This window comes from Agrobacterium sp. 5Ca39 (assembly GCF_055382365.1).
The window spans coordinates 226,794-670,719 of sequence record NZ_AP026436.1; the positions used below are offsets into that span (position 1 = coordinate 226,794).

At 60.4% G+C, this 443,926-nt stretch carries 428 protein-coding genes, 4 tRNA genes, 4 pseudogenes and 1 riboswitch (2 of these 437 only partly in view); of the genes and pseudogenes, 256 read left to right on the forward strand and 180 right to left on the reverse strand.

The window, feature by feature from the left end; all coding sequences use genetic code 11:
- On the forward strand, positions 1-766 hold the 3' portion of the coding sequence (locus ACZ47E_RS01110) for a bifunctional methylenetetrahydrofolate dehydrogenase/methenyltetrahydrofolate cyclohydrolase (RefSeq protein ID WP_153776645.1). It extends 134 nt beyond the left edge of the window; only the last 766 of its 900 coding nucleotides appear in the window; its start codon lies beyond the left edge, outside the window; its stop codon occupies positions 764-766.
- Positions 767-782: 16 nt separating this feature from the next.
- On the opposite strand, the gene ACZ47E_RS01115 is transcribed toward ACZ47E_RS01110, so the two are convergent.
- Positions 783-1,808, reverse strand: coding sequence for a LacI family DNA-binding transcriptional regulator (locus tag ACZ47E_RS01115; RefSeq protein ID WP_004440041.1), 1,026 nt, complete (start codon positions 1,806-1,808; stop codon positions 783-785).
- Positions 1,809-2,082: 274 nt separating this feature from the next.
- On the opposite strand from ACZ47E_RS01115, the gene ACZ47E_RS01120 reads away from it, so the two are divergent.
- The 6 genes from ACZ47E_RS01120 to ACZ47E_RS01145 all read left to right on the forward strand — a co-directional run bounded on the left by ACZ47E_RS01120 (position 2,083) and on the right by ACZ47E_RS01145 (position 9,121).
- Positions 2,083-3,444 carry an ABC transporter substrate-binding protein gene (locus tag ACZ47E_RS01120; RefSeq protein ID WP_278067228.1) on the forward strand — a complete coding sequence of 454 codons (1,362 nt, stop codon included), beginning with the start codon at positions 2,083-2,085 and terminating at the stop codon, positions 3,442-3,444.
- A 105-nt stretch (positions 3,445-3,549) separates the two neighbouring features.
- Complete coding sequence (locus tag ACZ47E_RS01125) at positions 3,550-4,563, forward strand: carbohydrate ABC transporter permease (protein WP_004440046.1); 1,014 nt, start codon at positions 3,550-3,552, stop codon at positions 4,561-4,563.
- A gap of 1 nt (position 4,564) precedes the next feature.
- Positions 4,565-5,725, forward strand: a complete 1,161-nt coding sequence (locus ACZ47E_RS01130) for a carbohydrate ABC transporter permease (protein WP_072493982.1) — start codon at positions 4,565-4,567, stop codon at positions 5,723-5,725.
- A gap of 37 nt (positions 5,726-5,762) precedes the next feature.
- Positions 5,763-7,418 carry a beta-galactosidase BglA gene (gene bglA / locus ACZ47E_RS01135; protein WP_464016990.1) on the forward strand — a complete coding sequence of 552 codons (1,656 nt, stop codon included), beginning with the start codon at positions 5,763-5,765 and terminating at the stop codon, positions 7,416-7,418.
- Between the two features lie 20 nt (positions 7,419-7,438).
- The gene (locus ACZ47E_RS01140; protein ID WP_004440053.1) at positions 7,439-8,527 is read left to right on the forward strand and encodes an ABC transporter ATP-binding protein; all 1,089 of its coding nucleotides are present in this window, start codon (positions 7,439-7,441) and stop codon (positions 8,525-8,527) included.
- Positions 8,528-8,764: 237 nt separating this feature from the next.
- Complete coding sequence (locus ACZ47E_RS01145; RefSeq protein ID WP_034496014.1) at positions 8,765-9,121, forward strand: hypothetical protein; 357 nt, start codon at positions 8,765-8,767, stop codon at positions 9,119-9,121.
- A gap of 20 nt (positions 9,122-9,141) precedes the next feature.
- Here the strand turns inward: ACZ47E_RS01145 and ACZ47E_RS01150 are convergent, their stop codons facing one another.
- The 6 genes from ACZ47E_RS01150 to ACZ47E_RS01175 form a co-directional block, all read right to left on the reverse strand.
- Entirely contained in the window at positions 9,142-10,506 is a 1,365-nt protein-coding gene (locus tag ACZ47E_RS01150) for a metallophosphoesterase (protein ID WP_278067229.1), read from the reverse strand.
- A 218-nt stretch (positions 10,507-10,724) separates the two neighbouring features.
- On the reverse strand, positions 10,725-12,545 hold the full coding sequence (gene edd, locus ACZ47E_RS01155; RefSeq protein ID WP_278067230.1) for a phosphogluconate dehydratase: 1,821 nt from the start codon (positions 12,543-12,545) through the stop codon (positions 10,725-10,727).
- Between the two features lie 124 nt (positions 12,546-12,669).
- Positions 12,670-13,368: a 6-phosphogluconolactonase gene (gene pgl / locus ACZ47E_RS01160; RefSeq protein WP_006698174.1), complete on the reverse strand. Its 699-nt coding sequence runs from the start codon at positions 13,366-13,368 to the stop codon at positions 12,670-12,672.
- A gap of 10 nt (positions 13,369-13,378) precedes the next feature.
- Positions 13,379-14,854, reverse strand: coding sequence for a glucose-6-phosphate dehydrogenase (gene zwf / locus ACZ47E_RS01165; protein ID WP_004440062.1), 1,476 nt, complete (start codon positions 14,852-14,854; stop codon positions 13,379-13,381).
- Between the two features lie 136 nt (positions 14,855-14,990).
- A complete protein-coding gene (locus ACZ47E_RS01170; protein ID WP_278067231.1) occupies positions 14,991-16,277 on the reverse strand; it encodes an NAD(P)/FAD-dependent oxidoreductase in 1,287 nt (428 codons plus the stop codon).
- 12 nt (positions 16,278-16,289) lie between these two features.
- Positions 16,290-17,729 (reverse strand): glutamine synthetase family protein, encoded by a 1,440-nt coding sequence (locus ACZ47E_RS01175; protein WP_022555640.1) that lies wholly within the window; start codon positions 17,727-17,729, stop codon positions 16,290-16,292.
- 123 nt (positions 17,730-17,852) lie between these two features.
- On the opposite strand from ACZ47E_RS01175, the gene ACZ47E_RS01180 reads away from it, so the two are divergent.
- Positions 17,853-19,037, forward strand: coding sequence for a BaiN/RdsA family NAD(P)/FAD-dependent oxidoreductase (locus ACZ47E_RS01180; RefSeq protein ID WP_278067232.1), 1,185 nt, complete (start codon positions 17,853-17,855; stop codon positions 19,035-19,037).
- A gap of 313 nt (positions 19,038-19,350) precedes the next feature.
- On the opposite strand, the gene ACZ47E_RS01185 is transcribed toward ACZ47E_RS01180, so the two are convergent.
- Positions 19,351-19,698, reverse strand: a complete 348-nt coding sequence (locus ACZ47E_RS01185) for a hypothetical protein (RefSeq protein ID WP_004440069.1) — start codon at positions 19,696-19,698, stop codon at positions 19,351-19,353.
- 87 nt (positions 19,699-19,785) lie between these two features.
- Between ACZ47E_RS01185 and ACZ47E_RS01190 the strand changes: the two genes are divergently transcribed.
- The gene (locus ACZ47E_RS01190; RefSeq protein WP_077986648.1) at positions 19,786-20,658 is read left to right on the forward strand and encodes a LysR family transcriptional regulator; all 873 of its coding nucleotides are present in this window, start codon (positions 19,786-19,788) and stop codon (positions 20,656-20,658) included.
- A gap of 12 nt (positions 20,659-20,670) precedes the next feature.
- On the opposite strand, the gene ACZ47E_RS01195 is transcribed toward ACZ47E_RS01190, so the two are convergent.
- Entirely contained in the window at positions 20,671-20,925 is a 255-nt protein-coding gene (locus ACZ47E_RS01195) for an SMc00767 family acetate metabolism repressor (protein ID WP_022555643.1), read from the reverse strand.
- 84 nt (positions 20,926-21,009) lie between these two features.
- On the reverse strand, positions 21,010-22,299 hold the full coding sequence (gene aceA, locus ACZ47E_RS01200; protein WP_278067233.1) for an isocitrate lyase: 1,290 nt from the start codon (positions 22,297-22,299) through the stop codon (positions 21,010-21,012).
- A 256-nt stretch (positions 22,300-22,555) separates the two neighbouring features.
- Between aceA and ACZ47E_RS01205 the strand changes: the two genes are divergently transcribed.
- The 5 genes from ACZ47E_RS01205 (at position 22,556) to ACZ47E_RS01225 (ending at position 28,250) form a co-directional block, all read left to right on the forward strand.
- Positions 22,556-23,971, forward strand: coding sequence for a helix-turn-helix domain-containing protein (locus ACZ47E_RS01205; protein ID WP_278067234.1), 1,416 nt, complete (start codon positions 22,556-22,558; stop codon positions 23,969-23,971).
- Between the two features lie 152 nt (positions 23,972-24,123).
- Entirely contained in the window at positions 24,124-25,221 is a 1,098-nt protein-coding gene (locus tag ACZ47E_RS01210) for a polyamine ABC transporter substrate-binding protein (RefSeq protein ID WP_174150670.1), read from the forward strand.
- 134 nt (positions 25,222-25,355) lie between these two features.
- Complete coding sequence (locus ACZ47E_RS01215) at positions 25,356-26,513, forward strand: ABC transporter ATP-binding protein (protein WP_278067235.1); 1,158 nt, start codon at positions 25,356-25,358, stop codon at positions 26,511-26,513.
- An 11-nt stretch (positions 26,514-26,524) separates the two neighbouring features.
- The gene (locus tag ACZ47E_RS01220; protein ID WP_004440081.1) at positions 26,525-27,433 is read left to right on the forward strand and encodes an ABC transporter permease subunit; all 909 of its coding nucleotides are present in this window, start codon (positions 26,525-26,527) and stop codon (positions 27,431-27,433) included.
- A gap of 4 nt (positions 27,434-27,437) precedes the next feature.
- Positions 27,438-28,250 carry an ABC transporter permease gene (locus ACZ47E_RS01225; RefSeq protein ID WP_004440083.1) on the forward strand — a complete coding sequence of 271 codons (813 nt, stop codon included), beginning with the start codon at positions 27,438-27,440 and terminating at the stop codon, positions 28,248-28,250.
- Between the two features lie 309 nt (positions 28,251-28,559).
- On the opposite strand, the gene ACZ47E_RS01230 is transcribed toward ACZ47E_RS01225, so the two are convergent.
- Positions 28,560-30,224 carry an ABC transporter permease gene (locus tag ACZ47E_RS01230; protein ID WP_278067236.1) on the reverse strand — a complete coding sequence of 555 codons (1,665 nt, stop codon included), beginning with the start codon at positions 30,222-30,224 and terminating at the stop codon, positions 28,560-28,562.
- Between the two features lie 79 nt (positions 30,225-30,303).
- Positions 30,304-34,038, reverse strand: a complete 3,735-nt coding sequence (locus ACZ47E_RS01235) for an ATP-binding protein (protein ID WP_464016887.1) — start codon at positions 34,036-34,038, stop codon at positions 30,304-30,306.
- 314 nt (positions 34,039-34,352) lie between these two features.
- Between ACZ47E_RS01235 and ACZ47E_RS01240 the strand changes: the two genes are divergently transcribed.
- The 3 genes from ACZ47E_RS01240 (at position 34,353) to ACZ47E_RS01250 (ending at position 37,009) form a co-directional block, all read left to right on the forward strand.
- Positions 34,353-34,429, forward strand: a tRNA-His gene (locus ACZ47E_RS01240).
- A 211-nt stretch (positions 34,430-34,640) separates the two neighbouring features.
- Positions 34,641-36,272, forward strand: coding sequence for a Ppx/GppA phosphatase family protein (locus tag ACZ47E_RS01245; RefSeq protein WP_278067238.1), 1,632 nt, complete (start codon positions 34,641-34,643; stop codon positions 36,270-36,272).
- Complete coding sequence (locus ACZ47E_RS01250) at positions 36,269-37,009, forward strand: RlmE family RNA methyltransferase (protein WP_035208953.1); 741 nt, start codon at positions 36,269-36,271, stop codon at positions 37,007-37,009. Before ACZ47E_RS01245 ends, ACZ47E_RS01250 begins: the two co-directional genes overlap by 4 nt.
- Here the strand turns inward: ACZ47E_RS01250 and ACZ47E_RS01255 are convergent, their stop codons facing one another.
- Positions 37,010-38,407 (reverse strand): MDR family MFS transporter, encoded by a 1,398-nt coding sequence (locus tag ACZ47E_RS01255; RefSeq protein WP_004440092.1) that lies wholly within the window; start codon positions 38,405-38,407, stop codon positions 37,010-37,012.
- Positions 38,408-38,616: 209 nt separating this feature from the next.
- Here ACZ47E_RS01255 and ACZ47E_RS01260 point away from each other — a divergent pair, with 209 nt between their 5' ends.
- The 5 genes from ACZ47E_RS01260 (at position 38,617) to ACZ47E_RS01280 (ending at position 43,990) form a co-directional block, all read left to right on the forward strand.
- Positions 38,617-39,618, forward strand: a complete 1,002-nt coding sequence (locus ACZ47E_RS01260; protein ID WP_035209068.1) for an MBL fold metallo-hydrolase — start codon at positions 38,617-38,619, stop codon at positions 39,616-39,618.
- Between the two features lie 179 nt (positions 39,619-39,797).
- Positions 39,798-41,303 (forward strand): IMP dehydrogenase, encoded by a 1,506-nt coding sequence (gene guaB, locus ACZ47E_RS01265; protein WP_037090860.1) that lies wholly within the window; start codon positions 39,798-39,800, stop codon positions 41,301-41,303.
- Positions 41,304-41,415: 112 nt separating this feature from the next.
- A complete protein-coding gene (locus tag ACZ47E_RS01270) occupies positions 41,416-41,817 on the forward strand; it encodes an MAPEG family protein (protein ID WP_034496309.1) in 402 nt (133 codons plus the stop codon).
- A gap of 150 nt (positions 41,818-41,967) precedes the next feature.
- Positions 41,968-42,996 carry an alcohol dehydrogenase AdhP gene (adhP, locus tag ACZ47E_RS01275; protein ID WP_035208951.1) on the forward strand — a complete coding sequence of 343 codons (1,029 nt, stop codon included), beginning with the start codon at positions 41,968-41,970 and terminating at the stop codon, positions 42,994-42,996.
- A gap of 118 nt (positions 42,997-43,114) precedes the next feature.
- Positions 43,115-43,990 (forward strand): dienelactone hydrolase family protein, encoded by an 876-nt coding sequence (locus ACZ47E_RS01280; RefSeq protein WP_278067239.1) that lies wholly within the window; start codon positions 43,115-43,117, stop codon positions 43,988-43,990.
- 287 nt (positions 43,991-44,277) lie between these two features.
- Here the strand turns inward: ACZ47E_RS01280 and moaB are convergent, their stop codons facing one another.
- The 4 genes from moaB to ACZ47E_RS01300 all read right to left on the reverse strand — a co-directional run bounded on the left by moaB (position 44,278) and on the right by ACZ47E_RS01300 (position 48,807).
- Complete coding sequence (moaB, locus tag ACZ47E_RS01285) at positions 44,278-44,823, reverse strand: molybdenum cofactor biosynthesis protein B (RefSeq protein ID WP_006699469.1); 546 nt, start codon at positions 44,821-44,823, stop codon at positions 44,278-44,280.
- A gap of 26 nt (positions 44,824-44,849) precedes the next feature.
- Complete coding sequence (locus tag ACZ47E_RS01290; protein ID WP_278067240.1) at positions 44,850-45,749, reverse strand: 4-(cytidine 5'-diphospho)-2-C-methyl-D-erythritol kinase; 900 nt, start codon at positions 45,747-45,749, stop codon at positions 44,850-44,852.
- 6 nt (positions 45,750-45,755) lie between these two features.
- Positions 45,756-47,648, reverse strand: coding sequence for a tetratricopeptide repeat protein (locus ACZ47E_RS01295; protein ID WP_037090857.1), 1,893 nt, complete (start codon positions 47,646-47,648; stop codon positions 45,756-45,758).
- Positions 47,649-47,790: 142 nt separating this feature from the next.
- Positions 47,791-48,807, reverse strand: a complete 1,017-nt coding sequence (locus ACZ47E_RS01300) for a polyprenyl synthetase family protein (RefSeq protein ID WP_004440110.1) — start codon at positions 48,805-48,807, stop codon at positions 47,791-47,793.
- A gap of 111 nt (positions 48,808-48,918) precedes the next feature.
- Here ACZ47E_RS01300 and ACZ47E_RS01305 point away from each other — a divergent pair, with 111 nt between their 5' ends.
- The 12 genes from ACZ47E_RS01305 to ACZ47E_RS01360 all read left to right on the forward strand — a co-directional run bounded on the left by ACZ47E_RS01305 (position 48,919) and on the right by ACZ47E_RS01360 (position 60,990).
- Positions 48,919-49,149, forward strand: coding sequence for a putative signal transducing protein (locus ACZ47E_RS01305; RefSeq protein ID WP_035208944.1), 231 nt, complete (start codon positions 48,919-48,921; stop codon positions 49,147-49,149).
- Positions 49,150-49,155: 6 nt separating this feature from the next.
- On the forward strand, positions 49,156-49,956 hold the full coding sequence (locus tag ACZ47E_RS01310; protein ID WP_004440112.1) for a tRNA1(Val) (adenine(37)-N6)-methyltransferase: 801 nt from the start codon (positions 49,156-49,158) through the stop codon (positions 49,954-49,956).
- Positions 49,957-50,046: 90 nt separating this feature from the next.
- On the forward strand, positions 50,047-50,913 hold the full coding sequence (locus ACZ47E_RS01315; RefSeq protein ID WP_416359128.1) for a S49 family peptidase: 867 nt from the start codon (positions 50,047-50,049) through the stop codon (positions 50,911-50,913).
- Positions 50,914-50,933: 20 nt separating this feature from the next.
- Positions 50,934-51,128: an NfeD family protein gene (locus tag ACZ47E_RS01320; protein WP_004440115.1), complete on the forward strand. Its 195-nt coding sequence runs from the start codon at positions 50,934-50,936 to the stop codon at positions 51,126-51,128.
- A 259-nt stretch (positions 51,129-51,387) separates the two neighbouring features.
- The gene (locus ACZ47E_RS01325; protein ID WP_246698715.1) at positions 51,388-52,314 is read left to right on the forward strand and encodes an acyltransferase family protein; all 927 of its coding nucleotides are present in this window, start codon (positions 51,388-51,390) and stop codon (positions 52,312-52,314) included.
- Between the two features lie 96 nt (positions 52,315-52,410).
- Positions 52,411-53,373: a glycine--tRNA ligase subunit alpha gene (locus ACZ47E_RS01330; protein ID WP_020813609.1), complete on the forward strand. Its 963-nt coding sequence runs from the start codon at positions 52,411-52,413 to the stop codon at positions 53,371-53,373.
- A 197-nt stretch (positions 53,374-53,570) separates the two neighbouring features.
- Complete coding sequence (locus ACZ47E_RS01335; protein WP_006699476.1) at positions 53,571-53,864, forward strand: hypothetical protein; 294 nt, start codon at positions 53,571-53,573, stop codon at positions 53,862-53,864.
- A gap of 119 nt (positions 53,865-53,983) precedes the next feature.
- Complete coding sequence (locus tag ACZ47E_RS01340) at positions 53,984-54,535, forward strand: LemA family protein (protein ID WP_006699477.1); 552 nt, start codon at positions 53,984-53,986, stop codon at positions 54,533-54,535.
- A gap of 74 nt (positions 54,536-54,609) precedes the next feature.
- Positions 54,610-55,887, forward strand: coding sequence for a 3-phosphoshikimate 1-carboxyvinyltransferase (aroA, locus tag ACZ47E_RS01345; protein ID WP_278067243.1), 1,278 nt, complete (start codon positions 54,610-54,612; stop codon positions 55,885-55,887).
- A 188-nt stretch (positions 55,888-56,075) separates the two neighbouring features.
- Positions 56,076-58,013, forward strand: a complete 1,938-nt coding sequence (locus tag ACZ47E_RS01350; RefSeq protein WP_278067244.1) for a DUF2207 domain-containing protein — start codon at positions 56,076-56,078, stop codon at positions 58,011-58,013.
- 97 nt (positions 58,014-58,110) lie between these two features.
- Positions 58,111-60,264 (forward strand): glycine--tRNA ligase subunit beta, encoded by a 2,154-nt coding sequence (gene glyS, locus ACZ47E_RS01355; RefSeq protein WP_113380951.1) that lies wholly within the window; start codon positions 58,111-58,113, stop codon positions 60,262-60,264.
- Positions 60,265-60,495: 231 nt separating this feature from the next.
- Positions 60,496-60,990: a 2-thiouracil desulfurase family protein gene (locus tag ACZ47E_RS01360; protein ID WP_045532689.1), complete on the forward strand. Its 495-nt coding sequence runs from the start codon at positions 60,496-60,498 to the stop codon at positions 60,988-60,990.
- Positions 60,991-61,045: 55 nt separating this feature from the next.
- On the opposite strand, the gene ACZ47E_RS01365 is transcribed toward ACZ47E_RS01360, so the two are convergent.
- The 3 genes from ACZ47E_RS01365 to purD all read right to left on the reverse strand — a co-directional run bounded on the left by ACZ47E_RS01365 (position 61,046) and on the right by purD (position 65,129).
- Positions 61,046-62,869: a methyl-accepting chemotaxis protein gene (locus ACZ47E_RS01365; protein ID WP_045532687.1), complete on the reverse strand. Its 1,824-nt coding sequence runs from the start codon at positions 62,867-62,869 to the stop codon at positions 61,046-61,048.
- 316 nt (positions 62,870-63,185) lie between these two features.
- The gene (locus tag ACZ47E_RS01370; RefSeq protein WP_174150692.1) at positions 63,186-63,701 is read right to left on the reverse strand and encodes a plant virulence effector HPE1-like domain-containing protein; all 516 of its coding nucleotides are present in this window, start codon (positions 63,699-63,701) and stop codon (positions 63,186-63,188) included.
- Positions 63,702-63,857: 156 nt separating this feature from the next.
- The gene (gene purD, locus ACZ47E_RS01375) at positions 63,858-65,129 is read right to left on the reverse strand and encodes a phosphoribosylamine--glycine ligase (protein ID WP_113380953.1); all 1,272 of its coding nucleotides are present in this window, start codon (positions 65,127-65,129) and stop codon (positions 63,858-63,860) included.
- A gap of 424 nt (positions 65,130-65,553) precedes the next feature.
- Between purD and ACZ47E_RS01380 the strand changes: the two genes are divergently transcribed.
- From ACZ47E_RS01380 to ubiA, 4 genes are all read left to right on the forward strand, one after another.
- The gene (locus tag ACZ47E_RS01380) at positions 65,554-67,878 is read left to right on the forward strand and encodes a Tex family protein (protein ID WP_278067245.1); all 2,325 of its coding nucleotides are present in this window, start codon (positions 65,554-65,556) and stop codon (positions 67,876-67,878) included.
- A 168-nt stretch (positions 67,879-68,046) separates the two neighbouring features.
- Positions 68,047-69,303: an SAM-dependent methyltransferase gene (locus ACZ47E_RS01385; RefSeq protein WP_278067246.1), complete on the forward strand. Its 1,257-nt coding sequence runs from the start codon at positions 68,047-68,049 to the stop codon at positions 69,301-69,303.
- Positions 69,304-69,585: 282 nt separating this feature from the next.
- A complete protein-coding gene (locus tag ACZ47E_RS01390; RefSeq protein WP_042936525.1) occupies positions 69,586-70,386 on the forward strand; it encodes a MipA/OmpV family protein in 801 nt (266 codons plus the stop codon).
- Positions 70,387-70,505: 119 nt separating this feature from the next.
- Positions 70,506-71,459, forward strand: a complete 954-nt coding sequence (gene ubiA / locus ACZ47E_RS01395) for a 4-hydroxybenzoate octaprenyltransferase (protein ID WP_006699487.1) — start codon at positions 70,506-70,508, stop codon at positions 71,457-71,459.
- Positions 71,460-71,531: 72 nt separating this feature from the next.
- Here the strand turns inward: ubiA and ACZ47E_RS01400 are convergent, their stop codons facing one another.
- On the reverse strand, positions 71,532-72,098 hold the full coding sequence (locus ACZ47E_RS01400; RefSeq protein WP_004440141.1) for a DUF6101 family protein: 567 nt from the start codon (positions 72,096-72,098) through the stop codon (positions 71,532-71,534).
- Between the two features lie 366 nt (positions 72,099-72,464).
- Between ACZ47E_RS01400 and ACZ47E_RS01405 the strand changes: the two genes are divergently transcribed.
- Positions 72,465-74,903, forward strand: coding sequence for a DUF1217 domain-containing protein (locus tag ACZ47E_RS01405; RefSeq protein ID WP_022555670.1), 2,439 nt, complete (start codon positions 72,465-72,467; stop codon positions 74,901-74,903).
- Positions 74,904-74,955: 52 nt separating this feature from the next.
- Here ACZ47E_RS01405 and ACZ47E_RS01410 read toward each other — a convergent pair whose 3' ends face one another.
- Positions 74,956-75,906 carry a LysR substrate-binding domain-containing protein gene (locus ACZ47E_RS01410; protein WP_004440144.1) on the reverse strand — a complete coding sequence of 317 codons (951 nt, stop codon included), beginning with the start codon at positions 75,904-75,906 and terminating at the stop codon, positions 74,956-74,958.
- A gap of 204 nt (positions 75,907-76,110) precedes the next feature.
- On the opposite strand from ACZ47E_RS01410, the gene ACZ47E_RS01415 reads away from it, so the two are divergent.
- The gene (locus tag ACZ47E_RS01415) at positions 76,111-76,392 is read left to right on the forward strand and encodes a YjiS-like domain-containing protein (RefSeq protein ID WP_107340502.1); all 282 of its coding nucleotides are present in this window, start codon (positions 76,111-76,113) and stop codon (positions 76,390-76,392) included.
- A gap of 179 nt (positions 76,393-76,571) precedes the next feature.
- Here ACZ47E_RS01415 and ACZ47E_RS01420 read toward each other — a convergent pair whose 3' ends face one another.
- The 7 genes from ACZ47E_RS01420 to ACZ47E_RS01450 form a co-directional block, all read right to left on the reverse strand.
- Positions 76,572-77,945, reverse strand: coding sequence for a glutamate--cysteine ligase (locus ACZ47E_RS01420; protein WP_107340503.1), 1,374 nt, complete (start codon positions 77,943-77,945; stop codon positions 76,572-76,574).
- 117 nt (positions 77,946-78,062) lie between these two features.
- Positions 78,063-78,800 carry a 16S rRNA (uracil(1498)-N(3))-methyltransferase gene (locus tag ACZ47E_RS01425; RefSeq protein WP_172874019.1) on the reverse strand — a complete coding sequence of 246 codons (738 nt, stop codon included), beginning with the start codon at positions 78,798-78,800 and terminating at the stop codon, positions 78,063-78,065.
- A gap of 14 nt (positions 78,801-78,814) precedes the next feature.
- Positions 78,815-80,320 carry an inorganic phosphate transporter gene (locus ACZ47E_RS01430; protein ID WP_107340504.1) on the reverse strand — a complete coding sequence of 502 codons (1,506 nt, stop codon included), beginning with the start codon at positions 80,318-80,320 and terminating at the stop codon, positions 78,815-78,817.
- A gap of 161 nt (positions 80,321-80,481) precedes the next feature.
- Positions 80,482-80,922: an NUDIX hydrolase gene (locus tag ACZ47E_RS01435; RefSeq protein WP_278067494.1), complete on the reverse strand. Its 441-nt coding sequence runs from the start codon at positions 80,920-80,922 to the stop codon at positions 80,482-80,484.
- A gap of 287 nt (positions 80,923-81,209) precedes the next feature.
- Positions 81,210-81,956: an HAD-IIB family hydrolase gene (locus ACZ47E_RS01440; RefSeq protein ID WP_278067247.1), complete on the reverse strand. Its 747-nt coding sequence runs from the start codon at positions 81,954-81,956 to the stop codon at positions 81,210-81,212.
- Positions 81,953-83,299, reverse strand: coding sequence for a glycosyltransferase family 4 protein (locus ACZ47E_RS01445; protein WP_278067248.1), 1,347 nt, complete (start codon positions 83,297-83,299; stop codon positions 81,953-81,955). Before ACZ47E_RS01445 ends, ACZ47E_RS01440 begins: the two co-directional genes overlap by 4 nt.
- 103 nt (positions 83,300-83,402) lie before the next feature.
- Positions 83,403-84,176, reverse strand: coding sequence for a FadR/GntR family transcriptional regulator (locus tag ACZ47E_RS01450; RefSeq protein WP_278067249.1), 774 nt, complete (start codon positions 84,174-84,176; stop codon positions 83,403-83,405).
- A gap of 332 nt (positions 84,177-84,508) precedes the next feature.
- Here ACZ47E_RS01450 and ACZ47E_RS01455 point away from each other — a divergent pair, with 332 nt between their 5' ends.
- The gene (locus ACZ47E_RS01455) at positions 84,509-85,738 is read left to right on the forward strand and encodes a DUF3422 domain-containing protein (protein WP_464016991.1); all 1,230 of its coding nucleotides are present in this window, start codon (positions 84,509-84,511) and stop codon (positions 85,736-85,738) included.
- Between the two features lie 3 nt (positions 85,739-85,741).
- On the opposite strand, the gene ACZ47E_RS01460 is transcribed toward ACZ47E_RS01455, so the two are convergent.
- Positions 85,742-86,641, reverse strand: a complete 900-nt coding sequence (locus ACZ47E_RS01460; RefSeq protein ID WP_004440165.1) for a LysR family transcriptional regulator — start codon at positions 86,639-86,641, stop codon at positions 85,742-85,744.
- Between the two features lie 105 nt (positions 86,642-86,746).
- Here ACZ47E_RS01460 and ACZ47E_RS01465 point away from each other — a divergent pair, with 105 nt between their 5' ends.
- From ACZ47E_RS01465 to glcF, 3 genes are all read left to right on the forward strand, one after another.
- Positions 86,747-88,180, forward strand: a complete 1,434-nt coding sequence (locus ACZ47E_RS01465; protein ID WP_278067251.1) for an FAD-linked oxidase C-terminal domain-containing protein — start codon at positions 86,747-86,749, stop codon at positions 88,178-88,180.
- Between the two features lie 202 nt (positions 88,181-88,382).
- On the forward strand, positions 88,383-89,597 hold the full coding sequence (glcE, locus tag ACZ47E_RS01470) for a glycolate oxidase subunit GlcE (RefSeq protein WP_278067252.1): 1,215 nt from the start codon (positions 88,383-88,385) through the stop codon (positions 89,595-89,597).
- A gap of 3 nt (positions 89,598-89,600) precedes the next feature.
- Positions 89,601-90,902, forward strand: coding sequence for a glycolate oxidase subunit GlcF (gene glcF, locus ACZ47E_RS01475; RefSeq protein ID WP_278067253.1), 1,302 nt, complete (start codon positions 89,601-89,603; stop codon positions 90,900-90,902).
- Positions 90,903-91,126: 224 nt separating this feature from the next.
- Here the strand turns inward: glcF and ACZ47E_RS01480 are convergent, their stop codons facing one another.
- Together ACZ47E_RS01480 and ACZ47E_RS01485 are read right to left on the reverse strand one after the other, a co-directional pair.
- Positions 91,127-91,786 (reverse strand): outer membrane beta-barrel protein, encoded by a 660-nt coding sequence (locus tag ACZ47E_RS01480; protein WP_278067254.1) that lies wholly within the window; start codon positions 91,784-91,786, stop codon positions 91,127-91,129.
- A 263-nt stretch (positions 91,787-92,049) separates the two neighbouring features.
- Positions 92,050-92,826, reverse strand: coding sequence for a L,D-transpeptidase (locus ACZ47E_RS01485; protein ID WP_004440174.1), 777 nt, complete (start codon positions 92,824-92,826; stop codon positions 92,050-92,052).
- Positions 92,827-93,060: 234 nt separating this feature from the next.
- Here ACZ47E_RS01485 and ACZ47E_RS01490 point away from each other — a divergent pair, with 234 nt between their 5' ends.
- Entirely contained in the window at positions 93,061-93,690 is a 630-nt protein-coding gene (locus tag ACZ47E_RS01490) for a DNA-3-methyladenine glycosylase I (RefSeq protein ID WP_004440176.1), read from the forward strand.
- Positions 93,687-94,130 carry a hypothetical protein gene (locus ACZ47E_RS01495; RefSeq protein ID WP_004440178.1) on the forward strand — a complete coding sequence of 148 codons (444 nt, stop codon included), beginning with the start codon at positions 93,687-93,689 and terminating at the stop codon, positions 94,128-94,130. The genes ACZ47E_RS01490 and ACZ47E_RS01495 overlap by 4 nt, the downstream gene beginning before the upstream one ends.
- A gap of 14 nt (positions 94,131-94,144) precedes the next feature.
- On the opposite strand, the gene ACZ47E_RS01500 is transcribed toward ACZ47E_RS01495, so the two are convergent.
- Positions 94,145-95,188 carry a YeiH family protein gene (locus ACZ47E_RS01500; protein WP_278067255.1) on the reverse strand — a complete coding sequence of 348 codons (1,044 nt, stop codon included), beginning with the start codon at positions 95,186-95,188 and terminating at the stop codon, positions 94,145-94,147.
- An 81-nt stretch (positions 95,189-95,269) separates the two neighbouring features.
- Here ACZ47E_RS01500 and ACZ47E_RS01505 point away from each other — a divergent pair, with 81 nt between their 5' ends.
- Entirely contained in the window at positions 95,270-96,187 is a 918-nt protein-coding gene (locus ACZ47E_RS01505) for a LysR substrate-binding domain-containing protein (RefSeq protein ID WP_004440182.1), read from the forward strand.
- A gap of 146 nt (positions 96,188-96,333) precedes the next feature.
- Here ACZ47E_RS01505 and copM read toward each other — a convergent pair whose 3' ends face one another.
- The 5 genes and pseudogenes from copM to relB all read right to left on the reverse strand — a co-directional run bounded on the left by copM (position 96,334) and on the right by relB (position 98,447).
- Positions 96,334-96,708: a CopM family metallochaperone gene (gene copM / locus ACZ47E_RS01510; RefSeq protein WP_004440183.1), complete on the reverse strand. Its 375-nt coding sequence runs from the start codon at positions 96,706-96,708 to the stop codon at positions 96,334-96,336.
- A gap of 57 nt (positions 96,709-96,765) precedes the next feature.
- Complete coding sequence (locus tag ACZ47E_RS01515; RefSeq protein WP_234899157.1) at positions 96,766-97,149, reverse strand: hypothetical protein; 384 nt, start codon at positions 97,147-97,149, stop codon at positions 96,766-96,768.
- Positions 97,150-97,190: 41 nt separating this feature from the next.
- On the reverse strand, positions 97,191-97,955 hold the full coding sequence (locus ACZ47E_RS01520; RefSeq protein ID WP_004440184.1) for a hypothetical protein: 765 nt from the start codon (positions 97,953-97,955) through the stop codon (positions 97,191-97,193).
- Positions 97,956-97,961: 6 nt separating this feature from the next.
- A pseudogene (locus ACZ47E_RS01525) lies at positions 97,962-98,230 on the reverse strand (type II toxin-antitoxin system RelE family toxin).
- Entirely contained in the window at positions 98,214-98,447 is a 234-nt protein-coding gene (gene relB, locus ACZ47E_RS01530; RefSeq protein WP_004440186.1) for a type II toxin-antitoxin system RelB family antitoxin, read from the reverse strand. The pseudogene ACZ47E_RS01525 and the gene relB overlap by 17 nt, the downstream one beginning before the upstream one ends.
- 234 nt (positions 98,448-98,681) lie before the next feature.
- Here relB and hisS point away from each other — a divergent pair, with 234 nt between their 5' ends.
- Genes hisS through hisG form a run of 4 tightly spaced genes read left to right on the forward strand, consistent with a single transcriptional unit; the run spans position 98,682 to position 102,408 of the window.
- On the forward strand, positions 98,682-100,205 hold the full coding sequence (hisS, locus tag ACZ47E_RS01535) for a histidine--tRNA ligase (protein WP_004440187.1): 1,524 nt from the start codon (positions 98,682-98,684) through the stop codon (positions 100,203-100,205).
- A 4-nt stretch (positions 100,206-100,209) separates the two neighbouring features.
- A complete protein-coding gene (locus tag ACZ47E_RS01540; protein ID WP_006699502.1) occupies positions 100,210-100,578 on the forward strand; it encodes a VOC family protein in 369 nt (122 codons plus the stop codon).
- A gap of 16 nt (positions 100,579-100,594) precedes the next feature.
- The gene (locus ACZ47E_RS01545) at positions 100,595-101,719 is read left to right on the forward strand and encodes an ATP phosphoribosyltransferase regulatory subunit (RefSeq protein ID WP_004440189.1); all 1,125 of its coding nucleotides are present in this window, start codon (positions 100,595-100,597) and stop codon (positions 101,717-101,719) included.
- Complete coding sequence (gene hisG, locus ACZ47E_RS01550) at positions 101,716-102,408, forward strand: ATP phosphoribosyltransferase (protein ID WP_004440190.1); 693 nt, start codon at positions 101,716-101,718, stop codon at positions 102,406-102,408. Before ACZ47E_RS01545 ends, hisG begins: the two co-directional genes overlap by 4 nt.
- Before the next feature lie 62 nt (positions 102,409-102,470).
- On the opposite strand, the gene ACZ47E_RS01555 is transcribed toward hisG, so the two are convergent.
- From ACZ47E_RS01555 to groES, 4 genes are all read right to left on the reverse strand, one after another.
- Positions 102,471-102,917 (reverse strand): DoxX family protein, encoded by a 447-nt coding sequence (locus ACZ47E_RS01555; RefSeq protein ID WP_004440191.1) that lies wholly within the window; start codon positions 102,915-102,917, stop codon positions 102,471-102,473.
- A gap of 147 nt (positions 102,918-103,064) precedes the next feature.
- A complete protein-coding gene (locus tag ACZ47E_RS01560) occupies positions 103,065-103,505 on the reverse strand; it encodes a hypothetical protein (RefSeq protein WP_037090831.1) in 441 nt (146 codons plus the stop codon).
- Positions 103,506-104,306: 801 nt separating this feature from the next.
- Positions 104,307-105,941, reverse strand: a complete 1,635-nt coding sequence (gene groL, locus ACZ47E_RS01565) for a chaperonin GroEL (RefSeq protein WP_004440194.1) — start codon at positions 105,939-105,941, stop codon at positions 104,307-104,309.
- A gap of 73 nt (positions 105,942-106,014) precedes the next feature.
- Positions 106,015-106,311: a co-chaperone GroES gene (gene groES, locus ACZ47E_RS01570; RefSeq protein WP_004440196.1), complete on the reverse strand. Its 297-nt coding sequence runs from the start codon at positions 106,309-106,311 to the stop codon at positions 106,015-106,017.
- A 457-nt stretch (positions 106,312-106,768) separates the two neighbouring features.
- Here groES and ACZ47E_RS01575 point away from each other — a divergent pair, with 457 nt between their 5' ends.
- From ACZ47E_RS01575 to ACZ47E_RS01590, 4 genes are all read left to right on the forward strand, one after another.
- Complete coding sequence (locus tag ACZ47E_RS01575; RefSeq protein ID WP_004440197.1) at positions 106,769-107,617, forward strand: TIGR01459 family HAD-type hydrolase; 849 nt, start codon at positions 106,769-106,771, stop codon at positions 107,615-107,617.
- A gap of 57 nt (positions 107,618-107,674) precedes the next feature.
- The gene (locus ACZ47E_RS01580; protein ID WP_004440200.1) at positions 107,675-108,655 is read left to right on the forward strand and encodes a bifunctional riboflavin kinase/FAD synthetase; all 981 of its coding nucleotides are present in this window, start codon (positions 107,675-107,677) and stop codon (positions 108,653-108,655) included.
- 280 nt (positions 108,656-108,935) lie between these two features.
- Positions 108,936-111,839, forward strand: coding sequence for an isoleucine--tRNA ligase (gene ileS / locus ACZ47E_RS01585; protein ID WP_034496298.1), 2,904 nt, complete (start codon positions 108,936-108,938; stop codon positions 111,837-111,839).
- A gap of 142 nt (positions 111,840-111,981) precedes the next feature.
- Complete coding sequence (locus ACZ47E_RS01590; protein WP_004440212.1) at positions 111,982-112,623, forward strand: hypothetical protein; 642 nt, start codon at positions 111,982-111,984, stop codon at positions 112,621-112,623.
- 50 nt (positions 112,624-112,673) lie between these two features.
- On the opposite strand, the gene ACZ47E_RS01595 is transcribed toward ACZ47E_RS01590, so the two are convergent.
- Positions 112,674-113,132, reverse strand: coding sequence for a nucleoside deaminase (locus tag ACZ47E_RS01595; RefSeq protein WP_004440213.1), 459 nt, complete (start codon positions 113,130-113,132; stop codon positions 112,674-112,676).
- A gap of 71 nt (positions 113,133-113,203) precedes the next feature.
- Here ACZ47E_RS01595 and ACZ47E_RS01600 point away from each other — a divergent pair, with 71 nt between their 5' ends.
- The 3 genes from ACZ47E_RS01600 to ACZ47E_RS01610 all read left to right on the forward strand — a co-directional run bounded on the left by ACZ47E_RS01600 (position 113,204) and on the right by ACZ47E_RS01610 (position 116,700).
- Positions 113,204-115,147, forward strand: a complete 1,944-nt coding sequence (locus tag ACZ47E_RS01600; RefSeq protein ID WP_153776678.1) for a pseudouridine synthase — start codon at positions 113,204-113,206, stop codon at positions 115,145-115,147.
- A complete protein-coding gene (rsmD, locus tag ACZ47E_RS01605) occupies positions 115,128-115,685 on the forward strand; it encodes a 16S rRNA (guanine(966)-N(2))-methyltransferase RsmD (RefSeq protein WP_004440217.1) in 558 nt (185 codons plus the stop codon). The genes ACZ47E_RS01600 and rsmD overlap by 20 nt, the downstream gene beginning before the upstream one ends.
- Before the next feature lie 88 nt (positions 115,686-115,773).
- A complete protein-coding gene (locus tag ACZ47E_RS01610; RefSeq protein ID WP_153776679.1) occupies positions 115,774-116,700 on the forward strand; it encodes a patatin-like phospholipase family protein in 927 nt (308 codons plus the stop codon).
- A gap of 207 nt (positions 116,701-116,907) precedes the next feature.
- Here ACZ47E_RS01610 and ACZ47E_RS01615 read toward each other — a convergent pair whose 3' ends face one another.
- The gene (locus ACZ47E_RS01615) at positions 116,908-118,737 is read right to left on the reverse strand and encodes a monovalent cation:proton antiporter-2 (CPA2) family protein (protein ID WP_004440219.1); all 1,830 of its coding nucleotides are present in this window, start codon (positions 118,735-118,737) and stop codon (positions 116,908-116,910) included.
- A 116-nt stretch (positions 118,738-118,853) separates the two neighbouring features.
- Here ACZ47E_RS01615 and ACZ47E_RS01620 point away from each other — a divergent pair, with 116 nt between their 5' ends.
- The 6 genes from ACZ47E_RS01620 (at position 118,854) to lpxK (ending at position 124,973) form a co-directional block, all read left to right on the forward strand.
- Positions 118,854-120,200, forward strand: coding sequence for a TldD/PmbA family protein (locus tag ACZ47E_RS01620; protein WP_006699509.1), 1,347 nt, complete (start codon positions 118,854-118,856; stop codon positions 120,198-120,200).
- Positions 120,201-120,291: 91 nt separating this feature from the next.
- Positions 120,292-121,098 carry a 3'(2'),5'-bisphosphate nucleotidase CysQ gene (locus ACZ47E_RS01625; protein WP_004440221.1) on the forward strand — a complete coding sequence of 269 codons (807 nt, stop codon included), beginning with the start codon at positions 120,292-120,294 and terminating at the stop codon, positions 121,096-121,098.
- Positions 121,099-121,158: 60 nt separating this feature from the next.
- On the forward strand, positions 121,159-121,398 hold the full coding sequence (locus ACZ47E_RS01630) for a DUF4170 domain-containing protein (RefSeq protein ID WP_004440223.1): 240 nt from the start codon (positions 121,159-121,161) through the stop codon (positions 121,396-121,398).
- Positions 121,399-121,613: 215 nt separating this feature from the next.
- Positions 121,614-122,936 (forward strand): lipid IV(A) 3-deoxy-D-manno-octulosonic acid transferase, encoded by a 1,323-nt coding sequence (gene waaA, locus ACZ47E_RS01635; protein ID WP_006699512.1) that lies wholly within the window; start codon positions 121,614-121,616, stop codon positions 122,934-122,936.
- Complete coding sequence (locus ACZ47E_RS01640; RefSeq protein ID WP_004440228.1) at positions 122,930-123,667, forward strand: HAD family hydrolase; 738 nt, start codon at positions 122,930-122,932, stop codon at positions 123,665-123,667. The genes waaA and ACZ47E_RS01640 overlap by 7 nt, the downstream gene beginning before the upstream one ends.
- Positions 123,668-123,926: 259 nt before the next feature.
- Entirely contained in the window at positions 123,927-124,973 is a 1,047-nt protein-coding gene (gene lpxK, locus ACZ47E_RS01645) for a tetraacyldisaccharide 4'-kinase (RefSeq protein ID WP_045532635.1), read from the forward strand.
- 108 nt (positions 124,974-125,081) lie between these two features.
- Here lpxK and ACZ47E_RS01650 read toward each other — a convergent pair whose 3' ends face one another.
- The gene (locus ACZ47E_RS01650) at positions 125,082-125,303 is read right to left on the reverse strand and encodes a DUF2093 domain-containing protein (protein ID WP_004440232.1); all 222 of its coding nucleotides are present in this window, start codon (positions 125,301-125,303) and stop codon (positions 125,082-125,084) included.
- 150 nt (positions 125,304-125,453) lie between these two features.
- On the reverse strand, positions 125,454-127,286 hold the full coding sequence (gene mutL / locus ACZ47E_RS01655; protein ID WP_278067495.1) for a DNA mismatch repair endonuclease MutL: 1,833 nt from the start codon (positions 127,284-127,286) through the stop codon (positions 125,454-125,456).
- 406 nt (positions 127,287-127,692) lie between these two features.
- On the opposite strand from mutL, the gene ACZ47E_RS01660 reads away from it, so the two are divergent.
- Together ACZ47E_RS01660 and ACZ47E_RS01665 are read left to right on the forward strand one after the other, a co-directional pair.
- The gene (locus ACZ47E_RS01660) at positions 127,693-129,312 is read left to right on the forward strand and encodes a response regulator (protein ID WP_345797549.1); all 1,620 of its coding nucleotides are present in this window, start codon (positions 127,693-127,695) and stop codon (positions 129,310-129,312) included.
- A 185-nt stretch (positions 129,313-129,497) separates the two neighbouring features.
- Positions 129,498-130,850 carry a putative bifunctional diguanylate cyclase/phosphodiesterase gene (locus ACZ47E_RS01665; protein WP_112553328.1) on the forward strand — a complete coding sequence of 451 codons (1,353 nt, stop codon included), beginning with the start codon at positions 129,498-129,500 and terminating at the stop codon, positions 130,848-130,850.
- A gap of 168 nt (positions 130,851-131,018) precedes the next feature.
- On the opposite strand, the gene ACZ47E_RS01670 is transcribed toward ACZ47E_RS01665, so the two are convergent.
- From ACZ47E_RS01670 to ACZ47E_RS01685, 4 genes are read right to left on the reverse strand one after another with little or no spacing between them, the layout of a single operon-like run.
- Positions 131,019-131,906: an SMP-30/gluconolactonase/LRE family protein gene (locus ACZ47E_RS01670; RefSeq protein ID WP_278067257.1), complete on the reverse strand. Its 888-nt coding sequence runs from the start codon at positions 131,904-131,906 to the stop codon at positions 131,019-131,021.
- A 4-nt stretch (positions 131,907-131,910) separates the two neighbouring features.
- A complete protein-coding gene (locus ACZ47E_RS01675; protein WP_278067258.1) occupies positions 131,911-132,540 on the reverse strand; it encodes a 2-dehydro-3-deoxy-6-phosphogalactonate aldolase in 630 nt (209 codons plus the stop codon).
- A 15-nt stretch (positions 132,541-132,555) separates the two neighbouring features.
- Positions 132,556-133,470 (reverse strand): 2-dehydro-3-deoxygalactonokinase, encoded by a 915-nt coding sequence (locus ACZ47E_RS01680; RefSeq protein WP_278067259.1) that lies wholly within the window; start codon positions 133,468-133,470, stop codon positions 132,556-132,558.
- A complete protein-coding gene (locus tag ACZ47E_RS01685; RefSeq protein WP_244405201.1) occupies positions 133,470-134,240 on the reverse strand; it encodes an SDR family NAD(P)-dependent oxidoreductase in 771 nt (256 codons plus the stop codon). The genes ACZ47E_RS01680 and ACZ47E_RS01685 overlap by 1 nt, the downstream gene beginning before the upstream one ends.
- Before the next feature lie 113 nt (positions 134,241-134,353).
- Between ACZ47E_RS01685 and ACZ47E_RS01690 the strand changes: the two genes are divergently transcribed.
- The 13 genes from ACZ47E_RS01690 (at position 134,354) to ACZ47E_RS01750 (ending at position 147,732) form a co-directional block, all read left to right on the forward strand.
- Positions 134,354-135,193: an IclR family transcriptional regulator gene (locus tag ACZ47E_RS01690; protein ID WP_113381022.1), complete on the forward strand. Its 840-nt coding sequence runs from the start codon at positions 134,354-134,356 to the stop codon at positions 135,191-135,193.
- Between the two features lie 208 nt (positions 135,194-135,401).
- Complete coding sequence (locus ACZ47E_RS01695; protein ID WP_278067260.1) at positions 135,402-136,142, forward strand: helix-turn-helix transcriptional regulator; 741 nt, start codon at positions 135,402-135,404, stop codon at positions 136,140-136,142.
- Positions 136,143-136,220: 78 nt separating this feature from the next.
- Positions 136,221-137,444 carry a CmpA/NrtA family ABC transporter substrate-binding protein gene (locus tag ACZ47E_RS01700; protein ID WP_174150715.1) on the forward strand — a complete coding sequence of 408 codons (1,224 nt, stop codon included), beginning with the start codon at positions 136,221-136,223 and terminating at the stop codon, positions 137,442-137,444.
- A 127-nt stretch (positions 137,445-137,571) separates the two neighbouring features.
- Positions 137,572-138,702, forward strand: coding sequence for an Mrp/NBP35 family ATP-binding protein (locus tag ACZ47E_RS01705; protein ID WP_077986690.1), 1,131 nt, complete (start codon positions 137,572-137,574; stop codon positions 138,700-138,702).
- Between the two features lie 334 nt (positions 138,703-139,036).
- A complete protein-coding gene (locus tag ACZ47E_RS01710) occupies positions 139,037-140,014 on the forward strand; it encodes a magnesium transporter CorA family protein (RefSeq protein WP_004440254.1) in 978 nt (325 codons plus the stop codon).
- Between the two features lie 15 nt (positions 140,015-140,029).
- Entirely contained in the window at positions 140,030-141,949 is a 1,920-nt protein-coding gene (locus ACZ47E_RS01715; protein WP_004440255.1) for a potassium transporter Kup, read from the forward strand.
- Positions 141,950-142,314: 365 nt separating this feature from the next.
- Positions 142,315-143,478, forward strand: coding sequence for a cell wall hydrolase (locus tag ACZ47E_RS01720; protein ID WP_035209376.1), 1,164 nt, complete (start codon positions 142,315-142,317; stop codon positions 143,476-143,478).
- 270 nt (positions 143,479-143,748) lie between these two features.
- Positions 143,749-144,114, forward strand: a complete 366-nt coding sequence (locus ACZ47E_RS01725; protein ID WP_022555707.1) for an AtpZ/AtpI family protein — start codon at positions 143,749-143,751, stop codon at positions 144,112-144,114.
- 61 nt (positions 144,115-144,175) lie between these two features.
- Positions 144,176-144,925 (forward strand): F0F1 ATP synthase subunit A, encoded by a 750-nt coding sequence (locus ACZ47E_RS01730; RefSeq protein WP_004440258.1) that lies wholly within the window; start codon positions 144,176-144,178, stop codon positions 144,923-144,925.
- A gap of 72 nt (positions 144,926-144,997) precedes the next feature.
- The gene (locus ACZ47E_RS01735; protein ID WP_003494147.1) at positions 144,998-145,225 is read left to right on the forward strand and encodes a F0F1 ATP synthase subunit C; all 228 of its coding nucleotides are present in this window, start codon (positions 144,998-145,000) and stop codon (positions 145,223-145,225) included.
- Between the two features lie 80 nt (positions 145,226-145,305).
- The gene (locus ACZ47E_RS01740; RefSeq protein ID WP_004440268.1) at positions 145,306-145,947 is read left to right on the forward strand and encodes a F0F1 ATP synthase subunit B; all 642 of its coding nucleotides are present in this window, start codon (positions 145,306-145,308) and stop codon (positions 145,945-145,947) included.
- Position 145,948: 1 nt separating this feature from the next.
- Positions 145,949-146,434: a F0F1 ATP synthase subunit B gene (locus tag ACZ47E_RS01745; RefSeq protein WP_004440269.1), complete on the forward strand. Its 486-nt coding sequence runs from the start codon at positions 145,949-145,951 to the stop codon at positions 146,432-146,434.
- A gap of 314 nt (positions 146,435-146,748) precedes the next feature.
- Positions 146,749-147,732: a ribose-phosphate diphosphokinase gene (locus tag ACZ47E_RS01750; RefSeq protein ID WP_107339081.1), complete on the forward strand. Its 984-nt coding sequence runs from the start codon at positions 146,749-146,751 to the stop codon at positions 147,730-147,732.
- 91 nt (positions 147,733-147,823) lie between these two features.
- Here ACZ47E_RS01750 and ACZ47E_RS01755 read toward each other — a convergent pair whose 3' ends face one another.
- Positions 147,824-148,477, reverse strand: coding sequence for a ribonuclease HII (locus tag ACZ47E_RS01755; protein WP_464016992.1), 654 nt, complete (start codon positions 148,475-148,477; stop codon positions 147,824-147,826).
- 444 nt (positions 148,478-148,921) lie between these two features.
- Positions 148,922-150,079 carry a PA0069 family radical SAM protein gene (locus tag ACZ47E_RS01760; RefSeq protein ID WP_022555710.1) on the reverse strand — a complete coding sequence of 386 codons (1,158 nt, stop codon included), beginning with the start codon at positions 150,077-150,079 and terminating at the stop codon, positions 148,922-148,924.
- 284 nt (positions 150,080-150,363) lie between these two features.
- Here ACZ47E_RS01760 and ACZ47E_RS01765 point away from each other — a divergent pair, with 284 nt between their 5' ends.
- Positions 150,364-150,882, forward strand: a complete 519-nt coding sequence (locus tag ACZ47E_RS01765) for a hypothetical protein (protein WP_004440279.1) — start codon at positions 150,364-150,366, stop codon at positions 150,880-150,882.
- Between the two features lie 11 nt (positions 150,883-150,893).
- Here the strand turns inward: ACZ47E_RS01765 and ACZ47E_RS01770 are convergent, their stop codons facing one another.
- The 3 genes from ACZ47E_RS01770 to ACZ47E_RS01780 all read right to left on the reverse strand — a co-directional run bounded on the left by ACZ47E_RS01770 (position 150,894) and on the right by ACZ47E_RS01780 (position 154,099).
- Positions 150,894-152,321: an FAD-binding oxidoreductase gene (locus tag ACZ47E_RS01770; RefSeq protein ID WP_278067261.1), complete on the reverse strand. Its 1,428-nt coding sequence runs from the start codon at positions 152,319-152,321 to the stop codon at positions 150,894-150,896.
- 48 nt (positions 152,322-152,369) lie between these two features.
- Positions 152,370-153,347, reverse strand: a complete 978-nt coding sequence (locus ACZ47E_RS01775) for an L-threonylcarbamoyladenylate synthase (RefSeq protein WP_464016993.1) — start codon at positions 153,345-153,347, stop codon at positions 152,370-152,372.
- Positions 153,348-153,490: 143 nt separating this feature from the next.
- The gene (locus tag ACZ47E_RS01780; RefSeq protein WP_004440288.1) at positions 153,491-154,099 is read right to left on the reverse strand and encodes a DUF6656 family protein; all 609 of its coding nucleotides are present in this window, start codon (positions 154,097-154,099) and stop codon (positions 153,491-153,493) included.
- A gap of 329 nt (positions 154,100-154,428) precedes the next feature.
- Between ACZ47E_RS01780 and ACZ47E_RS01785 the strand changes: the two genes are divergently transcribed.
- The 4 genes from ACZ47E_RS01785 to ACZ47E_RS01800 all read left to right on the forward strand — a co-directional run bounded on the left by ACZ47E_RS01785 (position 154,429) and on the right by ACZ47E_RS01800 (position 158,128).
- Positions 154,429-155,673 carry an aromatic ring-hydroxylating oxygenase subunit alpha gene (locus ACZ47E_RS01785; protein ID WP_278067262.1) on the forward strand — a complete coding sequence of 415 codons (1,245 nt, stop codon included), beginning with the start codon at positions 154,429-154,431 and terminating at the stop codon, positions 155,671-155,673.
- A gap of 8 nt (positions 155,674-155,681) precedes the next feature.
- Entirely contained in the window at positions 155,682-156,755 is a 1,074-nt protein-coding gene (locus tag ACZ47E_RS01790) for an FAD-binding oxidoreductase (RefSeq protein WP_173614480.1), read from the forward strand.
- A 178-nt stretch (positions 156,756-156,933) separates the two neighbouring features.
- Entirely contained in the window at positions 156,934-157,398 is a 465-nt protein-coding gene (locus ACZ47E_RS01795) for a BA14K family protein (protein WP_004440296.1), read from the forward strand.
- 214 nt (positions 157,399-157,612) lie between these two features.
- Positions 157,613-158,128 carry a BA14K family protein gene (locus ACZ47E_RS01800; RefSeq protein ID WP_004440298.1) on the forward strand — a complete coding sequence of 172 codons (516 nt, stop codon included), beginning with the start codon at positions 157,613-157,615 and terminating at the stop codon, positions 158,126-158,128.
- A 61-nt stretch (positions 158,129-158,189) separates the two neighbouring features.
- On the opposite strand, the gene ACZ47E_RS01805 is transcribed toward ACZ47E_RS01800, so the two are convergent.
- Positions 158,190-159,185 carry a transporter gene (locus ACZ47E_RS01805; RefSeq protein ID WP_004440300.1) on the reverse strand — a complete coding sequence of 332 codons (996 nt, stop codon included), beginning with the start codon at positions 159,183-159,185 and terminating at the stop codon, positions 158,190-158,192.
- A 221-nt stretch (positions 159,186-159,406) separates the two neighbouring features.
- Here ACZ47E_RS01805 and ACZ47E_RS01810 point away from each other — a divergent pair, with 221 nt between their 5' ends.
- The 3 genes from ACZ47E_RS01810 (at position 159,407) to ACZ47E_RS01820 (ending at position 162,367) form a co-directional block, all read left to right on the forward strand.
- Entirely contained in the window at positions 159,407-161,191 is a 1,785-nt protein-coding gene (locus ACZ47E_RS01810) for an acyl-CoA dehydrogenase (RefSeq protein WP_244405197.1), read from the forward strand.
- A gap of 10 nt (positions 161,192-161,201) precedes the next feature.
- Positions 161,202-161,960 carry a crotonase/enoyl-CoA hydratase family protein gene (locus ACZ47E_RS01815; RefSeq protein ID WP_072494031.1) on the forward strand — a complete coding sequence of 253 codons (759 nt, stop codon included), beginning with the start codon at positions 161,202-161,204 and terminating at the stop codon, positions 161,958-161,960.
- A gap of 89 nt (positions 161,961-162,049) precedes the next feature.
- Entirely contained in the window at positions 162,050-162,367 is a 318-nt protein-coding gene (locus ACZ47E_RS01820; protein ID WP_003503086.1) for a hypothetical protein, read from the forward strand.
- A gap of 125 nt (positions 162,368-162,492) precedes the next feature.
- Here the strand turns inward: ACZ47E_RS01820 and ACZ47E_RS01825 are convergent, their stop codons facing one another.
- Positions 162,493-163,743 carry a class I SAM-dependent RNA methyltransferase gene (locus ACZ47E_RS01825; RefSeq protein WP_037090804.1) on the reverse strand — a complete coding sequence of 417 codons (1,251 nt, stop codon included), beginning with the start codon at positions 163,741-163,743 and terminating at the stop codon, positions 162,493-162,495.
- Positions 163,740-164,492 carry a TlyA family RNA methyltransferase gene (locus ACZ47E_RS01830; protein ID WP_077986699.1) on the reverse strand — a complete coding sequence of 251 codons (753 nt, stop codon included), beginning with the start codon at positions 164,490-164,492 and terminating at the stop codon, positions 163,740-163,742. Before ACZ47E_RS01830 ends, ACZ47E_RS01825 begins: the two co-directional genes overlap by 4 nt.
- A gap of 272 nt (positions 164,493-164,764) precedes the next feature.
- On the opposite strand from ACZ47E_RS01830, the gene ACZ47E_RS01835 reads away from it, so the two are divergent.
- Complete coding sequence (locus tag ACZ47E_RS01835; RefSeq protein WP_022555718.1) at positions 164,765-166,786, forward strand: methyl-accepting chemotaxis protein; 2,022 nt, start codon at positions 164,765-164,767, stop codon at positions 166,784-166,786.
- 79 nt (positions 166,787-166,865) lie between these two features.
- Here ACZ47E_RS01835 and ACZ47E_RS01840 read toward each other — a convergent pair whose 3' ends face one another.
- On the reverse strand, positions 166,866-167,828 hold the full coding sequence (locus ACZ47E_RS01840) for a nucleoside recognition domain-containing protein (protein WP_077986700.1): 963 nt from the start codon (positions 167,826-167,828) through the stop codon (positions 166,866-166,868).
- Positions 167,829-167,949: 121 nt separating this feature from the next.
- On the opposite strand from ACZ47E_RS01840, the gene ACZ47E_RS01845 reads away from it, so the two are divergent.
- Both ACZ47E_RS01845 and ACZ47E_RS01850 read left to right on the forward strand, forming a co-directional pair.
- Positions 167,950-168,402 (forward strand): Lrp/AsnC family transcriptional regulator, encoded by a 453-nt coding sequence (locus ACZ47E_RS01845; protein WP_022555720.1) that lies wholly within the window; start codon positions 167,950-167,952, stop codon positions 168,400-168,402.
- An 87-nt stretch (positions 168,403-168,489) separates the two neighbouring features.
- Positions 168,490-168,873, forward strand: a complete 384-nt coding sequence (locus tag ACZ47E_RS01850) for an ACT domain-containing protein (RefSeq protein WP_113380997.1) — start codon at positions 168,490-168,492, stop codon at positions 168,871-168,873.
- On the opposite strand, the gene ACZ47E_RS01855 is transcribed toward ACZ47E_RS01850, so the two are convergent.
- On the reverse strand, positions 168,870-169,184 hold the full coding sequence (locus ACZ47E_RS01855) for a putative quinol monooxygenase (protein WP_035209397.1): 315 nt from the start codon (positions 169,182-169,184) through the stop codon (positions 168,870-168,872). The two genes, ACZ47E_RS01850 and ACZ47E_RS01855, sit on opposite strands and share 4 nt — an antisense overlap.
- 5 nt (positions 169,185-169,189) lie before the next feature.
- Positions 169,190-169,984 carry a helix-turn-helix domain-containing protein gene (locus ACZ47E_RS01860; protein ID WP_278067263.1) on the reverse strand — a complete coding sequence of 265 codons (795 nt, stop codon included), beginning with the start codon at positions 169,982-169,984 and terminating at the stop codon, positions 169,190-169,192.
- Positions 169,985-170,091: 107 nt separating this feature from the next.
- Here ACZ47E_RS01860 and ACZ47E_RS01865 point away from each other — a divergent pair, with 107 nt between their 5' ends.
- A complete protein-coding gene (locus ACZ47E_RS01865) occupies positions 170,092-170,454 on the forward strand; it encodes a nuclear transport factor 2 family protein (protein ID WP_153776691.1) in 363 nt (120 codons plus the stop codon).
- 42 nt (positions 170,455-170,496) lie between these two features.
- On the opposite strand, the gene dxs is transcribed toward ACZ47E_RS01865, so the two are convergent.
- The 7 genes from dxs to ACZ47E_RS01900 all read right to left on the reverse strand — a co-directional run bounded on the left by dxs (position 170,497) and on the right by ACZ47E_RS01900 (position 176,835).
- Positions 170,497-172,416 carry a 1-deoxy-D-xylulose-5-phosphate synthase gene (gene dxs, locus ACZ47E_RS01870; protein ID WP_464016888.1) on the reverse strand — a complete coding sequence of 640 codons (1,920 nt, stop codon included), beginning with the start codon at positions 172,414-172,416 and terminating at the stop codon, positions 170,497-170,499.
- Positions 172,417-172,517: 101 nt separating this feature from the next.
- Positions 172,518-173,441 carry a pirin family protein gene (locus ACZ47E_RS01875; protein WP_004440327.1) on the reverse strand — a complete coding sequence of 308 codons (924 nt, stop codon included), beginning with the start codon at positions 173,439-173,441 and terminating at the stop codon, positions 172,518-172,520.
- A 298-nt stretch (positions 173,442-173,739) separates the two neighbouring features.
- Positions 173,740-173,994, reverse strand: coding sequence for an exodeoxyribonuclease VII small subunit (locus ACZ47E_RS01880; protein ID WP_003503059.1), 255 nt, complete (start codon positions 173,992-173,994; stop codon positions 173,740-173,742).
- 2 nt (positions 173,995-173,996) lie between these two features.
- Positions 173,997-174,932, reverse strand: coding sequence for a histone deacetylase family protein (locus ACZ47E_RS01885; protein ID WP_006699885.1), 936 nt, complete (start codon positions 174,930-174,932; stop codon positions 173,997-173,999).
- Positions 174,933-174,957: 25 nt separating this feature from the next.
- Positions 174,958-175,521 carry a biotin transporter BioY gene (locus ACZ47E_RS01890; protein WP_107339384.1) on the reverse strand — a complete coding sequence of 188 codons (564 nt, stop codon included), beginning with the start codon at positions 175,519-175,521 and terminating at the stop codon, positions 174,958-174,960.
- A gap of 31 nt (positions 175,522-175,552) precedes the next feature.
- The gene (locus ACZ47E_RS01895; RefSeq protein WP_072494042.1) at positions 175,553-176,158 is read right to left on the reverse strand and encodes an energy-coupling factor transporter transmembrane component T family protein; all 606 of its coding nucleotides are present in this window, start codon (positions 176,156-176,158) and stop codon (positions 175,553-175,555) included.
- The gene (locus ACZ47E_RS01900) at positions 176,155-176,835 is read right to left on the reverse strand and encodes an energy-coupling factor ABC transporter ATP-binding protein (RefSeq protein ID WP_004440338.1); all 681 of its coding nucleotides are present in this window, start codon (positions 176,833-176,835) and stop codon (positions 176,155-176,157) included. The genes ACZ47E_RS01895 and ACZ47E_RS01900 overlap by 4 nt, the downstream gene beginning before the upstream one ends.
- Positions 176,836-176,947: 112 nt before the next feature.
- On the opposite strand from ACZ47E_RS01900, the gene ACZ47E_RS01905 reads away from it, so the two are divergent.
- A complete protein-coding gene (locus ACZ47E_RS01905; RefSeq protein WP_107339090.1) occupies positions 176,948-178,144 on the forward strand; it encodes a winged helix-turn-helix domain-containing protein in 1,197 nt (398 codons plus the stop codon).
- 269 nt (positions 178,145-178,413) lie between these two features.
- On the opposite strand, the gene ribB is transcribed toward ACZ47E_RS01905, so the two are convergent.
- From ribB to ACZ47E_RS01920, 3 genes are all read right to left on the reverse strand, one after another.
- The gene (ribB, locus tag ACZ47E_RS01910) at positions 178,414-179,514 is read right to left on the reverse strand and encodes a 3,4-dihydroxy-2-butanone-4-phosphate synthase (RefSeq protein ID WP_004440341.1); all 1,101 of its coding nucleotides are present in this window, start codon (positions 179,512-179,514) and stop codon (positions 178,414-178,416) included.
- Between the two features lie 12 nt (positions 179,515-179,526).
- Positions 179,527-180,624 (reverse strand): chorismate synthase, encoded by a 1,098-nt coding sequence (gene aroC, locus ACZ47E_RS01915; RefSeq protein WP_004440343.1) that lies wholly within the window; start codon positions 180,622-180,624, stop codon positions 179,527-179,529.
- 98 nt (positions 180,625-180,722) lie between these two features.
- Positions 180,723-181,019, reverse strand: coding sequence for a hypothetical protein (locus ACZ47E_RS01920; RefSeq protein WP_162484559.1), 297 nt, complete (start codon positions 181,017-181,019; stop codon positions 180,723-180,725).
- Positions 181,020-181,059: 40 nt separating this feature from the next.
- On the opposite strand from ACZ47E_RS01920, the gene ACZ47E_RS01925 reads away from it, so the two are divergent.
- Positions 181,060-181,320: a DUF1344 domain-containing protein gene (locus ACZ47E_RS01925; RefSeq protein WP_006699882.1), complete on the forward strand. Its 261-nt coding sequence runs from the start codon at positions 181,060-181,062 to the stop codon at positions 181,318-181,320.
- Positions 181,321-181,536: 216 nt separating this feature from the next.
- Here ACZ47E_RS01925 and ACZ47E_RS01930 read toward each other — a convergent pair whose 3' ends face one another.
- The 4 genes from ACZ47E_RS01930 to ACZ47E_RS01945 all read right to left on the reverse strand — a co-directional run bounded on the left by ACZ47E_RS01930 (position 181,537) and on the right by ACZ47E_RS01945 (position 184,893).
- On the reverse strand, positions 181,537-182,130 hold the full coding sequence (locus tag ACZ47E_RS01930) for a histidine phosphatase family protein (RefSeq protein ID WP_006699881.1): 594 nt from the start codon (positions 182,128-182,130) through the stop codon (positions 181,537-181,539).
- A gap of 35 nt (positions 182,131-182,165) precedes the next feature.
- A complete protein-coding gene (gene fabI / locus ACZ47E_RS01935) occupies positions 182,166-182,984 on the reverse strand; it encodes an enoyl-ACP reductase FabI (protein WP_004440350.1) in 819 nt (272 codons plus the stop codon).
- Between the two features lie 131 nt (positions 182,985-183,115).
- Positions 183,116-184,231 carry a DnaJ C-terminal domain-containing protein gene (locus ACZ47E_RS01940; RefSeq protein ID WP_045532593.1) on the reverse strand — a complete coding sequence of 372 codons (1,116 nt, stop codon included), beginning with the start codon at positions 184,229-184,231 and terminating at the stop codon, positions 183,116-183,118.
- A 212-nt stretch (positions 184,232-184,443) separates the two neighbouring features.
- The gene (locus ACZ47E_RS01945; protein ID WP_004440354.1) at positions 184,444-184,893 is read right to left on the reverse strand and encodes an RT0821/Lpp0805 family surface protein; all 450 of its coding nucleotides are present in this window, start codon (positions 184,891-184,893) and stop codon (positions 184,444-184,446) included.
- 56 nt (positions 184,894-184,949) lie between these two features.
- Between ACZ47E_RS01945 and pdxH the strand changes: the two genes are divergently transcribed.
- Both pdxH and ACZ47E_RS01955 read left to right on the forward strand, forming a co-directional pair.
- Complete coding sequence (gene pdxH / locus ACZ47E_RS01950) at positions 184,950-185,570, forward strand: pyridoxamine 5'-phosphate oxidase (RefSeq protein WP_006699879.1); 621 nt, start codon at positions 184,950-184,952, stop codon at positions 185,568-185,570.
- 168 nt (positions 185,571-185,738) lie between these two features.
- A complete protein-coding gene (locus ACZ47E_RS01955) occupies positions 185,739-186,044 on the forward strand; it encodes a pyrophosphohydrolase domain-containing protein (RefSeq protein ID WP_035209412.1) in 306 nt (101 codons plus the stop codon).
- Between the two features lie 50 nt (positions 186,045-186,094).
- Here ACZ47E_RS01955 and ACZ47E_RS01960 read toward each other — a convergent pair whose 3' ends face one another.
- From ACZ47E_RS01960 to ACZ47E_RS01980, 5 genes are all read right to left on the reverse strand, one after another.
- The gene (locus tag ACZ47E_RS01960; protein WP_278067264.1) at positions 186,095-186,472 is read right to left on the reverse strand and encodes a hypothetical protein; all 378 of its coding nucleotides are present in this window, start codon (positions 186,470-186,472) and stop codon (positions 186,095-186,097) included.
- Positions 186,473-186,611: 139 nt separating this feature from the next.
- Positions 186,612-187,277, reverse strand: a complete 666-nt coding sequence (locus ACZ47E_RS01965; protein WP_278067265.1) for an HAD family hydrolase — start codon at positions 187,275-187,277, stop codon at positions 186,612-186,614.
- Positions 187,278-187,280: 3 nt separating this feature from the next.
- Entirely contained in the window at positions 187,281-187,718 is a 438-nt protein-coding gene (locus tag ACZ47E_RS01970; protein WP_037090785.1) for a bleomycin resistance protein, read from the reverse strand.
- Between the two features lie 357 nt (positions 187,719-188,075).
- The gene (tldD, locus tag ACZ47E_RS01975; RefSeq protein ID WP_022555734.1) at positions 188,076-189,491 is read right to left on the reverse strand and encodes a metalloprotease TldD; all 1,416 of its coding nucleotides are present in this window, start codon (positions 189,489-189,491) and stop codon (positions 188,076-188,078) included.
- 80 nt (positions 189,492-189,571) lie between these two features.
- Positions 189,572-190,096 (reverse strand): invasion associated locus B family protein, encoded by a 525-nt coding sequence (locus tag ACZ47E_RS01980; protein ID WP_278067266.1) that lies wholly within the window; start codon positions 190,094-190,096, stop codon positions 189,572-189,574.
- 431 nt (positions 190,097-190,527) lie between these two features.
- Here ACZ47E_RS01980 and coxB point away from each other — a divergent pair, with 431 nt between their 5' ends.
- The 12 genes from coxB (at position 190,528) to ACZ47E_RS02040 (ending at position 200,622) form a co-directional block, all read left to right on the forward strand.
- Positions 190,528-191,391, forward strand: a complete 864-nt coding sequence (gene coxB, locus ACZ47E_RS01985) for a cytochrome c oxidase subunit II (protein ID WP_034496285.1) — start codon at positions 190,528-190,530, stop codon at positions 191,389-191,391.
- 16 nt (positions 191,392-191,407) lie between these two features.
- Entirely contained in the window at positions 191,408-193,123 is a 1,716-nt protein-coding gene (ctaD, locus tag ACZ47E_RS01990; protein WP_278067267.1) for a cytochrome c oxidase subunit I, read from the forward strand.
- 388 nt (positions 193,124-193,511) lie between these two features.
- Positions 193,512-194,465: a heme o synthase gene (locus ACZ47E_RS01995; RefSeq protein WP_004440366.1), complete on the forward strand. Its 954-nt coding sequence runs from the start codon at positions 193,512-193,514 to the stop codon at positions 194,463-194,465.
- Complete coding sequence (locus ACZ47E_RS02000; protein WP_003521105.1) at positions 194,465-194,596, forward strand: hypothetical protein; 132 nt, start codon at positions 194,465-194,467, stop codon at positions 194,594-194,596. The genes ACZ47E_RS01995 and ACZ47E_RS02000 overlap by 1 nt, the downstream gene beginning before the upstream one ends.
- Positions 194,597-194,625: 29 nt before the next feature.
- The gene (locus ACZ47E_RS02005) at positions 194,626-195,243 is read left to right on the forward strand and encodes a cytochrome c oxidase assembly protein (RefSeq protein WP_004440369.1); all 618 of its coding nucleotides are present in this window, start codon (positions 194,626-194,628) and stop codon (positions 195,241-195,243) included.
- Positions 195,244-195,302: 59 nt separating this feature from the next.
- On the forward strand, positions 195,303-196,178 hold the full coding sequence (locus ACZ47E_RS02010; RefSeq protein WP_004440371.1) for a cytochrome c oxidase subunit 3: 876 nt from the start codon (positions 195,303-195,305) through the stop codon (positions 196,176-196,178).
- A gap of 272 nt (positions 196,179-196,450) precedes the next feature.
- Positions 196,451-196,837, forward strand: coding sequence for a DUF983 domain-containing protein (locus ACZ47E_RS02015; protein WP_004440372.1), 387 nt, complete (start codon positions 196,451-196,453; stop codon positions 196,835-196,837).
- Complete coding sequence (locus ACZ47E_RS02020) at positions 196,806-197,582, forward strand: SURF1 family protein (RefSeq protein WP_427832843.1); 777 nt, start codon at positions 196,806-196,808, stop codon at positions 197,580-197,582. Before ACZ47E_RS02015 ends, ACZ47E_RS02020 begins: the two co-directional genes overlap by 32 nt.
- 62 nt (positions 197,583-197,644) lie before the next feature.
- Complete coding sequence (ispH, locus tag ACZ47E_RS02025) at positions 197,645-198,691, forward strand: 4-hydroxy-3-methylbut-2-enyl diphosphate reductase (RefSeq protein WP_004440375.1); 1,047 nt, start codon at positions 197,645-197,647, stop codon at positions 198,689-198,691.
- Positions 198,692-198,772: 81 nt separating this feature from the next.
- Positions 198,773-199,741: a homoserine kinase gene (locus ACZ47E_RS02030; protein ID WP_278067268.1), complete on the forward strand. Its 969-nt coding sequence runs from the start codon at positions 198,773-198,775 to the stop codon at positions 199,739-199,741.
- Entirely contained in the window at positions 199,738-200,178 is a 441-nt protein-coding gene (gene rnhA / locus ACZ47E_RS02035) for a ribonuclease HI (RefSeq protein ID WP_278067269.1), read from the forward strand. Before ACZ47E_RS02030 ends, rnhA begins: the two co-directional genes overlap by 4 nt.
- 135 nt (positions 200,179-200,313) lie before the next feature.
- Positions 200,314-200,622, forward strand: a complete 309-nt coding sequence (locus ACZ47E_RS02040; RefSeq protein WP_464016889.1) for a Dabb family protein — start codon at positions 200,314-200,316, stop codon at positions 200,620-200,622.
- Positions 200,623-200,761: 139 nt separating this feature from the next.
- Here the strand turns inward: ACZ47E_RS02040 and ACZ47E_RS02045 are convergent, their stop codons facing one another.
- Positions 200,762-201,247 carry a peroxiredoxin gene (locus ACZ47E_RS02045; protein WP_006699978.1) on the reverse strand — a complete coding sequence of 162 codons (486 nt, stop codon included), beginning with the start codon at positions 201,245-201,247 and terminating at the stop codon, positions 200,762-200,764.
- Between the two features lie 198 nt (positions 201,248-201,445).
- Positions 201,446-202,294 (reverse strand): protein-disulfide reductase DsbD domain-containing protein, encoded by an 849-nt coding sequence (locus ACZ47E_RS02050; RefSeq protein ID WP_004440386.1) that lies wholly within the window; start codon positions 202,292-202,294, stop codon positions 201,446-201,448.
- Positions 202,295-202,455: 161 nt separating this feature from the next.
- Here ACZ47E_RS02050 and ACZ47E_RS02055 point away from each other — a divergent pair, with 161 nt between their 5' ends.
- From ACZ47E_RS02055 to ACZ47E_RS02065, 3 genes are all read left to right on the forward strand, one after another.
- The gene (locus tag ACZ47E_RS02055) at positions 202,456-203,061 is read left to right on the forward strand and encodes a YqgE/AlgH family protein (RefSeq protein ID WP_004440387.1); all 606 of its coding nucleotides are present in this window, start codon (positions 202,456-202,458) and stop codon (positions 203,059-203,061) included.
- Positions 203,062-203,164: 103 nt separating this feature from the next.
- Positions 203,165-203,356: a CsbD family protein gene (locus ACZ47E_RS02060; RefSeq protein ID WP_004440389.1), complete on the forward strand. Its 192-nt coding sequence runs from the start codon at positions 203,165-203,167 to the stop codon at positions 203,354-203,356.
- Positions 203,357-203,526: 170 nt separating this feature from the next.
- Positions 203,527-204,630, forward strand: coding sequence for a zinc-binding metallopeptidase family protein (locus ACZ47E_RS02065; protein WP_037090776.1), 1,104 nt, complete (start codon positions 203,527-203,529; stop codon positions 204,628-204,630).
- A 171-nt stretch (positions 204,631-204,801) separates the two neighbouring features.
- Here the strand turns inward: ACZ47E_RS02065 and ACZ47E_RS02070 are convergent, their stop codons facing one another.
- The 4 genes from ACZ47E_RS02070 to thrC all read right to left on the reverse strand — a co-directional run bounded on the left by ACZ47E_RS02070 (position 204,802) and on the right by thrC (position 211,124).
- The gene (locus ACZ47E_RS02070) at positions 204,802-207,717 is read right to left on the reverse strand and encodes a sensor domain-containing phosphodiesterase (RefSeq protein ID WP_004440393.1); all 2,916 of its coding nucleotides are present in this window, start codon (positions 207,715-207,717) and stop codon (positions 204,802-204,804) included.
- Positions 207,714-208,313, reverse strand: a complete 600-nt coding sequence (locus ACZ47E_RS02075) for a GNAT family N-acetyltransferase (RefSeq protein WP_004440394.1) — start codon at positions 208,311-208,313, stop codon at positions 207,714-207,716. The genes ACZ47E_RS02070 and ACZ47E_RS02075 overlap by 4 nt, the downstream gene beginning before the upstream one ends.
- A 93-nt stretch (positions 208,314-208,406) precedes the next feature.
- Positions 208,407-209,705 carry a M16 family metallopeptidase gene (locus ACZ47E_RS02080; protein ID WP_037090775.1) on the reverse strand — a complete coding sequence of 433 codons (1,299 nt, stop codon included), beginning with the start codon at positions 209,703-209,705 and terminating at the stop codon, positions 208,407-208,409.
- A gap of 21 nt (positions 209,706-209,726) precedes the next feature.
- Positions 209,727-211,124, reverse strand: a complete 1,398-nt coding sequence (gene thrC / locus ACZ47E_RS02085; protein WP_278067270.1) for a threonine synthase — start codon at positions 211,122-211,124, stop codon at positions 209,727-209,729.
- 264 nt (positions 211,125-211,388) lie between these two features.
- Between thrC and ACZ47E_RS02090 the strand changes: the two genes are divergently transcribed.
- Complete coding sequence (locus tag ACZ47E_RS02090; protein WP_044458783.1) at positions 211,389-211,928, forward strand: hypothetical protein; 540 nt, start codon at positions 211,389-211,391, stop codon at positions 211,926-211,928.
- Positions 211,929-212,178: 250 nt separating this feature from the next.
- Here the strand turns inward: ACZ47E_RS02090 and ACZ47E_RS02095 are convergent.
- Positions 212,179-212,373 (reverse strand): annotated as a pseudogene (locus ACZ47E_RS02095) (BrnA antitoxin family protein); the annotation flags it as partial.
- A 10-nt stretch (positions 212,374-212,383) separates the two neighbouring features.
- Positions 212,384-213,073: an HAD family hydrolase gene (locus tag ACZ47E_RS02100; protein WP_003520496.1), complete on the reverse strand. Its 690-nt coding sequence runs from the start codon at positions 213,071-213,073 to the stop codon at positions 212,384-212,386.
- A gap of 214 nt (positions 213,074-213,287) precedes the next feature.
- Here ACZ47E_RS02100 and ACZ47E_RS02105 point away from each other — a divergent pair, with 214 nt between their 5' ends.
- Together ACZ47E_RS02105 and ACZ47E_RS02110 are read left to right on the forward strand one after the other, a co-directional pair.
- The gene (locus tag ACZ47E_RS02105) at positions 213,288-213,968 is read left to right on the forward strand and encodes a GntR family transcriptional regulator (protein WP_004440402.1); all 681 of its coding nucleotides are present in this window, start codon (positions 213,288-213,290) and stop codon (positions 213,966-213,968) included.
- A 40-nt stretch (positions 213,969-214,008) separates the two neighbouring features.
- Entirely contained in the window at positions 214,009-214,470 is a 462-nt protein-coding gene (locus tag ACZ47E_RS02110; RefSeq protein ID WP_072494876.1) for a DUF1284 domain-containing protein, read from the forward strand.
- On the opposite strand, the gene ACZ47E_RS02115 is transcribed toward ACZ47E_RS02110, so the two are convergent.
- On the reverse strand, positions 214,430-215,530 hold the full coding sequence (locus tag ACZ47E_RS02115; protein ID WP_278067271.1) for a hypothetical protein: 1,101 nt from the start codon (positions 215,528-215,530) through the stop codon (positions 214,430-214,432). The two genes, ACZ47E_RS02110 and ACZ47E_RS02115, sit on opposite strands and share 41 nt — an antisense overlap.
- A 236-nt stretch (positions 215,531-215,766) precedes the next feature.
- On the opposite strand from ACZ47E_RS02115, the gene ACZ47E_RS02120 reads away from it, so the two are divergent.
- The 3 genes from ACZ47E_RS02120 (at position 215,767) to ACZ47E_RS02130 (ending at position 217,830) form a co-directional block, all read left to right on the forward strand.
- Positions 215,767-216,912 carry a site-specific DNA-methyltransferase gene (locus ACZ47E_RS02120; protein WP_004440405.1) on the forward strand — a complete coding sequence of 382 codons (1,146 nt, stop codon included), beginning with the start codon at positions 215,767-215,769 and terminating at the stop codon, positions 216,910-216,912.
- 373 nt (positions 216,913-217,285) lie between these two features.
- Complete coding sequence (locus ACZ47E_RS02125) at positions 217,286-217,537, forward strand: type II toxin-antitoxin system ParD family antitoxin (RefSeq protein ID WP_022555750.1); 252 nt, start codon at positions 217,286-217,288, stop codon at positions 217,535-217,537.
- A 2-nt stretch (positions 217,538-217,539) separates the two neighbouring features.
- Positions 217,540-217,830, forward strand: a complete 291-nt coding sequence (locus tag ACZ47E_RS02130; protein ID WP_004440407.1) for a type II toxin-antitoxin system RelE/ParE family toxin — start codon at positions 217,540-217,542, stop codon at positions 217,828-217,830.
- Positions 217,831-217,861: 31 nt separating this feature from the next.
- Here ACZ47E_RS02130 and ACZ47E_RS02135 read toward each other — a convergent pair whose 3' ends face one another.
- Both ACZ47E_RS02135 and mutY read right to left on the reverse strand, forming a co-directional pair.
- The gene (locus tag ACZ47E_RS02135) at positions 217,862-218,473 is read right to left on the reverse strand and encodes an HAD family hydrolase (RefSeq protein WP_022555751.1); all 612 of its coding nucleotides are present in this window, start codon (positions 218,471-218,473) and stop codon (positions 217,862-217,864) included.
- A complete protein-coding gene (gene mutY, locus ACZ47E_RS02140; RefSeq protein WP_278067272.1) occupies positions 218,470-219,573 on the reverse strand; it encodes an A/G-specific adenine glycosylase in 1,104 nt (367 codons plus the stop codon). The genes ACZ47E_RS02135 and mutY overlap by 4 nt, the downstream gene beginning before the upstream one ends.
- Positions 219,574-219,670: 97 nt before the next feature.
- Here mutY and ACZ47E_RS02145 point away from each other — a divergent pair, with 97 nt between their 5' ends.
- The 3 genes from ACZ47E_RS02145 to ACZ47E_RS02155 all read left to right on the forward strand — a co-directional run bounded on the left by ACZ47E_RS02145 (position 219,671) and on the right by ACZ47E_RS02155 (position 224,559).
- Positions 219,671-220,198 (forward strand): DUF721 domain-containing protein, encoded by a 528-nt coding sequence (locus ACZ47E_RS02145; RefSeq protein ID WP_006699987.1) that lies wholly within the window; start codon positions 219,671-219,673, stop codon positions 220,196-220,198.
- A 128-nt stretch (positions 220,199-220,326) separates the two neighbouring features.
- Positions 220,327-221,007, forward strand: coding sequence for a DsbA family protein (locus tag ACZ47E_RS02150; RefSeq protein ID WP_006309853.1), 681 nt, complete (start codon positions 220,327-220,329; stop codon positions 221,005-221,007).
- An 84-nt stretch (positions 221,008-221,091) separates the two neighbouring features.
- Positions 221,092-224,559: a chromosome segregation SMC family protein gene (locus ACZ47E_RS02155; protein ID WP_278067273.1), complete on the forward strand. Its 3,468-nt coding sequence runs from the start codon at positions 221,092-221,094 to the stop codon at positions 224,557-224,559.
- 490 nt (positions 224,560-225,049) lie between these two features.
- Here ACZ47E_RS02155 and ACZ47E_RS02160 read toward each other — a convergent pair whose 3' ends face one another.
- Positions 225,050-226,024 carry a VOC family protein gene (locus tag ACZ47E_RS02160; RefSeq protein ID WP_112766508.1) on the reverse strand — a complete coding sequence of 325 codons (975 nt, stop codon included), beginning with the start codon at positions 226,022-226,024 and terminating at the stop codon, positions 225,050-225,052.
- Between the two features lie 228 nt (positions 226,025-226,252).
- Here ACZ47E_RS02160 and ppdK point away from each other — a divergent pair, with 228 nt between their 5' ends.
- On the forward strand, positions 226,253-228,979 hold the full coding sequence (gene ppdK, locus ACZ47E_RS02165; protein WP_278067274.1) for a pyruvate, phosphate dikinase: 2,727 nt from the start codon (positions 226,253-226,255) through the stop codon (positions 228,977-228,979).
- On the opposite strand, the gene ACZ47E_RS02170 is transcribed toward ppdK, so the two are convergent.
- The 3 genes from ACZ47E_RS02170 to ACZ47E_RS02180 form a co-directional block, all read right to left on the reverse strand.
- The gene (locus tag ACZ47E_RS02170; RefSeq protein ID WP_004440421.1) at positions 228,957-229,229 is read right to left on the reverse strand and encodes a hypothetical protein; all 273 of its coding nucleotides are present in this window, start codon (positions 229,227-229,229) and stop codon (positions 228,957-228,959) included. The two genes, ppdK and ACZ47E_RS02170, sit on opposite strands and share 23 nt — an antisense overlap.
- Positions 229,230-229,360: 131 nt before the next feature.
- Positions 229,361-229,759 carry a hypothetical protein gene (locus ACZ47E_RS02175; protein WP_184285299.1) on the reverse strand — a complete coding sequence of 133 codons (399 nt, stop codon included), beginning with the start codon at positions 229,757-229,759 and terminating at the stop codon, positions 229,361-229,363.
- Between the two features lie 148 nt (positions 229,760-229,907).
- Positions 229,908-231,272 (reverse strand): dicarboxylate/amino acid:cation symporter, encoded by a 1,365-nt coding sequence (locus ACZ47E_RS02180; protein ID WP_004440424.1) that lies wholly within the window; start codon positions 231,270-231,272, stop codon positions 229,908-229,910.
- Between the two features lie 582 nt (positions 231,273-231,854).
- Between ACZ47E_RS02180 and ACZ47E_RS02185 the strand changes: the two genes are divergently transcribed.
- A complete protein-coding gene (locus ACZ47E_RS02185; protein ID WP_184285300.1) occupies positions 231,855-232,775 on the forward strand; it encodes a DUF1499 domain-containing protein in 921 nt (306 codons plus the stop codon).
- 257 nt (positions 232,776-233,032) lie between these two features.
- Here the strand turns inward: ACZ47E_RS02185 and ACZ47E_RS02190 are convergent, their stop codons facing one another.
- On the reverse strand, positions 233,033-233,941 hold the full coding sequence (locus tag ACZ47E_RS02190) for an MBL fold metallo-hydrolase (protein WP_004440431.1): 909 nt from the start codon (positions 233,939-233,941) through the stop codon (positions 233,033-233,035).
- Positions 233,942-234,144: 203 nt separating this feature from the next.
- Here ACZ47E_RS02190 and ACZ47E_RS02195 point away from each other — a divergent pair.
- Positions 234,145-234,219 (forward strand) — tRNA-Gln (locus ACZ47E_RS02195).
- A 12-nt stretch (positions 234,220-234,231) separates the two neighbouring features.
- On the opposite strand, the pseudogene ACZ47E_RS02200 reads toward ACZ47E_RS02195, so the two are convergent.
- From ACZ47E_RS02200 to ACZ47E_RS02215, 4 genes and pseudogenes are all read right to left on the reverse strand, one after another.
- Positions 234,232-234,523, reverse strand: a pseudogene (locus tag ACZ47E_RS02200) (type II toxin-antitoxin system RelE/ParE family toxin).
- Positions 234,513-234,794, reverse strand: a complete 282-nt coding sequence (locus ACZ47E_RS02205; protein WP_278067275.1) for a type II toxin-antitoxin system ParD family antitoxin — start codon at positions 234,792-234,794, stop codon at positions 234,513-234,515. The pseudogene ACZ47E_RS02200 and the gene ACZ47E_RS02205 overlap by 11 nt, the downstream one beginning before the upstream one ends.
- A 142-nt stretch (positions 234,795-234,936) precedes the next feature.
- Positions 234,937-236,670 (reverse strand): malate dehydrogenase (quinone), encoded by a 1,734-nt coding sequence (gene mqo / locus ACZ47E_RS02210; RefSeq protein ID WP_278067276.1) that lies wholly within the window; start codon positions 236,668-236,670, stop codon positions 234,937-234,939.
- 380 nt (positions 236,671-237,050) lie between these two features.
- Positions 237,051-237,473 carry a hypothetical protein gene (locus ACZ47E_RS02215; protein ID WP_006699999.1) on the reverse strand — a complete coding sequence of 141 codons (423 nt, stop codon included), beginning with the start codon at positions 237,471-237,473 and terminating at the stop codon, positions 237,051-237,053.
- Between the two features lie 264 nt (positions 237,474-237,737).
- On the opposite strand from ACZ47E_RS02215, the gene ACZ47E_RS02220 reads away from it, so the two are divergent.
- A tRNA-Pro gene (locus tag ACZ47E_RS02220) sits at positions 237,738-237,814 on the forward strand.
- Between the two features lie 731 nt (positions 237,815-238,545).
- Here the strand turns inward: ACZ47E_RS02220 and cysN are convergent.
- Genes cysN through ACZ47E_RS02235 form a run of 3 tightly spaced genes read right to left on the reverse strand, consistent with a single transcriptional unit; the run spans position 238,546 to position 241,790 of the window.
- Positions 238,546-240,027, reverse strand: coding sequence for a sulfate adenylyltransferase subunit CysN (gene cysN / locus ACZ47E_RS02225; RefSeq protein WP_184285314.1), 1,482 nt, complete (start codon positions 240,025-240,027; stop codon positions 238,546-238,548).
- Entirely contained in the window at positions 240,027-240,980 is a 954-nt protein-coding gene (gene cysD, locus ACZ47E_RS02230) for a sulfate adenylyltransferase subunit CysD (RefSeq protein ID WP_004440441.1), read from the reverse strand. The genes cysN and cysD overlap by 1 nt, the downstream gene beginning before the upstream one ends.
- A gap of 27 nt (positions 240,981-241,007) precedes the next feature.
- On the reverse strand, positions 241,008-241,790 hold the full coding sequence (locus ACZ47E_RS02235) for a phosphoadenylyl-sulfate reductase (protein ID WP_278067277.1): 783 nt from the start codon (positions 241,788-241,790) through the stop codon (positions 241,008-241,010).
- Between the two features lie 204 nt (positions 241,791-241,994).
- Between ACZ47E_RS02235 and ACZ47E_RS02240 the strand changes: the two genes are divergently transcribed.
- The 5 genes from ACZ47E_RS02240 (at position 241,995) to ACZ47E_RS02260 (ending at position 246,680) form a co-directional block, all read left to right on the forward strand.
- On the forward strand, positions 241,995-242,435 hold the full coding sequence (locus ACZ47E_RS02240; protein WP_004440445.1) for an RrF2 family transcriptional regulator: 441 nt from the start codon (positions 241,995-241,997) through the stop codon (positions 242,433-242,435).
- Positions 242,436-242,680: 245 nt separating this feature from the next.
- Entirely contained in the window at positions 242,681-243,706 is a 1,026-nt protein-coding gene (locus ACZ47E_RS02245) for a sulfate ABC transporter substrate-binding protein (RefSeq protein WP_004440447.1), read from the forward strand.
- A gap of 199 nt (positions 243,707-243,905) precedes the next feature.
- On the forward strand, positions 243,906-244,763 hold the full coding sequence (cysT, locus tag ACZ47E_RS02250; protein WP_006700003.1) for a sulfate ABC transporter permease subunit CysT: 858 nt from the start codon (positions 243,906-243,908) through the stop codon (positions 244,761-244,763).
- Positions 244,756-245,628 carry a sulfate ABC transporter permease subunit CysW gene (gene cysW / locus ACZ47E_RS02255; RefSeq protein ID WP_022555771.1) on the forward strand — a complete coding sequence of 291 codons (873 nt, stop codon included), beginning with the start codon at positions 244,756-244,758 and terminating at the stop codon, positions 245,626-245,628. The genes cysT and cysW overlap by 8 nt, the downstream gene beginning before the upstream one ends.
- 11 nt (positions 245,629-245,639) lie before the next feature.
- Positions 245,640-246,680, forward strand: a complete 1,041-nt coding sequence (locus tag ACZ47E_RS02260) for a sulfate/molybdate ABC transporter ATP-binding protein (protein WP_006700005.1) — start codon at positions 245,640-245,642, stop codon at positions 246,678-246,680.
- Positions 246,681-247,346: 666 nt separating this feature from the next.
- Here ACZ47E_RS02260 and ACZ47E_RS02265 read toward each other — a convergent pair.
- From ACZ47E_RS02265 to ACZ47E_RS02275, 3 genes are all read right to left on the reverse strand, one after another.
- Positions 247,347-248,360 (reverse strand): NAD(P)H-quinone oxidoreductase, encoded by a 1,014-nt coding sequence (locus ACZ47E_RS02265; RefSeq protein ID WP_278067498.1) that lies wholly within the window; start codon positions 248,358-248,360, stop codon positions 247,347-247,349.
- Positions 248,361-248,447: 87 nt separating this feature from the next.
- Positions 248,448-250,250: a GGDEF domain-containing protein gene (locus ACZ47E_RS02270; protein ID WP_004440459.1), complete on the reverse strand. Its 1,803-nt coding sequence runs from the start codon at positions 250,248-250,250 to the stop codon at positions 248,448-248,450.
- 168 nt (positions 250,251-250,418) lie between these two features.
- The gene (locus ACZ47E_RS02275; RefSeq protein ID WP_278067278.1) at positions 250,419-250,655 is read right to left on the reverse strand and encodes a ribbon-helix-helix domain-containing protein; all 237 of its coding nucleotides are present in this window, start codon (positions 250,653-250,655) and stop codon (positions 250,419-250,421) included.
- A 370-nt stretch (positions 250,656-251,025) separates the two neighbouring features.
- On the opposite strand from ACZ47E_RS02275, the gene betI reads away from it, so the two are divergent.
- The 3 genes from betI to betA all read left to right on the forward strand — a co-directional run bounded on the left by betI (position 251,026) and on the right by betA (position 255,019).
- Positions 251,026-251,646 carry a transcriptional regulator BetI gene (betI, locus tag ACZ47E_RS02280; protein ID WP_006700007.1) on the forward strand — a complete coding sequence of 207 codons (621 nt, stop codon included), beginning with the start codon at positions 251,026-251,028 and terminating at the stop codon, positions 251,644-251,646.
- 11 nt (positions 251,647-251,657) lie between these two features.
- On the forward strand, positions 251,658-253,139 hold the full coding sequence (betB, locus tag ACZ47E_RS02285; protein ID WP_278067279.1) for a betaine-aldehyde dehydrogenase: 1,482 nt from the start codon (positions 251,658-251,660) through the stop codon (positions 253,137-253,139).
- A gap of 230 nt (positions 253,140-253,369) precedes the next feature.
- The gene (gene betA, locus ACZ47E_RS02290) at positions 253,370-255,019 is read left to right on the forward strand and encodes a choline dehydrogenase (RefSeq protein WP_107340975.1); all 1,650 of its coding nucleotides are present in this window, start codon (positions 253,370-253,372) and stop codon (positions 255,017-255,019) included.
- Positions 255,020-255,022: 3 nt separating this feature from the next.
- Here the strand turns inward: betA and ACZ47E_RS02295 are convergent, their stop codons facing one another.
- Positions 255,023-255,322, reverse strand: coding sequence for a type II toxin-antitoxin system RelE/ParE family toxin (locus ACZ47E_RS02295; protein ID WP_006700010.1), 300 nt, complete (start codon positions 255,320-255,322; stop codon positions 255,023-255,025).
- Positions 255,319-255,591 (reverse strand): YlcI/YnfO family protein, encoded by a 273-nt coding sequence (locus ACZ47E_RS02300; protein WP_035209457.1) that lies wholly within the window; start codon positions 255,589-255,591, stop codon positions 255,319-255,321. Before ACZ47E_RS02300 ends, ACZ47E_RS02295 begins: the two co-directional genes overlap by 4 nt.
- 146 nt (positions 255,592-255,737) lie before the next feature.
- On the opposite strand from ACZ47E_RS02300, the gene ACZ47E_RS02305 reads away from it, so the two are divergent.
- Positions 255,738-257,081, forward strand: a complete 1,344-nt coding sequence (locus ACZ47E_RS02305) for a chloride channel protein (protein WP_168247080.1) — start codon at positions 255,738-255,740, stop codon at positions 257,079-257,081.
- 4 nt (positions 257,082-257,085) lie between these two features.
- Here the strand turns inward: ACZ47E_RS02305 and ACZ47E_RS02310 are convergent, their stop codons facing one another.
- On the reverse strand, positions 257,086-257,838 hold the full coding sequence (locus ACZ47E_RS02310) for a DUF3750 domain-containing protein (protein WP_278067280.1): 753 nt from the start codon (positions 257,836-257,838) through the stop codon (positions 257,086-257,088).
- 73 nt (positions 257,839-257,911) lie between these two features.
- On the opposite strand from ACZ47E_RS02310, the gene ACZ47E_RS02315 reads away from it, so the two are divergent.
- Positions 257,912-258,910 (forward strand): asparaginase, encoded by a 999-nt coding sequence (locus ACZ47E_RS02315; RefSeq protein WP_278067281.1) that lies wholly within the window; start codon positions 257,912-257,914, stop codon positions 258,908-258,910.
- Positions 258,911-259,044: 134 nt separating this feature from the next.
- Positions 259,045-259,665 (forward strand): glutathione S-transferase family protein, encoded by a 621-nt coding sequence (locus tag ACZ47E_RS02320; RefSeq protein WP_072494130.1) that lies wholly within the window; start codon positions 259,045-259,047, stop codon positions 259,663-259,665.
- A gap of 150 nt (positions 259,666-259,815) precedes the next feature.
- On the opposite strand, the gene ACZ47E_RS02325 is transcribed toward ACZ47E_RS02320, so the two are convergent.
- Positions 259,816-260,475 carry a glutathione S-transferase family protein gene (locus tag ACZ47E_RS02325; RefSeq protein WP_004440482.1) on the reverse strand — a complete coding sequence of 220 codons (660 nt, stop codon included), beginning with the start codon at positions 260,473-260,475 and terminating at the stop codon, positions 259,816-259,818.
- A gap of 82 nt (positions 260,476-260,557) precedes the next feature.
- Entirely contained in the window at positions 260,558-261,073 is a 516-nt protein-coding gene (locus tag ACZ47E_RS02330) for a MarR family winged helix-turn-helix transcriptional regulator (protein ID WP_004440484.1), read from the reverse strand.
- A 141-nt stretch (positions 261,074-261,214) separates the two neighbouring features.
- Between ACZ47E_RS02330 and ACZ47E_RS02335 the strand changes: the two genes are divergently transcribed.
- The 4 genes from ACZ47E_RS02335 (at position 261,215) to ACZ47E_RS02350 (ending at position 266,783) form a co-directional block, all read left to right on the forward strand.
- A complete protein-coding gene (locus tag ACZ47E_RS02335; RefSeq protein ID WP_006700017.1) occupies positions 261,215-262,744 on the forward strand; it encodes an MDR family MFS transporter in 1,530 nt (509 codons plus the stop codon).
- Between the two features lie 264 nt (positions 262,745-263,008).
- On the forward strand, positions 263,009-264,019 hold the full coding sequence (locus ACZ47E_RS02340) for a ligase-associated DNA damage response exonuclease (protein ID WP_112553612.1): 1,011 nt from the start codon (positions 263,009-263,011) through the stop codon (positions 264,017-264,019).
- A 1-nt stretch (position 264,020) separates the two neighbouring features.
- Complete coding sequence (locus ACZ47E_RS02345) at positions 264,021-265,646, forward strand: cisplatin damage response ATP-dependent DNA ligase (protein WP_278067283.1); 1,626 nt, start codon at positions 264,021-264,023, stop codon at positions 265,644-265,646.
- Between the two features lie 171 nt (positions 265,647-265,817).
- A complete protein-coding gene (locus ACZ47E_RS02350) occupies positions 265,818-266,783 on the forward strand; it encodes an alpha/beta hydrolase family protein (protein ID WP_278067284.1) in 966 nt (321 codons plus the stop codon).
- Between the two features lie 35 nt (positions 266,784-266,818).
- Here ACZ47E_RS02350 and ACZ47E_RS02355 read toward each other — a convergent pair whose 3' ends face one another.
- Complete coding sequence (locus tag ACZ47E_RS02355) at positions 266,819-267,601, reverse strand: glycosyltransferase family 32 protein (protein WP_162719112.1); 783 nt, start codon at positions 267,599-267,601, stop codon at positions 266,819-266,821.
- A 153-nt stretch (positions 267,602-267,754) separates the two neighbouring features.
- Positions 267,755-270,505, reverse strand: coding sequence for a heavy metal translocating P-type ATPase (locus tag ACZ47E_RS02360; protein ID WP_278067285.1), 2,751 nt, complete (start codon positions 270,503-270,505; stop codon positions 267,755-267,757).
- 166 nt (positions 270,506-270,671) lie between these two features.
- Here ACZ47E_RS02360 and ACZ47E_RS02365 point away from each other — a divergent pair, with 166 nt between their 5' ends.
- Positions 270,672-271,586: a L,D-transpeptidase gene (locus ACZ47E_RS02365; RefSeq protein ID WP_004440506.1), complete on the forward strand. Its 915-nt coding sequence runs from the start codon at positions 270,672-270,674 to the stop codon at positions 271,584-271,586.
- Between the two features lie 155 nt (positions 271,587-271,741).
- A complete protein-coding gene (locus ACZ47E_RS02370; protein WP_004440507.1) occupies positions 271,742-272,467 on the forward strand; it encodes a L,D-transpeptidase in 726 nt (241 codons plus the stop codon).
- Between the two features lie 54 nt (positions 272,468-272,521).
- On the opposite strand, the gene ACZ47E_RS02375 is transcribed toward ACZ47E_RS02370, so the two are convergent.
- Positions 272,522-272,980: a MarR family winged helix-turn-helix transcriptional regulator gene (locus tag ACZ47E_RS02375; RefSeq protein WP_004440509.1), complete on the reverse strand. Its 459-nt coding sequence runs from the start codon at positions 272,978-272,980 to the stop codon at positions 272,522-272,524.
- A gap of 192 nt (positions 272,981-273,172) precedes the next feature.
- Here ACZ47E_RS02375 and ACZ47E_RS02380 point away from each other — a divergent pair, with 192 nt between their 5' ends.
- The 3 genes from ACZ47E_RS02380 (at position 273,173) to ACZ47E_RS02390 (ending at position 275,000) form a co-directional block, all read left to right on the forward strand.
- A complete protein-coding gene (locus ACZ47E_RS02380; protein WP_003509379.1) occupies positions 273,173-273,595 on the forward strand; it encodes an organic hydroperoxide resistance protein in 423 nt (140 codons plus the stop codon).
- A 300-nt stretch (positions 273,596-273,895) separates the two neighbouring features.
- Positions 273,896-274,279: an MbcA/ParS/Xre antitoxin family protein gene (locus tag ACZ47E_RS02385; protein WP_004440515.1), complete on the forward strand. Its 384-nt coding sequence runs from the start codon at positions 273,896-273,898 to the stop codon at positions 274,277-274,279.
- Positions 274,239-275,000: an RES family NAD+ phosphorylase gene (locus tag ACZ47E_RS02390; RefSeq protein ID WP_004440518.1), complete on the forward strand. Its 762-nt coding sequence runs from the start codon at positions 274,239-274,241 to the stop codon at positions 274,998-275,000. The genes ACZ47E_RS02385 and ACZ47E_RS02390 overlap by 41 nt, the downstream gene beginning before the upstream one ends.
- Before the next feature lie 40 nt (positions 275,001-275,040).
- Here ACZ47E_RS02390 and ACZ47E_RS02395 read toward each other — a convergent pair whose 3' ends face one another.
- The 3 genes from ACZ47E_RS02395 to ACZ47E_RS02405 all read right to left on the reverse strand — a co-directional run bounded on the left by ACZ47E_RS02395 (position 275,041) and on the right by ACZ47E_RS02405 (position 277,917).
- Complete coding sequence (locus ACZ47E_RS02395; RefSeq protein WP_077986734.1) at positions 275,041-276,555, reverse strand: ABC-F family ATP-binding cassette domain-containing protein; 1,515 nt, start codon at positions 276,553-276,555, stop codon at positions 275,041-275,043.
- Positions 276,556-276,960: 405 nt separating this feature from the next.
- Entirely contained in the window at positions 276,961-277,383 is a 423-nt protein-coding gene (locus ACZ47E_RS02400) for a YciI family protein (RefSeq protein WP_004440523.1), read from the reverse strand.
- An 87-nt stretch (positions 277,384-277,470) separates the two neighbouring features.
- A complete protein-coding gene (locus ACZ47E_RS02405) occupies positions 277,471-277,917 on the reverse strand; it encodes a MarR family winged helix-turn-helix transcriptional regulator (protein WP_006700023.1) in 447 nt (148 codons plus the stop codon).
- Between the two features lie 149 nt (positions 277,918-278,066).
- On the opposite strand from ACZ47E_RS02405, the gene ACZ47E_RS02410 reads away from it, so the two are divergent.
- The 3 genes from ACZ47E_RS02410 (at position 278,067) to ACZ47E_RS02420 (ending at position 280,186) form a co-directional block, all read left to right on the forward strand.
- The gene (locus tag ACZ47E_RS02410) at positions 278,067-278,795 is read left to right on the forward strand and encodes a DUF899 domain-containing protein (protein WP_004440526.1); all 729 of its coding nucleotides are present in this window, start codon (positions 278,067-278,069) and stop codon (positions 278,793-278,795) included.
- A gap of 29 nt (positions 278,796-278,824) precedes the next feature.
- Positions 278,825-279,313, forward strand: a complete 489-nt coding sequence (locus ACZ47E_RS02415) for a DUF1579 domain-containing protein (RefSeq protein WP_174150758.1) — start codon at positions 278,825-278,827, stop codon at positions 279,311-279,313.
- 93 nt (positions 279,314-279,406) lie between these two features.
- The gene (locus ACZ47E_RS02420; protein ID WP_278067286.1) at positions 279,407-280,186 is read left to right on the forward strand and encodes a VOC family protein; all 780 of its coding nucleotides are present in this window, start codon (positions 279,407-279,409) and stop codon (positions 280,184-280,186) included.
- Positions 280,187-280,225: 39 nt separating this feature from the next.
- On the opposite strand, the gene ACZ47E_RS02425 is transcribed toward ACZ47E_RS02420, so the two are convergent.
- On the reverse strand, positions 280,226-281,122 hold the full coding sequence (locus ACZ47E_RS02425; RefSeq protein ID WP_278067287.1) for a LysR family transcriptional regulator: 897 nt from the start codon (positions 281,120-281,122) through the stop codon (positions 280,226-280,228).
- 121 nt (positions 281,123-281,243) lie between these two features.
- Here ACZ47E_RS02425 and ACZ47E_RS02430 point away from each other — a divergent pair, with 121 nt between their 5' ends.
- The 3 genes from ACZ47E_RS02430 to ACZ47E_RS02440 are packed head-to-tail and all read left to right on the forward strand — an operon-like array spanning position 281,244 to position 282,800.
- On the forward strand, positions 281,244-281,966 hold the full coding sequence (locus ACZ47E_RS02430; RefSeq protein WP_037091684.1) for an SDR family oxidoreductase: 723 nt from the start codon (positions 281,244-281,246) through the stop codon (positions 281,964-281,966).
- A gap of 10 nt (positions 281,967-281,976) precedes the next feature.
- A complete protein-coding gene (locus tag ACZ47E_RS02435) occupies positions 281,977-282,453 on the forward strand; it encodes a carboxymuconolactone decarboxylase family protein (protein WP_207588800.1) in 477 nt (158 codons plus the stop codon).
- The gene (locus ACZ47E_RS02440; protein WP_004440535.1) at positions 282,450-282,800 is read left to right on the forward strand and encodes an Atu4866 domain-containing protein; all 351 of its coding nucleotides are present in this window, start codon (positions 282,450-282,452) and stop codon (positions 282,798-282,800) included. The genes ACZ47E_RS02435 and ACZ47E_RS02440 overlap by 4 nt, the downstream gene beginning before the upstream one ends.
- A 56-nt stretch (positions 282,801-282,856) precedes the next feature.
- Here the strand turns inward: ACZ47E_RS02440 and ACZ47E_RS02445 are convergent, their stop codons facing one another.
- On the reverse strand, positions 282,857-284,428 hold the full coding sequence (locus ACZ47E_RS02445; protein ID WP_278067288.1) for a helicase HerA-like C-terminal domain-containing protein: 1,572 nt from the start codon (positions 284,426-284,428) through the stop codon (positions 282,857-282,859).
- A gap of 312 nt (positions 284,429-284,740) precedes the next feature.
- Between ACZ47E_RS02445 and ACZ47E_RS02450 the strand changes: the two genes are divergently transcribed.
- The gene (locus tag ACZ47E_RS02450) at positions 284,741-285,133 is read left to right on the forward strand and encodes a hypothetical protein (RefSeq protein ID WP_004440538.1); all 393 of its coding nucleotides are present in this window, start codon (positions 284,741-284,743) and stop codon (positions 285,131-285,133) included.
- A gap of 6 nt (positions 285,134-285,139) precedes the next feature.
- On the opposite strand, the gene ACZ47E_RS02455 is transcribed toward ACZ47E_RS02450, so the two are convergent.
- The gene (locus ACZ47E_RS02455; RefSeq protein WP_006700031.1) at positions 285,140-285,571 is read right to left on the reverse strand and encodes a winged helix-turn-helix transcriptional regulator; all 432 of its coding nucleotides are present in this window, start codon (positions 285,569-285,571) and stop codon (positions 285,140-285,142) included.
- Between the two features lie 103 nt (positions 285,572-285,674).
- On the opposite strand from ACZ47E_RS02455, the gene ACZ47E_RS02460 reads away from it, so the two are divergent.
- The 3 genes from ACZ47E_RS02460 to ACZ47E_RS02470 all read left to right on the forward strand — a co-directional run bounded on the left by ACZ47E_RS02460 (position 285,675) and on the right by ACZ47E_RS02470 (position 288,141).
- The gene (locus ACZ47E_RS02460; protein WP_077986740.1) at positions 285,675-286,433 is read left to right on the forward strand and encodes an SDR family oxidoreductase; all 759 of its coding nucleotides are present in this window, start codon (positions 285,675-285,677) and stop codon (positions 286,431-286,433) included.
- 70 nt (positions 286,434-286,503) lie between these two features.
- Positions 286,504-287,343 carry a helix-turn-helix transcriptional regulator gene (locus tag ACZ47E_RS02465; RefSeq protein WP_278067289.1) on the forward strand — a complete coding sequence of 280 codons (840 nt, stop codon included), beginning with the start codon at positions 286,504-286,506 and terminating at the stop codon, positions 287,341-287,343.
- A gap of 186 nt (positions 287,344-287,529) precedes the next feature.
- Complete coding sequence (locus ACZ47E_RS02470; RefSeq protein ID WP_220330037.1) at positions 287,530-288,141, forward strand: LysE family translocator; 612 nt, start codon at positions 287,530-287,532, stop codon at positions 288,139-288,141.
- Between the two features lie 25 nt (positions 288,142-288,166).
- Here ACZ47E_RS02470 and ACZ47E_RS02475 read toward each other — a convergent pair whose 3' ends face one another.
- Both ACZ47E_RS02475 and ACZ47E_RS02480 read right to left on the reverse strand, forming a co-directional pair.
- Positions 288,167-288,994 carry an aldo/keto reductase gene (locus ACZ47E_RS02475; RefSeq protein ID WP_278067290.1) on the reverse strand — a complete coding sequence of 276 codons (828 nt, stop codon included), beginning with the start codon at positions 288,992-288,994 and terminating at the stop codon, positions 288,167-288,169.
- Between the two features lie 112 nt (positions 288,995-289,106).
- A complete protein-coding gene (locus ACZ47E_RS02480; RefSeq protein WP_278067291.1) occupies positions 289,107-290,030 on the reverse strand; it encodes a bestrophin family protein in 924 nt (307 codons plus the stop codon).
- 187 nt (positions 290,031-290,217) lie between these two features.
- On the opposite strand from ACZ47E_RS02480, the gene ACZ47E_RS02485 reads away from it, so the two are divergent.
- Together ACZ47E_RS02485 and ACZ47E_RS02490 are read left to right on the forward strand one after the other, a co-directional pair.
- Complete coding sequence (locus tag ACZ47E_RS02485; protein WP_060942517.1) at positions 290,218-290,925, forward strand: helix-turn-helix transcriptional regulator; 708 nt, start codon at positions 290,218-290,220, stop codon at positions 290,923-290,925.
- Between the two features lie 48 nt (positions 290,926-290,973).
- A complete protein-coding gene (locus tag ACZ47E_RS02490) occupies positions 290,974-291,342 on the forward strand; it encodes a VOC family protein (protein ID WP_004440552.1) in 369 nt (122 codons plus the stop codon).
- Positions 291,343-291,592: 250 nt separating this feature from the next.
- On the opposite strand, the gene tam is transcribed toward ACZ47E_RS02490, so the two are convergent.
- Complete coding sequence (gene tam, locus ACZ47E_RS02495; protein ID WP_004440553.1) at positions 291,593-292,363, reverse strand: trans-aconitate 2-methyltransferase; 771 nt, start codon at positions 292,361-292,363, stop codon at positions 291,593-291,595.
- 338 nt (positions 292,364-292,701) lie between these two features.
- Here tam and ACZ47E_RS02500 point away from each other — a divergent pair, with 338 nt between their 5' ends.
- Together ACZ47E_RS02500 and ACZ47E_RS02505 are read left to right on the forward strand one after the other, a co-directional pair.
- Entirely contained in the window at positions 292,702-293,583 is an 882-nt protein-coding gene (locus tag ACZ47E_RS02500; protein WP_004440555.1) for a branched-chain amino acid aminotransferase, read from the forward strand.
- Between the two features lie 166 nt (positions 293,584-293,749).
- Positions 293,750-296,098: a methyl-accepting chemotaxis protein gene (locus tag ACZ47E_RS02505; RefSeq protein WP_278067292.1), complete on the forward strand. Its 2,349-nt coding sequence runs from the start codon at positions 293,750-293,752 to the stop codon at positions 296,096-296,098.
- Positions 296,099-296,325: 227 nt separating this feature from the next.
- On the opposite strand, the gene ACZ47E_RS02510 is transcribed toward ACZ47E_RS02505, so the two are convergent.
- Positions 296,326-297,213, reverse strand: a complete 888-nt coding sequence (locus tag ACZ47E_RS02510) for a LysR family transcriptional regulator (protein WP_153776729.1) — start codon at positions 297,211-297,213, stop codon at positions 296,326-296,328.
- 96 nt (positions 297,214-297,309) lie between these two features.
- Here ACZ47E_RS02510 and ACZ47E_RS02515 point away from each other — a divergent pair, with 96 nt between their 5' ends.
- Positions 297,310-297,852, forward strand: a complete 543-nt coding sequence (locus tag ACZ47E_RS02515) for a GNAT family N-acetyltransferase (RefSeq protein ID WP_022555811.1) — start codon at positions 297,310-297,312, stop codon at positions 297,850-297,852.
- A 6-nt stretch (positions 297,853-297,858) separates the two neighbouring features.
- On the opposite strand, the gene ACZ47E_RS02520 is transcribed toward ACZ47E_RS02515, so the two are convergent.
- The gene (locus ACZ47E_RS02520) at positions 297,859-298,203 is read right to left on the reverse strand and encodes a hypothetical protein (RefSeq protein WP_004440563.1); all 345 of its coding nucleotides are present in this window, start codon (positions 298,201-298,203) and stop codon (positions 297,859-297,861) included.
- 221 nt (positions 298,204-298,424) lie between these two features.
- On the opposite strand from ACZ47E_RS02520, the gene ACZ47E_RS02525 reads away from it, so the two are divergent.
- Together ACZ47E_RS02525 and ACZ47E_RS02530 are read left to right on the forward strand one after the other, a co-directional pair.
- Positions 298,425-299,027 carry a superoxide dismutase gene (locus tag ACZ47E_RS02525; protein ID WP_006700042.1) on the forward strand — a complete coding sequence of 201 codons (603 nt, stop codon included), beginning with the start codon at positions 298,425-298,427 and terminating at the stop codon, positions 299,025-299,027.
- Positions 299,028-299,282: 255 nt separating this feature from the next.
- Positions 299,283-300,128 (forward strand): metallophosphoesterase, encoded by an 846-nt coding sequence (locus ACZ47E_RS02530; RefSeq protein WP_278067293.1) that lies wholly within the window; start codon positions 299,283-299,285, stop codon positions 300,126-300,128.
- Here the strand turns inward: ACZ47E_RS02530 and ACZ47E_RS02535 are convergent.
- Positions 300,117-300,827, reverse strand: coding sequence for a helix-turn-helix transcriptional regulator (locus tag ACZ47E_RS02535; protein ID WP_278067294.1), 711 nt, complete (start codon positions 300,825-300,827; stop codon positions 300,117-300,119). The two genes, ACZ47E_RS02530 and ACZ47E_RS02535, sit on opposite strands and share 12 nt — an antisense overlap.
- Positions 300,828-300,960: 133 nt before the next feature.
- Here ACZ47E_RS02535 and ACZ47E_RS02540 point away from each other — a divergent pair, with 133 nt between their 5' ends.
- From ACZ47E_RS02540 to ACZ47E_RS02565, 6 genes are all read left to right on the forward strand, one after another.
- Positions 300,961-301,590 (forward strand): LysE family translocator, encoded by a 630-nt coding sequence (locus ACZ47E_RS02540; RefSeq protein WP_278067295.1) that lies wholly within the window; start codon positions 300,961-300,963, stop codon positions 301,588-301,590.
- Positions 301,591-301,707: 117 nt separating this feature from the next.
- Positions 301,708-302,142 carry a c-type cytochrome gene (locus ACZ47E_RS02545; RefSeq protein ID WP_006700046.1) on the forward strand — a complete coding sequence of 145 codons (435 nt, stop codon included), beginning with the start codon at positions 301,708-301,710 and terminating at the stop codon, positions 302,140-302,142.
- 88 nt (positions 302,143-302,230) lie between these two features.
- Positions 302,231-303,151: a c-type cytochrome gene (locus ACZ47E_RS02550; protein ID WP_004440571.1), complete on the forward strand. Its 921-nt coding sequence runs from the start codon at positions 302,231-302,233 to the stop codon at positions 303,149-303,151.
- Positions 303,152-303,197: 46 nt separating this feature from the next.
- Positions 303,198-303,435, forward strand: a riboswitch (cobalamin riboswitch).
- A 159-nt stretch (positions 303,436-303,594) separates the two neighbouring features.
- Positions 303,595-303,777, forward strand: a complete 183-nt coding sequence (locus tag ACZ47E_RS02555) for a CbtB domain-containing protein (protein WP_004440573.1) — start codon at positions 303,595-303,597, stop codon at positions 303,775-303,777.
- A 10-nt stretch (positions 303,778-303,787) separates the two neighbouring features.
- Positions 303,788-304,501, forward strand: coding sequence for a CbtA family protein (locus tag ACZ47E_RS02560; protein WP_174150770.1), 714 nt, complete (start codon positions 303,788-303,790; stop codon positions 304,499-304,501).
- A 3-nt stretch (positions 304,502-304,504) separates the two neighbouring features.
- Positions 304,505-304,819 (forward strand): hypothetical protein, encoded by a 315-nt coding sequence (locus tag ACZ47E_RS02565; RefSeq protein WP_037091650.1) that lies wholly within the window; start codon positions 304,505-304,507, stop codon positions 304,817-304,819.
- A gap of 170 nt (positions 304,820-304,989) precedes the next feature.
- Here ACZ47E_RS02565 and ACZ47E_RS02570 read toward each other — a convergent pair whose 3' ends face one another.
- The 5 genes from ACZ47E_RS02570 to ACZ47E_RS02590 form a co-directional block, all read right to left on the reverse strand.
- Positions 304,990-305,556: a type 1 glutamine amidotransferase family protein gene (locus ACZ47E_RS02570; RefSeq protein WP_278067296.1), complete on the reverse strand. Its 567-nt coding sequence runs from the start codon at positions 305,554-305,556 to the stop codon at positions 304,990-304,992.
- A gap of 21 nt (positions 305,557-305,577) precedes the next feature.
- Positions 305,578-306,066, reverse strand: coding sequence for a GNAT family N-acetyltransferase (locus ACZ47E_RS02575; RefSeq protein WP_003509304.1), 489 nt, complete (start codon positions 306,064-306,066; stop codon positions 305,578-305,580).
- Between the two features lie 193 nt (positions 306,067-306,259).
- Positions 306,260-307,207, reverse strand: a complete 948-nt coding sequence (pip, locus tag ACZ47E_RS02580) for a prolyl aminopeptidase (protein ID WP_278067297.1) — start codon at positions 307,205-307,207, stop codon at positions 306,260-306,262.
- A gap of 76 nt (positions 307,208-307,283) precedes the next feature.
- Complete coding sequence (locus tag ACZ47E_RS02585; protein WP_004440587.1) at positions 307,284-307,697, reverse strand: MerR family transcriptional regulator; 414 nt, start codon at positions 307,695-307,697, stop codon at positions 307,284-307,286.
- A gap of 60 nt (positions 307,698-307,757) precedes the next feature.
- Positions 307,758-308,105, reverse strand: coding sequence for a hypothetical protein (locus tag ACZ47E_RS02590; RefSeq protein ID WP_004440589.1), 348 nt, complete (start codon positions 308,103-308,105; stop codon positions 307,758-307,760).
- A gap of 129 nt (positions 308,106-308,234) precedes the next feature.
- Between ACZ47E_RS02590 and dmeR the strand changes: the two genes are divergently transcribed.
- Together dmeR and dmeF are read left to right on the forward strand one after the other, a co-directional pair.
- A complete protein-coding gene (dmeR, locus tag ACZ47E_RS02595) occupies positions 308,235-308,507 on the forward strand; it encodes a Ni(II)/Co(II)-sensing transcriptional repressor DmeR (RefSeq protein ID WP_003509296.1) in 273 nt (90 codons plus the stop codon).
- A 20-nt stretch (positions 308,508-308,527) separates the two neighbouring features.
- Positions 308,528-309,547, forward strand: coding sequence for a CDF family Co(II)/Ni(II) efflux transporter DmeF (gene dmeF, locus ACZ47E_RS02600; RefSeq protein ID WP_278067298.1), 1,020 nt, complete (start codon positions 308,528-308,530; stop codon positions 309,545-309,547).
- A gap of 10 nt (positions 309,548-309,557) precedes the next feature.
- On the opposite strand, the gene ACZ47E_RS02605 is transcribed toward dmeF, so the two are convergent.
- The 5 genes from ACZ47E_RS02605 to ACZ47E_RS02625 all read right to left on the reverse strand — a co-directional run bounded on the left by ACZ47E_RS02605 (position 309,558) and on the right by ACZ47E_RS02625 (position 316,073).
- Entirely contained in the window at positions 309,558-309,845 is a 288-nt protein-coding gene (locus ACZ47E_RS02605) for a hypothetical protein (protein ID WP_278067299.1), read from the reverse strand.
- A 375-nt stretch (positions 309,846-310,220) separates the two neighbouring features.
- Complete coding sequence (locus tag ACZ47E_RS02610) at positions 310,221-311,324, reverse strand: quaternary amine ABC transporter ATP-binding protein (protein ID WP_278067300.1); 1,104 nt, start codon at positions 311,322-311,324, stop codon at positions 310,221-310,223.
- Entirely contained in the window at positions 311,317-312,225 is a 909-nt protein-coding gene (locus ACZ47E_RS02615; protein ID WP_278067301.1) for an ABC transporter permease, read from the reverse strand. The genes ACZ47E_RS02610 and ACZ47E_RS02615 overlap by 8 nt, the downstream gene beginning before the upstream one ends.
- Before the next feature lie 255 nt (positions 312,226-312,480).
- Positions 312,481-313,491, reverse strand: a complete 1,011-nt coding sequence (locus tag ACZ47E_RS02620; protein ID WP_004440603.1) for an ABC transporter substrate-binding protein — start codon at positions 313,489-313,491, stop codon at positions 312,481-312,483.
- A gap of 482 nt (positions 313,492-313,973) precedes the next feature.
- On the reverse strand, positions 313,974-316,073 hold the full coding sequence (locus ACZ47E_RS02625; RefSeq protein WP_278067302.1) for a S9 family peptidase: 2,100 nt from the start codon (positions 316,071-316,073) through the stop codon (positions 313,974-313,976).
- A gap of 223 nt (positions 316,074-316,296) precedes the next feature.
- On the opposite strand from ACZ47E_RS02625, the gene ACZ47E_RS02630 reads away from it, so the two are divergent.
- From ACZ47E_RS02630 to ACZ47E_RS02645, 4 genes are all read left to right on the forward strand, one after another.
- Positions 316,297-316,698 (forward strand): DUF930 domain-containing protein, encoded by a 402-nt coding sequence (locus tag ACZ47E_RS02630; protein WP_004440606.1) that lies wholly within the window; start codon positions 316,297-316,299, stop codon positions 316,696-316,698.
- 104 nt (positions 316,699-316,802) lie between these two features.
- Complete coding sequence (locus tag ACZ47E_RS02635; RefSeq protein ID WP_278067303.1) at positions 316,803-317,711, forward strand: dihydrodipicolinate synthase family protein; 909 nt, start codon at positions 316,803-316,805, stop codon at positions 317,709-317,711.
- A 61-nt stretch (positions 317,712-317,772) separates the two neighbouring features.
- Complete coding sequence (locus ACZ47E_RS02640) at positions 317,773-318,498, forward strand: polysaccharide deacetylase family protein (protein WP_137068465.1); 726 nt, start codon at positions 317,773-317,775, stop codon at positions 318,496-318,498.
- A gap of 259 nt (positions 318,499-318,757) precedes the next feature.
- Positions 318,758-319,843, forward strand: coding sequence for a bifunctional transcriptional activator/DNA repair enzyme AdaA (locus tag ACZ47E_RS02645; RefSeq protein ID WP_072494160.1), 1,086 nt, complete (start codon positions 318,758-318,760; stop codon positions 319,841-319,843).
- Positions 319,844-319,919: 76 nt separating this feature from the next.
- Here ACZ47E_RS02645 and ACZ47E_RS02650 read toward each other — a convergent pair whose 3' ends face one another.
- Positions 319,920-321,080 (reverse strand): AI-2E family transporter, encoded by a 1,161-nt coding sequence (locus tag ACZ47E_RS02650; protein WP_004440617.1) that lies wholly within the window; start codon positions 321,078-321,080, stop codon positions 319,920-319,922.
- Positions 321,081-321,165: 85 nt separating this feature from the next.
- Positions 321,166-322,026 carry a VOC family protein gene (locus ACZ47E_RS02655; RefSeq protein WP_107341003.1) on the reverse strand — a complete coding sequence of 287 codons (861 nt, stop codon included), beginning with the start codon at positions 322,024-322,026 and terminating at the stop codon, positions 321,166-321,168.
- Here ACZ47E_RS02655 and ACZ47E_RS02660 point away from each other — a divergent pair.
- The 5 genes from ACZ47E_RS02660 (at position 322,009) to ACZ47E_RS02680 (ending at position 324,744) form a co-directional block, all read left to right on the forward strand.
- Entirely contained in the window at positions 322,009-322,344 is a 336-nt protein-coding gene (locus ACZ47E_RS02660; protein ID WP_234797385.1) for a hypothetical protein, read from the forward strand. The two genes, ACZ47E_RS02655 and ACZ47E_RS02660, sit on opposite strands and share 18 nt — an antisense overlap.
- Positions 322,301-322,711 (forward strand): universal stress protein, encoded by a 411-nt coding sequence (locus ACZ47E_RS02665; RefSeq protein WP_004440622.1) that lies wholly within the window; start codon positions 322,301-322,303, stop codon positions 322,709-322,711. The genes ACZ47E_RS02660 and ACZ47E_RS02665 overlap by 44 nt, the downstream gene beginning before the upstream one ends.
- A 122-nt stretch (positions 322,712-322,833) precedes the next feature.
- Positions 322,834-323,154, forward strand: coding sequence for a TraR/DksA family transcriptional regulator (locus ACZ47E_RS02670; protein ID WP_004440625.1), 321 nt, complete (start codon positions 322,834-322,836; stop codon positions 323,152-323,154).
- Positions 323,155-323,474: 320 nt separating this feature from the next.
- Positions 323,475-324,143: a PAQR family membrane homeostasis protein TrhA gene (trhA, locus tag ACZ47E_RS02675; protein ID WP_004440627.1), complete on the forward strand. Its 669-nt coding sequence runs from the start codon at positions 323,475-323,477 to the stop codon at positions 324,141-324,143.
- A 103-nt stretch (positions 324,144-324,246) separates the two neighbouring features.
- Positions 324,247-324,744 (forward strand): GNAT family N-acetyltransferase, encoded by a 498-nt coding sequence (locus ACZ47E_RS02680; protein ID WP_035210812.1) that lies wholly within the window; start codon positions 324,247-324,249, stop codon positions 324,742-324,744.
- 180 nt (positions 324,745-324,924) lie between these two features.
- Here ACZ47E_RS02680 and msrB read toward each other — a convergent pair whose 3' ends face one another.
- Positions 324,925-325,332, reverse strand: coding sequence for a peptide-methionine (R)-S-oxide reductase MsrB (msrB, locus tag ACZ47E_RS02685; RefSeq protein WP_004440632.1), 408 nt, complete (start codon positions 325,330-325,332; stop codon positions 324,925-324,927).
- Between the two features lie 207 nt (positions 325,333-325,539).
- On the opposite strand from msrB, the gene ACZ47E_RS02690 reads away from it, so the two are divergent.
- From ACZ47E_RS02690 to ACZ47E_RS02735, 10 genes are all read left to right on the forward strand, one after another.
- Complete coding sequence (locus ACZ47E_RS02690; RefSeq protein ID WP_278067305.1) at positions 325,540-327,906, forward strand: putative monovalent cation/H+ antiporter subunit A; 2,367 nt, start codon at positions 325,540-325,542, stop codon at positions 327,904-327,906.
- Positions 327,903-328,322 carry a Na(+)/H(+) antiporter subunit B gene (locus ACZ47E_RS02695; RefSeq protein ID WP_004440637.1) on the forward strand — a complete coding sequence of 140 codons (420 nt, stop codon included), beginning with the start codon at positions 327,903-327,905 and terminating at the stop codon, positions 328,320-328,322. Before ACZ47E_RS02690 ends, ACZ47E_RS02695 begins: the two co-directional genes overlap by 4 nt.
- Entirely contained in the window at positions 328,322-328,699 is a 378-nt protein-coding gene (locus ACZ47E_RS02700) for a Na+/H+ antiporter subunit C (protein ID WP_004440640.1), read from the forward strand. The genes ACZ47E_RS02695 and ACZ47E_RS02700 overlap by 1 nt, the downstream gene beginning before the upstream one ends.
- Positions 328,700-328,718: 19 nt before the next feature.
- Complete coding sequence (locus ACZ47E_RS02705; protein ID WP_113382171.1) at positions 328,719-330,284, forward strand: Na+/H+ antiporter subunit D; 1,566 nt, start codon at positions 328,719-328,721, stop codon at positions 330,282-330,284.
- A complete protein-coding gene (locus tag ACZ47E_RS02710) occupies positions 330,281-330,760 on the forward strand; it encodes a Na+/H+ antiporter subunit E (RefSeq protein WP_004440647.1) in 480 nt (159 codons plus the stop codon). The genes ACZ47E_RS02705 and ACZ47E_RS02710 overlap by 4 nt, the downstream gene beginning before the upstream one ends.
- On the forward strand, positions 330,757-331,143 hold the full coding sequence (locus ACZ47E_RS02715) for a cation:proton antiporter (protein WP_004440650.1): 387 nt from the start codon (positions 330,757-330,759) through the stop codon (positions 331,141-331,143). The genes ACZ47E_RS02710 and ACZ47E_RS02715 overlap by 4 nt, the downstream gene beginning before the upstream one ends.
- Positions 331,143-331,472: a monovalent cation/H(+) antiporter subunit G gene (gene mnhG / locus ACZ47E_RS02720; protein WP_004440653.1), complete on the forward strand. Its 330-nt coding sequence runs from the start codon at positions 331,143-331,145 to the stop codon at positions 331,470-331,472. The genes ACZ47E_RS02715 and mnhG overlap by 1 nt, the downstream gene beginning before the upstream one ends.
- A 432-nt stretch (positions 331,473-331,904) precedes the next feature.
- Positions 331,905-332,333 (forward strand): MucR family transcriptional regulator Ros, encoded by a 429-nt coding sequence (gene ros, locus ACZ47E_RS02725; RefSeq protein ID WP_004440665.1) that lies wholly within the window; start codon positions 331,905-331,907, stop codon positions 332,331-332,333.
- 478 nt (positions 332,334-332,811) lie between these two features.
- Positions 332,812-333,234 carry a helix-turn-helix domain-containing protein gene (locus ACZ47E_RS02730; protein ID WP_004440668.1) on the forward strand — a complete coding sequence of 141 codons (423 nt, stop codon included), beginning with the start codon at positions 332,812-332,814 and terminating at the stop codon, positions 333,232-333,234.
- Complete coding sequence (locus ACZ47E_RS02735) at positions 333,227-334,054, forward strand: DUF6456 domain-containing protein (RefSeq protein WP_220359719.1); 828 nt, start codon at positions 333,227-333,229, stop codon at positions 334,052-334,054. Before ACZ47E_RS02730 ends, ACZ47E_RS02735 begins: the two co-directional genes overlap by 8 nt.
- Before the next feature lie 3 nt (positions 334,055-334,057).
- Here ACZ47E_RS02735 and ACZ47E_RS02740 read toward each other — a convergent pair whose 3' ends face one another.
- The gene (locus tag ACZ47E_RS02740) at positions 334,058-334,474 is read right to left on the reverse strand and encodes a SufE family protein (protein ID WP_037091598.1); all 417 of its coding nucleotides are present in this window, start codon (positions 334,472-334,474) and stop codon (positions 334,058-334,060) included.
- Positions 334,475-334,653: 179 nt separating this feature from the next.
- A complete protein-coding gene (locus ACZ47E_RS02745; RefSeq protein ID WP_004440675.1) occupies positions 334,654-335,079 on the reverse strand; it encodes a DUF5330 domain-containing protein in 426 nt (141 codons plus the stop codon).
- Between the two features lie 487 nt (positions 335,080-335,566).
- Here ACZ47E_RS02745 and ACZ47E_RS02750 point away from each other — a divergent pair, with 487 nt between their 5' ends.
- From ACZ47E_RS02750 to ACZ47E_RS02760, 3 genes are all read left to right on the forward strand, one after another.
- On the forward strand, positions 335,567-337,099 hold the full coding sequence (locus tag ACZ47E_RS02750) for a sensor histidine kinase (RefSeq protein ID WP_006700070.1): 1,533 nt from the start codon (positions 335,567-335,569) through the stop codon (positions 337,097-337,099).
- Positions 337,071-337,973: a peptidoglycan-binding domain-containing protein gene (locus ACZ47E_RS02755; protein WP_022555835.1), complete on the forward strand. Its 903-nt coding sequence runs from the start codon at positions 337,071-337,073 to the stop codon at positions 337,971-337,973. Before ACZ47E_RS02750 ends, ACZ47E_RS02755 begins: the two co-directional genes overlap by 29 nt.
- Before the next feature lie 272 nt (positions 337,974-338,245).
- Positions 338,246-338,602, forward strand: a complete 357-nt coding sequence (locus ACZ47E_RS02760; RefSeq protein WP_045532458.1) for a DUF1491 family protein — start codon at positions 338,246-338,248, stop codon at positions 338,600-338,602.
- A gap of 73 nt (positions 338,603-338,675) precedes the next feature.
- On the opposite strand, the gene ACZ47E_RS02765 is transcribed toward ACZ47E_RS02760, so the two are convergent.
- On the reverse strand, positions 338,676-339,611 hold the full coding sequence (locus ACZ47E_RS02765; RefSeq protein WP_278067499.1) for a DUF2336 domain-containing protein: 936 nt from the start codon (positions 339,609-339,611) through the stop codon (positions 338,676-338,678).
- A gap of 553 nt (positions 339,612-340,164) precedes the next feature.
- Here ACZ47E_RS02765 and ACZ47E_RS02770 point away from each other — a divergent pair.
- Entirely contained in the window at positions 340,165-340,353 is a 189-nt protein-coding gene (locus ACZ47E_RS02770; RefSeq protein WP_004440680.1) for a hypothetical protein, read from the forward strand.
- A gap of 19 nt (positions 340,354-340,372) precedes the next feature.
- Here ACZ47E_RS02770 and ACZ47E_RS02775 read toward each other — a convergent pair whose 3' ends face one another.
- The 3 genes from ACZ47E_RS02775 to ACZ47E_RS02785 all read right to left on the reverse strand — a co-directional run bounded on the left by ACZ47E_RS02775 (position 340,373) and on the right by ACZ47E_RS02785 (position 342,220).
- Complete coding sequence (locus tag ACZ47E_RS02775) at positions 340,373-340,921, reverse strand: DUF1254 domain-containing protein (protein ID WP_004440682.1); 549 nt, start codon at positions 340,919-340,921, stop codon at positions 340,373-340,375.
- Entirely contained in the window at positions 340,914-341,501 is a 588-nt protein-coding gene (locus ACZ47E_RS02780; RefSeq protein WP_004440683.1) for a DUF1214 domain-containing protein, read from the reverse strand. Before ACZ47E_RS02780 ends, ACZ47E_RS02775 begins: the two co-directional genes overlap by 8 nt.
- A gap of 110 nt (positions 341,502-341,611) precedes the next feature.
- Complete coding sequence (locus tag ACZ47E_RS02785; RefSeq protein ID WP_004440685.1) at positions 341,612-342,220, reverse strand: LysE/ArgO family amino acid transporter; 609 nt, start codon at positions 342,218-342,220, stop codon at positions 341,612-341,614.
- A 103-nt stretch (positions 342,221-342,323) separates the two neighbouring features.
- Between ACZ47E_RS02785 and ACZ47E_RS02790 the strand changes: the two genes are divergently transcribed.
- Complete coding sequence (locus ACZ47E_RS02790) at positions 342,324-343,223, forward strand: LysR family transcriptional regulator ArgP (protein WP_173614525.1); 900 nt, start codon at positions 342,324-342,326, stop codon at positions 343,221-343,223.
- Positions 343,224-343,467: 244 nt separating this feature from the next.
- On the opposite strand, the gene ACZ47E_RS02795 is transcribed toward ACZ47E_RS02790, so the two are convergent.
- The 3 genes from ACZ47E_RS02795 to ACZ47E_RS02805 form a co-directional block, all read right to left on the reverse strand.
- The gene (locus ACZ47E_RS02795) at positions 343,468-344,763 is read right to left on the reverse strand and encodes a serine hydrolase domain-containing protein (RefSeq protein ID WP_464016890.1); all 1,296 of its coding nucleotides are present in this window, start codon (positions 344,761-344,763) and stop codon (positions 343,468-343,470) included.
- A 25-nt stretch (positions 344,764-344,788) separates the two neighbouring features.
- Complete coding sequence (locus ACZ47E_RS02800) at positions 344,789-346,231, reverse strand: alginate export family protein (RefSeq protein ID WP_022555841.1); 1,443 nt, start codon at positions 346,229-346,231, stop codon at positions 344,789-344,791.
- Positions 346,232-346,573: 342 nt separating this feature from the next.
- Positions 346,574-348,766, reverse strand: coding sequence for a transglycosylase domain-containing protein (locus ACZ47E_RS02805; RefSeq protein ID WP_022555842.1), 2,193 nt, complete (start codon positions 348,764-348,766; stop codon positions 346,574-346,576).
- A gap of 253 nt (positions 348,767-349,019) precedes the next feature.
- Here ACZ47E_RS02805 and ACZ47E_RS02810 point away from each other — a divergent pair, with 253 nt between their 5' ends.
- The 8 genes from ACZ47E_RS02810 (at position 349,020) to ACZ47E_RS02845 (ending at position 355,276) form a co-directional block, all read left to right on the forward strand.
- On the forward strand, positions 349,020-349,499 hold the full coding sequence (locus ACZ47E_RS02810; RefSeq protein ID WP_003497144.1) for a YcgN family cysteine cluster protein: 480 nt from the start codon (positions 349,020-349,022) through the stop codon (positions 349,497-349,499).
- A gap of 170 nt (positions 349,500-349,669) precedes the next feature.
- Entirely contained in the window at positions 349,670-350,494 is an 825-nt protein-coding gene (gene blaOXA, locus ACZ47E_RS02815) for a class D beta-lactamase (protein ID WP_037091572.1), read from the forward strand.
- A 34-nt stretch (positions 350,495-350,528) separates the two neighbouring features.
- Positions 350,529-351,137: a class I SAM-dependent DNA methyltransferase gene (locus ACZ47E_RS02820; protein ID WP_022555844.1), complete on the forward strand. Its 609-nt coding sequence runs from the start codon at positions 350,529-350,531 to the stop codon at positions 351,135-351,137.
- A 67-nt stretch (positions 351,138-351,204) separates the two neighbouring features.
- Positions 351,205-351,585, forward strand: coding sequence for a YkvA family protein (locus ACZ47E_RS02825; RefSeq protein ID WP_004440697.1), 381 nt, complete (start codon positions 351,205-351,207; stop codon positions 351,583-351,585).
- A gap of 49 nt (positions 351,586-351,634) precedes the next feature.
- A complete protein-coding gene (locus tag ACZ47E_RS02830; protein ID WP_278067306.1) occupies positions 351,635-354,220 on the forward strand; it encodes a heavy metal translocating P-type ATPase in 2,586 nt (861 codons plus the stop codon).
- A complete protein-coding gene (gene cueR / locus ACZ47E_RS02835; RefSeq protein WP_004440702.1) occupies positions 354,217-354,639 on the forward strand; it encodes a Cu(I)-responsive transcriptional regulator in 423 nt (140 codons plus the stop codon). Before ACZ47E_RS02830 ends, cueR begins: the two co-directional genes overlap by 4 nt.
- A 46-nt stretch (positions 354,640-354,685) precedes the next feature.
- Positions 354,686-354,886, forward strand: a complete 201-nt coding sequence (locus ACZ47E_RS02840; RefSeq protein WP_278067307.1) for a heavy-metal-associated domain-containing protein — start codon at positions 354,686-354,688, stop codon at positions 354,884-354,886.
- 219 nt (positions 354,887-355,105) lie between these two features.
- Entirely contained in the window at positions 355,106-355,276 is a 171-nt protein-coding gene (locus tag ACZ47E_RS02845) for a type II toxin-antitoxin system RelE/ParE family toxin (protein WP_234704073.1), read from the forward strand.
- On the opposite strand, the gene ACZ47E_RS02850 is transcribed toward ACZ47E_RS02845, so the two are convergent.
- A complete protein-coding gene (locus ACZ47E_RS02850; protein WP_004440706.1) occupies positions 355,273-355,521 on the reverse strand; it encodes a hypothetical protein in 249 nt (82 codons plus the stop codon). The genes ACZ47E_RS02845 and ACZ47E_RS02850 overlap by 4 nt on opposite strands.
- A gap of 176 nt (positions 355,522-355,697) precedes the next feature.
- Between ACZ47E_RS02850 and ACZ47E_RS02855 the strand changes: the two genes are divergently transcribed.
- A complete protein-coding gene (locus ACZ47E_RS02855) occupies positions 355,698-357,083 on the forward strand; it encodes an MFS transporter (RefSeq protein ID WP_278067501.1) in 1,386 nt (461 codons plus the stop codon).
- A gap of 19 nt (positions 357,084-357,102) precedes the next feature.
- On the opposite strand, the gene ACZ47E_RS02860 is transcribed toward ACZ47E_RS02855, so the two are convergent.
- The gene (locus ACZ47E_RS02860; protein WP_004440709.1) at positions 357,103-357,276 is read right to left on the reverse strand and encodes a hypothetical protein; all 174 of its coding nucleotides are present in this window, start codon (positions 357,274-357,276) and stop codon (positions 357,103-357,105) included.
- A gap of 72 nt (positions 357,277-357,348) precedes the next feature.
- Positions 357,349-359,067, reverse strand: coding sequence for a glycoside hydrolase family 32 protein (locus ACZ47E_RS02865; protein WP_022555850.1), 1,719 nt, complete (start codon positions 359,065-359,067; stop codon positions 357,349-357,351).
- A 171-nt stretch (positions 359,068-359,238) separates the two neighbouring features.
- Here ACZ47E_RS02865 and ACZ47E_RS02870 point away from each other — a divergent pair, with 171 nt between their 5' ends.
- Positions 359,239-360,699 carry a protein adenylyltransferase SelO gene (locus tag ACZ47E_RS02870; RefSeq protein ID WP_278067502.1) on the forward strand — a complete coding sequence of 487 codons (1,461 nt, stop codon included), beginning with the start codon at positions 359,239-359,241 and terminating at the stop codon, positions 360,697-360,699.
- Between the two features lie 141 nt (positions 360,700-360,840).
- Here ACZ47E_RS02870 and ACZ47E_RS02875 read toward each other — a convergent pair whose 3' ends face one another.
- A complete protein-coding gene (locus ACZ47E_RS02875; RefSeq protein WP_278067308.1) occupies positions 360,841-361,941 on the reverse strand; it encodes a saccharopine dehydrogenase family protein in 1,101 nt (366 codons plus the stop codon).
- Between the two features lie 123 nt (positions 361,942-362,064).
- On the opposite strand from ACZ47E_RS02875, the gene ACZ47E_RS02880 reads away from it, so the two are divergent.
- Positions 362,065-362,496: an Lrp/AsnC family transcriptional regulator gene (locus ACZ47E_RS02880; RefSeq protein ID WP_278067309.1), complete on the forward strand. Its 432-nt coding sequence runs from the start codon at positions 362,065-362,067 to the stop codon at positions 362,494-362,496.
- 230 nt (positions 362,497-362,726) lie between these two features.
- On the opposite strand, the gene ACZ47E_RS02885 is transcribed toward ACZ47E_RS02880, so the two are convergent.
- Complete coding sequence (locus ACZ47E_RS02885) at positions 362,727-363,095, reverse strand: winged helix-turn-helix transcriptional regulator (RefSeq protein ID WP_004440721.1); 369 nt, start codon at positions 363,093-363,095, stop codon at positions 362,727-362,729.
- A 143-nt stretch (positions 363,096-363,238) separates the two neighbouring features.
- Between ACZ47E_RS02885 and ACZ47E_RS02890 the strand changes: the two genes are divergently transcribed.
- Positions 363,239-364,078, forward strand: a complete 840-nt coding sequence (locus ACZ47E_RS02890) for an SDR family oxidoreductase (RefSeq protein ID WP_184285349.1) — start codon at positions 363,239-363,241, stop codon at positions 364,076-364,078.
- A gap of 23 nt (positions 364,079-364,101) precedes the next feature.
- Here ACZ47E_RS02890 and ACZ47E_RS02895 read toward each other — a convergent pair whose 3' ends face one another.
- The gene (locus tag ACZ47E_RS02895; protein WP_278067503.1) at positions 364,102-365,742 is read right to left on the reverse strand and encodes an alpha/beta hydrolase; all 1,641 of its coding nucleotides are present in this window, start codon (positions 365,740-365,742) and stop codon (positions 364,102-364,104) included.
- A gap of 341 nt (positions 365,743-366,083) precedes the next feature.
- On the opposite strand from ACZ47E_RS02895, the gene ACZ47E_RS02900 reads away from it, so the two are divergent.
- From ACZ47E_RS02900 to ACZ47E_RS02950, 11 genes are all read left to right on the forward strand, one after another.
- A complete protein-coding gene (locus ACZ47E_RS02900; RefSeq protein WP_278067310.1) occupies positions 366,084-366,611 on the forward strand; it encodes a hypothetical protein in 528 nt (175 codons plus the stop codon).
- Positions 366,608-367,867, forward strand: coding sequence for a DNA-packaging protein (locus ACZ47E_RS02905; protein ID WP_072494175.1), 1,260 nt, complete (start codon positions 366,608-366,610; stop codon positions 367,865-367,867). Before ACZ47E_RS02900 ends, ACZ47E_RS02905 begins: the two co-directional genes overlap by 4 nt.
- A gap of 557 nt (positions 367,868-368,424) precedes the next feature.
- Positions 368,425-369,063, forward strand: coding sequence for a lysozyme family protein (locus tag ACZ47E_RS02910; protein WP_278067311.1), 639 nt, complete (start codon positions 368,425-368,427; stop codon positions 369,061-369,063).
- A gap of 58 nt (positions 369,064-369,121) precedes the next feature.
- Positions 369,122-369,430 carry a Dabb family protein gene (locus ACZ47E_RS02915; protein ID WP_034496266.1) on the forward strand — a complete coding sequence of 103 codons (309 nt, stop codon included), beginning with the start codon at positions 369,122-369,124 and terminating at the stop codon, positions 369,428-369,430.
- 238 nt (positions 369,431-369,668) lie between these two features.
- On the forward strand, positions 369,669-370,835 hold the full coding sequence (locus tag ACZ47E_RS02920) for a phage portal protein (protein WP_004440739.1): 1,167 nt from the start codon (positions 369,669-369,671) through the stop codon (positions 370,833-370,835).
- Between the two features lie 187 nt (positions 370,836-371,022).
- Complete coding sequence (locus ACZ47E_RS02925) at positions 371,023-371,343, forward strand: DUF6107 family protein (protein ID WP_003509186.1); 321 nt, start codon at positions 371,023-371,025, stop codon at positions 371,341-371,343.
- A gap of 28 nt (positions 371,344-371,371) precedes the next feature.
- On the forward strand, positions 371,372-371,962 hold the full coding sequence (locus ACZ47E_RS02930; RefSeq protein ID WP_004440741.1) for an HK97 family phage prohead protease: 591 nt from the start codon (positions 371,372-371,374) through the stop codon (positions 371,960-371,962).
- Between the two features lie 31 nt (positions 371,963-371,993).
- Positions 371,994-373,262 (forward strand): phage major capsid protein, encoded by a 1,269-nt coding sequence (locus ACZ47E_RS02935; protein ID WP_125270415.1) that lies wholly within the window; start codon positions 371,994-371,996, stop codon positions 373,260-373,262.
- 170 nt (positions 373,263-373,432) lie between these two features.
- The gene (locus ACZ47E_RS02940; protein WP_037091540.1) at positions 373,433-374,002 is read left to right on the forward strand and encodes a head-tail connector protein; all 570 of its coding nucleotides are present in this window, start codon (positions 373,433-373,435) and stop codon (positions 374,000-374,002) included.
- Between the two features lie 3 nt (positions 374,003-374,005).
- A complete protein-coding gene (locus ACZ47E_RS02945; protein ID WP_244405112.1) occupies positions 374,006-374,347 on the forward strand; it encodes a phage head closure protein in 342 nt (113 codons plus the stop codon).
- Complete coding sequence (locus ACZ47E_RS02950; protein WP_004440751.1) at positions 374,344-374,739, forward strand: DUF3168 domain-containing protein; 396 nt, start codon at positions 374,344-374,346, stop codon at positions 374,737-374,739. Before ACZ47E_RS02945 ends, ACZ47E_RS02950 begins: the two co-directional genes overlap by 4 nt.
- Positions 374,740-374,745: 6 nt before the next feature.
- Here the strand turns inward: ACZ47E_RS02950 and ACZ47E_RS02955 are convergent, their stop codons facing one another.
- Positions 374,746-375,945 (reverse strand): MFS transporter, encoded by a 1,200-nt coding sequence (locus tag ACZ47E_RS02955; protein ID WP_278067504.1) that lies wholly within the window; start codon positions 375,943-375,945, stop codon positions 374,746-374,748.
- A gap of 89 nt (positions 375,946-376,034) precedes the next feature.
- Between ACZ47E_RS02955 and ACZ47E_RS02960 the strand changes: the two genes are divergently transcribed.
- From ACZ47E_RS02960 to ACZ47E_RS03055, 20 genes are all read left to right on the forward strand, one after another.
- Positions 376,035-376,442: a phage major tail protein, TP901-1 family gene (locus ACZ47E_RS02960; protein WP_004440755.1), complete on the forward strand. Its 408-nt coding sequence runs from the start codon at positions 376,035-376,037 to the stop codon at positions 376,440-376,442.
- Complete coding sequence (locus tag ACZ47E_RS02965; protein WP_004440758.1) at positions 376,442-376,801, forward strand: gene transfer agent family protein; 360 nt, start codon at positions 376,442-376,444, stop codon at positions 376,799-376,801. The genes ACZ47E_RS02960 and ACZ47E_RS02965 overlap by 1 nt, the downstream gene beginning before the upstream one ends.
- A complete protein-coding gene (locus ACZ47E_RS02970) occupies positions 376,798-377,043 on the forward strand; it encodes a rcc01693 family protein (RefSeq protein WP_072494180.1) in 246 nt (81 codons plus the stop codon). The genes ACZ47E_RS02965 and ACZ47E_RS02970 overlap by 4 nt, the downstream gene beginning before the upstream one ends.
- 44 nt (positions 377,044-377,087) lie before the next feature.
- The gene (locus tag ACZ47E_RS02975; protein ID WP_004440761.1) at positions 377,088-377,669 is read left to right on the forward strand and encodes a phage tail tape measure protein; all 582 of its coding nucleotides are present in this window, start codon (positions 377,088-377,090) and stop codon (positions 377,667-377,669) included.
- Between the two features lie 113 nt (positions 377,670-377,782).
- Positions 377,783-378,421, forward strand: a complete 639-nt coding sequence (locus ACZ47E_RS02980) for a TIGR02217 family protein (RefSeq protein WP_037091534.1) — start codon at positions 377,783-377,785, stop codon at positions 378,419-378,421.
- Complete coding sequence (locus ACZ47E_RS02985) at positions 378,418-379,302, forward strand: DUF2163 domain-containing protein (protein ID WP_278067312.1); 885 nt, start codon at positions 378,418-378,420, stop codon at positions 379,300-379,302. The genes ACZ47E_RS02980 and ACZ47E_RS02985 overlap by 4 nt, the downstream gene beginning before the upstream one ends.
- Positions 379,299-379,733 carry an NlpC/P60 family protein gene (locus tag ACZ47E_RS02990; protein ID WP_174150801.1) on the forward strand — a complete coding sequence of 145 codons (435 nt, stop codon included), beginning with the start codon at positions 379,299-379,301 and terminating at the stop codon, positions 379,731-379,733. The genes ACZ47E_RS02985 and ACZ47E_RS02990 overlap by 4 nt, the downstream gene beginning before the upstream one ends.
- Before the next feature lie 17 nt (positions 379,734-379,750).
- Positions 379,751-383,554 (forward strand): baseplate multidomain protein megatron, encoded by a 3,804-nt coding sequence (locus tag ACZ47E_RS02995; protein WP_278067313.1) that lies wholly within the window; start codon positions 379,751-379,753, stop codon positions 383,552-383,554.
- Between the two features lie 30 nt (positions 383,555-383,584).
- Positions 383,585-383,791: a hypothetical protein gene (locus ACZ47E_RS03000; RefSeq protein ID WP_004440775.1), complete on the forward strand. Its 207-nt coding sequence runs from the start codon at positions 383,585-383,587 to the stop codon at positions 383,789-383,791.
- 140 nt (positions 383,792-383,931) lie between these two features.
- Complete coding sequence (locus ACZ47E_RS03005; protein WP_003497070.1) at positions 383,932-384,186, forward strand: hypothetical protein; 255 nt, start codon at positions 383,932-383,934, stop codon at positions 384,184-384,186.
- Between the two features lie 92 nt (positions 384,187-384,278).
- Complete coding sequence (locus ACZ47E_RS03010; RefSeq protein ID WP_003509815.1) at positions 384,279-384,950, forward strand: response regulator transcription factor; 672 nt, start codon at positions 384,279-384,281, stop codon at positions 384,948-384,950.
- Positions 384,940-386,340 (forward strand): sensor histidine kinase, encoded by a 1,401-nt coding sequence (locus tag ACZ47E_RS03015; RefSeq protein ID WP_004440792.1) that lies wholly within the window; start codon positions 384,940-384,942, stop codon positions 386,338-386,340. The genes ACZ47E_RS03010 and ACZ47E_RS03015 overlap by 11 nt, the downstream gene beginning before the upstream one ends.
- A gap of 104 nt (positions 386,341-386,444) precedes the next feature.
- Entirely contained in the window at positions 386,445-386,873 is a 429-nt protein-coding gene (locus ACZ47E_RS03020) for a membrane protein (RefSeq protein WP_035210211.1), read from the forward strand.
- 160 nt (positions 386,874-387,033) lie between these two features.
- A complete protein-coding gene (gene ccmI / locus ACZ47E_RS03025; RefSeq protein WP_278067314.1) occupies positions 387,034-388,197 on the forward strand; it encodes a c-type cytochrome biogenesis protein CcmI in 1,164 nt (387 codons plus the stop codon).
- A complete protein-coding gene (ccmE, locus tag ACZ47E_RS03030; RefSeq protein WP_004440798.1) occupies positions 388,194-388,706 on the forward strand; it encodes a cytochrome c maturation protein CcmE in 513 nt (170 codons plus the stop codon). Before ccmI ends, ccmE begins: the two co-directional genes overlap by 4 nt.
- Positions 388,703-390,694, forward strand: a complete 1,992-nt coding sequence (locus tag ACZ47E_RS03035; RefSeq protein ID WP_278067315.1) for a heme lyase CcmF/NrfE family subunit — start codon at positions 388,703-388,705, stop codon at positions 390,692-390,694. Before ccmE ends, ACZ47E_RS03035 begins: the two co-directional genes overlap by 4 nt.
- A 185-nt stretch (positions 390,695-390,879) precedes the next feature.
- A complete protein-coding gene (locus ACZ47E_RS03040; RefSeq protein WP_034495871.1) occupies positions 390,880-391,335 on the forward strand; it encodes a cytochrome c-type biogenesis protein in 456 nt (151 codons plus the stop codon).
- Positions 391,336-391,488: 153 nt separating this feature from the next.
- Positions 391,489-393,042 carry a Do family serine endopeptidase gene (locus ACZ47E_RS03045; RefSeq protein ID WP_112553537.1) on the forward strand — a complete coding sequence of 518 codons (1,554 nt, stop codon included), beginning with the start codon at positions 391,489-391,491 and terminating at the stop codon, positions 393,040-393,042.
- A gap of 271 nt (positions 393,043-393,313) precedes the next feature.
- Positions 393,314-394,072 carry a response regulator transcription factor gene (locus ACZ47E_RS03050; protein ID WP_004440811.1) on the forward strand — a complete coding sequence of 253 codons (759 nt, stop codon included), beginning with the start codon at positions 393,314-393,316 and terminating at the stop codon, positions 394,070-394,072.
- A gap of 9 nt (positions 394,073-394,081) precedes the next feature.
- Positions 394,082-395,491, forward strand: a complete 1,410-nt coding sequence (locus ACZ47E_RS03055) for a sensor histidine kinase (protein WP_037091522.1) — start codon at positions 394,082-394,084, stop codon at positions 395,489-395,491.
- Positions 395,492-395,551: 60 nt separating this feature from the next.
- Here the strand turns inward: ACZ47E_RS03055 and ACZ47E_RS03060 are convergent, their stop codons facing one another.
- Positions 395,552-396,415 carry a MipA/OmpV family protein gene (locus ACZ47E_RS03060; RefSeq protein ID WP_345797524.1) on the reverse strand — a complete coding sequence of 288 codons (864 nt, stop codon included), beginning with the start codon at positions 396,413-396,415 and terminating at the stop codon, positions 395,552-395,554.
- Positions 396,416-396,734: 319 nt separating this feature from the next.
- On the opposite strand from ACZ47E_RS03060, the gene ACZ47E_RS03065 reads away from it, so the two are divergent.
- Positions 396,735-399,701, forward strand: coding sequence for a bifunctional [glutamine synthetase] adenylyltransferase/[glutamine synthetase]-adenylyl-L-tyrosine phosphorylase (locus ACZ47E_RS03065; protein WP_278067317.1), 2,967 nt, complete (start codon positions 396,735-396,737; stop codon positions 399,699-399,701).
- A gap of 257 nt (positions 399,702-399,958) precedes the next feature.
- Here ACZ47E_RS03065 and ACZ47E_RS03070 read toward each other — a convergent pair whose 3' ends face one another.
- From ACZ47E_RS03070 to pepN, 3 genes are all read right to left on the reverse strand, one after another.
- Entirely contained in the window at positions 399,959-402,295 is a 2,337-nt protein-coding gene (locus ACZ47E_RS03070; protein WP_037091513.1) for a PAS domain-containing sensor histidine kinase, read from the reverse strand.
- Positions 402,296-402,531: 236 nt separating this feature from the next.
- Complete coding sequence (locus ACZ47E_RS03075; RefSeq protein ID WP_022555876.1) at positions 402,532-402,852, reverse strand: carboxymuconolactone decarboxylase family protein; 321 nt, start codon at positions 402,850-402,852, stop codon at positions 402,532-402,534.
- A 134-nt stretch (positions 402,853-402,986) separates the two neighbouring features.
- Positions 402,987-405,635, reverse strand: a complete 2,649-nt coding sequence (gene pepN, locus ACZ47E_RS03080; RefSeq protein WP_278067318.1) for an aminopeptidase N — start codon at positions 405,633-405,635, stop codon at positions 402,987-402,989.
- 438 nt (positions 405,636-406,073) lie between these two features.
- On the opposite strand from pepN, the gene ACZ47E_RS03085 reads away from it, so the two are divergent.
- Positions 406,074-407,009: a DMT family transporter gene (locus tag ACZ47E_RS03085; RefSeq protein ID WP_004440828.1), complete on the forward strand. Its 936-nt coding sequence runs from the start codon at positions 406,074-406,076 to the stop codon at positions 407,007-407,009.
- A gap of 252 nt (positions 407,010-407,261) precedes the next feature.
- Here the strand turns inward: ACZ47E_RS03085 and ACZ47E_RS03090 are convergent, their stop codons facing one another.
- The 3 genes from ACZ47E_RS03090 to ACZ47E_RS03100 form a co-directional block, all read right to left on the reverse strand.
- A complete protein-coding gene (locus tag ACZ47E_RS03090) occupies positions 407,262-407,453 on the reverse strand; it encodes a hypothetical protein (protein WP_004440829.1) in 192 nt (63 codons plus the stop codon).
- Between the two features lie 152 nt (positions 407,454-407,605).
- Positions 407,606-408,505 carry a uracil-DNA glycosylase gene (locus tag ACZ47E_RS03095; protein WP_006699367.1) on the reverse strand — a complete coding sequence of 300 codons (900 nt, stop codon included), beginning with the start codon at positions 408,503-408,505 and terminating at the stop codon, positions 407,606-407,608.
- A gap of 43 nt (positions 408,506-408,548) precedes the next feature.
- Positions 408,549-409,847: an Hsp70 family protein gene (locus ACZ47E_RS03100; protein WP_006699368.1), complete on the reverse strand. Its 1,299-nt coding sequence runs from the start codon at positions 409,845-409,847 to the stop codon at positions 408,549-408,551.
- A gap of 414 nt (positions 409,848-410,261) precedes the next feature.
- Here ACZ47E_RS03100 and ACZ47E_RS03105 point away from each other — a divergent pair, with 414 nt between their 5' ends.
- The gene (locus ACZ47E_RS03105; RefSeq protein WP_278067319.1) at positions 410,262-411,239 is read left to right on the forward strand and encodes a GGDEF domain-containing protein; all 978 of its coding nucleotides are present in this window, start codon (positions 410,262-410,264) and stop codon (positions 411,237-411,239) included.
- Positions 411,240-411,252: 13 nt separating this feature from the next.
- Here the strand turns inward: ACZ47E_RS03105 and ACZ47E_RS03110 are convergent, their stop codons facing one another.
- Positions 411,253-412,041, reverse strand: coding sequence for an SDR family oxidoreductase (locus tag ACZ47E_RS03110; protein ID WP_004440837.1), 789 nt, complete (start codon positions 412,039-412,041; stop codon positions 411,253-411,255).
- Positions 412,042-412,221: 180 nt separating this feature from the next.
- Between ACZ47E_RS03110 and ACZ47E_RS03115 the strand changes: the two genes are divergently transcribed.
- Positions 412,222-413,142: a cation diffusion facilitator family transporter gene (locus ACZ47E_RS03115; protein WP_004440840.1), complete on the forward strand. Its 921-nt coding sequence runs from the start codon at positions 412,222-412,224 to the stop codon at positions 413,140-413,142.
- Between the two features lie 76 nt (positions 413,143-413,218).
- On the opposite strand, the gene ACZ47E_RS03120 is transcribed toward ACZ47E_RS03115, so the two are convergent.
- Positions 413,219-413,344, reverse strand: coding sequence for a hypothetical protein (locus tag ACZ47E_RS03120; protein WP_004440843.1), 126 nt, complete (start codon positions 413,342-413,344; stop codon positions 413,219-413,221).
- A 453-nt stretch (positions 413,345-413,797) separates the two neighbouring features.
- Between ACZ47E_RS03120 and ACZ47E_RS03125 the strand changes: the two genes are divergently transcribed.
- Together ACZ47E_RS03125 and ACZ47E_RS03130 are read left to right on the forward strand one after the other, a co-directional pair.
- On the forward strand, positions 413,798-415,462 hold the full coding sequence (locus tag ACZ47E_RS03125; protein ID WP_006699372.1) for an electron transfer flavoprotein-ubiquinone oxidoreductase: 1,665 nt from the start codon (positions 413,798-413,800) through the stop codon (positions 415,460-415,462).
- A 351-nt stretch (positions 415,463-415,813) separates the two neighbouring features.
- Positions 415,814-416,554: a pentapeptide repeat-containing protein gene (locus ACZ47E_RS03130; RefSeq protein ID WP_004440847.1), complete on the forward strand. Its 741-nt coding sequence runs from the start codon at positions 415,814-415,816 to the stop codon at positions 416,552-416,554.
- A gap of 83 nt (positions 416,555-416,637) precedes the next feature.
- Here ACZ47E_RS03130 and ACZ47E_RS03135 read toward each other — a convergent pair whose 3' ends face one another.
- Positions 416,638-417,654 (reverse strand): zinc-binding alcohol dehydrogenase family protein, encoded by a 1,017-nt coding sequence (locus tag ACZ47E_RS03135; protein WP_278067320.1) that lies wholly within the window; start codon positions 417,652-417,654, stop codon positions 416,638-416,640.
- A 103-nt stretch (positions 417,655-417,757) separates the two neighbouring features.
- Here ACZ47E_RS03135 and ACZ47E_RS03140 point away from each other — a divergent pair, with 103 nt between their 5' ends.
- On the forward strand, positions 417,758-418,147 hold the full coding sequence (locus tag ACZ47E_RS03140) for a winged helix-turn-helix transcriptional regulator (protein ID WP_004440851.1): 390 nt from the start codon (positions 417,758-417,760) through the stop codon (positions 418,145-418,147).
- Between the two features lie 122 nt (positions 418,148-418,269).
- Positions 418,270-419,106, forward strand: a complete 837-nt coding sequence (locus ACZ47E_RS03145; protein ID WP_022555883.1) for an undecaprenyl-diphosphate phosphatase — start codon at positions 418,270-418,272, stop codon at positions 419,104-419,106.
- Between the two features lie 227 nt (positions 419,107-419,333).
- Here the strand turns inward: ACZ47E_RS03145 and mgtE are convergent, their stop codons facing one another.
- On the reverse strand, positions 419,334-420,707 hold the full coding sequence (gene mgtE / locus ACZ47E_RS03150; RefSeq protein ID WP_004440855.1) for a magnesium transporter: 1,374 nt from the start codon (positions 420,705-420,707) through the stop codon (positions 419,334-419,336).
- 247 nt (positions 420,708-420,954) lie between these two features.
- Positions 420,955-422,199 (reverse strand): MFS transporter, encoded by a 1,245-nt coding sequence (locus tag ACZ47E_RS03155; protein ID WP_278067321.1) that lies wholly within the window; start codon positions 422,197-422,199, stop codon positions 420,955-420,957.
- 238 nt (positions 422,200-422,437) lie between these two features.
- Between ACZ47E_RS03155 and ACZ47E_RS03160 the strand changes: the two genes are divergently transcribed.
- The 3 genes from ACZ47E_RS03160 to ACZ47E_RS03170 all read left to right on the forward strand — a co-directional run bounded on the left by ACZ47E_RS03160 (position 422,438) and on the right by ACZ47E_RS03170 (position 425,438).
- Positions 422,438-423,346 carry a diacylglycerol/lipid kinase family protein gene (locus ACZ47E_RS03160; protein WP_278067322.1) on the forward strand — a complete coding sequence of 303 codons (909 nt, stop codon included), beginning with the start codon at positions 422,438-422,440 and terminating at the stop codon, positions 423,344-423,346.
- Positions 423,347-423,532: 186 nt separating this feature from the next.
- Entirely contained in the window at positions 423,533-424,906 is a 1,374-nt protein-coding gene (locus ACZ47E_RS03165) for an aspartate aminotransferase family protein (RefSeq protein WP_045535373.1), read from the forward strand.
- 61 nt (positions 424,907-424,967) lie between these two features.
- A complete protein-coding gene (locus ACZ47E_RS03170) occupies positions 424,968-425,438 on the forward strand; it encodes an OsmC family protein (RefSeq protein WP_244405097.1) in 471 nt (156 codons plus the stop codon).
- Positions 425,439-425,441: 3 nt separating this feature from the next.
- Here the strand turns inward: ACZ47E_RS03170 and vapC are convergent, their stop codons facing one another.
- The 7 genes from vapC to ACZ47E_RS03205 form a co-directional block, all read right to left on the reverse strand.
- Positions 425,442-425,831, reverse strand: coding sequence for a type II toxin-antitoxin system VapC family toxin (gene vapC, locus ACZ47E_RS03175; protein ID WP_004440862.1), 390 nt, complete (start codon positions 425,829-425,831; stop codon positions 425,442-425,444).
- Positions 425,828-426,058: a type II toxin-antitoxin system VapB family antitoxin gene (locus tag ACZ47E_RS03180; RefSeq protein ID WP_004440864.1), complete on the reverse strand. Its 231-nt coding sequence runs from the start codon at positions 426,056-426,058 to the stop codon at positions 425,828-425,830. The genes vapC and ACZ47E_RS03180 overlap by 4 nt, the downstream gene beginning before the upstream one ends.
- A gap of 65 nt (positions 426,059-426,123) precedes the next feature.
- Positions 426,124-427,629, reverse strand: a complete 1,506-nt coding sequence (gene amn, locus ACZ47E_RS03185) for an AMP nucleosidase (RefSeq protein ID WP_207588903.1) — start codon at positions 427,627-427,629, stop codon at positions 426,124-426,126.
- A 103-nt stretch (positions 427,630-427,732) separates the two neighbouring features.
- A complete protein-coding gene (locus tag ACZ47E_RS03190; RefSeq protein ID WP_004440867.1) occupies positions 427,733-427,906 on the reverse strand; it encodes a hypothetical protein in 174 nt (57 codons plus the stop codon).
- A 10-nt stretch (positions 427,907-427,916) separates the two neighbouring features.
- Positions 427,917-428,099, reverse strand: coding sequence for a hypothetical protein (locus ACZ47E_RS03195; RefSeq protein WP_035210174.1), 183 nt, complete (start codon positions 428,097-428,099; stop codon positions 427,917-427,919).
- Between the two features lie 141 nt (positions 428,100-428,240).
- Positions 428,241-428,837, reverse strand: coding sequence for a hypothetical protein (locus ACZ47E_RS03200; RefSeq protein WP_278067505.1), 597 nt, complete (start codon positions 428,835-428,837; stop codon positions 428,241-428,243).
- Positions 428,838-428,996: 159 nt separating this feature from the next.
- Positions 428,997-429,335: a DUF2147 domain-containing protein gene (locus tag ACZ47E_RS03205; protein WP_004440872.1), complete on the reverse strand. Its 339-nt coding sequence runs from the start codon at positions 429,333-429,335 to the stop codon at positions 428,997-428,999.
- 599 nt (positions 429,336-429,934) lie between these two features.
- Between ACZ47E_RS03205 and ACZ47E_RS03210 the strand changes: the two genes are divergently transcribed.
- Positions 429,935-430,198, forward strand: coding sequence for an SEL1-like repeat protein (locus tag ACZ47E_RS03210; protein WP_004440874.1), 264 nt, complete (start codon positions 429,935-429,937; stop codon positions 430,196-430,198).
- Positions 430,199-430,506: 308 nt separating this feature from the next.
- Here the strand turns inward: ACZ47E_RS03210 and ACZ47E_RS03215 are convergent, their stop codons facing one another.
- Together ACZ47E_RS03215 and ACZ47E_RS03220 are read right to left on the reverse strand one after the other, a co-directional pair.
- The gene (locus tag ACZ47E_RS03215) at positions 430,507-431,619 is read right to left on the reverse strand and encodes a pyridoxal phosphate-dependent aminotransferase (protein ID WP_244405096.1); all 1,113 of its coding nucleotides are present in this window, start codon (positions 431,617-431,619) and stop codon (positions 430,507-430,509) included.
- A 160-nt stretch (positions 431,620-431,779) separates the two neighbouring features.
- Positions 431,780-432,127, reverse strand: coding sequence for a hypothetical protein (locus ACZ47E_RS03220; RefSeq protein WP_004440878.1), 348 nt, complete (start codon positions 432,125-432,127; stop codon positions 431,780-431,782).
- A gap of 323 nt (positions 432,128-432,450) precedes the next feature.
- Here ACZ47E_RS03220 and ACZ47E_RS03225 point away from each other — a divergent pair, with 323 nt between their 5' ends.
- Entirely contained in the window at positions 432,451-433,668 is a 1,218-nt protein-coding gene (locus ACZ47E_RS03225; RefSeq protein ID WP_278067323.1) for an NAD(P)/FAD-dependent oxidoreductase, read from the forward strand.
- Positions 433,669-433,675: 7 nt separating this feature from the next.
- Positions 433,676-434,476 carry an aldolase/citrate lyase family protein gene (locus ACZ47E_RS03230; protein WP_004440883.1) on the forward strand — a complete coding sequence of 267 codons (801 nt, stop codon included), beginning with the start codon at positions 433,676-433,678 and terminating at the stop codon, positions 434,474-434,476.
- Here ACZ47E_RS03230 and ACZ47E_RS03235 read toward each other — a convergent pair whose 3' ends face one another.
- The gene (locus ACZ47E_RS03235; RefSeq protein WP_004440886.1) at positions 434,477-434,653 is read right to left on the reverse strand and encodes a hypothetical protein; all 177 of its coding nucleotides are present in this window, start codon (positions 434,651-434,653) and stop codon (positions 434,477-434,479) included.
- Positions 434,654-434,742: 89 nt separating this feature from the next.
- Positions 434,743-435,084: a hypothetical protein gene (locus tag ACZ47E_RS03240; protein ID WP_004440887.1), complete on the reverse strand. Its 342-nt coding sequence runs from the start codon at positions 435,082-435,084 to the stop codon at positions 434,743-434,745.
- A 163-nt stretch (positions 435,085-435,247) separates the two neighbouring features.
- On the opposite strand from ACZ47E_RS03240, the gene ACZ47E_RS03245 reads away from it, so the two are divergent.
- The 5 genes and pseudogenes from ACZ47E_RS03245 (at position 435,248) to ACZ47E_RS03265 (ending at position 438,954) form a co-directional block, all read left to right on the forward strand.
- A tRNA-Ser gene (locus tag ACZ47E_RS03245) sits at positions 435,248-435,338 on the forward strand.
- Positions 435,339-435,598: 260 nt separating this feature from the next.
- A pseudogene (locus tag ACZ47E_RS03250) lies at positions 435,599-435,715 on the forward strand (phosphotransferase); the annotation flags it as partial.
- Positions 435,716-435,804: 89 nt separating this feature from the next.
- On the forward strand, positions 435,805-435,927 hold the full coding sequence (locus ACZ47E_RS03255; RefSeq protein WP_272936976.1) for a hypothetical protein: 123 nt from the start codon (positions 435,805-435,807) through the stop codon (positions 435,925-435,927).
- Positions 435,928-436,395: 468 nt separating this feature from the next.
- Positions 436,396-437,418 (forward strand): porin, encoded by a 1,023-nt coding sequence (locus tag ACZ47E_RS03260; protein ID WP_135856500.1) that lies wholly within the window; start codon positions 436,396-436,398, stop codon positions 437,416-437,418.
- A 513-nt stretch (positions 437,419-437,931) separates the two neighbouring features.
- Positions 437,932-438,954, forward strand: a complete 1,023-nt coding sequence (locus ACZ47E_RS03265) for a porin (protein WP_278067324.1) — start codon at positions 437,932-437,934, stop codon at positions 438,952-438,954.
- A 321-nt stretch (positions 438,955-439,275) separates the two neighbouring features.
- Here ACZ47E_RS03265 and ACZ47E_RS03270 read toward each other — a convergent pair whose 3' ends face one another.
- Positions 439,276-441,348: a lytic transglycosylase domain-containing protein gene (locus ACZ47E_RS03270; RefSeq protein WP_278067325.1), complete on the reverse strand. Its 2,073-nt coding sequence runs from the start codon at positions 441,346-441,348 to the stop codon at positions 439,276-439,278.
- Between the two features lie 363 nt (positions 441,349-441,711).
- On the opposite strand from ACZ47E_RS03270, the gene dapA reads away from it, so the two are divergent.
- Positions 441,712-442,596: a 4-hydroxy-tetrahydrodipicolinate synthase gene (dapA, locus tag ACZ47E_RS03275; RefSeq protein WP_004440897.1), complete on the forward strand. Its 885-nt coding sequence runs from the start codon at positions 441,712-441,714 to the stop codon at positions 442,594-442,596.
- A 161-nt stretch (positions 442,597-442,757) separates the two neighbouring features.
- Positions 442,758-443,240 (forward strand): SsrA-binding protein SmpB, encoded by a 483-nt coding sequence (smpB, locus tag ACZ47E_RS03280; protein ID WP_004440898.1) that lies wholly within the window; start codon positions 442,758-442,760, stop codon positions 443,238-443,240.
- A 168-nt stretch (positions 443,241-443,408) separates the two neighbouring features.
- Here the strand turns inward: smpB and ACZ47E_RS03285 are convergent, their stop codons facing one another.
- Positions 443,409-443,926 carry the 3' portion of a globin-coupled sensor protein gene (locus tag ACZ47E_RS03285; RefSeq protein WP_037088914.1) on the reverse strand. 982 nt of this gene lie beyond the right edge of the window, so only the last 518 of its 1,500 coding nucleotides appear in the window; the start codon falls outside the window, past its right edge — the gene reads right to left on this strand; it ends in the stop codon at positions 443,409-443,411.

Below are 443,926 nucleotides of genomic sequence, written 5' to 3' on the forward strand. Positions count from 1 at the left end.
CAGCCACGCTTATGTGAACTCCAAGAGCAAGATGGCCAAGCAATGCGGGTTCAATTCCATCCAGCACACGCTGCCGGAGGAAACCACACAGGCTGACCTCCTGGAGCTGGTCGGCGAATTGAACGCCGATGCCTCCATCCACGGCATTCTGGTTCAGCTGCCGCTGCCGAAACATTTCAATTCAGACGAGATAATCCAGTCGATCCTGCCTGAGAAGGACGTGGATGGCCTGAGCGTGCTGAATGCCGGCAAGCTCGCGACCGGCGATCTTGCCACCGGTCTCATTTCCTGCACGCCCGCAGGCGCCATGCTTCTGGTGCGCGGCATTCACGGAGACGACCTTTCCGGCCTGAACGCCGTTGTCATCGGCCGCTCCAACCTGTTCGGCAAGCCCATGGGCCAGCTTCTGCTCAATGCCAACGCCACTGTGACGATGGCGCATTCGCGCACCAAGGATCTGGCCGGCATCTGCAAGACGGCGGATATTCTGGTGGCGGCGGTTGGCCGCGCGGCGATGGTGAAGGGTGACTGGGTGAAATCCGGCGCGACCGTCATCGACGTCGGCATCAACCGCATTCCCGCACCCGAAAAGGGTGAAGGCAAGACGAAGCTGGTGGGCGACGTCGCCTATGATGAAGCAAGCGCCGTTGCCGCGGCCATCACCCCTGTTCCCGGTGGTGTCGGCCCGATGACGATCGCGATGCTGATGGCCAACACCGTCATCGCCGCTCATCGCGCCGAAGGCCTGGCGGCGCCGAAGTTCTAGGCGTTGAAACGGCCGGCTACGCTTTCGGAGCCGGCCCCGTCGAGGCGCGCACCACCAGTTCCGCCTTCCAGAGTTCCTGATACGGCTCCGTCTGGTCGTTCTTGATACGGTTGATCAGGCGCTGGCCGACGCGGACGCCTGCTGCCCTCAGCGACGAGCGCGTGGTGGTGAGCGGCACGGAAAAATTATCGGGTTTCAAAAGCGGCAGCACATCGTCATGGGCGATAAGGGAAATATCCTTGCCGGGTTTCAGGCCTCGCTGGTTGAGCGAGCGGATCGCGCCGAGTGCGAGCGCGGTACTGGCGCAGAGAATGGCGGTCGGTTTCTCCGGGCGTGAAAGCAGGGCCTCCATGCCGAGATAACCTTCCTCGTCGGTCATGCTGCCGTGTCTCTTATTGCTTGCGTGCAAGGCCAGGCCGTTTGCCGCCAGCGCCTTTTCCACCCCAAGACAGCGCCGGTAGGTGAAATCATAGCCTTCCGGACCGTTCAGCAGCCCGATGCGCGTATGGCCAAGCTGAAGCAGAAGCTGGGTCGCATCACGGAAGGCGCCTTCATTGTCCACGTCGAGATAGGGATAATCCTCCTCCACGCCGATGGAGCGGCCATGCACGAGGAAGGGCAGGGAAAGCGACTGCATCATGGCGATGCGTGGATCGTTATTCTTCATATAAGCGAGATAGATGCCGTCGACGCTGCCGCTAGCGGCGAGCCCGCGAAGGGCTTCGCGTTCCTTTTCCGGCTCGGTGGGCATGATAACGAGATGAAAGCCGCTGCGCGAGGCTTCCTCACCAAGACCGCTCAGGAATTCGCCGAAATGCACATCCGAACGGTGATGTTCGCCAATCGGCATCACGAGCCCAATGGAGCCGACCTTGCCGGTTGCCAGCCGCTGTGCCGCGGCATTGGGGCGATATCCCGTCTTCTCCGCGGCTTCCATGACGCGGCGGCGCGTTTCCGCGCTGACCTCGGGATAGCCGTTGAGCGCCCTGCTGATGGTCGTCTGCGAAATGCCCAGCAGTTGCGACAGCTGTTTCAGGTTCATGTCTGTCATTCCTCCATGCGCGCGCCCGGAAAAGGCCAAAAGCCACTCCTCATTTTCCCAAAGCGCTTTAGATTTTTAACAGCCCCATCCGCTTTTCTCAATCGAAAATGATAGCCGCCTTCCTAAATCAATATGACTATTTCGAAGGTTAGGCAGCGTTTCCGAATAAAGAGCCTCTTGACTCCATCTTGATGACAATGAGATGAATAGGCAGCCAAAGCGCTTTGATTGGAGAGGACGCTTTGAGCCTTTTATGTGATGGGAGGTAAATCACATGCGGAAGATCCTTTTGGCGACGGCTGCTTCAATCGTGCTGCTGTCGGGTTCGGCCTTTGCCGCCGAGCTGAAATTCGCGCCGGGCCAGGACGCCAAGTTCAACTGGAAAAGCTACGAAGACTTCAAAGCGGCCCATGCTGACCTTAAAGGCCAGACGCTGACGATTTTCGGCCCGTGGCGTGGTGAGGACGAGGCTTTGTTCCAGTCCGTACTCGCCTATTTTGCTGACGCGACGGGCGTGAATGTCCGTTATTCCTCGTCGGAAAACTACGAGCAGCAGATCGTCATCGACACGCAGGCCGGCTCGCCGCCCAATATTGCCATTTTGCCGCAGCCTGGCCTTCTCGCCGATCTCGCCGCCAAGGGTTTTCTTGTGCCGCTCGGCGACGACACGGCCAAATGGGTCGAGGAAAATTACGGCGCGGGTAAATCCTGGGTCGATCTCGGCAGTTATAAGGGCAAGGACGGCAACAAGGCCTATTTCGCTTTCCCCTTCAAGGCCGACGTGAAGTCGCTCGTCTGGTATGTGCCCGAGAATTTCGAGGAAGCGGGATATAAAGTTCCCGAGAGCATGGAAGACCTGCTCAAGCTCACCGATCAGATCGTCGCTGATGGCGGCACGCCCTGGTGCATTGGTCTCGGCTCCGGTGGTGCGACCGGGTGGCCGGCAACCGACTGGGTGGAAGACCTGATGCTGCGCACGCAGCCGCTGGATGTCTACCAGAAGTGGACGACTAACGAGGTTAAATTCACCGATCCGGCCGTGGTTGCCGCGATCAACGAATTCGGCAAATTCGCCAAGAACGAAAAATATGTGAGTGGCGGCGTTGCGGCCGTAGCCTCCACCGACTTCCGCGACAGCCCCAAGGGCCTCTTCGACATTCCGCCGAAGTGCTACCTGCACCATCAGGCATCGTTCATTCCCTCCTTCTTCCCTGAGGGCACCAAGGTCGGAACGGATGCGGATTTCTTCTACATGCCGACCTATGCCTCAAAGCCTGACCTCGGCAAGCCGGTTCTCGGTGCCGGCACGCTCGTCACCATCACTAAGGAAGCGCCCGCTGCTAAGGCATTCGTACAATTCCTGCAGACGCCGATCGCCCACGAAGTGTGGATGGCGCAGTCCAGCTTCCTGACGCCGTACAAGGGTGTGAATGTCGAAACCTATGCCAATGAGCAGATGAAGCGTCAGGGCGAAATCCTGACCACGGCGACGACCTTCGGTTTTGACGGTTCCGACCTGATGCCCGGCAAGATCGGCGCCGGCGCTTTCTGGACGGGCATGATCGATTTCGTCGGCGGCAAGTCCGCCGATCAGGTCGCCGCCGATATCCAGAAGGCCTGGGACGGCCTGAAGTAACACGGATTAAGACGAGGCCTGGCGGCTCGCTGCCGGGCCTCTTCCGCAGGAACGGCCCGACAGCTGCATAAATCAACGCGGCGCGGAGAGGATCAGGGAGGGAACATGGCTCAACAACTGGTGTCCGCCATCGGCGTTATGGTAGCGGGCGTTTTTGCCTGTGCTGCCTATTACTGGCTATCCGATAAGGCGTTGCAGGCAATCTTTCCCGTCCGCTCGGGAGACGTCATTCACGCATCCCGCAACTTAAACCGCCGCGCCGCCGTCCGGCCGTGGCTGTTCGTCGGCCCTGCGCTGATCCTGTTGCTTGTCTATCTGGTTTATCCCGTCATCGCGACGCTGATCCTCTCCTTTTACGACCGCACGGGCAGTGAATTCGTCGGTCTCGCCAATTATCGCTGGGCGTTTTTCGACGCCGGTTTCCGCCAGTCGATCTTTAACAACATTCTCTGGCTCGCCGTCGTGCCGGCCGCCTGCACCTTCTTTGGCCTCGTCATCGCCGTCATGACGGACCGCATCTGGTGGGGCAACATCGCCAAGTCCATCGTCTTCATGCCGATGGCGATCTCCTTCGTCGGCGCTTCCGTCATCTGGAAGTTCATCTATGAATACCGCGCCGAGGGTCAGGTGCAGATCGGCCTGCTGAACGCCATCGTCGAGTTTTTCGGTGGCAATCCGCAGGTCTGGATTTCCATGCCCTTCTGGAACAACTTCTTCCTGATGGTCATCCTCATCTGGATACAGACCGGTTTCGCCATGGTCATCCTGTCGGCGGCGTTGCGCGGTATTCCGGAAGAAACCATCGAGGCGGCTGTCATCGATGGCGCCAATGGCTGGCAGATCTTCTGGAAGATCATGGTTCCGCAGATCTGGGGCACTATCGCCGTCGTCTGGACGACCATCACCATTCTCGTGCTCAAGGTCTTCGACATCGTGCTGACCATGACCAACGGGCAATGGAACACCATGGTTCTGGCCAATCTCATGTTCGACTGGATGTTCCGCGGCGGCGGTGATAGCGGCCGAAGTGCTGTTATCGCGCTCATCATCATGGCGGCCGTCACCCCGATCATGGTCTGGAACATCCGCCAGGCAAACCGCGAGATGGAGGGCCGCTGAGATGGATATTGTCAAACGCCTCCGGCGCGTCGGCCTGCCGCGGCTCATCGTTCACGCCAGCGTTCTGATCGTCGTGCTGCTCTGGCTCTTGCCAACGCTCGGCATTCTCGTGAGTTCGCTGCGCGACAAGGATCAGATCACGGTGTCGGGCTGGTGGACCGCTTTTTCGAGCTCCGAACAAACGCAAGCCGTTCGTCTGGCCGATGCCTCGGCTCAGAAGCGGGATGGCAGCCGCTACGTCATATCAGGCAATGTCTTCGAAAACGGCCAGGGCGGAAAGGTTGCGGCCTTCGGCGTGCGCGTGCAGGAGCCGACAGCTTTCAAGGCAGGTGAAGCCGCTGACATCGGCGATGGCGAGACGCTGCTTATCAATGAAGACGGCACTTACGAATATAGCAAAGCCGCAAGCTTCGAGGGTTCGCGCGGCAAGCGCGTCTACATCTCTGTCGCAACGCCGCCCGTCTTTACTCTCGACAACTACCGTACGGTACTCACCTCGGAAGGCATCGGCCAGTCCTTCGTCAACTCGCTGACAGTTGCCGTGCCCGCAACCGTCATCCCCATCCTCATCGCCGCCTTTGCCGCCTATGCGCTATCATGGATGAACTTTTCCGGCCGCAATCTGCTGATCGCCATGGTGGTGGGCCTGATCGTCGTCCCGTTGCAGATGTCGCTGATCCCGCTTCTGAGACTGTACAATGAAATTGGCACTATCTTTGGCGTGCCGTCGAAGACCTATGCCGGTATCTGGCTGGCGCATACCGCCTTCGGCCTCCCGCTCGCCATTTACCTGCTGCGCAATTATATTTCCGGCCTGCCGAAAGAGATCATCGAAAGCGCCCGTGTCGATGGCGCCAGCGATTTCGAAATCTTCGTCAAGATCATCCTGCCGCTCTCTTTCCCGGCACTCGCTTCCTTCGCCATCTTCCAGTTCCTGTGGACCTGGAACGACCTGCTTGTCGCCATGGTGTTCCTCGGCACGCAGAAGGATGAGCTGGTGCTGACGGGTGCACTCAACGCGCTGCTCGGTTCGCGCGGCGGCAACTGGGAAATTCTCACTGCCTCGGCCTTCGTCACCATCGTCGTGCCGCTCGGCGTCTTCTTCGCTCTTCAACGTTATCTCGTGCGTGGCCTGCTGGCAGGCTCCGTCAAGGGAGGCTGATCATTCCATGAACGCCCATACCACACAGGACACTTCCATGACCGCTTCGGTGACTTCCGCTTTGACGCCCAACAAGGACTGGTGGCGCGGCGCTGTTATCTATCAGATCTATCCGCGCTCCTATCAGGACTCCAATGGCGACGGCATCGGCGATCTCAAGGGTATCACCGATCGCCTCCATCACATCGCAGGCCTCGGTGCCGATGCGATCTGGATTTCGCCCTTCTTCACCTCGCCGATGAAGGATTTTGGATACGACGTCTCGAATTATGTCGATGTCGACCCGATGTTCGGCACGCTTGCGGATTTTGACGGGCTGATTGCCGAAGCCCACCGTCTCGGCATCCGCGTCATGATCGATCTCGTTCTGTCGCACACCTCGGACCAGCATCCCTGGTTCGTGGAAAGCCGCGCCAGCCGCAACAACCCGAAAGCGGATTGGTATGTCTGGTCGGACGGCAAGCCGGATGGCACGCCGCCCAACAACTGGCTGTCGATTTTCGGCGGCTCGGGCTGGCAGTGGGATCCGACCCGCATGCAATATTACATGCACAACTTTCTGACCTCGCAGCCGGACCTCAACCTGCATAATCCGGAAGTGCAAGAAGAGCTGCTGAATATCACCCGCTTCTGGCTGAAGCGCGGCGTCGATGGTTTCCGCCTCGACACCATCAACTTCTATTTCCACGACCTTGAGCTGCGCGATAATCCCGCGCTGGCGCCGGAACGGCGCAATGCCTCCACCGCGCCTGCGGTCAATCCCTATAACTTCCAGGAGCATCTCTACGACAAGAACCGCCCGGAAAATATCGCCTTCCTGAAGCGCTTCCGCGCCGTACTGGACGAATTCCCTGATATCGCCGCCGTCGGCGAAGTGGGCGACAGCCAGCGTGGCCTCGAAATCGTCGGCGAATATACGTCCGGCGATGACAAGATGCAGATGTGCTACGCCTTTGAATTCCTCGCGCCCGATGCGCTGACCCCGCAGCGTGTTGCCGATGTACAGGCGGATTTTGCCAGAGCAGCACCGGAAGGCTGGGCCTGCTGGGCTTTCTCCAACCATGATGTCGTGCGCCATGTCAGCCGCTGGGGCGAGCATGTCGAGGACAAGGATGCTTTCGCGAAGGTGCTTTCGGCACTTCTCATGACCCAGCGCGGTTCTGTCTGCATCTATGAGGGCGAAGAACTCGGCCTCACCGAAGCCGATATCGCTTTCGAAGATTTGCAGGATCCTTACGGCATTCAGTTCTGGCCTGAATTCAAGGGCCGCGACGGTTGCCGTACGCCGATGGTATGGGACGCCGGCCATGCGCAGGCCGGGTTCTCGACGGCCGACAAGACGTGGCTGCCGATTCCGACCGAGCACAAGCAGCGCGCCGTGAGCGCCCAGCAGGGCAATGAGGCTTCGGTGCTGGAGCATTACCGCCGCTTCCTCGCGTTCCGCAGGCAGCATCCGGCTTTCGCAAAGGGCGGCATCGAATTTCAGCCCGTGCAGGGAGAGGTGTTGAGCTATACCCGCAAGCTGGGCAACGAAACCGTTCTTTGCGTCTTTAACTTATCAGCGACGCCAGCAGAGGCCACGCTGCCGGAAGGGAACTGGGAGGTTCTTGAAGGCCATGGCTTTGCAAGCGGACTAAAGGGCAGAAGCGTCGAACTTCCGGCATGGGGCGCTTTCTTCGCCCGTTACGCCTGACAGATGAGGGAGGAACACCCATGACAAGTCTCGTTCTCAAGGATATCCGTAAATCATACGGGCAGGTGAAGGTGCTGCACGGCATCGATCTCGATATCGAACAGGGCGAATTCATCGTTTTTGTTGGCCCCTCCGGCTGCGGAAAATCGACCCTGCTGCGCATGATCGCCGGGCTGGAGGAAATCACCGGCGGCGAGATGTATATTGACGGCCAGCTTGTCAACGAAATCCCGCCTTCGCGTCGGGGCATCGCCATGGTGTTCCAGTCCTATGCCCTTTATCCGCACATGACTGTCTACGACAACATGGCCTTCGGCATGAAGATTGCCAGGGAAAGCAAGCAGGAGATCGACCGCCGCGTTCGCGCCGCCGCCGAAATCCTGCAGCTCACGCAATATCTGGAGCGATTGCCAAAGGCGCTGTCCGGCGGCCAGCGTCAGCGTGTCGCCATCGGTCGCGCGATCTGCCGCAACCCCAAGGTCTTCCTGTTCGATGAGCCGCTTTCGAACCTCGATGCGGCTCTGCGTGTTGCCACGCGCATCGAAATCGCCAAGCTCAACGAGCAGATGGCCGATACAACGATGATCTACGTTACCCACGACCAGGTGGAGGCGATGACGCTCGCTGACCGCATCGTCGTTTTGAACGCGGGGCGGGTGGAGCAGGTCGGCGCGCCGCTCGAGCTTTATGAGAGGCCGGCCAATCTTTTCGTGGCGCGTTTCATCGGCTCGCCCGCCATGAATATTATCGGTGCGAAAGTGACCGGCACGGGTGAACGGACCTCCATCGAACTTGCCGGCGGCAAGACATTGGTCGTCGATGTTCCCACATCCGCATCTGAGCAGGGCAAGGCCGCAAGCTTTGGCGTTCGGCCGGAAGACCTGAGCATCGCGACGGGCGACGACTATCTATTCGAGGGAAAAGTCGCGATCGTGGAGGCCCTGGGTGAGGTGACCCTGCTTTATCTCGAAGCGCCCAAGGGCCAGGAGCCGATCATCGTAAAGGTGCCGGGCATTGTTTCCGTGGGTAAGGGTGAAACCCTGCGCTTTGCCGCCCTGCAGGAGAAGCTTCATCTTTTCGATGCGGAAGGCAAAGCCTACCGCAAGTAAACGGTGGCGATACTGAAACAAGCCCCGGAACTGTCCGTTCCGGGGCTTTTTACTGGTTATCGGCCGTGTGGAAAAACGTCGGAAATGTCCCGCTTCCGTCCTGTTTAAGCTGACGCTGATATGAATTGTTAAAGACTATGGCCTAGTCTCGTCCTATTGGTAAGCATTGGGAGTTCGGGCGTGCAGAGCGGTGCGGGTGTCATCAGAAATCATTATCTGAGCAAGGAAGAGTCCTTCATGTATGACCGCGAAAGCCGGTTCCGCATGGAAGACACCATGAACGCGGCGCGCATCGAATATACCGAAAAGGCCGTGATGCACATGGCGGCACGCCGCTGCGACGTCATTCGCATCTCCCAGACAGAGGCCGTGCTGGCGCTACTGACCAAATACAACCTGCCGAACCAGTTCTATCTCGATATCCCCGATGCCCGCATCACCAAGATCGGCTGCGTGATGTTGCGCGTCAACGCCAACAACACCATCCATGTCCGCTTCCTGCGTATGCTGACGCAGAAGGAGCTGGATCGAATTTTCGTATTCAGCACACACCCGGCCCACAAGGACCGCAAGCTGGATATCCGGTCGTTCTAAGACCCTGACGATTTGCGGCTTTAGGAAAGCCCGCCCAGAACGGTCTGCTTCAGCTTCACATCCGGCACTTCGATGAAGGCGAGATCGCTGCGGCCGAAATAGGATTTCTGGTTGGTAGCGGACCAGTCGTTGCAGACCAGTTTGTAACGGCCTTTCTTCTCCGGCTTTTCCGGCATGGCGTAGAGATAGTCGCCCGTGCGTGCGGCGAGCGGAATGTTGCTGTCCTGATTGCATCGCTTTAGGATTTGGACGAGCGTCTCGCTGTCCACTTCGGTCACCATCAGCTTGCCGTCGAAGCGCAGCGAGGCGTTGAAATCATAACGGCGAATATCGCCTGCAGGCAGTCCTGCGCCGAAAGAGGTGTGGCCGATGAAACCGACATCGGCGCCGGTCTTCGCGGCGATCAGATGCGCCACATGACGCCCCGCTTCGTCGACGGTCATCGCCTTGGCGGCCTTGCCGACAACTTCCCGTTCTTCTGCGGTCAGGTGCTTTTCAAGCGTTTGCTCGATGAGGGTCTTGAGAGCCGGCGAGGCGGGAGCATCACGATCGATGGTGACCGTCTCGATGGCGCCGGCCTTGCCGGGACCGGTAATTGTCGCGACCGTCATGGAGGTGCACCAGGAGCCGGTGTGGACATAGCGCGTCGCGCCCTCTTCGTGCACGAAATTAAGGTGATCATGGCCGCCCACCAGCAGCGTGCCGTCAGGCAGCACCGGCAGAATATCGCGGTCGGCGACAACGCCGGCGTGGCTCAGAACAATATTGATCGCATCCGCTTTGACGATTTCGGGCAGATTGGCCTTCGCCCATTCCACCGGCTGCGGAATGTCCAGCATCTCGCGCGTCGCCTTCGGATAGGTATTGATCGCATTGGTCGCGAGGCCCGCGACGATGACCGCCCGTTCGCCGGCCTTCACCGCGGCACTGGACGGCGCATAGGGGTTGCCGCTTCGCTTGTCGATGATGTTGGAAAGCACGGTGATGCCGAGGGCTTGAGCACGGCTGACGAAATTGGCGAGGTCATTGTCGATATCGGGCTCATGATTGCCGATATTGATGACCGTGGGGGCAAGTTTGGCGAGCGCCGCAAGGAAGGTCCATTCGATTTCGCCGGCCGAACGTGTGGCCACCGCGTTGCCGAGTTCGAAAAGGTCGCCATTTAGCAGGATGATGTGGGGCGCCTTGTCGGCCGCGATACGCGTTTCGATGGCCGCGAGAAGCTGGCCGATACGCTCATAGGCCGAATGCAGATCGGAGATGACGATGGCACGCAGGGCTACATCCTGCGCCGTTGCCGGCATGGCCGCTACCGTCAGCGGCAGCATGGCGGTGCCCGCCATAAGCTTCAGCACATCGCGGCGGTTGCTTGAAAAAATCGTCATGTCATGTCCCATTATCCGAAACTGCGCCGTCATCCCACGGCTGGTCGGGAACGCCTTAAGAGGCGATCATCACAGCCGCATGACAAGTTTGGCGTTTAAGGCATGGGAAATAAAGCTGTTTCTGCGTCCGCCCGTCCCGGGCGTGAAAGTGCGGTGTGACGATGCCGCAGAGCGGGGTTTAAAGGCGAAAGCCGCATCCAGCCTTCGCCTTTTGGAAATCAATGAAACAGGACGCTGGCACCTTGATCGGCAGGACCGGCATTACGGCGGAAGGGGGCGAAAAGTTCGCGGCCCATGCCCCATTCATTGCCGGAGAGATCAGCGCGCGCCGGTTCGCGTTTTGACAGTTCGGCGGCGGACACCAGCACTTCGAGCGATCCGGAAACGGCGTCGAGACGGATGATATCGCCATCGCGGATGAGCGAGATCGGCCCGCAATCGGAAGCCTCAGGCGTAACATGGATCGCGGCCGGTACCTTGCCGGATGCGCCGGACATGCGCCCGTCCGTCACAAGCGCCACCTTGAAGCCGCGGTCCTGCAGCACGCCGAGCGGCGGCGTCAGGCGGTGCAGCTCAGGCATGCCATTCGCCTTCGGCCCCTGGAAGCGGACGACCGCAATGAAGTCGCGGTTAAGCTTGCCTTCCTTGAAGGCGTCCTGAAGCTCCTGCTGGTCGTGGAAAACAATCGCGGGCGCTTCGATGATATGGCGCTCCGGCTTGACGGCGGAAATCTTGATGACGGATTTGCCGAGATTACCGGTCAGCATCTTGAGACCGCCGGTGGGCTGGAACGGTGTTTCAATGCTGGAAAGCACCTTCGGATCGTGGCTCTGCTCGGGGGAGGGCTGGCGGGTGACCGCGCCCTTCTCGTCCAGTAGTGCATCCACGGTGTAGGCGGCCAGACCCTGTCCGAAGACGGTGCGCACATCGTCATGCACGAAGCCTTGTTTCAGGAGCTGCTTGATGAGGAAGCCCATGCCGCCTGCAGCGTGGAAATGGTTCACATCGGCCAGCCCGTTGGGATAAACGCGGGCCAGCAGCGGCACGATGTCAGAGAGATCAGAAATATCCTGCCATGTGAGGATGATGCCTGCGGCGCGCGCCATGGCGATCAGATGCATGGTGTGATTGGTGGAACCACCGGTCGCATGCAGACCCACGACGCCGTTGACGATGGATCGTTCGTCGATCATCTCGCCGGCGGGGGTGAATTCGTTGCCCTGCGCGGTGATGGCGAGCGCTCTCTTGGTAGCCTCGCGGGTCAGCGCGTCACGCAATGGCGTGCCGGGATTGATGAAGGAGGAACCAGGCATATGAAAGCCCATGATCTCCATCAGCATCTGGTTGGAATTGGCGGTGCCGTAGAAGGTGCAGGTTCCGGGACCGTGGTAAGATTTGGATTCCGCTTCCAGCAGCTCGGCGCGACCGACCTTGCCTTCGGCGTAAAGCTGGCGAATACGCGACTTCTCGTCATTCGGCAGGCCTGATGTCATCGGACCGGCAGGAATGAAGACCGCGGGCAGGTGACCGAAGGCGAGTGCGGCGATGACGAGGCCGGGCACGATCTTGTCGCAGACGCCAAGATAGAGGGCGGCATCGAACATGTTGTGCGAGAGGCCGATCCCCGCAGCCATGGCGATGGCATCGCGGGAAAACAGCGAAAGCTCCATGCCGGGCTGCCCTTGGGTGACGCCGTCACACATCGCAGGTACGGCGCCGGCAACCTGAGCGATACCGCCCGCTTCCTTGGCTGCATCGCGGATGATGGCCGGGAAGGTCTCATAGGGCTGGTGCGCCGACAGCATGTCGTTATAGGCGGTGATGATGCCGAGATTGGGAACCCGGTCGCCGGCAAGGATGTCCTTGTCGGCGGGGGAACAGACCGCAAACCCGTGTGCAAGATTGCCGCAGGACAGGACGGCGCGGTGAACGCCTTTTGAGACCTGCAGCCGCAGCCGCTCGAGATAGGTCTCGCGATAGGGCTTGGAACGTTCGACGATGCGGGCGGTGATGGCCTGAATGCGGGAATCGACGGACATGGGCGTTCATCCTGTTCGTTGGTCGACAACCGGCGTTCCGGGAGGCGAATGCCGGTTGTCGTGTTTCAGTCTTCATGTCTTCGGGGCGCTCGTCGCGGGCCGCAGGAGCGGCCGTCGCGTCGGCTTATGGCGCCCAGTAAATATCCACTGGCGTTTCTGCCCGGTTCAGCACGGCACGGACGGGCATTTCTTCCTCATCCTCGCCCGACTGCGCCTTCTCCAGCGTCGCCTTCTTGGCGGCGCCTTCGATGTGCAGCACCAGGAAGCCGGCATCGTGCAGGCTGGAGAAGTTGAAGGTCAACCGTTCCTCGCCGGCATTCTCGGCCGCCATGGTCAAAACGCCGCGCGGCTCATCGAGATCAAGCGCTTCGTAGAGATTGTCTCCACCGGGAAAGAACGAGGCCGTGTGGCCATCCGTTCCCATACCGAGAATGACAACATCGAAGGGATCGCAGATCGCTTCGGTCTTGACGGTCGCAAGCGTTGCCGCATCCTCCGGCGAGGCCGCCGGCTGGAACAGCGGCACGAAATAAGCCGCCTTCGCCTTGTTTTGCAGAAGATTCTCGGCGACGAGACGATGATTGGAGCGATCGCTTTCCGGCGGCACGAAACGCTCGTCCACCAGCGTCACGCTGATATTGGGCCAATCGAGATCGTGCTGGGAAAGCGCCTGAAAGAACAGCTTCGGTGTAGAGCCGCCAGAGACCGCAATGCTTGCGGTCCCCCGTTCCTTGGTTGCCGCGTCGAGCCGCTGGGCGACATCAGCCGCAAGCGTATTGGCAAGATCGGAGGCGCTATCGAAGGCGTGGATTGTTTCGCTCATCCGCGCGCCCTCAGTCGGCATCGTGCCAGGTACGACCGTCACGCTCGATCAGTGCGATCGAGCCGCTCGGCCCCCAGGTTCCTGCCGTGTAACCCTGCACGCCCTGACCAAGCTCTTCCCAGCTCTTGAGAATTGGGTCAATCCAGTCCCATGCGGCCTCGACCTCGTCGCGGCGCATGAACAGCGTCTGGTTGGACCGGATGGTATCCATCAGCAGGCGCTCATAGGCGTCGGGGCTGCGCACGTTGAAGGCTTCGGCAAAGCTCATGTCCAGCGACACCTGGCGCAGGCGCATGCCACCCGGACCGGGGTCCTTGATGAGGAGCGACTGCTTGACGCCTTCATCCGGCTGCAGACGAATGACCAGCTTGTTGGCCTCGATCTTGCCGGCCGCGTCGTCGAAGATCGAATGCGGGATCTGCTTGAAGGTGACGACGATTTCCGAAACGCGGGTCGCGAGGCGTTTTCCCGTGCGGATGTAGAAGGGAACGCCCGCCCAGCGCCAGTTGGCGATCTCAGCCTTGATGGCGACGAAGGTTTCGGTGTTGGAAACGCCGCCTTCCAGCTCTTCCAGATAGCCCTTGACCGGGCCACCTGCGGAAGCGCCGGCGCGGTACTGGCCCCGAACCGTCAGCTTTTCGACGTTGCTGGTGTCGATCGGCTTCAGCGAACGCAGAACCTTCAACTTTTCGTCGCGCACGGCTTCGGCGTTCATGGAAGCCGGCGGCTCCATGGCGACGAGGCAGAGCAGCTGGAGAATATGGTTCTGCACCATGTCGCGCAACGCGCCGGCCTTGTCGTAATAACCGGCGCGACCTTCGAGACCGACTGCCTCGGCAACCGTGATCTGCACGTGGTCGATATGCGCGGAATTCCACAGCGGCTCGTAAAGCGCGTTGGCGAAACGCAGCGCCATCAGGTTCTGCACCGTCTCCTTGCCGAGATAGTGGTCGATGCGGAAGATCTGCTCTTCCTTGAAGACATGGCCGATGGTGTCGTTGAGTTCCTGCGCCGAGGCGAGGTCGCGGCCGATCGGCTTTTCAACGACGATGCGGGTCGAGCGGGTGATGAGCTTGTGTTCGCGGATCTTGTCGGCGATATCGCCGAAAATTCCGGGCGCGACAGCGAGATAGAAAGCGCGCACGCGCTCTTTACCTTCGTCCAGCAGCTTCTTCAGCACGTCCCAGCCATTGTTGCCCTTGGCGTCAACGGGCACGTAGAAAAGCCTGTTCAGGAACACGGCAACCTGCGCGTCGTCATACTCGCCGGCCTTCAGATGCTCCTTCAGGGCGTCCTGTGCGAATTTGCGATATTCCTCATGGGTCATGACCGAACGCGACGCACCAATGATGCGGGTCGGCTCCGTGAACTGCCCTTCGATCTGCCGGTGATAAAGGGCCGGCAGAAGCTTGCGCTCGGCAAGATCGCCCGTGCCGCCGAAAACGACACAATCAAAAGGTTCAACAGGAATGATCTGACTGCTCATATCGATTCTCTCGATCTTCAAGGGTTGGGGCATCAATAATCTAATCGATTTAAAAATGCCAGACTCAGTTATGTGAAATTATGAATTTTGCTTTTGCCGGTGTGCTTGCCGCCGGTAATGGACTGTAAACATTGGACTAAAACCTGTCTCGCAATGCAAACCACGAAAGCGCCAGGAAAAGCAGCGGCGCGCGCAGTGACGTTCCGCCCGGAAAGGCCGGCACTTTCAGCCGCGCGAATGGCGCCAGCATGTCCTTTTTGCCGAGCACCAGATCGGCATAAAGCTTGCCGCAATAATTCGACAGCATCACGCCGTGGCCTGAATATCCGCCGATGGAGGTGACACCTGGCATGACCTCACGCACGAAGACCTTGCGCGGTAGAGTGATGCCGACGGAGCCGCCCCAGGAATGGGTGATGTCGATATCCTTCAGCTCGGGATAGATTTCCGCGATCTGCCGGCGTATGTGGCTGGAAATATCCCGCGGCGTATCTGCCGTGTAAGCTTCGCGGCCGCCGAACAACAGCCGGTTATCGGCCGTCTTGCGGAAGTAACGCACCACAAACCGTGAATCCGCCACGGCCTCCCGGTCTGGAATGATGCCGGGGAAGGCATCCAGCGGTGCGGTTGCGCCGATGAAGGAGCGGATCGGCATGATATGGGCTGCCGTTATCGGTTCCAGATTGCCGATATAGGCATTGGTCGCAATCAACACCCGTGGCGCAGTGATGGTGCCGAAAGGGGTTTCGATGATGGTCTTGCCGCCCACTTGCCGGATGGATTTCGCAGGCGTCATCTCGTAAATCTGAGCACCCGCATCTTTCGCGGCTTTCGCAAGCCCGACCAGCAGCTTAAGCGGGTGTATATGGCCGGTGCCGGTGTCGCGGGTGCCGCCGAAATAATGAGTGGAGCCGACGCGTTTGCGCGCTTCGCCACGCTCCATGTAGGAAATATGCGGATAGCCGTAGCGGTTGTTCATCGCATCGACGCTGCGGCGATAGTCGTCCTCGTAACCTGCCTTGTGCGCCACATAGAGTTGGCCCGGCAGATAATCCATGTCGATGCCGCGGCTGCTTGCGAAATCGCGCACATAATTTTTGGCGTTCTCGGCGATGTCGAACAGCATCTTCGATTGCTCGAAGCCAATCTCTTCCTCAAGCTCATCGGGGAAAGAGCGCTGGCCGGTGCCGAACTGGCCGCCATTTCGGCCGGAAGCGCCATCGCCAAAACGATGCGCTTCTATGAGGGCGACCGAGACGCCGTTTTCAGCGAGATTACAGGCGGCCTGAAGACCGGTGTAACCACCGCCGATGATCGCGACATCCACCTGCTTCGACCCATCGAGCGCGGGATAGTCCGGCCGCTCACCGACGGTTGCCTGATACCAGGATAGTCCCGGCGCAATCGGGCTTTGCCATGTCATGCTCGGGATTCCTCACACGTTGAGAAGCAGGAACTCGCGCTCCCAGGGGCTGATGACCTGCATGAAGGTCTCGAATTCCCCCCGCTTCAGACCGGCATAAAGGCCGACAAATTCGTGACCGAAGATCCGGTCGAACTGTGCTTCGCCCTCCAGCAAGGCGACCGCTTCAAGCAGGCCACGCGGCAGGTCGATAGAGCCCTCATTGGCCGTATCGGCGGTGGGTTCGGTCGGCTCGATGCTGTTGACGATGCCGAGCCAGCCGCAGCCGAGCGAGGCCGCGAGCGCCAGATAGGGGTTGGCGTCCGAGCTGGGCAGGCGGTTTTCGACGCGCCGCGCCTGCGGGCCGGAAATCGGCACGCGGAAGGCCGTCGTGCGGTTGTCGTAACCCCAGGCATTGTTCACCGGGCAGGCCATGTCAGGCGTCAGGCGGCGGTAGGAATTCACATAGGGCGCCAGCATGACCAGCGCATTCGGAACGTAACGCTGCATGCCGCCGACAAAGGAGAAGAATTCTTTGGAGGGGCTGCCATCTTCATTGGAGAAGATGTTGCGGCCGCTATCGATTTCTACCACCGACTGGTGGATGTGCATGGCCGAACCCGGCTGGCCCTGCATGGGCTTGGCCATGAAGGTGGCATAGATGCCGTGCTTCAGCGCGGCTTCGCGAATGGTGCGCTTGAACAGGAACACCTGGTCGGCAAGCTCGATCGGATCGCCATGGCGCAGGTTGATTTCCAGCTGTGCCGGCCCTTCCTCATGGATGAGCGTATCGATCTCCAGACCCTGCTTTTCGGAGAAGTGATAGATATCGTCGATCAGTTCGTCGAACTCGTTGATGCCGGCGATGGAATAGCTTTGACCTCCAACGATGGAGCGTCCCGACCGACCCTTTGGCGGATGCAGCGGATAGTCCGGATCGTCATTCATGGCGACGAGGTAGAATTCGATTTCCGGTGCGACAACCGGCTTCCAGCCCTTTTCGGTATAGAGCGAAAGCACGTTCTTCAAAACGTTGCGCGGCGTGTATGGCACGAAATTGCCTTCCGCATCCACCACGTCACAGATCACCTGCGCGGTCGGGTCGGTTTCCCAGGGCACGACGGAGAGGGTGGAAAGATCAGGCACCAGCTTCAGATCGCTGTCGCGCGGCTCGTAGCGGAAATTGGCGGTCTCATCGGGATATTCGCCCGATATTGTGTGGCGATAGAGCGCCGAGGGTAGAGCAAGCGAGGTATCGCCCGTGAATTTTGCCGTCGGCATCATTTTGCCGCGCGGTACGCCGGCAAGGTCGGGCGTGATGCATTCTATGTCTTCTATCCCACGCGCCCTCAGCCATTGCGCGGCTTCGCGCCAGGAGGAAACGCCACGGGTGGAGGAAAGGTCGAGGGGAGGGGTCTTCTTTGCCATGGTTGCCTGTTTTTTCGGGCGGAGCATGGTTTTCTTGGCGGGCATGTATCACCGGGTCTGTGTTTCGACTGTCGCCATCATAACCGTAGTTTGGCAATTGGCGAGGGGGAAAGCGCCATTGACAAGCGGCGGCACTTGGAAAAGAGGAAAGGAAACGAAACGGATGGAATGATGGCAGATAAATGTGACGTGCTGATTTTGGGGGCGGGCGCCGCCGGCATGATGTGCGCCATCCGCGCCGGCCAGCGCGGCCGCTCCGTCGTCGTTCTCGATCATGCGAAAGCGCCGGGCGAAAAGATCCGCATCTCCGGCGGCGGCCGCTGTAACTTTACCAATATCCACGCCGGGCCGAGGAATTATCTCTCTGCCAACCAGCATTTCGCCAAATCCGCGCTTGCCCGATATACGCCGCGCGATTTCATCGCCCTTGTCGAAAAACACCGTATCTCCTGGCACGAAAAGACGCTCGGCCAGCTTTTCTGTGATGACAGCGCCAAGGATATCATCCGCATGCTGCTGGCTGAAATGCAGGCGGTGAATGCGAAGCTTCGGCTCGAAACGTCAGTCTCCGCCGTGACCCATGACGGCGGCCGTTTTCGGGTGTCGACCTCGGGTGGCGTCATCGAGGCGGAGAGCCTCGTCGTCGCGACAGGCGGCAAGTCTATCCCGAAGATGGGCGCGACGGGTTTTGCCTACCAGATCGCCGAACAGTTCGGCCTCAAGCTCATTGAAACCCGCCCCGGCCTCGTTCCGCTGACGCTTGATCCCGGTCTTCTGGAAAAGCTGAGCCCGCTTGCCGGTGTCGCTGTTCCGGCCGAGGTTTCCCATGGTAAAACCTCGTTTGAGGAAGCGCTATTGTTCACCCATCGCGGTTTGAGCGGTCCTTCCATACTGCAAATCTCCTCATACTGGCGCGAGGGCAATCCCATCCGCCTGAAGCTTGAGCCGCATCGCGATTTGGCCGCGGTGTTGAAGCAGGCCAAACAGAAAAACGGCCGTCAGTCCGCCCAGACCGCCCTGTCGGAGATCCTTCCGAAGCGGCTCGCCCAGCATGTCGTCGAACAATCCGGCCTCACCGGCCATCTTGCCGATATGTCCGACAAGGCTCTGGCGAAGCTGGCGGCAGAGGTGCAGGACTGGCAGATCAAGCCCGCCGGTTCGGAAGGTTATCGCACCGCGGAGGTCACGCTCGGCGGCGTGGACACGACCGGCCTCGATTCCCGCAGCATGGCGGCGAAATCCGTGCCCGGCCTCTATTTCATCGGCGAATGTGTCGATGTGACCGGCTGGCTCGGCGGTTATAATTTCCAGTGGGCCTGGGCGTCCGGCCAGGCGGCCGGCGAATTCGCGTGATCGTCTCTGGCCGTGGAAAAGATCGGACCTCTCTCCTTCGTCAAGCGGGACTTGATCCGGCGTCCAGCCATGGCGCTACTGGGCCGTAAAGAGTCTTTCTCGATCAAGGACTTGATCGCGCCCGACCCCGGAACTAGTCCGGGGTGACGGAGCTGATAAGACCTGTTCGCCAACCCAGTTTCAGTTGGTAAAGTTGTGACCCTTCCTCGCTTTTTTAATAATCTGTTAACGGGGGAGGAGTCATCCTGACCGAATGCCAGCAAGGCCGGATCGCTCAATGATCCCGCTGCACATGATGTCACGCTGGAAGCCCTTAACAGGGCATGGGTCGGTTGAGTTTTTCGTCTGGAGCCCGCGCATGAACAGATCTGCACATCGCCGCCCTCGCGCCATTGCCATCGCCCGCACTGACAACGAGAGCCGGCAGTTGGCCTTTCGGCTGAGCCTCATCGCAGCCGGTGCTCTCGCAGCCCTTATCGCCCTCTTCCATTGATCGACGGCTTCTCGCCTTCACAAAGTTGATAAGCGCGCTGAAAAACCGTGACATCCGTGATGCCTCGGCCATATCCCTGTAAAACTTTTCTTCCTGCAGAATGGCTTCACGCCGTGTGCGCGGTCGCTGATTTTCAATAATGGCCCGTGCTGCAAAAATCGCGTGCATGTTCGCTCTCCTTCTTACTGCGGAGGGCCATGATGCACGCCGTTTTTTGATTTATCTGCGCAAGAAAATGCGCTACGTTTTTCAATTATGAAAAACGTCACCTGGGATTCCTACCAGCTCTTCCTCGATGTGTCACGCAGCGGTGGCCTGACGGGTGCCGCCGCGCTGACGGGGTTAAGCCCCGCGACCATAGGGCGGCGCATGGTCGAGCTGGAGGAGCGGATCGGCAAGGCGCTGTTCCAGCGCAGCCAGACGGGATACGCCCTCACAGTGGACGGCCGTGCGTTGTTCGACAGACTTCAGGCTATGGAGAATGCGGCCAGGGATATCGAGGGGTGGCAGAAGGCGTCATCGGCCTCGTCCATCGTGCGGATTGCCGTGGGCACCTGGAATGCCTGGCTCTTGACCAGCAACTTCTCCGCCATCTGCACGGATCGCGATGATTTCCGCATCGACCTTTTTATCGCCGAGCAGAGGGCGTCTCTGGCCCATCGGGAAAACGATATCGGTATCCGCGCTTTCGAGCCGCAGGAGCGCAATCTCGCTGCCATCAAGACGGGGGAGGTTGCCTACGCTCCCTACAGGCTGCGCAATGCCGCCGCCACTGTCGCTGACCGCTGGCTGTCGGTAGCCGAGGAAAACGCCATTTCGACCTATCTTCGCTGGCCGCATGAAAACCGGAGCAACGAGATCGTCGTAACGGTGAACCGGCCAACGGCGCTTCTCGATCTTGTCCTGTCAGGGGCGGGGATCGCGGTGCTTCCGTGTTTCGTGGGCGATGCGGATGCGCGCCTCGTCCGGGAGGGCGGCGAAATCGAACCGCTGCGCCACAATCAATGGATCGTCATGAATAATGACGATCGCCACCGACCCGATATCAGGACGGTGGCGGATCGGATGACCCGTCTGATCAAGAGCCATTCCGATCTCTACGCCGGACGCAAGGGCCGCCCGGCATAGGCCGGCTGCGGATCAGGCGGCGCTTCCCTGCGCAACGATGACGGGGATAAGCAGATCACCCCAGTTGCCGCCGCCGCCATGGTGGCGGGCCGAGCGGACCAGCTCGACGGAAACGCCGGCCTCGACGGCTTTCATGACGGCCTGGTTGAGGCGGTGCAGGTCATTGGCCAGCATGCGGATGGCAGCCTGCTGATCCTGCGTCATGGCGGAGGATTGCTCCTCGGCGCGTTCCTTGACGTGCGTCTTGATGGGATTGTGGGCGTTCATGGCATTTCTCCTCTCGTTATTGTCAGGGGTTTTTGATCTGCTTTGCAAGCCCTTCCCGCGATGGGGAAGGGCGGTTTTCTTGATTTATTCGGCCGCCGGGCGGAACTGGTCGTGCTCGGTGGATTCCTTCATGGCCGTGGTGGACGACGTGCCGCCAGAGATCGCCAGAGACACGGCGTCGAAATAGCCGGTGCCGACTTCGCGCTGGTGCTTGGTGGCGGTGTAACCATTGGCCTCTGCTGCGAATTCCGCCTCCTGAAGCTCGGAATAAGCCGCCATCTGCCGGTCCCTGTAGCCGCGCGCCAGTTCGAACATGCCGTAGTTGAGCTGGTGGAAGCCAGCGAGCGTAATGAACTGGAACTTGTAGCCCATCGCGCCTAGCTCGCGCTGGAACTTCGCAATCGTCGCGTCGTCGAGGTTCTTTTTCCAGTTGAACGACGGCGAGCAATTGTAGGCGAGCTTCTTGCCCGGATGCACCTTGTGCACGCCTTCAGCAAACCTGCGCGCCTGTTCCAGATCCGGCTTTGATGTTTCGCACCAGATCAGGTCGCAATAGGGCGCATAAGCCACCGCGCGGGCAATGCAGGGCTCCAGACCGTTCTTGACCTGATAAAAGCCCTCAACGGTGCGCCCGGCATCGTAATCCACGAAGGGACGGTCGCGCTCGTCGATATCGGAGGTCAGAAGCTTGGCGGCCTCCGCGTCCGTGCGGGCGATGACCAGCGTTGGTACACCCATAACGTCGGCCGCAAGCCGTGCTGCCGTCAGGTTGCGGATGTGCGCCGCCGTCGGGATCAGAACCTTGCCGCCGAGATGGCCGCATTTCTTTTCCGATGCCAGCTGATCCTCATAGTGAACACCTGCTGCACCTGCCTCGATGAAGGCCTTCATGATCTCGAAGGCGTTGAGCGGCCCGCCGAAACCGGCCTCCGCATCGGCAACGATCGGCGCGAACCAGGTGTCGACAGAAAGGCCCTTGCCCTCCGCGGTCTCGATCTGGTCGGCGCGTTGCAGGGTGCGGTTTATGCGCTTGACCAGCTCCGGCGCTGCATTGGCGGGATAGAGCGACTGGTCCGGATACATGGCCGAGGCCGTGTTCGCATCCGCTGCAACCTGCCATCCCGAAAGATAAATCGCCTTCAGCCCGGCGCGAACCATCTGCATGGCCTGGTTGCCCGAGAGCGCACCCAGCGCATTGACGAAATTCTCCTCGTTGATCAGCTTCCACAGCCGGTTCGCACCCATTTCGGCCAGCGAATGGCGGATTTCGACAGAGCCGCGCAGCCGCTCCACGTCGGCGGCGGTATAGGTGCGCTCGATGCCGTCGAAACGTCCCTGCGGTGCGCCCGGAACAAGTTTGTAAAAATCCGTCATACTTCTCTCTCCCATGATAAATGCGGTTTTCGTAGCGGGCCGTCTTGAACATCATATGGCGCCGTTTGATGTGACTACATTTACATTTCTCGAGATTTGATCGCCAGAACAAACATAAAAACAGTGACTTGAAAGAGGTTATCCTGTAGTGTGCATGACAGAGTGACGCTGTAAAAATGTAAATTTTGTAAAAGAGTATGATCCGTCGATTTTGTAATGGAATTGTATGTGTTGACGGGGGTGGAGGGGAAAGGCTGTGTCGGAAAACAAGATTTTTGCGGGCCCGCGCGTGCGCCGCATTCGCAACGGTCTCGCGCTGACGCAGACGGCCATGGCCGAGGCGCTGGCGATTTCGCCGTCCTATCTCAATCTCATCGAGCGCAACCAGCGGCCGTTGACGGTGCAGCTGCTTTTGAAGCTCGCCTCTGTGTACAAGGTCGATCTGGATGACCTGCAGGGCGAAAGCGCCGGTTCCGCCGGGCAGCTGCGCGAGGTCTTCGCCGATCCGCTGCTGGTCGGCGAAGTGCCGTCGCCGCAGGAACTGATTGAGGTCGCCGATGCCGCGCCCAATGCGGCAAGTGGTGTTCTCAAGCTATACCGGGCTTACCGGGAACAGGCGCAGCGCCTCTCCGATCTCTCCGATCTTCTGGCGCGGGAGGGTCATGAAACGATGCTTTCCTCCACCCGCCTGCCGATCGACGAGGTGCGACACGTCTTTGAAAACCGCCCGGCCTACTTCCATTCCATCGATGCGGCTGCGGAAGACCTCCACAAACATTTGTCGACGGGCGATGATCTCGCCTCCGGCGTTCGCGCATGGCTCCAGAAAAACCACGGCATCGTGGTCCGCACCCTGCCGGTTCACGCTATGCCGAACCTCCGGCGACGTTACGACCGGCATTCCATGCGGCTTTTTTTATCCGAGCGCCTGTCGCAGCCGGATCAGCTGAGGGAAATGGCGATGGAGACCTGCCTTCTGGCGCTGCGCGAAGAAATCGGTACGGAGCTTGAAGGACTTGGCCTGAAAGGGGAAGAGGCGAGACGCATTGCCCGCTTCGAACTGGCGCGTTACGCCGCTCATGCGTTGATGATGCCCTATGGCGCATTCCTCGGCGCCGCCCAGCGGGCGAAGTACGATCTCGAAGTCTTGCGGTCGCGCTTCAACGTATCGTTCGAACAGGCGGCCAATCGCCTTGTCAGCCTGCAGCGGCCGACAGCCGCGGCGATCCCGTTTTTCCTGATGGAAATCGACAATGCCGGTAACCGTTTTCGCCTTGCGGGGGCCGGCGGTTTTCCAAGGGCGCGTTTTGGCGGCCTCTGTCCGCGTCTCAATATTCATGCGGCTTTCACCCAGCCGGGACAAGTGCTCGTGGAAGCGGTCGAGATGCCCGACGGGGATGCTTTCCTCACGGTGTCGCGCACGCTGGAAGGTCCGCAGGCTGGTTTCGGCGAGAGGGTGCGGCGAACGGCGGTGCTTCTGGGCTGCGATTTCGCTCAGGCGGCAGAGACCGTCTATGGCCCGGCCGCTTCGGGCGCTGCGCCCGTCGCCGTCGGTCCTTCGTGCCGGCTGTGCGAAAGACAGGGCTGTCTTTCGCGGGCGGAAGCGCCGCTCACGCGGCCGCTGGGGCTGGATGAAATGGTCACCGGCCTCAGTGTTTTCGACTTCCAGTAGGTGTTTTCATTCGCTTTTTTGCGACCGGAACACATTTGGTTGAAAATGCTGTGCTGCACATTTCCCCCTTGCTCCCTTCTGTTTTCCTTTCTAGTCTCTCCGAAAAAAGGGGATCACGCTCCCGTCGTGAGGATGCGTTAACAGGAGACATCATGAAAAACCGTTCTCTCCGCCTGATCTTGGCTCTCACCACCGCGCTCGTTGCAGCAGGCTCGGCAATGGCCCAGGAAAAGGTCGTCCACGTCTATAACTGGTCGGATTATATCGACGAATCGATCCTCGCCGATTTCACCAAGGAAACCGGCATCAAGGTCGTCTATGACGTTTTCGACAGCAATGAACTTGTGGAAACCAAGCTGCTGGCCGGCAGCTCCGGATATGATGTCGTCGTGCCCACCGGCCCCTTTCTCGCCCGCCAGATCAATGCCGGCGTGTTCCAGAAACTTGACAAGTCCAAGTTGCCGAATCTGAAAAACATGTGGCCCGAGGTTTCCGAGCGTCTGGCGAAATACGACCCCGGCAACGAATATGCCGTAAACTACATGTGGGGCACCACCGGCATCGGTTATAACGTCGCCAAGGTGAAGGCTGCGCTGGGCGATGTTCCGGTCGATAGCTGGGATATTCTGTTCAAGCCGGAAAATGCTGAAAAGCTGAAATCCTGCGGCATCAATATTCTCGATGCGTCGGACGAGACCTTCGCCATTGCCATGAATTATCTCGGCAAGAACCCGGACAGCAAAGAAACCGCCGATCTCGAGGCGGGCGGCGATGTCTACATGAAGATCCGCCCCTATGTGAAGACCTTCAACTCCTCCGCCTATATCGATGAACTGGCGAATGGCGACAGCTGCATCACCATCGGCTGGTCGGGCGACATCCTCCAGGCGAAGAGCCGCGCCGAGGAAGCCAAGAATGGCGTCGAGGTGAATTATGTCATCCCGAAGGAAGGCACCTACATGTGGTTCGACAACCTTGCCATCCCGGCGGATGCCAAGAATGTCGAAGAAGCGCACGCCTTCATCAACTATCTGATGCGGCCGGAAGTCATTGCCAAGGCGTCGAACTACGTTCAGTACGCCAATGGCAACCTTGCTTCGCAGGCGCTGATGGATGAGTCTGTTGCCAAGAACCCGGCAGTCTATCCCGATGCCGAGACGATGAAGAAGCTCTTCACGATCTCGCCTTACGGACCGAAGGAACAGCGCGTGCTGAACCGCGTCTGGACGCAGATAAAGACCGGCAGCTGACACCTCCGCCCGCTGGTTGAGGAACGGCCGGCGGGCCTGTTCCTCTGATACTTTGCCGGCAGGTCCGTTACCTGCCGGTATTGCCCGCCCCGAAGCATCGATCGACAGACCAACGGGATTTGAGGGTAGGGTGAATGGCGAAAACTCTAGGGCCGGTCAAACGCAAATTTAGCCCCTGGGACAATCCCGATGCGGTGCCCTTCATCCGCTTTGAAAACGTCACCAAACGTTTTGGTGATTTCGTCGCTGTCAACAATCTGACGCTCGATATTTACGAGCGTGAGTTCTTCTCGCTGCTTGGTCCGTCGGGCTGCGGCAAGACCACGCTGATGCGCATGCTGGCTGGTTTCGAGGAGCCGACCGAGGGCCGTATCCTGCTGCAGGGCAAGGATATTTCCGGCGTGCCGCCCTACAAGCGCCCGACCAATATGATGTTCCAGTCATATGCGCTTTTCCCGCACATGTCGGTAGAAAAGAACGTCGCTTTCGGTCTGGAGCAGGATGGCCTGCCAAAGGCGGATATCGTCGCCCGCGTCGAGGAAATGCTGCGCCTCGTCAAGCTCACGGAATTCGCCAAACGCAAGCCGAGCCAGCTTTCCGGCGGGCAGCGGCAGCGCGTGGCGCTTGCCCGATCGCTTGCCAAGCGGCCGAAGGTGCTTCTCCTCGATGAGCCGCTCGGCGCGCTCGACAAGAAGCTGCGTGAGGAAACGCAATTCGAACTGATGGATATCCAGACCAATCTCGGTCTCACCTTCCTCATCGTCACCCACGATCAGGAAGAGGCGATGACGGTGTCGGACCGCATCGCCGTCATGGACAAGGGCATTGTCGTGCAGGTGGCGACGCCCGCCGAGATATATGAAGCGCCGAACAGCCGCTACGTGGCCGATTTTATCGGTGACATCAATATTTTCGACGCCAATGTCGTCGCCAATGCTTCCGATAGCGGCAGGCCCGGCCTCGTGACACTGGATTGCGACGGGCTGAAGGTGGCGGTTGAGCAGGAATGCGCCGCTGCCGCCGGTAGCCAGGTGGCTTTCGCCATCCGGCCGGAGAAGGTGCGCATCTCGCTCGATCAGCCTGCCGATAGCAGCATCAACTCCGCCTATGGCGAGGTATGGGATATCGGCTATCTGGGCGACTTCTCGGTCTTCATCGTCAAGCTTGCGGATGGCCGCGTCATCCGCGCCGCACAGGCAAATGTCTCGCGTCTCGTGGATCGCCCGATTACCTTCGGCGATATGGTGTGGCTGAACTGGAAGCCGGACTCCGGCCTCGTCCTGACGCGCTGAGGGAGGCTTCGATGGCGATCACCACTCCCGAAAACCGGCAAAGCCCCTGGCGCTGGCTGGTCGTCGCGGTTCCCTATTTCTGGCTGCTGCTGTTTTTTGCGGCCCCCTTTTTCATCATCTTCAAAATCTCGCTGTCGGATACGGCGATCTCCATGCCGCCCTATACCCCTGTCTTCGAAGGCTTCTCGAGGCTCGGTGATTTCTTTTCGCAGCTGGATTTCGAAAATTACCTCTTCCTGACGGAAGACCCGCTCTACATCGACGCCTATCTGTCGTCGTTGCGCATCGCCTTCATTTCCACCTTCCTGCTTTTGCTGATCGGTTATCCCATGGCGCTGGCCATGGCCCGCGCGCCGTCTTCCGTGCGGCCGACGCTGGTTATGCTGGTGATCCTGCCTTTCTGGACTTCGTTCCTGATCCGCGTTTACGCCTGGATCGGGATTTTGAAGCCGGAAGGCCTGCTGACGGTGCTGTTCCAGTGGCTTGGATTGCTCGGGCCGGACCAGCAGGTCAACATCTTCCGCACCGAAACCGCGATCTTCATCGGTATCGTTTATTCCTACTTGCCCTTCATGGTACTGCCGCTTTATTCCGCGCTGGAAAAGCTGGACAATACGCTGCTGGAAGCGGCCGCCGATCTGGGTTGCCCGCCTTGGAAAGCCTTCTGGAAGATTACGTTCCCGCTCTCCCTGCCGGGTGTCGTGGCCGGCTCGATGATCTGCTTCATCCCGATAACAGGTGAATTCGTCATCCCCGATCTGCTCGGCGGCGCACAGACGCTGATGATCGGCAAGACGCTCTGGACGGAATTCTTCGGCAACCGCGACTGGCCGCTGGCATCAGCCGTTGCCGTGCTGCTTCTGCTGTTGCTGGTCGTGCCTATCGCCATCTTCCAGAACCAGCAAAAGAAGGTGGGGTGAGGCCATGAAGCGCGGAAAATTTGACATCACCGTCCTCACACTCGGTTTTGCCTTTCTTTACATACCGATCATCATCCTGATCGTTTATTCCTTCAATGCTTCCAAGCTTGTCACCGTCTGGGGCGGCTTCTCGCTGCAATGGTACAGGTCCATGTGGTCGAATGAAGGGTTGATGGATGCCGCCTGGGTGACGCTGCGCGTGGGTATCCTCAGCGCCACCATCGGCACCATCCTCGGGACACTCGCGGCGCTCTCGTTGACGCGCTTTGCGCGTTTTCCGGGCCGGGTGCTGTTTTCCGGCATGATCTATGCCCCGCTCGTCATGCCGGAGGTGATTACCGGCCTGTCGCTGCTGCTGCTCTTCGTGGCCGTCGGAGTGGATCGCGGTTTCTGGACGGTGGTCATTGCGCACACCACTTTTACCATGTGTTATGTGGCGATTGTGGTGCAGTCGCGTCTTTTGACCTTTGATCGAAGTCTCGAGGAAGCCGCGCTTGATCTTGGTTGCCCACCGGTCAAGACCTTCTTCCGTATCACCCTGCCGCTGATCTTTCCCGCCGTTATTGCCGGCTGGATGCTGGCCTTTACCCTGTCGCTCGATGATCTCGTCATTGCCAGCTTCGCCACCGGACCGGGTGCGACGACGCTGCCGATCAAGATCTATTCGCAGGTTCGCCTCGGCGTGACCCCAGAAATCAACGCCATCTGCACCATCCTGATCGGGCTTGTGACCGTCGGCGTCATCGTCGCCTCAATCGCCTCGAAGCGCACGGAGTTGCAGCGGATGCGCGATGAACACGCCGCGGCGCGAAACTGACCGGAGAGAATTCTACGATTTTTTCGCGTTACTGTTGAAACGCCAATAAAATCAGAAACCTGTAATTTAGTTTCGGGGCTTTACGGTTCCAGAATAGGAATTTTCGTCGGTAATTGATCGATTTTGGTTTTAACTGCTTGTTAATGGGAGTTGGCGGAAAGTAAACCCAACGCAGGGTCGTCATATGACTGATGGCCGGGATTGATAATTTCCATCTGGCGAGATTGTCCCCCTTTCTCTCGTTGAAAAGCACACCTTATCCAGGCGGCCGCAAGGCCGCCTTTCTTTTTTGTCTCATTGGCGGGACGCTCATCGGTTTTCAGGATGATCCATCGACCTGGAAACGAGAAGGACGGGGACAAGCCCGGCGATGATGATGATGATCGCCGGTACGGCGGCATCCTGCACCTTGGAGCGTGAGGCATTCTCGTAAACAAGCGTGGCAAGCGTATTGAAGCCGAAGGGTCTCAGCAGGATGGTTGCCGGCAACTCCTTCATGGATTCGATCAGGACCAAAAGGAAAGCGGTCAACGCCGCGGGCCGCATATTGGGCAACAGCACCCTGAACAGCGTCTGCGCCCGGTTCCGCCCAAGCGTTCGTGAAGCCATGTCAATATGCGGCGAAAGCTTCTGGAAACCGGCGTCCAGCGTGCCTTCCGCCATGGTCATGAAACGCACGGCGTGCGCATAGATGATGGCAAAGGCGGTGCCGGAGAGCAGCAGGCCGGTGGAAAAGCCGAAATGTGTACGGAAGAACCCGTCCAGCCCGTTGTCGAGAGCCGCGAGTGGAATGAGCACGCCGATGGCGAGCACCGTTCCCGGCACCCCATATCCCATGGAGCCGAAGCGGGCGGCAAACTTCGAGGTTCGTGACCGCCCCGTGCGGATGGCGTATGAAAAGACGAAAGCCGCAACCAGCGTTATCAAAGCCGCGGCAAAGGAAACTTCGAGGCTGTGCCCGAGTGCCTTGAGAAGTTTCGGCGCAAGCAGCGCATCGAACCGTTTGGCCGCGTAACCACCCAGCACGATGACGGGAATGAGAAAGCCACTCGTCACGGGCAGGAAGCAGAAAACAGTTGCCGCGCCGCGCCGCCAGCCGGTCAGCGACTTCAGCCGATGGCGCTGCGTCATGTTTGTCGCCTTGGGTGCGCCGAAGCGCTGTTTTTCCCGGGCGTTGCGTTCGATTACAATGAGCGCGCCGACGATGATGAGGATGACGGCGGCGATCTGCGTTGCATTGGCGAGATTGCCGCGGTTGAGCCAGGTCTCGTAAATGGTGAAGGTCAGCGTCTGTACGCCGAGATATTCGACCGCGCCGATATCGTTGAGGGTCTCCATCAAGACCAGAGAAAGCCCGATGGCAATCGCCGGTCGCGCCATGGGCAATTGTACGGAGAAGAACACGTTGAGAGGCTTTGCGCCGAGCGTGCGTGCGGCTTCGGCTGCAAAACGCCCCTGCATGGAAAAGGCGGCACGGGCCGAGAGATAGACATAGGGATAGAGCACCGAGCTCAGGACGATGACCGCACCGCCGAGGGAACGGATATCAGGAAACCAGTAGTCGCGTATGCTGTGATAGCCGAAAGCAGCACGCAATAAGTTCTGCACGGGCCCGGTAAAGTCGAGAAACTCACCGAACGCATAAGCGGCGAGATAAGATGGAATGGCGAGCGGCAGGACGAGCGCCGCCGACAGCAGCCGCCGCAGCGGAAACTCGAACGTGGTGACGAGCCAGGCGCAGACTATGCCAAAGAAAGCGGTCGTCGCTGCCGTTGCTCCGAGCAGCATGAACGTACGAAATCCGGCTCGCGGCAGGACGTTGACGAGAAGATGTCGCCACCCCTCCGTGCTGCCGGTCAGCGCCAGCCAGAAGATCGCCAGAACGGGCATGGCGGCGATGGCCGAAACAATGATGGCCGCAATCGGCAATAGAGAAACGCGTTTTGTCGCGGGAAGGGGAACCGTCATGGGCATGCGAGCCTGCTGTCCTGCATAGGCCTTGACCGGCTGGTTCTCCAGCCGGCGGCTTTCGCATTGCTACGCCCGCATGACCTCAGTTGGCAAGGACCCGCTGTGACGGAAAGGTGATTTCCACCAGCGTGCCTTCGTTGGGTGTCGAGGTGATGGAGAAATTCGCCCGGTTGGCGTCCACCATCGCCTTGGTCAACGGCAGGCCGAGCCCGGTGCCGTCACCGCGTACACGTTTGCCGGAAGAAGCCACCTGCCGGAACGGCTTCATCGCCTGTTCCAGTTCCGCCCGCGTCATGCCGATACCAGTGTCGCGGATGCGAAGCGACACGCTGCCATTGGCCTCATAGGCGGTGGACACGACAATCTGCCCGCCTGACGGGGTGAAGCGAATGGCGTTCGACAAAATGTTCAGCACGATCTGCTTGATCGATCGCAGGTCGGCGACGATCTGCGGCACGGATTGCGCAAGCGCCGTGCGGATGATGACGCGCTGGTTGTTTGCCTGCGGCTGCACCAGCGAGACCGCTTCGGCCACCGTTTCGTTGAGCGGGACGGCGATGAAGTCGACATCCATCTGCCCCGCCTCGATCTTGGATATATCGAGGAGATCATTGACGATATCGAGCACATGGCGGCCGGAACGGCCGATATCATTGGCGTATTCCACATAACGCGGATGGCCGATCGGCCCGAAACGTTCGGTCGCCATCATGTCCGCAAAGCCGATGATGGCGTTGAGCGGCGTGCGGATTTCGTGGCTGACGCGCGCCAGGAAGTCGGTCTTGTGGGCATTGGCGGTTTCCGCCGCGCGCTTGGCGTTGCGCAGTTCTTCTTCGGTGCGCTTCCACTGGGTGATGTCGCGGATTACGGCGCAATAGCCATGTGAGGATTTGAGCCGCCCGATGGTCATGAACAGCGGCAGGAAACCGCCGGATGCTTCGCGGCCGATCACTTCGCGGCCATCGTTCAGCACGCTCGCAACACCGTTATTGGCGAGGCCGGAGAGATAGTCCAGCACGGCGCGCTGGCTCTCATGGGCAAAGAGCGTGACGAAAGGCTTGCCGGCAATTTCGCCATTGTCATAGTTGAACAGCGCGCTGGCCGAGCGGTTGAGGGAGCGGATTTCGCCTTCGTCGCCCAAAAGCACCACGCCGTCAGTGGCCGTTTCAAGAATGGAGTGCAGTTCCTCGACTTCGCCCTGAAGCAGGGCGGCTTGCGCGCTCTGCGCCGCGGTGTTTTCATTGGCGGCGGCAACCGGCGCTGCTTTTTCTTCCAGCGGAACGAGAGAAAGCATCAGCGCCTTCGTCTCTTCCCAGCGGATGGATTGCAGCCGCGCTCTGACAGGAATGATATCGTTTTCGGCGCTGACAACCACCATGCCGCCTTCATTGTCGGGCATGTCTTCGAGCTCCTGCCTTTGCAGCAGGGCTTCCAGCCCACCCACTTCTTCGAGTTCGGCCAGAGAGTCATAGCCCGTCAGCCGCAGGAAATCCGGATTGGCGTGGATCAGCCTGTCGCCGGCATGCACGAGAAGGGCAACGGGCATCTGGTCCAGCGTCTCGGCCGTCAGCGCGTCGGCGGGGCGAGGTACAGGACTGACCATTGCTGCCGCGACTTCGGCAACCGGCCGCTCTTCGGCGATGGCCTGCTGCTGCATTTCGTCCGAACCGCTTTCCGCTACGGGTTCGCTGACCGCCCCAGGCTCTTCACCCCGAACATAGTCGGCAAAAAGATCGTCGTCCTGCGCTGGCGCCGTGGCCTTGAGGTCAGTCTCGGAAGGTGCGCTGTCAGGTGCATGCGCATCCATGTCCTGTTTAATATCATGCGTGTCCGAATCGATGGAAACGGTTTTCGCGTCCGTTTCCCGGCCGTCTTCGAAAGCAGTATCCGCTGGCGCCAGGGCACGGCCGATCTCGCGGAAGGCGGCCTGCTCACCGGCGGTCAGGCCTTCGCGGGAGCGCGAACGGCGCTCTTCCAGACGAACGATCTTGTCGGGGGAAGACGGTTCCGGTGCAGTTGCCGGGGCTTCGAATTCGGGCGGGGTATAATCATGATGCTGTTCGTCGGTCGAAACGTCGTCCGCTGCATCGTCTGCCGCTCCGACCTCCGCGGCAGGGATTTCATCGTCAGTAGCCGATCCGGAAGTATCCTCCGCATCGTCATCCTCATCGATGAAGGCCAGCAATTCATGGCTCGTGCTGTCGACGGTTGGCTCCGGAGAAACCTCCGCCGGATCAGACTCTTCGCCCTTCAAGAAGGTAAGGCCGATGGCGTGCGGGTCCTCTGTGGCGTCGGCCAGGCGCACGATGCCGAAACCGCGAAAACCGTCAAATTCCCGTGAGCGCGTATAGGTAGGCAGGGCGGCGAGATCGATCGGCACCATCAGCGATGTGCCTTCCACCGGCCAATGGATTGTCTTGCCCGACCACGTGTCGCGGCGGCCGAGAAGCTCTCGGATCTTTCCGTCGGGATCGAGATTGAACAGGGCGGCGACGTCGGCAAAGCCCATGCCCTCCACCGCAGCCGCCCTGGCACCCACGGCCTCGGCAAATTCATGAGAGATGGAGCTGAACCGTCCTTCAGCGTCGATTTTCCAGACGAAACGGGATGCACGGGCGCCGGCGTTGAAGGCAAAAGGCTGGGCCTGTTCGACTGCTTCGGTCTCGATTGCAGCATCCTCGTCCGCCGGTGGCGCAACCGGGGATGCCGCGTTTTCGGTTATCTCGTCCTTTGCGACGAAACTCTCCGCATCGAGAGCCTCTTCGGCGGGTTCGTCGTCCGTCTTCTTGGTGAAGGGCGCCTCCGCCTCATCCTCATCCAGTTCAAAAAGATCGGCAATGTCTTCAGTCATCGCCACGTCCGCAGCCGCATCGGCGTCCTGCGTGAAAAGCGCTGCGGGGGCCTCCGGCTTCTCTTCCGCAAAGGGCAGAAGCCTGTCTTCATCCTGTCCGGATACCGCTTCTTCCTCCGCGTCGGACGGCTGCTCCTGCGGGTCTTCCACCTCTTCGATGTCTGCTACAGCATCGAGAACGGCGTCGAAAGAGGCGGCTGTTGCGACAACAGGCGCCGTCTCTGCAACCGGCGGCGCAGGCTCGGCGACCGGGACGTCCTGCGGCTTGTCCTCGGCAAAACCATCGGGGTCGAGTGTGCCCAGTGCGGTTTCGACCACGAAGATCAGGTTGAGTTCGGGCGTGGTGGTGATTTGGCCGGCGGCTGCGGGCAGATAACCCTTTCCGGTGGGTACCGGGCGTTTGACGAGATGCCCCGATTGGCGCGCCGCCATTCCGACCAGTGTTCTGGCCGTATGCGGGGTGATGCCGAGTGTAAAGAAGCCGGGCGAGGCGGCAACGATCCGGTTGTCGCCATCGGTGACTGCCATATGGATATCGGGGTCGTCGAAGCCTTCGATCATGCGCCGGGCGCATTCCGCCATGTCGGGCTCGGCCTGATCGGCGCGCGCAGAAAAGAGTATCGCGGTTTGGCCGGGCTCGGCCTCAATGATCTCCGCGCGCGCAGTTGCGGCAATGCTGCGGAAACCGGAGGTGATGCGGATCGTGAAAGGCAGGCTGTCGCTGGTCTTTGAAAGCCGCGCCGCCGTGGCCGCCAGTTGGCGGAACGTCACATCCTGCCGCTTCGGTCCCTGTTCCAGAAAGTCATAAACCATCGGTGTGCCAAACAGGGCAGCGCCGCGTCCATTGGCCCATAGAACATGTCCAAGATCGAGCGAGAACAAAGCCATCGCTTCACCGCGCCCGAAACCTTCACGCACCCGTTCATGCACTGCGATATCGATAAAGGGATACTGGACGGCGGGCATGTCGAAACCTATTCTGGCACTACCGGACCTTGCGGGCTCCCGGCTTCCTCATGAAACCGAAACGTAAACCCGCCGAGGCATCACGTTAACAGAATTTTAAATAACTTCACAGGGTCGCCGGGTCCACCGCCCGGCTTATGAATCGCCAAATAGAGTTAACATCAACAGCCTCAATGCCGGCTTTCCGGTGTCAGCCCGCGCTGGAAAAGCACTTGCCTTTCGCTGCCTTTTTTCGCAAAATTCGGATAGGGACTTGCAAATGGGAAAAACACCTTTTATGTGACCCCCCGTGGCGCCGCTTTGGCGTTTGATGTGCGGTTGTAGCTCAGTTGGTTAGAGCGCAGGTTTGTGGCACCTGAGGTCGGTGGTTCGACCCCACTCAACCGTACCATTCCCCTCTCCCAGTAAGTTTATATGTCACAAGGACTTACCGGGAGAGGGGAAAGTCTATTCCACCGCTGGTCAGATATCCCGTTTTCCCGGAAAATAATCTTTGCGGTCACACGGCGCGCGGGTCGTGTCAGGGGCCCTGCGGTTTCAGTCCGGCAAAAACCATTTGGCTAAAATCTCTTGCGCTGGTATTGTCTGCCCAACGAAACCTTATGAAAGCCTGCAGCATAGCGTCTACGCTTGTGCGCGGCGAAATGGACAAGACAGTGATCGACCCCGGAAACGGCCCAAAGCCGTCGGAACAAGGGGCGTCGGTGGCAAACAAAGGGAAAGCGAAGCGTTCCCGTCGTGGCAAGAAACACAAGCGTGACGGTAAGCCCCGTGACGCCTCTGTGTTGTTGCATGATGTTGCCGCGGATGTTCCGGCCGGTTCCTCCTATGTATCGGCGCTCGAGCCGGATGCCGAGCCGCGCAAGAGAAAACGTCGCAGGCGTTCTCGAGGCAAGGGTGCGTCTCAGCCTGCATCTGCGGCTTCCCCTGCACAGGTGCAGGCTTCAGCCGCAATTGAACCGGCCAATCCATCCTCCTTACCACCCGGTGGCGGGCGTAAGTCGCGTAACCGCAAACGCGGGCATCGCGATCCGCGTGGACGTGATCCGCAGGGCCGCCCGCTTGTCCCCAGCCATGCACCGAAACACGTCGGCAAGCAGAACGGTCGCGCCGGCGGCTCCGCGCAGGACCAGCACCGGCAGCAATCGGAAACATCAGCCCGTCACCCAGGGCGGCAGCACGAGCATGGCCCGGACGCGCCGGCGGATATGTATGCCGCGCTTGATCTCGGCACCAACAATTGCCGCCTGCTGATTGCGCAGCCGACGCGGCCCGGCCAGTTCCGGGTGGTCGATGCGTTTTCGCGCATCGTGCGGCTGGGTGAAGGGCTGGTATCGAGCGGCCGGCTTTCCGATGATGCGATGGACCGCGCGGTTGAAGCACTCAAGGTCTGCGCCGCAAAACTCTCCGGCCGCCCGATCCGGCGCATGCGGCTCATCGCCACCGAGGCTTGCCGCGCTGCTTCGAATGGCGAGGAATTTCTAGCGCGTGTTACGCGGGAAACGGGGCTTAAACTCGAAATCATCAGCCGCGAGACGGAAGCCCGCCTTGCGGTTTCGGGCTGCGCCTCCCTCGTCGGCCGTGAAGCGCGTTCCGTCGTGCTGTTCGATATCGGCGGCGGATCGTCGGAGATCGCCGTCATCAAGGTCGGGGAGAACCGCTCGAACCGGCTTGCCAACCACATCACCCACTGGACCTCGCTGCCCGTCGGCGTTGTTACTCTTTCCGAGCGCCATGGCGGCCGTGATGTGACGCCTGACGTTTTTGCTGCGATGGTGCGGGAAGTCGAAGGCCTGCTCGACGCCTTCCATTGCCCGCCGCTCGCGCCGCAAACGCATCACGAGGATTTTCACCTCATCGGCACATCAGGCACGGTGACGACACTTGCGGGCGTTCATCTCGATCTGCCGCGATATGATCGCCGCAAGGTGGATGGTCTCTGGCTTTCCGATGCCGAGGTGACGGCGATGCAGGACAAGTTGCTGGCATGGGATTTCGCCGGTCGCGCCGCCAATGCCTGCATCGGGCCTGACCGGGCCGATCTGGTTCTCGCCGGCTGCGCGATTCTCGAGGCCATTCGCCGCCGCTGGCCGGCGCGCCGAATGCGCGTGGCGGATCGCGGTCTGCGCGAAGGCCTGCTGACGGATATGATGGCGGATGACGGCGCATGGCGGCGCAACCGCATAAGGCGCATGCAGATGGTACGGCAGGACAGGACGGAAGGTTTGACATGAGCAAGGCGCCAACAAGCACCAATCGCACCGGCCGCAAGATCGGCCAGAAGGTCAAGAAGACCAAGCTCAAGGCCTCGTCGCGCCGCTGGCTCGAACGTCATATCAATGACCCCTATGTGCAGCGCGCCAAGCTGGAAGGCTATCGCGCCCGCGCCGCCTTCAAGCTGTTGGAAATCAACGACAAGCACCAGATCTTGAAAGGGGCAACCCGCATCATCGACCTTGGCGCCGCCCCCGGAAGCTGGTCGCAGATCGCCGCCAAGGTGACGGATTCGACCGAGGACGATATCCGCGTTGCAGCGATCGATTTCCTCGAGATCGATCCCATTCCCGGCGTGAAAATTCTGCAGCTCGACTTCCTCGACCCGAGCGCGCCGGAAAAGCTGATGGAGGCCGTTGGTGGCACGCCCGATCTTGTTTTGTCGGACATGGCAGCACCCACCACCGGGCACCAGAAAACCGACCACATCCGCACCATGCACCTATGCGAAGTCGCGGCCGATTTTGCCGTTCAGGTGCTTGCGGAAGGCGGCCATTTCCTTGCCAAGACCTTCCAGGGCGGCACGGAAAAGCAGCTGCTGGATATGCTGAAGAAGAACTTCAAGCAGGTTCTCCACATCAAGCCGGCGTCGTCACGCTCGGAATCGGTGGAAATGTTCCTGCTTGCCAAACACTTCAAGGGTCGCAAGACCGAGGCGGCGGATGCATCTGAAGCCGACGAGGCCTCGAAAGACTGATTACTCCGCCGGTTGCGAGACCTTGCCGCGGTGGCCGGAAACGGCCGCACCCGCCTGTGCGTCCATGCGGATGATCGGCACGATGGCGAAGAGCGATACGAGCGCGACGATGGTGAAGGCGATGTGGAAATCGGCGAGCTGCAGATGCGTGCCCGACATCATGCTGCTGACTTCCAGAATGGAAGCGGCGAATGCAACGCCGAGCGCCAGGCTGATTTGTTGCAGCACGGAGGCCATGGACGTTGCTTGGCTCGCCTGACTGTCCTCGATATCGGAATAGCTGAGCGCGTTCGATCCGGTAAAGAAGAAGGACCGGGCAAATCCGGCCGTCACAAGAAAGATCATGATCAACGGGTATGGCGTTTCAGGCGTGAAGAAACTGTTGGCGAGCGTCGTGAACGCGCCGACGATGCCCGCGCCGATCAGCGTCGAGCGAAATCCGGTCGCCGCAAACACCCGCTTGGCCATGAACTTGGTGGTGATCGCCCCGATGGCGCCGGCGAAAGTTATCATGCCCGACTGGAACGGGTTCAATCCGAAACCGATCTGCAGCATCAGCGGCATCAGGAAGGGAATGGCGCCCGTGGAGATGCGGAAGATGGTGCCGCCAACGGAGGCTGCCCGGAAGGTCGCGTTCTGGAAAATTCGAAAGTCCAGAATGGGGGCGGGGTGGTGCGCAGCGTGGCGCATATAAAGAAAACCGCAGATGAAACCGATGATGGTCGACGCGATGCCGATGGCTGGCGGGAGCGCAGGCAGGCTGACGACGGAGAGGCCGAACACCACGCCGGAGGCGGCGATGCCGGACAGCACGAAACCCTTTCCGTCCATTGGCGGCGGGTTGGTGGTTTCGATTTCCGGCAGGAAGATCGTCGAAAGCCAGATGCCGATGATGCCGATCGGCACATTGATCAGGAAGATCCAGTGCCATGAAAAATAGGTGGTGATGAAACCGCCGATGGGCGGACCGGTCAGCGGCCCCACGAGCCCCGGTATTGTCAGCAGCGCCATGGCGGAGACGAGTTCGCTGCGCTTCGTCGTGCGCAAAAGCACAAGGCGGCCCACGGGTGTCATCATCGCTCCGCCCATACCCTGCAGGAAACGCGAGAGTACGAATTCGAACACCGAAGACGAGACCGCGCAGCAGATCGACCCCACGACGAAGACGCCAATGGCGAAACGGAAGATTTTCTTCGCGCCGTATTTGTCGGCCATCCAGCCGCTGATGGGAATGAAAATCGCCAGAGCCACCATGTAGGCCGTTAAAGCCAGCTTGAGCGTAATCGGGCCGACGTGGAGATCTGCGGCAATTGCCGGAAGCGAGGTGGCGATGACGGTGGAGTCCATCTGCTCCATAAAGAGAGCGACTGCCAGGATGAGGGGAATGATGCGGTTCATGAGGCTGCCTGCGGCTTTCCGCTGCGACAAGGGATATCGCCGTCCGTCCTACGCCTGATAAGCGGGCTTGCCAACACGTTAATTACCAATTTCTGATGTTCCGATCAAACCTGCGTGAGGCCGGTTTCCTTGCAACTTTCTCGCTCTATTGTCCGTTGGGTGAGTTCAGTTGGCAATCACGGCCAGTTGGCGATATCGGAGACAAGATGATGACCCAATCCTTGAACATGAGCAGACGCGGCCTCATCGGTGCGGCCGGCGCGAGCGTTCTCGGCGCGCCGTTTTTGATGGCGCGCAGCGCAAATGCCCAGACCAACCAGCCGCAGACCTCGATGGAGATAGAGCACGCCATGCCGCCCGAAACCAACCGCTTCAAGCTCGGTAATTTCGAAGTGCTGGTGGTGAAGGATGGCGCGCGCGCGGCCCCCAATCCCGGCGAGACCTTCGGCACAGACCAGTCGGCCGAGACGGTCGGTAAATTGCTGGAAGACAATTTTCTGCCGACGGACCAGTTCGTCAATTCCTTCTCCCCCGTCCTCGTCAATACAGGGTCCGACCTCGTGCTGTTCGACACCGGTTTCGGTGAGGCCGGGCGCGGTGCGGGCAATGGTCGCCTGATCGAGGGCATGGCAGCCGCCGGTTACGCACCTGAAGATGTGACAGTGGTGGTGCTGACCCACATGCATGGCGACCATATCGGCGGCCTGATGGAGAAGGGCGCACCGGCCTTTTCCAAGGCACGTTATGTTTTCGGCCAGACGGAATATGATTTCTGGACGGATGAAAAGCGCGTCGGCACGCCGGCAGAGGGCGGTCACAAGGGTGTTCTCGCCAACGTGAAGCCGCTGGCCGAAAAGGCGACCTTCATCGGCGACGGTCAAGATGTGGTGTCTGGCATCACAGGCATCGCAGCCTTCGGCCATTCGCCGGGGCACATGATTTTCCGTGTCGAATCGGAAGGCAAGCAGCTGATCCTGACGGCGGATACGGCCAATCATTTCGTCCTGTCGCTGCAGAGACCTGACTGGGAGGTTAAGTTCGACATGGACAAGACGGCAGCCGCTGCGACCCGCAAGAAGGTCTTCGACATGATTGCCGCCGACCGGCTGCCCTTCCTCGGCTACCATATGCCTTTCCCGTCTGTCGGTTACGCAGAAAAGCTGGATACGGGTTATCGTTTCGTGCCGAAATCTTACCAGTTCGATATCTGATATCTGCTGCAATGCAGCAACAGGAAAAGCCCGGAAGCCGATTCCGGGTTTTTTCTATTCCCTTCCTGTCATGAACGTGTTACCAGCCCTCGCCAACTTCCAAGCAATCCTTGCACGGCGCCGGGGTGAACTTTTCGTTCCGGAGCGGCCACGCATTTTCAGTATGAAGGAATTTGGTCATGGCACGCATCATTCAAACACCCACTGGTTTGGACGCTCTCACATTTGACGATGTGTTGCTGCAGCCCGGACATTCCGAAGTCATGCCGGGACAGACGAATATCGCCACCCGCATCGCCCGCGATATCGATCTCAACCTGCCTATCCTCTCCTCCGCCATGGATACGGTCACCGAAGGTCGCCTCGCGATCGCCATGGCCCAGGCCGGCGGCATCGGCGTCATCCACCGCAATCTGACCCCCATCGAACAGGCCGAAGAAGTCCGGCAGGTGAAGAAGTTCGAAAGCGGCATGGTCGTCAACCCCGTCACCATCGGCCCGGATGCGACGCTTGCAGAAGCACAGGCGTTGATGAAGGCGCATGGCATTTCGGGTATTCCGGTGGTTGAAAACGGCGGTTCCGGCGGCCACAAGAACGGCCGCCTCGTTGGCATCCTGACCAATCGCGACGTCCGCTTCGCCTCCGATCCGCAGCAGAAAATCTACGAACTGATGACCCGCGAAAATCTGGTCACGGTCAAGGAAAGCAGCGTCGATCAGCAGGAAGCACGCCGCCTCTTGCACAAGCACCGCATTGAAAAGCTGCTCGTGGTGGACGCCAAGGGTAATTGCGTCGGCCTCATCACCGTCAAGGACATTGAGAAGTCGCAGCTGAACCCCAATGCCACCAAGGATGCGCAGGGCCGCCTTCGCGCCGCTGCCGCCATCAGCGTTGGTGCTGACGCCATCGAGCGCGCCGAGCGCCTCATAGATGCCGGCGTCGACCTTCTGGTTGTCGATACCGCGCACGGCCATTCGCAGCGCGTGCTGGATGCCGTCTCTCAGGTCAAGAAGATGTCGAACTCGGTCCGCATCATCGCCGGTAATGTCGCCACTGCCGACGGCACCAAGGCTCTGATCGATGCCGGCGCGGACGCCGTCAAGGTCGGTATCGGCCCCGGCTCCATCTGCACCACCCGCATCGTCGCCGGCGTCGGCGTGCCGCAGCTTGCCGCGATCATGTCGTCGGTTGAAGTCGCCAACGCGGCTGATATCCCCGTCATCGCCGATGGCGGCATCAAGTTTTCGGGCGATCTGGCCAAGGCGATCGCCGCCGGCGCCTCGGCCGTCATGATCGGCTCGCTGCTTGCCGGCACGGATGAAAGCCCGGGCGAAGTATTCCTGTATCAGGGCCGGTCTTTCAAGGCTTATCGCGGCATGGGCTCCGTTGGCGCCATGGCGCGTGGTTCTGCCGACCGTTATTTCCAGGCTGAAGTGCGCGACACACTGAAGCTCGTGCCTGAAGGTATTGAAGGCCAGGTTCCCTATAAGGGCCCGGTCTCCGGCGTTCTGCACCAGCTGGCCGGCGGACTGAAGGCTGCCATGGGTTATGTTGGCGGCAGCAACATCAAGGAATTCCAGGAACGCGCCACTTTCGTGCGCATTTCCAGCGCTGGCCTGCGCGAAAGCCACGCCCATGACGTGACAATCACCCGCGAAAGCCCGAACTACCCCGGCGCGGTTTGATCTTTCGAGCCGAATCCGTAAAAAGATAGGCTAGTTATTTGGCGCTCCCCGATTCATGCCGGATCGGGGAGCGTTTTCATGATTGGAGAAAAGCATGTCACCCACGACCGCAATGTTCTGGCCGATGATCGCCCATGTCGTTCTGGTCTTCTGGCTTTACGCGCTTCTGATCGTTCGGCGAAACAAATATGCATTCAAGGATCGCGAATCGGCGATCCGCCTCCGGGATCACGGCGAGGAGGCACGCGAAAGCCGTCTGGTGAACCGCAACATCGCCAACCAGTTCGAAGTGCCGGTCCTGTTTCACATCGCCTGCCTGCTGCTCTACATCACGGATGCGGACAATATCGTGACCGTTGTCCTGGCATGGCTTTTTGTGCTTTCGCGTTATGCGCATTCCTATGTCCACGTCACCAGCAACCGCCTGCGTCAGCGCGGTGCATTGTTTGGTATTGGTTTTGCGCTGGTCGTCTGCCTGTGGGGATGGCTCGCCATATGGTTGGCGCTGGAGTAAATCAGCACCGTGAGGTTGCTTCATAAGTGAGACAGTCCCGCCTTGCAAAATGGTGCGATTTGCGATGGGTCAATTCCATGACGCCCCATCCCCGTTAATCTCTGCCTCGCCGTCGAGGATTTCGGGCGAGCAGAGATTAGGGAGTATGTCATGGCTAAGACAATGAAAGCGGCAGTCGTCCGCGCATTTGGAAAACCGCTGACCATCGAGGAAGTGGCGATACCGGATCCCGGCCCCGGTGAAATTCTCATCAACTACAAGGCGACGGGCATTTGCCACACCGACCTGCACGCCGCGACCGGCGACTGGCCGGTCAAACCCAACCCGCCTTTCATCCCCGGCCATGAAGGTGTCGGTTATGTCGCAAAGATCGGCGCTGGCGTCACCGGCATCAAGGAAGGTGATCGCGCCGGTACGCCCTGGCTTTATACCGCCTGCGGATGCTGCATCCCCTGCCGTACGGGCTGGGAAACGCTATGCCCGAGCCAGAAGAATTCCGGTTATTCCGTCAACGGCAGCTTCGCCGAATATGGCCTCGCCGATCCGAAATTCGTCGGCCGCCTGCCGGATAATCTCGATTTCGGCCCGGCCGCACCTGTCCTTTGCGCCGGCGTCACCGTCTACAAGGGTCTGAAGGAAACCGAAGTCAGGCCCGGTGAATGGGTGGTCATCTCGGGCATTGGCGGGCTTGGCCATATGGCCGTGCAATATGCCAAGGCCATGGGCATGCATGTTGTTGCCGCCGATATTTTCGATGACAAGCTGGCGCTTGCCAAAAAACTCGGCGCCGATGTCGTCGTCAACGGCCGTGCGCCTGACGCGGTGGAGCAGGTGCAGAAGGCGACCGGCGGTGTCCATGGTGCGCTGGTGACCGCGGTATCGCCGAAGGCCATGGAACAGGCCTATGGCTTCCTGCGCTCCAAGGGCACCATGGCGCTTGTCGGCCTGCCGCCGGGCTTCATCTCCATTCCGGTATTCGACACGGTGCTGAAGCGCATCACGGTGCGCGGCTCCATCGTCGGCACACGACAGGATTTGGAGGAGGCGCTGACCTTCGCCGGCGAAGGCAAGGTGGCGGCTCACTTCTCGTGGGATAAGCTCGAAAACATCAACGATATCTTCCAACGCATGGAAGAGGGCAAGATCGACGGCCGTATCGTCGTGGACCTCGCCGCCTGATGTGAAAATCCGGAAGCGGCGCTCACGCAAATGTGTGGCGCCCCTTCCGACTGCCTTATTCCCCGCCCTTAGATCTGCGTTATCCTCCCGCATCCGTGCGTCCAAGGAGGATAGAGCGATGGACAAGCCCAAGATTACGCAGGCCATGATCGACGCTTATGATGAGTATACCCATCTCAGCCTTGATCGCCGCAAATTCATGGAAAAGCTCACCGTGCTGGCCGGCTCCGGCGCGGCGGCGGCGGCAATTGCGCCCCTTCTTTCCGCCAACAGCGCCCGCGCCGCCATCGTCGCGCCTGACGATGCTGGCATTGTTGCGGAAGACGTGACCTATCCGGCGCCCAGCGGCGAGATGAAGGGTTATCTCGTCACGCCGAAATCGGCGTCCGGCCCCATCGGTTCCGTCATCGTCATTCACGAGAACCGTGGCCTCAACGACCATATCCGTGATGTGGCCAGACGCGTGGCGCTCGCCGGATTTCGGGCGCTCGCGGTCGATTTCCTCTCGCCGCAGGGTGGTACGCCCGCTGATGAGGAGAAGGCGCGGCAGATGTTCAGTGGTCTCGACATGGATGCAACTGTCGCCAATGCCGAAGCGGGACGGGTCTGGCTTGCGGCAAGGCAGGGGGCGAATGGCAAGGTCGGCGCCATCGGTTTCTGCTGGGGCGGCGGGCTGGTCAACCGTTTCGCCACCAAGTCAGAAGGTCTGAATGCCGGCGTCGCCTATTACGGTCAGCAGGCCCCGGCGGTCGATGTGCCGGCCATAAAGGCACCGCTGCTTTTGCATTATGCCGGTCTCGACGAGCGCATCAATGCCGGCATCGATGCTTACAAGAAGGCGCTGGAGGAAAACGGCAAGACCTTCGAGATTTTCGTCTATGACGGCGTCAACCATGCCTTTAACAATGACACGTCTTCGGCGCGCTATGACAAGGCGGCTGCTGATCTCGCCTGGGGGCGGACGGTGGAGTTTTTCAGGAAATATCTGGGGTGATTGGGTTTTGAGCGGGCAGCTGTTCTTCTCGCCGGTGGGGGAGGCGGACAGGTTTGGCAACTGACAATGGACCGAAGGTGCGTAGGGTTCACCCCCCTCTGCCCTGCCGGGCATCTCCCCCACAGGTGGGGAGATCGATCTGCGGCGATGTCTCGGCCATCTCGATGTTTGAGGATTGAGCTGCGAAAGCGCTCCTTGCCGATCTCCCCACCTGTGGGGGAGATGCCCGGCAGGGCAGAGGGGGGTGAACCCCACGCATCTTCGGTCCAACAACCCTGAATCCGACCCTAAACCCCACCAGCTCCACGCTTCAAATGCTCATCCAGCCGCGGCATGATTTCCACGAAATTACACGGCAGATGACGATAATCGAGTTGCGCCTTGAGGATGCCATCCCACGCATCCTTGCAAGCCCCCGGTGATCCCGGCAGCACGAAGATGAAGGTCGCATTCGTCACACCACCGGTCGCGCGTGACTGGATGGTGGCGGTGCCGATCTTGTCGTAGGAAATGCGATGGAACAGCGCCGAAAACCCGTCCATGCGCTTTTCGAACAGCGGTTCCAGCGCCTCGGGTGTCACATCGCGGCCGGTAAAGCCGGTGCCGCCTGTCGTGATCACCACATCCACGCCGTCGGTCAGCGTCCATTCGCGCACCGTGTCTGCGATCGCCGCCTTGTCGTCAGGCACGATGGCACGGGCGGCGAGCCTGTGGCCTGCCTCCTCCAGCCTTGCGACCAGCGTATCGCCGGACTTGTCATTCTCCAGCGTGCGGCTGTCCGAAACGGTCAGAACCGCAATGCCAAGGGGAATGAAGGGTCTATCGCCTGCCATGGCCTTGTCCTCCAAATATCCGGCCCTCAAATGGTCCGCGTTGCCTGAAAATACCAGCCTGGGCGCTTCTTCCGAAGCGATGTTTCCGCGTTTTGGGCGGCATCGAAGGAATGAAAAATCCCGAAACAGGTTGCCCCCGAACCGGACATGCGCACAAGGGTGGCGCCCTCCTCAGACAGCAACCCGATGATCTCGCCGATGTCAGGCAGAAGCGCCTGGGCCGGCGGTTGCAGATCGTTGCGACTTTCCGCGAGAAAATCCATCCAGCCGATTGTCACCTCGCCAACCTTGGCTGGCGTCGGCAAAGGCGGGTTGGCCTTGTTCTGCAATCGCCGGAAAATCTCCGGCGTCGAGACCGCTTTCAGCGGGTTGGCCAGCACCAGAAACAGTTCCGGCAGGTCATTGACCGGTTCGATGTCCTCGCCGATGCCGCGTGCGATCAGCGATCGGCTTTCAAGACACATAGGCACATCCGCGCCGAGCGTCAGCGCTATGGACGAAATCCTATCCGCTGTCATCCCGGCACGCCAGTGGCGCAGAAGCGCCCGCAGCGTTGCCGCCGCATCCGCCGAGCCGCCCCCTATACCTGATGCAACGGGCAGATTCTTTTCAAGATGAATGGCGACCGGGGGCGCTGGTTGACCCATTGATGCGAGCGCGTTGCGCAGCAAATCTCTGGCCCGGGTAACGAGGTTATCGCCGCCATCGCCGGCGTGTAGAAGATCGCCAAACGGTCCTGAGATGGAGAAGCTGTCGACATCGGCGTCTTGGATATGGATCGTGTCGCCGGCTTCGGTAAACACCACCAGCGATTCAAGCAGATGGTAGCCATCCGCCCGCTGCCCGGTAACGTGGAGTGCCAGATTAACCTTGGCCGGGGCCGCCTCGACTGTCTCGGCCGCCCCGGAAATTCCCTGCATCGCCATGTGGCGTCAGGATTTCTTGTCCGGAGCAGGGGTCGCCGGGGCCGGAGGAGCCGGCGGCTGCGGCGCGACGTCCTTCTTGGCCGTATTCTCGGCATCCTTCTCGACTGGCGGCAGGCCGTTGGCGATCTTTTCCTTCACCTTGGCCTTGTCCACGTCGTCGCTGTCGCCGATCAATGCGCGGTTCCACTGATAGACCGCCTCGATCTTGCGGCCGACGCGCCAATAGGCATCGCCCAGATGGTCGTTGATGGTGGGATCACCGGCCTTGAGTTCGATTGCCCGTTCCAGTTCGGTCACGGCATCGTCGAAATCGCCGAGGCGATAATGCGCCCAGCCGAGCGAATCGACGATATAGCCGTCATTCGGACGAAGCTCGACGGCACGACTGATCATCTTCATGCCTTCATCGAGATTGATGCCCTTGTCCACCCAGGAATAACCCAGATAGTTCAGTACCTGCGGCTGCTCGGGGTTGAGCTCCAGCGCCCGCTTGAAATTCGGTTCGGCCTTGTCCCATTGCTTCAGGCGCTCGTAGGCGATGCCGCGCTGGAAAAACACCGTCCAGTCGGATTTCTGCGGCACGGCGCCGATCACTTCAACGGCCTTGTCGTAATTCTCCGCCATGGCCTTGTAGTCCTTGGCATCGGACAGCACGCTGCCATAGGCGAGGTAGGAACGAATATCCTTGGGGTCGGATTCGAGGAGCGACTTGAGGTGTTTGCGCGCCTCTTCCACCTTTTCGGTCTGCGCCAGCGTCAGTCCGAGCTGCAGCTCGGAGATGCGATACATCGGCGAGTCCTTCGGCACTTCACGATAGAAGGCGATGGCACGTTCCGGCTTCTTCATGGCTTCTGCAAGTCCGCCGAGAAGAATGAGCGTATCCGGGCTCTTCGGATCGAGCGCGCGCGACGTCTGCAGATAAAGCGTGACGATCTCTTCGGCGCCTTCGCGGTTCAACGCACCGGCGATGGAGAACATGACGCTGGCGGCGCCCTCCACGGCATTGGTGATCTGCTGCTCCGGCTTCTCACCCTTTTCGATGGACTGGCGGAGCGCTTTCAGCGGTGCGTAATTCGGCGCGAAAGTGTCGCCGACCGCGATCGCATCCAGCGCTTTCTGCTTGTTGCCGGCGGAAGCCTCCAGCCTTGCGAGCGCCATCACTGCGCGCATATAGGTATCGGAGGCGGTCGCTCCGCCTTCGCGGTCGGTTACCGCTTCGTTCAGGCTCTTGCGGGCGGCCTCGGTGTTGCCGGAAACAAGCGCGATGGCTGCCGCATTGTATTTCTGGAAGATCGAAATCCAGCCCGGGCCCTTCATGTTGTTGACGAGCGCCAGAGCCTCCTTCGGCTTGCCGGAACCCGCGCGCGCCCAGGCGGTCAGAAGCGTGTTGACCATGCGGTCCAGATCGTTCGGGCCGGAATATTTCAGGATTTTCTCGGCCTTGGCGAATTCCTTGTCCTTGATGGCGTCGAGGCCACGCACGATGGTCGTGACGCGTTCCACCGAGGTATCGTCCTTCATCGAATCGGCGATCTTGGCGCCGGCTTCGAAGTTGCCGCTCAGAAGTTCGGCGATCATCAGCCGCTGGCGGATTTCCGAGTTGGCAGGGTCGAATTCCAGCGCCTTCTTGTAGAGCGAAATTGCGGTGGGATAATCCTGATCGACATCGGCATTGCGTCCGGCGAGGAAGGCGCCGGAGAAGGTGTTGACCTTGCCGGGGTCGAACGTAACGGCCTTGTCTTCCGGTGTCGCCTTCGTCTCCGCAAAGCCGGGGCTTGCACCCGCGCCGATTGCGAGAGCGGCGGCAAGAGCCGCGCTGCAGAGAAGACGGAGTGCTGGTTTACGCCGCATGAGGGAACCTTTGCCTTTGTGCAGAAGCACGGAAAAATCAGTTTCCATTGTTTGGTCACTACAGAATGGCTTTTTTGAAGCAACCCCGCAAGAAATTATGGCCCCGGCCACAATCACGCCTCGCGGAGAGTCAGGCCCGTAACCTCGGGCGGATGCTGTGTTCCATCCGCCTTTCGCCTGGCCTGCGGCGTCAGTTCAGACGCTCGATGCAGAAGTCGATCACTTCCAGAAGCGCATTTTTCCAGGGGCTCTGCGGCAACGGTGCAAGCGCATCGCGGGCAATGGTGCCATAATGCGTTGCACGGCCTATCGTATCGCCGAGGCCGTTATATTTTGTGATCAGGCCGAGCGCCTTTTCGAGGTTCTCGTCGCTGCTCTCGCCATTTTCGATGGCATTGCGCCAGAAAGCGCGCTCATCCTGCGTGCCTCGGCGATAGGACAGGATGACCGGCAGAGTGATCTTGCCTTCGCGGAAATCGTCGCCCGTGTTCTTGCCGAGATCGGCGGACTTGCCGCCATAGTCCAAGACGTCATCGACCAGCTGGAAGGCGAGGCCGAGATTCATGCCATAGGATTTCAGTGCACTGCGGGTCGCCTTGTCGGTCTTGGCGACGATGGGGCCGACTTCGGCCGCGGCGGCGAAGAGGGCAGCCGTCTTGGCGCGAATCACCTGAAGATAATCGTCCTCGGTCGTTTCCATGTTCTTGGCGACCGAAAGCTGCAGTACCTCACCCTCGGCGATGACCGAGGCGGCGGTGGAGAGCACGTCGAGGGCATCGAGAGAGCCGACATCCACCATCATGCGGAAGGCCTGGCCAAGCAGGAAGTCACCGACGAGAACGCTCGCCTGGTTGCCCCAGATGGTGCGGGCGGTGGATTTGCCCCGGCGCAGATCGCTTTCATCCACCACGTCGTCATGCAGAAGCGTCGCCGTGTGCATGAACTCCACGCTGGTGGCGAGCTTGATGTGGTTGTCGCCCTCGTAACCGAACATCGAGGCCGAGGCGAGCGTCAGCATCGGCCGCAGGCGCTTGCCCCCGGACGAGATGAGGTGGTTGGCCACCTCGGGTATCATCTGCACGTCGGAACCGGCCTTGGAAAGGATAAGCTGGTTCACCCGTTCCATGTCGGGGCGGGTCAGGTCGACAAGCGGCTTGACGGATGCGAGTTTGTTTTTGCTTTCTTCAAGCGGTATGACGACGCCCAAGGGACAGGACTCCAGTTCGAATTTGAATTCGACAATAAAAACTGACGCCTTGCGCGGCAAGGGGCGAATTGCCGCTAGCCATTCAAAAAGATGGGAATTTAAGGTCTATCCATGCGTGAACTGATCCGTACCAACGATGCCGTGCTGCTCTCCTTCGCCGAAAGCCTGATGAAGGATGCCGGCATCCATTGCCTCATTGCCGATCAGGCAATGAGCATTCTGGAGGGATCTCTCGGCCTTTTGCCCCGCCGGTTTCTGGTAGAGGAAGATCGGGCGGCTCAGGCCCGCCGTATCCTCACCGATGCCGGGCTCGGTGACGAGTTGCGCAACGAAGAGGCTTGAACGACGGTGGACGACGGCATTTCCGAAACGATCGATGCCTTTCATCGGGGCCGGTTTCATATCATCCAGCCGAAGGGCAGGGGGCATCGGGCCGGCATGGACGCCATGCTTCTGGCTTCGCTGGTGGCGGATGACCGCCCCTGCCGGATTGCCGATCTGGGTGCCGGTGCCGGTGCCGCCGGCATGGCGGTTGCGGCGCGGCTCGAAAAGGCCAGGGTGACGCTCTATGAGCGCTCGCCCGAAATGGCGCAGTTTGCCCGCCGCAGTCTGGAACTGCTTGACAATGCAGCCTTTTCGGCCCGCGTCGAGGTGCGCGAAGCGGATGTGACGCTGCGCGCGAAAGCCCGCGTGGAAGCGGGTTTGCCCGACGATCATTTCCATCACGTCATCATGAACCCGCCCTATAATGATGCGGGCGACCGCCGCACGCCGGATGCTCTGAAGGCCGAGGCCCACGCGATGACGGACGGCCTGTTCGAAGACTGGATCAGGACCGCGGGTGCGATCATGATCCCGGGCGGGCAGCTTTCCCTGATTTCAAGGCCACAATCAGTGGCGGAGATCATTGCTGCCTGCGGCAGCCGGTTCGGCGGTATCGAAATCACCCTCATCCATCCGCGTCCCGGCGAGGATGCGGTACGTATGCTCGTAACCGCCATCAAGGGATCGCGCGCACGGCTGTCCTTCCGCGCACCGCTCATCATGCATGAGACCGGCAGCCACGCCTTCACCCCCTTCGTTGATGACCTCAACAATGGTCGTGCGGCCTATTCCCGTAATGTAAGGGCAATCAGACCCGGCTTATAAAATCACCGTGACGCTAGCCGCATGCCATTGTGTTTTGCCCGGCGATACATACATCCGTGTCGATGAAGTCATTGCTGTGAGGATTGATTGGTGGGTTTGCTGAAGCTTCTTGTGCCGAAACGCTTTCGTAAAAAAGAGCTCGTCATTCCCGTGGTGCGCATGCATGGCGCGATCATGGCCGGCGGCAACCAGTTCCGCCCCGCCCTCAATCTCGCTTCCTATGCGACGCTTCTCGAAAAGGCCTTCGCCGTCAAGGATGCTCCGGCCGTCGCCATTTCGCTCAATTCGCCCGGGGGCTCGCCGGTGCAGGCGCGGATGATCTATAACCGTATCCGCCAGCTTGCCGAGGAAAAGGACAAGAAAGTCCTCATCTTCGTGGAGGACGTAGCAGCCTCGGGCGGCTATATGATCGCTCTTGCCGGCGACGAGATCATCGCCGACCCCACCTCAATCGTCGGTTCGATCGGTGTCGTCTCCGGCGGCTTCGGTTTTCCGGAAATGTTGAAGAAGATCGGTGTGGAGCGGCGCGTTTATACGGCCGGCGAAAACAAGGTCATTCTCGATCCCTTCCAGCCAGAAAAGGAAGGCGACATCGATTACCTGAAGTCGCTACAGGTCGAAATCCACAATGTTTTCATTGATATGGTCAAGATGCGCCGCGGCTCCAAGCTAAAGGGCGACGAGGCGATCTTCTCCGGCCTGTTCTGGACCGGCATGCGTGGCCTCGACCTTGGCTTGATCGATGGGCTGGGTGACATGCGCGAGGTTCTGCGCCGCCGTTATGGTGAAAAGGTCAAGCTCCAGCTCGTCAGCGGCGGGCGCACTTTGTTCGGTAAAAAAGTACCTGGTGTGAATGCTGCGTTTGGCCTCGACACCCCAAAGCTGGCGGCGGGCGCCGTCGCGGGTCTTGCGGAGGTCGCCGAAGAAAAGGCATTGTGGTCGCGTTTCGGTCTATGATGTCGCGGGAATAAAGCCTTATGGCGCAGCTTATTACAATCATTCTTCTTGTGGTGGGGGCCATCATCCTCTACCGCCGCTTCGTTCGCGATGCGGAAAAGCTCTCGGCAAAATCGAAACAGCGCGAGAAGGAACGAGAGACCGGAGCGATCGGCACGCTGATCAAGGATCCCGAGACGGGGGAGTACCGCGTGAAGCGTGAGGATGAGGCGTAAGGCGCAGTCATCCCGGACAATCTCGTTTGCCAGTCCTGAAGGATTGGGGGTTAACCCAAAAATCAGCTTTTCGGGACAGCCCTGAAATTCGCCGAGTATTTTCGTCCCGATTGTGCGATTAGTGATCCACAAATTTTAGGGTGATCTGCTTTGCTTCGGCCTGAGCCGGCTGAAGTCTCGCATTGCGCAGCCGGACGGGGTAGTTTTGCAAAAAGTTCATTCCATTCAGTTTTTGCGGGCGGTCGCCGCGCTTTCCGTCATGTTTTTTCACATTGTCGGGGCTCCTCTGACGATAGGCGCCGCCGGGGTGGATGTGTTTTTCGTAATATCGGGATTTGTGATGGGCATGGTCGGCGATAAGGCGACACCCACCAAATTCCTGCGTCATCGGCTTTTCCGTATCGTGCCGCTCTACTGGGCCGTTACATTGCTCATGTGCCTTGGCGCGCTGGCAGGCGTGTTTTCCACATTCACCTTTACCATGGACCATCTCTGGAAATCTTTGCTGTTCATCCCTTATGCGGATGCTTCGGGCCAGGTCACGCCTCTCGTGATGGTGGGCTGGACGTTGAATATGGAGATGTTCTTTTATCTCGTTTTTGCGTTGGGTCTTGCACTGCGCGCGCCCATTTCCGTGACGATCATTGTCCTGACGGGCATGGTCTGCCTGGGGCAACTGGCGGACTGGCAGTCTCCCTTCATGCAGATATGGGCCTCGCCGCTGCTGCTGGAATTCCTCGCCGGTCTTGTCCTGTCGCAGATTGCCTTTGCGGGCGTGCGCAGCGGCGCTGCGGCCCTCGTGCTTTCTTTTGTCGGCTTCGCTTTCGCGGCCGGTATCGGTGAGCAATCCGGCCTTCTGCGCATCGCGAGCTGGGGCGTGCCAGCCGTTCTGCTGGTGGCGGGCTGTGTGTGGATCGAAAGAGCGGGTGGCTGGCCCATCGCGTGGCTGAAGCCTTTTGAAATCATCGGGGACGCCTCCTATGCGCTTTATCTCCTGCACGGGCTGGTTATTTCCGTAGTCTACAAGATCATAGCGCCGGGCCCTGCGGCGGGGATCGTGGTTGTTTTTGCGGCATTGGCTGTCTCGGTTGCAGCACATCTCCTGTTTGAAAAACCGGTGATCAGGCTTCTCAGGAAATTCGCAGACCGTGGCATCGGTGGTCAACGTGCCGAGGCCGTGGGCTGATCGTCGCTTCGCATAAAACCTTGACCCTCAGGCCATGCCGTGGCACCAGTCCGCATCCGAAGTAAGTCAATGCTTACTTGTCCTCCTAACGCCGCGATGACTGCAATGACCGATGTTCCCGACCATATGAACCCGAAGCGTTCCTTTCAGGCGCTGATCCTGACGCTGCATAATTACTGGGCCGACAAGGGCTGCGCGGTGCTGCAGCCTTACGATATGGAAGTGGGCGCGGGTACGTTCCATCCGGCAACCACGCTACGCGCCCTTGGGCCGAAGCCGTGGAAGGCCGCTTATGTGCAGCCCTCGCGCCGCCCGTCGGACGGCCGTTACGGGGAAAACCCCAACCGTCTGCAGCATTATTACCAGTATCAGGTCATCCTGAAGCCCAACCCTTCAAACCTGCAGGAACTCTATCTCGGTTCGCTGAAGGCAATCGGCCTCGACCCTCTGCTGCATGACGTGCGCTTCGTCGAAGACGACTGGGAAAGCCCGACGCTTGGCGCGTGGGGCCTCGGCTGGGAATGCTGGTGCGATGGCATGGAAGTCTCGCAGTTCACCTACTTCCAGCAGGTCTGCGGCATCGAATGCTCGCCGGTCGCGGGCGAACTGACCTATGGTCTGGAACGCCTCGCCATGTATGTCCAGGGCGTCGACAATGTCTACGACCTGAACTTCAACGGCCGCGAGGGCGAAGAGAAGATTTCCTATGGCGACGTCTTCCTTCAGGCCGAGCAGGAATATTCCCGCCACAACTTCGAATTCGCCGATACAGCCATGCTGCATCGCCATTTCATCGACGCCGAAAAGGAATGCCAGGCGCTTCTCGCTGCCGGTGCGCCCGGGGACAACGATAATCAGCGCCTGCACAAATGCGTGTTCCCGGCCTATGATCAGTGTATCAAGGCCAGCCACGTCTTCAACCTTCTGGATGCGCGCGGCGTGATCTCGGTAACGGAACGTCAAAGCTATATCCTGCGCGTGCGCACGCTGGCGAAAGCCTGCGGCGAAGCCTTCCTGCTTACGGATGCGGGCGGGCTGAACTGGAACAGGGCCGCTTGATTTTTAGCGGTAAGCTCTTGTCTAACTTTGATGATTTGAAAGGCCGTTCTTGACGGCCTTTTATTTTGTGTGGATTGGTGTGGCTGAATAGGGCAATGGGTTTAACCGTGAATAATATTAGAAATTTCTGTTTTCTATTTGTGCTTACACTCGGATGCGTTCTCGGTAATGGCGCGGCTGCGGAAACGACAGACTGGATGAGCGGCAACGATGCCTTTGCCCGCGCCGACAAGCTGCGTTCTTTTGGAATGATCGTCACCCGCATGGAGTGCAAGGATAGCGGCCAGCGCTCTCTCGATGTGGGCAGCGCGCTCGTCCGCATGCACTACACGCGCAATACGAAAATGCTCGACTGGGTCATAGACGGCTGGAATCATCTGGAGGGAAACAAGGAATATTGGGCTGAGCGAGGCTACAGGCTTGCCTCCTATACTCTTTTTGTCCGTAAGGTATCCGGCCTGAAATTATATTGTACCGTCTTTTATAAATAACGGGCGCTGCTTCCTGCAGCGGGTCCGTTCCGCCAAAAGCGGACAGAATGAGCGAAGCCCCATGACTTTGCGGTAATGAGCGGTTATCGTGCGCGCAACGAAGCTGGGAATCGCAATTCATGTTCATCACGCTGGCAATCATCGCGGCAATCGCGCTTTATGTTGTCTTCATCTATAACGGTCTCGTCAAGGCGCGGCAGATGAAGGAAGAGGCGTGGTCGGGAATCGACGTGCAGCTGAAGCGCCGCGCTGATCTCATCCCCAACCTCATCGAGACCGTGAAAGGTTACGCGGCCCATGAAAAGAGCACCTTCGAGGAGGTGATCAACCTGCGCAACCGCGCGCAGGCCGTGCCGGCTGGCGATGTCGAAGGTCGCGCCCAGGCGGAAGGACTGCTGTCACAGGCGCTCGGTAAGCTCTTTGCGCTCGCCGAAGCCTATCCCGATCTGAAAGCCAATACGAACTTTCTGGAATTGCAGCGCTCGCTCGAAACCATCGAAAGCGAGATCCAGATGTCGCGCCGTTATTACAATGGCGCTGCCCGCGATCTTAACGTCAAGGTGGAGAGCTTCCCGTCCAATCTCGTGGCGGGGCAGTTCGGTTTTGCCAAGGCGCCCTATTTCGAGATCGACAACCCGGCCGACCGCGCCGTGCCGACCGTTAAGTTCTAAGCACCGGCTCACAAATTCCCGCCGATATTCCGATAGCCCGGCTTTGCGCCGCATACTTTGACAAGACGACGATCATGATCGAACTGACCATCACCCCGCCCGGCCACCCGCTTTCCGGCAAGGTGGAGCCGCCCGGTTCAAAATCCATTACCAACCGTGCACTTCTGCTGGCCGGGCTTGCCAAGGGCAAAAGCCGTCTCACGGGCGCGCTGAAAAGCGACGATACGCTTTACATGGCAGAAGCGCTGCGTGAGATGGGTGTCAAGGTAACCGAGCCTGACGACACCACCTTCGTGGTGGAGAGTTCAGGTGTGCTGCATCAGCCGGAAAAGCCGCTTTTCCTCGGCAATGCCGGCACGGCCACCCGCTTTCTCAGCGCCGCTGCCGCCCTTGTGGATGGCGCCGTCATCATCGATGGCGACGAGCATATGCGCAAACGCCCGATCATGCCGCTGGTGGAAGCCCTGCGCTCCCTCGGCGTTGAGGCGGAGGCGCCGACCGGCTGCCCGCCCGTCACCGTCTGCGGCAAGGGTACTGGCTTCCCGAAGGGCAGCGTCACGATCGACGCCAATCTTTCCAGCCAGTATGTGTCCGCACTTCTCATGGCCGCCGCCTGCGGCGACAAGCCTGTCGATATCATCCTCAAAGGTGAGGAAATCGGCGCGAAGGGCTATATCGATCTCACCACCTCAGCCATGGAAGCATTCGGTGCGAAGGTGGAGCGGGTCAGTAACGCCATCTGGCGCGTGCATCCGACCGGCTACACGGCAACCGATTTCCACATCGAGCCGGATGCCTCGGCCGCCACCTATCTCTGGGGCGCTGAGCTTTTGACCGGCGGCGCCATCGATATCGGCACGCCGGCCGACAAGTTCACCCAGCCGGATGCCAAGGCCTATGAGGTCATGGCGCAGTTTCCGCATCTGCCCGCCGAAATCGACGGCTCGCAGATGCAGGATGCCATTCCCACCATTGCGGTTCTCGCCGCCTTCAACGAAACGCCGGTGCGTTTCGTCGGCATCGCCAATCTGCGCGTCAAGGAATGCGACCGAATCCGCGCCGTCTCACTCGGCCTCAACGAAATCCGCGATGGTCTGGCGCATGAGGAAGGCGACGACTTGATTGTGCATTCCGATCCCTCGCTTGCGGGCCAGACGGTCAAGGCCTCCATCGACACTTTCGCCGACCACCGCATCGCCATGAGCTTTGCGCTGGCCGCACTGAAGATCGGCGGCATTGCCATCCAGAATCCCGCCTGCGTGGCCAAGACCTATCCCGGTTACTGGAAGGCGCTCGCCTCGCTCGGCGTCGAATACTCGGAAAAGGAAACCGCTGCCGAGCCGCAGCATTAGAAGAACGGTATTGGTTTTCCGTCATTCCGGCCCTGAGCCGGAATCCAGTGCGATCAAGTCCTTGATCGCGAAAGACTCTTCAAGCCGCGCAGACGCGCGGCTGCTGGATACCGGGTCTAGCCCGGTATGACGGCAATGACTGTATTCTGAAACCGGAAACGCTCCATTCCCTTAAGGAGAAATCACCCGTGAAGACCATCGCCGCAAGATTTCTCGCGCTGTTCGTCTTCCTGGGCGCGGCCTTCCCGGCTTTCGCGGAAGAGTTCATCCGTTCGTATCATTCCGTCATCGAGGTTGCGCGAGACGGAAAGCTGACGGTGACGGAGACCATCACCGCCCGCGCCGAAGGCCAGAACATCAAGCGCGGCATTTTCCGCGATTTTCCGCTTTATGCGCTGGATGCGAATAACCGCCGCACCAAGGTGGATTTCAGCGTCGTTTCGGTGGAGCGCGATGGTGCGCCGGAAAACTGGCGCACAGAAAATATCGACGGAGGTATACGTATCTATACCGGCAGCGCCGACCGTTTTCTGCCGACCGGCGAACATATCTTCCAGATCACCTACACCACCGCCCGGCAGATCCGTTATTTCAGCGATTATGACGAGCTGACCTGGAACGTCACCGGCAATGGCTGGCAATTCCCCATGGGCGAGATTTCCGCTACCATCACGTTGCCTGATGGTGTCAAGGCGACGGATACCGCCGTCTTCACCGGTCCGCTTGGCGCAAAAGGCAAGGACGCCCGCATCCTCAGTGAGGGCAACGAGGTTTTCTTCGCCTCCACTCGCCCCTTTTCGGTGGGCGAGGGCATGACGGTTGCGGTGAAACTGCCCAAGGGGGCTATATCGGCTCCTGACACCACGCAGGAGGCGGGGTGGTGGCTGCGGGACAATCTCGCCATCCTCCTTTCGGGCGGCGGTCTCTTCGTCGTGCTCCTCTATTATCTGCGAGCCTGGTTCGCCGTGGGCCGCGATCCGGCAAAAGGCGTCGTCGTGCCGCGCTGGGACGCGCCGGATGGACTTTCCCCGGCGCTGGTCAATTACGTCGATAACCGCGGTTTTTCCGGCGCGGGCTGGACGGCGCTTTCCGCTTCGGCACTCGATCTGGCCGTAAAAGGTTATGTGGTTCTGGAGGACCTGAAGAACGCCATCGTCATCCGCCGCACGCAAAAGGCGACGGCCGACAACCTGCCGACGGGACAGAAGACGCTGCTTTCCTCCATCGGTGGGCCGGGGGAGACACTAACCATCGACAAGGCCCATGGGGCGGAGGTCGAGAAGGTCGGCAAACAGTTTCGCGCAGCTATAGAGAAAGAACATCGCGGCAAGTATTACCGCAGCAATGCCGGCTACACCGTCTTCGGTATCTTCCTCAGCCTCGCCCTCATCGTTGCGACGCTGCTCTTCGGCGATCTGGATGAGAGCGCCATCGCCGCTGTGCTGGTCTTTGGCTTTTTTGCTTTCTTTTTCAGCATCCTTTCGATTGGCATCGGCCGGCAGTTTTCGCGCGGCGCGCCGCTGCGCAAGCGGATCGGTGGCATCGTCATGCTCGCCTTTGCCGGTTTCGTGGCCTTTTCGGCCATTGGCGGCATCGCCACGCAAATCCTGCTTGACGTTACACATGACACCAAGTCACTGGCGCTCGCTGCCATCGGCGGAATCGTGCTCACCAATGCGCTGTTCCTGTTTCTGATGGGCGCACCGACGCCGCTCGGTCGCAAGCTGATGGATGGCATCGAAGGCCTGCGGACCTATCTGACGCTGGCCGAAAAGGACCGGATGAACATGGCGGGCGCGCCGGCCATGTCGCCGCAACATTTCGAAACGCTGCTGCCCTATGCCGTGGCGCTCGGCGTCGAAAAGCCCTGGAGCCGTACGTTCGAGACCTGGCTCGCGACCGCCGCCGCCGGTGCCGCCGCGGCAAGTTATGCGCCGGGCTGGTACCTGGGCAGCAATTACGGCAGCTTTGGCGACAGGATCGGCGGGTTCTCAACCTCTATGGCAAGCACAATCGCCTCCACCATTCCGCAGCCTGTCAGCTCTTCCGGCTCCAGCTTCTCAGGCGGGGGCGGGGGCGGTTTTTCCGGCTCTGGCGGCGGCGGGGGCGGTGGCGGCGGCTGGTGATGCCTGCCGCGGTAATTTAACCGATAGCTGGTGACTTTTGCCGCTGGTCTTGCTAAGTCCGCGACACTCTTTTGCAACAGATTAAAGTCCTTATCCCATGCCCGATCTTCTGCTTGAACTTCGCTCCGAGGAAATCCCTGCCCGCATGCAGCGCAAGGCGGCGGGCGATCTGAAGAAACTCGTCACCGATGCCTTGGTGGAGAGAGGGCTGACCTATGAAGGTGCGCGCGAATATTGGACACCGCGTCGCCTGACGCTGGATATTCGCGGCCTCAACGCCCGCTCGGCCGATGTGCGTGAGGAAAAGAAGGGTCCGCGCACCGATGCCAATGAAAAGGCCATCGAAGGCTTTCTGCGTGGCGCAGGCCTCAACGATATCTCGGAAGCGCAGGTTGTTTCCGATCCGAAGAAGGGTGATTTCTACATCGCCATCATCAACAAGCCGGGCCGTCCGGCGGAAGAGATCATCGCCGAGGTGATGCCCGGCATCATCCGCTCTTTCCCCTGGCCGAAATCCATGCGCTCCGGCCCCGCTTCGATGCCGAAAGGCTCCAGCTATGCCGGTATCGAAGGCAAAGGTTCGGAAAGCCTGCGTTGGGTGCGGCCGCTGCAATCCATTGTCTGCCTGTTCGGCCCCGAACACGATGAAACGCAGGTCATCCCGTTTGCCATCGATGGTATCGTTGCCGGCAACGTTACCTATGGCCATCGTTTCCATGCGCCGGGTCCGATCACCGTGCGCCGTTTCGAGGATTATGTCTCGAGCCTCGAAAAGGCGAAGGTCATTCTCGATGCCGAGCGCCGCAAGGACATCATCCTGCACGACGCCAAGGACCTCGCTTTCGCCAACGGGCTCGACCTTGTGGAAGACGAAGGCCTGCTGGAAGAAGTTTCCGGCCTGGTCGAATGGCCGCAGGTGCTGATGGGCACTTTCGAAGAGGACTATCTGCAAATCCCCGCAGAAATCATCCGCCTCACCATCAAGACCAACCAGAAGTGTTTCGTCACCCGCAACCAGGGTGCGGAAGAGGGCCTTTCCAACCGCTTCATCCTTGTCTCGAACATCGAAGCGAGTGATGGCGGCAAGGAAATCATCCACGGCAATGGCAAGGTCGTGCGCGCGCGCCTGTCGGATGCCCGCCATTTCTGGACCCGTGACCAGGGTGATCTGCCCGATCTTGAGACGTTGAAGGACTCGGCTGCAAAATTCAGCCTCGATCTTAAAAAGCCCCTCGACCAGCGCATGGCGAAGCTCGATGCGCTCAACGTCACCTTTCACGCCAAGCTCGGCACGCAGGGCGAGCGCGTATCCCGCATCCGCGAACTGGCGAAGACGCTGGCCCCGATCGTCGGCGCCGATGCCGCGCTGGTGGACCGCGCCGTTGTGCTGGCCAAGGCCGACCTGCGCACCGAAGCCGTCGGCGAATTCCCCGAGCTTCAGGGCTTGATGGGCCGCAAATATGCGGCGCTTCAGGGCGAAAACGAAAGCGTTGCGGCCGCCATCGAAGATCACTACAAGCCGCAGGGTCCTTCCGACCGCCTGCCGGCTGACAAGGTGGCGATCACGGTCGCTCTCGCTGACAAACTCGACACCCTCGCCGGCTTCTGGGCCATCGATGAGAAGCCCACCGGCTCGAAGGACCCCTTCGCGCTGCGCCGTGCGGCGCTGGGTGTGGTGCGTATTCTGCTTGAGAAGAACGTGCGGCTGCCACTGCTGAGCGTTGCCAAGGATCCGGACCTTCTCTCCTTCTTCCACGACCGTCTGAAGGTCTATCTCCGCGATCTCGGCGCGCGTTACGATCTGATCGACGCCGTCCTGACGCCGGAATCCGACGACCTGCTGATGATCGCCCGCCGTGTCGAAGCGCTCACCGCCTTCATCACCGGTGAGGATGGCCGTAACCTTCTGGCAGGCGCCAAGCGCGCCACCCAGCTTCTGGCCGCGGAGGAGAAGAAGGGGACTGTGGTGGCGGATGGCGTTTCGGAAGAGTTGTTGAAGCTCGATGCCGAAAAGGCGCTTTATGCGGCGATCAAGACCGCGTCTGCCGATGCCGCGAAGGCTGTTGCCGGCGAAGATTTCCGCTCTGCCATGCAGGCGCTTTCGACGCTTCGCGCGCCTGTCGATAAATTCTTCGAGGATGTGCTCGTCAACGATGAGGACGCGGCCATTCGTGCAAATCGTCTGGCGCTGCTGAAGGCTATTCGCGAAGCGACTGGTACGGTTGCGGATTTCTCGAAGATTACGGGGTGATGGGGTTGGGGCAGCCGTACATGTCAGTGTGCGCGGTTCACCCCCCCTCTGTCCGACCGGACATCTCCCCTCAAGGGGGGAGATCGACCTGTGGCGAGCTCTCAGCCACATTGAACGTTTCGGGAAGAGCGGGGAGCATTCCTCTCGCCGATCTCCCCCCTTGAGGGGGAGATGCCCGGCAGGGCAGAGGGGGGTAAGCCACAGCCTCAACTCCCGCAGGATAACCTCCCATTGACCCACCCCACCTCCAAAATCCTCATCAGCGCCTGCCTCCTCGGCCAACCTGTCCGTTACGACGGCAGAGGCAAACCCTTCGCCCACCCGGCGATAGACCGCTGGCGAAGCGAGGGTAGGCTGGTGACGATCTGTCCTGAGATGGCGGGCGGTATGCCCGTGCCGCGCCCGCCGGCGGAAATCGAAGATGGTGCCTCCGGTCTCGATGTGCTGGAGGGCCGCGCCCGCGTGCTGGAGGTGACCGGCGGCGATGTCACGGCGCAATTCATTGCCGGCGCAGAAAGAGCGCTGGCCTTTGCGAGGGCCAATGCCTGCACATACGCGCTTCTGATCGATGGCAGCCCGTCCTGTGGGTCGGTTGCCATCTATGACGGTTCGTTTTCTGGCGTCAAACATGCGGGCAATGGGGTGACGGCGGCGCTGCTCGAAAAAGCCGGTATTGCCGTTTTTTCACCTGCCGATATCGACCGGCTGGATGTGCTGACCCGTTAAAAGAAAAGCGCCGGAGTTCCCCGGCGCCTTTGTTCATCGATAGTCTTGCGGCGTATCACCCCGCCATGCGCAGCTCATGCGCCATGGCATGAAGCTGGTGACCGGACGACACGCGGAAGCCGCGGATGAGGTTCAGCAGTTCCTCTGTGTCCACGGCAAGCGCTTCCGCTGAAGCCGTGGTTTCTTCCGCCATTGCCGCATTGTGCTGGGTGGCCACGTCGAGCTGGTTGAGCGATGAGGAGATCGAGCGCAGCGTCGTATCCTGCTCGGCTGCCGAGTGGGCGATCTTGCTGACGATCTCGTTAGCGGATTTGATCTGGTCCGAGATACGCTTCAGTGCATCGCCGGCCTCGCCCACAAGCCGCACGCCATTTTCCACCTGGGCGGAAGAGCGGGCGATCTGGTCCTTGATCTCTTTGGCAGCAGCCGCGGATTTCTGTGCGAGTTCGCGCACTTCCTGCGCTACCACGGCAAAGCCCTTGCCAGCCTCACCCGCGCGAGCAGCTTCGACGCCAGCATTCAGTGCCAGAAGGTTGGTCTGGAAGGCGATATCGTCGATCACGCCGATGATGTTGGAAATCTGGTCGGAAGACTGCTCGATGCCGCTCATCGCCATGATCGCTTCTTCCACCACACGGTCGCTGCGCGTGGCTTCCGAGCTGACGGTGGTGACACGCTTGGCGGCGTCAGCTGCCCCTTCCGCCGTCTGGCGCACCGCGACGGTCAGTTCGTCAAGCGCTGCGGAGGTCTCTTCCAGATTGGCAGCCTGCCGTTCGGTACGCTGCGATAGCTCGTTGGAGGCCTTGCGGATTTCTTCCTTTGAGCCGCCAATGTCGATGCTCTTGGAATTTACCTTGGCCATGGCGGCATCGAGATGGGTCAGGGCCTCGTTGAAATTGTCGCGCAGCGTTGCGTAACGGTTGCCGAGGTCGCCGCAGCGCACGGTCAGATCGCCGCCGGCCAGCTTTTCCAGCGCCTCGCCGATGGTGGCGACCACACGCGCCTGCAATTCTGCCTCGTCGCGCTGCATGTCGAGGTTGTTCTGGCGCTCGGCATTGAGCTGTTGCTGCTGTTCTTCCTCACGGCGCTGCATGGCATGGCGCTCGCGTACCTTGTCCTGAAGCGAGGCAGTAGCCTTCGCCATCATGCCCACTTCGTTGGTGAGGCCAGTATGGGGAATGGCGAGCGAGACGTTTTCATTGGCGACTTCGCCAAGCGCGCGGTGAATATCGCCGAGGGGCTTCGAGATACCACGGATGACATAGAAAGCGGCTGCAAGCGCCAGCACGAAGATCAACGCGCCGATGGATAGCGCCTTCATCACCTCGCCGCGCACCTGTGCGTTCAGATCATCGATGTAAACGCCGGTCACGACCACCACCTGCCAGGGTTCGAAGGCAAGTGCATAGGAGCTCTTGGCGTAGTCATTGCCTTCCATGCCGGGCTTCGGGCCGTAGAAATCCGTCTGGCCGCCGCCATTGCGACCAAGCCGCACCAGCTCGTCACGATAAGCGAAACCCTTGCTGTCAGGCTTGCCCTTGAAGTTCTCGCCGACGCGCTTGGCATCGGGATGGAACTTCATCGTCACATCGTAATCATAACCGAAGAGGTAGCCATCCGGGGTGAAGCGTATGGCGCTGACGGTCGCATAAGCCTGCTTCATGGCCTCGTCGCGCGAAAGGGTGCCGGCCTTTTCCTTGTCGTGGAAGGATTGCAGGATGGAGATGGCCGACTGCACCTGAGTCCGCAGCATACCGTAGCGTTCCTCATAGATCGCGTCGGTGGCGGACTTCAGCTGGTAGAAGGTTGCCACGGCGAAGGCGGCCATCAGGGCCACTACAAGAACGATCAACTGACGGGAAATGGAAAGGTTCTTCATGGGCCCTCACAAGCGTTTGGCCTCGCGCGCCTCGCTTTGCCGCGCGCTGCCGGTGTTTCGGAAAAGGGAGAAGCGCATGATGCGCCGGGAAGGGCCTGAAGAGCGGCATCCGCCCAAGGCCTCATGCTGTGCTGCATTGCACCATGAGATGACTTAGCAGCCAAAAATTTGAAGATATATTTAATTAGTGGAAGCTTTATCACGCCAGCCGGCGGAATAACCCCTCGGGGATTTTTAATTCCCCAAATGGTTGCTGACGACCGTGAAAAATACAGCGCGGACGCGATTGTTTGACATTTGTCATCCAACCCGCAGGTCAGTTGCCGCGCAATTGGAAGTCCGGGAAGTTGGTCGGAGCGGGCAAGGCAGAAGCGCGTGAGGGGGCCGCCGCATCGGTACTCGAAATTTCCTTCGTAGCCGCAGTGGTGGTCGTCATGTCTATGCCGCCGGGCGTCGCAGCGGTTTCCTGCGTATGCGCCGTTGGCTCCACGTCGTCATAGGTGGCGATTGCGGTGCCAGACGCTTCCTTCGGCATCCATGCCGGATTGGTGCTGACAAATGTCACGGGCGCGCCGCCGAGCCATGCTTCCGTGCGCACCAGCGTCTGCCTGCCATCCACTTCCCGCATTTCCGTGTGCTGGGTCCCGGGTTCTATGGAAGGAATGCTGTAAACCTGCGCCGCGGTTTTCTCCTTGATCTGCTGGCAACCCGTGCAGTCGCGACGGATGAAGCTGCCATTGGTGGTATGAACACCGTTGATATATTCGATGGAAGACGCCATGGCAGACCCGCCGGTCAGCACGACAATCGCTGTCAGAAGAAGACGCCGCATCGAAAAAGCCCCCAAATAACGGCGCCGCCTCGTGATCCGGGCAAAGTGCGCCATTCCATGTTCGGGCAAGTATTACCGGCGTTTCGTTTCCATCGGGTCAGCAAACTTGGTAAAAATTGAACGAAATATTCGTTGCCGGCCCGTTTGATCTAAAAATCAGGCCTTTTCGCGCGCCACAGCCTGCCAGCCGATATCGCGCCGGCAAAAGCCGTTTTCCCACTCCACCCTGTCCGCCAGCGCATAGGCGTGGGCCTGCGCCTCGGTAACGGTCTTTCCAAGGGCGGTAACGTTCAGCACGCGGCCACCCGTAGCCACCAGCCTGTCGTCCTTCAACGCAGTCCCGGCATGGAACACCTTCGCTTCTTCGCTCGCTTCAGGAATATGCGCGATCGGCGTGTTCTTGTCGTATGCGCCGGGGTAACCCTTGGAAGCCAGGACGACGGTCAGCGCAGCCTCGTCGCGCCATTCCGCGTCAACCCTGTCCAGTGTGCCAGTGGCCGTGGCGTAGAGGATGGGCAGCAGATCACTTTTCAGGCGCATCATCAGCACCTGGCATTCTGGATCGCCGAAGCGCACGTTGTATTCAATGAGTTCCGGGCCCTTGGCGGTAATCATCAGTCCAGCAAAGAACACGCCGGAGAAGGGATTACCATCTTTCGCCATGCCCGAGATCGTCGGCTCGATGATTTCTTTCATGGTGCGCTCCACCATGGTCGCGGTCATTACGGGGGCGGGCGAATAGGCACCCATGCCGCCCGTATTCGGACCGGTATCACCATCACCGACGCGCTTGTGATCCTGCGCGGTTGCGAGCGCCAGCGCGGTCTTGCCGTCGGAAAGGCAGAAGAAGCTCGCTTCCTCGCCATCGAGGAAGGCCTCCACCACCACTTCGGCGCCGGCCGCGCCGAAAGCGCCGTCGAAGCAGTCGTCAATCGCGGCAAGCGCTTCCGCTTCCGTCATGGCCACGGTCACGCCCTTGCCGGCGGCAAGCCCGTCGGCCTTGATGACGATGGGCGCACCCTGTGCGCGGACGTAGTCCTTGGCCGGCTCTGCGGATTTGAAACGCTGGTAAGCGCCGGTCGGAATATCGTAGCGCGCGCAGAGATCCTTCGTGAAACCCTTGGAACCCTCCAGCTGCGCTGCCGCTTTCGATGGCCCGAAAGTGGCGATGCCGGCGGCACGCAGGTCATCCGCCAGACCGGCGACCAGCGGCGCTTCCGGGCCGATGACGACGAAGTCGATTGCCTTTTCTTTTGCAAAGGCGATGACGGCAGCATGATCTTCCACGTTCAGCTCCACTAGCGTCGCATGGTCGGCGATGCCGGGATTGCCGGGGGCTGCGTAGAGCGCATCAAGCAGGGGAGACTGGGCGATTTTCCACGCCAGCGCATGTTCGCGTCCGCCGGAACCGATCAACAGAACTTTCATGGTCAATACCCCTGCAAAATTCGCCAGTAACCTTGTGTCAGGGGCGTTAAGGGCAGGGGGGCGAAAGGTCAAGACGAATATGTGGCGATTGCCGCGCGTTTAGCCTGCGAATAGAGGCTGCAAATCCCTCCTCCGTCATGCCGGACTTGATCCGGCATCCAGCCACGGCGCGTCTGCGCCGTGAAAGAGTCTTAAGCGATCAAGGACTTGATTGCACTGGACCCCGGATCAAGTCCGGGGTGACTGTGTGCGGATGGTGCCGTTCTGCATCAGAAATCGCTTTTCGAGACGCCGCGGTCACTACGATGAATTGCCTGTCTTTCCCCTGAAGTCAGCCTTTCCTGTGGAATCGTTGTCGCCTCTTGTTGTCACGCCACAATCAGACATTATGGTCGCCGCTCCAGATATGACAGCAGAGACCCATATGACCGCAGACAACGCCCGCCTCGCCACGCTCATCGCCTCCGAAATCAACGCCCGCCCCGATCAGGTAAAGGCCGCGGTGACCCTGCTGGACGAGGGCGCGACCGTTCCCTTCATCGCCAGATACCGCAAGGAAGTGACGGGAGGGCTTGACGATACCCAGCTGCGCACGCTTTCCGAACGCCTTGTCTATCTGCGCGAACTCAATGCCCGTCGCTCTTCCATCGTCGATTCCATCAGCGGGCAGGGAAAGATGACCGATGAGCTGATGGTCAAGATAATGCAGGCGGGCACCAAGGCCGAGCTGGAAGACCTCTACCTGCCCTATAAGCCGAAGCGCCGCACCCGTGCCGAAATCGCCCGCGAAAGGGGTCTTGGCCCGCTTGCCGAAGCCATATGGGAAAACCGCGCCGCCGATCCGGCGAAACTGGCGGAGGCCTATGTGCAGGGCGAGGTGGCCGATGTGAAGGCGGCGCTCGAGGGCGCGCGAGACATCGTGGCTGAAACCATGACGGAAAATGCCGATCTGCTTGGCCGCCTGCGCGATTACATGCGCCAGAACGCCACCTTCCGCGCCAAGGTGGTGGATGGCAAACAGGCGGCCGGCGAGAAGTTTTCCGATTATTTCGACCATTCCGAACGCTGGGCGACGGTGCCGGGCCACCGGGCGCTCGCCATGCTGCGCGGCTGGAACGAGGAAATTCTGACATTGACGATCGATGTCGATGCAGACGATCCCGCACCGGTGAAGCCGGCGCAGCGCACCATCGCCGCCGCCTTCGATATCCGCAATGCTGGCCCCGCCGATCAATGGCTGATGGAGGTCGCCGGCTGGACCTGGCGCGTGAAACTCTCCATGTCGCTATCGCTCGACCTGATGCGCGAGTTGCGTGAGCGGGCGGAAGAAGAGGCGATCAATGTCTTCGCACGGAACCTCAAGGATCTCCTGCTGGCCGCCCCCGCCGGATCGCGCGCCACCATGGGTCTCGATCCGGGCATCCGCACCGGCGTCAAGGTGGCCGTGGTCGATGGCACCGGCAAGCTGCTGGACACCTCGACGGTTTACCCCTTCCAGCCGAAGAACGACGTGCGCGGCGCGCAGGCGGAACTCGCCTTGCTCATTCGCAAGCACAATGTCGAGCTGATCGCCATCGGCAATGGCACCGGCAGCCGCGAGACGGAAAAGCTGGTGGCCGATCTTCTGGCCCAGATGCCGGCTTCCGCTTCAGGTACAAAGCCCACCAAGGTAATCGTGTCGGAGGCGGGCGCATCCGTCTATTCCGCTTCGGAACGGGCGGCGGCTGAATTCCCCAATCTCGACGTTTCGCTACGTGGAGCAGTCTCCATCGCCCGCCGCCTTCAGGACCCGCTGGCGGAACTGGTGAAGATCGAGCCGAAATCTATCGGCGTCGGTCAATACCAGCACGATGTCGATCAGGGCCGCCTCAGCCGCTCGCTCGATGCTGTCGTGGAAGATGCCGTGAATGCCGTCGGCGTAGACCTCAACACGGCCTCGTCGCCGCTTCTGGCGCGGGTTTCCGGTCTCGGTGCCTCGATTGCCGATGCCATCGTTGCCCATCGCGATCAGACCGGTCCATTCGCGAGCCGCAAGGAATTGCTCAAAGTGCCGCGCCTCGGCCAGCGCACCTTCGAACAATGCGCGGGCTTCCTGCGCATTCCAAACGGCAAGGAGCCGCTGGATGCTTCGTCCGTTCACCCGGAAGCCTATGGCGTGGCGAAGAAGATCGTCGCCGCCTGCGGCCGCGATCTGCGCTCGCTGATGGGCGATAGCGCCACCTTGAAGTCGCTGGACCCTAAGAAGTTCATCGATGAGCAGTTCGGCCTGCCGACCGTCAAGGACATCATCGCCGAACTGGAAAAGCCCGGCCGTGACCCGCGCCCGAGCTTCAAGACCGCGACCTTTGCCGAGGGTGTGGACGAGATCACCGATCTGAAACCCGGCATGTTGCTGGAAGGCACCGTTACCAATGTGGCTGCCTTCGGCGCTTTCGTGGATATCGGCGTGCATCAGGACGGGCTGGTGCATGTCTCGCAGCTCGCCGACCGTTTCGTCAAAGACCCGCATGAGGTCGTCAAGGCGGGTGATGTCGTCAAGGTGCGAGTCGTTGAAGTGGATGTGAAGCGCAAGCGCATCGGGCTGACCATGCGTAAGGATGGTGGCGAGGCTGCGCCGCAGCCGATGCGGGAGAGGGGCAATACAAATGCCATGCGCCACGCGACAGCCAAGCCCAAAGATCGCAACGAGGGGTCGCAATCCGGTGGTGCACTGGCAGCTGCCCTGGCTGAAGCCATGAAGCGGCGCTGACCTGCGGTTGAAATGATTTTTCTGAGTAAAGCCCTGCCATACACCTCGGCAGGGCTTTTTGCTTGATGAAATCGTTCAATTTTTTTGAAATAAGACTATCTTGCAACTTATGCCGAAAGGAATACGGTCAGCAAAATTGATAAGTGAGACTTAGCAATTGGGGGTGCCATGGCGTCGTCTCTGCATGTTCTTCTCGAAAAGATAATCAAGAACGGTGATCTGACCGTCAACAGCCCCGGCGGCAGCCGCACATTCGGCAATGGTGCCGGAAAGAAGGTGGTTCTCAACTTCACCGACGAAGCCGCCATGCAGGAGATTGCCGCCGATCCGGCGCTCAAGCTTGCTGAAATGTACATGGAGGGCCGCGTGAAGGTCGCGGAAGGCGACATTTATGATTTTCTGGCGCTGGTCAAAAGCAATACGCTGAGCGAAGCCCTGTCCTTCGGCATGATCTGGCGCGGCATGGCTCGCATCATCGCCGCCCGCATCAAGATGCATCTGCCGGTCAATCACAACAAGAGCAACGTCGCCCACCATTATGATCTGAGCGCAAAGCTGTTTGACCTCTTTCTCGATGAGGACTGGCAATATTCCTGCGCCTATTTCAATCCGCCCGGCATCAGCCTTTATGAGGCGCAGGTCGCGAAAAAGCGGCACATCGCCGCCAAGCTGATGACCGAGCCGGGCCAGAGTGTTCTGGAAATCGGCTCCGGCTGGGGCGGCATGGCCATGTATATCGCCGAGAGCGCCGGAGCCGATGTCACCGGCATCACGCTTAGCGAGGAACAGCTGCGCGTTTCCCGTGACCGAGCCGCAAAACGCGGGCTTGCCGGCAATGTCCGTTTCGAATTGCAGGATTACCGTTATCTTCCGGCTTCAAAGAAATATGACCGCATCGTCTCCGTCGGCATGTTCGAACATGTCGGGCCGACCCATTATCGCGATTATTTTGACAAGGTGGCGGAGGTGCTTGACGATAAGGGCGTGATGGTGCTGCATTCCATCGGCCAGCCGTATCCGGCGCTGGCGACCAACCCCTTCATCGAAAAATATATTTTCCCCGGCGGCTATATCCCCTCGCTTGCCGAAGTGCTGCCGGCCATCGAGAAATCCCGGCTGCTGGTCAAGGATATCGAAATCCTGCCGATGCACTATGCCCACACGCTGCGACACTGGCGCGAGCGTTTCGTGGCGCGCAAGGCGGAAGCGATAGCACTTTATGACGAGCGCTTCTTCCGCATGTGGGAGTTTTATCTGGCGGGGTCGGAAATGGCCTTCACCCACGAGAACTTCCACATCTTCCAGATCCAGATCGCCAAGGACCGCGATGCCGTGCCGCATAATCGCGACTACATTGCGCAGAACGAGGCAAAGCTGCTGGAGTTTGAGAAGACTCGGGCGCCGCTGGAGAAGGTGACATTCTGACGACGGTGTGGGCGGCGAGTGACCGAATTGCGGAGAGTATTGACAAGCGTCTCCGCAATCTCGGCGTCACCCTGGGCTTGTTCCGAGGATCTATCCACGTTGCGTAAAGTCCTTCGGTCGCAGATGCTCGGGACAGGCCCGAGCATGACGAACGAGAGGTTTGGCGCCGTGTCGTGAGCCTCGCGGTGGTGTCTGCTTCTTAACGCACTGGTTAATCGAATGGAAAGACAATCCCTCTAATTCTACGGACACCTGTCTGTATTGCGTTTCTGGGGTTCTTTCATGTTCAAGCCATCAGCGGCAGCCGCCGCCTGTATCCTGTCGCTCTTTGCCGTGGGCAATGCCCATGCAGATGGCTGGTTTTCCGGCGACTGGTATCTGAAACTCGGCGGCGCGGGTTTCACCGCGCCGAAATATCAGGGCGATAACAAGAATGAATTCGGCTTTTCGCCCATCATTTCCCTCGGCCGTCAGGGGCAGGGCGCCCGTTTCACCTCCCGGAACGACAGCGCCTCCATCTCGCTTCTGGATAACGGTCCGCTCAGCATGGGTCTCGCCGGCCGCCTGATCTCTCCACGTGATGAGGGTGATTCTGCCGATCTGAAGGGCATGACGCGTATCAAGCGCGGCGGCGAGCTTGGTGGTTTTGCCGAGGCTTATCCGACCGACTGGCTGCGCGTTCGCGGCGAAGTTCGTCAGGGCATCCGCAGCCACAGCGGCGTGGTCGGCGATGTCGCTGTCGATGCCTTCACCGATATCGCCCCCGGCATCCAGATTTCGGCCGGCCCGCGCGCCACGTGGGTGAGCAGCAAATACAATGAACGTTATTACGGTGTGAGTGCGGCACAGGCGGCCGCCGGCGCGCCATCGCCCTATAGCCCGGGCGGCGGCCTGCATTCGGCCGGTATCGGCGCCGCCATCACCTGGAAAGTCACCGAAAATGCTGAAGTCGGCTCCTTTGCGGAATATCGCCGCCTGACCGGCGATGCCGCGGACAGTTCGCTCGTGCGCGAGCGCGGTTCGAAGAACCAGTTCATCATCGGGGTTCAGGCGAGCTACAAATTCAATTTCTCCCTGCCCTGACACGAGTGGAGATATGCTCCTGAAAAGCCCCGTCGCGAACCGCTGCGGGGCTTTTCTGCGTGTACGGTCGGCTGCTGAAATCCATTCCGATTTTGCGGCTGATGCTGTAGAACCATCCCATGGTTCACCACAGCGATTTGTCAGACCGCGTCTCCGACGCGCCATCCAATAACTGGGTCTATCGGATTTTGCCGAGGCCCCTCTGGCCCTATGCGCAGCTGGCCCGGTGGGATCGACCCATCGGCTGGCAATTGCTGATGTGGCCGTGCTTCTGGTCCGCAGCCCTCGCGGCCAACGCGGCGGTGGCGACCGGCGGCTTTTCCTGGGGCACGCTGATCTGGCACCTAGTGCTGTTCTTCATCGGATCGGTGGCGATGCGCGGCGCGGGCTGCACCTATAATGATCTGGCCGACCACAAGATCGACATGGCAGTGGCGCGCACCCGCTCGCGACCGCTGCCGTCGGGCCGGGTGAGCCGCGGACAGGCCAAGGTCTTCATCGTCCTGCAGGCGCTTGCCGGGCTGGTCGTCCTCCTGCAGTTCAACAGTTTCGCAATCGCAACCGGTATGTTCTCGCTGTTCTTCGTGGCGATCTACCCCTTCGCCAAGCGCTTCACCAACTGGCCGCAATTTTTCCTCGGTCTTGCATTTTCCTGGGGCGCGCTGATGGGCTGGGCGGGGCAGTTCGGATCGATTGCCTGGCCGGCTGTCCTGCTTTATGTCGGCTCCATCGCCTGGACGATCGGTTATGATACAATCTACGCCCACCAGGACAAGGAAGATGACACGGCGGTGGGCATCGGTTCTACCGCCCTCCTGTTTGGAGAAAACACACATCGCTGGCTGGTTTTCCTTTATGGCACAGCCCTTGCCATGATGTTCCTGTCGTTCTGGACGGCGGGTGTTAACGTCATTGCCTATAGCGGACTTGCCGCCGCGGCTCTCATGCTGTTCCGGCAGGTATGGGTGCTTGATATCGATGACGTTGACCAGTGTCTCGTGCTGTTCAAATCCAACAACCGCGTCGGCGTGCTGATTTTCGCAGGGCTCATTCTGCCGCTGCTGCTGGTGTAAGCTGCGGGAATAGCGAATACGAAAAAGCCCGGTCGCGTCATCCGCGCCGGGCTTTTTGTGTTATGAAGAAGATCAGTTGCGGGCGATGATTTCCTTGCCCTCGATCTTCATGCTCATGCCGAGCGAACCGGTGGAACGGCGAACGAGGAAGCGCGGGCGGCGCTCCGCGAAATAGGAATGGCGGCGGCGCGGACGGGTATTCTGGGTGCGCACCTTGCCGAGATGTTCTTCCAGCGGACGGGCGACGCCATCGGCTTCCACCATCAGCATGGGAATGCGGTAGGCCTCGGACCAGCTGCGCCAGTCGGCGGCGATATCGCACAGATCGTGGGCGACGAGAAGCGGAACGCAAAGATCCGGATCGTCGTGATGCAGCTCGAGAGTCACCGTCACCTGCCCGTCACCATGGTCGATGGCGCGGGCGGCAACACCCTTGAAGGCGCGGGCAGGCAGGGCGAAGGACAGAGGCAGGCCGGAAGAGGACAGAACCTTTCTCAGAACGGCGCCCCGTTCATCGAGGGTGACGGCGACATCGGTCGCGCCATTGCCTTTTCCATAGGTGACCTGTTGCGGAAAACGTGCCGGGTCTAACCTGAGAGTGGCGACGGCCCAGTCGGGCTTCAGAACGGTCTTGGTCATGTTTATTCTACCCTTGTTTTACCTGAGAGCCGGTTTCCGGTCTTCTCATCGGGACTTTTCGTCCTCTGATGTCAGGAGAATATCCGCCGCCTGTTCGAGACTGCTTAAAAATCGCGGTTAAGAAAACTTTGCATTCCCAAATGGTTAGCAAAACACACTGTGGCATGGTTTCGCTTGGGTAAAGGAGATCGGGACAATGCGGTTTTTATCCCGGTCGAAATTGTGCTCTTTCAAGCTCCGGGCAAGGCGCGTCCTGCATAGTCGCGTCGGGCCCTGCCGCGCTTCCGGATGGAGGCATGGCAGGGCGGATTCAAAGCGGAGTTTCGACGTTCCACGGGGACGAGCGAGGCTCCAGGGGGCATTCGGATGGTATCGACTTATCTCAGCTACGACCTCATCAACCGCGATATGAAGACAAGCATTTCCCGCGTGTCGCAGCAGGCAATCACCGAGCGTCAGACGAAATATTACAAGGAAAACATCGGCAATGTGAAAAGCGTCGATGAATTCCTCGATAACTATCAGCTCTATTCCTATGCCATGGATGCCTTCGGCCTCGGCGAGATGACCTATGCCAAGGCTTTCATGAAAAAGGTGCTGGAGAGCGACCTGAACGACCAGAACAGCTTCGCCAACAAGCTGACGGACGAGCGGTATCGGGAATTTGCCGCTGCCTTCAATTTCACGGCCTCGACAAAGACGGTTCAGACGGAGGCACAGCTCGACAAGATGATCGGGCTCTACGGGACGTCGATCACCGACATGGATGACAGCCTTGCCGAAGAGACCCGCTATTACAAGGCGATCATCGGCACCGTCACCAACGTTGATCAGCTGCTCCAGAACGACAGGGCCCGCGCCTATATATTTCAGGTCTTCAGCATCGATGAGAAGACCTATACCTATTCCCATATCCGGGGATTGATGACGAGCGACATCGCCGATCCCGACAGCTACCTCAATCAGAAATTTGGCGCTGCCTATAATGACGCGGTCGAAAAGCTGACCATGAAAGGTAATATCGAACTGCACGCGGAGGTCACGGCGCGGATCGCCGCAATCGACACTTCGCTCGCGGGAACGGAACTGACAGACGAGCAGCGCACGGCGCTCGAGGCGGAAAAAGTTACCAGGCAGGACCAGCTGACGCAGCTCGAAGCCGTGCTGCCACCCAAGAGCGAGTGGGAAGCGAAGCTTGCCGCGATCACCGCAGAACAGACGACGCTTTCAAATGCCGTTACCCAATATAACAAGATGGCACAGCTCGCCGCCGCCTTCGAATTCAAAAACGATGGCACCGTTGCCGCCGGCGGGGCGCAGAAAGCTGACAATATCAAGGTGATGACGGATGCCTACATCAGCAGCGCACCGCGCGTGACGCCGACGGTCGCCACGCTGAACCGGGACTATTTCGAATCGAAGATCGGTTCGATCAAGACCGTGGACGAACTGCTCTCGGATACGCGTCTCCTCAACTATATCAAGGTTGCCTTTGACCTTAACGACCTGACGATCGTGACGGCGACGATCGAGAACATCCTGACCAGCGACCTGAACGACCCGAACAATTACATCGCGACTTTCGGCAAGAACGACAAGCGCTACCTCGCCATGAGGAACGCGTTCAATTTCAAGACGGACGGAACACTTGCCGACGGCACGACGCCGCAGACGACGCTGCAGACCGCGACCACGACAAGCGGCTACATGACCCATTACGGCGAAAAGGATGACGCCGCCGACGAGAAGGCGCTGACCTTATTCAAGAGTGACATTAGAAGCGTCACGTCCGTCAAGGATTTCCTCGACAGCAGCGCAGTCTATAATTATGCGCTGAAGGCCGTCGGCCTCGATCCGGCCAAGGTGAATGCGGCGGATATCCGCAAGGTCCTCACCAGCGACCTTCAGGACAAAAAGAGCTACGTCTATACGCTGAAAGACGAGCGATATGTCAAACTGGCGGAGCTTTTCAACTTCGCACCGGACGGAAGCCTGGGCTCCCCGGTGCTGGCACAGTCGGAAATCGAGATGCAGACCATGTCGGCTGACTACATCAAGAAGAAGTCGGCTTTCGGCACTGAGAAAGACAAGGAAACCGCCAAGAAGGAGGCGGAATATTTCACGGGCGAGATGCAGAAGATCAAGACGCTCAAGGATTTTCTGAGCAATGATCGTCTCACGGAATTCGCGATGGAATCGCTTGGCATCGATCCCAAAACTGTGACGAAGGAACAGCTGCAGAAGATGTTCTCGTCGAAACTGGATGATGGCGAAAGCTATCTCAACAAGGAAATGGATCCGGTCTTCCGCCGTCTCGTCACCGCCTTCAACTTCGATTCTGACGGCAATATCCTTCACGAAGACCGCAGCCTGATCCAGACACGGCGCGGTCTCTACGAGACACTGGACAATTATCTAACCCAGACCCTGGAGACGCAGGCGGGCGAAGAGAATGCCGGCGTCCGTCTGGCGCTTTATTTCAAGCGCATCGCGGCAGGCACGACGTCCTATTATTCCATCCTTGCCGATACCGCGATCCAGAGTTTCATCAACACCACCTTCGGCATTCCTGACGAACTCGGCAATGCCCCGGTCGATACGCAGGTGGCGATGATGAAGAAATATTTCGACATCAAGGATTTTCAGGACCCGGAAAAGGTGAAGAAGCTCGTCGCGCGTTTTACCGTCATGTATGACAACGCGCAGAACACCACAGATCCCATCATGATGCTGTTCAATGGCAGCGGCTCTGCGGGAATCAGCGGCGATACGCTGCTGGCGGTAGCGACGCTGCGCGCGCGATAGGCGCGTTCGGACCGGCTTGTCAGCAGGGGGCGCTCCACGATCCGCCGCCGGATTACCAGCCCGGCAGCATATGTCCGGCGCGCAGGCGCGGCATCTTCGGATAGGTCTTCACATCGCTGTCCATCTCGTCGACCACGCTCATTGGTGAGATATTGTCGAGGCAGGCGGTGATATGGTCGGTGATGGCATTCACCAGCGATGGGGAAAGGCCCGGTCGTTTCATCAGGCCGATCTGCACCGGCGGCAGCGGCGGGAAGCCGTCTGCGGCGGTCAGAACCTTCATGCCGGTGCGCAGCGCCGATTCCGGCAGCACCGAAACAGCCATGCCCGCCAGCACGGCGGCGGCAACGACGGTTGAAGACCAGCTGGTAAAAAGCACCTGGTAATCGCGCCCGTCGGCATCGAGCGCCGAACAGGCGAGCTGGCGCCAGTGGCAGTCACGTCGTCCGACGGCGAGGGGCACCGGGGCATCGTCCTTCAGCGGATGGTTGGCGGAAGCGACCCAGCACAGCGGTTCGGTGCGCACCACATCCGACGAGCGGGCCCGCGGATTGTGGGTGACGAGAGCGATATCCAGTTCGCCGCGCGCCATTTTTTCCGCAAGGCTAACCGACGGCTCGCAGACGATGTAAAGCTCGACATTCGGATGAGTCTTCGCGAAACGCCCGATGATCTCGGGCATGTAACGGTCGGCATAGTCATCGGGCGTGCCGATGCGCAGCGTGCCCTCCAGCCGGTTGTCATCGAAGGCGGCGATCGCCTCGTTATTGAGGCGGATGATGCGGCGGGCATAGTTCATCAGCTTTTCGCCTTCCGCCGTAAGGCGGTTGCCCCGCCCGTCCTTGGCGAAGAGCTGTTTGCCGATGCGTTCTTCCAGCCGTCGCATCTGCATCGAGACGGCGGACTGTGTCTTGAAAACGCGGTCTGCGGCCTTGGTGAAGCTGCCCGTATCGACGATGGCGATGAAGGTGTGCAGCTGGTCTATGTCGAGAGGTGCGGACATGGATGGTCATCCATCAGAATGATTGATGTCTTACATTAGAAACATTCGTTGGACTGATCAATAGTCTTGCGACATTTTGACACCAAGCAAATCAATCTCAACCCCGGGGCCGGCGAAACGTCAGGCCCCCAACCCGAGGCAGCTTCTCGCGCGTGGTGCGCCGGGGGCGGTGCCGCATCGTGCCGTTACGAAAGGATAAGTGTCATGCGCACGGCAGAACGGAGAATGGAACTGGAACTTGCAACAGCACGGCCGAACGATACGTTCCGCCGCGTCGCTTTCCGCGTCAAGACCTTCGTGCAGCGCATCTACAATCGTATCGTGGCGAATGGCCTCACCGAGCTGGATGATCGTCTTCTCGCCGATATCGGCCTGGCAAGATCGGACGTCAGCGACGCCCTCAACACGGGCCTGCTGGAAGATCCCACCGCTCATCTGACCCGCGCGGCACGTCGACGGGCCGCAACACGGTTCAAGACCCTTTGAAATAGCGCCATCCGGCAGGCCTCCAGCTGCCGGAGAGGCCCTCCAGCCGAAAGGTTTCCCCGCAGGGTGATTTGCCAATAGCCCTGCCTTTGCCCGGTGTCAGGCCCCCTCGGCCGCACCGGGCTTTTTTTATGTCTGCGATTGGCGCTCTCGCGAAACCCGAAGCGGTTCCGCTGGTTTTAATACTGGTATTCCTCAAACACAGGAAGAACCGAGCCGCCCCAGCGGCCATTGTAAAGCGCCAGCAAGTCTTCGGCGAGTGTCGTTTTCTTCGCCAAAACCTCGTCCAGCGAGGACAGGAATACGGTCTCGTCCTGACCTTCGCCATTCAGCCGGTTGCGGTTTTTCAGTCCGGTGCGGGAAATATCGAGCACTTCGCGCGCGATACCGAGAAGCGGCTTGCCGGCGATTTCGGCATTCAGTCCCTTGGCCGGAACCGCATCACGAAGGGCGATAACCTCGTCGAAGCTCCAGGCCGCCGTCAGTGCGTCGGCAGCGTCCAGCGCTTGCCGATCGTAGAGAAGGCCGACCCAGAAGGCTGGCAGGGCGCATATGCGTCTCCACGGGCCGCCGTCGGCGCCGCGCATTTCCAGAAAACGCTTCAGGCGCACATCGGGGAACAGGGTGGAGAGATGGTTCGTCCAGTCGCCCATGGTCGGTTCCCATGCGGCGATTTCGCCCTTGAGCGCACCATTCATGAACTGACGGAAGGTGACATGGGTGCAATCATGGTATTTGCCGTCGCGCACGATGAAATACATCGGCACGTCGAGCGCCCATTCCACATAGTCCTTGAACCCGAAATCCTCGTTGAAGGTGAAGGGCAAGACGCCCGAGCGGCGATTGTCAGTATCGCGCCAGATATCGCCGCGCCACGAGAGAAGACCGTTCGGCTTGCCCTCCGTAAAGGGCGACGAGGCGAAAAGCGCCGTTGCCAGAGACTGCAGCTTCATGGAAACGCGCATCTTCTGACGCATGTCGGCTTCGGATGAAAAGTCGAGATTAACCTGAATGGTGCAGGTGCGGTACATCATGTCGAGACCCTTGGTCCCGACTTTCGGCATGTAGCGCGTCATGATCGCGTAGCGCGATTTCGGCATGCGTGGCGTTTCGTCAAAGGTCCACAGCGGGCTGCCGCCGATGCCGAGGAAACGGATGCCCATCGGCTCTGCCACTTCGCGCAGCGTCGCCAGATGCTGGTTGGATTCCTTGCAGGTCTGGTGCAGGTTCTCAAGCGGCGCGCCCGAAAGTTCGAACTGCCCGCCCGGTTCGATGGAGATGGCACCCATGCCGTGTTGTTCGCCGAGGCCGATAATGTTTTCACCGTCCATTATCGGGTCCCAGCCGAGCTTCTCCTGCATGCCCTTCAAAAGTGCGGAAATGCTGGCATCGCCGAAATAAGGAACCGGCCGGTTGTCCTCGCGGAAAAAGGCGAATTTTTCGTGCTCGGTGCCGATACGGAAATCGGCTTCAGCTTTGTTACCGCCCGCCAGATAATCGGTAAGCTCCGTAACGGAGGAAAGGGGGGTCTGGTCGGTCGTGTCGCGTGCCATGGCTTACCTTGTTATGACGTCTCTGTTGCGGCGAGGCATATGATTGGCAGATAGGGCCGTATCGTAGCTGGAGGCAAATGAATTTCTTTTAAAGATGCATGAAGAGCAACGGAGCATTCAGTTCCAGTCGCCGACCGTGGCCTGAATGACCGCCAGTGCGGCAACCGCAGCCGTATCTGCCCTCAGAATGCGCGGCCCGAGCGGAATGGGGGTGACGAAGTCGAGGCTGCGCAGAAGCTCCCTTTCTTCCTCCGAGAATCCACCTTCCGGACCGACCAGCAATGCGATTTTGCGTTCCTTCACTGCCTGCAGGATCGGCAGCGGATTTTGCCCCGTATCGCCTTCGTCGCAATAGATGATGCGCCGGTCGTGGGGCCAGGTGTGCAGCATGTCCTTCAGTTTCACCGGCTCGGCCACCTCGGGCAGGGACAGTATGCCGCACTGCTCGGCGGCTTCGATGGCGTTGGCGCGCAATTTTTCGGTGTTGTGAATCTTGCCTTGGACATGCTGTGTCATCACCGGCTGCAACAGGCCGGCCCCCATCTCCACCGCCTTCTGCACCAGGTAATCCATGCGCCCGACTTTCAGCGGCGCGAAAAGATAATGCAGGTCCGCGGGGTTTGGCTGAGGCCGCGTCTGTTCGAGGGGGACGAGCACGATCTTCTTGCGGCTCGGAAAGGCAAGTTGCGCTTTCCACTCGCCGTCGCGACCGTTGAACAGCAGGATTTCCGCACCATCTGTCATGCGCAGCACATTGGCGAGATAGTTGAACTGTTCGGCGGTCGCCTCCAGCGCGACGCCTTCGGCAAGGCTGGCTTCGATATACAGGCGTTGCATCCGGAAATTGGCGCGCATGGGATTTTTCGGCTTTAGAGAAAGAGGAAGGACGTGAACCAGTAGAGCAGCGCCGCGAGCGCTGCACTGGAGGGAACGGTGACCAGCCAGGCGGCGATGATCGTCATGAAGTGGGAGCGGCGGACAAGATATCGGCGGCGTATCTCCGAAGGATTGTCGGCATATTTGTCAGATCGGCGGGGTCGGCCGTCACCAACCTGGACCAGATCCTGCCGCCTGCGGGACGATTGCGTGTACCATTCACGGAAAAAGCCGACGCCGAACACCGCGCCGATCGCCGTATGGGTTGTGCTGACCGGCAGACCAAAACGCGAGGCGACGAGAACGGTGAGCGCAGTTGCCACCGAAACGCAGAAGGCGCGCATCGGGTTGAGCTTGGTGATCTGCTCACCGACGAGGCGGATGAGGCGCGGGCCATAAAGAAGGATACCGCAGGAGAGCCCGAAGGCGCCGACCAGCATCACCCACAGCGGCGCACGTGCAGAGGTGCTCACCGCCTCGTCATGCAGGGCCCGCACGATGGCAACGACAGGGCCAATGGCGTTCGAAACGTCATTAGCCCCATGCGCGAAGGACATCAGGCCGGCGGCGAGAACGAGCGGCCACTGGAACAGGATGCGAAGCGACTGGTTGCGGTTTTCCAGTCCTTCCGACTGCTTGCGGATGATCGGCACGCCAAGCCGCCAGACGACAAGCCCGGTCACCAGCCCAATCAGGCTGGCGTGGCCAAGCGATACATGCATGAGCTGCCGCAACCCGACCCAGATGAGATAAGCCGTAAAAACACCCGCCATCAAACCGATGAGGACCGGCACCCACCGCTGCGCCGCGCCAATCTTGTCCTCACGGTAAATGATGAATTCCTTGATGAAAGCAAGGATGATGATTGCTATGGCGGCGCTGATGAAAGGCGCGAGGACCCATGCGAAGGCGATGCTGCCGAGCGACAGCCAGTCCACTGCTTTTGCTCCGTAGGCGGCCATGCCCGCGCCCGCGACTCCGCCCACGACCGTATGAGTGGTTGAAATCGGTGCTCTGGTCCAGGTCGAGATATTGACGAGAAGGCCGGCGGCGAGAAGCGCAGACAGCATTGCCCAGGAGAAAACGGTTCTGTCGGGAATGGTCTCGATGTTGATGATGCCGCTGGAAATGGTTTCGACGACATTGCCGCCGGTGATCAGCGCCCCCGCAATCTCGCAGATCGCGGCGATGATGAGCGCGACGGCAAGCGGCATCGCCTTGGCGCCGACCGCGGGGCCGACATTGTTCGTCACGTCATTGGCGCCGATATTGATTGCCATATAGGCGCCGATGGCGACGGCGGCGATGATGATGACGGCGCCCGAAGTGCCTACGACAAAAGCACCGGCGAAGACCGCCGCCAGAACGACGAACATGAAGCCGGCGCCAAGGCCCGCAAGCTGCTGTGTGACATGCAGCGTCGCTTCTTCGACACGGGTAATCTTGTCGAGATCCTTGTCGAGCGTCGGCTTCATGTTTGATGGCGGCTTCAATGCCATTCAGACCTCGTTTGCCAGCATTCCCTTTCGTCCGGCAGTGTCGCAGGTTGAAGGCAATTTACAGAAAGACTGTTACATCTCGTACATCTTTCCAAAAGGAAAGACGATAAAAGCCGTGTTGGAAAAACAAACTGCAAATTGCCACACCTGGGGCGGCCGCACTATTTTGAATGCGTCATCCGTTTGTCGAAAGCGAGCATCAGCGCTTTCAGTTCCGGCTCGTTCACCCGCTTGGTCGCCTCCTGGGGGCTGACCCATTCCAGTCGCCTGGATTCCTTTTCAGGAAAGCTATCCTGCATTTCGGAAACTTCGAGCAGATGCACCTGAACCCTGCATGGCACGTTGATGCCACTGTTCAGTTTTTTCTCGTATTCGTAGTAACCGAAGGGGGCCTTTTCCACCGTGCCCTTGACGCCTGCTTCCTCATAGGCTTCCTGCTCGGCTACCGCATGGGCCTTTTTATGCGCCATGGGCCAGCCTTTGGGAATGACCCATCGTCCCGTATCCCTGCTTGTCAGCAGCAGCACTTCAGGCCCCGGATTTTTCTTGGAGAACCGATAGCAGAGCGCCGCATATTGCTGCCGCGGCGGTCTGCGCAACATCAAGCCAACATCTGTCGCCAATCGATTCAAAATCTTCAATCCGAATAGGTCCTTCTTTGCCTGCCTATGATAATTGCTAATATAGATATCCCGTAAATTCCGCCAATCCCCCAACCTCCATAACCCACTACTGTCTTCACGCTGATGAAGCCTGCGGAAAAGATGATGCGGCAGATTTGCGAACAAAGTTTCGACCGGGTGGTTCCCCGGCCGAACAGCCCGATTGCGGTCTCACGGATGCGTCCTTTTTACACCGTTCGCAACCAAAGCATCGATAACGGAACGCTTCAGGCGGGGCGCAGTCCCCAATGGCGCAGGCCTTCAACCACGCCGTCCGCTTCGGACGCGCCCGAGCGGAAATAACGGCTGTCGAGATCAGCCAGCGATACAAGCTCCGGCAGGGCATTGCCGACAATGACGCCACGAATGTCTGTTAACTCGAACATCGCCCGATCATTGCCAGTATCGCCTGCGACCACTGATTCGTCGAGGCCGATACGCAATTGTCCACATAACCATGCGAGCGCCGCGCCCTTGTCGGCGGCCTTCGGTAATATATCCAGATCGCGCCCGCTGGAATAGACGATCCGGGCTTCGATATCGGCCCTGATCAGCGCAGCCTCGATATCGGCCAGTGTCGCTTCACCTGCGTCATGCAGGAACCAGCTGGACTTGAGGCCATGCTGGTAACGCTCCTCCTGCATCGTCACGCCCGGAACAGCGCTCATTACATCGGCAATTTTCTTTGGGTCGAATCCGGTGCCGAGGGAATGTGTGTAGGCGCTCTCCAGGTCGCTGCGCTCCTTGGCATGCAGCATGGTTCCGACCCCGCCGATGATGTAATCGGGCCGGGGCAGCGGCACTTCTTCCAGAAGCGCGAGCTGGTCATCCACCAGCCTGCCGCTGTTGAACACCAGAACCGGACGGCGATCGTCCGGCAATGACTGCCAGAAATCCCGGAACCGCCGCGTGGCGTCATTATCGCCCACGACGGTGCCGTCGAGATCCGTTGAAAAAAGGCGAAGCGGTCTCAATCGCCGTCATTCCATGGTTCGGCCCAGTCGGCTTCCTCGAGGACCGGCATCATGGTCCTGCCTTCCACCACGGCCAGAAGCTGCTGAGCAATCCCGGTCCATGTGAAGAGGCTGCGCGCCTTATGCGCGCCCATGCGGGAGAGGCGCCCATAGAGTCGCTCGTGCTTGAACGGCTTCATCATGGTGATGCCAAGATCCTCCTTGTCGAAGGGATCGGCGAATAACGCATGGCGACCATAGCTGACGGCTCGGAACAATCCGCCGTGAATGGTAACAACGGTCGGTGTGCCGCTTGCCATCGCCTCGATGGCCGTCATGCCGAAGGGCTCGTAGCGGCTGGACAGCACGAAGAGATCGGCCGCGCGATAGATGTCGGGCAGGTCGTCATCCGCGACATAGCCGGAGAATACCACCTTGTCCTCCAGTCCGAGCGATTTCACCCGCTCCTTGAGCTGGTTGAGGATAGTGGTTTCCTGCTCGTCCATGTTCTCGCCACCCACGGCAAGATGCAGGCGGGCCTCCGGCTCGCGCTCGGCAAGAACCGAGAAGCCGTCGATCAGCAGGTCATAGCCCTTGTTGGTAGCAAGTCGTCCGAGCGCCAGCACCACCTTGCCTTCAAATCCGAAACGCTGGCGTATCATCTGCCGTGTCGCATCCGATACCGGGAAAAAGCGGTTGTCGTCATAACCCGGCGGAATCATGTGGATGTGCTTGCGCTTTTGCCCGTAGTCTTCAATGAGGACGTCGAGCTGCACCGGCGTGGTGGCGATCACCATATCGCAGCTGCGGTAGATGATGAGTTCGTGCTGGATGCGTTCCTTGAAATTGAACTCCAGTTCGAACGTATCGGCCTTTTCCGGATAGTCGGTTTCCATCTGGCGTTTTTTCCAGATGCCCAGCGAATGCGGCGTATGCAGATGCGGGATTTTCAGCGCCTCGGAAATCCGCTGACCGGCGACGCCTGCGTCCCAATAATGGCTGTTGATAAAAGAGTAGTTGAGATCGTTTTTCTTGATGAAACGCAGGGCGTTTTCGCACCATTCCATCAGGTGGCGGTGCAGATATTCCTTGGGAATGAAGTCACGCCCGCCGCAGGGAATGCGCACTACGCGGACGCGCTCATCGACCTCGTCGAATTCCGGCTGGTCTTCGAAGCGGCGGGTATAAAGATCGACGGTATAACCGAGTTGGCCGAGTTTGCGTGCAAGCTCAAGCACATAAACCACCTGCCCCCCGGTATCAGCCGCGCCCAGTGGCGGATGCGCGGCGACATAGCCATGCGTCGATATGAGAGCTATCCGCGGATAGCGTTCAGTTTCGCTCGTGGTTGTCATGGGTCCCATCTTGGTAAATTTTTCCAATTAACCCGATAAAAAGACCAAAGAGCACAAAAGGTTCCATCAAAACCTGAATAAAATGGATTGCGTATTTCGCCTGAGGGCGTTTTTAACTATTCCGCTGCTGCTGCCGCAAACGGGAAATCCGGTCCCATTCCCGCGCCTGATGCGCCCTGGATGTCGTCTCAACTATGAAGTCGATGTGGGCCTCTGCAGCCGCCCGTGCCGATGCCGGATCGCCGGCGACGATGGCGTCGTAAATGGCGACATGCTGTCTCAGCACCTCGTCATGGGCGCCTGCGATACTGAAGATGATGTGGCGATTATAAAAGATGTCGTCGCTCAACAGCCGGTAGCAGGAGCGAAGCGTGTGCATAAGGACGATGTTGTGCGCCGCTTCGCCGATGGCGTTGTGAAACTCCACATCCCCCGCCAGTTCCTCTTCGAAGCGGCCTGCCTCGTGCGCATCGCGCATCCGCTCGACAATGGCGGCAAGGTTGCGCCTGTCCGGTTCTGTCGCCCGCTGCGCGGCAAGTTCGGCGGTCATGCCTTCAATATAACGGCGATATTCGAGGAAATCCCGCGTCGCCCGGCTGTGGCGGGTGATCAGCGCGCTCAAGGGATCGGAAAAGACCGCCCCGACAATATCGGCGACATAAGTGCCGCCACCATGCCGGCTCACGAGAAGTCCGCGGGTTTCGAGTTCTTTCAGCGCTTCGCGCAGGATAGGCCGCGAGACGTCGAGTTTCTGCGCCAGTTCCCGCTCGCCGGGCAGCCGGTCGCCATCGCGCAATATGCCGTCGAGTATCAGTTCTTCGAAACGTAAGATCACCTCCTGCGATGTGCGGCTGTGCTCGATGCGCGCAAAAAGCGTTTCGTCCATCGCAGAAGTCCCCGGCGAAATCCGCCCGTGTTTGATATCGTATAAAGTATCAGGCAAGTCTCGCACTGGTCAAATATTCTGTCCAGTTCTCTCGCTCGCTGTATCAATGCCTGCGGCAACACGGCATCTGCCTTTTTGAATTGGCTTTTGTTAAAGCGGTCCCGACAGGGGCACTACAGCGCATTTTTCTGTCAGGTGGATCAAAACAGTGACATCGGCGTCGATCGTGGTGTTGTCATCACAATCGATGCCTTAGACATCAGCCATAAAAGCGGGGACGATATCGCAATGGCAAAGGGTAATTTGCATTCGCAAGCGCGCCGGAACGGTCGCTGGCATTGGGCGAGGTGCATGCGCGGCCGACGGTGCTGCTTGCCCCGTCGCGCATCATCATCCAGCTTGCCTTCATGATGGATGGCGGCTCGGCCGTGCACCATTCCGTCATTGCGGAAATGTCGCGCAGCCGCGGTGTTGCGCCGCCGGAACGCGATGCGCGTCACCACGCCATGCCGTGGGGGCAGGGGACATTACGCTGGGAGCGGCATACCGAATTCTCGACCTGGTTCTGGGATGGCCCTGCGCCGGAAAAATTTGGCGGGGAGATTGCCGGCGATCCCTTCGGTGACTGCTTTTCGCCGCCCGGCTCGCTGATCTCGGGCGTGCGGCTGGAAATTCGCCCGGAGAGTGGTTTTACCTCGCAGGCGGAAACAATCTTCGAGCCGACCAGCCTCTGTCATAGCGACGTGCGCGACGGTCAGGCGGCCATCCTCACCGATTTCCGGCAGGATCGCGACGGGCTGACGCAGATATTGGTGATCGACCGCGGCCTCAGCGATTACAGCCGCGGCGCGCTGGTGCAGCGGCTGCTGGATATTGAAACCTATCGCACGCTTGCCATGCTCGGCCTGCCGATGGCGCAGACGCTCTCGCCGGAAATCCGCCGCATCGAGGATGGCTTGACGGGCATCACCCAACGCATGAAAAACGGCGCGCGCGACGAGGCGGATGCGCTGCTGGCCGAAATGACCCGGCTTGCGGCCGAACTTGAAGCCAATGCCGCGCTCAGCCTCTATCGTTTCGGCGCCAGCCGCGCCTATGACGGCATCGTGCGCGAACGCATCCGGGCGCTCGCGGAAACGCCTGTTCAGGGCCATGAGACGATGGGCAGCTTTCTGGAACGGCGTATGGCGCCCGCCATGCGCACCTGCCAGTCGGTGGAAGAGCGGCAGGCCAACCTGTCGCGCAAGCTCTATCGCGCCACGGCTCTGGTTCGAAGCTGGATCGATGTGGAGCTGGAACGGCAGAACACCGTGCTGCTCAACACCATGAACAAGCGCGCCGCGATGCAGCTTCGCCTGCAGCAGACGGTGGAAGGCCTGTCTGTCGCCGCCATCTCCTATTATGTCGTCGGGCTTATCGGTTATCTCACCAAGGCAATCAGCCATGATGTGCTGCCGGTCGACCCGGCCGTGGTCACCGGCGTTTCTGTGCCCTTCGCCGTGCTTGGCGTCTGGTGGGTGGTGCGCCGCATCCGCCGCTCCCATGCGGAGGGCGGGCACTGAGTGTCAGCCCTGCTCCCAATAGGGCGACGGCCCATAAAGCGCGGCGAGATAATCGATGAACAAGCGCACTTTGGCGGGCAGGAACTGTCGGCTGGGATAAACCGCCGAGAGTGTGACGTTGCGCGACCCTTCATAACCGGGCAGCACCTGTACCAACTTCCCGCTTCGCAATTCATGGCCGATATCCCATGTCGAACGCAGCGCAACACCAAGCCCTGATATCACCGCCTCACGGATCACCTCGCTCGAATTGGTGACCAGCATGCCTTCAGGCCGAATGCTGAGCGCGCCGCCCGGTCCCTCCAGCCGCCAGATGTCATTATTGTGCGCCGGCAGGCAGCGATGTTTCTTCAGATCCTCGATCGTATCCGGCATGCCATGCGCGGCTACGTAGTCGGCCGAGGCGCAAAGCACGCGCCGCACCGGTGCCAGCCTGCGGGCCACGAGGCTGGAGGAGTTGAGATCGGCGATACGGATCGCCAGATCGTAACCGCCCTCGATAATATCGATGAACTCATCGCTCAGCACCAGATTGACTGACAGGTCCGGATGCCGCTCCATGAATGTCTTCAGATGTGGCGCGATATGCATGCGCCCGAAAGAGGTGGGTGCGGAAACCTTCAGCGTGCCGTTGACGGTATTGGCCCGGCCGGAGACGAAATCCTCCGCCTCTTCCAGCCCTTCGAGAACAGCCAGCACCCGTTCGTAAAAGCCTTGCCCCGCTTCGGTCAAAGAGATTTGTCGCGTGGTGCGCTGGAACAGCCGGGCACCGAGCTTTTCTTCCAATCGCTTGATGCGCTTGGAAATGACGGCGGGCGAATAACCAAGCTCCTTGGCAGCAAGCGACATGCTGCCGGAGGCGGCAACGCTGGCAAAGACTTCGAGATCACCCAGATTTGTCATAGTTGCCCTTGATTGTTTCCAGAATAGAAAAAATCCATAACATTTGATTGCGCAGCTTCAAAGTGGTAAAGAAACAATACCAGTTATCGGCACGGAGGAGCGGCGGTGACGCAGCCTATAAAGTTTCTGGAGCCGCGCGCTCAGGTCTTGGCGGATCGCGACCGAATTATCGCCGACCTCAAGACCGTCCTGCCTGATGACTGTCTTGTGCACGAGCCGCGCGAACTCGTGCCTTTCGAGACCGATGCTTTCGTTTCCTATCGCCGTCTGCCGCTCGCCGTCGCTTTGCCGAGAACGACGGAGGAGGTGGCGGCTGTCATGACATATTGCCATCGCTCCGGCATTCCGGTCGTGCCGCGCGGGGCCGGCACCTCGCTTTCCGGCGGCGCTATCCCGCAGGAAGACGCCGTGGTGATCGGCCTGTCGAAGATGAGTGCGATCCTTGAGCTTGATTTTTACAATCGCACGGCGCGGGTACAGGCGGGCGTAACCAATCTCTCCATCTCCGATGCCGCAGGCGCGGAGGGTTTCTTTTATGCACCCGACCCCAGCTCGCAGCTTGCCTGCACCATCGGCGGCAATATCGGTATGAATTCCGGCGGCGCGCACTGTCTGAAATATGGCGTCACCACCAATAACCTGCTTGGCGTCAAGATGGTGCTGGTCGATGGCACGGTGCTGGAGTTGGGCGGCAAGCATCTGGATGCTGCAGGTTACGACCTGCTCGCGCTTGTCTGCGGCTCGGAGGGCCAGCTCGGTATCGTGACGGAGGCAACGGTGCGCCTCATCGCCAAGCCGGAGGGCGCGCGCCCGGTGCTGTTCGGTTTCGAAACCTCCGAAGAAGCGGGCTCCTGCGTCGCGGATATCATTGGCGCGGGCATCATCCCTGTTGCCATCGAGTTCATGGACAAACCGGCCATCGAAATCTGCGAGGCCTTCGCCAAAGCGGGATATCCGCTTGACGTCGGTGCGCTTCTTATCGTGGAAGTCGAAGGCTCCGAGGCGGAAATGGACGCCATGCTGGCCGATATCGTGGCCATTGCCCGACGACATGGCGTGAAGACGGTGAAGGAATGTCAGTCGGCAATGGAGGCGGCCGCGATCTGGAAAGGCCGCAAATCCGCCTTTGGCGCAACGGGTCGTATCGCGGATTATATCTGCATGGACGGCACGGTGCCGCTCTCCCAGCTTTCCCATGTGCTGAAAAAGACGAGCGAAATCACCGATCGCCTCGGCCTGCGCGTCGCCAATGTCTTCCATGCGGGGGATGGTAACATGCACCCGCTGATCCTGTTCAACGCCAATGACCCTGACGATGCGGCCCGTGCGGAAGAAGCGGGCAACGAAATTTTGAAGCTCTGTGTGGATGCCGGTGGCTGTTTGACCGGTGAACATGGTGTGGGCATCGAAAAGCGTGACCTGATGCGGCACCAATATGGCGAGGCCGATCTCGCACAGCAGATGGCGGTGCGGGCAGCCTTTGACGAGGGCTGGCTGATGAACCCTTCCAAGGTGTTTCCGCTTGAGGGGAGGGGTTGATGGGCGCTGGTTTTATGATCTTGCAGGGTGTGGCTTACCCCCCTCTGTCCTGCCGGGCATCTCCCCCTCAAGGGCGGAGATCGGCAAGGGTAGAACACCCTGCCCATGGAACGGGTGGGTGCGGCATATCGATCTCCCCCCTTGAGGGGGAGATGCCCGGCAGGGCAGAGGTGGGTATCACTTGCTCGAAGGCAACAATCGCATGCTGACGCCCTACGCAGAAACCCAGGTCGCCGACATCATCCGCGATCATGCCACGCGCAAAACCCCGCTGAAAATCTTCGGCGGCAACACTCGCTCCGGTTTCGGCAATGCGGTGACGGCGGAGACCGTGCTAACCTCCCGTGCGATGAACGGTATCGTTTCCTACGTCCCCGCCGAAATGGTCATGACTGCCAGGGCTGGCACGCCGCTCGCAACTGTCGAAGCGGCGCTGGCAGGAAATCGCCAGATGATGGCCTTCGAACCGATGGACCATCGCCCCATCATGGGCACCCATGGCGAACCGACCATTGGCGGCGTCTTTGCCGCCAATGTTTCCGGTCCGCGCCGCTATGTGGCGGGTGCGGCGCGCGACAGCCTGCTGGGCATCCGTTTCGTTAATGGCAGTGGCGAGATCATCAAGGCCGGCGGCCGGGTGATGAAGAATGTCACCGGTCTCGATCTGTCGAAGTTTCTCGCTGGTTCTTTCGGCACGCTTGGGTTCCTCACCGAAGTCACATTCCGCGTGCTGCCGAAACCGCCCGTCGAAAAAACCGTTGTCGTGTCCGGCCTTGACGACGAGGCGGCGACACGCATCATGGCGGCGGCGATGGCGATGAGCGTCGAGGTCTCCGGCGCGGCGCATCTGCCTGAAAGCGTGCGCTCCCGCTTTATCGATGGCGCCTTGCCGGAAGGACCGGCCACCATTCTGCGTCTGGAAGGCCTTGCGGCCTCGGTGGAGGCCCGCACGGCTAAACTCCTGTCGGTCATGGATCGCGTCGGACCCTGGGCGCTGCTGGAGGGCGACGAAAGCAGCCTTTTGTGGCGGCAGGTCCGGGATGTCGCGCCCTATGCCGGCCAATCCGCCAAGCCGCTCTGGAAAGTCTCGGTAGCGCCTTCGATGGGCCACCAGCTTGTTGCAGCGCTGCGCATGGAGGCAGGCATCGACGCCTTCTATGACTGGCAGGGCGGCCTGGTCTGGATGCAGATGGAGGCGGACCCCGAAGCTCATCTGCTGCGTGGCGCAATCCGTGCGCTCGGCGGTGGCCATGCCACGCTGGTAAGGGCGAGCGATGCTGTGCGCGCCAAAGTCGCGGCCTTCGAACCGCGCCCGGCGGCGGAAGCGCTGCTTTCCGCGCGTATCAGGGAAAAGCTCGATCCCGTGGGCATCTTCAATCCCGGCAAGATGGCCGTAACGATGGAAAGGGCCGTCTGAACCATGCAAACATCCTTCACGCCTGAGCAGCTGGCCGATCCACATGTGGCGGAATCCGAAAAAATCCTGCGCAAATGTGTGCATTGCGGCTTCTGCACCGCCACCTGTCCCACCTATGTCACGCTTGGCAACGAGCTGGATAGCCCGCGCGGCCGCATCTACCTCATCAAGGACATGCTGGAAAACAGCCGTCCGGCCGACCGCGAGGTGGTCACCCATATCGACCGCTGTCTTTCCTGTCTTGCCTGCACCACCACCTGCCCCTCCGGCGTGGATTACATGCATCTGGTCGATCATGCCCGCGCCCATATCGAGCAGACGTACAAGCGCCCCTTCATGGATCGGCTGATCCGCAATCTTCTGGTCGGCATATTACCCCATCCTGCCCGTTTCCGGCTGGCCCTGCATCTGGCCCGTCTGGCACGGCCTTTCGCCGGCCTTTTTGCAAAGGCTCCTGCGCTGAAACCGCTGCAGTCCATGCTTGCTCTCGCACCGGCCGCGGTCCCTCCAGCGTCGGCGTCAAGCCGCCCGGGCGCGCGACCGGCCGAAGGTGAAAAGCGCGGGCGCGTCGCCATTCTCACCGGCTGCGCCCAGCCGGTGCTTGATCCCGGTATCAATGAGGCGACGCTGCGGCTGCTTACGCGGCTCGGTATCGAGGTCGTTGTGCCGAAAGGGGAGGGCTGCTGCGGTTCGCTGGTGCATCATATGGGGCGGGAGGAAGAGGCGCTGGCTTCTGCTCGGCGGAATGTCGATGTCTGGACGCGCGAGATGGAGAATGGCGGTCTCGACGCCATCATCATCACAGCGTCGGGCTGCGGCACCACCATCAAGGATTACGGCCATATGCTTCGGCTTGATCCGGCCTATGCCGAAAAAGCCGCGCGGGTCTCGGCTCTGGCAAAGGACATCACCGAATACCTCGCCACGCTCGATCTGCCGCAACAGCAAAGCCAAGGGCTGACGGTCGCCTATCACTCCGCCTGCTCCATGCAGCACGGTCAGAAGATCACGCTTGCGCCGAAACAACTGCTGAAGGCGGCGGGTTTTGCCGTGCGTGATCCGGCGGAAGGGCATCTCTGCTGCGGCTCGGCCGGAACCTACAACATCCTGCAACCGGAAATTTCCGCCAAGCTCAAGGCGCGCAAGGTGAAGAACATCGAGGCCACGCGGGCAGATGTCATCGCGACAGGAAATATCGGCTGCATCACGCAGATCGGAACCGGCACGGACATGCCGATCCTGCACACTGTCGAGCTTTTGGACTGGGCTTATGGCGGGCCGAAGCCGGCGAGGCTGTCAGTTTAGAAACGTCCCGTGGTACTTTCGACTGCGCAGTACCCGAGCCACATTTCGCGCATGCACTTTCGGCATCCGTCATGCCGGGCTTGACCCGGCATCCAGCCGACGCGCGTGGGCGCGACGAGAAGAGTCTTTCCAGCCCAATGACTTGGGCTGGCTGGATTCCGGCTCATGGCCGGAATGACGAAGAAAGAGAGCGTCGTCCACGCGGCACGCTCTGGCCATATCTTCTAGAACTTATACGCCACACCGAAATTCACCGCATTGGTGATGATGTCGGTCTTCAACGAGCCGCCGTTGTCAATATCGACATCGACGAAGGAATAGGTGCCCTTATATTCCACGAAGGTCGACCAGCTGTCGGTGATGCGGTAGCTGAGGCCGGCCTGCGCCTGCAGTGTTGCGCCGCCGAACTGGTATTCGAAAGTCTTGCCCGAAGGGCGATACACTTCCACATGCGGCACGTTGATGCCGACGCCGGCGCCGACGTAAGGGGTGACCGGCAGGGATTCCAGCGGAAAGCGGTAGAGCGCGTTCAGCGTCAGTAGGTTCAGGCCGTCGGTGAATTCGAAATGCGACCAGCCTGAGCGGGCAAGCGTCTGGTCATCGGCATAGACCTTGTCATGGGTGAAATCGAGCGAGATACCGAAATTCCGGAGCTGACCCTCATCGAACCAGTAGGTGCCGCGCACGCCCCAGTAGGGCGGGTTGGAAAAGGACTTGCCTTCCCATCCGGCGCGGAAATCCGGACCGTCGGAAACTTTCACATCGCTGTGCGGTGCGCTTTGCCAGCCGCCGTAACCGGAAATTTCGAATTCGCCCGCGATTGCGGCAGAGAAAGAAACGCCGCTGAAGAGCAGGGCGCAAACAAATGAAGTATGGCGCGGCATGAAGTGAATCCAGATTGATATCAGTAATTCACCAAACCGTTTTTTGATAACATTTGAATGACAGAAACGAAAAACGGGCGGTCGATTGACCACCCGCTTTAAGGCCGTTCCGTCATCCCCCTGAGAGAGGTTCGGCGCCTGGCGTCCCCCGCCAAGTCTCATTCCGCTGAAGTGAGCCGGATTGTACCGCCGCAGGGCGGTAATTCAAGCGGATAAGCCGATACGCCCGTTCCGAAGCGGCCGGAAAGGCTGAACCGTTGCCGTCATATCACAATGACCTTGGTTCCGACGTTGACGCGCTCATAGAGGTCGGTGACATCCTCGTTGCGCATACGGATGCAGCCGGAGGAATTGTTGCTGCCGATCGTCCAGGGCTGGTTGGTGCCGTGGATCCGGTAAAGCGTCGAGCCGAGATACATGGCGCGCGCGCCCATCGGGTTGGCGGGGCCGCCTTCCATGAAGGCCGGCAGGTAATGTCCTTTTGCCGCCTCTCGGGTGATCATTTCCTTCGGCGGGGTCCAGCTCGGCCATTCCGCCTTACGGGTTACCTTGTGAGTTCCAGCCCATTCGAAACCGGGCTTGCCGACGCCGACGCCATAACGCCGGGCCTTGCCATCAGCAAGCACGAGATAGAGGAAACGGTTCGGCGTATCGATGACGATAGTGCCGGGTTTTTCATTGGTCGGATAGGTGACGATCTGCGGCAGGAATTGCGGCGCGATCTGGGTACGCACCGGCGCATTGGGGCGTACGGCGGCATTCTGCACCCGTGCCGGGCGCTGCGATGTGACGCCGGAGCTGGGTCGCTGCGGCATCGCGGCCTGGCGCTGCTGGAAGAACGGCTGGCGTGCGGCAGGTGCGCGCGGATAGACAACGGGGCGCACGTTGCCGCGGCCGCCGAGCTGGGTTACCCATGGCGCAGAAAGATCCGGGCTGACGACGACGGGCGGACGCTCGCGATAACGTTCATTGGCCATGGCGGCAGGGACGGCGAGGGTGGAAACAAGGCTCAGCGCCAGGAAAACGGACTTCATCGTCATCGGGTGGACTCTCTCTGCGGGACGTCGCAACTATGGATTTGCGGGATCATTCTCCCGCTTTGCCGAACACGTTCGCACCTTGACGCCAGCGAATCGTAAATGGCTGTTCATTAAAAAGCGCTTGATTAAGGAAAGCTGATTTTAGGGTTAGCACCCCGTTTTGAAACGTGGTGAATGAGTGGTAAGTGCAGTCTTTAAGTGGTCGCAGGCGGAGTGGAAAAGGTGGTCGCGGAAATGATCGAGGCGGGACTTGAAACGGGCGCGGATGGCCTTGTTCGGTGCTTCTGGCAGCAGGGGCTTGCGGATTACAGCCGATATCACGACGAGGAATGGGGTTATCCCGTCACCGATGATCGCCGCCTGTTTGAGAAAATTTGCCTGGAGGGCTTTCAGTCCGGCCTCTCCTGGCTGACGGTGCTGCGCAAGCGGGAGGCTTTCCGTCTTGCATTCGCCAATTTCGAGTTCGAAAAAGTGGCCGAGTTCGGCGAGGCCGATATCGAGCGCTGCCTTGCCGACAAGGGCATTATCCGCCATCGCGGCAAGATTGTTTCCACCATCAACAACGCCCGCCGCGCCGTGGCTCTGCGGGACGAGTTCGGGTCGCTCGCCCGATATTTCTGGGGCTTCGAACCGGCTGCCGCAGAAAGGCCGCAAAGGCTGGACTATGCGACTTTAAGGGCCAATCCCACTAGCGCCGCCTCCATCCGCCTTTCCAAGGATCTGAAGAAGCGGGGCTGGACCTTTGTCGGCCCGACGACCGTCTATGCATTCATGCAGGCCATGGGTATGGTCAACGACCATATCGAAGGCTGTCATTGCCGCCAGCCGATAGAGGTCATGCGGCGGGAGTTTGTACGTCCATGAAGGTAACCCCCCTTCTCCTGGCGCTTGCCATGGCCATGGCCGCCGTGCCGCACCCCTCCTTTGCGGAAGGCCGCAACGTTGACGGTATCTGGCTGGATGACGGCGAAAGGCTGAAGGAGGTGGCGTTGCCACCGGCCGGCCCGCTGAAGCTCGAGGGCTGGACGCGTCGCGGGCGCGGCGATGTTTATCGTCTGAAGGTGAAGGCAGGGCAGACGGTGAAGGTCGAGCTTGCCGCCTCGAGCGAATTCGTGTTGATGGCGATCTTCGATTTTTCGACCCCGGATGAAGATGCGATTTTCTTCAGCGATTCCCAGGGCAAGGTGGCGACGCTGACACCAAAGGCAGATACCGAGTGGTTGATTCGCCCGACGCTCATTCTCGGTTCGCCGCGCCGCGGGCTCGGTGCGCATTATACACTTACTGTCAGCGCCGGCGAATAAAGCCGGAAGCTGGCTCAGGTCGTCTGGGTCAATATGATCAGGCCAAAGCTCAGGATACCGAGCAGCAAGAGAGACAGGCTGGCAGCCAGGATGACCTTACCGCCGGCGTGGCGAAGGCTGCGGATATCGACCGACAGGCCCAACGCCGCCATCGACATGATGGTGAGGATGTTTGAGAGAGAGGCGACGGGGGCAAGCAGGACTTCAGGTATGAGACCGAATGACCGGGCCATGATCATCAGCACGAAGCCGATGATGAACCACGGAACCATCTGCTGCAATCTGAGGCGTCCCTTGTCCGACCGGCCGTGGACGACGGAGAGGGTGGCGATGACAGGTCCCAGCATCAGCACGCGGATGAGCTTCACGATGGTGCCGGTTTGCACGGCAATCGCGCCAAGCGGGGCGGTGGCGGCCAGAACCTGCGGCACGGCATAGACCGTAAGCCCGGCGAAGATGCCGTATTGGGTGGCGTCGAGCCCGAGAAGCTGCGGCAGGAACGGCATCAAAAGCACGGCGGCGACACCGAGAACCGCGGTAAAGGCAATCGAGGCGGCGACATCTTCCGGCTTGGCGCCGATGGCAGGGGCCGCAGCGGCAATGGCGGAATTGCCGCAGATGGAATTGCCGCAGGCAATCAACGTCGCGAGCTTGGGCGGGAGGCCGAGCATCCGCCCGGCGGCATAGCTGACGACCAGTGACAGCACGACGATCAGCGCAATGCCACCTATCAGCAATCCGCCGGCGCCCTTGAGGATGGACAGGCTGAGTGATGCACCGAGAAGCGCCACGGCGATTTCAAGCAGGGTCTTGGCGCTGAACTTTATGCCGGCGGAAGCGGCTGCGGGCAGAGCCACCAGCGAACGCAGCATGGTCCCGATCAGAATGGCGAGAACGAGATCGCCAAGCCAGGCATGGCCCGCAAGCCGCACCTGAAAGCGCTCCGCCAGAATGGCGGCGCAGCTGACGGCCGCACAGAGGAGAATGCCCGGAAGAAGCGGGGCGAGCCAGCGGAGCGAAAACTGGAAGGGATGAGCAAGGGTGCGATGTTGGGCCATGACCAGACCATGCCGCAGCAGCCTGTTTTATTCTATCAAATAATATGGCATATATTATTCGATAAAATCGAATGAAAAACCATGACCTTTGAGCAGCTCCGTATTTTCATAGCCGTAGCCGAACGCGAGCACCTGACAAGGGCTGCGGAAGCCATCGGTCTGACCGCCTCCGCCGTCAGCTCCGCCATCAAAAATCTCGAAGCCTTTTATAATGTCGAACTGTTCCACCGCGTCGGACGCAACATTGAGTTGACTGAAAGCGGCCGGGTGTTTCTGGGTGAAGCAAAGGCGACATTGGCGCGTGTGCGCAATGCGGAGCTAATTCTCTCCGAAATGGGCGGGCTGACGCGCGGCGAAATCACCGTCTGCGCCAGCCAGACCATTGCGAGCTACTGGCTGCCGCCGATCCTGATGCAGTTTAAGAAGCTCTATCCCGGTGTCACCGTGCGGCTGGATATCGGCAATACCAAGACCGTGACGCAGGCGGTGCTGGACGGTCTTGCGGAGGTGGGTTTCATTGAAGGCAGGATCGATGAGCCGGCTCTGATGGTGCAGCCGGTGGTGTCTGACAAGCTTCTGGTCGTCACGGGCTCCGCCCATCCCTTTGCCGATGGCCGTTATCTCACCGCGCTGGATATCCTCTACGGCACTTCATGGGTTCTGCGCGAGCAGGGCTCCGGCACCCGCTCCGCCTTCGAGGCGGCGGTGCGGCAGATGGGCGTGGATCCGGGTGAACTCTCGGTCATGCTTGAACTGCCGTCCAACGAGGCGGTGGTGATGGCGGCACGCTCCGGCGGGGCTGCGACGGCGGTTTCAGCCTCAGTGGCATCCCTCTTCCTGCGGCAAGGGCTGCTCGTTCGCGCTGGTATTGATCTGCCCGCCCGCAACTTCGCTTTGTTGCGCCACAAGGAACGCCACACCAGCCGGGCAGCCATGGAGCTGGAACGCCTCAGCCGCGCGGCATCGGAGGATTACAAGGCCGGTCTTGCGGGGTTATAGTAAAGCGCGGGGTGGCAGGCGGCGTTCGCGCGTTCGCCGTTGTATGGGAAAGCTGTCGCAAGTTTCTTCTCCCCGCCGGGGGAAGAAATATGCCGCAAAGTTGCCGGAGGAGCGCCATAGCCGGCGCTCCCCTTCAACAATAGCAATCACTTGCCCCTGGACTTCAGCCAGGCCTTCATCATGGCGATTTCGCCTTCCTGCGCCTTGATCACTTCTTCGGCCAGCTTGCGGATTTCCGGGTCCTTGCCGTATTGCAGTTGGACCTTGGCCATATCGATCGCCCCCTGATGATGCGGGATCATGCCGCGCACGAAATCGACGTCGGCATCACCACTATAATCGATGGCCATATTGCCATGCATCTTTTTGCTGGCTTCCATGAAGGCCTGGGTGGAAGCGCTGTCGCTCATGCTGCCTTTTGACATGTCGTGTCCGGCATGGCCGCCCGCGTCCTGTGCAAAAGCGGGCATGGCGAGAGAGGCCGCAAAAGCGGCGGCGAGCGTAATGGTCTTGATAGACATGGATTATCCTTCCTGTGTCTGACGGATTTTTCGAAAGTCGGTCTGAAAAATCTGCGGTCAGGCGCGGGGAGGCGGTAGCGGCGGCGCGAAAGCCTTGCCGTCAAACACAGTGCCGCGTTGCGGCTTCGGATAGGCGAATGCCATCCGCCCGGCATCGGCAAAGATCATTCGTGGAACCACGATCAGGCAGGCGGCGCAGGAATCCGGATGTGAAGCATCGTTGCCGTGGGGGCAGCAACCGCCCGTTCCCGCGTCATGAGCGGCATTCTCCGCAGGCGTTTGAGAACCGTGATCTTGCGGGTGTGATTGGGTATCTTGATGTTTCATCGGCAATTGCGAGGAAACAACCATGCCTGTCGGCATGCTCATCGCCATCTGCGCCGGCATCGCGCCGTAAAGCAGGCAGGCAAGGAACATCAATGTGCGGACCACATGGGGCATGATGTGAAGTTACCGCTGAAATTATGGAATAAGCATGACGATCAGGTCAGTTCGCGTGCAATGACGTGGTGCACGATGCGATAATCCCTGCTTTCCTCGCCAAGCGGCGCGAGCGGCCACTCCCATGCAGCGGCGGGCGCGGGAAGCTCAATGCCGTGCAGCAGGTCTTCGTGCTGGTGCAGGCTTCCATCCTTGCCGATGACGTCAAAGGCGGTGTCCGTCACGAGGCACACCTTGCAGGGCAGACCGGCCAGCGCATCGAGATGCGTATGAATGAGTTTCGGCAGGAGATCATCAGGCGTAGCCGCTATTTTCTGCCGTTCCAGCCGATGCTGTGCACCCGTACCGATCTGCGACAGCAGGTTGGCCGAGACGACAAAATCGAGATAGGGCACCCGCCGCAGGAAATCGAGCGGTTCCGCCGGTCGGCCGGCCATGAGATCATCGAAGCCGGAAAGATCGCGATTGGCGATGCGGACGTTCTTTTTGGCATTGAGCCGCAACTTCGCCTGCACGCTGGCGAGATGTACCAGATCGACCAGAACGACGGTATCGAACATCGCCACCAGCGCCTCATGGGGCACATCCCGCAACAGGCCGGACCCCAGCACCACGGCGGTCCGTCTCTGCTTCAGCTTTCTCGCCGATTGCAGCACGAATTGCCGGCTGTTGTTTTCATGCTCCGCCCAGGCTTTGGCGCAACGATTGGCGCGTGCCCAGAGATTGACGGAATAGCGGATATGCGGCCGGAATTCTTTCGGCGTGACCGCGCGTGTCGCGGCATATTGCAGGGCTTCGAGGATCATGAATGCCTAACGGTAAATTTCGCGGCGATGGCCGATTCGACCACCAGCACGATTAGCTTGTGATCCTGTATATCGCAGATGATGCGATAATCGCCCACCCGGTAGCGCCAATAATTGCCGAGTTCGGAGCCTTGCAAGGCGGCACCAGTCTGGCGGGGATTTTCATTTTGCACCACCCTGTCTGCCAGAAACGAAACGATGCGGTTCGCATCTTGCTTCGCCAGCTTTTCAAGCTGCTTGACGGCGCGGTGCTGAAACTCAATTTTCCAGGTCAAGATTGCGCATCACTTCTTCCAGAGTATAGGTGCGCTCATTGTTTGCGATCCGTCGCCGCGTCGCCTCTTCGGCGAGATAAAGATCTTCCATATCTTCGATATGCTTCTCGATCGCCTCGCGAATGTAATAGGCAGATGTGCGTCCGGTGCGCTCGGAAAGCGCTTTCAGCCGCTCATAGGTCTCATCCGGGAGGCGGATGGCCGTCTGTTTGCTCATCGCTTGCGTCCTTTCCGACTAAAATGGGATACATGCATCCCATATAGCATCACTTGTCCTTCGCGGCCAGTAAAACCGGAGCCTTTGCGGCTTGCCGCACAGGGCTTCATCCTCTAAAGCATGTCTCCCAAAAGTGCGCAGCGGTTTTGGGATAAAGACATGCGTAAAAACAGAATTTAAAGCGCGGCGCGCTTCAACACCGGCATAATTTCAGGAAAATATCGGATCGGCATCATGAGCGAAAAAGCAAAAAAGCCTCAGAAACTGAAAGCCCGCCTGCCGCGCGGCTTCGTGGACCGCTCGGCTGCCGATATCCATGCCACCAACGAGATGATCGACAAGATCCGCAGGGTTTATGAGCTTTACGGTTTCGACCCGATCGAAACGCCGCAGTTCGAATATACCGATGCGCTCGGCAAGTTCCTGCCGGACAGCGATCGTCCGAACGAGGGCGTGTTTTCGTTGCAGGATGACGACGACCAGTGGATGAGCCTGCGCTACGATCTGACGGCGCCGCTCGCACGCCATGTGGCTGAAAACTTCAACGAAATCCAGCTGCCATACCGCACCTATCGCGCCGGTTATGTCTTCCGCAATGAAAAGCCCGGCCCCGGCCGTTTCCGGCAGTTCATGCAGTTCGATGCCGATACGGTGGGTGCTGCCGGCGTGCAGGCGGATGCCGAAATGTGCATGATGATGGCGGATACGCTGGAAGCACTCGGCATCAAGCGCGGAGATTACGTTATCCGAGTCAACAACCGCAAGGTGCTCGATGGCGTCATGGAAGCCATCGGTCTCGGTGGCGAGGAAAATGCCGGTCGTCGTTTGAACGTGCTGCGCGCTATTGATAAGCTCGACAAGTTCGGCCCTGAGGGTGTGAAGCTGCTGCTCGGCCCCGGCCGCAAGGACGAGTCCGGTGACTTTACTAAGGGTGCCGGTCTCGGTGACGAGCAGATCGAAAAGGTCCTGTTTTTCGTCGGCATCAAGGATTATGCGGCGAGCGCCGATGATCTGGCGAAACTGGTCGCGGGCACCTCGAAAGGCGAGGAGGGCGTTGATGAACTAAACATCATCGGCGCTCTGGTCTCCAGTGCCGGTTACGATGCGGATCGCATCAAGATCGACCCCTCGGTCGTTCGCGGCCTCGAATATTATACAGGCCCGGTCTATGAGGCCGAGCTCACCTTCGACGTCACCAACGAAAAGGGCGAAAAGGTCGTGTTCGGCTCCGTCGGCGGCGGCGGCCGTTATGACGGCCTCGTCTCCCGCTTCATGGGCCAGCCGGTTCCCGCCACGGGCTTCTCCATCGGCGTTTCGCGTCTGATGACGGCGCTGAAGAACCTCGGAAAGCTCGGTCAGGTGAAGCCGCTCGCGCCTGTTCTCATCACCGTCATGGATGGTGATGTGGAGAGTATGAGCCGTTATCAGCGCTTCACCCAGGCGCTGCGGGCCGAAGGCATCCGCGCTGAAATGTATCAGGGCAACTGGAAGAAATTCGGCAACCAGCTGAAATACGCCGACCGCCTCGGTTCCCCCATTGCCATCATTCAGGGCGGTGACGAGCGCGCCGAAGGCGTGGTGCAGATCAAGGATCTGATCGAAGGCAAGCGCCTCTCCGGCGAGATCGAGGACAATGCCAGCTGGCGCGAGGCGCGTGTGGCCCAGGTCAGCGTGCCGGAGGCCGAGCTGGTGGCAAAGGTCCGCGAGATTCTGGAGCATCAGGCAGAGGACGTTCGCCGCGCCGCCGAAGGGCGCTGAAGCCATGGGGATCTTTGCGCTCGACCATGTTCAACTGGCGATGCCGGCTGGCCGTGAAAAAGAGGCGCGGGCTTTTTACGGGAGCCTGCTCGGCTTTGCGGAACAGGCAAAACCGGCCAATCTGGTTGCCCGCGGCGGCTGTTGGTTCAGCCGGGGTTCGATAAAACTGCACCTGGGCATCGAGCAGGATTTCCGACCGGCGAAAAAAGCCCATCCGGCGTTTCTGGTCGATGACTTGGCAGACTTGCGAAAAACACTTGAAACAGCGGGCTGCCATGTGGTTGAGGATGAACCGCTTGAGGGATATCACCGGTTTTATGTCCATGATCCCTTCGGAAACCGCATCGAAATGATGCAGCCGCTCGAACCGTGACGAAAAGTACCGTTCCATGCCCCTGATCGACATGCCGGAGTTTTCCGGAGAGCTACTGGAAGAATTCGCCGCGCGCCGCACGAGTCGCGTGAACACGCCCGTCATCCAGCCTGCGGAACCGTTTCTGGATATGGCTGGCGAGGATTTGCGCCGCCGTATCTTCATGACGGAAAGCGAGACGGGTGAGAGCCTGTGCCTGCGGCCCGAATTCACCATTCCCGTCTGCCTGCGCCATATCGAGACGGCGACCGGCACACCCAAACGTTATTCCTATCTCGGTGAAGTCTTCCGCCAGCGCCGCGAAGGTGCGAACGAATTTTATCAGGCCGGCATCGAGGATCTCGGCGATACCGATATTGCTGCCGCCGATGCGCGTGCCGTCATCGATGCCACCGGGATTCTGCAGCGTCTGCTGCCGGGCCGGGCGCTTGCCGTCACCCTGGGCGATCAACAGGTGTTCGAGGCGGTTGTTGCCGCCCTTGGTCTGCCGCTCGGCTGGCAGAAGCGGCTGGTACAGGCCTTCGGTGACATGGCGCAGCTTGACGCGCTGCTGGAAAGCCTCATGCATCCCAAGCCGATGACCGGGCTGGACGCCCGCGTTGCCGGGCTATTGGCGACCGGGGATGAGGCGGTGCTGGTCGATTATCTCGATACGGTGATGCAGGAAACCGGCTACTCCACCAATGCAAGCCGTTCACCACAGGAAATCGCCCGCCGCCTGAGGGAAAAACTGGCCCTTGCGGCCACACGTCTACCGGATGACAGTTTTGCGCTGCTGAAGCAGTTCCTCGCTTTGAAGGCGCCTCTGCCGCAGGCCTCGCAGGTTCTGGCCGATTTTGCTGCGAAGGCGAAGCTGAAACTGGACGGAGCGCTTTCCGCTTTCGACAAACGTGTCGCAGCTCTTTCTAACGCGGGCGTTGACCTCGAAACCGTCACCTATGGCGCGGCGTTCGGTCGTCCGCTCGACTATTATACCGGCCTTGTTTTCGAGGTGGTGGAAGCGGGTGGAGATAGTGTTCTCGCCGGTGGCGGCCGTTTCGACCGGCTGCTGACGCTGCTCGGCGCACAGGAAAAAATACCGGCCGTGGGCTTCTCGCTCTGGCTGGATCGCATCGAAACGGTGCGCGGGAGTAAGCCATGATCACCATCGCATTGCCCTCCAAGGGCCGGATGAAGGAAGACTCCTCCGCCGTTCTGGAACGCGCCGGGCTGAAAGTCGCTGCCGTCGGCAATGATCGTTCCTATCGCGGCCGCGTCGAAGGGCGCGACGATATCGAGATCGCCTATCTGTCGGCGTCAGAAATCGCCCGCGAGATCGGCGCCGGCACGGTGGATTTCGGCGTGACCGGGGAGGACCTTGTGCGTGAAGGGCTGACCAATGCCGATGCGCAGGTGGAATTCTGCGCCCGTCTCGGTTTTGGGCATGCCGACGTCGTGGTCGCCGTGCCGGAAATCTGGCTGGATGTGGACAGCATGGCAGATCTGGGTGATGTCGCTTCGGAGTTCCGCGCCCGCCATGGTCGAAGGCTCGCCATCGCCACCAAATACTGGCGGCTGACGCAGCAGTTCTTTTCACGCCAGCACGGCATCCAGCTTTACCGCATCGTCGAAAGCCTCGGTGCCACCGAAGGCGCGCCGGCGGCGGGGCAGGCGGATATCATCGTTGATATCACCTCCACGGGTTCGACGCTGAAAGCCAACCATCTGAAAATTCTCTCCGACGGTATCATCGTGCGTTCGGAAGCCTGCTTTGTCCGCGCCCGCAAACCGGAACATGACGGCGATGGAAGGATTGAGGAGATCGCGTCGCGCATCAGGGCGGCGGTCTGAGCATCAAAACACAAAAGCCGCTGGATCGCTCCAGCGGCTTTTTCGTTGGCGGGACGCCTGAATTAAGCGTGAGCCAGAGCGACGCCGCGCTTTGCATCGACGGAATAAGCGCCGGGACCGAAGGCGGCGAGCAGGATGTAAGCGCCGGCCAGGGTGATGTTTTTCATCAGCATGATGCCGTTCAGCGCATTGATCCAGCCAAGCGCCGGGTCAGGCCAGCCGGGAACGGCAACGGTGCCGCTGTGGAAAACGAGGCCGGTGAAGACGCAGAAGACGGCAAGCGCCCAGGCGGCGATTTTCGTCTGGAAACCGACGAGAATGGCAAGGCCGGTCACGAGTTCGAAGAGGCCTGCGAGATATGCAAGCGCGGTTGCGGCAGGCATGCCGGCACCGGCGATCATGCCGGCCGTACCGGCCGGATCGGTCAGCTTGCCGAAGCCGGCATAGATAAAGATGAAGGAAAGCAGAATGCGGGCAATAAGAACGAGAACGTTCTGGCTGCTGGACATGGAAATCTCCGGTAAATGATCGGCGTTTCGCCGGTTGGGGCAATGTCTGGAGATATCAATGACTGAAAATCATTCGCCCATAAAGATGAACAACAGAAGACGAATTGTCTTTATTTTGTGAACGATGGTGAAACCGGAAACAGGATATCAGGCGGCGAAGCGCATGTCTTCGAAACGGGGAAACAGGAACAGTCCCGTGATACGACCGGGCTGGCCATCTTCAAAATTGAAGGATTCACCCATGCAGATGACCGGTTGCCGCAGGGCCGGCAACATCGAGATGCCGGTTGAAAAGCAGAAACGCGAGGGGGCGGAAGAAGCCTGTTCGAATAGTTCCAGCACCCGGGCGTGGTCAGCGCGGTCGTAACAGCGGACGAGGCTGAGCAGGCCGCATTCACCCGGCGGCACCCCATGCATGAAAGATGCTTGTTCGCCGAGCCGGATGACACCGCTCGAAAGCTCACTGCTCCATTCTTCCGAAATGAAGAAACGCGCCAAAGTCCGTGGATCCGGTGTGGTGGGAGCCGCCGCGGGCAAAGCATCGTTGCGTCTTGATATTTCGAACAATTCGCGCCCCCGTATGAACATCGCGCCGGCGCCGCTTTTGAAGCGTTATCGCCGGGTCGAACTTCCACCGCCATCCGCAGTCGGACGTATCTGCCAGGCATCGAAACCCCTTCAATGCTTGCGTCCCGTCGCGGCACCCTTACGGGGGCTGCTTATAGTTTATTTTCTTCTACCTACAACAACCAGTCAGTGAGAAATATAAAAATAACATGTATTTCTTCTTCAAAACCGCGAGACTTGTGAAAAGCCACAACTAAATAGCGTACTTACAGGTCACTTGGCGCCGATATCGGGTCCCGTGGTGATGATGATTCGCAGCAGCGCCACCGCAATATTCCATGAGCCGCAAAAAAACGGCGGGATAAATGCGGCGCTGTTCCAAAACGGGACAATATTTGAGCCCTTCCGCGTGGGCCTTCGAAATTGTGCAACCGGTTGATTTTACGAGGCATCTCTCTGGGAAGTGTCGACTTTCTGCTCAGTCTGGCGTCGAGGTTCACAGACTGCGGTCCTTTCTCTTCGGTCAGGGGATAAGGCCGATCCGACAAGTGCCGTTCATTATCCCGATGACAGGACTGATTAGAAGTCCATGCCGCCCCGTCCGGCGCGCTGGCGACGCCGGACCACTCAAGGGGCATGGGCGGCCAAAGAAAAAGGGCGATCCGAAGACCGCCCATTTATTATTCCGATGGCAGAACTGGTTAGAAGTCCATGCCGCCCGTCCGGCGCGTTGGCGACGCCGGACCACTCAAGGGGCATGGGCGGCCAACGAAAAAGGGCGATCCGAAGACCGCCCTTTCATTATTCCGCTGACAGAACTGATTAGAAGTCCATGCCGCCCATGCCGCCGCCCGGCATTGCCGGCATCGGAGCGTCCTTCTTCGGAAGCTCGGCGATCATGGCTTCGGTGGTGATCAGCAGCGAAGCAACCGAAGCTGCGTTCTGCAGAGCCGTGCGGACAACCTTGACCGGGTCGACGATGCCGAGCTGGATCAGGTCGCCATATTCGCCGGTCTGGGCGTTGTAGCCGTAGTTGTCTTCGTTCTTCTCGAGGATCTTGCCAACAACGATCGAAGCTTCGTCACCAGCGTTGTCTGCAATCTGGCGAACCAGAGCCTGCAGGGCGCGGCGGATGATGTTGATACCAGCTTCCTGGTCGTCGTTTTCGCCCTTGACGGCGATCTTCGTGGACGAACGCAGCAGAGCCACGCCACCACCAGGCACGATGCCTTCCTGAACAGCAGCGCGCGTCGCGTTGAGAGCGTCGTCGATGCGGTCCTTCTTTTCCTTCACTTCGACTTCCGTCGAACCGCCAACGCGGATAACGGCAACGCCGCCAGCGAGCTTGGCAAGGCGTTCCTGCAGCTTTTCGCGGTCGTAGTCGGAGGTGGTTTCTTCGATCTGGGCCTTGATCTGGGCAACACGACCTTCGATGTCGGACTTCTGGCCGGCGCCGTCAACGATCGTGGTGTTTTCCTTGGAGATCGAAACCTTCTTCGACTTGCCGAGCATGTCGAGCGTAACGTTTTCGAGCTTGATGCCGAGGTCTTCGGAAATGACGGTGCCGCCGGTCAGGATGGCGATGTCTTCCAGCATGGCCTTGCGGCGGTCGCCGAAGCCAGGAGCCTTGACGGCAGCGATCTTGAGGCCGCCACGCAGCTTGTTGACGACGAGCGTTGCAAGAGCTTCGCCTTCGACGTCTTCAGCGATGATGACGAGCGGCTTGCCGGTCTGAACGACAGCTTCGAGAACCGGCAGCATGGCCTGGAGGTTCGAGAGCTTCTTTTCGTGCAGGAGGATGTAGGCGTCTTCGAGGTCAGCCACCATCTTTTCCGGGTTGGTCACGAAGTAGGGCGACAGGTAGCCGCGGTCGAACTGCATGCCTTCGACGACTTCGAGTTCGGTTTCAGCGGTCTTGGCTTCTTCAACGGTGATGACGCCTTCGTTGCCGACCTTCTGCATTGCTTCAGCAATGTCGAGACCGATCTGACGTTCGCCGTTTGCGGAGATCGTGCCGACCTGCGCAACTTCTTCAGAGGTGTTGATCTTCTTGGCCTTGGCCTGAAGGTCCTTGACGACTTCAGCAACGGCCAGATCGATACCGCGCTTCAGGTCCATCGGGTTCATGCCGGCAGCGACTGCCTTGGAACCTTCGCGAACGATGGCCTGGGCCAGAACGGTCGCGGTGGTGGTGCCGTCACCGGCGATGTCGTTGGTCTTGGAGGCAACTTCGCGAACGAGCTGTGCGCCCATGTTCTCGAACTTGTCTTCCAGTTCGATTTCCTTGGCGACCGAAACGCCGTCCTTGGTGATGCGCGGAGCGCCGAAGGACTTGTCGATAACGACGTTACGACCCTTCGGGCCGAGGGTTACCTTCACTGCATCAGCAAGAACGTCGACACCCTTGAGCATCTTTTCGCGTGCTGTGCGGCCGAATTTTACTTCTTTGGCTGCCATTTTCAAAACTCCTGGTTTCGAATGGCCGGACCGGGTCCGGCTTGAAATTTAAGGAAGGATGGGGTGGCCGAAATCAGCCGATGATGCCCATGATGTCGGCTTCCTTCATGATCAGAAGGTCTTCGCCGTTGAGCTTGACTTCGGTGCCCGACCACTTGCCGAACAGAACGCGATCGCCAACCTTGACGTCGAGAGCGACGACCTTGCCGGCTTCGTCACGTGCGCCGGAACCGACGGCGACGATTTCGCCTTCCTGCGGCTTTTCCTTGGCGGTGTCGGGAATGATGATGCCGCCCTTGGTCTTTTCTTCGGACTCAACGCGACGAACAACGACGCGATCGTGAAGCGGGCGGAAATTGGTGCTTGTCATTGTCTAATCCCTCGATCAAATGACTGCGCGAGCTTTTGGAACTCGCCTGATGGGTGTTAGCACTCTCGTTTATCGAGTGCCAGCGAAACCGAGATAAGGAGGGCTTCTTCCGGAGTCAAGAACGCCCTGTCTGAAAAATTTCATGGCTTATGGTTACCAGCGTTCCATGACAGGAATTTCTATGTCTGCGCGATGCTATGAAGCTTCACATCGGGAGGCTGGAAGGCTCGAAAAGCGCGCCGCTGTCTTCCTCAGGCTTGTCCCGGGAATATGATCTGACAACGCATTGATTTTCGTGACGGGTTTGGACGCGCGGTACAAGCCTGAGGATGATGTCGAGTGTGACGAGCCATTCCGTTCAGTCCGAAGCCCGGACCGGCGGCGCTTTTTTCCTTGCCATCGGCGTCCCGCTTTGCGATGTGACGCACACACTCTTCTCGCATCCGGAAAGCATCTCATGGCCCACCGCATTCAAACTCTCGGCGAAATCACTGATGGGTTCGACGTTATCCTGTCGGATGTCTGGGGCGTGCTGCACAATGGCGTCAGCGCCTTTCCGGACGCGGCCATTGCCCTGAGAAGCGCGCGCGAGGCCGGCAAGACCGTGGTTCTCATCACCAATTCACCGCGTCCCGCGCCCGGCGTCATCGCCCAGCTGCGTGTGCTCGGCGTGCCCGACGAGGCCTATGACCGCATCGTCACCTCGGGCGATGTAACGCGTGGCCTGATCGCGGAAGGCCCCAGAAAAGTCTTCCTGCTGGGACCGCAGCGGGATATGCCGCTGTTGGAGGGTCTCGATGTCGAGGTGGTTGGCGAGGCCGACGCGGACTCCGTGGTCTGCACCGGCTTCTTCGACGACGAGACGGAGACGCCGGAGGACTATACCGAAATGCTTAAGGGCTTTATTGCCCGCAACGTGCCGATGATCTGCGCCAACCCGGATCTGGTGGTGGAGCGCGGCGAGCGCATCATTCCCTGCGCCGGCGCCATGGCCGCCTATTACGAACAGCTTGGCGGCGAGGTTCGCATCGCCGGAAAGCCGCATGCGCCGATCTATGAGGCCTGCCTTGCAGCGGCCAAGGAAGTGCGCGGCGCCTTCGCCAAGGATCGCGTTCTCGCCATCGGTGACGGCATGCCGACGGATGTGAAGGGCGCGATTGCGAGCGGTCTCAACCTTCTTTATATCAGCGGCGGCATTCACGTCGCCGAATATACGCTGAACGGCCAGACGGACGAGGCGCTTCTCAATGCCTATCTCAAGGGGCAGGGCGCTTCACCCGGCTGGTGGATGCCCCGACTTGCCTGAGGACGCATTTCTACGTCTCGCCTCGGGAATAGCTGGCGCTGGAATGGATCGACTGTCATGACCGTCTTTCACCGCAATGAAAAAAAAGAGCCGCTGCCCGAAGCTCTTCGTGGCGGCGTCGTCGCCATAGGCAATTTCGATGGCGTGCATCGCGGCCACCGGGCCGTGCTGGATCGCGCGCTGGAACTGGCGGAAGCCCGCGGCGTCCCCGCGCTGGTGCTGACCTTCGAGCCGCATCCCCGTTCCGTGTTCAGGCCCGATACTCCGGTCTTTCGCCTCACGCCTGCGCCATTGAAGGCGCGCATTCTTGAGGCGATCGGTTTCCGCTCGGTCATCGAATATCCGTTTGACCGCGAGTTTTCGCAGCGCTCGGCGGAAGAGTTCGTCCAGTCCATCCTGATTGACTGGCTGCATGCGAGCGCCGTCGTCACCGGTTTCGATTTCCATTTCGGCAAGGGCCGGGAAGGTGGGCCGGCATTCCTGATGGAAGCCGGAAAACGCCATGGCTTCGATGTGACGCTAGTGGACGCTTTCCGCGACGAGGGCGCGGATGTCGTCTCTTCCAGCCGGATACGCTCGCTTCTGTGCGAGGGTGATGTGGCGGGCGCCGCAGGGCTGCTTGGTTACCGTTTCACGGTGGAAAGCGAAGTCATCGGCGGCCAGAAGCTTGGCCGCACGCTGGGTTACCCCACCGCCAACATGGCGCTGGCGCCGGAAACGGAACTGAAGGCCGGCATATATGCCGTCCGCTTCCGCCGACCCGATGGCTCGATCCGCGACGGCGTGGCGAGCTTCGGCTATCGCCCGACCGTCACGGACAACGGCGCAGCGCTGCTCGAGACATTCGTCTTCGATTTCTCCGGTGATCTTTATGGCGAGGTCTGTTCGGTCTCTTTCTTCGGGCATCTGCGCGATGAGTTGAAATTCGATGGTCTCGATCCGCTCGTGGCGCAGATCAAGCGGGATGAAGAAGAGGCGAGGGCGATGCTGTCGGGTGTGCAGCCGCTGAGCGAAGTGGATGCGAAGATCGCGTTTTGAGCAGGCTGTGGGGCATGTCCTTATTCGCCCGCCCCTTGCCGTCGCTTTTCTCTTCCTTTTTACCGGAAAACCGCATAAACAACCGGCCATGTCCCAATACCGGTTGAAATTTGCAGTTCAGATTGGCCGAATTATTGGCCCGGCCTTCCGCCCGCTCTGAGAGAGCCGGAAGGTCCGGGATTTTGGCGCTTCTGTGACAGACGGACGTGGCGCTTTCCGAATTTGCCCTCTTTGCAATTGATATGGCGCGGCCCGCACGGCGCGCAACAACGGTATGATCATGAGCGACACCGCAGAAAAACTGGACTACTCCACCACCCTCTATCTTCCGCAGACGGATTTTCCGATGCGCGCCGGCCTGCCGCAGAAAGAACCGGAAACGGTGAAGCGCTGGCAGGAAATGGGTCTCTACAAGAAGCTGCGCGCCTCGGCCGCCGGCCGCGAGAAATTCGTGCTGCATGACGGCCCGCCCTATGCCAACGGCAATATCCATATCGGCCATGCGCTGAACAAGATCCTGAAAGACGTCATCACCCGCTCGTTTCAGATGCGCGGTTACGACGCCAATTACGTGCCCGGCTGGGATTGCCACGGCCTGCCGATCGAATGGAAGATCGAGGAAGCCTACCGCGCCAAGGGCAAGAACAAGGACGAGGTTCCGGTCAACGAATTCCGCAAGGAGTGCCGTGAGTTCGCGGCCGGCTGGATCAAGGTCCAGTCGGAGGAGTTCAAGCGCCTCGGCATCGAGGGTGACTTCGAAAACCCCTACACGACGATGAATTTCCACGCGGAAGCCCGCATCGCCGGCGAACTTTTGAAGATCGCCAAGAGCGGCCAGCTCTACCGCGGTTCCAAGCCGATCATGTGGTCGGTCGTGGAGCGCACGGCGCTGGCGGAAGCGGAAGTCGAATATCATGACGTCGAGAGCGACACGATCTGGGTGAAGTTCCCGGTCGTTGAAGGCTCTGCGGAGCTTGATGGCGCTTCCATCGTCATCTGGACGACCACGCCTTGGACGATCCCCGGCAACCGTGCCATCTCGTTTTCGTCGCGCATCGCCTATGGCCTTTATGAGGTCACGGCGGCGGCCAATGATTTCGGGCCGCAGCCGGGCGAAAAGCTCGTCTTCGCAGACAAGCTGGCAGCCGAATGCTTTGCCAAGGCGAAGCTCGAATTCACACGCCTGCGCGATGTGAAGGCGGAGGAGCTCGCCGCTGTTACCTGCGCCCACCCGCTGGCATCGCTGGGTTACACCTTCCCTGTTCCGGTTCTCGATGGCGATCACGTCACCGACGATGCAGGTACCGGCTTCGTGCACACAGCCCCCGGCCATGGCCGCGAGGACTTTGACGCGTGGATGGCGCAGGCGCGCGATCTGGAAGCGCGCGGCATCTCCTCCAAGATCCCGTTCACGGTCGGCGATGACGGTTTCTACACCGAAGACGCCCCCGGTTTCGGCCCGTCGGCCGAAGGCGGTGCCGCCCGTGTCATGGACGATAACGGCAAGAAGGGTGACGCCAATGACCGCGTCATCAAGGCGCTGATCGCGGAAAACAACCTGTTCGCCCGCGGCCGTCTGAAGCACAGCTATCCGCATAGCTGGCGCTCCAAGAAGCCTGTCATCTTCCGCAACACGCCGCAATGGTTCGTCTATATGGACAAGGAACTGGGCGACGGAACGACGCTGCGCTCGCGTTCGCTTTCCGCCATCGACCAGACCCGCTTCGTGCCGGCTTCCGGCCAGAACCGCCTGCGCGCCATGATCGAAGGCCGCCCGGACTGGGTTCTGTCGCGCCAGCGCAGCTGGGGCGTGCCGATCGCCGTCTTCGCCGACGAGAAAGGTGAAGTTCTGATCGACGAAGCCGTCAACGCCCGCATCCTCGAGGCTTTCGAGGCCGAAGGCGCGGACGCCTGGTTCGCCGAAGGCGCCAAGGAACGCTTCCTCGGCAATGACCACGACCATGCCAAGTGGCAGCAGGTCATGGACATCCTCGACGTCTGGTTCGACAGCGGCTGCACTCACACCTTCACGCTGGAAGACCGCCCGGACTTGAAGTGGCCGGCGGATGTCTATCTCGAAGGCTCCGACCAGCATCGCGGCTGGTTCCATTCGTCGCTGCTCGAAAGCTGCGCGACGCGCGGCCGTGCGCCTTACAATGCCGTTGTGACCCACGGTTTCACCATGGACGAGCAGGGGCGCAAACAGTCGAAGTCGCTCGGCAACGTGGTTGCTCCGCAGGAAGTCATGAGCCAGTCGGGTGCCGATATCCTGCGCCTGTGGGTGATGACGACGGATTACTGGGAAGACCAGCGCCTCGGCAAGGCCATCATCCAGACCAATGTCGATGCCTATCGCAAGCTGCGCAACACCATCCGCTGGATGCTCGGTACGCTCGCCCATTACAAGGGTGAGGAGATCGCCTATGACGATCTGCCGGAGCTGGAAAAGCTGGTGCTGCATCGCCTGTCCGAACTGGATGGCGTTGTTCGCGAAGGTTATGACGGCTTCGAGTTCAAGAAGATCACCCGTGCGCTGATCGACTTTGCCAATGTCGAGCTTTCGGCCTTCTATTTCGACGTCCGCAAGGACACGCTGTATTGCGACGCGCCGTCGTCGCTGAAGCGCCGCGCGGCCCTGTCGGTCATCGCCAAGTTGTTCGATTGCCTGGTGACGTGGCTTGCCCCCATGCTGCCCTTCACCACGGAAGAAGCGTGGCTGTCGCGCTACCCGGATGCGGAGTCTGTGCATCTCGCCCAGTTCCCGGAAATCCCGGCAAACTGGAAGAATGATGCGCTGGAAGCGAAGTGGGAAAAAATCCGCAAGGTCCGCACCGTCGTGACGGGCGCGCTTGAAGTCGAGCGCCGTGAAAAGCGCATCGGTTCTTCGCTGGAAGCGGCTCCGGTCGTCCACATCGCCGACGCCGATCTTCTGGCCGCGCTGAAGGATCAGGACTTCGCCGAAATCTGCATCACCTCGGCCATCACGGTTGTGGGTGACGAAGGCCCTGCCGACGGTTTCCGCCTGCCGGAAGTTCCGAAGGTCGTGGTCGAGCAGAAGCTCGCGGAAGGTGAAAAATGCGCGCGTTCGTGGCGCATCACCACCGATGTCGGCTCCGATCCGGATTATCCCGATGTCTCGGCGCGCGATGCGGCCGCCCTGCGCGAGCTTGCGGCCCTGGCATAATGAAAATGGCCGGATGAATTGCGCTTTGCCTCTTCATCCGGTACACCTGCCTGAAAATGGCCGGATTTACAGGGCAATGCGGGCTGCCGCCTGCCGAAAGACGATGTCTGGCGAAGTGGGACGGACGGCTGGAAGGGTTTCAATGAAGACGATGCAGGGTAATGCGCAGGGTTTGGGCATGTTTCGCACGGTGGTTGGCGTCACGACGATAGGCGTGCTGCTCGGCGCGTGCACGAGCCCGACCTACGGTACGGGCAAGACGGCAGCCGAACAGCTTGTCGACGATCTCGGCAACGCAACCTCGATCACCGGCGACCAGACCAAGCGCAACCTGAAATATGGTCCTCGCCCGGGCCTCGTCGTTCCCGCCCAGGCCCGTGCCGAGCAGCTGGCTCAGCCGCAGCAGAACATGGCGAGCCGCGAAAACAACCCGCAATGGGTCGAATCGCCGGAAGAAACCCGCGAACGCCTGCGCGATGAGGCGGATGCCAACAAGAACAACCCGCATTATCGTTCGCCGCTGCTCGCCGGCAACGGCACCGCCGGTCAGATGACCGAAAGCCAGAAGTGGGAAGCCTTCCGCAAGGCCAAGGCCGAAGCACAGGGCGGCTCTGTGGTCAACGCCCAGCGCAAGTTCCTCACCGATCCGCCGGCCGAATATCGCAGCGTTCCGCAGGATCAGCTGACCGATCTCGGCGAGCCGGAGCAGAAAAAGGAAAAGCGCCGCAAGAAAGAAGCGGCAATGGCCGGCACCGGCAAGAGCTGGTGGAACCCCTTCCAGTAATGGCGAATGGTTGATGGCTGGCGGGAAGGCTTACGCCTCCCGCGAGTCGCTCAGTCGTCGAGACGTTTCCCGCGGAAAAATTGCCGCAGGATGTCAGCACTTTCACTCTCCGCCAGTCCCGAATAAACATCCGGCGCATGATGGCATGTCGGCTGGCTGAAGAACCGCACGCCACTCTCCACTGCACCGCCCTTCGGGTCTTGCGCGCCATAATAGAGCCGACGGATACGGGCAAATGAAATTGCCGCCGCGCACATGGTGCAAGGCTCCAGTGTCACATAGAGATCGGCACCGGGCAGGCGTTCCTGTCCCAGCGCCTCGCAGGCCATACGGATCACGGCGATTTCAGCATGCGCCGTCACATCGTTCAATTCACGGGTGCGGTTGCCGGAACGGGCGATGACGCGACCGTCCAGTACCAGTACGGCGCCGATTGGAACCTCCTGCCGCTCGCCGGCGGCACGGGCTTCCCAAAGCGCCAGCTCCATGAAATGCGTCCTTTCGGCCATTGCGTTTCAATTTCCTCTTAACCCTTGTGCTTGGACCTGATAGGACAGCCCAAACAACAGGCAAACAGCAAATGACTTTTAAAGACAAGCCGAAGCGTGACGGCGGCAAGACATTTAGCCGAGACAGGAAGCCGAAAGGCCCCGGCAAACCTGCAGCCGAGCGCGAAAAGAAACCTGCCGAGGCAAAGGCCGCCCCGGTGCCGGAAACCGTTGGCGCCTCGAAGCCCGAGCGCATTTCCAAGATCATGGCGCGCGCCGGCGTGGCTTCGCGCCGCGATGTCGAGCGCATGATCATGGAGGGCCGCGTGTCGCTGAACGGCGTCAAGCTGGATACGCCTGTCGTCAACGCCACGCTGTCGGACAAGATCGAAGTGGATGGCATGCCGATTCGCGGCGCCGAGCGCACGCGGCTGTGGCTTTATCACAAGCCCGCCGGTCTGGTGACCACCAATTCCGACCCGGAAGGCCGCCCGACCGTTTTCGACAATCTGCCGAGCGACCTGCCGCGCGTCCTCTCCATCGGCCGCCTCGATATCAATACCGAAGGCTTGCTGCTGCTTACCAATGATGGCGGTCTTTCCCGCGTTCTGGAATTGCCGACCACCGGCTGGCTGCGCCGTTACCGCGTGCGCGCCCATGGTGAGGTGGATCAGGCGGCGCTCGACAAGCTGAAGGAAGGCATCGCCGTCGATGGCGTGCTCTACGGCGCGATCGACGCCACGCTTGACCGTACCCAGGGCCACAACGTCTGGATCAGCATGGGCCTGCGCGAAGGCAAGAACCGCGAGATCAAGAACGTGCTCGGCGCGCTCGGCCTCGAGGTCAACCGTCTGATCCGTGTTTCCTACGGTCCGTTCCAGCTGGGTGATCTGCCCGAAGGCAAGGTGCTGGAAGTGCGTGGCCGAATGCTGCGCGACCAGCTCGGCCCGCGCTTGATCGAACAGGCGGGCGCCAATTTCGATGCGCCGATCTACAATGCCCCCGTTGAGGACGAGGAAGACAACGCGCCGAAGCGGCCCGCGAAGGCCGAATGGGCAAAGAGCGATGCGCCGGAAGGCAAGCCACGCTTCGAAAAAGGCGGCAAGTCCGAGGACCGCCGTGAAAAGGCGCTTGGCCGCCTCGACACCAAGCGGGGCGACAAGCCCGCCGGCAAGTTCGGCTCCAAGCCTGCCGGCAAGTTCGGCGCCAAGGGCCGCACCGAGGATGAGGGTGACGACCGCCGCCCCCGCCAGCCTGCCGGCACAAGCCGCACGGCCAATGTCTGGATGGCGCCTGGTGCGAAGCCGACCCGTGACGGCAAGGAACGCAAGTCTTCGGCCCGTGCTGAGGCGGAAAGCCTGTTCAAGAAGCCTTCTGCGCAGGACGAAGCCCGCCGCAGCCTCGTGCGCCATGCCGATGAAGACGGTGAGTGGATTCGTTCCGAACCCACCCGCGACGATGACCGCGGGCAGGGCCGTGGCGATCGCTCCGCACGTGGCGAGAAGAATTTTGGCGATCGTGGCGGACGCGGCGGCAAGTCGTTCGGCGATCGGCCGTTCCGCGACCGTCCCCGTGAAGATGGCGACCGCCCGCGTGGTGCCAAGCCGTTTGGTGACCGTCCGGCCCGGGGCGACAAACCCTTCGGCGACCGGCCCTTCCGTGACCGCCCGCGCGAAGACGGTGACCGTCCGCGCAGCGACCGCCCACGTGGCGAAAAGAGTTTCGGCGATCGCACCGCCCGGGGGGAAAGACCCGCCGGTGACCGTCCGTTCCGCGACAGACCCCGTGACGACGGTGATCGCGCCCGCGGCGAGCGGCCAGCGGGTGACAAGCCCCGCGGCGGCAAGCCGGGCGGCAAACCCGGCTTTGGCAAGCCGTCCTTCGGAAAATCGGGCGAGCGTGGCGAACGTTCGGGGTTTTCCGGAAAAGGCGCTGGCGGCAAGGGCCCCGGCGGTAGTAAGCCGGGCGGCAAGGGCCCGGGTGGCAAACCTTCTGGAGGCAGGGGAATGACACGTAATGCGGATCGTAGGCGGTGAGTTCCGCGGCCGGAGCTTGGCCGCGCCGAAAACAAATTCCATTCGTCCGACCATCGACAGGACGCGGGAAAGCCTCTTCAACATTCTGAGCCATGCCTATCCGGAAAGTCTGGATGGCACGCGTGTTCTGGACGTTTTCGCCGGAACCGGTGCGGTCGGGCTGGAGGCGCTTTCGCGCGGCTGTCGTGTGGCGCTCTTCGTCGAAAACGGCGTCGAGGGCAGGGGTCTGCTTTGGGAAAATATCGATGCGCTGGGTCTGCATGGCCGCGCCCGCATCTTGCGGCGTGACGCCACCAAGCTCGGCGGCGTCAACAATATCGAGCCGTTCGATCTTCTTTTCGCCGATCCGCCTTATGGCTATGGCCATGGCGAAAAGGCTTTCGCGGCTGCCCATAGTGGCGGTTGGCTCAACGCCGGCGCGCTTGCCATTCTGGAAGAGCGCGGCGATGTGACGGTCAATGTCGATCCGGCGTTTAAGCTGCTTGAAAGCCGTATCTTCGGCGACACGAAGATGCATTTCTACCGCTACGAGCCCTGACGGGGAGTGCCCCGTCACGCCACGGTCTTGTCGTGTTTGCCGGATAGGCAGACCCCTTCACCGTGGTAACCAGTTTTGGGTGTTTCGCATGGATCAGGCTGGGAACGAAAGCGTCACGATCGTCCGCGCCGGAGAAGAAGTTCTCGAAGGCGATGGTGCGGGCAATCATGAGCCGACATTCGGACTGGCGCTCGGCGGCGGCGGCGCACGCGGCATCTGCCATATCAACGTTATCGAGGCTTTCGACGAACTCGGCATCCGGCCCGTGGCAATTTCCGGTTCGTCCATCGGCTCCATCATCGGCGCGGGCATGGCGGCCGGCATGTCTGGCCGCGAAATCCGCGAATACACGCTGGAACTTATGGGACGCAAAGGTTCGGTCGCCAACCGGCTCTGGAGCCTCGGCCCGGCATCGATGCGCCATGCGGTGGACGGTTTTCGTCTCGGCCAGTTCAATCTCGAACTCATTCTCCACGCCTTGATGCCACAGACGCTGCCGAAGGATTTTTCCGAACTCGCCATTCCGCTGAAAGTGATAACCACGGATTATTACGCCCAGACCGAAGTGGTGGTCGAGAGCGGCGAGATCATCCAGGCGCTGGCGGCTTCAGCCGCCATTCCGGCGCTGTTCATGCCTGTTCGTATCGATGGCCGCATCATGATCGATGGCGGTATCTTCAATCCGGTCCCCTATGAACATTTGCTGGATCACGCCGATATCGTCATTGGCGTCGATGTTGTCGGTGGTCCGGAAGGGGATGGAACCACCATGCCCAGCCGATTGGAAAGCCTGTTCGGCGCCAGCCAGCTGATGATGCAGGCGGCGATTGCCCTGAAGCTCAGACTGCGCCCGCCACACATTTTCCTACGCCCTCCGGTTCACCGTTTCGGCGTGCTGGACTTCCTGAAGTCGGAAGAGGTGCTGAACGCGTCGTCCAGCATCAAGGATGATCTGAAACGGCAGATCGAACTGCAGGTAGAGCTGTTTCATCGCGGGCAGGGCGTGGAGGCTTAAGCAGTAATCCCTGAGTATTCGCTAGGAACGAGCGGGTACCACTGGTTTCTTCTCCCCGCCGGGGAGAAGGTGGCCCGAAGGGTCGGATGAGGGGGGAACGTTGCCGGATTTCGGAGAACTTGCCCCTTCATCCCGCTGCCGCGGACTTCTCCCCGGCGGGTAGAAGAAAACAAGTGGCGCTATCCCAGCCACTACGAAGAACGCATTTCACAACGACACCTCCGTCTCGCTGTCCTCCATATCCTCTTCTTCCTCCCGCTTTTCCGCCTTGTTCTTCGGCTTCATCAGCGGTTCCGGCTTCACCTCGCGTACCGGTTTGTTGTGCAGCATCTGCCGGCCGGCGGCGAGGCCTTCCACGGCTTGCAACTGCAGTCGCTCCTCATCGCGTTCGCGAATGTCGTCGGCAATCGCCAGAGCCCTGTCGCCATCCATATCAAGCCCCTCGAGAATGCGCCTACCAAACAGCAGGCCGGATTCCAGCGTTTCGCGGAGCTCATATTCCACGCCCTTTTTCCTGAGGTCGATCGAATGAATGCGGTCATAGGAGCGGGCATAGATGCGCACGCTTGGAAACTCCGACTGGATCATGTCGATGATACGGTCGGTGACTTCCTTCTTGTGGGTGCAGACAGCCACTAGATCGGCCCGTTCGATGCCGGCGGCGATCAGCACGTCCTTGCGGGTGCCATCACCGAAAAAGATACGGAAACCGAAACGGGCGGCCTGACGCACGCGATCGGCGGAACTGTCGATCACGGTCACATCGCGCCCGCCGGCGAGAAGGATCTGCGAGGCGATCTGACCGAAACGGGAAAAGCCGATCATCAGCACATCCGCGCCGGCTCCGTCGAAATCCTCTTCCAGCTTGTCTTCTTCCGCATCCTCCGCCGTCAGCCGACGGGAAATCACCGCAAGAAGCGGCGTCAGCGCCATGGAGAGCGTAACGACGGCAACGAGGATCGAGGCCGTTGCCTGCGGAAACAGCCCCGAGGCGGCCGCCGTGGTGAAAAGCACGAAACCAAATTCGCCGCCCTGCGCCAGAAGCAGCGCGATGCGGCTCGACGCATAACGCGATGAGCCTGCGATGCGGCAGAGGCCATAGATCAGCGCCGCCTTCACCGCCATCATGACAGGCACGGCGATCAGGATAAGCACGATGTTCTCATAAACGATATGGACGTGCAGCGACATGCCGACGGCCATGAAGAACAATGCCAGGAACAACCCGCGAAACGGCTCTATATCGGCCTCCAGCTCGTGCCGATAGGAGGATTCCGACAGCATCAACCCCGCCAGCAACGCGCCCATGCCCATCGACAGGCCGACCGCCTCCATGATCGCGGCGGCGCCGATGACGACGAAGAGGGCGGCGGCGATCATCACCTCCCGCGCGCCGGTGCGGGCGATGATCTGGAACATTGGGGTGAGAAGATACCGCCCGGCAAGGATCATTCCGGCCACCGCGACGACGGAGGCGATGAGATCGGACACCATAGAGTCCGTCGGCACATCGGGCCGGTTGGAAAGAATGGTGACAAGGGCAAGAAGCGGCACGATGGCGAGATCTTGAAACAGCAGGATCGAGAAGGACCGGTTGCCGTGCCTTGTATTCATGTCGCCGTCATCGGCAAGGATCTGCAGTGCAAAGGCGGTGGAGGAAAGCGCAAGGCCGAAGCCTGCGACGAGGCTGCCGCGCCAGTCGATCAGCCCCGCCCACCATACAATCGCCGCAAGCACACTGCCCGTCACCAGTACTTGCGCAAGCCCCAGCCCTAAAATATCGCGCCGCATCTGCCAGATGCGCGACGGCTTGAGTTCCAGCCCGATGATGAAGAGCAGGAAAACGACGCCGAGTTCCGAGACGTTGAAGATGTCCTTCGCATCGGTGACCAGATGCAGGAACGGCCCGATGACGATGCCGGCCACCAGATAACCGAGCACGGTGCCAAGTCCGAGTTTGCGGAAAACGGAAGCCGCAATGACCGCGCCGGCCAGAAGCAGCAAGGGTTCGGAAAAGAGAGCGTCGTGCTCGGTCATGCGGGCGAACTTTCGAATAGGGTGGCGATGGCGCCCTCTGGACGGAGAAAGCGACGTTTCGCCCTTGATGCGGGGTTGCTGGCACAATAAATGGAACAGGAATGAAAGGCCAACTCATGTCCTCAGAAATAGATTCTTCCAAACTTCTCGAGCGCGCCAGCCAGCTTGTCGATCTTGCCCGGGCCGCCGGCGCGGATGAGGCGGATGCTGTTGTCGTGCGTTCGCGCTCACAATCGGTCGGCGTGCGGCTCGGCAAGGTGGAAAGCACCGAATCCTCCGAAAGCGACGATTTTTCCCTGCGTGTCTTCGTTGGTCGCCGGGTGGCAAGCGTTTCGGCCAATCCCGGCTTCGATCTGAAGACCTTGGCGGAAAGGGCAGTGGCCATGGCGAAGGTTTCGCCGGAAGACCCCTTTGCCTGCCTTGCGGACAAGGAACGGCTGGCAACTTCCTATGACGATCTCGAGCTTTTCGATGCAACGGACGTATCTGCGGATCAATTGCGCGAGGCGGCCCTTGCTTCGGAAGAGGCGGCGCTGGCGGTCAAGGGCGTCAGCAATTCCTCCGGCGCCGGTGCATCGAGCGGGATGGGCGGCCTCGTTCTCGTCACGTCGCATGGCTTTGCCGGCAGCTATATGGGCAGCCGTTTCAGCCGTTCCGTCAGTGTCATCGCCGGCGAAGGCACGAAGATGGAGCGCGACTACGATTTCGACAGCCGCCTTTATTATGCAGATCTCGATGCCGCCGAAGAGATAGGCCGTCGCGCCGGTGAAAAAGTCGTGCGCCGCGTCGGTCCGCGCCAGGTCGATACCGGCAGCAACATCACGGTGGTGTTTGATCCCCGTATCGCCCGCGGCTTCGTCGGTGCGATTGCAGGCGCGATCAACGGCGCTTCCGTTGCCCGCAAGACCAGCTTCCTGCGCGACAAGATGGGCCAGCAGGTGCTGAAAAAAGGCCTGTACCTCACCGACGATCCTCAGATCGTGCGTGGCCCTTCCTCCCGTCCTTTCGATGGCGAAGGTGTTCGCGGCGAAAAGATGACGATGATTGAGGACGGCGTTTTGAAGCACTGGTTCCTCTCCACCTCCGCGGCACGGGAACTCGGCCTGGAAACCAACGGCCGCGGCGTGCGTGGCGGCACTTCGGTCTCGCCGGCCTCCACCAACCTTGCTCTGGAGCCCGGCGATCTTTCGCCGGAGGACCTGCTGGGGCAGGTCGGGTCGGGCTTTTACGTCACCGAGCTGATCGGCCACGGTGCCAACATGATCACTGGTGAATACAGTTGCGGCGCGAGCGGTTTCTGGATCGAGAACGGCGAAAAGACCTTTCCGGTTTCCGAGGTCACGATTGCCTCGAACCTGAAGGACATGTTCATGCGGATCACGCCAGCCAATGATATTGATCGCAAATACGGCATCGCGGCCCCGACGCTCGCCATCGAAGGCATGACGATCGCAGGCAAGTGAGGCGACCTGCGGGGTTTTCGCTGGCGCTTCATATGCAAGTGCGAACAGAAAAACGGGCGCGCCATCTGAGGCGCGCGGAAAAGACGGCAAGATGAACGACATGGATGAGGCCCGCTGGGCCTCCGATCTGAGGCTGGTCCTCGAAGCCGCCCGCAAGGCGGGCGAGACAGCCCTCGGTTTCTTCCGCAAGGATCCCGAGGTCTGGTGGAAGAATGGCGGGCTTTCGCCGGTAAGCGCGGCCGATTACGCCGCCAATGAAATCCTCGAAACCATTCTGCGCTCCGCCCGGCCGGATTACGGCTGGCTTTCCGAGGAGACGGATGACGATACGGACAGGCTTTCCCGTTCCACCGTCTTTGTGGTCGATCCCATCGACGGCACCCGCGCCTTCATTGGCGGCAGGGATACCTGGTGCATCAGCGTTGCCGTGGTGCATGAAGGGCGACCGGTGGTGGGCGTACTCGTCGCACCGGCGCTGTCGGAGGAATTTACCGCGATAGAGGGCGGCGTGGCGTTAAAAAACGGAAGCCCCATCTCCGCAAGCGGCGGCAATACCGGCACCTTCCATCTCGCCGCCGCGGCAGAGGCGATCACGCATCTGCCGGAAACGATGCGCAACAATGTCGAGCGTGTCCCGCATGTGCCGTCGCTGGCCTACCGGCTGGCGATGGTGGCGGATGGTCGTATCGACGGTACGCTGGTCATGCCCAACTCACACGAGTGGGACCTGGCCGCGGCCGATCTCATTCTCGAACGCTCCGGCGGCCGGCTTGCCGGTCTGGATGGCAAACCTCTGATGTATAATCGCCGTCGGGTGAACCACCCCGCATTGTGCGCCGCAGCAAATTATGCGCTGCCTGCACTTTTGAAAGCGTTTTCACATCCGTCTGGCAGTTGACGTTTGGCGGGAAATCCCGCAGATGAAGGCCTCTCTCAGAGTTCAAGAAAGAGATAAGACATGACGGAAACTGGCAAACCGAAACAGCTGCTGCACCTCGTCTTCGGCGGCGAACTGGAAAACCTTCAGGATGTTCAGTTCCGGGATTTGAGCGCGCTCGACATCGTCGGCATCTATCCAGATTACGCCTCCGCGCTCACGGCTTGGAAGTCGAAGGCACAGATGACTGTCGATAACGCCCATATGCGTTATTTTATCGTGCATATGCACCGTCTTCTCAATCCTGACGACAAAATTTGAGTCCCTTTGCCCTTGCGTTGTAATACTATTGGATGAAAGCGCGCTTTCCCGTGATTCCTGCGCGAGCGGCGCAGCCCGGGAATGCCGATGCGAGAAAATGTGATCGCGCTTTCGTTTCCGATGACAAAAAATGACGCAATTTGAGAAGAAGTAGGCGGCGATAACAACCAGAACAGGGGCAGGGCATTGCGCGGAATGATCAAGGGCAGACTGTCATGAGCAGCCGTATCGCACGTTTCGCTCTTTCCGGTTACCGCATTGCCGGTATCGCCGCTTACCCGTTTGCCAAGCCCTATCTTTCCTATCGGGCCGCCAAGGGCAAGGAAGACAAACGCCGCCGGCTCGAACGTTTCGGTTATGCGAGTGCCGAGCGCCCGCGCGGGCCGCTCGTCTGGTTCCACGCCGCAAGTGTCGGCGAAACGCTGGCGCTCATTCCGCTCATCCGCGAAATCCGCAAACGCGACATCTTCGTGCTTCTGACCACGGGTACGGTCACCTCGGCCGAACTGACCCGCACCCGGCTCGGCGATGACGTGATCCACCAGTATGTGCCGCTCGACATCAAGATCGCGGTCAACCGTTTCCTGACCTACTGGGCACCCGATGCCGCCATCACGGCCGAGTCCGAAATCTGGCCGGTGACGATGATGGAACTGGAGCGTCGGCACATTCCGCAGATCCGGGTCAATGCACGCCTTTCCGACCGTTCCTTCGATCGCTGGAAAGCTCGCCACGACATTGCTGAATCGCTGTTTTCCAAGCTGGCGCTGGTGGTTGCCCAATCCGATCTCGATGCCGAACGTTTCCGCGATCTCGGTTCCTGGCCGGTGGTGATATCGGGTAACCTCAAGGGTGACACCGACCCGCCGCCCTGTGACGAGGCGCTGCTGGAGAGCTACCGCAAGCAGGTCGGCAATCGCAAGACATGGGCGGCGATCTCAACCTTCGACGGTGAGGAGAAGGCCGCGGCCACCGTGCATGCGGCGATCAAGTCGCGCAACGGGCAACTGACCATCATCGTGCCGCGCCATCCCGAGCGTGGAGATGAGGTGGAGGCCATGCTGAAGGGCATGAATCTCTCCGTTGCTCGCCGCAGCCGCAATGATGTGATAACGCCTGAAACCGATATTTTCCTCGGGGACTCCATTGGCGAAATGGGGCTCTACCTGCGGCTGACCGAGCTTGCCTTTGTTGGCCGCTCGCTGACGGCCGAAGGCGGGCAGAACCCGCTGGAGCCTGCCATGCTTGGCTGTGCGGTTTTGTCGGGCGCGCATGTGCAGAACTTCCGCGAAGCCTATCAGAAGCTGATCCGCGCAGGTGGTGGCCGCATCATCCGTGATGTGGAGATGCTGGCAAAGGCGGTGCATTATCTGCTCGTCAACGATAATGAGCGTTACAAGATGATCGATGCGGGCAATCGGGTCATTCAGGATATGCGCGGCGCGCTTTCCTCCACGGTGAAGGCGCTGGAGCCCTATATCAACCCGCTCACCGTTTCCGCCAAGCTGCAGCCGCGGAGCGCCATCGGATCATGGTAGCGGATATAGAACTCAACGCCGCGCAGTCAATCGCCGCAGTGCTTTTCGACAAGGACGGCACGCTGCTGGGCTATGACGCAAGCTGGGGACCGGTGAACCGCGAACTCGCGTCGATTGCGGCCAAGGGAGATCCCGTCCTCGCCGACAGGCTTCTCTCCGCCTGCGGCATGGATCCCGTTACCGGTCATGTCGTGCCCGACAGTCTTCTGGCCGCCGGCAACACGGCGGAGATCGCCGCCGGTCTCGTCGCCGCCGGCTCGCCCTGCGATGTTGTCGAGCTCACGCAACGTCTCGACCGGCTTTTTACCGAGGCCGCGGATAAATCCGTGCCAGTGACCGATCTCAAGGGTTTTTTCGCGAGGCTGAAGGCTCGCGGCTACAAGCTCGGTATCGCCTCCAGCGACAACGAAAACTCCATCCGCCAGACGGCCATCCGCTTCGGTTTCGAAAACGATATCGATTTCGTTGCGGGATATGACAGCGGTTACGGCACCAAGCCGCAGCCCGGCATGGTCCTCGGCTTCTGTCAGGCGATCGGTATCTCTCCCGACCGCGTGGCCGTCGTCGGCGATAATAACCACGATCTGCATATGGCGAAAAACGCCGGCGCGGGTCTCAGGGTCGCCGTTCTCACCGGCACCGGCTCTCGCGAAAGCCTGGGTGCGGATGCCCATTATTGTTTCGATGACATCACCGGGCTCGAAGCGCTGCTGCCGGAAAGGGCTGTTTGAAGCGGTGCCGCACGGTTTGCATTGTCGCGGCACTCTCCACGTCCCGTCATGCCGGCCTTGAGCCGGTATGACGGAGAAAATGGATATCGCGGCGCGCAGATTGAAGTTCCATGTTAAATCACGGCCAGTCCGTATCAGCACCGGTGCGTAAAGCTGTCTATTCGGATTTTGCAATTTACGGTTTTTTCTGGCAAACAACCTCCCAGACGTGAAATGGCGAACGCAATGCCGTGGGCGACCCGGCCGGGAGCGGGAATAGATGGTTTCTGAAGCGCCGCCCTTCTGGTGGCAGAAAGCGGGCTGGCAGGCGTGGCTCCTGTCTCCTTTCTCGCTTCTTTACGGCAAGGTCGCCGGCCGGCGCATGCGGACGGCAAAAAGGGCAAGTGTCACCGTTCCGGTCATCTGCATCGGCAACTTTACCGTGGGTGGCGCCGGCAAGACGCCGACGGCAATGGCAATTGCAAGGGCCGCCGTTGCGAAAGGCTTGAAACCCGGATTTCTCAGCCGCGGTTATGGCGGCACACTGGATGTCACCACCCTTGTCGATCCCGCACATCATCGCTCTGCCGATGTCGGAGACGAGCCGTTGCTTCTGGCGCGCGAAGCGGTGACGGTGATTTCGCGCCGCCGCGTTGAGGGTGCGCATCGCCTGATCAAAGAGGGCGTCGATCTCATCATCATGGATGACGGGTTTCAGAGCGCGCGTCTGACGCTGGATTATGCGCTTGTCGTCATCGATACAATGCGCGGCATCGGCAACGGCCATCTGGTGCCGGGCGGTCCGGTAAGAGCTCCGCTCGCCGAACAGATGCGGCATATGACCGGGCTCCTGAAGGTCGGTAATGGTCACGCGGCCGATGCCCTTGTGCGGCGAGCCGCAAAGGCTGCCAAACCCGTTTTCGTTGCGGCGATCACGCCGCAGGAGCCGCAGGATTTCAGGGGAAGGCGTGTGCTGGCCTATGCGGGCATAGCCGACCCGGCCAAATTTTATCGAACCGTCGAAGCGCTCGGCGGCGATATCGTGATGCAGCGCTCTTTCCCGGATCATCACCACTTCAGCGATGACGAGATTGCCGATCTTCTGCAGGACGCAGGCAAGGCGGATCTGCAACTTGTCACCACGGCCAAGGATGCCGTGCGGCTTAACGGGCACCACGGCCGGGCAGAGGAATTGCTCTGGAACAGCCTGGTGATCGAGGTCGACATGGTGTTCGACGATCCCAATGCGGCTGGAACCATTATCGATACGGCCGTGGCGAACTGCCGCGCCCGTTTGCTTCGGGATAATTCGCGGACGTCGCTTTAAGGTACCGAGAAAAAGACAAACCGTCGTGCGCCGGTTTCTCCTCACTGACGGGACGAGCATAGGGACGAGGGAGGCACACGCGCGACACTCGACGCGTCGCTTCCCTCCTTATGCCGGCAAAGTACCAGCCTTCTTTTCGGCTTCCAGAGAAGCCGCGGCATCCACATAGGCCTCCTGCCGCGCCACGCTCCAGTAGCGCAGCTCATCGAGCGGAATGCTCTTGCCTGTCATGGCGCAGATGACATGCGAGCCGGTCTGGACGATGCGGAAGTCACCGTCGAGATATTCGATGACGGCGAGGCGATTGCCGCCTCCTTCAAATCTGTTCATCCGTTTTCGTCTCCTGCTCTGTCCTGTCAGGGCACCCAGTCCGAAACGGCGTAGCGTTTTCCTGAACAATCCGGATGCTCCAGTATCCTGAATTTATATAGGCCGGCGTGGCGCAAGGCCAGCCCCGACGCCCGTGCATGTAAGAAGGCGTCAGCTGCGGCCGAAGAGCCGTTCTATATCGGAAAGCTTCAGTTCGATATAGGTCGGACGGCCATGATTACACTGGCCCGAACCCGGTGTATTTTCCATCTGCCGCAGAAGCGCATTCATCTCCTCCGGCCGCATGCGCCGGCCGGAACGCACCGAGCCGTGGCAGGCCATCGTGGCGGCGACATATTCCAGCTTGTTGGCAAGCGTCGAGGCGGCGTCCCATTCGGCGATCTCGTCGGCAAGCTGGCGCACCAATCCCTGCACGTTGACCTCACCCAGCATGGCCGGGGTTTCGCGAACGGCGACGGCACCCGGCCCGAAACGCTCGATGACGAGCCCCAGCGCATCGAAACTGGTGGCGTGATCCATCAGCCGGTCGCAATCTTCTTCCGGCAGATCGATGATTTCGGGGATGAGCAGCACCTGCGAAGCCGGCCGTTTGGAATGCAGCGCATTCCGCATCTGCTCGAAAACCAGCCGCTCATGCGCCGCATGCTGGTCGACGATGACAAGGCCGTTTTCTGTCTGCGCGATGATGTAGTTCTCGTGCAGCTGCGCCCGCGCGGCCCCGAGCGGGTAGAGCGTGGGCTCGGGCAAGGAGCTCGCGCCGGCTTCATAAGTTTCCCGAGACTCGGCCCGCGCCGTTGGGGTGGTGATGTCCGAGAAATGTGATTGTACCGCCTCCGAAAACTGCGTTGCGCCTGAAACGGCGAGCGGCCGTGACGGCGAGGTCGCGGCGGACCATGGCGCGGGAGCGGTCGTGAAAGGCGATGGCCTGAGGCCAGAAGGGCTATAGCCGGGGCGGAAGGCGTTCATCATCTGGCTGGCGCCCGTCGTTGCCGCCCTGTCGCCGTCACGCGTCAGCGCCTGGCGGATCGCGCCGACGATCAGCCCGCGAATGAGCCCGGGGTCGCGAAAACGAACGTCGGATTTCGCCGGGTGTACGTTCACATCCACAAAGGCGGGATCGAGCGTGATGGAAAGCACCGCGACAGGATATCGCCCATGCGGCACGGTTTCGGCATAAGCACCGCGAATGGCGGATAAAAGCAGTTTGTCCTGCACCGGACGGCCGTTGACGAAGACATATTGATGCGCCGAATTGCCACGGTTGAAGGTGGGCACGCCGGCAAAGCCCGTCAGCGTCACATCCTCACGCCCGGCATCGATTTCAATGGCGTTGTCCTTGAAGTCCGCACCGAGAATCTGCGCCATGCGGGCCAGATGATCGTCACCCGTCGACGGAATTTCGAGCGTCGACCGATCCGTGCCTGACAGCGCGAAGCGGATATGCGGAAAGGCGATCGCCATGCGTTTGACGACTTCGGTGATTGCGGCCGCTTCGGCGCGTTCCGTCTTCAGGAATTTCAGCCGTGCCGGTGTGGCGAAGAACAGGTCGCGCACCTCGACGATGGTGCCGGCATTCGAGGCGGCCGGCCTCACATCGGAAACCTTGCCGCCGGTGACGGAAATCACCGAACCCTGCTCCGCGCCCTGCTGGCGGCTGGTGATCGTCAGCTTGGCCACGGAGCCGATGGAGGGCAGTGCCTCGCCGCGGAAGCCGAGCGTGCGTATATCGTCAAGTGTATCGGAAATCTTCGAGGTGCAGTGCCGCCTGACCGCAAGCTCGAGATCGGCCGGAGACATGCCACAGCCATTGTCGGTAATCCGCACCAGCCCCTTGCCGCCGCCCGCCGTGGCGATCTCGATGCGCGTCGCCCCGGCGTCGATGGCATTTTCCACCAGTTCCTTCGTGGCGCTGGAGGGTCTTTCGATGACCTCGCCGGCGGCGATCTGGTTGATAAGGGTTTCTGAGAGCTGCTTGATGGCCATGATCGCCATTTTCGCGGATTCGCGCCGGCTTCGAAAGCAAAAAACTGAGACTGCGGAAATTTGCACATGTTTTGCAGGTTGCATGGCATCGGACCATTTCCGCCAATGCAGTTTAAGCGTTAATCCGCCCTTAATCGCCCTTGTTTATGGTGGGGCAGCTTGAAATGACCGCAGAAACGAGGCCGCCTCTGCCGGGTGGTGTGTGACGTCGACTATGGGTGAGCGTCATCTTCTCCTCAAGACTGCTTCAAGCGGCAAACCCTGATGTCTGTTTTCCGGAATTTTCGTTTCATCCCGGCATCTGCCCTGGACGATTCCAATAGAAACAAAAGCCTGACCCATTAAAACAGGCGGGAGTTTGCAGTTGAGTGATTTGGCGTCCTCCGGCGCGGGCGTTCATACGGTGATGCTTGATGCCCTTTGCGACGCGCTTGGCGCGGCGATCGTCGTTTACGACCGTAACGATCACATTATTTTCGCAAGCCGGAAGCTCCTCAGTTTTTTCCCGCTGGAAGAGGCCGTCATCGGCCCCGGCGCGCGGCTGCGCGATTATCTGGGCGCCCTGTACGATTGTTACCATATCGAGACGGAAAATCCTGCCGCCAATGCCCGCCAGCTCGGTCGGGAAGAGTGGATCGGCGAACGGCTGGCTCTGCACTGGAAGGAACGGTCTGAAAAAACCGAACGGCTGAAGGGGGAGAGGTTCCTGCGCTTTGTCATGAACCGCCTGCCATCCGGTCTCGGCGTTAGTGTCCTCGCGGATATTTCTGAACAGAAGAAGCGCGAAGAACAATGGCGTATCGATCTCGAGCGCGTACAGCTCCTCGAGGATATTCTCGACAATCTGCCGTTTCCCGTCTTCGTCAAGGACCGGAACCTGGCCTATGCCGCCGTGAATAAATCCGCCTGCACCCTGGTCGAAACCAGCCCCGAGAGCCTGCTCGGACGCACGGTCTTCGATCTCCATTCACGCAAGGTTGCGGGGCGGATCGATGCGGCCGACCGGACGGTACTGGAGAGCGGCACGCCAAGCGTCATTCCGGAAAGGGTGAGACGCCTGAACGGCGAAGAGATACTGACGATCACGCGCAAACAGCGCGTAGGACGGCCAGGCCGTTATTTCCTGGTGACGACGATGGAGGATGTGACTGCGCTCGCCACGCTCGATGCGAACGGCATGCCCGTCATCCCTTCTCTGGAGCATGTGGCCTTTGTGTCCTCAACCTATGGAAAGGATGAGGAGAAGGAAGGCCGTAACGGCTTGCTGAAAAGCAAGGCGGTGCTGGTCGTCTCCGAAAACAGCCGCTTTGCAGAGGCCGCCGGCCGCCAGCTCACGGCAGGTGGCATGGACCATGCAGCGGTGACGAGCGAGGAAGAGCAGCGCGCCTTTATCGATGTCGCCGCCTCCGCCGGGGTTGCCATCGATGTTGTTGTCATCGACGCCCAGATGAGCATCGCATGCCTCGATATTGCCGCGGCACACCATCTGCCCGTCGTCAGCATCGAGGAGGACGAGATTGACGCGTCGTTGTTGCATCATGTGGCTGTAGGGCTCCATTCGGTGCCGAAGGAGAAATCGGTAGAGGAGGACTGGGAGATCATGACGCAGGACCTGCCCAAAATCCTCAGCAACGGCGGCGTGTGCGACGTTCTTCTCGTCGAGGACAACCGGGTCAACCAGATCGTTTTTTCGCAGATACTTGAGGGTCTCGGGCTTTCCTGGCGGCTCGCCACGTCGGGCGAGGAAGCGCTGCGTCTCTTCGTGGAACAGGCTCCGTCGGTCGTCCTGCTTGACACGACGCTTGCCGATATCGACGGCTTCGAGGTCGCCCGCCGCATGCGCGATCTTTCGGGTGAAAAGCGCATTCCTGTTGTCGGCGTCATTACCCACGCATTCGAAGGCGACCTCGACAAATGCCTTGCATCCGGGATGGAGGACATGCTGCTGAAACCTGTCAGCCCCGATATGGTGGAGGCTGTTTTTGTGCGGCTTTTTGGCAAGGACGTGCTGCAGCTGCAGGCGTGATAGCCCCCCCTCCATCGAACGGCGTGGCGTAAACATACAATTAATTGCCGCCGCCTCGGCCGTTTTGCGCTGGCAGCGGGTCTCAACGAGGGCGGTCTGTGGTTTTCGGTTCGTCGCTCTATGGCTTTTTTAATACTTGCCCTGCATTGTGATCGCGGTCGATAGAGGATTCAAGAGATGCAGGAATGAAACGGGCAGAGCCGCAAACGTTGCCGGTTAGCCAGAACGAGCTTCAGGCGATGGCCTACAGCGATCCGCTGACAGGGCTCGGCAACCGCTATCGTTTGCGGGACAAGATCCGCATGCTCGCCAGCGAACGCTCCAGCGATCCAGCACCCTTCACGGTCGGCATTGCCAATATAGACGGCTTCAAACCCATCAATGACCTTTTCGGCGTGCAGGCGGGCGATGAAATCCTCTGCCAGGTTGCTCACCGCCTCAAAGCCTGCATTCCCGATGGCGCCATCGTGACGCGCCATGATGGCGACGAATTCGCTTTCGTATTGCCGCTGGTGTTCGAACGCACCGGTGCCGAGCGTGTCGGCAACATGATCAAGGACGTGCTCTCCGCTCCCTATGATCTTGGCGATCGTAACGTCCGGCTTTCCTCCTCGTTCGGCTTTGCCATCTATCCCTTTGCCGGGGATGATTTTGAGGATCTGCTGAAAAGCGCCGAGACGGCGCTCTACCGCTCCAAGCGGCGCGGCCGCGGCCAGATCACCGTCTATTCGCGTGAGATTGCGCAGGAGATGAAGCGCGCCACGCAGCTTGAGCAGGCGCTCAGAAACGCGATCATCACCGATGCGATCGACGTGCATTTCCAGCCCATCGTCCGGCTGGAGGAGGCGAAGGTCATCGGTTTCGAGGCGCTCGCGCGCTGGAACGATCCGGATCTCGGCTTCGTATCGCCTGCGGTTTTTGTGCCGCTGGCCGAAGAACGCGGTTTCATCGATGCGCTTTCGGAGGCCCTGCTCAGAAAAGCCGCGGAAGCGGCGCTTTTCTGGCCGCGTGAGCTCTTTCTGTCCTTCAACCTGTCGTCCGCGCAACTGATGGACCCCAGCACGGCCGACAATATTCTGTCCATACTTTCGCGTGTCGGCCTCGACCCGCACCGGCTGGAGCTTGAAATCACCGAAACGGCGGTCATGACCTCCGCCGATACCGCCCAGCGGATCATCAGCGAGTTGCAGAGCGCGGGCGTTCGTATTTCTCTCGACGATTTCGGCACCGGCCAATCGAGCCTCGGCCGCCTGCGGGATTTCACATTCGACAAGGTGAAGATCGACCGCGCTTTCGTCTCGCGCATCAGCAGCGACCGCCCTTCCGAACATATCATCAAGGCCATCGTCGCCATGTGCGAAGGGCTTGATCTTGAAGTCGTGGCCGAAGGGATAGAGGAGCGGGCGGAAGAGGAAAAACTGCGCGCGCTCGGCTGCGCCATGGGACAAGGCTACTTCTACGGCCGCCCCGCCGACGCCGCGGCGACCCAGCGGTATCTACATGAGAATTACCGCGAGATATTGTCGGATATTTCCTGAGAAACGGAATGACCTTGGACGAGGTGGTGGGGGCCCCCCAACACCACTCATTCCTGTGCTTGTCACGGGAACACGGCCGACGCGTCTGCGCGGCGAAGAGAGCAAGGACTTGGGCTGGCTAGATTCCTGTGACAAGCACAGGAATGAGAAGGCGGTTCGTTCGGCGTCTCAGAGCCTGTAAAGCGGCTCAAACCGGCCCTTGACCTCAACCCCCAGTTCGAACGTCAACCCGTGCTGCGGATTGGCGGCTAGGGCGTCCTCGTCAAGATTTTCACGCGCCGACGTCACGAGAAGGCGCGATGCGTCCGGGCCGACGAAGGCCGGGCAGGTCGTCTGTCCCGCGGGCACCGCATATCGGGCAATATGGTTGCCGTCGGTATCATAACGATCAACCGCGCCTTCGCCCCAACGAGCGTTCCAGATATGCCCTTCGGCATCGCAGACCGAGCCGTCGATACCGCCATCGACTCCTGTCGAATCGATGAAGACTTCAGCCTTGCCGGAGGGGAGGCCGGTCTCGGGATCGAGCGGCACGCGCAGCAGCTTGTTCACCTTGGTATCGACGTAATATCCGGTCGCACCATCGGGCGAAAAGCAGATCGAATTCGGAATGCTGATATCGGCAAACAGCTTCGTCACCGTGCCTTTGTAAACATGATAGATGCTGCCCGCGCCGGTTTCCGCCTTGCGGCCCATGGTGCCGATCCAAAGCGCGCCGCAAGGGTGCATGCGCCCGTCATTGGACCGGTTGCCGGGCAGGTCCTTTTCCAGCTCCGCATGCAGAGTCAGCACACCAGTCTTCGTATCACGCAGGAAAAGCCCGTCATCGGAGGCGATCAACTGTTGGCTGTCGCTGACTTTCGCCAGAGCGCTGCCCATGAAGGGCAGGGCATGGACGGTCTTGCGGCCGGAGGCGAGGTGCAGTTCATGCAATTCCCGCTCGAGAATGTTGAACCACCAGGCCGTGCCGGTCGCGGGGTCGAAGGTCGGGCCTTCGCCGAGCAGCATCGGCGTCTCGTCAAGAACACGTCCGGTAAAGGGAAAAACAGTCGCCAAGCTCTTATCCTCCGATGGCTGCATCATAGGCCGAAAGTGTGACAGTGGCGCGTTCGCGCACCTCCGCTGCGGTCATGCCGGGTTTATAGAGGCTGGTTCCGAGCCCGAATGCCATGATGCCGGCCGATGTATAGTCGGCAAAATTCTTATCCGAGACACCGCCGACCGCTGCGATGACCAGATCCTTCGGCAGGATCGTCCGGATCGCATTGATGCCGGCGGGGCCGATGATGCTGGCGGGGAAGAACTTCAGCCCGGTCGCACCGGCTTTTGCGGCCACCAGCGCTTCGGTGGGGGTGAGAACGCCCGGCATCGTCACCATGCCTTTTTCACGTGCAGCTGTAATGACCTCCGCATCGGCATTGGGGCTAACCATCAGCCTGCCGCCTGCCGCGTCCAGCGATGCGACGTCTTCCACGCTCAGCACGGTCCCGGCGCCGATCAGGCAATCGGCGGGCGCCATCTTTGCCGCGATCTCGATGGAGCGGAACGGATCGGGGGAGTTCAGCGGAATTTCGATGGCGCGGAAGCCGGTTTCGATCAGCGCGCCGACAGCGCCTTCTGTCTCCTCGGGTTTCAGGCCGCGCAGGATGGCAATCAGCGGATATTTGATGGAAGGAAAGGGAATACGCATGGTCGATCTTTCTTCTTATGGCCAGATGGCTGTTGCAGCGGCCAGCAATCCGTGCCGCACGGCTTCGTCTGCGTCGATGACCGTATAGTGGATATCGAGAGCGGTGAAGGCACCTTCGTAAAGCGCGCCAAGCGCGCCGGAGCCGATCAGCACCACCGGTGTCTCCCGCCGCGCCGTCGAATGCGCGCCGGCGATCTCCAGCCCGATCATGATGCCGGAAAGCCTGGCCTTGGCATCCGTGGCGGCGAGGCCATGCAGCAATTGACCGGAGCGCAGTGTGAACAGCCGGTTGCTGGCGAGCTGCGGATTGGCGTAAATGTCGAGCACGGCCGCTCTGAAGTCCTCGTGTTGGCCGGTGAAAGGCTCCGCCTCGGCCACCGCATGGGACAGGATCGTCTGCTTGGAAATGACCTCGAACAGTTCGCCGGTCATGAAGGTGGCAAAGCCGTTGACGTCGCCATCACGAACGGTCACCCATTTGGAATGCGTGCCGGGCATGCATACAAGTTTCTCGCCGGTGTCCGAGGAGGCAAGAGCGCCGAGCAATTGCGTTTCCTCGCCACGCATCACGTCGGGCGCGTTTTTATCCCGCTGCGCCAGCCCCGGCAGAATGCGCACATCGCGCGCCTGACCCGGCACGCGAACCGCGCCATCCAGCACGGACGACAGCGATGCCGGCACGTCGATGTAACCCGCTTCGACCCAACCCTGCCGCGCGCCTGCCATACCACAGACGAGAACCGGCAAATCTTCAGGCGCGCCGATGGCGTCGAGATGCGCTTGCAGAACCTCGGCAAAACCGGTCCGCATGGCCGTGGTCATGCCTTCCGAACTTCTGCGCTCCGCCAGAACAGCACCCGAGCGGCTCATGAGCCAGAGCCGGAAACTGGTCGTACCCCAGTCAACGGCGATAAAAGCGGGTTCAGACATTATAGAAGGCCTCCGTCTACGATTATGGATTGCGCCGTGATGGCGCTTGATGCCGAGGATGCGAGAAACAGGCATGGCCCAGACAAATCGGCAGCGACGAGCATGCGCTTCAAGCATTGCCGCGCCGTGGTGGTCGCAATGCCCTCATCCGTCAGCCACAGTTCCTTCTGCCGCTCGGTCACGATCATGCCCGGCAGCAGCGTGTTGACGCGGATATTTTCTGGCCCCAGCCGGCCGGCAAGGCTTTTTGTCAACCCGATGATACCTGCCTTCGCCGCCGCATAGGAGGGAAGTTCGCCCATGTTGAGCAGAAACGAGATGGACGAGAAATTGATGATGGAGGCCTCTTTCGCGAGCCGGAGGTAGGGAAGCGCGGCCTGAACGGTAAAAAACATCTGCTTGAGATTGACCGCCTGATTGGCATCCCAATAGGCTTCCGTCACCGTATCTATGTCATGACGGTCGTCCCAGGCGGCGTTGTTGACCAGAACCTTGATGCCGCCGATCGCCGCGGCCGCCTCAGTGACGGTCACGGCTATGGCCGCCACGTCGCGCAAGTCGGCCCTGAAGAAATGGACCGGGTGGGGCGACACCCCGGAAAGCCGCCGGACCAGCGCTTCGCTCGGCTCTTCGGCGATATCGATGAACGCTACCTTTGCGCCCTGCATGGCAAAGGCTTCCACGAGCGAAGCCCCGATGCCGGAACCGCCGCCAGTGATCAGCACGCCCGCATCCTTGAGGTCCGGAAATTGGGCTGTCGTCATCGGCATGATCTCATCCGTCAGGGGCTTGATTGTTCCATTATTTGGAACTAGATTTTAATAAATGGAATTATTCCCTTGGCGCAAGCCTCATGTCAAGGTGAATGACAATGGATGTTGCCATGCCTGATATCGAAATACCCAATGGCAGGATGCGCAGCGCAGTTCCAGCCGCGCGGCAAAAAACCGATAGCGACACCGGTACACTCGGTAAGGCGATCTCGCTCCTGGAACTGATCGCCCTTTCTGAAAGGCAGATGCGTTTCACCGATGTGGTGGAAGCGTGCGGGCAGCCGCGAGGCACCGTCCATCGCCAGCTCGCACATCTGCTTGCCGAAGGCCTGATAGACCAGGCCCCCGACCAGACCTACGTTGTTGGCCTGAGGCTGTTGCAGTTTGCATCCAGAGCCTGGAGTGGCAACGATCTGCGCAGCATAGCCGCCCCACACCTGGCGGCGCTGCAGGAGGCAACGCAGGAATCGGTGCATCTCGCGGTTCTGATCGGGCGCGAAGTGACCTATCTGGACAAGATTGAGGGCAAGCACAGCTTGCGCATGCATTCGCAGGTTGGAAAGACCTCGCCAGCCTATTGCACCGGCGTGGGTAAGGCTGCGCTGTCGCTGCTGCCCGCCGGCGATCTGGAAGATCTCGCGGACGGGCTGGATTTTAAGCGCTTCACGGACAACACCATCACCACACCGCAGGCCCTGATGGAGGATGTTTCGGCCATTCGCTCCCTCGGTTACGGTTTCGACCTTCAGGAGCACGAGATCGGCATTCATTGCGTTGCGGCACCGTTACCGGCCCCGGGACGCAGTTTCCGCGCGGCGATTTCAGTGACCGGCCCCGCCTACAGGGTGGATGTGGAACAGCTCCGCGCCTGGGCTCCGCTGGTGCGTGCAACCGCCGATAAAATTTCGGCAGAACTTGTCTATCGCTTATCGCCGGTTGCGGATGATTGACGGAAAGCCGATGCCGCTTATGGGGATGCCCGCCCGCGAAAAAGAGGAGACATGACCGGCTTACGCGAGATAACGCTAATTTTCGAATATTCTGATCTAATTTTCAACTTTTGTTTGCATGAATCGATTTGCTGAGTAACATCCTCAAAATTCCGGGCAGAGGCGGGCCTTTGCGGCGGCATTTCCTCATGCTCGAAGAACAGCTTTCATGCAGAAAACAGAAACGGCCAGCGTTCAGTCGATTGGTGTTGATTGCGTTCGCGAGATCGCCAATCTTAATACGCAGTTCGATATATTCCGCTTCCTGAAGCGGCTGACGGAGGCGTGGGAATTCAGGGCCTTCATGGTACTCGACCTCACTACAGAGGTCTCAAGCGAATTGTCGCATTATACCGTCATCACCAGCTGGCCGGCCGAACTGTTGCAACGCTATGATGAAGAAGGCGAGTTGCAGAACAGCCGCGTCATGGCGCGGCTAAGAAAATCCACTGTACCCTTTTCCGTGTCGCTGGATTTCCTGGTCGAAGGCGAGGGGCATGTCCTGAAGAAAAACGTGGTCGCGCTTTTCGAACGGTTCGAGATGATAAATTCCGTCTGGTTCCCGGTGTATGATGTCACCCTCAGGCGCGGCGCCGTATCCTTTTCCGGCAATAAGACGGCCCTGCCGGAAGCCCGGCTTGCGGAGCTTTTTTACATTTCCAGCCACGTCTTTTCCCGGCTGTCCGAAATCCGCCGTCTCGATCTCCGCGTGCCGGAAACATTGAGCGAACGGGAGATCGACTGCCTGAACTGGACGGCAGCCGGCAAGACCAGTGCCGAAATCGCCGAGATCATGATGTTGTCGGAGCATACCATCAATCACTACCTGAACCGCGCGACGAAAAAACTCGATACGGTCAACCGCACCCAGGCGGTCGCCAAGGCCCTGCGCGTCGGACTGATTAAATAGCGAAACTCGCAATTTTATCATTGTGATAAAGCCCTTCCTGGGCGATCCTCTTTTCGAATCACCGGAAAGGAGAAATCGTTGCCGGAGCGGCATAGTGTAAAAGCGGGATTTTCTCCGACTGTCGATTGCGCCGTGCTGATAGTCGCTGCCGAAAAAGGCTTTGCCGCCGATGAAGGCATAGAACTGGAACTGGTCCGAAAGCAGTCCGCACGTGGTGTTCTTTCGGTGCTCGGCGAGGACGGCGTTCAGATCGCGCATTTGCCCGCTCCCGTTCCCGTGGGGTCGGTCGTTGGCCTCCATGATATGCCGGCCAATATCATCGGCGTTTTCACGCTTTCCCTCGGCGGCTCCGCGACCACCGTTTCCCCTGGGTTTTATGATGAACTTTACCGTGAGGGACTGAAGCTGCCGGACCCGGCGGCTTTTGGCCGTGCGATGGCCCGCGTCTGCGCCGCACGCCGGGCCGCGGGTGAAAATCCGCCCGTCTTCGCGGTTGAGGATATCGCCTCGACCTCCTTTTATGCCCTGCGTTATCTGCTCGGAAGCTGCGGTGTGCTGCTTGGCCGTGACATGGAAGTCGTCGAAGCGCTGCCGAAGGCGATGCCCGGGCTTCTGGAAAGCGGCGACGTCGATGCGCTCTGTTCTGCTGAACCCGCAGGCAGCGCTGCGGTGCTGGGTGGTGCCGGTCGTATCGTGACGACGGGCGCGCTCATCTGGCACAATGCTCCGGAAAAAATACTTGCCGTGAAGCGAGATTGGGCTGATGCGAATGCCAGCCTGTTGGAGGGGCTGCTACGCGCGCTTTATCGCGCGGGCGAGTGGTGCGCCAACCCCGCCAATATCGAGGAACTTGCCGGTATTCTGGCCGCCCCCCATTATATGAACGTCAGTGGCGAATTCCTGCTTCCGGCCCTGACGGGCTATATTTCGACTTCGCAGAAGGACATGCAGCGTTTTCAGGAATTTTTCGTCACCAGCGCGAAAGCGGCGAATTTTCCATGGCAAAGCCAGGCTCTTTGGTTCTTCAGCCAGATGTTGCGCTGGGGGGAAATACCCGCCGGTTGCCGTTTCGATGCCGCGGTGGTGGAAGCCGCACGCAATGCGTATAGGCCGGATATTTTTCGCAAGGCGATGAAACCACTTTTCGTGCCGGTGCCGGGCGCCAATCTGAAACTGGAAGGCACGCTGAGGGAACCTGTTCATGTCGGCGCATCGCGGACCGGCCTCGTTCTGGGACCCGACTGTTTCTTCGACGGGCGCGTCTTCGATCCGGAGACGCTCGATATGGATGACGAGATTTGAAATCGCAGCGCTAAATCGTCGCGAATGGTTCCTGTTTGCGCTTTGGCATTGGCGAACCGCTTCCGCTTGTCTATGGATGGCGCAAATTGTTTCCCGATCAGGCCGGACGATGTAACGGAGTAAGACAATGGCAGAGGTCAGCAAGAACCAGGTGGAAAAGGCTCTGGACGCCGTCATCTATCCCGGCAGCGGCAGAAGCATCGTTTCCCTCGGCATGGTCTCGGAAATCTTCATCGCAGATGGAAAGGCCTATTTCTCGATCACCGTCCCGGCCGACAGGGCGGCCGAGATGGAGCCGTTGCGCCTGTCCGCCGAACGGGCGGCGAAGGGCGTTCCGGGCATCGCCGGCGCGGTCGTGGCGCTGACTGCCGATCGCAAGCCCGGCCAACAGCAGCCGGCGCCGGCGCGTCCCGCCGCGGCAGCCGGCCGGCCGACGCAGCAGCCGGGCTCGTCCAAGGTGGGCGTCCCCGGCGTCCGTGCCATCATCGCCGTCGCATCGGGCAAGGGCGGGGTCGGCAAATCGACGACATCAGTCAATCTTGCGCTCGGCCTTCAGGCGCTTGGCCTGAAGGTCGGCATGCTGGATGCGGACATCTACGGGCCTTCGCTGCCGCGGCTCCTCAAGATTTCCGGTCGTCCGAAACAGCAGGAAGACCGCATCATACTTCCCATGGAGAATTATGGGCTGAAGGTCATGTCCATGGGGTTTCTGGTGGATGAGGAGGCCGCGATGATCTGGCGCGGGCCAATGGTGCAGTCCGCCCTGATGCAGATGCTGCGTGAAGTCGCCTGGGGCGAGCTCGACGTGCTGGTGCTGGATATGCCGCCCGGCACGGGTGATGCGCAGCTGACCATCGCCCAGCAGGTGCCGCTTGCCGGCGCGGTCATCGTTTCCACTCCGCAGGACCTCGCGCTGCTCGACGCGCGCAAGGGCATCACCATGTTCCGCAAGGTGGAGGTGCCATTGCTCGGCGTCATCGAGAACATGAGTTACTTCATCGCGCCTGATACCGGCGCCCGCTACGATATTTTCGGCCACGGCGGCGCGAAGGCGGAAGCCGAAAGGATCGGTGTGCCGTTCCTCGGCGAGGTGCCGCTCACCATCGCCATCCGCGAAATGTCGGACGCCGGAACGCCTGTTGTCGTTGCCGACCCGGATGGTCCACAGGCTGCGATCTACCGCGAGATAGCGAAAAAAGTCTGGGAGCGTATTGGCGCCGGTGAAAGAAAAGCGGCTCCAAAGATCGTTTTCGAATAAGCTACGGACCGCCGGGAAAACCGCAAAGCGCACCTGCGCTGTGAATAGTCCTGTAAAAACAGAAGATTGGTGGCCAGTAACGGTGCGGTTTCTGGCCATGAAATCCAGAAGTGCTTCGTCTGCAAAGCTGTCGCGAAAAAATATTGCTTGATTGCATCTCGCTTTGGGCGCATACGCCTGCGCCGTTTGGCTCTTGGTCCATCGGGCTGGCGCGATATGACGTTGCGCCTGTTTCGGTTGTCCCTGGACTGTCGTCCAAAGGTTTGCCGACAGCAAACAGGATATGTTAAGCAGCATTGCGGCTAAGGCCTGCAATGTGGAGCGGAGAAACGGATTGATAAAAGCCTATCGCGCCAATTGCGAGGCGATCAGCCTGTCGTCAGACGACGGCTCCGTACAGATTCCTGATGACATCGTCTGGATCGATCTCGTCAACCCGGACAGGGCGGAAGAGCAGCATGTGGAAAAGCTGCTGCAGCTCGATCTGCCGACGCGTGAGGATTTGAAGGATATCGAGCCCTCCAGCCGTCTCTACATGGAAGACGGCAATGTTTTCATGACCGCATCGCTGGTGTGGAAGGCGGATTCGGACGACCCCCGCCTCACCGACGTCGCCTTCATCCTCGCCGGCACGCGCCTCGTAACGATCCGTTATGCTGAGCCGAAATCATTCCACCTTTTCATTGCCGCCATCACCCGCGCGCCGCATGAGATGCGCAGCGGCACGGCGCTTCTGTTGAAGCTCCTCGAAACCATTGTCGACCGCACGGCGGAAATCCTCGAAAACTCGGTCGCTGGCATCGACAATCTCGCCGCTGATATTCTCGGCAGCCAGGCCCGTTCCAAGCGCAAGGCGCCGCGTTATCTCGAAGACCGCCTGACCAACATCGCTGCCTATCATCGGCTGATTTCGAAGGTCCGCGTCAGCCTCGCATCGCTGGCGCGGCTGCAGACGTTCTTTTCCACCAGCGATCAGGCGAGCGCGGACAAGGTTGCGAGGGAGCAGGGCAAGTCCATCGGACGCGATATCCAGTCGCTGAACGAACATGCCTCCTTCGTTTCCGGCAATCTGACCTTCCTGCTCGATGCCTCGCTCGGCATCATCAACATCGAGCAGAACAGCATCATCAAGATATTCTCGATCGCTTCGGTGGTTTTTCTGCCGCCCACGCTGGTGGCTTCGGTTTACGGAATGAACTTTCAGCTCATGCCGGAGTTGAACTGGACATTTGGTTATCCACTTGCGCTGATCGTCATGGTGATGTCCGCAATCATCCCGTTTCTCTTTTTTCGTTGGAAGGGCTGGCTCTGAGGAGCCAGGATCATCATGTCCCAGATCGCTGACAAGGATGTTGCCGAGAAGCCGGATGCGGATGACGCTCACAAGAACAAGGGGCTTTACGCCGCTATCCTTGGTTCGATCGGCGTCGTTTATGGCGATATCGGCACCAGCCCGCTCTACGCCTTTCGCGAAGCCCTGCGGCCCATCGCCTATGACGGGGTGACGCAGGAGGAGGTCATCGGCCTCACATCGCTGATGATCTGGTCTCTGACGATCATCGTCACCTTCAAATACATCACGCTTTTGCTGCGCGCCGACAATGACGGCGAGGGCGGCACGCTGTCGTTGCTGGCGCTGCTGATGAAGACGGCGGGCACCCATCGCAGCGTCCTCATCGTGCTTGGCCTGATTGGCGCGGCGCTGTTTCTTGGCGATGCCATGATCACCCCGGCACTTTCAGTGCTTTCGGCGGTGGAAGGCCTGAAGCTCGTCACCCCGGAGATGGACGCCTTCATCATTCCGATCTCTGTCGGCATCCTGATTGGCCTCTTTGCCATCCAGTCCCACGGCACCGGCACGGTGGCAAAATTTTTCGGACCGATCACCGCGGTCTGGTTCATCGTCATGGGCCTTGCAGGCCTCATTCATATCGCTGACGATTTCAGCATTCTCTTTGCCTTCAACCCGTGGCACGCGGTCGAGTTTCTGGCGAATGAAGGTTTTTATGGCATTGTCGTGCTCGGCGCGGTGTTCCTGACGATCACGGGCGCAGAAGCGCTTTATGCAGACCTCGGCCATTTCGGCCGCCGTCCCATCCAGTGGGCGTGGTTCTGTCTGGTATTCCCGGCGCTGACGCTGAACTATCTGGGGCAGGGCGCGCTGGTGCTGAAAGACCCGGCGGCCATGTCCAATCCCTTCTATCTGATGTTCCCGCAATGGGCGATCCTGCCCGCCGTCATTCTGGCGACCGCCGCGACAATCATTGCCAGCCAGGCCGTCATAACGGGCGCCTTCTCACTGGTTCGCCAGGCGATTCACCTCGGCTATCTGCCGCGCATGGAAATTCTCTTCACCTCGGAAACCAATACCGGGCAGATTTATCTTCCGGCGGTCAACACCATCCTGCTTTTCGGTGTCGTTGCCCTGGTGCTCACCTTCAAGAGTTCGGATGCGCTGGCCACCGCCTATGGTATTTCGGTCACCGGTGCGATGGTCGTCACCAGCCTGATGTTCTTCGAGTTCGTGCGCAAACGCTGGCAATGGTCGATCTGGCTTGCCCTTGCGGTGCTGACCCCGCTTCTGGTGCTGGAACTGATCTTCCTCGGCGCAAACCTTCTGAAAATTCATGATGGCGGTTACGTGCCGGTGCTGCTGGCGATTGCCTTCACGGTCATCATGACGACTTGGCAGCGCGGTTCGAGAATCCTGTTCGCCAAGACGCGCCGCATCGATGTGCCGCTGAAGGCCTTCATCGCCTCGGTGGAAAAGGAAAGCGCCCATGCGCCGGTGCGCGTACCGGGTACGGCGATTTTCCTCACCGGCGATCCGGAAACGGCGCCGGCGGCTTTGCTGCATAATCTCAAGCATAACCACGTCCTTCACGACAAGAACGTCATCCTGACGATCCGCACCGAGGATCAGCCGCGCGTTCATCCGGCAGATCGTTATACGTTGACGAAGATGAGCGACCGTTTCGCCGTGGTCGAGCTGCATTTCGGCTTCATGGAAACCCAGAATGTTACCCAGGCGCTGGGCTATCTGCGCCGCACGGGCTACAAGTTCGACATCATGTCGACCTCCTTCTATCTCGGTCGCCGCAAGCTGGTTCCAGATCCGAAATCGGGCATGCCGGGCTGGCAGAACCGCCTGTTCATCGCGCTCGCCGAAACGGCAGCCGATCCCTCCGACTATTTCCGCCTGCCTGCCAATCGGGTGGTGGAACTCGGTTCGCACGTCGTGGTGTGACGAAGTGTGCATGCCCCCAATGTAGCTGGGCGATCTCGTTCTCTCTGCCATACCGGCCTTGAGCCGGTATCCAGCCAGCCCAAGTCCTTGGGGTGAAGGGGTCTTTACGCCGCGCCGACGCGCGACGGCTGGTTCCGGCTCGAGGCCGGAATGACGGATGAGGAGATGCCCTGCGGCACAGTTCTGATCGGCGCATGCGAACTCTACTCCACGCCACACTCATTAGCATTCCCTCACACATTAACGTGAAGACACCTTCCTGCGCGGCGTTAACCAACCATCAAGGTTAATAAGAGATTCTCGAACACCTGTAGAAAATTCGGTTGTCGGTGTTCGGAGTGCTGGTTTTGCGTTCGAAAAGAGTAATGCGTCGTCGGTCCCCCGTGTCCTTTCAGGGATGGGCGTCCAAATGGACGTCACCCGTCGTCTTCGGCCTGGCCGCCTGGCTTGTCTTTCCCTCCCTCGCTGCGCGTGCCGATCTCGCCTCGCTTCTGGCGGGCCTCGACAAGGGCGGCGAACAATGGCGCATGGTGCTGACTGCCTCCCCGGCGGGCTCGACGCATAACGCCTCCCTGACATTCAACGATGCGGAAGGGGACGAGGCGCTGCATGGCGGCGGCATGACCCTGCCCAATGGCAGCAAGGTCGCGTTCGTCACCAACAAGAAGGGCGAGGCAACGACGCCGGACAGCGAGCGGGTGAACCGCGCCGCCAAGAAGGGCCGCATCGTCGCCACCGAAATCATGCAGCCGCCGAAGGCCTTCACCGCCGGTTCGGTGCTGCAGCGCACCTCGATGCTGGATATCGAGCCGCTGAAGCGCAAGGATCGCACCGCCTTCGTCAAGCCGAAGCGCGGCAAGGATGTCGAACTCGCCTCTTTCTATTTCCGCCGCGAGGAAAAGAAGGCGGACAAGAGCGTCTCGCCGATGCTGGCGGAACTCGTCACCAACCGCACGCCGGACATCCTGGCGACGGCCTATGCGCCCGCCGAACCGGATTTTGCCCGCGAGTCTCCCTTCGACGCCATTCTGAAGAAGCCCGAGGCCGGCCGCTTCGTACCGCAGATCAACCCAGATGACCACGCCTGGGCCGCAACGCCGCTGCCGGCTGCCGTGTTTTCTCCGGCCGAACAGCAGTGCCTTGCATCGGGCATCTATTTCGAGGCGCGCGGTGAGTCCGTTAAAGGTCAGGCGGCGGTGGCGCAGGTCATCCTCAACCGCGTGCGCAATCCGGCCTATCCGAAAACCATCTGCGGCGTTGTCTACCAGAACAAGGACTGGCGCAATCGCTGCCAGTTCTCCTTCGCCTGCGATAATATCAAGGACCGGGTGAATTCCGAACGCCACTGGAAGATGGCCCGCGAAGTGGCCATGGCGACTACGGCCGGCAAGATCTGGCTGAAGGAAGTTGGCTCTGCCACCCACTATCACGCCGTTTACGTGCGTCCCGCCTGGGGCAAGTCGATGAAGAAGGTCGGCAGAATCGGCCTCCACGTCTTTTACCGTACCTATGGTGGCGGCTGGAGCTGATACCACCGCCAATTTGTCGCATTTTGCGTGTCAAAAATGCCGATTCCCCGGCGAAACATCGCCCCCAAACAGTGATTTCTAGTCAAGCCGTTGTTTTTGCATGATTAATTTGTGCCTAAACAACCGCTCGCAGTGCCTTGACTAGAGAAGCCCCTAAAACTATGTTGCGCGCGACTTCAGAGCGGGCTGGAACAGGCTTAATCCGTCACCGTTTACAACTCCAAAGGGTTCTGGCATGGCTGGAACGGAGAAAATGGGTGGGATTTTAAGATGACTGGCAACCGTGACGATAGTCTGGACGAGCGCCGCAAACGCCTTGCTGACGAGTTGGCAAAGGTGAAGGCGGAGGATGAGGCGGAAGTGAGGGCGGAGACCAACGCTGCGGAGAGCCGGAAAGGCTTTGCGATGGCGGTTAAGCTCTCATCGGAGTTCATTTCGGCCATCGTGGTCGGCGCTATGCTGGGTTATCTTCTGGACTATTTTGCCGGCACGACGCCGTGGGGGATGATCGTTCTTCTTCTTCTCGGTTTCTGCGCAGGCGTATTGAATGTGTTGCGTTCGACGGGCGCGGTGGCCAAGCCGCCGCTGCTTGAGAAGGCGGACAGACGAGACGAGGGTGGAAAACGCGGCCTTTGAGGCTGTTTTTCCTTACAGTTGAGATGCCGCGACAGGCGGCGACAGGTAAAGAGGGCAGCCGGTGGCAAACGATCCGACCCATCAGTTCTTGGTGCAGCCGATCATTCCGATCGAAATTGGCGGCGTCGATTTTTCCTTCACCAATGCGTCGCTCTTCATGGTCGCGACCGTGGCTGCTGCTTCGGGTTTTCTTTATTTCGCAACGTCGAACCGCGGCCTGATCCCCACCCGCATGCAGTCCGTTGCCGAAATGTCCTATGAGTTCATCGCCTCCATGCTGCGCGAAGGCGCCGGCAAGAAGGGCATGGTGTTCTTCCCCTTTGTTTTCTCGCTGTTCATGTTCGTGCTGACGGCAAACCTGCTCGGCATGTTCCCGTATTTCTTCACGGTCACCAGCCAGATCATTGTCACCTTCGCGCTCGCCTGCCTCGTCATCGGCACGGTCGTGGTTTACGGTTTTTATAAGCACGGTCTGCATTTCTTCGGCATTTTCGCCCCCTCCGGCGTGCCCAAGGCGCTTCTGCCGCTTGTGGCGTCGATTGAAATGATCTCCTTCCTGTCGCGCCCGATCAGTCTTTCCGTTCGTCTTTTCGCGAACATGCTGGCCGGCCACATCACGCTCAAGGTTTTCGCAGGCTTCGTCGCCTCCATGAGCGCACTTGGCGCGCTCGGCGTCGGCGGTGCAGTCCTGCCTCTCATCATGACGGTCGCAATGACCGCTCTCGAATTTCTCGTTGCCTTCCTGCAGGCTTACGTCTTCGCGGTACTGACTTGCATGTACCTGAACGACGCCGTGCATGGTGGTCACTGAGAAGTAAAGTCGCTGGCCCCGGCAACGGGCGTCAAAAACAGCCGCAACAACCAATATCTCAAGGAGTCTCACATGGAAGCGGAAGCAGCAAAGTACATCGGCGCAGGTCTCGCATGCCTCGGCATGGCTGGTACGTCCCTCGCACTCGGCCGTATCTTCGGTGATTACCTGTCCGGCGCACTGCGCAACCCCTCTGCTGCCGACAGCCAGTTCGGCCGTCTGGTATTCGGCTTCGCCGTTACGGAAGCTCTGGGCATCTTCTCGCTGCTCGTTGCTCTCCTTCTCCTGTTCGCTGTCTAATATCGGCATCAGGTCTGGATCACGGCCCGCAACATAGCGTGCCGTGATCCTTCGCATTTGCAGTCCCCCTGGAGGTGAGCATGTTCGTGACCGAGGCTTATGCCCAGTCAGCACCGACCGTAGGTGAAACGCATACGGAAACTCCGGCCGTTGGCCAGCCGCAACCGGAAGCCACGCACACGGAAACCGGTGTAGCGCATGGCGCCGAGCACGGTTCTTCCGGCGTTTTCCCGCCGTTCGACCAGTCTACTTATGCATCGCAGGTCCTGTGGCTGGCGATTACGTTTGGCCTTTTCTACCTGCTCATGCAGAAGGTCATCGTTCCGCGCGTCGGCGGCATTCTCGAAAACCGTCATGGACGCATCGCACAGGATCTCGACGAAGCGGCACGGCTGAAAGCTGAAGCTGACGCTGCCGTCGAAACCTATGAAAAAGAACTCGCGGCAGCCCGCGCCAAGGCAAGCTCGATCGGCGCCGCGGCCCGTGACGCCGCCAAGGCGAAGGCTGATGCCGATCGCGCCGCTATTGAAGCCGGTCTCGCCGAAAAGCTTGCCGCTGCCGAAAAGCGCATTGCTGGCATCAAGGATCAGGCTTTCGCCGATGTCGGCGCCATCGCCGAGGAAACCGCGACCGCAATCGTCGACCAGCTGGTTGGCGCAAAGGTCAAGGACACGGACGTCAAGGCAGCGATTGCCGCCGCTTCGAACGTGAAGGGAGCCTGATATGGCATTTGATGCATCATTTTTCGCTCTCGTCGGTCTCGTCCTTTTCTTCGTCCTGATCGCCTATCTCAAGGTTCCGGGCATGCTCTCCAAGTCTCTGGACGAGCGCGCGCAGAATATTCAGGATGAGCTGGCTGAAGCCAAGCGCCTGCGTGAAGAGGCCCAGCACCTGCTGGCCGAATATCAGCGCAAGCGCAAGGAAGCCGAAGCCGAAGCCGCCGGCATCGTTGCCGCCGCTGAACGCGAAGCCGCCGCACTGACCGAAGAAGCCAAGCAGAAGACGGAAGAATTCGTCGCCCGCCGCACGGCTCTTTCGGAACAGAAGATCAAGCAGGCCGAAGAAGACGCCATCGGCGCCGTCCGCGCCGCCGCGGTCGACATCGCCATTGCCGCATCCGAGAAGCTGCTGGCCGAAAAGACGACGGCCGCCGCAAAGGCCAAGCTTTTCACCGCCACGATCGGCGAAGTGAAGTCGAAACTGAACTGAGATTTATCTCGGTATTGTTCAAAACCCCTCCGGCCCCGCCGCGAGGGGTTTTTTGTTTGAGGTGATAAAGCTGGTTAGGATTGGGTGCCGCCTGCACTACGAAAATGCGGCATTCGCTAACAGGCATTTCTCTTAGGGTGGCGGTAACTGGCTGCAATGTTTTTGATGCAGATTGCTCATCGCTTTGCTCCAATACTTGGCATGGTTTGGACGCACCGAAAGCATCGGAAGGCCCTTAGCAAACACTGCCCGCAAAGGGTTGACTATGACAGAGGCAACTATCATAAGCCGGACAGTTAAGGGGAGAGTTCTCGTTGAACCAGATAGCCATCTTCAGCGGTAGTGCGCATCCCGAACTTGCGAAGGAAATTTGTTCCCACCTCGGCGTGCCGTTGCGTCCGGTGCGCACTAAGCGCTTCTCCAACGATTGCCTTGAGGTCCAGCTGCAGGCAAACTGCCGGGAGCAAGATGTCTTTATCGTCCAACCGCTCAGTGCGCCTGTGCAGGAAAACCTGATCGAGCTGCTCTTGATGCTCGATGCGGCGCGTGGTGCGTCGGCCTCACGCATCACCGCAGTCATTCCGCACTTTTCCTATGCTCGCTCCGACAAGAAAGATGCGCCGAGGATCTCCATCGGCGGTCGGCTGGTCGCAGATCTCCTAGTTACGGCAGGTGCCAGCCGCGTGCTCACCATGACGCTGCATTCCCCCCAGGTCCACGGCTTTTTCAGCGTGCCTGTTGATCAGCTCCACGCCTTGGGCGAGCTCGCCAATTATTTCTTCCGTTATGATCTCAGCCGGGCCGTCGTCGTTTCCCCCGACCTTGGCAATGCCAAGAACGCGGCCGCCTTTGCAAAGCGGCTGAATGTGCCTGTCGCGGCCGGCGCCAAAGAACGGGTGAGCGATACCCAAGTGCGCATCTCGGCGCTGATCGGCGATATCCGAAATCGCGACGTCATTGTGCTCGATGACGAGATCGCCAGCGGTGGCTCCATTCTTGAGCTGCTCCAACATCTGCGGGCCCACGGCGCACGCACCATCCGGATCGCCACCACGCACGGAATTCTCGCTGGCTCTGCAGTTGCCCGGCTTGCCGCGGAACCGGACGTGCTTGAGATCGTGTGCACCAACACGGTGCCCATCGCTGCCGAAAAGCGCCTTCCCAAGCTTACCGTGTTGTCTGTCGCACCGGCTCTCGCCGAAGCAATGCGCCGGATTAATTCGGGGGATTCCGTTAGCGCGCTTCTGGCCGAGGACATTGCTCCGGCCCAAGTGATCACCGCGTCTCAAAGCAAATGAAGTGAGCATTTCTTTGGACTGCCGGACTAGAGATGTCCTCAGGTGGCGCCGCCGTCACGTCCGCGCTGCGGCCAGAACTTCACCATTTGTCTCAATCCCGCTTCAGTGGCCGAAAGCTCATCCTGTGCAGCGCGCAGGGCCCGTGGCTTTCGATGGCGCGCAGGTGGGCCGGTGTGCCGTAACCGGCATGGCCTTCGAAGCCATAGGATGAATGCACCACACCCGCGCGTTCCATCATCCGGTCGCGGGTCACCTTGGCTACGATTGAGGCGGCGGCGATGGAGAGGGAGCGGGAATCGCCCTTGATGACGGCCTTGGCTTCGCAGGTGATGCCTGGCGGCCTGTCGCGGCCGTCGGCCAGTACGAGGGCGGGGGAAATTTCGAGTCCGAGGACTGCGCGGCGCATGGCGTCGAGGCTGGCGCGCAGGATATTCATCGTGTCGATCAGGCCCGGGCCGGAGGAGGCGACCGATACGATCGAGGTTTCCATGATCTGGACGAACAGGCTCTCGCGCTTTTGCTTCGTCAGTTTCTTGGAATCATCCATTCCGTCAGGAATATTGTCCGGATCGAGAATGACGGCGGCCGCAACCACAGGGCCGGCGAGCGGGCCACGCCCTGCCTCGTCCGTGCCGGCGACCGGCCAGAGGCCCTTCTTTCGCGCTTCCAGTTCGAACGAGAAATCCGGGCCGGTATCGGCAAGATCAAAAAGGGCATGAGAATCGGGTGTGGCCGTGCGTTTCATGCGGCGAAACTGGCACACACACCCGATCTCCTGCAAGCCCCCGGAAGCGGGCGATGACAGGCACGATGAGCCGGGGTCAAGGGGCGTGGCTCACCGTGCCCAAGGTCGTCATGACCTTTTATCCTCCAGCAGGGCGGCGGAGGAAAAACGATCGCACGCGAGGCGGCGGTTCCAGGGGCGATGTCCGGCGGGCCAGGGAAAACCAGCCGGGCATTTCGTCGAGAGCAACACGATGAGACGGTTGCTCCTGTCATTTTGAATTCCGTTTATTAAAAGCTCACAGCACCTCGTATTGTCGGCGCGTCATCCCCCCATGCTCGATGTCCTCTCGGGCTTGACCCGAGATCCTGTCGCGCTCGGTTCACGTTCCAAGGGCGAGCCCGAGGGTAGCGTCTGGTTCATCACGGGCATTCGTTACCTTCAGTCACTTTCACCATGCGGCTCTCAAAGCAGAGACAATTGCACCCCGGCACCGCCCGGAGGCACGAACAGGTCGTCACGCAGGTTGATGCCGCGGCGGATGAGACCAAGTCTTTTGGTCGCCATCTCGAATCGCCTGCCGATCTGCCAGGCATAAGGGCCATCACCCTTCATGCGCTTGCCGAACTCCGCGTCATAATCCTTGCCGTCGCGCATGGAGCGCACCAGCGACATGACATGACGGTAACGGTCCGGATAGTTGCGCAGCAGCCAGTCACGGAACAGCGGGCTTACCTCCAGCGGCAGCCGCAAAAGCACATAGGAAGCCTCGGTCGCGCCAGCAGCCTTGCCGGCCTCAAGAATGCGCTCGATTTCATGATCGTTAAGCGCCGGGATGACGGGTGCCATCATCACCGCCACCGGAATTCCGGCATCCGTCAGCGCCTTGACGGCCTCCAGCCGCTTCTCCGGCGTGGCGGCGCGCGGCTCCATCGTGCGCGAAAGCTTGCGATCCAGCGACGTGACGGAAATGCCGACCTTGACGAGCCCCTTTTTTGCCATTGGCGCGAGAATATCAATATCCCGCTTGATCAGCGCCGATTTGGTGACGATGGCGACGGGATGATCAGCCTTGGCCAGCACTTCCAGTATCTGCCGCATGATGCGCCATTCGCGCTCAATCGGCTGGTAAGGGTCGGTATTGGTGCCGATGGCGATTACCCGCGCCTTGTAGCCGGGTTTCGCCAGTTCCCGTTCCAGAAGTTTGGCCGCATCAGGCTTGGCAAACAGCTTGGCCTCGAAATCAAGTCCGGCCGAAAGGCCCATGTAGCTGTGAGTGGGTCTGGCAAAACAGTAAATGCAGCCATGTTCGCAGCCCCTGTATGGATTGATGGAACGATCGAAGGGGATATCGGGCGATTCATTGCGGGTGATGATGCTGCGTGGCTTTTCCACCTGCACCTCGGTGCGGAATTCCGGCATCTCTTCCAGCGTCTGCCAGCCATCGTCGAAGACCTCACGCTGCAAGGCTTCGAAACGTCCATCTGGATTGAGCCCCGCACCACGGCCGCGGCGACGGTCAATCTCGATGCGCAGGCCGGATGCATCGGCCAGCGCATTGGCAATGTCAGGCATATGGCTCGGCTGGAAGGCAGCCTGCCCCGAAAGCGAATGATTTCTCATCTGGATGCTCCCAAGACGTCGCACGCCTTTCGAGGCACGCTGAACGCCCTAAACCGTTTCCATCCGGAGAGGCCTCATCGCCCCTCGAATGATTAAATTCCTACATCACGAATGAGAACAATACAAGAACAAAATTGTAAATTTGGCTGCTTTTGTACTGCCGGGGCCAGCGCCAGGACGGGCACGCCGGCACCTGAGATCGCGGAGAGCGACATCAACCCCCGCGGATTTTACCGCGACGAGCATGGTGGCAATTTATTGTGCGATGCGTTAGAGCTATGCACATGTTGACAGTCATAATGGAATGCCGGGATCAGGAGCCGGAACTGGCGCATACGCTGTCTGCGCTTGTCACCGGTGCCGTGGAAGGGCTTGTAAGCGATGTTGTGATTCTGGATCACGGTTCGCGCGATGGATCGTCGCGTGTGGCCGATGCGGCCGGCTGCCGTTTTTATGGGCAATGGGAACTGGAGGATATCGTCAAGTCCGCGCGTGGCGGCTGGTTGCTGCTGATCGAGCCGGGCGCACGCCCGCAGGCAGGCTGGATCGATGAAATCCTGGAATATGTCGCGATCTGCGAACAGCCAGCGCGCTTTTCCCCATCACGTTATCACCGGCGGAATGTTTTCAGCCGTGTCCTGCGCCGCACCCCGCCGCTGGAGCATGGTTATCTCCTGCCGAAGAAGCACGCGATGTCGATTGCGAAATCGGGCATGAGCCTGACGCAATTTGTCGGCGCGCAGAAGCCGCGCCGGCTGAATGCGGAAATGGTGCCCGCCTGGGCATTGCGGGCTTCGGCCTGAGGCGGGAAGGGTTATTCCGCGAGCACCTTGCCGGGGTTCATGATTCCGGCGGGATCGAATGCGTGCTTGATGCGCCGCATCAGCTCCATTTCGATGCCGGGCCGGATGGCGGCCAGTTCGTCGCGCTTTAACTGGCCAATGCCGTGTTCGGCGGAAATCGAACCGCCCAGCGACAGCACGATGCCGTGCACGATTTCGTTCATGTCCCGCCAGCGGGCGAGGAATTGCGCCTTGTCCGCCCCCACCGGTTGGGAAATATTGTAATGGATGTTGCCGTCGCCCAGATGGCCGAAGGCGCAGACACGGGCGCCCGGGATAGCAGCAAGAACCGCCTTTTCCGCCGTCGCCATGAACTCCGGTATTCTGGAAACCGGGACGGAGACATCGTGCTTGATGGAGCCGCCCTCCGGCTTCTGCGCATCCGACATGCTCTCGCGCATGTGCCACAGTGCCTGACGCTGGGCTTCGGAGGCGGCGATCACGGCATCCTCGACCAGCCCGGCCTCAAAACCACGCTCCAGCAGCAATTGCATCATCGTATCCGCCGTCTCGGCCGAATCGGAGGTGGAGATGTCGATGAGTGCGTACCAGTCATGGGGCTGTTCCAGGGGATCGCGCACGCCGGGAATATGTCTGGCGGTAAACTCCACGCCAATCCGTGGCATGAGCTCGAAGCCGGTCAGCGCCGTGCCGCAGAGGTTTGACGCCATCTCGAACAGCTTCAGCGCATCTTCGGTGGAGGTCAGCCCGGCGAAGGCCACCTGATGGCCGAGTGGCTTGGGGAAGAGCTTCAGCACCGCGCCGGTGATGATGCCGAGCGTACCTTCGGAGCCGATGAAGAGATCACGCAGATCGTAACCGGTATTGTCCTTTTTCAGCCGGCGCAGCCCGTTCCAGATCTCGCCTGTCGGCAACACCACTTCGAGCCCGAGGCAGAGCTGGCGCATATTGCCATAAGCAAGCACTGCGGTACCGCCGGCATTGGTGGCGAGATTGCCGCCGATACGGCAGGACCCCTGAGAGCCGAGCGACAGCGGAAACATGCGTTCAACCGAATCGGCAGCTTTATGGATGTCATCGAGAATGCAGCCGGCATCGGCAACGATGATATTGGCGACGGGATCGATATCGCGAATGCGGTTCATGCGCTCCAGCGAAAGAATGATGTCAGTTCCCCCGGCGCGCGGCGTTTGCCCGCCGACAAGGCCGGTATTGCCCGTCTGCGGCACGATTGGGGTACCCGTCTCGCTGGCGAACTGCAGGATGGCCGATACTTCCTCGGCCGATCCGGGTTTGAGGAGCAACGGCGAAGCGCCACGATAAAGCCCGCGATTTTCCACCAGCCGCGGCGCCATCTCTGCCGCATCGCGCACCGCATTCCTGTCTCCGACAATGGCGGTAAAGCGGTCGAGGATGTCGGAGGAGGGGACGGTTGTCATCGGGCGTCTCTCTGTCATTTGAAACGGTGGGCGAATGGTCGGCGGGCCTCAGCTCCGCGGTGCGGCGGCGCGGGAAAGGCGGTCATTGATCGCCTCTCCAAGACCGTGAGTGGGAATGCTGGTGATGGCGATGCTGTCTGCGCCGCTTGCATCGGCGGCCTTGAGGTAATCGAACAGGTTGGCGGCGGCCTCGGAAAGATCGCCGGAGGGGCTGAGATCGAAAACGGCGCGGGCGGTCTCTTCACCCGAAACCGGGATACCTTCGAACCGGATCAACGCTTCGCCAGGCGAAACCGATGTGGCGTTGAGGCGCACGGTGGCGCCGGGGGCATAATGCGAAGCGAGCATGCCTGGCGCCTCGATGGCCGCCGACGCTTTTTCAGAACGTTCAAGCCGCTTGCCCGCAACACGCTCTATTTCGGCCGTGACGACGCCGCCAGGACGAAGCAGACGCACTCTTCCATCTTCTTCCACCTTGACGATGGTGGATTCGACGCCGACCGAAGCCGCCCCGCCATCGAGAATGAGGTTGATTTTCTGACCGAGATCGGCCTCCACATGGGCGGCGCTTGTCGGGCTGATCTTGCCGGAACTATTGGCGCTGGGGGCTGCGAGCGGTTTGCCGAACCGGCGGATAAGATCGCCGGCAAAACCTTGCGGTACGCGAATGCCGACCGTATCGAGCCCGGCCGTCGCCAGCGCATGAATATCGTTTGCCGGTTTCAACGGCAGCACCAGTGTCAGCGGGCCGGGCCAGAAGGCCTCTGCAAGATCAAGCGATATGGGATCGAAGATGGCGTAACGTTCCGCCATGGCGATATCTGCCATGTGGCAGATCAACGGGTTGAACTGCGGCCGGCCTTTGGTCTCGTAGATACGGGCAATGGCTGCAGGGTTGGTGGCATCGGCGGCAAGGCCGTAAACGGTTTCCGTCGGCAGGGCGATCGGCTGGCCGGCGGCAAGCTCCGTGACGGCTGCTTGAAGGGCGGTTTCCCGCTCGTTTTCAATATGGATATGACGCGCCATGATGCTGCCTTTCAGGGCGGTCAATAGCGTATTTCCGGGCAGAATGGAAAGCGCTAATGCACATTGTCCGAAACTGGTCGTCGGTTTCGGGACAACGACATGCCTAAGAAAGAAAGATGAAGTCCCTGGGGGCTTTGTCGCTGCTATATCGCCTTGATGATCCTGCGCATCTCCTCCGAGCGCGCGCCGAGCATGAGGACGTTTTTCAGCGCCACGCGCGGATCGTGGGTCTGGAACAGCAGGCCGCCGCGATGAACGGATGTATCGACGGCGATTTCCTGATCGGGAAGGGCGTTGATGGCGACAGCGAAATACATCCGCGAATAACGCGCATCGATATTTTCGAAGAAGTTTTCGGCACCGCTCAGTTCCGCGAAGAAATTCGCGAAATAGAAGGACCATAGCACATGACGCTCTGCATCGAAGCTGGTCGTCGCCGCCGTGACGTGGCAATAACCCAGATGCGGCCGGTCATTCAGCAGATGGTGAAACACCATTTTCGGAAAACGGATGGACTGGTGAAAACCGTTCAGGCGGCTGTGGGTGGCATCGGCGGCAGCTTCCAGCTTTCGCCCGGTCAGCGCAGCCACTTCGTCATGGCTGTAGTAGACGCGTTCTTTCGGCAGCCACCGCTCTTCGTAACGGCTGATGCGCCCTGTCCGCAAAAAATCGGAATGCGCGGTCTTCGAGCGTATCGGTGTGACCGAATGCCTGCTCGCATCGAAATAGCGTATGCGTGTCGCCTTCTCCACCGGGAACACCCTCGTTGCTGTCGATCCGGTAAGATAATTTAGGGTGCGTTAATACTCCGTTGCGCTGCAGCCCCTGTTTTTGATGGGTGGGCAGTGGCTGCGCCATCATGCGTCATATTGCGACGTCGTTGCAGGCGGTAAATAGTTGCCGGATTTTGCAGTGGAATGGCCTGAAGACGCCGTTCGGACATGTCGCAATTTGTCGCCAATGCGGAAGCCGATGTCGCTGTCTGTGCTGCCGCAAATGACCGCCGATGATTAGATGAGGACATGCTTCCGCAGCCCCCGCAAATGGTGTCGGGCAGGGCGGTTTGATCGAGGATTTGGCCATGGAATTGCGTGATACCGTATTGCGCCAGCTGAAAAACCGCCGCGAAGGTTTTAGCCTGGAACAGCCCTTCTACACGGACCCGGATTACTTCAAGCTGGATATGGAAACCATCTGGTATCGCGACTGGCTGTTTGTCGGCCATGATTGTGAGGTACAGAAGTCCGGCAGCTATTTCACCGTGCAGGTCGGCGCCTATTCGGTCGTCATCGTTCGTGGCCGCGACGGGCAAATCCGCGCGTTCCACAATTCCTGCCGCCATCGCGGCTCCCGCGTCTGCACCACGCAGAAGGGCCAGTCGGCGCGTCTGGTCTGTCCCTATCACCAGTGGACCTACGATCTTGACGGCAAGCTGCTTTTTGCCCGCCACATGGGCGAGGAGTTCGACAAGGGCGATTTCGGCCTGAAGCCTGTCGCCTGCGAAACCGTCGCTGGCTACGTCTTCATCTGCCTCGCCGATCAGCCTGCGGATTTTGAGCCCACGCGCGCCGAAGTGGAGAGCTACATGGCGCCGCACCGCATATGGGAAGCCAAGGTCGCGCATGAGAGCACCATCATCGAAAAGGGTAACTGGAAGCTCGTCTGGGAAAACAACCGCGAGTGCTACCATTGCGCCGCCAACCATCCGGAACTCTGCCGTACCTATCCCGAAAACCCGAGCGTGACGGGAACGGATGGCGGGGCAAGCGACCCCGAGATCGGCGGCCACTGGGCACGCTGCGAAGCAGCCGGCCTGCCCAGCCGTTTCAAGATTGACCCGAAGGGCCAGTTCCGCGTGGCGCGCATGCCGCTGATCGGCGAAGCGGAAAGCTACACAATGTCGGGAAAACGCGCCGTGCGCCGGCCGCTGTCGGACGATGTCAGCATCAGCCATATCGGCGCGCTGCTCCTGTTCCATTACCCGACGACCTGGAACCACTTCCTCGGCGACCACACCATCTCCTTCCGCGTGCTGCCGCTCAGCGCCAACGAGACGATGGTTACCACCAAATGGCTGGTGCACAAGGATGCGGTGGAGGGCGTGGATTACGATCTTGAGGATCTCACCCATGTCTGGAACGAAACCAACGATCAGGATCGCCGCATCGTCGAGGAAAATGCCTTCGGCATTCGCTCGCCCGCTTATGAGCCCGGCCCTTACTCCATGGAGGACGAGGGCGGCGTGATGCAGTTCGTCAACTGGTACGCCGATTTCATGATCGACCGGCTGTCCGGCGACAAGGCCCGGCTTTCGGCTGTAGCGTGAAGATGAACATGGTCGTGACATATAAGCATATTGACGAGATGAAGCCGTGGAGCGACAAGCTCCATCTGCTGGAATGTATTTCGGTAACCCCCGAAACACAGGATGTGATGACGTTCCTGTTCCGCTCCGAGGATCAGAACTGGTTCCGTTATCTGCCGGGCCAGTTCGTCACGCTGGAACTGCCGGTGGGCAAGGAGCCGCTTTACCGCACCTACACATTGTCCTCCAGCCCGTCGCGGCCCTATTCGCTGTCGGTCACGGTCAAGGCGCAGGCCAACAGTATCGGCACGCGCTGGATGTTCGACAATCTGAAGCCCGGCATGAAGATCCGGGCGCTTGGTCCGCTCGGCGATTTTTCCTACGTCAAGCATCCCGGGGACAAGTATCTCTTCATCTCCGCGGGCTCCGGCGTCACGCCGATGATGTCGATGGTGCGCGACATGAGCGACCGCGCCCCGCAAAGCGACATTGCCTTCATCAATTGCTCGCGTACACCCGGCGATATCGTCTTCCGTCACGAGCTGGAATATCTCGCCCGCTTCATGCCGAACCTGTCGCTTGGCTTCATTGTCGAGAAATGTGGACGCACCGATCTGTGGTCCGGCCTGAAGGGCATGGTCGACAAGGCCAAGATCGCGCTGCTCGCCCATGACTTCATGGAGCGTACCGTCTTCTGCTGCGGGCCGGAGCCGTTCATGGCCGCCGTCCGCTCCATGCTTGAAGCCTCCGGCTTCGACATGGGCCGTTACCATCAGGAAAGCTTTTCGCCTGCTGCTCCCGTCGCCGTCGGCGAGAGTGTTCTCACCGATGATGGCGAAGCGTTGTCGATGGTGGGTTTTACCCTTTCCGGGAAAGAAATGCCCTGCCAGCCCGGGCAGACCGTTCTGATGACGGCGCGTGCAGCCGGTGTGCGGATCGGCGCAGCCTGCGAATCCGGCATCTGCGGGACTTGCCGGGTCTTGAAACTTTCCGGCGAGGTGGAGATGAACCACAATGGCGGCATTCTCGATGAGGAAATCGAGGAGGGCTATATTCTCGCCTGCTGCTCGCGGCCTTTGACCGATGTCAAGGTGGAGGCATGATGCCGGCAGGCGTTTGAGGCTTTCCTTCCATTGCCATTGTCTGGAACCAAATTTCCGTAAATTCGTTTGCACGTCATCCAATTCTTCTCGGGCATGAAGCGGGGCTGACCCTAATCTCCGAAAAGAGTGAGTGGGTGAAAAGCGTGGGTCAACGCGCTGAAGCAAACGGAGGAAGATCATGATAAATTTCCGGACAACGAGTGTCGCCACGGCCCTCGTCGTGTTCCTGACCAGCTTTACGCCGTCGCAGGCGTTCCAGGTTCCTGTGCCGATCCAGAAGCCGGCGGTGTCCACCGACAATGTCGTGCAGGTGCAATATCGGGAATGGGACCGTCGACATGATCGCCGTCACGGCGACCGCATGTATCGCCCGCGCCCGCCGCGTGACGGCTATTATAATGGCCACCGTGGTTACCGCGACCGCCGTCCGGGTTACCGTTATCATAACGGCTACTGGTTCCCGCTTGCCGCTTTCGCCACCGGCGCCATCATCGGCGGCGCGATTCAGCAACCCCGTCCGGCCTATGGCGGCAGCCATGTATCCTGGTGTCAGAATCGCTGGCGCTCGTATCGTGCCTACGACAACACCTACCAGCCCAACAGCGGTCCGCGCCGCATTTGCGTGTCGCCTTACAGCCGCTAATTGAACAAGCAGAAGCCCGGTCTTTACCGGGCTTTTGTCTGGCCCTGAAACGCCGTGGTTTTGATAAACGAAGCGTGATCGGACCGTTAATCGTAGGTTCAGCCACACGTCCCTAGGCTGTAGAAGTATACGACACCGCCCGGACAAAGGCGGAATAGAACAACAGAAATTCACGTCTTACGGCCTGTCGACCGTCGTGAATGGAGGAAGTCAGATGAAAAGCTATGTGAAGAATATCCTGGCTGTCGGTCTTTCTGCAATCGTGGTTGCAGGAGCGATTGTTCCGGCCGAAGCCGCCATGCCCCTGCCTGTAGCGCCGAAGAGCGTTGAGACCTCGGGCAACGATGCCAGCAAGAATATCGTGAACGTGCAATATTGGCGTGACCGTGACGGCTGGGGCGATCGTCGCGGCTGGTATCGCGGTCACCGCGGTTACCGCGATTATCGTCCGGGTTACCGCCACCATGACGGTTACTGGTTCCCGCTCGCAGCATTTGCAACGGGCGCAATCATCGGCGGCGCTCTTTCGCAGCCGCGCGAAGTCTACCGTCCGGTGCCGGAATATCGCCCGCGCCCGGTCTATCGTGAGTATCGTCCGGTCCGCCGTGGCGGCATGAGCCAGGCGCATGTGAACTGGTGCTATGGCCGCTATCGCTCCTACGACGCCTATAGCAACACGTTCCAGCCGTATAACGGTCCGCGCCAGACCTGCTATTCGCCCTACGGCTGATAGGTTGGCCAAGACCGGGATTTACAGAGCCGTCCGGTTTCGACCGGGCGGCTTTTTGCTGTCAGAGGATACGCGCGCGTTTCAACACGAACCAGGCGAGCACGACCGAGATGACGATGAAGATGCTGGCCGCCATGGTGCCACCGGTCCCGACCGTAAACGGCAGCTCATCCGTGTTCATGCCAAAAAAGCCGGTTACCAGCGACGGTGGCAGCAGGAACGCCGTCATCAGCGACAGTATATAGAGATGCCGGTTGGTTTCAGACGAGAGTTTTGAATCGATTTCTTCGTGAAGCAGCCTTGCGCGCTCCTGCAGGGCATAGACGTCATGATCGACAGCCTCGAGGCGCCCCATCAGCCGTGAGGCCACATCCTCGAAACCGTCAGGCATCTCGTCGTCATCCGCGGCCGAAGCCCGCCGCATCAGGGTGAGGACGGTGCGCAAATGCCGGTGCAGGCGCACCACCGTGCGGCGCAGCGGTGCGAGGCGTCGCCTTTCGTCGCGGGTCTCGCTGTCATAGACCAGATCCTCGATGGCGTTCAGTTCTTCCGTCGTCTCCATGACCAGATTGATCAGCGAGCGCTGGAATTCGGCGACAAGGCCTTCGAAGACGTGGGAAGGTGTGAGATAGCGGTTGGAGTTCTTGTCGACCGCCGCCTTTAGCCGGTCTACCGAATGCAGCGGCTGAAGGCGGGTGGTGATGATGAAACGGTCGCTCACCGCAAAATGCAGCCAGCCGAAATCGCGCGTTTCCTTGTCGAATTCCCGTTGGAAATCGACCAGGGTGCCGTAGAGCGATTTTTCGTCGACAACAATGGACGGATGCGTTTCGTGGGTGGTGAGGCTTGCCCGTGCTGCCGGATCGAGACCCTCAACCGTCTCCAGAAAACCCGCCACGCGCTGATCGGCGAGATTGAGATGCAGCCAGAAGAACCCGTCGCGTCCCGCCATCTCGTCAAAGCCGGCATCGGGCGCCAGCCTGCGGCATGGGGCCTTCCCGGGTTGAAATTGATAGGCCCAAACGAGGCCGGGAATGGTGGGCGTTATGAGGTCCATCGTGGCAGTCCTGACCGGCGGGATGGGAGGAGAGGGGTGCCCGTCGCACCGGGAGGAGGCGAAAGGAGCGCGTCAGGGCACCGTCAACATGCTGAGCAAATTCATATGACAGTTTTATAACAAGCCCGTCGACATACCGGGAATTTTCAAATTGACGTTTACGTAAAAATCATTTAGCCCGAAGGCAGTAGCAGGATACAAGAGCTTCGGGAGGAGGCAGCATGTATAGCGCGCCGGTGGATGATATCGCCTTTACACTCAAACATGTAGCGGGTCTCGGAGACGCGCTTTCCAGGGGTGTGCTGGGAGATCTGAGTGAAGATCTCGTCGATGCCATTCTGGAGGAAGCCGGACGTTTCGCCACCGGAGAGGTCGCGCCGCTCGCCGAAATCGGGGACCGTCAGGGCGCAAAACTTGCCGATGGCAGGGTGACGACGCCCGATGGCTGGGCCGATCTTTACCGTCGCTGGGCGGCGGCGGGCTGGAACAGCCTGACTGCCCCGGAAGAATTCGGCGGCCAGAACCTGCCGCATATGCTGAATGTTGCAGCGCTCGAAATGTGGAATTCCGGCTCCATGGCCTTTGCGCTGGCGCCGACGCTGACAATGGGTGCGGTGGAAGCCATCGTCGCCCACGGCAGCAACGATCTCAAGCGACGCTATCTGCCGAAACTCGTCTCCGGCGAATGGACCGGCACGATGAACCTGACCGAGCCGCATGCGGGTTCCGATCTTGGTGTCCTGAAGACCCGGGCGGAGCGCAATGGTGACGGCACCTACCGCATCTTCGGCCAGAAGATTTTCATCACCTGGGGTGAACACGACGCGGCTGATAATATCATCCACCTCGTTCTCGCCCGTCTTCCGGATGCGCCGGCGGGAACGCGTGGCATTTCGCTGTTCCTCGTGCCAAAATTCCTGCCCGATGAAAACGGCGCGCCGGGCAGCCGCAACGATCTTTTCTGCCACTCTCTCGAACACAAGCTCGGTATTCACGGTTCGCCCACCTGCACCATGATCTTCGGTGACGGCAAATTTGGTGACGAAAAGGGTGCGCTCGGCTGGCTGGTCGGCGAGGAGAACAAGGGCCTCGCCTGCATGTTCACCATGATGAACAACGCCCGCCTTGCCGTTGGCATGCAGGGCGTGGCGATCTGCGAGGCGGCGACCCAGAAGGCGATCGAATACGCGAGGGAACGCACGCAGGGCAAGGCGCCCGGCTGGCAGGGTTCGGGCATGAGCCCGATCATCGAACATCCTGATATCGTGAGAACCCTTCTGACAATGAAGGCGCTGACGCAGGGATCACGGGCGATTTCCTTCAGCTGCGCGCACGCCATCGACATGGCGCATGCGACTGAAGACGCCCGGCAGCGCGCTCACTGGCAGGAGCGCGCTGCCCTTCTGACACCGATCGCCAAGTCCTTTTCCACCGATGCCGGTGTCGATGTCGCATCCATGGGCATTCAGGTGCATGGCGGCATGGGCTTCATCGAGGAAACCGGCGCGGCGCGTTATCTGCGTGATGCCCGCATCGCGCCGATCTACGAGGGCACCAACGGCATTCAGGCCATCGATCTGGTCCTGCGCAAGTTGCCGCTCTCCGAGGGCGCGCAGGTGCGCGGTTTCATCGCCGAACTGCGTGAGATCGCCGCCCGCACGGCCACATCGAACCGTGACGATCTCGGAGAGACCGCCCGTTATCTCGATGCCAGCCTCACCGATCTGGAAACGGCAACCGACTGGCTGCTCTCCCGCATCAAGGCGGGCGAAACCGAGATGGCACTTGCGGGCGCCACGCCCTATCAGCGTCTCTTCGGTCTTGCCTTGACGGGCGCTTATCTCGCCAAGGGCGCATTGGTCTCCGTCGATGATGGCAGGGGCGGGCATCGTGCCGCGCTTTGCCGTTTCGCGGCGGAAAACCTGCTGGCGGAAACGGCGGCGCTGAAGGACCGCATTGTGTCAGGCGCGGCAAGCCTTGCCGCCGCCCGTACTGTTTTGGCTTGAGGAGCTTCAGATGTCGGACGACCATATTCTTGTCGCGCGTGTCGGCCATGCGCCTGACGTTCTGACCATCCGCTTCAACCGACCGGAAAAGAAAAACGCCATCACCGATGCCATGTATCTGCGCATGGCCGAGGCGTTGCACGCCGCCAATACGGATCCGGACATCCGCGTCGTTGCTTTTCTCGGCACGGAAGGCTGCTTTTCCGCCGGCAACGACATGGCTGATTTTCTCGCCTTCGCCATGTCAGGTGGAAAGGGCAAGCTCGCCGCCCTCGAACTTCTGAAAGCGCTGGTCGCCTTCGAAAAACCGCTGGTATCCGGTGTCGATGGGCTCGCCATCGGCATCGGCACCACGCTGAACCTGCATTGCGACCTGACGGTCGCTTCCAGCCGCAGCCTGTTCAAGACGCCCTTCGTGGATCTCGCATTGGTGCCGGAAGCGGCCTCCAGCCTGCTCGTGCCAAGGCTCATCGGCCACCAGCGCGCCTTTGCGCTGCTCGCCATGGGTGAGGGTTTTTCCGCCGAGCAGGCATTGCAGGCCGGGCTGATCTGGAAAGTCGTTGCCCCGGAACATGTCGAAGCCGAAACGCTGGCGCTTGCCACCCGCCTTGCCGCCAAACCGCAGCAGGCGCTGAAGATCGCTCGCGATCTGGTCCGCGGCAACCCGGCCGATATTCTCACCCGCATCGAAGAGGAAGGTCGTCATTTCATCGCGCAGCTGCAAAGTGCCGAAGCGCGCGCCGCCTTCGAGGCATTCATGCGTCGTTAAGTGTGCGGGCAGGAATTCCTTGCGGTTAAGCAACCGGGCAATATGGCTTGGGTTAGATAACGCACCGTCATTGTCCGAAGGCCACCCACATGCGTCACTTCGTTTTCGCCCTGACTGTCTTCCTATCCGCCGCGACGATTGCTGAAGCGGCGGCGATAACACGCGCTCCAGCGGCTTCCACCAACGATGTCATTCTGGCGCAGTCCACGGACGACGATAGTCCGAACTTCTATTCCGGCAATAACCGCGACCGCCAGCGCCGCGCGCGTTTCGTCTGCGTCATCACCCCACCGGACAGCGCCAACCGCCGTCGGCCCTATATCTGCCCGCTGGAGCGCGGCCGTGTGGGCGGTGCCTGCCGCTGCTCGGGCGTGGTGGGCAACGGCACGGTCGATACGGCCTGGTAAGACTCCCAGGCTTCATCTCCACTCTCATTCCTATGACAAGCACAGGAATGAGGGCTGTTGGGATTGCGGGCATATGAATCGTTGCGTTGCCTCAGCGTCGCTGAGCGGCTCTCCGCCCGGATTGCTTATTTCTCCAGCGTCGCCACGGCTTCCACATGCGGCGACCACAGGAACTGGTCGACCGGCGTGACGCGGGTGATGCGATAGCCGCCCTCGGTCAGGATGGCGAGATCGCGCGCCAGTGTCAGCGGGTTGCAGCTCACGGCCACGATCTTCTTTACCGTGCTGCGTGCCAGTTCCTTGCACTGGAATTCCGCGCCCGCGCGTGGCGGATCGAAGACGACGGCGTCGTAATTCTTTAGCTCGCTTGTCATCAGGGGGCGGCGGAAGAGATCGCGCTTCTCGACGCTGACCGGCTTCAGGCCCTGCGTGTTGCGGGCGGCGAAATCCAGCGCCTTCAGCGGCTTGTCTTCCGCCTCCACCGCATGCACCTTGCCAACGCGCGCAAGCCGCAGCGCAAATGTGCCGGAGCCGCAGAAGAGATCGGCAATGCGTTTGGACTTGCCGACATGGGCAAGCACCAGCTCCGCCATGGCGTCCTCCGCCTGCTTCGTCGCCTGCGTGAAGCTGCCGGCCGGCGGCGATACCGCCACCCCGCCAAACTCGATGATCGGCTTCTGGGGCTCGATCAATATTTCACCCGACAGTGAAACACGCGCAATGCCGCGCATGGCAAGAACCGTTTCCGTGAGCGTGCGGCGCTGCTTGTCGCTGACCGACTTGATGCCGTCGACGGAAATATCGAGGCCGGAAAGGGTCTCCAGCACCGTCATCCGGAAGGGTTCCGCATTCGCCACCATTGAAAGTCCGATGGCGCGGATGGCATCCAGTCGTGAGACGATGCCGGGCGAGGTGACGGGACATTCCTCAATGGCGACGATGTGGTGGCTGTTCGCCTGGCTGAAGCCGAGCAGCAGGCCCTTTTCCGTCTTGCGGGCGGCGAACACCGCACGGCGGCGCTCGCCGGGGCGACAGATGACGAGATTATCCACATCGGGCGTCAAGCCCTTCGATTTCAGTGCCGAGACCACCAGTTCCCGCTTGTATGCATGGTAAGGCTCGTCGGCGAGATGTTGCAGCGAACAGCCGCCGCAGGTGCCATTCTTGCCCTCCGGGCCGAAATGGCGGCAGGCGGGTGTACGGCGCTCGGGTGAGGCTTCCGTAATCGACATCACGGTGCCGTGATCCTTCACCTTGGCGATGGCGACCGTCTCGCCGGGCAACGCGAAGGGCACATAGACCGGGCCGTCGGGACAGTGCGCAATGCCATCGCCCTGGGCGCCGAGGCTCTTGATGGTGACGGTTTGTGTGCTCATGGCTTTTCGCCTCCGAGAAGAAATTCGACATTGCCGTCACCGCCGGAAATCGGCGAGGGAATGAGGCCGAGACTTTTCCAGCCCATGTCCTCCGTCAGCCAGCGCTCCAGTTCGGCCGCCACTGCGGGCGCGGTTTCGGGTTCCTTCAGAAGCCCGGCCTTGCTGATGGCGTCACGCCCTGCCTCGAATTGCGGCTTCACCAGCAGGACAGCGCGAGCACCCGGCTCAGCAAGATCGAGCGCCGGGGCGAGCGCGAGCTTCAGCGAAATGAAGGACACGTCGGAGACAATGAAGCCGATGGGCTGGTCATCGATATCGTCCGCCGTCAGGAAGCGGGCATTCAGCCCCTCCAGATTGGTGACACGCGGATCGTTTGCGATCCTTGCATGCATTTGCCCGTGGCCGACATCGATGGCGATGACGTGGCTGGCGCCCCGTTCCAGCAGCACCTCGGTAAAACCGCCTGTGGAAGCGCCGACGTCAAGACAGTGATGGCCGGAAGGATCGAGCCCGAAATGATCGAGTGCGGCCACGAGTTTCAGAGCTGCGCGGGAAACATAGGCCTGCGCTGGATCGCTGATGGCGATCTCGGCATTGCCGGCGACGGTCTGGCTCGGTTTGGTGACGGTCTTGCCGTTGACGCTCACGGTGCCGCGCGCAATCGCGTCGCGCGCACGCGAGCGACTGGCAAAATGGCCGAGCGACACGAGAAGCTGGTCAAGCCGTTCATTTTCAGGTGTTTTGGACATGATCCCGTGTCAATGACTGCCAAACTCCGCCGATGCAAGCGATTTATCGCGATGCGGAGCCGACAGCGCCTGAGCCACGGACTTATGAGGCTTTTGCGCCGCAAATCAGCATATCAGATTAATCCAATATAAAGGCTTGTATTGCAGGGTGTGCCAAGGCCCGTGCGGCCGGTCGGAACCCGCCATGATGGCATCTTCTCCCATTTCTGAAATTGCGGCCGTTGCAGCGCAGACGCTTGCTCCGAGGCATCGGGTCGCCGAGAGAGTTTGCGATGTCGCTGAAAAATCTCCCCATTAATCTGAAGCTCATAGCCACCTTCTGTGCCTTGATGGGCGTGTGCCTGCTCGCTTCCGCGGTCGTATTCTGGCAGACGCTGGGGAGCGAGCGTGTCACGATTGAAAACAACCGCACCAAGGATATCATCCAGGCCGTGGATGGCGCGACGGCAGCCATGCTGGAACAGGCCGTCAATCAGCGCGGCTTCCTGCTGTTCCGCAGTGACAGCACCTATAATGACGTGTTCGCCCAGCGCGATATCATGCTGAAGAAGCTTGATGCAGCGCGCGCCCTTGCTGCCGGCCAGCCGGACATCCTGAAATCCATCGACGACATGCAGAAATCCGCCACCGTGTTCTTCAAGGAACTGGCGGAACCGCAGATCGCCGCACGCAAGACGACCGAAGCGCCGATTTCCGAAATCATCGAAATCGGCCGTAATCAGGCCAAGGGCCAGCTTGACGGCTTCCGTGCCTCGGCCGCCAAGATCAAGGAACAGCTGAATGGCCTGTCCACCGCTTACGCTGCAGAACAGCAGGCTGCTGCCCGCAAGCTGGAATATGCCCTTCTCGGCGGTGGCGCCGTCGCCGGCCTTCTCGCCGTGATCCTGATCTGGGCGCTTTCGCGCTCCATCGTTACGCCCATCGTCGGCATGACAGCGGCGATGAGCCGGCTTGCCGATGGCGATCTGACGACGGAAGTTCCGGCCACGGATCGTGGCGACGAAGTCGGCAAGATGGCAAAGGCTGTAATGGTCTTCAAGGAAGCCGGGCTTGAAAAAGCCCGCCTTGCCGGTGAGACCGATCGCATGCGCTCCGCGACGGAAGCAGAACGTCGCCGCACCGAGGAAGAAAAAGCCAGGGACGAAGCCGCCAGCGCTTTTGCCAGCGCCGAGCTTGGCAAGGGCCTTGCGGCTCTCGCGGATGGCGATCTTTCCTATCGCATTGAAACGCCTTTTGCGCCTGCGATTGATCCGGTTCGTGTGAATTTCAACAGCGCCGTCGAAAAACTCCAGCAGGCATTGCGCACAGTCGGCGAGAACGCGGCCGCCATCAATGCCGGCGCTTCGGAAATGCTCTCCGCCGCCGACGACCTGTCGCGCCGCACCGAACAGCAGGCGGCCTCCATCGAAGAGACCGCTGCGGCGCTCGAAGAAGTCACCACCACCGTGCGTGATAGCGCCCGTGGTGCGGAAGATGCCGGCAATCTGGTCCAGCGCGCGCGCGCCGGTGCGGAGAAGTCGGGTGTTGTGGTCCGCAAGGCGGTTGCCGCCATGCGCGAGATCGAGAAGTCCTCGGGCGAAATCGGCAACATCATCGGCGTCATCGACGATATCGCTTTCCAGACCAACCTCCTGGCGCTGAATGCCGGTGTGGAAGCCGCCCGCGCCGGTGATGCCGGCAAGGGCTTTGCGGTGGTCGCGCAGGAAGTCCGCGAACTTGCCCAGCGTTCGGCCAATGCCGCCAAGGAAATCAAGACCTTGATCAGCGCTTCCAGCCAGCAGGTGGAAAACGGCGTCAATCTCGTCGATGAAACCGGCAAGGCGCTGGAACTCATCGTCTCGGAAGTCGAAGAGATCAACGCCCATGTCAGCGCCATCGTTGTCGCTGCCCGCGAACAGGCCACCGGCCTGCAGGAAATCAACACGGCCGTGAACACCATGGATCAGGGCACGCAGCAGAACGCCGCCATGGTGGAGCAGCAGACCGCCGCCAGCCATTCGCTGGCCCGCGAAGCGGAAGCGCTGAACAGCCTGCTTGGCCAGTTCAGGATGGGCGGCGCACGCACCGCCGTTGCGAGCGCCGGCGGATATTCCGCTCCGCGCCCGTCTTCGGCCAAGCCGGCCTTTCAGCCTGCGCCAGCCGCGCCGATCCGCAAGGCTCCGGTAAAATCGGCCTCTGCAACAGCAAGGCCTGTCGCATCGCCGGCCCGTGCACTCGGCCAGAGCCTTGCCCGCGCCTTCGGTGGTGCTGCCGAAGCACCGGCCGCGAAGGATCAGGACTGGACGGAGTTCTGAGCGGGGCTTCAGATTGAACCTACGGATCGGGGGCCGAAAGGCCCCCTTTTTGCGTCGGCATTTTCAAATGGGAGGCCGCCTAGGCGCGCTGTAGCCGGAACATCCGTGCAAAAAAAAGCTCATCCGACAGGCGGTGGAGCAGGGCGGCAATGACGGCGGTTGCGGCAATGGCGAAAACGAGACGTCCGGCGAGAACCCCGTAGACATCCGCACCCAGCGACATGACCACAAGCGTGTCTTCAATTACGCTATGGGCAAAACCCATGAAGACGCAGGACAGAAATACCTGCCGCGGTGATATCGTCCCCGATTGCGCCTCGCGGATCAGGAAACCCGCGCCGTAGGAAATGCCGAGGAACAACCCGATGGCAGTGAGATGCTCGGCCTCGCCGCGAATGCCTGCAAGACGCAGCAGGGGCGAGAGCGCTTTCATCATCAGCGCGAGCAGGCCGGTCAGCCTGAGAATTTCAAGGCAAAGGGAAAGGGCAAGGAGGATGGCGAGCATCCAGGCCATGGTTTCACCGAGACCGAGGAAATAGGCGGACCATTCAGGCGTGGCGCTCATCGCAATCCAGGCCGGGCTCGCCGGTCCCGACAACCAGCCGGTCGATTCCAGAAGCTGGTGCAGGAGAAAGGCATAAAGCAATCCGCCGCCGACGCGCAGCCCCGTCGTGACGATCATGCCGGGGCCCGCCTTTTCGATGATTTTCTGTTCGATTGGCAGGCCATGGGCGAACAGGATGAGCGCCGAAAAAACGGTAATATCAGCCACGGTCAGTGAAGACGCGGGAACCAGCGTGAAGATTAGCGGCACGGCACCCCATATGCCGACCAGCATCGCGGTCAGCCAGGCAAGGCCAAGTTCAGGCGGCAGGCCGATGAGGTTCATGACCGGCGCAAAGGCAGGCGCCACCGCCTCGATCGCCCCCATCCTTGATAGCAGCTCGGTCAGTATGGCGATCGGGACCGTGATCCGCACCAGCACCCAGTAGATTGCAAGCGTTTCCCGCGTTTTTTGCCAGACGGTCTGTAGAACTGACATATCAAGGCTCCCCTGAAAGTTGTTTCCATCCACTACTCCAGGCCGGTTCGCATTTGCGGTCAGAGATTGCAGTTTCATGCAATTTTATTGCAAAGATGGCGGCGGGCGATATGCTGCCCGCATGGACAGGATCGACCGGAAACTTCTGAACCTTTTGCAGAACGATGCCTCGCGCACCAATGTGGATATGGCTGACGAAGTCGGGCTGTCGCCGTCCAGTTGCCTGCGCCGCCTGCAGCGGCTGCGCAAGTCGGGCGTGATCGACCGCATCGTGGCGATCCTCAACCCGGCAAAGGCGGGACGCGTGCTCAAGGCTCTGGTGACGGTGGAGCTGAAACTGCACGGTGAGCAGCAGATGCGCCGCTTTCTGGATATTGCCTGCGCGGAGGAGGCGGTGTCGCAGGCTTATGCCGTCACCGGCGCAAGCGATGTCGTACTGATGTTACGCCTGCGGGATATGGAAGAATTCGACGCCCTGTGCGACCGCTTGTTCCGCGATCAGCACAATGTGGCACGCTTTTTCACCATGGTCGTCATCAAGACGGCGAAAGAAGAAACGGCCATCAAGCTTTGAAACTGATAATATGGCCTTCTGGGGAGGCATTTGATCCTCCCCTTCAACCCAAGGAAAGCCTCTGGCTTTCGGGAAGGCAGTTTACAGATGGCGCCTCGCGTTAAGTTAAGGCTCCTTGAGGGCACCTACGGAGTGGCCCGGCTTTCTGCCGATGCATCCATTCCAGCCTGGGCCGATGGCACAGGTTTTCTCAGCATCAGCCGGACTGATGATGAGCTTTCCGTCGTTTGCCGTCAGGAGCGTATCCCTCACGATGTTAAGGCCGACACGGGCTGGAACTGTCTCAAACTTCAGGGCCCGTTCGCCTTTGATGAGACCGGCATCGTGCTTTCGGTGATCGAACCGCTATCGACCAACGACATCGGGATATTCGTGGTTTCCACTTTCGATGGCGATCACCTGCTGGTCAAATCGAAAGATCTGGAGAAAACGTTTGAGCTGCTGGCAAATGCAGGGCACTCGCGCGTCTAAGCTCCGTGAGCGTGATCCGCCCGCATGGGATGCCAGACGGAAATATCGCGCGGCGCGTCCAGAAGCTCGGGCAGGGCATCGTGCCATGCCTGCCGATAGGGCCGGTGGATCTGAACGTCGATGACGTCCTGATGGTCAGTCCAGGTCTCATGCAGCAGGAACCGGTTCTCGTTTTCGCAATCCCGGTGCAGGGTTGCGTTCACGAAGGTCTTTTCGTGCCGCATGGCGTCGAGCAGCGCATTCAGCAATTCAAGAAAACGTTCGCGCTGGGCTGGACGGACCTGAAAGCCGATAAGATAGGTGGTGTGCACGGGTCTTACTCCTTGGCACCTTGCATCAGTGCGTTGCGGGTTGCCGCGTCGGCGGGATAAAAACATTCCAGCACGAGTTCGGAGAGCGTGACGTCCGTCGCCGTCCCGAAAACCGTGGTGGTTGAAATGAAGCTCAATATGCCGCCCGAAGATGGATCGCGAAGCTGGAGCGGTATGGCCAGAGGGCCGGCCCCGGTGGAATGCGGGGCGACCTTTTGCGCGGGATAGGCCGCAAGCTCCGCATGCAGCCGAGAAAGCACTTCGTCTCCGGTTTCCTCGACCTGACGGCGCAGGCGTTCCAGCAGGTGATGGCGCCATTCGGCCAGATTGACGATGCGTGACCTCAGACCCAGCGGATGCAGGCTCAGCCTCAAGGCGTTGAGCGGCGGGTAAAGCAGCTCTTCTGAAACGCCGGCCAGAAGCGACGTGATCGCCCCATTGGCGAGAACGACATTCCAGTGCCGGTCGACGGCAAGAGCGGGGAATGGCATATGCCCATGCACTACCGTTTCGACGGCTTGTCGGGCGGCTGCCATATCAGGTGCATCCAGTGATCGTTCGGAATGAACGGGTGCATAACCTGCAGCCAGCATCAGCCGGTTAGCGGCGCGGGCCGGCATCGAAAGCTGCTCCGCCAGCCTCACCAGCATGTCGCGGCTGGGCGATGATCGCCCGCTTTCAACGAAGCTCAGATGGCGTGCTGATATTTCAGCCTCCACCGCCAGATCCAGCTGGCTCAATCTGCGGCGGGCTCGCCATTCCTTCAGCACCTGGCCGACATGTTCTCGATGATGTGTCATGCCCCGCAGCCTAGCAGAAGATATCGCGGATGCGATTACCTCGGAGGTAATTGTTCCGCTTCCCGACCCCCGGCATGTTTGGGCCGTCAACCACAAGGAGCACAATCATGACGCAGCATCTCGCAATCGCCGAAACCTATCTCGCAGCCTGGAATGAGGAAGACAATGAACGCCGCAGGCACCTCATCGGTCAGGCATGGGCAGAAAATTCGCGCTACGTCGATCCGCTGATGCAGGGCGAAGGCCAGCAGGGGATTGCCGCCATGATCGAGGCGGCGCGGCAGAAATTTCCGGGATATCGTTTCGTTCTTGCCGGCACCCCGGACGGACACGGCAAATTCACCCGTTTTTCCTGGCGCCTTATCTCGCCTGACGGGGACGATGTGGCTGGTGGCACCGATGTCGTCAGCCACGATGCCGGGGGCCGGATCGAAAATGTCGTTGGTTTTCTCGACGGCGCGGCATCCTGAGGTAAAGGCGGGATAGTCCCGCCTCCTGTCCCGGCAATTTTGTCAGCCGGCGAAACCGACGTCGGCCTGACGCTGGCCGAGCGCATTGAACACCGTGGAAATGATGCCGGCCCGGTCGAGGCCGGCATTGGCATACATGGTCTCTGGCTTGGCCTGTTCCACCCACTGGTCGGGCAGTGTGAGTGTCCGCACCTTGGGGCCGTGATCGAGCAGGCCGGCGCTTGCCATGAAATGCAGCACATGTGCGCCAAAACCGCCGACCGAGCCTTCTTCTATCGTCACCAGAACCTCGTGATGGGCGGCAAGCTGTCGGATGAGATCGAGATCGAGCGGCTTGGCGAAGCGTGCATCGGCAACCGTGGTGGAAAGACCGGCGGCGTCCAGGTCTTCGGCCGCCGCCAGGCATTCCGCAAGGCGGGTTCCGAAGGAAAGCAGGGCAACCTTCGTGCCTTCCTTGATGATGCGACCCTTACCGATCTGAAGAATCTCCCCACGCGCGGGCATCTCGACGCCGACACCTTCTCCGCGCGGATAGCGGAAGGAAATCGGGCCTTCGTCATAGGCGGCCGCCGTGCGGACCATATGTTTCAGCTCCGCCTCATCCGAGGCCGCCATAACTACCATGCCGGGGAGGGTGGCGAGGAAAGTGGTGTCGAAGGAGCCGGCATGGGTCGGCCCGTCGGCGCCGACAAAACCGGCGCGGTCGATCGGGAAACGCACGGGCAGGCTCTGGATCGCCACATCATGCACCAGCTGGTCGTAACCGCGCTGCAGGAAGGTGGAATAAAGCGCGCAGAACGGCTTGTAACCGTCAGCCGCAAGCCCCGCCGCAAAGGTGACGGCATGCTGTTCGGCAATGCCGACATCGAAGGTGCGCGCCGGGAGCAGCTCGGCCATCTTGTCGAGGCCGGTACCGTTGGGCATCGCGGCCGTCACACCGATGATTTTCTCATCGAGTGTGGCTTCCTGGATCAGCGCCTCGGCAAAGACGCTAGTATAGCTCGGCGCATTCGGCTTGGCTTTCGCCTGCGCGCCGGTGATGACGTCGAACTTGTTGACGCCGTGATATTTGTCGGCTGCGGCTTCCGCCGGCGCATAACCCTTGCCCTTCTGCGTCACCACATGGATGAGGACAGGGCCTTTCTGGTTGTCGCGCACATTGCGCAGCACCGGCAAAAGGTGGTCGAAGGAGTGACCGTCGATCGGGCCGATGTGATAGAAACCAAGCTCCTCGAACAGCGTGCCGCCGGTCACGTAACCGCGTGCATGGGTCACGGCGCGGGTAATGGCGCGGTCGATCGTCTTGCCGAGATACGCCGTCAGCTTCTTGCCGAAATCGCGAAAACCCATATAGGTGCGGCCGGAGGCGAGACGCGCCAGATAGGCGCTCATCGCGCCGGTCGGTGGCGCGATCGACATGTCGTTGTCGTTGAGGATGACGATCAGTCGTGCATCGAGCGCGCCGGCATTGTTCAGTGCCTCAAACGCCATGCCGGCAGACATGGAACCGTCACCGATGACAGCAATGACCTTGCGGTCGCTGCCATCCAAGCCCGCCGCCACCGCCATGCCGAGACCGGCGGAAATGGAGGTAGAAGAATGGCCGGCGCCGAAATCATCATATTCGCTTTCCGCACGGCGGGTGAAACCGGAAAGGCCACCTTCCTGCCGCAGCGTGCGGATGCGATCACGCCGGCCGGTCAGGATCTTGTGCGGGTAACATTGATGGCCGACATCGAAGATCAGCCGGTCTTCGGGCGTGTTGAAGACCTTGTGGATGGCAATCGTCAGTTCCACAACGCCAAGGCCGGCACCCAGATGCCCACCGGTTTTCGACACGGCGTCAATCATCTCGTCGCGCAGTTCCCTTGCCAGTTCCGGCAAGTCGCGATCATCGATCTCCTTGAGATCGGAGGGAAAATTCACCCGGTCAAGCAATGGTGTCTGTGGCATTCCGGTCAATCGTTCGGCCTTTTCTGGTGGTCCCCGCGCGGCGCGTGAGAACGTCTTTCATCGCGAAAGCCGCCGGGTGAACCATGCATGTCGTATACTTCTATAGAATTTCAACCTTCCGGCAAAGGGACAAACTCTTCTTCGTCGCCGGGAACGATGTCGAAGCGTCCCGTTCTCCACTCCTGTTTGGCCTGTTCTATGCGTTCTTTTGATGACGAAACGAAGTTCCACCAGATGTATCGGCGCTCATTCAGCGCTGCCCCGCCAAAGATCATGATGTGACAGCCATTGCTGCCGGCCTGAAGCGTGATGTCGTCACCCGGCCGGAAGACGAGCAGCTGGTCGGCGGCGAAGATATCGCCCGCCACATCCAGCGAGCCGGACAGGATATAGATCGCCCGCTCCTCATGATCGGCGGAAAAGGGAAACTTTGCCCCCGGCTCCAGCGTCAGGTCGACATAAAGCGTATCCGTGAAGGCCGCAACGGGGGAGGTGAGGCCCTCGAATTCACCGATCACTACACGACCCGACGCGCCCTTGATATCGATCACCGGCATCTCTTCCTTTGCCGTGTGGGCAAATGCCGGGTCGATTTCCTCCATATGGTCGGGCAGGGCAAGCCAGGTCTGGAGGCCCGACATGGAAAGCGGATGGCCGCGCAGGTTTTCCGGCGTGCGTTCCGAATGCACGATGCCGCGCCCGGCCGTCATCAGGTTGATGTCGCCGGGGCGGATGACAAGCTCGGTGCCGAGACTGTCTCGATGCTTGATTTCGCCGTCGAACAGATAGGTGACGGTGGAAAGCCCGATATGCGGATGCGGCTTCACATCCAGCGCCTCACCGGCCTTCAGTATCGCCGGACCCATGCGATCGAAAAAGATGAAGGGACCGACAAGCCGCCGCTGCCGCGTCGGTAGCGCGCGCCGCACCGCAAAGCCGCCAATATCGCTGGTGCGGGGGATGATGAGGTTCTCGATGGCGTCGCAGGCAAAGGCATCGCCCGCGACGGGATCGTTACCGGGAAAGAAGGACATGGTCAGCTCCTCGTATCGTCTGGCGGGAGTTTAGCATAACCGAGGGGGAGGGGAGCATCGCGATATCGAACGCAGCGTCAACGATCCTTGTTAACACGACATTGTGAGAACACCTTACGGCCGGGAAGGTTCTCAAACCTCTCCTCCGTCATCCTCGGGCTTGTCCCGAGGATCTAAACACGTCAAGAAAATCAATGCATTGCAGATCCTCGGGACAAGCCCGAGGATGACGTCTAGCGTTTAAATCGGGAGGTGGCTACCTTATCGAATCCCGTCCGAACGCTCACCCTAAACGCAATCACTCTCCGTCAAGCGGCTCCACACCCTGCGGCTTGCCGGCGCGGTCGAGACGGATCTTCTCGATGCGCTTTTCGGCAGCGTTCAGCAGCGTTTCGCAATGCTTCTTCAGGGCTTCGCCGCGCTCATAGATGGCGATGGATTCGTCCAGCGCCACGTCGCCGCGTTCCAGACGTGCGACAATGCTTTCCAGCTCGGCGACGGCTTTTTCGAACGAATAACCGCTGACATCGGCTGTGTTGGCATTTTCCGTCATGTTCAACCCTTCATCATTCTCAAAATATGCATGGCTGCCGATTCCGCCAGCCCTTCCAGATCATAACCGCCTTCCAGCAGGCTGACGACCCGGTTCGAAGTGTATTTATCCGCCATCTCCAAGAGCCGGCCCGTCGCCCAGTCGAAATCCTCTCCCACCAGATTGATCTGCGCCAGCGGATCACGGTGATGCGCGTCGAAACCGGCGGAGATGAGAATGAGATCGGGCGAAAAATCCGCAATCGCCGGCAAAACGCGTGATTTGAATGCCTCGCGGAAATGTTCGCTGCCGGTGTTCGGAGAAAGCGGTGCGTTGACGACGTTGTTCTTCACGCCGGTTTCGTTTTTATCGCCGCTCCACGGATAAAGCGGCATCTGGTGGGTGGAACAGAACAGCACGGATGTGTCGTTCCAGAAGATGTCCTGCGTGCCGTTGCCGTGGTGCACATCCCAGTCGATGATGGCGACGCGCTCGGCACCATGCGCCTTCTGCGCGTGGCGGGCGGCGATCGCCACATTGTTGAAAAGACAGAAGCCCATGGCCTTGGCGGTCTCGGCATGGTGGCCAGGCGGGCGGGCTGCAACGAAGACATTGTCGGCAGCGCCGGTAAAGACATCGTCTACTGCCGCCATTGCGGCGCCGATGCCGGTCAGCGCCGCCTGCAGGCTTTTTTGCGAAACGTAAGTGTCGGCCTCAATGCGGTTGATCTCGCCATCCTCTTCCGGAATCTGTCGCATCACGGCAAGCAGATGCTCTTCCGGATGCGCCAGCAGCACCGCATCCTCATTGGCCTGAGGCGCTTCTTTGCGATCAAGGCGCTCGAAATTCGGATGTTCGAGCGCGATGTTCAGCGACCGCAGGCGGTCCGGCCGCTCGGGATGGCCGGAAGGCGTGATATGCTCGAGGAAGATCGGATGTTCGTATAAACGCGTCGCCATTCTTTTCCTCCCGAAGAAAGTGTTTTCAGGCGCGCTGCGGCAGCAGCGGATAACCCGCCATGACGGCGCGGCCGGCAAGGGCTGCCAGCACGGCCTTCAGCGCATCACCCGGGATGAAGGCAAGCGAACCCATGAAAGCCTTTTCAAAACCGAGACCGACGACCACCGCCAGGTAGGTGATGCCGAAAGCATAAAGCACGACCACGCCGCCGATCAGGCTGGCGACGAAAAAGCCAACACCCTGCGCCAGAGCGGACTGGCTGCGATTGACGAATTTTTCCGAGAGCGTGCCGGTGACGAAAACGGCTGCGATCCAGCCGATCAGGAAGCCCGTTGTCGGCGTGGTGAAGATCGAAAGACCACCACGTCCGCCCGAAAGCACCGGCAGGCCGATGGCGGCAATCAGGATCGTCAGCAGAACCGCGAGTGTGCCGCGTTTTGCGCCGAGGACGACGCCGGCGAGCATGACGCCGAGCGACTGCGCGGTAATCGGCACCGGAATGAAACCGAGCGTGATCGGCGGCAAAAGCCCGAGCGCGATGATGATGGCGGAAAACAGCGAAATCAGCACAAGGTCGCGGGTCGTCATGGCTCGGAAACTCCGGATGGTTGTCTGGCCGTCAGCTTTGGCCTCTGAAACCGCGCGCGTCAATGGCGTCGGCAATGGCATCGGCATCCTTCAACGTCATAATGACGAGGGGCACGATGATGGTCGCCATCCGCACGGGCAGGCCACGCGCCCGGTGTGCATCGCGCACCGCATGGTAACGGTTGACGATCTCAGGCACGAAGCGCACCACCAGCCCGACTGCAAGCCCGATATCGGCGGCCTTGAGCAGCCCCAGCCTTTCCAGCGGGGAGGCAGCACGTGTAATTTCGTCCATGAACTGCGAAATGCTGACGGTGATGGTGACCGCGGTGGCGAGCAACGCAAGTGCCGTCAGCCGCATAAGATTGACACTGGCATCGTGGGCCGGAAGCAGGAGATAGCTGAAGCCGGCGACGAGGAAGATCGTCAGCATCACCGGCCGCAGCCGCAGGGCGATGTCCTTGAGGGGCAGCCGCGTCGCGCTCAGAGCTAGCGCGGCCAGAACCATCGCGCATGCGAGAACCAGCAAGTCGCGGGTGAGGAACAATGCAATGCTGAAGCCCATGAGCGTCAGAAGCTTGAGGCGCGGCGAGACGCGGTAAAGCCAGCCCGTTCCTTCGACATGCAGCGATTTCATCGCGACGCCACCTCCAGATAGCGCGCCACCGCCGCTTCAGGTGCAGCATCTGCAATAAGCGCACCCTCATGGAAAACCAGCACCCGGTCGAAACCCCGAAGCAACGGCAGATCGTGGGTTATGACAATCAGCGCCTGGGACAGCGCCGCCATGGCTCTTTCCACGATTGCGCGGTTTTTGAGATCAAGCTGGTTGGTTGGCTCATCGAGAATGAGGATTTGCGGTTCCGTCACCAGAAGGGCGGCAAGCGCTGCAAGCTGTAGCTCACCGCCGGAAAGCTCATGCGCGCGCCGGTCTTCCAGCTGCGCGATGCCGAGTCCGGCCAGAACGACCTTCACCCGATTTTCAGTTTCGGCCTTGCCGAGGCCGAGCCGCTTCAGCCCGAAGGCGACATCGTCGCGCACGATCGGCAGGATGATCTGGTTTTGGGGATTCTGGAAGATGAAACCGACCATCTGCAGGATGGCCCTGGCGTCGCTCACGGTGTCGAGACCGTTCACCGAAACCTTGCCCTCGCTTGGCTTGTTCAGCCCGTTGATCAGCCGGGCAAAGGTGGTCTTACCGGAACCATTGAGACCGATTACGCCGATACGCCGTTCCGTCAACGTCAAAGACAGCGGCTGCAGGACCTGCCGGCCCTCGAAAACGACACCGGCGGCATCGAAACGGATTTCCAAACTTACATCCTCGCGCTCGTTTCCGGTTCTATATCCCGTCATCAACAGAAGTGAAACAAGGAACAAAAAAAGAACATTGCATTCGCGAAAAAGCCGTCATACCTTCTGGGCCATGACGATCAAGGTTTCGAACGAAGCAGCAAGGCGGATTTTTCTGGCGCGGCAGGGCCTTTCCTCCCCGCCCGGCAAGGCGCTTTCCAAGGATGGGCTGCTGCAGCTCATCAACGATCTCGGCTTCGTGCAGGTGGACAGCATCGGCACGGTGGAGCGCGCCCATCACCAGATTATTTTCTCCCGCAACCAGACCTACAGGCGCAACCATCTGACCACGCTGCTGGAAAAGGACCACGCCCTTTTCGAGCACTGGACGCATGATGCCTCCATCCTGCCGACGGAATTTTATCCCTATTGGAAACACCGCTTCCGCCGCCGCGAGCCGATCATTCAGGAACGCTGGCGCAAATGGCACGGTGAGGGTTTCGATGCCGCGTTCGGCGAAACGCTGGAGCGCATCGCCGCAACCGGGCCGGTGCTGGCGCGGGAGCTTAAAGAGGAGGGACACCAGTCCGGTGGCTGGTGGAACTGGCATCCCTCCAAGACCGCACTCGAATATCTCTGGCACACCGGCAAGCTTGCAATTGCCGGCCGTGTGAACTTCCAGAAGGTCTATGATCTGGCCGAACGGGTCATTCCCGGTGAGCATCACGAGACCGAAGTGGAGCACGCCGAATTCGTCGACTGGGCCTGCCGCGAGGCGCTGAAGCGGCTGGGTTTCGCCACGCATGGCGAAATCGCCGCGTTTTTCGATCTAGTGACGCCGCAGGAGGCGAGGGACTGGGTCAAAAACCATCGCGATGAATTGTGCGAGGTATCGCTTCTCGCAAGTGACGGCGACACTGCCCGCCAGTCCTATGCCTTTGCCGATTTCACTGCCGACCTGACGGACGTACCGGAACCGTCCTCCCGCGTTCGCGTGCTGAGCCCCTTCGACCCTTTGCTGCGTGACCGAAACCGCACGGAGCGGCTATTCGGCTTTTATTATCGCATCGAGGTCTTCGTGCCGGAGCCAAAGCGGCAATATGGCTATTATGTTTTTCCGCTTCTGGAAGGCGACCGTCTGATCGGTCGCATCGACATGAAGGCGGAGCGCAAAGGCAGCACTCTGGATGTACGCCGCCTGTGGCTCGAGCCCGGCGTGCGCGCTTCGGCCGGGCGGCTGGAAAAGCTCGATGCGGAATTGTCGCGGCTTGCGAAGTTCACAGGGGTCGAGAGCGTGAACTATCTGGAGGGCTGGCGGGAGGAAAACTGAGTTTTTCGCACGGATGATTGCGAGAGAGGTGCCCTCGGACTCAAGGTTATCGATCCGTGATACTGCATTGTAGCGCGGCGTTGCGGCATATTTCTTCTCCCCGCCGGGGAGAAGGTGGCCCAAAGGGTCGGATGAGGGGGCAACGGTAGAGATTTACGGAGAGCTAGCCCCCTCATCCCGCTGCCACGGACTTCTCCCCGGCGGCGAGAAGAAGCAGGCGGAACCCGCTCGCCTCACAATTGCGTGGCGAGACCAGGCAAAACCCAGGCTCACCCGATATCCGTCGCGGAAATCTTGATGCCGAATCCTTCGAGACCGACATAATGGCGTTCGCGCGTGGTCATCAGCTTGATCGAGCTGATGCCGAGGTCTTTGAGGATTTGCGCGCCGAGACCGATTTCCAGCCATTCGTTTTCCCGCGAGCGGGCCTGGGCGTGTGCCTCGTCCGGGTCGCGCGCCTTGCGCCGCCCCGCAACCTGGCCGACGCCGACGGAGCCTTCACGCAGATAGACGATGACGCCGCGGCCTTCCTCGGCGATCTTCTGCATGTAGTGCCGCACCGGCTGGCGGTCGCCGAACACGTCGTCAGCGACGTTTTCCGGGTGCAGGCGCACGGGAATGTCGACACCGTCCCTGATGTCGCCGAAAATCACCGCCATGTGCTGCATCCGGTCCCAGGGAAGGGAGTAGGTCTGCGCTCTGGCCGGGCCGAAGGGCGTTTCGATGGTGAAGGAGGATTCCATCTCCACCAGCGTTTCCTTGCGCTGGCGGTAGGCGATGAGATCGGCAACCGACACCTGCTTGAGCTGGTGTTTCTCCGCAAAGGCAGTGACCTGCGGTCCGCGCGTCACGGTGCCGTCGTCATTGACGAGTTCGCAGATGACACCGATCGGCGGCAGGCCTGCCAGCTTGCAGAGGTCGACGGCGGCTTCCGTATGTCCCGAGCGCATCAGGACGCCGCCCTCACGGGCAATCAGCGGGAAAATGTGTCCGGGCCGGGTAAAATCGGCGGCTCCGACATTGGGATTGGCGAGATTGCGCACCGTCAGCGTGCGGTCATCGGCGGAAATGCCCGTTGTGGTGCCGTGCTTGAAATCGACGCTGACGGTGAAGGCCGTGGTATGGGCGCTGTCATTTTCGGCCACCATGGCATTGAGGTTCAGGCGCTTGGCTTCTTCGCGCGGCATGGGGGCGCAGACGATGCCTGACGTGTGGCGCACGATGAAAGCCATCTTTTCTGCCGTGCAGTGGACCGCTGAAATGATCAGATCGCCCTCGTTCTCACGGTCATCATCATCGGTCACGACAACGATTTCACCGGCTTCGAAAGCGCGGATGGCATCGACAACGCGTTTCTGGTCATAGGCCATGGCGGAAATACCTCACTTCAACCGGCCGGTCTGGCCGCGATCCCTCAGATAATGGTCGGCAACGGTGCAGGCCACCATCGCTTCGCCGATCGGCACGGCACGAATGCCGACGCAGGGGTCGTGGCGTCCCTTGGTGCGCACGTCGACATTGTTGCCATCGGCATCGATCGACTGGCGCTCGGTCAGGATTGACGAGGTCGGCTTGATGGCAAAGCGCGCGATGACGGGCTCGCCGGTCGCAATGCCACCCAGAATGCCGCCGGCATGATTGGAGAGGAAGATCGGCCTGCCGTCATTGCCCATGCGCATTTCATCGGCATTCTCCTCGCCGGAAAGCTCGGCGGAGGCGAAACCCTCACCGATTTCCACGCCCTTGACGGCGTTGATCGACATCAGGCTGGAGGCAATATCCTGGTCAAGCTTGGCGTAGATCGGTGCGCCGATACCCGCCGGAACGCCTTCGGCGATCACTTCGACAACGGCGCCGATGGACGAACCGGCCTTGCGGATGCCGTCGAGATATTCTTCCCAGACGGGCACCATGGCGGCATCAGGGCAGAAGAACGGGTTCTGATCGACCTGATCCCAATCCCAGTTGTCGCGGTTGATCCTGTGTTTGCCGATCTGCACCAGCGCGCCGCGCACGTTGAGGCTGGGTACCACCTTTCGCGCGATTGCGCCGGCAGCGACACGCGCCGCCGTCTCGCGCGCGGAAGAGCGACCGCCGCCGCGATAATCGCGAATGCCATATTTCAGGTCATAGGTGAAATCCGCATGTCCGGGGCGGAATCGCCTGGCGATCTCGCCATAATCCTTGGAGCGCTGGTCGGTATTTTCGATCAGCATGGAAATCGGCGTGCCTGTTGTCGTCATCGTCTCGCCGTCCTCATCCAGCATGACGCCGGAAAGGACCTTGACAATATCGTCCTCGCGCCGCTGGGTGACGAAGCGGCTCTGGCCCGGCTTGCGCTTGTCCATCCAGTGCTGCACCTCGGCAAGGGTAAACCGGATGCCGGGCGGGCAACCATCCACCACGCAGCCAAGTGCCGGCCCGTGGCTTTCTCCCCAGGTGGTAACGCGGAAAAGATGACCGAAACTGTTATGCGACATAATTCTCAAACCGGAAAACGGGGCGCCTGTGGACAGCGCCGTTTAAAACAAGCGGATTTGTCTTAGTGGAAAATCCGGACAAGGCAAAAGCCTTTCTTTCATCGCAAACGCGATAAGAAGGTGACGTACCGTTCACGACTTGCGAAAGGACGAAAAACGACAGTCCCGCCATGGGCGACGGAAAGTGATTCGACCGTATCGACGGTTTTTTGAGATGACGAAATTGTAAAAGAGCCGGGGTTTTCCACCCTAAACCCGAGTTTTCCAATATTGCCGGAAAATGCGGTGTAAAAATCACTAACGGCTTGAACAGGATTTGAAATCCGTTCATCAATTGGGCCGAAAATGTCATGGTTGCGGGCAATTTCCGCCACATTCGAAAGGCAATTCTTCATGCATGTAAGGTTTTCACGCAAATCCACGAAAGCTAGATCGATGCGTATGATGATTGCCGCCCTTCTGGCCACCGCCAACCTCCTGATGCCGATCAACGGCTTCGCCCAGAGCGTCGACGTGGAAGGCACGATCAGCAAGATCGACGCGAACGGTCTCAGTATCACGCTGAACGACGGCAAGACCTATCGTGTGCCGGAAGAATTCAATTTCGAAGGTCTGAAAGCGGGCGTGAAGGTCGTTGTCTTCTACACGGAAGTGGATGGGAAACGTGTGGTCGACGATCTGCAGGTTGTGGAGTAAGCAGCCGCCTACCAAGTCAAAACCTCCTTTGTGAAACGAGCGGGTGCCACCTGTTTCTTCTCGCCGACGGGGAGAAGTCCGCGGCAGTGGGATAAGGGGCAAGCTCTCCGAAATCCGGCAACTTTGCCCCTCATCCGACCTTTCGGGCCACCTCTCCCCGGGTGAGAGAAGAAACAAGCTGCGATGTCCTGCCAATCATAGGAAAGCTGCCAGCCCCTAGGAAATCCACTCCACGCTGTTCCTGTCGATCTCGACCTTCAAAATCTGGTCCTGCGGGATTTGCGTCCGCGACGCCTCATCCTTGTCCATGCCTGAAACAAGTCTGAAAATCGAGCGGATGACGCCGCCATGGCAGACGCAGACGGTCGGCCGCTCCACGGAGGAGAGCCATGCGCCGATGCGCCAGGAGAGGATTTCATAGCTTTCGGCATCCTGGCCGGGGGGAATGAAATCCCACTTGTTGGCCTTGCGCGCCTTCACCCGGTCCGGAAATTCCTTCTTGAGCTCGGGCAACGTCTGCCCTTCCCAGTCACCGAAGGAAACTTCGATGAGGCGGTCGTCGGTGCGATAGGCCTTGGGATCGAGCCCCATCGCGCCGCGCATCAGTTCCATTGTCTCGCGCGTACGCCCGAGCGGGCTTGCTACATAATCGAAATCCGCGGCCTGATCCCCCAGGAGGCGGGCGAGAAGCAGACCATTGCCGACCGCCTGCTGGCGGCCGAAATCATTGAGCGGAATGTCTTTCTGGCCCTGAAGCCGGCGTATCGCATTCCAGTCCGTTTGTCCGTGCCGGATCACATAGACGAGCAAGGCGATACCCCAGTTTCAAGCATTCCCGGTTGTCGTCAGTCCTTCACCACCGAAATGTCAGGCGCATCCACCGCCTTCATGCCGATTGTGTGGTAACCGGAATCGACATGGTGGATTTCGCCGGTCACGCCGGTCGAAAGGTCGGAGAGCAGGTAAAGCGCCGACTTGCCGACTTCCTCAATCGAAACGGTGCGCTTCAGCGGCGCATTATATTCGTTCCACTTGAGAATGTAACGGAAGTCGCCGATGCCGGAAGCAGCGAGCGTCTTGATAGGGCCGGCGGAAACGGCATTGACGCGGATGCCGCGATTGCCGAGGTCGACGGCGAGGTAACGCACGCTTGCCTCAAGCGCGGCCTTGGCCACGCCCATGACGTTGTAGTTCGGCATCACCTTTTCGGCGCCGTAATAGGTAAGCGTCACGATCGAACCACCGTCATTCATGACGGGCTCCGCCCGCTTGGCAACGGCGGCCAGCGAGAAGACGGAAATGTCCATGGTGCGGTTGAAATTGTCGCGGCTGGTATCGAGGTAACGGCCGGTCAGCTCATCCTTGTCGGAAAAGGCAATGGCGTGCACGACGAAGTCGATCTTGCCCCAGTGCTTTTCCAGGCTGGCAAAAACCGCATCGATCGTCTCGAGATCGGTCACATCGCAGTGACCGGCCATGAAGGCGCCGAGTTCCTGGGCCAGCGGCTCGACACGCTTCTTCAGCGCATCGCCCTGCCAGGTGAGAGCCACTTCCGCACCCGCGTCGGCGCAGGCCTTGGCGATGCCCCAAGCGATGGAACGATTATTGGCGACACCCATGATGAGGCCGCGTTTGCCAGCCATGAGGCCAGATGCCTGAGCCATTTTATGCTCCCTAGTACTTTTGATCGGTCCTGCCTATGGCATAGGCTGCAATCCTGTTCAAGATTGCCAAGGATCATCAACTGTTAGGGAACGTAACAAAGGGTGCGTTGTCCCGGTTATTCGCAAAACTTTCACAAATAAAGGCCTTCGCGCATGTGGCGCATCAGGTCGGTCACCTTTTCATCGGGCTTCTCGTGCAGGACGATGCGCAGTTCGATGACGAGATCGCCGGAGCCGCCATTGCCGTCGGCAACACCCTTGCCGGCAATCCTGAGCGCGCGGTCCGAGCCTGACCAGGCTGGAATGGTGATGTTTTCCTCGCCAAGCGGCGTCTTGACCTTTGCTTCGCAGCCCAGAACCGCATCGCTGAGCGAGATCGGCAACGTCGTGTGGATATCGAAGCCACGAAGGGAAAACGCATCCTCGCGCGCGGTCAGCAATGTCACGGCGAGATCGCCGCGGGCCATGTTCGGAAGCTTCAGCCCCTGTCCCTTCAGCCGCACCACATGTCCGTCGGTCATGCCGGCTTCCAGCTGGAAGCGAACCTCTCGTTCATCGGCAAGCGATACGGTAATCCACTTTTGCTCCAGCAGATCGGCGACCGTGACGATGGCCTCCGCCGTGATATCGGGCGCCTTTTCGGGAGCTGGTTGCGGCGTGCGGAACCGGCGTACGAGAGCGCTGAAGAGATTGGCGGCAAGCGAGACGGGCGCGGCCCTGTCATCGCCAGCGCCGGACTGGGCGGCCTCGCCGGCGGCAGGTGTATCGCCTCTTACGGCGCTTGCGGCAGCCTTTGCCGCTTCCGCCGCCTGCTGTACCTTGGGATCGTTCTGTGCCTCCGCGCCGAAAATCCGCTCGACGATGTCTTCGGCACTTTCCGTCCTGGCGTCGGTTTTCTGGCCGGTCTGCGTCCGGTTGCGGGCGTCCGCCCGGGCCAGTTCTTCCATCAGCTTTTCGGCCGCCCTGGCGCGTTCAGCCGCCTCGCGCGCGGCCTCCCGCTGCTGCATGATGGTCTGATCGCGCTGCTTTTTTTCTGCAGCCTTGCGGGCCTGATCGTAGAGATCGCGCTTTTTCGGGTCTTTCAGAAGGTCGTAGGCCTGTCCGATCTCGGCGAATCGCGCCGAGGCATCGGGATCGTCGCGATTGGCGTCCGGATGAACGGTTTTCGCCTTCGTGCGCCAGGCGGCCTTGATTTCCTCGTGGCGGGCGTCACGTTTTACGCCGAGGATCGAATATGGATCGCGCATGCGAAACACCAGTTACGTTGGCTCAGGCGCCTGCCGCCCGTCATGGCGCAATCCTGAAGCTAACCCCTCCGAAAAGGGGTGCCCGCGATCATTCGCCTGCACGCCCTCGGTTTAATCAACGTCGACTGTTGCAATAAGTTGCTAATCACTCCTTTACGGAGCAGGTTCGACGCACCGGGGCCGCGCCTATTCCCCATGGAAGGGTAAACAGATTATTTCTGCTCGAAGCGGGTCATCAACCATTCGCCGGTTTCCGACAGGCAGGCCTGTCCGGAATAAGCTGCCACCCCTTCGAAGGAGTGGCGCGTTGTCTTGAAATCGCGGCAGACGAAACCGCTTGATTTGTCTTCGTGAATGGCGGTCACGACGCCGGCGCTGCCGGTGGCGGCATTCGCCCAGGGCAGCGGCTGGTCGGCAAGTTTGGCGAGATCGGCCGATGTCACCGCATTGCGAATGGTCACATCGTCGGTCTGGGCGCTGCCATTCTGCTGGTTCGGCACGGAGGCGGTGGAAAGCGAGCGGTCAACCTTGTCGCCGCCGAACAGATCGAGGCTGACGCATCCGCTCAGCACCGCAAGCATCGACACGACGGCGGAAACTTCCGCTACCGACGAAAGGAGGCTCTTTGTTCGACTGTTCGACTTTGCTATGACGGTCACCATCTTTCACCAGAGATCATCTCTGGGGTCCAAATCAGCTCGGGAGCATTTTAGTCAATATGTCGGAAACGGGGTTAACATCCAGTGACTTCACGGAAGAAAATGAACCTTTCACGCTTTTTGCCGAATGGCTGAAGGATGCGACGGCTTCCGAGATCAACGATCCGAACGCGGTGGCACTTGCCACCGTGGACGAAAATGGCCTGCCGAATGTGCGCATGGTGCTGCTGAAAGGCGTCGATGACCGCGGCTTCGTGTTCTACACGAATTTCGAAAGCCAGAAGGGCCGGGAGATCCTCGGCCAGAAAAAAGCGGCCATGTGTTTTCACTGGAAGAGCCTGCGACGTCAGGTGCGCCTGCGCGGCGAGGTGGAGATCGTGAGCGACGAGGAGGCGGATGCCTATTACGCCTCCCGGCCGCGCGGCAGCCGCATCGGCGCCTGGGCCTCCAAGCAGTCACGGCCGCTGGAAGGCCGTTTCGCGCTGGAAAAGGCGGTGGCTGAATATACCGCCAAATATGCGATCGGCGATATTCCGCGCCCGTCCCATTGGTCCGGTTTCCGCATTCGCCCCGTCAGCATCGAATTCTGGCATGACCGCAAGTTCCGCCTGCATGACCGCATCGAATTCCGCCGCGACACGCCAGACGGTGCCTGGTCCAAGGTCCGCATGTACCCCTAAGGGCGTCATGCCGCGCCATTGGCGCCTGCCTGTTTAAGCAGCAAATCAAACAGCGCCGGGCCAAGGGTGGCCCGGCAGACGCTCCATCCGCCGTCCATAAGCGCTTTCGAATCGACGCTGCCGGAGAATCGTGATTAGAGTTGGATATCACGAACAAAGGATGAACAAATGCTTCTGTCCATGATGCGCCAGTTCGAGGCTGCCTCGCAGAAATATGCCGATGAAAACGGGATCGCCCGTGATCCCGACTGGTTCATGCTGAAGCTTCAGGAGGAGGTGGGCGAGGTTACGCAGGCCTGGAACCGGCTGACGGGGCGGGGGCGCAGCAGGGGCAGAAGCGAAGAGGAGATGAAGCGTGATCTGGCTGACGAAACCGCCGATCTGCTCGGCCACGTACTGCTGCTGGCGCATCGCAACGGTCTCGATCTCGAAAATTCGATAGAACGCAAGTGGCGCTTCAAGCCGGGGGCCTGACGCTCCGCCGAGGACCATTCGATCCTGCTGCGTCGCGCCTGCGCGATCCGCTAGGAGAACGCGATGACAAAGAACAGGATCGCAAGAGCGGCAGCCACAGGAGCCATGACCAGCTGCTCCGGGCGGCTTTTCGACATTGCGTTCAATCCGATGCTCACCGCCATGTAACAGGCGATGATCCAGATTCCAGGTTCAACCCAGCCAGACGGCCAGATGTAGGCCCGACCCGCCTTTTGCAGCGGGAAGGACGCGAAAAGCGCATAAATGAGCGGTGTCGCTGCGCTGGCTATCCTTTGCCGTCCCGGCAATACCGTGTGCACGCCGCCCCAGACAAGGCCGCCGAAAGGGGCGCCGGCGGCGAGCGCAATCTGGAACAGGGACAGAACCAGCAGTATCAGCGTGATGAGTGACACGGCGACAGGCGTCATGATTACCCCGGTTATGGATACGCCGGCAGAGGCATTTGCCCAGTAGCGGCGCCCCAGCCCGACATGCGTTTCATCATGACGTCAAATCGCGAAGCACGTATGACGCCGTCTCGCGCGCCCAGCCCGATTTTCATTCTACTCAGGCCTGCGCTTTTTGCAGAAGGTCGGCCACCATATGCAGGTCGCTGGCGACGGCCACGCATTTCTCCCGCATTTCCTCGGTCGGCGGCGCAACGTCGGGCACCATGATCGTCATCATGCCTGCCGATGTCGCCGAGCGTACACCCGAGTATGAATCCTCCAGGGCAAGACAACGCCCGGGATCAAGGGACAGTCGTCGCGCGGCTGTCAGATAGGGCATGGGCGCCGGTTTCGGCTCCGTATAGTCGCCGCGCGCGACAATTGTGTCGAAGCGTCTGAGAAGATCGTGGGGCCCAAGATGGCGCGTCACCGAATCGTGCCGCGACGAGGTGGCGATGGCGCGGCGGATATCGAGGCTGTCGAGAAGGTCGAGTATCTCGGTGACGCCTGGCTTCAACGCCACGCCATCGGCCATCATCACGCCAAGATGCCGGAGCCAGGCGTCTCGAAAACTGTCGATGGGAAAATCCGCGCCATAATCAGCAAAAATGGTGCCGGTGATGACGTCCCACGGGCTGCCGCAGACCTTCTGATAGGTCTCCACCCTCATGCCGTGGCCGCCTTCTTCCGAAGCCGCCAGAAATGAATCGCGATAGAGCCGCTCGCTCTCGATCAGCAATCCGTCCATGTCGAAAACCACGGCCCACGGGAGAAAAGGCAGCATGGCTCAACCGAACCGGAAAGGGCGTTCGCCAAGGCTCTCGAACGGACGGATCAGGTAACCATCGGGATCGGCGACGATGAACTGCCGGTTGCCCACTTCGACCGTGCCGCGCCTGTACCATTTTTCTTCCAGCGGCATGACGAGGTCGATGGAGGATCGCTCCAGCCGGGAAAGAATGGGTTGCAGCGAGGGGACGGCAAGCTGCAGGTTCATGCCGCGACCAAACGGAAATTCGAGCACGGCATTATCGGTCACGAATGTCCGCGTCGCGCCAATCTGGTCGATCATCAGCTGGGCTTCCCCCAGCGCCAGATAGGTAAAGCCCTCTTCAGGGCGCTCATAGACCACATGAAAACCGATCAGGTCGCAATAAAATGCGCGGCTTTTCTGCCAGTCGCTGACGGCAAGTTCAGGAACGAGGGCATTTCGTATGATGGTCATGGTCTCCTTTGCTACACAGCCCAGTGTGGGCGTAAGGCCTGCGGTAAGAGTGATCTTACCGTCTTCGCGGCTGCACACCAGAGGAAACCGCATCATGGCAGCCATGTGTGCGGTCATCGGCTGACGAGGCGCCGCCAGGCTCAGTGTGGCTGCAACTCTTTCTTCCGTCATTCCGGCCTTGAGCCGGAATCCAGCCAGCCAAGTCCTTGGGCTGAAAAGAGCCTTCCCGCCGCGCCGACGCGCATCGGCTGAATTCCGGCTCAAGGCCGGAATGACGGGTGTAGGGATGCACCGATACATCACTTTATCCGCGCTACAGATACGCATTAACAGTCGTTACAGGCAGGGTCGGGAGATTTACGCCTTCGTGCCGCCCACGGTGATCTGGTCCATGCGCAGATGCGGCTGGCCGACGCCAACAGGCACCCATTGCCCGGCCTTGCCGCAATTGCCGATGCCGGTATCGAGTTTCGAATCATTGCCGATCATCGAGACGCGCTTCATCGCATCCGGCCCGTTGCCGATCAGCATGGCGCCCTTCACCGGCGCGCCGATCTTGCCGTTTTCGATGAGATAGGCCTCGGTGCAGCCGAACACGAATTTACCCGAGGTGATATCGACCTGGCCGCCGCCGAAGGAGACGGCATAGATGCCCTTCTTGACGGAGGCGATGATCTCTTCCGGCGTCTTGTCGCCCGACAGCATGTAGGTATTGGTCATGCGCGGCATCGGCACATAGGCATAACCCTGACGGCGACCGTTGCCGGTGGGGGTCGCACCCATCAGCCGGGCGTTCTGGCGGTCCTGCATGTAGCCCACCAGCCTGCCGTTCTCGATCAGCACGTTGTAACCGGAAGGGGTGCCTTCATCGTCCACGGTCAGCGAGCCGCGGCGGCTGTCGATAGTGCCGTCGTCCACCACGGTCACGCCGGGCGCGGCGACCATTTCGCCCATCAGGCCGGCGAATGCGGACGTCTTCTTGCGGTTGAAATCGCCTTCCAGACCGTGACCCACGGCCTCATGCAGCATCACACCCGGCCAGCCGGAGCCCAGCACCACATCCATCGTGCCGGCCGGGGCATCGATGGCGGTGAGGTTGACGAGCGCCTGACGCAGTGCCTCATCGGCGCCGCGCTGCCAGTTTTCTTCTGTGATGAAATCGCCGAAACCGACCCGGCCGCCAATGCCATAGGAGCCGCTTTCCTGCCGATCGCCTTCACCCGCCACGACGGAGATGTTGATGCGGGTCATCGGCCTGACGTCACTGACGCGGTGGCCATCGGCGCGCAGAATGTCAACCACCTGCCAGCTTGCGGAAATCGTCGCCGTCACCTGCCGGACATTGGGGTTCTTGTCACGCAGATAGGCATCGATATCGGTGAGAAGCTTCACCTTCTCTTCGAAGCTCGGGCTGCCGATGGGGTTCTCGTCGCCATAGAGCTTCTTGTTGGTGCGCTGCGGTGCGGCGGCATAGGAGCCGGAATAACCTCTCGTCACTGCGCTGACCGCATCCGATGCACGTTTCAGCGCGCTTTGCGAAAGCTCGCCCGCATGGGCGTAACCCACCGTCTCGCCGGCGACCGCCCGCAGGCCGAAACCCTGGTCTGTATTGAAGGAACCGCCCTTGAGCCGGCCATTATCGAAAGTCAGCGACTCGGCCTGCGCATGTTCGATGAAAAGCTCGCCATCATCAGCGCCGGCGAGCGCCTCGCCGACGAGCTTGCGCAATTGCGTTTCGTCGCAATCGAAGAGTTTTACAAGATCGTCGGTCATAGGAGGCTCCAGTCATTATCGTTCATGACCGATTTAGGCACTGGAGCGGGCGGACGCAAGGCTGTCCGGTACGGCAGGCTTCAAGGAAGCGCGTCGTAACCTTCGGCAAACCCCGTCAGTTCGATCGGAATGCCGACGCGGTCCTGATCGACGGATTCACGCAGTGCAAAAACGGCGTTCTTGCCGGCGCGCAGAACCTTCAGCAACTCGTCGTCAATATCAACTTCCACATAGCAGCCTTCGGAGAAGCAGCGGGTGAAATAGGCGCGGCCGATATTGTTATTGTCGATATAGAGTTCCATGCCGTCCTTCAGAAGCACGCCCAGCGGTGCGAGGATGCGGAGGATGCGCGACTTACGGTCGGCCGTCTTCAGCACCACCACTGAAAGACCGACTTCCGGGCGGTCGTCGGCAATCACGTTCTGCATCAGGGCGCATTGTTCTTCCGAAGCGCCCGCCGGCTTGTCACAGATGACCGACCATGCACCATGCGTCGACTTCGGCGTTCCGGGCTGCGACTGTTGCGCCAGCGCCGCGGCGGCGGGGGCGATGATGGCAAGACCGGCGGCGGCAAGAAAAGTGCGCGCGAGCGGGGAAAGACGCATGGATACCTCTGGGATTCGAATCAGTGCGGCTATTTTGACGCCATAATCCGGAAAAAAAAGCCTCGGGCTTTCAATTCCAGCCGAGTTGGGCGGAAATAGGACCTGTCGGTCCTGATGGCAGCCGGATTTGTTCGCGGCAACGGTCGTCATCCCGCGATCAAACCGGCTGGAAGACGGGGCTTGCCGCATTTTTTCGTCGCGAAATCGTCTTCGGCAGACGAGCCGACGCACAGGCTGCAGGAAAGTCGCGCGCGGATTGATCAATGGCAAAATTGGGGCGCATCCGTGGCGTGACGCATATTGCGGCAGAGGGCAAACTGTGGTTTGAAGTTATTACCATTAGCATGGATTCTGCGCCTGTGATTGATCTGGATCAGGCGCGTGAGGGAGAGGGTACCGTGAGGAATAGGATTTACGCAGCACTGGCGGGGATGACCTGTCTGCTCACGGCTGTCGGCGCCCACGCCGATCAGCCGGTGCATTGGCAAATGGGCATGCAGGAGGCCGCCACGCCGATCATGCACGAAATACGCTGGTTCGAACAATATACGCTCTGGTTCATTGTTCCGGTTACGCTTTTCGTTCTTGCGCTGCTCATCGTCGTCGTTCTGAAATTCCGCGCCTCGGCCAATCCCGTGCCTTCGAAGACCAGCCACAACACGGCAATCGAAGTGGTCTGGACGCTGGCGCCGGTTCTCATTCTCCTGTTCCTTGCTTTCCCGTCGTTCAATCTTTTGAACGCGCAGCTCACGCAGCCGGAAAACCCCGACGTGACGCTGAAGGCGACCGCCACGCAGTGGCTGTGGAGCTACGAATATACGGCTGCCGAGGGCGCCGAGCCGGTCTCCTTCGACAGCTACATGCTGAAGGATCAGGATCGCGCCGCCGCCGGCAAGGAGGACAAGGCCCGCTATCCGCGTCTTCTCGCAGTAGACAATGAAATGGTTGTCCCGGTCGGCAAGACCGTTCGCCTGCTCGTCACCGCCGCGCCGACGGATGTGATCCATTCCTTCGCCATGCCGGCTTTCGGCGTCAAGATCGACGCTGTTCCGGGCCGCCTGAACGAAACCTGGTTCAAGGCGGAAAAAGAAGGCCTTTATTACGGCCAGTGTTCCGAGCTTTGCGGCAAGGATCACGCCTTCATGCCCATCGCCATTCGGGTGGTTTCCGAACAGCAGTACAACACCTGGCTCGCCGCCGCCGGTTCTGACCTGAACGGCGCGAACCGGGCGCTGATGGCCTCTGTCGATGGCGCTCCGCGCACCGTCGACGTTGCCGCCAACGAAACCAACTGATTCTGGAGTGAGGACAATGGCTGGACCTTCCGCACACGACGATCATCACTCGCATGGTCATTCCGCACATGATGGGCACGCGCATGACGACCATTCGCATGATGCACATCATTCCCATACGCCGGGCTTCTTCGCCCGCTGGTTCCTGTCCACCAACCATAAGGACATCGGCACGCTCTACCTGATCTTTGCGATCATGGCCGGCATCGTCGGCGGCGGGCTTTCCGTCGTCATGCGCATGGAACTGCAGGAGCCGGGCATCCAGATCTTCCACGGTCTGGCCTCCATGGTCTACGGCTTCCAGGGCGACGCTGCCATCGACGGCGGCAAGCACATGTTCAACGTGTTCACCACCGCGCACGCCCTGATCATGATCTTCTTCATGGTCATGCCGGCGCTGATCGGCGGTTTCGCCAACTGGATGATCCCGATCATGATCGGTGCGCCGGACATGGCTTTCCCGCGCCTGAACAACATCTCCTTCTGGCTGATCGTTCCGGCCTTCATCCTCCTCATTCTGTCACTCTTCGTCGAAGGGCCGGCGGGTGCTTATGGTGTCGGCGGCGGGTGGACCATGTATCCGCCTCTGTCGACAAACGGCATGCCCGGACCGGCCGTGGATCTGGCGATCTTTGCGCTGCACGTTTCGGGCGCGTCGTCGATCCTCGGTGCGATCAACTTCATCACCACCATCCTCAACATGCGCGCCCCGGGCATGACGCTGCACAAGATGCCGCTCTTCGCCTGGTCGGTCCTTGTCACTGCGTTCCTGCTGCTGCTTTCGCTGCCGGTTCTGGCGGGTGGCATCACCATGCTTCTGACGGACCGCAATTTCGGCACGGCATTTTTCTCGCCGGAAGGCGGCGGTGACCCGATCCTCTATCAGCACCTGTTCTGGTTCTTCGGCCATCCGGAAGTGTACATCCTGATCCTGCCCGGCTTCGGCATCATCAGCCACATCGTGTCCACCTTCTCGAAGAAGCCCGTCTTCGGTTATCTCGGCATGGCTTACGCCATGGTCGCGATCGGCGCGGTCGGCTTCATCGTCTGGGCGCACCACATGTATACGGTTGGCCTGTCGCTGGAAGCACAACGCTACTTCGTCTTCGCAACCATGGTCATCGCGGTGCCGACAGGCATCAAGATTTTCTCGTGGATCGCGACGATGTGGGGCGGCTCGCTGACCTTCTCGACACCAATGGTCTGGGCAATCGGCTTCATCTTCCTGTTCACGGTCGGTGGCGTCACGGGCGTCCAGCTCGCCAATGCCGGTCTCGACCGCTCGCTGCACGATACCTATTACGTGGTGGCCCATTTCCACTATGTTCTGTCGCTCGGCGCCGTCTTTGCGATCTTCGCCGGCTGGTATTACTGGTTCCCGAAGATTTCCGGCTACATGTACAGCGAGTTCATCGGAAAACTGCATTTCTGGGTCATGTTCGTCGGTGTGAACCTGATCTTCTTCCCGCAGCACTTCCTCGGTCTTGCCGGCATGCCGCGCCGTTACATCGATTATCCCGATGCCTATGCCGGCTGGAACCTGGTGTCGTCCTACGGGTCCTATATTTCGGCCGTCGGCGTGCTGATCTTCCTTTTCGGTGTCTGGGAAGCTTTCGCCAAGAAGCGGATCGCCGGCAACAATCCCTGGGGTGAAGGCGCGACGACGCTCGAATGGCAGCTGTCTTCCCCGCCGCCGTACCACCAGTGGGAACAGCTTCCGCGCATTCGCTGATGCACGGATCGGGACGCGCGGTAAGGCTCGCGGGTCCCGAGCGCTGAGAAAGAGGGCGGCACGGTCAGGCCCGTGCCGTTTTCCCGAACGGGCTGCCTTTACTGCCGCGTGACATTTTGTCCAAGCGATGCTTGCCTTCCAGCGTGATACATGCGCCGGGATATGATAAATGCCAGTTTTGGCCTTTATGAATGGCAAGCGCAGACGAATGGCGGCAGGACACGGCGTAAGGCCGGGCAGATGGCATCGGTTGAACCGGCTGCCGGTCAGGCCGTGACGTTCGGGACCCATGGATCGACGCATCGCGCATTCCGGAACTCTCACTCGTGTTTCCGGCCGATGCAGGGAATGTCGCGACAGGCGGCATTCGAAGGAAGCAGGACAGGAAATGACCGTTATCGACAATCGCGAAATGCTGGGCGCGGAAAGCTCCGAACTCTCGGAAGCCGGCGCGCGCGATTATTTCGAATTGCTGAAACCGCGCGTCATGTCGCTCGTGGTCTTCACGGCCTTTGCGGGCCTCGTGCTGGCGCCGGGTGAAATCAACCCGATACTCGGCATCATCGCTATTCTCTGCATCGCCGTCGGCGCGGGCGCGTCCGGTGCGCTCAACATGTGGTACGATGCCGATATCGATGCCGTCATGAGCCGCACCGCCAGGCGACCGATCCCGTCCGGCCGTATCACCCCGCGCGAGGCGCTGGCCTTTGGCCTGACGCTGTCGGCCTTCTCGGTAGTCATTCTCGGCCTTGCGATCAACTGGTTCTCGGCCGGTCTTCTGGCCTTCACCATCTTCTTTTATGCTGTCATCTATACGATGTGGCTGAAACGCTCGACGCCGCAGAACATCGTGATCGGCGGCGCGGCAGGCGCTTTCCCGCCCATGCTTGGCTGGGCCTGCGTCACCGGCGGCGTTTCGCTGGACAGCATCATCCTGTTCCTCATCATCTTCCTGTGGACGCCTGCGCATTTCTGGGCGCTGGCCCTGTTCAAGATGCGTGATTATGGCGCCGTTGGCATTCCGATGATGCCGAATGTTGCTGGCGAGCGCTCCACCAAGAACCAGATGATCTGTTATGCGGTGTTGACCGCAGCCGCAGCCGTCGCGCCTTATTTCACTGGTCTGGCAAGCGCCGGTTACGGTATTTTCGCGGCAGTGCTGAGCGCCATCTTCGTATACTGTTCGCTCGATGTCCGGCGCATGCCGGAGGGTGACGAAAAGATGTTGCCGGCCAAGAAGATGTTCGCTTATTCGGTGCTTTACCTTTTTGCGATTTTCTCCGGTCTTCTGGCCGATCATTTCGCGCCGGCCCTGAAGGCCGTCATGTCGGGAGTCCTGTGATGGAAACGGTGGAACTGAGCGCGGCGCAGAAAAAATCGAGACGCGGGCGCAATATTGCGCTCGGCGTCCTGCTCGCCGGTCTGGTGGTGCTATTCTACATCATCACCATCATCAAGATCGGTTCGCACTGACGGGCTGATCGAGGGGGAAGGAGGAGGATATGGCGAATATGGAAGCGCAGACAACGGGGACCGAGCGGCAACGGGTGAGCAATCGCTCCATCCTCGTGCTCTGTCTGGTGTTTTTCTGCGCCATGATCGGCATGGCCTACGCCGCCGTGCCGCTTTATACGCTGTTCTGCCGTGTCACCGGTTACAACGGCACGACCCAGCGCGTCGAGCAATATTCCGATGTGATCCTCGACAAGACCATCAATGTCACCTTTGACGCCAATACGTCGAACGGCCTCAACTGGGATTTCCAGCCGGTCGACAGGAAGGTCACGCCGAAGATCGGCGAAACGGTGCAGGTGACCTTCAAGGCGACGAACCGTTCACCGGTGGCGACTACAGGCACGGCGGTCTTCAACGTCACGCCCATGGAAGCCGGCGCCTATTTCAACAAGGTGGAGTGCTTCTGCTTCACCGAAACGACGCTGCAGCCCGGCGAAACGCTGGAAATGCCGGTGGTGTTCTTCGTCGATCCTGACATCGCCACGGCGCGCGAGACCAAGAGCATTCATACTTTAACGCTGTCCTATACGTTTTATCCGGCCAAAACCGAAAAACCGGTTGCGTCCTTGCCGGTAAAAACCGAATCTGGCGAAAGCAAATTGTGAGAGGAGATCCGGCCTTTGCCGAGGCCGGATCAGGGAAGAGACACCAGGGGATTGTCGCAATGGCAGACACGCATCAGAAGAACCACGATTACCACATTATCGATCCAAGCCCCTGGCCGCTTCTGGCCTCGATCGGCGCTTTCATCCTGACTTTCGGTGGCGTTTGTTACATGCGTTACCTGTCGGGGGGCTCCTTCAAGCTGTTCGGCGCGGAACTCGCCAATCCCTGGCTGTTCTATATCGGTCTCGTCATCGTGCTCTACACCATGTATGCGTGGTGGGCGGATACGATCAAGGAAGGCCGCGAAGGCAATCACACCCGCGTCGTTTCGCTGCATCTGCGTTACGGCATGATCATGTTCATCGCCTCAGAGGTGATGTTCTTCGTCGCATGGTTCTGGGCATATTTCGATGCCAGCCTCTTCCCCCATGAAGCTATTCAGGCGTCGCGTCTCGAATATACCGGCGGACAATGGCCGCCCAAGGGCATCGAAGTCATCGATCCATGGCATCTGCCGCTCTACAACACCGTCATCCTGCTGCTGTCGGGCACCTGTGTCACCTGGGCGCATCATGCTCTGCTGCACAATGACCGCAAGGGCCTGATATCGGGTCTGGTGCTCACCGTTGCGCTTGGCGTGCTGTTCTCCACCGTGCAGGTTTACGAATACATGCACGCCCCGTTCGACTTCAAGAATTCGATCTACGGCGCGACCTTCTTCATGGCCACCGGTTTCCACGGTTTCCACGTCTTCGTGGGCACGGTGTTCCTGCTGGTCTGCCTGTTCCGCGCCATTGCCGGCGGGTTCACGCCCACGCAGCATTTCGGTTTCGAAGCCGCTGCCTGGTACTGGCACTTCGTTGACGTCGTCTGGCTGTTCCTGTTCTTCGCCATCTATATCTGGGGTGGCTGGGGCGCGCCAATTCACGGCTGATAGGGCCAAGGTAAGGCATCCGGTGGAGCGAGCGGGTGCAATCGTTTCTTCTCCCCGCCGGGGAGAAGTCCGCGGCAGCGGGATGAGGGGGCTCCGGTAGAGATATCCGGAGAGCTAGCCCCCTCATCCGACCCTTCGGGCCACCTTCTCCCCGGCGGGGAGAAGAAGACGCGACGCGATCGAGCAAGAAACAAGTGCCCGGGTTTTGAGGCAGGTTTCCAAGAGATCGACGTCACCCTCGGACTTTGGCCGACTTTGCGGGAGGTTTCACCATGTCAGAGCCATCAGGCAGCAAGTTCGCCCCGGTCGACCCGATCAAGGTGGGCTTGAAGGGCTGCTGCCCTCGCTGCGGCAACGGGCGCCTTTTCGATGGTTTTCTGACGGTAAAACCCGCCTGCAGCGCATGCGGACTGGATTACGGTTTTGCCGATGCGGGTGATGGCCCGGCGGTTTTCGTCATGCTGATCGTCGGTTTTCTGGTTGTCGGGCTGGCGCTCTGGTTCGATCAGCATTTTGCGCCGCCCGTCTGGGTGCATGTCATCTTGTGGTTGCCATTTACGGTGATTGTCTCCCTCGTGCTGCTGCGCAAGCTCAAGGGCATCATGATCGCGCTGCAATACCGCAACAATGCAAGCGAAGGCAGGCTTGACCGTGAATGACGTGTCCCACATGAAGGCGGCGGAAAGGCGGGTCTGGTTCGCTGCGCCGCTGGTTCTGCTGGCGCTTGCCATTCTTCTCGGGCTCGGCACCTGGCAGGTAAAGCGGCTTTACTGGAAAGAGGCGCTTCTCGCCGATATAGAAGAACGGCGAAACGCTGCCCCCGCCACGGTTGCCGAAATAGAGGCGATTGCCAAAAGCGGCGGCGATATCGAGTATCGCAAGGTCAGTCTGTCCGGTACCTTCGATCACGCCCGCGAGCGGCATTTCTTCGCCACCCACCAGGGCAGAACCGGCTATTACATCTATACGCCGCTGACGCTTGCCGATGGCCGCGTCCTCTTCGTCAATCGCGGTTTTGTGCCCTTCGAGATGAAGGATCCGGCCAAGCGATCCGAGGGGCAGGTGACGGGCGAGGTGAAGATTACGGGGCTGGCGCGTGCGCCGCTTGTCGCCAAGCCTTCCTCGCTGCTGCCGGACAACGATATCGCCAAGAACATATTCTACTGGAAGGATATGGCGGCCATGGCCTCCAGTGCGGATATTCCGCCGGACCGGCTGGTCAAGCTTTTCGTGGATGCCGATGCCGCCCCCAATCCCGGCGGCTGGCCGCAGGGCGGGGTGACGCTGATAGATTTGCCCAATAATCACCTGCAATATGCGATAACGTGGTATGGTCTGGCTGCAGCCCTTGTCATCGTCGCCGGTTTTGCCTATTTCCGGAACCACAAGGCGCGCGATGAATAGTGCGCCTGCCGCCCGGCAGGGCTGGCCATCGGCAGGGCACGGAGCACGCCTAAGGAGCTGGAATGAACATCGCCGTTTCCAAACCCCCTTTGACGATAAGGCTGTGCGGACCGCGTGGCTTTTGCGCGGGCGTGGACCGGGCGATCCAGATCGTCGTGCTGGCGTTGAAGGCCTATGGCGCGCCCGTTTATGTTCGCCACGAAATCGTGCATAACCGCTATGTGGTGGAAGGGCTGGAAGCGAAGGGTGCGGTCTTCGTCGAGGAACTGCATGAAATTCCGGCCGAACATCGCGAGCAGCCGGTAGTTTTTTCGGCGCATGGTGTTCCTAAATCGGTGCCTGAGGATGCGCAGGCGCGCAACCTGTTTTATCTCGATGCCACATGCCCGCTGGTCTCGAAGGTCCACAAGCAGGCCATGCGCCACCAGCGCCTCGGCCGCCATGTGGTGCTGATCGGCCATGCCGGTCATCCAGAGGTCATCGGCACCATGGGCCAGCTTCCCGAAGGCACCGTCTCGCTCATCGAAACGGTGGAGGATGCCGACCGTTATGAACCGCTGGACCGCGAAAATCTCGGCTTTGTCACCCAGACGACCCTGTCGGTCGATGACACGGCAGGCGTGATCGCCAGGCTGCAGGAACGCTTCCCGGCCATTCAGGCGCCCGCCGCCGACAGCATCTGTTACGCGACCACCAACCGTCAGGATGCGGTGAAACAGGCAGCGCCCGGCTGCGACCTGTTCATCGTCGTCGGCGCCCCCAATTCCTCCAATTCCAAGCGGCTGGTGGAAGTGGCCCTGCGTGCGGGTGCGAAGCGCTCTGTCCTGGTGCAGCGGGCCTCCGAAATCGACTGGAATGAAATCGGCGATATCCGCACCGTCGGTCTCTCGGCCGGTGCATCCGCTCCTGAAGTCATCGTCGATGAAATCATCGAAGCCTTCAAGGCGCGTTTCGACACCACGCTCGATCTCGCCGTGACGGTTGAGGAAACGGAACATTTCCTCGTCAATCGCGAGTTGCGCAGCATCGAGCTGACGACGGATGATATGGCTTTCGTCAACGGCAATGCCAGCAACGCGCTGCCGCCCAAGGCTGCAGCCGGCGCCTGACATGGTTTGGCGGGAAGGGTGGTATTCGCCCCGCGCCGCTCTGCCGGATTTCCACTCCATCCTTCATCAAGAGATTTAAAATTGGCAGTTTATACTGATATCACCGAAGATGACCTGAGGAATTTCCTCACGCAGTACGACGTCGGCAGCCTCACTTCCTACAAGGGCATTGCCGAAGGCGTCGAAAACTCCAATTTCCTGCTGCATACCACCAAAGACCCGTTGATCCTGACGCTTTATGAAAAGCGTGTGGAAAAATCCGATCTGCCTTTCTTCCTCGGCCTCATGCAGCATCTGGCCGCCAAGGGCCTGTCCTGCCCCTTACCACTACCGCGCAAGGATGGCGAGTTGCTGGGAGAGCTGTCGGGCCGCCCCGCCGCGCTTATCTCCTTCCTTGAAGGAATGTGGCTGAGAAAGCCGGAGGCGAAACATTGCCGCGAAGTCGGCAAGGCGCTGGCCGCCATGCATCTGGCGGGCGAAGGCTTCGAGATCAAGCGGCCGAACGCGCTCTCCGTCGAGGGCTGGAAGGTGCTGTGGGAGAAATCCGAAGACCGCGCGGACGAGGTGGAGAAGGGGCTGAAGGACGAGATTCGCCCCGAGACCGATTATCTCGCGGCCCATTGGCCGAAGGACCTGCCGGCCGGTGTCATCCATGCGGACCTGTTCCAGGACAATGTGTTCTTCCTCGGCGACGAACTCTCCGGTCTGATCGACTTTTATTTCGCCTGCAACGACCTGCTCGCTTATGATGTGTCGATCTGCCTCAATGCCTGGTGCTTTGAAAAGGATGGCGCTTACAACGTCACCAAGGGCAAGGCGTTGCTGGAAGGTTACCAGTCCGTGCGGCCGCTCAGTGAAGCGGAGCTGGAAGCCCTGCCGCTTCTGGCGCGCGGTTCGGCTCTGCGCTTCTTCCTGACGCGGCTTTACGACTGGCTGACAACGCCGGAGGGCGCGCTGGTGGTGAAAAAAGACCCGCTGGAATATCTGCGCAAGCTGCGGTTCCACCGTTCCATCGCCACTGTCGCCGAGTACGGGCTGGCCGGCGAATGAGGCATGTCGATATTTTCACCGATGGCGCCTGCTCCGGCAATCCGGGTCCGGGAGGCTGGGGTGCGGTGCTGCGTTACGGCGAGGTGGAGAAGGAACTCTGCGGCGGCGAGGCCGAGACCACCAACAACCGCATGGAACTGATGGCGGCGATTTCCGCACTCAATGCGCTCAAGGCCCCCTGCGAAGTCGATCTTTACACCGACAGCGCCTATGTGAAGGACGGCATCACCAAGTGGATTTTCGGCTGGAAAAAGAAGGGCTGGAAGACAGCCGATAACAAGCCGGTCAAGAATGTGGAGCTGTGGCAGGCACTGGAAGCGGCGCGCGAGCGCCACAAGGTTACCTTGCACTGGGTGAAGGGCCATGCCGGCCATCCGGAAAACGAGCGCGCCGATGAATTGGCGCGAAAAGGCATGGAGCCTTTCAAACGGCGGTAATGCAAGACTGCTCTATTTTGCGCCGGACAAAATCCGAGCCGGCACGCCCCCATCCGGGGTTGTGAAAACCGAAACCCGACCTATCTTGTCGTCAAGGGGTGCTCCGGTGGTGCCCAACGGAGGAGAAAAATCCGGATGATCCTGCATTGTGTCTTTCTACGCTTCAAGGCCGCGACGGCCGCTTCTGAAAAACATGCAATTTTCGAGGCGATCGCCGCCCTGAAAGACGTGATACCCGGCATCGTCGATGTGAGATACGGACAGAACGTTTCACCCGAAGGGCTGAATGGCGGTTTTGTCGATGGCTTCATCGTGACGCTTGAGAGCCCGGAAGCCCGGGACGAATATCTTGCCCACCCCCGGCATATGGAGGTGGGGGAGCGCCTCGTGTCACTCACCGATGGCGGTCTTGCCGGGCTTCTGGTGTTTGATATGAATGTTTGAGAAGGCGGCTCCCCGCCGCTCTCTTCCCTCATGCTCGGGCCCGCCCCAACATCTGCAGCATTTCGTTTTTGGTGAAATGATTGGATCCCCGGGACAAGCCCGAGGATTTATGGCTCGGCCTGTGGCCAAACATTTGGCCTTAAAGCTGCTCGATCATCGCCGCAGCGGCAGAGACCGTCGCCTGACCGGGGTTCTCTTCCACGTTGAGTGACTTCACGACGCCGTCTTCCACCAGCATCGAATAACGCTTGGAACGCACGCCGAGGCCGCCGGCGGAGAGGTCGGCATCAAGGCCGAGCGCCTTGGTGAAGGACGCATCCCAGTCGGCGAGGAAGTGGATTTTGCCCTGACCGCCCGAAGATTGCGCCCATGCGCCCATTACATGCCAGTCGTTGACGGCAACGACTGCGATATCGTCAACGCCTTTGGCCAGAATAGTGTCGCGGTTTTCAAGATAACCCGGCAGGTGGTTCAGCGAGCAGGTGGGGGTGAAAGCGCCGGGAACGGCAAAGAGAACAACCTTCTTCCCGCCGAAAAGCGCGTCCGTGGTGGTTTCCACCGGGCCATCGGCCGTCTTTTCCTTGAAGGTTGCGGAAGGCAGTTTATCGCCGATCTTGATGGTCATGTCCGTGCTCCTATGGCCGTTCGGTTCGCGCGACTATAGAGTTTGCCAGGGAAAAGTGGAACCCGGTTTTCCCTGGAAGACAAACGAAAACAAGCTGTCCGGATACCGGCAGGTTCGCAACGAATCCAACGGTATCAGGAGCACGGAAATGAAATCCGCCATGCGGTTTTCACGGTGGATTCCACCGCGTAGCCACGTTCAGGGCTTCGGGAAATTCAGCATCGTCTCCATGGCCCGGTCGCCCGATTTGACCAGAATGGGCCAGCTGTTGCCCTGCACCTGATAGGTTTTCGGCAGGCCCTTGATGTTCATGTAGAAGGAGAGCTTGCGCTTGTCGCGTACGAGGTTCTGCGGCTCGTAATAGGCAAAACCCGAGGGGCCGGCGATGAAGATTTCGGTCTCCTTCGGCGCGTTTTCCGGAAGCTGCAGCTGCACGCCGAGCATGGTCTTGTCGGGCGTGATGTGGAAATCGATCACCTTGAAATCGTCGGATGCCGCTTCGGGCAGTGTTTCGCGCGCCTCTTCGAGAAGGCGGCGCTCCTCGCTGTCATCATCACCCGCTGTGCCCCGGTCGATGGAGAACTTCGCCTCGAAAGGGATGCAGATATTCTGGCAGACGCCGATGAATGCGGTGAGGTCGATCTTCCCGCCAGCTGCCGGATCGGTAACCTTCAGCTGAAAGGGAAGGCTGACGGCGTGGTCATAACCGATATCGGTTATATCGCCGTTTTCGATCAACTTCGGAACCGGATAGGCCATGGCGGTCAGCATCGCACCGCTGGTCGGATCAGGCGTGATCTGCGGCGGTATGCCTGCTTCTCCGGGTTCGCGCCAATAGGTTATCCAGCCGTCCTTCGGCTCGATCTGCAATACGCCGCGCACCACGCCGTTTGCATCCACGGCAAGGCTCGCGACGCGCATCTGGCCGCCCTCGCTTCTGGCCCAGTCGGTAATGTCGGCCCGGGCGGCTTGCATGCCGCCGAGGAGGGCGGCAAAAGCAGCCGCGAGGTGAAGATGTGAAAATCGAAAGAATAACCTGACGCTCATGCTTCCCGTCTAACCCAACATCGACCGGCGGACCAGTTACGAATTCGTGGGGTTCATCATTTTCGGTTGATTGATCGGGCGGTATGCCGCATCCTGTCCTTTGTCGAAGTGCGAACGCCGTTTTCCGTTAAACGACGGAATTCGGCCTGCTGGAGGCGCCTGTGAGCTTTTCAACCCTGATGGACAAGCGCGAACGTGGCTTTCTCGACGGGCAGTTCCTCATTGCGATGCCGGGGCTGGACGACGGCAATTTTGCCCGTGCGGTGATCTATATCTGCGCCCACTCGGACGCCGGGGCCATGGGTTTCATCATCAACCGGCCGCAGCAGATTACCTTCACGGACATACTGCTCCACCTGAAACTGGTGGACAGCAATGACGCCATCATGCTGCCCAACCGCACCCGTGAGTTCCCGATCCAGTGCGGCGGCCCGGTGGAATCCGGCCGCGGTTTCGTTCTGCATTCGGATGACTATTTAAGCGAATCCAGCATCCCCGTCAGCGATGACATTTCGCTGACCGCAACGCTGGATATCGTCCGCGCCATTTCCAACGGCCGCGGCCCGCAAAGGGCCACCATGATGCTCGGTTATGCCGGCTGGGGGCCAGGCCAACTGGAAAACGAGATCGCCAATAATGGCTGGCTGAACTGCCCGGCTGCGGAGGAGTTGATTTTCGACCGCGGGCTGGACAATAAATACGAGCGGGCGCTCGCCCTGATGGGCGTTGATGCACGCATGCTCTCCACAGATGCGGGGCATGCCTGAGCCTCATCTTCCCGCTCGTTTTGGCTGGAACCATTCTTCTCCCTTTGGCGTTACTTACCCGGAAAGCCGCACAGACAGTACGGTTCAACTAGGGAGCAGTAATATGGGTAGCACATCTGACAAGGTCGCCGGTAAAGCCAATGAAGTTGCTGGTAAGGTGAAGAAGAACGTCGGTGAAGCGACCGGCAATAATGAATTGCGCGCCAAGGGTGCCGCCCAGGAAACCAAGGGCAAGGTACAGTCCTCCGTCGGCAAGGCGAAGGATGCCGTAAAGGGCGCCGTCGACCGCATGTAATATCGCCGGATTGATTGCGCCTCTCTGATGATGGGGCGCGCGGAGCGCATGTGTTCAAGAGCACATGCGCTCTTGTCGTCTGAGCGCCGGAACGCTCTTCCTGTTGCGCCGTTCATGTCGTCGTCCCAGATTTGCCTCCGACCAACTGATCCATCGCAAGGGTTTCATCGATGAAGCTTTTTTCCTGCGCATCCTGCGGCCAGCCGGTGCATTTCGACAATCGATTTTGCGTTTCCTGCGGTCATCGTCTTGCCTTCGTGCCGGAGCGCCTGTCCATGGAGGCGTTAGCCCCGGCCGGTGAGCCGAACTGGCAGATCGTCGCGGAACCGCAAAAACAGGTGCGGTTTTGCGCCAATGAAGTGAACGATATCTGCAACTGGTCGGTGCCCGCGGGAAGCGAAAGCGCATTTTGCCCTGCCTGCAGCCACAATCGCCTTGTGCCCGACATTGCGACGCAACAGGGAATTGAGCAATGGCGTCGTATCAGCCAGGCGCAGCGTCATCTGTTTTATTCTATCCTGCGGCTCGGCCTCCCGCATCCCAACCGTGATGCCGATCCCGCTGGCGGCCTTGTCTTCGACTTTCTGGTGGATGAGGTGGCGCCAGATGGTTCCGTCATTCCGGCCATGACCGGTCATGACGAGGGGCTGATCGCCATTCGTGCGGCCGAGGCCGACGATGCTACGCGCGAACAGGTGCGCGCCAATATGAACGAGCCGTACCGCACCATGCTCGGCCATTTCCGCCACGAAGTCGGTCACTTCATCTGGAACAAGCTCGTACGCGATGCAAACCGACTGGAGGCCTGCCGCGCCGTCTTTGGCGATGACAGAGAAGATTATGGCGCTGCCCTGCAACGCAATTACGAGGAGGGTCCACGTCCCGACTGGCAGGACAGCTTCATCAGTTCGTATGCCTCCGTCCACCCTTGGGAGGATTTTGCCGAATGTTTCGCGCATTATCTGCATATCGTCGATACGCTTGAGACCGCGCGCGCCTTCGGCGTGGCAATCGACCCCGACGGGCATGAAGAAATGGCGGCGGAGGTGACTTTCGATCCTTACAATGCCCGCAGCGCTGCACAGCTGGTCAAGGCCTGGATTCCGCTCAGCGTTGCGATCAACTCGATCCAGCGCAGCATGGGGGAAGCGGACCTCTATCCCTTCGTCCTGACGCCGCCGGTGGTTGCGAAGATGGAGTTCATTCACGACCTGCTGCATGGGAGGGTGGCGGCGGATGCGTCAACACCGGTGCAGGCTGCCGTGGTTCAGTGAATATCGACAAGCGAGGAGTAAAAGCCGGCAAACGCGGTGTTTCCTCCTCCGGTCGTGCCGGACTTGATCCGGTATGCGGCCTGCCCAAGTCCTTGGCTTGAAAGGACTTTTCCCGCCGTGCCGACGCGCGTCGGCTGACGGGGGTAGATACCTCGCGTTTCAATACTTCGCTTACGAAGCCCGCTTCGTCGGCTGGAACCGCTCCCGAAGAAGCTTTAGCGCCGCATCGCCGGAAACCGGCGTGCCAAACAGGAAGCTCTGGCCGAAATGGCAGTTCATGCGGGCCAGTTCGGCCGCATCCTCAGGCGTTTCGATGCCTTCCGCCACCACCTGCATGTCGAGCGCCCGCGCCATGGCAATGACGGAGCGCAGAAGCACGTTACGCTTGTCGCTGGTATTGGCCACCAGCGCCTTGTCGAGCTTGATCGTATCGAAGGGGAAACGGGTGAGATAGGCGAGCGATGAATAGCCCGTGCCGAAATCGTCCATGGCGAGGCTAAGGCCGGTTTCCTTGAGCTTGGAAAGCACAAGCCGCGCCTGTTCCGGATTTTCCATGACGACGGATTCCGTCAGTTCCAGCTTCAGCTGCTGCGGGTTGCAGCGCGTGCGGGTGAGCATGCCACGAACGTCGTTATAGAGTTCGTTGTTCAGCAGTTGGGCACTGGAAATATTGACGGAGATGAAGATCGGCATCTTGTCGATGGCATGTTGCCAGTCCATCAGGTCGGTCGCCGCCCGTTCCAGCGCGAACATGCCGAGCGGCTCGATCAGGCCGGAGGCTTCGGCAATCGGAATGAACTCGCTTGGCGGGATATTGCCACGCTTCGGGTGCTCCCAACGCATCAGCGCCTCGAAACCGGCAAGCTCCCCATCATCGAGCTTGACGATCGGCTGATAGGCAAGTGACAGCTCCTTGCGCTCGATAGCGCGGCGAAGGTCACTTTCCATCTGCAGCCGGTCGGTGCCCGAGGTGCGGAAGGCGGGACGGAAAGGCTCGACACGATTGCCGCCGGCGCGCTTGGCGCGATACATGGCCAATTCCGCATCGCTGAGCAGACCTGCCGCACTTTCCTGTTGGTCGATCCACGAGACGAGGCCGATAGAAGCGGTGAGAATGATTTCGCGATTGGCGAAATTGATCGGCACCATGATCGCCTTGTTCACCGCGTCGGCGAAATCCGCCACACGCTGCGGATCGCGCTCTGAGGTCAGGATCAGGCCGAATTCGTCGCCGCCGAGACGAGCCAGCGTGTCCTGCGGTTTGAGCAGGCGACGCAGGCGCCGGGTGAGGGCAATCAAAATATTGTCGCCGGCAGCAATGCCGAGCGTGTCATTGACCAGCTTGTAACGGTCGATATCGATCGCCATCACGGTTGGCCGCACGCCCTCGCTGTCCGGCGAGAGGTTGAGGATCGATTGCAGGCGGTCGAGGAAGACCTGCCGGTTCGGAAGCCCGGTCAGATTGTCGTTCATCGCGTCCTGCAGCAGCCGCTCGACCGAATTTCTCTGCTCTGTAATATCGGTTATGGTGCCGACGCAGCGGATGATTTCGCCGTTGGAGCCAAGAACGGGACGCGCACGGATTTGCAGCCAGTGGAAATGGCCATCCTCGGCGCGAATACGGAATTCGTGGTTCAGGCGGCCCTTGCGATGGTCGAGCAGCACGTCGAGTGTGGCCTTGAACCGGTCGCGGTCATCAGGGTGCAGGCGCGGCAGCCAGTTGCGCGCGGCGCCATGCATGGTTCCGGGCTCCAGCCCCAGGCGGTTGGAAATATCTGGTGTGGTGACGATGCGGTCACGCGTCACGTCCCAGTCCCAGACCGTATCGCCGCTGCCCGTGAGCGCCAGCGACTGGCGTTCCAGATCGGAGAACAGCCCCTGCTGATAGGCGCTGCCGGCAAAGGCGTGCTGGATGACCGTAAAGCCGATCAGAAGGACGATCAGTACCAGCCCGCCGCCAAGCGCAGGCTGCACGATGTCGTTGTCCAGCTGTCCCGTCACCGTCAACCAGCTGCCGAACAGCCAGACGAGGATCAAGGCCCAGGATGGGACGAGCAGGATCGCCCGGTCGTATTTGTTGAAACCGAGATAGATGATGAGCGCGATGCCCGCCGTCGCCGTCAGCGCGAAGGAAACACGCGCTATACCCGATGCAACCGAGGGATCGTAGATCGCCACGCCAAACAGCAGTGCCAGCCCCACCACCCAGGCAAAGGTCGCATAACCCAGATGTGCGTGCCACCGGTTCAGGTTGAGATAGGTGAAGAGAAAGACGACGAAGCTGGAGGCGAGCGCCACTTCCGCGCCCGCCCTCCATATTCGCTGATCGCTTGAGGTGACGGTGATGAGCTTTTCGAGGAAGCCGAAATCAACGCATATATAGGCAAGCACGGCCCAGGCGAGGGCGGCAGACGCGGGCAGGACCGAGGTTCCCTTGACCACGAAGAGAATGGTCAGGAGCACGGCAAGCAGGCCGGCAATGCCGAGCACGATGCCGCGATAGAGCGTGAAGGCGTTGATCGTATCCTTGTAGGCTTCCGGTTCCCACAGATAAAGCTGTGGCAGCTGCGGCGTGGAAAGCTCGGCGACGAAGGTGATGACGGAGCCGGGATTGAGCGTGATGCGGAAGACGTCGGCGTCCGGGCTTGGCTGCCTGTCGAGCGCAAAGCCTTCGCTGGGCGTTATCGCCATGATGCGTTGCGAGCCGAGATCCGGCCAGAACAGCTTGGAATTGACGAGACGGAAATGCGGCGCGACGATCACGCGCTCCAGCTGCTCTTCGGAGACATTGGCAAGCGCGAACACGGCCCAGTCGCCCTGGTGATCGTCGGAACTGGCGCGCACCTCGATGCGCCGGCGGATGCCGTCAGGACCCGGCGCGGTGGAAACCTGAAAGGCTTCGCCCTGATTGGCATAGATATCCGTGGTGGCGGTGAGATCGAGCGCCGTGTCGTCACGGGAGATCTTGACCGGCTCGAAGGCGAAGGAATGGGAGGCAAAAAGCAGGAAAAGCAGAAAAAACGGCGCAGCCAGCGCGATTGCCGCCAGACGTTTCGTGAGGCAAGGCGCAGTGTGATTGTAGGTCATGTATCGTACTTCGTTCCGCCGGAGCTTTGCTTGTCGGCAAGAAGGGAAAACATCATATGATCCCGCCATTGGCCATTGATTTTCAGATATTCCCGCAAGAGACCTTCTCGCTGGAACCCGGCATTTTCGAGGAGCCGGATGCTTTTGAAGTTTTCCGGAATACAGGCTGCCTCGATACGGTGCAACTGAAGTCCGTTGAAGATGTAGGGTATTACCAATTTTAATGCGGCAGACATATGGCCTTGGGCGGCATGCCGTTCACCGATCCAGTATCCGATCATGCAGCTCTGCGCCGCCCCGCGGCGGATATAGCCGATGGTGATGCCGCCGACCAGAAGCGTCTCTTTTTCAAACAGCAGGAAGGAAACGGCGGTGCCGGAAGAAAATTCCTGTCCGTTACGCACCACGCGCATGCGGAAGGCGCCCTCCGTCAGTTCGTCCGGCCGCCAGGTCGGTTCCCACGGCTGTAGAAACTGCCGGCTCTCGGATCGCAGTACGTGCCACTGCTTGAAATCGCTGTAGCGCGGCAGTCTGAGAAGGTGATTGGCGCTGCGCAATTCGGGTGTGTCATTATGTCGGGAAAGAAAACGCAGCATTCACGATCCCTGTGAGGCAGATATCGCCATCCGCGAATGGGATGGCGAAAAAGATGAGCGGTCTTCACCTTCAAATCCCGCTCTCATATCGGTTTATCCGTTCGCCTTTATCCTTGCGGGCTGCTGCGCGGACAGCGCGGCCGTGATGTCGGAAAGAGGCGGCAGATGTTCGAGCGGGCCAATTGCAGACAATGTCGGAACTGTATCGAAAAACAGCCGTCCTGCAAGATCGGTCAGGCGCGTGCGGGTGATGTCGCCCAGCCGCTCCATCATCTCTTCATTCGGAATGGGTCGGCCGTAAAGCATCATCTGGCGGGCGATCTGGCCGGCGCGGGCAGCCGGGCTTTCCTGGCCCATCAGCAATTGCGCGCGGATCTGCGCACGGGCCCGGTCGATTTCCTCCTGGTGGATGGTCTGCGAGGACTTGCGCAGCTCTTCCAGAATGACGGGAACCAGTTCAGGCAGGTCGTTGCCGCCGGTGGCCGCATGCACGCCGAAGATGCCGGTATCGGAAAAACCCCAGTGGAACGCATAGACGGAATAACACAGGCCGCGATATTCACGCACTTCCTGGAAAAGGCGGGAAGACATGCCGCCGCCGAGAATATTGGCGAGAATCTGCGAACAATAGAAATCGCGGGCATGATAGGCCTTGCCCTCGAAGCCGAGAAGCACCTGCGCATCCATCAGGTCTCGGGTCTCTCGGATTTCTCCGCCGGTATAGACAGCCTTTTCAAGCACAGGTGTCGCCACGGGCAGCTGCGGCAGCGAGGCGAAACGCTCTTCCACCTGCTTGACGAAGCTCTCGTGATCGACTGCGCCGGCCGCAACGACGAAGATGCGGTCCGTCGTATAATTGCGGGCGAGATAATGCCTGATCTGGCCTGTCGTGAAGGATTGCACGGTGTCGGGCGTGCCCAGGATCGGCCGACCGATCGTCTGGTCGCGATAGGCGACACCGGAGAAATTGTCGAAGATCACGTCGTCGGGCGTATCGGTGGCGGCACCGATCTCCTGCAGGATGACGTTCTTTTCGCGCTCCAACTCGTCTTCATCGAAGAGCGATTCCGTAAGGATGTCGGCAAGGATATCGACCGCGAGCGGAACGTGATCCTTGAGGACGCGGGCGTAGTAGGAGGTTGTTTCCGTCGACGTCGCGGCGTTGACTTCGCCGCCGACATTTTCGATCTCTTCGGCGATCTGACGGGCGGTGCGGCGCGCCGTGCCCTTGAACGCCATATGTTCGAGAAGATGGGCGATGCCATGTTCGGCGGTCGTCTCGTTGCGGGAGCCGGATTTGATCCACACCCCAAGAGCGACGCTTTCGAGATGTGGCATTCTTTCCGTGACAACGGTCAACCCGGACGAAAGCCGGGTCAAATTTACTCTCATACTCAACGTCTTTCCGCGTCTCTATTTGCCGGCGCGTGCATGTTTGCCGATGAAGCTTTCCACGGCTTTGAGCTCCGCATCCAGAATGTCGAAACGCTCCTCCCGGTTCATGATGTCAGCGAGCCATACTGGAAGCGCCGGGTCGATTGCGCAAGCGGATTTTACAGCCGCCGGGAATTTTGCCGGATGGGCGGTCGACAGAACCACCATTGGCGTTGCGGGCTTTTCGTACTTTTCCGCCACGAAAACACCTGTTGCCGTGTGCGGGTCGATCAGGTAGCCGGTCTTTTCAAGCGTGTCGCGAATGGTCGCCGCCACCTGCTTTTCGGTGGCGCGTCCGGCGCGGAAATCCTTCTTGATGAACTTCAGCGCCTTTTCCGGAATTTCAAACGCGCCCGATTGCTTGAGGCCATCCATCGATGACTTTACGGCAGCGGAATCGCGGTCGTAGGCTTCGAACAGCAGTCGCTCGAAGTTGGACGAAATCTGGATATCCATCGAGGGCGAGGTGGTGGGCTTGACGCCGCGCATCTCGTAACGGCCGGTCTTCAGCGTGCGCGCCAGAATGTCGTTGTCATTGGTCGCGATGACCAGCTTGTCGATCGGCAGGCCCATCTTCTTGGCGACGTAACCGGCGAAAATATCGCCGAAATTGCCTGTCGGAACGGTGAAGGACACCTTGCGGTCGGGGCCGCCGAGCGACAGAGACGCGGTGAAATAATAGACCACCTGCGCCATGATGCGCGCCCAGTTGATGGAGTTGACGCCGGAAAGCTTCACGCCGTCGCGGAACTTCACGTCGTTGAACATCTCCTTCACCAGCGTCTGGCAATCGTCGAAATTGCCGTTGATCGCCAGCGCATGCACGTTGGAAGCGGTGGAGGTCGTCATCTGGCGCTGCTGCACCGGAGAGACCTTGCCGTTCGGGAAAAGGATGAAGATATCAGTACGCTCGCGCCCGGCAAAGGCGTCGATCGCCGCCCCGCCCGTATCGCCGGATGTGGCGCCGACAATGGTGGCGCGCTCGCCGCGTTCCGTCAGCGTATAGTCCATCAGACGGGCGAGGAGCTGCATCGCCACATCCTTGAAGGCGAGCGTGGTGCCGTGGAAAAGCTCCAGCACGAAGGTGTTCGGACCGGTCTGCGTCAGCGGCACAACAGCCGGGTGGCGGAAGGTCGAATAGGCGTCGTCGATCATCGCCTTGAACTTGTCGGCCGGAATTTCGCCGCCGGTGAAACGGTAGAGAACCTCGAAGGCGACATCCTGGTAGGACTTGCCGCGCAGGTTGCGGATTTCCTTTTTCGACATGGACGGCCATTTGCGCGGCACGTAAAGCCCGCCGTCGCGGCCAAGGCCTGCCAGAAGCGCGTCGCAAAAACCAAGCGAAGGGGCCGCACCCCTGGTCGATACATATTCCACGAGATAGTCCCTTATCCGTTGCCGATGTGATCGGCGTCTTTTCCGCAGCGTCTCACCGAATTGAGGCGATTGGCGAGGTCATGAAGCGCTTTTTTGAAAATTCAAGCAAAACCGAACATGCCAATCGATTTTTTCCGGCGTCGCTGCTATAGACCATCGCCAACCTGGGTGAAAGGTCAATAAACAGCGTCTCCGGTTCTGTTCCGGGACAATGGAGAGGGAATTAGAAGAGTGTCAGGGAATTTCTTGCGTTTGTCCGCCGCGATGTCGCTTCTCGTCGTTGTTGCAGGATGCAATTCCTCCAACCCGTCGGACTCGCTTGCCGTCAACCCGCCGGCGGCGCAGGCCGCGCCAACGGCTGCCGTGGTTCAGGCCAATTGCCCGGCCGTGACGGTTCTCGACGCCAATGCCGTTCATCGCGTCTATGCCGGCGGCGCCAAGGATGATCCGCAGAAACTCGCCTATCAGGTCTCGCTGTCCGATACGACGCGCTCCTGCACCGCCAATGAATCGACGCTCACCGTCAACGTGCTGGCCCAGGGCCGCCTCGTTCCCGGCCCGATGGCCAAACCCGGCCGCGTCACCGTGCCGATCCGGGTGACGGTGAAGGATGGCGACGGCGAGATTTTCGGTGAAACGACCAATTTCGCCATCGATGTTCCCGCAGGCGGGGCCGGCACGCAGTTCATCTTCAACAACGACCACGTCGCCATTCCCAACGGACCGGGCGGCGCGCCGAGGTCTGTCAGCGTTTATATCGGCTTTGCAGAGCAAGGCGCGAAGGCTAAGACGAAGCGCCGGTGATTTGACGGGCAAAATGTAAAAGCCGGAGGCTGCTCGGCAGGCTTCGGTGCTGATTGCGCGCAAAGGTCCGAATTCCGTCACCCCGGACTTGATCCGGGGTCCAGCGCGATCAAGTCATTGATCGCAAAAGACTCTTCTCACGGCGCAGACGCGCCGTGACTGGATGCCGGATCAAGTCCGGCATGACGGAGGAGAGGTCTACCACTTTCCATGCGTTTTAACCGGAGGGTTTTCCCACAGTCGTCGCCTTCTCCGCTGACGGGCGGCTACGGGAGTTTCGATACTCCTCCACAGCCTCAAAAAAAGCTGGCGGCAAAACGGCCCTGGCGGGACGCGCATTTGCCAGCTCTTCATCTGTCATTTCGGGAAAGTCGACAGCATCCCAATCCGCTTCGGTATAGCCTTGGCCGGGTACGAATTCCTTTTCCGTCTGGGATGCCACCACAGCTACCTCCTTAAAACGCGCCTTCCCACTCCGCCATTGCCGCAATCACGGCCGGCAGGTCCTGCATGCGGGAGATCACCGTTTCGGCACCCGCATCCGTCAGCCGGTCGGCGTGGCTGGGATAGGTGTGGGACGCGCCGGTAAAGCCGATGACGCGCATGCCAGCGGCCCTTGCGCCATGGATGCCGTGCACGGAATCTTCGACCACGACCACGCGATCGGGGGAAACGCCAAATTGCGCTGCGCCGTGCAGGAAGATGTCGGGCTTCGGCTTCACGCGGTCCGCACCTAGGTCCTTGGCGGAATAGATATGCGGCGCGAAATAGGGTTTCAGGCCTACTTTCGTGAGCATCATATCGAGGCGGTGGCTCGAAGAGTTCGAGCAGATGCAGCGGGGCGTCGTCAGGCGGGACAGGGCGAACTTCACGCCCTCGATGATCTTCACGTCGCGTTCCAGCCGCATGTCGAGCAGTTTTTCCGATTTGTCGAGCAGCGAGGCTGAGAGCGGAATGCTGGCTTCGCTTTCCACCTGCAGGAGGATGTTCTTCCAGGTCATGCCGGCGAAACGCTCCCCCATTTCCTCGACCGAGATCGGATAACCGGCTTCGGTCAGAAGGCGGGATTCCACCTGTGCCGCGATGATTTCGGAATCGACCAGAACGCCGTCGCAGTCGAAAATAATAAGGTCGAAGCCGCTCATGGGCGCTCCCTGTATCGGATTTGGCTGGAAGAAAATGATGCCGGGCTTTTAGACCATGTCTGCGCCAAGCTCAACCGGCTCGCCAGCAAAGGACAGTCCCGTCAGGCTCATAGCTTGAAGGCCGCGGGCAAGGGAGCCGCGTGTCATAACAGTCTGCTCTGGCTTGCTGCAAAAACCTCTACACACGGGCGCGCCATATGCGCTATGGGATGTTATGCCCAAGACAGCAAAAAATTCGCCTGAAGATACCATTGCCGCCCGCATCAGCCGCACGCTTGCCGACCGCATCGTTCGCGGTGAGCTGTCGCCGGGCGAAAGGCTGCGGCAGGATCACATCGCCGCCGAATTCGGCGCCTCGCATGTGCCGGTGCGCGAGGCATTCCGCCGGCTGGAAGCGCAGGGACTTGCCGCCAGCATTCCGCGCCGGGGTGTCAGGGTCGCGGATTTCGGTCTCGATGATGTGCGCGAGGTGGCGGAAATGCGTGCCGCTCTTGAGGTTCTGGCTTTGCGCCACGCCATTCCCAACATGACGTCAGCCATTCTCGATCAGGCGGAGGCAGCCACGCTCGAAGGCGACAGCGCCGTTGATGTCGAGCATTGGGAGGAGGCCAATCGCCGCTTCCACCGCCTCATCACCGCGCCCTGCAACATGCCGCGCCTGATGGAAGCGATCGATGGCCTGCATGCGGCAAGCGCTCGTTTCCTGTTCTCCGCCTGGCGGGCCGGCTGGGAGCGCCGCACCGATACCGATCACCGGGCGATCATCGACGCGCTGCGCGGCGGCCGCGCCGAAGAGGCGGTGCGCATCCTTGACGGGCATGTGCAATGGATCGGCCGCAAGGCGATCCGCACCTCGTCCGGCTCGGTGCGCGACGCCTTCGCCATTGTCGGATAGGCCCTTGACCGTCCGCCTCCGGCCCCACCACCTTCTCTGCATGCTCACCTACGTGGGCAAGGGATACACATCCGGCTTCGTCGAAAATTACGACCGTGTCGCCGACCGCCTGAATGCCGGGGAAGAGGATATCGAGCTGGTGGATGGCCCCGACGACATCTGCGAGGGCCTGTTGTGTGAAAGCCATGCCCACTGTTTCAACGAAGGGGTTGTGAAGCGGGATGAGACGGCCCGCGTTTCGGTGTCAGTGCTTTTGGGCGAGACGCTGGCTGCCGGCAAGCGGTTGCAGGCGACGCCGGACTTCCTTGCCAAGATGCGTCTGGCATTTGCAGCGGGAGATATCAGGCAGGCCTGTCGAGGCTGCCAGTGGAACAGGCTGTGCGACCGCATTGCGGCTTCAGGCTTTGCTGGCGTGAAAATCGGCGAACAGCCGGAGCCTCAAGCAGGGCTGCGGCCGAGGCCTACTCCGGCACACGCGTCTCGGTTCTCTCGGCAGCCTTGACCGTCGCCTTGATCTCCTTCGGATCGCGGCCCGACTTCTTGTCGTAACTTACCTTCACCGAATAATCGCCGGGATGAAGCGTTTCCTGATGCTGCGTGCCATAGCGGCCGGAAATCTCCTTCTGCGTGCCCTGAAGGTCCCTGGTCGTTTCGACAATGTCGATCCGTTCCGCGCCGGGGGCGGTAATTGCGAGAACGCCCGCATCGAGATTGATGGTTATTTCCGTGCGTTTTCCGGCGGTCACGGTGAACGGCTGCTCCACTGTCACCTTGCCGAGGCGTGCGCGCATGACGAAATTACCGGCCGGCATTTCCATCATCTTGCCGGTTCCGTAAATGCCGTTGATGGTCTCCCGCGTGCCGTCAAGGGTTTCCTTGGCCGACATCGCTTCGAAGCGGATATCATCCGTTTCCACCGCCCTGCCGCCTTCCGCATACACGGCCTTGGCGATCACCACGCCGCTCGGAATGACAAGTTCGTGGCTGATCTTGTCGCCGGCCTTCACGGTGAGCTTCTCCTGCGCCCGCGCCGGGCCGACGCTGCCGGTGAGAAGCACTTCGCCCGCCGGCACGAAGACGGTATCCTGGCCATAGACGCTGTCTTTGAAATCATCCTTGGTGATTTCAGTTTTCGCCTGTGTCTCCACATCGCCGCCGGGGCTGCGTTTTGGCACGACAGTCAGTTCGGCCGCATCGAAATTTACCTTGGGCCTTGCAACGCTTCCGTCTTTCACCTCGAACGCTATTTCGCGGGTCACATTGCCCAGCGCCGCCACGCCCACATATCTGCCCGCTGGCAGCTTCGCCTCGAAGGTGGCGTCATAGGAACCGCCGGCATTCTCGTCGGTGCGCCCGCCCGTGCTGTCGGCCTTGTAGAAATCCCAGCGCACCCTGTCACTGTTGCCGAGGGAGGGGCCGCCATCAAACAAAACCGCATCGGTGATGACGTTATATTGCGGGTTCGGTTGCTGAGCCTGCGAGGGCGTTGCCAGCGCGACCGCGAAAAGTGCGGCCCAAACGACATTCATGGAAAAAGACGCCATTTTCATCACGGACCCCATTGCGGACTACCCCCTGCCATAATGGCTCTTCCTGCCGCGCGAATATGCGGGCACAGGGGAACCCATTGTGCACAACGTTTTCGCCGGACTTCGGGTTCCCCGCCGGTCTCCGCAAATTGCGCCAGTGCGCCGCGAGAGCCATTTATTTCGCATTTTCCGTGACTTGTTCAGGCTTTGATAACCATCTTCGGTAACCATAAGCCTCAGTAGAGAGTAAGCGTATGGAGCGAGTACCAATGGCAGCAGTTTTTCCGCTGGCCGATTTTCGGCATGCCGGTTTTGATCGTGCAGGTGAGAGTGACGCCTGGAAAGACAGCATCATAAAGGGTGATTGCGTCGCTGCCTTGGATGCCCTCCCGAGCCAGTCGGTGGACGCGATTTTCGCCGATCCGCCGTATAACCTCCAGCTTGGCGGCACGCTGCACCGGCCCGATCAGTCGCTCGTTGATGCCGTCGACGACGAATGGGACCAGTTCGCCTCCTTCGAGGCCTATGATGCCTTCACCCGCGCCTGGCTGCTCGCCTGCCGCCGCGTGCTGAAGCCGAACGGCACCATCTGGGTCATCGGTTCCTATCACAATATCTTCCGCGTCGGCGCCACGCTCCAGAACCTCGATTTCTGGATCCTCAATGATATCGTCTGGCGCAAGACCAACCCCATGCCCAATTTCAAGGGCCGCCGGTTCCAGAACGCCCATGAAACCATGATCTGGGCGAGCCGCGATCCGAAAGCCAAGAACTATACCTTCAACTACGATGCGTTGAAGGCCTCCAATGACGACGTGCAGATGCGCTCCGACTGGCTGTTCCCTATCTGCAGCGGCCATGAGCGGCTGAAGGGTGAGGACGGCAAGAAGGTGCACCCCACCCAGAAGCCGGAAGCGCTGCTTGCCCGCATCATCATGGCTTCCACCAAACCGGGTGATGTCGTGCTCGACCCGTTCTTCGGCTCCGGCACCACGGGTGCGGTGGCAAAACGCCTCGGCCGCCACTTCGTCGGCATCGAGCGCGAGCAGGATTATATCGATGCCGCCGCCGCCCGCATCGCCGCCGTCGAACCGCTTGGCAAGGCGGAACTGACGGTCATGACCGGCAAGAAGGCCGAGCCGCGAGTCGCCTTCAACACCCTGCTGGAAAGCGGCCTCGTCCGTCCCGGCCAGGTGCTGACGGATGCAAAGCGCCGTTATAGCGCCATTATTCGTGCGGATGGTACGCTCGCATCCGCCGGAACCGCCGGCTCCATCCATCGCCTCGGCGCGAAGGTGCAGGGTCTCGACGCATGCAACGGATGGACGTTCTGGCACTTCGAAGACGGCGACGACCTGAAGCCGATCGATGATCTCCGAGCCATCATCCGCAGTGAACTGGCAAAGGCCGAATAGTCCAAGCCGGAAAGGCTTGAAGGCAACGATCCACCGCCCGCCCTTGTCCAGAATACGTCTCCGTCCGGTTTAGTACCTTCAGTCCCGGATGGAGAACGACCAACGCCCGGCACATCGTGTCGGGCGTTGGTATTTTCGAATATAAAATTTTAGATAGACAAGTTTCGCGCAAGAGACGACAACTACTGTCCTAATCAAAGCAGTGGTTGTGAAAATCCGGTCTGGACAACTCACAAAAACATTGCGTCCAATGCCGCTTGCGGCAGGACTGGCGCAGGCCGGAGACCGCCATTTCCGCCTGCGCCAATTTCTTTTCCCGATCTTTTTGACAAACCTTGCCAAAATCTGCACTCTGTCTTCATAGGAGATGAAGATGGTGACCATGAATATTTCGCTGCCCGGCCAGATGAAGGAATGGGTCGAAGCGCAGTCTAAAACGGGCCGTTACTCCAATGCCAGCGACTATGTCCGAGATCTCATCCGAAAGGATCAGGAGCGGAGCGAAAAGATCGCTGCCATGCAGGGTCTGGTGGACGAAGGATTGCAGGCTCCCTCCGGTCATCGTTGTGAAGATGCCTTGTTTGCTGAGGCCGAAGCCCGCTCCATGAAACGTAAAATTGGCTGATCATGGGATTTCGCCTTTCTCTGCCTGCGGAAGAAGACGTCATCCGCATAGCGCAAGAAGGCATCGACCTATTTGGACCTCAGCAAGCGCGAAAGTACCATCGCGAACTTTTCGCAATATTCGACTTGATATCACGGAATCCGAGGATCGCACGCGAGCGTAACGAGTTGTCGCCGTCGGTGCGCATTCATCCGTTCAGAGCACATCTGGTGGTCTATCGCGTTGAGGCGGACGACGACGTCCTCATCGTCCGCGTCCGCCATGGGCACGAGGACTGGGGCAATGAGCCTTAATCCATGCCACGAGGTGACTTAAGGGCGGAACCTAAACCGCCACCCCAAATGCCTGCAGATCCTGCTTCAGCTTCTCCGCGCCGGTGAACTGCACCGCCTGCCAGCCGGCGGCCTTTGCGCCTTCGACATTGATCGCCGTATCATCGATGAACAGAGTTGCGGCGGGATTGAGCCCGAAATCGCGCGCATGAAGCTCATAAATCGCCACATCCGGTTTGATCAGCTTGATATCACCGGAAACGGTGACGCCACGCGGCAGGGTGAGGAAGGGGAACATCTTCTGCGCCTCACGAAAAGTGTCGGAGGCGAAGTTGGTGAGCATCGTCACGTCGTGGCCGCTCTCGATAAGGCCTGTCATGATCGCGACGCTGTCGTCATAGGAATGCGAGACCATCTCGTGCCAGAACTTGCGGAAGGAGCGGATGTGCTCTTCCCGTTCCGGGAACTTCTCCACCAGCAAAGCTTCAGCATCCTCCCAGCGGCGGCCACGATCCTGCTCGAGGTTCCAGTCATGGGTGCAGACATTCTCGAAGAACCATTGGCGCTCATCGGCATCGGGAATGAGGCGGCTATAGGGAATATGCGGATCGTAATGGATCAGCACCTTGCCGATGTCGAATACGATATGCTCAATCTTGGTCATCGAAATTTCCTGCTTTCATTGAATGCGGATGGAATAGCCTGCGCGATGACTTTTTTCATCACCGTTGGCAGCGCCTGCGCGTCAAGATTTGTAACCGGCTCCCACCATCCGTCATCCGGCCCGGTTTGGAGGCCGCCCGGAACCTGAGCGCGGTAGACGTTGAGCCTCAGCTCAAAATGGGTGAACACATGCACGATCACGCCGGTCGCCTGCCAGTCGGCGACGAAGGGCGCGTGACTTTGGTCCGTGCCGCCATCCAGGCGGGCAGTCCAAGCCGTTGTTGGCACCTCGGTCATGCCGCCGAGAAGGCCGCTGTCGATTCGCCGCCGCAGCAGGATTTCACCTTCTGCATTGACGGCCACAAAGGCAGCCCCGAGCCGCACCGGTTTTGCTTTCTTCGCGGCTTTCACCGGAAAACGCTCCGGCTCGTCCTCCGCAAGCGCCAGACACACGCCATTGAACGGACAGAGCGCGCAGGCCGGCCGTTTCGGCGTGCAGATCGTTGCGCCAAGGTCCATCATCGCCTGGGCGAAATCCCCGGGCCTGTCGGCAGGGGTCAGCTCTGCTACCTTAGCTCTCATCGCCGGCTTTGAGCCGGGCAGTGGCGCATCGATGGCGAAGAGACGTGAAATGACCCGCTCGACATTGCCGTCCATGACAGCCGCCTGCCGGTTAAAGGCGATGGCCGCGACGGCGGCCGAGGTATAATCACCGATGCCGGGCAGTTGCTTCAAACCCTCCTCCGTGTCCGGAAAGACGCCGCCATGCTCATTCGCCACGGCTTCCGCGCATTTCTTGAGATTGCGGGCTCGAGCGTAATAACCAAGGCCTGCCCAGGCCGCCATGACGTCCTCGACTGGCGCCGCAGCGAGGTCCGTGACGCTCGGCCACGCGGCGAGGAACTTCAGGAAATAAGGTTTTACGGCCTGCACCGTCGTCTGCTGCAGCATCACTTCGGAGAGCCAGACATGATAGGGATCGGCGCGTTTTCCCTTCGCCGCCATGGCCGGGGAAGTGCGCCATGGCAATTCGCGATGGTGCCGGTCGTACCATGCGAGCAGCATCTGCGCATAAGACGACGAGGCGGTTTTTTGAAGCATGGTTTGCCGTTTCTGTTCGATTTGGCCTATAGTTGGGACATCCGTAGCGGGCGATCAAGAAAATGTGGATCGCCCTCACCAAAATCGCGAGTGAAACATGCGTTATCCCCAGAGTGGTGCCGGCAAGAAGAAAGGCGTCGTGCAGATCGCCGAAGTCGCCAATGGCATCATGGACCCGGTTCTGTCGAAACGCGCCGGCATCAACACGGCGCTGCTCGGCTCCTGGGACGAGATCGCCGGGGACGACTTTGCCGATTGCACCCGCCCGGAAAAAATCACCTGGCCGCGCCGCGACGAAGGCCCGGACCGTGGCGGATATCAGCCCGGCGTGCTGACGATCGCCTGCGAAGGCGCGCGCGCGCTATTTCTCACCCACGCGCAGGGCGAACTCATTGCTCGCATCAACGGCTTTTTCGGCTTCCCGGCCGTGCGCCAGATCAGGATCGTACAGAAGCCCGTCTCGCAAACCATCACCCGCCGGCGCAAACCGCAGCCCCTGCGCGGCGATGCGGCAAAACGTCTCGATGACATGATGGACGGCATTGAAAGCGAGGCGCTGCGCAAGGCGGTGGAGAGGCTGGGCACGGCGGTGTTGCAGAAGAAGCCGGGGCGCAGGACGATTTGATGCAAGGTGACGTCCTTGACTGGTCACAATTCTTTGACAAGAAGAGTTCAGAACCCCGCTTGTGATGAACAGGCCGTCGCTATATCGGAATCAACGGACAATAGAGTCTATTACCAACAGGTGCTTTCATGCATTTTCCCGAACTGACCATTTCCCGTCGCAGCCTTCTCGGCGGCGTTGCTCTTGCCGCCATCGCCACGGCCCTGCCGTTTGCCTTTACGCCCGGCATCGCCGAGGCTCAGGAACTGCCTGAATCCACCGGTGATGTGGATATGGCTGCGGTAATGAAGCCCGGCCCGCTGCCGGAAGCAGCGCTCGGCGATGCCAACGCACCCGTCAAGATCGTCGAATATATGTCGATGACCTGCCCGCACTGCGCCAACTTCCACAACAAGACCTTCGAAGAAATCAAGAAGAAGTATATCGATACCGGCAAGGTCTATTTCGTGCTCCGCGAATTCCCGTTCGATCCGCGCGCCGCTGCCGCCTTCATGCTGGCGCGCTGCGCACCGGAAGGTCAGTATTTCCCCTTCGTTTCCATGCTGTTCAAGCAGCAGCAGAGCTGGGCCGTTGCGCAGGATGCGCGCGCCGCCCTGCTGCAAATGTCGAAAATGGCCGGTTTCTCACAGGAGTCTTTCGAGGCCTGCTTGACGAACCAGAAACTTCTGGATGATGTGAACGCAACCATGCAACGCGGTGCGACGGAATTCGGCGTCAACTCCACTCCGACTTTCATCATCAACGGCAAGAAATACGCAGGAGACATGTCGGTTGAAACCATGTCGGCTGTCATCGACAAGCTGCTCTGATCACCGAAGCCTTCAGAAAACGGGCGGCGGATATTTCCGCACGCCCGTTTTTTATTGCCGTTTTTCTGTCCGGAGCGTGGCGGCATGAAGTTCAACAAGCTCCGCGTCGTCGGTTTCAAGTCCTTCGTCGAGCCTTCGGAATTCATCATCGAGCCCGGTCTGACCGGCGTCGTCGGCCCCAATGGCTGCGGCAAGTCCAACCTTGTCGAAGCGCTGCGCTGGGTGATGGGCGAGAACTCCTACAAGAACATGCGCGCATCCGGCATGGATGACGTCATCTTTTCCGGTTCCGGCAACCGTCCCGCCCGTAACACCGCCGAGGTCGGCCTTTATCTGGACAATTCCGACCGCACCGCGCCTGCCGCCTTCAATGATGCCGATGAAATTCAGGTAACGCGCCGCATCGAGCGCGAAAACGGTTCCGTCTATCGTATCAACGGCAAGGAAGCCCGCGCCAAGGACGTGCAGCTTCTGTTTGCGGATGCCTCCACCGGCGCACGCTCGCCCTCCATGGTGGGGCAGGGGCGTATCGGCGAACTCATCAACGCCAAGCCGCAGGCCCGCCGCCAGCTGCTGGAAGAGGCGGCCGGCATTTCCGGCCTGCATTCGCGCCGCCACGAGGCCGAGCTTCGCCTGCGCGCCGCCGAGACCAATCTGGAGCGGCTGGAAGATGTCACCGCCCAGCTGGAAAGCCAGATCGAAAGCCTGAAACGCCAGGCGCGCCAAGCCAACCGCTTCAAGATGCTCTCCGCCGATATCCGCGCCCGCGAGGCGACCCTGTTGCACATCCGCTGGGTAGAGGCGAAGGAAGCCGAGGGCGAGGCGGAGAGCGCGCTCAATCAGGCCACGAATATCGTCGCCGAAAAGGCGCAGGCGCAGATGGAGGCGGCCAAGCAGCAGGGCATCGCCAGCCTGAAGCTGCCGGAGCTGCGCGAGGATGAGGCGAAAGTCGCCGCCGCCCTGCAACGCCTGCAAATCGCCCGCACCCAGCTGGACGACGAGGCCAACCGTCTACTACGCCGCCGTGACGAGCTGGCGCGCCGTCTCTCACAGCTTGGCGAGGATATCGTCCGCGAGGAACGGCTTGTCTCAGACAATACCCAGATACTCGCGCGGCTCGATGAGGAAGAAGCCGAGCTCCTCGAAATTCTCTCCGATTCCGGCCGCCATGCCGACGAAATGCGCGAAGCCTTCGAAGCTGCATCCGTCAAGCTGGCGGAAAGCGAAGCCATCTTCACCGCCATCACCGCCGAGCGCGCCGAGGCGGCCGCGGGCCGTCAGCAGCTGGAGCGGGCGATCCGCGATCTTTCCGACCGCAAGCTGAGGCTCGAACGGCAATCGCAGGAAGCAACGGCCGAGATCGAGGCCATCGACGAAAAACTCTCCAGCCTTCCGGACCCGGCAGAACGACGCGAAGCCGTCGAGGCGGCTGAGATCGCGGTCGAGGACGCGATGATCGTGGTGGAGGAAGCCGAAGCTGCCGTCGCCGAGGCGCGTTCCGCCGAAGCGCTGGCGCGCGCGCCGCTAGAAACGGCGCGAAACCGACTGAACGCGCTGGACACGGAAGCGCGCACCATCACCAAAATCCTCGCCTCCAGTGCCGCTGCCAATGGCAGCTTCACACCGGTGGCGGAAGAAATGACGGTGGAACGCGGTTACGAGGCCGCACTTGGCGCGGCGCTTGGCGATGATCTCGAAAGCCCGCTTGATGCCGCCGCACCTGCCTATTGGGGCGGCAACGGCGATGGCGCTGGCGATCCTGCCTTGCCGCAGGGTGCCAAACCGCTTCTGGATTATGCGCAGGCGCCGGATGCGCTTAGGCGTGCCCTCGCACAGATCGGCGTCGTTTCAGACGTATCGGAAGCCCGGCGCCTGTTGCCGTCGCTGAAGGCCGGCCAGCGGCTGGTGACGCGCGAAGGCGCGCTGTTCCGCTGGGATGGCCATGTCGCCAGCGCTGATGCGCCGGGCGCTGCGGCACTTCGCCTGTCGCAGAAGAACCGCCTCGCTGAAATCGAAACCGAACTGGATGAAGCCCGCTCCATTCTGGAAGAGGCCGAAGACCAGCTTGCCGCGAAAACCGAGGAGATCAGAAGCAGCGAATTGCGGCTTTCGGACGTGCGCGACCGGAGCCGGCTTGCGACCCGTCAGCTTGCCGAGGCACGCGAGGCGCTGACATCGGCCGAACGCGCCTCGGGCGATCTTTTGCGCCGCCGGGATATCGTCTCCGAAGCACTGAACCAGATCGGAGCGCAGATCGACGAGATCGCCGTTCAGGAAGAAAATGCCCGTATCGAGATGGAAGATGCGCCTGATCTTTCCGTGCTTGATCTGAAGCTGCGTGAAAGCCAGCTGGAAGTCGCGACCGATCGTGGCCTGCTGGCGGAAGCGCGTGCCCGCCATGAAGGGGTGAGCCGCGAGGCGGAAAGCCGCCAGCGCAGAATTCAGGCAATCGGGCAGGAGCGTTCCACCTGGCAATCGCGGGCGGCAAGTGCCGCCGACCATATCGCCACGCTGCGCGAACGTGAGGAAGAGGCGCGCGAGGAAATCGCCGAGCTGGACATTGCGCCCGAGGAATTCGACGAAAAACGCCGCAACCTCCTCAACGAATTGCAGAAGACCGAAGACGCCCGCCGCGCGGCCGCCGACCGGCTGGCCGAGGCGGAGAACCTGCAACGGGCCGCCGACCGGCTGGCGGCAACGGCGCTTTCCGAACTGGCCGAAGCCCGCGAAAAGCGCGGCCGCGCCGAAGAGCGGCTGGTTTCCGCCCGCGAGAAACGGCAGGAGGCGGAACATCGCATCCGTGAGACGCTGAATACCGAGCCGCATATGGCGTTTCGCCTGACCGGCCTTGGCCCGGACCAGCCAAAGCCCGATATTCGTGATGTCGAGCGCGATCTGGACCGGCTGAAGATCGAGCGCGAAAGGCTTGGCGCCGTCAATCTGCGCGCCGAGGAGGAGCAGGCCGAGCTTTCCGCCAAGCTTGAGGCGCTCATCAAGGAGCGGGACGATATCATCGACGCCGTGCGCAAGCTGCGTGCCGGTATCCAGAACCTCAACCGCGAGGGCCGCGAACGGCTGATTGCCGCCTTCGATGTGGTCAATTCGCAGTTCCAGCGGCTGTTCACCCATCTCTTCGGCGGCGGCACGGCGGAATTGCAGCTGATCGAATCCGACGACCCGCTGGAAGCCGGTCTCGAAATCCTCGCCCGCCCGCCGGGCAAGAAGCCGCAGACCATGACATTGCTTTCCGGCGGCGAGCAGGCGCTGACGGCCATGGCGCTGATATTCGCCGTCTTCCTCACCAATCCCGCGCCGATCTGCGTGCTGGACGAGGTGGACGCGCCGCTCGACGACCACAATGTCGAGCGCTACTGCAACCTGATGGATGAAATGGTGGCCTCCACCGAAACCCGCTTCGTCATCATCACTCACAATCCCATCACCATGGCGCGCATGAACCGCCTCTTTGGAGTCACCATGGCGGAGCAGGGCGTGTCGCAACTGGTGTCTGTTGATTTGCAGACCGCCGAACAGTTGCGCGAAGCCGTCTGAGGCGACATTTCCGGGATTCAATTTCTGGTTTTGCTCAATGTCAATTTATCTTGCCATATCACCCATTCGGGTGAGCGACATTGCGCGGCAGTTTGCTATGTCTTTCGCAAGAGCCAAAGGGTTCTCCTGAGACCCCACCATCCGGTTTCCTGTACCGGATGGAATGCCTTGCGAGGCCGCTGCCGTGGCCTCGCAAGGCTTTCTTTTTCCGGGTTCATAGGGTTGCGCGGCGGTTTGCATTGGCAATTGTGTCAGGGGAGTAAGCCTCTTTCCGTCATACCGGCCTTGAGCCGGTATCCAGCCAGCCCAAGTCCTTGGGCTGAAAGGACTCTTCCCGTCGCGCGAGAGCCGCGTCGACTGGATTCCGGCTCAAGGCCGGTATGACGGAGAGAGGCGACGCAGCCAATCACTGTAAACACTGGCATGCTGCAACTGCCAATCGCGCAGTGTGCGAGTTTCTCGGCCCATGATGCATGGAGGCCACCATCACTCACCCCGGCACAAGCCGCAGCCGCGTACCCCAGGGGTCGATCGCTTCCACGACATTATTCTCCATTTCCACCAGCACATAACCCGCGGCCCGTAGCCGTGTTTTCTGCGCCTCGAGATCGGTGTGGTTGCGAACGGTGATTGAGAACCAGTCGAGGCCGGTTTCCATGGCGTTGCGTTCCTTTGCGCCACGGCTGTTCCAGGTATTCACCGCCAGATGGTGGTGATAGCCACCGGAAGAGAGAAAAGACGCGTCGGAACGCGCATCCTGTGTCGGTTTGAGCCCGACGGCCTCTTCGTAGAAGGCGCGGGCAGCGGCGATGTCGCCAACTCGCAGGTGGATGTGGCCAATGCGCATTCCCGCGGGGGCGACGTCATAATCACTGTTTTTGGTATCGGTCAGCTTTACGAGATCATCGACATCGAGAGGCTCGGTACCCATTTTAACCACGTTGCCGCTCCACACCCATGTGTCCGTGGGACGATCGCTGTAGACCTCGATGCCGTTACCTTCGGGATCGTTGAGATAGATCGCCTCGCTGACATTGTGATCGGCAAAGCCCGTCAGAGGCACCTGCTTCAGCGCCGCATGCACCAGCCAGCGCGCCAGATCCTTGCGGGAGGGCATCAGATAGGCGACGTGGAACAGGCCGGCAGAGGTGGGGCTCTCGAAATCCGCTGCCGGCTTGTGATCGAGATCGAGCAGCGGCACGGTCCCGACACCCAGCGTCACGCCCCTTGCCGTGCGTTCCACTTCGTTCATACCCAGCACCGAACGGTAATAATCGATCATCGGATCGAGTTCGCGCACGCGCAGCGCCGCCTTGCCGATATGCATCGGCGTCGTCAGCGCAAAGGGCAGGGTGGGATCGACGGCGGCGGAAGCTCCGCCCTCGGCTCTAAGCGCACCGGCAAGGGCGGTGGCGGCGCAGGAAATTCCGGCAAATTTAAGCGTGTGGCGGCGGGTAAATTGCATGAATAATCTCTTTGTCGGCGATTTGAATGGCTTAGGTAACACTCCGTTTCAGCGCACTACACGAATGCGTCAATGCTGCTGTTATGTCCTGTTTAAGGCAATTCTGGCGCGCAATTCGCCGCAATTATGCTGCACTGCGATGTAAACTAAGCGTTGCGGCGTTCCCAACGTGCCGCCAATGCTGTAGATGATAGAAAAATGACAACGCTTCTGGGTGGAGAGCGTGGAATGAAAAAATGGGTTTATACCTTCGGCAACGGTGCTGCCGAAGGCCGGGCGGGTGACGTTGCGATATTGGGCGGCAAGGGCGCAAACCTTGCCGAAATGGCAAGTCTCGGCCTTCCCGTTCCCCCCGGCCTCACCATCATTACCGATGCCTGCGCGCTTTATCACAAGAACGGCCGCGATCTCCCGGATGACCTGAAGCTTCAGGTCATGGCCGGCCTGCATGGTATGGAAATCGTGACCGGCAAGACCTTCGGCGGCAGCCAGTCGCCACTGCTCATCTCCGTCCGTTCCGGCGCGCGCGCCTCCATGCCCGGCATGATGGATACGGTGTTGAACCTTGGTCTCAACGACCGCACCGTCGAGGCATTGGGCCACGATGCGGGCGACGCGCGTTTTGCCTGGGACAGCTATCGCCGCTTCATCCAGATGTATGCTGATGTCGTCATGGGTCTCGACCATGAAATGTTCGAGGAAATCCTCGAAGATGAAAAAGGCCGGCTTGGCCATGAATACGATACGGACATGTCGGCGGTCGAATGGCAGCACGTCGTTTCGCTCTACAAGAAGCTGATCGAAGAGGAGCTCGGCGAAGCCTTCCCGCAGGATTGTCACGTCCAGCTTTGGGGCGCAATTGGCGCCGTGTTCGCCAGCTGGACCAACCACCGTGCCGTGACCTATCGGCACCTGCACAATATTCCCGGCGACTGGGGCACGGCCGTTAACGTTCAGGCCATGGTCTTCGGCAATCTCGGCTCGTCCTCGGCAACCGGCGTCGCCTTTACCCGCAACCCCTCGACAGGCGAGGCGGAGATTTACGGTGAATTCCTCGTCAATGCGCAAGGCGAAGACGTGGTGGCGGGCATCCGCACGCCGCAATCCATCACCGAGGCCGCACGCTTGGCCTCCGGCTCCGACAAGCCATCCATGGAAAAGCTGATGCCGGAAGCCTTTTCCGAATTCCTGGCGATCTGCAAGCGGCTGGAAACCCACTACCGCGACATGCAGGATCTTGAATTCACCATCGAGCGCGGCAAGCTCTGGATGCTGCAGACCCGCTCCGGCAAGCGCACCACCCGTGCCGCCATGAAGATTGCGGTCGATATGGTGGAGGAAGGGCTGATTTCGCAGGACGAAGCCGTCTGCCGCATCGAGCCGTCGTCGCTCGACCAGCTGCTGCATCCCACCATCGATCCCGGCACATCCCGTCCCATCATCGGCTCCGGCCTGCCCGCCTCTCCGGGGGCGGCAACGGGTGAGATCGTCTTTACCGCGGAAGAGGCGGTCGCCGCCGAGGCCGAAGGACGCCGCGTCATTCTGGTGCGCATCGAAACCAGCCCGGAAGATATTCACGGCATGCATGCCGCCGAAGGCATTCTGACGACGCGCGGCGGCATGACCAGCCACGCCGCCGTGGTGGCGCGGGGCATGGGCATTCCCTGTGTCACCGGCGCCGGCTCCATGCGCGTCGATATGCGCAACAGGGTGCTGATCGGCGTCGGCTGCATGCTGAAGCGCGGGGATGTCATTACCATTGACGGCTCCTCCGGCCGGGTGCTGAAAGGCGAAGTGCCGATGACACAGCCGGAACTCTCGGGCGATTTCGGCAAGCTGATGGAGTGGGCGGACAAGCTGCGCCGGATGACCGTGCGCACCAATGCGGACACGCCCGCCGACGCCCGCGCCGCGCGCGCCTTTGGCGCTGAGGGCATTGGCCTCTGCCGTACCGAACACATGTTCTTCGAGGGCGACCGCATCCATGTCATGCGCGAGATGATCCTGGCCGAAAGCGAAAAGGGCAGGCGGGCGGCGCTCGATGAGCTTCTGCCGATGCAGCGCTCGGATTTCACCGAACTTTTCCAGATCATGCACGGCCTGCCGGTGACGATCCGCCTGCTCGACCCGCCACTGCACGAATTCCTGCCGAAGACGGATGGTGAAATCGTCGAGGTTGCCGCCGCCATGGGCATGCCGCAGACGGTGTTCCGCCAGCGGCTTGATGCGTTGCACGAGTTCAACCCCATGCTCGGCCATCGCGGCTGCCGTCTCGCCATCTCCTACCCAGAAATCGCCGAAATGCAGGCCCGCGCCATTTTCGAAGCGGCCGTTGCGGCGGCGCGCATTACCGGCGCGCCCGTCGTGCCTGAGATCATGGTGCCGCTGGTTGGCCTGCGTTCGGAACTGGATTACGTGACTGCGGTCATCGATGGCGTCGCCGCGGCGGTGGCGAAAGAAACCGGCATGGAGATCGAATATCTCACGGGAACCATGATAGAGCTGCCGCGTGCGGCCCTGCGCGCCCATGTCATTGCCGAAGCGGCCGAATTCTTCTCCTTCGGCACCAACGATTTGACGCAGACGACCTTCGGCATTTCCCGCGACGATGCGGCGCGTTTCATCAATACCTATCAGCGTAAGGGCATCATCGAACGCGACCCGTTCATTTCGCTCGATTTCGATGGCGTGGGTGAATTGATCCGCATCGCCGCCGAACGCGGCCGCCAGACGCGGCCAGAACTGAAGCTCGGTATCTGCGGCGAACATGGCGGAGACCCGGCCTCGATCCATTTCTGCGAAAATGCCGATCTTGATTACGTCTCGTGCTCGCCTTTTCGCGTGCCCATCGCCCGCCTTGCCGCCGCGCAGGCGACGCTTGCCGCGCGGGCGGAAGAAGGGCAGGTGGCAAGCAATGTCGCCTTTATCCCCGTCAGGGGTTCTGTTGGACGATGATGCGCCGCTCCACCACCACGGGACGGTAGAACATGTCGCGGTTCATCTGCGCCTGCCAGGCACGGTTGTCCGCACGGCGGTCCATTTCCAGATCGAGAAGGCAACCGGCCATCGGGTCAGTGCCGGGGCGGAAACCGTAACCCCGGCATGTCGCCTCATCCCGAGCCCGGCGCTCTTCCGGTGTCAGCGTCTGGCATGCGGTGAGCGCCAGCATGGCGGCAAGCGCACCGAAGACGATGGAAAAGCGCATTTTGTTTCTCCCTGATATGACAGCCGTACGGCACTTATTGCCGAGATTGATACGCCTGTTTTAGGACGGGGAAAAGCCGCGGTAGGGTGGAAAGTTGCATCAATGGGCCGCCGCAGGCACCTCCGCTGTGATTAATATCTGGACAGGAAGGAGGGCGGGAAAAAGCCCTGCTGAATGAGCCAGTCACTCAACAGAAGCGTGAGGATGCCGGCGAGAAGAAGACCGCCCATGAATGCGATCAGGCCGAGGGTGGCGCGTGTCCAGCGGCGGGTCTGATAGAGATAAATGGCAAGGCCGACAGGCGCGAGCAGAATAGTCGCGAATTTTACGGCAGAGCTGCGTCGGGAACCCCGCTTTTCGGCATCCGCTATCTGCCACCACGCAAACAGGGTGATGATGCCGATCATCTGCACCAGATCGTTCGCGGTAAAGGAACTGGGCGGTCCGGCGGGCCAGATGGCCGCGTCGATAAGCAGCCCGACTGAGACAAAGGCGAGCAGGCCGACATAGATCCAGTTACGTTTCACCATGCATACGTTCCGCTGAAGCTGCGCTTTGTCCGTGTCGTTATGGCTATCGATGAAGCCATCTCCGTCAACCCCTAACTTTAATGGGGCAAAGGAAGTGGCCAACGCAGGGCATCTCCTTTTTATCGGAAACGCCCCGCGACTATTGCTGTCAGGCCGTCGCCACTTCACGGTCATCGAGTGCGTCGATGTCCTTGGCGTTGTTATAAACGGCCTCGTTGAGAATGCCCTCACGCTTGGCGACAATGGTGGGCACCAGCGCCTGTCCGGCGACGTTGACCGCGGTGCGGCCCATGTCGAGGATCGGGTCGATGGCGAGCAGCAGGCCCACACCTTCGAGCGGCAGTCCGAGTGTGGAGAGCGTCAGCGTGAGCATAACCACCGCGCCGGTCAGTCCGGCCGTTGCGGCGGAACCGAGCACCGAAACGAAGACGATCAGCACATATTCCTGAATGCCGAGCGGCACCTGGAAGAACTGCGCGATGAAGATCGCCGAGATTGCCGGATAGATCGCGGCGCAGCCGTCCATCTTGGTGGTGGCGCCGAGCGGCACGGAGAAGGCGGCATATTCGCGCGGCACGCCGAGGCTCTTTTCCGTCACGGTTTCGGTGACGGGCAGTGTGCCGATGGAGGAACGCGAGACAAAGGCGAGCTGGATGGCCGGCCATGCGCCCGCAAAGAAGCGCGAGGGCTTCAGGCCATGCGCGAGAAGCAGCGCCGGGTAAACGACGAAAAGCACCAGTGCGAGACCGATATAGACGGCCGCTGCATACCAGCCGAGCTGCGACAGCGTGGTCCAGCCATATTGGTCAACTGCGCGGCCAAGCAGGCCGATGGTGCCGATGGGGGTAAGGCGGATGACCCACCACAGGATTTTACGCACGATGGCGAGCAGCGACTGGTTGAAGGCGAGGAACGGCTCCGCCGCCTTGCCGGCTTTCAGCGCCGCGACACCGAAGGCAATCGACACCACCAGCAACTGCAGGACGTTGAAATTCAACGAGGTGCTGGCCGCGCCATTGCTGATTTTGGTAGATGCTTCAAGGCCGAAGACGTTGGCCGGGACGAGACCCTTGAGGAAGTCCAGCCAAGAACCGGTGGAGGACGGTGCTGCCGCTGCCGTATTGGCGATCGCCGTGTTGACGCCCGGCTGGATGACAAGACCGAGCACGATGCCGATGACGACCGCGATCAAAGCGGTGATGGCGAACCAGAGCAGCGTCTGCCAGACGAGCTTCGCCGCATTAGAGAGGTTCTTGAGATTGGCGATGGAGGCGACGATGGCGGTAAAGATCAGCGGGGGCACGAGTGCGCGCAGCAGCTGGACGAATATGCTGCCGATGGTCTGCAGCGTCACCGAAAGCCAGTTGGGGCTGCCGGCGGCGTCGGGGCCGATATTGCGGGCAACAAGGCCAAGCAGCAGGCCGATGACCATGGCTATCAGAACCTGAAAGCCAAAATTGCGATAAAAGGGTTTATGCCCCGAAGGGCGGGCAGAGGTCGTTGCCTGTGACATGACATGTCTCTTTATTGTGCAAGAAAGCGAGAATGTTGCATTTTTTGCAAGCATTCTCGAGGGAGGTCGCCGAGAATACGCCGATTTCCTCAGCAATTAAGGGATGAACGTGCGTATTTGTTGCATTGTCGGGGAATTATTCCCTGACGCTGCGGCAATGCGGAAAAATATTCCTGGTTCTTGTTGGCGTGGCCTCTCAGTCCGTCGCGCAGGGAAAGTCATGCCAATTGCGCCGACGTCATCCTCGGGCCTGTCCCGAGGTCTGCCGACATATTGATTTTTATTGGAGGTGGTTAGATCCTCGGCACAGGGCCGAGCATGACGTTGAGCGGGTCTTCACGCTTAATCACCGACCTCAAGGAAACTGCGACCTGTGCGGAAATTTAACCCGCACAGAAGTGGATCATACCCGGCATGACGGAAGAGAGATCTTCGGGGGGGGGCACGCTTTACCCGCAGATCGCCCCCTCCTTTGTTTTCCTCGCCGCAATTCCGGTCTATGACATCATATGCAGGTGATTCCCTGCCAGAACCCGGGTGCAACGCCTCTTAGCCAATGCGATCTAACGGATATCCGCTTCCATGACTGTGCGTTTCGTCCGGCCTTTTTCGGTTGCAGCCTATCTTTCCCGCTATCTGGGCCTGGCGGCACTGGCGCTTTTTCTCATCGCCGCCGGCATCCACCGTTTCGGGCCGCTGACGACGCCTGATCTTGTCGGGCTGCTCCTCATTGCCGCCGTTATCGCTCTTGTGGCCGTGCTTCTGGCGCTGATCGGCCTTGAGCGGCTGTGGACCAGAGGCGCACGCGGCGGCCTTTCGGCGCTGGCGGCGCTGCTTTTCTCGGCCCTGCCGCTCGGCGTTGTTGGCTACGGCGCCTTTCTTTATTGGCAGCAGCCGAAGATTTACGACATCTCCACTGACCTGAGCGACGTGCCGGAGTGGCTGGCGACACCGGCCGCCAACCAGCAATGGCTGGTGCGGCCCGCGACCATTACCAAGGCTGATCGCGATGCGCAGATGGAGGCCTATGCCAGCCTTGCCGGGCGCCGTTATGAAGGCGCGATAGACCGCATCTACGCCGCCGCCAAAAAAATGGCCGCCTCCCAGAATATCCGCATTACCCATACGAAGGGTGTGATCGGGGCGGAGGATGCCCCTGCTGTCGGGGTGCCAGCACAGGACAGGCAGCAGCCCGCCGACGATGCGCCGGTGGAAGACCTGCCCTCCATCGTGCCCGTGCCCATGGCCCGCCCGACCGACGCGCCTTTGCCCACCTTCTTCAACGGCAGCGGCGTGGTGCTGATGCAGGGTGAAACCCGCACCCGCATCTGGGGTCTGCGCTTCGATATCCTCATTCGCCTGAAGGAAGAGGCGGAAACCACCATCGTCGATGTCCGCGTCGCCTCCCGCTACGGCCCGCACGATCTTGGCATGGGTGCGGCGATTGCCGAGGCCTATCTCGATGCGCTGGATGCGGAGATGCAGGGGCTGAACGATAATTGAGGCCGGAAGGCAAAGCTACACGTTGGTCGAATGGATCGCGACGTCGCCGCTCGTTTCTTCTCCCCGCCGGGGAGGAGGTGGCCCGAAGGGCCGGATGAGGGGGTAACGGCGGAGATTTTCGGAGAGCTTGCCCCGTCATCCCGCTGCCGCGGACTTCTCCCCTGGCGGGGAGAAGAAACAGGTGGCGCCCGCTCGCTCCCCACCGAAGGGGGCGGCAATCACGAAGGCACCTTGAGAGCTGGCTAGTTAAAACCCCGTCACGCCGGGAAATATTCACCCGTGAGCGAAGGCGCGCCATCCGTCCGAACTTCGCCCTTCTCAATCAGATCCTCGATATGCGCCAGCACGGAAAGTGCGGCCGCCCCGTGCAGACGCTTGTCGGTGCTGGCATAGATAACCTTCACCATATCGGCGATCAGCCTGTCGCCGTCCCTGATCCGCTTCAACACCGCCTTTTCCCGCATGCGGCGGTGGGCGCGCAAGCCCCGCATGAAGGCTGCGGGATCGGTGACCGGGCCGCCATGGCCTGGCAGGAACAACCGGTCGTCACGGGTGAGCAACCGCTCCAGTGAAGCCATGTAGTCGCTCATCGCCCCATCAGGCGGCGCGACGATAGTGGTAGCCCAGGCCATGACGTGATCGGCCGAAAAGACGATGCCGCTGCCCTCAAGCGCAAAGGCGGCGTGGTTGGCGGTGTGGCCCGGCGTATGCAGCGCCGTCAATGTCCAGCCGTCGCCGGAAAGGCTCTGCCCGTCGCCCAGCGCAATGTCGGGCGCGAAAGCCGTATCGGAGCTTTCGGCAAAGGGATTGGTCTCGCCCACATGCAGTGGCCGGGCGGCGCGGTGCGGGCCTTCCGCCACCGTCAGCGCCCCGGTCGCCTGCGCCAGCCTGCGGGCAAGCGGCGAATGATCGCGATGGGTGTGGCTGACGAAGATGTGCGTGACTTCGCGCCCTTCGAGCGCGGCCATCAGCGCCCGAAAATGCGCCTCATCCTCCGGGCCGGGATCGATGACGGCGACGGAACGGTCACCGACGATATAGGAATTGGTGCCATGGAAGGTGAAGGCGGAAGGATTGTTGACGGTGATGCGCTGGATGAGCGGGGCGACGGGAACCGCCTCGCCATAGGCCGGCTGGAAATCGAGATCGAATGCCGGGTCCGCCATCGAGACCTCCTGAAAAAATGCCATGCATGCTTGCGCCGCGGCCTCATCCGCGTCACGGACAAGCCCTAACATGCGAACTTCGACCCGGCACCCAAAAAGCTTGAATTTTGTGAAAAAATTGGTCGCCGGGTCATTGCCGCGCCGGGCAGGCTTTGCTAATCAGGCGCGGTTCAGGCAGCGGCGTTTCGCTCTCGCTGCCCTGTTGGGGCGTCGCCAAGCGGTAAGGCACCGGTTTTTGGTACCGGCATTCCCAGGTTCGAATCCTGGCGCCCCAGCCATCTATCCCCAAGTCAGAACAACGTTCGCAGGTTCCGGCGACCGTCGATCACGCGAACGATTTCCACGGAATATATTTCGCCGCCATCGGTATCCGGCACGGTTTCGTAGAGAATGATGTAAGGCGCTTCAACCAGCATGCGGGCGGATGGGAAAATTTCCGGGCGGCGCTCGCCGAGGTGAGGATGGTCCACCAAGCGCTCCGCTTTGGCGCGGAACGGCAAGGCGCTGTGATTTGCCGATATCGATATAGATTTTCTTCACATCGCTGCGCGCGCTGGGCGACCAGACAAGTTTAATGGTCACGATTTTTCAACGAAGCCAGTTCTGCACGCGCTTCATTGAGCGCCTCGTCAAAATTCACTTCGGTTGAAGTGCCACTTGCTTTGCCCTCGCGCCACAAAGCACGCAGTTTGGCAATGTCGCCGCGTCGCTCAACCCACTTTGCCGACCAGTCGCGCATGGCTTCACGGATGACCTCACTGCTGCTGGCATAAGCACCGCTTTCCACGGCGTCACGCAAGATTTCGGCGTGCTGGGGAGTCATCGAGACGCTGATCTTTTCAACATTGGCCATCTAAGCTTCTCCATCGAATTGGTAGCAATTATTACCACCAAGAGGATTGGCCGACCAGATATTTCAGTATCAAGAATTAGATCAACAAAAACGCCGCGCATCCAGAGACACGCGGCGTCCAATCCTAAATCGCACCTAAACCTTAAAGCGCGATATCAGGCACCTTCTTCACGGGTGCACCCGCAGGCGCCGCACCGGCGCCCTTCAGGGCCTCAAGATCGATCTGCGGCGGGGTCGGCAGCTGGAGGTGCTCGGCGGTGTAGGCCCATTCCTCACGTACCTTTTCCGGGTCGTCATTGAGTTTGGTGCCGTAGCTCGGCACGATCTGGCGCAGCTTCGTCTGCCATTCCGGCGTCGCCACCTTGTCCTTGAAGACTTTTTCCAGAACGCTGAGCATGATCGGCGCTGCGGTGGAAGCGCCCGGCGAAGCGCCGAGCAGGCCGGCGATGCTGCCGTCCTGTGCGGAGACGACTTCGGTGCCGAGCCGCAGCACGCCGCCCTTTTCTTCGTCGCGCTTGATGATCTGCACGCGCTGGCCTGCCTGCCACAGGCGCCATTCGCCCTGCTTGGCATTCGGGAAATATTCCTTCAGCGCAGCAAAACGGTCGTCATCCGACATCATCAGCTGGCCGGCGAGATATTCGACCAGCGGATATTCATCGATGCCGACGCGCACCATCGGCCAGGCATTGCTGGTTGTTACGGAGGAGACGAGATCGAAATAGGAGCCTTCCTTCAGGAACTTGGTCGAGAAGGTGGCGAAAGGTCCGAACAGGATGACGCGTTTGCCGCCCAGCACGCGGGTATCGAGGTGCGGCACCGACATGGGCGGCGAGCCCACCGAGGCCTTGCCATAGGCCTTGGCCAGATGCTGCATCGTCACATCGGGGTTCTCGTTGATGAGGAACGAGCCGCCGACAGGGAAACCGGCATAATCATCCGCTTCCGGAATGCCGGACATCTGCAGCAGATGCAGCGCGCCGCCGCCGGCGCCGATGAACACGAATTTCGCATCCACCACCTGTTCGGCATCGGTCTTGGTGTTGGTATAGGTCACGCGCCAGCTGCCATCGGCGTTGCGCTGGATGTCGGAAACCTCGCTATTGACCTGCAGGTCGAAATTCTGGTCGCTCTGCAGATGCGAGACGAACTGGCGGGTGATTTCGCCAAATTCCATGTCGGTGCCGAGCGGCGACCAGGTCGCGCCGATCTTCTGGGAAGGATCGCGGCCTTCCATCATCAGCGGCACCCACTTCTTGATCTGCTCGGGATCGGTGGAGAACTCCATGCCGGCGAAAAGCGGGCTCGCCTTCAGCGCCTGATAGCGCTTTTCCAGATAGGCGACGTTCTCGTCACCCCAGACGAAGCTCATATGCGGCGTGTGGTTGATGAAGGAGCGCGGGTTCTTCAACACGCCGTTGCGCACCTGCCATGCCCAGAACTGCCGGGAAATCTGGAAGGATTCGTTGATGTTGATCGCCTGGCTGATCTTGATGTTGCCCTTGTCGTCTTCGGGCGTGTAGTTCAGCTCGGCAAGCGCGGAATGGCCGGTGCCGGCATTGTTCCAGCCGTTGGAGCTTTCAAGCGCCACGCCATCCAGCCGCTCCAGCATCTGCATCGACCAGGTGGGCTCCAGCTCGCGCAGCCACACACCGAGCGTCGCGCTCATGATGCCGCCACCGATGAGAAGCACGTCGACCTTCTTGGCAGTCGTATTGGCGAGAAGCGGGGAAGAGGGCAGCGCGGCTGCGGCAAGTCCGGCGAGAGCACCACCAAGAACCTGTCTGCGGTTCATCGGCCATGCGTGGGAGAGGGAAGTTTCCTCGGAGAGATCAGTGAGCTGGGATTTGTCTTGATCGATGGGAGTCACGGCCATACCTGATTCTTGTTTTGTGTTAAAAACACTCCTCCCGACCGCCCCGTTATAGCAAAGCGCAAACCGGCACAACCCGGACTCATCTACTCCAGTTCAAGCGGTTTTGTGCGGATTTTGCCGCGGCGGACGGCCGATCTCACGGTTATGCCGATTATCATTTTGATGATTGTTAAGATAAGTCGCGGCTTTCAAACGGTTGAAAGCGTTCCCTGGCGTGATTTTACCAAAAACGCAGCGCCAGCACCCTTTCCAGTGAGTTACGATCCGCAAGGTGCCGCTTCAGGCACAATTTTTTTCAGAATAATGACGGAAATCCCGAAAAAGTGAAAAGGCCCACCGGTTCGGGCAGGCCTTCGCGCATTTTGGCTTGTGGCTGACGATCAGTTGGCGGCGAGGAATTCCGCGCAGTAGCTCGGACCGTTGACGCCCGGACGATCGGAGATCGTGCGCACGGCGGTGATCTTGTAATCGCTGGAGACGACCAGCTGCACCGTGCAGGAAAGGGAGGCGGTGCGGGCGGGCGAAATCTGCCGGCCCTTTTTGCCATCCTTGCCTTCTTCGAACTTCGCCGGAATCGTCGCCTTCTTGTAGCCGCCGCGCCAGTTGTAGACGGTGGAACTGCCGCTTTCGGTGTCGCTCAGCGGCGGGCCGAATTTGGCGAAGAAAATACCTGCGGACTGGCCGACCCAACGGGTCTCAACCGGGCTCTTCTGGGTGAAGGAGGGCGTGGAGCCATCGGTGGAAGTGGTGCAGGCCGAGAGCGCAATGGCAAACGCTGCAAGCGTTACGCTGCGAAATAGCATGGTGAAATGTCCTTTGTGCCGTGTCCGGCATCCCGCCGGTCATTCCGTTCCCCTAGCAGATTTGGCGGCGGCGGGCAGGGGAGCTGTGCGGCCCGATGAAAATTTCCTGCCACAATTGCTTTTTTGTAACGTTTTGAAGCCTTCCGCCCGGTGCCGCCGGTGCCTGCCGGGGCTGTTTCAGCAGGTGGGGAAAACTTGTCATAAAAAATGCAATAAGCCGCTTGTCGAATGCCGGAGGCTGGTCTATAGAAGCGCCGCTGGTCACGGAGTGTAGCGCAGTCTGGTAGCGCACCACGTTCGGGACGTGGGGGTCGGAGGTTCGAATCCTCTCACTCCGACCAGCTAGAAGCCCGATAAATCAGCGGCTTGCAAAAAATCCCGATACTTGCTGAAAATCTCCATATCAAATCGTCATACATCAACCGGGCCGGTCGCATCAGAGCCGGTTTGAATGCATTCGTCGCCCATGCCTCAGAGTCCAGTTGGGTAGGTTGTCGCAACTTCCTGCGCTTCCACTTTTCCGTATGCTCGAATAAAAGAGGCCCGTCGCTCCGCCAAGCGCCAGGCCCCAATGTCGCGGCCTGTTTCAGGGGACGCGCGACACGGACCGTCTTAGAAGTGTCAATTCAGGTCCACAATCCAAGAAGTTACCCGTGACAGTCGCGAGCCCTGAGTTTCAGGGCCATCGCCGTGATCAACTTATCGCGATCAAAAAAGAGGCCCGCTGCATTTTCAAGCAACGAGCCTCTGTTCGGCCGCTTGGCGGAGCGACCGAGGGCAAATTCGCCTTTTGCCCATGAACGCCGAATGAACAAGCGCCCTTCTGCGCCGCCGAGAAACAACCCGTAAAAATCCGGAAAGCAGATGGATCGGAAAGCTTCCTCAGCCGTTATCCAAACATACAACAATGGAGGATAACATGCTGAAGGGTATTGCACTGTGGGCTATGGGCGTTCCGATCTTCGTGATCATTCTGCTTTATATGTTCGTGTTTTAAGTCGCATCTGACGACTGGACCCAAACAAAAAGGCGACCACACCGTGGTCGCCTTTTGTCGTTCATGCCGGCATTCTCAGTCGAGATCGCTGATGAGCCGTGAGGCTGTTGCCGCATCCGTGCGCCGGATGTCGATCTCGTCGCGGTGCTTGGCAAGAAGCTCGCTCGCCAGCAGCTTTTCCGCGAGATCGGCAGGCAGCGAGAGAATGACCCGGTCGCCTTTTTCTTCCGTCGCGCCGACGCTGCGCTTGGCCGATATCATGCCGCCCGCCACCGTATTGTTGGTGTCGGGGTCGATCAGGATGAAGGAACCCGTCGAGCGGTTCTGCTCATAAGGATCGAAGATCGCCGTCTCATCGAAGGAAAGCCTGACCTTGCCGATGGCGTTCATCGGCAGCGACGTCTCATGCGCCTGCCATTCGCCTTCCTTGAGGTTCAGCTGGCTGACGGGCTGCACACTGACACGCTGTCGGCGGCTGCCGCTTTTCAGCCAGTAGCGCTTGCCGGCCTCGATGCCTCCGGGCTGCAAAGCCACGATCTGCGCGTCGAAGGCAAGGCCAGTCTGAGGCTGCGCCTCGATGGAGACAATCATGTCGCCGCGCGAGACGTCCACCTGACGATCGAGAACGAGAGTGACGGCATCACCCGCCACGGCGGCATTGCGCACCAGGTCGAAAGTGACGATCTGCTTGACGTTGGCGACCATGCCGGAAGGCAGGATAACGACGCTGTCGCCCGGCTTCACCGAACCGCCGGCAACCGTGCCCTGATAACCGCGGAAGCTTTCGCCGGGACGCGAGACGCGTTGTACGGGAAAGCGGAAGCCGCCCGATTGCGCGGAGCGAACGGTCGCCAGTTCCAGCGTTTCCACCAGCGTCGGGCCTTCATACCAGGGCATGGAAGCCTTGCCTGACAGAACGACGTTTTCACCTTTCAGCGCCGACATCGGAATGGCGGTTATCTGCTTGATGCCGAGATCGGATGCGAAATCGCGGAACTCGTGGGCGATCAGTTCGAAACCGGCCTTGTCGTAATGCGTCAGGTCGATCTTGTTGACGGCCAGCACGAATTGCCGGATGCCCATCAGCGCCGCGATGGTGGCATGACGCCGCGTCTGTTCCAGAATGCCGGTACGGGCATCGACGAGCAGCACGGCGAGATCGGCCGTGGAAGCGCCGGTCGCCATGTTGCGGGTATATTGCTCATGGCCGGGCGTGTCGGCCACGATGAAGGCGCGTCGGTCGGTGGCGAAGTAACGATAGGCGACATCGATGGTGATGCCCTGTTCGCGCTCTGCCTGCAGACCATCCAGCAGCAACGCGAAATCGGGCAGGCCGAGATCGTTCTGCTTGCCGCTGTCGCGGTGCAGTGTCGCGGCCTGGTCTTCCTTGACGGCCTTGGTGTCCCAGAGGAGACGGCCGATCAGGGTCGACTTGCCGTCATCCACGCTGCCGCAGGTGATGAGACGAAGCGGGCGGGTGTCGCGCGCTGCTTTCGAATGTTCGGCAAAGGGCAAAATGGTGGCCGTGGAAATGTTGGTGGTGGCAGAAGCGGTCATCAGAAATACCCCTCACGCTTCTTCTTCTCCATCGAGCCGGACTGGTCGCGGTCAATCGCGCGGCCCTGACGTTCGGAAACGGTGGCGATTTCGAGCTCGGCAATCACATCCTGAAGCGTCGCCGCCTCGGAACGGATCGCACCGGTGAGCGGGAAGCAGCCGAGCGTGCGGAAGCGGATCGAGCCACGCTTGATCTCTTCACCGGGCAGAAGCTCCAGGCGCTCGTCTTCGGCAAGGATCATCATGCCGTCGCGCTCGATATAGGGGCGCTCGGCGGCATAATAGAGCGGCACCAGAGGAATGTTTTCCGCCTCGATGTAACGCCAGATATCCACTTCGGTCCAGTTGGAGAGCGGGAAGGCGCGCACGCTTTCGCCCTTGCGGACCATGCCGTTATAGATGTTCCACAGTTCCGGCCGCTGGTTACGCGGGTCCCACTTATGGTCGGGCGTACGGAAAGAGTAGATGCGTTCCTTGGCGCGGCTCGCCTCTTCGTCGCGGCGCGCACCACCGAAGGCGGCGTCGAACTGGCCAGCATCCAGCGCCTGACGCAGGGCTTCCGTCTTCATGATGTCGGTGTAAAGCGCCGATCCGTGGGTGAAGGGCGTGATGTTTTCCGCCGCGCCGCGCGGATTGGTATGGGAGATCAGCTCCAGATCGTATTCCTTGACGATATTGTCGCGGAATTCGATCATCTCCTTGAACTTCCAGCCGGTATTGACGTGCAGCAGCGGGAAGGGAATGCGGCCGGGGAAGAAGGCCTTGCGCGCGAGATGCAGCAGCACGGACGAGTCCTTGCCGATGGAATAGAGCATCACGGGCTTGTCGAATTCGGCTGCGACTTCGCGAAAGATATGAATAGCTTCGTTTTCAAGCGCCTTCAGATGGGGATCGAGCGGCGGCTTGGATGCGACAGTATTCTTGCTGTCCGTCTCGTGGACTGCGTTGGACATTGTGAACTCCGGGAATGTACTGAATGATTATCGTTGCGGGATGGCGGAAACGGCGGAGGTCTGCTCCGCACCGGCGACGTGAAGACCGCATTCGCGCTTCTCGTCGTTTTCCCACCACCATCGTCCGGCGCGCTCAGGCTCACCGGGCTTGATGGCGCGCGTACACGGCTCGCAGCCGATGGACGGGTAACCGCGCTGATGCAACGGATTGATAGGGATGTTCTCCTGGGCGACATGCGCCTTGATGAGATCGATATCCCAATCAGCCAAAGGGTTGATCTTGATGAGATTGCGATCCGCATCGAATTCGGCAAACGGCGTCGTGGCGCGATTGCCCGACTGGCCGCGACGGAGGCCGGTGATCCAGAAGGCGGCACCATCAAGCGCCTTGCCGAGCGGGATCAGTTTTCTGACATGACAGCAGGCATGACGCGCCTCAACGCTTTCGTAAAAGCCGTTGAGACCGTATTTTGCGGCGTAGGCGTCTATATCGTCCTGTTCAGGACGGAAACGACGGATTTCGACGCCGAAACGCTCCTCGGTTTCATCGATGAGATCGACGGTTTCCTTGAAAAGACGGCCAGTTTCCAGCGTGACAACGTCAATCGGCAGGCGGTGGGTGCCGATCGCCGCGGTGATGACCTGATCCTCGATGCCGAGGCTGGTGGTGAAGACCGCGCGCCCGCCAAGGCCGGCGATAAACGAAAGCCGACCCGCAAGATCGAGCCCGGCAAGCGTGGCATCGAGGGAAGCGGCATCGGCAGAGGCATTTGCTGAATTGATGGTCATTGTCACGTCCGGGATTTCCATGGCCGATTATTGTTGAAATCGGCGCTTTGGACGAGAAATGACAGTCTTTGTGCGCTGCACTTCAGAGCAAAAATGCCTCTCGCGCGCGTGCTATGAGCAAAAGATGCCCGTTCACCTTGTTCGCAGCCTGGATTTGAATTGTGACAACTTCTGCGCTAAGCCGTGATTGCCGGGTATCCGGGCTTGTGATCTACTGGTTTTACGATGATTTCGCAGAAGGCAAAATATGCGCTGAGGGCGCTTCTCTCGCTGGCCAAGGCCGACGGCGGCTGTCCTGTGCAGATTTCCGACATTGCCCGCGAACAGGCCATTCCGAAAAAGTTTCTGGAGCAGATCCTTCTCGAAATGAAGAAGGAACGCCTTGTCGAAAGCCGGCGTGGCAAGCAGGGTGGTTATCTTCTAGCACGCCCGGCGGATGATATTACTTTCGGCGAGGTGCTGCGGCTCATTGATGGCCCCCTTGCTCCTCTGCCTTGCCTCTCCCAGACCGCCTATCGCCGCTGCGAGGATTGCGACGGCGAGAAGCAGTGCGAGATCCGCCATGTCTTCGCCCGTGTGGCCGATGCGACGCGCAACATCCTGTTCAACACCACCGTTGCGGATGCGGTGGCCGGTGTCGAAGTGCCCGAGCTTTTGACGGCCTGACGAAAAATTCGTCTAAAACACCTCAATATTTTTCGCCATCGCGGCAAAAAACCGGCAAAAATGTGAAACGCTTTTGCATTCAGCAAAGTTTTACACGACGCTTGTTGCGCCTTTCGCTTATGCTGCGCTGTATTTGTTGCCCGGAGAAACGCTCAAGGGAAACACTTTTTCGATCGTATTCGGCCTCATTGACCAACTCTACTCAACCGGTAGAGTTAAGCCATCGCAATCAGGAGGGAATACCGATGTCCAAGCTTCTGTCCGGTTTGAGCGTTGTCGCGCTCAGCCTCTCACTGGCACTTGGCGCAGCTGGCTCGGCCGCGGCGCAGACCAAGCTGCTGAACGTGTCCTATGATCCGACCCGTGAACTCTACAAGGATTTCAACGAAGCCTTCGCCAAGAAGTGGAAGGCCGACACCGGCGAGGACGTCACCATCCAGCAGTCGCATGGCGGCTCCGGCAAGCAGGCCCGTTCGGTCATCGACGGTCTGGAAGCCGACGTCGTGACGTTGGCGCTGCAGAGCGACATCGACGCCATCGTGCAGAATTCCGGCAAGATCAACAAGGACTGGCGCGGCCGCCTGCCGCATAATTCCTCCCCTTACACCTCCACCATCGTTTTCCTCGTTCGCAAGGGTAACCCGAAGGGCATCCATAACTGGGGCGATCTGGTGAAGGGCGACGTACAGATCGTGACGCCGAATCCGAAGACCTCGGGTGGTGCGCGCTGGAACTATCTCGCAGCCTGGGCTTGGGCCAATGAAGAGTTCAAGGGCGACAAGGACAAGATCAAGGCCTATGTCGGCGAGCTCTACAAGCGCGCGCCGGTCCTCGACACCGGCGCCCGTGGTTCCACGGTAACCTTCGCACAGCGCCAGATCGGCGACGTGCTGCTCGCCTGGGAAAACGAAGCCTATCTGGCCGGCCAGGAATTCGGCGCTGACGCTTTCGATATCGTCGTTCCGCCGATCTCGATCCTTGCCGAGCCGCCGGTCGCCGTGGTTGACGCCAATGTCGACGCCAAGGGCACCCGCAAGGCAGCCGAAGCCTATCTGCAATATCTCTATTCCGACGAGGGCCAGAATATTGCGGCCAAGCACTTCTACCGTCCGTCCAACCCGGCCGTTGTCTCCAAGGACCTGCTGAAGCAGCTGCCTGACATCAAGCTCGTCACCATTGACGACCCGATCTTCGGCGGTTGGGCAAAGGCGCAGCCGGAACATTTTGGTGACGGCGGCATCTTCGACCAGATTTACAAGCCCGCGAAGTAAGCGGATGATGGGGTGAAACGTAGTCACCCCGTCCCACGGGACAAGACAAATCAGAACCTGATCGACCGGACGCCGTGCCGGTCGATACTTTATAATAAGCGCCGGGGGAATACCGGCTCCCAGAGAGCACCTCCAGGACGGGCAGACCTCGATTGACTGTCCCGGAAATGTTCAAAAACTAAGATTATCCGGAGCCTTGATGAGCAATAATATTTCCGGAAGCAGGTGGAAGTGGCGGCAGTCGAGCGTCATACCGGGCTTCGGCCTGACGTTTGGTTACACCGTCACCTATCTGTTTCTCATCATTCTTATTCCGCTTGGCGGCCTTATCTGGTCCACGGCGAAACTCGGTTTTGCAGATTTCATTGCGATTGCCACGGATAGCCGTACGCTGAATGCGTTGCGCGTCAGTTTTGGCACGGCGTTCCTCGCCGCATTGGTCAATGTGGTCTTCGGCGTCATCGTCGCCTGGGTTCTCACACGTTACCGCTTTCCCGGTCGCCGCTTCGTGGATGCCATCGTGGACCTTCCCTTTGCGCTTCCAACGGCGGTCGCGGGCATTGCGTTGACGGCGCTTTACGCCAATCGCGGCTGGGTCGGTTCGCTGTTTGAGCCCTATGGCATCAAGATTGCGTTCACGCCGACCGGTATCGTCATCGCGCTGATCTTCATCGGTCTGCCCTTCGTGGTCCGCACCGTGCAGCCGGTGATGGAGGAGATCGACCGGCAGGTGGAGGAGGTGGCGGCAACGCTCGGCGCGAACCGTTTCCAGACCATCACCCGCATTCTGTTGCCGAGCCTCACCCCCGCCATTCTCACAGGTTTTGCGCTCGCTTTTGCGCGCGGTGTTGGCGAATACGGCTCCGTCATCTTCATTGCCGGCAATATTCCCTACGTCTCGGAAATCGCGCCGCTCCTCATCGTTATCAGGCTGGAGGAGTTCAATTATGCGGCTGCGACCGGCATTGCCACCATCATGCTGATCATTTCCTTTGCTATGCTGTTCCTCATCAATCTCATTCAGGCCTGGAGCCGCAAGAGGTACGGTTATGTCTGAGACTGTTTCCCGCACCACGCCGCGTCCATTCCGCGATCCCGCCAGCGAAAGCCTGCCAGCGCGGCTGGCACTGATCGCCATCGCCTTCGTCTTCCTCGCCGCATTTCTCGTCCTGCCCCTGGTTTCGGTCTTCTTCGAAGCATTCCGCAAGGGCACGGAAAGCTTCTGGGAGGCGATTTTCGAGCCGGATGCGCTTTCCGCCATTCGCCTGACGCTGCTCGTCGCCGCTATTTCGGTGCCGCTCAACCTCATTTTTGGAGTAGCGGCCGCCTGGGCCATCGCGAAATTCGAGTTCAAGGGCAAGGCATTCCTGATCACGCTGATCGACCTGCCATTCTCGATCTCTCCGGTCATATCAGGTCTGGTCTATGTCATCCTGTTTTCCTCGCACAGCGTGCTCGGGCCATGGCTGAAGAGTTACGGCATCGAGATCCTCTTTGCGGTGCCGGGCATCGTTCTCGCCACCATCTTCGTCACCTTTCCCTTCGTCGCGCGCGAGTTGATCCCGCTGATGCAGGATCAGGGCAATGGTGACGAGGAGGCGGCGATTTCGCTTGGCGCATCCGGCTGGCAGACCTTCTGGTACGTCACGCTGCCGAACATCAAATGGGGCCTGCTTTATGGCGTGCTGCTCTGCAACGCCCGCGCCATGGGCGAGTTCGGCGCCGTCTCGGTGGTGTCAGGCCATATTCGCGGCGAGACCAACACCATGCCGCTGCATGTCGAGATACTCTATAATGAGTACAATATCGGCGCATCCTTCGCCGTCGCGACGCTGCTCGCCGGTCTGGCTCTGGTGACCCTCGTTCTCAAAACCATTCTCGAAATACGCTTTGGCGCGGGCAACGCAGCCGGCAAGCATTGAAAGGCATCTTCATGGAAGTGAAAGTTTCCGGCATCACCAAGCAGTTTGATCGCTTTCCGGCGCTGAACGACGTATCGCTCAACATTCGCTCGGGCGAGCTGATCGCGCTGCTTGGTCCTTCCGGTTCCGGCAAGACGACGCTGCTGCGTCTGATTGCCGGTCTTGAGCAGCCGACGACGGGCCAGATTTTCTTCGGCGACGAAGACGCCTCGCATCGCACCGTGCAGGAGCGCAATGTCGGTTTCGTTTTCCAGCATTACGCGCTGTTTCGCCACATGACGGTGGCAGACAACATTGCTTTCGGCTTGAAGGTGCGACCCTCCGCCAAGCGTCCGCCAAAAGCGGAAATCCGCAAGCGCGTGTCCGAGCTTCTCGACATGGTGCACCTTTCCGGGCTTGAAAAACGCTACCCCTCGCAGCTCTCGGGTGGCCAGCGCCAGCGGGTGGCGCTCGCCCGCGCCGTCGCCATCGAACCGAAGGTGCTGCTTCTCGATGAACCCTTCGGGGCGCTGGATGCCAAGGTGCGCAAGGAGTTGCGTCGCTGGCTGCGTGAATTCCACGACCGCACCGGCCACACCACCGTCTTCGTCACCCACGATCAGGAAGAGGCGCTGGAACTGGCGGACCGCGTCGTCGTCATGAGTCAGGGCAAGATCGAGCAGGTCGGCACCGCCGATGACGTCTACGACACGCCGAACTCGCCCTTCGTCTTCTCCTTCATCGGCGAATCCTCCAGCCTGCCGGTCACGATCCGTGATGGCCATGTGCTGTTCCAGGGCGAAAGCATCGGCGTAAACGAAAGCGGCGCAGGCGAGGGCGAATTGTTCTTCCGGCCGGAAGACGTGGTGCTGACGGACGAAAAGGACGCGCTTTACGGCAAGGTCACCACCTGTCGCCGCCTGGCCGGCACCCGCATCGCCGAAATCGACATCGCCAATAACGGCCATGAACCCTACCACCTCGAAATCGAAGTGCCGCTCAACGCCGCCGTGGCGGTGGGTGCCGAACTGCGGTTCCGCCCGACGCGGTGGAAGGTGTTCGGGAAGAAATAAGGAAGAGGTGACCGCCGTTTAGGGTCGATGGTTTGTCGCTTTCTAACGCGCGCCACGTTTACTCCGATTCCACGTTACACCACGGTTGAAATCATCGACGGTTCTGGGTGTCGTTACCCCCCTCTGTCCTGCCGGACATCTCCCCCTCAAGGGGGGAGATCGGCAGGAGGCTTTCTTGCCACTTCATTTCCAACCGTCGAGATGCGCGGGACCTCGCCACGGAACGATCTCCCCCCTTGAGGGGGAGATGTCCGGCAGGACAGAGGGGGGTAACGACACCCAGAACCGTCGATGGTTTCAACGGCGGTGAACTGCAATCTGATTAAGGAGATTTTCTCGTCGCGAGAGAACCGCACCTGCACTCGAAGCGCAGATTTCTCAATAGCCGAAGCAATAAGCAAAAACGGAAAAGGGCCGCCTGAGCGACCCTTCCATGAGTTTGGTCCTGTTTACAGACCCGGGACTGTTTCTCAACGTTCCGAAGGCAGAAGAGGTTTTACAACGAGGGCTGCCCCGTCGAAAACACACCCTTTCCATTGCCTGCACCAGAGACCGAAATCTCACTAGACATTGGATCACCTCCTTCCGATACGTTGAACATAACTAGAAGGTAGTACGATTCGTGAGTAATGCAAGAGGGCTAACTGAGAACTTACTCTGCAGCACCTAGTCGACCCGCATCACGATCTTGCCGATATGGCTGCTGCTTTCCATCAGCCGGTGCGCTTCCGCAACCTCATCCAGTGTGAAGACGCGGTTGATGACCGGTGCGACCTGGCCGCTTTCGATCAGCGGCCAGACCTGATCCACGAGATCGTCACGGATGGCGCGTTTCTCGTCCGCCGTGCGCGGGCGCATGGTGGAGCCGGTGACGGTCAGGCGCTTGACCATGATCGGCGTGAGGTTGACCTTGTCGGCCACGGCGCCCCCGAGAAAGGCGATGACGGACAGGCAGCCGTCCTTGGCCAGCGCCGCAAGGTTCTTTTCGAAATAGGCAGCACCGATCATGTCGAGAACGACATCGACGCCCTTGCCGCCGGTTTCGGATTTCACGACTTCGGCGAAATCCTCGTCGCGGTAATTGATCGCCCGTTTGGCGCCGAGCTTCTCACAGGCCTCGCATTTTTCCGCAGAGCCCGCCGTGGCATAAACTTCCGCGCCGAAGGCTCTGGCAAGCTGGATCGCCGTCGTGCCGATGCCGCTGGTGCCGCCGTGGATGAGCACGGTTTCACCTTCGGTCAGGCCCGCCATCTGGAAGAGATTGGCCCAGACGGTGAAGAAGGTTTCCGGCAAGGCTGCGGCTTTGACGGCGTCGTAGCCTTTGGGGAAGGGCAGGGCCTGCCCCGCGGGAACGGCGCAATATTGCGCATAACCGCCGCCATTGGCGAGCGCGCAGACCCTGTCGCCAAGATTGAATTCATCGACGCCTTCGCCAAGCGCAACAACCTCGCCGGCGATCTCAAGGCCGAGGATCGGACTTGCATCCTTCGGTGGCGGATAGGTTCCCTGGCGCTGCGCGACATCCGGCCGGTTGACGCCTGCTGCCTCGACCTTCACCAGAACCTCGCCTTTCGCGGGCTTCGGCAAAGGCGCTTGCGAAAGACGCATCACTTCCGGACCGCCATGCGAGGGAAGGTCGATGAAACGCATTTTTTCGGGCAGGGTCTTGGGGTCGGGCATGGTCAAGGGCAACTCCTCACTATCGGCGTGGCCTGAAGATGTAGGTCAGATGCGCCGCTTAGGGAAGAAGGCCGTTTGTCACTGGTGTCAATTTGTCTCGCCGAAGACCCGGATGACGAGGCCGCTGTCATTTTCCTTCGCAGCCGCCTTAACGCCCGCGATCTCGCTGCCGATGCGCTCGGGATTTGCGATGATCAATCCTTTGGGCAAGCTCAGAACGCCAATGGAACAGCGCAGAAGCGCGAAGTCCCGCTCATTGCCGTGCCGGTCCTGGCCCTTCATGCAGCCCGCCTCGCGATCCTCGGCCGAATACAGTTCCGCGACATCGTCGTGGAAATCGCTGAGCAGCCGCTCGAGTATTTCCGTCAGGTCTTCCACCGCCCAGTCGCGCACGCCGATGAAGAAGTCATCACCGCCAATATGTCCGAGGAAGCAGTCGCCGGCAAAAAAGTAACGGCGCATCAGTGCTGAAAACAGGGTGATGGCGTGGTCGCCGGCGTTGAAGCCGTATTTGTCGTTGAAGGGTTTGAAATTGTCGAAGTCGCAGTAGCAGAAGAAACGTGTCTCGTCGCCGTCGCTGCAGCGGTCGGCGATGAAGCCGCCAATCGCGCGGTTGCCCGGCAGTGCCGTCAGCGGGTTCTGGTCCTGCGCCATCTTCAGCTGTTTTTCATTGATGACCTTGATCAGCGAAGCGGCGGAAACGATGCCGGCGTAACGCATGTTTTCGGTGAGGATAATGCAGGCGCTGCCGCCCATGCTGGCAAACATGTTCATCAACTGGTCGGCATCGGCATCGAGACCCACGATCGGCGCGGCGTCGACGAAATGGGAGATGGTGCGCTCATAGATCTTGTTCTTGAGCAGGTCACGGCCAAAGGGTCGGTAGATGTATTCCTTGAGGTGATATTCGTTGATGACGCCGCGCGGTTCGCCGTTGGCATTGAGAACAGGAAAAAACGCCTGCTGCGGGTTTCTCCGGAAGAGCTCGAAGACGCTGTCGACGCTGTCATGTTCGAAGACGGTGGGAAGTCGTTCGATTTCACGGCGGATCAGGATTTCATCCAGAGTCTGGCTGTTGCGCCGCGCCACGCCGATGCGGTTGATGTGGGGAAAGCTCTCCGGCAACTCGCTGGTGAAGACCGTTGGCCTGGCGATCAGCCAGCCCTGCACCAGGTCGACGCCGAATTCGCGACACGTCAGGAACTCCGCTTCTGTTTCAATGCCCTCGGCAATGACCCGCACCCCCAGAACATGGGCAATATTGACGATGCTGCGGACAAGATGCTGCTTGCGCGGCAGATGATCGACGCCGGTGATGAAGTGACGGTCGATCTTCAGATAGTCCAGCGGAAAATCGCACAGAAGCTTCATCTCGCCGTGTCCCGCGCCAAAATCGTCGATCGCCAGCTTGAAGCCCTCTTTCCGCATGCGGGCAATCAGCGTCGTGAATTCGGGGACGCTTGTATTGTCGAAGCGTTCGGAAAGCTCGAAGCAGATGGAGGAGGGGGGAATACCCGCGCGCGCCAGATGGCCCACAAGCTTGTCGAGAATGGCGTCGCCCTGCGCGATCAGCCGCACATCGAGGTTGAGAAACAGGGTGGCGGAGGAGAAGTCAGGCAGGGTGGAGAATTTCGCCAGCGCGCGGCTCGCCAGCATCTGCTCGAAAGCCTTGAGTTCGCCGCCCTGCGCCGCCTGGTCGAGAAGCGCCAGCGGATCGGAAAAACCGAGCCGGTCGTGGCCGCGCATCAGTGATTCATAACCGAAAATAGTGCCCGTCGTCGCCTCGACGATCGGCTGAAACGCGGTTTCCAGCACGAGCTTCGCCATGGGAAACATGTGCCCGGAGGCAAATCGCCTTACGGCATCGTTTTCCAGCGTAACGGCCTGCATTTCTGTTCTCCGCTATTACGGCTTTCCTTCCGTGGCTGAGGTAAGGAGAGCCTTTCTCTTTTGCGGCGAACAATCGCAGATTACAGGTCAACAAAAGCTTTCACGTCTGTGAAGCTTTGATGAACGTTTTGTTGCAACCCCCTTGATATATGGGGTAGTAGCCGGGCCTCACGCCCGGCGGACATGTCCTGAGTGCGCAGCGTAAAGATCGGCCACGTTCACCCGCTCCCGGTCGGCTTCCACGGGTTCCCTGGACTTCGCGCCCATACCGTGTCCGCCAGACGCCGCCCATAATCGCAGCGCTTCCCTGACGACCTCGCTACCGGATGCATAAGCCCCGCAATTGACGGCTTCGCGCATTCTCGCTGCCTGTTCCGGGGAAATCGATACTGTCACCATTGGCATGATATCACTCCCTTCTTTAAACACTGCGAACGGTCATTCGATGCCCGGATGGGCATCGGCTGCCGTCGTGGTCTAGGGCGGGCGTTTTTATTGTCTTTCGTCTGGCGCCGCTTCCAGCGAAATTTGTATCAGCTGGGATATTAGCACGGAACGTGTTCCATTCCCAATTCGCAGTATATCACGGTTTAGTTTTTCCCCCGTGACCGCGCCGGGAGCATGAAGATGATCCTCACGCGCCGGCCATTGCCGAAACCAGGGTCCGTCCGATGAGAAAGAATTGATTTACAGCAAAATAGCGACACGGAATGGCGCATTTTTTATTGATTGATCAGTCAATCAAGAATATTTTGCCGCCCTCAAGGAGATCGTCATGCCCAAGGTCGGAATGGAGCCTCTGCGCCGAAAAGCGCTTGTGGATGCGGCGCTGCGCACCATAGGCCATCATGGCTCGTTGAATGTGACAATGTCTGACATCGCCCGGGAAGCGGGGGTGTCGGCGGCGCTTGCGCATCATTATTTCGGCAGCAAGCAGCAGCTCCTGCTGGAGACCATTCGCAGCCTGCTGCGTGATCTCAGGCGTGATGCGGTGGCGGCGCTGACCCGTGCTTCCGGCCCGCGCGAAAGGCTGAGCGCCATCGTTCATGTCTCCTTCCAGAGCGACCAGTTCACGCCCGAAACGGTGGCGGCATGGCTTGCCTTTTACGTTGAGGCGCAGCGCTCGGAAGAAACCCGCCGGCTGCTGGTGATTTATTCCCGCCGCCTGCGCTCCAACCTCATGGCAAGCCTCAACCGGCTCTGCCCGCCCGATGATGCCGCACGCATTGCAGAAGGGGCCGCAGCCCTCATCGACGGGCTTTATATCAGGCACAGCTTGCGTTCCGCCCCGCTCGGCCTCGCCTCTGCACCGGCGCTGGTCGAGGATTATTTCGACATGCAGCTCAGATCCTTTCCCGATGGACAGCGCGCCAAGCCGTCCATCCGCACTCTCTAGGAGACTTCGACATGACCATCGCCACGCCACTCAGGGCGCAGCCGAAAGCCTCGCATTTCATCGACGGCGATTATGTCGAGGACAATGCCGGCACGCCATTCGAGAGCATCTACCCCGCAACCGGCGAGATCATCGCCCGGCTTCACGCCGCAACGCCGGCGATTGTCGAGCGTGCCATCGCCTCGGCCAAGCGCGCCCAGAAGGAATGGGCGGCAATGGGCCCCATGGCGCGTGGCCGCATCCTCAAACGCGCCGCCGATATCATGCGCGAACGCAATGAGGCGCTTTCGACGCTGGAAACGCTGGATACCGGCAAGCCCATTCAGGAAACCATCGTCGCCGATCCGACCTCGGGTGCGGATGCCTTTGAATTTTTCGGCGGTATCGCCCCTTCCGCATTGAATGGCGATTACATTCCGCTCGGCGGCGATTTCGCCTATACGAAACGTGTCCCGCTCGGCGTCTGCGTCGGCATTGGCGCGTGGAACTATCCGCAGCAGATCGCCTGCTGGAAGGCAGCCCCGGCACTCGTCGCCGGCAATGCCATGGTCTTCAAGCCTTCGGAAAACACCCCGCTCGGCGCGCTGAAGATTGCTGAAATCCTTATCGAAGCGGGTCTGCCCAAAGGCTTGTTCAATGTCATTCAGGGGGATCGTGATACGGGGCCGCTGCTCGTCAATCACCCGGATGTGGCGAAGGTCTCGCTTACTGGCTCGGTGCCGACCGGCCGCAAGGTGGCCGCCGCTGCCGCCGGGCATCTGAAGCATGTCACGATGGAACTCGGCGGCAAGTCGCCGCTGATCGTCTTCGATGATGCCGATATCGAAAGCGCCGTCGGCGGTGCGATGCTCGGCAATTTCTACTCCTCCGGGCAGGTGTGCTCCAACGGAACGCGTGTCTTCGTGCAGAAAAAGGCGAAGGCCCGCTTCCTCGAAAACCTGAAAAGCCGCACGGAAGCAATGATCCTTGGCGATCCCCTTGACTACGCCACCCATCTCGGCCCGCTGGTCTCCAAGGCCCAGCAGGAGAAGGTTCTCGGTTTAATCGAAAAGGGCAAGGCGGAAGGTGCGACGCTCATCACCGGCGGCGGCATCCCCAACAATGTCGCGGGTGAGGGCGCCTACGTTCAGCCCACGGTGTTCGCTGACGTGACCGACGACATGACGATCGCCCGCGAGGAAATCTTCGGGCCCGTCATGTGTGTGCTGGATTTTGATGACGAGGAAGAGGTTCTCGCCCGCGCCAACGCCACCGAATTCGGGCTGGCCGGCGGCGTCTTCACCGCCGATCTCGCCCGCGCCCACCGCGTAGTGGATCAGCTGGAGGCGGGCACGCTGTGGATCAATACGTACAATCTCTGCCCGGTGGAAATCCCCTTCGGCGGCTCCAAGCAATCCGGCTTCGGACGCGAGAATTCGGCGGCGGCACTGGAGCATTATAGTGAGTTGAAGACGGTTTATGTGAGCACGGGGAAGGTGGAAGCGCCTTATTGAGGTTCAGTGGGTGGGTTCACCCCCCTCTGTCCTGCCGGACATCTCCCCCTCAAGGGGGGAGATCGACCTGAGGCGAGGTCTCGCCCATCTCAAAGTTTGCGAATGGAGCGGTGGTAGCGCCGCTGGCCGATCTCCCCCCTTGAGGGGGAGATGCCCGGCAGGGCAGAGGGGGGTAACCCACCCCCTGACAGTCAATTGATCGGAACAACCGCTCATCGGAGAGAGCAACAATGCAAGCAGATTACGTCATCGTCGGCTCCGGCTCCGCAGGGTCCGCCATCGCCTACCGCCTGTCGGAAGATGGTCGCTATTCCGTCATCGTCATAGAGGCCGGCGGTTCCGATTTCGGCCCGTTCATCCAGATGCCGGCGGCTCTCGCCTGGCCGATGAGCATGAAGCGCTACAATTGGGGTTATCTCTCCGAACCCGAGCCCAATCTCAACAATCGCCGCATCACTGCCCCGCGTGGCAAGGTCATCGGCGGCTCCTCCTCCATTAACGGCCTCGTTTACGTGCGCGGCCATGCCGAGGATTTCAATCGCTGGGAAGAGCTCGGCGCGCAGGGCTGGGCCTATGCGGATGTGCTGCCTTATTTCAAGCGCATGGAACACAGCCATGGCGGCGAGGAAGGCTGGCGTGGCACGGATGGGCCGCTGCATGTGCAGCGCGGGCCGGTCAATAACCCCCTGTTTCACGCCTTCATTCAGGCCGGCGCCCAAGCGGGGTTTGAACTGACGGATGACTATAACGGCTCCAAACAGGAAGGTTTCGGCCTGATGGAGCAGACCATTCACAATGGCCGTCGCTGGTCCGCCGCCAATGCCTATCTCAAACCGGCGCTGAAGCGAGGCAATGTCACGCTGGTCAACGGTTTTGCCCGCAAGGTGGTCATTGAGAACGGCCGCGCCGTGGGAGTCGAGATCAAGCGCAGGGGTGTGGTGGAGACCATCAAGGCGGGTCGCGAGGTCATCGTTTCGGCCTCCTCCTTCAATTCGCCGAAGCTGCTGATGCTCTCGGGCATCGGCCCCGCCGCCCATCTGAAACACATGGGCATCGAGGTGAAGGCGGATCGCCCCGGCGTCGGCGCAAATCTCCAGGACCATATGGAGTTTTATTTCCAGCAGGTCTCCACCAAGCCGGTCTCGCTTTATTCGTGGCTTCCGTGGTTCTGGCAGGGTGTGGCCGGTGCGCAATGGCTGCTGTCGAAAGGCGGCCTCGGTGCTTCCAACCAGTTCGAGGCCTGCGCCTTCCTGCGCTCCGCCCCCGGGCTCAAGCAACCTGACATCCAGTATCATTTCTTGCCCGTCGCCATCTCCTATGACGGCAAGGCGGCGGCGAAAAGCCATGGTTTTCAGGCGCATGTCGGCTACAACCTGTCGAAATCGCGCGGCAACGTCACCTTGCGCTCCGCGGATCCCTCAGATGAGCCGGTCATTCGTTTCAACTATATGAGCCACCCCGAGGATTGGGAGAAATTCCGCCACTGCGTGCGCCTCACGCGCGAAATTTTTGGCCAGAAAGCATTCGACGAATTCCGTGGCCCGGAAATCCAGCCCGGTGAAAATATCGAGACCGATGAGCAGATCGATGCCTTCCTGCGCGAGCATCTGGAAAGCGCTTACCATCCCTGCGGCACCTGCCGCATGGGCGACAGAAACGACCCGATGGCGGTTGTCGATCCCGAATGCCGCGTGATCGGTGTCGAGGGCCTGCGCGTAGCAGACAGCTCGATCTTCCCGCACGTGACCTATGGTAATCTCAACGGCCCCTCGATCATGACGGGCGAAAAGGCCGCGGACCACATTCTCGGCAAAACCCCACTGCCGCGCTCCAATCAGGAGCCGTGGGTAAACCCGCGCGCCGCCGTCAGCGACCGGTGAAGGTCAATAGTAATCGTCCTCGCGCTGGTGGCGGATCGCGAGGATGGAGACCGTTTCGGCATCTTCGATTTGAATGAGGGCGATGTAACCAGAGGACCCAAACGGAATGAGCAGTTCCCTTAAGAGCGCGTTCTCTCCCGGTGCTTTGCGTGTGGCGAAGGGAAACTCGCTCAGTCCATCGACGGTGGCAATAATCCGATCAATAGCTTTCTCCGCCGTCGAAAAATCCTTCTCCAGTAGAAAATTGTATAGTCTCGTTATATCCGCTCTGGCTGCAATTGTGTACCGGAGCTTGAATGTCATTTGTTACGCTCGACCTTTTTGGCCGCCAGCATAGCGCGTAGTTCCGCATGCACTTCCTCAGCTGAATAAAAGATTCCTGTGCGTCTGGATTCCTCAAGCGACGCCAGCCCCCGCGCAATGAACTCCGCCTGCGATTTGCGGATTTGCACCTGCCTACGGACCGAATCCTCGACAAATGACGATAGCGTCTCGCCGTCCTTCAGTACGCTTTCTGCCGCCTCGCGGAAATCCGCCGTTACACGCAGCGAAGGCAAAGTTGCGGTTTTCATCTTGTCTCTCCATGCGTTGCATTTGCAATGCGCAGCATCTGCCATCTGTCGCAACGAGTCAAATGCAAAACTTGCAATCGCCGGCTGGCAGGCCGATAAAAGGGCCTCCCGCCCGACAATGACTGAAATCACCGATCTGGATCGCCATGCCCGTCGATTACAAGAAGCTGAAAATGCTCCGCCGTTCCCGTGTTGTCTGGGGTTCATGGCGGATTTGGAAGCCAAGGGCGGTTTTCTGGATTGGCGCTATTGCAGTTGGCCTTATCAGCGTCGGTTTTGCCTGGGCAGCGGATCGCGCCCAGCACCTCTTCTTCGCGGCCACGTCCTCAGGCGAATGGGCGTTTCTGCTGCCGCTCATCATCACGCCGCTCGGCTTTACGCTCTGCGCCTGGCTCGCGATCACGGTTTTCCCCAATGCCGGCGGTAGCGGCATTCCGCAGGCCATCGCCGCCCGGCACCTGCGGGATGATGCGGATCGTTCGCGGCTTCTGTCGCTGAAGCTTGCTTTTGGCAAGGTGGTGCTCACCGTCGCCGGTCTGCTCTCCGGCGCGTCGATTGGCCGTGAGGGGCCGACGGTTCAGGTGGGGGCCTCGATCATGCTGCAGGCCGCTCGCTGGGGCGGCATGGCGCAGGCCAAGGGCCTCATCCTAGCCGGTTCGGCGGCGGGCATTGCGGCGGCCTTCAACACGCCGCTCGCAGGCATTGTCTTTGCCATCGAGGAGATGAGTAAGACTTATGAATCCCGCGCCAACGGCCTTGTGCTGACGGCCGTCATCCTGTCGGGCCTTGCATCGCTGGCTCTGGTCGGCAGCTATACCTATTTCGGCACCAGCTCGGTCATGGCGAAAACGACAATGGACTGGCTGCTCGTGCTTGTCTGCGGTGTCGGCGGTGGTGCATTTGGCGCTCTTTTCAGCGCTGGTGCGTTGCGCCTCTCTGCACGTATCCGCCGTTTCGCCCAGACCATGCCCCTGAAGCGAATGCTGGCGGTTGCCGCCGCCTGCGGCCTTGCTTCCGCCATCCTCGGCATCGCAACAAGCGGCGCGACCTTCGGAACCGGTTACGAGCAGGCCCGTGCGGCGATAGAGGGGCAAGCCGCACCGTCGTTCTTCTTCATCGAAAAACTGGCGGCGACTTTCCTTGCCATGATGTCGGGCATCCCCGGCGGCATTTTCGCGCCGTCGCTGTCGGTCGGTGCGGGTTTCGGCAGCACCATGGCGAGCTTGCTCGGCACCAGCATCGGCCTTGGCGCCATCGTCGGCATGGCGGGTTATTTTGCCGGCGTTGTGCAGGCGCCGATGACGGCCTTTGTCATCATCCTCGAAATGACCGGCAATCATGAAGGCGTCATGCCCATCATGGCCGCATCGATGCTGGGATATCTGACGTCTCGGCTCTTTTCTCGCGAACCGCTTTATCACGGCCTGTCACGGGTCTTCATCGCCCAGAGCATCCGCGCCAGACGCGCCGCTCAGGCCACTGAAACGTGATGGCTCAAGCCCTGATGCCCGCCACGCCGAAATAACCGAGCCCCGGTATCTTCACGCCCGGCCGGGCGAGATCGATGCCGGCCACGAGACCGAGGAAGTTGATCTCGAAGCCGCTGCGCGCACCCGCCGAAATGCCGAACAGGCCACCGAGCGAAACGCTCGCATCCTTCCAGTCGTCGGCGACGTGGTAAAATGCACCGTCCGGCAGATAGTCGCGGCCGACCGCGTCCGGCGGCAACACGACGCCGAGTTCGGGCACGCTGCGCAGCACATGGGCGACGAAGGTGTTGGAGTTCGGGCCGGGATAGATGCGATAGCCGCCCGGCTTGCCATACGGATAATCGGCAATCGCCTTTTCGATCTTGGGGATCAGCTTTTCCGCCTCTGCGCCGTGAATGGCCACCACCTGGCGCGGCATGTTGGAATACCAATAGGCGTCCGCCGCATATCCATTATGGCGGATCGGCGTGCCCCAGCCCACCTTGTCATAACGGTCATAGCTCGTCGCGCCCGGCTTTTTCAGCACGACCCAGGCGTGACTGGCAACCGAGCCCTTGAAGCCGCCCGTCATGGCGGAAAAGACGTAGACGGCGGCTTGCCCGTCGCTCGAAGCCGCCGGCAGCATGCCTGACGATGACCATCTGGCGGCGTTCCAGCCGCGCGGATGGTCCTTCATGGCCCACAACCCGGCCGACGCCAAAGCGGGAAGCAGATAGATAATGGCAATCGCCAGCAGCAGACGTTTTGCAAATTTCACTGATGGCCCCGTGCATCGAAAAATCAATTGCGGTATCAACAACATAAAATCAGAATTTTTTGAGGCCGCGAAAATGAACAATTCCGTTACCGTCGAAATCGTCAGGGGCAATCTCGTGGAAAGCCGCCACAGTGGCCTTACGGTGGTGGTGGATGGCGATGGCGGCGTGCTGTTTTCCACGGGAGATGTGGAACGTGGTATCTTCCCGCGTTCGGCCTGCAAGGCCATGCAGGCCCTGCCGCTGGTGGAAAGCGGTGCCGCGGACGCCTATGGTTTTGGCAGCCGCGAGCTGGCGCTTGCCTGTTCGTCCCATTCCGGCGAGGACGCACATGTGGAACTTGCCGCTTCGATGCTCGCCAAGGCGGGCAGGGATGTGGATACGCTGGAATGCGGCGCGCACTGGTCCTCCGACCAGAAAACCATCATCCATCAGGCCCGCACGCTGGAAAAGCCGACGGCGCTTCACAATAATTGCTCCGGTAAACATTCCGGTTTCATCTGCGCCTGCTGTCACACCGGAACGGACCCCAAGGGCTATATCGGTTATGAGCACCCGCTGCAGCGGGAAATCCGCGCGACGATGGAGAGCCTGACGGGTGCCGCGCTGGGTCACGACAATTGCGGCGTGGACGGCTGCTCCATCCCGACCTATGCGGTGCCGCTCAAAGGGCTGGCGCATGGTTTCGCAAAGATGGCGACGGGCAGGGGGCTGGAAGCCGGCCGGGCGAGCGCCTCGCGCCGGCTCATGGAGGCCTGCATGGCAGAACCCTTTTATGTGGCAGGCACCGGCCGCGCCTGCACGAAGCTGATGCAGATTGCGCCGGGCAAGATTTTCGCCAAGACCGGCGCGGAAGGCGTCTTCGTCGCGGCCCTGCCGGAAAAGGGCATCGCCATGGCGGTGAAATGCGAAGACGGCACGACGCGTGCGGCGGAAGCCATGGTTTCGGCATTGCTCGCCCGCTATTTCGATGAAGGCAGCGCCGAACAGCAGGCGCTGAGCGGCATGGCGAACCGGCAGATGCGCAATTGGAACGGCATCCATGTCGGCGATATCAGGGTCGTCGGTCTCTAAATAACCTTTGACGCGGCCGTTTGCCGGCATGATGATGACACGCCCCGCACGTGACGGCCACCCCGTGGCCCTCGCGGGGCGGTGTCCGCATGAGGAAGAAGCGGGCGCTTCATTGCTTTGGAGGTCGCATATCCATGTTCACATTGTTTTTCTCCCCCGGTTCCTGCTCCCGCGCCAGCCATATCGTGCTTGAGGAATCGGGCCTGCCTTACAAGGCCCACCGCGTCAATTTCGCGGAAGGCGAGCAACGCTCCGAGGCATTTTTAAAGATCAATCCCAAGGGCCGCGTGCCGGCACTGGCGACGGAAAGCGGCGTGCTGACGGAGACGCCGGCCATCCTCGCCTTCATCGCCCAGATGGCGCCTGAGAAGAAACTCGCGCCGCTCGACGATCCCTTCGAATTCGCGTTGATGCAGTCCTTCAACGCCTTCATTTCTTCGACGGTGCATGTCGCCCATGCCCACGGCCGGCGCGGCAGTCGCTGGGCGAGCAAGGAGAGCTCGCTTGAGGATATGAAGGCGAAAGTGCCGCAGACCATGGGCGAGTGCTTCGAACTGATCGAGCATGGCATGCTGCGTGGCCCATGGGTTCTCGGCACTGCCTATTCCGTGGCCGATCCCTATCTTTTCGTCATGTCCGGATGGCTGGAAAGCGACGGCGTGGATATTGCCCGTTTCCCCAAGGTGCACGACCACTTCCGCCGCATGAACGACCGGCCGGCGGTCCAGCGCGCGCTCGCGGGGGAGAGGGGCTGAAAGGCTCAGTATTTCGGTCATTCCGGCCCTGAGCCGGCATCCAGCCGACGCGCGTCTGCGCGGCAAGAAGAGTCCTTTCAGCCCAAGGACTTGGGCTGGCTGGATGCCGGATCAGGTCCGGCATCACGGAGGGGTAAGGGGCTTAACCGCTCAAGCCGCCTCGGCCGCGCGCGTGTCCCACATCGTCTTGAACGCCGTGCGGGCCTGGCAACGATCCAGCCAGGCCTTCAGAGCCGGATGGGCGTCGAACAGCGGCTTGTGGCCCTGTGCGTAACGAACGATTTCCGCCGCGTTGAGATCGGCGACGGTAAAGCGATCGCCCACCAGATAGTCATGACTGGACAGATGCTGCTCCAGCACCCGGAAGGGGCGCTTCAGCAGGCGGCTGGCAACATCGATCACGGCCTTGCCGCTATCACTTTCCGACAGGCCTTCGGCGATGGCGGAGGAAATCTTCAGCGAATTCGTCTCCACTTCGGTCGCGGCAAAGAAGGACCATTGCAGCATCGCTGCATCTTCCTTCAGATCGATCGGCGCAAGCGGTCCGCCATATTTGCGGGCGAGGTAGAGATTGATGGCCATGGATTCGTAAAGCACCATGCCGTCATCCTCGATGCAGGGAATGGTGCCCATCGGGTTGACGGCCAGGAAGTCCGGAGACAGCGTGTTGAGCGGCGCATCCGCAGCCAGCGGATCGGCAAGACGGCGGGCCTGTATCACAGGCACGTGCTTGAATTCTATGCCGAGTTCGCCCGCCAGCCATAATGTGCGTGTGGCGCGGGAACGGTAGACCCCGTAAATCGTCAACATCGAAATTACCCCTTCAACCTGTCAGATGGCGGCAAGTTACGGTTTAGCCCTCCTAAAGTGAAGCTGTGGATCGCAGCGCCAACTATGATTTTTTCTGATCCGGCAGGAGGTCTGTATCGGGCGAGAGCCGGCATTCGAAACGGTCGATGAACCGCTCGAACAGCCGGGCGAATGTCTCCACATCCTCCGCCGGCCAGCCATCCATCACGTCCTCGATAACGCTCATCTTCGTCCGACGCATTTCCTGCAAAAGACTGGTGCCGAGCGGGGTGATCTCTACGATGCTGCGGCGGGCGTCTTGCTGGGAAACGCCGCGTTTCAGCAGCCCTCTCCCGACCATGTCGGCGACAACCCGGCTGCCGCGTGAGGGATCGATGCGCATGCCCTCGGCAATCGCGCCCACGGTCACATCGCCCTCCGCCCGGCGCAGAATGTCGAGCACGTCGATATGGGAAAGTTCGAGACCTGGAGCGAGCCTGGCAAGTGCCATGCGGCCGATGATGCGGCGGCCGATCATGATGCGCATGCGCGTCATCGTATTGCCGATCCGCTTGATGTCCTCGGGCAGATCCTCGTTCCAGTTTTCCTCAGTCGCCACGCTTCATCGTCCCTTTCGATGCTGTTTTCCGATCACGTTTAGCGGCAATAGCACAGATGTCAAAAACTTGCCATTGACATATATATGCTGATAGCACACAAATTGTCACAGTAAATCTGCCTGAAGCCAACGAGATTTTTCATGGATATGTCCACCGCCCCCGTGGCGCCGCTTGTGTCGGATCATCGCCGCAGGCTCATCGTCTTTCTGTTTCTGATGCTGGCCATGTTCATGGCGACCCTCGATAACCAGATCGTATCGACAGCTTTGCCCACCATCGTCGGTGAGTTCGGCGCGCTGGAGCGTTTCGGCTGGATCGGCTCTGCCTATCTGCTGGCGACCAGCGCGGTCATGCCTGTCTATGGCAAGCTCGGCGATCTGTTCGGCCGGAAATATGTGATGATCGCGGCGGTCGTCATCTTCACGCTCGGTTCGCTCGCCTGCGGTCTGGCATGGTCGATGGATAGTCTGATTGCTGCCCGCGTGTTGCAGGGCCTTGGTGGCGGCGGCATCATGGTATCGATCTTTTCCGTCAATGCGGATCTGTTCGAACCGCGTGAGCGCGCCCGTTACCAGAGCTATTCCAGCCTCACCATCATGGCGTCGGGCAGTGTCGGCCCGATCCTCGGCGGCACGATGAGTGATCTCTTCGGCTGGCGGTCGATCTTCCTGATCAATCTGCCGCTCGGCATCATTGTTATTGCCGGTCTGGCGCTGATGCTGCCTTACCGCCGCCCGGCGCGCCAGCCGAAGATCGATTATCTCGGTGCGGTCCTTTTGGCGGCCACCATCGCCAGCGTGGTCTTCTGGGCGGACAGCAGCGAATTGTTTGGCTCGCTCATCGCAGCCCCCAGCCTCGGCATCATCGCCTTCGCCGTCATCGCCGCGTTCCTCTGGGTGCAGGTGGAGCGCCGCGCGCCGGAACCGGTGGTGCCGCTGCGTCTCTTCAAGGACAGCACCTTTCCGCTGTTGATGATCGTTTCGCTGACCAGCGGCGGCATCGGCATCGGCATGGTCAATTATTATGCCCTGTTCCTGCAGACGACCACCGGCCTTTCCCCCTCCCATGCCGGCCTGTTCTTCATCGCGGTCACCGGCGGCATCGTCATGGGTTCGCTTTCGGCCGGACGGCTGATTTCGATTACCGGCGTCTACAAGCCCTTCTCGGTTGCGGGCTTGACAATCAACGTCATCGCCATGCTGCTCTTCACGCAGATGCATGCGGGAACGCCGCTTTGGCTGATCGCGGTGCTGATGCTGGCGCAGGGTTTCGCCGTCGGCCTCGGCCAGCAGGCTCCGATCATCGGCGTGCAGAACTCGGCCCCCAAGGCTGACATCGGTGCGGCAAGCGGAGCGGTAACGCTGACCCGCATGGGTGGTGCTGCCATCGCCATCTCGGTCTATGGCGCCATCGTATCCACAAGCCTCAAGGGTGTGGCGGTGGATATTCCCGGTGTCGGCAAAATCGAGGAATTGACGCCAAAAATCCTCTCGGAACTGCCCGCAGCCTCCCAGGCCGCCGTCGCCTCGCTCTACTCGGATGCGTTTACGCCGCTGTTCTTCGCGGCCGCCGCAACCGCTGCCATCGGCCTTGCCGCGGCGCTGATGCTGAAACCGGTGCGGCTACCGGCGGCGGTTGAGGCGAAGCCCGCGGAAGTCGCGGGGGAGTAGGGGCGGCCGACAGTTGTCACCTTTGGTTCTCGCTGAAACCTCTCATCCGTCATACCGGCCTTGAGCCGGTATCCAGCCAGCCCAAGTCCTTGGGCTGAAATAACTCTTTCGCCGCGCGGACGCGCGGCTCCTGGATTCCGGCTCAAGGCCGGAATGACGGGATGTCTCCGCAAAACAAAAACGCGCCCATTGGAAATTTAACGCGCGTTCCGCGTTATGCTCGCATCACTTAAGATTCGCGCGGGCGGCCCTATCTCAATGAACATGAAGCCGGAACAGCTCCTGAATTCCACGCCCAAGGGCCTTTATTGCCCGACGGGTGATTTTTATATCGATCCCGTGCGGCCCGTGGCGCGGGCGCTCATCACCCATGGTCATTCCGATCACGCCCGCGCTGGCCATGGCGCGGTGCTGGCCACGCGCCAGACGCTGGATATCATGCGCATCCGTTATGGTGAGGATTTCTGCGGCAGCGAGCAGGCGGTCGCATTCGGCGAGAGGGTGGAGGTGAACGGCGTCACCGTCGGTTTCCATCCGGCAGGCCATGTTCTGGGTTCGGCGCAGATTTCCGTGGAAATGAACGGTATGCGCATCGTCGCATCCGGCGACTACAAGCGTGGCATCGACCCCACCTGCGCCCCCTTCGAGACGGTGCCCTGCGATGTCTTCATCACCGAAGCCACCTTCGGCCTCCCGGTGTTTCATCATCCGCTGCCGCGTGTGGAAACGGCCAAGCTGCTCACCTCCATCAAACAGTTTCCCGAGCGGACGCACCTTGTCGGCGCCTATTCGCTGGGCAAGGCGCAGCGCGTCATCAGGCTCCTGCGCGATAATGGTTATGCCGAGCCGATCTATATCCACGGCGCGCTGGCACGGCTCTGCGAATATTACGTCTCGCAGGGTATCGATCTCGGTGATCTCAGGCCCGCAACACTGGAAAAAAGCGATCCTTCCGCCTTCAAGGGAGCGATCGTCGTTGGCCCGCCCTCGGCGTTTCAGGAGCGCTGGGCGCGCCGCTTCAACGAACCACTGATTGCCTTCGCGTCCGGCTGGATGATGGTGCGGCAGAGGGCAAAGCAGGGCGGTGTGGAATTGCCGCTGGTGATCTCGGACCATTGCGACTGGCCGGAACTGCTGGAGACGATCAAGGAAATTTCCCCGCAGGCCGTCTGGGTCACCCATGGCCGGGAGGAGGCGCTGGTGCGCTGGTGCGAATTGCAGGGCATCGCCGCCAAGCCACTGCATCTCGTTGGTTACGAGGACGAGGGGGATTGAGATGAAAGCCTTCGCCACCCTTCTTGACCGCCTGGTTCTCACCCCGTCGCGCAATGGCAAGCTGAAGCTGCTCACCGATTATTTCCGCGATACGCCCGATCCCGACCGGGGTTACGGTCTCGCAGCCATTGCCGGGACGCTGGACCTTAAAAGTGTCAAACCCGCCATGTTGCGCGAACTCGTGCTGGAGCGCATGGACGAGGTGCTGTTCCGTTATTCCTATGATTATGTCGGAGATCTCGCCGAGACCATCTCACTGGTCTGGGGCAATATCGGCGGCGCGGACGACTCCGAGGCACAGGATCCGCGCCTTGGCGATGTCGTCACTCTGATGAATTCGCTTGGTCGCACGGAGGTGCGCGGTGCGGTGCGTGATCTCCTGGATCGGCTCGATACCTCCTCTCGTTTCGCTTTCCTCAAACTTGCCACCGGCAGCCTGCGCATCGGTGTTTCGGCCCGGCTGGCGCGTCAGGCGCTGGCGGATTTTGCGGGGAAAGACATCATCGAGATCGAAACCCTCTGGCACGGGCTGGCGCCGCCCTATACGCCGCTTTTCGCATGGCTTGAGGGTAAGGCGGACCGCCCGGTGCTGGCAACGCCCGCCATCTTCCATTCGGTGATGCTGGCGACGCCGGTGGCGGATGGCGACCTCGATGGGCTGGACCCCGCCGACTACGCCGCCGAATGGAAATGGGACGGTATTCGTGTGCAACTGTCCCGCGCCGGTGGGACACGGAAACTCTATTCCCGTTCAGGCGACGATATTTCAGGCGCCTTCCCTGACGTTCTTGACGCGATCGATTTCGAAGGTGTGATGGATGGTGAGCTGCTGATTGGCGGCACGGCACGGTCCAACAATCTCACCCGAACCTTTTCCGACCTGCAGCAGCGACTGAACCGCAAGACGGTGACGGCGAAGATGCTGGACGACTATCCCGCCTTTATCCGCGCCTATGACCTGCTGTTCGACGGCGAGAGCGATATCCGCGCGCAGACCTATCTGCAGCGTCGCGGCCGGCTGTCTGACATTATCGAACATGCACCGCATGACCGCTTCGACCTATCGCCAGTGATCGGCTTTTCCAGCTGGCAGGAGCTCGATACGCTACGCGCCGCACCGCCCGATCCGGTCATCGAGGGCGTCATGATCAAGCGCCGCGACAGCACCTATCAGGCCGGGCGCGCTAAAGGCCCCTGGTTCAAGTGGAAACGCGATCCTTACAATATCGACGCCGTCATGATGTATGCCCAGCGTGGCCACGGCAAAAGATCGAGCTATTATTCCGATTTCACCTTCGGTGTGTGGGCGGAGGGGGAGGACGGCGAACAGCTCGTGCCTGTCGGAAAGGCTTATTTCGGTTTCACCGATGCGGAGCTGGAGGTGCTGGACAAGTTCGTGCGCGACAATACCGTCGAGCGTTTCGGCCCGGTGCGGGCGGTGCGGGCCACACCGGATTTCGGTTTCGTGCTTGAAGTTGCCTTCGAAGGCATCAACCGCTCTACCCGCCACAAATCCGGCGTCGCCATGCGGTTCCCCCGCATTGCCCGGCTGCGCGCCGACAAGTTGCCGGCCGAAGCCGACAGGCTTTCAACACTGGTGGCGATGATCGACGGTGTGGAAGGCTAGGGTGGCACGATCGCCTGTTTATTTCCCTGGGCGTCACAGTCGGGGCGAGGCGACGTCCAGAAATTGCCATGATGGCTGCGAATACATTGTTGTCATTCGCGAATCCGTGATTGGACAGCCTCCCGCCGCAGTGCTGAACTGCTAATGCAACCATCCTCGTCAGGTGACCATATGGCAGACAAACGCTTTCTTTCCTCACCCCTCGGACAGGAAGAGAGCGGCACGATCTCGCCGGGCATGACGCGGCGCGGATTGCTCGCTGGCGCAATGGGGCTGTCAGCAGCGGTTATCCTGCCGCCCGCCGTGAAAGCGGGCATTCCGACACCTGAAGTCTTGCCGCTGGAACGGCAGGATTATGCGGAGGCTCGCCGACGGTTCCACACCCACCTGCTGCGCAAGATGGCGGCGCCGGAGAAATCCTCGGCGCTTGGCACACCGCCCGGGGCGGAGCGTGTCACCTATCGTGGCGGGCCGGATGGCTCGATCGAACTTGTCGCCTGGCTGTCCCACTACCAGCCGTCAAAAACACTGAAACCGGCCGTCCTCTTCCTGCATGGCGGCAACGCCACCGGGGATGGCCATTGGGCGCTGATGAAGCCATATTGGGAAGCGGGCTTCGTTGTGCTGCTACCGTCCTTTCGTGGCGAAAACGGCCAGAACGGCAATTATTCAGGCTTCTACGACGAAACCTCGGATGCGCTGGCGGCGGCCACCTATCTTGAAAATCTTCCCGGCATTGACAGAGCTCGCTTCTTCATCGCCGGCCATTCCAATGGCGGCACGCTCACGCTTCTGGCAGCCATGAGCCGTAAATTCCGTGCTGCGGCCCCCATATCCGCTGGCGTCAATTCATGGCGCTATTTCAACCGCTATAGCGAGGAGATCTGTTTCGACGAAACCGACGAACGCGAATTCATCATGCGCTCCTCCGTCTGTTTCGGCCCCAGCCTCAAATGTCCGGCACTGCTGTTGCGCGGCACGGAGGAACGACCTTTCGACGCCGATCACCAGCTTTTTGTGGATCGCGCCCTGACCTCGGGTTTCAGGGTCGACAAAAAACTGCTGGCGGGAACTCATAATGGTGTCGTCCCTGGTGCAGTGGCGGAAAGCATCCGTTTTTTCAACGGCTTTGCGTAAACGCGATGGTGCACCGTCCGTAGGCGTGTGGTGTCCTACGTCTTGACGATGGACGTCTTGGCCTGCTCTGCCCACCATGCGCCGTCTTTTTTGTCGGCATATTGGGCGCGCTTGTTGGTGAATTGGCCCTGGGTGCAAATTTCCCGGTAGTTGCGGACCGGCAGGCCGAGTTCCTTGACGACGGCATGCACCACGGTTGGGCCCGTCATGTCATAGACGCTGACGAGCGTCCCTTCTTCGATATTACGGGCAATACGATCAGCTATCAGCCTGAGCGCCGGGTGGCCGGGTTTCGACGCCATGAAATAGTTGGTGATCTCGCCGTCCTTCATGGCAATGAAAACGGCTTCTTCATCCGTATCGATCACATCTTCGGGCCGGGCCGCAAAATTGGAATCAATATCCAGATAGATGCCGCCTTCTTGCAGAAGAACGAGAATGCGCCAGAAATCCGCTTTGGCGGCGCCCACCTGCAGTCGACGGAAGGCGTCGGCATAACGTCCGGGAAAATGGCGGTCGATATAGGCCTGACACGCCTCGTCATCATGGTAGCGATATTCGAATTCCGGCGTCAGCCAGCGGTTGAACAGGAAATTCGCATAGATCGGCGTCGTGACCCGATTGGAGTAATTCGTCTGCCAGATAATGCGAGGGATGGCTTTTTCCGTTTTTGGGCTGCGTCTGGCAGGCTGATGCTGCGGGAGCGTTTTTCTCCTGCCGGGCCGGATGAACAGATCGATGGAGAAAATAACCTTGACGATGTTCCCGCCGATCTTGATCGCGCGGTACGCTATGCGGTTATAGCCAGTCTTAGCCAAGTTCAGCGCTCCCTCGCGTGGAATCGGTTGTCACGCGCGTGGAAAACGGCGGTACGCGGTATTTATTGGACGCAACTAGTTTGTCAATACGCTGAAAATGAGACCGGCCGAGCCCGGATTAACGGGGCCCGGCCGGTTGGGGAGGGGCTGCGATCAGGCTTTGTTGCGGTTAAAATATCCAAGCAGCCGCATGGCATTGGCGGTCACCAGAACCGTGGCTCCCGTATCGGCGAAGACGGCAAGCCACAGGCCGGAAAGGCCGGTAACTGTTGTGACCAGGAACACCGCCTTCAGGCCGAGCGCGATCGCTACGTTCTGGCGGATATTGCTCATGGTGGCGCGCGAGAGGCCGATGAGGCGGGCGGCATCGCCGACATTGTTGCGCATCAGCGCCGCATCCGCGGCTTCCATCGCCACGTCCGTGCCCGAGCCGATGGCAACACCGACGCTGGCCGCCGCAAGGGCCGGCGCATCGTTGATGCCGTCACCCACCATGACCACGGTCTTCTTTTCGGCAAGCTTGCGGATTTCCTCGACCTTGTTCTGCGGCAGGAGTTCACCGCGCGCTTCTAGGCCCAGCTTGTTGCCGATGGCACGCGCCGTGCGGGCATTGTCACCCGACAGCATCAGCGAGGAAATGCCCATTTCCTTCAGCGCCTTGACGCCTTCGGCGGCATCCTTGCGCGGCTCGTCGCGCATGGCGAAGAGGCCGCTTGCCGCACCGCCGGCCATGACGACAGCCACCGTCTTGCCTTCGCTTTCCAGCGCAGAGATGCGATCGGAGAGGTCCTTTGAAAGCGTACCGACCTCAGTCGCAAAGCGCGGTGCGCCTATAAACAGGTCCTTGCCGCCGACATTGCCCTGCATGCCGCGACCGGAAATCGCCTTGATGTTGGAACCGGGCAGCGGCTTGACGCCGGCCTTTTCGGCATGATTGACGATCGCGCGGGCGAGCGGATGGCTCGACTCGTTCTCGATGGTCGCGGCCTGCGCAATCAGCTCGGCCTCGTTGCCATCAACAGTGATCACATCCGTCACGACAGGCTCACCAAGCGTCAGCGTGCCGGTCTTGTCGAAGGCGACGGTTTCGGTGCGCGCCAGCATTTCGATGACCGCGCCGCCCTTCACCAGCATACCGTGGCGTGCCGCAGCCGAAAGGCTGGAGGCGATGGCGGCGGGAACCGAGATGACCAGCGCGCAGGGGCAACCGATCAGGAGCAGCGCGAGACCACGGTAAATCCAGGTATCCCAGTCGCCGAGACCGGCGAGCGGCGGCACGATGATGGTCAGCACCGAGATCGCGACGATCAGCGGCATGTAATAACGCGAGAAGCTCTGGATGAAGCGCTCGGTCGGCGCGCGGGCATCCTGTGCTTCTTCGACCAGCGTAATGATGCGGGCGATGGTGTTGTCTTCCGGCGCACGGTCGACGCGGATGCGCAGCGAACCGTCATGGTTGATCGAGCCGGCAAAGACGCGGTCGCCCTTGTCCTTGGCGACGGGAATGCTTTCCCCGGTCATCGGCGATTCGTCGACGCTGGACTGGCCGTCGATGACAACACCATCGGCGGCGATACGGTCGCCGGGGCGCGCCACGACCACCTGGCCGATGCGAACCTGATCGGCGGAGACCTGCCGAAGCGCGCCGTTTTCCTCCACCATCGCCGTTTTCGGTAGCAGTGAACCGAGCGCCTTGATGCCGGAGCGGGCGCGGGCGGCGGCAAAGCCTTCCAGCAATTCGCCGACGGAGAACAGCAGCACGACGATAGCCGCCTCTTCCGCCTCGCCGATGATGATCGCGCCGATGGCGGCAATGGTCATCAGCATCTCGATGGTGAAGACAGCGCCGAAACGGGCAGCATTAAAGGCATTGCGTGCGATCGGGAAGAGCGTGACCAGCGTGGCGACGATGAAGGCGTAACTACCCCAGGCCGGGAAGGTCAGTTCCGCCGCATAGGCAATCGCGACCAGAATGGTGCCGGTGAAGGTGTTGCGCGCCTTGGCGGTGCGCCACCATGCACCTTTTTCGTCCGCGCCATGGGCGTGCCCTATCTCGGCGCTCTGGTTTGCGGCGGCAGGTGCGGCAGCGTGGGAATGGCCCGCATGGTCGTGTCCGTGATCGTGACCTGAATGATCATGGCCGGAGTGATCGTGGTCATGCCCGTTGCAGGAATGCTGCTCGTCTCCCGAATGGTCATGCGCCGCGTGGTCGTGGCCGGAATGATCATGCCCGGAGTGATCATGACCGGAATGATCATGATCGTGATGGCCACCGCATGTCGCGTGATCATGATCGTGTTCGTGCTTTTGATCCGGCGTTTTTTCGCGCGCGGCCTTCTCCTGCGGCAGCAGGGCCGGCTTGAAGCCGAGCTTGCGCAACGTATCCTCGATCTTTTCCACCGGGGTTTTGTTTTCGGCAAGCGAAAGGTTCAGCCGCTCGCGGGCCACCGACACCTTGACGTCAGCAACGCCGGGCAGGCGGGACAGTGCGGTTTCGATCTTGGCCGCGCAGCTGCCGCAATCCATGCCGCCGACCGAAAAGGTCAGCGCATTGTTGTTTTCAATAGCCGTTTGGGGCGTGTCATTATGGTGACCGCCGCAGGAGGAATGGTCGTGATGATCGGCCTCCACCTTTGCTGCGGGCGCTTTTTCGCGCGGCAGCAGAGCGGGCTTGAAGCCGAGCTTGCGCAACGTATCCTCGATTTTTTCCACCGGGGTTTTGTTTTCGGCAAGCGAAAGGTTCAGCCGCTCGCGGGCCACTGACACCTTGACGTCGGCAACGCCCGGCAGGCGCGACAGCGCGGTTTCGATCTTGGCCGCGCAGCTGCCGCAATCCATGCCACCGACCGAAAAGGTCAGGGCCTCCGGTTCCCCGTTCAAACTGCCGCGTGTCGAAATATTCATGGTTTCGCTCCTGAATTCCACTCGACAGCCAATCTGGCACCTCTAGCAACTAGAGCTTCAAGAGAAAAAATGCAGTTCTTCGATTTTTTTTGAAAAACCGACGCCAGCTTCGCGCCAGCCGCGCGGTCCATCATGGCCTCAGATTGGATTCCATGAAGCGGTTCAGATGATAGCACTCCTTTTGAAAAACGGTCGCCGGGCGGCCTCTCTGGTCGGGCTTGCCCTGCTGCCCCTGATGAGCGGCTGCCTTTTCGTGACGGATACGACCCGGATGGATCCGGACGTCTTCGTCAGGGAAACGGCGCCAGTGTTCAATTTCAATTCCGTCAGCTCCAATCGCCAGCCGGAACTGCCGCCGCAGCCGGGCCAGCTTTCGACGCGCCCGCCGGATCTGTTCCGAACCCGCTTCCATCAGGAATATGGCCCGCCGGTGCGCGGCCAGGGGCTGCAGGCCCCGCAGGTGCAGGGCTATAATGTGCCCCAGGGTCAGAGCCAAGGCCAGGCGGTGGCCTATGGTCTGCCGGTCTCCAATCCGCTGCACCGTGTCATGTATGGCCCGATCCGCGATGAGGATCGCTCCTTGCCGGCCATTCCCTATGGCCGCATCGATCCGCGTTATCTCCGGCAGGAAGTCAGCTACCAGACGGCGGAAGCGCCTGGCACCATCGTGGTCGATACGAAGCAGCATTACCTTTATCTCGTTCAATCCGGCGGCAAGGCCATCCGCTATGGCGTCGGGCTGGGACGTGACGGTTACGCCTGGTCGGGCCGTGGCAAGATCCAGTGGAAGGCCAAGTGGCCGCGCTGGACGCCGCCCGATGAAATGGTCAAGCGCCAGCCGGAACTCGCCTCCATCTCCGCCGCCAATGGCGGCATGACACCGGGTCTGAACAATCCGCTCGGCGCACGCGCGCTTTATATCTTCAAGGATGGCAAGGACACGCTGTACCGCGTGCATGGCACGCCGGACTGGCAGTCTGTCGGTAAAGCGACGTCCTCCGGCTGCGTGCGCATGCTCAATCAGGATGTGATCGATCTCTATGAGCGCGTGCCGCAGGGTGCGCAGATTGTGGTTATCTGAACACGTTCTAAAAGAAAGAGATAGGGGACCCATTCCGCCAGCAGCTTGTGACTGGCTTTTAGCGGTCGGTTAACTATTTTCGCAATACGCATGATACGGAACAAATGACGTACAACGGCGATCTAGCCGTTCGAAATGTGGGACAAACCGGCCTTATGACAAGCACCGACACAGATCTTTCCAGACGCACCTTTCTTTCCCTTCTTGGCCTTTCTTCCGCTTCGCTTCTCGCAGGCTGCGCCTCATCGGGCACGGGAGACGCCATCCGCCAGCAGGCAAGTGCCATTGGCAGCGATTTCCGCCAGATGTTCTCGTCCGGCGTCAGCGACGCGGAACTGGCCGTCATGTACGGCTCGGTCGAGGATGGCGGTTACGTCATTCCTGCTGTGCCGTATCAGAAAATCGACCGGCGTTATTACCGCCAGCGGGTCGTTGATCCGACGGGCGAACGTCCAGGCACCGTGGTCGTCGATACGCGTTCGCGCTTCCTTTACGTGGTGGAGCCGGGCGGCAGCGCCATGCGTTATGGCGTCGGCATTGGCCGCGAAGGTTTCGCCTGGTCGGGCGAGGGCGTCATCCAGTGGCGTCAGAAATGGCCGAAGTGGACACCGCCGGACGAAATGGTCGCCCGCCAGCCGGAACTCACCAAATATTCCTCCAAGAACGGCGGCATGCCGCCGGGCCTGAAGAACCCGCTCGGCGCCCGCGCGCTCTATATCTTCCAGAATGGCAAGGACACACTTTACCGCCTGCACGGTTCGCCGGAATGGAACTCCATCGGCAAGGCGGTCTCCTCCGGCTGCGTGCGCCTGATGAACCAGGACGTCATCGATCTCTACGACCGCGTGCCGCAGAAGGCGCGTGTCGTGGTCTGGCAGTGAGCCGAGACTTCTCCATATGAAAAAAGGCGGCTCCGTGCCGCCTTTTTTGTTACGTCAGGGTCGGGTGAGGCTGTCCTTCAGCGCATTCACCCGGTCGCGGATCTGCACCAGCTCTTCCAGACCGCAACCAGTGGCATTGCCGATCGCCGCCATGATCTTCACGCCCTCTTTTTTAAGGTTCGCACCCTTTGGCGTCAGGGCCACCAGCACCTGTCGTTCGTCCACCGTCCCGCGCTTGCGGGTGATCAACCCCGCATGCTCCAGCCTTTTCAGCAGCGGGGAAAGGGTGCCGGAATCGAGCCCCAGCATTTCGCCGAGCGCCTTGACGGTGGAGGTCTCTTTCTCCCATAGCGCCATCATGACCAGATATTGCGGATAAGTCAGCCCGATTGGGTCGAGCAGCGGTTTGTAGGCCCTTGTGAAGGCATGCGCCGCGCCGTAAAGCGCAAAACATATCTGCTGGTCCAGCCTCAGCAGGCTTTCCATCTTCTTGTCGTCGCCCTCTGCACCCATTTTCCTGCTCCAAAATCAACCGGGGAGGGAACAATCGGCCCCCGCTTTCGGTTCCTGCCGCATGGATGCGCGGCGAAATTTCGTGAAAATTATCGCAAAAAACGAATTCGCATTCAATGTGCAAAATTATATTGCGCACAATTCAATTGTTCGCTATAAGAGCCTCAACGCCAACCCGAAGGAGTAAATGTCATGCCAATTCTCTACACGACCAAAGCATCTGCCACCGGTGGCCGCGCCGGTAACGCCAAGTCGGAAGACGGCGTTCTCGACGTCACACTCACTGTTCCCAAGGAACTGGGCGGTGATGGCGCCCGCGGCACCAATCCGGAACAGCTTTTTGCAGCCGGTTATTCCGCCTGCTTCCTCGGCGCCCTGAAATTCGTCGCCGGCAAGGAAAAGGTAAAGATTCCTGAAGACACCACTGTGACGGCAACCGTCGGTATCGGCCCGCGCGAAGACGGCGGCGGCTTCGGCATCGAAGTCTCGCTGAAGGCCAATATTCCTGGTGTCGAGCGCGAAGTTGCTGAAAAACTGGTTGCTGCTGCGCACATCGTCTGCCCCTACAGCCACGCCATGCGCACCTCCACGGAAGTGCCGGTCTCGGTAGCCTGATTTTTCAGGTCTTAAATGTGGGGCGGGTTCATCCCGGCCTGAAGTGGACCGCGACGTCTCCTCCGCATGCCGGACTATCCGGCATCCATGCCCCGGCCCGTCTGCGCCTTGAAAGGAGTCTATCGCGATCAAGGACTTGATCGCGCTGGACCCCGGATCTAGTCCGGGGTGACGGGGCGGGGCGCCCTGCACACGATAAATATCAGGCTTGGGCAGTGGATCGTCATTCCTGCGTTCATTCCGCCCTTCTTGTTTGCAGAAAGAAATGTGCTATATTCTTTCCAAGGAAAGGATAGACCCATGAATATTCACACCAAGGCCACCGCGGACCCCGCATCGCAAGGCAGGGTCGTCACCAAGGCTGTTATCGCCGCCGCGGAGCGGCTCGGCCTGAATGCCGCCCGCACGGCGGATATTCTTGGCGTTTCCGCGCCCACGGTGTCGCGTATGAAGCGGCTTGATTTCCTGCTGGAGCCGGGTGCCAAATCCTTTGAACTGGCTGTGTTGCTGATCCGGGTTTTCCGTTCGCTGGATGCGATTGCCGGCGGCGACGAGGCCGTGGCGAAAAGCTGGCTGCGCAATCATAATACGGCGCTCGGCGCCGTACCTGCCGACAAGCTGACTACCATTACCGGATTGATCGATGTCCTCTCCTATCTGGACGCCCGACGCGCTCCTGTCTGAAAAACGCGCTGCGGCGGGAAAATACTGGCGGTTGGTGGAGGCGCAGCACCAGGTTTCCACCATGAAGCTGGTGGATACGGTGGAAGAGCAATCGCTGCTGGAAGATATTCTGGAGGCGAGCAAGCGGCCGTTTCCACCCGAATGCGCCGGTTTTGATTATCTTCTCGCGACGCCCTTCCGTTATGGCGCAGCCTATCCGCATGGCTCGCGGTTCCGCCGCGCGGGCTATACCGAAGGCGTTTATTACGCCGCCGCGAAGGTGGAAACGGCGCTTGCTGAAATGGCCTTTTACCGGCTGCTGTTCTACGCCGAATCGCCTGGCACGCCGCTGCCTGCCAATCCAGCCGATTATTCCGCCTTTGCCGCCCGCGTCGCCACCGATGCCGCGCTGGATCTGACCGAACCGGCACTCAACCGCGACGAGGCCCTGTGGACTGATCCCACGAATTACGAAGCTTGTCAGACACTGGCGGATCAGGCGCGTCTCGCCCGGATCGAGGCCATCCTCTACCGCTCGGTGCGCGATCCGGCAGGCGGCCTCAACATTGCCATCCTGTCGCCGAAGGCCTTTGCCGAAAAATCGCCGGTGGAGCGGATGAGCTGGCGCATCCATCTTTCGAAAACCGGGGTGCAGGCGCTGTGCGAATTCCCGATGCGGCGAACCGGTTTTTCGGCCGCGGATTTTGCCGGTGATCCACGCCTCGCCAGCCTGCTGGGCTGACGGGCGTTCTCTGTTTCATCCTCTTGGCGGGCCGATGATGTCAGGCGGAAGCGAAAAACGCTTCCGGGTCGTCAACTTCCACCAGCCTGCGCTTGTCGATCAGCCAGAAGCGGTTACCTACCGTCCGCACAAAACTCCTGTCATGCGAAACGAAGACGCAGCTGGCTTCACGGCTGATGATTTCCGCCTCCAGCGCTTCCTGTCCCTCGATATCCAGATGGTTCGTCGGCTCGTCCAGCAGGTAGAAATTCGGCTCCGCCAGCCTGAGCGCCAGCATGGCAAGTCGCGCCTTCTGCCCGCCTGAGAGCGTGGCGATCCGGCGTTTCTGCATTTCCATGTCGATGCCGGCGCCGGCGAGCAGGCCGTGGATGCGCTGGTCGCCAATGTCGAAGCGATGCGAGAGAAGCGTCGCCGGCGTGCTGTCGTCATCGATGTCGGCAAGCGACTGGTCGACATATCCGGCTACTAGCGAGGGCGTGGCCTTGATGCCCTCCTGAATATGGCCATCACCCGTCACCGCCGCCTGCAGCAGTGACATCAGCCGCGTCTTGCCGACACCGTTGCGACCGAGAATGACGATGCGGTCGCCCTGGCGGATGAATTGCCGGCCGGTGCGGAACAGCACTGTTCCATCCGGCGTCGAGACGGGAACATCCTCCAGAGTGACCAGAACCTTGGCATGGGTGCCGCGATTGGCGAGCTGGATTTTGCCGGCGGATCGTTCGATATGGGCAGGGCGCGCTTTCTCCTCGATCCTTTCCGCGCGCTCGCGCAATTGCTTGGTTTTAACGGTCAGGAGATCGCTGCCGGAATTGATGCCGATATTGTTGAGCTTGGCCGCCTGCCGGCGCAACTGCTGTGCGGTTTTCATGTCGCGCTGGAAACGCCGCTCATCGGCGGCGTCCTCCTCCTCCAGCGCCGCGCGCGCACGGCCATAGGGCAGGCGAAACAGCGCCGAGTTCTCAGGCCGCAGGAAAAGCGTCGTCCGCGTGACATTGTCGAGAAAGGCGCGGTCGTGGCTGACGATGATGACGGCCGTGTCGCGCGGCAGGGCGCCCAGCCAGCTTTCCAGCACGTTGATCTTTTCAAGGTCGAGATGGTTGGTCGGCTCGTCGAGCAGCAGCACGTCAGGCTCTGTGATCCAGGCCTTGGCCAGCATGGCAAGCCTCTGCCAGCCGCCGCTCAGTTCTTTCAGGCGACGCTCGCGAAACGGCTCCGGCACCAGCATGTCATCGAAGATGATGTCTGCGCGCCAGCTTTCGCTATCGATCGTATCCGCCGGCAGGGCGGAAAGCACGGCATCCCGCATGGTTAGCTCCATCAGGGCGGCAGGCGGATTTTGGCGCACGATGGACTGGGTGAGCCCGCGCAGCCGGGTGATGTCGCCGCTACTGGGCTCCATGTCGCCCACCAGGCAATTGAGCAGGGTGGACTTGCCGCAACCATTGGCGGCGACGATGCCGATGCGGTCGCCCGCATTCACGGTAAGGCTGAGATTGGAAAAAAGCGGTTTGCCAAGGATGATACCGAGGTTACGCAGCGTAATGATGGTCATGATGTCGTCTCTGGCGAAGACGGACCCGCACCGTTGCCTGCGCGTGCAGGACGGGGTTTCGGTTATCGGTGATCCGTCGTGAAACTATGCGCAATGGCAGACGAACTGCGTCCTGCGCGGCCTTTTAGGCAAACCAGAGGGGTGGTGTTCCGGTCAGCCCTGCAAACGTGTCCGCAGGGCAAAAAGGTGGCAGAGCTGACGATTGCGCCAGAAGCAGGAAATATCCATGCGAAGCCTCCTTTCTTGAAACGGGTTGAACCGTCCGACCATTAACAGCGGCGGCGATCCGTTGCAACCCACTTTGAGAAGGGGTGGGAAGGGGCGATGCGGCAATGCCTACCCGGTGGGAGAGGTAGTCGATGCCGCACCTGATCCTTTCAGCCGGGCTCGTTCGGCCCGCTGGCGTCATTGGTTGCCGACACGCGCCCGCAGTTCTTCGACATGAGCGGCGATTTCAGGTGTCACCGCGTCGCCGAAGTCTTCCATTTCAAACATGGGGCGGATTTCGATTTCGCTGCGCTCCAACATCGGGTTCGGGCAGCGTTTCACCCATTCCACCGCCTCGTCCATATCCTTCACGTTCCAGATCCAGAAACCGGCGACCAGCTCGTTGGTGTGCGGGAAGGGACCGTCGATCACGGTGCGGCTGTCGCCGTCGAAGATCACGCGCTTACCCTTGGAGGAGGGGTGCAGGCCGTCGCCGGACTGCATGATGCCGGCATTGACCAGTTCTTCGTTGAATTTCCCCATTGCCTCCATCAGTTCCGTCGTCGGCATCACGCCGTCTTCGCTGCTTTTTGTGGCTTTTACAAAAACGATTGCACGCATGATCATTCCTCCTGAATTGGGTTTCGTTCAGTTTCGCTCTCCGGCGCGACAACCGGATGACAGTCTTGCCGGGGCGCTCCGCCCCTGTCAGCCAAGATCGATGAGGTCGCGGCGCAGTCTTTCAGGGTCACCGCTTCCAATCTTTGCTTCGATTTCCGCATGGGTCTGCTCCCATATCGGGAACGCGGCGGCGAGTACGGCCATCCCCTCAGCCGTCAGCCGCAGCCGTTTGCCGCGCTTGTCCTTCGGGTCCTGTTCGATGCTGACCAGCCCGCGCCGTTCCAGCGGCTTCAGCGCCGCCGTCAACGTCGTGCGGTCCATCGCCAGAAGATTGGCGACCGGCCCCATCGGAGGCGGCTCCGGGCGGTTCAGCGACATCAGCAGCGAAAATTGACCATTGTTGATGCCCACCGGCTTCAACGCATTGTCGAACAGCCGTGCCAGCGCCCGTGCCGCACGCTGTGCATGCAGGCACAGGCAGGAATCACGCACGAGAATGGTTGTCGCAAAAGGAATCACGCTGACGTTTGACATGCGCTAAATATGTTGATATCAACCTAATTAGTCAAGCGGAACTTGGTGCTCTGCAGACTGTTTGTTGCCTTTCAGCACAGAAATAGGCGGTGCCGGCCGTTGGGACGGAGCGGCGCCGAGGTGAAGGACGGATCCAAGGAGGAAAGATCATGTCTCATCCCGTCGTTTCAAAAGAGGAGTGGCTTGCGGCCCGCCGCGATCTGCTGGTGAAGGAAAAGGAATTGACCCGTGCCCGTGACAGGCTGAACGAAGCCCGTCGCGCATTGCCGTGGGAGGAGGTGACGAAGGATTATATCTTCGACGCGCCTTCCGGCCCCAAATCGCTGCAGGAGCTGTTCGGTGATTGCAGTCAGCTAATCGTCTACCACTTCATGCTGGCGCCGGACTGGGAGGAGGGCTGCGTTGGCTGCTCCTTCTTCGCCGATCACGTCGATGGCGCGCTGATCCATCTCAAGCATGGCGATGCTGGCTTCGTCGCGGTGTCGCGGGCACCGCTTGAAAAGATCGAAAGCTACAAAAACCGCATGGGATGGAAATTCCCCTGGGTTTCAGCCGCAGGCACGGATTTCAATTACGATTATCAGGCCTCGTTTCGCGACGAGGACATGGCAAGCGGCGAAATCACCTACAATTACCGTGACATGGCGCCCTATGGCGACCTGAAGGACCTGCACGGCATCAGCGTTTTCGCCAGGGGCGAGGACGGCAAGATCTATCACACCTATTCCACTTATGCCCGCGGCGCGGAGCAGACGCTCGGCACGTTGATGCTGCTCGATCTGGTGCCAAAAGGCCGTAATGAAGAGGGTGTAATGGATTGGGTGCGCCGCCACGACCAATATGAGGACGCGCCGAAAGCCGCATCCTGCTGCCACTGAAAACGGCAAGACGAGAGGAGGAGACGACAATGGAAATGGAAAGCGTCAAGCCGCAGAAGGAACACGAATTCCTGTCTAGGCTCGTCGGCGACTGGGTAATGGTTGCCGGCCATGAAGGATACGATCCTGATGATCCGGACCAGCGTTTTACGGAGACCGTCCGCTCCATCGGCGGGTTGTGGGTCATCGGCGAAGGCTCCGGCAGGATGCCTGACGGCGACCGGATGACGGCCGTCATAACGGTCGGCTTCGATTCGGCCAAGGGCAATTTTGTCGGCACCTGGGTAGGGTCGATGATGACGCATCTCTGGGTCTACAAGGGCTGGCTGGAAGAGGACGGCAAGACCCTGACGCTGGAAGCGGAAGGCCCCGCTTTCGACGGTTCCGGTGGCACCGCGACCTATCACGACGTGCTGGTGCTGCATGATGACAATCACCGCAGTTTCTCCGGCAGCGTCAGGCAGCCGGACGGCACATTCAAGACCTTCATGACATCGGAGTTCCGGCGCAAGTCGTAAAGCTCGCCCGGACTTGATCTGAACGAACGTGCCGCCGCGCCCTGCGGCGGGCGCTTGCCGAAACACCCGCCAAACCCTCCATAGGAGACGACAATGTCCGATACGCATGGAAAATTCATCTGGGTCGAGCTGATGACACCCGACATGGAAGCGGCCGCCCGCTTTTATGGTCATGTCGTTGGCTGGCAGACCAAGGATTTCGGCTCGCCGGAAATGCCCTATCTCGTGCTGGAAGCCGACGGCAAGGGCATGGGCGGCGTCATGGAACTGACCGACGAGCACAAGGGCCAGGGCATTCCGCCGAACTGGACGGCCTATGTCGATGTCGACGATGTGGACGCGACGGCAAAACGTTTTGCCGAAAAAGGTGGCGCGATCCGACGTCCGCCGCAGGACATCCCGGAAATCGGCCGCTTTGCCGTGGTGGCCGATCCCTATGGCGCCGTGCTCTGCATCATGACGCCGCAGCCGATGGAAACCGGCGGTTTCCCTGAGGATACACAAGCGAAACAGGGCCATGTCGGCTGGTACGAACTCTTCACCGACAATGTCGATGAAGCGATGGCCTTCTACGGCGATGTCTTCGGCTGGACCAAGGACCATGATTTCGACATGGGCGAAATGGGCCCGTACCGCATCTTCGCCCATAACGGCAAAGCCGTTGGCGGCATCATGAAACGCATGCCGCAGGTTCCCGTCTGCCATTGGGGTTATTACTTCAATGTTGATGGTATCGATGACGCCATCACCCGAGTCAGCACCGGGGGCGGACAGATGGTCAACGGCCCGATGGAAGTGCCCGGCGATAGCTGGATCGTTAACTGCGTCGATCCGCAGGGCGCCTATTTCTCGCTGGTCTCGCAGAAGAAATAAGTCTGTTGCTGACGATCTGCCGGAGCAACGTCCGGCAGATCACCGTTCTCTCGACAGGCGAACATGATCGATAAAGGCCCGCAGCTTCGGCGCAAGGTTGCGACGGCTGGGATAATAGAGATAAAACCCTGCGAAGCTGGGCGAATAGTCTTCCAACATGGAAACAAGCTCTCCGCGCTCCAGATAGGGCCGGAATGTCTCTTCCATGCCAAAGGTAATGCCTGCACCGGCACAGGCGAGCTTGATCATCAGCTGCATGTCGTTGGTGGTGAAAGCAGGCTCCACCGCCACCGCAAACTCCCGGCCGCTTTCGGCAAATTCCCATCTATATGGCGCAATACCCGGACGAGGCCGCCAGCCGATACACCTGTGCTCGATCAGCTCGCGTGGCTGGCCGGGCAGGCCGAATCGGTCCCGGTAGGAAGGAGAACAGACGGCAAGCTGCCGCTGGGGAACTGATACCGGAACGGCAATCATATCCTGTTCGATAAGCTCTCCCAAACGCACGCCGGCATCATAATGCTCGGCGACAATATCGAATTCTTCATCCGTCACGACGATGTCGAGCTGCACTTCGGGATGTGCCTCGGCAAAGCTTGCGAGCAGAGGTCCCGACAAGAAACGTTCTGCAATGGACGACACCGCCAGCCGAAGCTGACCGCGCACCGTGCCGCCAAGCGACGAGGCCGCCTGCGCCGCCTGCGAGATCGCGTCTATAGAAGAGGAGACATCAGCGTAAAGCTGCTGTCCCGCTTCCGTCAGGCTCACGCTGCGGGTTGTCCGTTGGACGAGCGCGATTCCCATCGTCTCCTCAAGCTTGCGGATGGTCTGGCTGACAGCGGAGCGGGTGACACCCAGCCTGTCCGCGACAGCGCGAAAATTCCGTTCCTCGGCGACAAGGCAGAACGTTGAGACGGCATTGAGATCAATGTTCATTGGTTAGAAATTCTATCCATTGAGGTAACTATTAAGGCGGTTATCGCGACAATGCCTGAGCGCTATCTTCCCTGCAACGGTCGATTTCGAAAAAGCCGACCGTAACAGCAAGGAGATAGCCATGACATTGAACAAAGTTGTTCTCATCACGGGTGCATCGAGCGGGATAGGTGAAGGCATTGCGCGAGAGCTGGCCGCCGCCGGCGCAAAACTGGTGCTCGGCGCGCGCCGGCTGGATCGCCTTGAGGCGCTGGCCGAAGAACTGCGCGAGACAGGGGCTGAGGTCGTCGTCCATCCGCTTGACGTCATCGATAGGCACAGCGTCGAAGCCTTTGCCGAGGCAGGCCGCAAGGCGTTTGGCGAGATCGACGTCATCGTCAACAATGCCGGGATCATGCCGCTGTCGCTGATGTCGTCGCTCAAGGTCGATGAATGGGACCGCATGATCGACGTCAACATTAAGGGCGTGCTCTATGGCGTGGCGGCCGTTCTGCCCGAGATGACCGCACGTGCCTCCGGCCACATCATCAACATCGCTTCAATTGGCGCGCTCGCGGTCTCGCCAACGGCGGCAGTTTATTGCGCCACGAAATTTGCCGTGCGGGCGATTTCGGACGGGCTGCGGCAGGAAAACCGCGACCTGCGTGTCACCTGCATTCACCCCGGCGTGGTGGAAAGCGAACTCGCCCACACCATCACCGACCCGGCCGCCGCCGAACTGATGCAGAGCTACAGGGCCATCGCCCTGAAGCCGGACGCGATCGGCCGCGCGGTGCGCTACGCCATCGAACAGCCTGACGATGTGGACGTCAACGAAATCGTCGTCCGCCCAACCGCTGCCTGAGGAGATTGAGATGAAAACCATTTTTTCAAGTGCATTTGCGATTGCAATGCTCGCGGGAAATGCCGTCGCGCTCGCAAATACGCAGTATCCGGATGACCGGTTGAAACGCGGCGATGATGTCGTCCGCAGTCTCAATAATGGCCAGCCGCAAGCCAATCTGGAACGCATGCGGCAGGAGTTTCCGTTCCTGGCGGAAGCAACGGAGGGATATGCCCTGGGTGAGGTATGGTCGCGGCCGGGGCTGGACAACCGCACCCGCCAGCTGGCCGCCGTCGCTGTCATGGCGGCCCTTGGCGAGCGTGATCTGATGAAGGTCCATGCCGGCTATGCGCTGAATGTGGGCGCAACCGACGAGGAGCTGAAGGAGATGATCTATCTGATCACCGTCCCGGCCGGTTTCCCAAAAGCCATCGCCGCATCACGCACGCTTGCGGAACTGTTCGAGGAGCGCCGCGCCAATGCCGCAACGGGAGTGGAGAGACAATGAACATCGTATCGACATCGGTTGCGCTTCTGCTTGCGGCGGCTTCCGCCGAAGGGGAGAACCGCAAATCTAGCAACGCCACGGAAGTGAACATGACCGAAAACGCGGAGATCCAGAACCATCCGTATGTCGGCATGTGGGTCACCGGCGATGGCCACGTTCGTCAGGAACTTCTGCCCAATGGCCGCTATGACGAGGCGCGGGGTAACCGCAAGAGCGCCTATCAGGGACGATATGAGGTAAAGGGAAACCACATCGACTATTGGGACGACACCGGCTTTACGGCCGATGGCGAATTCGTGGACGACATTCTCTACCACGGCGGCATGATCTTCTACCGCGAGAAGTGATAACCACGCCAATCAAGCGCCGCCCGCTCCATCGAGAGCGGGCGGCGCGCTTGTTGCTATCGCTTCAAACTACCCAAAATCCCGCGCACGATGGCGCGGCCCACCGAAGTCGCGACCGAACGGGCAGCACTTTTCATCGCGGCCTCGATCACCGTTTCGCGCTGGTAGCCGGAACGGCGCGTGCCGCCGTTGCGTGAGCCGCTGGAATTTTGCGCAGGTTCGTCATCACCGAAGCCGGGCAGGCGCCAGCGGCCGGAGGCGTTGTCGGACTGGTTTTGGGCATTTTCTTCTTCAGCACGCTTCGCAGCCTCGGCCTCCGCCGCCTTCTGGGCACGGGCGGCAAGAATCTCGAAAGCCGATTCCCGGTCTATATCCCTGTCGTATTGGCCGGAGACGGGGCTGAGATCGATCAGCGATTTGCGTTCCGCATCCGTCAGCGGTCCGACGCGGCCGGATGGTGGCCTGACGAGCGTGCGCTCGACGATGGAGGGCGCACCCTTGTCGTGCAGGGTGGAGATCAGCGCTTCACCCGTGCCGAGCGTGGTGATGGTATCTGCCGTGTTGAAGGCCGGGTTCTGTCGAAACGTATCGGCTGCCGTGCGCACGGCTTTCTGTTCGCGCGGCGTATAGGCGCGCAGCGCATGCTGCACGCGGTTGCCTAGCTGGGCAAGCACGGTCTCCGGCACATCGAGCGGGTTCTGCGTCACGAAATAAACGCCGACGCCCTTGGAGCGGATGAGGCGCACGACCTGCTCCACACGCTCCACCAGCACGCGCGGCGCATCGTTGAACAGCAGATGCGCTTCATCGAAGAAGAACACCAGACGCGGCTTTTCCGGATCGCCGACCTCGGGAAGCTCTTCGAAGAGTTCGGAGAGCATCCAGAGCAGGAAGGTGGCGTAAAGGCGCGGGTTCATCATCAGCTTGTCGGCGGCGAGAACCGAAACCGTGCCGCGACCATCGGTGCCCACACGCATGATGTCGGCGATCTTCAACGCCGGCTCGCCGAAGAAATTGGCAGCGCCCTGCTGTTCGAGAACCAGCAGCCCGCGCTGCAGCGAACCGACCGAAGCCTTGGAAATCAGGCCGAACTGGTTGGAGAGTTCCGTTGCGTTTTCGCCCATATAGTTGAGGAGCGATTGCAGGTCTTTCAGATCGAGCAGCGGCAGCCCGCCCTGATCGGCGATCTTGAAGGCGATGTTGAGAACGCCTTCCTGCGCCTCGGAAGCATCCATCAGCCGGGCGAGCAGCAGCGGCCCCATTTCGGCGATGGTGGCACGCACGCGATGGCCTTTTTCGCCATAGAGATCCCAGAAGATGACAGGCGACTTGCCGTAGGAAAAATCGGTAAAGCCGATCTGTTCGGCGCGCTTCTGCACCCAGTCCTTCGCTTCGCCTTCGGCTGCGATTCCGGAAAGGTCACCCTTGATATCGGCGCAGAAGACCGGAACGCCGGCCTTCGAAAAACCTTCTGCCAGAACCTGCAGCGTCACGGTCTTGCCCGTGCCTGTCGCGCCGGTGATGAGGCCGTGGCGGTTGCCGAATTTCAGTTCCAGATATTCACCCTTGTTCAGGCTGTCATCCGGATTGCGGCTGGTGCCGATATAGAGCTGTCCGTCCTGCAACATCGACCATTTTCTCCTGCGGCTGAAACATGACCCGTAAAATCGCGGCGGATTTTGCAAAAGTCATGTCCGAATTAAAAGTCTTCCGGCATGATAGGGACACCCCGGAAGGAGGCAGCCTTTTCATAGTTTGGTTGTGATGATCTTATAAGGGCAGTTTCAAGGCGCAACAACTGCTTGATGGCGATGAAGAAAAAGCGCTTGATGAAAGTTGCCGCACCGCTCATGGCCGCTTGAATGCCACATGAGATTGTTTTACGTTGACGTTAACGTCAGTTCGCAGAAGTTGACGTCGTTTTTCAACAGGAGGCAAGAATGAACGAAGTCGTGGATCAGATCGCCGCAAAGGCGGGGATCGACCCTGAACTGGCTGAAAAGGCCATTGGCATGATTCTCGGTTTTCTCCAGCGCGAGGCTGCCGACGGCCCGATCGCGCGGATGATCGAAGCCATTCCCGGCGCGAGCGATCTGGTGGCGCAGTATAATGGCGAAGGTGCCGGCGGCGGCGGTCTGCTTGGTGGCCTTATGAGCGCCATCGGCGGCGGCGGCATCATGGGGCTTGGCCAGCAGCTGATGAGCCAGGGCCTTGGCATGAGCGAGATTTCCACCCTCGCCAAGGAAACCATCGCCGCTGCCCGCCAGCATGCCGGCGATGAAACCGTCGATCAGGTGATCGCCTCGGTCCCGGGCCTCAGCCAGTTCGCCTGAGCCGGACTATTCCATCGCGGGGCGTGGGGGCTGTTCGTTGAACAGGCGCCGCGCCTCTTCTATTTCGGCATGGTGCGTTTCCGCCCATATCCACACCCCGCAAAAAGCGCTGCCCAGCGTGCGGCCAAGGTTCGTCAGGCCATAATCCACATGTGGGGGAATGACGGGATGCACCGTGCGGCGCACCAGCCCGTCGCTTTCCATCTGCCGCAGCGTCTTCGTCAGCATCTTCTGGCTGATATTGCCCACATGTTTGCCAATCTGCGTAAAGCGCAGCGTGCCGTGCTCTTCCAGCACTTCGAGAATGAGCATCGTCCATTTGTCGGCCACCTTGGCAATGATGTCCTGAACCAGCGCCTCTATTGCCGGATCTGTATCCGTCGGTGGCGGAACCTTGCGCCGGTTCTCGATGGCCGGGTCGGCTGCATGCCGCTTCATCTTACACTCTCCATTTGGTAAGTATAAATCTTTTGGGTGCCTACTTTCGATTGGAGAGTATCATAGCTAACTTCCTTTCAGCCAACAAGCAAAGGATGTTCCCATGAAAATCTCTGGCAATACCATTCTCATCACCGGCGGCGGTTCCGGCATCGGTCGTGCTCTGGCGGAGGCCTTTCACAAGGCCGGCAACAGGGTCATCATTTCCGGCCGGCGCAAGGCCGTGCTCGACGAGGTGACGGCCGCCAATCCCGGCATGGCCTCGATGGTGATGGATGCGACGGACGCGGCAGGCATCCGCGCTTTCGCAGAGGCTGTCGTAGAGGCCCATCCCACTCTCAACGCCGTTATCAACAATGCCGGCATCATGCGGCCGGAAGACATCGCCGCAGCCCCGGATTATCTGGACACGGCCGAAGAAACCATCGCCACCAATCTTCTTGCACCCATCCGCCTGACGGCGGCGCTTTTGCCGCATTTCCTCAAGCAACCCGCCGCGACGGTGCTGACGGTCTCCTCCGGTCTCGCCTTCGTGCCGATGGTGCTGACCCCCACCTACAGCGCCACCAAATCCGCCATTCATGCCTATTCGGTCGCTCTGCGCGAGCAGCTTGAAGAGACGCCGGTGGAAGTCATCGAAATCGTGCCGCCTTACGTGCAGACGACGCTGATGGGTGAGGGGCAGGCGAAGGATGAAAGAGCCATGCCGCTTGATGCCTTCATTGCCGAGGTCATGGATATCCTCGAAAATCGTCCGGACGAGAAGGAAGTGGTGGTGGAACGCTGCAAGCCGCTGCGGTTTGCCGCGCAGAACGGAAATTTCGATCAGGTCTTCGCCATGATCAACCATATGCATCCTTGAGCGGCAACGTCTGTCGCATGGGGACATCCTGTGATAGCGTCGCGCTCCTATCTGAGGAGTGCGCGCTTTCATGGCCCAAGGCCGGTTCCTGATGCCGAAAACCAGCATGCCCGGTGTCGTCGCCGTAGTGGCGGATAGCGATCGTTCTTTCCCACGCCATATGCATGATCAATTCGGTATCGGCGTCATCGAACGCGGCGCGCAGAAATCGCTTTCCGGCCGTGGCATGGTGGAAGCGGCCGCCGGTCAGGTCATCACCGTCAATCCCGGCGAGATACATGACGGTATCCCGCTCGGGGAGGGCGGCCGCGCCTGGCGGATGCTCTATCTCGACATCGATATCGTGCGCGATGTCATTGCCGATGTCTGTGAGCAGGATCGCGGCTTTTTCGAATTCGCCTATCCTGTTGATGCAAGGCCTCTGGCGGAGCGGTTCAACGCTGTCTTTTCCGCCGTCACTGCAAAGGAACGACCGGGCGAAACCCTGCACAGCGACGAGACCTTGCTGATGCTTCTGGCGGCTGCGATGGAGACGGCGGCTAAACCGCCCGTGGTGACCTCGCCCGACACCATCAGGCGCGCGAAAAGCAGCATCGATGACGACCCTGCCCACCCGTTCCGCCTTGCCGATCTGGCCGCGGAAGCCGGCATGAGCCAATTCCGTTTCCTGCGCGCCTTCGCAAAAGCAACCGGCCTGACGCCGCACAGCTATCTTCTCCAGCGGCGCGTCCATCTGGCCCGGCACGCGCTGGCCGGAGGTAAGCCGCCGGCCGAGGTTGCCTTCCTTGCCGGTTTTGCCGACCAGAGCCATCTGAACCGCGTTTTCGTGCGCCAGTTCGGGGTGACGCCGGCGGTTTACCGGGCGGCGACGGGCGGCGGATCGTCGCTCTCTTCCGTCATGCGGGACTAGATCCGGCATCCAGCCATGGCGCGTCTGCGCCGTGAAAGAAGTCTTTCGTGGTCAAGGACTTGACCACGCTGGACCCCGGCTCGGGGGCCGGGGTGACGGTGTGCGGATTTGGCCCTGCAATTTCATCCAAGACACCCGCCCCAGTCATCACCATGCTCTCGTCCTTCACCCACAGGACACCGCATCATGACACCCGAATTCCTCATCACATCCTTCATCGTTGCCGCCTCTCCGGGCACCGGCGTGGTTTACACGCTGGCTGCCGGCCTTTCGCAGGGGGCGCGGGCGAGCGTCATTGCGGCTTTCGGCTGCACGCTCGGCATCGTGCCGCATCTGCTCGCCGCCATCACCGGTCTTGCCGCCATCCTGCACACCAGTGCGCTGGCCTTTAGCGTGGTCAAATATCTGGGGGTCGCCTATCTGCTCTACATGGCGTGGAACACGCTGCAGGAGAATGGCGCGCTGAAGATCGATGAAACGAGGCAGCCGCAAAAAGCCGCCCGCGTCATCGGTGAGGCGATCCTCATCAATCTGCTGAACCCGAAACTGTCGATCTTCTTTTTTGCCTTCCTGCCGCAGTTCATCGCGCCGGATGAGGCTTTGCCGACATGGCGCATGGTCGATCTCGGCCTGATCTTCATGGCCATGACCTTTCTGGTCTTTGCGCTTTATGGCAGCTTTGCCGCCTCGGTCCGGCGGCAGGTGGTGTCACGCCCGGCGGTCCTCGCCTGGCTGAGACGCAGCTTCGCCGCCGCATTCGTGGCGCTGGGGGCGAAGCTGGCCTTGACCGAGCGATAAGGGGGGACCAAACGGCCCCGTCGCCTCAGTTGTCCCAGTCGGGCGCGAGGTGGCCGGGGCTGACAATGCGGCCATTCGGCTTTGCCAGCGCATGGATTGCCTGCATTTCTTCTTCCGAGAGCGCAAAATCGAAAATATCGAAATTCTCCTTGAGGCGGCTTTCCGTCACCGTCTTGGAAAGCGCCACGATATCCGGTTGCTGCACCGCCCAGCGAAGGGCTACCTGCGCGGCGGTCTTGCCGTGTTTCGCGCCGATATCCTTCAGAACAGGATCGTTCGGCACCTTGCCGTCGGCCATCAGGTAATAGGCTGTCACCGACATGCCGTGCCTGCGCGCAGCCGCAATCACCTTGGTCTGGTCGAGATAGGGGTGATATTCGATCTGGTTGGTGGCAAGCGGCGTGTCGGACAGTTTCACCGCCTCTTCGGTCAGCGCCACGTTAAAGTTGGAAATGCCGATATTGCGTGCCTTTCCGGCCTTGCGCACCGCGTTCAGCGCGCCCATGCGCTCGGCAAGCGGCACATCGCTCTTTGGCCAGTGCAGCAGCAAAAGGTCGACATAGTCGGTCTTCAGCTTTGCAAGACTCTCATCGACGGAAGCGAGAAAATCGTCGTGGCGATAGCGGTCCACCCAGACCTTTGTGGTCAGGAATATATCGTGCCGGGAAATGCCCGACTTGGCGATAACTTCGCCCACGGCCCCTTCGTTCTTGTAAATCTGCGCGGTATCGACATGGCGGAAACCGAGCTTCAGCGCCTCCGGCAGAATGCGCCTGACATCGTCTTCCGGAATGCGGAAGGTGCCGAAACCGAGGGCGGGAATGTTCGCGCCATTTGCGCTGACGTCATACATGGGATGTCTCTCCTGTTTGCTGAAACATGGCCGGCGCGGGACGCCGGGGGGCAGGGAAGCCGTCTTTCATTAACTGGTATCCGCACGATCGGTTTCAACCCGGCGACGCCAGTCACATCAGCACGTAATCCACCGGACGCGGATCGGCCGGCAGTTCGGTATCGCCGATCGCCTCGCGCAGATTGATCTCGATTGTGGTGGCAAGGGCATTGATCGGCAGCGCGTTGAGGCCGGTGCCGAAGGGGTCCTCCAGCTCGTCGGACAGCGCATCGAGGCCGAAAAACGTATAGGCGATCAACGTACTCGTGAAAGGCGTCGCCCAGCCGAGCAGATCGGTGAAACCGAACGGCAGGAGAAGGCAGAAAAGATGCGCGGTCCGGTGCAGCAGCAGCGAATAACCGAAAGGAACCGGCGTGTGGCGAATGCGCTCGCACGAAGCCTGTGCGGCGCCCATCTGCTGCACGGTCGCATCCAGCATCTGCAACTGTATATCGCTGATCTGGCCTTTGCCATGAGCGGCGACGATGGCGCCGGAGATTTCGCGCAGCAGCATGTCCGGCCTGTTGCGGCTGCGGGCATAGGTCTGCGAAAGTTCCTCCGGAACGAGGTCGGTGGCGACCGTCGCATTCGCCGGACGCAGATGTGAGACCAGCGCGTGACAGAAGGCGATGACAAGATCGGTGATCCGTCTGCGGGTAACGGGATCGGCCACATGCTGCCGGCCTTCCAGCATCACGGTCTGGCGTGCCAGCGTGCGGGCCACGGTAATCAGCGCGCCCCACTGCTTGCGGGCTTCCCACCAGCGGTCGTAACAGGCATTGGCACGAAAACCGAGGAATACGGAAAGCGCGATGCCGAGCAGCGAGAACGGCGCTCCATTTAGCGCCGGCACCAGATCCGGGCGATCCTTGTGCGCCCAGACCACCAGCGTCGACAGCAGGAAAACCGCAAGCACCTGCGGAAAGATGCGGACGATGATGGAGCCGCGCACGATGAGGAAAAGCTGCAGCAGGTTCGGTTTTGGACGAACGATCATGGTGGAAACTCGAAATGCCTGTGGCGAGTGAGGGCGCGTGGAAATCCCTACCCTTATCTACATGCTGGCTACGCGGCCTTGTCCACCCTTTTTTGCGTGGTTGCGCACGGCGGCTGGCAGCGCTACGCGTCTATCGCGGGCATCGTCAATAGATGATCCGACCGTGCGGGGTGGAAGGAAATGTCGCGTGTCACGTTCACAACGGCTTCTTGATCTGTTGCAGATTCTTCGTTCCCACCGCATGCCGGTGAGTGGTGCAGCCCTTGCCGCGAAGACCGGCGTCAGCCTGCGCACGCTCTACCGTGATATAGCAACGCTTCAGGCGCAGGGCGCCGATATCGAGGGCGAAGCGGGCGTGGGTTATGTGCTGCGTCCCGGTTTCCTACTGCCGCCGTTGATGTTTTCCCAGCACGAAATCGAGGCGCTGGTGCTCGGCTCGCGCTGGGTGGCGGGCCGCGCCGATGCCGGACTGGCGGAGGCTGCGCGCGCCGCACTCGTCAAGATCGGCGCCGTTCTGCCCGAAGCCCTGCGGGAGGAACTCGATCACTCCACCCTGCTTGTCGGTCCGGGGCAGGGGCTTGCGGCCATCCATGTCGATCTGGCGGCCATTCGCGATACGATTCGCAGGGAAAGCAGGGTCGTCATCACCTATCGCGACGAAAAGGGAGACGTGACGGAGCGGGTTATCTGGCCTTTCGCACTCGCTTTTTTCGATCTGGTGCGGGTGGTGCTGGGCTGGTGCGAGACACGGCAGGACTACCGCAGTTTCCGGGCTGACCGCATCGAAAGCTTTCGTCCCCTCGACGGCCGTTATCCGCGCCGCCGCCAGGTGCTGCTGAAAGAATGGCGCGAACGGGAAAAACAGCGGCGGCGGCAACATGCTGACAAAAACTGACAGCATCGGGGTCTAGAAACCGTTCATCCGCAACACAGGAGAACAACCATGACCCACCCCGATTTCACCATTCTTTACGTCGATAATCCGCCGGCCAGCACCGAGTTCTACAAGGCCCTGCTGGGCGTTGATCCCGTCGAAGCCTCCCCGACATTTTCCCTCTTCGTCCTTGCCAACGGCATGAAGCTCGGCCTCTGGTCGCGGCACACGGTGGAACCGAAGGCATCCGTTACGGGCGGCGGCGTCGAACTCGCCTTCCGCGTCGAAAACGACCTTCAGGTGGAAGAGACTTTCGCGAGCTGGAAGGCAAGAGGCGTCGCCATGCTGCAGCAGCCAGCGAAAATGGAGTTCGGTTATACCTTCACGGCCGCCGACCCGGACAGCCATCGCCTTCGGGTCTATGCCTTCGCGAGCTGATGACAAGCGGTTTGGCCGGGTTGGTCAAATAAAGCCATCCTCATCCATGCACGCGGTATTCCGCACGCTCCTGCTCCGCACTCTCCTCATCCCTGTGCTTGTCACAGGGATCCAGTCGACGCGCGTCTGCGCGGCGGGGAGAGCCCTGCCAGCCCAAGGACTTGGGCTGGCTGGATTCCTGGGACAGGCACAGGAATGAGGGCGGTGGGGAGGCGTCCGCGTGTGACAATCGCACGTCGCATCTGATGCCCTACGTCTTGACCGCCACGACAAAAAGGCGGGGAAACCGCAGAAGCAACCGGCCATCCGCCATCGGCGGATAGGCCTCCCTGATACGCCGCGTATAGTCGGCGAGGAAGGCTTCGCGGTTCTCCTCGCCGGCGGCGGCGAGATAGGGGCGTAGCCCCGTGCCCTTCACCCATTCGACGATGCTATCCGCATCTTTCATCGGGTGATTATAGATCGTGTGCCACACATCCACCCGCACGGATTTCGGTGAAAGCGCATTGAAATAATCCGAAGGTGCGGGCAGGGGTTTGCGCCGCAACCGGCCATCGGAAAAAGTCTGTTTCCATGGGCCTTCGTCACCTGTCTCATGCATCGCGATATGCGTCGGCTCCTGCAGATTGTCAGGCATCTGCACGGCCAGAACGCCGCCGCTTTCCAGCTGGTCCATCAGTTGCGAAAGAATGGCGAGATGATCCGGCACCCACTGGAAAACGGCATTGGCGTAAAGCAGGTCCGCCTTCTGCGCCGGTTTCCAATGCGCGAGGTCGGCCTTGCCGAAGCGGGTGGTCGGCAGCCGGTCTGCTGCCTTCGCCAGCATATCATCATCGCTGTCAATACCGGTGATGACATTGACGCCGTAACGGTCGGTCAGAAGCTCGGTGGAATTGCCGGGACCGCAACCGAGGTCATAGCCGTTCAGCACCCGCTCCAGCGGCACCTGGGCCAGGAGATCCCGCGCCGGGCGCGTCCGCTCGTCTTCGAATTTCAGATATTGCTGTGCGGACCATGCCATGATTTTTCTCCTGCGGACTGCTGTCAGATCGTCAGCATCGCATGGGCGAAATCGCCCCGCCATCATTCAATCGATGAATTATTGTGATGAATCTATTCACCAACCTTTTGTTTCGCCTCATAAAACATCCTGCCGGGGCCGCTGCTTTGTTATTTTCCATCAAAATCAGAAATCGCGGCAATTAAAACTTGACCTCATTGAGGGAGAGGCATTCACTCCGGCCGATTTCCCGCACATGCCAGGTTGCGCGCGCACAGCGTTCCTCATCCGGCAATGCATCAGAACAAAAAGACGGAGCGTTTTTTACCGAACGGAAACGCTCGAGATAGGAGACCATCATGAGCGTCGATACCGCACCCCGATCAACCACCTGGACCTATGTTGACGGTCAATGGCTGCCTGGCAATCCGCCGCTCATCGGGCCAACCTCGCATGCCATGTGGCTGGCCTCTACGGTATTCGATGGTGCACGCTGGTTCGATGGCGTCGCGCCTGATCTTGATCTGCACTGCCAGCGCGTCAATCGCTCTGCCGTCAACATGGGCATGAAGCCGACCATGACCGCCGAGGAAATCGAGGCCCTGGCGCTCGAGGGCGTGAAGAAATTTGATGGCAAGATGGCGATCTACATCAAGCCGATGTACTGGGCCGAACACGGCATGCCCGGCAGCGTCGTTGCACCGGATGCCAGTTCCACCCGGTTTGCGCTCTGCCTTTTCGAAGCGCCGATGGACGCCGGCAAGCCGCTGACGCTCACCGTCTCGCCGCTGCGCCGCCCTTCGCCGGAAACGGCAATGACGGACGCGAAGGCAGGCAGCCTTTATCCGAATAGCGGCCGCGCGATTCTGGAAGCGCGCTCACGCGGTTTCGACAACGCCCTGATGCGGGACATGAACGGAAATGTCGCAGAATCCGCCTCCGCCAACATCTTCATGGTCAAGGACGGCGTCGTTCTCACGCCGGTCCCGAACCGTACCTTCCTTGCCGGCATCACCCGTTCACGCGTGATCGGTCTTCTGCGCCAGGCCGGTTTTGACGTGCGGGAAGCGACGCTTTCGGTTGAGGATTTCCGTGAGGCCGACGAAATCTTCTGCTCCGGCAACTATTCCAAGGTTTCGCCTGTCGTGAAGCTCGACGACCGCGAGCTGCAGGCCGGCCCGGTCGCCCGCAAGGCGCTTGATCTTTACATGGAATGGGCACGTCTCGGCGCAGACGTCTGAATTCTGCATCTATTCGCGTGAAACGGCCATGACAGACATTCGTTCGGTCATGGCCATTTTTTTGCGATGCAAAAAAACCCTGAAAACAGGGGGTAATTTAATCCAATTTTAGAAAACAGAATTGTAGCTTGCGACATCTTCACTTCCGGGCAGCGGGGGCCGCCAGATGTCTTTCAGCATTCGAAATGTACTTGTAGGTTTTTTTCTCACCATCAGCCTTGCACTTGCCGGTCTGGTCGGCAACGAAGCCTGGCGCTCGGTCAATCGCGCCAGCGCCTTTTCTGAGGTTGCGCAGCTTGTCGCGCTCGACAAGCTTCTCTTCAACGCACTTCTGAATTTCCGCAGTGAGCGCGGCGACAGCGCCACCGCGCTCACTGTCGATCCTTCGAAATCCGCGGGCAGCGTCGCCAGCGTGCAGGCGGCGCGTCAGAAGGTGGATGCCGCCATGACGGCCTTTATCGCGCAGTCTCCGTCGATTGCAGATGCGAAGCTCCAGGGACCGCTCAAGCGCGTGAGCGATGTCTACGCACAGTTCGTCGACCTGCGAAAGAAGGTGGACGCCAATATTTCCCAGCCGCTTGATCGGCGCGAAAACGGCCTCGACAAGACCGTGATGACGCTGGGCGCCGATTTCCTTGCGTCTCTCGAAGCCGGCTCGACTGCGTTGGAAGGCGCCGTCCGTTCGCTGGATCAGGGCCAGACAGGCCTCATTCAGCTGCGATCCTACGGCTGGTCCGCCCGCGCGCTTGGTGGCAGCGCCACCGTTGTCCTCAACGCTGCTGTGGCGCAGAACCGTCCTCTTACCGCCCAGGAAATGCAGCAGCTGGGCGCCTTCGATGCCGGCGCGGCTTTCGCGTGGAAAGCAACGGGCGATCTCGTGGCGCATGAATCGGCGCCGCAATCGCTCAAGGACATCTACGCCACTGCGGACAAGACCTATTTCAAGGGCGATTTCAACGCCCAGCGAACCAAGCTCATCGAAGATCTGAACAATGGCCGCACGCCGTCCTTTACCATGGATAGCTGGCGCACCACCGTCACGGAAAATCTCGGCACGATTGCCAAGATCGCTTCTGCCGCCATGGACGTGCTGGATGCCAACGCCGAGAAGGCGAAACAGGAAGCCTTCACCGATGCGGTGATCTTTCTCGCGGTCTTCGTGGTCACGCTCGCCCTCTGCATTGTCTCGCTCGCCGTCATCGTCGGCCGCGTCACCCGGCCGATCAGCCGGCTGACCAATGCCATGATGGCACTGTCGGGCGGCAATCTCGCAATCGATATCGCAGGCGCAAAACGCGGTGACGAGATCGGCGAGATGGCCCGGGCCGTGGAAGTTTTCCGTGAGGCCGCCATCCGCAATCGGCAGCTGGAGGCGGATGCCGTCGCAAACCGGGAACAGGCCGAACGCGACCGCATCGAGCTGCAGCAGCGTGCCGAGGCCGAAGCCGAAGCACGGCTCAACCAGGCGACGGGTTCGCTGGCAGGCGGCCTGCGCCGCCTCGCCTCGGGCGATATGCTCTGCGAGATCGCCACGCCATTCGCGCCGCAATTCGAGGCGCTACGGCACGATTTCAACAGCTCCGTGCACCAGCTTCGCGAAGCGCTGACCAGCGTCGGCCAGTCCGTGCAGACGGTGAATGGCGGCGCACACGAGGTGTCGTCGGCATCCGACGATCTTTCCCGCCGCACCGAACAGCAGGCCGCCTCCCTGGAAGAGACAGCCGCCGCGCTGGAAGAGATCACCGCCAACGTGTCCGCCACGTCCAAACGCGCCGGCGAAGCGCGCGACACGGTGCGGGAAGCGCGGACGAAGGCCGATCTTTCCGGCAAGGTGGTGCGCGATGCCGTTGCCGCCATGGAACGCATCGAACATTCCTCGCGTCAGATCGGTCAGATCATCGGCGTGATCGATGAGATCGCCTTCCAGACCAACCTTCTGGCGCTGAATGCCGGCGTTGAAGCGGCGAGGGCGGGCGATGCCGGCAAGGGCTTTGCCGTCGTTGCACAGGAGGTGCGCGAACTGGCGCAGCGCTCCGCCAATGCGGCCAAGGAAATCAAGCAGCTCATCAATACGTCAGCCGTTGCGGTGGGCGAAGGCGTGAAGCTGGTGGCCGATACCGGCCTCGGGCTTTCCGAGATCGAGCAGCTGGTGCTCTCCGTCAACAGCCACATGGACGCCATCGCGACCGCAGCACAGGAACAGTCTGCCGGCCTTTCCGAGGTCAACACCGCCGTCAACCACATGGATCAGGCCACGCAGCAGAATGCTGCCATGGTCGAGGAAATGAATGCGGCCGGTGCGGGGCTCGCACAGGAATGCGCCAACCTCCAGGCGCTGCTGGCGCAGTTCCAGCTCGGCCACCAGACCTCGGCCCTGCGGGAGACGGCGCGGCAGATGCAGCGCGTTGCAAGCCCGGCCCCTGCGCCGGTCACCTCCGCTCCGAAAGCCCGCCCGATCGTTGCACGCGGCAATGCGGCACTGGCCGTGAAGGGTGACGACTGGACGGAGTTCTGAGAACGAAACTCGTGGACTGAATGTGTGGGTGGAGGCTTGGTTATGGGCTCCGTCACCCCGGACTGGATCCGGGGTCCAGCGCGATCAAGTCCTTGATCGCGAAAAACTCTCTTCACGGCGCAGACGCGCCGTGGCTGGATGCCGAATCCAGTCCGGCATGACGGATGAGAGAGTACGGTTCCATGTCGTCAACAGGTCGAAGCCGGCCCTCGCAACCGGCGCGGACTTCACCTTTTCCGCACATCCGGCAGTGCTGCGGCAAGCGCCCGCAGCGGCGCAGTCATGTGTTTGTCGCGCCGCATCGCGAGAGCGATCCGGCGTTCGAGCGGCGGATTGAGTGAGCGCCATTGCAGCCCCGATGGAGTGGCGTCCTGTTCCACTGCCATGCGTGGAACGATGGCAAGGCCAAGCCCGGCGCCTGCAAGTTTCTTGATGGCTTCCACGCTGCCGAGTTCCATCGTCGGCTGCACGGCACGACCGCTTGCAGCGAACCATTGATCCACCAGCCTGCGCGTATTACCGCCCTCGTAGAGCAACAGCGGCTTGGTCGAGAGCACATCTGCGGTGAGCAGCCCTGTGTCCGCGATCATATCTTTCGGGAAGACGGCGACCAGCTCATCGAAATGGATATCGCTGATATCGAGGCTGCGGCCGCTGGCGGGCAGGGCCACCACGGCGGCGTCGATCGTGTTGGCCTCCAGAAGCCGCAGGATATCGTGGGTATTGCCCGTCTGCACCACGATCTCGATGCCAGGCATGGCTGCGCGAATACGCCCCAGAACCGGCGGCAGGAGATAGATACAGGCGGTGGCGCCCGTGCCGATGCGCAGGCGTCCCGTCACCCCGCTGCGATGCGGCGCGACCGTATCGATGGCATGCGCCACCTCTTCTGCAATCCGCCTTGCATGAATGAGGAAGTCGCGGCCCGCCGCCGTCGGCTGGGCGCGCCTGCCCACCCTCTCGATCAGCCGCACGCCCAGCTGTTTTTCAAGCAGCCTTATGTGCAGGCTGATGGCCGGCTGCGTCACTCCGGCCTTGTCGGCGGCGGCGGAAAAGCTGCCGAGATCGGCCACATCCATGAAACTTCGCACTTGCCGAAGGTCGAGATCCATCATCAAAGAAAACCTTATCGATTGTATAAGTCAGATAATCTTTATTTTGGCTGCGCCGCAATGCACAATGACGGCGTGAATGATCCGCAGGACAAGAGAATGACCCTTTCCACCGTTTCCAGCCTTCTGATCCGCCCCTGTGAAGAGGCGGATATCCCAGCCATTACCGAAATTTACCGGGACGCCGTTTTGCATGGCCGCGCCAGCTTCGAGATCGATCCGCCAACGGCGGAAACGATGGCTGAGCGCCGCCGCCTTCTGGTGGAGGGCAATTTCCCCTATCTCGTCGCTGAGCGTGACGGCAAGGTGGCGGGATATGCCTATGCCGGGGCTTATCGCGCCCGCCCGGCCTATGGCGCGACGGTTGAGGATTCCGTTTACATCGACCCTTCGATGAAAGGCATGGGTATTGGCCGCAAGCTGCTCGACGCGCTCATCAAGGAGGCGACCGTGCGTGGCTTCCGGCAGATGATCGCCGTCATCGGCGACAGCGCAAATGCGGCTTCGGTCGGCGTGCATCGCGCCGCCGGTTTCGAGCACGTCGGAACCTTCAAATCCATCGGCTGGAAACATGGCCAGTGGCTGGACACGGTGCTGATGCAGCGCGCACTGGGCGAGGGCGATACCACGCCGCGTTTCTGACCCGCGTCAGGGCTTGGTGGAGCCGGGAATTTCCACCTTCAGCGTATCGCCGGCAAGTTCGCTGCCGAGTTCCACGGCCTTGGTCTTCTTGTCATAGACGCAGATATGGCTGACCGTCACATCCGCGCCCTTTGCCCTGCCGGTCAGGATGGCAAGACCGTAATTCTCGCTGCCAACGGGATCGACGACCGCCTTGGCGTCGTCGATCATGTCTCCGGCTGCGGCAAGACACGCAGTCTGCACATCCGCCACGAATTCCTTCCACGCATCGTCCGAAGATGCGGACGCAGGCAGGACAGCCGACGAGACGGCAACAAGGAGGGCGGCTGTGTGGATCATCGGGCGTATCATGGAATTTCCTTCCTGCAATCTCGATCAAAAGCGAACCGATAGGGTGGAAAACGGTACGCCAGCGATGTGAAACAAATATGGTGGCGGCCGGCGCGAGAGGAATTTTCTCTTTTGGCGGAACATTTTGATAATTCACAGGTTGCCCAAACAGAGCTTCGCTCCTATGGTCCGCTCACACGGTTTCTAGGAGCGGTAACGCGCTGCAAAAAGGAGTAAAAACCATGGCCTTCGAACTTCCCGAACTCCCCTACGACTACGACGCGCTTGCACCTTACATGTCGCGCGAGACGCTCGAGTTCCATCACGACAAGCACCACAAGGCGTATGTCGACAACGGCAACAAGCTTGCAGCTGAAGCCGGTCTTTCCGACCTGTCGCTCGAAGAAGTCGTGAAGAAGTCCTTTGGCACCAATGCCGGTCTCTTCAACAATGCGGCCCAGCACTACAACCACGTTCATTTCTGGAAGTGGATGAAGAAGGGCGGCGGCGGCAACAAGCTGCCGGGCAAGCTCGAGCAGGCAATTGCCTCCGATCTCGGCGGTTACGACAAGTTCAAGGCCGATTTCATCGCAGCCGGCACCACGCAGTTCGGCTCCGGCTGGGCGTGGCTGTCCGTCAAGAACGGCAAGCTCGAAATCTCCAAGACCCCGAACGGCGAAAACCCGCTGGTTCACGGTGCAGAACCGATCCTCGGCGTCGACGTATGGGAACACTCCTACTACATCGACTACCGCAACCTGCGTCCGAAGTACCTCGAAGCCTTCGTCGATAACCTCATCAACTGGGACTACGTCCTGGAGCGTTACGAAGCTGCTGCCAAGTAAGGCTTGCGACAAGCGTGGTTGCTGATCGAGGCAGCCACCTCTTGCGCGACGTCATCCTCGGCCTTGTGCCGAGGATCCGCGGATGTTCCCTGACACGGGATGTCAGCAGATGCGCCGGGACAGGCCCGAGAATGGCGACGGAAAGCTTGCGGAACCACCTATTGAACACCCGGCTCTCAGGCCGGGTGTTTTGCTTTGGAGCATATTCTGCTCCTGTCACAAGCCTGTCATCCGCCGGGTTTATCGCGGCGCATCATGACTGAAAAAACAACTCCTCTCTTCTCCTTCGGCATAGTCGCCGATCCCCAATATGCCGATATCGATCCGCGTCCCGAGATGGGCCGTCATTATCGCGAAAGTCCCAAAAAGCTCGCGGAGGCGGTGGATGCCTTCAATCGCGAAGATCTGGCCTTCGTCGTGACGCTGGGCGACATCATCGATCGCGGTTTTGAAAATTTCGATGCGATCCTTGCCGTTTACGACCGGCTTCGCCACCGCTCGCTCCTGCTGCCGGGCAATCACGATTTCGCCGTTGCCGCCGAGCATTTGCCTGGCGTCCACGCCCGCCTCGGCATGGCCGCCGCCTGGCATGATTTTACCGTCGGCGGCATCCGCTTCGCCGTGCTTGATGGCAATGACGTCAGCCTTTTCGCCCCACCGGTTGGGGATCCGCGTCGCACCCTTGCTGCCGAGCGGCTGAAGCGCCTCTCGGATGTAGGCGCAATCAACGCGCAGGACTGGAACGCCTCGCTTGGCGACGAGCAGTTCGACTGGCTGCGGGCGGTTCTGCAAAAGGCGGATGCGGTGGGCGAAAGAGTCATCGTGCTGTGCCACTACCCTGTCTATCCGGAGAACGCCCATAACATGTGGGACGCACCGCGCATCCTTGATCTTCTCAACGCCCATCCTTGCGCCATCGCATGGTTCAACGGCCATAACCATGAGGGCAATTACGGCGTATCGGGCAATACACATTTCGTGAATTTCAAGGGCATGGTCGACACGCCAGACCAGAACACCTTCGCCATCGCCGATGTCTTTGCCGACCGAATCGCCATTCGCGGTTTCGGGCGGGAGGAGGATCGCCTCTTAGGGCTGTGAGTAAGGGATGGCCGGCTGGTTGCTCTGCCAGCCGGCCATCCACAATTGCCGCAGCTTCTCGCCTTCGAGCTTGAAGAAACTGCCGGTCGCCCGGCAGCTCTGCACCCGGTCCGAGCGGAAATTGCGGATCGCCTGCCGCAGCTCGCACCAGGCGACAATATTCACTGTTTCGGAATAGTAGATCACCGCGATTGGCCGAACCCGCCGCCGCGTTTCCGCGCCGGCTTCATCGCGATAGATGATTTCCAGCGTCTCCTCGTCGCGCACCGCACGCCTGACCGTCGAGAGATCAAGTCCTGCCGGTGCCGGCGCGATGCTGCCCCAGGCGTGGAGGGCATTGGCGGAAAGGGTCTTTGACAGCGGTTCGGGCAGAGACGCGGCAATCTTGTCGCTCGCCTTCTTCGCGGCCCGGCGCAATTCCATATCGCCGGTGCGGTCGACCATGGCGAGCGCCAGCACGATTGCCTCGGTTTCCTCGATGGAAAACATCAGTGGCGGCAGGTTGAAACCGGGCCGGAGAATATACCCCACGCCGCGTTCCCCTGCGATGGGCACACGCATGGTCTGAAGCGCTGCCATATCGCGATAGACCGAGCGCACTGTTATCTCCAGCATGTCGGCAATCGTCTGCGCGGTCACCGGGCGGCGCGCCAGCCGCAAAATCTGGATGATCTCGAACAGTCTTGAGGCCTTGCGCATTGCCGTCTTCCCGATGGATTTTCCCACGCAACTGACACAACGCTGTCAGTTGGCGTTCCCTATAAACGGAAAAATACATTGAGAAACATGGGGTTTCTCGAATGCACCTCTATCCGGTATGAAAGATACTGACATGACTTATGCCGAAAATCTCTGGCTTTTCTTTGCTGTCCTGTTCGGCATCATCATCCTGCCGGGCATGGACATGCTCTTTGTGCTGGCAAGCGCGCTGACAGGTGGCAGGAGAACCGGCCTTTCCGCCGCCGTCGGCATGAGCGCCGGCGGCATCGTGCATTCGCTGTATGGCGCGCTGGGCGTCGGCATGCTTGCCGCATGGATGCCGTCGCTGTTCCTGCCGCTGCTTGTCGTCGGCGCGGCTTACATGGTCTGGATCGGAATCGGCCTGGTGCGCAGTGCGATTGTCGTGAACGGCGATGAGGCTGAGGCAAGCGCTTCGGTTAAAAAGGCATTCTGGCGGGCGGTGTTGACCTGCCTGTCAAACCCGAAGGCCTACCTGTTCATGATGGCCGTCTACCCACAGTTTCTCAAACCCGCCTATGGACCGATCTGGATGCAGGGGCTGGTGATGGGTGCGATGGTGGCGGTAACGCAGTTCACCGTTTATGGCGCGCTGGCGCTGACGGCGGATAGAAGCCGCGCATGGCTCGTTTCCTCTCCCGCGGCTACGATCGTCATCGGCCGCATCGCCGGTTTCATGCTGATCGCCGCAGCACTTCTCACATTGTGGGAAGCCTTGTCTTAGGCTTCTGTTTTCACGATGGAATTCACCGCAATGTGACTTCTTTTCGCCATGTGGAAAGGGCATCCTCGCGGCGTTCCATCAAGCGTCCGGCGCCCGCCGGAATCAAGGAGAGAGTGTATGAAACTGAAAACAATCGCAGCGGCCACGCTGTTCGGCTGTCTTTGCGCCGGAGCGGTCTATGCTGCCGGCGAAGTCGAAAAACGTGAAGGCATGATGAAGCAGATCGGTGGCTCCATGGGAGCGCTCGCCGCCATCTCCAAGGGCCAGAAGCCTTTCGACGCCGAAGCCGTCAAGGCCGCCGTGACGACCATCAGCACCAATGCCAAGGCTTTCCCCGACCAGTTCCCCGCCGGCACCGAGACCGGCAGCGCGGCAGCGCCCGCGATCTGGGAAAACTTTGAGGACTTCAAGGCCAAGTCCGCCAAGCTCGGCGCAGATGCGGATAAGATTCTCGCCAATCTCCCCACCGATCAGGCGGGTGTAACCACCGCCATGCAGACGTTGGGCGCCGATTGCGGCACCTGCCACCAGACCTATCGCCTGAAGAAATAATCGAACGAGTTTGAAACGCCGCTCCCGGGCGGCGTTTTTCCGTCACGAAAGACACCTGACGTTGTCAGGGGAGAATGGGGAGAGGGGCATGTCTTCCATTTGGACGAAGCTTGTGGGCGGGATCGTGGTCGCGGCCGTTGCGGGCTACGGGATTTTCGCATGGGTGACCGCGCCGCAGCGCCAGGCGCCCAGCCATTGGGTGAGCCTCGGTGAGCCGGATCTCGCCAATGGCGAGACGCTGTTCTGGGCGGGCGGCTGCGCAAGCTGTCATGCCGCGCCGGATGCTAAGGGTGAAGCGCTGTTGACGCTTTCAGGCGGGCAGGCACTGAAAAGCCCCTTCGGCACCTTTCATGTTCCAAATATTTCGTCTGATCCGCAGCACGGCATCGGCGGCTGGACGCTGGCGGAATTTGGCGATGCCATGACGCGCGGTGTGGGAAAGAACGGCGAACATCTCTATCCCTCCTTCCCCTATGCCTCTTATGCCCGGATGACGCAGAAGGACATCAATGACCTCTTCGGTTATCTGAAGGCCCTGCCGGCGAGCCAGAACGATGCGCCCGACCACGATCTGCCGTTCCCCTTCAACATGCGCATGGCGCTCGGCGGCTGGAAGTTCCTGTATTTCGACCCTTCGGCACCGCCGCGCGTCGAGCTGGCCAATGCCAATGCCGAACTTCTGCGTGGCCAATATCTGGTGGAAGGTCCGGGCCATTGCGGCGAATGCCACACGCCGCGCAATGCGCTCGGTGGCTTCCTGAAGGGCAAGTGGCTGGCCGGCGGCCCCAATCCGGAAGGCGAAGGCCGCATTCCGGACATTACCCCCGGCTCGCAAAGCATCGGAAGCTGGGCCGAGGCCGATATTTCGAGCTATCTCGAAACCGGCTTCACCCCGGAATTCGACAGTGTCGGCGGTTCCATGGTGAAGGTGCAGCAGAACATGGCGCATCTGACAGCCGAGGACCGCGACGCGATCGCCGCCTATCTGAAGGCGATCCCGGCGCGCTGAGGGTCCCGTTGGCATGCGTGCCCATTGACTCCCGTCCCCACGCGGCGGATAACAACCCTGTGATGGTTCCTTCCGGGCGTTCCGGAAGGTGAAAAGGGAACACGATAGGGAGAAATCCTCATTCGTGGCTGCCCCCGCAACTGTGAGCGGAGAGCCTGAAACGAAATGCCACTGGCAGACCCTTCGACCGAACCGGCGTTTCCGGTTGAGGCGAGGTGTTGCCGGGAAGGTGTTTCAGGTTTTGACCCGTAAGCCAGGAGACCTGCCATCACGGAAATGTCCATGCCGGCGGGGTGTCCGGAAGAGCGGAATGTCAGGGTGGCAAGATCGATGCCCCCTGTGTCAGTCTCGTATCCCCGTGGTGAAGTGTATCGCAGGCGGTCGCATGGCTTTGCCGTTCGACCGCATCCAGAGGCGCGGGGTCGCGCCGGAGAGGGGTCACCATGTCCATCCACCAGAATACGGCCAATTCAGCCGTTTCAGCAAAAACGGGCAGCTTCGCGCAATCGCTGACGGCGATCGTGCTTGGCCTGTTCGTTGTCGGTTTTGTCGGTTTCTCGCATGTGGAAGCCGTTCACAATGCCGCCCATGACACGCGTCATGCCAATGCCTTCCCCTGCCATTGAGGGGAATGTCATGTCGTCTTTTCGCAATATCGTCTTTACCGCCGTTCTCGTCGGCATCCTCGGCGGCTTAGCCGTTTCAGCCATGCAGGCTTTCGGCACCACGCCGCTCATCCTTCAGGCAGAGACCTATGAGGGCGCGGGCGGTGAAGCTGCCCACAGCCACGAGGCCACGGCGCCCGGTGCTGTGGTTCCCGCCCACGAGCACAATGAAGAGGCCTGGGCTCCGGCCGATGGTTTCGAACGCACTGCCTATACGGTTGCCGCCAATGTCCTGACCGCGATCGGTTATGCGCTGGTGCTGACCGGACTGATTTCGCTGCGCGGCACCAATGGCGGCTGGCGTGAGGGGCTTTTGTGGGGCGTTGCCGGATTTGCCGCCGTCATGCTCGCCCCGATGATCGGCCTGCCGCCGGAACTGCCGGGCAGCCCCGCCGCAGCACTTGAGGCACGGCAGATCTGGTGGCTCGCAACCGTTGCCGCAACAGCCGGCGGCATCGCGCTGATCGCCTTCCGTCGCGAACCCTGGGCGATCGTCCTGGCGCTGGTGCTGATCGTCGCGCCGCATGTGGTGGGTGCGCCCCTGCCGCCGGAAGGCGAACATGCACTGGCGCCGCTGCCGCTGGAGCGTCAGTTCATCGTCGCCGCTACGGTTACGAGCTTCGTCTTCTGGGCTTTGCTCGGAACATTGAGCACGTTTTTCCTCAACCGCTTCCAGTCGGCCTGAATCATGGAGGACGCAGCGGATTGGAGTGAGGAACTCGATGCGCTGCGTTTTGCAGTTCCCGGTCACGGCGCATACTGCGCCGTGCATCGTCTCGCCTTCAAGGCGGTACTGGGCCCGAGCCCGGCGGATGAGGCGGCTCTTGCCTTTTTCCAACACCATCAGGCCGCCTTTGTGGCGGCGGCACTCGCCAAGATCAAACGTGCAAATTTACCCGCCGGCCGCAGCCTGCATCTGAACAGCCGCGATATTCGCCGGGCGATTGCCGGGGAGGGCGGCGATCACACAGCACGTGTGTGCCGGGTGCTGGATCAGCGATAATCATCGCTGTTCTCACCTCCGTCATCCCGGCCCTGAGCCGAAATCCATCCAGCCCAAGTCCTTGGGCTGAAAGAAGTCATCTCGCCGCGCAGATGCGCGTCGGCTGGATTCCGGCTCAAGGCCGGAATGACGGGGAGTAGGGGAGTGCAAACAACCGAGGCGGCTATGCCTCAGCGATGCTCCGCCGCAAAAACCTGAAGTTCGGCCTCGGCTTCCGGACCAAAGAGGCCGAGGCTTTTCAGAATTTCCACCGCGAAACTGACCGGCGCGCTGCCGGCCGCGGTAATGATCCCGCCATCGTTGACCGCTTTCGGCTGGTCGCGGTAAAGCGTCTCGCCGCTATAGGCCGAATAGGCCCTGTGCGAAGCCAGCGAATTGCCGGTATGGGCAACGGCGTTCAGAACGCCCGTGCCTGCCAGCGCACTTGCCGCCGCGCAGATGCCGGCCACCAGTCGGTTCCTCTCGCGAAACCGGCGCACCAGTTCGCCGAGATCGGCAGCTGTTCCCTTTTCCCAGCTCAGGCCTCCGGGAATGACGAGCGCATCGATGTCAACGGCATCGAGCGCGTCATAGGATGTATCCGGCGTCACCTTCAGCCCGCCCATCGAGGTTACCGGCCGTCCGTCCGGCGTGGCATAGACGATCTCGACACCGAGATAGCTGCGCGCCGCGGCGGCAAGCAGCGCCGGCTCCCAGTCAGCAAAATCCTGGGCGAGCGCAATGGCGATCCGTGTCATGGTCGTCTCCGTGTTTTTTAATCAGGCGATGGACTGCATATAGCGCATGCCGGTCACCGGGCGAGGCGCGAAATCCATGTTTTCGTAGAAACGATGCGCCGCCACATTGCCGGTCGTGGCACTGACGGAAAGATAGTCGCAGCCGAGACGCTTGGCGATATCGCGGGCCCGGGAAACCAGATGCTGGCCGGTGCCATGGCCACGATGGCCGTCGCGCACGAAGAGATGATGGAGTTCGAGCCCGCGGCGGCCCTCTTGCGCCCTGTAGAGCGGCAGAAGCAGGGCGTAACCGATCAACGCGCCATCGGCCTCGGCCACGAGACCGTGCACCCAGGGCAGCGGGCCGAACAGGTCGCGCTCCAGTTTCGCCGGCGTGATCGCCGCCGCATCGCCGTGGTAGGAGGCCAGCAGCGTGATCATCTCGTTGAGTTCGGGCAGATCCGTCTTGCGCGCGCCACGGATGATGACGACGGGCGGTCTTTCCAGTGTCAGGGAGCTATCTTCGGTCATTTTTCGGTCCTTTGGTCTTATCGGTGCCGTCAGGACGTTTGAAAACAACAAAGCCGCCTGACGGCGGCTTGTTGACAATATGATCTGTCGAGCCGCCCTTAGAGGAAGGCCCAAAAATACGAGCAGGAGATGGGTGCGCGTTCGTTGATCATGGAAAATGAAATGCGCCCGAATCCGCCGTCTGTCAAGCGGCTCAATTCGCAAATCGCGCAATTGCCGACAGGATTGCGTCTTCCATGCCCGCATCGCCCGTCGAATGGCCAGCGCCATCGATGGTAACAAGCTCGCTTCCCGGCCACGCCTCGGCAAGTTCGAAAGCGGTGACGGGCGGCCCCTGCAAGTCGCGCATGCCCTGAATGAGTATCCCGGGAATACCGGCGAGGTCTCCGGCATTGCGCAGAAGCGCGCCATCATCCAGCCAGGCCGCATGGTGGAAATAATGGGCGCAGAGGCGGGCGCGGGCGAGAATATACGCGCTGTCGCGCCATTTCTCCGGAAAGGCCGAAATGCCCTCCGCGCTGATCGAGCCCGCCTCCCACAGGTGCCACTCTAAGGCGGCCTTTGCGCGCACGGCGGGATCGGGATCATTCAGAAGCCGGCGATAGGCGCCGACCGGATCTTGCCTGGACATGTCATCGGGGATCGCGGCGATGAAACGCTGCCACTGCTGCGGCAGAAACATTGCCAGCCCCTTGTACAGCCAGTCGATTTCCCTATGCCGGGTGGTGGTGACGCCGGCCAGAACCATGCCGCGAACATGTCCTGTGTGGCGCTGTGCGTAAGTGAGGGCCAGCGTGGAACCCCATGAACTGGCGTAGATCAGCCAGTCTTCCACCGCGAGGGCACAGCGAATGGCCTCAATGTCATCGATCAGATGATGCGTGGTGTTATTCTCAAGGCTATCAGCGGCGTTTGGCGTGCTTTGACCGCAGCCGCGCTGGTCGAACTGGACGATGCGGAAAATGGCAGGATCGAAATAGCGTCGCGCTGTCGATGACAATCCTGAACCAGGCCCTCCATGCAGCAGGATCGCAGGTCGCCCCGCCGGATTGCCGGCAATCGTCACGTGCAGCCGATGGCCCTCGGAAACATCAAGGAAAATCATGTCTGATGGCGTGATTTCAGGGAAGAGCTCGGCCATCTGACGTCCTTTTTTCAGGCGGGCAAGAGGCGATTACCGGGTGCACGTGACATTCGAATGTCAGCCTCTTCTCGGCTCAATGCTCACCCTCGCACATGCCGTGATCGGAAAGCGCGCGGATGACATAACAATCCTCGATGGAATGGCCGTGGCAATGGGAGACGATCCGCTCCAGTTCGTGTTCCAGCTTCTTCAGGCTGGCGATTTTTTCCCGCACATCGGCAAGATGTTCGGCGGCGATGCGGTCTGCACCCTCGCACGGCATTTCCCGGTGCTGGCTGAGTGCGATCAACTCGCGAATGGCGTCTATGTTCAGGCCGAGATCGCGCGCGTGGCGGATGAAGGCCAGCCGTTCGAGATCGGATTTTTCGTAGCGGCGTTGGTTGCCCTCTGAACGATCCGCCTCGCGAATGAGGCCCATCTGCTCGTAATAGCGGATCGTCGGCACCTTGACGCCGGTGCGTTTGGACAGTTCACCGATGGACAGCATGGCTTTCTCCATATCTCCAGTCTCTAGAGATATGGCTTTTCGGCCCGTCGTTCAATGGGGTCAGGCGGCGTCCTCCACGCCGAGTGCCTGGGCAAGCGCCTTCAGAACCTGCGATTCGAGGCTTGCCATATCGGGCTGTGTGGAGGCGGCCACATCAGCGTTGACGCCGGTTGCGGCGGAGGCGCCGCTATCCATGTTCCAGAGGGCCGCAGCAAGGCTCGCGGAAGCGCTGGCGAGCGGAGCCACGGACGTGGCGACATTGCCGGCCACCGAAATGGCGCGATGGGCCGCCCGCGTCAGCTCCTGCAAAGCCTCGGTGGTGGACTGTGTCTCCCTGCTCCGCGCCGGCTCGATGCTCCGGGCAGGAGAGGTGAAATTGATGCTGCTGGTTGCTGCAATAGTCGTCATGACTGAGTCCCCTAAGTTCTGATGGGTGTTTTTTAATGCCCGAAACATTCGCGAGGATTGCGTCTCACACGACTTGCGCAAAAAACATGGGAAATATACTATACCCCCCTATAGTATATGAGGTCGGCCATGTCCCATACCATCCGCAACAAGGAAAAGCTTCTCGCCCGCATCCGCCGCCTGAAAGGGCAGATGGAAGCGGTCGAACGTGCGCTCGATGATGCCAAGCCCTGCGGCGAGGTGCTGCAGCTGCTCGCTTCGGTACGCGGCGCGCTTTCGGGCCTGACGGGGGAGGTAATGCAGGAGCATCTGCACGAGCACGTGGTGCATGCCGAAAATGAAGACGAACGGGCGCGGGCGGCGGAAGAGCTGGCCCAGGTGCTAAAGACCTACATCCGGTAAAACCGACAGGATTAAGCGACATGACGACGACATCCGAATACCGCGCAGCAGCCGGTCACGACCATGTTTTCCTTGGCCAGAACCACGAGCGCAATGAAAGGCGCGTCTGGATGGTCATCGCGCTGACCGCGGCGATGATGGTGGCGGAAATCGTCGCCGGTCACTGGTACGGCTCCATGGCGCTAACGGCGGATGGCTGGCACATGTCCACCCATGCGGGCGCGATGCTGATTTCGGCACTCGCTTATCTCTATGCCCGCCGCGAGGCCCGCAACCCACGCTTCACCTTCGGCACCGGCAAGTTCGGCGATCTCGCGGGTTTTGCCAGCGCCATCGTGCTGGCGGTGGTGGCGTTGCTGATTGCCGTGGAAAGCGGGATGCGCCTCGTCAGTCCCGTCGAGATCGATTTCAACCAGGCCATCCTCGTCGCCATCATCGGCCTTGCCGTCAATCTTCTCAGCGCCGTGCTTTTGAAGGATGACCATCACCACGATCATGGCCACGGCCACGGTCACGCCCACGGCTCACATGCCCACCATGGGCACGGCAGCCACGCCCACCATGATCACGGGTCCCATGCCGAGCACCATGCCGGGCACGGGGCAAAGGGCGGCCGGGACAATAATTTGCGCGCTGCCTATCTGCATGTGCTGGCGGATGCGCTGACCTCGGTTCTGGCAATCGTCGCGCTGCTGCTCGGCAAGTGGAACGGCTGGTCGTTCCTTGATCCGTTGATGGGTATCGTTGGCGGCCTGGTGATTGCCCGCTGGTCATGGGGCCTGATCCGCTCCACGGCGACAACCCTGCTCGACGCGCTGCCGTCGGCCGAGGATCTGCCTCAGGAAATCCGTGAAAGCGTGGAGACGGAAGAGGATCGCATTACCGACCTGCATGTCTGGCAGGTGGGGCCGGGGCATTACGCCGCCATCGTGGCGATCCTTTCGCAGGCGCCCAAAGCACCGGCATTTTATAAGCAGAAACTTGCCGCCATACATGAACTCTCGCATGTGACGGTGGAAGTCAGCCCGGCAAGAGGCTGATTGGAATCGCCTATTCGGTATATTCCGAATAGGCGCTGCGTACCCATTCAGCCTGCGCTTCCGCCTTGTCCTCGGGGGAGGCGGTGGCCGCATCCTGATAGGCCGGCGCGCTGCCGTTGCCGACGGCCCATAGAACATTGGCCAGCGACTGGGAAAGAATGGTGCTGGAAACGGTGGGGTTGCCGGGGCCGCGTTTTACCGCCTGCTCCTCCGGTGCGCTTTGGGCGCTGCCAGCTTTTTCGATGTCGCGGATGCGACCTTGATAGTTATATCCGCCAGTATTGCTTTCGATCTGCATGTCGGTGATTCCGCGTTCAAAAGTTAACGAATGGTTAACGGCGGCGACTTGTCCGAAACTTGCGCTTGCTGCGCTGCAGCGACTGTCGAGGGTTGACAGCCGGCGAAGTAGTGCTTCGTTTTGGCATAGTGAAGACGGGGCAGGAGGCAATTGCGAGCTTTGTGCCTCGCGGCATTACAGTCCGGTTTAAATTTCTGGCGCCGTGAATACCTCACTCCCGTCATACCGGCCTTGAGCCGGAATCCAGCCGACGCGCGTCTGCGCGGCGAGAGAGTCCTTTCAGCCCAAGGACCTGGGCTGGCTGGTTACCGGCTCAAGGCCGGTATGACGGAAAGAGGAAATCTCGTGGACGCGGCCAATCCGTCCGGTACCGGATTACGCCGTTTCCTTCTCCACCGACATAACCGTTTCCTGGAGCTTTTCCGGCTCCTCCGCCTTCACCTCCGCCTTAACCTCCTGCGGCGCGGGCGTCACCATCGCAGCCACCAGCGTATCGAGCCCGATGCTGCCGACCGGCTTGCCGTCCTCGTCCACCACATGGGCGGTCGTTTCGTTGGCTTCCGACATGTCGCGGGCGATGGTTTCGAGCGTTGCGGTCTCGGGGACCGGCATGCCCTCGGGCTTGCTCTCCAGCGGCTCCATGACAGTGTTTGCCTGCAGCACGCGGCCACGATTGACGTCGCGCACGAAGTCGGTGACGTAACCATCGGCTGGCGAGAGGATGATGCTCTGGCCGTCGCCCTGTTGCACCACTTCGCCGTCTTTGAGGATGGCGATATGGTCGCCAAGCCGCAAAGCCTCGTCGAGATCATGGGTGATGAATACAACGGTCTTCTTCAGCTCCTGTTGCAGATCGAGCAGCATCGTCTGCATATCCACACGGATCAGTGGATCGAGCGCCGAATAGGCCTCGTCCATCAGGAGAATATCGGCGTCATTGGCAAGCGCCCGGGCAAGGCCGACGCGCTGCTGCATGCCGCCGGAAAGCTGGTTCGGATAATAATCCTCGTAACCGGCAAGGCCGACACGCTCCAGCCAGTAACGGCCTTTTTCCTCGCTTTGCCTGCGCGGTACGCCCTGAATATCGAGGCCGTAGACGCTGTTTTCGAGTACCGTGCGATGCGGCAGAAGGCCGAATTTCTGGAACACCATCGCCGTCTTGTGGCGGCGAAATTGCCTGAGCGCCGAGGCGCTCATGCCGCAGATATCCTCGCCGTCATAAAGAACTTCGCCGGCGGTCGGGTCGATCAGCCGGTTGATGTGGCGGATCAGTGTCGATTTGCCGGAGCCTGACAGCCCCATGACGACGGTGATCTTGCCGCCCGGCATGGTGATGTTGATGTTGTTGAGGCCGAGAACGTGGTTGTGCCTGTCGTTCAGCTCGACCTTGTCCATGCCCTTACGCACCGCTTCGAGGTACTTCTCGGGATGCTTGCCGAAAATCTTGTAAAGATTCCTGATTTCGATGCTTTTAGCCATGGGAGACCTCGCGGTATTTCTGCAGGCGCTTGCCGAAAGCCTGGCTCGCCCGGTCGAACATGATGGCGATGGCGACCAGAGCGAAACCGTTCAGGAAGCCCACCGTAAAGAACTGGTTGTTGATGGCCTGCAGCACATTCTTGCCAAGCCCGCCGACACCGACCATGGAGGCAACGACGACCATGGCGAGCGCCATCATGATGGTCTGGTTGATGCCGGTCATGATGGTCGGCAGCGCCAGCGGCAGCTGCACATTGAACAGCTTCTGACCGTTGGAGGAACCGAAGGCGTCTGCCGCCTCAAGCACTTCGCGATCGACCAAACGGATGCCGAGGCTGGTCAGGCGGATGACGGGCGGAATGGCATAGATCACCACTGCTATCAGGCCCGGAACCTTGCCGATGCCGAAAATCACCACCACGGGGATGAGATAAACGAAACTTGGCAGGGTCTGCATCACGTCGAGCACGGGATTGATGAGGCGTTGCAGGCGTTCGGAACGACCCATCAGAATGCCGAGCGGCAGGCCGATGACGATGGCGATCAGGGTAGCGATGGCGACGATGGAGAGCGTCGTCATGGCATCGCGCCAGAGGCCGACCGCGCCGATCATCAGCAGGGAAATGGCGGTGCCGCCTGTTATCTTGAAGCTGCGTCCGGCCAGATGCACGACGGCGAGAATGACCAGCATGGTAATGATCCACGGCGTCTGGATGAACAGACGCTCCGAGGAATTGAGGAAAAGCTGCAGCGGGTGAACGACGACGTCGATCGCATCGCCGTAATTGCGCACGATATCGCGAAACCCGTCATCGATGGTTTTGCGAGCCACGCGCATGGTGGAGTTGTCGATTGCCGGGAACTTGCAGAGCAGGTCCGGCAGGTAGGTGCAGAGGGCCATTATTGTTGTTTTCCCTTTGGGTTGTTGGGGTGGGCGCGAGGTTGGAGTGGGCGGATCACCCCCTCTGTCCTGCCGGACATCTCCCCCACAAAGGGGGAGATCGACCTGAGGCACGGCCTTGCCCATCTCGATGGTTGAGGATGAAGCGGTGATAGCGCGCCCAGCCGATCTCCCTCCTTGTGGGGGAGATGCCCGGCAGGGCAGAGGGGGGTAAGCCAAGGTTGAGAACCGAAACTTTCCCGCTCCATTATCCCGTCACATCGAAGCCTTGATCTTCTCAGCCACCTCGGGCGAAACCCACTTCGTCCAGAGTTCCTCATGGTTCTCGAGGAAATACTCGGCCCCATCTTCATTGGTGCCCTGATTTTCATCCATCCACGCCAGAACCTTGGCAACGGTGTCGTTGTCCCACTGCCGCTTGCGGATGTAGTCGATGGAAGGGCCCGCCTTTTCGGCGAAATCCTTGGTCACGACGGTGAAGACCTCCGCCACCGGATAGGCATTCGGCTTGGGATCGGCGCAGTCCGCCTTGGCGATGCAATTGTCGTAAGCCGCCCGGTCGAGCGGAACGCCATCGTCCAGCTTCACCATATCGTATTTGCCGAGAATGGCCGTCGGAGCCCAATAATAGCCGAGCCAGCCCTGCTTCTTTTCGTAGGCATTGGAAATAGAGCCATCCAGACCGGCCGCGGAGCCGGTATCGATCAACGCAAAGCCCTTTTCATCAGCCTTGCGGGCCTTGAACAGGTTGGCGGTAGTTGGCTGGCAACCCCAGCCGGGCGGGCAGCCGAAGACGGCGCCCTTGCTGGCGTCTTCAGGCGCGGGAAACAGTTCGGGATGTTTCAGCGCATCCTCGACGGTCTTGATGTCTGGATGTTCGTCGGCAAGATATTTCGGGATCCACCAACCCTCAACGCCGCCTTCGCTGAGAATTTTGACTTCCTGAATGAGATTGCCGCTCTTGACGGCTTCCTCGTAGGGGGTGCCAAGTGTGTTCACCCACATTTCGGGCGCCATGTCGGGCTGGCCCTTTTCATTCATGGACGTGAAAGTGGGGGTGGTGTCGCCGCTGACGACATTGACCGTGCAGTCATAGCCGTTTTCCATGATGAACTTGTCGACGTAGGCCGCGACACCGGCGGATGCCCAGTTCATTTCGGCGATGGTGATGCTGCCACAGCTGTCTGCGGCATTGGCGGAAGATGCTGCACCGGCAGCGATGGTAAAGCCCGTTACGAGAATGGTCGAGGCCAGGAGTTTCTTCATGAGGAGACCTCCAAGTCTGATGCAGTGTTTTCAATTGGCAAAGCGGGAGCACTGCAAAGCCCGGATTGCCAAGGGCGAACTGACATGGCGCGTGGAGATGCCGAAAATCCGGCGAGAGAATATCCGCAGAACAAGCGGCGATATTGCCGCGGAAACTGCGGCGAAAAGGCGCATGAATATGTCAACGCCGTGCATAATACGGCCAAAAAGTGATATTGCAACGCGGCAATGCGCAGGGCAGCCATGCAGGTGATCTATGGAGCGATTTTCCTGTCCGGGTAATACATGGCGTGTATTTTATTATTCAGTAGAAAATATAGACTATACAGTAGATCGAAATAAAAATTCCCAATAATTTCAAGTTTTGTTTAAATAAGAAATTTTTGCCACAATTTGTGGAAAAAACAATCTGAAATATTTTTTCGCGAGGTATTTTTGTGCGAAACGACGCGGGCGGCAGCGTACGCCGCCCGCATCGGGCATCAGACGGCGTCCTTGCCGGCTACCTTCAGCGCAAAGGCGTATTCGAAGGCTATTTCCTCCAGCCGCTGGAAGCGGCCCGACTTGCCACCATGGCCTGCCGCCATGTTGGTCTTGAGCAGGACCGGCGCTTCACCCGTGGTCTTTTCGCGCAGCTTGGCCACCCATTTGGTCGGCTCCCAATAGGTCACACGCGGATCGGTGAGGCCGGAAAGCGCCAGAATCGGCGGGTAAGGCTTCGCACCGACATTGTCATAGGGGCTGTAGGCGGCGATCCAGCCATATTCCTCTGCCGATTCCAGCGGATTGCCCCATTCCGGCCATTCCGGCGGCGTCAGCGGCAGCGTGTCGTCCAGCATCGTTGTCAGCACGTCCACGAAGGGAACGGCGGCGATGATGCCGGCAAACTTCTCCGGCGCCATATTGGCGACGGCGCCCATCAACATGCCGCCGGCAGAACCACCCTCGGCGATGATGCGCTCGTAAGACGTGAAGCCTTCCTGCACCAGATGATCGGCAGCGGCAATGAAGTCTTTGAACGTGTTCTGCTTGTGCTCCATCTTGCCGGTTTCGTACCACTCGAAACCCTTGTCCTTGCCGCCGCGAATATGGGCGATGGCATAGATGAAACCACGGTCCGCCAGAGACAGCGTCGTGGTGGAGAAGGAAGCGGGAATGGTGATGCCGTAAGCGCCATAGCCATAAAGCAGGCAGGGGGCGGAACCGTCGAGCGGCACGTCCTTGCGGTAAAGCAGGGAGACCGGCACCAGCTCACCATCATGCGCAGGGGCCATGATGCGGCGGGTGATGTAATCATCAGGATTGTGGCCCGATGGCACTTCCTGCGTCTTCAGAAGCGTGCGTTCGCGCGTCACCATGTCGTAATCGAACAGTTGGCTCGGCGTCGTCATCGAGGAATAGGAGAACCGGATGACGTCGGTGTCATATTCCGCCGCGCCATGCAGGCCCAGCGAATAGGCCTCTTCGGCAAAAGCGATGGAATGTTCCTCGCCGGTGCGGCGGTCGCGGATGACGATGCGCGGCAGGCCGTCACGGCGCTCCAGCCATATCAGATGGCGGGCATAGGCATCGACGGAGAGGATCAGCCGGCCCGGCTCATGCGGCACCACCTCTTTCCAGTTTTCCTTGCCGGGCGCCGTGACCGGGGCTTCCACAATGCGGAAATCCTTGGCATCGCCATCATTGGTGAGGATGAAGAAGACATCGCCGCCTTCGCACATCGAATATTCGATGCCCTCTTCGCGTTCCGCCACGATAGCCGGTTCGGCGGTCAGGTCTTTCGTGGAGAGAATGCGATATTCGCTGGTCTCATGATCGTGAATGTCGATGAAGATGAAATCATCGAGAACGGACGCACCGACACCCATGAAGAAACCGGGATCCTTCTCCTCGTAGACCAGCCGGTCGGCCGATTGCGGCTCACCGATAATATGGTGGAAGACCTTGGAAGGGCGGTGGTTCTCGTCCTGCAGCGTATAGAAGAAGCTCCTGCCGTCAGGCGCCCATGCGCCGCCGCCGCCGGTGTTTTCGACGATATCGGCAAGGTCCTCGCCGGTTTCGAGGTTACGGATGCGCAGGGTGAAATATTCCGAGCCCTTGTCGTCATAACCCCAGATGCCGTGTGTGTGATCGGAAGACTGGTCGAGACCGGCAAGACGGAAATAATCCTTGCCCTCGGCTTCTTTGTCGCCGTTCAAAAGCACCTGTTTCTCACCGCCGCCGCGCGGGGTGCGGAAATAATGCGGCTGCTCGCCGCCGGTCACGAAAAGCGTGCCATAGGCATAAGGCCCGTCATTGACCGGCACGGAGGAATCATCCTGCTTGATGCGGCCCTTCATCTCCTCGAACAGCTTCTCCTGAAGCGCCTTGGTGTCGCCCATGGCCGCTTCCATATAGGCGTTTTCCGCCTCCAGATGGGCGCGGATCGCCGGGTCGAGAATGGAGGTGTCCTTGAACATGGCCTGCCAGTTATCGGCCCGGAACCATGCGTAATCATCGGTGCGGGTAATGCCGTGATGCGTATCCTGAACGGGCCGTTTTTCGGCGGTCGGGGCGGCGGGCAGGTTCTTGAAAATCGGCAATGGAAACTCGCTTTCCTGTAAAAATTCTTGAGCGGCACCAAGATGTAGAGCGGGGCTTGCGGCCGATCAAGTTTCAAATCTCCACAGGCGGAATGGCGTTCGGGCACAATTTCGTCAGCTTTCGATCACATTTTGGCAATATCCGGCAAATCAGCGATGATGCGTGCCGCCCGCTGGCACGCCATCCATCGTCAAGAACAAACGAAAAAACTGACAGGACCCCATGCGAAAGCTTCTTCCCGCTGCCCTTTCTGCCTTTTTCCTTGGCTTGCAGACCCTTACCCCCGCTTTTGCGATTGATGCCAGCGTCATGCGGCAGTTGAACGCGCTTGCTCCCGAGGAGCGTCTGGAGCAGCGTTGCGACATTGAGGCGATGGAGCGGATAGCAACCGAGCAGAAGGGCATGAAGCCGGACAAGGTGATCGCCTATACATTCGGTGATCCGGAAGTGGGAAAAAACTCCATCAAGGCGCCGGGCGCGGTCTTCAGAAGTTCGGGCGAATGGTACAAGCTCAGATACAAGTGTCAGCTGAAGAGCGATAGTCTCAGCATCCAGTCCTTCGACTACCGTGTGGGCGACAAAATTCCCGAGGAGCAGTGGAAGAAGTTGTATCTTTATGACTGATCACGGAATTTTTCGGTTTCGAACCGGCGTTTAGCCGCCGCTTTGTTGCCCCGTCGCAACCGGCTCTGTAACCCTGACATCTGATCGAAGTGAGGGGCACAGACATGGCGAGACGATTCAAGGGACTTTCTGCTTTTCCGATAACGCCGGCAGATGAGGCAGGGCGGGTCGATGTTGAAGCCTTCTCCGCCCTGATCGAGCGGCTGGATGTCGCGGCAGTTGATTCGGTCGGCATTCTCGGCAGCACCGGCATCTATATGTATCTCACCCGCGAGGAGAGACGCCGCGCCATCGAAGCGGCCGCCGCCGTCCTCAAGGGCAGGCGCATATTGATGGCGGGCGTCGGCGCCTTGCGCACCGATGAAGCCTTGGCGCTGGCAAGGGATGCGGAAGCGGCCGGTGCCGATGCGCTGCTGCTCGCGCCGGTTTCCTATACGCCGCTGACGCAGGAAGAGGCCTATCACCATTTCGCCGCCGTGGCGGGTGCGACGGCCCTGCCGCTCGCCATCTATAATAACCCGACGACCACCCGCTTTACCTTCAGCGACGAACTTCTGGTGCGGCTCGCCTATATTCCCAATATCCGCGCCATCAAGATGCCGCTGCCCGCTGATTCCGATTATGCCGGCGAGCTTGCGCGGCTCAGGCCCAAACTGTCGGAGGATTTCGCCATCGGCTATAGCGGTGACTGGGGCTGCGCCGAGGCCACACTCGCAGGCGGTGACACCTGGTACAGTGTTATTGGCGGCCTGCTGCCGGTTCCGGCGCTGCAATTGATGCGGGCGGCACAGACCGGCAATGCGGAGGAGGCAAAAAGGCTCGATGCGGTCTTCCAGCCGCTCTGGACGCTGTTCAGGGAATTCGGCAGCATCCGGGTTGTGTATGCCGCCGCCAATATCCTGTCGCTGACGGTCAGCGAACCGCCCCGACCGATCCTGCCGCTTACGAGTGCGGAACGCCAGCGGGTGGAAGAGGCGCTGGAGGCGCTCTCCGCGCTGGAAACCGCGCCATAATTCGGGCGCTTTGCGGGCGGATTGCCACACACCATGACTGCATGACATTGCGGAACCAGAAATGATACGTCGTCTCCTCCTCGCTGCCCTGTTTGCCTCTGCCGCCGCGACCGCCTTTGCGGCGAACGGCCTTGTCGAGCCGTCGCTGAAAATGTCGCCGCAGCATGATGGCAAGGTGCGGGTGGCGATGACGCTCGACGCCTGCATGGGCAAGACCGACCACCGCATTCTCGATACGCTCGTTCGCGAGCGCATTCCCGCAACAATCTTCGTGACCGCCCGCTGGCTGAAGCATAATGGCGAGGCTCTCGCGGTGCTGATGGCAAATCCCGACCTGTTCGAGATCGAAAACCACGGCGAAAACCATGTGCCGGCGGTGGACAAGCCCGTTTCGATTTACGGTATCGCTGCTGCGGGATCGGAAGCTGCGGTCGTGCAGGAAGTGGAAGGCGGTCGTCAGGCCATCGTCGCTGCCACAGGCATCCAGCCGCAATGGTTCCGGGGTGCGACGGCCAAATATACAAGCTCGTCCATGGCCACCATCAACCGGCTCGGCATGCGCGTGGCGGGCTACTCCGTCAATGGCGATGGCGGCTCGCTGCTGGGCGCTGCCGCGACGGCAAAACACATCGCCGCGGCGAAGAATGGCGATGTCATCATCTCCCACATCAACCAGCCCACCCACGAGGCGGGCGAGGGCGTGGTGAAGGGCCTGTTGGCGCTCAAGGCACGCGGCGTGATTTTCACGCGGCTGGACGACCCATCCTTCGCGCCGCCGGGGAATTGATCTCCAAGGTTGCCGCCCGTTTCTTCTCCCCGCCGGGGAGAAGATGCCCGAAGGGCAGATGAGGGGGCAAGCTTTCCGCATATCTCTGCCCTTGCCCCCCTCATCCGGCGCTGCGCGCCACCTTCTCCCCGGCGGGGAGAAGAAATATGCCGCAGACTTTTCCTTCAAACGGCGCGGAAGAAAAGAGCTGACAACATCCCCCACATCTACGCCCGTTTTTCGGCGGCGTGCCGTTCGAAATTGCGCTAGCATCTTCGTCATGATGTTGTTCAAACGCCCCGACACCGAAACCCTGTATTCCGCCCTTGTGAACAAGGACCCCGCCTATGAAGGCGTGGCCTATGTGTGCGTGACCTCCACCAAAATCTTCTGCCGCTTCACCTGCACGGCGCGCAAACCGAAGATCGAAAACTGCCGGTTCCGCGAGACCATCGCCGAATGCCTGGAGGCGGGGTTCCGCCCCTGCAAGCGCTGCAAACCGATGCTCTCCTATGGCACGGCCGATGAAACGGTAACGCAACTGCTGACGGTGCTGGAAAACGAACCGGCGCGGCGCTGGCGTGAGGAGGATGTGGTGGCGCTTGGCCATGATCCCTCCACCGTGCGGCGCACCTTCAAGCGCCGTTTCGGCATGAGCTTTCTGGAAATCGCCAGATTGCGCCGCTTGGGCGATGCGGTGGAAAGCATCGCTTCCGGCGAAGCGGTGATCGGCGCGCAGATCGACGCCGGTTACGACTCCGGCAGCGGCTTCCGCGCCGCCATCAACCAGTTCTTCGGCTCCTCTCCCGCCGCCATGAAGGGCAGGGGGTTCCTGAAGGGTGACTGGATCGATACGCCGATTGGTCCGATGCTCGCCATTGCCGACGATCATGCCCTGCATCTGCTAGAATTCGCGGACCGGCCGGCGCTTCCGGCCGAACTGAAGCGGCTGAAGAGCCGCACCGGCGCGGACATGGTGCTCGGCCGAACGGCGGTAACAGGTCAGATCGAAGCCGAGCTCAAGGCCTATTTCGCCGGGCAGTCAGCCTCCTTCGAAACGCGCCTTGCCGGCCACGGCACGCCCTTCGAGCGCGATGTCTGGCGCAGCCTGCGGCAGATCCCGGTGGGTGAAATCGTCAGCTATTCGGCACTCGCAACCGCCATGGAAAGGCCATCCGCCGTGCGCGCGGTGGCACGCGCCAACGGTGCCAACCAGATCGCCATCGTCGTGCCGTGCCACCGGGTGCTCGGTGCGGATGGCAGTCTGACCGGTTATGGCGGCGGCCTGTGGCGCAAGAAATGGCTGATCGAGCATGAGCGTCGCATGGCGCAAGGGCAGGTGCGCGAGATGCCGCTCGCTTCCTGAGCGGCCTCGTTGTGGGGTTTCAGGAGATTTTCCGTTGGCGGAGGCGCGTCGCGCCCTCCGCCTCTGTATCCGCCGTTCAATCCGGCAGGTTCGGCACGACCCGGCGGGAGGGGAAGAGTTCGCGCGTCACCGTCATGACGATGAGCGACAACGGCAGGGCCAGCATGGCGCCGGCCGCGCCCCACATCCACGTCCAGAAGATGATCATCACAAAGACGAGGAAAGGGTTGATCTCCATGTTGCGACCCACCACCGCCGGAAAGGCGAGGTTTTCCATCAAGAGGTGGATGGTGAAGAACACTCCCGCCGGCAGCAGCGCGAGGATCATGTTGTCATGCGTGATGATACCGGCGACGGTCAGCGATATTGTCATCAACGTGATGCCGAGAAACGGAATGAAGCTCGAAAGAAAGGCAAAAAGCCCCCAAAGAAGCGGCATGGCAAGGCCACCGAGATAGGCGATCACGATCATCGTCACACCCAGCGCGGCGTAGATGAGGCTTGCCGTGGCAAAATAGGTGCCCAGCACCTTCTCCACCGAGCCGATGATGCGAATGGTTCTGAGCCTCTGATGGCGCGCCGGAAAGGCCATGATGAGAGCCTTGCGCAGTCGCAGCCGGCTGTAGAGAAACATTAGAAGAGCCGCCAGGAAGATCAGTCCCTGAACGATCGCCGGCGTCACATTCGCGCCAAGCAGGGAAATGATTTCGCCGCTACGCGACAGCAGCGATTCCATCGACATGGAGCCCATGCTGAACGTGGCCGCGGAAATATTCAGCCACCGCAGATTTTCGAGGTAAGGAAGGAAGCGGTCGATGCTGCGCTCGATCAGGGCAGGGCCTTCCGATGCCAGCTGTGAGACCGGGTCGATCAGGGAATTGACCACGAAAAAAATGACCGCAGCGACGAGTGTGGACAGGATGATGGCGACACCGGCACCCGGAATGCCGTAGGAGGCCAGTTTTTCGGCGGAGATGCCCAGGATCATGCCAACAACGACAGCCATGACGACGGGCATCAGAATCATCGATAATTCGTGGATCACCGCCATGGACATGATCAGGAAAATGCCGATGACCGACCAGGCAACGAAAACGTCAAGCGCCTCCCGCCCCAGCGGTTGCTGACTGCGCGCGTCATCCCGCTGTGAAACAGAAGCGGGTGTCGCAAGCGGATCGGCCTTGTCTACTGGCAAGGCAGCAGTGCCGGAAAGATCCGGCTTGGCATTCTCATTCATCGGACTATCCCCCAATAACGAGGTTAACGTCCGACAAATCCGGCGGTTCCGGGGCGGCTGAAATTTCTGCCGCCCCGTTCAGCGTTTATGCGGAAAGCTTTAGCCCTATACCCCACGGATCCTTCAAAAAGACGCCGTCACTTTGCCTTTCGGTGGAGATTTCCAGCCGGTCGAGTGCGGCAAGAGCCGTCTCAAGCGCGGCCGGCTCGTTGAATTTCAGCGAGTAACCGGAAAGCCCCGTCATGTTCTCCCTGCGGGCCACGGCGCCACGGCTGTTCCAGATATTGGCGGCCACGTGGTGGTGATACGCGCCCGATCCGAAGAAGCTTGCTCCGGGATACCGCGCCATGATCTTAAGCCCCAGCACATCCTGATAAAACTCATCTGCCTGCGGAATATTGCCGACCTGCAGGTGAATGTGGCCGATGGCGGTTCCCTCCGCTGCACCGGTGAAGGCCGCCTTCGGAGCGCTGTCGTAAAGCGCCTGAAGATTGAGGCCGATTGTCGCCATCTCCACCGTGCCATCCGGCTGGTAGGTCCATTCTTCCGGCAACCGGTCGCGATAGACCTCTATGCCGTTGCCTTCCGGATCTGCGAGATAGATGGCTTCGCTGACCAGATGGTCAGACGCACCCTGAAGCTGAACATTGTTCTGAGCGGCATGTGCCAGCCAGTGCGCGAGGTCATCGCGGCTCGGCATCAGGAATGCGGTGTGGAACAGGCCTGCGGCATTGCGCGGCGCGCGTTCCGCCGTGCTGGAGGTGGAAAGTGTGAGCAGCGGCTGGCCTCCGACGCCAAGCACCTCACCGCTCGGGTTCTTTTCAAGAACGGAAAGACCGATGATCTTTTGATAGAAATCCGAAACGCGCGGCAGATCGTGAACGACGAGATGGGCCTGGCCGACATAGGCCGGCCGCGTCAGGGCGAATTGTTTGATTTCACTCATCATCATCTCCATATTGATTCCGACGCGCCAAGGGGTGGGCCGGTTGCCGACGAGATCGGCTTCGCCGCTTTGCGGCGTTTGTCGAAGACGAATATGGGCTGGTTTCGTCGTTCAGCAAAGATCACCAGCTGGCGATTGACTGTCCACTATTCGTTGACAATGCCCTGTTCCGGCATGGCTTCGGCTTTGACTTCGATCAAGGTGAAGGCCGCGCCGGCCGGCAAATATGAGCTTGAGCCCGACACAACGGCGGATCACGTCAAAGGAGACAGCCATGTACAAGAAGATCATCGTACCGGTAGACCTCAGCGCCACTGACAAGGGAGAAAAGATTCTCGAAAAGGCCAAGGCACTGCTGGACCCCGACGGCGAGATCGTTCTCATCAACGTTGTCGAGGAACTGCCGGGCTATATGGCGATCGACCTTCCTGTCGACCTCATCGAAAACGCGATCAAGGACGCCAAGGCAAAACTCTCGGACCTCAAGGCCAGGGTCGGTTTCAACGGCAGCCATGAAATCAGAAGTGGCGCGCCGGCGCGGGAAATCATCGCTGCGGCAGAGGAACACAAGGCTGATCTCATCATCATCGCGTCGCACACGCCTGACTTCAGCAACTATTTCATCGGCGCCACCGCCGACCGCGTGGTGCGCCACGCCAAATGCTCGGTGCTGGTGGATCGCTAAGGTTTGACGTTTTTGGGTTGCGGGCGGGTTTCCCGCCCCTCCAAGCATTTCCAGGAAAAGTGGAATCCGGTTTTCCATCCGGAAATGCGACAAAACAAGAAGATCGGCTGGAGGAAAAGTCCATGAATACCGAAAGTTACGAGAAAATCCTGCGTGACCGGCAGCGCGAGCTTTATCGCCGCCTGCATAAGATCGAGGCCGACTTCGAAGAGCCGCGCAATCCTGATGACGATGACAGGGCCACCGAACGCAGCAATGACGAGGTGCTGGACGAGCTGGGGCAGGTGGGGCAGGATGAGTTGCGCGCTATCGACGCCGCCCTCGAGCGTATCGCCAAGGGCACTTTCGGCACCTGCGTCAAATGCGGAAGCGAGATTTCGGAGGATCGGTTGAAGGCTGTTCCCTATACGCCGTTTTGTCAGGAATGTGCTGCGGCGTTGTGAGGGCAGGGAAAGCGTGGCTGGGTTTCTTCCCCCCCCCCGCTGGGAAGAAGGCGGCCCGGAGGGCCGGATGAGGGGCAAGCTCTCCGAACACATCTACCCTGCCGCCTCATCCCGCTGCCGCGGACTTCTCCCCGGCGGGGAGAAGAAACAAGTGTATACCGCTCGCTTCACAGGCAATTGGTCTGGCCGCAGGGCAACCCAGGACCTCTCCTTTCGCAACAGCACCGAACGCAATTTGATCGCCATTAACCGGCTGCTGTCTTGTTCCTGTCTAATATTGTCTTCATGCTTTGGTGAAAGCACGCAGACAGGATTGGACTATGAGCGATTTGTGGCGGTTCGGACGCCAGTATGATTTTCACGAGATTGTCGCCGATGGCATCGTCCACGGGGTCGGCATCGTGCTGGCGCTTATCGGTGCCACGGCGCTGATTTTCTACGCGATGGTATGGGGTACGCTCAGCGCCATTGCAGCGGCGTGGATTTACGGCCTCGGTCTCGTCGTCTGCCTATCCGTCTCCTTCACCTATAATATCTGGCCGCACTCGAACGTGAAATGGTTCCTGCGTCGGCTGGATCACTCGGCGATCTTCATTCTCATCGCAGCCACCTATACGCCGTTTCTGATGCGCGGTATCCACGATCCCATGATCGCGGTCATGCTGGGGCTGATCTGGCTCGCTGCGATCTGCGGCATCCTTCTGAAATGCCTGTTCCCTGGCCGTTATGACCGGGTCGCCATCGGCCTTTATCTCGCCATGGGCTGGAGCGGCGTCATGGTGGTCGAGCCGCTGTCGTCGCATCTCGCGCCGGTCACGCTCTGGCTGATCGTCGCCGGCGGCGTCATATATTCGCTCGGCGTCATTTTCCATGTCTGGGAAAAGCTGCGCTTCCAGAATGCGATCTGGCACGGTTTTGTGGTCGCAGCCGCTGCGGTTCACTATTTTGCCGTGGTCACCGCCTTCAGCCTCGTTCCCTTGGCTTCGTAAAGATCGTGAGAGCGCGGCGCTGGACATGTCTCCGTCTCATCGCTTAAGGCTCGGCGCAGGCGCGGCAAAGCCGCGTATTCGCAAACCAGGCGGAGCTAAGAAAATGACCATGGAACTTCGTGACGCGACCGTTGATGACCTCTCCGGCATCATGGAGATATACAATGACGCTGTCGTGAACACGACGGCGATCTGGAACGAGGTGGTGGTCGATCTCGACAATCGCAAGGACTGGTTCGCCGCCCGCAAGTCGCGCGGCTTTCCCGTCATCGTCGCGGTTCTGGACGGCAAGGTCGCAGGCTACGCTTCCTATGGTGACTGGCGCGCTTTTGACGGTTATCGCCATACCCGCGAACATTCCGTCTATGTGCATAAGGACGCCCGCGGCCACGGCATCGGCAAAAAACTGATGCAGGCGCTCATCGATCATGCCGCCGGCAACGACGTGCACGTACTGATCGCCGCCATCGAGTCGGAAAACACCGCTTCCATCCGCCTGCATGAAAGCCTCGGTTTCACGGTCGCGGGCCGGTTCTCGGAAGTCGGCACCAAGTTCGGGCGCTGGCTGGATCTGACGTGTATGGAACTGAAATTAGGTTAAGCCAAGAAGCTTAAGCCATCTTTTGATCGGTCGAGTGTCACGAGTCTCTTCTCCCCGTGGGGGAGAAGTCCGCGGCAGCAGGATGAGGGGCAAGCTCTCCGAATATCGCTAACGTAGCCCCCTCATCCGACCCTTCGGGCCACCTTCTCCCCGCCGGGGAGAAGAAATACGCGGCATGGCTCAGACCGGCTCGAACACCATCGAATGGCCGTTGATGCAATAACGCAGACCGGTGGGCGGCGGGCCATCGGGGAAGACGTGGCCGAGATGACCGCCGCAATTGGCGCAGCGGATTTCGGTGCGCACCATGCCATGGCTGGCGTCGCGATGTTCCGTCACTGCGCCGGGCTTCACCGGTTCGAAATAGCTTGGCCAGCCGCAGCCGGCGTCGAATTTCGTGTCGGAGAGGAACAGCGGCTCGTCGCACGCCGCACAGCGGTAGAGGCCTTTTTGGAATGTGTCCCAATAGGGCCCGGTAAAGGCGCGCTCGGTGCCGTGCTCGCGCAGGATGCGATATTGCTCCGGCGTCAGCTGCTCACGCCATTCGGCGTCGGTCTTCTTCACTTTTGGGGATGTCAGATCGCTCATGGAATGATCCTTTCTGTTCATGCCTCAGATAATCATCGCCATGACGGATTGAAAGAGGACATATCCCATAACGACTCCGTTATGAAACGGGACCGGGAGTCGATTTGGGTTGAGAAGGCATTGCCTATGCCTTAACTGAAAAATCCGATTTGAAACAAGAACGCCAGCCATGGCGCGCAGGGGTGGGGGACACCCCGGGAGATATGAATGACGTCCGATGTCACGCCGATGACATTTCTGTCGCTATTTCTGCCGTTTCTCGCGGCGCTCGCCGCACCGGCGCTGGTGAAGAGATTCGGGCACAATGCCGCCTGGATACTGGCGATTGCGCCGGCGCTTTCCTTTGTCCATTTCGCACTGATGTTGCCGCAGGTGGCGGCTGGCGGCGTGGTGACGGGCGGTTATGCCTGGGTCCCAAGTTTCAATCTCAGCTTTTCCTGGTTCATCGACGGCCTGTCGCTGACATTTGCGCTGCTGATCACCGGCATCGGCCTGCTGATCGTGCTTTATGCCGGCGGCTACATGAAGGGGCATCCGCAGCAGGGCCGATTCCTGTCTTTCCTGCTGCTGTTCATGGGCGCGATGCTGGGCGTCGTCGTCTCGGACAGTCTGCTGATGCTGTTCGTCTACTGGGAGCTGACCTCCATCACCTCCTTCCTGCTGATCGGTTTCGACCATGAACGTGCCGCCTCGCGCCGCGCCGCATTGCAGGCACTGGTGGTGACCGGCGGCGGCGGACTGCTGCTGCTTGCCGGGCTGATCTTCATCTGGGACATGAGCGGGATGACGCAGCTGTCGATGCTGGTGCGCAGCGGCGACATCCTGCGTGACAGCCCGTTTTATCTGGCCGCGCTGCTGCTGGTGCTCGGCGGTGCCTTCACCAAATCGGCGCAGTTTCCCTTTCATTTCTGGCTGCCCAACGCCATGGAGGCGCCTACCCCCGTTTCGGCCTATCTGCACTCCGCGACCATGGTGAAGGCCGGCGTCTATCTGCTGATGCGGCTCAATCCGGTTCTGGGCGATACCGCCGCCTGGCAGATACTGCTGCCCTTCTTCGGCGGGCTGACCATGCTCACCGGCGCGCTGCTTGCCATACGCCAGACCGATCTCAAGCTGATGCTCGCCTATACCACGGTGTCGTCGCTCGGCCTGCTGGTCATGCTGACGGGTTTCGGCTCCGACCATGCCATCGAGGCGGCGGTGCTCTATCTGGTGGCGCATTCCCTGTTCAAGGGCGCACTGTTCATGGTCGCCGGTATCATCGACCATGAGACCGGCACACGCGACGTGACGAAGCTTGGCGGCCTGCGAAGAGCCATGCCCGTCACCTTTGCGGCGGCGCTGGCGGCCGCGATTTCCATGGCCGGCCTGCCGCCCTTCTTTGGTTTTCTTGCCAAGGAAGAGATTTATTATGCGCTCGCGCATGGCAATCCGCGTGCCGTGCTGTTCACCGGCATTGCCATTCTCGGCAACGGGCTGATGTTTGCCGTCGCCTTTGCAGTGGCGCTGAAACCCTTTCTCGGCAAGCCGGTAAAGACCCCGAAACAGGCACATGAAGGCCCGCTGCTGCTCTGGTTTGGCCCGGCGCTTCTGGCGCTGAAGGGGCTCAACATCGCTCTGTTCTCCGGCATCGCGCATTTCTACATCTCGACACCCATGGCAAGCGCCATTGCCGGTGAGGCGCGACAGGTGGAAATCTCGCTCATTCCGCATATCGGCGTGCCGCTCGGCCTGTCGCTGCTCACCATCGCACTCGGCATCGTCCTTTATACGCAGCTTTCCGCTGTCCGTGGCCTCATCGATCGCACCTTCAGGGCGCTGGGGGCAGGGCCGGACCGAGGCTTTGACGTCTTCATCGAAATGCTGGTGAAAATGTCGTTCCACATCACCCGGCTGATCCAGCCGGGTCGTCTCGAATTTTACGTTACCGCCACTTTCGCTGTCATCGCCGCCGTGCTGCTCGTGCCGCTGTTCCTTTATGGCGAATTGCCGTCCATGCCGTCATGGCCGCGGGATGCGCCGATCCATGAACTGACCTTCATCGCCATTGCCGTGGCGGGGCTCATCGCTGTGCTGACGGCGTCGAGCCGCCTGACGGCGATCATCGCGCTCGGCATCCAGGGCTTCGCGGTGGCAGTCATCTTCCTGCTGTTCGGCGCCCCGGACCTGTCCTTCACGCAGTTCATGGTGGAAACGCTGTCCGTCGTCATATTGACGCTGGTGATGACGCGGTTGCGCCTGTCGCCATCCGACCATCGCGGCCTCGGCCAGAAGCTCTTGGACAGCAGCATTGCAATCGCCTGCGGGACTGGCTTTGCGCTTTACCTGATGCGCGCGACGCAGGTGAGCTTCGACAATCGCCTGACCGATTTCTACAACAGCTATTCCAAGGTCATCGCCCATGGAGCGAACGTCGTCAACGTCATCATCGTCGATTTCCGCGGCACGGACACGCTGGGAGAAATCGCTGTCGTGATGATAACGGGCCTTGCCATCCTGGCGCTGATCCGTATCCGCCCTGCCGCGGTCAAGGAGCCGGCGAAAAGGTTCAAAAAGAAGGGAGCGCGGGCATGAACACGCTCATTCTGCGCACCGTGGCGCCCGTCGTCACCAGCCTGATGGTGCTGTTTTCCATCTTCGTCCTGCTGCGCGGCCATAACGAGCCGGGCGGCGGCTTCATCGGCGGCCTGATCGCGGTCTCGGCGCTGGCGATCTACGGCATCGCCTATGGCGTGGCGGCGGTGCGGCGCGCAATCTTCTTTCACCCGCTGGCGATTGCCGGGGCAGGGCTACTGCTTTCGATGCTCTCCGGCCTCGTTTCCATTGTCGCTGGCGTGCCCTTCATGACCGGGCTTTGGGTCTACCCGAACCTCTTCGGCGTCGAACTGGCGCTCTCCACCGTCATGTCCTTCGATATCGGTGTCTATCTGGTCGTGGTCGGTGCCATCACATCCATTGCGCTGGCGCTGGAAGAAAGGGAAAGCGACTGATGGAAGCGATCTTCTCCATTCTCGTCGGCGTCTTCTTCTCGGTCGCGATCTACCTCATGCTGTCACGTCACAGCATCCGCGTGCTTCTGGGCATCGCCATTCTCGGCAATGCGGTCAACCTGCTGCTCTTCACGGCGGGGCGGCTCACCCGGGAGGTGCCGCCGATCATTCCGGCGGGCATGGACGCGTTGCCCGCAGGGGCTGCCAATCCGCTGCCGCAGGCGCTCATCCTGACGGCGATCGTGATTTCCTTTTCATTCTTCTGTTTCCTGCTGGTTTTGACATGGCGCGCGTTTCAGGAGTTGCAGACCGACGATACCGATGAAATGCGCACCGCAGAACCGGCAGGCGAGCCCCTGCCGCCGCTCGGTTATTGAGCGGCGAGGCTGAAACGACATGGCTTCATCCCCCACTTCCGCAGTTACCGATCTGTCCGCCGCGCTCGTCATGGCGCCCGTGCCGCTGCCGGACTGGCTGATCATTCTTCCGATCGCGCTGTGCATCGGCGCGGGCGCGGTGCTGATGATGATGCGCCACGCCATTCGCTACCATGCGCCGGTCGCCATCGCCGCACTGGCCCTCCTCGTGGTTCTCGATGCCGCCCTCTTATGGAAGGTTGCCACGCAGGGGCCGTTCACCATGGTCATGGGCCGCTGGCTGCCGCCCTTCGGCATCGCCTTCACGGCCGATCTCACCGGCGCGTTGCTGTCACTCGCGGCCGCCATCGTCGCGCTGGCCGGCGCCATTCACGCCGGCAGCGATATCGACGCCAGCGGCAGACGATACGGCTTCTATCCCTTCCTGATGCTGCTGATGGCCGGCGTTACCGGCGCGTTCCTGACCGGAGACATCTTCAACCTCTATGTCTGGTTCGAAGTGCTGCTGATCTCGTCCTTCGGCCTCATCGTGCTCGGCTCGACGCGGGAGCAGATCGACGGCGCGTTGAAATATGCCGTCCTGAACCTCATCGGCACGACGCTTTTCCTGATCACGGTGGGTTATCTCTACGCCATCTTCGGCACGCTCAACATGGCCGATATCGCGTTGAAGGCAAACGGACTGCGCGAAACCGCGCCGCTGATGACGCTTGCCAGCCTCTTCACGCTTGCCTTCGCCATGAAGGCGGCGGCTTTTCCGGTGAATTTCTGGCTTCCCGCTTCCTATCACACGCCGCGCATCGTCGTCTCCGCCCTGTTCGGTGGACTGCTAACCAAGGTCGGCATCTATTCGCTGCTGCGCGTCATGGTCATGCTGTTCCCGGTCGAGCGGGAGGAACTCAGCATCGTCATCGCCGCTTCCGCCGCGCTGACAATGGTGCTCGGCGCCATGGGTGCGCTCGCCCAGAACGATATTCGCCGGATGCTCGGCTATATCGTCATATCCGGCATCGGCTACATGATGGCGGGCATCGCCATCGGCACGCCGTCAGGCGTCTCGGGCGCGATCTTCTACGCGCTGCATTCCATGGTGCTGATGACGGCGCTCTACCTTGCCGCAGGCCACGCCGCTCGTCTCGGCGGCGGTTTCAGCCTCACCGTGCTTGGCGGCCTTTACCGGCAGGCTCCGTGGTTTTCGGCGCTTGCGCTCGCGCTGTTTTTCGCCGGTTCCGGCCTGCCGCCCTTTTCCGGCTTCTGGCCGAAGGCGGTCCTGGTCAAATCGGCGATCGATATCGGCGCATGGTGGCTGGCCGCCGCCATTCTCCTCTCCGGTTTCATCGCCACCATCGCCTTCGGACGGGTCTTCCTTCTATGTTTCTGGCGTCCGGCGGCAAAGCCATTGCCACAACCCGCCTTGCCCGCCGCGGCGCCCTCCGTCGCTCCGCTGGTCGCGCTGACGCTGCTGGTCGTGTTCTTCGGCCTGTTTCCCGAAAGCCTGCTTGATCTCAGCCAGGATGCCGCAGCCGGGCTCGGGAACCCGCAAGCCTATATCCATTCGGTCTTTCCAGAAGGAGGCAAGCCATGAGCCTCTATGTCGTGCAATTGCTGTTCGTGGCGGTATGGCTTGCGGTAACGGGCAGCCTGACGCTGGCAAACGTCATCTTCGCCCTCATCGTCTCCACGCTGGCGCTCTGGCTTATCCGCCACCAGCTTCCCGGCGGGCGCAATCACTGGCTGCGTCTTGGCCGCGTGTTGTCGCTGGTGCTGTTGTTCTTCAAGGAGCTTGCGCTTTCCGCCTGGAAGGTTGCCGTGATGGTGACACGCCCGAAACTGGACGTTCAACCCGGCATTTTTGCCTATCCGCTGACCGTAACCACGGATTTCGAAATCACGCTGCTCGCCAATCTCATCACGCTCACGCCCGGCACGCTTTCCGTCGATGTTTCCCCTGACAGAAAGGTGCTCTACGTGCACGCAATCGATTGCAGCGATATCGAAACCGCAAAAAACGACATTAAGAACGGCTTCGAAAAGAAGATCATGGAGGCGTTTCAGCAATGAATCCGGAACAGATAGTTTCATTTGCAAATATACTTGCGCTGGTTGTTCTCTCGGTGGCCTTTTTGCTGACAGTCTACCGCGTTGTCGTTGGTCCCACCTTGCCGGACCGTATCGTCGCGCTGGACATGCTGGTCGGCATCGCCATCGGCTTCATTGCGGTCATTGCCATCCGCACCGGCTTCAATCTCTATGTCGACATTGCCATTGCCCTTGGGCTCGTCGGTTTTCTGGCCACGGTGGCGTTCGCGCGCTTCGTGCTGTCGCGCGGACCGGATGGCGGGCGCGGCCCGAAAGGGGTTCTGGATGGCGCACGCCGGTCTGAATTCGCTCAGAACCCCTCGAAAATTCGGGTGAATAGCGGAAAAGAAAAGGGAAGGCGGTAATGGGTTGGATCGTTGCTATCCTGGTTGCGGCGCTGATGATCTCGGGTGCCGCCTTTTCACTGATCGCCGCAATCGGGCTCAATCGCCTGCCTGATGTTTACACCCGCATGCATGCCGCATCCAAGGCGGGGACGGTCGGCTCCGGCCTGCTGCTTCTGGCGGTGGGCATCCACTCTATGGATATATCGACGCTGGCTCGGGCGCTCGCCGGTTTCTTCTTTTTCGTTCTGACGGCGCCGGTTTCCGCGCATCTTCTTGCAATGGCTGCGCACAAGGCAGGTTATCCGCTTTCCGTTAAATCGGTAGTTGATGACCTCAAGAAAATTTGAAGTTGAATTACCCCCTAATAATAGGGGGTGCGCGTTTTCAATTACTACTAGGCATAGTATTTTATTACCCGTAATTTTTTGTATTCCGATTAGACTGTTTTGAACTAAAAAATTCACAGCAGGAATTTGACTTTTGCTGTTTTGCTGTTATCCAAATTAAGTGTAAAGTTGCTAATCGCGATTTGCATCTAGCCTCTTCATAGTCGGCATAGGCATTTTATTAATGTCTAATCTACGGGTCTCAGGACCATTGCTGCCCATGTCGCTGGTCATAAGTTGAATCTCGGACCAATACGTTTCCGGTTTTCGCTTGAAATCTAGGGGTAGATTTCACGTTGGTTTCAACAGGGCGAAGGTGGGGGCACCGGTAACTTCACATCGCTCGATGCGGCGTTCGCCCGCGTCAGGGGATCACTAACAGGAGATACTTAAATGACGGAAACTGCATACGGTAACGCCCAGGATCTGCTGGTCGAACTGACGGCGGATATTGTGGCTGCCTATGTTAGCAACCACGTCGTCCCGGTAACGGAGCTTCCCGGCCTTATTTCGGATGTTCACACGGCGCTCAGCGGAACGTCCGCGCCGGCATCGGTAGCGGTCAATGTTGAAAAGCAGAAGCCGGCCGTCTCTGTCCGCAAGTCGGTTCAGGACGATCACATCGTCTGTTTGGAATGCGGCGGCTCCTTCAAGTCGCTCAAGCGCCATCTCACGACGCATCACAGCATGACGCCGGAAGAATACCGCGAAAAATGGGACCTGCAGGTCGATTATCCGATGGTTGCGCCCGCCTATGCCGAAGCCCGCTCGCGGCTCGCCAAGGAAATGGGTCTCGGTCAGCGCCGCAAGGCCAACCGCTGATTTTCGAAGACAATCCGGCTTGCAGTGAAAGCCGGAAGTCGCAAGTTAATACGGCCGGTCCTTAGACCGGCCGATTTTGTTTTCGGGATTGAAGACCATGCCTTGGCGTGCGGTTCCGGAACGAAGCCGAGCATCATAAGGCCGCCATTAACGTCGTATCCGCGCCGTGAGAAACAACCCTTTCGCGATAGGGAACCTTATTGCGCTGCACGCCGGATGCTACGCGGCGAAAGCCTGCGGGCGCCGCTGCTTGCCATCATCCAGTCTCCAGGGAAAATCATCACCGGCCAGCCAGCGTGGAGATCGGCTTTTTTATCGTCTCGCGCAATATCGACTGAGGAAAAAAATCCTCAATTACGTCCATCACTTTCGAGAAAATCAAGCTATCTCAATGGCCTGAACTCCATCGCAAAATTTGCGCTTCCCCAAGCCTTTCCTCAGGTGTATGAATTAATTCCTATTCGTAGAGGAGTTGCATATGCCGTCGGATACCGTGTTTCTGCCTGCTGCCGCGCGGCCTTGCCTGCGGGTGCGTGATCGTCCCTTTCGTTCGTGGCCGTCTGCGGGCGGGCGGGATGACATTTCCCGTCTTTGCCGTCTGGTGCGGCAACTCACCGGGGAGATGGTGCGATTGACGGGTGAGCGAACGCCGGTGCGCCGCGATATCAGGCGCATGGAGTGCCACGTCCGCCAGATCGCCATGTATGTGTGCCATGTGCAGCTTGGCATTCCCATGTCGGATATCGGACCCTGCTTCGGCCGGGACAGGACGACGGTCGGCCATGCCTGCCAGGTGGTCGAGGACCGACGGGACGAACCGGCATTTGACGAGTTTGTCGCCACGCTCGAACGGCTTACCGGCAGTATCGTCAACGTGATGACAGGGGGCCGGGATGACTGAGACGAAACCCATGCCGGCTGCCTCCTCCGATCCTCATCTATTGCGGCTGCTGCGGTGCATCGCCGCCGGCGCAGCCGAGATGTCCCCGGAGGGGGGCGATATTGTGCTGCGCCGCGGGCGGGCAGGGCATCCCGCACTACGGCTTCCGGCCGCGACGGTGCGGCTTGCCGTTTCGTCCGGGCTGGTCGAGCAGCGGGAAAACACCCTTCATGCGGCGCCGCCGCTCGCCTCCTACCTGAAACGCGCAATGGCAAAAGACCGCGACGAGATTTTTCAGGAGCAGCATCGCGATATGCAGACGGTTGTCGTGGATATCGGCGATGCGAAGCAGTCGGCCAGGCGTAACCTCAACACCTCGCAGCTGATCAGCCTTTCAAGGCTGAAGGAGCGCGACGGCGCGGCATTCTTTCCACCGGATGCGCTGGAGGCGGGGGAGCGACTGGCCGCCGATTTTCATCGCGGCCACCTCAATCCCAGGGTGACGGCGACATGGGAACCCAGAACGGCGAGCCGCACAAAGGGTGAGGCGGGAGGCGCGCTCGAACTCACCGAGGCAGCAATGGCCGCAAGAACACGGTTTTCCCGCGCAGCCGAGGCGATGGGGCCTGAATTATCTGGCGTCGCTATCGATATCTGCTGTTTCGAAAAGGGATTGGAGACGGTGGAACGCGAGAGGCAATGGCCGGCGCGTTCGGCAAAATTGCTGCTGCGTGCCGCATTGCTGGCGCTGGCGCGCCACTACGCGCCGCCTGCAACCCGTGCAGGCAGGAAAGAACACCATTGGGGCGATGCTAATTATCGCCCATCGATGACGCGATAAATCTCAGGCGGCAAGCAGCCGGGCTTCCTCGCGGATACGCTTGATCATCGAGCGCAGGCCGTTGGCGCGCTGCGACGACAGATGTTCCACGAGCCCTATTTTGTCGAATACCTCGATCGCGTCGAGACCGGCGATTTCAGAGGCCCTTTTGCCGGAATAGACCGCAAGCACGATGGCGACGAGGCCGCGCACGATATGCGCATCCGAATCGCCCTCGAAGGTCAGGAGAGGGTCTTCGGCGCCGTCGCTATGGCTGACGAGCCAAACCTGGCTGGCGCACCCCTGAACCTTGTTTTCAGCCGTGCGCTTGTCTTCCGGCAGATCGGGCAGCGCCTTGCCGAGTTCGATGACATAACGATAGCGATCCTCCCAGTCATCGAGGAAAGCGAAGTCGTCAAGGATCGTTTCGAGAGAGGCCATTTGTGCGCCGTATCATCCGTTATTGCAGGTCTGCGTCACGATATAGGTGAAGTGCGGTCGGTTTTGAACCATAGCCCACGAAAAAGCCCACGGAAAACAGGTTCCGTGGGCAAGTTTGGCAGGCAGTGGCGGAAGGAAATCTCCATCCGCAATAAAGGCGGGCGCGGTGGCCGGCAGGATCAGGGAGCAGGGCGCTTCTGCGGCAGGGGAATGACGGTGCCGGTCTTCAGCATGTCGGCATCTGCGGGAAACTCGACGCTGACAACGGGTGCCGCTGCAAGCTTTTCGGCTTCTGCCGCAACGTCGGCAACATCGGCGGGCTTGTCCCCGGAGGCAAGCTGCTTGTCCAGCAGTTCATAGGCAACCTTTGCGCCTTCCTTTGCCCTTTCGCCCAGCGCATGGAAGGTTTCGGCGCCCTTGATGCAGACATCGGGCTTTTCGATGCAGATGGCGCTGACATAACGATAGGCCTCGCCGGCAGCCGAAACGGCGCTGGGAATATCGAAGGCCGAAGGTTCCTTGGCCGGATCGTTGCTGCTGCCGAAATAGGACAGCGCCACCAGTACCAGCGAAAACCAGAATGTTCCTTTGATCAGAAACCACATTGTCAGACACCCTGCCAGATGATCTTTGTTTTCGAAAGCCCCGCCCGGTTTCGGGTCATCGGCCTTTGTCCCGTTTTTCGGGCTTGTGAACAACCTACAGACGACCGGCGAACAGCCGATTGCAAAAAGCGGCGCAATTTAATTCAAATTGTATCTATTCTCCTCGGATCGGGACGGCGGCCATCAATTGACTCGCATTTTAACGGTCCATGTTAAGCATAATTGCGACAGAGGCCGCGCGTTCCGGGCGAAAGCGGCGAAAAGCTCTGCCGCAAAAGTTAACGCGATGGCAAAAATGAAGCGAAATCCGTCGCTTACCCGTCATTAACCATGATTGGCAAAGCTTCCTGGAAATGCCCCGTAATGGGACTGTCACGCATTTGACGGGCTTTTCAGCCCATTCTTTTTATCCATTCCTTAAGCCGCCGCCTTCTATTGTCGGAGCCGTTGGAACCGCCTTCAGGATTCGGGTTTGGTATTGCGTAATATGAGAGAAAAAGCGGTCGCACTGGTCGACCATGCAGCGGGCAGATGGCTTGCGCGCATGGAAGAGGACGCCGAAAGGCGCGCCGGGACCGTTGCGCGCCTGCGCTGGCTGATTGCCTTCAGCGCCGTCGGCCTTGTGGTTGTACCAGCCATTTTCAGCCTCGTCGTCAGCCCCGCCATCGCGCTGCCCATCGGTGCGGCCCTGGTGCTGGCGCTGTTTCTGGCCGCCGCCGCCCTGCTGATCGCCTTCTCCCATTCTGCGCACGGCGCATCCGCTCATTCGGTTTCCTCGGTGAACGACGATCTGATCGCGGCATCGCAGGTGCCGGGCCTGGTGCTGGTGATCGGTGAAACCGGCTTCGTCGAACACGTGTCCGGTCGCGATTGCGCGGCATTCCCGGCCGACCTTCAAGCCAGCAAAGGACATATCCTCGTTGAATATGTCTATGTCTCCGATCGTATCGAACTGATGCAGGCTTTCGACGTCCTGCGGCAGGGTGAGGACAGGGCAACCGCCGAACTCCGCTTCGAGACCGGTGCGAAATCGCGCCAGGCGCAATTCATGCACGCCCGTATCGAGATGACCGCCATTCGCGGCGCGACAGGTCGCCTGCGCCGCATCGTCGCCCAGCTCACCGATATTACCGAGATGGAGCGTCTGCGCCGCGATGTCGCCCGCAAGGCAGCCGAGGCGGAATCCGCCAATGACGCCAAGTCGCGTTTCCTCGCTGCCGTCAGCCATGAACTGCGCACGCCGCTCAATGCCGTCCTCGGTTTCTCCGATATTCTCGCCGGCGAATATTTCGGACGGCTGGAGAACGACCGTCAGCGGGAATATGTCGGCCTCATCCGCCAGTCTGGCGCCCATCTTCTGTCCGTCGTCAACACCATGCTCGATATGAGCAAGCTGGAAGCTGGCCGTTACGAGCTGATGATGGAAAGCTTCCCGATTGCGGAAACCATCTCGTCCTGCGAAGCGATGCTCGGCCTTCAGGCGAAAGAGAAGGGCCTGACCCTGACCAGCCGCATCCAGCGCGGCATCGGTGAAATCTCGGCCGATCAGCGCGCCATCCGTCAGGTTCTCATTAACCTCGCCGGCAATGCCATAAAATTCACCGATGCCGGTGGTGTGGTATCGATCGACGCTGCGCGCGAAGGCGCAATGCTGAAATTGACGGTGAGCGACACCGGCATCGGCATCGCGTCTGACAAGATTGAACTGCTGGGCCAGCCCTTCATGCAGGTTCAGAATGAATATACCCGTCGCTATGAAGGCACGGGTCTGGGATTGTCCCTGGTCAAGGGGCTTGTGGCTCTGCATGGCGGCACATTCGCCATCGCCAGCAAGCCCGGCGAGGGGACGGTCGTAACGATCACTTTGCCTGCCGATGGTTCCGGCATGGCGGGTGGCGGCGAAAGCGCTGACGCCGAAAGCATGGTGGAGTTCCCACCGCGCATTCGGCAGCTTGGCGACATGGCCGCGAAAATGAGAAAGGACGGTGACGATGGCCCCGCGAAAGCGAAAATCGCCTAAGAAAACAACGGCCCAGATCGGCGCCGGGATTGTTTCCTTGGTGGTTTCGGCCATCGGGCGCGAAATCCTGCGCCATCCGAAACTGGTGGGCGGCTGCGGTGCCTTCGCGGTCGTCTTCGGTTTTGTCGCCGCCAACGCGCTCTGGTACCAGCCTGGTGTGCACCCGTCGCCCTTCCTGCGCACGCGCGATGCGGAAAACCCGAACGGCATCGCCGGTTACCGCCCGGCCGAACCACTCGGCACCCATGGCAACGTCACCACATTCCGCATAGAGCGCCCGGCAGAAACGGAAACGGCACAACAGCAGCCTGCGGCCGAAACGCCGGCGCAACCCGTCGCCGAAAGCCAGAAACCGCAGCAGATCGTCGCCGACATTCAGGGCGAACTGAAGAAGCGCGGGCTTTATGAGGGCGAGGCGGACGGTCGCATGGGACCGAAGACGGCCGCCGCCATTATGTTCTTTGAAGAAACGCTCGGCATGGAACAGACCGGCGAGCCGACAAGCCGGGTGCTGGCGGCGCTCAGGATCGATGGCGCAACGGTTGCCGCGATCCCGAAGGACCGGCCTGCCGATAGCAGCGGCGGTGTCGAAATCGACCCCGTTGCCGCCGCCATTCGCAAGGCGGAAGCGCCGCATCCCAAGGCCGAACCGGTCTCCCTCAACAGCGCCGCGAAACCCGCAAGCCGCGATCTCATCGCCAAGATCCAGCAGGGGCTGATCAATATCGCCTATGCCGACGTGAAGGTGGACGGCGTGGCCGGCCAGCAGACCCGCAATGCCATCAGGGCGTTCGAAAAACACTACCGTCTGCCGGAAACCGGCGAGCCGAGTGAGGCCGTGCTGAAGAAGTTGAAGTCGATCGGGGCGCTTTAGGTTTTGACGGCAGCGTGGGGCGTGTGTGGCTCTACCCCCCTCTGCCCTGCCGGGCATCTCCCCCTCAAGGGGGGAGATCGGCAGGAGGCGCTACCACCACTTCATTCGCAAGTGTTGAGATGGGCGAGACTTATCCGCTTGCCGATCTCCCCCCTTGAGGGGGAGATGCCCGGCAGGGCAGAGGGGGGTAAAGCCACGCACACCTTCGTCAGCTTAAAAATCAACATCGAAACCCCACCCACCTAGGCAGCGCAAAAATCGAAAGCAAACCCATGCGCCTCAAATCCGAAATGTTCGTCTCAGCCCTCATCCGCCGCGTCTTCGCTGCCGGTGGATTTGCCGCTGTCGAAAAGAAGGGTGCGGAGGAGGCGGGCGCTATCTTCGTTCGCCAGCGGCTGCGTGACGGCCGCGAGAACCTCTATGGACCCGCCCCGCAAAGTTTCGCTGAGGACGAGGACATCATCCGCGCCGAGCGCCGTTTCGAAACGCGTCTGGCCGGTGTCGAGGGCGAGGAAAGTGCTGCCCTGCTGGAAAGGGAGCGGCGGTTCGACAGCGACCTGTGGGTCGTGGAGATCGAAACCGATGACATCGGAACGTTGCTGACGCTGGTGGATCAGCCCAAAGCCTAGAATCAGGGAAAGTGGAATCCGGTTCTCCATCCGCGAATGACTTCGCACTACTGAAGATGCAAGGCCAGCCCGCTTAACCCTGCGTCCCGGTTCTCTGCGCAGCCGGTGCGCTACGGCTCGGCCGTTCGCGGCCATGGGTGTAGCTGTCGGCCCGCCGCCAGCTTTCCAGCCGCTCTTCGCATTCCACGGTGTCTAGGCGGTTGAGCAGGGCTTCGGCACGGCTCATGTCGCCCTCGGCGGCGGAAAGATGCGGATAGAAGCACTGCAAGACGAAGGCGGCCTCGGAAAATTCCATGCCGAGGCCGGTCAGCGTGGTGGCAAGCTGCGCGCCCGATATATCGAGCATGATGCGCTCCGACAGCCAGTAGCTGGAGGAGAGGGAATCCGCCAGCGCCACCGCGAACTGCCGCGCATTGCGTTCGCGGGCAAAACGTACCAGCAGCGCGTCCTGCACCTCGCTGAGGCGGCGAAGGCCGAGGACATCGCTTTCCGGGCGGTTGAGATGGCGCGCCATCTGCTTGATCCGCTGGCGCATTTCTTCTTCGAGCGCGGAAGCCGCGGCGATGTTGTCCGTCTTCACTTCCGCCTTCGGCGCTTCGATGCTCACCGCTGCCGGCGGTTCAGTGGCAGGGGTTTCCTCTTGCGGTCGCTTGAGGTCTTCGATGTGCCGCAGGCCCACGAGCGCGTCGATGACGGTGGGGGAGAGGTCCTCCCGCCGGACGATGGCGCGTGCGTGGGCGGCCCCTTGCGTGCGGGCAATGGTGATGAGCGTGTCGTCGTCGAGGCACTTCGAGGCAATGAGGAAAGGAGCCGCAAGCGAAATCGGCTGGCAGGCAATGAAGAAGGCAACCGCGGAAGGCACGTTCGGGTGCTGCGAAAGGGCGGCAATTGCCTCCCGCTTAGCTTCATCGGTGGAGGCATTAAAAAGCGGCATGAAAAGTTCGGCGAATTGCCGGAGATCCGTTTTTGACGGAAGAGGAACATTCTCGAAATTCGTCACGGTGGCCATCAGCACCACATCTTTCTTCCTCACGGCTCTTGGCCTCTCAAGTTCTCGAAACCGGTCGGTCAACGCACTACCCAACAAACGCAAACACAATATCGGTTCAATTTAGAGCAAATCCGTTGACGTCCTGTTAACTATGGGTGCCGCCAAGAGAGAAACCGCCAATATCAACAGGCAAATTTTAAAATCGTGTGGTGGGGAAAATGCCGCGGAACTTTGCGGCCTCGCCTTTGTTTTCAACGGGTGTGGCTCGGCAAAGGAGAAAACGCCACCCGGTCATTAGGGTTAACGGATCATTAACCTCTGTCTGTTTGTAATTTCATGGGCAGTATTAGGATTCCATGTTATTCTGAAATCCGGAATAAGGGCCGAACCGGCGTCTGATGCCTGAATGTCCGCATAGCCCAGCGTTAAAACCCGCGATGGTTTTCAGGGATATGCGAAAACCAGCCTGTGGGCTGGATTATGCGCAATGTGATGGTGATGAAATTCCCGACGCAAGACGAGGCTTGCGCGGTTCCCATGGGCAACATTGACTCCCGAAGAGGAGAAGAGCATGGCAGACATTATTCCACTTGTTGACGCCCGACGAAGCCTGCGTCCCGCAGGCGTGGTCAGCACGATGATCGGCCCCGCGAAAGTGGTTCTGTTCACCGGCGTTCGTTATGAGAAACGCGACAGCGAGCCGGCAGGCAAGGTTGCGCGCAAGGGCAAATCCGCACCGGAAACCGCCTTGAAATCCTGATTAATAAAATAAGCCGCCGTTATTTCCACGGCGTCGGCTGGCACTTTGCCTCGTTCAGGAACCGTTCCGCCTCTTCGCCGAAACTCGGCTGCGGTACGAGGGTCCTCAAAACCACATATCCTTCCGTCTGATCCGATTCCGCCAGAATTGCCTGTGAAAGCGCGGGCGGTTGCGCCTTGCGGATGGCGGCGATCTGCACCGCATCTGCCACCAGAATATCCATGACGCCGGCGGCGGATGTGCGGTCATTCATGCTGAACACCTCGTTCGAGGCCTTGTCGTAAACCGCCACGGACCAGAAGGGCACGGCCCCGATGGCGGTCAGCCGGATCGGCTGTTCCTCAATATTGAAGGTGCATACGGCCACCCGCATGAAGGGATCGCCGCTGCCCAGCGTCTTTTTTTCCGTCGTTTCTTCAAGCAGATGGAACAGGTGCGGTTTTCCTTCCGCCACTGCCCGCGTATAGGCGTCGCGATTGCTGAAGTGCGGTATCGCCAGGAGAATGATGACATGCAGCACGGCCGCGCCGACGAGACCGGTGACGATGGCGAGCAGGACCCTAAGCATTGCCACACCCCAGCTTGCGGATCTGCGGCATGGAAATGTCGATCAGGCCGGAACTGCCAGCCACAGGCGTGTCGAGCAGGGTCAGGACGAGCTTGAAGGTCTGTCCCTGAGGCACCGCGAGCCAGTTATAGGTCTGGGCATCCGGAGCAATGGTGATGTCTATGCCGCCATCGGCGCTGCGCAGAAGCGTGCGGGAATTGAGCGCGAATGGTCGTCCGGCATCCTCAGCCAGCACATTGCCCTGCTGATCGGCGGTATAAAGCGTCCAGAAACGTGCTGGTGGCACAGCCCCGGCCAGCCGGTAGCGGCATTCGCCGCTCAGGCGCTGGCCCTCGCTGTCGACGGAAGCGGTGAAGGCCAGCCCCTCCGCCGTTCCGTAAAGCAGCTTGCCGGCGTCAGCGCGGTGCGACTTGGCATAAGGGTCGGCCTCGATCGTCTGCGCTTCCGGAAACGCGTCCCAGGAGCCGATGCGGATCGAACCGAAACCGGAGGTCGCTTCAAGCGCCGCGAGCGTTGCGGCAATACCGCCGCCAAAGGCGATCAGAAGGGCGATGCCGACAAGGAATGGAACTCGGAACACGCTGTTTTCCCGTTTATGAACAGGTCGAGGACTATCACTGATTCCCTGTTTGGAAAATGGCGCGGCTTGTTTAGTCCTCGTGAAAGTGACTGGAGCGCGAAATTCCTGGCCTATGCGCCCATGACGAGCTTGAAGGCGATGGCCCACATGGTGATGGCGATGACGCCTTCGAGGATGCGCCAGGCGGAAGGTTTTTCGAAGATCGGTCGCAGCCAGCGCGCTCCGTAGCCCAGCGAAAAGAAGAACAGCAGCGAGCCGGTGGCCGCCCCTGCGGCAAAGGTCTTTTCAAAGCCGGGAAACTGCGTGGAAATCGTGCCGAGCAGCACGACCGTGTCGAGATAGACATGCGGATTGAGGAAGGTGAGGGCCAGGCAGATGGCCAGCGTCTGCCACAGGCTCGCTTCCCGTCGCTCGGCCACTGACAGCGCTTCCGACGAACGCAAAGCCGAGTGCAGGCTTTTGGCACCATACCAGATGAGGAAGGCGGCGCCGGCATAACGCATGATGGGATCAAGCGCCGGCATGATGGCGCTGATCCGCTGGAAACCGAACACGCCGACGGTGATCAGCAGCGCATCCGATATCGCACAGGTGGCGCAGACGGCAAACACATGCGAGCGCGCCAGCCCCTGTTTCAGCACAAAGGCATTCTGCGCGCCGATGGCGACGATGAGACTGAGGCCCATGGTGAGGCCGGTAAAGAAGATCTGGATGTCCACGCCCGCTACCGCTTTTTGTCGAAATGATATGAAGCAGGGCTTGGATATTTCTCCATGACGGATTAATCAAATTAAACGATCTCAGTCAGGATAAGAACTACTAATGTTGGACTATCCCGCGATGCGCGCTGCGGCGCTGGTTGTTCAGACCGGCAGCTTTGAAAAGGCGGCGCAGGCACTGCATGTCACGCCATCGGCCGTTTCCCAGCGTGTCAAGCAACTGGAGGAGCGGCTGGGCGTGGTGTTGATCGTGCGCGGTAACCCCTGCGTTGCAACGGAAAAGGGTGAGTGGCTCTGCCGTCACATGGATCACGTCGGCATGCTGGAAAGCGAATTGTTCCGCCAGCTACCGGCCTTGGCGGAAGCGGGAGCGGCGCAGGAGCGGGTGACGCTCAACATCGCCACCAATGCCGACAGTCTGGGCACATGGTTTCTGGATGCGGTGTCGAAATTCACCGGTAGCAGCGATTATCTCGTTAATATCGCCGTCGACGATCAGGATCACACGGTGGAATGGCTGCGCGCGGGCAGGGTGCTCGCCGCCGTGACCGCCCATGACAAGCCGGTGCAGGGGTGCCGGGTAACGCCGCTCGGTGTACTCAGATATCACGCGACCGCCAGCCCGGATTTCATGACCCGCCATTTTGCCGAAGGGGTAACATCAGCAACGCTCGCCTGCGCGCCGGGCTTGACCTTCAACCAGAAGGACCGGCTGCAGGCGAGCTGGGTAAGGGAGGTGCTGGGTGAAGACATTGTCTACCCGACGCACTGGTTGCCTTCGACCGATGGATTTGTGAAGGCGAGCCTTGCCGGCATGGGCTGGGGGCTCAATCCGGTTCAATTGGTGGGGGAGCATTTGCAGGCAGGGCGGCTGATGGAGGTCGTTCCCGGCACGCCGCTCGATATCCCGCTCTATTGGCAGGTTAACCGGCTTGCGGCGGAAAGGCTGGCGGGGTTGACAGATATGGTGGTGGGGACGGCTAGGGCGACGTTGTTGGTGTGAGGCATCGCGGAGCGTGGAGCTTGCGGCTTACCCCCCTCTGTCCTGCCGGACATCTCCCCCTCAAGGGGGGAGATCGGTATGCGGCAAGGTTTTGCCTATCTCAACGTTAGAGAATGAAGTGGCGATGTCGCGTCTTGCCGATCTCCCCCCTTGAGGGGGAGATGTCCGGCAGGACAGAGGGGGGTAAGCCGCAAGCTCCGACAGAAAACTTCAGTCGATTCGCACCGGCTTCACCGCCTCGTCCTCACTGCTTCCCCGTCTGTTCCATCAAATAACGCGCCACAGCCTCATAAGCCGGTAACGATGTCGCGTCGTTGGCGGCGTTGCTCGCGACGGGGTGCGAGGAAAAGCGGGCAATAACCATTTCGGCGGCGGGATCGACATAGATCGCCTGGCCGTGCACCCCACGCGCCATGAAAGCGCCGTTGGCATTGTGGGTGATCCACCACATGGCGCGATAGCTCCAACCCCGCAACGCCGGATATCCGCCTTTTGCGAAAACCGCCTTGTCGCCGCCTTGACGGATGGCGTCGATCGCCTTTTGGGGAATGAGCCGCTCGCCGCCCATCATACCGCCGTCGAGTAGCAGCTGGCCGATGCGCGCCATGTCGCGCAGGCCGGCATTCAGCCCGCCGCCGGCAAAAGGCGTGCCGGTGGAATCGACGGTGTAATAGGCGTCCTGTTCGGCGCCCATCCGGCTCCAGATGCGCTCGGAAAGCAGCTTTGCCACCGATTTTCCCGAGGCGCGGGCAATGATCCAGCCAAGCGCATCGCTGTTGATCGTCTTGTACCCGAAGGCGGAACCGTGTTCTCCCTGCTTCACCACCGTCTTCAGATAGTCGAAGTAGCTGCGAGGGCCTTCGTAACCCTCGGGCTTGGGAAGCGGATTGCCGGCGGCGGAATATGTCCATACGTCGGCATTGGGATCGGCGTAGTCCTCGCTGTAACGCAGGCCGGTCGTCATATCCAGCACCTGCCGGATCGTCGCATCGCCGAACGCGCTTTTTTCGAGTTCGGGAACGACGGTCGCGACTTTGGCATTCTCGTCCAGCGTCCCTTCGGCAACCAGCATCTCGCCCAGAAGCCCGGTCAGCGATTTCGTTACCGACATCGCCCCGTGCTGCCCCGTATCGTTGAGGCAGCCGGAGTAGCGCTCATAGACAAGCACTCCCTTGTGCAGCACGACGATGCCATCGGTGTAGTTGGCCGAAAGCGATTGCAGCCAGGTCATGTCCTGCTCACCGCCGGTCGGGCGGAAGGTCACGGCGTCGATGGCGGGGTCGGGCTTGCGCTCAAGGGCCGCTGGCGCGCCGAGCCCACGGCTGACATTGACCGTCGGCATCAGCTGGCGGAAGTGGCACACTGTCCAGCGCAATTTCGGAAAATTGAAATAGTCGCTGTTCGAAAAGCGGATGATCTTGTCTTCCGGCGGCGGAAAGCCCTGCATCCAGCCGAGCTTCAGCGGGTCCGACTGCTCAGCTGAAAGCGGCTCGGCTTGCTGACTGGCAGCGGCATAGGGGTAAGCCAGGACAGGCACCATGGCTGCAAGAAGGACGGGCAGGGTTCTAGAAGTTGACGATGACATTGACGAAACCTCCAAGCCAGTTCGGCGAATGCTCTGCCGTCAGGGAATCCATGCCCTTGCCAGGGAATGAAATGCTGACGCCGGCGGTGAGATAGGTATTGGCATTGATGATGCGCGAATATTCCAGATAGAGATCATCGGCGAGATGGCGGTTGCCGACGCCCGCAACGGGGGTGGGCGTGCCGTCAATGTCGTCGAGCCGCGTGCCCTGGCCAAACTGGATAGGGCTATCCAACTCGTTGGCGCGGATATGCGCGTAACGCAGCGTCCATGTATCGGCCTGCGTTGGCTTCACCTGCAGGCTGATCTGATGGGCATTGACGTTGGAATTGAGAAACATCATCGAGGACTTCGTGCCCGTCGACCACGCACTCGGATTGCCCTCGTAATACAGCGGATCGAAGCGTTCGAGACGCGAGGTTGAAGGATCGTCGCCGGAGAAGCTCTGGTAGCTATAGGCGATCGTCGGCATCCATGAAATATCTTCGAAAGCATAGCCGATCTGGGTGCGGCCGCCCCAGGCTGCAAGGTCGATGTCGGGATTCCATTGATAGGCGATATCGCCGCCGATGAAAAATCCCGGCAATGGCACATCGAACGGATTGGTACGGGTATAGGCGTTGATGAAGCTCAAGCCCTCGCGCGCACCCGGCATGATGACCGGCGCGCCGATGCCGCCAGCCGCTGCCCGAGGGTAAGGCGAGCCGGATTCCTGCACATGGCCGAAGGTAATGCCGAAATATCGACCCTCTTGCGGTTCATAACGCAGATCCGCTCCCACGATCTTCGTCCCGCTGTCCTTGTCGGATAATTCATTCGCGTCGATGAAAAAGGCCGTGGCCGTCAGGTCATCCTTGCCGAGCCGGAGGATCGCCGCCTGCTCCCAAGCCTTTCTCGGCCCTAGTTTCAACGCGCCACGCTCAAAACCGCTTGATCCGCCATTGGCAATCAGCATGCCCGTTCCCGTCTTGAACGGACGCGGCCCCAGGGAGATATCGAAGAACGGGCCGCTCTCCGCCTTCGAGCGCAGGCCGAGATAGCCGTCTTCGAGTGTCACGGCGCCCGTGCCACCGGCATCGAAGGCGTCGGTGCCGAGCGTGCCCGAGGCAACGGCCGAGATTTTTCCATAGACCTGAACCCGGTCGCCGGCGTCGGCGGTAAAACCGATGCCGGGCATCAAATAGCCCTCAAGCCAGTGCGTGTCGCTGTCGAAGCCGGCGTCCGGTGCAAATCGATCGGCAAAGTTCCAGAACAGGTTCTGTTCGGCAACGGCATTGATGCCGGCTTGAAAATACAGGCGCAATTCAAAACCCGGCTCGTCGATCAGCAGCATGGGGTCCTGCGCATGTGCCGCATCCGCTGCAAACCACAGTCCGGCGAGGAGAGCAACCGCCGCCGCGCGCGTTTCCGCCGCATCATTCATGCTGTCCTCCGGGGCGCGCTGTTATCGCACAAGAGATAACCGCACCCACTTAGACATGAATTGACTGGCAAGGTCCATTCAATCTTGAAGTGTAAAAACAATATTGCGGGATATTACGTCTTGAAAGGCTCGGATAAAGACGGTTTGGGTAGGAATTGCCGTAAAATAATATTATATTATTCGCAGGCAGGAGAAGCCTTGATTGGTTTCGCACCTCATTTTCGTCGATGGCAGATCGACCATCCCGGTCATGGAGGCAACCAGGGATTGTTTAAACGTGCAGGATTCCGCCTGTTATTCCTTCTAAAGTCTCACGATACCTTATAGGGATACTGAAACACCCTAACGCCGCGCGGCTTCGTCTTTGCTATCGCGGATGGCGGCATCCGCCACCTTCTGCGTCGTCACATTCAGCGCCGTGGCTTCCTTCATCTTCCGCCCGATGGAGCGGATTACACGGGTCGCCTCGGCCGAGAGCGAACGGGGACGGGTGAGGGCCGGCAGGGCGGGTGTGCTGCTGGCTGCGGCTGCCACTTCCGCAGAAGGCTGCGGTCGGGCGCCGGTCGGCAGCGGGTTCTGGATGCCGGGGATGGGGCGCAGCTCCATGCCCTGATGGGCATAGTCCATCAGCCGCTTGAAGGTCATGGCGGGCAGCGCACCGCCGGTCATGTTGTTCATCGGCGTGAAATCGTCGTTACCGAACCAGACGGCGGTGGTGTAGTTGCCGGTAAAGCCCACATACCAGGCATCGCGATAGGCCTGTGAAGTGCCGGTCTTGCCGCCGGAAACGATGCCATTGTCAAGCGCACCGCGCCGCGCCGTACCCATCACAGGAATGGTCACCAGCATCTGGTTCATCTTCGAATTGGCGTCTACGGACAGCACGCGTTTGGCGGGCGGCTCGTCATGGCTGAAATCGTAGAGAACATTGCCCTCGTAATCCAGCACCTGCTCGATCCCGTGGCGGCGCGACTGCATGCCGTCAGCCGGGAAAACGGCATAGGCGGTGGCCTGATCCATTACCGTCACTTCCGATGTGCCGAGCGGAATGGTCTTGTCGCTGCGCAGCGGCGTGGCGACACCCATCGCCTTGGCGGTATCGACGATGACCTGCGTGCCGAGCACGTCCTTGGCGAGCCGGACCGGCACGGTATTGTAGGACTTGGCGAGCGCCATCTGCAGCGTCACCTTACCCGCATAGGAGCGGCCGTAATTCTGCGGCGACCAGCCGCGCCAGGTTACCGGCGCGTCGGAAATCAGCGTTTCCGGCTTCATGCCTTTTTCCATGGCGGCCGAATAGGTATAGACCTTGAAGGAGGAACCCGGCTGGCGCAGCGCCGCCGTGGCGCGGTTGAACTGGCTTTCGCCATAGTCGCGGCCGCCCACCATGGCACGCACGCCACCGCCATTTTCGATCATCACCATCGCGCCCTGCTTGACGCGATACCCTTCGCCGAGTTCGCGCAGGCCCATTTCCATCGCCTGTTCGGCCGCCTGTTGCAGGCCGGCGTCGATGGTGGTGCGGACGACGACGGTGTGATCCTTGAACTTGCCCGCGGCGGCCAGCCGCTGCACTTCGTCAAAAGCCCAGTCGAGGAAATAATCCGGCGCCTTCACGTCTTCGCGGTCGATGACGGTGGCGGGGTTGCGGCGCGCGCCGACCACCTGCCCCTCGGTCATCAGCCCGCTCTGCACGAGGTTGGAAAGCACGGTGTTCGCGCGGGCACGCGCCGCCGGAAGGTTGACATGCGGTGCATATTTCGCTGGCGCTTTGAAAAGCCCGGCCAGAATGGCGGATTCCGAAAGCGTCACGTCGGTGAGGTTCTTGCCGAAATAAAACTGCGCGGCCGCAGCAGCACCAAAGGTGCCGCCGCCCATGTAGGCGCGGTCGAGATAAAGGCTCAGGATTTCCTTCTTCGACATGTTGGTCTCTAGCCACAGCGCGAGGAAGGCTTCCTTGATCTTGCGCTCCAGCGAGCGTTCATTGGTGAGGAAGAGGTTCTTGGCGAGCTGCTGCGTCAGCGTCGAGCCGCCCTGCACCACGCCGCCGGCGCGGGCGTTTTCGCTCATGGCGCGGGCAAGGCCGATAAAATCGATACCGAAATGGTCGAAAAAGCGCCGGTCCTCGGTCGCCAGCACCGCCTTGATGAAATGATCAGGCATCTGGTCGATCGGCACGCTGTCTTCATGGATGATGCCGCGATGACCGATGGTGTTGCCGTATCGGTCGAGGAAGGTGACTGCGAAGTCACCGCGATAACGCCAGTCCTTCTTGGTTTCCTCGAAAGCGGGCATGGCAAGCGCCAGAAGCACGACCGATCCCGCCGTTCCAAAGGTCAGCGCGTCGCAGGTGAGATTGACGAGGAGCTTCTTCCAGCCGCGGACATGCAGCTTGCGCGAGGCGATGGTGATATCTTCCCAGAAATCCACCAGCCTTGCCGCAGCCGTCCACAGGCCGGAGTCGATGAAGCTATCGATCCGGAGCAGGATATGCCGTTTTTTGCGGCCTTTTTTATCGTCTTTTTCTTCCTGCACCTGGCGATATTTCCTGTTTAAGGCAATGCGACCGTCGATATTCTGCGCTTCAACCCATTCCCGACGCAAAACCGTGGCATGGTTATGTCGGAAGTGCTTGACGTGGCGGCCTTTCGCGGGCCAATGACCCCTTCGCCGCCTGCCAATATGCTAAAATATCGTACAAACCAGCCCTTGGCGATACGATATAAAGGATTAGGGACCGGTTAAACACTCCCGTCCAAGAGATCAAAATGAAACGGAAATGTTAACGATGAATGACGCGCCGTTCTGGAAAACCAAATCGCTGACCGAGATGACCGGCGAGGAATGGGAAAGCCTGTGCGACGGCTGCGGATTGTGCTGTCTCAACAAGCTGGAGGACTGGGACACCGGCGAAGTGGTGTTCACCTCCGTCCGCTGCGTGCTGCTCGACGGCGAGAGCTGTCGATGCTCGGATTACGAGAACCGCCGTGCCACCGTGCCTGATTGTATCCAGCTTGACCTGAAGAAGGTTCACGAGATCGGCTGGCTGCCGCCCACCTGCGCCTATGCGCTGGTGCGCGATGGCAAGGATCTCTACTGGTGGCATTATCTCGTCTCCGGCGATACCGAAACAGTGCATCAGGCCGGCATTTCCGCGCGCGGCCGCACCGTCAGCGAGGCCGATGTGGATGTTGACGACTTCGAGGATTATGTGGTCGACTGGCCGCTGACGGTCGGCGAAAGGGCGGGAGAAAAGGAGCGGACGTGATGAAAAACGGCAATTTTCGTTTTGGTCCTATTCCTGCCCCATCAGCCTCCTAAAGGCATGTCATCCGAAAACGTGTCACGGTTTCGGGCTATGACTTGTCTGAAATCAAAGACAGCTTCCGGCCATTCCGGCAATTGATCCGCAAAAGCGGACGAGGGACATCAAAACGCATGCGCTACCGGCTGCCCGCCATCTTTCTTTCATGCCTTGCCCTTCCGGGGCTCCTGCCGTTTTCCGCTGACGCCCAGCAACAGCCCCAGGCCTTCGAATGCACGCTGGTCACATCAATCGAGACCGGCGCCATCATCAACCAGCAGGGCGCCTGCGACCAGCGGGTGGCGCCAGCCTCCACCTTCAAGGTGCCGCTGGCGCTGATCGGTTACGATGCCGGTATTCTCCAGGATGAAAAATCGCCCGCCTGGGACTGGAAACCTGGCACGGAGGCGCGCGCCGCCGACCGCAAGACGGTCGACCCGACCATCTGGGAGCAGGATTCGGTGCTGTGGTATTCGCGCGAGATCACCCGCCGCCTCGGCCCGGAAAAATTCGCCGCCTATGTGAAGCGTCTCGGTTACGGCAATGCCGATGTATCGGGCGAGCCTGGCAAGAACAATGGACTCACCCATTCCTGGCTGGGGGCGTCGCTCACCATCTCGCCGGTGGAGCAGGTCGGTTTCCTTCGCCGGTTGCTTGCCGGCAATCTTCCTTTCTCCCGCGATGCGCAGGCCAAGACGCGCGCCATCGTACCGGTCTTCGATGCGCCGGAAAGCTGGGCCGTGCACGGCAAGACCGGAACCGGCTACATGCGTGACGAAAAGGGCAATCCCGACCGCAACCGCCCCTTCGGCTGGTTCGTCGGCTGGGCGGAGCGTGAAGGCCAGCACATCGTCTTCGCAAGGCTGCGTGTTTCCGACAAGCCGTCAAACGAGCCGCTCGGCCCAGCCGTGCGCGATGCCTTCCTGCGCGATATCCCGCGGCTGGCGGTGCATCGGTAGGCGACGGCCCTCACACGGGAAAGGACATCAGCATATGTCGGATGCCTCTCGCGATGTCATCAAGCTCTATACCAAGCACGGTGCTGATTTTGACAATCAGCGCGGTCGTTCCCTTGTTGAAAAACCCTGGCTGGACAGGTTCACCTCGCTATTGCCCGATGGCGGCTCCATTCTCGATATCGGCTGCGGTTCGGGTGAGCCGATCGCTGGCTATTTCATCTCCAACGGTTATGATCTCACGGGCATCGATGCGTCGCTGCCGCTGATCGAACTTTGCCGCAGCCGCTTTCCGGAAAAGCTCTGGGTGGTTGCCGATATGCGCGAACTGGCCCTCGGCCGCCGTTTCGATGGGCTGATTGCCTGGCACAGCTTTTTTCACCTGTGTCCCGAGGATCAGCGCCGGATGTTCGGTATCTTCCGCCAGCATGCCAATGAAGGTGCGGCCCTGATGTTCACTGCCGGGCCAGTGCAAGGCGAAGCAATCGGTACCCTTCAGGGCAAGCCACTTTATCACGCCAGCCTCGCGCGTGAAGATTACGAAGGCCTTTTGGCCACGCATGGATTCCGGCTTCTGGATCAGGTCGTCAACGATCCGCAATGCGGTGGGGCAACGATTTATCTCGCCAGGCGGATCGTATCATAGAGACCATTGCATAGTCCCCGGGGATCACGCATAGGATCGACAGGCCGGATGTTTCAGGGACTTTCCCATGCTCGAAAAGCTCAAGCGATGGGCGAAATCCATCAAGCGTGACGTTCACGCCCTTTATCTTGCCGCACGCGATCCCCGCACGCCGCTTCTGGCCAAAGTGGTGGCGATGCTGGTCGCCGCCTATGCGCTTTCACCGATCGATCTCATCCCGGATTTCATTCCCGTCATCGGTTATCTCGACGATCTGGTCATCGTCCCGCTCGGCATCCTCCTTGCGGTGCGTCTTGTGCCGCCGCCACTGCTGGCGGAGCATCGATTGACGGCCGCGGCCGCGCAATCCCGTCCCGTCAGCCGCGTGGCTGCTGCCATATTCATCGCCCTGTGGCTGGCGGCGTCGTTCACGATTTTGTTTGCGGCAAAAAATTTCTTCTTCCCTTGACCTTCCCATCATGGGAAGCCCTACATAGGGTCTCGAAAGGGGATTTCCCATGAACGAGACAGTCAGACACGCCCATCCAAATCAACCGGTTTCGATTCCCGTGGAAGGCATGACCTGCGCTTCCTGCGTGCGGCGGGTGGAAACGGCCGCAGCCAAGGTGCCCGGCGTCATGTCGAGTTCCGTGAACTTCGCCACGAAGAAGCTTACGGTCGAGCCGGCTGAAGGTTTCTCAGCCAAAACGCTTGGCGCTGCCATCAAGAAGGTGGGTTACGATATTGCACCGGATCGGCATGAATTTACCGTCGAAGGTCTGCACAGCGACGCGGATGCGGCGCGGTTGAAGGCCGTTCTGGAAGCCGTCGCAACCACCATTAACGCCACTGTCGATACCGCAGCCGGCAAGGCCGCTGTGGAGACGATCGGCGGCCGGCGTGAACGGGACGCGCTGGTGGAAACGGCAAAACTTGCCGGCTTTGCATTGGCGACGCCAAAGCCGCACGACCATTCCGCCCATCAATCCCACAACAGGCACGAGGGGCATCACCACGGCCACAGCCAGATGGCGACGGCCGGTGAAAGCGGCGGCCATGACCATATGCACCATGCGGGCGAAGAGGGCGCGCTGAAACGCGACCTGACGATCGCCGCCATGCTGACGGCACCGCTTTTCGTGCTGGAAATGGGCGGCCATCTCTATGAGCCGATGCACCACTGGCTGATGGGCATCATCGACACGCAGAACCTCTATTACATCTATTTCGTGCTGGCGACGGCAGTGATTTTCGGACCGGGTCTGCGCTTCCTCAAGACCGGTTTTCCGGCCCTGCTGCGCGGCGCGCCGGAAATGAACTCGCTGGTGGCGTTGGGCGTTACTGCCGCCTATCTCTATTCCGTCGTGGCGACCTTCGCGCCCGACCTGCTGCCGGCAGAGGCGCAGTTCGTCTATTATGAAGCGGCAACGGTCATCGTGACGCTGATCCTGACCGGACGGCTTCTCGAAGCCCGCGCCAGCGGCCGCACCGGAGACGCCATCCGCAAGCTGATGAGCCTGCAGGCGAAGACCGCCCGCGTAGAGCGCGATGGCGCCACCATCGATATTTCTCCTGACGATCTGGTGATGGGCGATATCGTCGTCATCCGTCCCGGCGAGAGGCTGGCGGTGGATGGCGAAGTTGTTGAAGGCTCGTCCTATGTCGATGAATCCATGATTTCAGGCGAACCGGTGCCGGTTGAAAAGACGGTCGGCGCTGCGGTCGTTGGCGGCACCATCAACAAGACCGGGGCCTTCAAGTTCAAGGCGACCAAGGTGGGCGCCGATACCATGCTGTCGCAGATCATCCGCATGGTGGAGGAGGCGCAGGGCTCCAAGCTGCCGATCCAGCTGCTGGTCGACCGGGTTACCGCGCTGTTCGTGCCCGTCGTCATTGCGATTGCGGTGCTGACCTTTATCGTCTGGGCGATTTTCGGTCCCGAACCTGCCTATACATTCGCGCTGGTCAATGCGGTCGCGGTGCTCATCATCGCCTGCCCATGTGCCATGGGTCTTGCCACGCCGACTTCCATCATGGTCGGCACCGGCCGGGCAGCGGAGCTGGGCGTACTGTTCCGCAAGGGTCAGGCCCTGCAGGAACTGCGCTCGGCTGAGATCGTCGTGGTCGACAAGACCGGCACCGTCACCAAGGGCCGCCCGGAACTGACCGATCTCGTGGTTGCGGAAGGATTTGTCGATAACGACGTGCTGGCGCTGGTCGCCGCCGTCGAGGGTCGCTCGGAACATCCGATCGCCGAAGCCATCGTCCGGGCTGCGGAGGAAGAGAAGGTGGCGACCCATGCAGGACTCGAAGCTGCAACTATCGAGAACTTCGAAAGCGTGACGGGTTACGGTATCGCCGCCACCGTCAATGGCCGCACGGTCGAGGTCGGTGCGGATCGTTACATGGCCAAACTGGGTCATTCGGTTGATGTCTTCGCCGAAACCGCCGCAAGGCTGGGCGACGAAGGCAAGACGCCGCTTTATGCCGCGATCGACGGCAGGCTGGCGGCTGCGATCGCCGTCGCCGATCCGCTGAAACCGTCAAGTGTCACCGCCATCAAGGCGTTGCAGGCGATGGGCATCGAAGTGGCGATGGTGACGGGCGACAATGAGCGTACGGCAAATGCCATAGCCCGGCAGGTCGGTATTTCCCGCGTGGTTGCGGAAGTGCTGCCTGATGGTAAGGTAAAGGCGATCCATGAGATGCGGGCAGGCGGCAAGGTGCTGGCTTTCGTCGGCGATGGCATCAATGATGCGCCGGCACTGGCAGAGGCCGATATCGGCATTGCCGTCGGCACCGGCACGGATGTCGCCATCGAAAGCGCCGATGTGGTGCTGGTTGGCGGCGATCTTCTTGGCGCGGTCAACGCCATCGAGATGAGCCGCGCGACCATGCGCAACATCAAGGAAAACCTGTTCTGGGCCTTTGGTTACAACGTGGCGCTGATACCGGTTGCGGCGGGCGTGCTTTATCCGTCTTTCGGCATCACGCTGTCGCCGATGATCGGTGCGGGGGCGATGGCGCTGTCCAGCGTCTTTGTTCTCGCCAATGCACTGCGGTTGAAACGGGCGAAGGTCGCTCATCGGGAGGTGAAATCGTGAATATCGGCCAGGCATCGGAGGCATCGGGCGTTTCCGCCAAGATGATCCGTTATTATGAGCAGATCGGCCTCATCACCCCCGCCGCGCGCACCGGTAATAATTACCGCGTCTATGGAGAGCAGGATGTCCACAACCTGCGCTTCATCAAACGGGCGCGCACGCTCGGTTTTTCGCTGGAGGAAACCGAGACGCTGCTGAAACTCTGGCAGGACAAGAGCCGTGAGAGTTCGGCGGTAAAGGAAATCGCGCTTGTCCACATCGCCGATCTCGAACAGAAGATCGCCGAAATGAAGAGCATGGTGAAAACCCTCTCCCATCTCGCCCATTGCTGCGGCGGCGACCACCGGCCCGATTGCCCCATCCTCGACGATCTCGCGGGTGCCGACAAGACAGACAGCAAGCCCGCCAGAACCCACTGAAAGAAAGCCGGTGCGAAAATATCGGCGCCGACCAATAGGAGAAATCATGACCCCAACCACCTTCCTCGTCCCGGACATGACCTGCGGCCATTGCGAAAAGACCCTGCGCGGCGCACTTTCGGACGTCCTTCCCTACGCCGCCGTCAATATCGATCTTTCCACGCATAGGCTCACGGTAACGGGTGACGCCGCAACCGCGGAGGAAGCAATCCGCGAGGCCGGTTACTCGCCTGAACGGGCGGGCTGACGCACGTCGTTCCTGGAATGAAAAGGAAAGATATGCTGCTGAGTAGCATCATTTTTCCTTTGAAGGCAGAACTCCAATGTCCGTCTCGACCATCTCATTCAATCCTATCGCGGCCTTGGCGACACGCTGCCGGAGGCATTCGAGCGGGCGGTCCTGCGCATCGGCGCTATTGAGGCGGATATGCAAACCCTCGGCAAGGCACCGTTTCGCGGGACATTGATGCCTGAACTATTGCCCGGCCTTCGTCGGGTCACGAAAAATCAGGCGATCTTTCATTTCGATGTTGATGACGGCGAGAAGACATTGCGTGTTCTCGCCATCTTCTTCGGTGGGCAGGATCATCAGCGCCACATGTTGAAACGCCTCGCATCCGGCCTGACAAGCGGTTAAACCTCGTCGAACGCCCCGCCCTCGCGCGAGGGATTGCGGTTGATCACCCGTTCCTCCGCATCGTCGGGCAGGGCCTCGTCGCTTTCCTGATAGGGGTCGTCCTCGCTCTCGGCCTCTTCTTCCTCGATTTCCTGCTCGATGAATTGAGGAATTTCTCCCTTGGCGGGGAGGGCGTCGATGTCGAGGTCGAGCAGGTCTTCATCCATGGCGTCTTCGTTCGAGGGCAGGATTTTTTTGCGGTCCATGACGGTATCCTTTCTATCGGTTATTCGGCAAACGAGCGGAAACGCGCAGGGTTCCTGTCGCCTGCGAATTCCCTCGGATTGAATGGCGCGAAAAAGCTGTCTTGACCTCAATGGCGCTTGAGGTTCTAGTTTGCCCGCCGTATCGCGAAAATCGAAAGGATGCGGCTTTGACGAGTATGGAAATGACGGAGAAAAACGGCTGGGGTGAATTGTTGAGCGGGACCAATCTCTCGCTTTTAACCGTCATCTCCTCCGGTATCGGCCTGCACGCTTTCAACCAGTTCGCGGTCGTCACGGCTTTGCCAGTGGCCGTGAATGAAATCGGCGGAGCGGCCTTTTACAGCTGGGCCTACAGCCTCTATTTCGTCGGTTCCGTCGCTGGCGGCGTCACCGCCGTGCTGTTTCGCGAACGTTTCGGCGCGCGCACGGTCCTGCTGCTGTGCTGCCTGATCTTTTCTATGGGTTCCCTCCTTTCGGCAATCGCCGACGACTTCTTGTGGGTCGTCGTCGGTCGCGCCTTGCAGGGTCTGGCGGACGGGTTGATCGTTGCCGTGTGCTACAGCCTCATTCCCGCCGGTTTCCGCTCCGGCCTGTTGCCGAAGGTCTTCGCCATCGAGGCGGCGATCTGGGCGGTCGCCTCGTTCATCGGCCCGCTCACAGGCGGTTTCGCAACCGAACATATCTCCTGGCGCGCCACCTTCCTGTTGTCGGCACCCCTGATTCTGTTGCTCGTGGCCTATACCGCCATTGCCGTCTCCGCCGAGCGACCGGTGGTGACGACGCGCAGGCCGCTGGTGCCGCTGGCGCTATGCCTGGTCGGCGCATTGGCGTTTTCCGCTCCCTCTGCCTTCGAGGATGCGAGCCTGCGCGCCCTGTCCCTGCTGGCGGGTGCAGCACTCCTGTGGGCCTCGCTCCGCGCGGGCACACGGCCTTCCGTTGGATTGTTTCCGAAGGATTCGTTTCGGTTGAAGACGGTGCTCGGCAGCGGCTTCTGGGTGCTGTTCCTGATGTCCTACGCCCACGCTCTCGGCAGCGTCTATCTGGCCTATGTCGCCATCAATCTCTGGCGTCATGAACCCACCTTCGCCGGTTTTATCGTGGTAACGATGCCGCTCGCCTGGAGCCTGGTGGCAATGCTGATTGGTAGCCTGCGCTCCGATCGCCTGCGCGAGGTTTGCCTGCATTACGGCCCGTATCAGATGGTGCCGGGCTGCATTTTGCTCGGGCTCGGGCTTTCGACCGGCAGTTCGGTCGAAATGCTGCTTGGGCAAATCCTGATAGGATCGGCTTTCGGCATGTCCTGGGCAGGTATCAGCCAGGCGGCCATGGAAGCCGCACCGGAGGAGGAACGCAAGATGACGGGCGCGCTGCTCCCCACGGTCGCGACACTGGGAGCCGCCGCCGGTGCGGGTGCAAGCGGCACCGTGGCCGCTGCAACCGATCTCGTGACGCAAGTCGATCGGTCAGACGTGACGATGCCGATGATGTATCTTTACGGACTTGGTGTCGTGGTGTCGCTGCTGGCGATCTTCACGGCAAGGGGGCTGCGCAGCGTGCGCTAGCGCCCCCGCCGCGGCCTGGTCAGGACTGGGTAGTGGCGATGGTGATCGCCGTCAGATAGACCACAAAGGCCATGACGGCGATCGCGCCGATGACGATGACGATACCCTTTCCGGCGCGCTTCTTCTCGGTCTTGTTCTCGTTGGCTTCCGTCGGAAACAGGATGGGATCGCTGGTGTCGCGGATTTTGGTCATGCCGTTTCTCCTTTCGGCGGAATTTTTCGGGCGTTTCTGGTCTATCAACCACCCAATCCGCCAAAAGGTTCCTTAGGGACGCAGCGCCCAGGTCGTGGCGTGGACCACCGCCCCGGACTCGGCCTTCAAAAGAGCGGCGCGCACGGGCTCGAAGCCCTCGATGCGTTTCGTGCCGACATACCGTCCGCGATTGGCAAAAACCTCCATGGAGCCGTAATCCAGAAAGATACGGACGCGCGAGGCCCTTGCGCCTTTGGCAATGTAATGTGGGGAGGGGCCCTCCCGCCCATCCTCGTGGCGGATCCAGAGGCCCGTTTCGTCGCTGACGAGACCGAGCGTGACCGTCGGGTGATCAAGCGCGAGTTCGAAGGGCACCCCCGGCGACGCAAGCTCGATCAATATCTCCACTGCGCCGTTGATGAAGGTGACGCGCTCGCCGGCCGCAAGCCGGGTGCGGTCGAGAATGTGGCTGCGCAGGCTTTCGGCCGCGCCGATGGGTGGGGTCAGAAGCTCGCCATTCACATAAGTGATCCGGCGCGGTAACGTCATGGAGGTGGGAAAATCGATCTCGGGATTGGCGTCGGCCCAATTGGCCAGCCAGCCGATGCCGATGATGCTATCCCCGTCCAGAAAGGCCTGAAAGGCATAATTATCGGTGCCGAAATCGAGCTCCTGACCGGATTCCTTGGTGAAGACCTTGCCGTCGAACCAGCCCACATCGGCCATTGTCAGGTTCTTGCGGCCTGTCTCGGGGTCTTCCGAGTGCATCAGTCCGTAGATCAGCACCCAGCGCGTGGAACGGGCATTGGCGGGGCCATCGAGCGGCAGCAGGCAGGGGCATTCGATGGCTGTGGTTTTATAACGCGTTTCCACCCAGAGCTTGCCCACATAGGTCCAGCCGGAAGCAGCCGTGGGGTCGAGCGTTTCGTAAAGCAGGATGACACCGCCGCCCTCGCTCTGGCTGCCGAGCACCATTTTCCATAAGCCATCGGGACCGCGAAAGACGTAAGGATCGCGGAAATCCGGCGTCAGCCCCTGTCCGTCCGGACGATGGCCCAGAATGACGTCTGCCTGCCCTGCCATGATGAGATCGGAAGAGGTGGCGGTGAGCTGTATCTGCTGTTCGGGAATGCGGTCCTGCACCTGCTCGGTGAAGAACACGCGGATGCCGGTGCCTTCCACCAGCGGAATGGTGGAGCCGGAATAGGCGCCGCCGCGCTTGTCCGGCCGGGTGGTCAGGTCTTCTGACGGAAAAAGGAAGATCGGCAGATGCCGCCAGCGAAGATAATCGGAGGAGACCGCATGCCCCCAATGCATGGTGTTCCACCGCAGCCCGTGCGAATAATGCTGATAAAAAAGATGCGGACGGCCCTCGAAGCGGCCAAAGCCGTTCGGATCATTCATCCAGCCGAAGGGCGGGCGGAAGTGATAGCTGCCGGGAAGTTCCGGCGCGGCATTGTCAGGCTTGGTATGAACAACCGTGATGCCGGTTTCGAGTACATCCGATGCCGTGAACCAATAAATCACCGAAACGGCGGTGGTGACCGTGTCGTAACTCAGCTCCACATGGCCGCCGCCAAAAACCTGATAGATCCGAAACCCGTACTCTTCGGTGTTGACGCTTGAAACTTCAGCGAATTTTCCGTTTTGATTGGAGAAGGAAACCGCACCCGGCTCGCCGGCTTTTTTTGCCTTCAGCCAGACATGAAAGGTGGCGTTGACGGGCAGATCGGTGTGAATGGTACGGATGGCGCTTTCCGGTTCGGCGGTTACGGCTTCAACGACGGTCATTGCTTTTCCTTTCCTTTCGGCATTCTGCGGGTCAAGCATAGGAACGATGATGGCGATGGAAAGTTCATTGCGCAAAATTGAATGAGGCGAAGGAGCGGAGCTTCGGCATTTATCGCTCGCATCCGCCGCCCTCCGGCCCCATATAGAGGCAAAGCAGGGAGTTTATCCGTGATGAAATTTGACAATTCCTATGCCCGCCTGCCGGAGCGTTTCAGCGCCGCGGTGCTGCCGACGCCGGTAAAGGCACCGCGCCTCATCGCCTTCAACCGTGGGCTTGCCGACGAGCTTCGTCTCGACGTCACCGGCCTTGACGATGGAAGACTGGCGGCGATCTTTTCGGGCAATGTTGTGCCTCAGGGAGCCGAACCGCTGGCGATGGCCTATGCCGGCCACCAGTTTGGCGGTTTCGTACCGCAGCTGGGCGATGGCCGCGCGATTCTTCTGGGCGAGGTGATCGACAGGAACGGCAAACGGCGTGATATCCAGCTGAAAGGCTCCGGCCCGACGCCGTTCTCGCGCAGGGGTGACGGGCGCGCCGCGCTTGGCCCTGTGCTGCGCGAATATATCGTATCGGAAGCGATGTTTGCGCTGGGCATTCCCGCCACCCGGGCCCTGGCGGCTGTTCTCTCCGGCGAAAGGGTGCAGCGTGAAGTCGGCCTGCCGGGCGGCGTCTTCACCCGTGTCGCGGCAAGCCACATCCGTGTCGGCACGTTCCAGTTTTTCGCCGCGCGCGAGGATGACGAGGCAATCAGGAACCTCGCGGACTATGTGATCGACCGTCATTATCCCGAGGCAAAAAAGGCGGATAATCCCTATCTCACCCTGCTGCAGGGCATTGCGCAACGGCAATGCGACCTCATCGCCCGCTGGATGATGGTGGGCTTCATCCATGGCGTGATGAATACCGACAATATGGCGGTCTCCGGGGAGACCATCGATTTCGGCCCCTGCGCCTTCCTTGATGAATATCATCCCAACAAGGTTTTTTCCTCCATCGATGCGCAGGGCCGTTACGCCTATAACAACCAGCCCGGCATCGCCCAGTGGAACATCGCAAGGCTGGCGGAATGCCTGCTGCCGCTGCTCGATCCGCAGGTGGAAAAGGCCGCTGAACTCGCCAATGGGGTTCTCGCCGATTTCGCTGCCGCCTTTCCCAAACGCTGGCTTACCGGCATGCGCGCAAAACTTGGCCTGACGGCGGAGGAAGACGGCGATATGGATCTGGTGCAGGGGCTGCTGGCGCTGATGCAGGCATCGGAAGCGGACTATACGCTGACCTTCCGTCGTCTTTCGCATGCCGTCAATGGCGACGCCGAGCCATTCCGCGGCATGTTCATCGATATTGCGGGCGCGGACGAATTTCTCGCCCGTTGGCGGGAAAGAGCCGGTCGGGAGGGAATTTCCGATTCCGAAAGATCGGCGGCGATGCTGTCAGTTAATCCCGCCATCATCCCACGCAACCACCGCATCGAGGAACTGATCGAGGCGGCAGTGGAGGAGGATGATTTCGAGCCCTTTCACGCCATGCTGAAGGCGATTGCGACGCCCTTCGAGGAGCGGCCGGACAATTTCGTCTATATGCAGCCGCCGATGAGCCATGAGCGGGTGTTCAGGACGTTTTGCGGGACGTGACGACCTTACCGTCATGCCGACTTGATCCGGCATCCAGCCGACGCGCGTCTGCGCGGCGAATAGAGTATTTCCAGCCCAAGGACTTGGGCTGGCTGGATACCGGCTCAAGGCCGGTATGACGGATAAACTGAGGCCGGTAGCTCACCCCACCCGAGCCAGTGGCTCATGTGCGCCATAATACCGGCCGAACCGGTTATCGAGGAACTTGGGCAGGTCCACTTCCTCCTGGCGCACGAAGCCCTTCTGCGGCAGCGTGCCTTCGGCAAGCAGATCGAGAACCGTGCAGATGCCTGAGGCGGTTGTGATCTGGATGGCGCTCATCATCCGGCCGGAAACGGGACCGGCATAGACCTTGTTGGCGTAGGTTTCCTGCAGGAAGCGGCCGTTACGGGTGCCGCAGACGGTGACGAAGACGATGACCACATCCTGCATGGTGCCGGGAAGGGCGTTCTCGAACAGGTCCTTTAGCACATCGCGGCGATTGCGCAGGTTGAGATCGTTCAGCAGCGCCTTCATGATCGCGACATGGCCGGGATAACGGATGGTGCGGTAATTCATCGTCCGCACCTTGCCTTCCAGCGTGGCGCAAAGCGTGCCGAGACCGCCTGACGTGTTGAAAGCCTCATAGGTGACGCCATCGAGCGAGAATTCTTCACGCTCCTCAAGCGCCGGAACGGCGGTGAGGCGGCCTTCGACGATCGCTTCGCAGGGCTCGATATATTCGTTGATCAGCCCGTCCGTGCTCCAGGTGAGGTTGTAGTTGAGCGCATTGGACGGATATTGCGGCAGCGCGCCGACGCGCATACGCACGCTGTCCAGCTTGTCGAACTTGCCGGCAAGATCGGCGGCGACGATGGAAATGAAGCCGGGCGCGAGGCCGCATTGCGGGATGAGCGCCGTCTCCGCCGTTTCCGCCAATGCCTTGACCTTGCGGGTGGATTCCACGTCTTCGGTCAGATCGAGATAATGCGTGCCGATGGCAACGGCCGCTTCGGCAATGCCCGCCGTCAGGTGGAAGGGGGCGGCGGACAGCACGGCGAACTTGCCTTTTAGCAGTGCTTCCAGCGCCGGACGATCGGTGATGTCGACGATCTCGGTGTCGACGCGTTCGTGAGCAGGCACATTGGCCAGCTGGTCGGCCGAGCGATCGGCAACCGTGATGCGATAATCGCCTGTGGCGGCCAGCATCCAGGCGATGGCCGAGCCGATGTTGCCCGCACCTATGACGACGATGTTTTTCATGTTTTGTTCCCCGCAGAAAAATTCGTAGGGCACAATCATATTGCGGTTTTACTGCGATTCGGAGCTTCACTATGTGCAGATCGCTCGTTATTATTGAACGATAAGACGACAGGATTGATCACTATGACGATCACTGACAAGGACCGGGCGCTGCTGGCGCTGCTTTCCGAAAATGCCCGCATGCCGGTGGCGGAACTGGCGCGCAGGCTCGGCTTTTCGCGCACCACGGTGCAGGCCCGCATCGAGCGCCTGGAGGCAGACGGCGTGATCGCGGGTTATGGCCTCAGGCTTTCTGAAAGTTATCTTTCCGGGTTGGTGCGCGCGCATGTGCTCATCACCATCGGGCCGAAGGCTCTGCCGGCGGTGACTGCGGCGCTTGCCGCCATCAAGGAAGTGACGACGCTGCATTCGGTGAGCGGCACATTTGACCTCATCGCCATTCTGGCCGCCCCTTCGATCCTCGATCTCGACCGGCTGATCGACCGCATTGGCGCCTTGGACGGCGTAGAGCGCACGCTGTCATCGATCATTCTGTCGACACGGATCTCGCGGTAGGAAGCGTTTGAAAGAGTGGAAGATAAGCGAAACCCACTTCCGTCATGCCAGACTTGATCCGGCATCCAGTCGCTGCGCGTCTGCGCGGGGAACAGAGTCTTTTCAGCCCATGGACTTGGGCTGGCTGGACACCGGATCAAGTCCGGTATGACGGAAGCGATGGTCTGCAAAACGAAACAACAAAGGATTGCCACTCCTATGTTTCTCTCGCTACGCGAAAGCGAAGCCGTCTAAACCACCGTCCGCTCATCATAAGCCTTCTGTGCCGCCATCACCGCGTCCATATTGCCCTCCGCCCAATGGGCAAGCGCCGCCACGGTGTCCGTCAGCGTGCGCCCCAGCGGCGTCAGTGAATATTCGACTGTGACAGGAACCGTTGGAAAGGCCTGCCGCGAAATCAGCCCGTCACGCTCCAGCTTCTTCAGCGTCTGCGACAGCACCTTCTGCGATATGCCCTTGATCTCGCGCCGTAACAGGTTGAAGCGAACGGCATCACGCCGCAGCTTGTCGAGGATCAGCAGCGCCCATTTGTCGGCGATCCTGTCCAGCACCATGCGTGTCGGGCAGCGGTCCTCATAAACGTCATAGATATTTGCCATCGATTTCACCCTGTTGTTTCAAGGCCATACCGGTTTCCGCGAGGAAACCAGCTAACCGAAAAGTGCTCTCTTTTCATGATCTCTCTAACGCAGTATCTGTGTTTTCGAAACATGGTTTCCATTAGATACTAAGGAGATTTGAGATGGCAGGCAAGATACTCGTGATCGGTTCAACCGGCACCATCGGCACGCCGCTGGTCAGGGCACTGGTGGCCAAGGGCGAAAGCGTGAAGGCGGCGTCGCGCAGTGGCAGGGCGTCGGACGGCGCGGAAGGGGTGCGTTTTGATTATACCGACGCATCGACTTATGCGGATGCCTTCGACGGTGTTGACCGCCTGTTCCTGCTTCTTTCCGGCGGGCGTCTGGATGCCATCGACGCGCTGACGCCCGTTGTCGAGGAGGCCGCACGCCGGAAGGTGAAGATCGTGTTCCTCAGCGTTCTCGGCGTCGATGCCGACGATTCCATTCCCTATCGCCAGATCGAGCTGAAGATCATCGCGTCAGACACGCCTTACGTCATCCTGCGTCCCAACTGGTTTGCCGATAATTTCCACAGCTACTGGAAAGCCGGCATCGACCACGGCCAGATCGCCGTTCCGGCGGGCGAGGGCAAGTCAAGCTTCATCGATGTGCGCGATATCGCCGATAGCGCCGCCGCCGCGCTGACATCCACGGCCTTTGACGGCAAGGCCTTCAATCTGACCGGACCAAGGGCAGTTGGCTATGGCGAAGCGGCAGCACTGATTTCGCAGGCTATCGGCAAGCCAGTGTCTTATGCCGCCGTTTCGGACGAGGTCTTTATCGGCATCCTCACGGGTGCAGGTGTGCCGCAGGACTACGCGTCCTTCCTCGCCTCGATCTTCTATCCCGTTCGTGAGGGCTGGACCGCGGTGGTGACCGGCGACGTGGAAACGCTGACCGGCCATGCGCCGCGTTCGCTGGAGACCTATATCGCCGACAATCTGGACCGGCTTAAAGGCTGAGACTCAACGAGAGCCCGCCGCGCTTAAGCCGGATCGGTGGAGCCGCGGCGGGCCTTGAAGAACATCTTCAGCCGCTGGATATCCTCGGCATTCCAGCCCTGCGGCGCCGTCACCTCCGTCCAGGCATCGATGTAATGTTCCGGCGCATAGACATGGCCATATCCGATCGGCGCCGTGGTGGCGGCAGCAACATCGAGGCCGAGCTGCAGCAGGGTGACGACCGGGAACCAGCGGAAGGATGTGGAAACGTCTGGCCCGTGATGCACCATCCATTGCGGCCGCCGGTAAAGCGAGGCGGCTTCGAAGAAGGTGATGGGGTCGCTGGCATATTGCAGATAAACGATCCGCATCGGCCCCCAGGTCGCATCAGGCATATGCGCGGTGGTATATTGGTTGGCGAAGCGGATGACGGAGGAATCGCGGAAACGCGGCAGCCATTCCGGCGTACCCTTCACCCGGCCATTGGTGGCCATGCGCCATGTCGGGCTGGAAAAAGGAGGGCCGCTCCACAGCGCGCCCTGAAAGGGATCGGAGAGCACATCGTAAAGATCGGAGGACTTCTGCGAGTTGAGCGAACCGAGGCTCAAGCCGTGCAGATAAAGCCTCGGCCGCTTTTCCTTCGGCAAGGTGGTCCAGTAGCCATAAACGGCTTCAAACAGAGCGCGCGCCGTCTCGACGCCGTAATCCGGCTCCGTCAGCAAGGCTATCCAGCTTGAGAGATAGGAATATTGCACGGCAACGCTGGCGATATCGCCGTCATGCAGATACTCGACGGTATCGAGCGCTTCCGGATCGATCCAGCCGGTGCCGGTGGGGATGACCACCAGGAGCACCTTGCGTTCGAAGCCGCCGACACGTTTCAGTTCCTCAAGCGCCAGGGATGCCCTTTCATCCGGGGTCGAGGCGGAGTTCAGGCCTGCATAGACCCGGAGCGGCTCCTTGGCCGGGCGGTGGGTGAAGGCGGAGATGTCTGCGCCACGAGGGCCTTCAGCGACAAATTCGCGGCCGCGACGGCCGAGCGATTCCCATGTCATCAGCGAGGCGCTGCTGCCGGTCTTGAGCGGATCGGACGGGCGCGGCACATCGGGTTCGATCAGCGCATCCACCTGTTTCAGCGAGGAATCGGCAAATCTGAGGCCGATGTCGAAGATCAGCCCGTTGAGCAGCATCCAGGACAGAATGATGGCCGCGGCGATGCCGAGCACATTGGCCAGCCGGCGCGGCAGGAAATGCCGGCTGCGCGTCGCAAAGAAACGGCGGATCAGCTGGAACAGCCGGCCGGCGCCGATGAGAATGGCAGCCACCAGTATGGCGATGGCGCCTGTCTTGGTGGGGTGCGCGCTGGGGAGCGGATCGAGCTCCATCAGCACGCGAATGGAGTTCTGCCAGTCTTTCGCCTGCCACAGAAACGCAATCGCCGTAATCGCGGCGGCAAGCGCAATGAGAAACCGAACGCCGCGGACATTATGACGCGAGGGTTCAGGCAGCTCCAGATAAGCCCAGATCGCATGAAGGGCGACGCCGATCATGTAACCGATCGCGAAAGAAAACCCGCACAGCACACCTTGCATCAGCCATGTTCGCGGCAGGAGCGATGGTGTGAGAGAAGCGCAGAAGAGAACCGTGCCAAAGACGATGCCGGTTGCTGAAAGACCCGCAAACAACCGCTCAACCCATTGTTTTACCAACTTGACTTGTCCCTTCTACTCACCGCCTGATGCTAAGTGTAATATGTGACGGACGAGGGTGCAAATCCCGTGATCAGGATAAAAATCACAGAAATAGGAAAATAATCCTTTACACCGTGACGGTGGTTTGATAGTGTTTGGCTATAGTCGGAGATTTGCGGCTGAACGGCAATGGTTGTCTTTGGGACTGCCCGTAGCGCTTTCTTCACCACCGCGTTCCTGTGCTTGTCACAGGAATGAGGGTGAGTGAGGTGCAAGCAAACTTGCCTTGTTCGCGGGCTCCTCTTTATTTGTTCTTTCTCTCGCAGGCCAATCCCATGACAACGTCCAGCAATTGCGATCCGGCGCTCTACAGCGTCTGGCCGGAAACGCCCGCCTATGCGGCTGACGACATGTCGGAAGCCGCGCCCGAGACGAAGTCGCGGGCCGACAGGCTGGCCGCCGAAGATGCGGCGCGCAACGGCAGCCTGCGGCAATTGCTGAATGAGCTGACGGAGGAGATGCGCGAGCAGTTCTGCCTGTACCGCAATCTCCGCCAAGTGAGCGAAGCGGCCTTTCTGGCGACGGCGGAGGATGCTTCGGGCAAGCTGGCGCGCGCCGATGTGAAGGCTGCGACGGACCAGCTTTCGCTGATCGTCCGCACGCTGGAGCGGATCGACGCGTTGCAACGGGTGCTGGCGGAAGAAAGGGAAGCTCTTTTCAGCGAAGACGAAACCGAGGTCGGGGACTACGAAGCGGCGGTGGCGCATTTCCTCAATCGCATCGATGAACTGGCTGAACAGAAATGCCGCGCAAAGATGGCAACCGATCCCGCTTGCAGCCCCTTCGCAGAAACCGACACATGACGGATATGTCGACCGGACCCCATCTGCCGGCGCAGGTCTTCAACCTTCTGCGCGACTGGCGTTTCATCGGCAACCTGCCGCAGCAACCGCCGGAGGGCGACTGGCGGACATGGCTTCTGATCGGCGGACGCGGATCCGGCAAGACCCGCGCCGGGTCGGAGTGGGTTCACGCCGTCGCGTCCGCCGGCAGGCAATCGGATTTGCGCATCGCGCTGGTTGCCGAAACGCTGGGTGACGCCCGGGAGGTGATGATCGACGGCATTTCCGGCATTTGCCGTATTGCCCGCCGCCATCGTCCCGCCTTCGAGGTGTCGCGTCGGCGGCTGCTTTGGCCCAACGGGGCGATGGCGCAGGTGTTCTCATCGGAAGACCCGGAAAGCCTGCGCGGGCCGCAGTTCCACATGGCCTGGGCGGACGAGCTGGGCAAATGGAAATATCCACAGGAAACCTGGGACATGCTGCAGTTCGGCCTGCGTCTGGGTGAATTGCCACGACAGCTGGTGACGACCACGCCACGGCCCATTCCATTGCTGAAGGCGCTTCTGGCCGATCCTTCGAGCCGGGTGGCCCGGATGCCGACGGCCATGAACGCGCGGAACCTTTCTCCCGGTTTTCTGAAAGCCATGCAGGACCGCTACGGGGGCACGCGGCTCGGCCGTCAGGAAATTGGCGGCGAACTGATCGATGAGCGCGAGGGCGCGTTATGGAAACGCGCCGATCTGGAAGCGATCGTTGAGGTTGCGGCTGCGCCGCTTTCGCGGATCGTGGTGTCGGTCGATCCGCCGGCCGGCAGTGGTGAAAATTCCTGCTGCGGCATCGTCGTGGCGGGACTGGGCATGGCCGGGCGTCTCACGGTGCTTGCGGATTGCTCGGTGGAAGGCGAGACGCCGGCCGGCTGGGCTCGCGCCGTCGTCGCCGCCTTCCGCCGCCACGAGGCTGACCGCGTCGTGGCAGAGGTCAATCAAGGCGGCGAGATGGTGCGCGCCATGCTGCAGAGCGTAGAGGCCAACCTGCCGCTGACGCTGGTGCGGGCAAGCCGCGGAAAGTTCGCCCGCGCCGAACCGGTCGCCGCGCTCTATGAGCAGGGAAGGGTGCGCCACGCCGCGCGATTTGAAAAGCTTGAGGACCAGATGACGGATTTCGGACCGGAAGGCCTGTCGACCGGGCGCTCGCCGGACAGGCTGGACGCACTCGTCTGGGCGATCACTGCGCTGACGACGATGGTGACCAGCGAACCGAAGGTGCGGGGGATGTGAGATGGTGATTTAGTGGCTCCAGAGACCTAGAGCCAATAACGCCTCAAGCGTGCCGCCTGTTTCTTCTTCCGTTGGGCAGAAGGATTGCAGCGCGGGATCAAGAGGCAATGGTCAAAATGTGCCGCGAGAGCATGGATGTCAGCACCTTGCCCCGTCATCTGACCCTTGGGGCCATCTTCTCCCCAGCGGGGAGAAGAAAAAGTGAAGTACCCGCCCGATTTCGGGCGGCGGGCAAATATTATTTCTTCGGAGATTGCGCCGGCTTCGGCTGGGAGCCGGTTTCACGCATCTGGCGCCACTCGTTTTCGAGACGGTCATAAACGGTCTGGGGGATTGTCGCTGTCATGGTGGCATTCCTCCTTGAATGGTTAACGCTGCAGGATTGCGCGGTAAATGGAGTTAGCGCGCTAAGGTTCCGGAATTCAAGGAATTTTTTACTCCAAAACCCCGGTCCGAGGATTAAAATCGATTAAGGTTTTTTCAAATCGATTTAGTCCTGACGGACGTCAGGGGTCATGAACCCCAAGTCATATCAAGTGTCATATCAGGAGCAGGCCATGGTCTTTGACGAGGCGCGATTCGTCGCGTCGGTGCGGAAATCCCTGTTCGGCGGGCGGCTGCAGACGGCGCAGCTTGCCGGGATGAAGACGATCCTGTCGGGCTTTGCGACGGCGCTGCCCGGCGGCGATCCCCGGTGGCTGGCTTATATGCTGGCGACTGCTTTCCACGAGACCGCGGCAACCATGCAGCCGGTGCGCGAGACTTTGGCGACAACCGATGCCGAAGCGATCGCACGGCTCGACCGCGCCTTTGCCGCCGGCCGTCTGCCGATGGTCCGCAGGCCCTACTGGCGGCGTGATGCGGAAGGGAAAAGCTGGCTGGGACGCGGCTTCGTTCAGCTGACCCATCGCCGCAATTATGAGACCATGTCAGTGCTGACGGGGGTGGATCTAACCGGCCGCCCCGAGCGCGCCATGGAAGCGGACGTGGCGACGGCTATCCTGATCCGGGGCATGGTGGCCGGCAGCTTCACCGGCAGACGTCTTGCGGATTTCTTCGATGCAGAGCGCGAAGACTGGGATGCGGCGCGCGCCATCATCAATGGCAGCGACCGGGCCAGCCTGGTGGGCAATTATGGGCGCGCATTTCATCGGGCGCTTCTTGCGGCGCGGATTGAACCGGCGCGGCCCAGGTGATAACCCGTTACGCAGCGCCGAGAAGGCCGCCTTCGAATTTCGCATGACAGGTGACACCGTGATCCGCCATATCGTCTTTTTCACCGTTCCCGAGGAAAACCGCGACGCCGTCCGCAAGGGCCTTTCCGGCCTTACCGCGATTCCGCATGCGCTGACGCTGGAAATCGGCGAGAATGTGAAGAAGGACCAATGGGGCAATTCCGTCGATTTCATCGTTTATGGCGAGTTCGAAAACGAGGCGGCGCTGGCGGCCTACAAGGCCGATCCCGCCTATGATCTTTCCACCCGCACGGTGAAGCCGCTGCGGGAAACCCGCGTCGCCGCCGATTTCGACAGCGATACGGCAGTAAAAGCACCGATCCGGTAACGGTTCGGTTCAGCTTAGCAAGTGACGGGCATCTGCCCGTCGTCTGCCGAGAGCCGGCGAAAAAATCTTTTTCCGTTTGGGCTTTGAGTCCCGGTATCCCTTATTTCTGTGCCTGTCGCAGGAAACCAGCCGACGCGTGTCTGCGCGACGACAAGACTCTCTTCGGCCCAAAGAGCTGGGCTGGCTGGTTCCCTGTGACAAGCCAGGGATGAGGAACATCACAAACAAGGACACCGTCATGCGATTTCCCTTTTCCCTGCCGCGCAAGCGCCCGGCGGATGGCAACGCCATGCCCGAAAACCGGAAAATGGCTGGCGGCTTCATGGCCGTGGCCATGCAGGGCGGGCAGGCCTTCTGGTCCGGCCGGTCCTATGCCGCGCTTGCCCGTGAGGGTTTCATGAAGAATCCCGTAGCCCACCGGGCTGCCCGCATGGTGGCGGAAGCGGCCGCGTCGGTGAACTGGCTGCTTTACGACGGCGATGACGAGATAGGCGATCATCCGCTGCTGGCGCTTCTGGCGAGGCCGGGCGCGCACATGGGCGGGCCGGATTTCTTCGAGGCGCTTTATGGCCACCTCATGCTGGCCGGAAACGCCTATGTCGAGCCGCTTGTGATCGGCGGGCGGCTGCGTGAACTGCATCTTCTCCGGCCTGACCGGCTCAGCATTGTCGAAGGGCCGGATGGCTGGCCGGCGGCTTATGATTACCGCGCCGAAGGCCGGGCCACGCGGCGCATCGCCGCCGAGCGGGACGGGCTGGGGCTGCTGCATCTCAAACTGTTCCATCCGCTGGATGACCGGGTGGGGTTCGCGCCGCTCGCCTCCGCCGGCGCGGCGCTTGATCTCCACAACGCGGCCAGCCAGTGGAACAAGCGCCTGCTCGATAATTCCGCCCGGCCTTCCGGCGCGCTGGTCTATCAGCCGCGTGAAGGCGGCAATCTTTCCGCCGAACAATATGAACGGCTGAAGCGCGAGCTGGAGGAGGGCTATCAGGGCGCCATGAATGCCGGCCGGCCGCTGCTTCTGGAGGGCGGGCTGGACTGGAAGGCGATGGGACTATCGCCGCGCGACATGGACTTTCTGGAAGCCCGCAACGGCGCGGCCCGCGATATCGCGCTCTCACTCGGAGTACCGCCAATGCTGATCGGCATTCCCGGTGACAATACCTATGCGAATTACCAGGAAGCGAACCGCGCCTTCTATCGCCTCACCGTGCTGCCGCTCGTCAACCGCACGGCGGCGAGGCTTTGCGGCTGGCTTGCGCCGATCTTCGGCGTGGGCCTGCGACTGGAAGCCGATCTCGATCGGATTGCCGGGCTCGCGGGCGAGCGGGACGCGCTCTGGACACGCATCGGCGCAGCCTCGTTCCTGAGCGACGAGGAAAAACGCGAGGCCGTCGGTTATTGAAAGGACGGCGTTTCTTTCGCTTTGACGGTTCAAGCATTGTCTGAAGAAGCGGATTCTCTTTGTGAGCTCATCCGTCCAAGCGATTCCGAAGATTCGTAAAATCACCCGGTGCAGGCGCGCAGGAAGCGGCTGCGTGCGACGCGGCGCGTCCGCCCGATGACAACATCCTAGAACGGAATGATTACCCATGTCTGAATTCGCCAATGAGGCCGGCATCTGGGCCGCCCGCATCACCGGCGCCGTGGCGGGCGCGGGTGTATCGCTCGTTTATCTCCTGCCGAAAAGCAAACGCGAGGCCGCGAGCCGTTTTATCACCGGCGTCTCCTGCGGCATGATCTTCGGCGGGCCTATCGGCCTGTGGATCGTGCAGCAGCTTGATATTGCCGGTGCGCTCTCCGGTCGCGAAATCATGGTGGCGGGTTCCGCCGCCGCCAGCATGGGGGCCTGGTGGGGGTTGGGCGTGCTGGTGCGCATCGCCGACCGTTACAGCGCCCGCCCGCGCGCCTGATATTCCCCTCACATCGCAGGAGTTACCCATGCACGCCTATCGCGGGCCGCGTCCCGCCACGCGTAAATTCGCCAATCTGGAACTGCGCGGCATTGCCGGCGACGGCACTTTTTCCGGTTACGCCAGCGTCTTTGGCGAGATCGATCTCGGCCGCGATGTGATCGAGCGCGGCGCCTTCCGCCGCTCCATCGAGGAGCGCGGTGCGTCCGGTATCCGCATGCTCTACCAGCACGATCCGGCCCAGCCTATCGGCGTCTGGCGCACCATCCGCGAGGATGAGCGTGGCCTTTATGTCGAGGGTATCCTCACGCCCGGCGTCGCCCGGTCGAGGGAAGTCCATTCGCTGATGAAGACCGGCGCTCTGGACGGGCTGTCCATCGGTTTCCGCACGGTTCGTTCGAGTAGGGAAGGGCGTTCCGGCAAGGCGGCCCGCGCCGGCGTCCGGCGCATTCTGGAGGCCGATCTCTGGGAGATCTCCGTCGTGACTTTTCCGATGCTTCCCTCGGCTCGCGTCTCCGATGTCAAGCATGCCCGCTTCTTCCGCGACCGCGACACCGAACTGGTGCGCAGCATGCGCCGTGCCGCCCGTTCGCTTTTCGATACCGCCTTCAAACGCTGATTTCCGGACAAACCGCAACAAGGAAAACCACATGACAGAGCAGACAACGACACCGGCCCCGATGACGGTTGCGCCGCAGTTGAAGGCCGTCCCCGATACGATGACGGCCGCCTTCGACGAGTTCATGGAGGCCTTCGAAGCCTTCCGTGAGACCAACGATCAGCGGCTTGCCGATATCGAACGCAAGATGGGGGCTGATGTCGTGACCCGCGACAAGCTCGACCGCATCGACAGGGCGCTCGACGACAACCGCAGGCTCATGGACGATCTGGCTTTGAAGAAGGCGCGGCCCGCGCTCGGCCGGAAGGACACGCTGTCGCAGGATGCCGAAGAGCACAAGACCGCTTTCGAGGCCTATATCCGCCGGGGCGAGGAAGCCGCGCTGCGCGATCTCGAGGCAAAGGCCTTTGCCGGCTCGGCCGGGGCGGACGGCGGCTTTCTTCTTCCGACCGAGACGGATGGCGAGATCGGCCGGCGCATGACGGCGATTTCGCCTGTCCGGGCGCTCGCCACGGTGCGACAGGTTTCCGCTGCCGTGCTGAAAAAACCCTTCGCCGCCGGCGGGCTCGCCACCGGCTGGGTTTCGGAAACGGCGGCGCGCCCGGAAACGGCGACGCCGAAACTGTCGGAGCTTTCTTTCCCGACCATGGAGCTTTATGCCATGCCTGCCGCCACCCAGGGCCTGCTGGACGACGCGGCGGTCGATATCGAGGCGTGGATCGCATCCGAGGTGGACATCGCATTCGCCGAACAGGAGGCGGCGGCTTTCGTTGGCGGCGACGGCATCAACAAGCCCAGGGGGTTCCTCGCCTATACGACCGTTGCCAATAACGACTGGAGCTGGGGCAATATCGGTTATGTCGCGACCGGCGTATCGGCGGGCTTTTCCTCCGCCGGTCCCATGGACGTGCTGCTCGACGCCATCTATGCGTTGAAAGCCGGCCATCGCCAGAACGGCACCTTCCTGATGAACCGCAAGACGCAGGGTGCGCTTCGACGCTTCAAGGACACGACCGGCGCCTATCTTTGGCATCCGCCGGCTGCCGTCGGTCAGCCCGCCTCGCTGATGGGCTTTCCGGTGACGGAAGCCGAGGACATGCCCAATGTGGCGGCCAACAGCTTCGCCATAGCCTTCGGGGATTTCCGCGCCGGTTACCTCGTTGTTGACCGAACCGGCGTCCGCATCCTGCGCGATCCCTATTCGGCCAAACCCTATGTGCTTTTCTACACCACCAAACGCGTGGGCGGCGGCGTGCAGAATTTCGAGGCGATCAAGCTGGTGAAGTTCGGGGTGAATTGAACCTCGACGGTGCCGCGCGTTTCTTCTTCCCGCCAATGCCCGACAGGGCAGATGAGGGGGCAAGCTCACGGTTTACTCTGACCCTTGCCCCCTCAACCCGCTGCCGCGACCTTCTCCCGGCGGGAAGAAGGCGAAAGACGCAGCCGCTCGCCCTAATCTCCGGAGACCCCATGACCTATGCCCTCATCCATCCGCCGCAGGCGGAGCCGTTGACCCTTGCCGACGTCAAGGCGCATCTGCGTCTCGACAGCGGTGACGAGGACACCTTGCTTGCCGCGTTGATACGCGCGGCCCGCGAGCATCTGGAACGCACCACCGGGCTGTGCCTCCTGCGCCAGACCTGGCGGCTTTATCTTGATCGGTGGCCCGAAACGGGCGTGATTCTGATTGGCAAGACGCCGGTGCAAGCCATCGAAACGATTCTGGTTTTCGACGGGCAGGGGCACGCGGCAGACATCACCGCCACCGAAAAGCTGCTCGACGGCGCGGCGCGGCCGGCACGGCTCTGGCTGCGCGAACCGCCGGCCCCGGAACGGGAGCTGAATGGCATCGAGATCGATTTCACCGCCGGTCATGGCGAGGCCGCGACGGATGTGCCCGATACGCTGAAACGCGCCATGCTGATGCATGTGGCGCAGATGTTCGCCTTTCGCGGCGCCGTCGCGCCGGAAAACCAGCCGGCCGCCGTTCCGGCTGGTTATGAGCGGCTGGTGTCTCCTTTCTGCCGTCTGGGGCTTTAGGCCATGAACCTCGTCTTTCTTGATCCTGGCAGGCTGACGGCGCGACTGGAACTGGAAGTGCGGTCGGAAACGCCTGATGGACAGGGCGGCGCCGCCGAAAGCTGGAAGGCCGTGCGCGCGTTGTGGGGCGCCATCGAGCCGGTTTCCGAAGCCTCGCACGAGCGGGCTTCGGCCGAGGGGGCGACGATTACCCATCGTGTCTGGCTCGCCTGGCTCAACGACATCGACATCGGCACCGGGATGCGCTTTCGCAAGGGGGCGCGCATCCTCAACATCCGAACGGCGATGGATCCCGACGAAACCCGCCGCTTCATCGTCTGCCGTTGCGAAGAGGAAAACCGATGAGCGCCGCGAACCCGCTTCTTCAGGCGATCGTCGCAAAGCTCGCTGGCGATGCCGAATTGGCAGACCTCAACCCCGGCGGCATCGTCGACCGGCTTCTGACGCGTGGCCTTTTGCCATGTATTGTCTTCGACGAGGTCGAGACCCGCGATTATTCGACGGCGACGGAAAGCGCGGAGGAGCATTTTCTGACGCTGCAAATCTGGGGTGATGCCAATCGCCGCAGATCCACGGGTGAGATCGCCGCAAGGGTAAAAGCGCTGCTTGATGACGCCGCGCTGCCGCTCGTCGGCTTTTCGCTCGTCAACATGCACATGCTGTCCAGCCGCTCCCGCCGTGAGGCGAAGTCACGGAACTTCGTCCTTGAAATGCGGTTCAGGGCGGTAACGGAATGAAGGGCCTTACGCTTTCTGGCCGGCCACGGTTTTCCACAGCAGGATCAGCAGCAGCAGCGAAAGGGTGATCAGGATGGAAGCGATGCCAAGCATCGCCGCCACACCGCCGCGATCGAGCGCCATGCTGAAAATGACAGGTGCAAAGGCGATGGCTAGATTTTGCGGAAGCGAAATCCGTGCGGCCTGAAGGCCGTATTGCTGCGGAGAAAACACTGCAAGCGGCAGAACGGCGCGGCTGACCGTCAGCACACCCGCGCCAAAGCCGAACAGGGCGATGAAGCCGGCAAAGGCTGGTATGGCCGGAGAAAAGACGAGCAGGACCAGAAAGGATGTCAGCAGAAGACAGAGGCCGATCAGGCAGGTGATGAAGGGATTGCCGCGTTTTCCCAGCAGGAAATCTAGCCCGCGCGCGGTAATCGCCAGCACGCTGCGCACCGATGCCAGCTGGATTGCGAGCGCTTGCGATGCGCCTGAATGCACGAGAAGCAAAGGCAGAAGCGGCGAGAAGCCAAAGGCGGTGAAGGCGCTGAGCGTGGTCATTGCCGCCAGAAGCAGGAAGGCGCGCCGCGTATCCAACGGCGAGGCCGGGATTTCACCAGGATGCGGGCCCTGAACTGGATTGCCGCCCTTTCTCTTCGGAAGAGCGAAGAGGTAAAGCGGCAGAAGCAGGAACAGCTGCAGACAGCCGTAGAGGATGAGGGTGCCGCGCCAGCCGAGATGCTGCTCCGCAAAGGCTGTAACGGGCAGGAACACGGCCGCCGAAAGGCCGGTAAAGACCATCAGCAGCGTCAGGGATCGACCGCTTTCCGCCCCGACGCGCTCCACCACGGCCGTGTGTGCCGCCGTTGTCAGCCCGCAGGCGCCGGCAAAGCCCATCACCGCCCAGCCCAGCAGATAGCTTGTCACGCCGCCTGCAAAAGCAAGCAGCGCGAAGCCGCAGGCAAAAAGCAGGGTGCCGCTGACCAGCACCGGCGCTGCGCCGTGGCGCACAAGCATCCGCCCGAGCAGCGGCCCGCAAAGCGCACTGATGGTCATCATCACGGTCAGGCCCGCAAAAACGACTTCGTTGGCGATGGCGAGTTCGCTGCCCATTCGTGGACCGAGAATGGCCAGCATGTCGAAACCGGAACCCCAGCTGACGACCTGCCCAAGCGCCAGCACGCCGATAAGGCGTGTACGGAACGTCGGGGAAGCAGCATCGGACATGGCAAGATCGCACAATGCGAGGGCAAGGAACATTTTTAGTCGCAGGCCCGCAACACCCTGCAACCGCAATCGAAACGGAAGGAAACAGGATGGTGGCGCAGAAGGGCAAGGATTTTCTGCTGAAATTCAACAATGCCGGAACATATGTCACTGTTGCCGGGCTCAGAACGCGGCGGCTGGCCTTTAACGCCCAGGCGGTGGACGTTACCGATGGGGAAAGCGTCGGGCGCTGGCGCGAGTTGCTGGCGGGTGCCGGCGTGCAAAGGGCCGCGCTGACGGCGTCAGGCATATTCAAGGATGCGGCGAGCGATGCGCTCGTGCGGGGCGCGTTTTTCGCGGGCACCATTCCCGGTTGGCAGATCGTCATACCCGATTTCGGCACGATTATCGGGCCGTTCCAGATCGTGGCGCTGGAGTATTCCGGCCGTCACGATGGCGAAGTGCAATTTGAGATCGCGCTGGAATCGGCCGGTCTTTTGACCTTTGGAGCGCTGTGATGCCGCAAGGGTTGCGTTATGGGCGGGCGAACCGCCATCGCGGCGAGATCGAAGCGCTGTTCGACGGCGAGAGGCGCATATTGTGCCTGACGCTCGGCGCGCTTGCCGAGCTCGAAACCGCCTTCGAAGTCGATGACCTGACAGCGCTTGCCGAACGTTTTGCGAGCGGACGCATGAAGGCCACCGACATGATCCGGGTGATCGGCGCGGGGTTGCGCGGCGCCGGCAATGTTTTTTCGGATGAGGATGTTGCCAGCGCCACGGTGGAGGGCGGCATTGCCGGCCATGCCGCCATCGTCGCCGAACTTCTGACCGCCACCTTCGGCGGTTTGAAAGGGGAGACGCCGCGGGACCCCTGAATGCCGCAGCAGGCGATGCGACGCCGCGCCCCTTTCCCTGGGATGCGGTTCTCCATGCGGGTTTCTGCCTGCTGCGGCTTTCTTCCGAAGTTTTCTGGCGGCTGACGCCCAGAGAGTTTTTCGCCATGACGGGCGGCGTGCGCTCCGGTTCACACGGCCCGGATCGACAGGAGATGGAGGCGATGATGCGGCGTTTTCCCGACAGGGACGCATCCGATCATCGCTTCGTGAAAATCTTTTAATTCAAACACTTGAAGCTCCAGTTTGAATCGGAAAGGCAGGTACGATGGCGGGTGAAGGATCGATCGCGGAAAATCGGGAGGAGGCGGAAGCCCTGTCCGAAGTGATGGGCGATCTCGAACGCCGCTCCGAACGGTTCGGAGCGGCGCTGACGTCTGCACTGCAGGCGGCAACGACAGGCGGCAAAGGGCTGGACGATGTGCTGCGCGGCCTTGGGCAGCGGCTGTCGGGCATCGCGCTCTCCGCCGGGCTCAAACCCTTTGAGGCCATGATTGGCAATGCCGTCGGCGGGTTGTTGAACGGCGGCGGCTCGCTCTTCGCTTTCGCCGACGGCGGGATGCCGGGGCGCAGCGTCACGCCTTTCGCCGAGGGTGGTGTCGTCTCCAGCCCGGCGTTTTTTCCCATGGGCGGCGGGCTTGGCCTGATGGGAGAAGCAGGGGCGGAAGCCATATTGCCTCTGAAGCGCGGCCCGGATGGTGCACTCGGTGTTGCGGCGCCTTCCGCCGGCGGCGGGTCCCAGATCATTTTCAACGTCACGGCGACGGATGCGGCAAGCTTCCGCAAAAGCGAAGGCCAGATTGCCGCAATGCTGGCGCGCAGCGTCGGGCGCGGCCAGCGTGGATTGTAATATGCAGACCTTGTCCCTGTCCCGACCGGCCTGCCGAGCATGGACAAACCGCGAAGGATGAGGGCCTGAGGCCGGCACACCCCGAACAGCGAAATGAATCCAGGAACAACGACATGGTGGCATTTCATGAAGTGCGGTTTCCGCTGCGGCTGGCGCTCGGTGTGAGCGGCGGCCCGGTGAGACGGACCGACATCGTCAATCTTTCCAATGGGCGGGAAAGCCGCAATCAGCGCTGGCGAAATGCCAGGCGTGCCTATGACGCCGGCTCGGGCATCCGCTCGCTCACCGATCTCTATGAGGTGCTGGCCTTTTTCGAAGCGCGGCGCGGCGAGCTTTACGGCTTTCGTTTTCGCGATCCCGTGGACTTCAAATCCTGCCCGCCGGGAGACACGCCGGCATCGACCGATCAGAGGATCGGCGTGGGTGATGGCGTCACGGTGCGGTTTCAACTGGTCAAGACCTATGCCGATGCAGGTGGTTTCTTCACCCGCCGGGTGGAAAAGCCTGCCGAGGGCTCCGTCCTCGTATCGGTCGAGGGTGTGCCCGTATCCGCTTCGGATGTGTCCTGCGATTACGCGACCGGTATGGTGACATTCGGTTCCGGAAAGGTTCCGCCCGCCGGTGCGGTGGTCCGTGCCGGCTATGAATTCGATGTACCGGTACGGTTCGCGACCGACCGCATCGACATCAACCTCACCGCCTTCGAAGCCGGGCGAATTCCCGCCATTCCGCTGATGGAAATCCTGCCATGAAAACGATCGCTCCCGCCCTTGCCGGGCATCTTGAAAGCGATGCCACGACCACTTGCCATTGCTGGAAAGTGACGTTGAAGGATGGCGCCGAAATCGGCTTCACCGATCATGACGAGGCGCTTTTCTTCGCCGGCACGGCCTTTCTGGCCGCCAGCGGTTTTTCGGCCAGCGATAATGACAGCGAAACCGGGCTCGGCGCCGGCGCAGGTGAAGTGGCAGGCGGTTTTTCCAGCGAGGCGATTTCGGAAGAGGATCTTGCCGCCGGCCGTTTCGACGGAGCGAGAGTGGAGCTTTACCTCGTCAACTGGCAGGCTCCGGAAGAGCATGTGCTTCTCTCCCTGCGCGAGATCGGCGACGTAGCCCGGGCGGGCGGGTCCTTTCGCGCCGAGCTGCGCAGTTTCGCCCATCGCCTCAGCCAGCCGCAGGGGCGGGTTTATGGACGGCGCTGCGATGCCGCGCTGGGAGACGCACGCTGCGGCGTTGCTATGGCGCGGTTCACCGGCAATGGCCGGGTGGTGGCGGTGGACGCGGCCGGCAATCTCGTCGCAACCGGGCTCAATGCTTTCCCGGATGGTTTTTTCAACGGGGGAAAGGTGCATTTTCTCACCGGTCCGCTTGCCGGGCGCGGGTTCGATCTCGATGGTCATGAGCAGCGCAATGGCGGCGCGCTTCTTTCTTTCTGGCTTCCACCGGATGAGGCACCGTTGCCGGGAGACAGCTTTTCCGTCACGGCCGGTTGCGACAAGAGCTTCGCCACATGCAGGCATACATTCGCCAATCAGCTGAATTTCAGGGGCTTTCCCCATCTTCCAGGGGCGGATTTCGCCTATTCTTATGCCAGCGGCGGTCACACCCACGACGGCGGGGCCTTGTTCCCATGAGCGAGACGGGAGATAAGGTGCTGGCGCTGGCCGAGCCGTGGATCGGCACACCCTATCGGCATCAGGCGTCGCTAAGGGGCGTTGGCTGCGATTGTCTCGGCCTGATCCGAGGCGTCTGGCGCGAACTCTACGGCAGCGAACCGGAACTTCCGCCGCCCTATGCGCCTGACTGGGCCGAGCGCTGTGGTGAGGACCGGCTGATGGCGGCCGTGCAACGGCATTTTCCCGGCGTTTCGGGCCTGGACGGGGCAAAGCCCGGAGACCTGCTGCTGTTCCGCTGGCGGGCCGATGCGGCGGCCAAACATCTCGGCATCCTCGCGGAATCCCGGCATTTCATCCACGCTTATGAGCAGGCGGCGGTGGTGCGTTCCGCCTTGGTGCCATGCTGGAAACGGCGCATCGCCGGCATTTTCCGCTTTCCCGATCCCTGAGATTTTTTGAGGCAGGCATGGCAACCATACTATTTCAGGCAGCAGGTGCGGCGCTCGGCGGTATTTTCGGGCCCGTGGGAGCGATAATCGGGCGTGCGGCCGGCGCGCTGGCTGGCAACGCCGTGGATCGCGCCTTGCTTTCAGACGGTCGTACCGTGTCCGGGGCACGGCTCTCGGCCGCGCGTATTCCCGGTGCGGATGAAGGCGCCGCGATAAACCGGCTTTACGGTACGGCGAGGATCGGCGGCACCCTGATCTGGGCGACACGTTTCGAAGAAAGCCGTGTCGTGCAGAGACGTGGTGGCAAAGGCAACCGCGGCCCAAGGACGGAGACCTATCGATATTTCGCCAATCTCGCCATCGGTCTCTGCGAGGGGGAGGCGGCCCTCGTGCGGCGCGTCTGGGCCGATGGGCGCGAAATTGACCTGACCGGAATCGAGATGCGCTTTTATCCCGGCAGCGCAACGCAATTGCCCGATCCGCTGATCGAGGCGAAACAGGGGAGCGGCAATGCTCCCGCCTTTCGCGGCCTCGCTTATGTCGTCATCGAGCGCCTGCCGCTTGAAGCCTATGGCAACCGCATTCCGCTCATGCAGTTCGAGGTGGTGCGGCCGGTCGGCGGGCTGGAGAAGTCGATCCGCGCCGTGACCGTCATTCCGGGCGCAACCGAACATGGTTACGCAACGGTGCCGGTTTCCGAGCATACGGGCATGGGTGAAAGCCGCGTGATGAACCGTAACGGCCTGACGGCCGAGACGGACTGGCGCGCTGCCATCGATGAATTGCAGGCGCTTTGCCCCGCTCTTCAAAGCGTGGCGCTGGTGGTGAGCTGGTTCGGCACGGATATGCGGGCGGGCGAATGCCGCATCCTGCCGGGTGTTGAAGTGGGGGACCGGGAAGGGGAGACGGCGCCGTGGTCCGTTGCCGGCCTGACACGCGCCGGGGCGCATCCGGTCAGCCATCATCATGGCGGTCCCGCCTATGGCGGCACGCCGAATGATGAAGGCGTGCTGCAGGCGATAGCCGACCTCAAGGCGCGGGGCCTGAAGGTCTGCCTTTATCCCTTTGTGATGATGGACGTGCCGGCGGGCAACGGGCTGCCGGATCCCTATGGCAAGGCCGAACAGGACGCCTATGCCTGGCGGGGGCGCATCACCTGCTTTCCCGCACCCGGGAGGCCCGGATCGGCCGATCGTACCGCCGGTGCGCGGCTGGAGATCGACCGTTTCTGTTCCCGCGCCGAGGGCTATCGACGCATGGTGCTGCATTACGCCGACCTTTCGGTAAAAGCGGGAGGCGTCGACGCCTTCCTGATCGGTTCCGAACTGCGGGGGCTGACGGGGTTGCGCGACGACAACGGCGCCTTTCCCTTCGTGGAGGCGCTGGTGCGGCTCGCGCGCGATGTACGGGCTGTCGTCGGAAGGGCGACGAAACTAACCTATGCTGCGGACTGGAGCGAATATTTCGGTCACCAGCCGGACGACGGCTCGGGGGACGTGTTCTTCCATCTCGATCCGCTCTGGGCTAGCCCCGACATCGACGCCATTGGCATCGACAATTACATGCCGCTCTCCGACTGGCGCGACGAAGATGCCGCAAACGGCAATCCTGACGGCATGACCGGCCCGGATGACGCTGTGGCCTTCCGCCGCGCCGTTACGGCTGGCGAGGGTTTCGACTGGTTTTATGCAAGCGAAGCCGACCGCACGGCCCGGCGGCGAACCCCCATTGCCGATGGCACAACGGCAAAGCCATGGGTATTCCGCTACAAGGACCTTCGAAACTGGTGGGAAAATCTCCATTACGATCGGCCCGGCGGGAAGGAGAGCACCACGCCGACCGTATGGAGGCCGGGCTCGAAGCCCATCTGGTTCACGGAACTCGGCTGCCCGGCGGTGGACAAGAGCGCGACACGCCCCAATGTCTTTCCCGATCCGAAATCGGCGGAAAACGCCTTTCCCCATTTTTCCCGCAAAAGCAGGGCGGACAGCCAGCAGCGGCGTTTTCTGGAGGCGCATCTGGGGCACTGGGAAAATGGCGATGCCGCGATGGTGGATACGAGCCGGATCTATCTGTGGACCTGGGATGCGCGGCCTTTCCCGGCTTTTCCGCAAAACGGTGCGACGTGGAGCGATGGCGGTAACTGGCGCACGGGCCACTGGCTGAACGGCCGGCTGGGAACGGCGACGCTTGCCGACACCATCGCCGCCATTTTGACGGATCACGGCTTTTCCGCTTTCGACGTCTCCGCCATCAGCGGCGATCTCATCGGTTATGTGCAAGGCGAGGTAACTTCGGCCCGCAGCCTGCTGGAGCCGCTGATCGCGGCATTTCAGCTGGATGTGGCGGAGGATTCTGGTACCCTGCGTTTCCGCTCCCGCAACGGGGCTGTCACGCCCGTTCGGGATCTTTCCATTCTCGCCGATCTGGAGGGTGAACCGCTGTGGTCGGAAAATCGCGGCCACGACAGCGATTTCCCCGCGGAAGCCGTTCTGACCTCGTTCAACCCGGCGCTGGACTACGAGCAGGCGAGCGTGCGTTCGCGGCGCGTGGAGAATGCCGGCAGCCGTGTCATGCGGCTCGATCTCAACGCCGCTCTATCTTCGGAAACGGCGCAAGCGGCGATCGAGGCGGCCTTGCGCGACAGCCGCCAGGCACGGCGCAGCCTGCGTTTTGCCCTGCCGCCGGGGCAGATTGCGCTGGAACCGGGTGACTGCATCCGTCTCTCCACGGATGCCTTTCCGCAGGCGCCCGCAGGTCGGTTCATGGTCAGCCGTATCGAGGATGGCGCGGTGCGGCAGGTGGAAGCGCGGGCCTTTTCCCCGGCCTTGTCAACTTTTGCCGGTGTGGCGGACGAGCGACGTGCCCGTGGCGCAAGCGGCAGCGAGGGTTTCGCGCCGGAAGTGCTGTTTCTCGATCTGCCGTATCAGGACGGTGCGGCGGCCGAGCAGTCGGCGCGAGTTGCCGCCTTCGCGAAACCCTGGCGGCACATCGTCGTCTCGGCCTCATCAGGCACGGAAGGATACGGCCAGCGCGTGACGCTCGACCGTCCGGCCAGGATCGCAACGCTGGTAATGCCGTTGAAGCCTGGACCCTCCGGTCGCTTCGACCGTGCAAATACCATCGTGCTCGATCTGCCTTTCGGCGAAGTTGCATCGGCCGAACCGCTTTCGGTGCTGAACGGCGAGAACCGCATCGCCGTGAGGGCGGCGAATGGTGTCTGGGAAATCGTCGCTTTCGCGAAGGCAGAGGAAACCGCGCGGTCGCGCTGGCGGCTTTCTGTTCTCCTGCGCGGCCTTGCCGGCACGGAAGACGCGTTGGCCACCGGTGCGCCGGCAGGGGCGCCGGTGGTTGTTCTGGATGCCGCGGTACAGCCGCTCGGTCTGCTCGCCGGAGAGCGTGGCCGGCGAATGAACTGGATTGTCGAGGCAGCGGAACAGGCCGGCGCGCCGGTCGGGCCTTTCTCCGTCGAGGCCGGATTTCGGGCGCTGACGCCGCTTGCGCCGGTGCATCTTGCCGGCCTGCGAAAAACGGATGGCGTTCTCATCAGCTGGAAACGCCGGGGGCGGATGGACGCCGATGGCTGGGACGCAAGCGAAATTCCGCTGGATGAAGCTTTCGAACGTTATCGGGTGGAGGTGATGGACGGCGACGAGGTGCGGCGTACCGCCGACGTCTCGGAACCCTTCTGGTTTTATCCAGCAACAGCCGAACTCACAGATTTTCCGGCGCTGCGGGATCACATTTCCGTGCGAGTCCGCCAGCTCGGCCGCGCGGTGCCCCTGGGAGTGGCGGCACAGGCCGTTCTCCCGCTTTCATAAATGCCTGAAAACAAAGCAAAGGACGACAAGATGGACAGTACCAAACCGTGGTATCAATCCCGCACGATATGGGGCGCGCTGATTGCGGTCTTCGCCCCGCTTTTCACCATTGCCGGCTTTGATCTGCCCGCCGGACTTCACGGTGAGCTGGCCGACGGCCTGATGACCGTGGCCGGCGGAATTGGCGGTCTCATCGCGCTTTACGGCCGCCTTTCGGCGACCCGTGCGATCCGCTGACCCCGCCCGCGCAAGCGCCGCTCCCGTTCCGTCTTCCCGCTACGGGGGCGGCATTCATTTGCCATTCAGACGCTTTGCGCTACATATTCGGTCACAATACGGTTCAAGACGCACCCGTTTTTTTTGTGGAAGTTTGTAGAATGGCATCACCTCTCATCATCGCGACGCTTGCAGCCGGGCTTTCCGGTTTCACGGCGCCCGAGGCTGATTTGCAGGGCCACTACATTCTCGCTGCCAGCGACTGCGGCGCGGCCGTGGCCCGCGTTGTACGCGAAACCGGCGGCCAGCTTCTTTCTGTCTATCCTTCCGGCGACGGTCAGTCCTGTGTCGTCACCGTTCTCGTCCAGGGAAATGGCGAGCGCCCGCGCAAGGTGACGATGCGCGTGCCGATGTAGCTTGCCCGCATCGCCGAAATATCGGAAAACGATCCGAGACATCTAGCATGACCGGCCACGCACGCGGGCCGGGACACAGGAAAGGGCGGACAATGCGTATTCTCGTTGTTGAGGACGATGCCAATCTCAATCGTCAGCTGACCGATGCCCTCAAGGAGGCCGGTTATGTCGTCGATCAGGCATTCGATGGCGAGGAAGGCCATTATCTCGGTGACACCGAGCCCTATGACGCCATCGTTCTTGATATCGGCCTGCCGCAACTCGATGGCATCACCGTCGTCGAAAAATGGCGCGCGGCCGGAAAGGCCATGCCTGTTCTCATCCTGACCGCCCGCGACCGCTGGAGCGACAAGGTGGCGGGCATCGACGCCGGCGCCGATGACTATGTGACAAAGCCTTTCCATGTCGAGGAAGTTCTTGCCCGCGTGCGCGCGCTCATCCGCCGCGCGGCCGGCCACGCTTCTTCCGAACTCGTCTGCGGCCCGGTCCGGCTCGACACAAAGTCCTCCAAGGCGACCGTCAACGGCACGACGCTGAAACTCACCTCGCACGAGTTCCGGCTCCTGTCCTATCTCATGCATCACATGGGTGAGGTCGTATCGCGCACGGAGCTGGTCGAGCATATGTACGATCAGGATTTCGACCGTGATTCCAACACGATCGAGGTATTTGTCGGACGTCTTCGCAAGAAGCTCGGGGTTGATCTGATCGAGACGATCCGTGGTCTCGGTTACCGGATGCAAGCGCCGGCAGATGCGAAGTAATTCTCTCACCGCCCGCGTCCTGCTGCTCGCCTCGCTCTGGTCGGTGCTGGCGCTGGTGGTGATCGCCGTCGTGATCTCGACGCTTTACCGCCAGGGCGTGGAGCGCAGCTTCACCGATCTTCTCAGGGCACAGCTCTATAACGTCATCAATTCCGTGACGATTTCCAACGAAAATACGCTGGCCGGCAGCCCGCAGCTTGGCGATCTGCGCTTTTCGCAGCCCGATACCGGCTGGTACTGGGTTGTCGAGCCGCTCGGAAATTTCCAGACCGCGCCGCTGGTCTCTTCCTCGCTCGGCGTTTCCACCCTTCCGGTGCCGAGCATTCTCGATGCCCCCTTCGACAACCGCTACGAGCGCTTTTATGCCGTCACCGACGAGGCCGGCAATCAGGTGCGGGTGGCGGAAACCGAAGTCGTGCTGGATGGCGAGGGGCGTGCAGCGCGTTTCCGTGTGTCCGGCAATCTGAACGTCGTGGAGGACGATGTGCGGGACTTCTCCAACAGCCTCTATCTGGCGCTTGCCGTTTTTGGTGTCGGAAGTCTTGTCGTCAATGGTCTTGCCATTCTCTACAGTCTGCGGCCGCTCGATCAGGCTCGCGTCGCACTTGGCAAGATCAGGGGCGGAGAGGCGGAAAGCCTCGAAGGCGAATTCCCGCGCGAAATCCAGCCGCTCGCCAACGAGGTCAACGCACTGATCGATAGCAACCGAAGGCTCGTCGAGCGCGCCCGTATGCAGGTCGGCAATCTCGCCCATTCACTGAAGACGCCGATTGCAGTTCTCCTGAACGAAGCCCGCACGCTCGATCCGCAGCACGGCGACCTTGTGCGCGCTCAGGCGGACGCCATGCAGGCGCAGGTGCAATCCTATCTCTCCCGCGCCCGCATCGCCGCCCAGCGCGGCTCCATCCTTGCCCGCGTGGAGGCCGAACCGGCGCTGGAACGGCTGGTGCGTGTCATGCGCCGCCTGAACCCCGACAAGCAGTTCGTGCTGAATTTCGAGCAACCCGGCGCGGTACTCGGCATGGAGCAGCAGGATCTGGAAGAGGTCGTCGGCAATCTTCTCGAAAATGCCGCGCGTTTTGCACAGACGCGTGTGGTCATTACGCTGGCGACCGGCACGCACCCATCCTCCGACGCCGAAATCGCCCGTCGCGCCTGGGTGGAGCTGACGGTGGAGGATGATGGGCCGGGACTTGAGCCGGAACAGATCAGCGAAGCGATGAAGCGTGGGCGGCGATTGGATGAGAGCCGCCCCGGCACGGGCCTCGGATTGTCGATCGTTTCAGAGGTGGTGTCAGAGTACCATGGCCGCTTTTCGCTGTCGCGCAGCGCCATCGGCGGGTTGAAGGCAGATCTGATTTTGCCCGGCCTTTCGAAAGAGCTTGCGTGAGCCGAGAAAAAAGGCAAGAAATTCAACGCTGGTATATTGATGCAATGCGGTAGGAAAGAGGACAGGGTTTGGTTGACGTGTATGATGGCTGCCGCTCCGTGACGATGCGTTCGCTGGTGTCACGCCCGGCACTTCTCTCGATCCTGTGCGTTTCCATGCTGAGCGCCTGCACCACCACGGGCACCCGCCCGGCAGGCGGCGGTCTTTTCGGCCGTTCGTCACAGCCCTCCACGCCCTTCCTTGCCAATCTGGAAGGCGGCATTGTCGGGCGAAGCGGCGTGCAGCTTGACAGGGGTGACCAGACAAAGGCGCTGGAGGCCGAATATAAGGCGCTGGAGACGGCCCCGGTCGGCACGCCTGTCACCTGGACGGGCGATGACGCCAAGGGCCAGGTGGTCGCCAATGCGCCCTATCAGGTTGGCAACCAGAACTGCCGGCAATATTCGCACACCCTGACGGTAGACGGACGCGAAACCCGGGCGCGTGGCGCAGCCTGCCGCAATGCCGATGGAAGCTGGTCGCCGCTGACATAACCGGTTTGACGCAAATCAAGGTCACGGGCCCTTTGCGATGACAAGAGAGGCATGGCGGTGCAGCCGGGGGAACGGCCTGCGGTGCGGCGTGATGTCTCAAATTCGCGTCATCCCTGCGCTTCATGTTTCCATGTGCCGCGCATTCGAGTAATTGAGCCTTATGTTCTGGATTGTCGTTGCGATATTGACGGCGGCTGTTGCCATCGTCCTGATGTACCCGCTGATGCGGAAGACCGAGGCGCCGCAGACGCGCCGTGACGGTGAGGTTGCCGTTTATCGTGACCAGCTGGCCGAACTGGACCGCGAGCGCGCCGCCGGCCTGATCGGGCAGACCGAGGCGGGTTATGCCCGCGCCGAAATCGGCCGCCGTCTGCTTGCCGCCGCCGAAGCGGAAGAGCAACCCGGCAAAGAAACCCGGCCGCGCCGGCACAATCTCGCCGCCAGCCTGATCACCATTCTGTTGCCGGCGCTGGGTCTCTGTCTCTACATCTGGAACGGCAGTCCGGAGGTGCCGGACATGCCGCTCGAGGCACGCCTTGAAAAGCCCGGCAACGACATGAATCTGCTGGTCGCAAGGGCCGAAAGGCATCTGGCGCAGAACCCGGATGATGGCGCGGGCTGGGACATTCTGGCGCCGATCTATTTCAAGATGCAGCGGCTTGGCGACGCCGAGCTCGCCTATCGCAATGCGCTTCGCATTCTGGGCCCGAGCGCCGAACGATTGACGGGCCTTGGCGAAACGCTCGTGGCCGGCAATGACGGTATCGTCATTGAGGCGGCGCGGGATGCATTTGCCGAGGCGGAAAAGCTTAAACCCGGCAACCCGCGTGCCCGCTTCTATCTCGCGCTGTCGCTGGAACAGGCCGGCAAGGCGGAGGAAGCACGCGCGGCCTTCACTCAGCTGGCGGCAGACGCCCCGGCTGGCGCGCCATGGCTGCCCCTGGTGCGCGAGCATATTGCCCGGACCGGCGGCGAAACGAAGCCTGCCGCACCCGGCCCGACGACCGAGGACATGGCGGCGGCAAAAGACATGACGGCGACCGACCGGCAGGCGATGATTGAAGGTATGGTGGCGAGCCTCGACGCCAAGCTGAAGGATAACCCGGCCGATTTCGAAGGGTGGATGCGGCTCGTGCGTGCCTATGCCGTGCTGAAGAACGAAGCCAAGGCCGGAGAGGCGCTGCGGGCGGGGCTGAAAGCTTTTCCGCCGGAGGGTGAGCAGGGCAGGCAGCTTCTGGCGCTGGCGAAGGAACTCGGCGTTTCCGCCGGACCGATCCGCATGAACGGGAAACAGGATGCCGCGCCGCAGGGAGTGACACAATGACCCGCAAACAGAAACGACTCGCGATCATCGGCGGCGGCATGAGCTTCATCGTGGCGGCCGTGCTGCTGGTCATGTTCGCCTTCGGCCAGTCCATCGCCTATTTCTACATGCCGGCCGATCTGGAAAAAACGCCCGTCAACCCCGGCACGCGCATCCGCCTTGGCGGGCTGGTGGCGGAAGGGTCGATCAAGCGCGGCGAGGGCCGCACGGTGAGCTTCACGGTGACGGATGGCGAAGCGACCGTGCCGGTCAGCTATACCGGCATCCTGCCCGATCTCTTCCGCGAAGGGCAGGGCGTGGTGACCGAAGGCATGTTCGATGCCGCGACCCACGGTTTCGTGGCCGACAGCGTGCTTGCCAAACACGACGAGAACTACATGCCGAAGGAAGTTGCCGACCGGCTGAAGGACAAGGGTCTGTGGCAGCAAGGCGCAGAGGGAGAGAAACCCGCGGCCGCAACGCCGGCCGCCGGCACGGCTTCGACTGACAAGACCGGAGCAACCAAATGATCAACGAGATCGGCCATTACGTTCTGGTGCTGGCGCTTGGCGTGGGGCTGATCGTGTCCACGCTGCCGGTCATCGGCGCGCGCCGCAACGACCGGGCGCTGATGGACATCGCTTCGCTCGGCTCGGTGCTGATGTTCCTGCTCGTTGGTTTGTCCTTTGCGGCGCTGACGCGGGCCTATGCCGTCTCGGATTTTTCCGTGCGCAACGTCTGGGAAAACTCCCATTCGCTGATGCCGATGATCTATAAGCTGACCGGTGTATGGGGCAATCACGAAGGCTCCATGCTGCTTTGGCTGCTCATCCTCGTGTTTTTCAGCGCGCTCGTCGCCACCTTCGGCCGCAACCTGCCGGAAACGCTCAAAGCCAATGTTCTTGCCGTGCAGGCATGGATTTCCGTCGCCTTCCTGCTGTTCATCCTGCTCACCTCCAATCCGTTTCTGCGGCTGGAGCCGGTGCCGGCCGAAGGGCAGGATCTGAACCCCATCCTTCAGGATTTCGGCCTCGCCATTCATCCTCCGCTGCTTTACCTCGGTTATGTCGGCTTTTCCGTCTGCTTCTCCTTCGCCGTTGCCGCATTGCTGGAAGGCCGTATCGATGCCGCCTGGGCGCGGTGGGTGCGGCCATGGACGCTCGCCGCCTGGACCTTCCTGACCGCCGGCATCTCCATGGGTTCCTACTGGGCCTATTACGAACTCGGCTGGGGCGGCTGGTGGTTCTGGGACCCGGTGGAAAACGCCTCCTTCATGCCGTGGCTTGCCGGCACCGCGCTGCTGCATTCGGCGCTGGTCATGGAAAAGCGCGAGGCGCTGAAAATCTGGACCGTGCTTCTGGCGATCATGACCTTTTCGCTCTCGCTGCTCGGCACCTTCCTCGTTCGCTCAGGCGTTCTCACCTCCGTGCATGCCTTCGCCACCGATCCGAGCCGCGGCATCTTCATTCTCGGCATTCTGACCGTCTTCATCGGCGGCGCCTTCGCGCTCTTTGCATGGCGTGCGCCGTCGCTCAAAGCCGGCGGGCTGTTTGCGCCGATTTCGCGTGAGGGATCGCTGGTTCTCAACAACCTGATCCTGACGGTCTCCACCGCGACCGTGCTGATCGGCACGCTCTATCCGCTCATTCTGGAAACGCTGACAGGCGAAAAAATCTCGGTCGGCGCGCCTTTCTTCAATCTCACCTTCGGCCTCCTGATGATCCCGATCCTGATCGTCACCCCGTTTGGGCCGATGCTCGCCTGGAAACGCGGCGATCTCCTGGGCGCATTCCAGCGGCTCTATGTGGCGGCAGCGCTTGCCGCTCTGGTGGGACTGACGCTCTGGTACATTGAAAATGGCGGCCCGGTACTGGCCGCACTCGGCATCGCTGCCGGTTTCTGGCTGATCCTCGGCGCATTTGCCGATCTCTGGTATCGCGCCAATTTCGGCAAGCTCGCTTTCGGTATTGCGTTTCGCCGCCTCAAAGGCCTGCCGCGCTCGGCCTTCGGCACGGCGCTGGCGCATACGGGTCTTGGAATCACCGTTCTCGGCATCGTCATCGTCACCACCTATGAGACCGAGACGGTGCTGGAAATGAAAGAGGGCATGGCGGCGGAAGCGGGCGGCTACAGCCTGACCTTCGACGGCATCCGCCACGCCGTCGGACCGAACTTCACCGAGGATCGCGGCCATTTCACCGTGCGCAAGGCAGGTGTGGAAGTTGCGGATGTCTGGTCGTCCAAGCGGCTTTACACGGCGCGGCGAATGCCGACGACGGAAGCCGGTATCCTGACCTTCGGTCTCAGCCAGCTCTATGTCTCGCTTGGTGACCCCATGGCCGATGGCGGCATGGTGGTGCGCATCTGGTGGAAACCCTTCATCCTGTGCATCTGGGGCGGCACGCTGTTCATGATGGCGGGCGGGTTCATTTCTCTCTCGGACAGGCGATTGAGAGTGGGGGCGCCGAATCGCAAGGCGAAGCCGGTGCGGGCTGCAATGCCGGAGGCGGCGGAATGAGTGTGGAGCGTGCGGCAGGTTTCTTCTCCCCCACGGGAAGAAGTGCCGAGCAAAGCGAGGCGATGAGGGAGAAGCCGCATACACTGAGAGTTATGGCTGGCGTGGGCCCCCTCGTCCGACCCTTCGGGCCACCTTCTCCCCGGCGGGGAGAAGAAATGCGCCGCACTCTTTCGGGATTGCCTCGGATGCTGGCGGGTTTTCTGCTTCTCTTCGCTGTGCTTGTCTCAGCATCTCCCGCTTCCGCCTTCAACCCGGATGAAGTCCTCAAGGACCCCGTGCTCGAACAGCGAGCCCGCAACCTCACCTCCCAGCTTCGCTGCATGGTATGCCAGAACCAGTCGATCGATGACAGCAACGCCGAACTGGCGCGTGACCTGCGCGTTCTGGTGCGCGAACGGCTGGTCGAGGGTGACAGCGACAAGGCGGTCATCGATTATGTCGTGTCGCGCTATGGCGAATTCGTGCTTCTCAAACCGCGCCTCAGCCTGCGCACCGTGCTTTTGTGGGGCGCACCCATCGGCCTCACCCTTGTGGGAATTTTCGCCGTCTTCGTCTTTTCGCGTCGCCGCGCCACCCTTGAACAGCCACAAAAACTGAGCGCGGATGAAGAAGAAAGAATTCGCAACCTCATTGAAAAATAACTGTTTTTCATTTTTTCCCACGGTTCTTTTTCAACATTACGGATTTTTCATTCCTCAGACACTTCGCCGTAAGGTGTCGCCTCCTATATCTTCATCATCCACCGCTTCCCCGGTCACACGGGTTCCAGTCTGAATGAAGAAAGAAGGTACACCATGTCTCATTCGCAAAAAGGCCATTCCTCGCTGAAGACAGCCCTGAAGGCCACGACGGTTGGCGGCCTTGCGGCGCTGATGCTTTCCACCGGCATTGCCGCACCTATCCTCCACTCTTTTGCGGCCCCCGTCGAGGTGACTGCGCCGCAGGTTCCGAGCTTCGCCAATGTGGTCGATGCGGTATCGCCCGCCGTCGTCTCCGTTCGCGTTCAGTCGAACGTGCAGCCCGCTTCCGATGATTCCAGCAATTTCTCCTTTAATTTCGGTGGCCGTGGCCTTGACCAGCTTCCGGATGACCATCCGCTCAAGCGCTTCTTCAAGGAATTCGGCGGCCCGAACCAGGATCGCTCCGACCGCGGCCCCAATCGCCACCGTGACGGCAAGGGTCCGCTGCGCCCCGTCGCTCAGGGCTCCGGCTTCTTCATTTCCGAAGATGGTTACATCGTCACCAACAACCACGTCGTCGATGACGGCTCCGCCTATACGATCGTGATGAATGATGGCACCGAACTCGACGCCAAGCTCGTCGGCCGCGATCCGCGCACCGATCTGGCACTCCTCAAGGTCGATGTGAACCGCAAGTTCACCTACGTTCAGTTTGCCGATGACAGCAAGATCCGCGTCGGTGACTGGGTCGTCGCCGTTGGCAACCCCTTCGGCCTTGGCGGCACGGTGACTTCCGGCATTATCTCGGCCCGTGGCCGTGATATCGGCTCCGGCCCCTATGACGACTACCTGCAGATCGACGCCGCCGTGAACCGCGGCAACTCGGGCGGTCCCGCCTTCAACCTCAACGGTGAAGTGGTTGGCATCAACACCGCCATCTTCTCGCCCTCGGGCGGCAATGTCGGCATCGCCTTCGCCATTCCGGCATCGGTCGCCAAGGACGTGATCGCCGACCTGCAGAAGGACGGCAAGGTAGAGCGCGGCTGGCTCGGCGTGCAGATCCAGCCCGTCAGCAAGGATATCGCCGAATCGCTCGGCCTTTCCGAAGCCAAGGGCGCCCTGGTCGTTTCGCCGCAGTCCGGCTCGCCGGGCGACAAGGCAGGCATCAAGCAGGGTGACATCATCACTGCCGTCAACGGCGAACCCGTCAAGGATGCCCGCGACCTGTCACGCCGCATCGGCGGCATGGCGCCGAACAGCAAGGTGGAAATCTCGCTGTGGCGCGGTGGCAAGTCTCAGTCGGTCACGGTGACGCTCGGTGATCTCGCCAGCGACGATGCCTCCAAGGCGACCCCGAGCCAGAACGACGACAAGGGCGGTCAGTCTTCCAGCGAGAAGGTGCTGTCCAGCCTCGGCCTGACGGTGGCCCCCGCCGATGACGGCAACGGGCTTGCCATCACCGATGTCGACCCTGACAGCGATGCCGCTGCCCGTGGCCTGAAGACGGGTGAGAAGATCACCTCGGTCAACAACCAGCAGGTCGCATCCGCCGCCGATATCGAGAAGATCCTCGAGCAGGCGAAAAAGGACGGACGCTCCAAGGCGCTGTTCCAGATCCAGACGGATGACGGCAGCCGCTTCATCGCTCTGGATATCGACCAGGGTTGATAGGCTGAAAGGCGATGCTGGTTCTTTCGGGAGCCGGCGTCGCTAAGGAATGTGTCTCGCCTATAGGACGAGGCAGAACATATGGAGTGAGCGCGTGCCACTTGTTTCTTCTCCCAGAGGGGGAGAAGGTCCCGGCGGCGGGATGAGGGGGCAAGGGTAGCGATAGACTGCGCGCTTGCCCCCTCATCCGACCCTTCGGGCCACCTTCTCCCCGGCGGGGAGAAGAAAGGACCCGCAACGCCGGTCCAGGCAGTATCGCGGAGGAAACCTCATGGAAAACAAGGTTCAGGAAATGTCTGTCGCATCTGTTTCCGGTTGTGCGGAAAAGGGCGAGGGCGCTATTGTCCCGCACATGAAGATTCTTGTCATTGAAGACGACCTCGAGGCTGCGGCCTATATGACCAAGGCGTTCCGCGAAGCCGGGATCGTCGCCGACCACGCCAGCGATGGTGAAAGCGGCCTGTTCATGGGCTGCGAGAATGTCTACGACGTCATGGTGATCGACCGCATGTTGCCGCGCCGCGACGGGCTTTCCGTCATCAGCGAACTGCGCCGCCGCGGCATCGAGACGCCGGTTCTTATCCTTTCGGCGCTGGGGCAGGTGGATGACCGCGTGACCGGCCTGCGTGCCGGCGGTGACGATTATCTGCCGAAACCCTATGCCTTCTCCGAACTGCTCGCCCGTATCGAAGTGCTTGGCCGCCGCAAGGGCAAGCCCGAGCAGGACATGATCTATCGCGTCGGCGATCTCGAGTTGGACCGCCTGTCCCACGATGTGCGCCGGGGTGGCAAGGAAATCCTCCTTCAGCCGCGCGAATTTCGCCTGCTGGAATATCTGATGAAGAATGCCGGCCAGGTGGTGACCCGCACGATGCTTCTCGAAAATGTCTGGGATTACCATTTCGATCCGCAGACCAATGTCATCGACGTGCATGTTTCCCGCCTGCGCTCGAAGATCGAGAAGGACTTCGAGAAGCCGCTGCTGAAGACCATTCGCGGTGCGGGCTACATGATGAAGGACGAGGGCTGATTGCCGAAAATGGCCCGCCTCAGAATATTGTTCAGGTCGACAGCGGTGCGCCTTTCGGCGCTCTATATCCTGCTGTTTGCGCTCTGCGCGGCGTTCCTTGTTTTTTATGTCACTGCGCTTTCCGAAAGGCTGCTGAACCAGCAGACGCGTGACGCTGTGCTGCAGGAAGTCTCGGATGTGCAGCGCATCTATAATCGCGGCGGTATCAATCCGCTGCTGAGGATGATGGAGCGCCGTGCCCGCCAGCCGGGAGCGAGCCTTTACATCATCGCCGGGCCGAATGGTGAAATTCTGGCCGGCAACGTCGCCTCCGTGCAGCCCGGTGTTTTCGACAAGGAAGGCTGGACCGGCTTTCCCTTCCGTTATGAGCGTTATTCCGAGAGCGGCGACAGCGTGCAGCATCTTGCCACGGCCAATGTTTTCGTTCTGGACAACGGGCTGCGCATCCTGATCGGCCGCGACCTCGGCGAGCCGACCAAATTCCGCGCCTTGGTGCGTAATGCCCTGATGGTGGCGCTCGCCATCATGAGCGGCGGCGCCCTGCTGATCTGGTTCGGCATCGGCCGCAATGCACTGAAACGCATCGACCGCATGTCGGCGGCAACCAAGAAGATCATGGCCGGCGACCTTTCGCAGCGTCTGCCGCAGGGCCGCTCCGGCGATGAGTTCGACAGGCTGTCCGGCTCGCTTAACGCCATGCTTGGCCGCATCGAGAAGCTGAATGAAGGCCTGCGGCAGGTTTCCGACAATATCGCCCATGACCTGAAGACGCCGCTGACGCGCCTACGCAACAAGGCCGCCGCGGCACTGGACGATGATGACGAAACGAAACGCCGCGCAGCCCTTGAAGGCATTATCGCCGAGTCCGACCAGCTCATCCGCACTTTCAATGCGCTGCTGATGATTTCCCGTGTAGAGGCCGGTTCCATCGCCGCCGAAATGACTGAAGTGGACGTCTCGGCGATTGCCGAAGACAGCGCCGAACTCTACGAGCCGGTGGCCGAGGATGCGGGGCTCGCGCTGGAAACTGAAATCGAACAGGGCCTCATCGTCAAGGGCAACCGCGAATTGATCGGCCAGGCGCTTTCGAACCTGATAGACAACGCCATGAAATATGCCTGCGAAGGCGAGGGTGACAAAAAACTCGTCGTTCGTCTGGCAAAGGCCCCTGGCGCAATCCTGCTTTCCGTTGCCGATAATGGTCCCGGTATTCCTGCCGACAAGCGCGGCGAGGTGCTGAAACGCTTCGTGCGGCTGGATGAAAGCCGCTCCAAGCCCGGCACGGGCCTTGGCCTGTCGCTGGTGGAGGCGGTGATGGAACTGCATGGCGGGTCGCTGGAGCTTTCGGACACCGACGCCTCCAACACCGCCTGCCCGGGGCTGACAGTCTCCATGGTTTTTCCAGACAATAGCCGCTGAAGAGAGCCGGGGAGCGTATTCCGGCGGGGAGTTGTGCCCCGCCAGACGACAATCCTCGCGTTAGAACGTGTAGGCCAGGCCCACCATTGCAAACGGCTGGATATCTTTTTTGGACAGCGGGCTGTCCTTGGCATCGCCCAGCAGGAAACCGACGCCTCCGGTGCCGGTGATCGACCAGTTCTCGGTCATCAGGTAGGTGACGGAGGCGCTGGCGTCGACGCGCTTGAAGCCGGATTTGGCGTCGAAGCGACGCAGGCCCGAACGGGCGGATTGCGCCGAGGTCACACCGAAATAGGATTTCATGTGCTTGTCGTCAGCCCAGGTGGCGGAGAGGTCCGCTCCGAGGATGAACTGGTCGACCTTATGGGAAACGCTGGCGCCGATCGTGGCTGTCAGGCCCTCGCTGCCATTGATGGTCTTGTCGACCTTGGCGTAGATTTCGAAGGGTTCAGCGTCATAGGCGATAACGCCGCCAATGACGCCGCCTGCCTTGATATCGCCCATCCCGCGCAGGTTTTTCCTGTCGTCCTTTTCCTTGCGCCCGGGCTCCCAGCCGCCTTTCACTCCCAGCCGGAAGCCGTTGCTGTTCAGCAGGTTGACGGTGACGCCGCTGAAATCAATGCTCAACGTGTCCCCATAGGCGACGGAGACCAGCGGCACGGGGCCGGCCTCCAGCTTGTCCGACCCCTCATATTTCGGGGCATAGGCGGCGCCGACACCGAGCGTGATTTTCCAGTCGCTGGAACTGCTGTAGCGGGAATTATCGAAACCGGCCTGCGGATCGGCAATACGGTCCGATTTGCCGATATCGGCGGCGAAAACCGGCGCGTAGACCGCTTGTGCCACCGGCAGCGCCGTCAGGCAAAGCGCCATGGCGCGCAGGCTCTTTTGCCATTTCATTGTAAAAATCTGTTTCATGATCATATCCGTTGCAGCAACCGCGTGTTTGAAAACCGGGGAGTCGGGTTTCGTTGAGGAGAACGCTACGTGGGCACAATTGCGGAGACATTACGCGGCTTGCGATCCGCCGGCGAAACCGTGGTCGCGCCAGCAGGGTTTCGGAAAATTCGGCAAAAGCGGTTTTCCTGATCGCAAAGCGCGCCGCATTTGTTACAACGCAGGTGATATGTGCCTGCAGGCTTCGGTGATGCAACGGCAGGATGGCTAGCGTGGGGAGAGCGGCCCGTCCTGAAAAATCCGGTATGGCCGAAGGACAAACGGGCTCGGGAGAGGGAGAGAAGCATTGACGAAACCGGAAAGCGCCGAAAGGCGGCTGAACGACGTGCTGGCGGGCGTGATCCGCCCCTATACGCAGACCGAGCTGAAATCCGTGCTCTCCACTCTGAAAGACATCGGCAGAAGCGAGCCGGCGGTGGCCGCGCTGCTTGCCGACGAAAGCGCCCTGAAAGACTTCGTTGCCGCGGCCTTCACGCTCTCCCCCTACCTGCGCGACATGGCGGCGGCCGATGAGGGGCTGTTGTCACTGGCCATTTCAAAACCTCTGGAGCCACTGCTCGCCGATCTCGTGCGTCAGGCGCGCGATTGCTGGAAACCGGGAGAGGACGGCGGCATACCGAGCGAAAACGAGGTAATGTCGAGGCTCCGGATCGCCAAACGGCGGCTCTCCTTCGTCGCGGCACTTGCCGATCTCGCCCGTATCTTCACTGCGCGTGACACGACCCGCTGGCTGAGCGACATGGCGGATGCGGCACTCTCTGCCGCCATCGATCACCTTCTGCTGTCGGCCCATGAGAGTGGCAAGCTGAAACTGAAGGATGTTGCCGCCCCCAGCGAAGGATCGGGCCTCATCGTGCTCGGCATGGGTAAGCTCGGTGCCCGCGAACTCAATTATTCCTCCGATATCGACGCCGTGGTGTTTTTCGAACCCTCCGCCGGGATCATGGACGACCCCTACGACGCGACGGAGAATTTCGGACGCATGATGCGCCGTCTGGTGCGCATCATGCAGGAGCGCACGGCCGATGGTTATGTCTTCCGCACCGATCTGCGGCTGCGGCCAGACCCGGGCTCCACACCGCTCGCCATCCCCGTGGAAGCGGCACTGCTTTATTACGAGGGCAGGGGCCAGAACTGGGAGCGCGCTGCCTATATCAAGGCACGGCCGGTGGCGGGCGATATCAAGGCGGGTGAGAATTTCCTGCGCGAGCTCACGCCCTTCATCTTCCGCAAATATCTCGATTATGCGGCGATTGCCGATATTCATTCCATCAAGCGGCAGATCCACGCCCATAAGGGCCACGGCGCGATTGCGGTGAAGGGCCACAATGTCAAGCTCGGGCGCGGCGGCATCCGCGAGATCGAGTTTTTCGCCCAGACGCAGCAGCTGATCGCCGGCGGCCGAATGCCGGCGCTGCGGGTGCGCGCAACGCAGGAGGCGCTGGCGGCGCTGACCGAGGCGAAATGGATCGACGCCGAGACCCGTGACAGCCTGACGGATGCCTATTGGTTCCTTCGCGAGGTGGAACATCGCATCCAGATGGTGCGCGATGAGCAGACCCATGTGTTGCCCGATACCGAAGCCGAACTGAAGCGCATCGCCTTCATGCTGGGTTTCGAGGATACCAAGGCCTTCTCGGAAAAGCTGGAAGAGGTGCTGCGGCTGGTGGAGCGGCGTTATTCGGCGCTGTTCGAACAGGAAGTGAAACTGTCAGGCGAGGCCGGCAATCTGGTGTTCACCGGTCAGAAGGACGATCCCGATACGTTAAAGACGCTCTCCGCCCTCGGTTTCGAGCGGCCGGAGGATATCTCCCGCGTCATCCGCACCTGGCACAATGGCCGTTACCGGGCGACTCAGTCGGTCGAGGCCCGCGAGCGGCTGACGGAATTGACGCCGGACCTGCTGCGCGCCTTTGGTGAGAGCAAGCGGGCCGACGAGGCGCTGCTGCGCTTTGACAATTTCCTCTCCGGCCTGCCGGCAGGCATCCAGCTTTTCTCGCTGCTCGGCAACAACCCGGCGCTGCTCGACCTGCTGGTAACGATCATGTCCTCCGCGCCGCGTCTGGCCGAAATCATCGCCGCCCGCCCGCATGTCTTTGACGGCATGCTGGACCCGGCTTTGATGAGCGACATCCCGACACGCGACTATCTCGCTCACCGCATGGGCAGTTTCCTCTCCAATGCCCGCCATTACGAGGATATTCTCGACCGGCTGCGTATCTTTGCCGCTGAGCAGCGCTTCCTCATCGGCGTGAGGCTTCTGACCGGCGCGATCCGTGGCGAAGTCGCCGCCCGTGCTTTCACGCATCTTGCCGATCTGGTGATCGAGGCGGCGTTGAATGCGGTGCTGGCGGAGATGGAGGCGGCACATGGGCCCTATCCCGGCGGCCGTGTCGCCGTGATGGGAATGGGCAAGCTCGGCTCCTTCGAGCTGACGGCCGGATCGGATGTCGATCTCATCCTGCTTTACGATTATGATGATGCCGCCCATGAATCGACCGGCGCAAAACCGCTCGATGTGGTGCGTTATTTCACCCGCGTGACCCAGCGGTTGATTGCCGCCCTGTCGGCCCCGACGGCAGAAGGCGTGCTTTACGAGGTCGACATGCGGCTTCGCCCCTCCGGCAACAAGGGGCCGGTGGCGACCCGCATTTCCGCCTTCGAAAAATACCAGCGTGAGGAGGCCTGGACCTGGGAGCACATGGCGCTGTCGCGCGCCCGCCTGATCTGCGGCGATGCCTCGCTGATGGAAGATGCGCGCCGCATCATTGCTTCCGTCCTGTCGCAAAAGCGGGATGTGGCCAAGGTCTCGGCCGATGTGCTGGAAATGCGCAGCCTCATCGAGCAGGAAAAACCGCCGGAAAATAATTGGGACTTCAAGCTCATCAATGGCGGCCTGATCGACCTCGAATTCATCGCCCAATATCTGGCGCTGGTAGGGCCTGCGAAGGGGCTTGCCGCGCACGAACCGGGGCGCAACACGGCAGAAGCGCTCCAGGCGCTCGCCGCTCCGGTCATGGAGCCGCAGGCCCTCGATGACTGCATGGCGGCGATGGGGCTTTATACCGAGATATCGCAGATCGTAAGGCTGTGCATCGACGGCACGTTCAACCCCAAGGAAGCGCCGGCGGGATTGATCGATCTTGTGTGCCGGGCAGGTGATTGCCCTGACATTTCCACGCTTGAGGGAGAGGTGAAGCGGTTATCCAAGGCGGTGCGGAAGGCGTTTGTGGCGGTGGTGAAGAACGGGTGATGTGGTGGGTGTGGCGTGCGCCATTTGCGCTGGTGAGTCTGGCTTCACCCCCCTCTGTCCTGCCGGACATCTCCCCCTCAAGGGGGGAGATCGGCAGGACGCCCTCTCGCCACTTCATCCTTGACCGTTGAGATGGTCGAAAGCTGGCCTCATATCGATCTCCCCCCTTGAGGGGGAGATGTCCGGCAGGACAGAGGGGGGTGTCGCGCATTCGACCTTAACGTATCGCAGCACATTCAGCGCGTCCGACGCCCAACTCAATGCACCGTCCCACAAACCCCCGCCGCATGCGGAATAATAATCGTCACCACCGTGCCACGCCCCTCACAGGAACGAATTTTCATCGTTCCGCCATGCAGCTTCACCAGCGAGCGGGAAATCGCAAGCCCGAGACCGGAGCCGCCCTGGCTCTTGGCATATTGGCTCTGCACCTGCTCAAAGGGCTGACCGATCTTTTCCAGCGCCTGTGTCGGAATGCCGATACCGGTGTCGGCGATGGTGAGGATCATCGCAGCCTCATGCACATGGGTGCGCAGCGCAATGCTGCCGCCGTCGCCGGTGAATTTCACGGCGTTGGAGAGCAGGTTGAGCATGATCTGCTTCATGGCGCGGCGGTCGCCCTGCATGGTGAGGCCGGCGCAGACCTTCTGCTGCACGGTGATGTTCTTCTGTTCGGCCTGGATGGCAGTCAGACGCAGGGTCTCTTCGATCAGCGGCGCGAGATCGATGGTCTCGCGATTGATGCGCATATGGCCCGCCTCAATCTTCGACATGTCGAGAATATCGTTGATGACGTTGAGCAGATGTTTGCCACTGTCATGGATGTCGCGCGCATATTCGGAATATTTGGGAGAACCCACGGGGCCGAACATCTCGTTCAGCAGTATTTCGGAGAAGCCGAGGATGGCGTTGAGCGGCGTGCGCAGCTCATGGCTCATATTGGCAAGGAATTCCGATTTCGCCCGGTTGGCGGCCTGGGCGCGCTCTTTTTCGGCAAGGTAGTTGGCGTTGGCGTCAGAAAGCTCGGTCTTCTGGCGCTCCAGCTTGTGCTGCGAGGCGGAGAGATCGCCGATGGTGGCCATCAGTCGCCGCTCGGAATCGCGCAGCCGTTCCTGGTGGCGCTTCAGAAGCGTGATGTCGGTGCCGACTGAGACGAGGCCGCCATCGCGGGTGCGGCGTTCGTTGATCTGCAGCCAGCGATCGTCGGCAAGCTGCACCTCCGTGGTGCGGGACAGGCCGGACTGATCGGGATCGGCAACGCGACGTTCGACGACCGGCCGGGCTGCTGCGGCATAAACCGTGGATTTCTCCGTGCCTGCCACCAGCACGCTGTCCGGCAGGCCATAGGCCTTCTGGTAATGGGTATTGCACATCACGAGACGGTCGTTCTTGTCCCACAGCACGAAAGCTTCGGACGTGGATTCAATGGCGTCGGCAAGCCGCTGGTCGGCCTCGGCATAGCGCTGCGCAAGGCGGTGCTGTTCGGTGACATCCATGGCAATGCCGATGACGCGCGGCCCGTTATTGGTGCGGATGACCTGGGCGCGGGCGCGCAACCAGACATAATGGCCCTTGGTGTGGCGCATGCGGAAGATCTGGTCGATCTGGCGCAGGTTGCCGCAGCCGACAGCCCGGGCGAGCTCATAGAGATTGCCGTCTTCGGAATGCATCATTCGCGCCGCATCGGAGAAGGAGAGCGGTGTCGCCCTGGGCGGCATACCGAGAATCTCGTAAAGCGAACCGGACCAGAACATGCGCCGGGTGGAAAGGTCGAAATCCCACAGGCCGCAACGGCCGCGCGAGAGCGCCGTCTCCACCCGCAGGTTGGATTCGGCGAAGATGTCGTCGGCATCGCGGGCGCGCTTCACCTGCATGTAATAGGCATAGAGCACCACGAGCAGGATGGAGGAAATGCCCGCGAACAGCGTGACATTCATGGCGATTTCGCTGCGCCAGAACGAGCGGATCGGCTGCAGGGACCGCGCCGCGATGACCATGGCACCATCGTTTCCGAAGGGGATCATCGTCGCGTAATGCTGCTGGCCGTCTATATTGGTCTCGATGGTTCCGGGAGCGCCGGGAAAACGCTGCACGATGGCGATTTCCGGCAGCAGGGCAGGCAGGGAGGTGCCAATGTAAAGCATTGCCTCCTTGCCGGAACCGGCAAAAATACGACCGTTGCTGCCCGACAGCAGCACCATGGTACCATCGGCAAGACTTCCCTGCGGCAATGCGGCGACAAGGCTTGCCTCGGCGCGGGTGCGGTCCTGCGAGGTGAAAACAGTGCCGTCGTTCAGCAGGGCCGCCTTGGCGGTCAGCGCCGTCAAAGCCGTGGAGTGGCGGGCGGCTTCTTCCATGCGGCTGTATTCGGCGACGATGCCCAGCATGCGCGAGGCCGCCACGACCACCAGAAATGCGAGGATCAGAATGGGAATGAGGCGCTTCAGCAGGGTCTCGACCTGCGGCATGGGCCGCTCCGCGCCGCTCATCAAACCCATCAGGTCACTGGAAAGCTTTTCGCCCCAGGCCGCTAGATCAGAAAATTTGGCATACGGCCGCTCATCGCCCGCAGTCGCCCGCCGCACGTTCGTCATTGTCCCGCCTTTTAGATGTCCCCGTGATTCGAAGCGCCGCCGCTCGAATATCTCTAATGAATCAAATGCGATTCGCCCTGTCCAGAGGCAAAAGTTAAAAGAATTTTAACCCCTTGAACCGACTCCGTATTTTTTCGGGACAGTCTGCTTCCGCTTCGGCAAAAGCGGGATTCATGAAGAAAAACAGTGAGCCGGCGCTTCAATTCCGGCTGCTTGGGAATGCCGCGTGTAACGTTTCAGGCTCCGTCGAAGGCATCGAGAGCAGGACCAAGCGCGCTGATCACGCCATTTCCGGCGGCAGGAAGACCGGTGAGCACCGCGCTGATGATATCGTCACGGCTCGCACCGCGCGCCTTGGCTTCCATCACATGAAAACCGACGCCGCTTTCCAGGCGGAGGGCGGCAAGAATGCCGATGTAGATCAGGCTCTGTGTCTTCACGTCGAGCGTGGACGCGGCCCCGAGAGCCTGCACGGCCTGAAACCACGCCGCCTTATGGTCTGGAGCATCGCTGATGAAACGCTGAAACGAAGCGCTTGTTCTGGACATATCCGTCATCTGAGGTTCCTGTCTGATCCCGGGCCACCCGCGGCCCTTCGCACGAAGGATGCTGCATGATGCACGACGCCGCCTTGATGGAAATCAAGACGGTGTCGCGGAATGGGTCAGAATGTCGGAGCTTCGGCGGAAAGTCAGCCCTTCAGGATACGCCCGACGATATCGCTTACATCCGTCGAGAGGCCTTTCGCCTCGGCAATGGTGGAAAGCGCTGCTTTCGCATGGTCGGCGCGGCTTGCCTCAAGTGAGCGCCAGGAGCGCATGGACGTGAGAATGCGGGCGGCAAGCTGCGGATTGCGTTTGTCGATGGCGATGATCTGCTCTGCGAGGAACCGATAGGCGGCGCCATCGGCACGGTGAAAGCCGGTAGGATTGGAAAAGGCGAGCGTGCCGACGAGCGAACGTACCCGGTTCGGATTGGTGGCGATGAAATGTTTCGATTTCATCAGTGCCTTGATACGATCAAGCGCGCCTTCGCCGGGAATGGCGGCCTGCAGCGAAAACCACTTGTCGAGCACGAGTGCATTGTCGGCGAAGCGTTTTTCGAAAGCGGCAAGCGCTTCCTTCGTTTCCGCGCTGTCGGGGAAGCGCTGCGTCAGCACGCTGAGTGCATGGGCGAGATCGGTCATGTTGGTGGCGCCGGCATAGGCCTTCGCCGCCCGCTCCGGCGTTCCCTCGGCAAAGGCGAGGAAGGTCACCGCACCGTTGCGCAGTGAACGCCGCCCGGCGCTTCCGGCATCGGGGCTGTAGGCCTCGCCATTGGCGGCATCGTCGGCAAGCCGCCGCAGTGTGTCCTGGCCGGCTGTCGCAATCGCCGTGATCGTGGCGTTGCGCGCCTTGTGGATGGCATCGGGATCCGTGTTTCCACCGAGTTCGCGGGCGATATCGGTCTCGCTGGGCAGGGCGAGTGCCTGCGCCCGGAATGCTGGTTCAAGCGCGTCGTCGCCGATGATTTCGATGAGCGTCGCGATCAGGTCGGCATCGGTGCGGACGTCTTCGCCTTTCTGCACCGCCTTGGTGGCGGCGATCAGCACGGGCAGGGCGAGATCGGTCAGCGCCTGGAAACGCGCGAACATATCCGTCTCATGCCGGGCAATCTGCACCAGGTCGGCAGCATTCTGCTCGAAATGCAGGTTGATCGGCGCGGAGAAGCTGCGGTTGATCGACAGCACCGGCCGCGAGGAAATGCCAGAGAAGGAGAAGGTCTGGTTGCGCTGGGTCAAATGAAGTACGCCGTCGCGATACTCGCCGCCTTCGACGGCCTGTGGTTCGGCGATCTGACCATTATCGAGGATCAGCGCCAGCGAAAGCGGAATGTGGCGTGGCTGCTTCACCGGCTGGCCGGGGGTCGGCGCGGTCGTCTGTTCCAGCGTCAAGCTGAAAGTGGCCTTGCCGGCATCGTAAGCGGACGAAACGGAGACTAGCGGCGTGCCGGCCTCGGTGTACCATAGCGAAAACTGCGAGAGATCGCGGCCGCTGGCATCGGCAAAGCTCCTGACGAAATCCTCAACCGTTGCAGCTTCGCCGTCATGACGTTCAAAATAGAGGTCCATGCCCTTTTTGAAGTCTTCAGCGCCGAGGATCGTGGCGATCATGCGGGTGACTTCGGCACCTTTTTCATACACGGTCGTCGTGTAGAAGTTGTTGATTTCGCGATAGGTATCCGGGCGCGGCGGATGCGCCAGCGGACCGGAATCCTCCGGGAACTGCTCCGATTTCAGGTGGCGCACATCGGCAATGCGCTTCACCGGCCGCGAGCGCATGTCGGAGGAAAATTCCTGATCGCGATAGACCGTCAGGCCTTCTTTCAGGCACAGCTGGAACCAGTCACGGCAGGTGATACGATTGCCTGTCCAGTTGTGGAAATATTCATGCGCAATGATGCGCTCGATATTGGCATAGTCCGCATCCGAGGCGGTTTCCGGGTCGGCCAGCACGAATTTGTCGTTGAAGACGTTGAGACCCTTGTTCTCCATCGCGCCCATGTTGAAATCCGACACGGCGACGATCATGAAGATGTCGAGGTCGTATTCGCGGCCGAAGCGCTCTTCGTCCCATTTCATCGAACGCTTCAGCGCATCCATGGCATAGGCAGCGCGCGGCTCCTTGCCGTGCTCGACATAAATCTTCAGCGCCACTTCCCGTCCGGACATGGTCGTGAAAGTATCTTCCACCACGCCGAGATCGCCGGCAACGAGAGCGAACAGGTAGCTCGGTTTCGGATGCGGATCAAACCAGGCCGCGAAGTGACGGCCTTCGCCGTAATTGCCGCCGCCCAGGAAATTGCCGTTCGAGAGCAGCAGCGGATTACCTTCCTTTGCCGCGATGATCGTCACCGTATAAGGCGCCAGAACATCCGGACGGTCGGGGAAATAGGTGATGCGGCGGAAACCTTCCGCTTCGCATTGGGTGCAATAAACGCCATTGGTTCGGTAAAGCCCCATCAGCTGCGTATTGACCTGCGGGTTGATGTAATTGGTGACGCAAATCTCGAAGGGAGATTCAGCGGGAAGGTCGCGGATGGTCAGGCTGTCCGGTGTGGCCTCATATTGAGCGGCCGGCAGCTCCACCTGGTCGAGCAGCAGGCTGGAAAGCTTCAGCTCGTCGCCATCAAGAACCAGCGGTGCATGCCGGTCGGCGCTTTCGCGCCGGTGGAAGATCAGACGGGCTTCGACCTTGGTATTTTTAGGGTCGAGTTCGAAGGTGAGATCCACCCGCTCCAGAACGAAATCGGTGGGGCGGTAATCCGCCAGGTGAACGATCTGGCCCGTGTCTGTTCGCATGACTGTCCCTGAATAACTTTGCGTGGTCTTCCCGGCATCATGTCGTCATAAGGCCCGGATGTAAAATGGGTAGAATATTCGTCACGATCATGTGCGCGTCGGAGGACATTCTGTCCCGCCATGGAAGGCTTTGCCGGCCATGCAGACGATCCTCCCCGCTGCCGGACCAACGGACCATCGCAGCAAATGTTGAACGATTGCTGAAATTATATTTTATTTTCTTCAAATTTTAGCGCGTGCCACTTTTTGCCTTCGCGCCTGCCTTGCGAGGCTTCGATTTCTCCACGCCATCAACCGAATTCAGGGATAAATCACAATTTTTGTTGTAAAGCGCCGGAGGAATGCTCTAGCCTTGCGCAAATCCAATTCCCCCGCGTCGTCTCCCCCGCATGAAACTTCCCGATGGCGTGTCTGCGCAGCCGATATGAGTAACTGCTAATGAACGCCGAACCGATGAATCCCTTCCGCGGGATCAGCATGAAGCTGATTTCGGTTGGCTTTTTTCTTGTCATGCAGACCTGTATCAAGGCCGCGGGGGATGTGCCGGCCGGCCAGATCACCTTCTTTCGTTCGGCTTTCGCCATCATTCCGATTGTCGTTTATCTTGCCTGGCTTCACGCGCTCGCAAGTGCGCTGCACACCAACAATCTCCTCGGCCATTTCAAGCGCGGTTTTCTTGGAATCCTCTCAATGGCCTGCGGCTTTTACGGGCTGACCATGCTGCCGCTGCCGGAATTCATCGCCATCGGTTATGCCTCGCCACTTCTCGCGGTGGTTTTTGCCGCCTTTATCCTGCATGAGAAGGTGCGCATTTATCGCTGGAGTGCAGTCTTCGTGGGAATGATCGGCGTGCTGGTCATTCTCTGGCCGAAGATGACGCTTCTCAGGGAAGGCGGGTTTGCCGCGGGTGAGGGGCTGGGCGCCATTGCCGTGCTGTGTGGTGCCGCCCTTGGCGGGCTGGCGATGATCCAGGTGCGGCAATTGGTGGAAACGGAAAAGACGCCAACCATCGTGCTTTATTTTTCGCTCACCGCCACCCTGCTGTCGCTCATCAGCGTTCCCTTCGGCTGGAGCGTGCTGACAGTGACGCAGACCCTGCTTCTGATAACCAGCGGCATCTGTGGCGGCGTCGCGCAAATCTTCCTGACGGAGAGTTACCGGCACGCCGAGGTCTCGGTCATCGCGCCCTTCGAGTACAGTTCCATCGTCTTCGGCATCGTGGTTTCCTACGTCCTTTTCGGAGACATACCCACGCTGACGATGCTCATCGGCACGGCGATCGTGATCCTGGCCGGCATCTTCATCATTTTCCGTGAACATCAGCTGGGATTGGCGCGACGCGCGGCGCGCAAGGCCTCGACGCCGCAGGGGTGAGGAGCGCTATTGCCGGTGTTTCAGGGCAACCGCTTCCGTCATCCCGGCCTTGAGCCGGGATCCAGCCGACGCGCGTCCGCGCGGCGAAGGAGTTCTTTCAGCCCAAGGACTTGGGCTGGCTGGATGCCGGATCAGGTCCGGCATGACGGAGACTTATGATCCTACACCCACAAAAGCAAAAGGCGCCTTCCCGAGGAAAGACGCCAGCGCGCAATCATATCTGTAAGCCAGTGTAAGCCGGCTGAGTGCTTCTCAGCGCTCGCGGAAATCCGCGAAGACTGCCGAGGGACGCGTCACGCGGACCTGCTGCATGGCAGCGCGTGCGGTCAACTGTTCGTTAGCGGCTGCGCCGAAACGATGGTAGCCCTGACTGGAGCGAGGGCCGAGGCCCGCCAGGCGGAGCGATTCAAAGCCGGAATGCACCGGACGGAAGCGAGTGGTCATTGCCTTGGTTCCTTTAACCGAAATTCCTCCCAAGACATGGCCGTATATCGCAGCGCAGCATGGATTCGGCAAGTTGACCAAATGCGCCGCTGTTATGCGTAATGCGCATGGCTATTTTCATAATTCATTTACATTGAGCAGGAATGAGGCAATCAGCCTTCGGCGATCTTTGCCCGAAACATCAATAAATCCTGCCATGCCAAGGACTTACTGGCCGGCGCGTTCAATAGTTCCTGGGGGTGCAGGCTGGCGAGCGCCGGCAAAACAAGGTGTCCGGCTGCGACATCACGCCACTGTCCGCGCAATGTATGGATCGTGCCGGTGCCGCCAAAGAAGAAACGTGCGGTAAAGTTGCCCAGAAGCAACAGGTGTTTTGGCTCCGCAAGGGCGATCTGGCGCTCGATGAAGGGGCGGCAGATATCCATTTCGGCTTGGGTCGGCGGGCGGTTGCCCGGTGGCCGCCACGGCACCACATTGCCGAGCATGATGGTGCTGCGCTCAAGGCCGATGGCCGCCAGCATCCGGTCAAGCAGCAGGCCGGTCTTGCCGGCAAAGGGCAGGCCCTCGCGATCGTCATCCGCATCCGGCATGGGGCCGATGACCATGATGCCCGAGGAAGCGTCACCTTCGGTGAAGATCGTATTGCGGGCGCTGTTCTTGAGGTTGCATCCGGAAAAACCCTCAAGCGCGGTTTTCAGTTCGGCAAGCGATCTCGCGCTTTCTGCGGCAAAACGCGCCGCTGCCACCGCCTGCTCATCCGGCATGGCGACATTCTGCTGAACGGCTGGACTTGCCGGCGCTCCGCGCGCGGGAGCGCTGCGCGTTGCTCCCTGCCGCTGCGGCACATCGGCGCCGCGATCCGCGGGCCTTTCAGTCTGCCGTGCAGATGTCGCCGCCGCCTGAACAGGCGCGGACCGGGCAGGGCGGGCGGCGGCAAATTCGGCGAAACGGTCTACGGGCGCCTCTTCCAGCAACCAGTCGACGCCCGCATCCGCATGGAAATGCAGGAGGGCGGCGAGTTCGGCCGGGGAGAGGTCTTGAGCGGCGATCATGGGCGGAAATTACCCCATGTTCCCCGCCCGGGGAACCCGCAAATCACACTGTCCAGCGCTGAATATCGCCGCTTTCGCCGATCATGGCCAGACCATGGGCAATCGAAAGCAGCTCGCCGCCGCTTTCGATGCGATCGGCGTCGAAACGGCGGGTGAAAAGCTCCCGCACCGCCGGCACGAAGGAGGTTCCGCCGGTCAGGAACACCTTGTCGATCGCATCTGGCGCAACCTGCGTCTTTTCCAGAACCTCGTCTAGCGCTTCTTCTATCTTGGCAAGGTCCTCGGCGATCCAGCTGTTGAAATCGCTGCGCTTCACCATCTTGCGTCCGGCCTTGCCGAGCGGCGCAAAGTTGAACTCCGCTTCTTCCGCCGAGGAGAGCGCCATCTTGGTGGCGGAAATAGCCTGATAGAGCGGGTAGCCCTCGTCATGCTCAACGAGGTCGATGAACATTTCCAGCTTTTCCGGCTCCAGCGCCGAGCGCACCAGCGACTTCAGATCGGTGAATTCCTTCGAGGTCTTGAAGATCGACAGCTGGTTCCAGCGGCCGAAATTCACGTAATAGCCGGAGGGCACGTCCAGCACCTTGTCGAAACTCTTGAACTTGCTGCCCTTGCCGATCTCCGGCGACACCAGATTGTCGATCATGCGGAAGTCGAAATGATCACCCGCAACACCGACGCCGGAATGGCCGATGGGGGTGGCGGAAAGCTTGCCGGCATGGGTTTCGAAACGGATGAGCGAATAGTCGGTGGTGCCGCCGCCGAAATCCGCCACCAGCACATTGGCGTCCTTCTTCAGGCTTTGCGCGAAATAATACGCGGCCGCCACCGGCTCATAGACATAGTGGATTTCGGGAAAACCGGCCCGGCTCAGCGCCTCGTTGTATCGGGCAAGCGCCAGCGTCTCGTCCGGATTGCTGCCGGCAAAACGCACCGGCCGGCCGGCAATGACAGTCGATACATCATCGGGCCATTCCGTCCCGGCATAGGTCTTCAGCTTGCGCAGGAACACTTCCATCAAATCCTCGAAGCTCTGCCGCTTGGCGAAGATCAACGTGCCCTGAAACAGCGGTGACGCCGCAAACGTCTTGATCGATTGCAGGAAACGGCAGTCGCCGGCATTGTCGATGAACTGGCGGATAGCGGCGTGGCCCGCCTCCACATGCAGGGCGGCCGCGCCGAGGCCGGCGTCCTTCATGAAGGAGAGGGCCGTGCGCATGCTGTCATCCGTGCCGGCGCTGCTGGTAAAGCGCATGGAATGGCTTGCGCCACCATTGTCGGAAAGAGCCATGACCGTATTTGTCGTGCCGAAATCGAGGCCGAGAGCCCGCTTTTGCGTCATCGCCATATTCCTTGTGTCGATAGAAGAACCCGCCCGGCCCTGGATGGCCCGGCGTGAAAATAAGGGATGCTCTTGGCACCCCGATGTCAGAGGAGGGCGGTTGATTGCACAGGGCGGGCGGAATGGCAAGCGCCGTGGGTCTTTTTTCGGTCGAACGCCCGTGCCCGCGCGCCAGTCGCAAAGTTGCGGCAATCCTGGCAACGCATGGTAAACGGGATTACAATTCCTTTAAGAAAGAACAGTGTAGTTCTAGGCGACGGCTTTAAGGGAATTCTGTTAAAGTCAGCTTTGTCGAAGTAAGCGGATCGAAGACGTATCCACTTTGCTGTCGAGCGTAAATATTTATTAAATTTCGGAATGTCCATATGGACATGCTGTATTTGGTTTTCGGTCGTTTTTAGTTTTGGAAATTATATGCCCCACGAAATCAGCCAGCATGCAGTGGAGGATGCAGCGCCGGACGATGCCGGTGTCGTTCAAGGCGATATGGGCGTTTTCTCCCGGCAGCTCATGGCCCTTCTGGAAGCATCGCAGCAGGGATACGCTTTGTTTGATGGCGGCGATGAGTTGCGGTTCGCCAACAGCGCCTTCCGCGCCGCGCTCGGTATCGGACAGCGCGATTTCCCGAGCTGGGTGGAACTGATGCGCAGTGGTTTTCGCAACGCGACCGGTACGGCCATCGAGACATCGGATTTCGAACTCTGGCTGCGCTCGGCCAAGACGAGGCGCGGCAAGCTGCCGTTCCGGACCATTGAGACCAGTCTCAATGACGGGCGCTGGATACTGACGACCGAGACCACGCTGCCGGGAGGCTGGATGCTATGCGTGGTCACCGATGTTTCCGAACTTGGCATCGAATTGCGCGATCTGCGCCAGGAGCGGGACAGGGCGCTGAAATCCGCCCTGAGCGACGAGCTGACCGGGCTCGGAAACAGACGTTACGCCATGGATGCGCTCAACCACCTGCTTGGGCCCAACAAGGCGCAGGCGCTCGCCGTCATCATCATGGATATCGACCACTTCAAGAGCGTCAACGATCGCTTCGGCCATGCCTACGGCGATCTCGTGCTGAAGGATTTCGCAGGACGACTGTCCGCCGCTGCCGGGCGTGACGACCTTCTCGGCAGGATTGGCGGGGAAGAGTTTTTGCTGGTGCTCAGTGGCTCGCGCATGCACGGCGCCGAAAGCCTGATGCGCCAGCTCCTGTCGTCACTGGCCGATGCAGCCCCTCTGCGCGACATGCCCGAGTTTCGCTACAGCTGCTCCGCCGGGATCGCCTTTGCCAATCCCGGGGAGAGTACCAGTGACGTTTTGCGCCACGCCGATACCGCGCTTTATGAAGCCAAGAATACCGGGCGGAACCGCTACGTGGTTTACGGAACGGCGTCGTGACAGCACCCAGTCGTCAGTTCGACTTTGCCGCGCCGCCATCCACCCTGAGCATCGTGCCGGTGATGTAGCTTGCGGGCACCGAGCAGAGGAAAGCGCCGGCGGCAGCGAACTCCTCCACCGTGCCGAGGCGGCCTGCGGGAATGCTCTTGACCGAGGCCTCGCGGATTTCCTCGATGCTCTTGCCGAGACGCTTTGCATTGGCGCCATCGAGCTCATCGATGCGGTCGGTGTGGATGCGGCCGGGCAGAAGCAGGTTTGAGGTAATGCCGAAACCGGCCACTTCGGAGGACAGCGTCTTGCTCCAGCCCACAAGCGCGCCGCGCAACGTGTTGGAAAGGGCGAGATTGGCAATCGGCTCGAATACGCCTGACGAGGCGACGGTGAGGATGCGGCCGAAACCCTGCTCCTTCATGCCGGGTAGAAGCGCATTGGTCAGCGTGATGACCCGCAGCACCATCGACTGGAAGAATGTATCCAGCTTCTCCGCCGTCATCTCCTGAGCGAGGCCCGGCGTCGGGCCGCCGGTATTGTTGACGAGAATGTCGATGCCGCCGAGCTTTTCCCTGACGGCCTGAACCATGGCCTCGACAAAATTGTCGTCGGCAAGATCACCCCAAACCCAGTCGGCCTTGCCTTTGCCAAGGGCGTTGATGGCCTTGCAGTTCGCTTCCAGCTTTTCACCGCTCCTGCCGACGAGAAGGACATTTGCACCCTCCTTTGCCAGCGCCGTCGCAATGCCAAGCCCGAGGCCGCGTGAAGAGGCGAGAACGAGGGCGCGTTTGCCGGAAATGCCGAAATCCATGGGTTTTGTCCTGTCTTGTGAGTGCTGCATGTGGTGTTTATAGAGCATTTCCAGGAAAAGTGGACCCCGGTTTTCCGTCTGGAAATGCGCCGAAACAAAGAGTTAGGCGTTTTCTCGATTCGAGGAAAAGCAAAATCCCCCTGTGAAGGCGGGCCCGGTTTTGAAGGTCGAACAAGTGTCATGACAGAACAATCTTTGCTGAAATTCTCGATTGCCGTCACGGTTCTGCTGGCGTTGTTCGGCATCGGGGCGGGCCTGTTTTCCGGCTCCTTCGCGGTCGTCTTCGACGGTGTCTACGCCCTGACGGATGCTTTCATGACGGTGCTCGCATTGCTCGTGGCGCGGCTGATCGCCGCCGCCGCGGCACCCAGGCCGGGCGGCCGGCTGGTGGAGCGCTTCACCATGGGCTTCTGGCATCTGGAGCCAATGGTGCTCGGCCTCAACGGCACGCTTCTGATGGGGGCGGCGATTTACGCGCTCATCAATGCCATCGACAGCCTGATGGATGGCGGCCGGTCGATCGAGTTCGATTACGCCATCATCGTCACCTTCGTCAGCTTCGCCGTCTCGCTCGCCATGGCATGGTTTGTCAAACGGCAGAACCAACGGCTGAAATCCGCCTTCGTGGCGCTGGACGCCAAAAGCTGGCTGATGAGCGCGCTGCTGAGCGTGGCGCTGTTCATCGCTTTCGCCATCGGTTACGGGCTGACGGGAACGTCGCAGGCATGGCTGTCGCCCTATGTCGACCCGGCCGTGCTGGCGCTGGTCTGCCTCGTCATCATTCCCATGCCGCTCGGCAATGTGAAACAGGCGCTGGCCGACATACTTCTTGTCACCCCGCTGGAGTTCAAACAGCATGTCGACAGGGTGGCGGGGGAGGTCGTGGCGAAGTTCGGCTTTTCCTCGCATTACTCCTATGTGGCCCGGGTTGGCCGCGGCCGCCAGATCGAACTCTTCTTTATCGTTCCCAGAAACTGGCCACCGCGGCGCCTTGAGGAATGGGATGCGATCCGCGACGAGATCGGCGAAGCGATAGGCGGCGAGGGGAGTGACCGTTGGCTGACGATCGTGTTCACGACGGATGAAGAATGGGCTGTTTGAGCGGGGTGTGGAAAGCAAGGTCTGCTTCGTCCCCGGGAGTGGGCCAAGTGGCCCGCGCCTTTAAAACTGGCGGCGCTCACGGTCCCTTGGTTTCGTTTTCCTTCTTCGCCTGATCATGATGCCATTTGATGGCGAAGAACATGCCCGTTCCCAATACGAGAATTTTGAACGGCAAGAAGACGATAGGGAAGAAGTCCCACATTTCAGATATTCCAGCTATGACGTGACGATATATTTCTTGGGAATATTAGCTCAAAACCGCTGCGTCCGACACCGGCCATATTGACGCAGATGCGGTCGCGATCTCCCTTGTCATGCGATCGGCCCGCCCATCAATCGCTTTTGGCCGCCTGATTATAGGCTGGCTATGCCTGCCCAATGCCCGCAACCCTTGACGCATTCCCCCGTCGATCATATCCTCATTATTACGTGAACGTAAAAGTAATAAACAATCATCAGGTTGTCTGACAATTGACTGGCGTGCGACATGTTTTGCCGCTATAGAAGCTCGACAAAGGCGTGCCGCTTTGCAAAGACGGATGCTGATGGATACGGTGTCGCGGATGGACTTTTTGTCCGGCGCAGGCGGTGCGTCGCAGGTGTGGAAAAGACGATAACAACAGCCGGATGGGACCGGCGATCTGAGAGGATGGAAATGACGGAAGCGATGGAACTGCCCGAACGCGAAGCGATGGAATTCGACGTTGTTATCGTCGGTGCGGGTCCGGCCGGTCTTGCCGCCGCAATCCGGCTGAAGCAGGTGGAGCCGGAGCTCTCCGTCGTTGTGCTGGAAAAGGGCGCGGAAGTCGGTGCCCACATCCTCTCCGGCGCCGTGGTCGACCCCATCGGCATCGACAGGCTGCTGCCGGGATGGCGCGACGAGGAGGGGCATCCCTTCAAGACCGAGGTCAAGGACGACCAGTTCCTGTTCCTGGGGCCGGCGGGCTCCATCCGCCTGCCGAACGCCATGATGCCGCCATTGATGAACAATCATGGCAATTACATCGTCTCGCTTGGCCTCGTCTGTCGCTGGCTGGCGGAAAAGGCGGAAGGGCTCGGCGTCGAGATCTATCCGGGCTTTGCCGCCACGGAAGTGCTTTATAACGACGAAGGCGCTGTCATCGGCGTTGCCACCGGCGATATGGGCATCGAGAAGAATGGCGAGCCGGGCCCGAACTTCACCCGTGGCATGGAACTGCACGGTAAATACGTGTTGATCGGCGAGGGCGTGCGCGGATCGCTCGCCAAGCAGCTGATTTCCAGATTCGACCTGTCCAAAGATCGCGAGCCGCAGAAATTCGGCATCGGCATCAAGGAGCTCTGGCAGGTCAAGCCGGAGAAGCACAAGCAGGGCCTCGTGCAGCACTCCTTCGGCTGGCCGCTCGGCTTCAAGACCGGCGGTGGCTCTTTCCTGTATCACCTGGAAGATAACCTCGTTGCCGTCGGTTTCGTGGTGCATCTCAATTACAAGAACCCCTATCTCTATCCCTTCGAGGAATTCCAGCGGTTCAAGACGCATCCGGCGATCCGCGATACGTTCGAGGGCGGCAAGCGCATTTCCTATGGCGCGCGCGCCATCACGGAAGGTGGTTACCAGTCAGTGCCGAAGCTCACCTTCCCGGGCGGCGCGCTGATCGGCTGTTCCGCCGGCTTCGTCAACGTGCCACGCATCAAGGGAAGCCATAATGCGGTTCTCTCGGGCATGCTCGCGGCGGAAAAGATCGCCGCGGCGATTTCCGCCGGCCGCGCCCATGACGAGGTTACCGAGATCGAGGCCGAATGGCGCGAAGGCGATATCGGAAAGGACCTGAAGCGGGTCCGCAACGTCAAGCCGCTCTGGTCGAAGTTCGGCACGCTCATCGGCGTCGGCCTCGGCGGTCTCGACATGTGGACGAACCAGCTGTTCGGTTTCTCTTTCTTCGGCACGCTGAAGCACGGCAAGACGGATGCGCAGAGCCTGGAGCCCGCCTCCAAACACAAGCCGATCGCCTATCCGAAGCCGGATGGCGTTCTGACCTTCGACCGCCTGTCCTCCGTCTTCCTGTCGTCCACCAACCATGAAGAGGACCAGCCGGTCCATCTTCAGGTGAAGGACATGGAGCTGCAGAAGCGCTCCGAACACGACGTCTTTGCCGGTCCCTCCACGCGTTATTGTCCAGCCGGCGTTTATGAGTGGGTGGAGAAGGACGGCCAGGAAGTCTACGTCATCAACGCCCAGAACTGCGTGCACTGCAAGACCTGCGACATCAAGGATCCGAACCAGAACATCAATTGGGTGCCGCCGCAGGGCGGCGAGGGGCCGGTTTACGCCAACATGTGACGGTGAAGCGATCCTGCCTCATGATGCTCGGGCTTGTCCCGAGCATCTGCAACGGGTGATTTTACGATAGGTGGACGGATACTCTGCGGAGCGCTGTTTCCGTCGGCGAAAGCTCGTCGCGGTCATGCAGTTCGTCGGTCCGCCTGGTTCATTGTGTCTGCCACGGCACCAGAGCAGCGCCATTGCCCTCTTTCCCGTCAGTATTTGTGGATTGCTCTTCGATTTCTTACATATAGGATGTTGGGGCGTTGTAGCATCATGTGGCCTGTGGATCGCGGGCAGTGAATGCGATAACGCCTTGAACGTGCATATGGTCCTAGGTGCCGTCGCCAGACGGCAGGGAGTGAAGGAATGTCCGGCTTTCAAAGGCTGAATATCGTGCGGAAGACAGGCTTGGCTGGCAGCGTCGCGGCGCTTGCGATGGCTGCCTTTTCTTTCACTGGCAATCCGGTGGCTGCCGCGAGCTGTCGTTCCGATGCCATGGCCGGCATAGACTGGCGCGAATGCAACAAGCGCCTCCTGATGCTGGGCGGCAGCAATCTCGACTCGGCGATGCTCTACGGTACGGATTTCACTTATACGGATCTGCGCGGTTCGTCGCTGAAGGGCGCTAACCTTGAGAAGGCCAAGCTCATCCGCGCTGCCCTTGGCGAGGCGAACCTTCAGGGCGCCAATCTGACGAAGGTGGAAGCCTATCGAAGCGATTTTTCCGCCGCCGATGCCACCAACGCGAAATTCGTGAATGCCGAAATGCAGCGAACCAAATTCGAAAACACCAAGCTGGACGGCACGGATTTCACCAAGGCTGAACTCGGCCGCGCCGATTTCGAGGGCGCAACGCTGAACGGCTCGAAATTCTCGCTCACCAACCTGTCGCGGGCCCGGTTCGGTGGCGCGAAGCTGGGTGGCCCGGTCGATTTCACCAGCGCCTTCCTGCTGCTGACTCGGATTGAGGGGGTCGATCTTTCCACGGCCACCGGCCTTGACCAGAAACAGATCGACATCGCCTGCGGCGACGCCAAGACCAAACTGCCGAATGGCCTGACGGCGCCCGCCTCCTGGCCGTGCCCGGAAGATCCCGACGACGAGTGATAAAAGGCCGCGCGGTTTTGCGCGGCCCGAACCTCTCCGTAAGCGGAAGGGAAGCGTTCGCCATGCGAACGCTTCATCGGCGATCAGAAGCCCGAAAGCACGATCTTGCCCTTGGCCTTGTTGCTCTCGATCAGTGCATGCGCCTTGATAAGATTTGCGGCATTGATGGTGCCGAAAACCTCGGTCAGCGTCGTCTTGATCTTGCCGGCATCGACAAGCTCGGCCACGTGGTTGAGCAGCTTGTGCTGCTCGATCATGTCAGGCGTCTGGAAAACGGCGCGGGCGAACATCATTTCCCAATGGATGGATATGCATTTGCGCTTGAACGCCATGATGTCGAAACCGCCAGCCGGATCGTCGATCAGGGCGAAACGGCCCTGCGGTGCGATGGTCGCCACGCTGTCGGCCGCGTGGATGTCGCTATGGGTGGTGGAGAAGACGAAGCCCGGCGCACCGAGGCCAAGCGCCTCCACCTGCGGCGCGATGGGCTTGCTGTGATCCACGACGTGATGCGCGCCGAGTTCCTTTACCCATTCGATCGTTTCCGGCCGCGAGGCAGTCGCGATCACGGTCAGGTCGGTCAGCGCCCGCAGAAGCTGAACGGCGATGGAACCGACGCCGCCCGCGCCGCCGATGACGAGAACGGCGCTGGCTGCACCCGGAACCGGCTCATTCACCCGCAACCGGTCGAATAGGGTCTCATACGCGGTGATGGCGGTCAGCGGCAGCGCGGCGGCTTCCTCGAAATTCAGGGACTTCGGCTTGGCACCGACGATGCGCTCGTCGACCAGATGGAATTCGCTGTTGGAGCCGGGACGGTTGATGACGCCGGCGTAAAACACCTCATCACCCGGTTTAAGCAGCGAAACCTTGTCGCCAACGGCCTTCACCACACCCGCTGCATCGAAGCCGAGCACACGGGCCTCGCCGTTTTCCGGCGACTGGTTCCGACGTACCTTGGTATCGACGGGATTTACCGAAACGGCTTTCACCTCCACCAGAATGTCGTGTCCCTTCGCTTCCGGCTGGGGCAGATCGATGTCGATGAGGGCATCCTTGGCGGTGATGGGCTGGCTCGTCCTGTAACCGATGGCGCGCATGAAAAGTCTCCTTTGCTTGTTTGCGTGCCTCTTACTTGATACATATGAACAAAGATCGCAAGAATGCACATTTTGTGATGATACATACAAAAAGGATACTGTGATGTCGCGACCACGCGCCAAGCTCACCGGCAACTTTCCCGGCTGCCCGGTGGAATCGGCCCTGAGTTTTCTTGATGGCAAATGGAAAGGCGTGATCCTCTATCACCTCATCAATGAGGGGACACTGCGCTTCAACGAACTGCGCCGCCATATTCCAAGTGTCACCCAGCGCATGCTGACCAAGCAGCTACGGGAACTGGAGGAGGCGGGTTTGATTTCGCGGACCGTTTTCCCCGTCGTGCCGCCGCGCGTGGATTATGCGTTGACACCGCTTGGCGAGACGATGCGACCGGTGATTTCGGCACTGAAAAGCTGGGGCGATGCGCACGTCGTCTGCAAAAACGGCGCGAAATACACGCAGCTTCCGCAGGTGGCGGAGAAGGCGGCCTGAAAGAAATCACGGGTAAGAGCACGTGCCGTGGACATCATTTTTCATGGTGCGATGCAACACGGATTTGCCCCGATTGATGCATAATGCTGCCATCTCGATTCGCAGCAGGGACATCAAAGCACATGAGCATGGGTTGGATGGAGGCCGGATTTCTCGGTCTTTTGCAAGGACTTACGGAGTTTCTCCCAATTTCGTCGAGCGCGCATCTGAGGATCGCCGGGGAGTTCCTGCCCTCCGGCGCCGACCCCGGCGCTGCCTTCACCGCCATTACCCAGATCGGCACGGAAATGGCCGTGCTAGTCTATTTCTGGTCCGACATCATGCGGATCGCCGCCGCCTGGCTCCGGCAAAACCTTCGTCTCGGCCCCTATGACAAGGCCGATGCACGTCTCGGCTGGCTGATCATCGTCGGCTCCGTGCCCATCGTGCTGCTTGGCCTTCTCTTCAAGGACGCCATCGAGCATTCGCTCCGAAACCTCTACATTACTGCCGTGATGCTGATCGTGTTCGGTATCGTTCTTGGCGTCGCCGACAGGATCGGGAAAAAGCGCTACAAGCTCAACCAGCTGATCTGGCGTGATGGTATCCTCTTCGGTTTCGCGCAGGCCATGGCGCTCATCCCCGGCGTTTCGCGTTCCGGCGGCACCATCAGCGCCGGCCTGCTTCTGGGTTATACCCGCGAGGCGGCGGCCCGTTATTCCTTCCTGCTCGCCGTACCCGCCGTCTTCGGCTCCGGTTTCTACCAGCTGTTCAAAAGCATCGGCGAAGACAATCCGGTGGGCTGGGGCCCGACAGGCCTCGCGACCCTGATCGCCTTCATCGTCGGTTACGCCGTTATCGTCGTTTTCCTGAAGCTGGTTTCGACCAAAAGCTACATGCCCTTCGTCTGGTACCGCGTGGTCATCGGCGTCATTCTTTTGGGGCTGCTGGGAACGGGCGTGATCAACGCGGGTGGGTGATGGGCTTTCCGGGAACCATACTTTTGGCAGAGTTGCATCATCCGCACGCCGTCACCCCGGACTAGATCCGGGGTCAAGCGCGATCAAGTCATTGATCGTAAAAGACTCTTCTCACGGCGCAGACGCGCCGTGGCTGGATGCCGGATCAAGTCCGGCATGACGGAGGAGAGATTATGACGTGCCGCGAAATGTAGAAGGCCCGCTCTTTCGAACGGGCCTTTCGTCTTTCAGAGCAACGTGCCGCTCAAGATCACCAGCGCCACCGAGAAATAGATGACGAGCCCGCTGACATCCACCAGCGTGGCGACGAAGGGGGCCGAAGCGCTGGCGGGATCAAGCCGCAGACGTTGCAGCACGAAGGGCAGCATGGAGCCGGCGAGCGAACCGAAAGTGACGATACCGACGAGGGCCGCAAAAACCGTGGCACCAACGAGCAGCCAGTGCTCACCGTAGTCGTAGAAGCCAGCCTGCTGCCAGACCGTGAGCCGCAGGAAGCCGATGGCGCCCAGAATGCAGCCGAGCGTCAGGCCCGTCGGGATTTCCCGAAGCAGCACCCGCCACCAGTCGGAAAGCTTCAGTTCGCCCAGCGCCAGCGCCCGGATGATGAGCGAAGTGGCCTGCGAACCGGAGTTGCCGCCCGAAGACATGATGAGCGGTATGAACAGCGTCAGCACCACGGCCTTTTCCAGCTCGCCTTCGAAATGCTGCATGGCGCTGGCCGTCAGCATTTCGCCGAGGAACAGTGCTGCGAGCCAGCCGGCGCGCTTGCGGATCATGTCCGGAAAGCCGATCGTCATGTAGGGCTTGCCCAGCGCCTCCATACCACCGAACTTGTGGGCGTCTTCCGTGGTATCGGCGATCATGGTGTCGATCACGTCGTCAACGGTGACGATGCCGAGAATATGCGAGCGGTCATCCACGACGGGCAGCGCCAGAAGGTCGTGCTTGCGGATCAGCCGGGCGACATCCTCCTGTGACATCAGGGGGCTCGCACAGACAATGCCTTCCTTGGATGCGACCGAAAGAATGGAGGCGCCCGCTTCGCCGGTCAAAAGGCGGCGCAGCGTCACGACGGTGGTTAGCGTCCCGTCCTCGGCCAGCACATAGATGGCATAGACCGTTTCACGCGACCGCTCGACGACGCGGATGTGCGAAAGGGTCTGTTCCACCGTCCAATTGTCCGGCACGCTAACAAATTCCGTGGTCATGATCGAGCCGGCCGTGCGCGGCGGGTAACCCATCAGGTGCTTGATGGAGAGCGCCGTGGTGCGGTCCAGCCGGGCAAACAGCTTGGCGCGCGGCTCTTCGGCCATTTCCGCCATGACGTCGGCCACGCGGTCGTCCGACATCAGGTTGACGAGGCGCGCGGCCTGTTCGACCGGAATATCGGCTATGATCGCGGCGGCACCATGCAGTTCCGGCCGGTCGAGAATGGCGACGGCCTTTGCCTGCGGCATGGCGAGAAGGGCGGCTGCGGCGGCGCCGACATCCAGCGTGTTGAGGTGCTCGACGCGTTCGGCAATGGTGGTGGAGCCGGCATTTCCGCTACGAAGAAGGCGTGCGGCCTTGCTGGCCCTCTGGGAGAGGTTGTGGAAGTTCATGATTGCTCACCTTTCCGTCGATTCGCCGATCACGGCGAACGCGGTGGTGAGCCGACAGCGGTCGGATCAGTTCACGTTCGCCGGTCTCGGCAAAGGCAATCGACTGCTACTGTCGCTAGACATCTAATGATGCTCCGTTGAAATCCGCGCCGTGCCCAAGGCATGCGCGTAAGGCCGTGTTGCGCCTGAAACCGGAAAGAGTCAAGCGCCCGATTGTGAATTTTCCGTAAGCTTCGAAAGGGCCGGGTCAAGCCGCCTTTTGACGCCGCTCTACCGTGATGGAAACAAGAAAAACGCCAAGCCCGAGTAGGGAAAGAACGGCGCCCACATAACCCGTCGAGGCGTAACCGAAGCCCATGGCTATGACGAGGCCGCCGAGCCAGGCGCCAAGCGCATTGGCGATGTTGAATGCGGAATGGTTCGAGGCGGCAGCCAGCGTCTGCGCATCCTGCGCCACATCCATCAGCCGCGTCTGTACGGCCGGGCAGGCGGCAAAACCGCAGCCGATCAGGAAGACGCAAAGGCAGAGCATGAAGGGATCCTGCGCCGTCATGCCGAAAACAGCCATGACCACCACGTTGAAGGCGAGCATGCCGCCAATCGTGCCGTTGAGCGAGATATCGGCCAGCCGTGAGCCGACGACATTGCCGACATTCATGCCGATGCCGAACAGCGCCAGCACCATGGAGACCGTGGAAACCGGCATCATCGCCACGTCAGTCGTGGTCTTCGCGATATAGCTGAAGACCGAGAACATGCCGCCAAAGCCGACGGCGGCAATGGCGAGCGTCAGCCATACCTGTATGCGGCGGAAGGCGCCGAGTTCGCGCCATACGCTGGCGCCTTCTTCCACCCTGTCACGCGGCTGGAACAGCCAAAGCAGGGCCACCGTCAGAAGTGCGATGCCGCCGACAAGCATGAAAGCCGCGCGCCAGGACAGTAGCTGGCCGAAGAAGGTGGCGAGCGGAGTGCCGAGGAGGGTGGCGATGGTGAGGCCGAGCATGACGCGGCCAACGGCGCGGGCGCGCTTGTGGATTGGCGCCATCGAGGCCGCCACGAGCGCTGCAACGCCAAAATAGGCCCCATGTGGCAGGCCGGTGATGAAGCGCAGAATGGTGAAGCTCACAAAATCCGGCGCAACGGCGCTCAGGATGTTTCCAGCCGCAAAAAGTCCCATCAGACTGAGAAGCAATGTGCGGCGCGTGATGCGCGCGGCGAGAACCGCGATGATCGGCGCGCCAATGACGACGCCCAGCGCATAGGCGGTGATGACATAACCCGCTTCCGGCACCGTGACGCCATAGGTCGAGGCGACGTCGGGCAAAAGTCCCATGATGGCGAATTCGCCGGTACCGATGCCAAACCCGCCGGCAGCCAGCGCCAGCTCTATAAGCGCAATGGCAAGTGGGGAGAGGACCACGGCAGGCGCAGCCGTGTAAACGGTTTCATTCTCCCCGCCAGAGCGGGCTTCGGAGATGTTCGAATGGCTCATCGTGACCTGAAAGCGGGAAGGGCCCACAGAAAAAAGGGCAAGACCGTATGGGAGCGGTCTGCCCTGACTGGAGATGCGCGGTCATGAAAATGACCTTAAGTGACCACTAACATGAAATGATGCGTTGCGGTAGAGCGATTCTCGGCAAAAGATGATCTTCACGCGATGGTGTTCGGAACTCTATATAAGGCCAGGCATTTACGCGCGGCTGCGAATGTTACGGGACCGGGTTGGAAACATGAAGCTCATTGCAATTTTCAATCGTGACGGCGGCACATTTCGCACCACCGACATGGAAGCCTATTGTGATCATGCCCGCGAGGTCTTCACCCGCGCCGGACACGTGATCGATTGCCGTCTTGTCTCCGGAAAGGACGTCGTCGAGGAAATGGCACGCGCCGCCGAGGAGCCGGGCATTGAAGGCATCATTGCCGGCGGCGGAGATGGCACCATTTCGGCGGCTGCCGGCATTGCCTGGAAACAGGGCATCGCGCTCGGCATCGTGCCGGCCGGCACCATGAACCTCTTCGCCCGCTCGCTGAAGCTGCCGCTCGACATTCGTCAGGCGCTGGAAACGCTGGCGAATGGCGAGATTGCCAGTGTCGACATCGCCAGCGCCAATGGCCGCCTCTTTGTCCACCAGTTTTCCGCGGGCCTGCATTCGCGCATGGTGCGCTATCGAAACAATCTCGCCTTTGCCTCCCGTCTCGGCAAGATCAAGGCGAGCATCCGCGCCGCCATCAGCGTCATCCTCAACCCGCCTGTCTTTGAGGTGGAATACACCGTTGATGGCCGGACGCAGCATCGAAAGGTATCCGCCATTTCCGTCTCCAACAATGAATTCGGCCAGAATTCGCTGCTGGTGGCGGATAACGTCTCCGGCGGCCATCTGGGTTTTTATCTCACCGATCCGTTACGCCCGTCCGGTGTCGCCAAACTCGCCCTGGATATTCTGCGCGGCAAGTTCAAGCAGAATGCCGCCGTGACAGCCATGACCGTGACGGATGTGGAGCTGCATTTTCCCAAGAAACGCCATGATGTCCGCTGCGTCATCGATGGCGAGCTGCTGCCGATGGAACGCGACGTGGCGCTGGAAGTGCACGCCGGCGAGTTGAAGGTGCTGGTGGGGCGGGCGTTCTTCGCTTAGCGCAAACCGACTGTGAATTAGGCCATCGCCGCCTGTTCTTCTGCCGGCGGGGAGAAAAACAGGCGGCGATGCCGTATCCTCCCTAGCCCCTGAAAACCTCCAGTCTTGCCAAATCGAAGTCGCCCGGCCATGGTCGGCGGGTGCGATGGCGTGCGCGCTGTCGCTTCTATGGGAGTGCGATCTGTCATGAATGAAATCTCCAACCCCCTCTCCAACCTTGCTGCCATCGATGCCGCCCATCATCTCCATCCCTTTTCAGACATGGGCAAGCTCAACGCCGCCGGCACCCGCATCATCGAGCGCGCGGAAGGGGTGTTCATCTACGACAGCACCGGCAGGAAATATCTCGACGCCTTCGCCGGCCTCTGGTGTGTGAATATCGGGTACGGACGCCGCGAGATCGCCGATGTGGTACGGCGTCAGATGAACGAGCTCCCCTATTACAACGCGTTTTTCGGCACCACCACGCCGCCCGCGACGCTGCTGGCGCAGAAGATCGCTTCGCACGCCGGGCCTGGCATGAACCACGTGTTCTTCACCAATTCCGGCTCGGAAGCCACCGATACCTGGTTCCGCATGGCGCGGGTCTACTGGAAGGCCCTCGGCCATCCCGCGAAGACGAAAGTTATCGCCCGCCGCAACGGCTACCACGGCTCGACGGTGGCCGGGGCCTCGCTGGGTGGCATGAAGTGGATGCACGAGCAGGGCAGCCTGCCCATCGATGGCGTCGCCCATATTGGCCAGCCCTATTGGTATGCCGAGGGTGGCGATCTTTCTCCGGCCGAATTCGGCCTGAAGGTGGCTCGCGAACTCAATGAGAAAATCGACGAATTGGGCGAGGAAAACGTTGCTGCTTTCGTGGCCGAACCGATTCAGGGAGCCGGTGGCGTCATTGTACCGCCGGAGACCTACTGGCCGGAGATCGCCCGTATCTGCAAAGCGCGCAATATTCTGCTCGTCTCCGATGAGGTGATCTGCGGTTTCGGTCGCCTGGGCTCCTGGTTCGGCTACCAGTATTTCGGCGTGGAGCCGGACTTTGCCCCCATCGCCAAGGGCCTGTCCTCGGGTTATCTGCCGATTGGCGGCGTGGTCGTGTCGGATCGGGTGGCGGAAGTGATGTTGTCCGAGGTCGGTGATTTCAACCACGGCTTCACCTATTCCGGACATCCCGTCTGCGCCGCCGCCGCGCTGGAAAACCTCCGCATCATCGAAGCGGAGGGTCTGGTGGAGCGGGTGCGCGACGATATCGGCCCTTATTTTTCCCAGGGCTGGAAAAGCCTTGAGGACCACGAACTGGTGGGCGAAGCCGTCAATGTCGGCTTGATGGGTGGACTGCAGATCACGGCGGACAAGGCGACCCGCAGACGCTTCGGCAAGCCGGACGATGTTGGTATAACGGTGCGCAATCATTGCCTTGCAAACGGCCTCGTCATGCGCGCAACGGGCGACCGAATGCTGGCTTCGCCGGCGCTGACCATCAGCCGTTCGGAAGTGGATGAGATCATAGAGACGTTGCGCAAGGGGCTCGACCACCTGCGTGATACGCGCGAGCATTTCTAGGGAAAGTGGACACCGGTTTTCCGTTAAAGAATGCGAAAAGAGATGCCAAGGGAGGACTGAAATGGCAGGACAGGAACACCATTACGCCGTGAAGGTGACGTGGACGGGTAATCGTGGCAAGGGCACGTCGGGCTATCGCGACTACGAACGCGACTACACGATTTCCACCGAGGGAAAGGCTGATATAGCCGGCTCGTCCGATCCGGCCTTCCGTGGCGATCCCGCCCGCTGGAACCCTGAAGACCTGCTGGTCGCTTCCCTCTCGGCCTGCCACAAGCTCTGGTACCTGCATTTCTGCTCGGTCAACGGCATCATCGTCGAAAACTATGTCGACGATGCCGAAGGCACGCTCGTTATGGAAAAGGATGGCGCCGGGCAGTTCAGCGAAGTGGTGCTGAAACCGGTCATCACCATCTCGAAGGGCGATCCCGCCCGGGCGGATGCGCTGCACCATGACGCGCACGACAAGTGCTTCATCGCGCGGTCAGTGAATTTTCCGGTGCGGGTGGAGGGGACCGTGAAGGTGGTTTGAGACTCATGCCAGTTGCAGACCGAGATGATCGGCCATCGGCTGAAAGTCTCGGTCGTTTTGCAGCAGCTTATGGCCGTGCTCAATACAGTAGGTGCCGATGATGAGGTCGGGAGTTTTACGCACGGTTTTCCCAACGCTTCGAAGTTTCCGATAGTTAGCGGCGGATTTCACGGCAAGTTCTGGCGTGAGCATCGAGACAAAACCGAAGCGCTTTAACCGGTCATGTATCGCCGCCGCCCGATCGTCGTTGCGTTCGCCCTGCAGGATTTCGAGGAGAATAATGTCGCCGATGATGACGTCGGTCAGATCGCCGATATCATTTAGCATCCTACCTTGGCGGGTGGATTTATTCTGAAACCAGTCAATCCAGACAGAAGTATCGACGACTATCATTCCGCGGCGTCTTGCGCTTCGATGTCGTCCACGCTCCAGCTACGGCGCACATCGTCCAGATTACCACTCCAGCCGATGCCTCTCAGTTCTTCCAGCGCTTTGCGTCGTCCGAGATTCTCTACAAGATCGCGCAACGCCTTCTCCACCGTCGCCTTTTTTGTCGAAAGGCCGGTAATTTCCATCGCTTCGGCGATCAAGGCGTCATCAAGATCAATATTCGTACGCATGGATAATCCTTGGTGTATCGATTTTCAAAATCATACACCAAGGCATGCTTCTGCGATATCTCTTTTTACTGGAACGCCGTCTCGTAGAAGCTTCTGAGCTTGCGCGAGTGCAGCGTTTCCGTCGGCATGGCGGCAAGCTTCTGCACGGCGCGGATGCCGATCTGCAGATGCTGGGCGACCTGGGTGCGGTAAAATTCCGTCGCCATGCCTGGCAGCTTCAATTCGCCATGCAGTGGCTTGTCGGAAACGCACAGCAGAGTGCCGTAGGGCACACGGAAGCGGAAGCCGTTGGCCGCTATGGTGGCGGATTCCATGTCAAGCGCGATGGCGCGGGACTGCGACAGGCGCTTGACGGGGCCGGCCTGATCACGGAGCTCCCAGTTGCGGTTGTCGATGGTAGCAACGGTGCCGGTGCGCATGATGCGCTTCAGTTCGAAGCCCTCGTAACCCGTGACTTCGGCGACTGCACCTTCCAGCGCCAGCTGCACTTCGGCAAGCGCCGGGATAGGCACCCACACCGGCAGGTCGTCGTCGAGCACGTGGTCCTCGCGCACATAGGCGTGGGCCAGAACATAGTCGCCCAACCGCTGGCTGTTGCGCAGCCCGGCGCAATGACCAACCATCAGCCAGGCATGCGGGCGCAGCACGGCGATGTGGTCGGTGATCGTCTTGGCGTTGGAGGGGCCGACGCCGATATTGACGAGCGTAATGCCGGCATGACCTTTTTTCTTCAGGTGATAGGCCGGCATCTGCGGCAGTCGGGCCAGCACCGCGTCCGTCTCGGGCTTGTCGGAACCCGCATGGGTGATGATGTTGCCCGGCTCCACAAAGGCCGTGTAACCCTCGCCGCCATTCTTCATCATCTGCCTCGCCCAGGCAGCGAATTCGTCGATATAGAACTGGTAGTTGGTGAACAGCACGAAGTTCTGGAAATGGCTGGCGCTCGTCGCCGTATAATGGCTGAGGCGCGCCAGCGAATAATCGATGCGCTGCGCCGTAAAGGGCGCAAGCGGCGCCGGCTCGCCCGGCACCTGATCATATTCACCATTGGCGATGAGATCGTCGGTATTGTTGAGATCGGGCGTATCGAAGAGATCACGCAGCGGCACGTCTGACAGCGACGAAGCCGCCGCTGCCTCGACATACGCGCCTTCACCGAAAGCGAAATGCAGCGGAATGGGCGTAGCCGATTCCGACACCGTGACCGGAACGCCGTGGTTCTTCATAAGAAGCCCCAGCTGTTCCTTGAGATAGTGCCGGAAAAGCTCAGGCCGTGTGATCGTTGTCGTATAGACGCCGGGCGCGGTCACGTGGCCATAGGAAAGGCGGGAATCGACATGGCCGAAAGTGGCGGTCTCGAGGCTGACCTGCGGGTAGCAGGCGCGGTAACGCCCGGCAATCGGCGCGCCCTTGGCAAGGTCTGTGAAGGACTTGATCAGGAACGCCGTGTTGCGTTCGTAGAGCGCGCTCAAAGCCGCAACAGCTTCTTTCGGGTCCGTGAATGTCTGCGGCGCGAAAGGCTCTGGACTGATGAAGGTGAGGGGCGGAATCGTTGGTTTTGCTATTGTCATGGCCCATTATAAGAGGCCAATTTCGACAGGCAAGCGACAGAAATACGAAGAAACTGAAAAGAAACGCGAAAATGCAGCCGGACAATGCTGGCGCGGCAGAAACTCAGCCGAGCGCGCCGCGCTGCAGGCTCATCAGCAGCACGAAGCCGGCGCCTTTGGAGGCGGGGCGGGGATCGGCCTTGTAAACCGCAAGTCCGGCCACCGGGCCGAGAAAGATCGAGGCCATCAGCATCAGCCGCAGTGCGGAGAACAGGCCGTTGGAAAAACTGGTGGTCATTGGCCGGTCCTCACAATACGACGGGGCAATTGGCGGCGGGCGCCGGGCCGTGCTGGCATGCGATTGCCGCGCCGGCGTTCACGCGCTGGAAACTGCGGTTCGGATTAACGACGAGCGAGGCGAAGGACATGGCGAAGATCGCCATGAGAAACGCGAAGATTGCCAGTCGGCTGATCAGCTTTGTCATGTCCATTCCCCTTTATCGGAGTTGATGGACAGAGTTTTGCCATAGTCGGACTGAACGGACCCTGAGGCTCCGGTTCATATGGTGTTCAGGGATGTTAACGGGTGGTGGCATGGCGGATTGATGCCGCAGTGGTGCGCATGCCCAGCTTCAGGACAGAGGGATGTCCGCGCCCGGCGCAAGATCGGTTAGCAGTTTCTCCAATTCTTCACCTTGGGTCACGTCGACAATCGGCACCCGGTGCTCCTGCGCGGATACCAACATCTCGGTGTTCTCACGTAGCGAGCGTTCGATGAAGGCGTCCATGATCCGCTGCCTCTTCGCCGTTGCATCTTGGTAGCGTGCTTCAGAGCGCATTCTTTCGAGAAGAAAATCATTGTCGGCATGAAGAAATACGCCCGCCACCGTGCTGTCGAGGAGAGGCGATATGAACTCCGGTCGCAGGGCGGCGCCCTCGAAGATCGTCGTAGTCCCTGTGCCGGATTTTCTGTCAATCATCGAGCGGATCAGCGGCCAGATGTTCTGGTGATGGACCTTGAGAAACCAGTGGATCGTATCCGCCGACAGCTGTGTGTAATATTCCTCAACCGGCACCGGAATACCCGCCCATGGCCTCCCCGGATGGCGGGCGAGACTGTCGGTCGATATCGCCTCGCAGCGCAGCCTTTCGCTGAGCAGGCCGGCCAGCGTGCTTTTGCCGACATGCGAGGTGCCCGCGATCAGAATTGTCGAAAGGGTGGGGCGCATATCGTTGCTCTCATTGGCATTGGATGCAGCGATAATAAACGGATATATGGTTTCCATGCGACGTCTGTTCGCAGCCTGCGCGCGATTCCTGGCAGCCACCGCGCTCTGCGTCGCGAGACGGCAGGCTGGGGGACAAAAGCCCGCCTGCCGTTCCCTGTATTACAGCCGTGTCCAGGTCTGCGATTTACACAGAACCTTCAGCACGCAACCCTTCATGCTCAGCGAATTCCCCGAAACGGTGCCGGAGCCGCTATAGGTCTTGTCATTGGCGGGATCGGTGATCTCACCCGAGTAGCTGTTTCCCTTTCCCGAAAGCTTGCCGATCTGTTTTCCGGCATGCTTGCCGGTCTTCAGCGTCACGCAGAAAGCGCCGCCGCAGGGGCCGATCACGGCGGTTTCACCGCTGGCCGTCTTCCAGTTGCCTTCGATCGCCTCGGCGGCAAAGGCAATATTGCCGCTCATCAACAGGGCAGCAGCAATCGTCATCATAAGCTTCATGAAATTCCTCCCGAAATTCGCGCAGGCTTTTCCCAGGCCGGAGCGGCCAAGGACGCGATGCGCAGATCAAACTCCCTTCAGCATGCCTCCACCATCTCTGGCCGGCGGCCGCCGTGCGGTGCAACGATTGCTCCTCCCACCGCGCCATTCCATGCCCGTTTCATCCTCGTGACAGGCAGGGCGGATAGTATTTGACGTTCACGTAAAAGGAAACAGAAATTTGCGGTGCCGGTGCAGCGTTGGCGCGCGGGAAGGGCGAAGGAGAGCAGTTTCGAAAATCTCGGTTCTTATCGTGGTGAAGGAAGGGTTTAAATCCAATTGTAAAGCTTTCGTAAAATTCATCGGAAAGTCCTTAATTTCCGCAGGCAATGATATTTAACAAAAACCCAATTTTACCAATCGTTTGCAGTTTGTTTGCGGCACATTAATCATGCCTTTTAAGCGAGCGTTGAAAGCCTCGTGGCATAGTGAACTCATCAAAAGCGCAGGGAAAACCTGCCGGACGGAAGGACAAAAAAGCCGCAAAAGACGGCAGTCCGGAAGACGCCTCGGCAAGAAGGCGCACGATGAAAACAGGTAGAACGACAGGGATTAAAACAATGGCACGCTTTGACATCAGTGATATCGAAATGGCTGCCGGTGGCGAAACCCGCGCCGACACCCTTTGCAATCTCGGCCTGGTCTATGCGACCGGCCGGGGCTGCAAGGTGGACCTGATCGCGGCCCACAAATGGCTTAACATCGCCGCGATCCGCGGATCGGAAAGAGCGGCTTCTCTCCGTGCGGATCTCGCCCGCAACATGACGAAAGCGGAACTGGCCGAAGCCCTTCGCGCCGCCCGCGACTGGATGACGATGCACTGATCCATCTCCGCGACGCATGAGATTGCCGGTCCGGTTCCCTCCAGTCCCGACGACCGGCCCAAACGAAAGTAAAACCCGAAGGGGAACGCGGCGAGGGCTCCGAAACGAAGCTTTTGCGCTGACACATCGAACCGCGACCGGCAGGAACAAGGCCGGCGCGGTTTTCTTATGTTCTGCAATGTGTCTTCGCCGGAAAATGATTCTCGCGCAGGGACTTGCGGGAGGATGTTGATTCGATGCGTGTAGTGCGCGGTACTTTCCAACCCTCATTCCTGTGACGAACACAGGAATGAGGGTGGGTTGGGAGCTTACCCGACTGCCTTGAGAACCTTCGGCAATGCCTGCTCGAACAGATCGAGCTTGTCACCCGGCCCAACGCTCACGCGGATGCAACGGTTAAGAGGGGCCACGCCCGGCATGCGGATGAAGACCCCATGGTCCATCAGCCCGTCAACGATGGCGCGCGCATAGGCGCCGTCGCGGTGGCAATCGATGGTAACGAAATTGGTAGCGGAGGGCAGCGGTGAAAGACCGTTATTGCGGGCGACAGCGGAAATACGAGCCCGTGCCTCGGAAATCTTGCCAACCACCTCGTGCAGATAGGCCTGGTCCTTGAGCGCTGCCAAAGCGCCGGCGATAGAAATACGCGCCATGCCGAAATGGTTGCGGATCTTGTCGAAGGCTTCGACATTGCCAAGTGTACCGATGGCGTAACCCACGCGGGCGCCAGCGAGCCCGTAGGCTTTGGAGAAGGTGCGCATGCGCAGTATATTGGGCTGGCCGATCAGCGCGTCGATAGCGGGCACCGCGCTCGCGGGAGCGGTTTCGCAATAGGCCTCGTCCAGAATGAGCAGGCAGGTCTCCGGCAACGCACGGGCAAATGCCACCACCTCGCTCGCATCCCACCAGCTTCCCATGGGATTGTCCGGATTGGCGAAATAGACGAGCGGCGCGTTTTCTCTGTGAACGAGGTCGAGAAGCCCGTCGAGGTTTTCGTGGTCGTCTACATAGGGCGTGGTCACCAGTTTTCCGCCAAAACCGTTCACGTGATAATTGAAGGTGGGGTAGCCTCCCAAAGAGGTGACAACAGGCGTGCCTGGTTCCACGATCAGCCTGGCGATTTCACCGAGCAATCCGTCCACTCCGCCGCCTATGGCGATGTTGCCGCGCGAAACCCCGTGGTGGATGGCAAGCGCTTCCTTCAGCTCGAAATTTTCCGGATCGCTATACATCCAGGTTTCAGCCGCCGCATCGCGCATCGCCAGAAGCGCCGATGGGGCGGGGCCGAAGCCGCTTTCGTTTGCACCGATTCGCGCCTCCACCTTCAAGCCGCGGTTCCTTTCTATGGCCTCCGGGCCGACGAAGGGAACGGTGGAGGGAAGCGAAGCGGCAAGCGGCGTGAGGCGTGAAAAAGCGGACATTGACAGAAGTTCCGGGACCTGTGTTTGAAAACCCGGCTCACAATAGGTGCAAAAAAGCCGGACGCAAGCCGCGCTCGGGTGTTCCATGAGTGTTTGGCAGCAGATTTTTGGTTCGCCACGGCACAACGCAAAGATCGGCGGGCTGACGCGCGGGTGCTGCTCAGACGCTGGTCTCGAAGCTCAGCCGGCGGACATGGTGCAGAAATTCGGCATCGATCAGCATGTTGAAGCCGATCGTCACTTTTTCCTCTTCCCGGCGGATCAGCGTGCAGCCGATTTCGTCCCGGATACCGAGAATTTCCAGATAGAAGTTGACCGGCATTTCCAGATCGGCACTGACATCCAGCTCCGCGCCGTAGAGCGAAATGGTGCGCACCAGGCAGCGCATGGTGTCCTTGGCGCTCAGGTGGTGCCCTATGAAGGTGATCTTGCCGGGCCGGTCGATCTGAAATTTCTCATACATCTCGTCCTGCGGGACGTTTTGACCGATATCCATATGTAGAGCCATGACAACCTCCCGGATTGCCTCTTCCGTCTGATTTTAACGCGGCTTCCTTGCCAGAGCGTGAAGGAAATATCCGCAATTGTCTCTAGTCCGTATCGACATGGGCCAGCTTTGTGTACGCAACCCGTGTTTCGCCTGTTTAAAACGCACATTATCTCGACTGGTTGCAGAAGGCGGGCGCCCGTTTTGATAATCGGGCACGCTTGCACAGGGCTGGAGCCTCGTGCGGTTGACGCCGGCCGTACTTGGCGTTACGCCTGATCGCGCAATATCGCTTCGCAGCCTCGGGCGTCATCGGCCGGCTGTGATTGTCCTGGGAGTGGAAAGTGACTGGAAGGCTGGTAATCGTCGGGGCGGGGCAGGCCGCTTTTGCGCTGGCGTCGAAGCTCCGGGCGCTGAAGGACGAGCGTGCCATCACCATCATAGGCTCGGAAGATGCCTACCCCTATCAGCGGCCGCCGCTCTCCAAAAAATACCTCCTCGGCGAGATGAGTTTTGACCGGCTGATGTTCCGCCCGGAAGAATGGTATGCCGAAAACAATGTCGATATCCGGCTTTCCACCTGGGTGGAGGAGATAGACCGCGCCGGTAAGACCGTGCGCATGCAGGATGGCAGTACGCTTTCTTATGACCGGCTGGTTCTTGCGACCGGGGCCGCGCCCCGGCTGCTGCCCGCCAGCATCGGTGGCGATCTTGACGGCGTGCTTACCGTCCGTGACAGGCGCGACGCCGACCGCTTGACGGAGGAGATGAAGCCGGGCCGCAGGCTGCTGGTCATTGGCGGCGGTTATATTGGCCTTGAAGCTGCCGCCGTTGCCCGCAAGCTTGGCCTCGAGGTGACGCTGATCGAAATGGCCGACCGTATTCTCCAGCGCGTGGCGGCGAAGGAAACTGCGGATATCATGCGCGGCATTCATCAGGCCCAGGGCGTTTCCATCCGCGAAAAAACCGGCCTCGTGCGCCTCGTCAGCATGGACGGGCGGGTTGCCGCGGCCGAACTTTCGGATGGTTCGACGATCGACGTGGATTTCGTCATCGTCGGCATCGGCGTGACACCGAACGACCGGCTTGCCCGCGAATCGGGTCTCGATGTTGGTAACGGTATCGTGGTTGACGAATATACCCGCACATCCGACCCCGCCATTCACGCGGTGGGCGATTGCGCGCTTCTGCCCTGGCGCGGCCAGCAGGTGAGGATCGAATCGGTCCAGAACGCGGTCGATCAGGCTGAGGCGGCTGCCGCCGTACTGGCCGGCATGGAAGCGGTATACGACGCGAAACCCTGGTTCTGGTCGGATCAGTACGATGTGAAGCTGCAGATCGCCGGCTTCAATCTCGGTTACGACGAGACGATTTTGAGGCCCGGCGCAAGGGAAGGCAGCTGGTCCATCTGGTATTTCCGTGATGGCCGCTTCGTGGCTGTCGATGCCGTCAATGACGCCAAGGCCTATGTTGCGGGTAAGAAACTGCTCGATACAGCCGCCCAACCCGACCGCACAATCCTGGCGGATCCGTCCGCCGATCTGAAATTACTGCTCTCCTGAGGATATCATGCCCGCTGCCGAAAACCGTTTCAAAACCGCCATTCATGCCGGCAAGCCGCAGATTGGCCTGTGGCTCGACATGGGCGAGGCCATTACGGCGGAAATCGCCGGAACGGCTGGCTTCGACTGGCTGGTGATCGACGGTGAGCACGGGCCGAACGACCTGCGCAGCATCATCGACCAGCTGCGCGCGCTTGCCACCTCTGCCGCCGAGCCGGTGGTGCGTGTGCCTGTCGGCGAGAGCTGGATGATCAAGCAGCTTCTGGATGCTGGCGCCCGCACGCTTCTTGTGCCCATGGTCGATTCAGCGGCACAGGCGGAAGCTCTCGTCAGCGCCATGCATTACCCGCCGCGCGGCATTCGCGGCATGGGAGCGGCCGTCGCCCGCGCTTCCGCTTTTAATACGATAACGGATTATGCCGACAGCGCCTCTGCCAGCGTCTGCCTGCTGGTGCAGGCGGAAACCCGCGCGGCAATCGAAGATCTCGACAATATTCTTGCGGTGGACGGCGTGGATGGCGTCTTCATCGGCCCGGCGGATCTGGCCGCGGACATGGGTTATCTGGGAAGGATTGACGAAGCGGCGGTGCAGGCGGTTATCGAAGCGGCGATCGTGAAAATCGTCGCGGCTGGCAAGGCCGCCGGCATCCTCACCTTCAATGAAACCTATAATCGCCGTTATCTTGAACTCGGCGCGTCGTTCGTCGCCGTGGGAGCCGATGTCACGGAATTCGCCAATACGCTGCGTGCGCTTTCCGCCCGCTACAAGGGTGGGCCGGCAGTGACGCCGTCCGGATCAGGATATTGATCAATCGTCGTTACTGGCGTTCAGCTTCTCCGGCGGAATACCTTCCTCGCCGGAGGCGAGATAACCGCCATTGATGAGGGCGGAGCGGACGATGCGCTGGATTGCCTCGTCCCTGTCGATGCCGTGATCCCTTGCAAAATCAGACAATGCCGCCTCAAGATCGTCGCTGAACCGCATATTCGCCCCCTTCATTCCTGCTTTTTTCACCAATGCATAAAGGCAAGGCGGGCAAACCCGCCTTGCCTTGATTTAATGCCCGTTCGTCATCAGCGCCAGCGATAAAGGCTGCTGTTCGACGAACTCTGCTGCGTGCTTGTGCCCACCGCATAACCGATCGCAAAACCGAGTGCGCCGACGATCGTCAGCAAGGAAGTGGCGGTGCCTGGATTTTCCTTCACGGCTTCCACGACATTCTGGCCCTGCGCCCGGACATTATGCGCCGCCTTGCGAACGCGGCCGCGCGCCTCATCCAGAAATTCCGATGCATCCTCTCCAACACCTTCCGCACGGGCAGAAACGGATTTTGACAGGGATGCGATCTGCGAACGCAGTTCTGCAATCTGGTTTTCGATCGTGTCTTCGACAACATTCAGTTTGGTCTGAGCCATTAGAACACCTCTTTTGTTACCGAGGCGAAAACGTGCGGGCCCTGAAGAAGTTCCGCAACCGGGCGTAAAGTTTGACCCGCGGTTTATTTGGCCAACAGGTTTTTTGGCTTCTTGGCGAAAAAGCCTTGCAATCATTTTTCTTACGCAATAATCAGGCCGCACCGGAGAGGTGGCCGAGTGGTCGAAGGCGCTCCCCTGCTAAGGGAGTATACGTCAAAAGCGTATCGTGGGTTCGAATCCCATCCTCTCCGCCATTTATTGTCGATCACCGCACGCCACCAGGCAGTCGAAGCGCTGATCCTTTCTTAAGCCCCACACCACATATACTGAGTTCATGGCCCGGTTCCGTGCAATGAGGACGGCATTCATCCCTTCGGCAGGCGGGGGAGAGGCTTGTCGTAGGCGTCAAGACCGTATGGAGACTGATGAATGATCCATACCAGTCGGAACAGGCCTGCGCCGCCGTACGGGTGTGGCATGCAATTTAGCGCCTCTATCGTTCACGTTTACAGTTGATTCGGTTGCCACCTATTTCGATTTCTCGCTTGATAATCTTCCGATTCATAAAGGTGAGATAGCGGGCTTCATTGACATTGGCCGGGCTGGCATCGCTGACCGATATCAGGATATTAATCTACAAATCATCCGCAAATATCGCAAATGCGTGAACTTTCGTGTTTCGACCTTGTTCGGCTGCCTTCCAGCGGAAGGTAACTGACAATGCGCCTCGTTCTCTCCATCCTCGCGGCCGCCATCCTCATCGCGGTCATCGCTTACGCCATGTCCGGCAATGACCCGGTCGAACAGCAACCATCGCCGCACGCGATCGATCAGGGCGGGTGAATCGCTTTTCGAATCATTGCCAGTGAATCGCTTGCCGCTCGCGTTCATTTCCGAAGCCAGCTCGTTCCCCGCATGACGGCCGCACCTGCGATGTGTGCAGCGGAGGCAAAAAATCTCTATAGCGCTGCCTGCGTAGCAAGGGATCGCGGAAAACACCGGTGGATTGGAAATACCTTGTTAACCGCCCTAACTAACGGATTCTCAACAGAAATCTTAACGTATTGTAAAAGCTTTTGTCCATCCGCAGGGCGGTGTGTGTTGTTTCCGCAACAAACCGAAATGAAGCATATACGTAAATGCTATTTATCGGATGTTGGCGATTGCATGCGGCGAAACCTTTTGTATTTTCACCACCAGAAGCGAGGCGGTGGATCGTTTGGCTTCTGAGAACACGGGAATGGGGCAGGGAATGCTGTCCTTCAGCGAAAGTACCCAGACCCTTTTAAAAACTTTGACTGGAGGTCAACCATGAACATCAAGAGCCTTCTGATCGGCTCCGCTGCGGCTCTCGCAGCAGTATCCGGCGCACAGGCCGCTGACGCCATCGTCGCTGCTGAGCCCGAGCCCCTGGAATACGTTCGCGTTTGCGACGCTTTCGGCACCGGCTTCTTCTACATCCCCGGCACCGAAACCTGCCTGAAGTTCGGCGGTTACATCCGTTTCCAGACCAACATCGGCCGTGACGAGTACAACTCTGGCCGTGGCACGTCTGACTGGGATTCCTTCACCCGCGCTCAGTTCGAAGTTGACACCCGCACCGACACCGAGCTCGGCGCTCTGCGTGGCTTCATCGGCTTCCGCGGCAACGCTGACAACGGCTCGTCCTCGTCTTCGAGCGTTTTTGTTGACCAGGCCTTCATCGAACTCGGCGGCCTGAAGGTCGGTAAGTTCTACAGCTGGTGGGACGATGGCCTCTCTGGCGAATCTGACGTTCTCTCCACGAACGCTCTGTTCAACTCGATCCGTTACACCTACGACGCAGGCTCCTTCTGGGCTGGCGTTTCGGTTGACGAACTCGAAGGCATCTCGCTGGGTTACGAAGACCAGGACAACAACGTTGGCGTTGCTCTCGGCCTCGGCGCGAAGCTCGGCGCAGCTTCCTTCCAGCTCATCGGCGGCTACGACACCGACCGCGAAGAAGGCGCTGTTCGCCTGATCGCAACGGCTGACGTTGGTCCGGGCACGCTCGGTCTGGCTGGTGTTTGGGCTTCCGGCGCAAACGCTTACTACACAGAATCTGAGTGGGCGATTGCTGGTGAATACGCCATCAAGGCTACCGACAAGCTGACCATCACCCCCGGTGCACAGTACTTCGGTAACTACTACCTCGGCGGCAACGACTTCTCGAACGACGACGCTTGGCAGGCTGGTCTGACGATCGACTACAAGATCACCGACGGCCTCTCCACGAAGGTTGCAGTTAACTACCTCGACGTCGACAACGTTGACGACGACGTAAACGGCTTCATCCGTCTGCAGCGTTCGTTCTAATCTGATCTGACATAGTCAGTGATGGAGGCCTCGGCAGAAATGCCGGGGCTTTTTTGTTATCCCAGCGGGAATATCGATTCAGGAAAAGGAGTAGGCGCCGTTTTTCGTACAGCGGTGATTCGCGAGATAGCTGGACGGACAGAGTGGATCCAGTGAAAATGCGGCGGTTAAAGCGGCAAGATATTCGATCCCAAATATCGTTTTCCAGATTTATGACGATTTCGAAGTGACTGCCACAGCCTGGGCAAGCATCCACGGGTCTGGCTAAGCTTTTGAAACGCATCAGTAATTAACGATTTTTTAACGAACGGACGCGGCCATTAGGCTCGACCATTAGAATTGTAGCTATTTCGCAACAATGAAAAACTAAGGACACCTTACTGTCTCTCTTTTGTCATGATTGAGATTGCCGAGCCGCACGGTTTTGGCTCTAATCAAATCCATAAGCGGCACGCATCTATCTGCGCTTCCCACCCGCTGCTTAGCAAATTAGCGTTTGACTGGAGGTCAACCATGAACATCAAGAGCCTTCTGATTGGCTCCGCTGCGGCTCTCGCAGCAGTATCCGGCGCACAGGCCGCTGACGCAATCGTCGCTGCTGAGCCCGAGCCCCTGGAATACGTTCGCGTTTGCGACGCTTTCGGCACCGGCTTTTTCTACATCCCCGGCACCGAAACCTGCTTGAAGTTCGGCGGTTATATCCGTTTCCAGACCAACTTCGGTCGCGACGCGTCCGGCACGTCTGACTGGGACTCCTTCACACGCGCTCAGTTCGAAGTTGACACCCGCACCGACACCGAGCTCGGCGCTCTGCGTGGCTTCATCGGCTTCCGCGGCAACGCTGACAACGGCTCGTCCTCGTCTTCGAGCGTTTTTGTTGACCAAGCCTTCATCGAACTCGGCGGCCTGAAGGTCGGTAAGTTCTACAGCTGGTGGGATGACGATCTGAACGGCGAAACCGACATTCTGTCGACCAACACTTTGTTTAACTCGATCAAGTACACATACGACGCAGGCTCATTCCAGGCCGCTCTCTCGGTTGACGAATTGGAAGGCCAGTACGGTCAGTACCAGTACGAGGATGATAACAACGTCGGTATCGGCGGCATGATCGGTGCCAAGTTTGGCGCTGTCACGGCTAACCTCATTGCCAGCTACGACTTCGACGCAGAGAACGTTGCTGTTCGTGGCATGCTCTTTGCAGACATTGGTCCGGGCACCTTTGGTCTTGCAGGTGTATGGGCTTCGGGCGACAACGCTTACTACGCGAAATCCGAATGGGCTGTCGCTGTTGAGTACGCTATCAAGGCGACTGATCGTCTGACGCTTACTCCCGGCTTTGAGTATCTTGGCAAGCTCGACGTAAATCCTGCTGATGGCGATTTCGTTGGTGACCGCGACGCTTGGACTGCTGGTCTGACGGTCGACTACAAGATCACCGAAGGTCTGGCTACCAAGATCACCGCCAACTACTACGACGAAGACGGTGCAGACGACGAAGTTACCGGTTTCGTTCGCCTTCAGCGTTCGTTCTAATCTGATCTGACATTGTCAGTGATGGAAACCCCGGCAGAAATGCCGGGGTTTTTCTTTTGGAAGACCGGATGGGACTGTAAGTCGTCGGGCATCGCGTGTGCTTTGAAGTATCGACCAGCCCACCTGTCGCTCATCTGTCCAAGCCGTTGGTGTCATCCCTGGGCTTGCCCCAGTGATCCAATCACGTCGCATGAAATCTGAACGCTGCAGATGCTTGGAACGGGCCCGAGCATGACGCGAGGAACCTTATGCTTCACAGTGGTCAGAAGCGCTCGCCGGCAGGTGCTTGAATGCGCCGCTCGTCGGCTGAGGAAACCGCCTTTACCCGGAGCGCCCATGGCGCAGATCATCAACGATATCGGCCTGTTGGCCGAGCCTCGTCTTGTAGACCTGATAATTCTCCATCACCCGCTGCACGTAGTTGCGTGTTTCGGGGAACGGGATGCGCTCGATCCAGTCGACCACCTCATCGATAGGCTTGCCGCGCGGGTCGCCATAACGGGCGATCCATTCCGGCACACGTTTCGGGCCGGCATTATAGGCGATGAAGGTGAGGATGTAGGAGCCGCCGAAGCTGTCGATCTGCTCGCCGAGATAATGGGCACCGAGTGTAGCGTTATAGCCCGCATCGCTGGTCAGCATCGCCTGTGTGTAGGGCAGGCCGTGGCGGCCGGCCACGCCCTTGGCCGTTCCGGGCAGCAGTTGCAGCAGGCCGCGGGCATTGGCGGCGGAGACGGCGGCGGGGTTGAAGGCGCTTTCCTGTCGGGCGATCGCATAGGCAAGCGCCTTTCCGGAGCCGGCAATATTGGCGCTGGCGGGAATGACGCCGAGCGGATAGGCGAGTGCGGCCGCATCGATACCGCGGCTGAAGGCCGTCTTGCCGATCTGCAGCGAGACCTGATGATTACCGTTGCCCTCAGCCCGCGCCGCCAGAATGGCAAGCTCGCCGGGACTGTCGAGCTGTTCGGCTAGCGACCTGTAAAGGCTGTCGGCGCGCCAGCCGTAACCTGCCGCCTCCAGGCGGTCTATGGCGCGCACGGCTTCGCGGCCGGCAAAGCGCTCGCGGTCGCTATTGCTGGGGCTGGGATAGGTCACGTTCAGCGTCTTCGTGCCGATCCGTGCAGCGGCAAGCTGGCCGTAAAACGTACCGGGATGGGCTGCCGCCTTTGCAAAGAAGTCGCGTGCATCACCGGGTCCTCCGGCTTCGGCCGCCCTTCCGAGCCAGTAATAGGCGCGGGAGGCTGAAAGTGGCCGGTTCGATGTCTGGAGCAGGGCGTTGAAATGACGCGAAGCCGTGGCCGGGTCGCGCATCGCCCGCAGAGCATACCAGCCGGCATGAAACTCGGCATCGGCGACATCCACCGCTGATGTGGCATTGTGATTGGCGACGATACGATAGGCTTCGGCAAAATCGCCGAGATCGGCGAGACCGCGCGCGATGATTCGCCGCTCGTTCCACCATTCGCCGGGATTGACCAGCTTGGAAGTATCCTTCGGCGCCTGCCGCAGAAGAGTCGCCGCTTCCGGATATTTCTGCTGGTTGCGCAGGTTCTCCACGCGCGCGAAAAGGAATGCGGGATCATCGCGCCAGCCGGCATCCACCTTGCCGAGCAGGGCGCCGGCATTGGCGGATCGCTGCAGCACAGCCGCCCAGGCACTGTAAAGGGACTGCGCCTTGCCGAGTTCGCCGAAACGTTTCGCCTGGCTGATGCGGCTGCGATACATCAGATAATCCATGCGCGCCTTGTGGTCCGCGGCCGTCAGATAGGCAGGGAAGGCGGCCAGCACGCGGTCTTCCATATCCTTGTCCATGCCTTCGCTCACCCACAGCTGGCGAATGAGGCGCTGCGAATCCACGACCTTGCCGGAGGCGGCCAGCGCCTTGGCGAGAACCACGGTGCCCTCCGCCGTTTCCGGCTTGCTGCCGCCGAACGCAGCAAGCACCTGCTGTGCCGGCGGGTCTTCGCGATAAAGCGCTTTTTCGGAATTGGCCCGCAAAGTCGCGGCGCCCGGCCAGCCGGCGAGTTCCCGCTGTGCTGCGGCGATTTCGGCTGAAGGCACATCCTTCTGGCCCGAAACGGCGATTGCCCATGTGAGGATGTGACGGTCCAGACTGCCGGTCGGCATGGCGTTGCGCAGCGCGATGGCCCGCGCCGCATCGCGCCCGGAAAGCGCGTCGAGGCCTGCCTTCAGCTGTCTCGCATCATCGGGCCGGTTAAGGCGGGGAATGGCGCCGGTAACCTCTGGCGAAGCGGGCATGAAAGCGGGAACGGTGGGCGCATCCGGCTTCACATAGGGAAGCGGCGCGGCGCCCTCGGGCAGCGGCCCGGCCAGCGCGTTCCACACGGTTGCGGCAAGGCCCGCCGCCATCAATCCCCAGACTGTTTTTTTCATGCCGTTCTTCATCGTGTAACGGAGTTGCCGACTTTCTTCTAATATCGCTACATTGCAGCGGGATTGCCGAAAAAAGGTCTGATCTCCCGCCTGGAAATCTTGGGATTTCAGGCTTAATGAAATGTTAAGCGCGACCCTGCAATTCAATCAACTTTTATTCACCGGCCCGCGAGCAATGTCGCTTTTCGCTATGTGCATTTAATGCTTGCAGATCACGGCCCGAACACTGTCACACTTCCGACAATTTCGGACAAAATACGCTGCCTTTGCGCTTGTCGGCGCCAAGGGCTGGCACTAATGTGTGCCGGTTTTAACCATCGAATGCGGCCGAAGCATGAACCGGCTCGGCGCCAGGAGCTTTGCATGTTCAAGGGATCAATTCCCGCCCTCATTACCCCGTTCACGGACAATGGCGCCGTGGACGAAAAGGCTTTCGCCGCCCATGTGGAATGGCAGATCGCCGAAGGCAGTAACGGACTTGTGCCGGTGGGCACGACGGGGGAATCCCCGACGCTTTCCCACGACGAGCACAAACGTGTCGTTGAACTGTGCATCGAGGTTGCGGCGAAACGGGTTCCGGTCATTGCGGGTGCAGGCTCCAACAATACCGATGAAGCGATCGAGCTGGCCCTGCATGCGCAGGAAGCGGGTGCGGATGCGCTGCTGGTGGTTACCCCCTATTACAACAAGCCGACCCAGAAGGGCCTGTTCGCCCATTTCTCCGCCGTCGCGGAAGCGGTGAAGCTGCCCATCGTCATCTACAATATTCCGCCGCGCTCGGTGGTGGATATGTTGCCGGAAACCATGGGCGCCCTGGTCAAGGCCCATAAGAACATCGTTGGCGTCAAGGACGCGACGGGCAAGATCGACCGTGTTTCCGAACAGCGCATTTCCTGCGGCAAGGATTTCGTCCAGCTCTCGGGTGAAGACGGTACCGCTCTAGGCTTCAACGCCCATGGCGGTGTCGGCTGCATTTCCGTCACGGCCAACGTGGCACCGCGCCTCTGTTCGGAATTCCAGGCGGCGATGCTTGCCGGCGATTATGCCAAGGCGCTGGAGTACCAGGATCGCCTGATGCCGCTGCACAAGGCCATCTTCATGGAGCCAGGCGTCTGCGGCACAAAATATGCGCTGTCGAAGACGCGCGGCGGCAACCGCCGTGTGCGTTCGCCCTTGATGAGCACGCTGGAACCGGCAACCGAAGCAGCCATCGATGCGGCGCTGAAGCATGCCGGCCTGATGAACTGAGACAGGTCTGAAAAGCCAGAAGGCGCGCAATGGACCGCTTCGCAGCAGAAGCCGTCCCGCGCGCCTTTTCTTTTCGTGGCGACGATACTAAATAGAGGTTCGAAAACCGCTCTCGGCGGCAGGCCGAAGGCGCAATAAGAAAAACAAGGGATTGAAATATCATGGCCCCCAAAGGCAGCCAGCGCGTGGTGAACAAGATCGTTGCGGAAAACCGCAAGGCCCGTTTCAACTACGAAATCGTCGACACCTATGAGGCAGGACTGGTGCTGACCGGCACCGAGGTCAAGTCGCTGCGCGAAGGCAAGGCGAACATTGCCGAATCCTACGCGTCGGACGAGGGCGATGAAATCTGGCTCATTAATTCCCACCTGCCGGAATATCTGCAAGCCAACCGTTTCAACCATGAGCCGCGCCGCCGCCGCAAGCTGCTCCTGAGCAAGCGCGAGATCAACCGCCTACGCGCTGGCATCAACCGCGAAGGCATGACGCTGGTGCCGCTCAAGATCTACTTCAACGACAGGGGCCGTGCGAAGCTGGAACTGGCGCTCGCCAAGGGCAAGAAGCTGCACGACAAGCGCGAGACGGAGAAGGAACGCGACTGGAACCGGCAGAAGTCGCGGTTGTTGAAGGGTGGGGCGGCCTAAGTTCGCCGCCTTTCGCAGCATGCTCCTCCGTCATGCCGGACTTGATCCGGCATGCAGTCGCAGCGCGTCTGCGCTGTGAGAAGAGCCCTTTCAGCCCAAGGACTTGGGCTGGCTGGATCCCGGCTCAAGGCCGGGATGACGGGAGTGTGTTACTGCCCGCTGCGCCCGTCACGCCGCCCGGTACGTCCGCTCCACATGCGCCTTCGTCGTCGAAACGCTGAACCGGCTGACAAGCGCCGCCAGGTTGGCGCTGACATCGCTCAGATTGTGCGTGGCTGCATTGGTCTCTTCCACCATCGCCGCATTCTTCTGCGTCAGATTGTCCATGCTGTTGATCGCCGCACTGATTTCCTGAATGCCGACGGATTGTTCCTGCGCCGCCTTGGTGAGCGAGGTGATGTGATCCTTGATGTGATCGACCTTGCTGCCGATCGTATTCAGGGATTCACCCGTTTTGTTCACCAGCGAAACGCCCTGCATCACATCCTCGGAAGACTTGGCGATCAGTGTCTTGATTTCCTTTGCGGCGGTGGCGGAGCGTTGCGCCAGTTCACGCACTTCCTGCGCGACGACGGCGAAACCCTTGCCAGCCTCGCCGGCGCGCGCGGCTTCCACGCCGGCGTTCAACGCCAATAGATTGGTCTGGAACGAAATCTCATCAATGACGGAAATAATCTGGGTGATCT

What these genes read in the sequence shown, in the direction of transcription:
- ACZ47E_RS02415 (WP_174150758.1), top strand. Translation starts at nt 278,825, where the DNA reads ATGGAAATGGAAAGCGTCAAGCCGCAGAAGGAACACGAATTCCTGTCT.
- smpB (WP_004440898.1), top strand. Translation starts at nt 442,758, where the DNA reads ATGGCCCCCAAAGGCAGCCAGCGCGTGGTGAACAAGATCGTTGCGGAA.
- ACZ47E_RS02825 (WP_004440697.1), top strand. Translation starts at nt 351,205, where the DNA reads ATGCTCGAAAAGCTCAAGCGATGGGCGAAATCCATCAAGCGTGACGTT.
- ACZ47E_RS01580 (WP_004440200.1), top strand. Translation starts at nt 107,675, where the DNA reads ATGACCGTCTTTCACCGCAATGAAAAAAAAGAGCCGCTGCCCGAAGCT.
- ACZ47E_RS01225 (WP_004440083.1), top strand. Translation starts at nt 27,438, where the DNA reads ATGAAGCGCGGAAAATTTGACATCACCGTCCTCACACTCGGTTTTGCC.
- aroA (WP_278067243.1), top strand. Translation starts at nt 54,610, where the DNA reads ATGATCGAACTGACCATCACCCCGCCCGGCCACCCGCTTTCCGGCAAG.
- ACZ47E_RS02345 (WP_278067283.1), top strand. Translation starts at nt 264,021, where the DNA reads ATGAAAGCCTTCGCCACCCTTCTTGACCGCCTGGTTCTCACCCCGTCG.
- ACZ47E_RS02990 (WP_174150801.1), top strand. Translation starts at nt 379,299, where the DNA reads ATGAGCGAGACGGGAGATAAGGTGCTGGCGCTGGCCGAGCCGTGGATC.
- ACZ47E_RS01390 (WP_042936525.1), top strand. Translation starts at nt 69,586, where the DNA reads ATGTTCAAGCCATCAGCGGCAGCCGCCGCCTGTATCCTGTCGCTCTTT.
- ACZ47E_RS01920 (WP_162484559.1), bottom strand. Translation starts at nt 181,019, where the DNA reads ATGAAGAATTGCCTTTCGAATGTGGCGGAAATTGCCCGCAACCATGAC.
- tam (WP_004440553.1), bottom strand. Translation starts at nt 292,363, where the DNA reads ATGGCATGGTCCGCACAGCAATATCTGAAATTCGAAGACGAGCGGACG.
- ACZ47E_RS02070 (WP_004440393.1), bottom strand. Translation starts at nt 207,717, where the DNA reads ATGACCTACAATCACACTGCGCCTTGCCTCACGAAACGTCTGGCGGCA.
- ACZ47E_RS01800 (WP_004440298.1), top strand. Translation starts at nt 157,613, where the DNA reads ATGAAAAGCTATGTGAAGAATATCCTGGCTGTCGGTCTTTCTGCAATC.
- ACZ47E_RS02300 (WP_035209457.1), bottom strand. Translation starts at nt 255,591, where the DNA reads ATGAAAACCGCAACTTTGCCTTCGCTGCGTGTAACGGCGGATTTCCGC.
- ACZ47E_RS01775 (WP_464016993.1), bottom strand. Translation starts at nt 153,347, where the DNA reads ATGGCGCGTCATATCCATATTGAAAACGAGCGGGAAACCGCCCTTCAA.
- copM (WP_004440183.1), bottom strand. Translation starts at nt 96,708, where the DNA reads ATGTCTATCAAGACCATTACGCTCGCCGCCGCTTTTGCGGCCTCTCTC.
- ACZ47E_RS03215 (WP_244405096.1), bottom strand. Translation starts at nt 431,619, where the DNA reads ATGTCCGCTTTTTCACGCCTCACGCCGCTTGCCGCTTCGCTTCCCTCC.
- ACZ47E_RS02900 (WP_278067310.1), top strand. Translation starts at nt 366,084, where the DNA reads ATGACAACGTCCAGCAATTGCGATCCGGCGCTCTACAGCGTCTGGCCG.
- ACZ47E_RS01445 (WP_278067248.1), bottom strand. Translation starts at nt 83,299, where the DNA reads ATGGGACCCATGACAACCACGAGCGAAACTGAACGCTATCCGCGGATA.
- ACZ47E_RS03145 (WP_022555883.1), top strand. Translation starts at nt 418,270, where the DNA reads ATGAGCATGGGTTGGATGGAGGCCGGATTTCTCGGTCTTTTGCAAGGA.
- ACZ47E_RS01500 (WP_278067255.1), bottom strand. Translation starts at nt 95,188, where the DNA reads ATGGCCCAACATCGCACCCTTGCTCATCCCTTCCAGTTTTCGCTCCGC.
- ACZ47E_RS01180 (WP_278067232.1), top strand. Translation starts at nt 17,853, where the DNA reads ATGATGGCAGATAAATGTGACGTGCTGATTTTGGGGGCGGGCGCCGCC.
- ACZ47E_RS01835 (WP_022555718.1), top strand. Translation starts at nt 164,765, where the DNA reads ATGTCGCTGAAAAATCTCCCCATTAATCTGAAGCTCATAGCCACCTTC.
- ACZ47E_RS03265 (WP_278067324.1), top strand. Translation starts at nt 437,932, where the DNA reads ATGAACATCAAGAGCCTTCTGATTGGCTCCGCTGCGGCTCTCGCAGCA.
- ACZ47E_RS02185 (WP_184285300.1), top strand. Translation starts at nt 231,855, where the DNA reads ATGACTGTGCGTTTCGTCCGGCCTTTTTCGGTTGCAGCCTATCTTTCC.
- zwf (WP_004440062.1), bottom strand. Translation starts at nt 14,854, where the DNA reads ATGAGCAGTCAGATCATTCCTGTTGAACCTTTTGATTGTGTCGTTTTC.
- ACZ47E_RS01610 (WP_153776679.1), top strand. Translation starts at nt 115,774, where the DNA reads ATGGATCAGGCTGGGAACGAAAGCGTCACGATCGTCCGCGCCGGAGAA.
- ACZ47E_RS02020 (WP_427832843.1), top strand. Translation starts at nt 196,806, where the DNA reads ATGCAAGCGAAGGCAGGCTTGACCGTGAATGACGTGTCCCACATGAAG.
- ACZ47E_RS02910 (WP_278067311.1), top strand. Translation starts at nt 368,425, where the DNA reads ATGGTCTTTGACGAGGCGCGATTCGTCGCGTCGGTGCGGAAATCCCTG.
- ACZ47E_RS02075 (WP_004440394.1), bottom strand. Translation starts at nt 208,313, where the DNA reads ATGCTGCGTTTTCTTTCCCGACATAATGACACACCCGAATTGCGCAGC.
- ACZ47E_RS01755 (WP_464016992.1), bottom strand. Translation starts at nt 148,477, where the DNA reads ATGAAACGCACGGCCACACCCGATTCTCATGCCCTTTTTGATCTTGCC.
- ACZ47E_RS02275 (WP_278067278.1), bottom strand. Translation starts at nt 250,655, where the DNA reads ATGCCAATGGTGACAGTATCGATTTCCCCGGAACAGGCAGCGAGAATG.
- ACZ47E_RS02810 (WP_003497144.1), top strand. Translation starts at nt 349,020, where the DNA reads ATGAATGACGCGCCGTTCTGGAAAACCAAATCGCTGACCGAGATGACC.
- ACZ47E_RS01385 (WP_278067246.1), top strand. Translation starts at nt 68,047, where the DNA reads ATGGCGTCGTCTCTGCATGTTCTTCTCGAAAAGATAATCAAGAACGGT.
- ACZ47E_RS01840 (WP_077986700.1), bottom strand. Translation starts at nt 167,828, where the DNA reads ATGTCAGTTCTACAGACCGTCTGGCAAAAAACGCGGGAAACGCTTGCA.
- ACZ47E_RS02880 (WP_278067309.1), top strand. Translation starts at nt 362,065, where the DNA reads ATGACGATCACTGACAAGGACCGGGCGCTGCTGGCGCTGCTTTCCGAA.
- ACZ47E_RS02065 (WP_037090776.1), top strand. Translation starts at nt 203,527, where the DNA reads ATGAAGCTTTTTTCCTGCGCATCCTGCGGCCAGCCGGTGCATTTCGAC.
- ACZ47E_RS02115 (WP_278067271.1), bottom strand. Translation starts at nt 215,530, where the DNA reads ATGGGGTCCGTGATGAAAATGGCGTCTTTTTCCATGAATGTCGTTTGG.
- ACZ47E_RS03070 (WP_037091513.1), bottom strand. Translation starts at nt 402,295, where the DNA reads ATGACGAACGTGCGGCGGGCGACTGCGGGCGATGAGCGGCCGTATGCC.
- ACZ47E_RS02860 (WP_004440709.1), bottom strand. Translation starts at nt 357,276, where the DNA reads ATGACCAAAATCCGCGACACCAGCGATCCCATCCTGTTTCCGACGGAA.
- ACZ47E_RS01270 (WP_034496309.1), top strand. Translation starts at nt 41,416, where the DNA reads ATGTTCTGGCCGATGATCGCCCATGTCGTTCTGGTCTTCTGGCTTTAC.
- ACZ47E_RS03155 (WP_278067321.1), bottom strand. Translation starts at nt 422,199, where the DNA reads ATGAGCCATTCGAACATCTCCGAAGCCCGCTCTGGCGGGGAGAATGAA.
- ACZ47E_RS02190 (WP_004440431.1), bottom strand. Translation starts at nt 233,941, where the DNA reads ATGGCGGACCCGGCATTCGATCTCGATTTCCAGCCGGCCTATGGCGAG.
- ACZ47E_RS01895 (WP_072494042.1), bottom strand. Translation starts at nt 176,158, where the DNA reads ATGAAATCGCTGCATGTCGAAGGAACGGGCTGGCTTTACCGCGTCTCG.
- ACZ47E_RS03125 (WP_006699372.1), top strand. Translation starts at nt 413,798, where the DNA reads ATGACGGAAGCGATGGAACTGCCCGAACGCGAAGCGATGGAATTCGAC.
- ACZ47E_RS01740 (WP_004440268.1), top strand. Translation starts at nt 145,306, where the DNA reads ATGTTCGTGACCGAGGCTTATGCCCAGTCAGCACCGACCGTAGGTGAA.
- ACZ47E_RS03050 (WP_004440811.1), top strand. Translation starts at nt 393,314, where the DNA reads ATGGAAAACAAGGTTCAGGAAATGTCTGTCGCATCTGTTTCCGGTTGT.
- ACZ47E_RS02060 (WP_004440389.1), top strand. Translation starts at nt 203,165, where the DNA reads ATGGGTAGCACATCTGACAAGGTCGCCGGTAAAGCCAATGAAGTTGCT.
- ACZ47E_RS02930 (WP_004440741.1), top strand. Translation starts at nt 371,372, where the DNA reads ATGCACGCCTATCGCGGGCCGCGTCCCGCCACGCGTAAATTCGCCAAT.
- tldD (WP_022555734.1), bottom strand. Translation starts at nt 189,491, where the DNA reads ATGACCGACGATCTTGTAAAACTCTTCGATTGCGACGAAACGCAATTG.
- ACZ47E_RS01880 (WP_003503059.1), bottom strand. Translation starts at nt 173,994, where the DNA reads ATGACGGAAAATGCCAACACAGCCGATGTCAGCGGTTATTCGTTCGAA.
- ACZ47E_RS02510 (WP_153776729.1), bottom strand. Translation starts at nt 297,213, where the DNA reads ATGATGGATCTCGACCTTCGGCAAGTGCGAAGTTTCATGGATGTGGCC.
- ACZ47E_RS03180 (WP_004440864.1), bottom strand. Translation starts at nt 426,058, where the DNA reads ATGCGTACGAATATTGATCTTGATGACGCCTTGATCGCCGAAGCGATG.
- ppdK (WP_278067274.1), top strand. Translation starts at nt 226,253, where the DNA reads ATGAAAAAATGGGTTTATACCTTCGGCAACGGTGCTGCCGAAGGCCGG.
- ACZ47E_RS02840 (WP_278067307.1), top strand. Translation starts at nt 354,686, where the DNA reads ATGACCCCAACCACCTTCCTCGTCCCGGACATGACCTGCGGCCATTGC.
- ACZ47E_RS01825 (WP_037090804.1), bottom strand. Translation starts at nt 163,743, where the DNA reads ATGAGCACACAAACCGTCACCATCAAGAGCCTCGGCGCCCAGGGCGAT.
- ACZ47E_RS02770 (WP_004440680.1), top strand. Translation starts at nt 340,165, where the DNA reads ATGGCAGACATTATTCCACTTGTTGACGCCCGACGAAGCCTGCGTCCC.
- ACZ47E_RS02530 (WP_278067293.1), top strand. Translation starts at nt 299,283, where the DNA reads ATGACTGAAAAAACAACTCCTCTCTTCTCCTTCGGCATAGTCGCCGAT.
- ACZ47E_RS03005 (WP_003497070.1), top strand. Translation starts at nt 383,932, where the DNA reads ATGGCATCACCTCTCATCATCGCGACGCTTGCAGCCGGGCTTTCCGGT.
- ACZ47E_RS02760 (WP_045532458.1), top strand. Translation starts at nt 338,246, where the DNA reads ATGCGCCTCAAATCCGAAATGTTCGTCTCAGCCCTCATCCGCCGCGTC.
- ACZ47E_RS03020 (WP_035210211.1), top strand. Translation starts at nt 386,445, where the DNA reads ATGCGTTCGCTGGTGTCACGCCCGGCACTTCTCTCGATCCTGTGCGTT.
- ACZ47E_RS03045 (WP_112553537.1), top strand. Translation starts at nt 391,489, where the DNA reads ATGTCTCATTCGCAAAAAGGCCATTCCTCGCTGAAGACAGCCCTGAAG.
- ACZ47E_RS01505 (WP_004440182.1), top strand. Translation starts at nt 95,270, where the DNA reads ATGACCTTTGAGCAGCTCCGTATTTTCATAGCCGTAGCCGAACGCGAG.
- ispH (WP_004440375.1), top strand. Translation starts at nt 197,645, where the DNA reads ATGAACATCGCCGTTTCCAAACCCCCTTTGACGATAAGGCTGTGCGGA.
- ACZ47E_RS01725 (WP_022555707.1), top strand. Translation starts at nt 143,749, where the DNA reads ATGACTGGCAACCGTGACGATAGTCTGGACGAGCGCCGCAAACGCCTT.
- ACZ47E_RS01695 (WP_278067260.1), top strand. Translation starts at nt 135,402, where the DNA reads ATGCAGAAAACAGAAACGGCCAGCGTTCAGTCGATTGGTGTTGATTGC.
- ACZ47E_RS01785 (WP_278067262.1), top strand. Translation starts at nt 154,429, where the DNA reads ATGGAATTGCGTGATACCGTATTGCGCCAGCTGAAAAACCGCCGCGAA.
- ACZ47E_RS02520 (WP_004440563.1), bottom strand. Translation starts at nt 298,203, where the DNA reads ATGATACGCCCGATGATCCACACAGCCGCCCTCCTTGTTGCCGTCTCG.
- ACZ47E_RS03055 (WP_037091522.1), top strand. Translation starts at nt 394,082, where the DNA reads ATGGCCCGCCTCAGAATATTGTTCAGGTCGACAGCGGTGCGCCTTTCG.
- ACZ47E_RS01365 (WP_045532687.1), bottom strand. Translation starts at nt 62,869, where the DNA reads ATGAAGAACCTTTCCATTTCCCGTCAGTTGATCGTTCTTGTAGTGGCC.
- ACZ47E_RS01830 (WP_077986699.1), bottom strand. Translation starts at nt 164,492, where the DNA reads ATGTCCAAAACACCTGAAAATGAACGGCTTGACCAGCTTCTCGTGTCG.
- ACZ47E_RS02080 (WP_037090775.1), bottom strand. Translation starts at nt 209,705, where the DNA reads ATGAGAGTAAATTTGACCCGGCTTTCGTCCGGGTTGACCGTTGTCACG.
- ACZ47E_RS03255 (WP_272936976.1), top strand. Translation starts at nt 435,805, where the DNA reads ATGCGCCTCGTTCTCTCCATCCTCGCGGCCGCCATCCTCATCGCGGTC.
- ACZ47E_RS02395 (WP_077986734.1), bottom strand. Translation starts at nt 276,555, where the DNA reads ATGACCATCATTACGCTGCGTAACCTCGGTATCATCCTTGGCAAACCG.
- ACZ47E_RS01715 (WP_004440255.1), top strand. Translation starts at nt 140,030, where the DNA reads ATGTCCCAGATCGCTGACAAGGATGTTGCCGAGAAGCCGGATGCGGAT.
- ACZ47E_RS02935 (WP_125270415.1), top strand. Translation starts at nt 371,994, where the DNA reads ATGACAGAGCAGACAACGACACCGGCCCCGATGACGGTTGCGCCGCAG.
- ACZ47E_RS01400 (WP_004440141.1), bottom strand. Translation starts at nt 72,098, where the DNA reads ATGACCAAGACCGTTCTGAAGCCCGACTGGGCCGTCGCCACTCTCAGG.
- ACZ47E_RS02560 (WP_174150770.1), top strand. Translation starts at nt 303,788, where the DNA reads ATGTCGTCTTTTCGCAATATCGTCTTTACCGCCGTTCTCGTCGGCATC.
- ACZ47E_RS02385 (WP_004440515.1), top strand. Translation starts at nt 273,896, where the DNA reads ATGAATATTCACACCAAGGCCACCGCGGACCCCGCATCGCAAGGCAGG.
- ACZ47E_RS02390 (WP_004440518.1), top strand. Translation starts at nt 274,239, where the DNA reads ATGTCCTCTCCTATCTGGACGCCCGACGCGCTCCTGTCTGAAAAACGC.
- ACZ47E_RS02205 (WP_278067275.1), bottom strand. Translation starts at nt 234,794, where the DNA reads ATGGCCAATGTTGAAAAGATCAGCGTCTCGATGACTCCCCAGCACGCC.
- ACZ47E_RS01850 (WP_113380997.1), top strand. Translation starts at nt 168,490, where the DNA reads ATGGCGCCTCGCGTTAAGTTAAGGCTCCTTGAGGGCACCTACGGAGTG.
- ACZ47E_RS02435 (WP_207588800.1), top strand. Translation starts at nt 281,977, where the DNA reads ATGAAAACCATTTTTTCAAGTGCATTTGCGATTGCAATGCTCGCGGGA.
- ACZ47E_RS02175 (WP_184285299.1), bottom strand. Translation starts at nt 229,759, where the DNA reads ATGGTGAAACGTAACTGGATCTATGTCGGCCTGCTCGCCTTTGTCTCA.
- aceA (WP_278067233.1), bottom strand. Translation starts at nt 22,299, where the DNA reads ATGACGGATTTTTACAAACTTGTTCCGGGCGCACCGCAGGGACGTTTC.
- ACZ47E_RS02690 (WP_278067305.1), top strand. Translation starts at nt 325,540, where the DNA reads ATGACGTCCGATGTCACGCCGATGACATTTCTGTCGCTATTTCTGCCG.
- ACZ47E_RS02430 (WP_037091684.1), top strand. Translation starts at nt 281,244, where the DNA reads ATGACATTGAACAAAGTTGTTCTCATCACGGGTGCATCGAGCGGGATA.
- ACZ47E_RS02655 (WP_107341003.1), bottom strand. Translation starts at nt 322,026, where the DNA reads ATGAGTGAAATCAAACAATTCGCCCTGACGCGGCCGGCCTATGTCGGC.
- ACZ47E_RS01140 (WP_004440053.1), top strand. Translation starts at nt 7,439, where the DNA reads ATGACAAGTCTCGTTCTCAAGGATATCCGTAAATCATACGGGCAGGTG.
- ACZ47E_RS01330 (WP_020813609.1), top strand. Translation starts at nt 52,411, where the DNA reads ATGACTGCAATGACCGATGTTCCCGACCATATGAACCCGAAGCGTTCC.
- ACZ47E_RS01545 (WP_004440189.1), top strand. Translation starts at nt 100,595, where the DNA reads ATGCCCCTGATCGACATGCCGGAGTTTTCCGGAGAGCTACTGGAAGAA.
- ACZ47E_RS02050 (WP_004440386.1), bottom strand. Translation starts at nt 202,294, where the DNA reads ATGAGCGTCAGGTTATTCTTTCGATTTTCACATCTTCACCTCGCGGCT.
- ACZ47E_RS01685 (WP_244405201.1), bottom strand. Translation starts at nt 134,240, where the DNA reads ATGCCGATGACGACAGCCCAATTTCCGGACCTCAAGGATGCGGGCGTG.
- hisG (WP_004440190.1), top strand. Translation starts at nt 101,716, where the DNA reads ATGATCACCATCGCATTGCCCTCCAAGGGCCGGATGAAGGAAGACTCC.
- moaB (WP_006699469.1), bottom strand. Translation starts at nt 44,823, where the DNA reads ATGGCAGGCGATAGACCCTTCATTCCCCTTGGCATTGCGGTTCTGACC.
- ACZ47E_RS01890 (WP_107339384.1), bottom strand. Translation starts at nt 175,521, where the DNA reads ATGACGACCCGCGACCTTGTGCTGATTTCGCTGTTTTCCGCCATCATC.
- ACZ47E_RS01765 (WP_004440279.1), top strand. Translation starts at nt 150,364, where the DNA reads ATGTTGACAGTCATAATGGAATGCCGGGATCAGGAGCCGGAACTGGCG.
- ACZ47E_RS02695 (WP_004440637.1), top strand. Translation starts at nt 327,903, where the DNA reads ATGAACACGCTCATTCTGCGCACCGTGGCGCCCGTCGTCACCAGCCTG.
- ACZ47E_RS02270 (WP_004440459.1), bottom strand. Translation starts at nt 250,250, where the DNA reads ATGCAGGCCGTTACGCTGGAAAACGATGCCGTAAGGCGATTTGCCTCC.
- ACZ47E_RS03015 (WP_004440792.1), top strand. Translation starts at nt 384,940, where the DNA reads ATGCGAAGTAATTCTCTCACCGCCCGCGTCCTGCTGCTCGCCTCGCTC.
- ACZ47E_RS02980 (WP_037091534.1), top strand. Translation starts at nt 377,783, where the DNA reads ATGGTGGCATTTCATGAAGTGCGGTTTCCGCTGCGGCTGGCGCTCGGT.
- ACZ47E_RS03090 (WP_004440829.1), bottom strand. Translation starts at nt 407,453, where the DNA reads ATGACCACTCGCTTCCGTCCGGTGCATTCCGGCTTTGAATCGCTCCGC.
- mqo (WP_278067276.1), bottom strand. Translation starts at nt 236,670, where the DNA reads ATGGCCGTGACTCCCATCGATCAAGACAAATCCCAGCTCACTGATCTC.
- ACZ47E_RS02640 (WP_137068465.1), top strand. Translation starts at nt 317,773, where the DNA reads ATGATACGTCGTCTCCTCCTCGCTGCCCTGTTTGCCTCTGCCGCCGCG.
- ACZ47E_RS03120 (WP_004440843.1), bottom strand. Translation starts at nt 413,344, where the DNA reads ATGTGGGACTTCTTCCCTATCGTCTTCTTGCCGTTCAAAATTCTCGTA.
- waaA (WP_006699512.1), top strand. Translation starts at nt 121,614, where the DNA reads ATGAGCAGCCGTATCGCACGTTTCGCTCTTTCCGGTTACCGCATTGCC.
- ACZ47E_RS01175 (WP_022555640.1), bottom strand. Translation starts at nt 17,729, where the DNA reads ATGCCCGCCAAGAAAACCATGCTCCGCCCGAAAAAACAGGCAACCATG.
- ACZ47E_RS03100 (WP_006699368.1), bottom strand. Translation starts at nt 409,847, where the DNA reads ATGACGCAAAAGCGGGCTCTCGGCCTCGATTTCGGCACGACAAATACG.
- ACZ47E_RS02745 (WP_004440675.1), bottom strand. Translation starts at nt 335,079, where the DNA reads ATGTGGTTTCTGATCAAAGGAACATTCTGGTTTTCGCTGGTACTGGTG.
- ACZ47E_RS01680 (WP_278067259.1), bottom strand. Translation starts at nt 133,470, where the DNA reads ATGTCTGAACCCGCTTTTATCGCCGTTGACTGGGGTACGACCAGTTTC.
- ACZ47E_RS02000 (WP_003521105.1), top strand. Translation starts at nt 194,465, where the DNA reads ATGGAAACGGTGGAACTGAGCGCGGCGCAGAAAAAATCGAGACGCGGG.
- ACZ47E_RS02795 (WP_464016890.1), bottom strand. Translation starts at nt 344,763, where the DNA reads ATGGTGCCTGTCCTGGCTTACCCCTATGCCGCTGCCAGTCAGCAAGCC.
- ACZ47E_RS02700 (WP_004440640.1), top strand. Translation starts at nt 328,322, where the DNA reads ATGGAAGCGATCTTCTCCATTCTCGTCGGCGTCTTCTTCTCGGTCGCG.
- ACZ47E_RS02750 (WP_006700070.1), top strand. Translation starts at nt 335,567, where the DNA reads ATGAGAGAAAAAGCGGTCGCACTGGTCGACCATGCAGCGGGCAGATGG.
- ACZ47E_RS01720 (WP_035209376.1), top strand. Translation starts at nt 142,315, where the DNA reads ATGCGTCGTCGGTCCCCCGTGTCCTTTCAGGGATGGGCGTCCAAATGG.
- mutY (WP_278067272.1), bottom strand. Translation starts at nt 219,573, where the DNA reads ATGCTTCAAAAAACCGCCTCGTCGTCTTATGCGCAGATGCTGCTCGCA.
- ros (WP_004440665.1), top strand. Translation starts at nt 331,905, where the DNA reads ATGACGGAAACTGCATACGGTAACGCCCAGGATCTGCTGGTCGAACTG.
- ACZ47E_RS02650 (WP_004440617.1), bottom strand. Translation starts at nt 321,080, where the DNA reads ATGAATGAGAATGCCAAGCCGGATCTTTCCGGCACTGCTGCCTTGCCA.
- ACZ47E_RS02215 (WP_006699999.1), bottom strand. Translation starts at nt 237,473, where the DNA reads ATGCTATTTCGCAGCGTAACGCTTGCAGCGTTTGCCATTGCGCTCTCG.
- ACZ47E_RS01210 (WP_174150670.1), top strand. Translation starts at nt 24,124, where the DNA reads ATGAAAAACCGTTCTCTCCGCCTGATCTTGGCTCTCACCACCGCGCTC.
- ACZ47E_RS01560 (WP_037090831.1), bottom strand. Translation starts at nt 103,505, where the DNA reads ATGTTCATACGGGGGCGCGAATTGTTCGAAATATCAAGACGCAACGAT.
- ACZ47E_RS03130 (WP_004440847.1), top strand. Translation starts at nt 415,814, where the DNA reads ATGTCCGGCTTTCAAAGGCTGAATATCGTGCGGAAGACAGGCTTGGCT.
- ACZ47E_RS01410 (WP_004440144.1), bottom strand. Translation starts at nt 75,906, where the DNA reads ATGTCCGCACCTCTCGACATAGACCAGCTGCACACCTTCATCGCCATC.
- ACZ47E_RS02405 (WP_006700023.1), bottom strand. Translation starts at nt 277,917, where the DNA reads ATGTCAAACGTCAGCGTGATTCCTTTTGCGACAACCATTCTCGTGCGT.
- guaB (WP_037090860.1), top strand. Translation starts at nt 39,798, where the DNA reads ATGGCACGCATCATTCAAACACCCACTGGTTTGGACGCTCTCACATTT.
- ACZ47E_RS01810 (WP_244405197.1), top strand. Translation starts at nt 159,407, where the DNA reads ATGTATAGCGCGCCGGTGGATGATATCGCCTTTACACTCAAACATGTA.
- ACZ47E_RS02155 (WP_278067273.1), top strand. Translation starts at nt 221,092, where the DNA reads ATGAAGTTCAACAAGCTCCGCGTCGTCGGTTTCAAGTCCTTCGTCGAG.
- ACZ47E_RS01820 (WP_003503086.1), top strand. Translation starts at nt 162,050, where the DNA reads ATGCGTCACTTCGTTTTCGCCCTGACTGTCTTCCTATCCGCCGCGACG.
- ACZ47E_RS02525 (WP_006700042.1), top strand. Translation starts at nt 298,425, where the DNA reads ATGGCCTTCGAACTTCCCGAACTCCCCTACGACTACGACGCGCTTGCA.
- ACZ47E_RS03220 (WP_004440878.1), bottom strand. Translation starts at nt 432,127, where the DNA reads ATGGCTCTACATATGGATATCGGTCAAAACGTCCCGCAGGACGAGATG.
- ACZ47E_RS02635 (WP_278067303.1), top strand. Translation starts at nt 316,803, where the DNA reads ATGGCGAGACGATTCAAGGGACTTTCTGCTTTTCCGATAACGCCGGCA.
- ACZ47E_RS01255 (WP_004440092.1), bottom strand. Translation starts at nt 38,407, where the DNA reads ATGAACCGCATCATTCCCCTCATCCTGGCAGTCGCTCTCTTTATGGAG.
- ACZ47E_RS02965 (WP_004440758.1), top strand. Translation starts at nt 376,442, where the DNA reads ATGCCGCAAGGGTTGCGTTATGGGCGGGCGAACCGCCATCGCGGCGAG.
- ACZ47E_RS01250 (WP_035208953.1), top strand. Translation starts at nt 36,269, where the DNA reads ATGAGCAAGGCGCCAACAAGCACCAATCGCACCGGCCGCAAGATCGGC.
- ACZ47E_RS02830 (WP_278067306.1), top strand. Translation starts at nt 351,635, where the DNA reads ATGAACGAGACAGTCAGACACGCCCATCCAAATCAACCGGTTTCGATT.
- purD (WP_113380953.1), bottom strand. Translation starts at nt 65,129, where the DNA reads ATGAAAGTTCTGTTGATCGGTTCCGGCGGACGCGAACATGCGCTGGCG.
- ACZ47E_RS01980 (WP_278067266.1), bottom strand. Translation starts at nt 190,096, where the DNA reads ATGCGTCTTTCCCCGCTCGCGCGCACTTTTCTTGCCGCCGCCGGTCTT.
- ctaD (WP_278067267.1), top strand. Translation starts at nt 191,408, where the DNA reads ATGGCTGGACCTTCCGCACACGACGATCATCACTCGCATGGTCATTCC.
- ACZ47E_RS02315 (WP_278067281.1), top strand. Translation starts at nt 257,912, where the DNA reads ATGAACAATTCCGTTACCGTCGAAATCGTCAGGGGCAATCTCGTGGAA.
- ACZ47E_RS03095 (WP_006699367.1), bottom strand. Translation starts at nt 408,505, where the DNA reads ATGATCGCCGCTCAAGACCTCTCCCCGGCCGAACTCGCCGCCCTCCTG.
- ACZ47E_RS01130 (WP_072493982.1), top strand. Translation starts at nt 4,565, where the DNA reads ATGGATATTGTCAAACGCCTCCGGCGCGTCGGCCTGCCGCGGCTCATC.
- groES (WP_004440196.1), bottom strand. Translation starts at nt 106,311, where the DNA reads ATGACAAGCACCAATTTCCGCCCGCTTCACGATCGCGTCGTTGTTCGT.
- ACZ47E_RS02975 (WP_004440761.1), top strand. Translation starts at nt 377,088, where the DNA reads ATGGCGGGTGAAGGATCGATCGCGGAAAATCGGGAGGAGGCGGAAGCC.
- ACZ47E_RS02360 (WP_278067285.1), bottom strand. Translation starts at nt 270,505, where the DNA reads ATGAATATTTCGACACGCGGCAGTTTGAACGGGGAACCGGAGGCCCTG.
- ACZ47E_RS02645 (WP_072494160.1), top strand. Translation starts at nt 318,758, where the DNA reads ATGATGTTGTTCAAACGCCCCGACACCGAAACCCTGTATTCCGCCCTT.
- cysW (WP_022555771.1), top strand. Translation starts at nt 244,756, where the DNA reads ATGTCTGAGACTGTTTCCCGCACCACGCCGCGTCCATTCCGCGATCCC.
- pepN (WP_278067318.1), bottom strand. Translation starts at nt 405,635, where the DNA reads ATGCGAACAGACACGGGCCAGATCGTTCACCTGGCGGATTACCGCCCC.
- ACZ47E_RS01435 (WP_278067494.1), bottom strand. Translation starts at nt 80,922, where the DNA reads ATGTTGCGCAGACCGCCGCGGCAGCAATATGCGGCGCTCTGCTATCGG.
- ACZ47E_RS01280 (WP_278067239.1), top strand. Translation starts at nt 43,115, where the DNA reads ATGGACAAGCCCAAGATTACGCAGGCCATGATCGACGCTTATGATGAG.
- ACZ47E_RS02145 (WP_006699987.1), top strand. Translation starts at nt 219,671, where the DNA reads ATGCGTTATCCCCAGAGTGGTGCCGGCAAGAAGAAAGGCGTCGTGCAG.
- ACZ47E_RS01770 (WP_278067261.1), bottom strand. Translation starts at nt 152,321, where the DNA reads ATGACAACCGTCCCCTCCTCCGACATCCTCGACCGCTTTACCGCCATT.
- glyS (WP_113380951.1), top strand. Translation starts at nt 58,111, where the DNA reads ATGCCCGATCTTCTGCTTGAACTTCGCTCCGAGGAAATCCCTGCCCGC.
- bglA (WP_464016990.1), top strand. Translation starts at nt 5,763, where the DNA reads ATGACCGCTTCGGTGACTTCCGCTTTGACGCCCAACAAGGACTGGTGG.
- ACZ47E_RS01650 (WP_004440232.1), bottom strand. Translation starts at nt 125,303, where the DNA reads ATGAACAGATTTGAAGGAGGCGGCAATCGCCTCGCCGTCATCGAATAT.
- edd (WP_278067230.1), bottom strand. Translation starts at nt 12,545, where the DNA reads ATGTCCGTCGATTCCCGCATTCAGGCCATCACCGCCCGCATCGTCGAA.
- cysD (WP_004440441.1), bottom strand. Translation starts at nt 240,980, where the DNA reads ATGTCCAACGCAGTCCACGAGACGGACAGCAAGAATACTGTCGCATCC.
- ACZ47E_RS02130 (WP_004440407.1), top strand. Translation starts at nt 217,540, where the DNA reads ATGGGATTTCGCCTTTCTCTGCCTGCGGAAGAAGACGTCATCCGCATA.
- ACZ47E_RS03210 (WP_004440874.1), top strand. Translation starts at nt 429,935, where the DNA reads ATGGCACGCTTTGACATCAGTGATATCGAAATGGCTGCCGGTGGCGAA.
- ACZ47E_RS02790 (WP_173614525.1), top strand. Translation starts at nt 342,324, where the DNA reads ATGTTGGACTATCCCGCGATGCGCGCTGCGGCGCTGGTTGTTCAGACC.
- ACZ47E_RS01185 (WP_004440069.1), bottom strand. Translation starts at nt 19,698, where the DNA reads ATGCACGCGATTTTTGCAGCACGGGCCATTATTGAAAATCAGCGACCG.
- ACZ47E_RS01115 (WP_004440041.1), bottom strand. Translation starts at nt 1,808, where the DNA reads ATGAACCTGAAACAGCTGTCGCAACTGCTGGGCATTTCGCAGACGACC.
- ACZ47E_RS01295 (WP_037090857.1), bottom strand. Translation starts at nt 47,648, where the DNA reads ATGGAAACTGATTTTTCCGTGCTTCTGCACAAAGGCAAAGGTTCCCTC.
- ACZ47E_RS03195 (WP_035210174.1), bottom strand. Translation starts at nt 428,099, where the DNA reads ATGGACATGACAAAGCTGATCAGCCGACTGGCAATCTTCGCGTTTCTC.
- ACZ47E_RS02120 (WP_004440405.1), top strand. Translation starts at nt 215,767, where the DNA reads ATGGCAGCAGTTTTTCCGCTGGCCGATTTTCGGCATGCCGGTTTTGAT.
- ACZ47E_RS01520 (WP_004440184.1), bottom strand. Translation starts at nt 97,955, where the DNA reads ATGATCCTCGAAGCCCTGCAATATGCCGCGACACGCGCGGTCACGCCG.
- ACZ47E_RS02820 (WP_022555844.1), top strand. Translation starts at nt 350,529, where the DNA reads ATGTCGGATGCCTCTCGCGATGTCATCAAGCTCTATACCAAGCACGGT.
- glcE (WP_278067252.1), top strand. Translation starts at nt 88,383, where the DNA reads ATGCTGACGCCCTACGCAGAAACCCAGGTCGCCGACATCATCCGCGAT.
- ACZ47E_RS02040 (WP_464016889.1), top strand. Translation starts at nt 200,314, where the DNA reads ATGATCCTGCATTGTGTCTTTCTACGCTTCAAGGCCGCGACGGCCGCT.
- betA (WP_107340975.1), top strand. Translation starts at nt 253,370, where the DNA reads ATGCAAGCAGATTACGTCATCGTCGGCTCCGGCTCCGCAGGGTCCGCC.
- ACZ47E_RS01595 (WP_004440213.1), bottom strand. Translation starts at nt 113,132, where the DNA reads ATGGCCGAAAGGACGCATTTCATGGAGCTGGCGCTTTGGGAAGCCCGT.
- ACZ47E_RS02945 (WP_244405112.1), top strand. Translation starts at nt 374,006, where the DNA reads ATGAACCTCGTCTTTCTTGATCCTGGCAGGCTGACGGCGCGACTGGAA.
- betI (WP_006700007.1), top strand. Translation starts at nt 251,026, where the DNA reads ATGCCCAAGGTCGGAATGGAGCCTCTGCGCCGAAAAGCGCTTGTGGAT.
- ACZ47E_RS02375 (WP_004440509.1), bottom strand. Translation starts at nt 272,980, where the DNA reads ATGGGTGCAGAGGGCGACGACAAGAAGATGGAAAGCCTGCTGAGGCTG.
- ACZ47E_RS01705 (WP_077986690.1), top strand. Translation starts at nt 137,572, where the DNA reads ATGGCAGAGGTCAGCAAGAACCAGGTGGAAAAGGCTCTGGACGCCGTC.
- ACZ47E_RS02245 (WP_004440447.1), top strand. Translation starts at nt 242,681, where the DNA reads ATGTCCAAGCTTCTGTCCGGTTTGAGCGTTGTCGCGCTCAGCCTCTCA.
- ACZ47E_RS02370 (WP_004440507.1), top strand. Translation starts at nt 271,742, where the DNA reads ATGACAAGCACCGACACAGATCTTTCCAGACGCACCTTTCTTTCCCTT.
- hisS (WP_004440187.1), top strand. Translation starts at nt 98,682, where the DNA reads ATGAGCGAAAAAGCAAAAAAGCCTCAGAAACTGAAAGCCCGCCTGCCG.
- ACZ47E_RS02775 (WP_004440682.1), bottom strand. Translation starts at nt 340,921, where the DNA reads ATGCTTAGGGTCCTGCTCGCCATCGTCACCGGTCTCGTCGGCGCGGCC.
- ACZ47E_RS02570 (WP_278067296.1), bottom strand. Translation starts at nt 305,556, where the DNA reads ATGACACGGATCGCCATTGCGCTCGCCCAGGATTTTGCTGACTGGGAG.
- ACZ47E_RS02630 (WP_004440606.1), top strand. Translation starts at nt 316,297, where the DNA reads ATGCGAAAGCTTCTTCCCGCTGCCCTTTCTGCCTTTTTCCTTGGCTTG.
- ACZ47E_RS02265 (WP_278067498.1), bottom strand. Translation starts at nt 248,360, where the DNA reads ATGCCCGACCCCAAGACCCTGCCCGAAAAAATGCGTTTCATCGACCTT.
- dmeF (WP_278067298.1), top strand. Translation starts at nt 308,528, where the DNA reads ATGACGACGACATCCGAATACCGCGCAGCAGCCGGTCACGACCATGTT.
- ACZ47E_RS02015 (WP_004440372.1), top strand. Translation starts at nt 196,451, where the DNA reads ATGTCAGAGCCATCAGGCAGCAAGTTCGCCCCGGTCGACCCGATCAAG.
- glcF (WP_278067253.1), top strand. Translation starts at nt 89,601, where the DNA reads ATGCAAACATCCTTCACGCCTGAGCAGCTGGCCGATCCACATGTGGCG.
- ACZ47E_RS02730 (WP_004440668.1), top strand. Translation starts at nt 332,812, where the DNA reads ATGCCGTCGGATACCGTGTTTCTGCCTGCTGCCGCGCGGCCTTGCCTG.
- ACZ47E_RS03170 (WP_244405097.1), top strand. Translation starts at nt 424,968, where the DNA reads ATGGCAGGACAGGAACACCATTACGCCGTGAAGGTGACGTGGACGGGT.
- ACZ47E_RS01145 (WP_034496014.1), top strand. Translation starts at nt 8,765, where the DNA reads ATGTATGACCGCGAAAGCCGGTTCCGCATGGAAGACACCATGAACGCG.
- ACZ47E_RS02490 (WP_004440552.1), top strand. Translation starts at nt 290,974, where the DNA reads ATGACCCACCCCGATTTCACCATTCTTTACGTCGATAATCCGCCGGCC.
- ACZ47E_RS03200 (WP_278067505.1), bottom strand. Translation starts at nt 428,837, where the DNA reads ATGCGCCCCACCCTTTCGACAATTCTGATCGCGGGCACCTCGCATGTC.
- ACZ47E_RS01940 (WP_045532593.1), bottom strand. Translation starts at nt 184,231, where the DNA reads ATGCGCGATCCATATTCGATCCTCGGCGTAAAACGTGACGCCCGCCAC.
- ACZ47E_RS02110 (WP_072494876.1), top strand. Translation starts at nt 214,009, where the DNA reads ATGCTCACCTACGTGGGCAAGGGATACACATCCGGCTTCGTCGAAAAT.
- ACZ47E_RS02045 (WP_006699978.1), bottom strand. Translation starts at nt 201,247, where the DNA reads ATGACCATCAAGATCGGCGATAAACTGCCTTCCGCAACCTTCAAGGAA.
- ACZ47E_RS01245 (WP_278067238.1), top strand. Translation starts at nt 34,641, where the DNA reads ATGAAAGCCTGCAGCATAGCGTCTACGCTTGTGCGCGGCGAAATGGAC.
- ACZ47E_RS01215 (WP_278067235.1), top strand. Translation starts at nt 25,356, where the DNA reads ATGGCGAAAACTCTAGGGCCGGTCAAACGCAAATTTAGCCCCTGGGAC.
- ACZ47E_RS03035 (WP_278067315.1), top strand. Translation starts at nt 388,703, where the DNA reads ATGATCAACGAGATCGGCCATTACGTTCTGGTGCTGGCGCTTGGCGTG.
- ACZ47E_RS01150 (WP_278067229.1), bottom strand. Translation starts at nt 10,506, where the DNA reads ATGACGATTTTTTCAAGCAACCGCCGCGATGTGCTGAAGCTTATGGCG.
- ACZ47E_RS01690 (WP_113381022.1), top strand. Translation starts at nt 134,354, where the DNA reads ATGCCTGATATCGAAATACCCAATGGCAGGATGCGCAGCGCAGTTCCA.
- ACZ47E_RS01575 (WP_004440197.1), top strand. Translation starts at nt 106,769, where the DNA reads ATGGCCCACCGCATTCAAACTCTCGGCGAAATCACTGATGGGTTCGAC.
- ACZ47E_RS02875 (WP_278067308.1), bottom strand. Translation starts at nt 361,941, where the DNA reads ATGAAAAACATCGTCGTCATAGGTGCGGGCAACATCGGCTCGGCCATC.
- ACZ47E_RS02995 (WP_278067313.1), top strand. Translation starts at nt 379,751, where the DNA reads ATGGCAACCATACTATTTCAGGCAGCAGGTGCGGCGCTCGGCGGTATT.
- pip (WP_278067297.1), bottom strand. Translation starts at nt 307,207, where the DNA reads ATGGCCGAGCTCTTCCCTGAAATCACGCCATCAGACATGATTTTCCTT.
- pdxH (WP_006699879.1), top strand. Translation starts at nt 184,950, where the DNA reads ATGTCGGAAACGGGGTTAACATCCAGTGACTTCACGGAAGAAAATGAA.
- ACZ47E_RS02800 (WP_022555841.1), bottom strand. Translation starts at nt 346,231, where the DNA reads ATGAATGATGCGGCGGAAACGCGCGCGGCGGCGGTTGCTCTCCTCGCC.
- ACZ47E_RS01515 (WP_234899157.1), bottom strand. Translation starts at nt 97,149, where the DNA reads ATGCCCCATGTGGTCCGCACATTGATGTTCCTTGCCTGCCTGCTTTAC.
- ACZ47E_RS01665 (WP_112553328.1), top strand. Translation starts at nt 129,498, where the DNA reads ATGAAACGGGCAGAGCCGCAAACGTTGCCGGTTAGCCAGAACGAGCTT.
- ACZ47E_RS01905 (WP_107339090.1), top strand. Translation starts at nt 176,948, where the DNA reads ATGACGATCAAGGTTTCGAACGAAGCAGCAAGGCGGATTTTTCTGGCG.
- ACZ47E_RS02465 (WP_278067289.1), top strand. Translation starts at nt 286,504, where the DNA reads ATGGCCCAAGGCCGGTTCCTGATGCCGAAAACCAGCATGCCCGGTGTC.
- ACZ47E_RS02240 (WP_004440445.1), top strand. Translation starts at nt 241,995, where the DNA reads ATGATTTCGCAGAAGGCAAAATATGCGCTGAGGGCGCTTCTCTCGCTG.
- ACZ47E_RS03240 (WP_004440887.1), bottom strand. Translation starts at nt 435,084, where the DNA reads ATGGCTCAGACCAAACTGAATGTTGTCGAAGACACGATCGAAAACCAG.
- ACZ47E_RS02410 (WP_004440526.1), top strand. Translation starts at nt 278,067, where the DNA reads ATGTCTCATCCCGTCGTTTCAAAAGAGGAGTGGCTTGCGGCCCGCCGC.
- ACZ47E_RS02010 (WP_004440371.1), top strand. Translation starts at nt 195,303, where the DNA reads ATGGCAGACACGCATCAGAAGAACCACGATTACCACATTATCGATCCA.
- ACZ47E_RS03085 (WP_004440828.1), top strand. Translation starts at nt 406,074, where the DNA reads ATGAACGCCGAACCGATGAATCCCTTCCGCGGGATCAGCATGAAGCTG.
- ACZ47E_RS02540 (WP_278067295.1), top strand. Translation starts at nt 300,961, where the DNA reads ATGACTTATGCCGAAAATCTCTGGCTTTTCTTTGCTGTCCTGTTCGGC.
- ACZ47E_RS01460 (WP_004440165.1), bottom strand. Translation starts at nt 86,641, where the DNA reads ATGACAAATCTGGGTGATCTCGAAGTCTTTGCCAGCGTTGCCGCCTCC.
- ACZ47E_RS01620 (WP_006699509.1), top strand. Translation starts at nt 118,854, where the DNA reads ATGTCCTCAGAAATAGATTCTTCCAAACTTCTCGAGCGCGCCAGCCAG.
- ACZ47E_RS02705 (WP_113382171.1), top strand. Translation starts at nt 328,719, where the DNA reads ATGGCTTCATCCCCCACTTCCGCAGTTACCGATCTGTCCGCCGCGCTC.
- ACZ47E_RS03115 (WP_004440840.1), top strand. Translation starts at nt 412,222, where the DNA reads ATGACAGAACAATCTTTGCTGAAATTCTCGATTGCCGTCACGGTTCTG.
- ACZ47E_RS01190 (WP_077986648.1), top strand. Translation starts at nt 19,786, where the DNA reads ATGAAAAACGTCACCTGGGATTCCTACCAGCTCTTCCTCGATGTGTCA.
- ACZ47E_RS02670 (WP_004440625.1), top strand. Translation starts at nt 322,834, where the DNA reads ATGAATACCGAAAGTTACGAGAAAATCCTGCGTGACCGGCAGCGCGAG.
- ACZ47E_RS02460 (WP_077986740.1), top strand. Translation starts at nt 285,675, where the DNA reads ATGAAAATCTCTGGCAATACCATTCTCATCACCGGCGGCGGTTCCGGC.
- ACZ47E_RS02005 (WP_004440369.1), top strand. Translation starts at nt 194,626, where the DNA reads ATGGCGAATATGGAAGCGCAGACAACGGGGACCGAGCGGCAACGGGTG.
- ACZ47E_RS02295 (WP_006700010.1), bottom strand. Translation starts at nt 255,322, where the DNA reads ATGACATTCAAGCTCCGGTACACAATTGCAGCCAGAGCGGATATAACG.
- ACZ47E_RS02620 (WP_004440603.1), bottom strand. Translation starts at nt 313,491, where the DNA reads ATGAAGAAACTCCTGGCCTCGACCATTCTCGTAACGGGCTTTACCATC.
- ACZ47E_RS01945 (WP_004440354.1), bottom strand. Translation starts at nt 184,893, where the DNA reads ATGGTGACCGTCATAGCAAAGTCGAACAGTCGAACAAAGAGCCTCCTT.
- ACZ47E_RS03105 (WP_278067319.1), top strand. Translation starts at nt 410,262, where the DNA reads ATGCCCCACGAAATCAGCCAGCATGCAGTGGAGGATGCAGCGCCGGAC.
- ACZ47E_RS01865 (WP_153776691.1), top strand. Translation starts at nt 170,092, where the DNA reads ATGACGCAGCATCTCGCAATCGCCGAAACCTATCTCGCAGCCTGGAAT.
- ACZ47E_RS01795 (WP_004440296.1), top strand. Translation starts at nt 156,934, where the DNA reads ATGATAAATTTCCGGACAACGAGTGTCGCCACGGCCCTCGTCGTGTTC.
- ACZ47E_RS03205 (WP_004440872.1), bottom strand. Translation starts at nt 429,335, where the DNA reads ATGAAGCTTATGATGACGATTGCTGCTGCCCTGTTGATGAGCGGCAAT.
- ACZ47E_RS02960 (WP_004440755.1), top strand. Translation starts at nt 376,035, where the DNA reads ATGGTGGCGCAGAAGGGCAAGGATTTTCTGCTGAAATTCAACAATGCC.
- ACZ47E_RS01615 (WP_004440219.1), bottom strand. Translation starts at nt 118,737, where the DNA reads ATGACCGAGCACGACGCTCTCTTTTCCGAACCCTTGCTGCTTCTGGCC.
- ACZ47E_RS01590 (WP_004440212.1), top strand. Translation starts at nt 111,982, where the DNA reads ATGAAGACGATGCAGGGTAATGCGCAGGGTTTGGGCATGTTTCGCACG.
- ACZ47E_RS02575 (WP_003509304.1), bottom strand. Translation starts at nt 306,066, where the DNA reads ATGACCGAAGATAGCTCCCTGACACTGGAAAGACCGCCCGTCGTCATC.
- ACZ47E_RS02260 (WP_006700005.1), top strand. Translation starts at nt 245,640, where the DNA reads ATGGAAGTGAAAGTTTCCGGCATCACCAAGCAGTTTGATCGCTTTCCG.
- ACZ47E_RS01335 (WP_006699476.1), top strand. Translation starts at nt 53,571, where the DNA reads ATGAGCGGCAACGATGCCTTTGCCCGCGCCGACAAGCTGCGTTCTTTT.
- trhA (WP_004440627.1), top strand. Translation starts at nt 323,475, where the DNA reads ATGAGCGATTTGTGGCGGTTCGGACGCCAGTATGATTTTCACGAGATT.
- ACZ47E_RS01170 (WP_278067231.1), bottom strand. Translation starts at nt 16,277, where the DNA reads ATGACATGGCAAAGCCCGATTGCGCCGGGACTATCCTGGTATCAGGCA.
- ACZ47E_RS02135 (WP_022555751.1), bottom strand. Translation starts at nt 218,473, where the DNA reads ATGACCAAGATTGAGCATATCGTATTCGACATCGGCAAGGTGCTGATC.
- ACZ47E_RS02365 (WP_004440506.1), top strand. Translation starts at nt 270,672, where the DNA reads ATGATAGCACTCCTTTTGAAAAACGGTCGCCGGGCGGCCTCTCTGGTC.
- ACZ47E_RS02885 (WP_004440721.1), bottom strand. Translation starts at nt 363,095, where the DNA reads ATGGCAAATATCTATGACGTTTATGAGGACCGCTGCCCGACACGCATG.
- vapC (WP_004440862.1), bottom strand. Translation starts at nt 425,831, where the DNA reads ATGATAGTCGTCGATACTTCTGTCTGGATTGACTGGTTTCAGAATAAA.
- ACZ47E_RS01405 (WP_022555670.1), top strand. Translation starts at nt 72,465, where the DNA reads ATGGTATCGACTTATCTCAGCTACGACCTCATCAACCGCGATATGAAG.
- ACZ47E_RS02335 (WP_006700017.1), top strand. Translation starts at nt 261,215, where the DNA reads ATGGATATGTCCACCGCCCCCGTGGCGCCGCTTGTGTCGGATCATCGC.
- amn (WP_207588903.1), bottom strand. Translation starts at nt 427,629, where the DNA reads ATGACAATAGCAAAACCAACGATTCCGCCCCTCACCTTCATCAGTCCA.
- ACZ47E_RS02905 (WP_072494175.1), top strand. Translation starts at nt 366,608, where the DNA reads ATGACGGATATGTCGACCGGACCCCATCTGCCGGCGCAGGTCTTCAAC.
- ACZ47E_RS02105 (WP_004440402.1), top strand. Translation starts at nt 213,288, where the DNA reads ATGCCCAAGACAGCAAAAAATTCGCCTGAAGATACCATTGCCGCCCGC.
- coxB (WP_034496285.1), top strand. Translation starts at nt 190,528, where the DNA reads ATGACCTGTCTGCTCACGGCTGTCGGCGCCCACGCCGATCAGCCGGTG.
- ACZ47E_RS01760 (WP_022555710.1), bottom strand. Translation starts at nt 150,079, where the DNA reads ATGAGAAATCATTCGCTTTCGGGGCAGGCTGCCTTCCAGCCGAGCCAT.
- ACZ47E_RS02455 (WP_006700031.1), bottom strand. Translation starts at nt 285,571, where the DNA reads ATGAAGCGGCATGCAGCCGACCCGGCCATCGAGAACCGGCGCAAGGTT.
- ACZ47E_RS03270 (WP_278067325.1), bottom strand. Translation starts at nt 441,348, where the DNA reads ATGAAAAAAACAGTCTGGGGATTGATGGCGGCGGGCCTTGCCGCAACC.
- ACZ47E_RS01845 (WP_022555720.1), top strand. Translation starts at nt 167,950, where the DNA reads ATGGACAGGATCGACCGGAAACTTCTGAACCTTTTGCAGAACGATGCC.
- ACZ47E_RS01625 (WP_004440221.1), top strand. Translation starts at nt 120,292, where the DNA reads ATGAACGACATGGATGAGGCCCGCTGGGCCTCCGATCTGAGGCTGGTC.
- relB (WP_004440186.1), bottom strand. Translation starts at nt 98,447, where the DNA reads ATGAGCAAACAGACGGCCATCCGCCTCCCGGATGAGACCTATGAGCGG.
- ACZ47E_RS02940 (WP_037091540.1), top strand. Translation starts at nt 373,433, where the DNA reads ATGACCTATGCCCTCATCCATCCGCCGCAGGCGGAGCCGTTGACCCTT.
- ACZ47E_RS03235 (WP_004440886.1), bottom strand. Translation starts at nt 434,653, where the DNA reads ATGCGGTTCAGCGACGATCTTGAGGCGGCATTGTCTGATTTTGCAAGG.
- ACZ47E_RS02445 (WP_278067288.1), bottom strand. Translation starts at nt 284,428, where the DNA reads ATGTTGCAGGACGGACAGCTCTATATCGGCACCAGCCGCAATCCGGAT.
- betB (WP_278067279.1), top strand. Translation starts at nt 251,658, where the DNA reads ATGACCATCGCCACGCCACTCAGGGCGCAGCCGAAAGCCTCGCATTTC.
- ACZ47E_RS02555 (WP_004440573.1), top strand. Translation starts at nt 303,595, where the DNA reads ATGTCCATCCACCAGAATACGGCCAATTCAGCCGTTTCAGCAAAAACG.
- cysT (WP_006700003.1), top strand. Translation starts at nt 243,906, where the DNA reads ATGAGCAATAATATTTCCGGAAGCAGGTGGAAGTGGCGGCAGTCGAGC.
- ACZ47E_RS02845 (WP_234704073.1), top strand. Translation starts at nt 355,106, where the DNA reads ATGCCTGAACTATTGCCCGGCCTTCGTCGGGTCACGAAAAATCAGGCG.
- ACZ47E_RS01815 (WP_072494031.1), top strand. Translation starts at nt 161,202, where the DNA reads ATGTCGGACGACCATATTCTTGTCGCGCGTGTCGGCCATGCGCCTGAC.
- ACZ47E_RS02550 (WP_004440571.1), top strand. Translation starts at nt 302,231, where the DNA reads ATGTCTTCCATTTGGACGAAGCTTGTGGGCGGGATCGTGGTCGCGGCC.
- ACZ47E_RS02325 (WP_004440482.1), bottom strand. Translation starts at nt 260,475, where the DNA reads ATGTTGACGATTTACGGGGTCTACCGTTCCCGCGCCACACGCACATTA.
- ACZ47E_RS02565 (WP_037091650.1), top strand. Translation starts at nt 304,505, where the DNA reads ATGGAGGACGCAGCGGATTGGAGTGAGGAACTCGATGCGCTGCGTTTT.
- ccmE (WP_004440798.1), top strand. Translation starts at nt 388,194, where the DNA reads ATGACCCGCAAACAGAAACGACTCGCGATCATCGGCGGCGGCATGAGC.
- ACZ47E_RS03075 (WP_022555876.1), bottom strand. Translation starts at nt 402,852, where the DNA reads ATGACGGATATGTCCAGAACAAGCGCTTCGTTTCAGCGTTTCATCAGC.
- ACZ47E_RS03000 (WP_004440775.1), top strand. Translation starts at nt 383,585, where the DNA reads ATGGACAGTACCAAACCGTGGTATCAATCCCGCACGATATGGGGCGCG.
- ACZ47E_RS02160 (WP_112766508.1), bottom strand. Translation starts at nt 226,024, where the DNA reads ATGCAATTTACCCGCCGCCACACGCTTAAATTTGCCGGAATTTCCTGC.
- ACZ47E_RS01745 (WP_004440269.1), top strand. Translation starts at nt 145,949, where the DNA reads ATGGCATTTGATGCATCATTTTTCGCTCTCGTCGGTCTCGTCCTTTTC.
- ACZ47E_RS02950 (WP_004440751.1), top strand. Translation starts at nt 374,344, where the DNA reads ATGAGCGCCGCGAACCCGCTTCTTCAGGCGATCGTCGCAAAGCTCGCT.
- ACZ47E_RS02470 (WP_220330037.1), top strand. Translation starts at nt 287,530, where the DNA reads ATGACACCCGAATTCCTCATCACATCCTTCATCGTTGCCGCCTCTCCG.
- ACZ47E_RS01195 (WP_022555643.1), bottom strand. Translation starts at nt 20,925, where the DNA reads ATGAACGCCCACAATCCCATCAAGACGCACGTCAAGGAACGCGCCGAG.
- ACZ47E_RS02535 (WP_278067294.1), bottom strand. Translation starts at nt 300,827, where the DNA reads ATGCGCAAGGCCTCAAGACTGTTCGAGATCATCCAGATTTTGCGGCTG.
- ACZ47E_RS02615 (WP_278067301.1), bottom strand. Translation starts at nt 312,225, where the DNA reads ATGGCCCTCTGCACCTACCTGCCGGACCTGCTCTGCAAGTTCCCGGCA.
- ACZ47E_RS01495 (WP_004440178.1), top strand. Translation starts at nt 93,687, where the DNA reads ATGAAGGTAACCCCCCTTCTCCTGGCGCTTGCCATGGCCATGGCCGCC.
- ACZ47E_RS02665 (WP_004440622.1), top strand. Translation starts at nt 322,301, where the DNA reads ATGTACAAGAAGATCATCGTACCGGTAGACCTCAGCGCCACTGACAAG.
- ACZ47E_RS02865 (WP_022555850.1), bottom strand. Translation starts at nt 359,067, where the DNA reads ATGACCGTCGTTGAAGCCGTAACCGCCGAACCGGAAAGCGCCATCCGT.
- ACZ47E_RS02180 (WP_004440424.1), bottom strand. Translation starts at nt 231,272, where the DNA reads ATGTCACAGGCAACGACCTCTGCCCGCCCTTCGGGGCATAAACCCTTT.
- ACZ47E_RS03190 (WP_004440867.1), bottom strand. Translation starts at nt 427,906, where the DNA reads ATGACCACCAGTTTTTCCAACGGCCTGTTCTCCGCACTGCGGCTGATG.
- ACZ47E_RS01675 (WP_278067258.1), bottom strand. Translation starts at nt 132,540, where the DNA reads ATGCGTATTCCCTTTCCTTCCATCAAATATCCGCTGATTGCCATCCTG.
- ACZ47E_RS02610 (WP_278067300.1), bottom strand. Translation starts at nt 311,324, where the DNA reads ATGGCTAAAAGCATCGAAATCAGGAATCTTTACAAGATTTTCGGCAAG.
- ACZ47E_RS01630 (WP_004440223.1), top strand. Translation starts at nt 121,159, where the DNA reads ATGACGGAAACTGGCAAACCGAAACAGCTGCTGCACCTCGTCTTCGGC.
- ACZ47E_RS02450 (WP_004440538.1), top strand. Translation starts at nt 284,741, where the DNA reads ATGAACGAAGTCGTGGATCAGATCGCCGCAAAGGCGGGGATCGACCCT.
- mutL (WP_278067495.1), bottom strand. Translation starts at nt 127,286, where the DNA reads ATGGCCATCAAGCAGCTCTCAGAAACCCTTATCAACCAGATCGCCGCC.
- ACZ47E_RS02235 (WP_278067277.1), bottom strand. Translation starts at nt 241,790, where the DNA reads ATGGAAATCCCGGACGTGACAATGACCATCAATTCAGCAAATGCCTCT.
- ACZ47E_RS02305 (WP_168247080.1), top strand. Translation starts at nt 255,738, where the DNA reads ATGCCCGTCGATTACAAGAAGCTGAAAATGCTCCGCCGTTCCCGTGTT.
- ACZ47E_RS02090 (WP_044458783.1), top strand. Translation starts at nt 211,389, where the DNA reads ATGTCGCTTCTCGTCGTTGTTGCAGGATGCAATTCCTCCAACCCGTCG.
- ACZ47E_RS01965 (WP_278067265.1), bottom strand. Translation starts at nt 187,277, where the DNA reads ATGCTGCCTTTTCTCCCGTGGGCCGTGGTTTTCGACATGGACGGATTG.
- ACZ47E_RS01875 (WP_004440327.1), bottom strand. Translation starts at nt 173,441, where the DNA reads ATGTCCTTCTTTCCCGGTAACGATCCCGTCGCGGGCGATGCCTTTGCC.
- ACZ47E_RS01485 (WP_004440174.1), bottom strand. Translation starts at nt 92,826, where the DNA reads ATGACGATGAAGTCCGTTTTCCTGGCGCTGAGCCTTGTTTCCACCCTC.
- ACZ47E_RS02350 (WP_278067284.1), top strand. Translation starts at nt 265,818, where the DNA reads ATGGCAGACAAACGCTTTCTTTCCTCACCCCTCGGACAGGAAGAGAGC.
- cysN (WP_184285314.1), bottom strand. Translation starts at nt 240,027, where the DNA reads ATGACCGCTTCTGCCACCACCAACATTTCCACGGCCACCATTTTGCCC.
- ACZ47E_RS03230 (WP_004440883.1), top strand. Translation starts at nt 433,676, where the DNA reads ATGCCCGCTGCCGAAAACCGTTTCAAAACCGCCATTCATGCCGGCAAG.
- ACZ47E_RS01555 (WP_004440191.1), bottom strand. Translation starts at nt 102,917, where the DNA reads ATGTCCAGCAGCCAGAACGTTCTCGTTCTTATTGCCCGCATTCTGCTT.
- ACZ47E_RS02955 (WP_278067504.1), bottom strand. Translation starts at nt 375,945, where the DNA reads ATGTCCGATGCTGCTTCCCCGACGTTCCGTACACGCCTTATCGGCGTG.
- ACZ47E_RS02150 (WP_006309853.1), top strand. Translation starts at nt 220,327, where the DNA reads ATGCATTTTCCCGAACTGACCATTTCCCGTCGCAGCCTTCTCGGCGGC.
- pgl (WP_006698174.1), bottom strand. Translation starts at nt 13,368, where the DNA reads ATGAGCGAAACAATCCACGCCTTCGATAGCGCCTCCGATCTTGCCAAT.
- ACZ47E_RS03135 (WP_278067320.1), bottom strand. Translation starts at nt 417,654, where the DNA reads ATGCGCGCCATCGGTTACAGGACGAGCCAGCCCATCACCGCCAAGGAT.
- ACZ47E_RS02715 (WP_004440650.1), top strand. Translation starts at nt 330,757, where the DNA reads ATGAATCCGGAACAGATAGTTTCATTTGCAAATATACTTGCGCTGGTT.
- ACZ47E_RS02710 (WP_004440647.1), top strand. Translation starts at nt 330,281, where the DNA reads ATGAGCCTCTATGTCGTGCAATTGCTGTTCGTGGCGGTATGGCTTGCG.
- msrB (WP_004440632.1), bottom strand. Translation starts at nt 325,332, where the DNA reads ATGAGCGATCTGACATCCCCAAAAGTGAAGAAGACCGACGCCGAATGG.
- ACZ47E_RS02735 (WP_220359719.1), top strand. Translation starts at nt 333,227, where the DNA reads ATGACTGAGACGAAACCCATGCCGGCTGCCTCCTCCGATCCTCATCTA.
- ribB (WP_004440341.1), bottom strand. Translation starts at nt 179,514, where the DNA reads ATGGCCTATGACCAGAAACGCGTTGTCGATGCCATCCGCGCTTTCGAA.
- ACZ47E_RS02515 (WP_022555811.1), top strand. Translation starts at nt 297,310, where the DNA reads ATGACCCTTTCCACCGTTTCCAGCCTTCTGATCCGCCCCTGTGAAGAG.
- ACZ47E_RS03110 (WP_004440837.1), bottom strand. Translation starts at nt 412,041, where the DNA reads ATGGATTTCGGCATTTCCGGCAAACGCGCCCTCGTTCTCGCCTCTTCA.
- ACZ47E_RS01600 (WP_153776678.1), top strand. Translation starts at nt 113,204, where the DNA reads ATGACTTTTAAAGACAAGCCGAAGCGTGACGGCGGCAAGACATTTAGC.
- ACZ47E_RS02400 (WP_004440523.1), bottom strand. Translation starts at nt 277,383, where the DNA reads ATGCGTGCAATCGTTTTTGTAAAAGCCACAAAAAGCAGCGAAGACGGC.
- ACZ47E_RS01960 (WP_278067264.1), bottom strand. Translation starts at nt 186,472, where the DNA reads ATGACGCCTGTCGCCGTGTCACTCATCACGCTGATACTGCTGGTTCTG.
- ACZ47E_RS03140 (WP_004440851.1), top strand. Translation starts at nt 417,758, where the DNA reads ATGTCGCGACCACGCGCCAAGCTCACCGGCAACTTTCCCGGCTGCCCG.
- ACZ47E_RS02475 (WP_278067290.1), bottom strand. Translation starts at nt 288,994, where the DNA reads ATGTATGACGTCAGCGCAAATGGCGCGAACATTCCCGCCCTCGGTTTC.
- ACZ47E_RS01415 (WP_107340502.1), top strand. Translation starts at nt 76,111, where the DNA reads ATGCGCACGGCAGAACGGAGAATGGAACTGGAACTTGCAACAGCACGG.
- ACZ47E_RS02850 (WP_004440706.1), bottom strand. Translation starts at nt 355,521, where the DNA reads ATGGACCGCAAAAAAATCCTGCCCTCGAACGAAGACGCCATGGATGAA.
- ACZ47E_RS01885 (WP_006699885.1), bottom strand. Translation starts at nt 174,932, where the DNA reads ATGGCGACGCGTTTATACGAACATCCGATCTTCCTCGAGCATATCACG.
- ACZ47E_RS01450 (WP_278067249.1), bottom strand. Translation starts at nt 84,176, where the DNA reads ATGGACGAAACGCTTTTTGCGCGCATCGAGCACAGCCGCACATCGCAG.
- ACZ47E_RS01860 (WP_278067263.1), bottom strand. Translation starts at nt 169,984, where the DNA reads ATGACACATCATCGAGAACATGTCGGCCAGGTGCTGAAGGAATGGCGA.
- ACZ47E_RS03010 (WP_003509815.1), top strand. Translation starts at nt 384,279, where the DNA reads ATGCGTATTCTCGTTGTTGAGGACGATGCCAATCTCAATCGTCAGCTG.
- mgtE (WP_004440855.1), bottom strand. Translation starts at nt 420,707, where the DNA reads ATGAACTTCCACAACCTCTCCCAGAGGGCCAGCAAGGCCGCACGCCTT.
- ACZ47E_RS03040 (WP_034495871.1), top strand. Translation starts at nt 390,880, where the DNA reads ATGCTGGCGGGTTTTCTGCTTCTCTTCGCTGTGCTTGTCTCAGCATCT.
- ACZ47E_RS01660 (WP_345797549.1), top strand. Translation starts at nt 127,693, where the DNA reads ATGCTTGATGCCCTTTGCGACGCGCTTGGCGCGGCGATCGTCGTTTAC.
- ACZ47E_RS02380 (WP_003509379.1), top strand. Translation starts at nt 273,173, where the DNA reads ATGCCAATTCTCTACACGACCAAAGCATCTGCCACCGGTGGCCGCGCC.
- groL (WP_004440194.1), bottom strand. Translation starts at nt 105,941, where the DNA reads ATGGCAGCCAAAGAAGTAAAATTCGGCCGCACAGCACGCGAAAAGATG.
- ACZ47E_RS02855 (WP_278067501.1), top strand. Translation starts at nt 355,698, where the DNA reads ATGGAAATGACGGAGAAAAACGGCTGGGGTGAATTGTTGAGCGGGACC.
- ACZ47E_RS01120 (WP_278067228.1), top strand. Translation starts at nt 2,083, where the DNA reads ATGCGGAAGATCCTTTTGGCGACGGCTGCTTCAATCGTGCTGCTGTCG.
- ACZ47E_RS02765 (WP_278067499.1), bottom strand. Translation starts at nt 339,611, where the DNA reads ATGGCCACCGTGACGAATTTCGAGAATGTTCCTCTTCCGTCAAAAACG.
- ACZ47E_RS01260 (WP_035209068.1), top strand. Translation starts at nt 38,617, where the DNA reads ATGACCCAATCCTTGAACATGAGCAGACGCGGCCTCATCGGTGCGGCC.
- ACZ47E_RS02440 (WP_004440535.1), top strand. Translation starts at nt 282,450, where the DNA reads ATGAACATCGTATCGACATCGGTTGCGCTTCTGCTTGCGGCGGCTTCC.
- ACZ47E_RS02500 (WP_004440555.1), top strand. Translation starts at nt 292,702, where the DNA reads ATGAGCGTCGATACCGCACCCCGATCAACCACCTGGACCTATGTTGAC.
- ACZ47E_RS01430 (WP_107340504.1), bottom strand. Translation starts at nt 80,320, where the DNA reads ATGGCATTGAAGCCGCCATCAAACATGAAGCCGACGCTCGACAAGGAT.
- ACZ47E_RS03260 (WP_135856500.1), top strand. Translation starts at nt 436,396, where the DNA reads ATGAACATCAAGAGCCTTCTGATCGGCTCCGCTGCGGCTCTCGCAGCA.
- ACZ47E_RS02420 (WP_278067286.1), top strand. Translation starts at nt 279,407, where the DNA reads ATGTCCGATACGCATGGAAAATTCATCTGGGTCGAGCTGATGACACCC.
- ACZ47E_RS02755 (WP_022555835.1), top strand. Translation starts at nt 337,071, where the DNA reads ATGGCCCCGCGAAAGCGAAAATCGCCTAAGAAAACAACGGCCCAGATC.
- ACZ47E_RS01805 (WP_004440300.1), bottom strand. Translation starts at nt 159,185, where the DNA reads ATGGACCTCATAACGCCCACCATTCCCGGCCTCGTTTGGGCCTATCAA.
- ileS (WP_034496298.1), top strand. Translation starts at nt 108,936, where the DNA reads ATGAGCGACACCGCAGAAAAACTGGACTACTCCACCACCCTCTATCTT.
- blaOXA (WP_037091572.1), top strand. Translation starts at nt 349,670, where the DNA reads ATGCGCTACCGGCTGCCCGCCATCTTTCTTTCATGCCTTGCCCTTCCG.
- ACZ47E_RS01540 (WP_006699502.1), top strand. Translation starts at nt 100,210, where the DNA reads ATGGGGATCTTTGCGCTCGACCATGTTCAACTGGCGATGCCGGCTGGC.
- ACZ47E_RS02680 (WP_035210812.1), top strand. Translation starts at nt 324,247, where the DNA reads ATGACCATGGAACTTCGTGACGCGACCGTTGATGACCTCTCCGGCATC.
- aroC (WP_004440343.1), bottom strand. Translation starts at nt 180,624, where the DNA reads ATGTCGCATAACAGTTTCGGTCATCTTTTCCGCGTTACCACCTGGGGA.
- ACZ47E_RS01125 (WP_004440046.1), top strand. Translation starts at nt 3,550, where the DNA reads ATGGCTCAACAACTGGTGTCCGCCATCGGCGTTATGGTAGCGGGCGTT.
- ACZ47E_RS01735 (WP_003494147.1), top strand. Translation starts at nt 144,998, where the DNA reads ATGGAAGCGGAAGCAGCAAAGTACATCGGCGCAGGTCTCGCATGCCTC.
- ACZ47E_RS02740 (WP_037091598.1), bottom strand. Translation starts at nt 334,474, where the DNA reads ATGGCCTCTCTCGAAACGATCCTTGACGACTTCGCTTTCCTCGATGAC.
- ACZ47E_RS02425 (WP_278067287.1), bottom strand. Translation starts at nt 281,122, where the DNA reads ATGAACATTGATCTCAATGCCGTCTCAACGTTCTGCCTTGTCGCCGAG.
- ACZ47E_RS02870 (WP_278067502.1), top strand. Translation starts at nt 359,239, where the DNA reads ATGAAATTTGACAATTCCTATGCCCGCCTGCCGGAGCGTTTCAGCGCC.
- ACZ47E_RS02320 (WP_072494130.1), top strand. Translation starts at nt 259,045, where the DNA reads ATGTTCACATTGTTTTTCTCCCCCGGTTCCTGCTCCCGCGCCAGCCAT.
- ACZ47E_RS03165 (WP_045535373.1), top strand. Translation starts at nt 423,533, where the DNA reads ATGAATGAAATCTCCAACCCCCTCTCCAACCTTGCTGCCATCGATGCC.
- ccmI (WP_278067314.1), top strand. Translation starts at nt 387,034, where the DNA reads ATGTTCTGGATTGTCGTTGCGATATTGACGGCGGCTGTTGCCATCGTC.
- ACZ47E_RS03060 (WP_345797524.1), bottom strand. Translation starts at nt 396,415, where the DNA reads ATGATCATGAAACAGATTTTTACAATGAAATGGCAAAAGAGCCTGCGC.
- rnhA (WP_278067269.1), top strand. Translation starts at nt 199,738, where the DNA reads ATGAGGCATGTCGATATTTTCACCGATGGCGCCTGCTCCGGCAATCCG.
- ACZ47E_RS02985 (WP_278067312.1), top strand. Translation starts at nt 378,418, where the DNA reads ATGAAAACGATCGCTCCCGCCCTTGCCGGGCATCTTGAAAGCGATGCC.
- ACZ47E_RS02925 (WP_003509186.1), top strand. Translation starts at nt 371,023, where the DNA reads ATGTCTGAATTCGCCAATGAGGCCGGCATCTGGGCCGCCCGCATCACC.
- rsmD (WP_004440217.1), top strand. Translation starts at nt 115,128, where the DNA reads ATGCGGATCGTAGGCGGTGAGTTCCGCGGCCGGAGCTTGGCCGCGCCG.
- ACZ47E_RS01640 (WP_004440228.1), top strand. Translation starts at nt 122,930, where the DNA reads ATGGTAGCGGATATAGAACTCAACGCCGCGCAGTCAATCGCCGCAGTG.
- ACZ47E_RS01970 (WP_037090785.1), bottom strand. Translation starts at nt 187,718, where the DNA reads ATGACCATCATACGAAATGCCCTCGTTCCTGAACTTGCCGTCAGCGAC.
- ACZ47E_RS02920 (WP_004440739.1), top strand. Translation starts at nt 369,669, where the DNA reads ATGCGATTTCCCTTTTCCCTGCCGCGCAAGCGCCCGGCGGATGGCAAC.
- ACZ47E_RS01480 (WP_278067254.1), bottom strand. Translation starts at nt 91,786, where the DNA reads ATGCCGCGCCATACTTCATTTGTTTGCGCCCTGCTCTTCAGCGGCGTT.
- lpxK (WP_045532635.1), top strand. Translation starts at nt 123,927, where the DNA reads ATGGTTTCTGAAGCGCCGCCCTTCTGGTGGCAGAAAGCGGGCTGGCAG.
- ACZ47E_RS02605 (WP_278067299.1), bottom strand. Translation starts at nt 309,845, where the DNA reads ATGCAGATCGAAAGCAATACTGGCGGATATAACTATCAAGGTCGCATC.
- fabI (WP_004440350.1), bottom strand. Translation starts at nt 182,984, where the DNA reads ATGGCTCAGGCATCTGGCCTCATGGCTGGCAAACGCGGCCTCATCATG.
- ACZ47E_RS02100 (WP_003520496.1), bottom strand. Translation starts at nt 213,073, where the DNA reads ATGAGCGGCTTCGACCTTATTATTTTCGACTGCGACGGCGTTCTGGTC.
- ubiA (WP_006699487.1), top strand. Translation starts at nt 70,506, where the DNA reads ATGGTTCACCACAGCGATTTGTCAGACCGCGTCTCCGACGCGCCATCC.
- ACZ47E_RS02585 (WP_004440587.1), bottom strand. Translation starts at nt 307,697, where the DNA reads ATGCTGTCCATCGGTGAACTGTCCAAACGCACCGGCGTCAAGGTGCCG.
- adhP (WP_035208951.1), top strand. Translation starts at nt 41,968, where the DNA reads ATGGCTAAGACAATGAAAGCGGCAGTCGTCCGCGCATTTGGAAAACCG.
- dapA (WP_004440897.1), top strand. Translation starts at nt 441,712, where the DNA reads ATGTTCAAGGGATCAATTCCCGCCCTCATTACCCCGTTCACGGACAAT.
- ACZ47E_RS01220 (WP_004440081.1), top strand. Translation starts at nt 26,525, where the DNA reads ATGGCGATCACCACTCCCGAAAACCGGCAAAGCCCCTGGCGCTGGCTG.
- ACZ47E_RS01340 (WP_006699477.1), top strand. Translation starts at nt 53,984, where the DNA reads ATGTTCATCACGCTGGCAATCATCGCGGCAATCGCGCTTTATGTTGTC.
- ACZ47E_RS01380 (WP_278067245.1), top strand. Translation starts at nt 65,554, where the DNA reads ATGACCGCAGACAACGCCCGCCTCGCCACGCTCATCGCCTCCGAAATC.
- ACZ47E_RS01995 (WP_004440366.1), top strand. Translation starts at nt 193,512, where the DNA reads ATGACCGTTATCGACAATCGCGAAATGCTGGGCGCGGAAAGCTCCGAA.
- ACZ47E_RS02170 (WP_004440421.1), bottom strand. Translation starts at nt 229,229, where the DNA reads ATGCGCTTTTCCATCGTCTTCGGTGCGCTTGCCGCCATGCTGGCGCTC.
- ACZ47E_RS02480 (WP_278067291.1), bottom strand. Translation starts at nt 290,030, where the DNA reads ATGATCGTTCGTCCAAAACCGAACCTGCTGCAGCTTTTCCTCATCGTG.
- mnhG (WP_004440653.1), top strand. Translation starts at nt 331,143, where the DNA reads ATGGGTTGGATCGTTGCTATCCTGGTTGCGGCGCTGATGATCTCGGGT.
- ACZ47E_RS02545 (WP_006700046.1), top strand. Translation starts at nt 301,708, where the DNA reads ATGAAACTGAAAACAATCGCAGCGGCCACGCTGTTCGGCTGTCTTTGC.
- dmeR (WP_003509296.1), top strand. Translation starts at nt 308,235, where the DNA reads ATGTCCCATACCATCCGCAACAAGGAAAAGCTTCTCGCCCGCATCCGC.
- ACZ47E_RS01235 (WP_464016887.1), bottom strand. Translation starts at nt 34,038, where the DNA reads ATGCCCGCCGTCCAGTATCCCTTTATCGATATCGCAGTGCATGAACGG.
- ACZ47E_RS01305 (WP_035208944.1), top strand. Translation starts at nt 48,919, where the DNA reads ATGCGTGAACTGATCCGTACCAACGATGCCGTGCTGCTCTCCTTCGCC.
- ACZ47E_RS01790 (WP_173614480.1), top strand. Translation starts at nt 155,682, where the DNA reads ATGGTCGTGACATATAAGCATATTGACGAGATGAAGCCGTGGAGCGAC.
- ACZ47E_RS02340 (WP_112553612.1), top strand. Translation starts at nt 263,009, where the DNA reads ATGAAGCCGGAACAGCTCCTGAATTCCACGCCCAAGGGCCTTTATTGC.
- ACZ47E_RS01325 (WP_246698715.1), top strand. Translation starts at nt 51,388, where the DNA reads ATGTTTTTTCACATTGTCGGGGCTCCTCTGACGATAGGCGCCGCCGGG.
- ACZ47E_RS01425 (WP_172874019.1), bottom strand. Translation starts at nt 78,800, where the DNA reads ATGCGCGCCAATTTCCGGATGCAACGCCTGTATATCGAAGCCAGCCTT.
- ACZ47E_RS01290 (WP_278067240.1), bottom strand. Translation starts at nt 45,749, where the DNA reads ATGGCGATGCAGGGAATTTCCGGGGCGGCCGAGACAGTCGAGGCGGCC.
- ACZ47E_RS02505 (WP_278067292.1), top strand. Translation starts at nt 293,750, where the DNA reads ATGTCTTTCAGCATTCGAAATGTACTTGTAGGTTTTTTTCTCACCATC.
- ACZ47E_RS03160 (WP_278067322.1), top strand. Translation starts at nt 422,438, where the DNA reads ATGAAGCTCATTGCAATTTTCAATCGTGACGGCGGCACATTTCGCACC.
- ACZ47E_RS01230 (WP_278067236.1), bottom strand. Translation starts at nt 30,224, where the DNA reads ATGCCCATGACGGTTCCCCTTCCCGCGACAAAACGCGTTTCTCTATTG.
- ACZ47E_RS01955 (WP_035209412.1), top strand. Translation starts at nt 185,739, where the DNA reads ATGCTTCTGTCCATGATGCGCCAGTTCGAGGCTGCCTCGCAGAAATAT.
- ACZ47E_RS01420 (WP_107340503.1), bottom strand. Translation starts at nt 77,945, where the DNA reads ATGGCACGCGACACGACCGACCAGACCCCCCTTTCCTCCGTTACGGAG.
- ACZ47E_RS01320 (WP_004440115.1), top strand. Translation starts at nt 50,934, where the DNA reads ATGGCGCAGCTTATTACAATCATTCTTCTTGTGGTGGGGGCCATCATC.
- ACZ47E_RS02890 (WP_184285349.1), top strand. Translation starts at nt 363,239, where the DNA reads ATGGCAGGCAAGATACTCGTGATCGGTTCAACCGGCACCATCGGCACG.
- ACZ47E_RS02125 (WP_022555750.1), top strand. Translation starts at nt 217,286, where the DNA reads ATGGTGACCATGAATATTTCGCTGCCCGGCCAGATGAAGGAATGGGTC.
- ACZ47E_RS01370 (WP_174150692.1), bottom strand. Translation starts at nt 63,701, where the DNA reads ATGCGGCGTCTTCTTCTGACAGCGATTGTCGTGCTGACCGGCGGGTCT.
- ACZ47E_RS02590 (WP_004440589.1), bottom strand. Translation starts at nt 308,105, where the DNA reads ATGACGACTATTGCAGCAACCAGCAGCATCAATTTCACCTCTCCTGCC.
- ACZ47E_RS01490 (WP_004440176.1), top strand. Translation starts at nt 93,061, where the DNA reads ATGATCGAGGCGGGACTTGAAACGGGCGCGGATGGCCTTGTTCGGTGC.
- ACZ47E_RS01925 (WP_006699882.1), top strand. Translation starts at nt 181,060, where the DNA reads ATGCGTATGATGATTGCCGCCCTTCTGGCCACCGCCAACCTCCTGATG.